The 461373-nt window shown below is 44.5% G+C and carries 397 protein-coding genes, 3 tRNA genes and 1 riboswitch (2 of these 401 running past the window's edge); of the genes, 174 read left to right on the top strand and 226 right to left on the bottom strand.

Annotated elements, in window-relative coordinates; all coding sequences use genetic code 11:
* A protein-coding gene (locus tag CLV59_RS07445; RefSeq protein WP_111591384.1) for a GH3 family domain-containing protein crosses the window boundary here: on the bottom strand, positions 1 to 1059 show its 5' portion. Its footprint begins 480 nt before the window's first position; the window shows 1059 of its 1539 coding nt (coding positions 1–1059); the start codon lies at positions 1057 to 1059; its stop codon lies beyond the left edge, outside the window.
* Between the two features lie 121 nt (positions 1060 to 1180).
* On the opposite strand from CLV59_RS07445, the gene CLV59_RS07440 reads away from it, so the two are divergent.
* The gene (locus CLV59_RS07440) at positions 1181 to 1951 is read left to right on the top strand and encodes an inositol monophosphatase family protein (protein ID WP_111591383.1); all 771 of its coding nucleotides are present in this window, start codon (positions 1181 to 1183) and stop codon (positions 1949 to 1951) included.
* A 2-nt stretch (positions 1952 to 1953) separates the two neighbouring features.
* The gene (gene thiL, locus CLV59_RS07435) at positions 1954 to 2988 is read left to right on the top strand and encodes a thiamine-phosphate kinase (protein ID WP_111591382.1); all 1035 of its coding nucleotides are present in this window, start codon (positions 1954 to 1956) and stop codon (positions 2986 to 2988) included.
* 85 nt (positions 2989 to 3073) lie between these two features.
* Here the strand turns inward: thiL and CLV59_RS07430 are convergent, their stop codons facing one another.
* From CLV59_RS07430 to CLV59_RS07405, 6 genes are all read right to left on the bottom strand, one after another.
* The gene (locus CLV59_RS07430; protein WP_111591381.1) at positions 3074 to 4738 is read right to left on the bottom strand and encodes an ArnT family glycosyltransferase; all 1665 of its coding nucleotides are present in this window, start codon (positions 4736 to 4738) and stop codon (positions 3074 to 3076) included.
* Between the two features lie 35 nt (positions 4739 to 4773).
* The gene (gene nagA, locus CLV59_RS07425) at positions 4774 to 5871 is read right to left on the bottom strand and encodes an N-acetylglucosamine-6-phosphate deacetylase (protein WP_111591380.1); all 1098 of its coding nucleotides are present in this window, start codon (positions 5869 to 5871) and stop codon (positions 4774 to 4776) included.
* Between the two features lie 11 nt (positions 5872 to 5882).
* Positions 5883 to 6275, bottom strand: coding sequence for an SMU1112c/YaeR family gloxylase I-like metalloprotein (gloA2, locus tag CLV59_RS07420; protein WP_211323762.1), 393 nt, complete (start codon positions 6273 to 6275; stop codon positions 5883 to 5885).
* A gap of 7 nt (positions 6276 to 6282) precedes the next feature.
* Entirely contained in the window at positions 6283 to 7080 is a 798-nt protein-coding gene (locus tag CLV59_RS07415) for an amidohydrolase (RefSeq protein ID WP_111591379.1), read from the bottom strand.
* A gap of 62 nt (positions 7081 to 7142) precedes the next feature.
* On the bottom strand, positions 7143 to 7604 hold the full coding sequence (locus CLV59_RS07410) for a regulatory protein RecX (protein ID WP_111591378.1): 462 nt from the start codon (positions 7602 to 7604) through the stop codon (positions 7143 to 7145).
* 9 nt (positions 7605 to 7613) lie between these two features.
* Entirely contained in the window at positions 7614 to 9953 is a 2340-nt protein-coding gene (locus CLV59_RS07405) for an ATP-dependent helicase (protein ID WP_111591377.1), read from the bottom strand.
* Positions 9954 to 9986: 33 nt separating this feature from the next.
* On the opposite strand from CLV59_RS07405, the gene CLV59_RS29285 reads away from it, so the two are divergent.
* Positions 9987 to 10118, top strand: a complete 132-nt coding sequence (locus CLV59_RS29285) for a hypothetical protein (protein ID WP_262511895.1) — start codon at positions 9987 to 9989, stop codon at positions 10116 to 10118.
* Positions 10119 to 10302: 184 nt separating this feature from the next.
* On the opposite strand, the gene CLV59_RS07400 is transcribed toward CLV59_RS29285, so the two are convergent.
* The 9 genes from CLV59_RS07400 to CLV59_RS07360 form a co-directional block, all read right to left on the bottom strand.
* Positions 10303 to 10803, bottom strand: a complete 501-nt coding sequence (locus tag CLV59_RS07400) for an RNA polymerase sigma factor (RefSeq protein ID WP_111591376.1) — start codon at positions 10801 to 10803, stop codon at positions 10303 to 10305.
* Between the two features lie 282 nt (positions 10804 to 11085).
* The gene (locus CLV59_RS07395) at positions 11086 to 11616 is read right to left on the bottom strand and encodes an HdeD family acid-resistance protein (protein ID WP_111591375.1); all 531 of its coding nucleotides are present in this window, start codon (positions 11614 to 11616) and stop codon (positions 11086 to 11088) included.
* Positions 11617 to 12221: 605 nt separating this feature from the next.
* Positions 12222 to 13751 (bottom strand): M28 family peptidase, encoded by a 1530-nt coding sequence (locus tag CLV59_RS07390; protein WP_111591374.1) that lies wholly within the window; start codon positions 13749 to 13751, stop codon positions 12222 to 12224.
* Positions 13752 to 13866: 115 nt separating this feature from the next.
* Complete coding sequence (gene rpiB / locus CLV59_RS07385) at positions 13867 to 14325, bottom strand: ribose 5-phosphate isomerase B (protein ID WP_111591373.1); 459 nt, start codon at positions 14323 to 14325, stop codon at positions 13867 to 13869.
* Between the two features lie 54 nt (positions 14326 to 14379).
* Positions 14380 to 15240, bottom strand: a complete 861-nt coding sequence (gene tatC, locus CLV59_RS07380; protein WP_111591372.1) for a twin-arginine translocase subunit TatC — start codon at positions 15238 to 15240, stop codon at positions 14380 to 14382.
* 613 nt (positions 15241 to 15853) lie between these two features.
* Complete coding sequence (locus CLV59_RS07375; protein ID WP_111591371.1) at positions 15854 to 17116, bottom strand: hemolysin family protein; 1263 nt, start codon at positions 17114 to 17116, stop codon at positions 15854 to 15856.
* A 42-nt stretch (positions 17117 to 17158) separates the two neighbouring features.
* Complete coding sequence (gmk, locus tag CLV59_RS07370; RefSeq protein WP_245950825.1) at positions 17159 to 17764, bottom strand: guanylate kinase; 606 nt, start codon at positions 17762 to 17764, stop codon at positions 17159 to 17161.
* A 56-nt stretch (positions 17765 to 17820) separates the two neighbouring features.
* Positions 17821 to 19128 (bottom strand): UDP-N-acetylglucosamine 1-carboxyvinyltransferase, encoded by a 1308-nt coding sequence (murA, locus tag CLV59_RS07365; RefSeq protein ID WP_111591370.1) that lies wholly within the window; start codon positions 19126 to 19128, stop codon positions 17821 to 17823.
* Positions 19128 to 19847 carry a DUF4290 domain-containing protein gene (locus CLV59_RS07360; protein ID WP_111591369.1) on the bottom strand — a complete coding sequence of 240 codons (720 nt, stop codon included), beginning with the start codon at positions 19845 to 19847 and terminating at the stop codon, positions 19128 to 19130. The genes murA and CLV59_RS07360 overlap by 1 nt, the downstream gene beginning before the upstream one ends.
* A gap of 208 nt (positions 19848 to 20055) precedes the next feature.
* Here CLV59_RS07360 and CLV59_RS07355 point away from each other — a divergent pair, with 208 nt between their 5' ends.
* A complete protein-coding gene (locus tag CLV59_RS07355; protein WP_111591688.1) occupies positions 20056 to 20763 on the top strand; it encodes an alpha/beta fold hydrolase in 708 nt (235 codons plus the stop codon).
* Positions 20764 to 20766: 3 nt separating this feature from the next.
* Here the strand turns inward: CLV59_RS07355 and CLV59_RS07350 are convergent, their stop codons facing one another.
* Both CLV59_RS07350 and CLV59_RS07345 read right to left on the bottom strand, forming a co-directional pair.
* Positions 20767 to 21699, bottom strand: coding sequence for a tryptophan 2,3-dioxygenase family protein (locus tag CLV59_RS07350; RefSeq protein ID WP_111591687.1), 933 nt, complete (start codon positions 21697 to 21699; stop codon positions 20767 to 20769).
* Positions 21700 to 21755: 56 nt separating this feature from the next.
* Positions 21756 to 22223 (bottom strand): Lrp/AsnC ligand binding domain-containing protein, encoded by a 468-nt coding sequence (locus tag CLV59_RS07345; protein WP_029465139.1) that lies wholly within the window; start codon positions 22221 to 22223, stop codon positions 21756 to 21758.
* A 633-nt stretch (positions 22224 to 22856) separates the two neighbouring features.
* On the opposite strand from CLV59_RS07345, the gene trmB reads away from it, so the two are divergent.
* The 7 genes from trmB to CLV59_RS07310 all read left to right on the top strand — a co-directional run bounded on the left by trmB (position 22857) and on the right by CLV59_RS07310 (position 28412).
* The gene (trmB, locus tag CLV59_RS07340) at positions 22857 to 23564 is read left to right on the top strand and encodes a tRNA (guanosine(46)-N7)-methyltransferase TrmB (protein ID WP_111591368.1); all 708 of its coding nucleotides are present in this window, start codon (positions 22857 to 22859) and stop codon (positions 23562 to 23564) included.
* Positions 23536 to 23745, top strand: a complete 210-nt coding sequence (locus CLV59_RS07335; RefSeq protein WP_111591367.1) for a DUF5522 domain-containing protein — start codon at positions 23536 to 23538, stop codon at positions 23743 to 23745. The genes trmB and CLV59_RS07335 overlap by 29 nt, the downstream gene beginning before the upstream one ends.
* A gap of 130 nt (positions 23746 to 23875) precedes the next feature.
* Positions 23876 to 24319 carry an IPExxxVDY family protein gene (locus CLV59_RS07330; RefSeq protein ID WP_111591366.1) on the top strand — a complete coding sequence of 148 codons (444 nt, stop codon included), beginning with the start codon at positions 23876 to 23878 and terminating at the stop codon, positions 24317 to 24319.
* A gap of 72 nt (positions 24320 to 24391) precedes the next feature.
* Entirely contained in the window at positions 24392 to 24622 is a 231-nt protein-coding gene (locus CLV59_RS07325; protein WP_111591365.1) for a 4a-hydroxytetrahydrobiopterin dehydratase, read from the top strand.
* A gap of 19 nt (positions 24623 to 24641) precedes the next feature.
* Positions 24642 to 26729, top strand: coding sequence for a histidine kinase (locus CLV59_RS07320; protein ID WP_146616141.1), 2088 nt, complete (start codon positions 24642 to 24644; stop codon positions 26727 to 26729).
* A gap of 30 nt (positions 26730 to 26759) precedes the next feature.
* Positions 26760 to 27506, top strand: coding sequence for a LytR/AlgR family response regulator transcription factor (locus CLV59_RS07315; RefSeq protein ID WP_111591363.1), 747 nt, complete (start codon positions 26760 to 26762; stop codon positions 27504 to 27506).
* 300 nt (positions 27507 to 27806) lie between these two features.
* Positions 27807 to 28412: an outer membrane beta-barrel protein gene (locus CLV59_RS07310; RefSeq protein ID WP_111591362.1), complete on the top strand. Its 606-nt coding sequence runs from the start codon at positions 27807 to 27809 to the stop codon at positions 28410 to 28412.
* Between the two features lie 166 nt (positions 28413 to 28578).
* Here CLV59_RS07310 and rho read toward each other — a convergent pair whose 3' ends face one another.
* Positions 28579 to 30312 carry a transcription termination factor Rho gene (gene rho / locus CLV59_RS07305; protein ID WP_111591361.1) on the bottom strand — a complete coding sequence of 578 codons (1734 nt, stop codon included), beginning with the start codon at positions 30310 to 30312 and terminating at the stop codon, positions 28579 to 28581.
* Positions 30313 to 30780: 468 nt separating this feature from the next.
* Between rho and asnS the strand changes: the two genes are divergently transcribed.
* The 4 genes from asnS to chrA all read left to right on the top strand — a co-directional run bounded on the left by asnS (position 30781) and on the right by chrA (position 35578).
* On the top strand, positions 30781 to 32220 hold the full coding sequence (gene asnS, locus CLV59_RS07300; RefSeq protein ID WP_111591360.1) for an asparagine--tRNA ligase: 1440 nt from the start codon (positions 30781 to 30783) through the stop codon (positions 32218 to 32220).
* A 221-nt stretch (positions 32221 to 32441) separates the two neighbouring features.
* Positions 32442 to 32972 carry an ExbD/TolR family protein gene (locus CLV59_RS07295; RefSeq protein ID WP_111591359.1) on the top strand — a complete coding sequence of 177 codons (531 nt, stop codon included), beginning with the start codon at positions 32442 to 32444 and terminating at the stop codon, positions 32970 to 32972.
* A gap of 99 nt (positions 32973 to 33071) precedes the next feature.
* Positions 33072 to 34028, top strand: a complete 957-nt coding sequence (locus tag CLV59_RS07290) for an isopenicillin N synthase family dioxygenase (protein ID WP_111591358.1) — start codon at positions 33072 to 33074, stop codon at positions 34026 to 34028.
* Positions 34029 to 34381: 353 nt separating this feature from the next.
* Entirely contained in the window at positions 34382 to 35578 is a 1197-nt protein-coding gene (gene chrA, locus CLV59_RS07285) for a chromate efflux transporter (RefSeq protein WP_111591357.1), read from the top strand.
* Here chrA and CLV59_RS07280 read toward each other — a convergent pair.
* Genes CLV59_RS07280 through ku form a run of 3 tightly spaced genes read right to left on the bottom strand, consistent with a single transcriptional unit; the run spans position 35567 to position 38324 of the window.
* The gene (locus CLV59_RS07280) at positions 35567 to 36907 is read right to left on the bottom strand and encodes a sigma-54-dependent transcriptional regulator (RefSeq protein ID WP_111591356.1); all 1341 of its coding nucleotides are present in this window, start codon (positions 36905 to 36907) and stop codon (positions 35567 to 35569) included. The genes chrA and CLV59_RS07280 overlap by 12 nt on opposite strands.
* Positions 36908 to 36954: 47 nt before the next feature.
* A complete protein-coding gene (locus CLV59_RS07275; protein ID WP_111591355.1) occupies positions 36955 to 37545 on the bottom strand; it encodes a DNA polymerase ligase N-terminal domain-containing protein in 591 nt (196 codons plus the stop codon).
* A complete protein-coding gene (gene ku / locus CLV59_RS07270; RefSeq protein WP_111591354.1) occupies positions 37542 to 38324 on the bottom strand; it encodes a non-homologous end joining protein Ku in 783 nt (260 codons plus the stop codon). Before ku ends, CLV59_RS07275 begins: the two co-directional genes overlap by 4 nt.
* Positions 38325 to 38433: 109 nt before the next feature.
* Between ku and CLV59_RS07265 the strand changes: the two genes are divergently transcribed.
* Positions 38434 to 38778, top strand: a complete 345-nt coding sequence (locus tag CLV59_RS07265) for a hypothetical protein (protein WP_111591353.1) — start codon at positions 38434 to 38436, stop codon at positions 38776 to 38778.
* A 71-nt stretch (positions 38779 to 38849) separates the two neighbouring features.
* On the opposite strand, the gene CLV59_RS28760 is transcribed toward CLV59_RS07265, so the two are convergent.
* Positions 38850 to 39053: a hypothetical protein gene (locus CLV59_RS28760; RefSeq protein WP_146616140.1), complete on the bottom strand. Its 204-nt coding sequence runs from the start codon at positions 39051 to 39053 to the stop codon at positions 38850 to 38852.
* Positions 39054 to 39274: 221 nt separating this feature from the next.
* On the opposite strand from CLV59_RS28760, the gene CLV59_RS07260 reads away from it, so the two are divergent.
* Together CLV59_RS07260 and CLV59_RS07255 are read left to right on the top strand one after the other, a co-directional pair.
* Positions 39275 to 40738, top strand: coding sequence for a sensor histidine kinase (locus CLV59_RS07260; RefSeq protein ID WP_170137666.1), 1464 nt, complete (start codon positions 39275 to 39277; stop codon positions 40736 to 40738).
* A 63-nt stretch (positions 40739 to 40801) separates the two neighbouring features.
* The gene (locus tag CLV59_RS07255) at positions 40802 to 42241 is read left to right on the top strand and encodes a hybrid sensor histidine kinase/response regulator (RefSeq protein ID WP_111591351.1); all 1440 of its coding nucleotides are present in this window, start codon (positions 40802 to 40804) and stop codon (positions 42239 to 42241) included.
* 14 nt (positions 42242 to 42255) lie between these two features.
* On the opposite strand, the gene CLV59_RS07250 is transcribed toward CLV59_RS07255, so the two are convergent.
* From CLV59_RS07250 to CLV59_RS07240, 3 genes are read right to left on the bottom strand one after another with little or no spacing between them, the layout of a single operon-like run.
* Entirely contained in the window at positions 42256 to 43689 is a 1434-nt protein-coding gene (locus CLV59_RS07250) for a sigma-54-dependent transcriptional regulator (RefSeq protein ID WP_111591350.1), read from the bottom strand.
* Positions 43690 to 43749: 60 nt separating this feature from the next.
* On the bottom strand, positions 43750 to 44175 hold the full coding sequence (locus CLV59_RS07245; protein WP_111591349.1) for a response regulator transcription factor: 426 nt from the start codon (positions 44173 to 44175) through the stop codon (positions 43750 to 43752).
* The gene (locus CLV59_RS07240) at positions 44120 to 46393 is read right to left on the bottom strand and encodes a glycosyltransferase (RefSeq protein ID WP_111591348.1); all 2274 of its coding nucleotides are present in this window, start codon (positions 46391 to 46393) and stop codon (positions 44120 to 44122) included. The genes CLV59_RS07245 and CLV59_RS07240 overlap by 56 nt, the downstream gene beginning before the upstream one ends.
* 476 nt (positions 46394 to 46869) lie before the next feature.
* On the opposite strand from CLV59_RS07240, the gene CLV59_RS07235 reads away from it, so the two are divergent.
* Positions 46870 to 47154 (top strand): hypothetical protein, encoded by a 285-nt coding sequence (locus tag CLV59_RS07235; protein WP_111591347.1) that lies wholly within the window; start codon positions 46870 to 46872, stop codon positions 47152 to 47154.
* A gap of 138 nt (positions 47155 to 47292) precedes the next feature.
* Here the strand turns inward: CLV59_RS07235 and CLV59_RS07230 are convergent, their stop codons facing one another.
* From CLV59_RS07230 to CLV59_RS07205, 6 genes are all read right to left on the bottom strand, one after another.
* Positions 47293 to 48315, bottom strand: a complete 1023-nt coding sequence (locus CLV59_RS07230) for an NAD(P)H-dependent glycerol-3-phosphate dehydrogenase (protein WP_111591346.1) — start codon at positions 48313 to 48315, stop codon at positions 47293 to 47295.
* 105 nt (positions 48316 to 48420) lie between these two features.
* Entirely contained in the window at positions 48421 to 49779 is a 1359-nt protein-coding gene (locus CLV59_RS07225) for an efflux RND transporter periplasmic adaptor subunit (RefSeq protein ID WP_111591345.1), read from the bottom strand.
* 24 nt (positions 49780 to 49803) lie between these two features.
* Entirely contained in the window at positions 49804 to 51258 is a 1455-nt protein-coding gene (locus CLV59_RS07220; protein WP_170137665.1) for a TolC family protein, read from the bottom strand.
* A 148-nt stretch (positions 51259 to 51406) separates the two neighbouring features.
* A complete protein-coding gene (locus CLV59_RS07215; protein WP_111591343.1) occupies positions 51407 to 52072 on the bottom strand; it encodes an ABC transporter ATP-binding protein in 666 nt (221 codons plus the stop codon).
* A 165-nt stretch (positions 52073 to 52237) separates the two neighbouring features.
* Positions 52238 to 52927 carry an ABC transporter ATP-binding protein gene (locus tag CLV59_RS07210; RefSeq protein ID WP_111591342.1) on the bottom strand — a complete coding sequence of 230 codons (690 nt, stop codon included), beginning with the start codon at positions 52925 to 52927 and terminating at the stop codon, positions 52238 to 52240.
* 33 nt (positions 52928 to 52960) lie between these two features.
* On the bottom strand, positions 52961 to 54208 hold the full coding sequence (locus CLV59_RS07205; protein WP_111591341.1) for an efflux RND transporter periplasmic adaptor subunit: 1248 nt from the start codon (positions 54206 to 54208) through the stop codon (positions 52961 to 52963).
* A gap of 210 nt (positions 54209 to 54418) precedes the next feature.
* On the opposite strand from CLV59_RS07205, the gene CLV59_RS07200 reads away from it, so the two are divergent.
* From CLV59_RS07200 to CLV59_RS07180, 5 genes are read left to right on the top strand one after another with little or no spacing between them, the layout of a single operon-like run.
* Positions 54419 to 55774 (top strand): sigma-54-dependent transcriptional regulator, encoded by a 1356-nt coding sequence (locus CLV59_RS07200; protein WP_111591340.1) that lies wholly within the window; start codon positions 54419 to 54421, stop codon positions 55772 to 55774.
* Positions 55775 to 55780: 6 nt separating this feature from the next.
* Positions 55781 to 57121, top strand: a complete 1341-nt coding sequence (locus CLV59_RS07195; RefSeq protein WP_111591339.1) for a sensor histidine kinase — start codon at positions 55781 to 55783, stop codon at positions 57119 to 57121.
* A gap of 5 nt (positions 57122 to 57126) precedes the next feature.
* Positions 57127 to 57810 carry a lysoplasmalogenase gene (locus CLV59_RS07190; RefSeq protein ID WP_111591338.1) on the top strand — a complete coding sequence of 228 codons (684 nt, stop codon included), beginning with the start codon at positions 57127 to 57129 and terminating at the stop codon, positions 57808 to 57810.
* A gap of 58 nt (positions 57811 to 57868) precedes the next feature.
* Positions 57869 to 59467 carry an L-aspartate oxidase gene (nadB, locus tag CLV59_RS07185; RefSeq protein ID WP_111591337.1) on the top strand — a complete coding sequence of 533 codons (1599 nt, stop codon included), beginning with the start codon at positions 57869 to 57871 and terminating at the stop codon, positions 59465 to 59467.
* A 48-nt stretch (positions 59468 to 59515) separates the two neighbouring features.
* Positions 59516 to 60400 (top strand): lysophospholipid acyltransferase family protein, encoded by an 885-nt coding sequence (locus CLV59_RS07180; RefSeq protein ID WP_262511897.1) that lies wholly within the window; start codon positions 59516 to 59518, stop codon positions 60398 to 60400.
* A gap of 108 nt (positions 60401 to 60508) precedes the next feature.
* Here CLV59_RS07180 and CLV59_RS07175 read toward each other — a convergent pair whose 3' ends face one another.
* From CLV59_RS07175 to CLV59_RS07150, 6 genes are all read right to left on the bottom strand, one after another.
* Positions 60509 to 60886 carry a LysM peptidoglycan-binding domain-containing protein gene (locus CLV59_RS07175; RefSeq protein ID WP_111591335.1) on the bottom strand — a complete coding sequence of 126 codons (378 nt, stop codon included), beginning with the start codon at positions 60884 to 60886 and terminating at the stop codon, positions 60509 to 60511.
* Positions 60887 to 60906: 20 nt separating this feature from the next.
* Positions 60907 to 61398, bottom strand: coding sequence for a BON domain-containing protein (locus CLV59_RS07170; protein ID WP_111591334.1), 492 nt, complete (start codon positions 61396 to 61398; stop codon positions 60907 to 60909).
* Between the two features lie 163 nt (positions 61399 to 61561).
* On the bottom strand, positions 61562 to 62965 hold the full coding sequence (locus CLV59_RS07165) for an MBL fold metallo-hydrolase (protein WP_111591333.1): 1404 nt from the start codon (positions 62963 to 62965) through the stop codon (positions 61562 to 61564).
* Between the two features lie 145 nt (positions 62966 to 63110).
* Positions 63111 to 63470, bottom strand: a complete 360-nt coding sequence (locus tag CLV59_RS07160; RefSeq protein WP_073084462.1) for an ArsR/SmtB family transcription factor — start codon at positions 63468 to 63470, stop codon at positions 63111 to 63113.
* Between the two features lie 213 nt (positions 63471 to 63683).
* The gene (gene tsaB / locus CLV59_RS07155; protein ID WP_111591332.1) at positions 63684 to 64361 is read right to left on the bottom strand and encodes a tRNA (adenosine(37)-N6)-threonylcarbamoyltransferase complex dimerization subunit type 1 TsaB; all 678 of its coding nucleotides are present in this window, start codon (positions 64359 to 64361) and stop codon (positions 63684 to 63686) included.
* Between the two features lie 2 nt (positions 64362 to 64363).
* Complete coding sequence (locus tag CLV59_RS07150) at positions 64364 to 65026, bottom strand: 3-hydroxyacyl-CoA dehydrogenase family protein (protein ID WP_111591331.1); 663 nt, start codon at positions 65024 to 65026, stop codon at positions 64364 to 64366.
* 99 nt (positions 65027 to 65125) lie between these two features.
* Between CLV59_RS07150 and CLV59_RS07145 the strand changes: the two genes are divergently transcribed.
* A complete protein-coding gene (locus tag CLV59_RS07145; protein ID WP_111591686.1) occupies positions 65126 to 65509 on the top strand; it encodes a RidA family protein in 384 nt (127 codons plus the stop codon).
* Positions 65510 to 65576: 67 nt separating this feature from the next.
* Here CLV59_RS07145 and CLV59_RS07140 read toward each other — a convergent pair whose 3' ends face one another.
* From CLV59_RS07140 to CLV59_RS07125, 4 genes are all read right to left on the bottom strand, one after another.
* Positions 65577 to 67247, bottom strand: a complete 1671-nt coding sequence (locus tag CLV59_RS07140; protein WP_111591330.1) for a L,D-transpeptidase family protein — start codon at positions 67245 to 67247, stop codon at positions 65577 to 65579.
* Positions 67248 to 67435: 188 nt separating this feature from the next.
* On the bottom strand, positions 67436 to 68986 hold the full coding sequence (locus tag CLV59_RS07135) for an Rne/Rng family ribonuclease (protein WP_111591329.1): 1551 nt from the start codon (positions 68984 to 68986) through the stop codon (positions 67436 to 67438).
* Between the two features lie 455 nt (positions 68987 to 69441).
* Positions 69442 to 70284 (bottom strand): tetratricopeptide repeat protein, encoded by an 843-nt coding sequence (locus CLV59_RS07130; protein WP_111591328.1) that lies wholly within the window; start codon positions 70282 to 70284, stop codon positions 69442 to 69444.
* A 25-nt stretch (positions 70285 to 70309) separates the two neighbouring features.
* The gene (locus tag CLV59_RS07125) at positions 70310 to 70597 is read right to left on the bottom strand and encodes an HU family DNA-binding protein (RefSeq protein WP_073084475.1); all 288 of its coding nucleotides are present in this window, start codon (positions 70595 to 70597) and stop codon (positions 70310 to 70312) included.
* A 220-nt stretch (positions 70598 to 70817) separates the two neighbouring features.
* Here CLV59_RS07125 and mutY point away from each other — a divergent pair, with 220 nt between their 5' ends.
* From mutY to CLV59_RS07095, 6 genes are all read left to right on the top strand, one after another.
* A complete protein-coding gene (mutY, locus tag CLV59_RS07120) occupies positions 70818 to 71891 on the top strand; it encodes an A/G-specific adenine glycosylase (RefSeq protein WP_111591327.1) in 1074 nt (357 codons plus the stop codon).
* A gap of 131 nt (positions 71892 to 72022) precedes the next feature.
* Complete coding sequence (locus CLV59_RS07115; protein ID WP_111591326.1) at positions 72023 to 72484, top strand: single-stranded DNA-binding protein; 462 nt, start codon at positions 72023 to 72025, stop codon at positions 72482 to 72484.
* 143 nt (positions 72485 to 72627) lie between these two features.
* Positions 72628 to 73971, top strand: a complete 1344-nt coding sequence (gene gldE, locus CLV59_RS07110; protein WP_111591325.1) for a gliding motility-associated protein GldE — start codon at positions 72628 to 72630, stop codon at positions 73969 to 73971.
* Between the two features lie 24 nt (positions 73972 to 73995).
* Positions 73996 to 74595, top strand: coding sequence for a gliding motility lipoprotein GldD (gene gldD, locus CLV59_RS07105; RefSeq protein WP_111591324.1), 600 nt, complete (start codon positions 73996 to 73998; stop codon positions 74593 to 74595).
* A gap of 79 nt (positions 74596 to 74674) precedes the next feature.
* On the top strand, positions 74675 to 75244 hold the full coding sequence (locus CLV59_RS07100) for a DUF3109 family protein (protein WP_111591323.1): 570 nt from the start codon (positions 74675 to 74677) through the stop codon (positions 75242 to 75244).
* 67 nt (positions 75245 to 75311) lie between these two features.
* Entirely contained in the window at positions 75312 to 76688 is a 1377-nt protein-coding gene (locus tag CLV59_RS07095; protein ID WP_111591322.1) for a LutB/LldF family L-lactate oxidation iron-sulfur protein, read from the top strand.
* Here the strand turns inward: CLV59_RS07095 and CLV59_RS07090 are convergent, their stop codons facing one another.
* From CLV59_RS07090 to carB, 5 genes are all read right to left on the bottom strand, one after another.
* Positions 76689 to 77819, bottom strand: a complete 1131-nt coding sequence (locus CLV59_RS07090; RefSeq protein ID WP_111591321.1) for an energy transducer TonB — start codon at positions 77817 to 77819, stop codon at positions 76689 to 76691.
* A complete protein-coding gene (locus tag CLV59_RS07085) occupies positions 77809 to 78363 on the bottom strand; it encodes an RNA polymerase sigma factor (RefSeq protein WP_111591320.1) in 555 nt (184 codons plus the stop codon). Before CLV59_RS07085 ends, CLV59_RS07090 begins: the two co-directional genes overlap by 11 nt.
* A gap of 171 nt (positions 78364 to 78534) precedes the next feature.
* Complete coding sequence (gene purH, locus CLV59_RS07080; RefSeq protein ID WP_111591319.1) at positions 78535 to 80049, bottom strand: bifunctional phosphoribosylaminoimidazolecarboxamide formyltransferase/IMP cyclohydrolase; 1515 nt, start codon at positions 80047 to 80049, stop codon at positions 78535 to 78537.
* Positions 80050 to 80061: 12 nt separating this feature from the next.
* Positions 80062 to 81936, bottom strand: a complete 1875-nt coding sequence (locus CLV59_RS07075) for a ComEC/Rec2 family competence protein (RefSeq protein ID WP_170137664.1) — start codon at positions 81934 to 81936, stop codon at positions 80062 to 80064.
* Between the two features lie 677 nt (positions 81937 to 82613).
* Positions 82614 to 85430, bottom strand: a complete 2817-nt coding sequence (gene carB, locus CLV59_RS07070; protein ID WP_111591317.1) for a carbamoyl-phosphate synthase large subunit — start codon at positions 85428 to 85430, stop codon at positions 82614 to 82616.
* 258 nt (positions 85431 to 85688) lie between these two features.
* Here carB and CLV59_RS07065 point away from each other — a divergent pair, with 258 nt between their 5' ends.
* A complete protein-coding gene (locus CLV59_RS07065; RefSeq protein WP_111591316.1) occupies positions 85689 to 86327 on the top strand; it encodes a hypothetical protein in 639 nt (212 codons plus the stop codon).
* Here CLV59_RS07065 and CLV59_RS07060 read toward each other — a convergent pair.
* Both CLV59_RS07060 and CLV59_RS07055 read right to left on the bottom strand, forming a co-directional pair.
* Entirely contained in the window at positions 86317 to 87471 is a 1155-nt protein-coding gene (locus CLV59_RS07060) for an MFS transporter (RefSeq protein WP_111591315.1), read from the bottom strand. The two genes, CLV59_RS07065 and CLV59_RS07060, sit on opposite strands and share 11 nt — an antisense overlap.
* Before the next feature lie 12 nt (positions 87472 to 87483).
* A complete protein-coding gene (locus tag CLV59_RS07055) occupies positions 87484 to 88230 on the bottom strand; it encodes a DeoR/GlpR family DNA-binding transcription regulator (RefSeq protein ID WP_111591314.1) in 747 nt (248 codons plus the stop codon).
* A gap of 83 nt (positions 88231 to 88313) precedes the next feature.
* Here CLV59_RS07055 and CLV59_RS07050 point away from each other — a divergent pair, with 83 nt between their 5' ends.
* Positions 88314 to 88850 carry a 5' nucleotidase, NT5C type gene (locus tag CLV59_RS07050; RefSeq protein WP_111591313.1) on the top strand — a complete coding sequence of 179 codons (537 nt, stop codon included), beginning with the start codon at positions 88314 to 88316 and terminating at the stop codon, positions 88848 to 88850.
* Positions 88851 to 88854: 4 nt separating this feature from the next.
* Here the strand turns inward: CLV59_RS07050 and CLV59_RS07045 are convergent, their stop codons facing one another.
* Complete coding sequence (locus CLV59_RS07045; protein ID WP_111591312.1) at positions 88855 to 89388, bottom strand: helix-turn-helix domain-containing protein; 534 nt, start codon at positions 89386 to 89388, stop codon at positions 88855 to 88857.
* 236 nt (positions 89389 to 89624) lie between these two features.
* Positions 89625 to 90230 (bottom strand): helix-turn-helix transcriptional regulator, encoded by a 606-nt coding sequence (locus CLV59_RS07040; protein WP_111591311.1) that lies wholly within the window; start codon positions 90228 to 90230, stop codon positions 89625 to 89627.
* A gap of 455 nt (positions 90231 to 90685) precedes the next feature.
* Here CLV59_RS07040 and CLV59_RS07035 point away from each other — a divergent pair, with 455 nt between their 5' ends.
* The 3 genes from CLV59_RS07035 (at position 90686) to CLV59_RS07025 (ending at position 94130) form a co-directional block, all read left to right on the top strand.
* Positions 90686 to 90991 carry a hypothetical protein gene (locus CLV59_RS07035; RefSeq protein ID WP_111591310.1) on the top strand — a complete coding sequence of 102 codons (306 nt, stop codon included), beginning with the start codon at positions 90686 to 90688 and terminating at the stop codon, positions 90989 to 90991.
* A gap of 195 nt (positions 90992 to 91186) precedes the next feature.
* Entirely contained in the window at positions 91187 to 93100 is a 1914-nt protein-coding gene (acs, locus tag CLV59_RS07030; protein ID WP_111591309.1) for an acetate--CoA ligase, read from the top strand.
* 85 nt (positions 93101 to 93185) lie between these two features.
* A complete protein-coding gene (locus tag CLV59_RS07025; RefSeq protein WP_111591308.1) occupies positions 93186 to 94130 on the top strand; it encodes an alpha/beta hydrolase in 945 nt (314 codons plus the stop codon).
* Positions 94131 to 94317: 187 nt separating this feature from the next.
* On the opposite strand, the gene CLV59_RS07020 is transcribed toward CLV59_RS07025, so the two are convergent.
* Entirely contained in the window at positions 94318 to 94884 is a 567-nt protein-coding gene (locus CLV59_RS07020; RefSeq protein WP_111591307.1) for a L,D-transpeptidase family protein, read from the bottom strand.
* Positions 94885 to 95066: 182 nt separating this feature from the next.
* Here CLV59_RS07020 and CLV59_RS07015 point away from each other — a divergent pair, with 182 nt between their 5' ends.
* Positions 95067 to 95522 (top strand): nuclear transport factor 2 family protein, encoded by a 456-nt coding sequence (locus tag CLV59_RS07015; protein WP_111591306.1) that lies wholly within the window; start codon positions 95067 to 95069, stop codon positions 95520 to 95522.
* 72 nt (positions 95523 to 95594) lie between these two features.
* On the opposite strand, the gene CLV59_RS07010 is transcribed toward CLV59_RS07015, so the two are convergent.
* The 4 genes from CLV59_RS07010 to CLV59_RS06990 all read right to left on the bottom strand — a co-directional run bounded on the left by CLV59_RS07010 (position 95595) and on the right by CLV59_RS06990 (position 101626).
* The gene (locus CLV59_RS07010; RefSeq protein ID WP_111591305.1) at positions 95595 to 98537 is read right to left on the bottom strand and encodes a M16 family metallopeptidase; all 2943 of its coding nucleotides are present in this window, start codon (positions 98535 to 98537) and stop codon (positions 95595 to 95597) included.
* A gap of 541 nt (positions 98538 to 99078) precedes the next feature.
* Positions 99079 to 100020, bottom strand: coding sequence for an outer membrane beta-barrel protein (locus CLV59_RS07000; protein WP_111591303.1), 942 nt, complete (start codon positions 100018 to 100020; stop codon positions 99079 to 99081).
* Between the two features lie 16 nt (positions 100021 to 100036).
* On the bottom strand, positions 100037 to 101113 hold the full coding sequence (locus tag CLV59_RS06995) for a hypothetical protein (RefSeq protein ID WP_146616139.1): 1077 nt from the start codon (positions 101111 to 101113) through the stop codon (positions 100037 to 100039).
* A 27-nt stretch (positions 101114 to 101140) separates the two neighbouring features.
* A complete protein-coding gene (locus tag CLV59_RS06990; protein WP_111591301.1) occupies positions 101141 to 101626 on the bottom strand; it encodes an RNA polymerase sigma factor in 486 nt (161 codons plus the stop codon).
* Between the two features lie 384 nt (positions 101627 to 102010).
* On the opposite strand from CLV59_RS06990, the gene kbl reads away from it, so the two are divergent.
* The 4 genes from kbl to CLV59_RS06970 all read left to right on the top strand — a co-directional run bounded on the left by kbl (position 102011) and on the right by CLV59_RS06970 (position 106163).
* The gene (gene kbl, locus CLV59_RS06985) at positions 102011 to 103198 is read left to right on the top strand and encodes a glycine C-acetyltransferase (protein WP_111591300.1); all 1188 of its coding nucleotides are present in this window, start codon (positions 102011 to 102013) and stop codon (positions 103196 to 103198) included.
* Between the two features lie 100 nt (positions 103199 to 103298).
* Positions 103299 to 104105, top strand: coding sequence for a class D beta-lactamase (gene blaOXA, locus CLV59_RS06980; RefSeq protein ID WP_245950823.1), 807 nt, complete (start codon positions 103299 to 103301; stop codon positions 104103 to 104105).
* Positions 104106 to 104289: 184 nt separating this feature from the next.
* On the top strand, positions 104290 to 105315 hold the full coding sequence (locus CLV59_RS06975) for a VWA domain-containing protein (RefSeq protein WP_111591299.1): 1026 nt from the start codon (positions 104290 to 104292) through the stop codon (positions 105313 to 105315).
* 14 nt (positions 105316 to 105329) lie between these two features.
* Positions 105330 to 106163, top strand: coding sequence for a tetratricopeptide repeat protein (locus CLV59_RS06970; protein ID WP_111591298.1), 834 nt, complete (start codon positions 105330 to 105332; stop codon positions 106161 to 106163).
* Positions 106164 to 106361: 198 nt separating this feature from the next.
* On the opposite strand, the gene CLV59_RS06965 is transcribed toward CLV59_RS06970, so the two are convergent.
* From CLV59_RS06965 to CLV59_RS06950, 4 genes are all read right to left on the bottom strand, one after another.
* Entirely contained in the window at positions 106362 to 107486 is a 1125-nt protein-coding gene (locus CLV59_RS06965; protein WP_111591297.1) for an efflux RND transporter periplasmic adaptor subunit, read from the bottom strand.
* 27 nt (positions 107487 to 107513) lie between these two features.
* On the bottom strand, positions 107514 to 110759 hold the full coding sequence (locus CLV59_RS06960) for an efflux RND transporter permease subunit (RefSeq protein WP_111591296.1): 3246 nt from the start codon (positions 110757 to 110759) through the stop codon (positions 107514 to 107516).
* Between the two features lie 33 nt (positions 110760 to 110792).
* Positions 110793 to 112208, bottom strand: a complete 1416-nt coding sequence (locus CLV59_RS06955) for a TolC family protein (RefSeq protein ID WP_111591295.1) — start codon at positions 112206 to 112208, stop codon at positions 110793 to 110795.
* Between the two features lie 102 nt (positions 112209 to 112310).
* Complete coding sequence (locus CLV59_RS06950; protein ID WP_111591294.1) at positions 112311 to 113171, bottom strand: helix-turn-helix domain-containing protein; 861 nt, start codon at positions 113169 to 113171, stop codon at positions 112311 to 112313.
* 130 nt (positions 113172 to 113301) lie between these two features.
* On the opposite strand from CLV59_RS06950, the gene ispG reads away from it, so the two are divergent.
* The 4 genes from ispG to CLV59_RS06930 all read left to right on the top strand — a co-directional run bounded on the left by ispG (position 113302) and on the right by CLV59_RS06930 (position 117150).
* A complete protein-coding gene (gene ispG / locus CLV59_RS06945; RefSeq protein ID WP_111591293.1) occupies positions 113302 to 115269 on the top strand; it encodes a (E)-4-hydroxy-3-methylbut-2-enyl-diphosphate synthase in 1968 nt (655 codons plus the stop codon).
* Between the two features lie 83 nt (positions 115270 to 115352).
* Complete coding sequence (locus CLV59_RS06940) at positions 115353 to 115754, top strand: hypothetical protein (RefSeq protein WP_111591292.1); 402 nt, start codon at positions 115353 to 115355, stop codon at positions 115752 to 115754.
* A 56-nt stretch (positions 115755 to 115810) separates the two neighbouring features.
* On the top strand, positions 115811 to 116230 hold the full coding sequence (locus CLV59_RS06935; RefSeq protein WP_111591291.1) for a DsrE family protein: 420 nt from the start codon (positions 115811 to 115813) through the stop codon (positions 116228 to 116230).
* Between the two features lie 26 nt (positions 116231 to 116256).
* Positions 116257 to 117150, top strand: coding sequence for a LysR family transcriptional regulator (locus CLV59_RS06930; protein WP_111591290.1), 894 nt, complete (start codon positions 116257 to 116259; stop codon positions 117148 to 117150).
* Here the strand turns inward: CLV59_RS06930 and CLV59_RS06925 are convergent, their stop codons facing one another.
* From CLV59_RS06925 to CLV59_RS06895, 7 genes are all read right to left on the bottom strand, one after another.
* A complete protein-coding gene (locus CLV59_RS06925; protein ID WP_111591289.1) occupies positions 117151 to 117666 on the bottom strand; it encodes a GNAT family N-acetyltransferase in 516 nt (171 codons plus the stop codon). It lies immediately after the preceding gene.
* A gap of 37 nt (positions 117667 to 117703) precedes the next feature.
* Positions 117704 to 118453 carry a metal-dependent hydrolase gene (locus CLV59_RS06920; protein ID WP_111591288.1) on the bottom strand — a complete coding sequence of 250 codons (750 nt, stop codon included), beginning with the start codon at positions 118451 to 118453 and terminating at the stop codon, positions 117704 to 117706.
* A gap of 88 nt (positions 118454 to 118541) precedes the next feature.
* Positions 118542 to 119036 carry a lipocalin family protein gene (locus CLV59_RS06915; RefSeq protein ID WP_111591287.1) on the bottom strand — a complete coding sequence of 165 codons (495 nt, stop codon included), beginning with the start codon at positions 119034 to 119036 and terminating at the stop codon, positions 118542 to 118544.
* A gap of 123 nt (positions 119037 to 119159) precedes the next feature.
* Positions 119160 to 119636, bottom strand: a complete 477-nt coding sequence (locus tag CLV59_RS06910; protein ID WP_111591286.1) for a hypothetical protein — start codon at positions 119634 to 119636, stop codon at positions 119160 to 119162.
* A gap of 81 nt (positions 119637 to 119717) precedes the next feature.
* The gene (locus CLV59_RS06905; RefSeq protein WP_211323760.1) at positions 119718 to 120125 is read right to left on the bottom strand and encodes a hypothetical protein; all 408 of its coding nucleotides are present in this window, start codon (positions 120123 to 120125) and stop codon (positions 119718 to 119720) included.
* A gap of 80 nt (positions 120126 to 120205) precedes the next feature.
* Positions 120206 to 120718: an RNA polymerase sigma factor gene (locus CLV59_RS06900; RefSeq protein ID WP_111591284.1), complete on the bottom strand. Its 513-nt coding sequence runs from the start codon at positions 120716 to 120718 to the stop codon at positions 120206 to 120208.
* A gap of 111 nt (positions 120719 to 120829) precedes the next feature.
* Positions 120830 to 121330, bottom strand: a complete 501-nt coding sequence (locus tag CLV59_RS06895; RefSeq protein ID WP_111591283.1) for a GNAT family N-acetyltransferase — start codon at positions 121328 to 121330, stop codon at positions 120830 to 120832.
* A 143-nt stretch (positions 121331 to 121473) separates the two neighbouring features.
* Between CLV59_RS06895 and CLV59_RS06890 the strand changes: the two genes are divergently transcribed.
* From CLV59_RS06890 to CLV59_RS06880, 3 genes are all read left to right on the top strand, one after another.
* Positions 121474 to 122745, top strand: coding sequence for an acetyl-CoA hydrolase/transferase family protein (locus CLV59_RS06890; RefSeq protein WP_111591282.1), 1272 nt, complete (start codon positions 121474 to 121476; stop codon positions 122743 to 122745).
* Between the two features lie 67 nt (positions 122746 to 122812).
* Positions 122813 to 123829, top strand: coding sequence for a lipid A deacylase LpxR family protein (locus tag CLV59_RS06885; protein ID WP_111591281.1), 1017 nt, complete (start codon positions 122813 to 122815; stop codon positions 123827 to 123829).
* A 19-nt stretch (positions 123830 to 123848) separates the two neighbouring features.
* A complete protein-coding gene (locus CLV59_RS06880; RefSeq protein ID WP_111591280.1) occupies positions 123849 to 124373 on the top strand; it encodes a hypothetical protein in 525 nt (174 codons plus the stop codon).
* Between the two features lie 6 nt (positions 124374 to 124379).
* On the opposite strand, the gene CLV59_RS06875 is transcribed toward CLV59_RS06880, so the two are convergent.
* Complete coding sequence (locus CLV59_RS06875; RefSeq protein ID WP_111591279.1) at positions 124380 to 124847, bottom strand: SRPBCC family protein; 468 nt, start codon at positions 124845 to 124847, stop codon at positions 124380 to 124382.
* Between the two features lie 94 nt (positions 124848 to 124941).
* On the opposite strand from CLV59_RS06875, the gene CLV59_RS06870 reads away from it, so the two are divergent.
* From CLV59_RS06870 to recR, 3 genes are read left to right on the top strand one after another with little or no spacing between them, the layout of a single operon-like run.
* Positions 124942 to 128103: an ATP-dependent DNA helicase gene (locus CLV59_RS06870; protein ID WP_111591278.1), complete on the top strand. Its 3162-nt coding sequence runs from the start codon at positions 124942 to 124944 to the stop codon at positions 128101 to 128103.
* Positions 128104 to 128151: 48 nt separating this feature from the next.
* Entirely contained in the window at positions 128152 to 129624 is a 1473-nt protein-coding gene (locus CLV59_RS06865; RefSeq protein ID WP_111591277.1) for an Ig-like domain-containing protein, read from the top strand.
* 27 nt (positions 129625 to 129651) lie between these two features.
* Positions 129652 to 130272 carry a recombination mediator RecR gene (recR, locus tag CLV59_RS06860; protein WP_111591276.1) on the top strand — a complete coding sequence of 207 codons (621 nt, stop codon included), beginning with the start codon at positions 129652 to 129654 and terminating at the stop codon, positions 130270 to 130272.
* A gap of 240 nt (positions 130273 to 130512) precedes the next feature.
* Here recR and CLV59_RS06855 read toward each other — a convergent pair whose 3' ends face one another.
* A complete protein-coding gene (locus tag CLV59_RS06855) occupies positions 130513 to 130725 on the bottom strand; it encodes a hypothetical protein (RefSeq protein ID WP_111591275.1) in 213 nt (70 codons plus the stop codon).
* 391 nt (positions 130726 to 131116) lie between these two features.
* Between CLV59_RS06855 and CLV59_RS06850 the strand changes: the two genes are divergently transcribed.
* The 6 genes from CLV59_RS06850 to CLV59_RS06825 all read left to right on the top strand — a co-directional run bounded on the left by CLV59_RS06850 (position 131117) and on the right by CLV59_RS06825 (position 136901).
* The gene (locus tag CLV59_RS06850; protein WP_111591274.1) at positions 131117 to 132133 is read left to right on the top strand and encodes a homocysteine S-methyltransferase family protein; all 1017 of its coding nucleotides are present in this window, start codon (positions 131117 to 131119) and stop codon (positions 132131 to 132133) included.
* 32 nt (positions 132134 to 132165) lie between these two features.
* Positions 132166 to 134937: a methionine synthase gene (gene metH, locus CLV59_RS06845; RefSeq protein WP_111591273.1), complete on the top strand. Its 2772-nt coding sequence runs from the start codon at positions 132166 to 132168 to the stop codon at positions 134935 to 134937.
* A 15-nt stretch (positions 134938 to 134952) separates the two neighbouring features.
* A complete protein-coding gene (locus CLV59_RS06840; protein ID WP_111591272.1) occupies positions 134953 to 135717 on the top strand; it encodes an exodeoxyribonuclease III in 765 nt (254 codons plus the stop codon).
* Between the two features lie 35 nt (positions 135718 to 135752).
* Entirely contained in the window at positions 135753 to 136055 is a 303-nt protein-coding gene (locus CLV59_RS06835) for a DUF4286 family protein (RefSeq protein WP_111591271.1), read from the top strand.
* A 316-nt stretch (positions 136056 to 136371) separates the two neighbouring features.
* The gene (locus CLV59_RS06830) at positions 136372 to 136641 is read left to right on the top strand and encodes an HU family DNA-binding protein (protein ID WP_111591270.1); all 270 of its coding nucleotides are present in this window, start codon (positions 136372 to 136374) and stop codon (positions 136639 to 136641) included.
* A 146-nt stretch (positions 136642 to 136787) separates the two neighbouring features.
* Complete coding sequence (locus CLV59_RS06825) at positions 136788 to 136901, top strand: 30S ribosomal protein THX (protein ID WP_111591269.1); 114 nt, start codon at positions 136788 to 136790, stop codon at positions 136899 to 136901.
* Positions 136902 to 136981: 80 nt separating this feature from the next.
* On the opposite strand, the gene pdxH is transcribed toward CLV59_RS06825, so the two are convergent.
* Positions 136982 to 137629 carry a pyridoxamine 5'-phosphate oxidase gene (pdxH, locus tag CLV59_RS06820; protein ID WP_211323758.1) on the bottom strand — a complete coding sequence of 216 codons (648 nt, stop codon included), beginning with the start codon at positions 137627 to 137629 and terminating at the stop codon, positions 136982 to 136984.
* A 99-nt stretch (positions 137630 to 137728) separates the two neighbouring features.
* Between pdxH and CLV59_RS06815 the strand changes: the two genes are divergently transcribed.
* Entirely contained in the window at positions 137729 to 138853 is a 1125-nt protein-coding gene (locus CLV59_RS06815) for a DUF3298 and DUF4163 domain-containing protein (RefSeq protein WP_111591268.1), read from the top strand.
* A 78-nt stretch (positions 138854 to 138931) separates the two neighbouring features.
* Here CLV59_RS06815 and pyrH read toward each other — a convergent pair whose 3' ends face one another.
* The 6 genes from pyrH to CLV59_RS06785 all read right to left on the bottom strand — a co-directional run bounded on the left by pyrH (position 138932) and on the right by CLV59_RS06785 (position 143565).
* Positions 138932 to 139642 carry a UMP kinase gene (gene pyrH, locus CLV59_RS06810; protein WP_111591267.1) on the bottom strand — a complete coding sequence of 237 codons (711 nt, stop codon included), beginning with the start codon at positions 139640 to 139642 and terminating at the stop codon, positions 138932 to 138934.
* Between the two features lie 131 nt (positions 139643 to 139773).
* Entirely contained in the window at positions 139774 to 140598 is an 825-nt protein-coding gene (gene tsf, locus CLV59_RS06805) for a translation elongation factor Ts (protein ID WP_111591266.1), read from the bottom strand.
* A gap of 116 nt (positions 140599 to 140714) precedes the next feature.
* Positions 140715 to 141680: a 30S ribosomal protein S2 gene (rpsB, locus tag CLV59_RS06800; protein WP_111591265.1), complete on the bottom strand. Its 966-nt coding sequence runs from the start codon at positions 141678 to 141680 to the stop codon at positions 140715 to 140717.
* A gap of 83 nt (positions 141681 to 141763) precedes the next feature.
* Positions 141764 to 142153, bottom strand: coding sequence for a 30S ribosomal protein S9 (gene rpsI, locus CLV59_RS06795; protein ID WP_111591264.1), 390 nt, complete (start codon positions 142151 to 142153; stop codon positions 141764 to 141766).
* 13 nt (positions 142154 to 142166) lie between these two features.
* Positions 142167 to 142610 carry a 50S ribosomal protein L13 gene (gene rplM / locus CLV59_RS06790; RefSeq protein WP_111591263.1) on the bottom strand — a complete coding sequence of 148 codons (444 nt, stop codon included), beginning with the start codon at positions 142608 to 142610 and terminating at the stop codon, positions 142167 to 142169.
* Between the two features lie 265 nt (positions 142611 to 142875).
* Entirely contained in the window at positions 142876 to 143565 is a 690-nt protein-coding gene (locus CLV59_RS06785; protein WP_111591262.1) for a zinc metallopeptidase, read from the bottom strand.
* Between the two features lie 546 nt (positions 143566 to 144111).
* Here CLV59_RS06785 and radA point away from each other — a divergent pair.
* The 6 genes from radA (at position 144112) to CLV59_RS06755 (ending at position 150297) form a co-directional block, all read left to right on the top strand.
* Positions 144112 to 145485 carry a DNA repair protein RadA gene (gene radA, locus CLV59_RS06780; RefSeq protein WP_111591261.1) on the top strand — a complete coding sequence of 458 codons (1374 nt, stop codon included), beginning with the start codon at positions 144112 to 144114 and terminating at the stop codon, positions 145483 to 145485.
* A gap of 20 nt (positions 145486 to 145505) precedes the next feature.
* On the top strand, positions 145506 to 146192 hold the full coding sequence (locus CLV59_RS06775) for a ComF family protein (RefSeq protein ID WP_111591260.1): 687 nt from the start codon (positions 145506 to 145508) through the stop codon (positions 146190 to 146192).
* Positions 146193 to 146286: 94 nt separating this feature from the next.
* Complete coding sequence (locus CLV59_RS06770; protein ID WP_111591259.1) at positions 146287 to 146817, top strand: glutathione peroxidase; 531 nt, start codon at positions 146287 to 146289, stop codon at positions 146815 to 146817.
* A gap of 167 nt (positions 146818 to 146984) precedes the next feature.
* On the top strand, positions 146985 to 147482 hold the full coding sequence (locus CLV59_RS06765; protein WP_111591258.1) for a hypothetical protein: 498 nt from the start codon (positions 146985 to 146987) through the stop codon (positions 147480 to 147482).
* Between the two features lie 28 nt (positions 147483 to 147510).
* Positions 147511 to 148650 (top strand): DNA polymerase III subunit, encoded by a 1140-nt coding sequence (locus CLV59_RS06760; RefSeq protein WP_111591257.1) that lies wholly within the window; start codon positions 147511 to 147513, stop codon positions 148648 to 148650.
* Between the two features lie 147 nt (positions 148651 to 148797).
* A complete protein-coding gene (locus tag CLV59_RS06755; protein WP_111591256.1) occupies positions 148798 to 150297 on the top strand; it encodes a PSP1 domain-containing protein in 1500 nt (499 codons plus the stop codon).
* A gap of 149 nt (positions 150298 to 150446) precedes the next feature.
* On the opposite strand, the gene CLV59_RS06750 is transcribed toward CLV59_RS06755, so the two are convergent.
* Positions 150447 to 151499, bottom strand: coding sequence for a nucleoid-associated protein (locus CLV59_RS06750; RefSeq protein ID WP_111591683.1), 1053 nt, complete (start codon positions 151497 to 151499; stop codon positions 150447 to 150449).
* 161 nt (positions 151500 to 151660) lie between these two features.
* Between CLV59_RS06750 and CLV59_RS06745 the strand changes: the two genes are divergently transcribed.
* The gene (locus tag CLV59_RS06745) at positions 151661 to 152557 is read left to right on the top strand and encodes an SMP-30/gluconolactonase/LRE family protein (RefSeq protein ID WP_111591255.1); all 897 of its coding nucleotides are present in this window, start codon (positions 151661 to 151663) and stop codon (positions 152555 to 152557) included.
* Between the two features lie 74 nt (positions 152558 to 152631).
* On the opposite strand, the gene CLV59_RS06740 is transcribed toward CLV59_RS06745, so the two are convergent.
* From CLV59_RS06740 to lptB, 4 genes are all read right to left on the bottom strand, one after another.
* Entirely contained in the window at positions 152632 to 155652 is a 3021-nt protein-coding gene (locus CLV59_RS06740; RefSeq protein ID WP_245950822.1) for a glycoside hydrolase domain-containing protein, read from the bottom strand.
* Between the two features lie 148 nt (positions 155653 to 155800).
* A complete protein-coding gene (gene fabG, locus CLV59_RS06735; protein ID WP_111591253.1) occupies positions 155801 to 156550 on the bottom strand; it encodes a 3-oxoacyl-[acyl-carrier-protein] reductase in 750 nt (249 codons plus the stop codon).
* 19 nt (positions 156551 to 156569) lie between these two features.
* The gene (locus tag CLV59_RS06730) at positions 156570 to 158102 is read right to left on the bottom strand and encodes a GH3 auxin-responsive promoter family protein (RefSeq protein ID WP_111591252.1); all 1533 of its coding nucleotides are present in this window, start codon (positions 158100 to 158102) and stop codon (positions 156570 to 156572) included.
* Between the two features lie 24 nt (positions 158103 to 158126).
* Positions 158127 to 158888 carry an LPS export ABC transporter ATP-binding protein gene (gene lptB / locus CLV59_RS06725; RefSeq protein WP_111591251.1) on the bottom strand — a complete coding sequence of 254 codons (762 nt, stop codon included), beginning with the start codon at positions 158886 to 158888 and terminating at the stop codon, positions 158127 to 158129.
* Positions 158889 to 159014: 126 nt separating this feature from the next.
* Between lptB and metF the strand changes: the two genes are divergently transcribed.
* Positions 159015 to 159968 (top strand): methylenetetrahydrofolate reductase [NAD(P)H], encoded by a 954-nt coding sequence (gene metF / locus CLV59_RS06720; protein WP_111591250.1) that lies wholly within the window; start codon positions 159015 to 159017, stop codon positions 159966 to 159968.
* A 297-nt stretch (positions 159969 to 160265) separates the two neighbouring features.
* Here the strand turns inward: metF and CLV59_RS06715 are convergent, their stop codons facing one another.
* The 3 genes from CLV59_RS06715 to CLV59_RS06705 form a co-directional block, all read right to left on the bottom strand.
* Positions 160266 to 160961 (bottom strand): porin family protein, encoded by a 696-nt coding sequence (locus CLV59_RS06715; RefSeq protein ID WP_111591249.1) that lies wholly within the window; start codon positions 160959 to 160961, stop codon positions 160266 to 160268.
* A 182-nt stretch (positions 160962 to 161143) separates the two neighbouring features.
* Positions 161144 to 161770 carry a porin family protein gene (locus CLV59_RS06710; protein WP_111591248.1) on the bottom strand — a complete coding sequence of 209 codons (627 nt, stop codon included), beginning with the start codon at positions 161768 to 161770 and terminating at the stop codon, positions 161144 to 161146.
* Between the two features lie 257 nt (positions 161771 to 162027).
* Positions 162028 to 163428: a TlpA family protein disulfide reductase gene (locus CLV59_RS06705; protein ID WP_111591247.1), complete on the bottom strand. Its 1401-nt coding sequence runs from the start codon at positions 163426 to 163428 to the stop codon at positions 162028 to 162030.
* Positions 163429 to 163491: 63 nt separating this feature from the next.
* On the opposite strand from CLV59_RS06705, the gene rlmD reads away from it, so the two are divergent.
* The 10 genes from rlmD (at position 163492) to CLV59_RS06655 (ending at position 174505) form a co-directional block, all read left to right on the top strand.
* Entirely contained in the window at positions 163492 to 164907 is a 1416-nt protein-coding gene (gene rlmD, locus CLV59_RS06700; RefSeq protein WP_111591246.1) for a 23S rRNA (uracil(1939)-C(5))-methyltransferase RlmD, read from the top strand.
* 18 nt (positions 164908 to 164925) lie between these two features.
* Complete coding sequence (locus CLV59_RS06695) at positions 164926 to 165738, top strand: rhomboid family intramembrane serine protease (RefSeq protein ID WP_111591245.1); 813 nt, start codon at positions 164926 to 164928, stop codon at positions 165736 to 165738.
* A gap of 54 nt (positions 165739 to 165792) precedes the next feature.
* Complete coding sequence (locus CLV59_RS06690; RefSeq protein ID WP_111591244.1) at positions 165793 to 166725, top strand: rhomboid family intramembrane serine protease; 933 nt, start codon at positions 165793 to 165795, stop codon at positions 166723 to 166725.
* Between the two features lie 67 nt (positions 166726 to 166792).
* The gene (locus CLV59_RS06685; RefSeq protein ID WP_111591243.1) at positions 166793 to 167881 is read left to right on the top strand and encodes an endonuclease/exonuclease/phosphatase family protein; all 1089 of its coding nucleotides are present in this window, start codon (positions 166793 to 166795) and stop codon (positions 167879 to 167881) included.
* A 71-nt stretch (positions 167882 to 167952) separates the two neighbouring features.
* A complete protein-coding gene (locus CLV59_RS06680) occupies positions 167953 to 169056 on the top strand; it encodes an endonuclease/exonuclease/phosphatase family protein (RefSeq protein WP_111591242.1) in 1104 nt (367 codons plus the stop codon).
* A 144-nt stretch (positions 169057 to 169200) separates the two neighbouring features.
* Complete coding sequence (gene cysS / locus CLV59_RS06675; protein WP_111591241.1) at positions 169201 to 170703, top strand: cysteine--tRNA ligase; 1503 nt, start codon at positions 169201 to 169203, stop codon at positions 170701 to 170703.
* A gap of 20 nt (positions 170704 to 170723) precedes the next feature.
* Positions 170724 to 171716, top strand: a complete 993-nt coding sequence (locus CLV59_RS06670; RefSeq protein WP_111591240.1) for a M28 family peptidase — start codon at positions 170724 to 170726, stop codon at positions 171714 to 171716.
* Positions 171717 to 171787: 71 nt separating this feature from the next.
* Positions 171788 to 172408, top strand: coding sequence for an alpha-ketoglutarate-dependent dioxygenase AlkB family protein (locus tag CLV59_RS06665; protein ID WP_111591239.1), 621 nt, complete (start codon positions 171788 to 171790; stop codon positions 172406 to 172408).
* A 16-nt stretch (positions 172409 to 172424) separates the two neighbouring features.
* Positions 172425 to 173345 (top strand): hypothetical protein, encoded by a 921-nt coding sequence (locus CLV59_RS06660; protein WP_111591238.1) that lies wholly within the window; start codon positions 172425 to 172427, stop codon positions 173343 to 173345.
* Positions 173346 to 173434: 89 nt separating this feature from the next.
* Complete coding sequence (locus CLV59_RS06655) at positions 173435 to 174505, top strand: META domain-containing protein (RefSeq protein WP_111591237.1); 1071 nt, start codon at positions 173435 to 173437, stop codon at positions 174503 to 174505.
* A gap of 66 nt (positions 174506 to 174571) precedes the next feature.
* On the opposite strand, the gene CLV59_RS06650 is transcribed toward CLV59_RS06655, so the two are convergent.
* The 6 genes from CLV59_RS06650 to CLV59_RS06625 form a co-directional block, all read right to left on the bottom strand.
* On the bottom strand, positions 174572 to 174943 hold the full coding sequence (locus CLV59_RS06650; RefSeq protein ID WP_111591236.1) for an IPT/TIG domain-containing protein: 372 nt from the start codon (positions 174941 to 174943) through the stop codon (positions 174572 to 174574).
* Positions 174944 to 175149: 206 nt separating this feature from the next.
* Positions 175150 to 175896, bottom strand: a complete 747-nt coding sequence (locus tag CLV59_RS06645) for a succinate dehydrogenase/fumarate reductase iron-sulfur subunit (protein WP_111591235.1) — start codon at positions 175894 to 175896, stop codon at positions 175150 to 175152.
* Between the two features lie 25 nt (positions 175897 to 175921).
* Positions 175922 to 177832 carry a fumarate reductase/succinate dehydrogenase flavoprotein subunit gene (locus CLV59_RS06640; RefSeq protein ID WP_111591234.1) on the bottom strand — a complete coding sequence of 637 codons (1911 nt, stop codon included), beginning with the start codon at positions 177830 to 177832 and terminating at the stop codon, positions 175922 to 175924.
* 6 nt (positions 177833 to 177838) lie between these two features.
* Positions 177839 to 178498: a succinate dehydrogenase cytochrome b subunit gene (locus tag CLV59_RS06635; protein WP_111591233.1), complete on the bottom strand. Its 660-nt coding sequence runs from the start codon at positions 178496 to 178498 to the stop codon at positions 177839 to 177841.
* 93 nt (positions 178499 to 178591) lie between these two features.
* A complete protein-coding gene (locus CLV59_RS06630; RefSeq protein WP_111591232.1) occupies positions 178592 to 179725 on the bottom strand; it encodes a porin in 1134 nt (377 codons plus the stop codon).
* A 111-nt stretch (positions 179726 to 179836) separates the two neighbouring features.
* Positions 179837 to 181999 carry a S46 family peptidase gene (locus CLV59_RS06625; protein WP_111591231.1) on the bottom strand — a complete coding sequence of 721 codons (2163 nt, stop codon included), beginning with the start codon at positions 181997 to 181999 and terminating at the stop codon, positions 179837 to 179839.
* 228 nt (positions 182000 to 182227) lie between these two features.
* Here CLV59_RS06625 and CLV59_RS06620 point away from each other — a divergent pair, with 228 nt between their 5' ends.
* From CLV59_RS06620 to recA, 5 genes are all read left to right on the top strand, one after another.
* Positions 182228 to 182665: a hypothetical protein gene (locus tag CLV59_RS06620; protein ID WP_111591230.1), complete on the top strand. Its 438-nt coding sequence runs from the start codon at positions 182228 to 182230 to the stop codon at positions 182663 to 182665.
* A gap of 60 nt (positions 182666 to 182725) precedes the next feature.
* Entirely contained in the window at positions 182726 to 183346 is a 621-nt protein-coding gene (locus tag CLV59_RS06615; RefSeq protein ID WP_111591229.1) for a ribonuclease HII, read from the top strand.
* A 56-nt stretch (positions 183347 to 183402) separates the two neighbouring features.
* A complete protein-coding gene (rpoN, locus tag CLV59_RS06610; protein WP_111591228.1) occupies positions 183403 to 184887 on the top strand; it encodes an RNA polymerase factor sigma-54 in 1485 nt (494 codons plus the stop codon).
* A gap of 2 nt (positions 184888 to 184889) precedes the next feature.
* The gene (locus CLV59_RS06605; protein WP_111591227.1) at positions 184890 to 185588 is read left to right on the top strand and encodes a hypothetical protein; all 699 of its coding nucleotides are present in this window, start codon (positions 184890 to 184892) and stop codon (positions 185586 to 185588) included.
* A gap of 596 nt (positions 185589 to 186184) precedes the next feature.
* Complete coding sequence (gene recA / locus CLV59_RS06600) at positions 186185 to 187198, top strand: recombinase RecA (protein WP_111591226.1); 1014 nt, start codon at positions 186185 to 186187, stop codon at positions 187196 to 187198.
* Positions 187199 to 188197: 999 nt separating this feature from the next.
* Here recA and typA read toward each other — a convergent pair.
* The gene (gene typA, locus CLV59_RS06595) at positions 188198 to 190006 is read right to left on the bottom strand and encodes a translational GTPase TypA (RefSeq protein ID WP_111591225.1); all 1809 of its coding nucleotides are present in this window, start codon (positions 190004 to 190006) and stop codon (positions 188198 to 188200) included.
* Between the two features lie 234 nt (positions 190007 to 190240).
* Here typA and CLV59_RS06590 point away from each other — a divergent pair, with 234 nt between their 5' ends.
* Positions 190241 to 191233, top strand: coding sequence for an alpha/beta fold hydrolase (locus CLV59_RS06590; RefSeq protein ID WP_111591224.1), 993 nt, complete (start codon positions 190241 to 190243; stop codon positions 191231 to 191233).
* Here the strand turns inward: CLV59_RS06590 and CLV59_RS06585 are convergent, their stop codons facing one another.
* A complete protein-coding gene (locus tag CLV59_RS06585; RefSeq protein ID WP_111591223.1) occupies positions 191234 to 193462 on the bottom strand; it encodes a patatin-like phospholipase family protein in 2229 nt (742 codons plus the stop codon).
* Between the two features lie 61 nt (positions 193463 to 193523).
* A complete protein-coding gene (locus CLV59_RS06580) occupies positions 193524 to 194567 on the bottom strand; it encodes a COX15/CtaA family protein (RefSeq protein WP_111591222.1) in 1044 nt (347 codons plus the stop codon).
* A 179-nt stretch (positions 194568 to 194746) separates the two neighbouring features.
* Here CLV59_RS06580 and CLV59_RS06575 point away from each other — a divergent pair, with 179 nt between their 5' ends.
* A complete protein-coding gene (locus tag CLV59_RS06575) occupies positions 194747 to 195187 on the top strand; it encodes a hypothetical protein (RefSeq protein WP_111591221.1) in 441 nt (146 codons plus the stop codon).
* Between the two features lie 72 nt (positions 195188 to 195259).
* On the opposite strand, the gene CLV59_RS06570 is transcribed toward CLV59_RS06575, so the two are convergent.
* Together CLV59_RS06570 and CLV59_RS06565 are read right to left on the bottom strand one after the other, a co-directional pair.
* Entirely contained in the window at positions 195260 to 196204 is a 945-nt protein-coding gene (locus CLV59_RS06570; protein WP_111591220.1) for a hypothetical protein, read from the bottom strand.
* A 126-nt stretch (positions 196205 to 196330) separates the two neighbouring features.
* A complete protein-coding gene (locus CLV59_RS06565) occupies positions 196331 to 199312 on the bottom strand; it encodes a glycoside hydrolase family 3 N-terminal domain-containing protein (RefSeq protein ID WP_111591219.1) in 2982 nt (993 codons plus the stop codon).
* Between the two features lie 276 nt (positions 199313 to 199588).
* Here CLV59_RS06565 and CLV59_RS06560 point away from each other — a divergent pair, with 276 nt between their 5' ends.
* The 5 genes from CLV59_RS06560 (at position 199589) to CLV59_RS06540 (ending at position 203600) form a co-directional block, all read left to right on the top strand.
* On the top strand, positions 199589 to 200176 hold the full coding sequence (locus CLV59_RS06560; protein WP_111591218.1) for an adenylate kinase: 588 nt from the start codon (positions 199589 to 199591) through the stop codon (positions 200174 to 200176).
* A gap of 163 nt (positions 200177 to 200339) precedes the next feature.
* Positions 200340 to 201371, top strand: a complete 1032-nt coding sequence (gene obgE / locus CLV59_RS06555; RefSeq protein ID WP_111591217.1) for a GTPase ObgE — start codon at positions 200340 to 200342, stop codon at positions 201369 to 201371.
* A 60-nt stretch (positions 201372 to 201431) separates the two neighbouring features.
* The gene (locus CLV59_RS06550; protein WP_111591216.1) at positions 201432 to 202142 is read left to right on the top strand and encodes a hypothetical protein; all 711 of its coding nucleotides are present in this window, start codon (positions 201432 to 201434) and stop codon (positions 202140 to 202142) included.
* 34 nt (positions 202143 to 202176) lie between these two features.
* On the top strand, positions 202177 to 202947 hold the full coding sequence (locus CLV59_RS06545) for a hypothetical protein (protein ID WP_111591215.1): 771 nt from the start codon (positions 202177 to 202179) through the stop codon (positions 202945 to 202947).
* A 5-nt stretch (positions 202948 to 202952) separates the two neighbouring features.
* Positions 202953 to 203600, top strand: a complete 648-nt coding sequence (locus CLV59_RS06540; protein ID WP_170137663.1) for a DUF2306 domain-containing protein — start codon at positions 202953 to 202955, stop codon at positions 203598 to 203600.
* On the opposite strand, the gene CLV59_RS06535 is transcribed toward CLV59_RS06540, so the two are convergent.
* Positions 203586 to 204698: a TPR end-of-group domain-containing protein gene (locus tag CLV59_RS06535; protein ID WP_111591213.1), complete on the bottom strand. Its 1113-nt coding sequence runs from the start codon at positions 204696 to 204698 to the stop codon at positions 203586 to 203588. The genes CLV59_RS06540 and CLV59_RS06535 overlap by 15 nt on opposite strands.
* A gap of 139 nt (positions 204699 to 204837) precedes the next feature.
* Here CLV59_RS06535 and CLV59_RS06530 point away from each other — a divergent pair, with 139 nt between their 5' ends.
* Positions 204838 to 205320, top strand: coding sequence for a hypothetical protein (locus CLV59_RS06530; RefSeq protein ID WP_111591212.1), 483 nt, complete (start codon positions 204838 to 204840; stop codon positions 205318 to 205320).
* Here CLV59_RS06530 and CLV59_RS06525 read toward each other — a convergent pair.
* From CLV59_RS06525 to CLV59_RS06515, 3 genes are all read right to left on the bottom strand, one after another.
* Positions 205321 to 205396 (bottom strand) — tRNA-Thr (locus tag CLV59_RS06525).
* Between the two features lie 89 nt (positions 205397 to 205485).
* Positions 205486 to 206109: an N-acetyltransferase gene (locus CLV59_RS06520; protein ID WP_245950821.1), complete on the bottom strand. Its 624-nt coding sequence runs from the start codon at positions 206107 to 206109 to the stop codon at positions 205486 to 205488.
* A 308-nt stretch (positions 206110 to 206417) separates the two neighbouring features.
* The gene (locus CLV59_RS06515) at positions 206418 to 206717 is read right to left on the bottom strand and encodes a YbaB/EbfC family nucleoid-associated protein (protein WP_111591211.1); all 300 of its coding nucleotides are present in this window, start codon (positions 206715 to 206717) and stop codon (positions 206418 to 206420) included.
* Positions 206718 to 206796: 79 nt separating this feature from the next.
* On the opposite strand from CLV59_RS06515, the gene CLV59_RS06510 reads away from it, so the two are divergent.
* Complete coding sequence (locus CLV59_RS06510; RefSeq protein WP_111591210.1) at positions 206797 to 208035, top strand: NAD(P)/FAD-dependent oxidoreductase; 1239 nt, start codon at positions 206797 to 206799, stop codon at positions 208033 to 208035.
* A gap of 73 nt (positions 208036 to 208108) precedes the next feature.
* Positions 208109 to 210658 carry a DUF3857 domain-containing protein gene (locus CLV59_RS06505; RefSeq protein WP_111591209.1) on the top strand — a complete coding sequence of 850 codons (2550 nt, stop codon included), beginning with the start codon at positions 208109 to 208111 and terminating at the stop codon, positions 210656 to 210658.
* On the opposite strand, the gene CLV59_RS06500 is transcribed toward CLV59_RS06505, so the two are convergent.
* From CLV59_RS06500 to CLV59_RS06485, 4 genes are all read right to left on the bottom strand, one after another.
* Positions 210655 to 210975 carry a Dabb family protein gene (locus tag CLV59_RS06500; protein ID WP_111591208.1) on the bottom strand — a complete coding sequence of 107 codons (321 nt, stop codon included), beginning with the start codon at positions 210973 to 210975 and terminating at the stop codon, positions 210655 to 210657. The genes CLV59_RS06505 and CLV59_RS06500 overlap by 4 nt on opposite strands.
* Positions 210976 to 211012: 37 nt before the next feature.
* Positions 211013 to 212209, bottom strand: a complete 1197-nt coding sequence (locus CLV59_RS06495) for an FtsX-like permease family protein (protein ID WP_111591207.1) — start codon at positions 212207 to 212209, stop codon at positions 211013 to 211015.
* Between the two features lie 12 nt (positions 212210 to 212221).
* Positions 212222 to 212872, bottom strand: coding sequence for an ATP-binding cassette domain-containing protein (locus CLV59_RS06490; RefSeq protein ID WP_111591206.1), 651 nt, complete (start codon positions 212870 to 212872; stop codon positions 212222 to 212224).
* A 96-nt stretch (positions 212873 to 212968) separates the two neighbouring features.
* Positions 212969 to 214771 (bottom strand): DUF4836 family protein, encoded by a 1803-nt coding sequence (locus CLV59_RS06485; RefSeq protein ID WP_111591205.1) that lies wholly within the window; start codon positions 214769 to 214771, stop codon positions 212969 to 212971.
* A gap of 270 nt (positions 214772 to 215041) precedes the next feature.
* On the opposite strand from CLV59_RS06485, the gene CLV59_RS06480 reads away from it, so the two are divergent.
* Complete coding sequence (locus CLV59_RS06480) at positions 215042 to 215320, top strand: YciI family protein (RefSeq protein WP_111591204.1); 279 nt, start codon at positions 215042 to 215044, stop codon at positions 215318 to 215320.
* Between the two features lie 65 nt (positions 215321 to 215385).
* Here the strand turns inward: CLV59_RS06480 and CLV59_RS06475 are convergent, their stop codons facing one another.
* A complete protein-coding gene (locus CLV59_RS06475) occupies positions 215386 to 216402 on the bottom strand; it encodes an SRPBCC family protein (RefSeq protein WP_111591203.1) in 1017 nt (338 codons plus the stop codon).
* Between the two features lie 81 nt (positions 216403 to 216483).
* Positions 216484 to 216978, bottom strand: coding sequence for a peptide-methionine (R)-S-oxide reductase MsrB (msrB, locus tag CLV59_RS06470; RefSeq protein ID WP_111591202.1), 495 nt, complete (start codon positions 216976 to 216978; stop codon positions 216484 to 216486).
* Positions 216979 to 217309: 331 nt separating this feature from the next.
* On the opposite strand from msrB, the gene mutL reads away from it, so the two are divergent.
* A complete protein-coding gene (gene mutL / locus CLV59_RS06465) occupies positions 217310 to 219226 on the top strand; it encodes a DNA mismatch repair endonuclease MutL (RefSeq protein WP_111591201.1) in 1917 nt (638 codons plus the stop codon).
* A 104-nt stretch (positions 219227 to 219330) separates the two neighbouring features.
* On the opposite strand, the gene CLV59_RS06460 is transcribed toward mutL, so the two are convergent.
* The gene (locus CLV59_RS06460) at positions 219331 to 220785 is read right to left on the bottom strand and encodes a gluconokinase (protein WP_170137661.1); all 1455 of its coding nucleotides are present in this window, start codon (positions 220783 to 220785) and stop codon (positions 219331 to 219333) included.
* An 81-nt stretch (positions 220786 to 220866) separates the two neighbouring features.
* Between CLV59_RS06460 and CLV59_RS06455 the strand changes: the two genes are divergently transcribed.
* The 3 genes from CLV59_RS06455 to CLV59_RS06445 are packed head-to-tail and all read left to right on the top strand — an operon-like array spanning position 220867 to position 224812.
* Positions 220867 to 222606, top strand: coding sequence for a GMC family oxidoreductase (locus CLV59_RS06455; RefSeq protein ID WP_111591199.1), 1740 nt, complete (start codon positions 220867 to 220869; stop codon positions 222604 to 222606).
* Between the two features lie 12 nt (positions 222607 to 222618).
* Entirely contained in the window at positions 222619 to 223311 is a 693-nt protein-coding gene (locus CLV59_RS06450; protein ID WP_111591198.1) for a gluconate 2-dehydrogenase subunit 3 family protein, read from the top strand.
* Between the two features lie 49 nt (positions 223312 to 223360).
* Positions 223361 to 224812 carry a Gfo/Idh/MocA family protein gene (locus tag CLV59_RS06445; protein ID WP_394336930.1) on the top strand — a complete coding sequence of 484 codons (1452 nt, stop codon included), beginning with the start codon at positions 223361 to 223363 and terminating at the stop codon, positions 224810 to 224812.
* Positions 224813 to 224889: 77 nt separating this feature from the next.
* Here CLV59_RS06445 and CLV59_RS06440 read toward each other — a convergent pair whose 3' ends face one another.
* Both CLV59_RS06440 and CLV59_RS06435 read right to left on the bottom strand, forming a co-directional pair.
* The gene (locus CLV59_RS06440; protein ID WP_111591196.1) at positions 224890 to 226638 is read right to left on the bottom strand and encodes a RagB/SusD family nutrient uptake outer membrane protein; all 1749 of its coding nucleotides are present in this window, start codon (positions 226636 to 226638) and stop codon (positions 224890 to 224892) included.
* Positions 226639 to 226649: 11 nt separating this feature from the next.
* Positions 226650 to 229718 (bottom strand): SusC/RagA family TonB-linked outer membrane protein, encoded by a 3069-nt coding sequence (locus CLV59_RS06435; protein ID WP_111591195.1) that lies wholly within the window; start codon positions 229716 to 229718, stop codon positions 226650 to 226652.
* 378 nt (positions 229719 to 230096) lie between these two features.
* Here CLV59_RS06435 and CLV59_RS06430 point away from each other — a divergent pair, with 378 nt between their 5' ends.
* Positions 230097 to 230753 (top strand): hypothetical protein, encoded by a 657-nt coding sequence (locus tag CLV59_RS06430; RefSeq protein WP_111591194.1) that lies wholly within the window; start codon positions 230097 to 230099, stop codon positions 230751 to 230753.
* A gap of 17 nt (positions 230754 to 230770) precedes the next feature.
* Here CLV59_RS06430 and CLV59_RS06425 read toward each other — a convergent pair whose 3' ends face one another.
* The 4 genes from CLV59_RS06425 to CLV59_RS06410 all read right to left on the bottom strand — a co-directional run bounded on the left by CLV59_RS06425 (position 230771) and on the right by CLV59_RS06410 (position 235312).
* Entirely contained in the window at positions 230771 to 232063 is a 1293-nt protein-coding gene (locus CLV59_RS06425; RefSeq protein ID WP_111591193.1) for a D-alanyl-D-alanine carboxypeptidase/D-alanyl-D-alanine-endopeptidase, read from the bottom strand.
* Between the two features lie 82 nt (positions 232064 to 232145).
* Positions 232146 to 233483, bottom strand: a complete 1338-nt coding sequence (locus tag CLV59_RS06420) for a Gfo/Idh/MocA family protein (RefSeq protein WP_111591192.1) — start codon at positions 233481 to 233483, stop codon at positions 232146 to 232148.
* A gap of 27 nt (positions 233484 to 233510) precedes the next feature.
* Entirely contained in the window at positions 233511 to 234470 is a 960-nt protein-coding gene (locus tag CLV59_RS06415; protein WP_111591191.1) for a formylglycine-generating enzyme family protein, read from the bottom strand.
* Between the two features lie 230 nt (positions 234471 to 234700).
* Positions 234701 to 235312: a hypothetical protein gene (locus CLV59_RS06410; protein WP_111591190.1), complete on the bottom strand. Its 612-nt coding sequence runs from the start codon at positions 235310 to 235312 to the stop codon at positions 234701 to 234703.
* 479 nt (positions 235313 to 235791) lie between these two features.
* Here CLV59_RS06410 and CLV59_RS06405 point away from each other — a divergent pair, with 479 nt between their 5' ends.
* The 4 genes from CLV59_RS06405 to CLV59_RS28855 all read left to right on the top strand — a co-directional run bounded on the left by CLV59_RS06405 (position 235792) and on the right by CLV59_RS28855 (position 239371).
* Positions 235792 to 236718, top strand: a complete 927-nt coding sequence (locus CLV59_RS06405; RefSeq protein WP_111591189.1) for a hydroxypyruvate isomerase family protein — start codon at positions 235792 to 235794, stop codon at positions 236716 to 236718.
* Between the two features lie 100 nt (positions 236719 to 236818).
* Entirely contained in the window at positions 236819 to 237163 is a 345-nt protein-coding gene (locus CLV59_RS06400) for a phage holin family protein (RefSeq protein ID WP_111591188.1), read from the top strand.
* A gap of 26 nt (positions 237164 to 237189) precedes the next feature.
* Positions 237190 to 239163 carry an alpha-ketoacid dehydrogenase subunit alpha/beta gene (locus CLV59_RS06395; protein ID WP_111591187.1) on the top strand — a complete coding sequence of 658 codons (1974 nt, stop codon included), beginning with the start codon at positions 237190 to 237192 and terminating at the stop codon, positions 239161 to 239163.
* 70 nt (positions 239164 to 239233) lie between these two features.
* Complete coding sequence (locus CLV59_RS28855; RefSeq protein WP_170137660.1) at positions 239234 to 239371, top strand: hypothetical protein; 138 nt, start codon at positions 239234 to 239236, stop codon at positions 239369 to 239371.
* 106 nt (positions 239372 to 239477) lie between these two features.
* Here the strand turns inward: CLV59_RS28855 and CLV59_RS06390 are convergent, their stop codons facing one another.
* From CLV59_RS06390 to CLV59_RS06375, 4 genes are all read right to left on the bottom strand, one after another.
* The gene (locus tag CLV59_RS06390; protein ID WP_111591186.1) at positions 239478 to 240869 is read right to left on the bottom strand and encodes a TlpA family protein disulfide reductase; all 1392 of its coding nucleotides are present in this window, start codon (positions 240867 to 240869) and stop codon (positions 239478 to 239480) included.
* Between the two features lie 107 nt (positions 240870 to 240976).
* Positions 240977 to 241510: an O-acetyl-ADP-ribose deacetylase gene (locus tag CLV59_RS06385; protein WP_111591185.1), complete on the bottom strand. Its 534-nt coding sequence runs from the start codon at positions 241508 to 241510 to the stop codon at positions 240977 to 240979.
* 6 nt (positions 241511 to 241516) lie between these two features.
* Positions 241517 to 242263, bottom strand: coding sequence for an NYN domain-containing protein (locus CLV59_RS06380; protein WP_111591184.1), 747 nt, complete (start codon positions 242261 to 242263; stop codon positions 241517 to 241519).
* An 83-nt stretch (positions 242264 to 242346) separates the two neighbouring features.
* A complete protein-coding gene (locus tag CLV59_RS06375) occupies positions 242347 to 242817 on the bottom strand; it encodes a Dps family protein (protein WP_111591183.1) in 471 nt (156 codons plus the stop codon).
* Between the two features lie 172 nt (positions 242818 to 242989).
* On the opposite strand from CLV59_RS06375, the gene CLV59_RS06370 reads away from it, so the two are divergent.
* The gene (locus tag CLV59_RS06370) at positions 242990 to 244207 is read left to right on the top strand and encodes an MFS transporter (protein WP_111591182.1); all 1218 of its coding nucleotides are present in this window, start codon (positions 242990 to 242992) and stop codon (positions 244205 to 244207) included.
* Positions 244208 to 244209: 2 nt separating this feature from the next.
* Here the strand turns inward: CLV59_RS06370 and rmuC are convergent, their stop codons facing one another.
* The 5 genes from rmuC to CLV59_RS06345 all read right to left on the bottom strand — a co-directional run bounded on the left by rmuC (position 244210) and on the right by CLV59_RS06345 (position 249298).
* Entirely contained in the window at positions 244210 to 245574 is a 1365-nt protein-coding gene (gene rmuC / locus CLV59_RS06365) for a DNA recombination protein RmuC (RefSeq protein ID WP_111591181.1), read from the bottom strand.
* 55 nt (positions 245575 to 245629) lie between these two features.
* Entirely contained in the window at positions 245630 to 246130 is a 501-nt protein-coding gene (locus CLV59_RS06360; RefSeq protein ID WP_111591180.1) for a hypothetical protein, read from the bottom strand.
* Between the two features lie 85 nt (positions 246131 to 246215).
* Positions 246216 to 247292 (bottom strand): iron-containing alcohol dehydrogenase family protein, encoded by a 1077-nt coding sequence (locus tag CLV59_RS06355; protein WP_111591179.1) that lies wholly within the window; start codon positions 247290 to 247292, stop codon positions 246216 to 246218.
* Positions 247293 to 247313: 21 nt separating this feature from the next.
* A complete protein-coding gene (gene kdsB / locus CLV59_RS06350; protein WP_111591681.1) occupies positions 247314 to 248039 on the bottom strand; it encodes a 3-deoxy-manno-octulosonate cytidylyltransferase in 726 nt (241 codons plus the stop codon).
* Between the two features lie 68 nt (positions 248040 to 248107).
* Entirely contained in the window at positions 248108 to 249298 is a 1191-nt protein-coding gene (locus tag CLV59_RS06345; protein WP_111591178.1) for a DegT/DnrJ/EryC1/StrS family aminotransferase, read from the bottom strand.
* Between the two features lie 401 nt (positions 249299 to 249699).
* Here CLV59_RS06345 and CLV59_RS06335 point away from each other — a divergent pair, with 401 nt between their 5' ends.
* The gene (locus CLV59_RS06335; RefSeq protein WP_111591176.1) at positions 249700 to 250242 is read left to right on the top strand and encodes a CAP domain-containing protein; all 543 of its coding nucleotides are present in this window, start codon (positions 249700 to 249702) and stop codon (positions 250240 to 250242) included.
* Between the two features lie 3 nt (positions 250243 to 250245).
* Here CLV59_RS06335 and CLV59_RS06330 read toward each other — a convergent pair whose 3' ends face one another.
* Both CLV59_RS06330 and CLV59_RS06325 read right to left on the bottom strand, forming a co-directional pair.
* Positions 250246 to 250560 carry a hypothetical protein gene (locus CLV59_RS06330; RefSeq protein ID WP_111591175.1) on the bottom strand — a complete coding sequence of 105 codons (315 nt, stop codon included), beginning with the start codon at positions 250558 to 250560 and terminating at the stop codon, positions 250246 to 250248.
* 9 nt (positions 250561 to 250569) lie between these two features.
* Entirely contained in the window at positions 250570 to 251310 is a 741-nt protein-coding gene (locus CLV59_RS06325; protein ID WP_245950820.1) for a glycoside hydrolase family 25 protein, read from the bottom strand.
* Positions 251311 to 251427: 117 nt separating this feature from the next.
* Here CLV59_RS06325 and CLV59_RS06320 point away from each other — a divergent pair, with 117 nt between their 5' ends.
* Positions 251428 to 252453, top strand: coding sequence for an SPASM domain-containing protein (locus CLV59_RS06320; protein ID WP_111591173.1), 1026 nt, complete (start codon positions 251428 to 251430; stop codon positions 252451 to 252453).
* Positions 252454 to 252506: 53 nt separating this feature from the next.
* Here CLV59_RS06320 and CLV59_RS06315 read toward each other — a convergent pair whose 3' ends face one another.
* From CLV59_RS06315 to CLV59_RS06305, 3 genes are read right to left on the bottom strand one after another with little or no spacing between them, the layout of a single operon-like run.
* Complete coding sequence (locus tag CLV59_RS06315; RefSeq protein WP_111591172.1) at positions 252507 to 252866, bottom strand: hypothetical protein; 360 nt, start codon at positions 252864 to 252866, stop codon at positions 252507 to 252509.
* Positions 252867 to 252868: 2 nt separating this feature from the next.
* Positions 252869 to 253324 carry a hypothetical protein gene (locus tag CLV59_RS06310; protein ID WP_111591171.1) on the bottom strand — a complete coding sequence of 152 codons (456 nt, stop codon included), beginning with the start codon at positions 253322 to 253324 and terminating at the stop codon, positions 252869 to 252871.
* Positions 253325 to 253348: 24 nt separating this feature from the next.
* Positions 253349 to 253543: a YtxH domain-containing protein gene (locus CLV59_RS06305; protein ID WP_111591170.1), complete on the bottom strand. Its 195-nt coding sequence runs from the start codon at positions 253541 to 253543 to the stop codon at positions 253349 to 253351.
* Positions 253544 to 253710: 167 nt separating this feature from the next.
* Between CLV59_RS06305 and CLV59_RS06300 the strand changes: the two genes are divergently transcribed.
* Positions 253711 to 254778 (top strand): AI-2E family transporter, encoded by a 1068-nt coding sequence (locus tag CLV59_RS06300; protein ID WP_111591169.1) that lies wholly within the window; start codon positions 253711 to 253713, stop codon positions 254776 to 254778.
* 4 nt (positions 254779 to 254782) lie between these two features.
* On the opposite strand, the gene nadD is transcribed toward CLV59_RS06300, so the two are convergent.
* From nadD to paaA, 5 genes are all read right to left on the bottom strand, one after another.
* On the bottom strand, positions 254783 to 255352 hold the full coding sequence (gene nadD / locus CLV59_RS06295) for a nicotinate (nicotinamide) nucleotide adenylyltransferase (protein ID WP_111591168.1): 570 nt from the start codon (positions 255350 to 255352) through the stop codon (positions 254783 to 254785).
* A 70-nt stretch (positions 255353 to 255422) separates the two neighbouring features.
* Positions 255423 to 255911 (bottom strand): 1,2-phenylacetyl-CoA epoxidase subunit PaaD, encoded by a 489-nt coding sequence (paaD, locus tag CLV59_RS06290; RefSeq protein ID WP_111591167.1) that lies wholly within the window; start codon positions 255909 to 255911, stop codon positions 255423 to 255425.
* A 36-nt stretch (positions 255912 to 255947) separates the two neighbouring features.
* Positions 255948 to 256712, bottom strand: a complete 765-nt coding sequence (paaC, locus tag CLV59_RS06285) for a 1,2-phenylacetyl-CoA epoxidase subunit PaaC (protein ID WP_111591166.1) — start codon at positions 256710 to 256712, stop codon at positions 255948 to 255950.
* On the bottom strand, positions 256702 to 257082 hold the full coding sequence (paaB, locus tag CLV59_RS06280) for a 1,2-phenylacetyl-CoA epoxidase subunit PaaB (protein ID WP_111591165.1): 381 nt from the start codon (positions 257080 to 257082) through the stop codon (positions 256702 to 256704). The genes paaC and paaB overlap by 11 nt, the downstream gene beginning before the upstream one ends.
* Positions 257083 to 257112: 30 nt before the next feature.
* Complete coding sequence (gene paaA / locus CLV59_RS06275; RefSeq protein ID WP_111591164.1) at positions 257113 to 258111, bottom strand: 1,2-phenylacetyl-CoA epoxidase subunit PaaA; 999 nt, start codon at positions 258109 to 258111, stop codon at positions 257113 to 257115.
* 150 nt (positions 258112 to 258261) lie between these two features.
* Here paaA and CLV59_RS06270 point away from each other — a divergent pair, with 150 nt between their 5' ends.
* Together CLV59_RS06270 and CLV59_RS06265 are read left to right on the top strand one after the other, a co-directional pair.
* Entirely contained in the window at positions 258262 to 258876 is a 615-nt protein-coding gene (locus CLV59_RS06270; RefSeq protein ID WP_211323755.1) for a hypothetical protein, read from the top strand.
* A 71-nt stretch (positions 258877 to 258947) separates the two neighbouring features.
* Positions 258948 to 260396 carry a S41 family peptidase gene (locus CLV59_RS06265; RefSeq protein ID WP_111591162.1) on the top strand — a complete coding sequence of 483 codons (1449 nt, stop codon included), beginning with the start codon at positions 258948 to 258950 and terminating at the stop codon, positions 260394 to 260396.
* A gap of 74 nt (positions 260397 to 260470) precedes the next feature.
* Here the strand turns inward: CLV59_RS06265 and CLV59_RS06260 are convergent, their stop codons facing one another.
* The 4 genes from CLV59_RS06260 to CLV59_RS06245 all read right to left on the bottom strand — a co-directional run bounded on the left by CLV59_RS06260 (position 260471) and on the right by CLV59_RS06245 (position 265899).
* Complete coding sequence (locus CLV59_RS06260; protein WP_111591161.1) at positions 260471 to 261373, bottom strand: M20/M25/M40 family metallo-hydrolase; 903 nt, start codon at positions 261371 to 261373, stop codon at positions 260471 to 260473.
* 50 nt (positions 261374 to 261423) lie between these two features.
* Complete coding sequence (gene feoB, locus CLV59_RS06255; RefSeq protein ID WP_111591160.1) at positions 261424 to 263556, bottom strand: ferrous iron transport protein B; 2133 nt, start codon at positions 263554 to 263556, stop codon at positions 261424 to 261426.
* A gap of 171 nt (positions 263557 to 263727) precedes the next feature.
* Positions 263728 to 265524, bottom strand: a complete 1797-nt coding sequence (locus CLV59_RS06250) for a PspC domain-containing protein (protein ID WP_111591159.1) — start codon at positions 265522 to 265524, stop codon at positions 263728 to 263730.
* Positions 265525 to 265560: 36 nt separating this feature from the next.
* Positions 265561 to 265899: a PadR family transcriptional regulator gene (locus CLV59_RS06245; protein WP_111591158.1), complete on the bottom strand. Its 339-nt coding sequence runs from the start codon at positions 265897 to 265899 to the stop codon at positions 265561 to 265563.
* A gap of 334 nt (positions 265900 to 266233) precedes the next feature.
* Here CLV59_RS06245 and CLV59_RS06240 point away from each other — a divergent pair, with 334 nt between their 5' ends.
* The 3 genes from CLV59_RS06240 (at position 266234) to CLV59_RS06230 (ending at position 269167) form a co-directional block, all read left to right on the top strand.
* A complete protein-coding gene (locus CLV59_RS06240) occupies positions 266234 to 266530 on the top strand; it encodes a ParB N-terminal domain-containing protein (protein ID WP_111591157.1) in 297 nt (98 codons plus the stop codon).
* A gap of 240 nt (positions 266531 to 266770) precedes the next feature.
* A complete protein-coding gene (locus tag CLV59_RS06235) occupies positions 266771 to 268405 on the top strand; it encodes a SulP family inorganic anion transporter (protein ID WP_111591680.1) in 1635 nt (544 codons plus the stop codon).
* A gap of 39 nt (positions 268406 to 268444) precedes the next feature.
* A complete protein-coding gene (locus tag CLV59_RS06230) occupies positions 268445 to 269167 on the top strand; it encodes a carbonic anhydrase family protein (protein WP_317048643.1) in 723 nt (240 codons plus the stop codon).
* 122 nt (positions 269168 to 269289) lie between these two features.
* On the opposite strand, the gene CLV59_RS06225 is transcribed toward CLV59_RS06230, so the two are convergent.
* Genes CLV59_RS06225 through CLV59_RS06215 form a run of 3 tightly spaced genes read right to left on the bottom strand, consistent with a single transcriptional unit; the run spans position 269290 to position 272501 of the window.
* Complete coding sequence (locus CLV59_RS06225) at positions 269290 to 270423, bottom strand: methionine aminotransferase (RefSeq protein WP_111591155.1); 1134 nt, start codon at positions 270421 to 270423, stop codon at positions 269290 to 269292.
* A 9-nt stretch (positions 270424 to 270432) separates the two neighbouring features.
* Positions 270433 to 271524 carry a mannose-1-phosphate guanylyltransferase gene (locus tag CLV59_RS06220; RefSeq protein WP_111591154.1) on the bottom strand — a complete coding sequence of 364 codons (1092 nt, stop codon included), beginning with the start codon at positions 271522 to 271524 and terminating at the stop codon, positions 270433 to 270435.
* A 2-nt stretch (positions 271525 to 271526) separates the two neighbouring features.
* Positions 271527 to 272501: a KpsF/GutQ family sugar-phosphate isomerase gene (locus tag CLV59_RS06215; RefSeq protein WP_111591153.1), complete on the bottom strand. Its 975-nt coding sequence runs from the start codon at positions 272499 to 272501 to the stop codon at positions 271527 to 271529.
* A 163-nt stretch (positions 272502 to 272664) separates the two neighbouring features.
* Here CLV59_RS06215 and recQ point away from each other — a divergent pair, with 163 nt between their 5' ends.
* The 5 genes from recQ (at position 272665) to CLV59_RS06185 (ending at position 277702) form a co-directional block, all read left to right on the top strand.
* Entirely contained in the window at positions 272665 to 274863 is a 2199-nt protein-coding gene (gene recQ / locus CLV59_RS06210) for a DNA helicase RecQ (protein ID WP_111591152.1), read from the top strand.
* A gap of 48 nt (positions 274864 to 274911) precedes the next feature.
* The gene (locus CLV59_RS06205) at positions 274912 to 275679 is read left to right on the top strand and encodes a DUF3050 domain-containing protein (RefSeq protein ID WP_111591151.1); all 768 of its coding nucleotides are present in this window, start codon (positions 274912 to 274914) and stop codon (positions 275677 to 275679) included.
* Positions 275680 to 275763: 84 nt separating this feature from the next.
* A tRNA-Phe gene (locus CLV59_RS06200) sits at positions 275764 to 275839 on the top strand.
* Between the two features lie 573 nt (positions 275840 to 276412).
* Positions 276413 to 276778, top strand: a complete 366-nt coding sequence (locus CLV59_RS06190) for a nuclear transport factor 2 family protein (protein ID WP_111591149.1) — start codon at positions 276413 to 276415, stop codon at positions 276776 to 276778.
* A 90-nt stretch (positions 276779 to 276868) separates the two neighbouring features.
* Positions 276869 to 277702 carry a hypothetical protein gene (locus tag CLV59_RS06185; protein WP_111591148.1) on the top strand — a complete coding sequence of 278 codons (834 nt, stop codon included), beginning with the start codon at positions 276869 to 276871 and terminating at the stop codon, positions 277700 to 277702.
* 32 nt (positions 277703 to 277734) lie between these two features.
* Here the strand turns inward: CLV59_RS06185 and CLV59_RS06180 are convergent, their stop codons facing one another.
* Together CLV59_RS06180 and CLV59_RS06175 are read right to left on the bottom strand one after the other, a co-directional pair.
* On the bottom strand, positions 277735 to 278778 hold the full coding sequence (locus CLV59_RS06180) for an SMI1/KNR4 family protein (RefSeq protein WP_111591147.1): 1044 nt from the start codon (positions 278776 to 278778) through the stop codon (positions 277735 to 277737).
* 113 nt (positions 278779 to 278891) lie between these two features.
* On the bottom strand, positions 278892 to 279431 hold the full coding sequence (locus tag CLV59_RS06175) for a hypothetical protein (protein ID WP_111591146.1): 540 nt from the start codon (positions 279429 to 279431) through the stop codon (positions 278892 to 278894).
* 235 nt (positions 279432 to 279666) lie between these two features.
* On the opposite strand from CLV59_RS06175, the gene CLV59_RS06170 reads away from it, so the two are divergent.
* A complete protein-coding gene (locus CLV59_RS06170) occupies positions 279667 to 281811 on the top strand; it encodes an alpha-galactosidase (protein ID WP_111591145.1) in 2145 nt (714 codons plus the stop codon).
* Positions 281812 to 281872: 61 nt separating this feature from the next.
* Here CLV59_RS06170 and CLV59_RS06165 read toward each other — a convergent pair whose 3' ends face one another.
* Positions 281873 to 283924, bottom strand: a complete 2052-nt coding sequence (locus CLV59_RS06165; RefSeq protein ID WP_211323753.1) for a glucosidase family protein — start codon at positions 283922 to 283924, stop codon at positions 281873 to 281875.
* A gap of 132 nt (positions 283925 to 284056) precedes the next feature.
* Between CLV59_RS06165 and cls the strand changes: the two genes are divergently transcribed.
* Positions 284057 to 285535, top strand: a complete 1479-nt coding sequence (gene cls / locus CLV59_RS06160) for a cardiolipin synthase (protein ID WP_146616137.1) — start codon at positions 284057 to 284059, stop codon at positions 285533 to 285535.
* Between the two features lie 10 nt (positions 285536 to 285545).
* On the opposite strand, the gene CLV59_RS06155 is transcribed toward cls, so the two are convergent.
* Together CLV59_RS06155 and mnmG are read right to left on the bottom strand one after the other, a co-directional pair.
* On the bottom strand, positions 285546 to 285977 hold the full coding sequence (locus CLV59_RS06155) for a hypothetical protein (protein ID WP_111591142.1): 432 nt from the start codon (positions 285975 to 285977) through the stop codon (positions 285546 to 285548).
* Positions 285978 to 286733: 756 nt separating this feature from the next.
* Positions 286734 to 288602 (bottom strand): tRNA uridine-5-carboxymethylaminomethyl(34) synthesis enzyme MnmG, encoded by a 1869-nt coding sequence (gene mnmG, locus CLV59_RS06150; RefSeq protein ID WP_111591141.1) that lies wholly within the window; start codon positions 288600 to 288602, stop codon positions 286734 to 286736.
* 1288 nt (positions 288603 to 289890) lie between these two features.
* On the opposite strand from mnmG, the gene CLV59_RS06145 reads away from it, so the two are divergent.
* Positions 289891 to 290361: a DUF6265 family protein gene (locus tag CLV59_RS06145; protein ID WP_146616136.1), complete on the top strand. Its 471-nt coding sequence runs from the start codon at positions 289891 to 289893 to the stop codon at positions 290359 to 290361.
* A 325-nt stretch (positions 290362 to 290686) separates the two neighbouring features.
* Here CLV59_RS06145 and ybeY read toward each other — a convergent pair whose 3' ends face one another.
* Positions 290687 to 291112 carry an rRNA maturation RNase YbeY gene (gene ybeY / locus CLV59_RS06140; protein ID WP_111591139.1) on the bottom strand — a complete coding sequence of 142 codons (426 nt, stop codon included), beginning with the start codon at positions 291110 to 291112 and terminating at the stop codon, positions 290687 to 290689.
* A gap of 155 nt (positions 291113 to 291267) precedes the next feature.
* Here ybeY and CLV59_RS06135 point away from each other — a divergent pair, with 155 nt between their 5' ends.
* Positions 291268 to 291504: a FeoA family protein gene (locus CLV59_RS06135; RefSeq protein WP_111591138.1), complete on the top strand. Its 237-nt coding sequence runs from the start codon at positions 291268 to 291270 to the stop codon at positions 291502 to 291504.
* Positions 291505 to 294234: 2730 nt separating this feature from the next.
* Here the strand turns inward: CLV59_RS06135 and nadA are convergent.
* Entirely contained in the window at positions 294235 to 295236 is a 1002-nt protein-coding gene (nadA, locus tag CLV59_RS06130; protein ID WP_111591679.1) for a quinolinate synthase NadA, read from the bottom strand.
* 772 nt (positions 295237 to 296008) lie between these two features.
* Between nadA and CLV59_RS06125 the strand changes: the two genes are divergently transcribed.
* Both CLV59_RS06125 and CLV59_RS06120 read left to right on the top strand, forming a co-directional pair.
* Positions 296009 to 298111: a peptidylprolyl isomerase gene (locus CLV59_RS06125; RefSeq protein ID WP_111591137.1), complete on the top strand. Its 2103-nt coding sequence runs from the start codon at positions 296009 to 296011 to the stop codon at positions 298109 to 298111.
* A 123-nt stretch (positions 298112 to 298234) separates the two neighbouring features.
* Positions 298235 to 298741, top strand: coding sequence for a DUF2480 family protein (locus tag CLV59_RS06120; RefSeq protein WP_111591136.1), 507 nt, complete (start codon positions 298235 to 298237; stop codon positions 298739 to 298741).
* On the opposite strand, the gene corA is transcribed toward CLV59_RS06120, so the two are convergent.
* From corA to CLV59_RS06105, 3 genes are all read right to left on the bottom strand, one after another.
* Complete coding sequence (gene corA / locus CLV59_RS06115) at positions 298738 to 299844, bottom strand: magnesium/cobalt transporter CorA (protein ID WP_111591135.1); 1107 nt, start codon at positions 299842 to 299844, stop codon at positions 298738 to 298740. The two genes, CLV59_RS06120 and corA, sit on opposite strands and share 4 nt — an antisense overlap.
* Positions 299845 to 300046: 202 nt before the next feature.
* Entirely contained in the window at positions 300047 to 301300 is a 1254-nt protein-coding gene (locus tag CLV59_RS06110; protein ID WP_170137658.1) for a DUF3472 domain-containing protein, read from the bottom strand.
* A gap of 95 nt (positions 301301 to 301395) precedes the next feature.
* Positions 301396 to 301776 carry a septal ring lytic transglycosylase RlpA family protein gene (locus tag CLV59_RS06105; RefSeq protein WP_111591133.1) on the bottom strand — a complete coding sequence of 127 codons (381 nt, stop codon included), beginning with the start codon at positions 301774 to 301776 and terminating at the stop codon, positions 301396 to 301398.
* A gap of 126 nt (positions 301777 to 301902) precedes the next feature.
* Between CLV59_RS06105 and CLV59_RS06100 the strand changes: the two genes are divergently transcribed.
* Entirely contained in the window at positions 301903 to 303639 is a 1737-nt protein-coding gene (locus CLV59_RS06100) for a thiamine pyrophosphate-dependent enzyme (protein ID WP_111591132.1), read from the top strand.
* Between the two features lie 55 nt (positions 303640 to 303694).
* Here CLV59_RS06100 and tamL read toward each other — a convergent pair whose 3' ends face one another.
* From tamL to gltB, 5 genes are all read right to left on the bottom strand, one after another.
* Positions 303695 to 306208: a translocation and assembly module lipoprotein TamL gene (tamL, locus tag CLV59_RS06095; RefSeq protein WP_170137657.1), complete on the bottom strand. Its 2514-nt coding sequence runs from the start codon at positions 306206 to 306208 to the stop codon at positions 303695 to 303697.
* Positions 306192 to 311252 (bottom strand): translocation/assembly module TamB domain-containing protein, encoded by a 5061-nt coding sequence (locus CLV59_RS06090; protein WP_111591130.1) that lies wholly within the window; start codon positions 311250 to 311252, stop codon positions 306192 to 306194. Before CLV59_RS06090 ends, tamL begins: the two co-directional genes overlap by 17 nt.
* Before the next feature lie 197 nt (positions 311253 to 311449).
* Complete coding sequence (locus tag CLV59_RS06085) at positions 311450 to 312079, bottom strand: hypothetical protein (RefSeq protein WP_111591129.1); 630 nt, start codon at positions 312077 to 312079, stop codon at positions 311450 to 311452.
* A 200-nt stretch (positions 312080 to 312279) separates the two neighbouring features.
* Positions 312280 to 313755, bottom strand: coding sequence for a glutamate synthase subunit beta (locus CLV59_RS06080; protein WP_111591128.1), 1476 nt, complete (start codon positions 313753 to 313755; stop codon positions 312280 to 312282).
* A 30-nt stretch (positions 313756 to 313785) separates the two neighbouring features.
* Positions 313786 to 318315, bottom strand: coding sequence for a glutamate synthase large subunit (gene gltB, locus CLV59_RS06075; protein WP_111591127.1), 4530 nt, complete (start codon positions 318313 to 318315; stop codon positions 313786 to 313788).
* Between the two features lie 335 nt (positions 318316 to 318650).
* Here gltB and CLV59_RS06070 point away from each other — a divergent pair, with 335 nt between their 5' ends.
* Positions 318651 to 319736, top strand: a complete 1086-nt coding sequence (locus CLV59_RS06070; RefSeq protein ID WP_111591126.1) for a hypothetical protein — start codon at positions 318651 to 318653, stop codon at positions 319734 to 319736.
* A 24-nt stretch (positions 319737 to 319760) separates the two neighbouring features.
* Here the strand turns inward: CLV59_RS06070 and CLV59_RS06065 are convergent, their stop codons facing one another.
* The 3 genes from CLV59_RS06065 to CLV59_RS06055 form a co-directional block, all read right to left on the bottom strand.
* Complete coding sequence (locus CLV59_RS06065; protein ID WP_111591125.1) at positions 319761 to 321296, bottom strand: glycoside hydrolase family 10 protein; 1536 nt, start codon at positions 321294 to 321296, stop codon at positions 319761 to 319763.
* Between the two features lie 94 nt (positions 321297 to 321390).
* Positions 321391 to 323259: a mechanosensitive ion channel family protein gene (locus tag CLV59_RS06060; protein WP_111591124.1), complete on the bottom strand. Its 1869-nt coding sequence runs from the start codon at positions 323257 to 323259 to the stop codon at positions 321391 to 321393.
* Between the two features lie 79 nt (positions 323260 to 323338).
* Positions 323339 to 323791, bottom strand: a complete 453-nt coding sequence (locus CLV59_RS06055; RefSeq protein ID WP_111591123.1) for a methylglyoxal synthase — start codon at positions 323789 to 323791, stop codon at positions 323339 to 323341.
* A gap of 224 nt (positions 323792 to 324015) precedes the next feature.
* Here CLV59_RS06055 and CLV59_RS06050 point away from each other — a divergent pair, with 224 nt between their 5' ends.
* From CLV59_RS06050 to CLV59_RS06035, 4 genes are all read left to right on the top strand, one after another.
* Complete coding sequence (locus tag CLV59_RS06050; protein WP_111591122.1) at positions 324016 to 324612, top strand: NifU family protein; 597 nt, start codon at positions 324016 to 324018, stop codon at positions 324610 to 324612.
* 100 nt (positions 324613 to 324712) lie between these two features.
* Positions 324713 to 326395, top strand: a complete 1683-nt coding sequence (locus tag CLV59_RS06045) for a PNGase F N-terminal domain-containing protein (protein WP_111591678.1) — start codon at positions 324713 to 324715, stop codon at positions 326393 to 326395.
* Positions 326396 to 326453: 58 nt separating this feature from the next.
* A complete protein-coding gene (pnuC, locus tag CLV59_RS06040) occupies positions 326454 to 327080 on the top strand; it encodes a nicotinamide riboside transporter PnuC (RefSeq protein WP_111591121.1) in 627 nt (208 codons plus the stop codon).
* On the top strand, positions 327077 to 327616 hold the full coding sequence (locus tag CLV59_RS06035) for an AAA family ATPase (RefSeq protein ID WP_111591120.1): 540 nt from the start codon (positions 327077 to 327079) through the stop codon (positions 327614 to 327616). The genes pnuC and CLV59_RS06035 overlap by 4 nt, the downstream gene beginning before the upstream one ends.
* Here the strand turns inward: CLV59_RS06035 and mtgA are convergent.
* Positions 327600 to 328316 (bottom strand): monofunctional biosynthetic peptidoglycan transglycosylase, encoded by a 717-nt coding sequence (mtgA, locus tag CLV59_RS06030; protein ID WP_111591677.1) that lies wholly within the window; start codon positions 328314 to 328316, stop codon positions 327600 to 327602. The genes CLV59_RS06035 and mtgA overlap by 17 nt on opposite strands.
* Before the next feature lie 72 nt (positions 328317 to 328388).
* Between mtgA and CLV59_RS06025 the strand changes: the two genes are divergently transcribed.
* On the top strand, positions 328389 to 329006 hold the full coding sequence (locus tag CLV59_RS06025; RefSeq protein ID WP_111591119.1) for an L-threonylcarbamoyladenylate synthase: 618 nt from the start codon (positions 328389 to 328391) through the stop codon (positions 329004 to 329006).
* Between the two features lie 146 nt (positions 329007 to 329152).
* Here CLV59_RS06025 and CLV59_RS06020 read toward each other — a convergent pair whose 3' ends face one another.
* From CLV59_RS06020 to polA, 3 genes are all read right to left on the bottom strand, one after another.
* On the bottom strand, positions 329153 to 330298 hold the full coding sequence (locus CLV59_RS06020; protein ID WP_111591118.1) for a C1 family peptidase: 1146 nt from the start codon (positions 330296 to 330298) through the stop codon (positions 329153 to 329155).
* Between the two features lie 84 nt (positions 330299 to 330382).
* The gene (locus CLV59_RS06015; RefSeq protein WP_111591117.1) at positions 330383 to 330940 is read right to left on the bottom strand and encodes a GNAT family N-acetyltransferase; all 558 of its coding nucleotides are present in this window, start codon (positions 330938 to 330940) and stop codon (positions 330383 to 330385) included.
* Between the two features lie 127 nt (positions 330941 to 331067).
* Positions 331068 to 333896: a DNA polymerase I gene (gene polA, locus CLV59_RS06010; protein ID WP_111591116.1), complete on the bottom strand. Its 2829-nt coding sequence runs from the start codon at positions 333894 to 333896 to the stop codon at positions 331068 to 331070.
* A 113-nt stretch (positions 333897 to 334009) separates the two neighbouring features.
* Between polA and CLV59_RS06005 the strand changes: the two genes are divergently transcribed.
* Positions 334010 to 334339: an arsenate reductase family protein gene (locus CLV59_RS06005; protein WP_111591115.1), complete on the top strand. Its 330-nt coding sequence runs from the start codon at positions 334010 to 334012 to the stop codon at positions 334337 to 334339.
* A gap of 100 nt (positions 334340 to 334439) precedes the next feature.
* Here the strand turns inward: CLV59_RS06005 and CLV59_RS06000 are convergent, their stop codons facing one another.
* Positions 334440 to 335537: a glycosyltransferase gene (locus CLV59_RS06000; RefSeq protein WP_111591114.1), complete on the bottom strand. Its 1098-nt coding sequence runs from the start codon at positions 335535 to 335537 to the stop codon at positions 334440 to 334442.
* 333 nt (positions 335538 to 335870) lie between these two features.
* Between CLV59_RS06000 and CLV59_RS05995 the strand changes: the two genes are divergently transcribed.
* Together CLV59_RS05995 and CLV59_RS05990 are read left to right on the top strand one after the other, a co-directional pair.
* Entirely contained in the window at positions 335871 to 336119 is a 249-nt protein-coding gene (locus CLV59_RS05995) for a hypothetical protein (protein ID WP_111591113.1), read from the top strand.
* A 116-nt stretch (positions 336120 to 336235) separates the two neighbouring features.
* Positions 336236 to 337375 (top strand): formimidoylglutamase, encoded by a 1140-nt coding sequence (locus CLV59_RS05990; protein WP_111591112.1) that lies wholly within the window; start codon positions 336236 to 336238, stop codon positions 337373 to 337375.
* Positions 337376 to 337474: 99 nt separating this feature from the next.
* Here CLV59_RS05990 and CLV59_RS05985 read toward each other — a convergent pair whose 3' ends face one another.
* The 6 genes from CLV59_RS05985 to CLV59_RS05960 all read right to left on the bottom strand — a co-directional run bounded on the left by CLV59_RS05985 (position 337475) and on the right by CLV59_RS05960 (position 343216).
* Positions 337475 to 337885: a lysozyme inhibitor LprI family protein gene (locus CLV59_RS05985; RefSeq protein WP_111591111.1), complete on the bottom strand. Its 411-nt coding sequence runs from the start codon at positions 337883 to 337885 to the stop codon at positions 337475 to 337477.
* Positions 337886 to 337950: 65 nt separating this feature from the next.
* The gene (locus CLV59_RS05980; protein WP_111591110.1) at positions 337951 to 338346 is read right to left on the bottom strand and encodes a lysozyme inhibitor LprI family protein; all 396 of its coding nucleotides are present in this window, start codon (positions 338344 to 338346) and stop codon (positions 337951 to 337953) included.
* An 11-nt stretch (positions 338347 to 338357) separates the two neighbouring features.
* Entirely contained in the window at positions 338358 to 339638 is a 1281-nt protein-coding gene (locus CLV59_RS05975) for a M16 family metallopeptidase (protein ID WP_111591109.1), read from the bottom strand.
* Positions 339639 to 339681: 43 nt separating this feature from the next.
* Entirely contained in the window at positions 339682 to 340920 is a 1239-nt protein-coding gene (locus CLV59_RS05970) for a M16 family metallopeptidase (RefSeq protein WP_111591108.1), read from the bottom strand.
* Between the two features lie 63 nt (positions 340921 to 340983).
* On the bottom strand, positions 340984 to 341907 hold the full coding sequence (locus tag CLV59_RS05965) for a retropepsin-like aspartic protease (protein ID WP_111591107.1): 924 nt from the start codon (positions 341905 to 341907) through the stop codon (positions 340984 to 340986).
* Positions 341908 to 341920: 13 nt separating this feature from the next.
* Entirely contained in the window at positions 341921 to 343216 is a 1296-nt protein-coding gene (locus tag CLV59_RS05960; protein WP_245950817.1) for an aspartyl protease family protein, read from the bottom strand.
* Between the two features lie 130 nt (positions 343217 to 343346).
* On the opposite strand from CLV59_RS05960, the gene mqnC reads away from it, so the two are divergent.
* The 3 genes from mqnC (at position 343347) to CLV59_RS05945 (ending at position 345934) form a co-directional block, all read left to right on the top strand.
* Positions 343347 to 344471, top strand: a complete 1125-nt coding sequence (gene mqnC / locus CLV59_RS05955) for a cyclic dehypoxanthinyl futalosine synthase (protein WP_111591106.1) — start codon at positions 343347 to 343349, stop codon at positions 344469 to 344471.
* 199 nt (positions 344472 to 344670) lie between these two features.
* A complete protein-coding gene (locus tag CLV59_RS05950) occupies positions 344671 to 345300 on the top strand; it encodes a hypothetical protein (RefSeq protein WP_111591105.1) in 630 nt (209 codons plus the stop codon).
* A 91-nt stretch (positions 345301 to 345391) separates the two neighbouring features.
* Entirely contained in the window at positions 345392 to 345934 is a 543-nt protein-coding gene (locus tag CLV59_RS05945) for a GNAT family N-acetyltransferase (protein ID WP_111591104.1), read from the top strand.
* Here CLV59_RS05945 and CLV59_RS05940 read toward each other — a convergent pair.
* Entirely contained in the window at positions 345931 to 347385 is a 1455-nt protein-coding gene (locus CLV59_RS05940) for an amino acid permease (RefSeq protein WP_111591103.1), read from the bottom strand. The genes CLV59_RS05945 and CLV59_RS05940 overlap by 4 nt on opposite strands.
* Before the next feature lie 135 nt (positions 347386 to 347520).
* A complete protein-coding gene (locus tag CLV59_RS05935; RefSeq protein ID WP_111591102.1) occupies positions 347521 to 348411 on the bottom strand; it encodes a hydroxypyruvate isomerase family protein in 891 nt (296 codons plus the stop codon).
* 161 nt (positions 348412 to 348572) lie between these two features.
* On the opposite strand from CLV59_RS05935, the gene CLV59_RS05930 reads away from it, so the two are divergent.
* The gene (locus tag CLV59_RS05930; RefSeq protein WP_111591101.1) at positions 348573 to 348860 is read left to right on the top strand and encodes a hypothetical protein; all 288 of its coding nucleotides are present in this window, start codon (positions 348573 to 348575) and stop codon (positions 348858 to 348860) included.
* A gap of 78 nt (positions 348861 to 348938) precedes the next feature.
* Here the strand turns inward: CLV59_RS05930 and CLV59_RS05925 are convergent, their stop codons facing one another.
* Both CLV59_RS05925 and CLV59_RS05920 read right to left on the bottom strand, forming a co-directional pair.
* The gene (locus CLV59_RS05925; RefSeq protein WP_111591100.1) at positions 348939 to 351809 is read right to left on the bottom strand and encodes a TonB-dependent receptor; all 2871 of its coding nucleotides are present in this window, start codon (positions 351807 to 351809) and stop codon (positions 348939 to 348941) included.
* A 38-nt stretch (positions 351810 to 351847) separates the two neighbouring features.
* Entirely contained in the window at positions 351848 to 352657 is an 810-nt protein-coding gene (locus CLV59_RS05920; protein WP_111591099.1) for a GLPGLI family protein, read from the bottom strand.
* A 174-nt stretch (positions 352658 to 352831) separates the two neighbouring features.
* Between CLV59_RS05920 and CLV59_RS05915 the strand changes: the two genes are divergently transcribed.
* Complete coding sequence (locus CLV59_RS05915) at positions 352832 to 354259, top strand: sensor histidine kinase (protein ID WP_170137656.1); 1428 nt, start codon at positions 352832 to 352834, stop codon at positions 354257 to 354259.
* A 30-nt stretch (positions 354260 to 354289) separates the two neighbouring features.
* Positions 354290 to 354973 (top strand): response regulator transcription factor, encoded by a 684-nt coding sequence (locus CLV59_RS05910; protein WP_111591097.1) that lies wholly within the window; start codon positions 354290 to 354292, stop codon positions 354971 to 354973.
* Positions 354974 to 354978: 5 nt separating this feature from the next.
* Here CLV59_RS05910 and CLV59_RS05905 read toward each other — a convergent pair whose 3' ends face one another.
* Complete coding sequence (locus tag CLV59_RS05905; protein WP_111591096.1) at positions 354979 to 355827, bottom strand: sensor histidine kinase; 849 nt, start codon at positions 355825 to 355827, stop codon at positions 354979 to 354981.
* 86 nt (positions 355828 to 355913) lie between these two features.
* On the opposite strand from CLV59_RS05905, the gene pheS reads away from it, so the two are divergent.
* The 3 genes from pheS to CLV59_RS05890 are packed head-to-tail and all read left to right on the top strand — an operon-like array spanning position 355914 to position 358844.
* Positions 355914 to 356942: a phenylalanine--tRNA ligase subunit alpha gene (gene pheS / locus CLV59_RS05900; protein WP_111591095.1), complete on the top strand. Its 1029-nt coding sequence runs from the start codon at positions 355914 to 355916 to the stop codon at positions 356940 to 356942.
* 12 nt (positions 356943 to 356954) lie between these two features.
* Entirely contained in the window at positions 356955 to 357803 is an 849-nt protein-coding gene (locus CLV59_RS05895; RefSeq protein ID WP_111591094.1) for a 3-hydroxyacyl-CoA dehydrogenase family protein, read from the top strand.
* 57 nt (positions 357804 to 357860) lie between these two features.
* On the top strand, positions 357861 to 358844 hold the full coding sequence (locus CLV59_RS05890; protein WP_111591093.1) for an NAD-dependent epimerase/dehydratase family protein: 984 nt from the start codon (positions 357861 to 357863) through the stop codon (positions 358842 to 358844).
* Here the strand turns inward: CLV59_RS05890 and CLV59_RS05885 are convergent.
* The 13 genes from CLV59_RS05885 to CLV59_RS05825 all read right to left on the bottom strand — a co-directional run bounded on the left by CLV59_RS05885 (position 358830) and on the right by CLV59_RS05825 (position 372559).
* Positions 358830 to 359504, bottom strand: coding sequence for a hypothetical protein (locus CLV59_RS05885; RefSeq protein WP_111591092.1), 675 nt, complete (start codon positions 359502 to 359504; stop codon positions 358830 to 358832). The genes CLV59_RS05890 and CLV59_RS05885 overlap by 15 nt on opposite strands.
* Positions 359505 to 359627: 123 nt before the next feature.
* Positions 359628 to 360575, bottom strand: coding sequence for a UDP-3-O-(3-hydroxymyristoyl)glucosamine N-acyltransferase (locus CLV59_RS05880; protein ID WP_111591091.1), 948 nt, complete (start codon positions 360573 to 360575; stop codon positions 359628 to 359630).
* Between the two features lie 472 nt (positions 360576 to 361047).
* Positions 361048 to 362406, bottom strand: a complete 1359-nt coding sequence (hemN, locus tag CLV59_RS05875) for an oxygen-independent coproporphyrinogen III oxidase (RefSeq protein WP_111591090.1) — start codon at positions 362404 to 362406, stop codon at positions 361048 to 361050.
* A 5-nt stretch (positions 362407 to 362411) separates the two neighbouring features.
* On the bottom strand, positions 362412 to 363122 hold the full coding sequence (locus CLV59_RS05870) for a sulfite exporter TauE/SafE family protein (protein ID WP_111591089.1): 711 nt from the start codon (positions 363120 to 363122) through the stop codon (positions 362412 to 362414).
* Positions 363123 to 363126: 4 nt separating this feature from the next.
* Complete coding sequence (locus CLV59_RS05865; RefSeq protein WP_111591088.1) at positions 363127 to 363564, bottom strand: FixH family protein; 438 nt, start codon at positions 363562 to 363564, stop codon at positions 363127 to 363129.
* A gap of 31 nt (positions 363565 to 363595) precedes the next feature.
* Positions 363596 to 364984 (bottom strand): cytochrome c oxidase accessory protein CcoG, encoded by a 1389-nt coding sequence (ccoG, locus tag CLV59_RS05860; RefSeq protein WP_111591087.1) that lies wholly within the window; start codon positions 364982 to 364984, stop codon positions 363596 to 363598.
* Between the two features lie 3 nt (positions 364985 to 364987).
* Positions 364988 to 366052, bottom strand: a complete 1065-nt coding sequence (locus tag CLV59_RS05855) for a cbb3-type cytochrome c oxidase N-terminal domain-containing protein (protein ID WP_111591086.1) — start codon at positions 366050 to 366052, stop codon at positions 364988 to 364990.
* Between the two features lie 5 nt (positions 366053 to 366057).
* Positions 366058 to 366228 carry a CcoQ/FixQ family Cbb3-type cytochrome c oxidase assembly chaperone gene (locus CLV59_RS05850; RefSeq protein ID WP_111591085.1) on the bottom strand — a complete coding sequence of 57 codons (171 nt, stop codon included), beginning with the start codon at positions 366226 to 366228 and terminating at the stop codon, positions 366058 to 366060.
* Positions 366229 to 366240: 12 nt separating this feature from the next.
* Positions 366241 to 368385, bottom strand: a complete 2145-nt coding sequence (gene ccoN / locus CLV59_RS05845) for a cytochrome-c oxidase, cbb3-type subunit I (RefSeq protein WP_111591084.1) — start codon at positions 368383 to 368385, stop codon at positions 366241 to 366243.
* 32 nt (positions 368386 to 368417) lie between these two features.
* Positions 368418 to 368609 (bottom strand): cbb3-type cytochrome oxidase assembly protein CcoS, encoded by a 192-nt coding sequence (ccoS, locus tag CLV59_RS05840; protein WP_233180626.1) that lies wholly within the window; start codon positions 368607 to 368609, stop codon positions 368418 to 368420.
* Positions 368610 to 368770: 161 nt separating this feature from the next.
* Positions 368771 to 371203, bottom strand: a complete 2433-nt coding sequence (locus CLV59_RS05835) for a heavy metal translocating P-type ATPase (RefSeq protein ID WP_111591082.1) — start codon at positions 371201 to 371203, stop codon at positions 368771 to 368773.
* Complete coding sequence (locus CLV59_RS05830) at positions 371203 to 371757, bottom strand: hypothetical protein (protein WP_111591081.1); 555 nt, start codon at positions 371755 to 371757, stop codon at positions 371203 to 371205. Before CLV59_RS05830 ends, CLV59_RS05835 begins: the two co-directional genes overlap by 1 nt.
* A 94-nt stretch (positions 371758 to 371851) precedes the next feature.
* Positions 371852 to 372559, bottom strand: coding sequence for a Crp/Fnr family transcriptional regulator (locus tag CLV59_RS05825; RefSeq protein WP_111591080.1), 708 nt, complete (start codon positions 372557 to 372559; stop codon positions 371852 to 371854).
* Positions 372560 to 372614: 55 nt separating this feature from the next.
* Between CLV59_RS05825 and CLV59_RS05820 the strand changes: the two genes are divergently transcribed.
* The 7 genes from CLV59_RS05820 (at position 372615) to CLV59_RS05790 (ending at position 378258) form a co-directional block, all read left to right on the top strand.
* Entirely contained in the window at positions 372615 to 373205 is a 591-nt protein-coding gene (locus tag CLV59_RS05820) for a pseudouridine synthase (RefSeq protein WP_111591079.1), read from the top strand.
* A gap of 64 nt (positions 373206 to 373269) precedes the next feature.
* On the top strand, positions 373270 to 374145 hold the full coding sequence (locus CLV59_RS05815; RefSeq protein ID WP_111591078.1) for a YicC/YloC family endoribonuclease: 876 nt from the start codon (positions 373270 to 373272) through the stop codon (positions 374143 to 374145).
* 16 nt (positions 374146 to 374161) lie between these two features.
* Entirely contained in the window at positions 374162 to 374650 is a 489-nt protein-coding gene (locus CLV59_RS05810; RefSeq protein ID WP_111591077.1) for a gliding motility lipoprotein GldH, read from the top strand.
* Positions 374650 to 375669 (top strand): sensor histidine kinase, encoded by a 1020-nt coding sequence (locus CLV59_RS05805; protein ID WP_111591076.1) that lies wholly within the window; start codon positions 374650 to 374652, stop codon positions 375667 to 375669. Before CLV59_RS05810 ends, CLV59_RS05805 begins: the two co-directional genes overlap by 1 nt.
* Before the next feature lie 63 nt (positions 375670 to 375732).
* Positions 375733 to 376443, top strand: coding sequence for a response regulator transcription factor (locus tag CLV59_RS05800; RefSeq protein ID WP_111591075.1), 711 nt, complete (start codon positions 375733 to 375735; stop codon positions 376441 to 376443).
* A gap of 151 nt (positions 376444 to 376594) precedes the next feature.
* Complete coding sequence (locus tag CLV59_RS05795) at positions 376595 to 377407, top strand: sensor histidine kinase (protein WP_111591074.1); 813 nt, start codon at positions 376595 to 376597, stop codon at positions 377405 to 377407.
* A 104-nt stretch (positions 377408 to 377511) separates the two neighbouring features.
* The gene (locus tag CLV59_RS05790) at positions 377512 to 378258 is read left to right on the top strand and encodes a LytR/AlgR family response regulator transcription factor (protein ID WP_111591073.1); all 747 of its coding nucleotides are present in this window, start codon (positions 377512 to 377514) and stop codon (positions 378256 to 378258) included.
* On the opposite strand, the gene CLV59_RS05785 is transcribed toward CLV59_RS05790, so the two are convergent.
* From CLV59_RS05785 to CLV59_RS05775, 3 genes are all read right to left on the bottom strand, one after another.
* Entirely contained in the window at positions 378259 to 379041 is a 783-nt protein-coding gene (locus CLV59_RS05785; protein ID WP_111591072.1) for an SH3 domain-containing protein, read from the bottom strand.
* Positions 379042 to 379056: 15 nt separating this feature from the next.
* A complete protein-coding gene (locus CLV59_RS05780) occupies positions 379057 to 381030 on the bottom strand; it encodes a BatD family protein (protein WP_111591071.1) in 1974 nt (657 codons plus the stop codon).
* An 87-nt stretch (positions 381031 to 381117) separates the two neighbouring features.
* Positions 381118 to 381822, bottom strand: coding sequence for an SDR family oxidoreductase (locus CLV59_RS05775; protein ID WP_245950816.1), 705 nt, complete (start codon positions 381820 to 381822; stop codon positions 381118 to 381120).
* A gap of 58 nt (positions 381823 to 381880) precedes the next feature.
* Between CLV59_RS05775 and CLV59_RS05770 the strand changes: the two genes are divergently transcribed.
* Positions 381881 to 382576, top strand: coding sequence for a YjjG family noncanonical pyrimidine nucleotidase (locus CLV59_RS05770; protein WP_111591070.1), 696 nt, complete (start codon positions 381881 to 381883; stop codon positions 382574 to 382576).
* A 33-nt stretch (positions 382577 to 382609) separates the two neighbouring features.
* Here CLV59_RS05770 and CLV59_RS05765 read toward each other — a convergent pair whose 3' ends face one another.
* From CLV59_RS05765 to CLV59_RS05745, 5 genes are all read right to left on the bottom strand, one after another.
* Positions 382610 to 382876 carry a hypothetical protein gene (locus CLV59_RS05765; protein WP_111591069.1) on the bottom strand — a complete coding sequence of 89 codons (267 nt, stop codon included), beginning with the start codon at positions 382874 to 382876 and terminating at the stop codon, positions 382610 to 382612.
* 30 nt (positions 382877 to 382906) lie between these two features.
* On the bottom strand, positions 382907 to 383557 hold the full coding sequence (locus CLV59_RS05760) for a phosphatidylserine decarboxylase family protein (RefSeq protein ID WP_111591068.1): 651 nt from the start codon (positions 383555 to 383557) through the stop codon (positions 382907 to 382909).
* 88 nt (positions 383558 to 383645) lie between these two features.
* A complete protein-coding gene (locus CLV59_RS05755) occupies positions 383646 to 384527 on the bottom strand; it encodes a phosphatidate cytidylyltransferase (protein ID WP_111591067.1) in 882 nt (293 codons plus the stop codon).
* Positions 384528 to 384602: 75 nt separating this feature from the next.
* Positions 384603 to 384875, bottom strand: a complete 273-nt coding sequence (locus CLV59_RS05750) for a putative signal transducing protein (protein WP_111591066.1) — start codon at positions 384873 to 384875, stop codon at positions 384603 to 384605.
* A gap of 45 nt (positions 384876 to 384920) precedes the next feature.
* Positions 384921 to 385841 (bottom strand): CPBP family intramembrane glutamic endopeptidase, encoded by a 921-nt coding sequence (locus CLV59_RS05745; RefSeq protein ID WP_111591065.1) that lies wholly within the window; start codon positions 385839 to 385841, stop codon positions 384921 to 384923.
* Between the two features lie 148 nt (positions 385842 to 385989).
* Between CLV59_RS05745 and dusB the strand changes: the two genes are divergently transcribed.
* Complete coding sequence (gene dusB / locus CLV59_RS05740; RefSeq protein WP_111591064.1) at positions 385990 to 387057, top strand: tRNA dihydrouridine synthase DusB; 1068 nt, start codon at positions 385990 to 385992, stop codon at positions 387055 to 387057.
* A 41-nt stretch (positions 387058 to 387098) separates the two neighbouring features.
* Positions 387099 to 387668 carry an NUMOD4 domain-containing protein gene (locus CLV59_RS05735; protein WP_111591063.1) on the top strand — a complete coding sequence of 190 codons (570 nt, stop codon included), beginning with the start codon at positions 387099 to 387101 and terminating at the stop codon, positions 387666 to 387668.
* Between the two features lie 94 nt (positions 387669 to 387762).
* Here CLV59_RS05735 and CLV59_RS05730 read toward each other — a convergent pair whose 3' ends face one another.
* Positions 387763 to 391071: an AAA domain-containing protein gene (locus CLV59_RS05730; RefSeq protein ID WP_111591062.1), complete on the bottom strand. Its 3309-nt coding sequence runs from the start codon at positions 391069 to 391071 to the stop codon at positions 387763 to 387765.
* Between the two features lie 87 nt (positions 391072 to 391158).
* On the opposite strand from CLV59_RS05730, the gene proC reads away from it, so the two are divergent.
* Positions 391159 to 391953: a pyrroline-5-carboxylate reductase gene (gene proC, locus CLV59_RS05725; RefSeq protein WP_111591061.1), complete on the top strand. Its 795-nt coding sequence runs from the start codon at positions 391159 to 391161 to the stop codon at positions 391951 to 391953.
* Here the strand turns inward: proC and CLV59_RS05720 are convergent.
* The 6 genes from CLV59_RS05720 to CLV59_RS05695 form a co-directional block, all read right to left on the bottom strand.
* Positions 391950 to 392444 carry a SixA phosphatase family protein gene (locus CLV59_RS05720; RefSeq protein ID WP_111591060.1) on the bottom strand — a complete coding sequence of 165 codons (495 nt, stop codon included), beginning with the start codon at positions 392442 to 392444 and terminating at the stop codon, positions 391950 to 391952. The genes proC and CLV59_RS05720 overlap by 4 nt on opposite strands.
* A gap of 210 nt (positions 392445 to 392654) precedes the next feature.
* Positions 392655 to 394382, bottom strand: coding sequence for an amidophosphoribosyltransferase (locus CLV59_RS05715; RefSeq protein ID WP_245950815.1), 1728 nt, complete (start codon positions 394380 to 394382; stop codon positions 392655 to 392657).
* Between the two features lie 257 nt (positions 394383 to 394639).
* Positions 394640 to 396022 (bottom strand): peptidylprolyl isomerase, encoded by a 1383-nt coding sequence (locus CLV59_RS05710; protein ID WP_111591058.1) that lies wholly within the window; start codon positions 396020 to 396022, stop codon positions 394640 to 394642.
* 162 nt (positions 396023 to 396184) lie between these two features.
* Complete coding sequence (gene infB, locus CLV59_RS05705) at positions 396185 to 399820, bottom strand: translation initiation factor IF-2 (protein WP_245950814.1); 3636 nt, start codon at positions 399818 to 399820, stop codon at positions 396185 to 396187.
* A gap of 91 nt (positions 399821 to 399911) precedes the next feature.
* Positions 399912 to 401159: a transcription termination factor NusA gene (gene nusA, locus CLV59_RS05700; protein WP_111591057.1), complete on the bottom strand. Its 1248-nt coding sequence runs from the start codon at positions 401157 to 401159 to the stop codon at positions 399912 to 399914.
* Positions 401160 to 401175: 16 nt separating this feature from the next.
* Positions 401176 to 401640: a ribosome maturation factor RimP gene (locus CLV59_RS05695; protein WP_245950812.1), complete on the bottom strand. Its 465-nt coding sequence runs from the start codon at positions 401638 to 401640 to the stop codon at positions 401176 to 401178.
* Between the two features lie 260 nt (positions 401641 to 401900).
* On the opposite strand from CLV59_RS05695, the gene CLV59_RS05690 reads away from it, so the two are divergent.
* The gene (locus CLV59_RS05690) at positions 401901 to 402146 is read left to right on the top strand and encodes a DUF4834 family protein (protein WP_245950810.1); all 246 of its coding nucleotides are present in this window, start codon (positions 401901 to 401903) and stop codon (positions 402144 to 402146) included.
* A gap of 30 nt (positions 402147 to 402176) precedes the next feature.
* Here the strand turns inward: CLV59_RS05690 and CLV59_RS05685 are convergent, their stop codons facing one another.
* Positions 402177 to 402803: an HAD family hydrolase gene (locus tag CLV59_RS05685; RefSeq protein WP_111591055.1), complete on the bottom strand. Its 627-nt coding sequence runs from the start codon at positions 402801 to 402803 to the stop codon at positions 402177 to 402179.
* A gap of 144 nt (positions 402804 to 402947) precedes the next feature.
* On the opposite strand from CLV59_RS05685, the gene CLV59_RS05680 reads away from it, so the two are divergent.
* The 3 genes from CLV59_RS05680 to CLV59_RS05670 all read left to right on the top strand — a co-directional run bounded on the left by CLV59_RS05680 (position 402948) and on the right by CLV59_RS05670 (position 404995).
* Positions 402948 to 403021, top strand: a tRNA-Ile gene (locus tag CLV59_RS05680).
* 140 nt (positions 403022 to 403161) lie between these two features.
* The gene (locus CLV59_RS05675) at positions 403162 to 404451 is read left to right on the top strand and encodes a flavin monoamine oxidase family protein (RefSeq protein WP_111591054.1); all 1290 of its coding nucleotides are present in this window, start codon (positions 403162 to 403164) and stop codon (positions 404449 to 404451) included.
* A gap of 91 nt (positions 404452 to 404542) precedes the next feature.
* Positions 404543 to 404995, top strand: a complete 453-nt coding sequence (locus tag CLV59_RS05670) for a macro domain-containing protein (RefSeq protein WP_111591053.1) — start codon at positions 404543 to 404545, stop codon at positions 404993 to 404995.
* Between the two features lie 2 nt (positions 404996 to 404997).
* Here CLV59_RS05670 and CLV59_RS05665 read toward each other — a convergent pair whose 3' ends face one another.
* Positions 404998 to 405735, bottom strand: a complete 738-nt coding sequence (locus CLV59_RS05665) for a CPBP family intramembrane glutamic endopeptidase (protein WP_111591052.1) — start codon at positions 405733 to 405735, stop codon at positions 404998 to 405000.
* Between the two features lie 327 nt (positions 405736 to 406062).
* Here CLV59_RS05665 and CLV59_RS05660 point away from each other — a divergent pair, with 327 nt between their 5' ends.
* From CLV59_RS05660 to CLV59_RS05630, 7 genes are all read left to right on the top strand, one after another.
* Positions 406063 to 406665 (top strand): RNA polymerase sigma factor, encoded by a 603-nt coding sequence (locus CLV59_RS05660; RefSeq protein WP_111591051.1) that lies wholly within the window; start codon positions 406063 to 406065, stop codon positions 406663 to 406665.
* Positions 406666 to 406738: 73 nt separating this feature from the next.
* Positions 406739 to 407929, top strand: a complete 1191-nt coding sequence (locus CLV59_RS05655) for a FecR family protein (RefSeq protein ID WP_111591050.1) — start codon at positions 406739 to 406741, stop codon at positions 407927 to 407929.
* A gap of 280 nt (positions 407930 to 408209) precedes the next feature.
* A complete protein-coding gene (locus CLV59_RS05650; protein ID WP_245950808.1) occupies positions 408210 to 411962 on the top strand; it encodes a SusC/RagA family TonB-linked outer membrane protein in 3753 nt (1250 codons plus the stop codon).
* A gap of 11 nt (positions 411963 to 411973) precedes the next feature.
* A complete protein-coding gene (locus CLV59_RS05645; RefSeq protein ID WP_111591049.1) occupies positions 411974 to 413425 on the top strand; it encodes a RagB/SusD family nutrient uptake outer membrane protein in 1452 nt (483 codons plus the stop codon).
* 12 nt (positions 413426 to 413437) lie between these two features.
* Positions 413438 to 414769, top strand: a complete 1332-nt coding sequence (locus tag CLV59_RS05640; RefSeq protein WP_111591048.1) for a zinc-binding metallopeptidase — start codon at positions 413438 to 413440, stop codon at positions 414767 to 414769.
* Between the two features lie 8 nt (positions 414770 to 414777).
* Positions 414778 to 416094, top strand: a complete 1317-nt coding sequence (locus CLV59_RS05635; RefSeq protein WP_170137655.1) for a DUF4302 domain-containing protein — start codon at positions 414778 to 414780, stop codon at positions 416092 to 416094.
* A gap of 100 nt (positions 416095 to 416194) precedes the next feature.
* Positions 416195 to 416800 (top strand): DUF6624 domain-containing protein, encoded by a 606-nt coding sequence (locus CLV59_RS05630; RefSeq protein WP_111591046.1) that lies wholly within the window; start codon positions 416195 to 416197, stop codon positions 416798 to 416800.
* Here CLV59_RS05630 and CLV59_RS05625 read toward each other — a convergent pair.
* From CLV59_RS05625 to thiS, 14 genes are all read right to left on the bottom strand, one after another.
* Positions 416797 to 417783 (bottom strand): MBL fold metallo-hydrolase, encoded by a 987-nt coding sequence (locus tag CLV59_RS05625; RefSeq protein ID WP_111591045.1) that lies wholly within the window; start codon positions 417781 to 417783, stop codon positions 416797 to 416799. The two genes, CLV59_RS05630 and CLV59_RS05625, sit on opposite strands and share 4 nt — an antisense overlap.
* Positions 417784 to 417936: 153 nt before the next feature.
* Positions 417937 to 420408, bottom strand: a complete 2472-nt coding sequence (locus tag CLV59_RS05620) for a glycoside hydrolase family 31 protein (protein WP_245950806.1) — start codon at positions 420406 to 420408, stop codon at positions 417937 to 417939.
* A 68-nt stretch (positions 420409 to 420476) separates the two neighbouring features.
* Positions 420477 to 422033: a RagB/SusD family nutrient uptake outer membrane protein gene (locus CLV59_RS05615; RefSeq protein WP_111591044.1), complete on the bottom strand. Its 1557-nt coding sequence runs from the start codon at positions 422031 to 422033 to the stop codon at positions 420477 to 420479.
* 27 nt (positions 422034 to 422060) lie between these two features.
* On the bottom strand, positions 422061 to 425015 hold the full coding sequence (locus CLV59_RS05610) for a SusC/RagA family TonB-linked outer membrane protein (RefSeq protein ID WP_111591043.1): 2955 nt from the start codon (positions 425013 to 425015) through the stop codon (positions 422061 to 422063).
* Positions 425016 to 425409: 394 nt separating this feature from the next.
* The gene (locus CLV59_RS05605) at positions 425410 to 427014 is read right to left on the bottom strand and encodes a DUF6377 domain-containing protein (protein WP_146616135.1); all 1605 of its coding nucleotides are present in this window, start codon (positions 427012 to 427014) and stop codon (positions 425410 to 425412) included.
* A 51-nt stretch (positions 427015 to 427065) separates the two neighbouring features.
* The gene (locus CLV59_RS05600; protein WP_111591041.1) at positions 427066 to 427521 is read right to left on the bottom strand and encodes a copper resistance protein NlpE; all 456 of its coding nucleotides are present in this window, start codon (positions 427519 to 427521) and stop codon (positions 427066 to 427068) included.
* Positions 427522 to 427565: 44 nt separating this feature from the next.
* On the bottom strand, positions 427566 to 428714 hold the full coding sequence (locus tag CLV59_RS05595) for an esterase-like activity of phytase family protein (RefSeq protein WP_111591040.1): 1149 nt from the start codon (positions 428712 to 428714) through the stop codon (positions 427566 to 427568).
* A gap of 472 nt (positions 428715 to 429186) precedes the next feature.
* A complete protein-coding gene (thiH, locus tag CLV59_RS05590; protein ID WP_111591039.1) occupies positions 429187 to 430296 on the bottom strand; it encodes a 2-iminoacetate synthase ThiH in 1110 nt (369 codons plus the stop codon).
* 12 nt (positions 430297 to 430308) lie between these two features.
* Positions 430309 to 431082, bottom strand: a complete 774-nt coding sequence (locus tag CLV59_RS05585; protein ID WP_111591038.1) for a thiazole synthase — start codon at positions 431080 to 431082, stop codon at positions 430309 to 430311.
* Entirely contained in the window at positions 431070 to 431714 is a 645-nt protein-coding gene (locus tag CLV59_RS05580; RefSeq protein WP_111591037.1) for a thiamine phosphate synthase, read from the bottom strand. Before CLV59_RS05580 ends, CLV59_RS05585 begins: the two co-directional genes overlap by 13 nt.
* Complete coding sequence (locus tag CLV59_RS05575) at positions 431707 to 432489, bottom strand: hydroxymethylpyrimidine/phosphomethylpyrimidine kinase (RefSeq protein ID WP_111591036.1); 783 nt, start codon at positions 432487 to 432489, stop codon at positions 431707 to 431709. Before CLV59_RS05575 ends, CLV59_RS05580 begins: the two co-directional genes overlap by 8 nt.
* Positions 432476 to 433099 carry a thiamine phosphate synthase gene (locus CLV59_RS05570; RefSeq protein ID WP_111591035.1) on the bottom strand — a complete coding sequence of 208 codons (624 nt, stop codon included), beginning with the start codon at positions 433097 to 433099 and terminating at the stop codon, positions 432476 to 432478. Before CLV59_RS05570 ends, CLV59_RS05575 begins: the two co-directional genes overlap by 14 nt.
* Positions 433096 to 434955 carry a phosphomethylpyrimidine synthase ThiC gene (thiC, locus tag CLV59_RS05565; protein ID WP_111591034.1) on the bottom strand — a complete coding sequence of 620 codons (1860 nt, stop codon included), beginning with the start codon at positions 434953 to 434955 and terminating at the stop codon, positions 433096 to 433098. Before thiC ends, CLV59_RS05570 begins: the two co-directional genes overlap by 4 nt.
* An 81-nt stretch (positions 434956 to 435036) precedes the next feature.
* Positions 435037 to 435240: a sulfur carrier protein ThiS gene (gene thiS, locus CLV59_RS05560; protein ID WP_111591033.1), complete on the bottom strand. Its 204-nt coding sequence runs from the start codon at positions 435238 to 435240 to the stop codon at positions 435037 to 435039.
* Between the two features lie 53 nt (positions 435241 to 435293).
* A riboswitch (TPP riboswitch) is annotated at positions 435294 to 435393 on the bottom strand.
* Positions 435394 to 435480: 87 nt separating this feature from the next.
* Here thiS and CLV59_RS05555 point away from each other — a divergent pair.
* On the top strand, positions 435481 to 435960 hold the full coding sequence (locus CLV59_RS05555; RefSeq protein ID WP_111591032.1) for a lipocalin-like domain-containing protein: 480 nt from the start codon (positions 435481 to 435483) through the stop codon (positions 435958 to 435960).
* 25 nt (positions 435961 to 435985) lie between these two features.
* Here CLV59_RS05555 and CLV59_RS05550 read toward each other — a convergent pair whose 3' ends face one another.
* From CLV59_RS05550 to dnaN, 3 genes are all read right to left on the bottom strand, one after another.
* Entirely contained in the window at positions 435986 to 436237 is a 252-nt protein-coding gene (locus CLV59_RS05550; protein WP_111591031.1) for a hypothetical protein, read from the bottom strand.
* Positions 436238 to 436249: 12 nt separating this feature from the next.
* On the bottom strand, positions 436250 to 437068 hold the full coding sequence (locus tag CLV59_RS05545; protein ID WP_111591030.1) for a sterol desaturase family protein: 819 nt from the start codon (positions 437066 to 437068) through the stop codon (positions 436250 to 436252).
* Positions 437069 to 437430: 362 nt separating this feature from the next.
* Entirely contained in the window at positions 437431 to 438549 is a 1119-nt protein-coding gene (gene dnaN / locus CLV59_RS05535) for a DNA polymerase III subunit beta (protein ID WP_111591028.1), read from the bottom strand.
* A gap of 381 nt (positions 438550 to 438930) precedes the next feature.
* On the opposite strand from dnaN, the gene CLV59_RS05530 reads away from it, so the two are divergent.
* From CLV59_RS05530 to CLV59_RS05505, 6 genes are all read left to right on the top strand, one after another.
* Positions 438931 to 440190: a pyridoxal phosphate-dependent aminotransferase gene (locus CLV59_RS05530; RefSeq protein ID WP_111591027.1), complete on the top strand. Its 1260-nt coding sequence runs from the start codon at positions 438931 to 438933 to the stop codon at positions 440188 to 440190.
* A gap of 200 nt (positions 440191 to 440390) precedes the next feature.
* Complete coding sequence (locus CLV59_RS05525; protein WP_111591026.1) at positions 440391 to 440996, top strand: TetR/AcrR family transcriptional regulator; 606 nt, start codon at positions 440391 to 440393, stop codon at positions 440994 to 440996.
* A 13-nt stretch (positions 440997 to 441009) separates the two neighbouring features.
* Positions 441010 to 441624, top strand: coding sequence for a TetR/AcrR family transcriptional regulator (locus CLV59_RS05520; protein WP_111591025.1), 615 nt, complete (start codon positions 441010 to 441012; stop codon positions 441622 to 441624).
* A gap of 27 nt (positions 441625 to 441651) precedes the next feature.
* Positions 441652 to 443007: a TolC family protein gene (locus CLV59_RS05515; RefSeq protein ID WP_111591024.1), complete on the top strand. Its 1356-nt coding sequence runs from the start codon at positions 441652 to 441654 to the stop codon at positions 443005 to 443007.
* A 57-nt stretch (positions 443008 to 443064) separates the two neighbouring features.
* Positions 443065 to 444135 (top strand): efflux RND transporter periplasmic adaptor subunit, encoded by a 1071-nt coding sequence (locus tag CLV59_RS05510; RefSeq protein WP_111591023.1) that lies wholly within the window; start codon positions 443065 to 443067, stop codon positions 444133 to 444135.
* Between the two features lie 27 nt (positions 444136 to 444162).
* Complete coding sequence (locus CLV59_RS05505) at positions 444163 to 447345, top strand: efflux RND transporter permease subunit (protein ID WP_111591022.1); 3183 nt, start codon at positions 444163 to 444165, stop codon at positions 447343 to 447345.
* A gap of 103 nt (positions 447346 to 447448) precedes the next feature.
* Here the strand turns inward: CLV59_RS05505 and CLV59_RS05500 are convergent, their stop codons facing one another.
* Positions 447449 to 448999 (bottom strand): class I SAM-dependent methyltransferase, encoded by a 1551-nt coding sequence (locus CLV59_RS05500; protein ID WP_111591021.1) that lies wholly within the window; start codon positions 448997 to 448999, stop codon positions 447449 to 447451.
* 233 nt (positions 449000 to 449232) lie between these two features.
* Here CLV59_RS05500 and CLV59_RS05495 point away from each other — a divergent pair, with 233 nt between their 5' ends.
* Positions 449233 to 449664, top strand: coding sequence for a hypothetical protein (locus CLV59_RS05495; protein WP_111591020.1), 432 nt, complete (start codon positions 449233 to 449235; stop codon positions 449662 to 449664).
* Between the two features lie 123 nt (positions 449665 to 449787).
* On the opposite strand, the gene CLV59_RS05490 is transcribed toward CLV59_RS05495, so the two are convergent.
* The 6 genes from CLV59_RS05490 to CLV59_RS05465 form a co-directional block, all read right to left on the bottom strand.
* Entirely contained in the window at positions 449788 to 451203 is a 1416-nt protein-coding gene (locus CLV59_RS05490; RefSeq protein ID WP_111591019.1) for a nicotinate phosphoribosyltransferase, read from the bottom strand.
* An 11-nt stretch (positions 451204 to 451214) separates the two neighbouring features.
* Positions 451215 to 452126 (bottom strand): NUDIX domain-containing protein, encoded by a 912-nt coding sequence (locus CLV59_RS05485; RefSeq protein WP_111591018.1) that lies wholly within the window; start codon positions 452124 to 452126, stop codon positions 451215 to 451217.
* A 96-nt stretch (positions 452127 to 452222) separates the two neighbouring features.
* Complete coding sequence (locus CLV59_RS05480; RefSeq protein WP_111591017.1) at positions 452223 to 452909, bottom strand: NUDIX hydrolase; 687 nt, start codon at positions 452907 to 452909, stop codon at positions 452223 to 452225.
* Positions 452910 to 452921: 12 nt separating this feature from the next.
* Complete coding sequence (locus CLV59_RS05475) at positions 452922 to 453329, bottom strand: hypothetical protein (RefSeq protein WP_146616134.1); 408 nt, start codon at positions 453327 to 453329, stop codon at positions 452922 to 452924.
* A 7-nt stretch (positions 453330 to 453336) separates the two neighbouring features.
* A complete protein-coding gene (locus tag CLV59_RS05470) occupies positions 453337 to 453735 on the bottom strand; it encodes a nuclear transport factor 2 family protein (protein WP_111591015.1) in 399 nt (132 codons plus the stop codon).
* 116 nt (positions 453736 to 453851) lie between these two features.
* Positions 453852 to 455204 (bottom strand): M20/M25/M40 family metallo-hydrolase, encoded by a 1353-nt coding sequence (locus CLV59_RS05465; RefSeq protein ID WP_170137654.1) that lies wholly within the window; start codon positions 455202 to 455204, stop codon positions 453852 to 453854.
* A gap of 202 nt (positions 455205 to 455406) precedes the next feature.
* On the opposite strand from CLV59_RS05465, the gene gcvT reads away from it, so the two are divergent.
* The 4 genes from gcvT to CLV59_RS05445 all read left to right on the top strand — a co-directional run.
* Complete coding sequence (gcvT, locus tag CLV59_RS05460; RefSeq protein WP_111591013.1) at positions 455407 to 456489, top strand: glycine cleavage system aminomethyltransferase GcvT; 1083 nt, start codon at positions 455407 to 455409, stop codon at positions 456487 to 456489.
* A 109-nt stretch (positions 456490 to 456598) separates the two neighbouring features.
* Positions 456599 to 457072, top strand: coding sequence for an SRPBCC family protein (locus CLV59_RS05455; RefSeq protein WP_111591012.1), 474 nt, complete (start codon positions 456599 to 456601; stop codon positions 457070 to 457072).
* A gap of 16 nt (positions 457073 to 457088) precedes the next feature.
* Complete coding sequence (locus CLV59_RS05450; protein WP_111591011.1) at positions 457089 to 457826, top strand: 2-phosphosulfolactate phosphatase; 738 nt, start codon at positions 457089 to 457091, stop codon at positions 457824 to 457826.
* A gap of 274 nt (positions 457827 to 458100) precedes the next feature.
* On the top strand, positions 458101 to 461373 hold the 5' portion of the coding sequence (locus tag CLV59_RS05445; RefSeq protein WP_111591010.1) for a DEAD/DEAH box helicase. The gene runs 468 nt beyond the window's last position; the window shows 3273 of its 3741 coding nt (coding positions 1–3273); the start codon lies at positions 458101 to 458103; its stop codon lies off the right edge, out of view.

Genomic DNA, 461373 nt, shown 5'->3' with positions numbered 1-461373 from the left:
AAGGTAACGCCATGCGCCGGCACATGTGGACAGCATCACTGCATATTCCACATCTTCCACCACCTCGTTTACCATATAAGATTTAGGATTAGGCTTCACTTCTCCTTCTGCGTCGAAGTTTTCCTCATTAAAAGGTATAAATTCAAAGAAAATACCTGCATTCAGCACCAGTTTGATCCCTTTGGTTCCCGGACGTGCCTGGAAGCCGAAAGAACCCTCTGAAGCCATATAGGTTTCAATGAAGGTAATAGGCTTTCCGAGCAGCTTCTGGAAGCTTTCGCGATAAGGCTCAAAGGATACCCCACCATGAATGTAAATAGCCAGATTTGGCCAGATTTCATGGATGTGCTTGACGCCATGGTATTTAATAATTTCTTCCAGTACAATCTGTACCCAGGCAGGAACGCCACAAACGGTACCCACATCCCACTGAGGCGCCTTCCGCACAATCAGCTTAATACGCTGTTCCCAGTTAGGTTTCTTGGAGATTTTGCCTCCTGGCTTATAAAAACGACGGAACCAACGAGGAATATTTTTGGCCTGAATGCCACTCATATCTCCCTCATAGTAATCGCCTTTTTCATATAGCGCAGTGGTTCCTCCCAGCATCAATATCCCTTTCTCGTAAGATCTTGGCGGAATATTAAAATTCGCCATGGAGTATAACTGCTTCACTCCCACCTTCTTCACAGTTTTCAACATATCACGTGTAACTGGTATATGTTTACTGGCTGATTCTGAAGTACCAGAGCTCAGTGCAAAATATTTAATCTTCTCTGGCCAGCTGACATTCTCTTCACCCTCCAGGCACTTATACCACCATTCTTTATGCATTTTGGTATAGTTGTGCACAGGTATTTTATCCTTATACAGCCCCATGAAGTTGGGATTGTCCAGGATTTCCTGGAACTGATAGTGGCGTCCGAATTGAGTGTCTTTGGCCTTCTCCAACAACCGATGCAACACCTGGAGCTGGTACTGCCTAGGTGTGCCTAATTTAAATGTGAACTTTTTCCTGATCCTCAGCGACCTGGAAATAAGATTTCCTATAATGGCCATTAATTTCTCTATTAAACTGCAAAAATATCGAATATTATTACGATTTGCGAATAACCGCTTCGTGGGACGAACGAACTACATTATCTGCCACTATTTCGTAATTCATATTTACCTTTGCCGCATGTTAAAAGCAACATTGCTCAAAGCTACTGAAGCCGGCGGAAAAATACTGCAACAATATTTTAACGGCCCTTTTGAAGTGAGCTCCAAAAGCTCCCTCAACGACCTCGTTACAGAGGCGGATAAAAAGTCGGAACAAGCGATTATTGAAGTGATTCACAACGCTTTCCCTGACCACTTCATTCTCAGTGAGGAAGCGGGCGCCATCCCTTCCAGCTCCAATGTTAAGTGGATCATCGACCCAATCGATGGTACCGTAAATTTTGCAAACGGAGTACCCCTCTGCTGCGTCTCTATAGGCGTGGAAAAAGATGGAGAAATGATTCTCGGCGCCGTCTATAATCCTTTCATGAACGAACTTTTCATCGCAGAGAAAGGAAAAGGCGCTACCCTGAACGATAAACCTATCCATGTTTCAGGCAATGGCAACTTCGATAAATGCCTCCTGGTAACAGGTTTCCCTTACCAATGGGAAGAGTCTGCCAACAATCCACTCGTGATCTTTGAACGTATTATAAAAAAGGGACTGCCAGTACGCCGACTCGGATCTGCAGCCATTGACCTCTGCTGGGTAGCCTGTGGCCGCTTCGATGGATTCTATGAACACCATCTGCAAGCCTGGGACGCTGCTGCCGGCTTCCTCATCGTGGAAGAAGCAGGCGGTAAAGTAACCGATTTCAGCGGTGGTAAATATTCCCCTTATCAAAAAACAATTCTGGCCACCAACGGCCATATTCACCAGGCCCTTCAGGACCTCGTAAACGGAAAATAACTATGGAACAGGAAAGAACAGAAATTAATGATCTTGGTGAGTTTGGTCTGATCGACTTCCTTACCCGGAACATAGAAATACAAAATGCCAGCACCGTTCTTGGCGTTGGCGATGATGCCGCCGTCATTGACCACTTCGGCAAACAAACCGTTATCAGCACAGACATGCTGGTGGAAGGTATCCACTTCGACCTCATGTACGTACCCATGAAACACCTCGGCTACAAATCCGTGGTAGTGAATCTGTCCGATATCTACGCCATGGGCGCAACCCCTACGCAGATTACCATGAGCATCGCCTTCTCCAACCGCTTTTCAGTGGAAGCGCTGAATGAATTCTATGAAGGCGTTTACGCAGCCTGCGAAAAATATGGCGTAGACTTAATAGGCGGAGATACCAGCAATTCTCAAAAAGGATTGGTGATCAGCGTTACAGCCATCGGAGAAGTTACTCCCGACCAGTTTATTAAACGCTCTACTGCCCAAAAAGGCGACCTGATCTGCGTAAGTGGCGACCTCGGTGCGGCATACCTGGGTTTAACCCTCCTGGAAAGAGAGAAACGCATCTACCTGGACAGCCCTACAGTAGCTCCAGATCTGGAAAACCAGACCTATATCATCGGACGCCAACTGAAACCAGAAGCCAGAAAAGATATCATCGAATTCCTCCAGGAAAATGATATCAAACCTACTTCCATGATGGATGTCAGCGACGGACTGAGCTCCGAAATTCTGCATATCGCGAAGCAAAGTAATCTCGGCGTAGTAATCTATGAGGAAAAGATCCCAATTGCACAGGAAAGCAAGGAAATTGCCCTGAAATTTGGCCTCGATCCTACGGCAGCAGCACTTAGCGGCGGTGAAGACTATGAGCTGCTTTTCACCATGAAACAGGAAGATTATGACAAGATCGTTCTGAATGAACAGATCAGCGTAATCGGCTACATGGCGGATATCAGCGAAGGAGCACATATCCTGACCAAAGGCGGTAATAAATTCAAACTCGTTTCCCAGGGCTGGAATGCCTTCCAGCAATAATCCTGCGGATAACTATAAAAGAAAAAGGATTGACGTGGAAAACGTCAATCCTTTTTCTTTTATAGTCAAGTGCGACTTTTAATAGCTATTCTACTGTCACTTGTATCACCTGGCTGTTATGCGTTGGTGGCAGCGGATCTGAAAACACACTGCATTTCAACTGATAATGTCCTGGCAAAGATGGCATCACCACTTCCATGGTGGTCAGTCGCCGTGTAATGGCTTTCGCCAACGTTACATTGGTACGCACCGGCACATAATTGGAATCCTTCGTTGTGAAGCCATATCCCAACACCGGTTCGTTATTCCAATTGATGGGAACGGACTGAAAATAATTATTCTCTGGTTGTAATACCAGGTTATAATGCTCTCCCCTTTTTACTTTCAGCTGATTGGTAGCCGGTTTTAACTGAATCAGATTATATGAATAATAAGCAGTATCCCTATAATAATCCCAAACGCCTATACCAGTATTAACACTGTCGGTTATAGGGAGATTCGGACCAAAGACCAGCACTTCCTTCCCCCAGAGCTCCTTTTCCGTGTCCCAGAAATTATATTGACTCCTTCTGGAATAACGGGAGTTAAGACTATAAGACAGATGACCAGTATAAAACATGTATTTTGATGGCAACTGATAACTGTTTAGGAAGACAACAGGCCTTTCGCCGGCAACAGCCGCTATTTTCCCCGTCCATTCCTTGTTGTTATGGATTTCCGGACGGATTTCCACGCCAGGCATGAAGTTCCACACCATGTACACTCTGGTTACCAATACCAGCAATAATGTCACCGGCAAAGTATACAGGAATATACGTCCCTTCCAACCTTTACGCTTAATCGTCTGGTGTGCCAGGATAACTGCCGGCGTAAACAACATCACCGTCCAGTTAGCCTCCACTCTTCCCTTGAAGGTACTGATCATAAAAAAGACCAATACGCCTACCAGAGAGAATTTCAGCGCTCTTTCGAAGGTATGTTGTATCGGGCAGATACATGCATAATAGATAATCAGCCAACCCAGTAATGGCCCGAACAATAACAACTGTCCTCCCAGATAATCCAAGGTAAAACTGAGATCATAGCTGGAGGCGTTTCTTTCTATCAGGTGGTACTGTAAAGACGGGAATCCGTGCGTATACTGCCATACAATATGCGGCATGAACAACACAGTAGTCAGGATACAAGCTACATAGAACTTGAATACACGTAGCAGGTTCAGGTTAGACAATACGGTAAAGAATACGAGCAATACGCCATGGTATTTACTATAGAACATTAATGCCATGGATATCCCAAGGAGGATAGTATTCTTCCAGCTTTGTTCATCAACAAATACCTTGTAAGCCCAGAAATAAAGAGATGCAAAGAAAATCAACGGAACATCCGGCACGGCCAGCATGCCCCCTATTTGCATCGCTCCCATGGAGCCTATGATCAGGTAATATAGTCGGTTGTCTTCCTTACTCAGCAGTTTGGCGGTCACCCAGAGGGTAAGCGTATTAATGATTACGATCAGTAACCGAACCCCCAACTCGCTATGAAAGATGCCGTAGCCAATTTTAATTAACAGCGCAATCATGGGTGGATGGTCGAAATATCCCCAGTCTAAATGACGGGAGTATACCCAGTAATAGGCTTCGTCATCCCATAATTCGGAGAAGCACGCCTGCAACAGGCCCAGCACCAGCCAGCCCAGTAAAAAAAGATTTCTGTATTGATTCTTTGAAAAGAAATGTGGTATGCCCATGCGTTCGTCCTAAAAGTTTGACGCGAAGATACTCATTAAGCGTAAACGACTGTTTCCCCGTCTTTAGGAATGACGAGGAAGGCTGCCATACAGCCGGGAGCGATACGACCAATTTCATGATCCCTTCCCAGGGCCATCGCAGGATACAGCGATCCCATACGAATCGCCTCGCGCATACTGCAAATATTATGCTTCGCACAGTTGCGAACTGCTTCCAGCATCGTCAACCGGGAACCGGATAATACGCCAGTGGCGCTGACAAATCGGTCTTTCTCTTTTAGGTAGATATAATGACCTTCTTTATTTTCTTCCACCGCATCCGTAATAAGATAGAGGCGGTTACCCATTATTTTTTTACTGATACGGATGGAGGCAAAATCCACATGTACGCCGTCTGCCACTACACTGGCATATACTGCCGGGTGATCGTAGATAGCGCCAACAAGGCCAGGAGCGCGACTTTCCATCGGCGACATTGCATTGAATAAATGCGTCGCATGGTGGATGCCATTTTCAAACGCCGTATAGGCTTCAGCGTAAGTAGCGTTGCTATGTCCTGCATACACGATGATACCTGCATCCTGTAACTGTTTTACCAACCTTGGATCACAGCATTCCGGCGCGAGCGTCACGAGTCTCACTACATCACTACCATTCTCCAGTATCCAATCTATATCTTCCTGCGTAGGTTGCTTGATAAATTCGGGCAAATGCGCCCCTTTTTTAGCGGGATTAATAAAAGGCCCCTCCAGGTGAAGTCCAAGAACGCCTTTTCCTCCCTGCTGCCAGTAGCTCCGGACAGCACGCATGGCCTCCAGCATAATTTCCGGAGAAATGGTAGCTACTGTAGGCATGATAAAGGCCGCGCCTCCGGCTTTACTATATTCATAGGTAGCCGTCAGGGCTTCCACGCTGGGATACATAGAGAATATCTGCCCATTACCGCCATATATCTGTAAATCTATCAACGCGGGCGCCATATATGCACCATCCAGGTCGATAATTTCATGATCTGCCGGCACTTCCTCCATAGGTAAGATACTTGTAATCAAGCCATTGTCTACCGACACGGCATAACCTTTCAATACTTCCTCTCCGGTAAATACGGTGGCATTAACATATGAAGTGGGCATATCTGGTATTTTTAGCGTGATACTTCGTATAACTCTAAAGGTAGCCCATCGGGATCAGCAAAAAAAGTAAATCGTTGATTTGTGTGAGGATCAATTCGTACGGGCTCTGGCGTTATACCTTTACTTTGAAGGTCTTGTACTGCTTCGTCAATATCTGTTACTGCAAAAGCCAGGTGACGCAACCCTTGCGCTTCCGGCCTGCTAACGCGTGCAGGCGGATTGGGGAAAGAAAAAAGTTCAATGACATATTGATCTCCGATGGCGAGATCCAGTTTCCAGGAATCTCTTTCTTCCCGGTAAACTTCTCTGATAACGCGTAATCCAAGCACATCCCGATAAAATGCCTTACTACGTTCGTAATCAGAACAAATAATCGCGATGTGATGGATGCCGTTTAATATCATGATGTGATTAGTCTAAAATAGTGAATACGTCCGCGTCTTTGAGGAAAGGAATGTTCTTTCTTACTTCATTGAGACGCTCACGGGAAAGGGTATACGTAAATATATCCTGGTCATGCGCTTTTTCGTAGATGATTTCTCCCATTGGATCAATCAGGCTGGTATCGCCGCTATGGTAGATATTATTCCCATCGTTGCCGACACGGTTTACACCGATAACGTAGCATTGGTTTTCAATAGCACGGGCACGGAGTAATGTTTTCCAGGCGGTATTACGTCTTTCTGGCCAGTTGGCTACATACACCAGCAGGTCATATGCCGGTTCACCGGTTTCCGATTGCATGGTATTGCGCGCCCATACAGGGAAACGCAGGTCATAGCAGATATTCAGATTGATCTTCCAGCCTTTTACCGCACCGATCAAACGTTTGCTACCTGCTGTATAATGTTCATGTTCTCCGGCATAACCAAAGAGATGACGTTTATCGTAAGTGCCGTAAGTGCCGTTGGGCAACATCCAAACGAGGCGGTTTACATAGTGACCATTTTCTTCAATCATCAGGCTGCCTGTGAGAATGATATTCTTTTCAGCAGACTTCTTCTTCATCCATTGAAAGGCGCTGCCGTCCATTGTCTGAGCGAGCTTTTCAGGCGCCATACTAAAGCCGGTACTGAACATCTCCGGTAAAAAAACAACTTCCGTCCGTTCTCCTATGCTGTTGATTTTTTCATCGAACATGCGCAGGTTAGCATCGATATCTTCCCAGAATAATTCGGACTGAATAAGTGTTACTTTTAAATCTGACATTGTTGAAAATTATAATCACAAATTTACATCCTGTCGCTTTAGAAACTTTTTAAATTATCCCTTTACAATTCAGGATTATTTGCGATTTGTTCAAGCGCTTCGCTGATCAGGTCCTGTTCATATCCCCGTTGCAGTAGGTATTGAATCGTTTTAAATTTCCTTTTCAGCGGGACTTCTCCTCGTAGTGAATGGTATTTTTTCTCTGTCTGTTGGCGTAATGCAGCGGTATAATCCTCTTCGTCAATTTCCTCCATCCCTTTGCGGATACAATAAGAAGATACTTGTTTCTGCTTCAGTCCAGCCTGTATTTTCTTACGACCCCATTGTTTCATTCTGAATTTACCACCGGCATAGGCACGGGCAAATCTTTCTTCATTGAGGAAGTTTTCCGCGATGAGAGCCGCGATGGCCTCTTCCACTTCTGGCCCGCGCATGCCCAGTTCCAGGGCTCTGTACTTCACTTCAGAATGACATCTTTCCTGATAGGCACAGTACTGCCTCAGTTTCTCCAATGCTTGCGACATGTCTGAAAGTTAACGTACGATACGCAGTTTGGCGTAGTTGAGCATAATTTTCTTTTCTCCGCCGCCTTTAGGGAAAACCACTGTGGCAATACGGTTATTGGGTGCGCCTTCCATAGACTGGATGGTACCGAAACCGAATTTCTGGTGTTCTACCTGCATACCTGGTTCCATTTCTGCCGGATCATCTGGTGCAAATCCAGGAGTAGGAACATGCGTAGAAGCAGGTCCTGTAGTTGGTTTAGGTGCAGGACGCGGTTGTGTATTTTGTGGAGACGCGGGCGCCTTTTTCTGCATTTTGTCGAACATATTACTGCCGCCACCGGCTCCCCATCCGCCGCCGTTACCGCCACCACCGAAGGCATTACGGATAGCGCCTCCGCCAGCATAGCTGCGGTCAATGAATTTCTCTGGCATTTCCTCCAGGAAACGACTAGGTTCATTTTGGACCAGGTTTCCAAAGCGATAGCGACTGTTAGCATACGTCAGCCACAGGCGTGCTTTTGCACGAGTGATAGCCACATAGAACAAACGTCTTTCTTCTTCCAGTTCTTCCCTGGTATTGATAGACATTCCACTTGGGAACAGGGTTTCTTCCAGTCCCACAGTAAATACAACCGGGAATTCCAGTCCTTTCGCCGCGTGGATGGTCATCAGTTTCACTACATCGCTGTCTTCATTTCCACCCTGATCGGCATCTGTCAGCAGCGTAATCTGCTGCAGATAGGAGCCCAGGCTTTTATCCAGCAGTTCTCCTTCTTCGTCAGGGGTTTCGGTGAATTCCTTGATGGAGTTCAGTAATTCCTGTACGTTTTCGTAACGTGCCAGGCCTTCTGTGGTTTTATCGTTGAAGAGTTCTTTTACGATGTTGGTAGATTTACCCACGTTCACTGAGATATCGTAGGCATTGTGCTTACCCAGCATTGCCTGGAAACTGCGGATCATGGTCACGAATCCATCGATCGCTTCCAAAGTACCTCCTTTGAAACCGAATTCCTTCGCACGTTCCAGTACTTCCCACATGGTGATATTGTGTTCATTGCTGAAAACAACCGTTTTCTCGATGGTTGTTTTACCGATACCACGTACGGGATAGTTGATAATACGTTTCAGGCTTTCCTCATCGCGGGTATTCATGGTAATACGGAGATATGCCACGAAATCCTTGATTTCCTTACGCTGATAGAAGGAAACGCCGCCATAGATGCGGTAAGGAATAGCTTTCCTGCGCAGGCTTTCCTCAAAGGAACGGGATTGCGCATTGGTACGATAGAGAATAACGAAATCGCGGTTATCGTAGTGATTACGGAGTTTCTGTTCTGCGATGGTATCTGCTACGAATTTACCTTCTTCGTTATCCGTCATGGTGCGTACCAGTTTGATGGTATCGCCATCGGCGTTATCTGTCCAGAGGTTTTTCTCGATCTGGCCTTTGTTATGGGCGATCACCTCATTGGCTACATTCAGGATGGATTTGGTACTGCGGTAGTTCTGTTCCAGTTTTACTACGCGGGCATCATCATAGTCTTTTTCAAACTGTAGGATGTTCTGGATGGTAGCGCCACGAAAGGAGTAGATACTTTGGGCATCATCTCCCACTACGCAGATATTTTCATGCACAGCGCCGAGTAACTTGATGATTTCGTACTGGGCAGGGTTGGTATCCTGGTACTCATCAATCATGATGTAGCGGAACTTGTGCTGGTATTTATGCAGTACTTCGGGGAAGCTTTTCAGAAGCACGTACATTTTGAAGAGGAGATCATCGAAGTCCATTGCGCCGTTTTTAAAGCAGCGTTTGGCGTACATATCGTAGATTTTTCCGATGAGGGGTCTGTTGGCCCTCATATCTTCCTGTTGAACGTAGTAATCGTGCTGATATTCTTCCGGCCCCATCAGGCTGTTTTTGGCAGCGGAGATGCGGTTATATACGAAGTTGGGTTTGTAGTGTTTATCATCAAGATTGAGTTCATTGATGATGGTTTTGAGCACGCTCTTGGCGTCGTCGGTATCGTAGATGGTAAAATCATTGGGATAACCGAGGCGATGCGCTTCTGCGCGGAGTAACCGGGCAAAAACGGAGTGGAAGGTACCTATATAGAGGTTACGGGCTTCGTTTCCGCCGAGGATTCTTTCCACACGTTCTTTCATTTCACGTGCGGCCTTATTGGTAAAGGTGAGGGACAGGATGTTGAAGGCGTCCACACCGTTTTGCATGAGATGGGCAATGCGGGTAGTAAGTACCTTGGTTTTGCCGGAGCCGGCGCCAGCCACGATCATCAGGGGTCCGTTGATATGAATGACTGCCTCGCGTTGTTGCTCGTTCAGCTCATCTAAATAATTTGCCTTCATCACGAAAATATGCTGTTTATGAAAAGTTTTTGTATGCTAAATCTGAAGGGTGTAAAAGTACAAAAATCCGGTGGAGAGAAAAAGGGAGAGTTCAGGAAACAGGAAGTACAAGCAGGAATTTCACTTCAGATAACTGAAGCCCGCAAACAACAGAACAGCATATAGACAGCTTATGCATCTGTGAGGGAAGACAGATACAACCGCATGGTTCTCCTTCTTGTACTTTTTGCTCACTACAGGGTCGTCATAGATGTAGCGGCGATAAAACTAAGGTATCGAGGTTTGCAGGCTTCCGTTATCAAAAAACATTATATATAACTCAGCTATTAGTTTTTATCGTTCTAAGCTATCAATGTCTCGTAATACGGGTTTTCAGCATTTTCCTTGCGAAGTGGATTCTGCTTTTAACCGTTCCAAGCGGTTCATTGAGAATTGCTGCAATCTCGTAATACTTGTACCCTTCGAAGTAAAGGAGGAAGGGTTGTTTAAAGATAATGGGCAGATTATATACCGCCATTTGAACATCTTTCACCCGCAGTTCGGATTCTGCGAAATTCCCAACGGCAGAGGGCTGATGACTAAGCAGATAGTCACCCACAGCGCTATCCAGCAGTCTGTACTGGCGGTTTCCTCTGCGGTAATTGTTAATAAAGATGTTCCGCATAATGGTATACAGCCAGGCCCTGATATTGGTACCCGCCAGATACTTATCGCGGTTCGACAAAGCTCTGAACAAGGTTTCCTGGTAGAGGTCCTTGGCTGACTCAGAGTCTTTGGTTAGCGTAACTGCGTATGGACGCAGAAAATCGGCGTTTCCTAGTAACAAATTGTTGAATTCGGTGGATGACATAACGGTTAACTTTAAATTTTTCGAAATACGCTACAGTAAGCAGCTCCAACAGGAGCAGGGAGTAAATGGGAAGACGGACAGAGATGGTAATCGCCGGGGCTCCACCCGGTGCATCTGCCGGTCTTATTGTACGGCATTTGAACGCAGGAGGTATCAACACCTGGTCAGCAGCCAATACAGGTCCGTTAATCTGGTGTTTTTAGTTTCATAGTGATGCGTTTTAGTTAGAAAATATGCTTGCATATGGGGCAATCGAAAAATAAAGGGTAAAATCCGGAAGGCTCAACGCCTGCGTAGCCTCACTGATAAAGAGATCAACATAATTCCTGTTACAACAGCATAAAAGCCAAAAATCCAGGTCAGGGTAATGGCGGCCGCCACTGGATTGGATATCAGCACAATGCCAAAAAAGATAGTCAGCAGTCCTCCAGCTATATACCAGCCTTCTCCTGTGATTAATTTCCTCAGCCTGATAGCGATAATCATCTCGAACAATCCGGCTATCATAGCCCAGAATGCCACCAGGTATATAAGGGCATTTCCCGTAGCGAATGGATTTATCAAGGTAAGGACCCCTAATATTATACCAACTACTCCCGACAACAGAAAGATTCCCCAATTCTCAGAAGTCTTACGGGCGGCCAGCGCCCCTGCTATAGCGAATACGCCGGCAATGAAGAGATAAGCCCCCAAAAATACTACCAGCGTGGTAAAAGTGGCGCCAGGCATGAAAATAGCCAGTATTCCCAGTATCAGGGCAAACAAACCCCTCAACAGAAAAATCCACCAATAATCGCTATAAAAATTCGGCATGCATTCCTGGTTTATGGTTTCACAATCCGCGCGCAAATAATCGGTAGGTGGCGATCAGCGTACAATCAGACTTTTTCGATAACAATAACAATCTCTTGAATATGCAGAAACCCAGGTACCAGCTCCCCTATTCACTACTTGTTGCTTAAATAGACCCTTTCTCGCATCCACTTTATGGAGATTTCACCCCATTTTGTATAAGCGCATTAAGGCAGGTGTTTTCATATTCAGTAATCTATACTTGTAATCAATTAACGGGGTACCAAAATATCAAATGTTAGGACATAAGATCCCCCTAAAACATAAATTACTGCTTGAACAACAACAGGTTAGTTCAAAATGTTTAACGGGTACCGGACTCTCGAAAAATATCAGCCTGATAAAAAACAACTGATAGCTAAATCATTCTAATAGATTCACATACTATAAACAACATATGCGTTGTTTCTTTAAGACTAGGACTCTATTATAAATTTATAAAATTTTGTTAAAATAAACAAAAAGCTTTTGGGTGGCCACTTTCTTGCAAATTCTCCAACCTCACATTAACGCCTATACGAAAAACAAAGGTTAACCAGTTGATATATTGTATTTGTTTTTCTGTTTTATTTTCCATCCTTATCCACTTTCAAGCGGTCCTCTCTGTTAGCGATCTCCCAAGCTGTATAAAATACCAACTGGGCTCTGCGCTGTAACAATGGGAAATCGATCTTATCTACCGTATCTCCGGGCTGATGATAATCCCAATGCGTTCCATTAAAATAAAAAATAACTGGAACATTCTTTTCCGCAAAATGATAATGATCCGATCTCCTGTAAAAATCTTCCGGATCATTGGGGTCGTTATATTTGTAATCCAATTTGAATCTGGTAATCCGGTTCGACTGTTCATTAATCCCTCGTAGCTCAGAGCTCAGCCTGTTATCCCCAATGATGTAAATATAATTAGTATCACGTTCATGTGCCGGATCTATTCGACCAATCATGTCAATATTCAGATCTGCGACCGTTTTTTCCAGAGGATATAGCGGATGTGAGGTATAATATCCTGATCCTAAGAGCCCTTTTTCTTCTCCGGAGACTAACATAAATATCATGGTTCTCCTCGGTCCGTTGCCGGCCGCCTTCGCTTTAGCAAAAGCGTTCGCAATAGCCATCACAGCCGTTGTACCTGAACCGTCATCATCTGCTCCGGGATATAATACGCCATCCTGCAGGCCAAGATGATCATAATGTGCTGTCACAAAAACATACTCGTCTTTTTTATCAGTACCAGGTATCATCCCCAACACATTAGAAGGATGATATACCAAACTCTTTTTTTCTAATTCAATATGGATAGGAACCTTAACATGTGTGGCTATACGAAAATTTTTCTTCTTAGGATCATACAAACTATCTGCATAAGGCTTACCCAGCAAATCAGCTGCCATAGCGGGTGTAATGAGGTATATATTGGGTCCGGTACCTGCTTCTCCCGGCATATATAATCCTGTATGTCGTAGTTGTGATTTATTCAGCAAACGATAATTACTGGCTTGTGGAGATATCACCAATAATGCTTTAACGCCAGTAGCTCTGGCGGCTGCCAGTTTGTTGGAAGAGATGCCGTATTCTCTGGGAACGCCGGACGGTACTCCTTCGCGGATCAATACCACCTTGCCTTTGACATCAAGGTTTTTATAATCGTCATAGCGCTCATTTCTCAAGCCATAACCAGCGAATACCAATTGATCCACATTTAACTGCTCTGATTTACTTTCCAGCAAATCAGTAATAAAATCCTCCCCATAATGATATTCTTTATCTCTGATACGTATCAGGGCAGTGAGCAACGTGTCTTCATACATATTATAAAACTGCTCCCATTGACCGGCAGCTCCCGGCTGTAACCCTGCTTCACGTAATTGGGATACGATATAAGCAGCCGCTCTGGCTTGCCCACGGGTAGCGGTTTCCCGTCCTTCCATTTGTGGACTGGCAATTACTTCCAGTCGTTGACGTAACCAGGTTGTATCAATGAATGCAGCAAATTGTCTGGCGATATCTGGCGTTGTTGGCGCCGGCTGAGCCTGACAGGAAACAGTCATCACAATACAAAGCAAACAGTAAACGGCAACACGGGTAAATTTCATGCGGAAGAATATTTTTAGCTATGGGATCCTGTGGTATAATGGTATAACACAAAAAAGAGCCGGGAAGTTCCCCGGCTCTTTAAAATACAAAAATTTATAATTACGGCCGCTGTTACTACAGGCAAGCCATTTTACGAACTCTGTTCTCGTGGCGGCCACCTTCAAAAGGCGTGTTGATGAATACATCTACCATTTCATTGGCTACCGGTACATCTACAAACCTGGCGGGAATGCAGAGTACATTGGCGTTATTATGCTGACGTGCGAGTCTTGACAACTCTTCTCCCCAGCAAATTGCAGCACGGATGCCCTGATGTTTGTTGGCCGTAATAGCTACGCCATTTGCACTACCACAAATCAGGATGCCAAATGCAGCTTCTTCCCGCTCTACAGCAGTAGAAACCGGGTGAGCATAATCCGGATAATCCACCGAATCTTTAGAAGAAGTACCGAAATCTTTTACTTTCAGTCCTTTTGCTTCCAGAAATGAAATTACTTCTTCCTTGTACTCAAAACCCGCATGGTCAGAGCCGATAGCTACCGGCAGGGCAAGGTTAAAGGTATTTTTTTCCATATCAAGTAAGTTTACAATTGAATGAAGTTGGCTAATTACCTATCTGTTGTGTGATTAGGACCATTCTTCAACTTCTTCTACAGTTTCAGTTTTCTTTTGACGATCACGTAACGCCTTTTTCGATATAAAGATACTGATTTCATACAGTAGGTACAGCGGCGTAAATACAATCAGCTGGTCAACGATATCCGGAGGCGTAATAACAGCCGCCAATACCAGAATCACCACGATAGCGTGTCTGCGGTAACTACGAAGGAATTTAGGCGTAATAAGGCCGAATTTCGTGAGGAAAAATACCAGCACCGGTAATTCAAACAACAATCCCATACCGAGTACAATCTGCGATACGAGGTCGAAATAATCGTCAATAAAGAACTGATTCACTGCTTTATCAGTCACCTTATAAGATGCGAGGAAGTTAATCGTAAACGGCAGCATCAGGAAATAAGCGAAGAATATCCCCATGAAAAACTGTAAGGATACCCAGAAAATAACGCCTCTGGCGCCTTTCAGCTCTTTCTCTTTCAGCGCTGGTTTCACAAAGCGCCAGAACTCCCAGAAAATATACGGAAACGCACATACGAAACCGATGATAAATGCGAGCTTAAACTGGAGCATAATCTGACCCACCATTTTATAGTTCAGGAAGGTCACCTTTTCCGGCGTTATACAAAGCGCATCTCCTAAGCCGAAGAAATGGCCTATACTACATAAGGCTCTGTAAGAAGGAAAACTGGCATTGGTAGGTCCGAAGATCACATTATCCAAAATCTCCTGGGTATAGAGAAATCCAAATATGCTAAACGCGACGATTGCTAATACTGATCTAACGATATGCCAGCGAAGGTCTTCTAAGTGGTCAAAAAACGACATCTCTGCCTTATCGTTATTCTTCGAGAAAAATTTCTTTAACATGTTTTACTGTTCAAACCAGGTTGAAAACGGTGATCAAATCAGGAGCACAAATATAGCTGTTGAACAGAACAAATAACAGAACTCTTTTACGTACGGAAATAGTAATTGAAAAGGTGTAGGGAGACACGTTTCCCGCAGAGTTTGCAACATTACTTTAAGAAAGAAGAGAAGTGCGTGGTTGAGGTAGGTACAAAAAAAGAGCCAGCCCGAGAAGAATCAAGAGCCGGCCTTTCATCCATTGTTTGTTAACCCCAAAAAAGTTGAATTCGAGAATGTCTTTGGCTTCCAGATCTACTACTTACCTAATTGATGGCAAGCGTTCAGAATAAGTAAGAATCTCTGGCAGCTTTATTTTGTAGTACAAAAATAACGAGAAATATTTTATTATCAATGTTGGAACACTTTTTTTACAACCTTTTAACAAAAATCAAATCATAGTGTTACATCAACGACAGCAAATGTATACATTCCGTGTTAAATTCCTACTACTTTTTTAAAAAACGTTTTAGCAATTTTTGTTATTGTGATGTTAACACAAATATTAAGAAAAAATATAAATGGTAAGAATTTTTGTGATCAGCGGTAAAAATCACTGCAAATTTTGCAATTTTTGCTATCCGAGTATCTTCATCTTCACCATTTCTATCCTTGTATCCGTTACATTCAGTACATCAAACTCATAATCATCTATTATTATCCGCTCCTTAATCTTAGGGATCGTTTCATGATGATTAATAATATAACCGGATAAAGTCTCACTTTCATCCTCCGGAAAATCCAATCCGTACTTTTCATTCAAATAATCAAGCTCCAGCCTGCCAGAGAATATATATTCCTTCTCGGCAATCTGCTTCTCTACAAATTCCTCCTCATCATGCTCATCCTTGATCTCTCCGAATATTTCTTCCAGTACGTCTTCAATCGTTACAATTCCTGCCGTACCCCCAAATTCATCTACTACCCAGGCAATACTCTTTCTTTCCTTATTGAACTTACTCAGCAGATCTATCGCACTCATCGTCTCAGGAACCGCCAGAATAGGGTGAATAATTGTTTTGATATCCGCAGGCGCTTTAAACATATCCAATTGATGTATATACCCCAGGATATTGTCTATACTGCCTTCATATATCACCAGCTTAGAAAGTTTTGTTTCCATGAACTTGCTTCTCGCCAGCTCAATGGGACTATCTATTACCAGGGCCTCGATTTCTTTGCGGGGAATCAGGCAGCCACGGATCTTTACATGGGCTAGCGACAATGCATTTTCAAAGAGCTCGGTATTTAATTCCTGGTTTTCACTAACATGCTGCTGCGACTGACGGATGAAATGATCTACATCCACCCGGGTAAATGATTCCCTGTTTTCCAGCAAACGCACGTTGAACAAGTATTTCAACATCCACTCTGCAATGGAAACCAACATATTACCAATAATATATAGCGGCTTGGCAATAATCGAAATCGGCAAGGCAAAGAAACTCAGCAATGCCTCTGGTCGTGAACGAAATATCGCCTTGGGAATAAAAAAGCCCAGGAACAGTATTACTAAAGACGCCAACAGTATTTCCAGGAAAATCACCAGCGGTTGAATGCTGGCAATCTCAGGGGCAGCTACTACGCCAAGCGGCTGGATAGTGCCTGCCATCATAATACTGTATATAACGATGGTAATTGTAAAACCTACGAGACTCGTAGCCAGTAACCTGCTGGGATGCTCATTCAGCCCAGCCAGAATTTTGCCGGTAGTCCTACCCTGCTTTTTCTTGAGTTCAATACTGAGTTTGTTCACATTTGCGAACGCAGACTCAATGCCAGCAAAGAAACCAGCCAGCAAAACCAGGAAGACTAAAATAATAATTGTGTATCCGTCCATCGCATCAAAAATAACAAATTAGGAAAACCAACAATCACTGAGCTATTTTATATTTAAAAAATCTGTCACCAGACCTTTCACTTCTTCATAGGCTCTCTCCAGCACATCATTTACAACGATTTTATCAAATTCATGTGAAAAAGAAAGTTCGTATCGCGCCTTTGCCAGTCGCTCTTCCAGAGAAGCCTGGGTTTCTGTGCCACGTTCGCTTAAGCGCTCTCTCAACGCATCAATGGAAGGCGGCTCAATAAAGATAGTCAATGCATCCTGATGATATTTATCCTTAATTGATAACGCTCCCTTTACATCAATATCTACCATCGGAAATTGTTCATTACTCCAAATCCGTTCCAATTCGCTCTTCAGGGTACCATAATATTTTCCGGCGTACACCATTTCATACTCTGCGAAAGCATTTTCCTCAATCTTCTGATGAAATTCATCCAGGGATATAAAGTAATAATCCTTTCCGTTTACCTCGTTAGCGCGGGCTTGTCTGGTACTGGCAGAAATGGAGAATGCCAGCTGCGGCATGGTTGCCAGCAGTTTCTTTACGATGGTTGTTTTTCCTGCTCCTGATGGCGCAGTGATAATGATAATTTTTCTTTCCATAAATCCTTTCTCAGCTACCCCAAATGCAAAACCCAAAAACCAGAATTTGGTCCTGGTATTTGGGCTCTGTTGGTGTTATGAACGGTAATATTTTAAACGCGTCTGATATCTGCACCCAGCTTTCTGAGTCGCTCATCGATATACTGATAGCCGCGGTCTATTTGGTCAATATTCTGAATCGTGCTCTTTCCTTCTGCGCTGAGCGCTGCAATCAACAGCGATACTCCCGCACGGATATCCGGACTGGACATGGTAATACCACGGAGCGCATGCTGACGGCCAAGACCAATCACCACTGCACGGTGCGGATCGCACAGTACAATCTGTGCACCCATGTCAATCAGTTTATCCACAAAGAAGAGGCGACTTTCAAACATCTTCTGATGAATCATCACACTACCCTTTGCCTGTGTAGCCACTACCAGTACGATACTGAGCAGATCCGGCGTGAAGCCCGGCCATGGGTGGTCGGAGACAGTGAGAATAGATCCATCCAGGAATGTCTGGATTTCATATGTTTCCTGTGAAGGAATGTAAATATCGTTGCCCCGGATTTCGAGATTAATACCCAGCTGACGGAATTTCTCCGGGATAATTCCCAGATGTTCCACACCTGCATTTTTAATGGTAATCTCGCTCTGGGTCATAGCAGCCAGTCCAATGAAGGATCCAATTTCGATCATATCCGGCAGCATAGTATGCTCGCAGCCACCCAGGTATTTCACCCCTTCAATGATCAGCATATTAGAACCGATACCCTGGATTTTTGCACCCATGCGGGTCAGCATTCTACAAAGCTGCTGCAGGTATGGTTCACAAGCTGCGTTATATATGGTGGTAGTTCCTTCAGCCATTACTGCTGCCATCAGGATGTTGGCAGTACCGGTTACACTTGGTTCATCCAGGAGCATATATGTTCCTTTCAGACCATTTGTTTCCAGGCGGAAGAAATTATCATCTGAATCGTAAATGAATTTTGCACCCAGTCTTTCAAAACCGATGATGTGCGTATCCAATCGGCGACGGCCGATCTTATCGCCACCTGGTTTAGGGATGAACGCTTTTCCGAACCTGGCCAGAAGTGGACCGGCAATCATTACGGAGCCGCGTAAACGACCAGATTTCTTTTTAAATTCCGGACCTTGAAGATAGTCCAGGTCAATATTATCAGCCTGGAATTCACAGACATCTCTACTCACTCGGTTAATCCTAACCCCGGCATCTCCCAGGAGTTCTATCAGGAGATTCACGTCAACGATGTCGGGGATATTGGATATGGTTACCTTTTCAGGGGTAAGCATTACTGCACTGATGATCTGTAAAGCCTCATTTTTGGCACCCTGGGGTACAATTTCCCCTTGCAGACGGTTGCCGCCTCTTACTTCAAAAGCACTGCTCACTACTTATTCCTGTTTTTATTGAATTTGTTATTATGCTTGTTGTTATTTCCTTTGCCGCTGTTACCGCTGCCGCCTTTGAACTTCTGATTCTGCTGGAAGTTTTTGCGTTTGCCGCTGCTGGTACGGAAGTGGTCTCCACCTTGTGATCCACCGCCCTGAGAGAACTGCTGCGTACTGCTGCTAGCAATAACGCTAGGGGCCCCCGGATGATATTCCAACTGACTGCCAGTGATGGATGACAACTCTGCACGGATCGCATCATCGTGTACGCTTTCCTTGTGCCAGTTGCTGTAAGCCAGCTTCATGTAGTTGGCAACTGTTTGGGTGAAACCTTCTTTCTTCTCTGGATTCTCTTCTGCAATGGCTTTATCAATCACCATTTCCAGGTTCTTTCCAAAGTGACGGTTTCTTGGGTATTTTTTAGGGTATTCCAGTCTTTCTGGTCTTGCCTTTAAAGTTTCTTTTGTTGGGATGGGGTATGGCGACTCTACCTGTAGACTAAAACCAGAGATATTGAAGATATGATCCCACAGTTTATGTCTAAAATCCTCCACATTCTTCAGATGCGGATTCAGCGTACCCATCAGCTCTATAACCGCCATTGAATTGCGTTGGCGATCCATATCGTCCTCAATGGTAAGCAGAAATTCCACCATTTTCTGGATATTCCTGCCGTACTCTTTCATTATCAGGTGATTACGCGTGGTATTGTATTCCATTACTATTGTTTAAAAGTATTATTTGATGAGGAGACATCTTAAATGAGAACTTCGAAGTGCTCAAAAGGGAAGAAGTTAATCGGCAACATCATTGCAAACATAATAAAAAAATATGAGGAACATTTCAGATCTAATCTTTGTTCCTGTTAAAACTCAGGAAGCTGGTCGGGCTCCATTGACAGCAGTTATTTTTTTCTTAGTTTTAACTATGCAGCATCAAAAAATCCCCATTTTATTATTACATGGCGCATTGGGCGCCGCCCCACAGTTCGACACCCTGAAAGCCTCTCTGGAACCCCACTACGATGTTCATACGGTGGAATTCAGCGGGCATGGTCATCAGCCTTTTTCTCCAGAAGGATTCAGTATTCCCGTATTTGCAGGTGAAGTGTTACGTTACCTGGAAGAAAGGGAGCTCGATTTTATCCACATTTTCGGTTATAGTATGGGAGGATATGTAGCCCTCTACCTCGCACGGTACCATCCGGAACGTATTGGTCATATCATGACCCTCGCCACCAAATTTAACTGGAATGAAGCCACTGCCGGCCGGGAAGTAAAACAACTGAATCCGGAACTGATTGAAGAAAAAGTGCCTGCATTCGCCCGCGTACTGGAAGAAAGACATGCAGCATCCGACTGGAAGGAAGTGGTAAATATGACGGCCATCCTTATTGCCGAACTGGGACACCAGACGCTCCTGAAGGCCAACGACTATGCCATGATTGCCTCTCCATGCTTACTGATGATGGGCGACAAAGACAACATGGTCTCTTTCCAGGAAACGATTGAGGCTTATAAAGCGCTGCCAGAAGCACAAATGGCTATTCTGCCAGACACGATACATCCACTTGAAAAAGCAGATGTACCGTTATTGGCATATCATATCAGGCGTTTTACCACGCAGAAGATATAGTCGCTATTCTTCTTCCATGGCTACTTTGCCCCAATTATTCAGTTCTTCTTCCGTCCATAATTCCGGGAAGAATACAATGCGTTTATTTTTCGGAGGCAGGAATTGCTGCCAGTTGGTACCGCCAGTTGCAGCGATATCTTCCGGTTTCTTGTGCAGGTAACGTACAGCAGATTTATAGTGCATCAGTGGCCAGCGGACATTGATATTCATATCGTATTCCCGCAGCAACGGTTTTACTTCCTGTTGTTCTTCCGGCATCAGTTGCTGATACCGCAACTGCATATTGTTCACTTCATATTGTTGGGCCGTTTTCAGGAAAGTTTCCATGTACTTCAGCTCAAACTGCCGCAGGGTAAGGGTTTTCTTGCCTGTAGCCAGTTCGGTAGCGCCGCTTCTCCAGTAAATTTGGTCCAGTGTCTCTTTCAGCCCTTTTCCTTTCAGCTCTTCCCGTTGCGCCTCGTACACCAGGTTCGGTAACGAGGTAGAACAGATTTCAATCATTCGGAATTGTCCGCTCTGGAATCCGCTGGCAGGCAATAACGCCATCCGGAATTTCAGGAATTGCTCCTTTTCCATTCCGTCTACCATGATTTCAAAGGAACTGATCAGACTCTTGAAATAGTTGTTGACACGCTTCACCTGTGTTTTAAAGATTTCCACTGTCAATTCAGGGGCATGACATACCTGCTCAATCGCTTTGAGTGAAAGTTTAAAATACAATTCCGTAATCTGGTGATACATGATAAAGATGCTCTCATCCGGAAACGGCGTGCGGGGATGTTGCAGGTTCAGCAAAACATCCAGTTGAATATAGTCCCAATAAGTAAGGTAATCCGCATATAGTAATCCATCCAGGTAGGAGGACAGATTTTGACCCATCGCGGCATATTTTTCTTCTAGTTGCTGTATTTTCTCGGCTATTTCTGTTGTAACCATGATGAAATTTAGGAATAATGGCTGAAATGGCAACGACCATTCCTCCATCCCCATTCCTATTCCACCACGTTTATAGTACGGTAAAAGCTTTCTTCCAGTGAGATAAGGGTTTCAGTTCTTTCAATGCCTTTGATTTTCTGTAATTCGTCGTGCAGAATGCGGCGAAGCTGGGTAATATCTTTACAGATAATCTCTGCAAACATACTATAGGACCCGGTTGTGTAGTTCAGTCGCACCATTTCCGGAATTTTCCGTAATTCTTTGGCTACGGTATCGTACATGGAGCTTTTTTCCAGGTAAATTCCAATAAAGGCAATTACATCATATCCAATCATTTTTAAATCTACATGTAATTTAGTACCTTTAACTATACCCAGTTCTTGCAATTTCTTCATCCTAACGTGGATGGTACCACCGGACACAAACAACTTCTTTCCCAGGTCCGCATAAGAGATTTCAGCATTATTCATCATCTCGCTGATAATCTGCAAATCCAGTTTGTCAATATTCAAATTGTGGCTCATTTTTACAATTTGTTTTTTGAATGTTTTAAAGTTATATGCAAATATTTAAAAAATATCGAAAATTCAAAAATTTTTCTTAAAAAATTTGCAAGAAATAGCCTTTCTATTTAGATTTGTATCATAATCATTACTCAATAAGCAATTATAAAGTAATTCATATAGTATTGATTATCACATTGTGGGGTGATGAAACTGGCAGACATGCCCTCTTGTCTCGGGGGTGGGGATCACAGGATAAACGTAGTATAATTGGGTTGACCACTAATCTTACTTGTACTATGGCTAACTGCCTCGTGGAGGTTCGAATCCTCCTCCTACAGCTGAATTGGTTTAAAGAGTCCGTGGGCCATGTCCGCGGGCTTTTTTTATGCGCCTGCGGCGCTAATTCTCACGCAAAGCAGCATAAGCAGCAAAGCAGCAGATAATTAAGTGTTGCGGATATCGGACATAATTGTTTCTCAACCTTGACTTCTCCTCTCCAAATCAACCAAATAATATAATATACAATATAACATAGACCTTTGCCCCTTAGCTGCTTATGTTGCTTTGCGAGAAAAATTCCACTCGCTCTATAGCGCCGCAGGCGCGGTGATCACTTTGCGAGAAAGAAATCCTTCGTACTTTTGCGGCCAAATGGGACAAAAAAAATTACAACGATTCGCTGAAATAGAAACTTTCCCTAATGTATTAATATACCCGGAAGGGATGCAAGGGAAATGGCACGAATTCTTTCATAACAATCACCCGGTAACACTGGAACTGGCCTGCGGTAAAGGAGACTACACCGTAGGAATGGCCCGCATGTTCCCGGAAAGAAATATTATTGGCGTAGACCTGAAAGGGAACCGCATCTGGAGAGGCGCCAAAACAGCACTGGACAATAACCTGAAAAATGCTGCTTTCCTCCGCACCCAGATCGATAAGCTGAATAACTATTTCGCACCAGGCGAAATAGGCGAAATCTGGATAACTTTCCCAGATCCATTCCTCCGTCAGTCCAAATCCAAGAAAAGACTGACCCATCCTAAGTTTTTGCAGCTGTACCAACCTCTCCTGGCTCCTGGCGCTACCATCAACCTGAAAACAGATTCCGCTGAACTCTACGAGTTCACTAAAATGGTGGTGGAATTAACCGGATGCACCGTTCTGGAGAATATTCCAGACGTTTACGCAATGCCTGAAGTGCCTGCTATCCTGCAAATCCAGACCCATTACGAGAAAATGCACCTCGCCGATGGCCGTACGATTCGATATCTTAAATTCCAGCTGCCTGCCGCTCCACTGGACTGGCGCAGCATTAACCTGCCGTCCGATGAAGCAGCCGTTAGTGGAGAATATTGATTTCTATTATAACGAACAGGGGTATATGGTCTTTACTGAAAAGTTCCACCTGGACCGCGGCTTCTGCTGCGGGAATGGCTGCCGACACTGTCCATATAACTTCGAGAGCGTACCCGAACCAAAAAAATCCATTCTCCTGGCCAAAAGACAGGAAAATAAAAATACCAAAGGAGAGAGATAGTTGCTGGCAAAGCGACTATCATCTCCCTAAATTATTATTACTCCGAAAAAACGCCTTCCCAAAAACTGAAATGTCCAACTAAGTTCATAGCTTGTGAACCATTGACATACTTTCCCCATTAACTTTTCGTATGACGATACTTAAACTGAAACTGGATCAGGATCAATTGGTGGAAGACTTCTTCGACTCCTCCCATCTGATAGGTATTGCCTCCACTGCCAGAGATTATCAACTCTGCTGGCAGATTAACCGTCATCTGCATACCAACTTCAGGGTTAACAACTCTCTGGAAATTACCCTCTCCAAAAAGAGCCGGTCTTACCATTTCCCAGTATTTGATTTCCATGAAGCCACCAATGCCGTGATTCATTACTGCTATAACAACCATTGCCAAGCCGAATTCCTGCTGCCAGAGCTAAAACAAATCCATTTCCTCTGGATGATCAAAGGGGATTACTATCAGCTGGAAGATGCCAAAAAAATAGTGGAAGAATTACGTAAGGTTCCGCAAGTACAATTAGTATCTTTACTCGATATCAGGGAAATAAAAAATAAGATGAACCTCATTTTTTAGACAGGCAGTATCCAAAAGAATTTAACCAGTCCTCATCGAAAAGCTCATCTGTATTATTAAAAATCTCCTCTTATGTGGGAAGAAAAAAATAATCAATTGCACCGGGCGTTTACATTTAAGGACTTCCGGGAAGCTTTTGCCTTCATGACCAAAGTGGCACTGACAGCCGAAAAGATGGACCACCACCCGTATTGGACCAACGTTTATAATAAGGTGGATATCTATCTGAGCACACATGATGCCGGCAACATTGTTACTGATCGTGATAAAAAACTGGCGGCAGCCATAGACCAATTATTGTAGTTATATTATACGCCACTTTGTGAAGCGCATCTTGCTAATGCTGCTGCTGTTCTCCTTTACAGCCTCAGCTACCCTTGCCAACAACAGGATCCCCCTGCCTGATACCTTAACGATTGAAGCATCCGCTGCTCCTATCGTAGTCGACATGCGTCCGTATGCCGCCACCCTCGAGGATGTTAATGGTACCCTGAATATCAGTCAGGTCGTCCATCAGTCCTTCAGCCAGAATAAGGATCTCTTTCATGCCAATCCCAGGAATAATAAACGCCAGAACAACTGCTGGTTAAAGTTTACCATCCATAACCCAGGGAATAATATGGCCTACTGGCTACTATTCGCCGGATGGCATGATTTCATGTACTGGTATGTACAATCCCCCACCGACACTCCTAAACTGATGATGCAAACAGGGCTCATGCTGGACCGCGGCGGCGTGGAAAGATGGAACCATTATGCATTTGTTGCAGAAGTGCCACCACATGCCACGAGAACTTGTTATCTCCATATCGTCAATAAATCATTTAATGAAAGTCCGCTCGTCGCTACATTATACAATACCAACGCGTTTGTAAAATTTCAAAATACAGAGGAAGAAGGATATCGAAAAGATTCCGTGGTGATATTGGTTTTGCTGGGTATGCTACTGGTATTCTTCAGTATCTCTCTTATTAATTATATACAACTACCCGATCGCTCTTACCTGTATTTCGCTTTATATATACTGGGACTGATGCTCTTCTTTGCATTGCGACTGGAGAGCAAGCCTTATCAGTTGTCATTCTTCCATCGTTGGCCCATGTTGAAATACTACTGGAATATTCCAGCGTTGCTATTCTGCTTTTACCTGATGTACCTGCTATTTGGAAGTACATTTCTGAATTTGAAATCGCGCTATCCCTTTATGGAAAGGGTTTTCACATGGGTAGCGGCAGCAGTAGGCGGACTTATTATTATCTGTATTTATTGTATTGCAGAAGAACAGTATCACCTGCCTACTATCATTTATGGGTATGTATATTTTGGGACACTGCTTCCTTTATTAATTATGTTTATCGCGCTGGCGAGAAGATCCCAACATCATCCACTGGTGCGGTTTTTCCTATTGGGATCTATCTGTTTATATCTGGCTTGTCTTGGTTCATTTCTTCTTCACGTACGCCCGTTAGGGTTAATAGGCGCATTGGAAGAATTATCAGCGCCAACTTTTCTGATGATCGGCGGAATCCTGCTACAGGCCATGTTTGTATTGGCAGGACTCAGTTACAGAAATAAGCTGGTACATGTGGAAAGAACCCGTACGCAAGAAATGCTGATCAAGCAATTGAATAAGAATAAAGAGCTGCAACGCAAGCTGAATGAGCAACTCGAAGAACTCGTAAAAGAACAGACCACGGAAATCCTTCGTAAAAAACAAGAACTCGAAGAACAAAGAAAGATACAGCTGGAAACAGAATACGTTAAAAAATTAACGGAGATAGAACTAAAAGCGATCAGAGCGCAGATCAATCCTCATTTCATTTTCAATTGTCTGAACTCTATTCAGTTGTTTGTAATGCAGCGTGACTTTGAGTATGCGCAGAAATACTTGTCCGACTTTTCTTATCTGATTCGGAAGACGCTGGATTTCTCCCGGAGAAATTTTATTTCGTTGGCAGATGAAATTACTTATCTTAATACTTATCTGGGATTAGAAAGGATGCGTTTTGAAAATCGTATGGAATATGAAGTAATAGTAGATCCCGGAATTGCCACCGCAGAGTTGGAAATACCAGCGATGCTATTACAACCATATGTTGAAAATGCCGTTAAACATGGTATGACCAACCCCAAACAGTCTACAGGAAAGCTATCTGTGCGATTCAAACAAATAGCATCCGATATGCTGGAATGTATAGTAGAAGATAATGGCATAGGCATTAGCAGATCTCGTGCACTTCGTACACTGCCCCAACATCATCAGTCGTCCGGAATGGAAATCAGCCAGAACCGCGCCGACTTGCTGAACAAAATGTACAACACGGAGATTCAGATAGAGATTATAGATAAATACCTCAGGAACGATGAAGACAGCGGTACACTGGTGATTATTCTTATCCCTCAGTTATAAGCCAGGATATTCATTTTAAAGTATGCAGTTATGATTAAGGCAATTATTATTGATGATGAAAGAAACAGCCGGGATATTATTGCCCTGATGCTGGCGAAGTACTGTCCTTTTGTGACGATTGCCGATATGGCTTCTGATTGTGCTGATGGAATAGAGAAGATTCGTCGGCACCAGCCACAGCTAGTATTCCTTGATCTGGAGATGCCGGATGGTATTGGGTTTGACATCCTTTCCGGCACACAGGCAGACATTCCTTTTGAGGCCATTTTTGTGACTGCTTTTGAGAAGAAGTTTCTGCATATTATTCGATTCAGTGAAGTAGAACTGATATTAAAACCAATCGATAAAGAAAGTTTATTACAGGCTGTAAATGCAGTATCAGCAAGGATTTCGGCGGCAAGTAATACCAGGCGTTACGATGTGCTGATGCAAAACTTCAATCATAATCAGGCAACAGACTGGCAGATGATTGTTCCGGATCAACAGCAAACAGAACACATCATATCTATATCTGATATTATATATTTTGAAGCAGTGGATGAGTTTGCTGTTTTTTATATGGGAGATGGCCAGGCCATCAGTGCTGCAGCTGGTTTTAGGTATTATCAGGAGCTGTTTTCCGGGCTTCGGTTTTATCAGTTAAATAATTCCCAAATGGTGCAATTGTCAGCCGTGACAAGGATTTCCGGCGATGGTAGTAAGGTAATTTTACGCAATGGAGCCACTTTGGATATCACAGAAAGAAGAAAAAAGGACCTGATATTACGTCTGCAATGAATATGACACGTTACTGAGAATAGCCCCAAACACTCTCCCAGGCATTATTTCCGCGCTTTTTACCCCCTGTAAAAGAATAAAATAATACAAGTGCGCGAAGGATACGTAACAATTTCTTAACAAAAAAATTTGGTTGAATCTGTTTTGCTCGTACATTTGACCCGTGAAACAAAAAAGTCAAATAGTCAGATCTTAAAAGAAGAGCTGATTACAGTCAACCAAGAACGGCACGAAGCTGAGTATGTAGAAAGGAAAAAATTAAGGAAGCACAGTTTTAATCAATATTTAAATTAACGAAAGATGAAAAAGTTGATTGTAATGGCCGCAGTTGCACTGTTCGGCACTCAAGTTGCAAAAGCACAGATTTCTAAAGGTGATATTTTACTGGGTGGTAACGTTAACGTAGCTACTCACTCTGATAAAGTAAAAGACGCTGACAAAAAAAATACCAACACTTCCTTCGGTATCAGCCCTAAAGTGGGTTATGCACTGAACAGTAACTGGGTACTGGGTGTGTTTGCAGATACAGATTTTGGTTTCAACAAAGACAAGAATGATGTTAAGACCAAAACCCTGTCTATCGCTCCAGGTATCTTCGTTCGTAACTACCACATGCTGGGTCAGTCTAAATTCGCATTCTATGCTGAAGCAAATGCGTCTTATGGCTTCGGTAACACCAAAGTTGCTGACAACAAAATCACTAGCTTTAACAGCTTCAACGTGAATGTTGCTCCTGGTATCACTTACTTTGTTACTAAGCACTTCATGGTGGAAGGTCAGTTCGGTAACATCGGTTATGCTTGGCAGCAAGACAAACTGGAAGCAACCGGTGCTAAAACCAACAATAACGACTTCAAATTTAACTTCACTAAACAGTTCAGACTGGGTGTAAACTTCCTGTTCTAGTAGTTTCCCATGTGACTTTATGTGAAAAATTTTATGGTATAAAAACGCCTTCCTGTTATGCAGGAAGGCGTTTTACTTTACAGGAAGTTTATCAATAACAACAAGGCATAAAAAAGCCCGTCTTTACTAAGTAGAGACGGGCTTTTAAATTATCTGTATTTAATGATTAACCATTCATAGAGATGAGGAATTCCTCATTGTTTTTGGTTCCACGCATATGTTGCAGCATGAAGTGCATAGACTCGTCTGTGTTCATATCTGCCAGGTGATTGCGGAGGATATGGATACGTTTCAGGGAGTCTTTATCCAGCAGCAGATCATCACGGCGGGTAGAGGATGCAGATACATCGATAGCCGGGAAGATACGTTTGTTTGCCAGTTTACGATCCAGCAACAGTTCCATGTTACCGGTACCTTTGAACTCTTCGAAGATTACCTCATCCATCTTAGAGCCTGTATCAATCAGGGCAGTAGCGAGGATTGTGAGGGAACCGCCGTTTTCAATTTTACGGGCAGCCCCGAAGAATTGTTTAGGTTTCTGCATGGCGTTTGCTTCCACACCACCACTCAGTACTTTACCGGAAGCAGGAGCAACGGTATTATGAGCGCGGGCCAGACGGGTGATAGAATCCAGGAGGATAACTACATCGTGTCCGCATTCTACCAGGCGTTTTGCTTTCTGGAGTGCGATAGCAGATACTTTTACGTGTTTCTCTGCAGGTTCGTCGAAGGTAGAAGCGATTACTTCTGCTTTCACGCTACGTTCCATATCAGTTACCTCTTCCGGACGTTCATCGATCAATACAACCATCAGGTAGATTTCAGGATGGTTTGTTGCGATAGCGTTTGCTACTTCTTTCAGCAACATGGTTTTACCCACTTTAGGTTGCGCTACGATCAAACCACGCTGACCTTTACCGATCGGCGTAAACATATCCATGATACGGGTAGAGTAGTTATTGGAAGTAGTGGTCAGACGCAGTTTCTCGAATGGAAACAGTGGTGTCAGGTAATCGAAAGGTACGCGATCACGCACTTCTTCAGGAGATTTACCGTTGATGGTTTCTACTTTCAGCAGTGCGAAATATTTTTCTCCTTCTTTTGGCGGGCGGACAGCACCTTTCACGGTGTCGCCGGTTTTAAGACCAAATAATTTTATCTGAGACGGAGATACATAGATATCATCCGGAGAGCTCAAGTAGTTGTAGTCGGAAGAACGGAGGAAACCATAGCCATCAGGCATCATTTCCAATACGCCTTCGCTGACGATTACGCCATCAAATTCGATATTGAAGGCAGGTTCTTTTTTATTATTGAATTTGTTTTTCTGAGTAGTTGCAGCAGCAGCGGCAACGTTATCGTGCTCTTCCGGCATTACAAAGTCGTCGTCTTCATCTTCCTCTTCTTCCTCTTCTTCTCTTGCGACAGGCGCTGGAGTTGCAACCGTTTCTTCTTCCTCTTCTTCTTCTTCCATATCTTCTGTGAATGAAGGAATGATTACATCGTCATCATCATCAAAAGTCAGGGAAGGAATGCTGTCCAGATCGATTTCGAAGTTTTTTATTTTGGACTTTGGAGCTGGTTCGGAGTGTTCTTCAGTGTCTTTGGATTTGCCAGTTGTTGCTTTCTTAGCTGGTTTCTTTGCTGCTGGTTTCTCTTCAGTGTGGATGGGTTCTTCAACTACGTGCTCGTCTTCTTTTTTTACAGGTTTGCGTTTGCGTGCTTTCTTTTCTTCGCCGTTTGATTGGCTATCGGCAGAAGCCATTACCGCTTGTTTATCAAGTATCTTGTAGATAAGGTCCTGTTTATTCAGTTTCTTCGCGTTGGGAACGTCCAGCTTCTCGGCGATGTCAAGAAGCTCTGGAACGAGCATGTCGTTCAATTGTAAGATGTCGTACATCATCTGAGTTGTCAAATTTTAGAAGTCATGTGAGGCGGGTACCACTGCATACCAACACGCACCAATTACAAATAATTGTTTTGAGTCAATAAATTTAATTTGAAATTAAATTTGATAGGGAATGCTTGAGTTCAGGAACTGCTGATGAAGGTGGTAATCTTTGGACTTGATCAGACAGATTGTATGCAAGATTAAAACATCTTTTATTATTATCCAAAAAAATTTAGCCGCCTAATTCCCCCGTCTTTCCTTGTTGCGTCTTGATTGCAGCCGCCTCAGCACAGGGTAAATCAAGCCGTGGCTAGGGCTCCGTATCTCCCTAAACCAGACCTCCGTATATTTATATTATCGAGTTTTTTAACATTTCATTGGCTATCCTGGGCTTGCATTTCTGCCTTTAATTGCAGGTAGGCGGGCTATGCACTATGGATATTTCCGCTTATTTTTGCATTCCTAAAATTTATCTATATGAGCCAAAGGGTAAAAGTCAAACAGATCTTGTCCGACGACAGGGCAAACTACGAAGTTACAGTAAAGGGTTGGGTGCGTTCTTTCCGCAACAATCAGTTTATAGCTTTGAATGACGGCTCTACCAATAATATTCTCCAGATCGTAATTGATACTGAAAATACAGATCCTGCTACCCTGAAACGCATTACCACAGGCGCTTCTATCAGTGCTACCGGCGAAATTATCCCTTCTATGGGTAAAGGCCAGCGCGTAGAACTGAAAGCAAAAACCCTGGAAATTCTGGGCGATTGCGATCCTGAAAAATATCCGCTGCAACTGAAAAACAGACCTAGCCTGGAATACCTGCGTGAAATCGCTCACCTGCGTTTCCGCACCAACACTTTCGGCGCTATCTTTCGTCTGCGCAGCTCCCTCGCATTTGCAGTACATAAATTCTTCAACGAAAAAGGATTCCAGTACCTGCATACGCCTATCATCACCGCTTCCGACGCTGAAGGCGCCGGCGAGATGTTCCGTGTAACCACCCTGGACCTGAAAAATCCTCCACGCACAGAAAACGGTGAGATCGATTTTAAAGAAGATTTCTTCGGCCGCTCCACCAACCTCACCGTTTCCGGTCAGCTGGAAGGTGAACTCGGAGCAATGGCTCTTAGCGATATCTATACTTTCGGCCCCACCTTCCGCGCTGAAAACTCCAACACAGCCAGACACCTGGCGGAATTCTGGATGATCGAACCGGAAATGGCTTTCTATGAACTGGAAGATAACATGAACCTCGCAGAGGAATTCATTAAATACGTTATCAAATACGCACTGGATAATAACCGTGAAGACCTGGAGTTCCTTGCTTCCAGACTCGTTGAAGAGGAAAAACAAAAACCTCAGGCAGAGCGCAGCGATATGGGTCTGATCGAAAAACTGGAGTTCGTTGTGAACAACGAGTTTATGCGTCTGACATATACAGAAGCTGTCTCCATTCTGAAAGACAGCAAGCCTAATAAAAACAAGAAATTCCAATACCTCATTGAAGGCTGGGGCGCTGATCTGCAGAGCGAACACGAAAGATACCTGGTGGAAAAACATTTCAAAAAACCAGTTATCCTGACAGACTATCCGAAAGAAATCAAATCTTTCTATATGAAGCTCAACAGCGACGGCAAAACCGTTAGAGCAATGGATATCCTGTTCCCTGGCATCGGTGAAATCGTAGGTGGTAGCCAACGTGAAGAAGACTACGATAAACTCGTGAGTCGCATGCAGGAAATGGGCGTACCAGTAGAAGAACTCAGCTGGTTCCTCGATACCCGTCGTTTCGGTACCGCGCCACATGCAGGCTTCGGTCTGGGCTTCGAACGCCTCGTGTTGTTCGTGTCTGGCATGACCAACATCAGAGACGTGATTCCTTTCCCAAGAACGCCAAAGAACGCAGAATTCTAATCATTACACAATACTGTAAAAAAGCAAAGGGCCGACGATCGTCGGCCCTTTGCTTTTTTTATAAACTTCCAATAATAGCAAACAGAGCAGGTATGCTCCCAAGTATTGATTCGAAATGAAAAATTACTAGCATATAAAATACTCTTTATGGAAAACTCCCATTAAATCATCTAATTACTGAAAGCGCTTTCAACCATTTTGATTAACTAAACTGCATTACAATGGCTGAAATAAATACAAACACAAACGGCAGTAACCGGCATGGTAAAAAAAGAGCTGTGAAGAAATCCACCCGCGTGGATATGACGCCTATGGTGGATCTCGGATTCCTCTTGATCACGTTCTTTATGCTCACTACTACTTTATCACAACCTAAGACCTTAAACCTTATTATGCCTGCCGACGATGGCAAAACCCGCACGGCTTTGGCTGAGTCCAAAGCGCTGACTGTTATTCTCGGCCCAGACAACAAAGTAGCCTGGTATGAAGGCATGGGCAATGACCCGCAAAGTCCGCCGGAACTACATTACACCAATTTTGCCAATACCAACGGTATCCGGGATGTGATCATCCGGAAAAAGGAAAAAGTAGAGGATCAATTCCATCAGAGCGACCTGACCGTATTGATAAAAGCAGATAAATCCTCCAATTACAAGAACCTGGTGGATATTATGGATGAAATGCTGATTAACCGGGTAGACAGATATGCAGTGGTAGACATCACCCAGGAAGAATCCAGGTATTTCCATTAAGCTACAGACAGCCATTCCGCCCGAAATTCCCCGGGAAACCGGAATGGCTCTGATTTGGGCAGGATTTCCTAACTTTACCCCTCCAAAACAATAGTTATTATGGGAATTACTCACTCTATCCCTTCCGTAGATCTTGCGGATTTCACGTCAGGCGACGCCAGTCGCAAGGCTGCCTTTGTGCAACAATTGGGAAAAGCTTATGAAGAAGTTGGATTTGTAGCCGTTAAGAATCACGGAATTCCTGATGAGCTGATCGCTGACCTCTACAAATATGTACAGGAGTTTTTCAAACTTCCGTTCGATACTAAGCACCAATATGAGATTCCGGAACTGGCTGGCCAACGTGGCTACACCTCTTTCGGTAAAGAGCACGCAAAAGGTTATGAAGCACCAGATCTGAAAGAATTCTTCCAGTTTGGTCAAACTGTAGAAGATAATGATCCTACTGCGGAATCATACCCTGAGAATGTACAGGTAGCGGAAGTACCAGCTTTCACGCCTACTTTCTTCAAGGCTTACCGTGGTTTTGAGCAGTCTGGCCGCTCCTTGCTGCAGGCAATTGCCCTGTACCTGGGTCTGGACGAACATTATTTCGACGGCAAAATTCACAATGGTAACTCTATCCTGAGAGCCATTCACTACCCTCCTATCACACAGGAGCCTAAATCTGCTATCAGAGCTGAGCAGCACGAGGATATCAACCTGATTACCCTGCTGGTAGGCGCTTCTGCAGATGGTTTACAGATCCTGGACAAACAGGACAACTGGGTACCAGTAACTTCACTGCCTGAGCAAATTGTAGTAAATGTAGGCGATATGCTGCAACGTCTTACTAACAACAGGCTGAAATCTACTACCCACCGTGTAGTAAACCCACCACGCGAAATGTGGAGTACTTCCCGTTTCTCTATTCCTTTCTTCCTGCATCCAAAATCAGACATGAAGCTGGATAGCCTGGATAGCTGCATCACCGCAGAAAATCCACTGGCTTATGAGCCTATCACTGCTGGTGAATACCTGGATGAGCGTCTTCGCGAAATAGGTCTGAAAAAATAATACCGCAAGAGTTATTGCTAAAAATAAAAAGTCCCGGAAAGTATTGCTCTTTCCGGGATTTTAACTTTGGCTCTACTAACAGTAGTTGCTATTACTTTAATGGTTTTTCAACGTTTGGATATGGTTATATGGTGCAGTAATACCGCACCTACATGAGAGGCTACATTATTCCAGAAATGAACGGCATACACAACGGACAAAAGGCCATATTCACTAATACAGCTCCAGAATATACAACTACCGTGCCTGTAATATTTCCCCATACTGGTAATATTAGCAACACTGTTGTATTTTGTGATATTTTGTATCTTAAGAATTAAAATCGCAAAGACTAACCACCCGGAACTAAAACTGTGTTTCTACGTCATATTCCATTCCTCAAAGCTGTGCTATTACATAGCATGACTGCCTACGGTGGCCCGCAGGGGCATCTGGCAATGATGATGAAAACCTTCGTGCAACAACGCAAGGACGTCACTGAGCAGGAACTCATGGAATATAATGCCTTCTGTCAGCTGTTACCTGGAGCCTCCTCCTCACAGACGCTGACCCTGATCGGCTATAAGAGAGGCGGCGTAGTACTCGCCATATTAACCCTCCTGATCTGGATCACACCGGCCTGTCTGCTCATGGGCTCTCTGAGCTTTCTGCTTCAATACTTTGATAAAAGCACCTTACAGACAGACATTTTCAGGTATGTACAACCTATGGCGGTTGGATTCCTGGCCTATGGCGGTATTAAAGCCTTTAAAATCAGTATCCGCAATACAGCCACCTGCTGCATCATGGTGGTAGCCATGCTGGCAGCATACTTCCTGAAATCGCCCTGGACTTTCCCTGTGCTGATCATATTAGGAGGTATCGTGTCTAACTTCAGTAACAAACGTATCCCTGATATAGAGGACAAACCCCGGAAAATCCAATGGGGCAATATCTGGCTCTTTGTGTTGCTGTTCATCCTCGCGGGTTTCTTTTCGGAGCTCTCCCGTACGCACAACTGGATTACCAGAAGACCTTTTAACCTTTTTGAGAACTTCTACCGTTTTGGTAGCCTTGTATTTGGCGGGGGCGATATCCTTATCGCCATGATGCTGGAACAGTACGTATTCAGGGCTAAATCCCAGTTCCTTTCCGCGGAAGAATTACTTACCGGAGCGGGTATCATGCGGGCATTACCCGGGCCTACCTTCTCCATTTCTGCCTATGTGGGCGGAATGGCCATGCGCAGCCTCGGACCAGGTTACCAATTGCTGGGATGTTTCCTTGCGCCTGTGGCGATCTTCCTGCCCAGTCTTCTCTTAGTATTATTTTTCTTCCCTATCTGGAATAACCTGAAGAAATATGTGGTTATCTATCGGGCCCTGGAAGGGATCAATGCGGTAGTAGTAGGAATTATGTGGGCCGCCACTTTTATCCTCCTGGGCGCCATCCAGATTAATCCCATCAATGTATTGGTCATCCTTTCCACGTTGGGACTCCTGCTGTTGAGCAAGATCCCTTCGCCGGTAATCGTATTGACCTGTGTCGCCCTGGGATGGCTACTCCACTGATATGTTATATTCCTTGATTTTATTGTAAAGCGTAGTCAGTCCTATATCCAATAGTTCTGCTGCCTTGGTTTTATTCCCTTTTACATGTGCCAGTACCCTGGCAATATGATGTTTTTCCACATCTGCCAATCGCATAGTAGAGGGCTCTCCCAGTCCTTGCTGGAAATCAAAAGGCAATGAGGAGGTATCCAGTGTATCCGTATCCGTGAGGATGGCGGCTCTTTCGATAATGTTTTTTAGCTCCCGGATATTTCCTTTCCAGGAATGGCGTTGCAGGGCATCCAGGAAAGCCGGCGTCATCCCGGAGATACGCTTGTTCAGCTTAGGAGCTACCTGTTCAATAAACCAGGACGCCAGTACAGGAATATCCTTACGACGTTCATTGAGGGAAGGAAGTACGATTTGGAAAGCACTCAGGCGGTAAAACAGATCTGATCTGAAATGACCATCGTTGATTTCCTTTTCCAGGTTACGGTTGGTGGCAGCGATAATACGGACATCTGTTTTAGTAGGCTTGGATTCCCCTACTTTATAGAATTCCTGCGCTTCCAGTACACGGAGCATTTTGGCCTGCAATTCCACCGCCATCTCCCCTATTTCATCCAGGAAGATGGTACCTCCACGCGCTTCTTCAAAAAATCCTTTTTTGTCTTTTACTGCGCCGGTAAAAGATCCTGCGACATGACCAAACAATTCGCTCTCCAGGATATCCTTGCCAAAAGCGCTACAGTTCACTGCTACGAAAGGAGCCTGGCTGCGACTACTACCCTGGTGAATAGCCTGCGCAAACACTTCTTTCCCGGAACCTGTTTCCCCCAATAGCAATACCGTCATATCTGAAAGGGATACTTTACGGGCCAGCGCTATGGCGTTATTTATTTCAGGGGAGTTCCCAAGAATGCTGTCAAAGCTATATTTCCCGCCCAGTTTCTTTTCCAGATCCCGGATGCGGAACTGTAATACCGCTTTGTCCATCGCCTTGCTGACGAGGGGCAGAATGCGGTTATTATCGTCTCCTTTGGTGATATAGTCGAACGCGCCATTTTTGATGGCCTGAACGCCATCTGCAATGTTGCCGAATGCGGTGAGTACGATCACTTCTGTCTGCGGGTGCTTACTGCGGATAGTTTGAACCTGTTCTACCCCATTACCATCCGGCAGTTTTACATCGGACAAAACGACCTGTACATCCTCTTTATCGAGAATTTTCATGGCGCTGCGGATATTGGCAGCTTCCAGCATGGTGTACCCTTCCAGCGCCAACAGGCGGCTCATCAGCTTACGCAGCTGATCTTCATCATCGATGATTAAGATGTGACCTTTAGACATAGCCCTGCAAAGATAGTGGAAAGCGTTATGCAGGCGATTAAGCGCAATTATTTTTTACGGGCTGTTTTAGCCGTCTCTTTTTGACGTAGCCCCTGATCTTTTACACGCTGTGGCGTATAGTCTTCACTGTTATACTCATCTACAGCGTACTTGTCATTATGCTTGATCAGCAACCATGCGTTCTGGTCGGTGTTTTTCATCTTCACCAGTGCAAATTCACCTTTGAGTTTACGCCCTTTTAGCACCACTTTTACACTACCGTCAGTGATCTCTTTCAACATTTGCTTATCGAAATTTTTGCCATCATCGTTTAGGAGTGTGTAGGTGCCTTTATCCCAGATGTAGACCGTGCCGGCGCCATAGTTTCCTGCCGGAATTCTGCCTTGAAAATCCTTGTAGTCATATGGATGATCTTCCACTTCCATGGCCAATCGTTTATCCACAGGATTCATGGAAGGCCCTTTGGGCACAGCCCAGCTTTTCAGTACGCCATTGGCTTCCAGGCGGAAATCGTAATGCAGGCGGGATGCCTGGTGCCGCTGGACAACAAAAATATGTTGCATAGTGGACGACTTGCCGGCTTTAGGTTCTGGCGTCTCCCCAAAATTCCTTTTTGATTTATATTTTTCCAGACTCATGATGCACGTTTTTTACTTCCTTTATTACCCAGACTGGCTTTCAGTTGATCAAACAAATCGGTACCCTTGGTATGTACCACCCGAAGTTTCTTTGCTACCGGTTTCTTTCCACTGGCTTTCGCTTTGATGATCTTCATGAGTTCAGCATTGTACTCGTCTTTATAAGCTGAAATATCAAACTTCTCTGTGTATTCCTTTACCAATGCAGCGGCCATATCCAGCTCCTTCTTCTCAAGTTTAATATTTTTCGGGAGATTCAAGTCGCTCGCCGAGCGCACCTCCTCTTCGAAACGAAGCTGTTGCAGTAGCAGGTAATTTTCCCGCGGCCGGATCACTGCCAGATGTTCAGAAGAACGGAGCACAAAGCTGCTGAGCCCTGCTTTCCCTGATTTCTCCAGCGTTTGCCTTAGTAGTTCGTATGCTTTTTCTCCGCCTTTTGCCGGTTCCAGAAAATAAGGCGATTCGAAATAAATATCATCGATATCGTTCTCTTCCACAAAGGAGGTGATCTCAATAATTTTACTTTTTTTAGGAGCTGCGGCCTCGAAATCCGCATCTTCCAACACGATGTAGGCATCGTTGTAGAGATATCCTTTCACGATTTGTTCCCAGGGGACTTCCTTACCTGTGTCTTCATTTACACGTTTGTACCGAATATGCCCCAGATTTTTGCCATCCAGCATATCCAGGTTGAGGTGACTATCCTGTGTAGCGCTATATAATTTTACTGGTATATTGACCAGTCCAAAACCAATAGCACCTGACCAAATCGCTCTCATAGTTTATTCATTTTGGTGTTGTAAATAGTAACACATAAATAGTACCATCTGTTTCTAGTATGGACGGCATAACATTTGAAATTTATCCGTCTGACCAAAACCATTATTTATGGAAAAGCCAGAAATGACAACGCTTACCAGAGTACTGGAGAAATTGCATGATAGAGGCTTTGATCATGAACTTAAGATGAGTGACCATGGCCGAATGCAATCCCCCGACACCAGTAAAATCTATGATCCGGAAGATTTGCTGATTGTGAAGACGTATCGGTTTGAAGGTGAATCTGATCCATCTGACTCTTCCGTATTATATGTGCTGGAAGATAAGGAAGGAGACAAAGGGTATGTGTTGGATGCCTATGGTACCTACACGACTCATGATGAAAGTGGATTCAATGAATTCATTAAAAAGATTCCGGTAGAGGATCGGGATGAACAGCTTTTATTCGGATAATTAGTTGCTGAAAGTCAATAAATGCAGGTAATTCCCAGGGAATTACCTGCATTTATTTTAATGAGCAGTACTCATATGGTTTGCGGATTAGCGGGCGTGTGTGGCGTCTGACGTTCAGGCACTTCCGGCGGAATTGGCGACGTTCCCGGGTCCCGTGGAGGCTCTGTTGGGGGCGTCGGTAAAGGCGCCGGCGTTTCTCTTTCAGGAACCGATGGTGGTGGCGTTTCTGGGTTTTCCCGCTCCGGCACTGGCTGTCTTTCTGGAATATTTGCCATAGCTTGCATTTTTAAAAGGTTTCTGTCAATTAAAAATCAAAGTTCATTCCAGCTAAATCCCAGCATTGACGCAGGAATACAAAAGTGTACAATGTAGAATATATCATTCCAATTGTGGAATTCGTTGCTCAAGCATTCATATGAAAACCAATGTCAACTTTTCGCAATCTCATCGAGATTCCTTAACTTCAAATGCTTACCCAGTAACCGGCAAAGATCTTATGCATTTATCCGTACACAAGAAAATACAGATTGGGTTTTTCATTGCGTTCACGGTAATCGTAATAGCATCCATATTTTCTTATCTCGTTGCAAAGAACCTGCTGGACAATGCAGCCAGGCTCAACCATGCCATTGAAGTCTCCAAACGGCTGGAAGTCATCACTAAACAAGTGAAAGAAGCAGAAGCGGCTTTAAGAGGATATAAGCTCACAAAAGACAGTACATTTTTAGTTCCTTCCATGAAGGATCGTAGCATTCGTATAGAGAAAGAATACCAAATGCTACGTAAAGTGACTGCAGAGAGTAAAATCCAGCAGTTACATCTGGATACGCTCCGGAAGTTACTGAAAGTAAAATATGAACAATTGCTGGCGAGTAATGTGGACCTGAACGCAGGTATGCATTCCGAGGAAAAGGCCAATGTACTTGCAGGAGAAGGCATTATGGACAAAATTGATCATACTGTTCAGGAGATGATAAATATCGAAGAGAGCCAGGTACATGAAAAATCTGAATTATTTAATTTCTTCTCCGGCCTTTGGGTGCCCATGATATTTATTTCCTCTCTGGTGGCCATTATCATCGGTATTTATTCCTATATCACATTGACGAAGGAAGTTCGGCTGCAACAACATATTGAGGCTAAACTTAAATCCTATCAACGCGATTTACAACAGAATATAACGTTATTGAATAAGTCCAATCAGGAGCTGGAACAGTTCGCTTATGTGGCTTCACATGACTTGCAGGAGCCATTGCGCAAAATTTCTACGTTCTCTGACAGGTTACAGATCAAGTACAAAGAAAATCTTCCACCGGATGCCACCCAGCTGATCGACAGAATGGTGGCCGCCGTTGCCCGGATGCGCGTACTAATTAATGACCTGCTGGTATTCTCCAGAGCTGGTCGTATTGTACCGGAAAGTATCGTATCTGTCAATATGAATAAACTGATGACTGAAGTCATCAGCGATCTGGAAATTCCTTTGGAAGAAAAAAATGCAGCGATTGTTTTTGCGGATTTACCGGAGATAGAAGGCAATCCTACTTCTTTCCATCAGTTATTTCAGAATCTGATCGCTAATGCCATCAAATTTGCACATCCCGGACGTCAGTTGCAGATTGGGATTCATAATGAAACTGCCACTGGAAAGGAACTGGGCCTCAATAAGGATAATAACCATCGCGATGATAAGTACTGTCGCATTACTATAGAAGACAATGGGATTGGATTTGATCAGGCTTATGCAGAGCGGATTTTCCTGATCTTTCAACGGCTGCACGGTATCAGCGAGTATAGTGGCACAGGGATAGGACTGGCCATCTGCAAAAAAATTGTGGATAGTCATCATGGATTTATCAGTGCCCAGGGGACTCCTGATAAAGGGGCTACTTTTACCGTTATTCTGCCGCTCAGGCAGTCTATAAAAAATGAAGAATATACAGAACCAATCAAAGGCTAGCATCGTTATTGCTGTAAAGTTGCTATGATAGCAATCTGTGGAAGTTAAGAACCTATTACAGCGATGAGTGAATTTCCAGTAAACATTTTAATGATCGATGACGACGAAGATGATTTCTTTCTCGTCAATGAGCTTTTGCATGATATTTCACCAGGACAATACCAATTGGAATGGGCGTCCACTTTTGAAAAAGGGAAGGCTGCCATCAACCGAAGAGCGCATGATGTATACCTCGTAGATTACAGACTGGGGCCCTTTACAGGATTAGATATTCTGCACTATTTCCAGCACCTTAATTTACAAGCGCCTGTCATAATGCTAACCGGAAAGGGCGACTACGCCATTGACCAGGAAGCGATGCAGGCAGGGGCATACGACTACCTTGTAAAAGGAGATATTACCGCAGACCTCCTGGAAAGATCTATCCGATATGCATTGGATGAATATAGCCACCTACGCACGATAGAAGAAAGTGAAAAAAGATATTTCGGCATCTTTGAAAAAGCCCATGATCTTATTCTGCTGGCCGATTGTGATAAGAACATCATCGATGCTAATCCTGCTGCGTTACGCACGCTGAAATATGAAAAGGATGACTTGCTGAGAAAGCACCTTCGCGATCTCTTCATGAATAAAGATCAGGCGGAATCCTTTATCAGTCATATCTGCGAAGAAGGAGAAACTATCCGGGAATACGATTTTAAAACCAGCGATCACCAGAAACTGGTGGTGCAAATCAATGCAGTGATGCTGGATGAAGCAGCACAGATATTTCTCTGTGTGATCCAGGATATCACGGAAAGAAAGCGAGAAGAACAGGAAAAACAATACCAGGAAAAATTTGTGATCACCGGACGCATTGCCCGTGTGATAGCGCATGAAGTCCGTAACCCACTCACCAATATATTGCTGGCTATCAGCCAGTTTAAAGAAGATCCGGAAGTGATGGCCAGTGAAGATGCGTCCTTGTATACAGATATCATTGAAAGAAACTGTACCCGTATTAATCAGTTAATCACTGAATTATTGCACAGTACCCGCATGATGGAATTGCATGCTAACGCAGTGAGTTTGGATAAACTACTGAGTAATACTTTAGCTTTATCCCAGGATCGTATGAGGCTCAATGAGATTCAGCTGGAGCTGAGACTGGACAAGGATGATATCAGTGTGATGGCAGATGAAGATAAAGTAGTCATTGCCTTTCTGAATATTGTTATCAATGCGATAGAAGCAATGACTCCGGGGAAAGGAATGCTAACTATAACGACTAAACGAATACAAGATAAAGCCTTCATTAAAATTTCTGATAATGGTCCGGGGATACCGGATGAAGTGCAATCCAGGTTATTTGATCCGTTCTACACCAGTAAGGCAAAGGGTACTGGATTAGGGCTGACCAGTACACAGAATATCCTGTTGAATCACAAGGGAACGATACATGTAGAAAGCGCAATAGGTAAAGGAACAGTATTCACCATTACTTTACCTATTGCGCAGTGAGGAGTAGTCTACTCTCAATAATTAATATTCAGCAGACGAAGTTTATTGTATAATGTTTTACGGTCGATGTTCAACATCTGAGCCGCTTTGGTTTTATTGTACTTTACTTCTTTCAGCACATTTACGATTTTGTTGTATTCTGCCTGTAAAGCCACTGTTTTCAGGTCATTTTCATTGGCAAGAATCGTCAGTTCTCCATTCATGGGCACTTCGTCGAGGATTTGATTGAAAGATTCTTTCATTTCCAATGGCAGAGCGCTCATGGTAATATCTTCTTTCTCTGGAGTCAGCAGGCATGCGCGGCGAATAATGTTTTTCAGCTCACGGATATTCCCCGGCCAATTGTACTGGCGGAAACATTCCCATACTTCCGGGGATATTTTACCGCAGGTTTTATCCAATTCTTTTTCTACCTGGCGTACGAAGGCTTCTACAAAAAGCGATAAATCTTCTTGTCGTTCACGCAGTGGCGGAATATAGATGGTAAATTCATTGAATCGATGGAAGAGATCTTCACGGAATTTTCCTCTTTGAACAGACTCTGAAAGTTTTTCATTGGATGCCACGATGATGCGAACATCAACGGGTATTTCCTTCAGGCTGCCTACTCTTCTGATCACTTTCTCCTGGAGCACGCGTAGCATAGCTACTTGTATATCGTAGGACAGGTTGGAAATTTCATCCAGGAAGAGCGTACCGCCTTGTGCCTGTTCGAATGCGCCAATTTTCGTGCTGATAGCGCCGGTAAAGGAGCCTTTCTCGTGTCCGAATAATTCGCTGGCAGCTAACTCCTTTGAGAGACTACCGCAATCAAGTGCCACAAAAGGTTGTTCATTGCGCTTGCTGTGATAATGGATCAGATGGGCTACAGATTCTTTACCAGTGCCTGTTTCTCCAAAAATGATCACGCTGTAATCAGTAGGCGCCACCAGTTTGATCTGGCGGATCAGTTCTTGTGAATTGGCGCTCTGGCCGTATACATATTTATCGTTTTTATCATTTTGATTGCGTTGCAGCAAGGTTTCCCGGGCTTCCTCCTCGTTGGCCGATTCCACCGGCTGGGAGGCGAGTCTCTCCTGTTCTGCGTCTTTGTGTGCAAATGCTTTGTGAACCAATGTCAGGATTTCATCAGGATACAAGGGTTTTGAGAGATAATCGTAGGCCCCATTCTTTACCATTTCCACCGCTACGCGTACATCTGTATAACCGGTGATAATAATAACGATGGTTTCGGGATTGATCTGACGAATGTCTTGCAGCAACTGCGCACCGTCTGTATCTTTCAGGCGGTAATCGCAGAGCACCAGGTCAAAGCGCTTCTCCTTCATCATTTTCAACGCTGCAGTACCGGTCATCGTTGTTTCAACGGCAAACCCATGCTTAGTAAGGAATTTACTAAGCAATGTGCAAATGTTGATTTCGTCATCTATAATCAGAATATTTCTCATACTGGTTTTAAATAATTAAAGGAACAGCTTACTAAAATTACGACTTTAAAATGTGGACTACTAACTTTTTATCCGGTTAAGTAAATCGTCTACGCTCCTGACATTGAAGGGTTTAGCGAGGAAGAAAGAAGCTCCTGTAGAGAGGGCTCTTTGCTTCTCTATATCATTGTCATAAGCGCTGATGGTGATAATAGGTAAGGATGGACATGTTTCCCTGATAACAGGGAGCGCATCCAATCCTGAGCCATCCGGAAGATGAATATCCAGGAATAGCAGATCGGGGGTGTGACTTTGCAGATATTGCATGCCATCCCTCAGGGCATGGACATATTTCACGGCGTATCCATGCCGTACAAGACTCAATTGCAATAACCTGCAGATGTCAGGTTCGTCATCTATTATCAGGATATTGGATCCTGTTTTCCGCGGCTCAGTTGGTACCGATTCTTGCCGGTTCCATACTGTTGTCTTGTTTCGATGTAACATACTTATACTTATTCCATTCCTCCATGAGTAAACGGGCCATCAGATAGCATACAGTAGATTCTGCGCCCTGATTCTGATTGACATTGTTCTTTTCCAGGCCATCATAGCATCCGAAAGTCAGCGGATTATATACCAACTGTTTCAGATGGTTGTTTCCCAGGAACCAGCTAAATGCCAGCCTCGATTTTTCCAGGCAGGAACGATCTTTAGTGATATTATAAAATGTATGAAGTGTCAGCATAGTATAGGCTACCTCTATAGGTTGTTCACCGCCTTCCTCCGTTTGGGGACTATCGCGATGATACCATAACTTATTACTGATCAACCTCATGTGATTATGGTTATACGTTTTGCTCCACAGGAAAGCCAGGCTTTCTTCTGCCGTTTTCCGAAAGCGGATATCGCCTGTCATTTGCCAGGCCATCATCATTGCTTCGGGCAGCACTGCATTACCGTAAGTCAGGGATGATTCATACCATTTCCAGTCGGCGTCCGCTTCAACATCATAGGCTGCCTGGATTTTACCTGCCAAAGTACGTACCAGGCTTTCTGTGTGTTCACCTTGGCGATACTGATGGTAGAAATATAATCCCTTGATAGCGAATGCCATAGATCGAAGAGCTTCCAAACTATCCAGCCATTTTAAACAACGTCTGAAAATGGAATTAATTTCCTGAATCAGGTCGAAAGGGAGAAAGCGGAAATTGGACAGGGCAAATCCCAGTGCCCAGACTGCTCTTCCGTTGGCGTCTTCCAGACTTACTTCCTCATTCATAGCAGAAAAGGTGCCGTCTATGTCAACATAGTTGAGAAATTTTCCGGAGGGCCGCTGACAATAGGCGATAAAGCTTACATACTTACGGCATAGCGAGAAAATAAAATTACTGGGTTGGATTTCCCGCATGTACATGCAGCAGGCGATCAAAGCCCTTGCATTATCATCCAGAGTGTAACCGGATTCAGGGTCCGGATTATCAAATTTTGAAAACTGCAGCATTCCGAATTCTGTTGTCATGCGGTCCACATGATCTAGGTAGGGAGCTGGCAGATTAGGTAGTAGTGGTTTATCTTCTGCAAAGATGCTGCTGATGATGCCCATATGTGCAATGGCCACATTTTCCCAGATAGAACTTCTTGTTTTTTCGATAGCACAGGTACTCATTTGTGCTCTTAACTGCGGATTGCCAATCAGTTGAATAGCTGATTGCGCCAGTTGTTCATGGTCATTGAAGTCGATCAGACATCCGCATCCTTCATCCAGCATTTCCACTGCCTGTACAAACCTGGTGGAGATTATAGCACAACCAGCGCTCATAGCGTAAACAAAAGTACCGCTAACAGCTTGATGTGGATCTTTGGATGTAAATAAGTAGATATCGGTGAGAGATAGATAATCCAGTAAGGTATGTAGGGAGAGATAGCTATTCACAAAACGCACATTATTCTCCAGGCCGTATTCCTGCACCAGTTGTTCCAGGCGTTCTCTATATTTTTCGCCCTGGTGACTTGCTACTACCGGATGCGTTTTACCCAGGATGAGATAGAGTGCTTCCGGATAACGGTTGGCAATCTCCCGCATGGCTATTATGCCCGTTTCTATTCCTTTGTTTTCGCTGAGTAAACCAAAAGTACTGAGGACCATTCGTCCTTGTACATCATATTGATTTTTAAGCGCTTCCACATCATCCACGATATGTGCATGGGTACCATGAGGGATGTAAACCACTTTCGAAGCTGGCACATGATACACCTCCTCCAGGAGTCGGGCGGAGGCTCTCGTCATTACCATTACTTTAGCGGCGAGAGCGCTGATAAGGCTCACTACGCGGGTACGTTTAGGATCGGGGAAAGGTAAAACGGTATGAAAACGAATGATAAAGGGTTTATCCAGCAAGGAGAGCATTCCCAACAGATTATGTCCGTATTCGCCTCCCCACAGGCCGAATTCATGTTCCAGGCATAACAGGTCTATTTTGTTATCATTATTGACCTTTTTCGCAAAGGAAATACAGTCGTCTATATCAAAAGGATCCAATGTATAGGTGACTTTTTGATCCAGTACTGGGAAGGGCTTTTCCGCTTCCCGTAGCGCACATACCTCAATATTCAGTTTTCCCGCAAAACTCTTCTCCATGGCGTTTATCAGATCCTGAGAAAAAGTGGCGATTCCGCATTCCCGAGGAGGAAAGGATGTAACAAATAACAATGTTCTGTTCATGATTCACAAGATTTTCGTTTTTGAATTACAGCCGTCTTGCCTTAGTTATTCAAATTTCACTCCATCCGGTTGGCCCGGTAAATCACCTCATTTAGCATATTGAGAAACAATTATTTGTAGACATTATTCCACACTTGTAGGGTAACACTGAGGAATTGAGGGTTAGTTGTCCATTCTTGTAAAGTTTTTTGTAAACGTTTAGTTAATCCGAAATATCGTTAACATCTAGTAAAGGTTCTATGTAAACAAAATTATTTACTTCGTAATACAAAGAAGCAGAATAAGGGAATTTAATTACACAATTGTAATCATTTAAGCAATAATCCATTTACAATACGGGAAGTTTATCCGAACGATGATAATTTTGATAAAGCGGAATAACCTAAAACATCAGTCAGAATTCTTTTTTATCAAGATGAAAACACCAGAATCAAGTGAAAGAAAACCTTCCGTTTAACTTCAAAAACTAGTGTTACATGCGGAACATCTCTTGTACATTCAATGTGGATGGAATACCTACAAAAGTGGTATTGAGAAAATTACCAAAGGAAAGAAGATTTCAGGCTTCCTTAAATGGAAGCACTACCCCTACAGAGTATATCATATCTGATGAAACCAATGAAGTCGAGTATTATGATGGACCTGTTTTAGGGGAATTATTCTTCTCCAGAGTTGTATGGCTTATCAAACAATATTTCCCAAATGTAAGGGCAATATTGAAAGTCGGAGAAGATACTTATGATGATTATGACGACTATTAATACCTGCCTTCAGGTGTAGCATATTGCAACATTCATTCATGGGCTGTTTTGCCCCCCATTCAACTAAAAAACAATAGCTAACAAAAAGGGGTCTCTAGTACATAGAGGCCCCTTTTCTTTATACGAGATATCTTTCGTCTAAATAAAACCTTTCTCCAGCGCCATAAAGGCTTCTGTAGGATGCAGCTGCTGCCACAGAATGGCATATACTGCCTGAGCAACCGGCATATACACGCCAATTTCCCGGTTCATCTCATGTAAACATTTAGCCGCATAATATCCTTCGGCAATCATATTCAATTCCAGCTGTGCAGCCTTCACGGAATACCCTTTTCCTATCATATTTCCGAAGGTACGATTACGACTGTGCAAAGAATAACAAGTTACCAGCAGGTCTCCCAGGTAAGCGCTTGCACTGTAATTGTGAACTGCGCTGATAGCGCCTTCTTCCGCCGCTTTACGTTCTTCGTATTGCTCCAGAAAGAGTTGCATCTCCCTAAAACAATTCGTAATAAATACGCTCAGGAAGTTATCGCCATATTCCAGACCATGCGCAATACCAGCACCCAAAGCGTAAATATTTTTCAGTACTGCCGCCAGCTGTACGCCAATCACATCTGTATTTACGATGGTTTGCAGATTACTGTTGGTAAATTTATCTGCGATAGCCTGCGTTCTTTCAGGCATCAATCCTGAAAAAGTTAGGTAAGAGAGTTTCTCATTCGCCACTTCCTCTGCATGACAAGGACCTGTAATCGTAAAATATCGGTCCAGTGATACGTTAAAGCGAGTAGCCAGGTATTCATTGATCAGGGAATTGGTACTAGGCACCAATCCTTTAATCGCGGAGATAACATGCTTATTATCAAATGCATTCTCTGGCAATTCACGCAATGCATCTTCCAGGAAAGCGGAAGGTACAGACAACACCAGCTCATCGCTGGCGCCCACAATGTATTCCAGGTCGCTGCTCAGTTCCAGCAGATTTGTATCGAAATATACGGAGGTCAGGTAATGTTTGTTATGATGACGCAACTGCATATGCCTGATGGTATCTTCACTGCGTATCCACCAATTGATGCGATGACCGTTATCTGTCAGAATTTTTGCCAGTGCAGTAGCCCAGCTACCACCACCGATAATTCCTATGCTTTTCTCCATGCTCACAGGGCGAATTTTTACGCAATGTACTGAAATTGCCTCTATTGAAAACGAAGAAGCCATCTCCACTTAGTAGAGATGGCTTCTTACTATATCTTTTTAATGTTATTTCGGCGTGCTTTCGAATAACTGTGTTTTCGGCACTACTTTCACTTTTTTACCGTTGGAAAGCGTTCTGGATACTGCACTGTAAGGCGCGCTTATCACCTGCTCTCCCTCTTTCAGGCCGGAGAGGATTTCAATATTTGTATCGTCCTGTACACCGGTAGTTACCTGTATCATTTTCACGGTATTATCTGGCTGTAGTATGAACACTACTTCGTTTGTACCGGTTTTGCTACTACCAGCAGCGGCGTCTGTTTTCTTACTTCCTTTTGTACTATCTGTATCACGAGTGGTAACGGCGTTGATAGGAATAGCCAGGATATTATTCACGTGACGTGTCTGAATATCTACACTGGCACTCATACCCGGGCGGAACGGATATACTTTCTTACCACCATTGGTGAGGGTCAGTAAATCAGCGTAACTGCTGGAAAGAATGCGGATGTGTACAATATAGTTAGTTACTTGCTCTGCAGAACTTGAAGCGGAAGTAAGAGATGCAGCCCCTTTACTGGAACTGGCAATCTGTGTAACTATACCTTTGAATTTACGATTATTGTAAGCGTCTACTTCAATGATTGCAGTATCGCCGTATTTCACTTTCGGAATATCGTTTTCTCCCACATCTACCTGTACTTCCATGGAGTTCATATCAGCGATACGCAACATTTCGGTACCAGTCATCTGGGCGGTTCCTACTACTCTTTCCCCTTTTTTCACAGAGAGCAGAGAGATAATACCACCCATTGGGGCAGTAATAGTAGTTCTACCAAGATTTTTATTAGCTTCTGTCAGGTTAGCCTGAGCGCTGGCAACACCAAATTTGCTACTGTTGATTTGTTGAACAGCGGCATTATAATCCGCCAGGGAGGCGAGATAAGTGGCCTCGGAAGTCTCAAATTCTGAACGGGAGATAACTTTTTGATCCAGCAGTTCTTTATTACGCTGGAAGGCTGCTTTATTTTGATCCAAACGGGCTTTAAAGGAATTCAGGGAAGCAGTGGTATTGGCCAGTTGAGCCTGTGACTGACTCACAGAGGCAGCGGCTTTGTCTACCATGGAACCGTAAATATCTGCATAGATACGGGCTACGATTTGTCCTTTCTTAACAGAATCTCCTTCCTGTACTTGCAGATCAGTGATCTCCCCGGAAACGTCGGAACTTACTTTTACTTCGATCTCGGGATAAATTTTCCCGCTGGCTGTCACCACTTCGATGATATTGTTTCGTGCTGCCTTGTCGACAGCTACCTTAATACCTTCTTCCTTGCCGATAACGCCAGCTGATTTAAGAATAATCAGCAAAATAATAAGTGAACCTAGAATGCCTATGAGCCAATAAAGTGTCTTTTTCTTCATAAAGCAGTTTATTTCCTGAAAAGCCTACAGCGATATTTTCTGGTCTCTGTAGAACTCCAGTAATTTCATTTTAAATATATAATCATACTGTGCAGAAACCTTGTCTATTTGGGCCCTGAACAATTTACTTTGTGTTGTAATGTAATCAATGGTATTCATCAAACCAAGGTTGAAACGCTTGGTAGCAAAATCATAGGCTTTCTGAGCGGCATCTACCCCTTTGGTAGCGGCATTGAATTTCTGCATGGCAGCTACTGCATTGGCATGCGCGGTATAAATATCCTGGCGCAGCTTCTGTACATCCGCATCACGGGTCAGTTTAGCATTTTCCAGGTTCAGTTGCGCTTTCTTGGTATTTGCTTTCGCCTGCCATCCGTTGAAAATAGGAATACGCAAATTCAGCTGTATATATTGCTGGAAGTTGTTACTGATCTGATCATGGAACGGCGTCATGTAGTAAGCGTTATCCGGTATCTTCACGCCCTGGTTCAGCACCGGCACTACCGGGTTGGTATTGGCTACGTAACCCACGGTATCTATCACTAAATAAGGCTTACTCAGATCCAGACTCTTAATATTATTCGCAAAAGTAGATCCCAGCGAACCTGACAAGCTTAAAGTGGGATACTGTTGGGCTTTTGTCGACTTATAATTATACTCTGCTGAATGGATTTTCAGTTCATCAGATTTCAGGAGTGGATAAGTAGTAGTTGCGGCGGAATACACCATCTCAGGGGCCATTTCATCCAGACGGGCAATCTGCAGCGAGAAAATATTTTCCGGAACTTCCGGCTCAAAAGGGATCTCAAAATCGAGATTCAGGTAAGCCTTCATTTGGAGAATGGAAGTAATCACATTATTCTGCGCGGTTACTAAGTTCACACTGTCTGATGCCAATTGCGCTTCCAGGTCCGCCTGGTTACTCTCCGGAACAGATCCGGCAATGACCAGTTTACGGGTGTTGCCTAAATTGGAATTCGTCAGCTTCACCTGTACTTCATTCACTTTTACCTGTTCAATATTCAGTAATATCTGGAGAAAAGCGGTAGCCACATTAAAAGCCATATCATTCCTGGCCTTTTCCAGCAGGAAAATATTGGACTTATAATCCATGGTATTCGCTAACACCAGGTTCTGCATGGAGAACCAGTTGAAGATATTAACATTGGTAGAAAGACTTCCTCCCAGGGAATAGAAAGATTGCTGGATGTAGGCGTTCGTTTGGGGACTGGGGTTACGACCATTGTTAAAAGATCCTTGCAATCCAGCACTCAACGATGGAATACGATTCAGCTTACTTTGCTTCAGCGTCAGCTCAGACATTCGTCGCTGAATGTCCTGCTGTTTGATGGTAATATTATGTTGCAATGCATAATCCACACAACGTTGCAAACTCCACGTATCCTGCGCTACAGCCTGTGATATGTTAGCAAACAAGAATAAAATCAGGGACCAACCTGTAAAACGGGATAATCTCATAGCATTACAAAAATATAATAATTGTGATGATACTTTCTGCCTCTTAATGACAGAAGGCAAAATTTTAGTAGGTATGGCGGCATACCTCAAAATTTGAGTGTACAACATAGTATTTTTTTATCAGATTCCGCAAAAGCAACTGCGAATATTATGGCTGTATCTGTCCGTCGTTGATCCGTATTATACGGTTTCCGTAAGTGGCGTTGAGGTCGGAGTGGGTTACCTGTACAATGGTGATGTTATCTTGTTGGTTCAACTGTTTGAACAACTCCATAATTGTTTTGGCCTGGTCTGAATGTAGATTACCGGTTGGTTCATCCGCCAGGATTACCCGTGGTTCGGCCACCAGCGCACGAGCAATGCCCACTAGCTGCTGCTGCCCCCCGGAAAGCTGGTTGGGAAACAGGTCTTTCTTGGCCACTATGTTAAACCGATCCAGAATATCGGCAACTTTACTTTTACGTTCCGAGCCAGGTATATTCTTATATAATAACGGCGTTTCAATATTCTCGTAAACAGTCAGTTCGTCAATCAGATGATAAGCCTGAAATACAAACCCTATTGCCCCCCGGTGCAAATTGGTGCGCTTCTTCTCGTTCATACTGTCCACCCGTTCGCCCTGGAAAAGATAATTCCCGGAAGACGGCTCCTCCAGTAAACCCAAAATATGTAGGAGGGTCGACTTCCCGGACCCGGAAGGCCCCATAATGGAAACGAATTCGCCTTCCTTAATTTCCAGGTTAATATTCTTCAGTATTTCATTCTTTCCAAAGCCTACGGGATAGTGTTTGGAGATGTCCTGTAACTGTATCATAAATTAGCTTTTTTCACAAGTGTTGGCGCCTAACAAGTATCTTAAAAAAACAGGTGGTGTAAAGACACTACCCGGTTTGATGTTCACTTGTTATTTCGCTCTTTAATAATTTGAGTATTTTATCAATAACGGCATGGTATACACGCAGTTACAAAATATGTTCGTTTATACGTGGAACTGCTCTTTAATGTTTTCCGTTACTACACGGCCATCAAAGAGGTTTATCACCCGATGGGCAAACCCCGCATCATAAGGGGAGTGCGTCACCATAATCATGGTGGTACCGGCATTATTCAGTTCCTGTAATAATTTCATTACCTCTTCCCCATTGGAGGAGTCCAGGTTACCAGTTGGCTCATCGGCCAGGATCAGATTAGGCTTGGCCACTACCGCTCTGGCAATTGCCACACGTTGTTGCTGACCGCCAGACAACTGCTGCGGGAAGTGATTCCTGCGATGCATAATGTTCATACGCTCCAGCACCTCCTCCACTTTTTTCTTACGCTCCGGCGCCGGCACTTTCAGATATAATAAAGGCAACTCCACATTTTCATAGACAGTCAGTTCGTCAATAAGATTGAAGCTCTGAAATACGAAGCCAATAGCGCCCTTGCGCAATTGAGCCCGCTGCCGTTCACTCATCCGGGCCACTTCCTTCCCCCAGAAATGGTATTCTCCATCTGAAGGATTATCCAATAAACCCAGTATATTCAATAAAGTAGATTTTCCACATCCGGAAGGCCCCATGATGGCCACAAACTCCCCATCCTGCACTTCCATGTTGATACCATTCAATGCGGTTGTTTCCACTTCTTCGGTAGTAAACAGTTTCTGTAAATTAACAGTACGTATCATACTTTCTTTTTTAGGGATTTGAATATAATATTACTAAAAGGCTAACACATCTTTGTTGCCGAAACTTTCATATGAGGAGGTAATCACCTGATCTCCAGGTTTTAACCCTTCCAATACCTCGAAAAATAAAGGATTTTTACGTCCCAGCGTGATATTACGCTTCACAGCCCGTTTGCCATCCTTATCAAGTACATACACCCAGTTTCCACCAGTATCAGAGAAAAATCCGCCCAAAGGAAGTAAGACTGCCTCTGCTGATTTACCCAATACCAGGCGTATTGGAGAGGATTGTCCGCGACGTATACCTTCCGGTGTCTTCCCTTCAAAATTCATATCTGCCTGGAATCGTCCGCTCTTTACCTCCGGATATACTTTCGTAACAATCATATCGTAGGTTTTACCATCAAATTCGAAGGTGGCTTTCAGACCCGAAAAAACCTGTGAAACATAGTGCTCGTCAATATCTGCACGCAATTTAAACCCATTCAGGTCATCAATCTGACCAAGGTTTTGACCTGCAGTAATGCTGGAACCGACTTCCACATCAATGGAACTGAGCTGTCCGGAAACCGGAGCCCTCACGATAAGGCTGTTCAGGTTTTCTTTCATCAGCGCCAGGTTACGTTGGGTACGCGCTAATGTACCTTCCAGTTGGGAAATCTGACGGGTGGCATTTTCATCCTGATAACGCTGCGACTGCAACTGTATATCTCGCTGCTTGATAAGTCCCTCCAGCTCAAATTTATTCTTATTAAACTCCTGACGCGCCACAATCTTCTCTTCTACCAACTGTTTGTTACGATCATACAAATCCTGTGCTGCGGCTATTTTCGCGTCAAAATCGTAAATCGCCTGCTGCATGGTAAACTTCTGCTGACGAATAGATAAACGCGTATTCTGTAATTCGTTCTGCAAACGATAAATCTCTGTTTCATGGTTCACAAAGTCCATCATCAGTCGCTGGTTATCCAGCCTCAGAATGGAATCTCCAGCCTTTACCATACTACCGCCTTCCAGGTATTTATGGCTGACATAACCGCCCTCAATTGCGTCCAGACGAATTGTCTTCAGCGGCATTACAACTGCGGTTACTGCAATGTATACATCAAATGTACCTTTGGTAACAGGAGATATTGTAATCTTATCTTTTTCCACGTTGAGGGTAGCGCGGTGGTCTGCAAAGATGAGCGTATATGCCAGTAGCATTGCTACAAGTGCGCCTGCTCCTATCATCAGTATGCGGCGCCCAGACCAAAATTTCTTTTCTATTTTTCTGTCCATGGTATTAACGGAAAGTTTGACGACCATAGAAGCCAAGCCATATGCCAATTAACCAATCAATTGATTATCATTGAATTATAACAGTTTATGAAGACAAAATCTGTCCTGTTCCGCACAGCCCCCGTTCACATTCGGACACTTTGAAATCTTTGCTTTGATGCGGAAAAAAATTCTTTATTATTGTGCCAGATACCCAATCAAACCAATGATATGACTACACTGCAACAGGGCAAAATCCTTATCATAGATGACGACGCGGATGTGCTACGTGCTGCCAGACTTTTACTGAAAAGACACTTTGAACAAGTGGATTTCGAGAAAAATCCGCAGAAGATTCCTTACCTGGTTACGAACCACGATTATGATGTTATCCTCCTAGATATGAACTTCACCCGCGACCTTAGCAGCGGTAAAGAAGGCTTCGAATGGCTGGATCGTATCCTCGATATAAAACCTGAGTCTACAGTCGTATTATTCACCGCCTATGGCGATGTGGAAATGGCCGTCAGAGCTATTAAAGCCGGCGCTACGGATTTTGTACTGAAACCCTGGGAAAATGAAAAATTGCTGGCAACCATACAGGCTGCCTTCAATAAACATATTGCTGCCAATAGCAAACCAGGATTACAGCCTGTACACCAGGCAAATAGCAATATGCTCATCGGGAAAAGCCCTGCCATGCAAGAGGTTTTCGAAACCGTCTCCCGCGTAGCCGGAACCGACGCCAATATCCTCATTCTCGGAGAAAACGGAACCGGTAAAGATATGCTGGCCAGACATATTCACCAGCAATCTCACAGAAATAATAAATCCTTTGTCAGCGTGGATTTGGGAGCCCTCCCGGAGTCATTGTTTGAAAGCGAATTATTCGGACATGTGAAAGGCGCATTTACAGATGCTCGCGAAGACAGACAAGGCAGATTTGAAGAAGCCAACGGAGGCACCATCTTCCTGGATGAAATTGGCAATATTACCATTCCATTTCAAGCCAAACTACTGACCGTCCTGCAAAACAGAAATGTTACCAAAGTAGGCTCCAATAAAAATATTCCGGTAGATGTAAGATTGATTTGCGCTACTAACCGCAATCTTCCTCATCTCGCTACCCAACAGCTTTTCCGCCAGGACTTACTATTCCGTATCAACACCATTGAAATACATTTACCACCACTACGGGAACGCATAGACGATATTGTGCCACTCGCAGAACACTTCCTGAATATCTACCGCGAAAAATACAAACGTCCGGTAAACAGTTTGAGCGATGCCCTCGTCAACCAGATGCATAAATACGACTGGCCAGGCAATATACGCGAGCTCCAACATGCGATGGAGCGAGCAGTGATCCTCTCACAAGGAAAAACCTTGCAGCCTAAAGATGTATTCACCCGCAACAATAGTGTGAACGATCAACCCACCGACACCGGCTATAACCTGGAAGATATGGAGCGAAACATCATCGCCCAGGCTATGAAGAAATGTAATGGAAACATTACGGAAGCAGCCAGAGAATTGGGATTGAGTCGCGCTGCACTTTACAGAAGACTCGAAAAATACAATATCTGATCATAGATGAACAGGTTCAGTATCAATATATGCCTGCGGGTAATCCTACTCACTGCCACCATTGCCTTCGGCATATGGATTTACTTCCGTGTAAATGATAGTCTGTCGTATCTTATTATTCCGCTGGTATTGGCCCAGATGTACGGTATCTACTATTACCTGAATCGTATCAATCGTAAACTGACCCTGTTCCTGGAATCTATCCGCTATGAGGATTTTTCCATTCGCTTCAGCAGCGATAACAAACTGGGCAAAAGCTTCAAAATGCTGAACCAGCAGTTCAATGAAGTACTGGAAGCATTCCGCCAAACCCGCGCGGAGAAAGAAGCTAATCTGAAATACATCGACACGATTGTTCAACATATCAATATCGGTGTACTGTCCTTTGATGCAGAAGGAAAAATTGAACTGATCAACCCCGCTGCATTCCGACTATTAGGTATCTACCGGTTACGTAACCTGTCGGAACTTAAAACAGTACATCCTGGATTGGATACGCTACTGATGGAACTGCCATCAGGGAATAAGTCGCTCTACGCTACCAAACAGCAGCAACAACTCTCCATTCACGCTGCTGTAGTACGTTTGCAAGGGCGGCTCATCAAACTCCTGTCCATCCAGAACATTCATTCCGAACTACAGAAAAAAGAGCTGGAAGCATGGCAGAATCTGACTAAAATCCTGCGCCATGAAATCATGAATTCCGTTACGCCAATTGTATCGCTGATTGGTACCATGCAGGAAATTGTGGAGATAGACATCGCTCCATCTTCCGGCAACCCAGAAGGAATAACCGATCTGCGGGAAGCCCTGGAAACCGTGGAGAGTCGTAGTAAAGGAATCATGAATTTTGTAAATGCTTACCGCGATTATACTACACTTCCCCAACCACAGTTCACATCAGTAAATGTGAAATCCCTCATTACCTCGGTGGCCAATCTCTTCCAGGCAGATCTCAAACAGGCGGATATTCAATTCCATCTCGACATAGACACTCAACAAACCACTATTCATGCAGATTTCTCCCAACTGCAAATGGTATTGATCAACCTGGTAAAAAATGCCATGGACGCGTTGGAACAAACAACCGATGGCGCTATTGAGCTGAAAGCTTGGCTCCCCGGCACCAATCAGCTTACCATTGAGGTCACCGACAATGGACCAGGAATTGATGAAGAGGCAATGGAAAAAATTTTCATACCTTTCTTTACAACCAAAAAGAAAGGTTCCGGTATAGGACTCAGTTTATCCCAGCAGATAATTCAACTGCATGGAGGACAACTAAAAGTAAATAGTCCTGGTAATAACGGTAACGGTTCTACGTTTTTCATTATTCTGAATTATTAACCATTATGTTATCAACCCTCTTTCGCTCCAAATGGCAGCTGCTGTATGCATTTATTTTATTGCTGGACGTAATCTTCACGGGATTAGATATGCATTCCGCCCGCTACGTCACTAAACCCTTGTTAACTATCCTATTGATAATATTTGTACTGAGCAATGCCGGGAATATGAAGTCTTCCTATCTCAGATTTCTGCTGCTGGCATTAATATTCTCTTTTGGCGGAGATGTACTGCTCATGTTTGATTCGCATTTCCTGACGGGGCTGGGAAGTTTCTTGCTGGCACATGTCTTCTATATCCTTTTCTTTCTGAAAATCCGCTACAGCAATCCTCCGGTTCCCATGTGCAAGTATCCGGTTATATTCCTGCATGCTGCGTTCCTCATAGGTTTCATTTTGTTACTGCTCCCACATTTAGGCGCATTGAAGATTCCGGTAATCATCTATGCGCTTGCTCTCAGCATAACTGTGCAGTCATCCATACATGCCTTTAATCTGAAATGGCAGCCTGCCGGATGGTTTTGTATCATCGGAGCTGTATTGTTCCTTATCTCCGACAGCCTGATAGCATTGGGTAAATTTTATCAGCCCCTACCTGCCAACGGCGTACTGGTGATGATTACTTATGGTCTGGCACAATGGGGCATTACAGCTGGCGCAGTTAGCTATTTCAATCCATTATCGCGCTAAAGTTTGCCTATATTTTAGCACTACCACCAATCAGCTTAATTTGTATTTTTGTTGTCTTATGCAACAAACAGATTTTCTTGTCATCGGGTCAGGTATAGCAGGGCTTACATATGCGCTGAAAGTTTCACAGCAGTGTCCTGATAAAAAAATTACTGTCATCACAAAAAGCCGTGAAGACGAAACCAACACCAAGTATGCACAAGGAGGCGTAGCAGTAGTCAACGATCTGGAAAACGATAGTTTCGAAAAACATATAGAAGATACATTGATTGCCGGGGATGGCCTGTGTAACCAACGTATTGTAGAGATAGTAGTGACGGAAGGGCCGGAAAGGGTCAACGAAATCATCGAGTGGGGTACTAATTTCGATAGAACTGCCAACGGTGACTTCTCTCTCGGCCGTGAAGGCGGACATTCCGTATTCCGCGTACTCCATCACAAGGATATTACTGGCAAGGAAATCGAAAGAGCTTTGCTGGAAGCTATTCACCAGCGTTCCAATATCGAACTGGTAACGCACTGTTTTGTTGTAGACCTAATCACCCAACACCATCTGGGCTATCTGGTCACAAAATCTACTCCGGATGTTGAATGTTTTGGCGTTTATGTACTTAACCGCCAGACAAATCAAATTGAAAAAATCCTCTCCAAAATAACGCTGCTGGCTACTGGCGGAAACGGCCAGGTATATCGTAGTACTACCAATCCTACTATCGCTACCGGCGATGGCGTGGCAATGGTATACAGAGCCAAAGGACGTATTGAGAATATGGAGTTTATCCAGTTTCATCCTACGGCGCTGTATCAGCCAGGCGTAAGCCCGTCTTTCCTGATTACAGAAGCTGTTCGTGGCGATGGCGGTATCCTGCGCAATATTCATGGAGAAGACTTCATGCAGAAGTATGACCCTCGTCTTTCCCTGGCGCCTCGCGATATAGTTGCCCGTGCAATAGATAGCGAGATGAAGATCACCGGTACCGAATATGTATACCTGGATTGCCGGCATATGGACATTGAAAAGTTCATCCATCATTTCCCGAATATTTATGAAACCTGTAAGGCAGCCGGCATAGATGTACAAACCCAGATGATACCAGTGGCCCCAGCGGCGCATTATAGCTGTGGCGGTATCAAAACCAATGAATGGGGACAAACATCCATCCGTAATCTATATGCCTGCGGCGAATGCGCTAGCACCGGCCTCCATGGCGCGAACAGGCTGGCATCGAATTCTCTGCTGGAAGCGATGGTTTTTGCACATCGTTGCTTCCTGGATGCTACCAGTAAAATAGACGCCATCAACTTCCGTGATAATGTGCCCGACTGGGATGCCAGAGGTACTACTGCGCCAAAGGAAATGATTCTCATTACCCAGAGCCTCAAGGAACTCAACCAAATTATGAGTGACTATGTAGGTATCGTGAGAACAGATGTCCGTTTGCAAAGGGCTATGCGCCGTCTCGATATGCTGCATGAAGAGACCGAACTACTCTACGAAACCACCGAAGTTTCTCCGCAGCTCTGCCAACTTAGAAATTTGATTACAGTAGGATATCTGATCGTAAAAGGGGCCGCCTTCCGCAAGGAAAGCCGTGGGCTGCATTTCAACACAGATTATCCATATAAATGTGAACTGATTCAGAACATCGTACTGTAATGTAACCGTCGTGAATTACTTACCTTTGCTGTCAATTCAACAAAGGAAATAATGTATTATTTACTGCTGGTTATCTGTTATGGTATATCCCTGCTTCCTTTACGCGTATTATACCTGTTGAGCGATTTTTTTTATGTATTGGTATATCACGTATTTGGTTACCGCAGGAAGGTGGTGTTTGAAAATCTGCGACAGGCTTTTCCCAATAAGTCAAACGCAGAAATCACCAGCATCGCGAAGAAATATTACCGCAACCTCACCGATATGATGGTGGAAACCATCAAGCTACTCACGATGAGCAAAACGGAACTGAAGAAGCGCTTCCGTTGTGATCTTACCGTACTGCATGAACTGTATGCACAAGGCAAAAGCTGTCAACTTCACCTCGGGCATAATTTCAACTGGGAATGGGCTAACCTGTATTGCATGCAGGGCGTACCTTTTCCTTTCCTCGTGGTATACATGCCGCTGACGAATAAAGCAGCGGATCGTTTATTCAGGCATTTCCGGGAAAAAGCCGGCTCCGTGCTGCTTCCTGCAAATGATATGGGCAACAGTATAAAACCTTGGCTGGATAAACAGTACCTGATTGCATTAGTGGCCGATCAAAACCCAGGAAACCCACGTAGCTGCCTCTGGTATCCGTTCCTGAACAAAATGACGCCTTTCTATAAAGGGCCGGAAATGAGCGCTAAAAGACATAATATCCCTGTTGTATTCGTGGATATCCGGAAAACAAAAAGAGGTTATTATGATGCCAAACTACAATTGATGTTTGAAGAGCCGGCAAAAGAGCCAGCCGGCAAGATAACGGAGACGTTCGTACGATTTCTGGAGAATAATATTCATGAACAGCCAGAAGTATGGGTATGGAGCCATAGGAGATGGAAGCACCGTTACGAAGATTGGGTGAAGGAAGCAGCGAAAGGATAATGTCTCCCTAAAAAATATTTATGAACAACAAACGCCATCGATGATGGCGTTTGTTGTTCATATACTTTACAGTTGTACGATTTGCTACCGCAGACGACAACCGCTTTATCATGCTGTGGGTATTTTCAGCTTCCATCCAGGCTGAATCATATTCGGATCTTTGATCTGATCTTTATTCGCCTCGTAGATGTCTTTCCAGGAAATACCCGGATAATTCTTAGCGATTTTGCTGAGATTATCGCCCGCTTTCACCACATAAGTCTGTTCTTCTTTTACCGCATCTGTGGCGGTGATGTTCATAACAACATCCGCAGCACGCATCTCCGGGTCCAGTTTTTCGTAGGTATCCCACAACTGGTCTTTCACCGCCGATGTAGAAGTACCATCAATATACAGTACATTATCCTGCTCTCTGACCTGAAGATCAGCCACACCGGCACCTTTAGCCTGGTCGATCAGTTCCTGGTATTTATCCTGTAAGCTCATGACAATAACATTTTAAAGGGTTATTTAACTTTGATATTGTTTACCACTTTCTTTGGTTTGGATTCCTGTGCTGTTTGTACAATCTTGCGGAGATCGGCTTTTGTGGCAGTGCCATCCAGCGTTACCACGCCACTGTCTACCGTTACGCTGATACCAGCAAAACCGGCAGCCGCATAGGCAGAATCCAATGATTTCTTGAGTAAACCGTCGGGATTAATGGTTACTGGGGCTGGCTGGGCTACCGGTTCCGGCGCTTTCACCATTACTTTGTTCTCTACATTTTTAATGCCTTTTACGCCTTTAATGGCATCTTCTGCTGCCGTACGTGCAGCATCATCGGATACTTCTCCGGAAAGCGTAACGTTACCATTGTGTACTTCAGCTGTAATTCCCGGAATAGCACTCAGTTTTTCATTCACGGCCTGCTGTATTTTACTGTCAGATGGTTTGCAGGCAAACAGAAATAGGCCCATGAGTAATGCCAGGGCGGCAAGTAAGGATTTTCTATTCATGACTCGTGATTTTTTAGTGCAAGAAGTTAAGCAATAACAGGGGAACAGAAAATTAATTTATGCTTTAACTTATTGTAAATCAATCACACGCATCATCAAATATCCACATATTAAAAAAAGCCTTTCCATAAGGAAAGGCTTTTAATCAGTATGGTGAAGGATCTTAGTTTAATACAGTTTTCTCTTGTACTACAACCAGTCCTTTTTCATCTTTCATTTTGGCATAACCGCCATCTACGTTTCTGATGTTGTGGATACCTTCTTTTTTCAGGATAGAGCAGGCAATGATACTGCGGTAACCTCCCTGACAGTGTACATACAGGTTCAGATGCTCATCCATATCTGCCAGTTTACCAGGATCGGTCATTTCTCCCAAAGGCAGACTCACTGCATCCTTGATATGGCCGCTAGCGAATTCAGCAGGTTTACGCACATCCATAATCACGAGGTTCTCATCGTGAGGGACATCCATAGCCAGCTCATCCGGTTCTACGGTGATGATAAGGTCTTTCTGTAAGCCAGCTGCTTCCCATGCAGGGAAACCGCCTTCCAGGTAACCAACTACGTTTTCAAATCCTACACGCGCCATTCTTACTACTGTTTCCTCTTCTTTACCAGGAGTAGTTACCAGAATAATATCCTGATCAAAAGGCAGCAGGCTACCCGCCCACTCTGCAAAACGACCTTCCAGGCCAATGCTGATGGAGCCAGGAACGAAACCATCACCAAACTCAACCGCAGGACGCGTATCCAGGATCAGTGCACCTGAAGCACCTTTAGCTTTGAAAGCAGCTGGCGCCAATGGTTGCATTGCTTTATCCATTACCGCCTGAAGAGCATCATAGCCTTCTTTATTTATTTTAGCGTTGATAGGGAAATAAGAAGGAGGCGTTGTCAGCCCTGTTGTTACTTCCTCAACGAATTTCGCTTTATCTGTGGCCAGTAAGGCATAGTTAGTCGCCTTTTCATCGCCGATAGAACTGTAGGTGTTAGGACCCAGGTTCTTTCCGCATGCGGAACCAGGCCCGTGTGCAGGATATACGATTACATTATCAGGCAACGCCTTGATAACATTGTTTAATGAATCATAGAGCATACCTGCCAGCTCCTCTTTGCTCAGATTACCACTGAACAGGTCCGGACGACCCACGTCTCCCACAAACAACGTATCTCCGGTGAATACCGCATATGGTTGCTGCTGCCCATCAGATAACAGGTAGCAGGTCGATTCCAGCGTATGACCAGGCGTATGCAATACTTTTAGAGTAAGCTCGCCTATGTTAAACACTTCGTCATTTTTTGCGATATAAGCCTCGAAGTTAGTTACGGCATCCGGTCCGAAAACAATCTGCGCACCAGTGGCTTTCGCCAGCTCCAAATGACCAGACACAAAGTCTGCGTGAAAATGCGTTTCAAAAATGTACTGAATCTTGGCATTTCTCTCCTTGGCCAGGTCGAGGTAAACCTCAATGTCGCGCAGTGGGTCAATTACTGCAGCCACTCCGTTGGACTCAATAAAGTAGGCAGCCTCTGACAGGCAGTTGGTGTATAATTGCTTTACGAACATGGTTTTTGATTTTGACAAATTTACTAATTAATGGTTGCCGTACTTATGGATAAAATCTATACCAAAATAAAAAAGTAGCCATATTGGCTACTTTTTCTATAAACTTCCCTGCACAACTGGCGTGAAGTCATGCAATAAAAATTAATTAACCTACCAGTTCTTCCACAAATTTCGCCACTTCAGCAATACGTTGCTTGTTAATGGTATAGTGAATGAACTTGCCATCTCTTTCTGTAATTACTATGCCCGCTCTTCTTAAAATAGCAAGATGTTGTGATGCTACCGATTGTTCCAGACGCAGTTTCACATAAATCTCTGTCACGGTCATTTTCTTATGATCCTCCAACAGCTTGATCATCTGCTGGCGCAGTTTATGGTTGATAGCACGCAATACCATAGCTGCTTTTTTTACGGCAATGTAATCCAATTTGATCTGGTCTTTTTCATTGTTACCTCTAGAAATAATAAGAGTATTAGAAGAGGTAGTTAATAATGTTTTTTCCATCGCATAATAGTTTTAAAAAATGATGAAATGAAAGGGATCAACGGACAGTACTCACAAACAGTTAGACAACAATTGTGGTTATCGATTTATACAAAAATATAATATCTGTCACAATAAAAAAAATTTCTATACCTTATTTTTTCATATATATCCCTAGGATACGTGCTAAAAAGATGTAATTTGACGGAATTATGACAAAATCAAACGGAAGTGCTATGATTTTTTAGGGAAAAAGAATGGTTTTAGGTAAAAAGGACTGAAATAAGCAAGGTCTGCAAATGATTTTTGCCCATAGGCCGCCTCGGAAAGTAAAGACATATCCGCCGCAGTCATCTCATAAGGACCAAATACAGCGTTATCCTGCGAAGTCAGCATCTGTCGCCACTTTGGACTACCATCACCGAAAAATATGATCTTATGGTCAGATAACAGCCCATGATAGGAATTTTCCTCCAAAATCAGCGCCTGTGGCGGCATTACCTCTTTCAGCTCAGCATCATATACTGCGGTGAAAACTTCCTGCCTGCGGGCATCCAACATTGGGCAATACAGTATTTCCCTGTCATTTTGCTGCAGTAACATTCCCTGCGCCATCATCTGCAAGGTGGAAACGGCAATCAACGGCTTATTCCAGGCATAGCATAAACCCTTGGCGGTGGCCACTCCCACACGCAAACCCGTATACGAACCCGGACCCGCACTCACCGCTATCGCATCCACCGAATCAGGATTGATTCCCTGCTCTAACAGTAACTGCTGTACGAATAATGTCATCGTTGCTGCATGATCCCGCTGCTCTTCACTAGCCAGCGTCTGTAGTACTTTTCCATCACGGGCCAGACTAACAGAGCCTCTTCCGGTTGCAGTATCGATATTAATTATAAGTGCCATAGTTATATTGCTTCGTATTCTGTTTCTAATAATGCCGCTACTTCAAAACGGTTGTCATTCAGACTTTCCTGAACAGCTTTTAATACTTCATATACATTCTTCACCCCTATCCGCTCACACCATTCAAAGGGTCCGAATGGATAATTAGTGCCCAGCTTCATGGAGATATCTATATCAGCGCGATTCGCAGTTCCTTCCTCAGCAGTGATATAAGCTTCATTGATGATCATACAAATCACCCGAGGCGTAACCATTCCCACCGTATCCGTTACTACTGCGTATTCCCAGCCCAACTGATACATGATGTTATCCAGTTGTCCAAACTGGGTATTATCCAATACAGATACTTCTGTAACAGGCATCGTGATAAATCCCGGCAGCAAATTGCAGCCCATTAAATTAAAGCCCTGTTCAAAAGCCGTATGGCTCATGACTTCCGCCAGAGATATCTTGACGGTACAAGCCAGCACTGGCACTTCCGGATTGCGGGCATAAATGGCCGCGTTGGATAGCCTGTCGTCAAACAGGGTATCAATTACAAGATCGAACGCCTTGACAGATAAGACATCTTCCAGATTAGTCTTCCACTGTACATTATGTTTTGCCAGCCCCTTCTCCTGCAACTCCTCATACCGCTGGGCGTCTGCTATTACCAGGATATTCATGCATTAAATTTCAGCAAACCTAATAAAGAATCATTAATTCTGATGCAACTGTCTGGCCTCCACTGGTGTTGTAGGTATTTTATTTCTATTTTCGCCTTTATGGAAAAGCAAATAATTAACACCCAGAACGCCCCTGCTCCTATCGGGCCATATAATCAGGCGATTAAAGCCGGCAATACTTTGTATATCTCTGGTCAGATTGCGCTGAACCCAGCCACCGGCGAACTCGTGAAATCCGGTGTGGTAGACGAAACGCACCTGGTAATGAAAAATCTCCAGGCAATTCTTACCGAAGCTGGTATGAGCTTCAATGATGTGGTGAAAAGCACCATCTTCATTACCGATATGAACACTTTTGCACAGATCAACGAAGTATACGGCAGCTATTTCACCGGCACTTACCCTGCCCGTGAAACCGTGCAGGTTTCTGCATTGCCTAAAGGCGTAAATGTGGAAATCTCTGTGATTGCCGTAAAAGGATAAGGGCTAAAAAATAACATGCAGTCGTACCAAAGGCGCGACTGCATGCAATTTCATTATACTGAGTTGATTATTTTCCGAACAGGGTAGCTGCCAGTTTAGCATCGTGGCCATATACATCATCTCTGAAGTTCAAACGGCCATCGCTGTCCACCCATGCGGTGAAATAGCCGATAAATACCGGTACTCTTTCACTTTCTTTCAGCGTTACATATTTCTCTTTACCTGCGTTCATCGCATCATCAATTTTCTGTTCTGTCCAGACAGAATCGTTACGTAACAACCACATAGCCAGATGCTTAGGCTCTTCTATTCTGATACATCCATGGCTGAATGAACGTTTGTTCTGATCGAAGAGATATTTCGCTGGCGTATCGTGCAGATATATATTGTATTCATTCGGGAAGAGGAATTTCACTTTACCCAGTGAGTTTTTACCTCCCGGACGCTGACGTACAGTATAAGGGAAACCTTTACCAGAGTATTTACTAACAACACTTGGGGAGACGGCTTTCCCTCCTGCCCCAACAATCTCCATATTTTGACGAGCGAGGTAACCAGCCCCACTGCGGCGGATACCAGGCAATACTTCTTTATATAAGATTCCCGGAGGAACGTTCCAGTAAGGGCTGAAAACGATAAACTTCAATTCATTACTGAATACTACTGTATGCGTTCCTGGCGTACCAACTACCACATTGCAGCTCCAGGCCAGTTTACCATCCTGGTAAACATGCATTCTGAATTCAGGAATATTAACGAGGATATAAGTTTTAGGCGGATCTACCGGCACCCAGCGAAGACGTTCCATATTCAACAGGATTTGACGGATACGATGCGATACCGGCACGTTGAGCGATTTAATCACCGCAGCCGAAATCTGGCCATCTACTTTCAGTCCCATTCTGGTTTGATAATAACGTATAGCCGTATCAGTAGCCTGATCAAATCTGCCGGTGCTATCATGGCCGGGAAGATCGCCAAATGCTTCCAGGCGCAGTTTTACATTAGCGATTAATGCAGACGAATCTCCTTTTTTCAGGGGTTTGGCCGGAGCCGCGAGGGTATCCCATTTCACATTTTCATTGATCACCGCCAATTGTTTCAGGCGTTCCCTTAGCATTTTATATTGTGGATTAACGGGAGCATTTGCTTCGATATTACCGCCTGTTTTGCTGGTAGCTGAATCCAGCATGCTGGTGAGGTCCAGTTTTTTTCGTGGGATGAACCATTCCAGGTCTTTGGCATTATCGCTGGTAAGGCCGCCCCATACTTTATTACCGTAGCTGAAAAACTGGGAGGTCAGCATCATTTCTGTACGAGGGATATCCGCAGGATTCACGTTCATAGTAGAATCGGTGAGTTCCAGGGAATCTGTCAGCATCTTAAGTTCAGGCGTTCTGACGGTGCTATCTTGTAACCCGAAAGCCGCATCATTTTTCATCATATTGATGAAGTTGCCAGCCTGTTCCGTCAGGGCATCTTTATTGATCCAGGCGTAGTGGTAGTCACGTTGCCGATAGAAGTTTTTAATGAATTCAGCATAGGGCTGATAGTTGGGATGGGCAGCCAGGAAGGAATTCAGCTGGTTGGAATCTAATGTTTTCTCTATGTACTCCTGTTTGGTATAATGGACGGTATCTCTTGCTTTCAGGCGTTTGCGCTCGCCACTGTTGGGCTGGCAGGCCACGAAGGCAAACAGGCACAGTAGAGAAATTGAGGTGTAGAAACGTATACTCATAATCGTTATGGATGTTTACAATTTTCATTAGAGGCAGAAATGATGCCTGTAATGGGGATGATTGTTGATGTAAATGTATGAAATATATAGAGTTAAAGCATTTCGGACGGACATGACAAAAATTTTAAAGGGAGATGTACCGGACTGGTAACATCTCCCTTTAATAACTTATTGGTTCAGCTGTTTGTTTAGAGTTTTATTTCCTCCTCGTTTGCATCGAAGAAACGATATTCTGTCAGGTGATAATTGGAGTCGGCTTTGACTTTGATCCATTTTTTGAATTGGAAATACCATTTCCATTGTTTGGAAGTCAGGAAGCCTTTGGTCAGATATGCGTACAGAATTGGATGCACCTGAATGGTCAGTCCTTTGTGCTGATGATTGATCAGATATTGCAGGTTTTTCTCGATGTCGTCCATGATAAGCATGGAGGCGCCGATTTTACCGGTTCCTTTGCAGGTTGGGCAGTCTTCCGCTACAGAGATGGTTACTTCAGGTTTCACCCTTTGACGGGTAATCTGCATGAGGCCAAATTTGGAGATCGGGAGGATGGTATGTTTAGCTCTGTCCAACTGCATGAACTTCTCCATTGCTTCGAAAACTGTCTTTTTATTTTCGGGCAGTTTCATATCAATGAAGTCGATAATAATGATACCGCCGAGGTCGCGCAGGCGTAGTTGTCTGGCTATTTCGGCAGCTGCTTCCAGGTTGGATGCGAGGGCATTTTGTTCCTGGTTATTGCTGGAGGATTTGTAACCGCTGTTAACATCTATTACGTGCAGGGCTTCGGTGGCTTCGATAATGAGGTATACCCCTGAGTCGAGGTTAACGGTTTTACCGAAGGAAGCTTTTACCTGACGGGTGATACCGAAGTTATCGAAGATAGGAGAGCCGTTATTGTAGTAGTCTACAATATTTTGTTTTTCCGGCGCTATTTTCTGGATATACGCTTTGGTATCGGCGTAGATATTTTTGTCATTAATGACGATGCGGTTGAAGCTCTCGTTCAGTAGATCGCGGAGAATACTGGTTGTTTTAGCTTGTTCGCTCAGTATTTTCTGCGGGGCCTGACCACCTTTGAGGTTGGACTGGATATTTTTCCAGGTTTCCACGAGGGTGGTAAGATCTTCGTGTAGTTCAGCCGTTTTCTTTCCTTCCGCCGCTGTTCGGACGATTACGCCGAAGTTGGGAGGTTTGATGGCTTCCACGATTTTCTGCAATCTTTTTCTTTCTTCGGAAGAGTGGATTTTTTTAGAAACCGCAACAATGTCATTAAAGGGTGTTAACACGATAAATCTTCCAGGCAGAGAGATTTCGCAGCTAAGGCGTGGGCCTTTGGAGGAAATGGGTTCTTTGAGGATCTGAACGAGTATATTCGGTTTACCGCCCAGAACATCAGTAATTTTACCGGTCTTTACTATTTCCGGTTCATTTTTAAATTTCGTAAAATCAAATCCTTCAGGGGATTTATCGCTGAGGGCTTGTTGAGTAAATTTAAGAATGGAACGGATATAGGGGCTAAGATCCGTGTAGTGGAGGAAGGCATCTTTTTCGAAGCCAACGTCAACGAATGCAGCATTTAAGCCGGGAATCAGCTTTTTCACCTTGCCCAGGTATAAATCGCCTACTGCAAAGTTAGGATTGCCGCTTTCGTGGTGTAATTCAACTAACTTTTTATCTTCCAGTAACGCAATTTCCACCCCTGTGGGAGCCGCATTTATAATAAGTTCCTTATTCAAGCGTCCAAAATTTTAACCTTTAAAACTTCACCTTTATGCTATGCACACGACTGTAGATTACAGCTTACTGCATACCAAATTTTAGCTCACTATAAAGTTAGCATATTCGTCACGTACGTGATGATGGATTGCTTAAGGGTTCAGCGATCACTGCAGGTAATATCCGGAGAATTCTTATGCGGGATCTATGGAAACAACCTGCATGACTTTAGCAATTTAAGAATTAAAGCTAAAATCATGCAGGATATATGAAAATTTTTATCCGACCGCCGCGCCGGGTCATTAATACCTGGTTAGTATAAATGGCGGGAAACTGGAGTAATTATTTCTTACCTTTTTTATGCCGGTTCTTTCTCAGTCTTTTTTTACGCTTATGAGTGGCAATTTTATGTCTTTTTCTTTTCTTACCGCAAGGCATACGCTAATACGTTTTTAGATGATTGAAAAAATAAATATTATTGAATACTCTTGATATAACTATCCACTTCCTTCTTCAGCTCCGGGTCGTCCATGTGCTGTTTACTTTTGTTAAACAGTTCGATGGCTTTTGCTTTATCTCCTTTACTTCTGTAGGACTCGGCCAGTACAAAAATTACTTTTGCATTGTCCGGGTGTCTTTTCATCACTTCTTCCAGTCTGTCAATAGCTTTATCATATTGTCCGGAGGTGATAGCCAGGTTCGCAAGCGTTACCTGTGCATCGATATTATCCGGGTGTTTAGCTACTACATCCCTCAGAATGCCCACACCTTTCATTGGTTCGCCACTGTTCATGAAAATCATGGCTTGTGACATTTTCAGTGTGTCGTTCTCAGGATTGAGCGCTATCGCCGCATCAAACAGCTCAGCTGCCTGATTGGCTTCCCATTTAGCAACAGCCGGATTTTCCGCATGCTGCAGATGGGTTAAAAATAAATTGGCTGCAAAGGTGAGGCTTTTTTCGGAATTTTCCAACTTGGCCGCTTGACCGAGATAATATGCGGCAACTGGCGCCTCATTAAGACTGTCCCACGTGGTATAGAGCTGGCGATACGCAGCTATCTGCTGGGTTTTTACATCCCCACGCACCACATTGGTTTCGATCGTATTTACTTGGAGCAGTTTTTCTGCGGGAATACGTTGCTTGGCTGCATCCAGCAGCTCAGAAAAAGCAATAGGGGCCACCTCCTGTCCGCCCTGCATAGGAGCGGCAGTTGACATAGCTTTCTTGTCCGACCGGGGCACTGTACGGCCAAAGGCATATAATACCACCAATAACGCTACAGCAGCACCAATAAGGAGAACTTGTGATTTTCGCATGGCCTAAATAAATTAGGCTGCGAAATTAAGAACTTTTAAGCTTCTTTACTTCAGCAACAAATTCTTTCGATGGTTTGAATGCTGGAATAAAGTGCTCCGGAATTTCCACAGCAACGTTCTTCTTAATGTTACGGCCGATCTTGGCGGCTCTCTTCTTGGTGATAAAACTGCCAAACCCTCTGATATAAATGTGTTCTCCATTCGCCAGCGCTTCTTTCACTTCCTTGAACATAGCTTCTAAGGTTACTAACACATCTACTTTGGGGATGCCGGTTTTTTCAGCAATGTTGTTAATTAAATCAGCTTTTCTCATATAAAAGCGAGAGGATTACTTTACTCTCAAAGTTAATTTAAAATTTTTAATTGCTGAATTTTAAGCAAATAAATTTTATTATTTTTTCTTATAACTGTATTGGCGATATTTTATATTTATTTGCATCCCTGGAAAAGGGTAACAGATGTGCCTTATAGGGTTTTCAGGCCACCTTTTGCCATATCAATATACTAAATAATTTTATTAAAATAATATATAAATGCAAGCCGCCCGACTTTTTTTTACCGAAAAATTACTGGAATGGAACCAGGAACACAATTCCCGATCCATGCCCTGGAAAGGTGAAAAAGATCCCTACCGAATCTGGTTGTCTGAGATAATCCTACAACAAACCCGCGTTGAGCAAGGCTGGCCGTACTATGAACGATTCATCTCTCAATACCCCACCGCCAACGATCTCGCAGCGGCCAACGAGGAAGAAGTATTCCGCCTGTGGCAAGGCCTCGGGTATTATGCCCGCTGTAAAAACATGCTCGCTGCCGCCAGGGAAATTTCACAAACCTATCTTGGTCGGTTTCCTGATAAATACGAACAAATAAACGCCCTGAAAGGCATTGGCCCGTATACCGCAGCCGCCATCGCCTCCTTTGCTTTTAATCTCCCCTACGCCGTATTGGACGGAAACGTTTTCCGGGTACTCTCCCGCTTCTTCGGCATAGATACCCCCATGGATACTACCGCCGGGAAAAAATTATTCGCCGATCTGGCCCAGGAATTATTACCAAAGGATAAATCAGCCATTTATAATCAAAGCATTATGGATTTCGGCGCCGTAGTTTGCAAACCGCAGCTACCGGAATGCGATACCTGTCCGCTACAAAAAAAATGCGCCGCCTATCACGAGGGAACCGTGTCTCTCTTACCTGTAAAAACCAAAAAATTACAGATCAAAAAAAGATATTTCAACTATATCATCGCCTCCTGGAAAGACCAGATCTATATCCGTAAACGCACAGAAAGCGATATATGGCAGAACCTGCATGAATTCATTCTCCTGGAAACGGCCGCGCCTGCCGACAGCACGCAAATCCTTTCGGGAACCGACTTTCAGCAGATTTTCGGAGAGGCCGCCTACGAAACGACACGCATCTCCAAACCATTCAAACAACAACTAACCCATCAAACAATTCATAGTCAATTCATTAACATCGCCATCGATCAACCATTGGAAATCCCAGGTTATCAACTGATCCCAACCGCATCACTCGATAACTTTGCCTTTCCAAAAACGATCACCAGCTTCCTGCAATCCAAAACTGGCCTGCTTTTATAGCCCGACAGCACCCATTTAGAAAGATTTATATTTTTTTGAAGGCCGATTGCAAAAAAATATTAACTTTAAGAAGGTTGTTTATTTAATAAAAGAAGAACTCTTTATCAATAGACTAAAAAAAACCTACAACTATGAGAGGTGTTAATAAAGTAATATTGATTGGCAATTTAGGCAGGGACCCGGATGTACAGTTTTTGGAAGGAAATATTGCCGTAGCCAAATTTTCGTTAGCTACCACTGAAACATTCAAAGACAGAGCAGGTAAACTCATCAGTCAAACAGAATGGCATACAGTCGTTTTATGGCGCGGACTCGCAGAACTGGCTCAGAAATATCTGCACAAAGGAAGTCTGGTCTATATCGAAGGTCGCTTACGTACCCGTAGCTGGGAAGATAAAGAAGGTAACAAGAAATTCGCTACCGAAGTTGTAGGAGATAACCTCGTTATGCTCGACAAACGAATGGACCTTAACAGCTCAGATCACCCCATACCTCACCATAGCGGCTCAGGTTCCACTTCAGGAGAAAACTTTCCCAACAACATGGAAATTCCCCCTTCATTGAACGAACCTGCAGACGATCTGCCTTTTTAGTAATATTAAAAAAGTTTAAGTTTTCATTAGGACGTAATCCCATATAGGGACATTACTTATATTTGCGTGCATGGAATATTCATACCTGCCTCTGCAGTTTGGATTTCCTACTATCTAGATTTGTTACATCAAAGCTGTAAAACTTGGATATCACTCCGGCAAGCAACATATCCTCACTCCTGCAAACCAACAGCGCTACTGCTGCACCCAATGTTGTGGTGTTTTCGCTGGTGATTTTTGTACTATTGTTACTCACCTTTATCGTTGCAGGTGCAGAGGTGGCATTCTTTTCCCTGAATTATAAGGACCTTAACGTTCTTAAAACCAGACAGAACGCCTCCGGCAAACTCATTACCAAATTGCTGGAAAAACCCAGGTCATTGCTAGCCTCCCTGCAAATAGCAGGTATAGTGCTGGCTATCGCCTTTATTCTCACCACCAATTACCTGATCACACAAATGGAAGACCTGCAAACACTGCCGGTTGTTTCTTATGTGGTCCGCATATCTGTTATCTGCCTCGTACTCCTGTTCTGTGGCCAGATACTCCCCCGCGTATGGGCAGCGCAAAACAATATTCGCTTTGCTACCTATTTCGCCTGGTTCGTTAGTATTGTACATGCTACCCTCGAACCTGTCAGCGATTTCTTCGTATCCATGAGCGGCAGCATTGAAGCTAAACTCTTCCACCGTGGCGCAGGTCCTGTTAATTACCAGGAAATAGACCAGGCCATCGAAATGAGCGTAGACCCTACCGCCTCTCAAGAAGAAAAAAATATCCTGAAAGGAATTCTCAAATTCGGAAATATCACCGTTAAACAGATTATGAGAGGCAGACTCGATGTAAACGGCATCGAATACGACCTCCCATTCTCCGAAGTGGTGAAACGCGTGGCAGACCTTCACTACTCCCGCCTTCCGGTTTACAAAGGAAACCTGGATAACATCGTAGGCGTTATCCATACTAAAGATCTCCTACCTCACCTGGATAAAGACAATACCTTCGATTGGCACGAAATCATGCGCCAACCCTTCTTTGTTCATGGACATAAACTTATTGAAGACCTCCTCCACGAATTTCAAAGCAGAAGAATGCATTTCGCCGTTGTGGTGGATGAATTCGGCGGTACCTCCGGTATCGTTACCCTGGAAGATATCATGGAAGAAGTCATCGGCGATATCAAAGATGAATTCGATGAGGAAGAATTCAACTACAGCAAAGTGGATAATTTCACCTATGTATTTGAAGGCAAAACCATGCTCAACGACGTTTGCCGCATCATGAACATCTCCGCCGATACCTTTGAAACTGTTAAAGGTGAAAGCGATTCCCTGGGTGGACTAATACTGGAACTCTCCGGAAAATTTCCTGAAGAAAACAGCGTTATAAGCTACAGCAACTATGATTTTACTGTACTGGAAGTGAATAAAATGCGCATCCAGAAAGTACAGGTAACTGTAAGGCCAGACGCTTCTGAAGAAGCCTAAGCCCTCTCAAACGTATATCCTGAAATGCCAAAAAGAAAACATCTCCTGTTCGCATGTCTGATACTCTCTGTTGTATGCAGCGCCTGTGAACAAGCCTATACACCGAAACCAAGAGGTTATTTCCAGATCAATTTCCCGGAAAGAAAATACAAAACCTTTGACGCGCCAGGATACCCATACACTTTCGAATATCCGGAATACGCCCAGATCATCAAGGATACTTCCTTTTTCGGCGATAAACCGGAAAACCCTTACTGGATTAATATCGACTTCCCCAGTCTCAATGGGAAAATCTATCTCAGCTATAAAATCATTGGTCAGGGCCAGAATAATCTGCGCAAACTGATTGATGATGCCTTTAAAATGACCTACAAACACACATACAAGGCGGATTATATCGATGAAAATGCCATCGCTACTCCTAACAATGTGTACGGTACATTTTACGCTGTAGGCGGCAATGCGGCTTCTGCCCGTCAGTTCTTTGTAACAGACTCATCCAGTCACTTCCTCCGTGGTGCGCTCTATTTTGATGCCACCCCTAACGCAGACTCCCTGGCACCTGTCAATAAATTCCTGGAACAGGATATGCGCAAACTGGTGGAATCCTTGCATTGGAGGTAGTAAAAAAAGCCCGCTTTTTCCCGTAACTTTGTGGTCTGTAAACTAAAACACGCTGTAACCCAGCATCAGACCATACCCAATGATTATTATCGACGACAAGTATATCAGTGATGAAGTAGTTGAAGAGCAGTTCGTATGCAATTTGTCGGCCTGCAAAGGCGCATGTTGCGTGGCGGGCGACTGTGGCGCGCCGCTCGATAAAGAGGAACTCAAAATCCTGAAAAAGATTTACCCTAAAATCAAATCCTATCTCCGTCCTGAAGGTATCAGCGAAATCGAGAAAACCGGTACCCATACAACGGACCCGGAACACGGTTACGTTACACCGATTGTCAAAAGTGGCATCTGTGCCTACGCATCCATAGATGAACATGGCGTAGTAGGATGCGGCATCGAGAAAGCGTTTAAAGATGGTGTGGTGGACTACAAGAAACCCATTTCCTGCCACCTCTACCCCATCCGCATTACGAAATATGACAGCTTCGAAGCAGTCAATTATGACCGCTGGGATATATGCAAACCCGCCTGTAAGAACGGGAAAGCCCTTCAGGTGCCTGTATACCGCTTCCTAAAAGAAGCAATCATCAGAAAATACGGCACGGAATTTTATGAAGTGCTGGATGAAATTGCACAGAAGCAATACAAATGAGGAAATTATGCGCTCGTAATTCCTCCGGTATAAACTATCTTTATTACGCATTTTATCGGATTAGCTTATGCACGAAACAGCATCCCACTTTCTTGAGGAAAGCGAAAAAAAAGCGTCTGATCTAGGTCATCGGCAGACTATCAACTTCAACATAGGAAAATACAATACGGCGGTTAAAGCCGGCAAGCTGCAGTTCACTGATCTTCAGGGAGCCCGCGAACGCGCCAAAAATGTGAAATGGAGAGCCATTGAGCACCTCGATAAGCACCTGGAAGAATTCGAAATGAATATCACCAGAAGAGGCGCCAAGGTGATCTGGGCAGAAACAGCCGAACAGGTACAACAGGAAATCCTTGCTATCTGTAAAGCGAAAAGCTGCAAAAGCATCGTAAAAAGCAAGTCCATGGCCACTGAGGAGGTACACCTGAATTCCTTCCTTCAGTCGAATGGTATTGAGTGCGTAGAAACGGATCTCGGAGAATATATCCAACAACTGGATGAAGAGCCCCCTTATCACATCGTGACGCCTGCTATGCATAAAAGCAAGGAAGATGTAGCCCGCCTCTTCGCTGAAAAACTGGGCACTGATCCAGGACTTACTCCCGAACAACTCACCATGGTGGCCCGCGAAAAGCTCCGCCAGAAATACTTAGATGCTGAAATCGGCATCACAGGCGCCAACTTCATCATCGCAGATACAGGTTCTATCTGTGTCACGGAAAATGAAGGTAATGCCCGTCTGAGTACTGCATTTCCTAAAACACATATTGTGTTGGTGGGCATTGAAAAGGTATTGCCTTCTATTACTGATCTGGCCCTCTTCTGGCCACTACTGGCCACTTATGGTACCGGTCAGCTGATCACTGCCTATAACAGCATTTTCAGTGGTCCGCGCCAGGAAAATGAAATCGACGGACCAGAAGAAATGTATGTCATCCTGATGGATAACGGTCGTACCAATATCCTCCAGGATACAGTAGCCAGGGAAAGTCTGTATTGCATTCGTTGTGGTTCCTGCCTCAATGCCTGCCCTGTTTACAAGAACATTGGCGGTCATACTTATGGCACTACTTACAGTGGCCCTATTGGCGCTGTAATTACCCCACATCTGAAAGATATAGGCACTTACATGCATCTTAGCTTTGCATCGTCCCTTTGTGGCAACTGTACTGAAGTATGTCCGGTGCGTATCAATCTGCATGAATTATTACTCCATAACCGCCAGAAAGCGGTGGAAGAGAACTTTACTTCCGGCTCTGAGAAATTAGCCTGGTTTGGCTGGAAACAGGGATGTCTGAGTCGTAAAATGATGAATATGGCCAGCGGTAAATGGAAAAATATCCTGCTGCGCCGTTTCTTTGCGAAAAGCTGGGGCGATAACCGCGATCTACCGGTATTTGCGCCGAAGTCGTTTAATCAGATGTGGAAAGAGAGAAGAAAATAATTATTGTTTTTTCATCCGGAAGGCGATTCTCACTTTTACCTCCTGGGGCTGACCATTCTTAGCAGGCAGCCACGCTGGTCCGGACTTAATAATATTTATAGCTGCCTCATTGGCGGCTATATTTTTGCCCTTTACAATCCGGAAGCTCTCCAGTCCGCCGTAAGGAAGCACCGTAAACGCCACACGAACTACATTGCCGGCAATCAGGCTATCGGTAACCATCCGTTTATCATTCAGGTATTTGATGAATGAAGGATAGCCACCTACGGGTTGAGGCCCCGCATTATTTTCTGATACGTCTACATCTTCATCAGCAGCATTGTTAGGAGAGTAGCCTGTTATCACCACTTCGCTTAATGCCTTATCACGTTTCTTAGCATTCGCACTAATTTCCACGCCTGCTAATCTTCCTTGGAGGAAATCTTGTTTATCTGCCGTATCTGCGTATTTTTTCTGTAGCTGAATATCGTTTACAGGAGCCTTATATAATACATTACCCGCAACAATGGACTCGTTTTCCTTTGCAACAGCAGCTACTTTAGGTGTAGGAGCAGCAAATGCCACTGCAGGTTCCGCTGCATCAGCGTTCATTTTTTCAGCGCTGGCTTCGCGACTTACCACTGATTTTTCAGCGGCTACTTTTTTCGTTTTTTGTGGAGATGCTGCTGCTATCAAAGGTTTCTCTGGTTGTGCAGCGGCCGGAGCTGGCGTTGTTACGGTTGCGTTTGCCTGGTCCTCGGTTACCTTTTCTGCGGCAGTATCGGGTATATGCGGTACTCCTGCCACCTGTGGATGACGACTAGGCGTAACAGGCTGTTTCAGGAGGAACCAGCCCCCGGTAAACAATAATAACAGGATAGCCGCTGCGGCAGCGATCCGGGTGTATAATGGCCTTATTTTGCCTTTTTCAGGGGCTACACGAGTAGCCAGTCTGCTATGAAGTTCATCTAAATTGGCGGACTGATCAGGGATGGAGGACTCGAACCCTTCCAGGGCTTCTGCCAGGAACGGATCATCCAGGGCCTGGCGTTCCAGGGCATGCATAGCTTTATCGTCCAGCTCTCCTGCGAGATACTGTCGGATAAGCTCCTGGCTTACTGGCTGGTCCTTATGTGGTTTTTTATCCGCCATTTTGCTCCATACAAATTTTTAGATTGCGCTTCCCGTTCTGAATATAGCTTTTCACTTTATTCATATCATAGCCGGTAAGTGCGCTCACTTCCCGATAGCTTTTTTCTTTAAGATAAAACAAGTCTACGCTGCGTTTCTGCTCTTCCGGCAAGGTATCCATACACTTTTCCATTGCCTGGAGGTTATCTTCCAGCGTAACTTCACCCTCATGATGCCCGGAATTTCCGTTTTCCATAAGTTGGGTATCATCAATAGACACCTGCCTGGATTCCTTATTCTTCATGGAACGGATTTTCATCAGGCAGTGATTGCGGGTCAGTACATGTAGCCAGCTCTTAAAGTTCTGAATGTCATGCTGTTGCACCTTCACAATCAGCTCCTCAAAAATCATCATCACGGCATCTTTGCTGGCGTCTTCCTCAAAATATTTCAGACATACGCCATATACCAGGTTCATATAACGCTGGTAAAGGGCTGCCAGGACTTCGAGTTTGCCGGAGTGTTTGTACTCCTGGATCAAATCCGCGTCAGTGGCGTCTTTCATTATATTTTGATGTAAAAACAATTGCTACTTCGGTCTGTTCTGACGGCAATAATAGTATTAAAATCTAATAAGATAAAAAGTTGATGCGGGAGAGACTAATGGTCATAAAAAAAGCATCCCGTCCTTTAAGTGGAGAACGGGATGCTTAGTGATAATTTATGATGCTACTGCTTAGTGTCTGAAGTGACGCATACCGGTCATTACCATCACCATGTTGTTCGCTTTGGTAAACTCAACGGAGTCGTTATCACGAACAGAGCCACCAGGCTGAATCACAGCGGTGATACCTGCTTCATGTGCGATGCTTACGCAATCATTGAATGGGAAGAATGCATCCGAAGCCATCACAGCGCCTTTCAGGTCGAAGTTGAACTGAGCGGATTTCTCAATAGCATGACGGAGCGCATCGATGCGGGAAGTCTGGCCACAACCTTTACCTACCAGTTGTTTATCTTTTACCAGTGCGATAGCGTTGGATTTCAGGTGTTTGCAGACAATATTAGCGAATTCCAGATCTGCTCTTTCAGCAGCATTTGCCGGACGGGCGCCTACATCATTCCATTCTTTGTAGTTACCGTTGTCAGCATCTTGCAGAAGTACGCCGTTTAATACGTTTTTGAAAGCATATTTGCTCTTCACTGGTTGTTTTTGTTCCAGGAGAATGCGGTTCTTCTTTGTTTGGAGCAGGGTCAGTGCATCTGCGTCAAAGCCCGGAGCAATCAGTATTTCGAAGAAAATTTCGTTGATGGAAGCAGCTGTTTGTGCGTCTACGGTTTTGTTGCAAACCAGTACGCCACCGAAAGCGCTTTCCTTATCGCCAGCCAGTGCGGCTTCCCAGGCAGCAGCCAGGGTTGGACGGGAAGCGATACCGCAAACGTTGGTATGTTTGATAACAGCGAAGGTCGTTTCAGCAAATTCCTGGATCAGCTGGCAAGCAGCGTCTACGTCTACCAGGTTGTTGAAAGACAGTTCTTTTCCATGGAGTTTGTTGAACATTTCGTTCAGATCTCCATAGAAAACGCCGCGTTGGTGAGGGTTTTCACCATAACGGTTTACCTGGCCTTCTTTCACAGATACCTGGAAGTAGTCGCCTGGTTCGTTGTTGAGGAAATACTGGGAGATGGCTACATCGTAGTTAGCGCATACTTCAAATGCTTTAGCGGCAAATTTTCTGCGGTCTTCTACGGAGGTAGCGCCGTTGTTGTCGGTCAGCACTTTTTCCAGATCAGCGTACTGGTCTTTGCTGGCAACGATTACAACATCTTTAAAATTCTTACCAGCAGCGCGGATGAGAGATACGCCACCTATGTCAATTTTTTCAATGATAGTCTGTTCTTCGCTGGTATTTTTCACTGTTTCTTCGAAAGGATACAGATCCACGATCACCAGGTCGATTTCAGGAATTTCATACTGTTTCAGCTGTTCCAGGTCCTGTGGGTTTTCCCGGCGAGCCAGGATACCGCCAAACACTTTAGGGTGCAGTGTTTTAACGCGACCACCGAGGATGGAAGGGTAAGCAGTGAGGTCTTCAACCGCTACACATTTTACGCCCTGGTCTTCAATGAATTTTTGGGTTCCACCTGTAGAATAAATAGTTACACCTTGTTCACCCAATTTTTTTACAATGTTCTCCAGGTTATCTTTATAGAAAACGGAGATCAGAGCTGATTTAATTTGCTTTTGCATGAATGGAAAACATTAGAAATTAATAACATAGGCTCCCTGGTCTGGAACCGAAATGAAGCGCAAAGTTAAGTCGTCACATTCACTTTTCCACTGCTCAATCCGCCGCGGAGCATTTCCGGCCCCTATTACAAGGGTGTCAAATCGGTAGAAAGCCAGTATCCGCCGAACATCTGTATGTGGATTTCTCGTCAGTAAAATATAATCGACCTTGAACTTTTTATCAGGTATGCAGGTTCCCAGGGCGGAATCTATGACCACTATTTTTCGGCCTTTATGGAGAATATAACGGTTGTAGCGGTAGTCTTGCGGTGGCGGCTGCAGGAAGACTGCCAGTATTCCCGCTGCCATTGCCCCACAACAGCAATAAACAGCCCATTCCCGGGCAGATCTCAACTCCTGCTGCCGATATATCACCCAGCAGCCAATAGCGGCATAAATCAGTAAAACGGAGGGAATATGGCAACTAATCCCTTTTATAAGGGCGCCGGGCCAATGTCCGATAAAACGTACACTTGCATCCATCGCCACTATCAGCCATTTTACCAATATCCCTATAGCATGTGCGACCCAGTGAAACGGGGATATGGCCAAAAGTAAAATAGACAGGTAGATCACTACGGTAGAAAGTGGTACTGCCAGTAGATTAGCGGGCAGAAACCAGGTTGGAAACTGATGGAATAGATACAGACAAACAGGCGTTGTCAATATCTGCGCAGCAAGCGTTAGCGCCACCATCTGCCAGAGATGGTCCAGCCATTTCTTACGGCATTTCAGGCTGGCATAAATGCGGGTATAAAATAAAAGTATGCTCATTACAGCGAGGTACGACAGCTGGAAACCCACATCCATCACCAGGTAGGGATTATAGCATAGCAGCAGAAAAGCGGAAGCCGCCAGGGTATTAAAGATGTTACTTTGTCGCACAAGTATAAAACGCCCGATAGTGGTACCACTAAACATAACGGCTGCACGAAGAACAGAGGCACTCGCTCCGGTCAGCAATGTAAATCCCCAGAGAAAGAGCAATACTATCAGTGCCTTGGCCCAATTTCCGGCCCTATTGGCGGGCAGCCAGGAGAGCAATAATAACAGGCTGCTGTACAGCAAAGCCAGGTGCATACCGGAGATGGCTATTACATGTATGATACCGGTATTACTGTAATCCTGGACAATTTCTTTATCCAGGCCCTGTCGGAACCCTACCAGCAAGGCGGAGGCCATGCCTGCTTCAGGCGCTCCTATATATTTCTGAAAGGTTTCCGTACAGAAGTGCAGTCCGTTATATAACCCGTACTCCAACCATGAGGGACCGTTCCGTCGAAAGAGCTGGCTGTCTCCCCGGCGCAAAAACAATTGCCCGGAGATCCCCTGCATAGCACAATACTGCCGGTAATCAAAGCCGCCCGGCCCATTACGTATAGGCGATGGCGTAGCCCTCACCAATATATCATCTCCCCATTGCAAGCTGTCTTTCAACTGCTTCTCTGCATATACCAGTAACTTCCCTGTGGCTGGTTTCCAACTTCCCTCATGGCTCAATCCCAATACAGTGGCTGTCTGGCTGATGCTCCGGGGCTTCTCTTCCGGCGGCCCTTCCAGCCTAAGCAGGATGTCATCTCCCGTAACATAACTCTTTTGGTAAGACAACGGATGATACCGCAAATCATGACAGTATAACATGATGGCCCCTACGAAAAACAATTGTACATGTACAATTACGTGCAACCAATGACGCCAGGCATACTTGCGTGCCGGCGGCAGCCAGCGAAAAATCAAGCTCAACAAGGTTATCAGCGGCAATAACCCAAACGTATATACGGAGAAATCAAGATAAAATTGGGCGATTATACCCATCATTAACGGGATGACCAGGCGCACAAAAGGCATACGCCCCTTTGTATCCAAACTTGATAAAGAGGATTCAAATAACATAACGGGTTAACACTTTATGTATTAAAGTTAGTACTCCGAAGTATCCAATTCCTTTAGCAAATGTTAATAAAACAGCTATTTTTGGGGGGGCATATAAATATATGGTCACTAGGAAATTTCCGGTCGACTGCGGTATTATCGCAGAAATTGTCCCAGATTAAAGTTTTTATAAATTATTATAACTCAATATATTTAATATTAATAATTTACTCATCTGTTATTGATTAGTTAACATCTTCTTTAAATATAATATTATTTGTAAAATGCATTACCGGTCACGCTATTTGTATCGTATCAAGATTCAATAGTCGTGTCTTTAATGGTTATTTTGAGGGAAAAGAAGGAGCCTGATTTTTATCAGGCTCTATTTTTTTACACGAATTTTCAATTGATGATATAGTGGCGAAAGTCTTGGCGACCTGCGGTGGTCAAGACTTTCGCCTTTTTTCTTTTCTCTTGGATGCCACTGGCGCCATTGGGAAAACAGAAAGAAATTGAGCATGCTTAATGAAATTGCCCTAGCACTTTTCATCTCAGTATCGTCCAAGATCCGCCATGGGCTGCTATTACAGCCATAAAAAAAGCCCCCGCTGCTGCGGAGGCTTTCCTTGTATTATTAAAGCTTTTGTAACTTATTTACTCAGGTACATGCTCTTTTCTTTGTACAGCTGTCTGAAGTAAGGATCACGCAGGTCTTTGATGAAGCGGATTGCTTCTCCTGTAGATTTCATTTCAGGACCGAGTTCTTTATTCACACCTGGGAATTTGTTGAAGGAGAATACTGGCTCCTTAATAGCAAATCCGGTGAGTTTTTTCTCAATCGTGAAGTCAGAAAGTTTCTTAGCGCCAATCATCACTTTGGTAGCAATGTTCAGGTAAGGAACCTGGTATGCTTTAGCGATGAACGGAGTGGTACGGGAAGCACGAGGGTTGGCTTCGATCACATAAACCTGTCCGTTTTTAATGGCGAACTGGATGTTGATCAGACCGCGGATATTCAGTGCACGAGCAATTTTCTCAGCGTAGTACTCCATCGTGGTTACTTCAATTGGAGTGAGGTTGAACGCTGGCAGTAACGCATGGCTATCGCCACTGTGGATACCTGCAGGCTCAATGTGTTCCATCACACCCATTACATGGAATTGCTCGCCATCGAAGATACCGTCGATTTCAGCCTCCTGACAACGATCCAGGAAGTGGTCGATCAGGATTTTGTTACCTGGCAGGTGTCTTAACAGGCTGAGTACTGATTCTTCCAGTTCTTCCTCGTTGATCACGATACGCATACGCTGACCACCCAATACATAAGATGGGCGTACCAGTACAGGATAACCTACTTCTTTCGCTACTTCAATCGCGTCGTCAGTATTGTAAGCAGTACCATATTTCGGATAAGGAATGCTCAGGTCTTTCAGCATATCGGAGAAACGGCCACGATCTTCAGCGATATCCATGTTATCGAAGGAAGTACCGATGATCTTAATACCTTTTTCTTCCAGGCGTTTAGCCAGTTTCAATGCTGTCTGGCCACCCAGCTGAACGATCACCCCTTCTGGTTTTTCCAGTTCGATGATTTCCCAGAGATGCTCCCAGAATACTGGTTCGAAGTACAGTTTATCTGCCATGTCGAAATCGGTAGATACTGTCTCAGGGTTACAGTTTACCATGATTGCTTCGTAACCGCAATCCTGGATCGCCTGCAGACCGTGTGTGCAACAGTAGTCGAATTCGATACCCTGACCGATTCTGTTAGGACCGGAGCCCAGTACAATGATTTTCTTTTTATCTGTAACCTTACTTTCATTTTCGGAATCGAAAGTTGAATAGAAGTAAGGCGTCTTAGCTTCAAATTCAGCCGCACAGGTATCTACCATTTTATAGGTACGGGTGATACCATTTCCTTTACGTTTTTCGTATACTTCTTCTTCCTCGCAGTTACCGAAGAGGATAGCCAGCTGTTTATCGGAGAAGCCCATTTTCTTCGCATCGCGGAGCATGTCTACTGGAACGCTTTCCAGGTCATGTTCCATGAGTTGTTTTTCCAGGCTTACGATATCGTTGATCTGGTGAAGGAACCAACGATCAATATAAGTTTGCTGATGAATATGTTTAACAGAAACACCTTCCATGAGCGCATCCTTAATACGGAAAATACGATCCCAGGTTGGACGTTTCAGTTTTTCCAGCAGTTGTTCGCCTTTAAGCATGGATTTACCATAGTAACCGAGACCGAGTGCATCGTTCTCCAGGCTCTGGCAAGCCTTCTGCAGGGCTTCAGGGAAAGTACGGCCGATAGACATTACCTCACCTACTGATTTCATCTGTAAGCCGAGGGTGTCATCTGCACCTTTAAATTTATCGAAGTTCCAACGAGGCATTTTTACGATCACGTAGTCCAGCGCTGGTTCGAAGAATGCAGAAGTAGTTTGTGTGATCTGATTTTCCAGTTCATCCAGGGTATAGCCGATAGCGAGTTTCGCCGCTATTTTAGCAATCGGATAACCGGTAGCTTTAGAAGCGAGTGCAGAGGAACGGCTTACGCGAGGGTTGATTTCGATCGCAATCAGCTCCTCATTTTCAGGATTCAGGGAGAACTGAACGTTACAACCACCGGCAAAATTACCGAGGTCACGCATCATCATCATCGCTTTGTTACGCATGTCCTGGAAAGCGGTATCGCTCAAGGTCATAGCAGGCGCAACCGTAATAGAATCGCCTGTGTGAATACCCATTGGGTCCAGGTTCTCTACGGTACAGATGATAACAACGTTGTTGTTCTTGTCGCGCAGCAGTTCCAGTTCATACTCTTTCCAACCAAGTACGGCTTTCTCAACCAGTACTTCATGGATTGGAGAAGCTTTCAGACCGCGGTCCAGTGCTTCATCGAGATCTTCTTTACTGTGAACGAAACCGCCACCAGTACCTCCCAAAGTGAAGGAAGGACGGATTACCAGTGGAAATCCGATCTCCTGTGCAAATTCTTTACCTTCCAGGAAAGAGTTAGCTGTTCTGGCAGGAGCCACCGGAATACCGAGCTGAATCATCCACTGACGGAACTGCTCACGGTCTTCCGCTTTGTCGATCGCTTTGATGTCCACACCAATCAGGCGTACATTGTTTTTCTCCCAGATCCCCAGTTCATCCACTTCTTTACAAAGATTCAGCGCAGTCTGCCCACCCATAGTAGGTAACACGGCATCTATCTGGTTTTCTTCCAGGATCTGCTCAATGCTCTCCACGGTCAGTGGCAGCAAATACACCTTATCGGCCATCATTGGATCTGTCATGATGGTCGCGGGGTTGGAATTAATCAAAATCACTTTAATTCCTTCTTCACGCAGCGAGCGTGCTGCCTGTGATCCGGAATAGTCAAATTCGCAAGCCTGACCAATAATAATAGGACCAGAACCGATAATGAGAACAGATTTGATAGATGAGTCTTTTGGCATTTGTGTAATCTATTGAAAATGAAAAACCAAATTGATTCTTCTGCCAACGATGGGGACAAAAAAATCGTGCAAAGCTACGTAGAATACAGATTAATGCACAATAAAATTTTAAAAAAATTTCTGACCGCGCTCCTGATGCAGTGAAATTACCTATTATATTAAGTAAATATTTTATCGGTTTACCTATCCAGTTAATAGTCGAAAATGCGGCAAAAATTTGTAAACTGCATGTACATTTAATCTGAACCTATACCCACTATGGCGCTGCATTGGAAAGATATCATAAACACATATAATGGCCGCGATGTTCTCTATGTGAAAAACTATCATGGAAACCCTTACAGCTATTCATTTAACCTCCAATATAAAGGTCATCATGCCAGGCTATTTTTTTCCTGGGAAATAAAAGCCACCATTCTTGAGAAATTATTTGAAGGTAAATACAATATCAGGTTAGGACAATTAGGCTACCTGGGGTACCCGGAATACAGACAACGATGCGTCAGAGCTGGTCAATCTGATTTTTATATTGAATTAACAGGACATGCCGCTCAATTTGCCGCCATACCCAACAACTGGTTTAACCGATTGGGCTGGAACCGAATTGAGCCTACTGAAATCTCATTAAAGGAGCGCTTCGTTATACAGGGTAAACCTGCCGAAGTATATAACCTGGTTGAAAAAGAATTATTACAACTCTCACAATTAATTCCCGATGTGAAGTTGGCAATTCGCACGGATTATGAAGACGCCATTACACTGAAGTTTTATCTGCATCTCCGTGTAGGCGATGTTGTTACGAACAGGCAACTACTGGAAAGAATCCTGGCACTGACCACTGCTATGGCAGAAAAGCTTTCCCCACCGGCTCCAGCAGGGAATAACGTTAAATCTTAATTCTGCTGGACATCACCGCAATCAAGGCTCCCATTACCGCAATCATGGTAAAGGAAACAGACAGGCTACTTAACTGGGCTACATAACCAATCAGTGGCGGACCACAGAGGAAACCCAGGTAACCGATGGTGGAAACTGTTGCCAGCGCCATTCCCGGCGACATCAACTTCGTTGTTCCGGCAGCGCTATAAACCAATGGCACTACAGAACAAACGCCCAACCCTACCAGCATAAACCCGAATATAGCCGTGAAGAAATAAGGGAATATTACGGCGATCATCAAGCCAGATGCGGTGAGTAGACCACTCATGATCAGCATTTTCTTCGCGCCAAAGCGGGTACGCAAGCTATCCGCAATAAAGCGCCCAGTAGCCATTGTAGTCATAAAAGCAAAAGAACTGGCTACCGCAAAGGATGGATCTATCTTCAATACTTTTCGGAAATAAATAATACTCCACTCAAACATAGTGCCTTCGCAGATCATAGAGCAGAACGCGATGATTCCCAATATCAGCAGGAACCTGTCTGGTTTCGCAAATAAGGGCTGATTTTCCTGGACGCCTGCATCTTGTTGCAGGATGCGGGAAGCGGAAAATGCTACTATTGTCCAGCCCAGAAAAGCCACTACGAGGAAGTGATAAACAGGTGCAATCTGTAAGGCAACCATTATCCAGCCAATACCAATACCTGTGGCGCCCGCAGCGCTCCAGAGACCATGAAAAGAGGCCATAATGGATCGGCCGTACATTGATTCCACAGCTACCGCCTGCGTATTAACTGCGATGTTAGCGAGATTGCCGCTGAATCCAAACAATACTAATACTAACATCAACTGCCAGGGCTCCTGTGCCAGGCCCAAAACGGGCAGCAAAGCAGCATATACAATCCCTGCATTCACAACTACCTGTCGGCTACCATACTTGGAAACCAGCACGCCGGCTGTTGGCAGTGAAATGAGCGATCCTATAGGGAGTGCCAGCAGCACTGTTCCCAGTCCTGCATTATTCAAATGCATCGCTAGCTGTATGTCTGCAATCCTGGACGTCCAGCTACTGAAACATAAGCCAGTCAGAAAGAACAACGCGCTTACAGCAATGCGGATCGTTCGTTTATTCATCAGGTCAATTGACAAGTGTTGAATCATGTGGAAAAAGAATTATAAAACCTGGATGCCCAGGTTGATATATGGTTTGAGGGAAGGTAATTCCGGATTGTCGGTAACGATGGTATCGATACCTGTGATATCACATACTTTATAAGGCTCTGCTGTTCCCATTTTATCACTGGTAGCCAGTGCAATGGTTTTGTAGGCAGACTCTACCATTACGCTTTTTACATCTGCTTCACTGAGATCAAGCCCTGTTACGCCCGCATCTGGATGCAGGGAACAGATACCCAGGAAACAAAGATCAGCTTTCACTTTTTGCAGCATTCTGATTGTGTCCATACCTCCGGCTGTCTGGGAGTCTTTCCCAATACGGCCTCCGGTAAAAATAAGCTCAATAGAAGGATGTTCTACCAGTTGAGATACAATAGGGACACTGTTGGTGATGATCGTCACTTTCAGATGCGGAGGCAGCATTTTGGCAAGTGTTAAGGTAGACGTACCTCCATCCAGAATAATGGTTTGTCCGTCATGAATAAGCGACAATGCCTTTGCTGCTATATGTTTCTTGTCATTTTCGTGATAAACAATTCTTTCCTTAAATGAATAAGGATTAGGAGAATGCGGGATAGCTCCTCCCCTTACTTTGATCAACTGTCCACTCTGCGCCAGCGCTTCCAGGTCACGACGAACCGTGTCTTCCGAAACCTGTAAATCATTACTCAGCTCTGTTTGCAAGACTTTATTGTCCGCCTGCAGCTTCTTCAATATATAATCGAGTCTTTCCTCTTTCAGCATGATCTTGCTATTTTATGCAATATTATGAAATATTTTGCAATAATGTGCAGAATCTTGCGTAAGTTTGCATAAAATAGCAAAATATGGCAAGAATAGCAATTGATATGGATAATGTGATGGCGGATTTGACCAGTCACATGATCCATTTGTATGAACAGAAGCACGGCGTAAGGGTTTCGATGGAGTCCTTGAATGGACATCCGGATGGAGGTGGTTTCCCGATTGAAGGGGAAACGCATGCATTTATCCGGGAAGCGGGTTTCTTCCGGGATTTACCGGTAATGCCTGATAGCCAGGAAGTAATAAAGGCTTTAATGGAAAAACATGAGGTGTTTATTGTATCTGCAGCAACGGAGTTTCCATTATCCCTGAAGGAGAAAATTGACTGGCTGGAGGAACATTTTCCTTATATCAGCTGGAAGAACATCGTGTTATGTGGATCGAAAACGATTGTGGATGCAGATTATATGATTGACGACCATGATAAAAACCTCCGTTATTTCAAAGGAGAAAGGCTTTTATTCACAGCACCGCACAATATTTACCTGACAGATTACAAACGTGTAAATAGCTGGAAAGAAGTAGCTGAATACTTCCAATTGACGCCAGCAATGGTTTAAGTGGCTAACCGACTTGTAGTTTTTTCTTCAGGGACCGGATTTCCCGGTGACATTGTTGTAATTCCATGCGTTTATCCAGGAAGGCTTCCTTCCAGTTGATTTCCGGTTCAGTAGTTTGTGGGCGATTGAAATAGGCCGGATCGAACTGGATGGAAGTTTGCAATGCCAGTAGCTGCATGGCCGACAAGGTTTGTTGACCTCCCCATTCATATAGCTCACTCACGGTTACACCCAAACTTTCGGCCACCCTTTTCACTTTTAGTTTATTTTCCTCCAGATAGAGGAATAGCCTTTCGCCCTGATGCGGGGATTTATCCTGCCTCAGGGAATCCCAATTATAGAAATCCTCCATTGTCAAAGGAATAGCCGCCAGTAGCTTGGCGAGCCGGTCTTCCTTGATTTGTGTTTTCTCGAAGTTATCGTATAGCCATGGCGGTGTGAGGCCCACTTTTTTCGCATAATGACGGATGATTATTTTTTTATGTTTTAGAATACGTCTTAGGCGGATGCCATGATGGAATTTATAGAAGTCATTCATAATGGGAATATTTAGGGCAAGGGGATACACAGAACTATACAAATATATAGTTTTATAGTTACAAACAAACTCAATTCAATTACAAAACCATCTTTCCAATCATACTAATGAATTACAGTATTATTTTGACAATACTGTTCTCAATTTGCTTGGTTTAGTTCGGATGGGTAATGATTTGTGGAGACGCGAAGTAATCTGTGAGCAGTGGGTTAATAAATCGGGGAGGAACTACCGGGTTAACGGAGCCTGGTGGGTTTCTTAATTTCCTGTAATTCTCTTCTGAGCTGGATAACTTCATCTTTCAGATCGCTGTACATGCGAAGGAGTTCATTATGATCTTCCAGCAGTTTATAGTATTTCTCTCTCTGGGTCATCATTTCTTCGGAATCGCTGAGGCGAGCCTCTGCCACGGCCCCTGGGTTCAGGAAAGCTTCCAGGCTCATATCTACAGCTCTGGCAGCACGTTCCAACTCACTGGGTGAGAAGGTAGATTTTTCAAAGAGATTGTACATGGTACGGCGACTCATATCCATTCTATCGGCGAGGCGACTTCTGTTCAAGCCTTTCTCTGCGATAATTTCCAGGAGTCGTTGTCCATGGTGCAGGTTTTTATCCTGCGCGATCAGCTGAGCGCCGTTCCAGCGCATAAATTCATCAGGAGTAATGCCGATGATTGTACAGAATCTTTCCAGGTTCGCTCTTTTCATATCGCTTTTGCGCAAGTGATAGTGGGCGATCTGGTTCGTAAAACCGGCTTTCTTGGCAAAATCGATCACTTTTATCTTTCGCTGCTTAAGGATAAGTTTCAATCGCTGCCCCATATGTATCAGGCCTGTCTGCATCGTTATGTTTTTTGTTTATACTGTCCATTTCCGGCTGGCGCCGTCAATAATTGCCGTATAATTTAGCAAAAAACTGGATCATGGTGGTAATTAAATTATCAAACTGATAAAATTTACCCTACAGGGGAATGATGACAGTCGCCCAATTTCCATATAACGTCAATGAATAAACGAAAGAAAATATGCTTCTCTTTTATCCTGATTTGATACGTTCATTATCATAATAAAAATCTGCTTAAATCAATTGAAAAAAAACTGCTCATTTTTGAGAAAAAAAATGTGTGCAAAATTTATAAACATACTCCAAAACACACACCCACACTGAATTTCATCAGATAAATTTATTTTAAATAAATATAATGTAGAATGATGACATTTAAATAAAATGTCAATACATTTGATTACACCCCGGAGCCGGAGACTAACCATTATTTATTTAAACAAATTTCTGCGCTATGTTAGCCTTAATCAATTCAACCAAAGTATCAGGAAAGGTAAAAAGGAAGCCGAATGTATTAGCTGACATTCATACTCGGTTGACTAATTTACCGATCCGGTTCAGAGAGAGAATCTGTGAAGAATGTAGTTGGAGCATCCCTACATTCTACAGGAAAATGCGACTGAGAGATAAAGTAAGTAACGAAGAGGAAGGGAAAATCATTCCTGCCCTCAGCAATGCGGAAAAAGAAAAGATCATTGCAGTTCTGATGGAGCTTTTTGGTGAAACAGGACAGCATTTTCAACGCTTCCAGCAGAAATAAAGTAAATCTCCAGTTTGAACAGCATTTTCCGGGGCAATTACCCTGCTTTACATTTATGTGAAGCAGGGTTTTTCTTTTGAATAATAATTGGCATTTCAAGTCTTTTTTTAGATTTTTTCTACTAAACGATTCCTTTTCCTTAAATTTAAAGCCCGTTAGGAAATGCTTCTATTAAACAATTAACAATACGGTGCTATGTCGTACCCATACCAGATCAAGAACATTGAAGAATACCAGCAGGCTTATCAGCAAAGCGTTATGGACCCGGAAGGCTTCTGGGCAAATGTTGCGGACCATTTTCTTTGGCGCCGCAAGTGGGACAAAGTGTTAGATTGGAATTTCTCTGATCCGGATATTAAATGGTTCCAGGGCGGTAAACTGAACATTACAGAGAATTGTCTTGACCGTCATCTGGGCACACTTGGAAACACGCCCGCCATCATTTGGGAACCCAACGATCCGGAAGAGCGTCACAGAATTCTTACTTATCGCGAATTATATAATAAAGTATGTCAGTTCGCCAATGTCCTCAAAAACAATGGGGTTAAAAAAGGCGACCGCGTATGTATCTATATGGGTATGATCCCGGAACTGGCGATCGCTGTATTGGCTTGTGCCCGCATTGGGGCTATCCATTCCGTAGTATTCGGCGGTTTCTCTGCTCAATCTATCTCGGACAGGATTAAAGATGCTAGTTGCAGCCTGGTCATCACCTGTGATGGCGCATTCCGTGGCAACAAGGATATCCCGCTGAAATCAGTAATCGATGATGCGCTGATGACTTGTCCTACAGTGAAAAAAGTAATCGTTGCCACCCGCACCCGCACTCCTGTCAGCATGCTGAAAGGCCGAGACGTTTGGTGGGAAGATGAAATTAAGGCTGTAGAAACACAAGGCAACCCTCCTTGTCCTGCAGAAGAAATGGATGCGGAAGACATGCTCTTCATCCTTTATACTTCGGGATCTACTGGTAAACCTAAAGGGGTTGTACACACCTGTGGCGGTTATATGGTATATGCCAATTACACATTCGTAAATACCTTCCAGTACCAGCCAGGCGAAGTATACTTCTGTACCGCAGACGTAGGTTGGATCACAGGTCATAGCTATATTATTTATGGTCCACTGTCCGCCGGCGCTACCACATTAATGTTTGAAGGCGTTCCTACCTATCCTGATGCGGGTCGTCTCTGGGAAATTGTGGATAAGTTCCGTGTGAATATCCTCTACACAGCTCCTACGGCTATTCGCAGCCTGATGGGATATGGTCTGGGACCTGTTAATCATAAGGATCTCAGCTCTCTCCGTAAACTGGGAAGTGTGGGCGAACCGATCAATGAGGAAGCATGGCATTGGTTTAAAGATAATATTGGTAAAGGCAGATGCCCGATCGTAGATACCTGGTGGCAAACGGAAACAGGTGGTATTATGATTACCCCACTGGCCGGCATCACCAAAGAGAAACCAGGCTACGCAACGCTTCCAATGCCAGGAGTACAACCTATATTGGTGGATGAACAAGGTAAAGAGATCAAAGGCAATGGCGTTAATGGCAACCTCTGTATCAAGTTCCCATGGCCAGGCATGCTGCGCACTACTTATGGCGATCATGAAAGATTCCGTAATACTTACTTCTCTACTTACGAAAACCTCTATTTCACCGGCGATGGTTGTCTACGTGACGACGATGGTTACTATCGGATCACAGGCCGTGTAGACGATGTACTGAACGTGAGTGGTCACCGTATTGGTACTGCGGAAGTGGAAAACGCGATCAACATGCACGCAGGCGTTGTAGAAAGCGCTGTAGTTGGTTATCCACACGATATTAAAGGACAGGGTATTTATGCATATGTAACCCTGGAACATTTAAGTCACGATGCAGAACTTACTAAAAAAGATATTGCACAAACAGTTTCCCGTATCATCGGACCTATTGCAAAACCGGATAAAATCCAGTTTGTAGAAGGATTACCGAAAACGCGTTCCGGAAAAATCATGCGCCGTATCCTGCGTAAGATTGCCGAAAACGACCTGGATAACCTGGGCGATACCTCTACCCTGCTGGACCCAGCCGTTGTAGAAGAGATCAAGAAAGGAAGATTATAATTTTATCTAAAAGTGGCTGCTTTTTACAGCAGCCACTATATATTTTCCCTTATTTTTACGCCGCTCTTGCGGCGTTTTCTATTTTATGAAACTACTTAAGCGTCTTGGTTACGTTCTCTTATTCCTTGTACTGCTGCTAAACTTTATTGCAGCCTTTCATGCCTGGAAGTTTACCCACTTCTATGACGATCCCCAACATATCAATAAGAAGCCTGAACAAATGAAAACCAGTGAAAAGCTGGGAATGATTTTCCTGGGAGTTCGCATATCTAAATCGGTAGTCCGCCATTTCCCGGATACCGCTTACACAGTAGTAAACCGCACCACTGCCAACGGTACCAATATTAACAGCTGGTGGATTCCTGTGGCTAAACCAGTAGGCAATGTGATTCTGTTTCATGGATATAACGGGAGTAAACAGGGACCGCTGCCAGAGGCAGCATATTTCCGGAGCCTGGGTTACAATACACTGCTGGTGGATTTCCGTGCACATGGCCTTAGCGGTGGGAATGCCTGCAGTATAGGCTTTTATGAAATGGAAGAAGTGAAAATGGCAATGGATTATGTTCAGCAGCAATCGGATAAACCCGTGATTCTCTGGGGTGTAAGCATGGGTGCAGCAGCTATCCTGCATGCCATCGACCATTATCAGCTGAAACCGCAGCAAATTATTATTGAATCCCCTTATGCCACATTGATAGATGCAGTTAACAGCCGCATGAGGTCTGTTCATCTCCCTACAACTCCTTTATCCCAGTTACTTACCTTCTGGGGTGGATTGGAACAAGGTTTCTGGGGATTTAAAATGAATCCAGCCGATTTCGCGGCCAGTGTGCACATGCCTGTACTCTACTTCTGGGGCCGCAATGATATTCGGGTGATGGAATTTGAAACCAATACCGTGTTTCAGCACCTGGGGACCAGCAATAAGAAATTATGTGTAGTGGATAATGCAGGACATGAATCTTTTTGCAGAAAAACGCCGGACATCTGGAGAAAAGAGGTATTAGCGTTCCTGACCCATCAATAAAAAAGCGCGCACCATCCGAGTGGAGCGCGCCCCTTCACAGGATCATACCCGCCTGATATATGTGGATTCATAACGTTTCCGTTTAAAGGAAACATTATTACATGCGATCCGAGGAGCTGTGATAAAGGTACAGCAATTGCCTGCCGTCTAAAATCACTGCATAAAATCTTACAAAAATCTATCCGGTTTATTTTCGGATAATTACTGGCGTACCCACTTTAATAAATTCAAATAATTCATTGACATCATTATTCTTCATACTGATACAACCGAGTGTCCAGTTAATACGACTCTCTACATAAGTATCTGTTATTCCCGAACCAGACTCTACCCCATGAATACCAATACCACCGCCAGGTGTAGCGGATGTACTGATTAAGCCATCTTCCTGCATTTGATGGAATTTTTCCAGACTTGCCTCATTAGGATAATCTAACAGCAGGAATCTGCTCCATAATTTATCTATTCTTTTACTTTGAATGTGAAAGGTTCCCTCTGGTGTCAGGCGATCGCCTTCTTTTCGTTTATCGCCCTGGTCGCGGCTCCCGAACACCACTTTGTAGATTTTACGCAACGTTACATCTTCATAAACATACATGCGATAATCACTCTTATCGATCAGCAAAAACACTTTGTCTGCATTAATATTTGCAGTAGTGATCCGCACATTATACAAATCATTATTATTCACAAACCCTGTCAGTGCGAATAATGACAATAGGGCTGCGATCCAGTAGAGACGGCACTTTTCCATAGGGTATTCAATAAAGCCTCTAAACGATAAAGAACTATAAATTATTGTATCTGAATACTTCAGCTCACTTATGCAGAAATACTAAATGGATTTTATTAAGATATAGGGCATGCGATTTTATATGAACGGTAGTGACCATATAGCTCATCCTTTATAACTTTTCTACATCAATTTATAACCTTATGATAAAGACTGTAGCAAGTATGCTTGTCCTGATACTGGGCGGCATCACCTTTTCTCATGCCCAGACAAAATCGGATTCTCTCGCCATCCGCCAAGCTGCACTGGATTATATTGAATCTCAACATCAACCAGACTCCGCACAGATGGCCAGGTGTCTGCATCCACGATTAGTTAAGCGCACTTTCTGGAAATACCCGAGGCAGCAACGGGAATATTTGCGGGAATCTCATGCGGATGAAATGGTATTATTAGCGGCTTCTTACAATATTAAGGGCGATAAGTTTCCTCCCAATCCACGAAAAGAAGTGATACTATTAGATGTCAGTAGCAATACGGCTTCTGTGAAGTTATATGCCGATGAGTGGATCGATTATATGCATCTTGTGAAGCTGAATAATGAGTGGAAAATTGTGAATGTGTTATGGCAGTTTAAAGATGCCAACAGACATCAATAGTTGATAAAAAAGAGCAGGCCCGAAAGCAATGATTGCTTTCGGGCCTGCTTAATATTATGGTGATTACAGTTATTAGTAACCGAAAAGTTCCTCCAGGGAAAGTTTTTTAACGTCACCGATTTTCTTCAGTTCGTCTACATTCACTTTGTTTGGAGAAGCCAGGATGCAATAAGTGTATGGTTTATGCGCCAGGTTCTCGTCGTGGAATTTCTTCACTTCATTGAAGCCCAGTTTATCGATAGACTCATATACTTCTTTGCGGATATCGGTGCTCAGACCGAGTTTTTTAGCCTCCAGGTATTTGAAGATAATACCATCGTTGGTGATACGTTCTGTTTCCAGATCTTGCTTCATACTTAATTTAGCAGTAGTCAGCAATTTATCGGAACGAGGAATATCATTCAACAGTTCATTCATACCGTTCACGGCATCATTCATTTTATCCGCCTGGCAACCTACGTAAGCAACAGCTGTATAGCGGTCGTTTTGTTTTGCAGGTGCAGAGTAGAACGCATAAGTAGAATAAGCCAGCGCTTTGGATTCGCGAATAGTTTGGAATACGATAGATCCCATACCGCCACCAAAGTAGCCATTGAACAAGGTAGTAATGGCGGTCTTACCAGAATCATAATTTCCACCGTTTCTGATCCAGTTTACTTCAGACTGAACCATGTCATAATCAGCAAATAATACCTGATTATTATCCTGAGAAACTTTAGTGAAAGCGATTGCAGGAGGAGCAGCAACGAATGAAGCAGGTACCTGATGTACTTTTGCGATATCAGCCTGAGCTGCGCTCAGTGACTGAGGACCCCAATAGATAACAGTATGCTGGTATTTCATCAGATTGTGCAGCAGATCTGTCAGTTCTTTAGCGGTAACGCCTTCCAGTTCAGCTTGTGACAGCTGGTAATTGAATGGGTTTTTGCCACCATAGATAGCATAGTTCTGCAGACCTCTCAAGATCTGACCTTTATTCAGTTTGCTGTCGGTTCTGGCTTTATTCAGACGGCTTTTCAGCGCGGCCAGTGCCTGTTCATTAGGCTGACAGTTAGAGATGATATGTTCGAAAAGTGCAACTGCTTTGTCGAAGTTCTCTTGTAAACCAGTGATAGAGATAGTAGTATTCTCAGATGCTGTGCTCACATTGAAGCTGCAGGCAATATTGTAGAATTCTTTACTGATCTGTTCTGCAGTGTATTTGTCGGTGCTCAGGAACTGGAGATAGTTAGCTGCAAGGCTCATTTTCTTATCATTCCAGGTTCCAACATCAAAGCGGTAGTACAGGCGGAAAAGACCATTGTCTTTATTCTGTACGTACAGCAGATCTGCGTTACCTACTTTACCTTTCTGGATATCGCGGTTGAAGTCCAGCCACTGCGGTTGTACCGGAGTAGCAGGCATAGCGGCGATTTTAGCCAGGAATGGAGACTGTGCTTCTCTGTTTACTTCGATTGGAGTGATGGTAGGTTTCTCTACCTTCTCGATATTTTTATCTTCTCCTTTTCTTTTGTAAACGATTACGTAGTTGTTACCGAAGTATTTGTTGGCGTAATCAACGATCTGTTGTTTGGTTACTTTACTCATGTCGTCTACGGTAGACACATCAGTAGCCCAGTTTTTACCGCGGCTCTTAATGAAACCATCCATCAGGCTGGTGGCACGGGTGTTATTGCTTTCCAGACCTTGTAACTCATCCAGTTTGGCATTGTTAACGATAGCTGAAACGAGGGATTCATCGAATTGACCTTTTTTCAGGATATCCAACTGACCGAGTAGCAGGCCTTTTACATCTTCCAGGGATTGTCCTGGTTTAGCTTTACCAGACATTTCGAAGATGGAATAGTCTTTCAAAGCCATAACGCCAGCGCTGGAAGACAGCACTTTTTGTTGTTTATTCAGGTTCAGATCCATCAGGCCGGCTTTACCGTTCTGCAGGATGTTGCTGAGTACATTGAGAACAACCATGGATTTAGTATCCAGTGCGCCTGGCATTCTGAAAGCGATTTGTACATTTTCTGCATCAGGGCCCATCACAGTTTTCTCCACTGGAGCTGTCATTGTTTTTTCTGGAGCAGGTTTGTATTCTTTCACTGGTTTAGGCTGCATGTAGCCGAACTTCTGATCGATGGATTTGATTACATAATCCGGATCGAAGTCGCCCGCCATAACGATGGCCATGTTATTAGGCACATAGTATTCATTGTAGAACTGGCGGATAGCTTTCAGGTTTGGATTTTTCAGGTGTTCAACGGTACCGATGGTAGACTGTTGGCCGTAGTTGTGGGTAGGGAACAATGCAGCGAGCATGGTTTCATACACTTTACGACCGTCGTTGTCCAGGCCGCGGTTTTTCTCTTCATAAACTGCTTCCAGTTCAGTGTGGAAGAGGCGGAATACTGGATCTCTGAAGCGTTCAGCCTGAACGGTCAGGTATTTATCGGTTGCGTTGGAAGGGATGTCTTCCTCATAGATGGTTTCTTCCACCCATGTGTGCGCGTTGGTACCTTGAGCGCCCATAGCGGTCATGAGTTTATCGTACTCATTCGCGATAGCATATTTGGCGGCAACACCGGAAACGCTGTCGATTTCATGGTATACCGCTTTACGTGCATCCGTGCCCGTAGTTTTGTTATACTTATCGTACAGAGATTCGATTTTGTCGATATATGGTTTTTCTTTCGCCCAGTCGAGCGTACCATATACCTGGGTGCCTTTGAACAGGAGATGTTCCAAATAGTGGGCAAGACCGGTATGATCTTTTGGATCGTTGTTGCTTCCGGCCCTGGTACCGATCAGGGTTTGGATGCGTGGTTCTTTTTTGTTAACGCTGAGGATAACTGTCAGACCATTTTTCAAAGTGTAGAAGCGGGCCTTCATGGGGTCGTTGGTTACATATTTATAGTTGTAACCGCCGGAGCTGGCCTCCTTCCATTCATACTTGCTCTGGGCTCCTGCAGGCAGCAGTGAGCAGGCGAGTATCATTAGCAGGACTACCTGTTTAAGAACTCTCATAACATGATTGGTTTTTAGAAAAAGCTCCCAAATATACCGGAAGTCCAAAAATAACCTGTAAAAAGAGGAAACAAAATTTCAAACGGCAATAGAAAGACCTTTACAACCGATTGTTGTTATCCGAAAGGTAAGTCCATTTAAAATTATCCTGCAATGAAGATTAGGGTGTCAAAATAGCCCCATTGTAACTTAGTTGTTTGATAACCATTGCATTAAAGAAGGAAGAATCTAAGTTGGGAGTATTTGTGGTTTTTCTGGTAAAGCGATGTTTAGTTTTAGATTTGATATTTGCGGCCAGTTTGTTAGGCTCCGTTTGAAGCGCTCCTTGTGTAGTAATAGAGCGATCATCCACGGCCACGATGGGAAGTGAAGGACTGTTGCCGGTGCTAGCGGTTAGATTCGAAAGTGATTGAGGCTGTATTCCAACATGGACTCCTAGCAATCTCGTTTCACAGGAATGTACCCATACGATGCAGCCTATGCATGCCATCAGGGCAACGAATGAACGCATAATTTCAATTTAGAATCTGGTCAAAAAAAATTAGAATCCATTCAATCTGATACCAATTGAAAAAGGATACTGTTGCAACCCGTAATCGTGAAGCGCGGTGAGTGCAAAATTGGCGTAGAGTTTCACAGGACCGTAGCCCAGCTCACTAGCGAGGCCGAAACGCCATTTGTTTAGATTAAAATCATCGGTTTTTCTGACTTTGCCTCTTTCCTCACTTATCTGTTTAGTTCTGCTTTTAAGGAGATAGCCTCCAGTAACCCCAAAGCTTGCTTGGAAAGCGCGGCTTGGGCGCGCAGGGTTAGAGTTGAAGTTCAACATTACCGGTACGGTAACGTATTCAGCAAACAGTTTGTTTTTGGAAAAATTAACGGTGTCGCGCACAATTGTCGTAGGATAACCAGGTTTATAGGTAATACTACGGGCGTATCTGTAATTATTCATCTCCAAACCCAAAGCATATAACAAGTTAAGTTTGTGTTTTGTTATATTAAGTCGCTGTTCAATCAACCATATATTTATATTGATCGATTTTCCGGTGATAAGTTTAAATTCAGAGGGAGTTAATGGTTCTCCGGGAGAACGCGGCGCCAGAGTAGCCAGTCCTACTGCAGAATAAGTATAAGCGGCTTTGGAGTTGATCAGCGTATTTTGTGTCTGACCATCGAAATAGTTAACGTAAGTAGCGCCGGAGTAATCGCTTCTATCTATATAATTATTAAATCCTACGTCGAAAACGAAGAATCGGGTTTGCAGATTCTTTTTGAGTTTATTGCGTGCATAAGCGGTATCGCTATAAAACTTATAGCTGCTACGACCTTTATCATTTTTAGCTTTGATGATGATCAGTCCTTTGATTTGGATAGTATCAGCAGCTGCGGTAGGGTTCTTATATGTGTCAACAGCTTTCTGCGCATGAGTTAGTCCAGACCACAAGATCAACAGCAACAGAGAGAGTAAAACTTTATGCTTCATATGCTATTTCAAAATATTAATTATTCCGTTTCCGGGAGAAAAATTTAGCTACGTTCGTTACCTTATCCAGGATTTTGCTGTCACTTCCGCTTACGGACATGATGAGTTCTCCTTTAATTCCCGGGGCTCCCGTGTTATGACTAACATCTGCTACTGGCGCAGGTGTTGAAGTGGGGATTCCGGCGGCTATAACGGTTTCTTTTTCGGCTATACCAACCGAATGACTGTTATTCAATGCTACAGAGGGGGCGGCAACAGGGGCTACCTGTCTTTCCATAATTTCCTGCGTAGTATTTCTGGGAGGAGGAAGTTGAGGGTTTCCGGAAGACTCGGTTCTGGCCGATTGTGTGACAGCAGTTGTGGCTGCGCTTTCAGGATGCGTTTTTTCCTGAGCGGCCACCGTTCCATGGTTAATATTGGCGGGTTTAACATTTCGGGGTTGGACCGTTTCAGCAACTACATTCCTGGTATTGGCTGATTGTACTGTTTCCGGCACACCAGCAGGTACAGAGGAAGTTGCAGGTACTGTTCCTACCTGAGCAGATCTTTTCACGGCATCTGCCAATACCGGGTGTGAATGAGCTTGCCTGCCATTTTCCATTGGCATCATCCAAACCATAAAGCCGGCTACCACAGCGGCAGCGGCGCCCCACCATACGGCGGCAATCCGGTAAACAGGTTTACGGGAGTGCTTGTACAGCGAGGATTTATCAGGGAAAACTATTTGCTCGCTGTTATCCAGTTTGGACGCCAGCAGTAAATTCAATTCTTTTTGAGCGGCCGGGCGCTTTTCCAGGAAAGTGCTCAACTCCTTCTGCTCATCGCTGTTCAGTTCTCCATCCACATAGGAAAGCATTAATGCTTCCATGTTTGTGGGTACTGCGCCAGTTTTATACAAGGCTTGTTTATTATCAAACACAACATCCTCTTCTGGCAACAAGCGGGTGCTTTCCAACAGATCCAATTCCTGACGAATGGCAGGATGCTGGTCCAGGAATGCTTCCAATGCAGACATTTCTTCCTCTCTTAGCTCACCGTCGATGTAGCTGAGGAGAAAACCTTCATAGTTTGATATGTTAATATCTATAGCCAAATCCAATTATTAACAATTATAATAATATCAGATTACATTTTCCATTTTTACGAGATAGTTCTTCAGATGAATCCTGGCCCTGTGGAGATAAACTTTTACCTGTGAAGGGTTCAGATTCATGATTTCGCCTATTTCTTCGTAACTATATCCTTCATAATCCTTTAGCATTACCAGTGAGCGTTGGACTTCGCTCAGTTTGGCAAGTGCCTGTGCGATCACTTCCTTTGCGTTATGAACCTTATGATCCGCTATTTTTTCTTCTTCTTTAAACTGTTCCACCAGCGTTATACGCTTTACCTTACGGACATGATCGATCATATTGTGGTAGCCCACTGTAAACAGGTATGACTTGGCCTTTTCAAAAGGCACATCCTGACAGTGTTTCCACAATATTTCGAATGCGTTCTGTACAACATCCCGGGCATCTTCCGCGTTCTCTAAATTCTTGACAATGAAGCGAAAGAGATTGTCCGAGTACAGATCCACACATTTATTGTACTCCTTTTCCGTCATTCAGGTGGCGCGGGATTTTAGTGCTAATTTCCGACTAATACTTTTATGCCAATGCCCTGGATCAATTCCGGTCATCATTTTCCCACACCACAATGTCCACTCTATCACGAAAGCCAGTTGCAGGAACAGTTAGTAATATTCTGATAATCTTTTGTTTATATATATACAGAAACTTTATTCTCTGTAATTTCACTTAAGAATACCAGTTTTACATATCATGACTGTGACAATCATGATACTATTATGACGGAGACCAGTAACTAAATGTTACACCTGGGTCAAACTTTTTACCTGAAACTCCTGTTGTGCGCTAATCGATTGATAATCGTAATATTTTTAACATCGCAACAATTAATTACAAGATTTAAATCTGATAACTAAAGTATGAATACCAAGTTTACTGCCCGTTTGCGGGAAGAACTGGACGAAATTAACAAGGCCGGTCTGTATAAAAGAGAGCGAATTATTACTTCTGAACAAGGTGCTGAGATACAGGTAGGTGGCAATACTGTAATTAACTTTTGTGCCAATAACTACCTGGGGCTGTCCTCTCATCCAAAGGTGATTAAAGCGGCCAAAGATGCGATTGATACCCATGGATATGGCATGAGTAGTGTTCGTTTCATCTGCGGTACTCAGGATATTCACAGGGAACTGGAACAAAAGATCTCCAAATTCCTGGGAACGGAAGACACCATCCTTTACGTAGCAGCATTCGATGCTAATGGTGGCGTATTTGAGCCGCTGTTCAACGAACAGGATGCCATCATCTCCGATGCCCTCAACCATGCTTCCATTATCGACGGGGTACGTCTTTGCAAGGCACAGCGTTTCCGTTACGAACATAATAACATGGCCGATCTGGAGGCCAAACTCCAGGAAGCTAAAGACTGCCGCAGCCGCATTATCGTTACAGATGGCTCTTTCAGCATGGATGGTACTATCGCCCAGCTGGATAAAATCTGTGAACTGGCAGATAAATATGATGCAATTGTAATGTCTGACGAAAGCCATTCCTCCGGCTTCCTGGGTAAAACAGGTCGTGGTACCCACGAGTACCGCGGCGTAATGGGTCGTGTAGATATTATCACTGGTACTTTGGGTAAAGCACTGGGTGGCGCATCCGGCGGTTTTACCAGCGGTCCTAAAGAGGTAATCGACATTCTGCGTCAGCGCAGCCGCCCTTATCTGTTCTCCAACTCAGTAGCTCCAAGCATCGTAGGCGCTTCTATCGCCGTACTGGATATGTTGAGCGAAACTACCGAGCTGCGTGATAAACTGGAATACAACACCAAATACTTCCGTACTAAAATGACGGAAGCAGGTTTCGACATCAAACCTGGCGATCACCCTATCGTTCCTGTAATGCTGTACGATGCGGTACTTAGCCAGCAATTTGCCGATAAACTTCTCCAGGAAGGCATCTATGTAATTGGTTTCTTCTTCCCGGTAGTTCCAAAAGAACAGGCGCGTATCCGTGTTCAGCTGAGCGCTGCCCATGAACAGGAACACCTGGATAAAGCGATTGCCGCCTTCACCAAAGTGGGTAAAGAACTGGGCGTTATCAAATAATTCAGCTCCTTAATAAATAATGGCCGAATGGCACAAGGTGCGCATACACTTTGTGCCATTCGGCTTTATACTTACTTTTGCAGCACCAAATCACAAAGACATGATGAAACAACTCGGCTGGGTACTGGCAGTGGTCATGATTTCACTGACAGCCTGTGCGCCAAATAACGTTAAAGAAGAAAAAGGCTGGGAAAAGTATTTTAGCCAATATAAGGTAGAAGGTACCTTCATGTTGTTTAACAATAGCCAGGGAGTATTCAAGGTGTATAACCTCGACCGCGCAAAAGAACGTTTCCTCCCCGCTTCCACCTTCAAAATCTTTAACTCGCTCGTGGGTCTGACAACCGGCGTTATCAAAGATACCGGTATGGTCATTCCATGGGATGGCGTTACCCGTGAAGTTCCGGGATGGAACCAGGACCTGAGCATGCAACAGGCTTTCAAACTGTCTGCCGTTCCATATTACCAGGAAGTGGCCCGCCGTATTGGAAAAGATCAGATGCAGATGTGGCTGGATTCTGTGAAGTATGGTAATATGAAAATCAGTCGTATAGATACTTTCTGGCTGGATAATACCCTCCAGATCTCTCCGGATGAGGAACTGGGATTTGTGAAAAAACTATACTTCGATCAGCTGCCTTTCTCCAAAACAGCTATGAAATCCGTTAGAGATGTAATGGTGATGGAGAAAACGCCTAAATATGAACTGAGCTACAAAACCGGCTGGGGCGTAGTGGGTAAGAAAAATATTGCCTGGGTAGTAGGATATATCGAAGAAAACAGACACCCTTCCTTCTTTGTCCTCAATTTCGAAACAGAGGACCCAAAGCTGGACCTGATAAAAGCGAGAATGGATATCCTCCGCAATATACTGACCGACGCAGGTTACTTTAAAGGCGAAATGTAAGGCGACTTTCATCTCCCTAAAAAATATTATAGCAAAACGCCGCCTATCGCGGCGTTTTCTTTTTTAGTCAACTCCGTTAAAAAATACCTAAACCCTGCCCTCAACTCTTGCAATACGTTACAAAAAAATTATTTTTGAGTTCTTACCTGGTTTACTACCGGTAACGAATATCTTAAAATAGCATATGTTACGATTTCAACATACTGAGTATTTATGGGGCCTGACACTGCTGCTGGTACTACAACTGGCTTTCCTTGCTGTGTCCTGGTGGAAACGCAGGTCCATCAAGCGTATGGGAGATCCCGCCCTGGTCGAAAAACTATTTACCGGATACTCACGTAAACTGTTTATTCTCAAATTCTTACTGATTTTCTTAGCCTTTTTCTTCGGCGTAGTTGGCCTGGCCAACCTGCAGAAAGGGAGCCGCATGGAGAAGATCACCCGTAAAGGCGTAGACGTAATCATCGCGCTGGATGTGAGCAAAAGTATGCTGGCCACAGATGTACAGCCAGACAGGCTTACTCGCGCTAAACAGCTGATTGCCAAACTAATGGACAAGCTGGAAAACGATCGTATCGGATTAGTAGTATTTGCTGGTAATGCTTACCTACAAATGCCGCTTACCATCGACTATTCCGCCGCCAAAATGTACCTGAGCACCGTAAACCCCGATATGATTCCTACACAGGGAACCGCCATCGGACAAGCCATAGAAACAGCCGACGATGCTTTCAATAAAAAGGAACGCAAACATAAAGCGCTCATTCTCATCTCCGATGGGGAAGACCATGACGAAACCGCCGCTTCAAAAACAAAAGCTGCCTTCGAAAATGGCGTGGTGGTTAATACCATCGGAATCGGCTCTCCTACCGGCTCTCCACTCCCCGACCCAGAAAACGGCGGATACAAAAAAGACCGGGAAGGAAATACAGTGATCTCCAAGCTCAATGAAACAGAGCTGAAAAGCATCGCCTACTCAGGACATGGTATCTACGAACACCTGGACAATAATACAGATGATGTGGTGAACTCTCTCGTAACAAAGATCGATGGCATGGAACAGAAAGAATTCGGAGAGAACATTTTTACTGACTATAACAGTTACTTCCAGTATTTCCTGGGAGTAGCCCTTGCACTCCTGCTGATTGAATTTTTTATCCCGGAAGTACGTCGTACCAAACGCACCGAACTTCCTTCATCAGTAGCTTAATATTGAAACGAATCATGAAGATACAGCTGATAAAATATAGTTTGATTGTCGCGGCACTTGTGCTGACAGGGCTCTTTGCTTCTGCTCAGCAAAAAGAAAGCTCCGGCAATAAGTATATCCGCAAAGGAAATGAACTGTACAACAAGCAGCAGTACGCTGATGCGGAAGCCAACTACAAAAAAGCGCTGGAACAGAATGCCCAGTCAGCCATTGGTAACTATAACCTCGGCAACTCGCTCTACCAGCAGAAACGCTATGACGAAGCCCGTACCCAATACGCCAACAGTCTCAAACTAGCGGATAAATCCGATACCAAATTTGACGCAGACTATAATATCGGAAACACTTTTATGGAGGGCAAAAAGTGGGAGGAAAGTATCAAGTCTTACAAACAAGCCTTGAAACTTAATCCTAAAGACGAAGATGCCCGCTATAACCTCGCATACGCCCAAGCCATGCTGAAAAAACAACAAGGCGGCGGAGGCGGAAAAGATAAAGACAATAACAAAGACAAGAATAAAGACAACAAGGATAAAAACAAGGATAAGAATAAAGATAACAAGGACAACAAAGACAAGGATAAAGATAAAGACAAGGATAAGGATAAAGACAAGCAAAATAAGGATCAGCAGAACAAAGACCAGAACAAAGACCAGAACAAAGATCAAAAAGATCAGAACAAGGATAAGAAAGATCAGGAGCAACAAAAGCCTGAGCCGCAGCCCAGCAAAATGAATAAACAAGAAGCAGAAAGGCTGCTGCAAGCCCTCTCCCAGAAAGAGAAAGAGCTCCAGGATAAAAACAAAAAAATGAAAGGACAGGTAGTTCCAGTAGAAAAAGACTGGTAACAATCATCTTCAAAATAAAACAGCGATGCCGTCTCTACTGATTAGAGACGGCATCGCTGTTTTTACATATGAGTGAAGATACCAGCCCTCAGCTGCTCTTTATACTTATCCGTTATCTATTCTGCCGATTAACTCCAGGTCATCACTCTTGTCATTAATCAGGCTGGATATCCTCCTCAAATGCCCGTTTGCACCTATCTATTTCACTGATTGCAGTACAGTTCCCTCTTTAATCTCATCTGTTGCGTTCTGAACAATGATATCATTGTCCGATAAACTACCGAATATTTCTACTTTTCCATTTGATTCGTTTCCTCTCTGAACGGGAACCCATACTGCTTTGCTATTCACAGATTTTATAATGAATACTTTTTCTGAATTGCTGACGATAGCTCCTTTAGGCACTACATATACATCCTTCTTCCCTGGTAACGGCACATTCACTTCTGCATACATGCCCGGCAACAGTTTACCATCGCTGTTATTAATGTCCATTTCCAGCTGCTCGGAACGCAAACGCGTATCCAGACTTCCGGCTATACGATTTACCTGCGCGTTGAAAGTATCTCCAGGTAAAGATTTCACAGTAAACTTCACGGAAGATGCATGACGGATATCGTCTGTATATATTTCAGGAACGGCCACGGCTAAACGTAGTTTTTTCTGTTCTTCCAATCGGAACAACGGTTTATCTGACCCTTTCCCCGCAGGTCCTACATAAGTTCCCGGGTGAATATTACGCTGACTGATAATACCGCTGAAAGGTGCACGTATTACCAGGTAGCCCAGCATTTGTTGCACTTCCTGGAAGGAAGATCTGGCAGACAACAGCTCCGCGCTGTCGGCACTCATTTTCTCGAAAGCCATATCCAGGTCATTGGGGGAAATGGTTCCGGGTACGCGACTGGTTTTCAACAAGCGGTTGTAAGTGGCCTTACTGGCACGAAACATCGCCTCCTTGGTATGTAGTCTGGACTGCGCTTCCAGCAATTGCGTATTCATTTCAGGCGCATCCAGAGTAGCCAATACCTGTCCGGCACTGACCTGGCTGCCCATATCCACATTTACTACTTTCACATAGCTATTTACTTTGGCATAGAGATCTGCAAACTGGTACGGCTTTACTTCTCCTGGAAGTTTCAACTGCGCTTCCAGTTGGCTTTTCTGCAATTGCAGCACTTTTACCTGTACTACATTATTATGCGCTGCCTCTTCATTATCCTCTGCTTTGATGCTATGACAGCTGGCCCAGAGTAACCCCAGCGGCAATAATGCAACTGTGGCAAGTGTAGCGTATGAAGGTCTGATATTTTTTATAGTCATGATGTTATGGTCGTTTATGCGTGATGGTTATACGTATTTGGGTCCAGGTACATAATGCTGGCTGTTTTCATCTTCCGGATCCAGGGAAACAGATTTGATAGACGTTTTCTGTTGTGCCCAGGAGAATACCAGCGGCAGTATTAATAAAGAGGCTATGGTACTGGCAATCAACCCGCCAATTACTGCCCTTCCCAGCGGAGCGGTCTGGTCGCCGGCCTCACCTAGGCCTGAAGCCATCGGAATCATACCCACTGCCATCGCTATACTGGTCATTAGAATCGGCCGTAGCCTGATGGAAGTACCCTCCAGCGCTGATCTTCGGGCATCGCCATTCTCCAGACGCAATTTTTCCGCGTTAGTAATTAGTAGAATAGCGTTAGACACGGATACGCCGACAGACATAATTATTCCCATGTACGATTGCAGATTCAAGGTGGAACCGGTTATCAGCAGCATGATTAATGAACCCGCCAATACGGCTGGCACTGTAGCCAGCGAAACAAATGCCACCCGGAATGATTGGAAATTAGCCGCCAGCAACAAAAGTATCACGATGATGGCTACCAGTAACCCAGACTGCAAACTATCCAAAGTATCATTGAGGAGATTCATCAATCCGCGTTTCTCCACAGTTATGCCTCGCGGAGGCTCTCCTACGCGGTGAATCGCGTCTTCCACTGCCCTTGCTGCACTTCCTAAATCCTGTTTATTAATATTCGCACCGATAGATAATATACGCACGGCTCCAACCCTGTCATACTGACCAATCACGGTATCCGGCACAAGGCTGGCCACATCTCCCAGAGAAGGCCGCGCCCTGTCCTTACTCAATGGAATAGCCTCCAGATCGCTGATGGCAGCCATCTCATTCTCCGGCACCGCCACCTGCACAAAATAGGACGTGGCATTCTTTTCATCCAACCATACGTTTTTCTCTGTAAAGCGGCTGGAAGAAGTAGCTGCTGTCAGCGACCTTGATATCTCCCCTACAGATACGCCCAGTTGTGCCGCCCTTTCTCTGTCTATATTAATACGAATAGCAGGATAATCCAGGGCCTGATTCAGATGCACATCCCGCAGATATGGGATCTTCTTCATCTCTGCCAGTATTTTCTCCGCGAACGGCCTGCTATCCTTCAGATTCTTACCCATGACCGCCACTTCTATCGGCGTACTGGCGCCCTGACTCATCACTTTATCCGTCAGGTCTATTGGTTCGAATGTCATGGTAACTTCCGGCATTTCTGCGTGTATACGTTTACGTAGTTTTTCCTTCAACTGATCCAGGTTGATCTTGAAATCTTCCTTCAGATTTACCTGTAATACGGCTTCATTAGGGCCGGCCATAAACAGGTAAATCGGGTTAGTTGAATAGGAAGACGGATGCATACCAATGAAAGAGGAAGTGATATCGATGTTCTTCGCTCCCACTATATCTTTCAGGATGTCCGTTGATTTGAGAAGCATGGTTTCCGTTCTTTCGAGGCGGGTACCGGTAGGCTCTTTGAGCCTTAATTGAAATTGTCCGTTATTCAGTTTAGGTAATATGTCACGACCTATAATACTCATACAAAGCACCACTATTCCTATTATTCCAAGGAAGTAAGTAGCAATGACCAGCTTCCGACGTTTCATCAACGTTTCCAGCAATCCCATAAAACGCAGTTTGAACTTATCAAACCTGGAAAGCGTTTGTGGGTGTTGTTTTTCATCGGCCAGTTCAGTTTCTATATAACCGGCAGATTTATGCGTTTCGTTGCTGTATACATGATGATGTCCGCCATGATGCTGGAATTTCTCTGCCTTCAGCATCCAGTTTGCCAATACCGGCACCATTGTCTGCGATAAGAGGTAAGAAGCAATCATAGAAAATCCGATGGCCAGCGACAACGGCAGAAACATTGCTCTTGGTACGCCGGTCATGGTAAAGGAGGGTACAAACACTGCCAGGATACACAGTAATATCAGCAATTTAGGAAACGCAATTTCCTGACAAGCATGCCAGATGGCCTGTGCCTTGGTTTTACCCATCTCCAGATGCTGGTGAATATTTTCAATGGTAACAGTAGACTCGTCAACCAAAATACCAATCGCTAACGCCAATCCGGAAAGGGTCATGATATTGATGGTTTGGCCGGCCAGCTTGAGGAACATAACGCCTGTTATCACAGAAACCGGAATGGTAATGATAACGATGTAAGCGCTTCTGCGATCTCCCAGGAACAACAGTACCATGAGTGCCGTCAGTATTGCGCCGATGACGCCCTCGCTGATCAGACTTTTCACCGCATTTACCACGTATACACTTTGGTCAAATACGAAAGATACCTTCACATCTTCCGGTAGCAGCTTTTGTATGCCAGGCAAGGCTTTCTTCAGGTTATTCACCACTGTCCATGTACTGGCATCCGCAGTTTTGATGACAGGCAGATACACCGAGCGTTTACCATTAATTACGGCATAACTGGAGGTGATATCGGCGGCATCTTCTACTTTGGCCACATCTCTTACAAAGATGGTAGGACCGCTGCCAGCCACCAGGGGAATATTTTCAAACTCTTTTACTGTCCGAATTACTGTATTGGCCGGCGTGAGATAGGTAATATCGCCGATACGCACGTTACCGGCAGGAGAAATCTGGTTATTATCTTTTACAGCAGCCACAATCTGATCGGGCGTCAGATTATGACTACGCATCAACGCCGGATCTACGTGAATAACGATTGTACGAGAGTTTCCTCCGAAAGGCGCAGGCGCCGTTAATCCGGCGATGCGACTGAAAGAAGGACGTACAACTGTCATTGCCAGATCCTGTAGTTCGTTATTGCCACGGGTAGGACTACTGAGTGCCAGCTGTCCGATTGGCAACGTGGAAGCATCGAAGCGTATAATAAACGGAGGTTGAGTACCAGAGGGCATTGCGGAGAATGCACGATTAGCCATTGCCGTTACCTCTGCTGCTGCCTGTGCCATGTTAGTTCCTTCGTAGAAAGAGATCTTAATCATGGTGAGGCCCTGGATATTTTTGGCTTCAATATCTTTTACCCCTGTAACATACAGAAACAGGTTGGAGTAGTTGGTGGCAATGAATCCTTCCATTTGCTGCGGCGACATACCACCATATGGTTGGGAAACATAGATAGCCGGGAGATTCAGGTCAGGGAAGATATCAATTTTGATCGTCCTCACTGCGCTTATACCGAAGAACAACAGGCCTGCCACTACCACCATGATAGCAATTGGTTTGCGCAGGGCCGTTCTGATTAAATTCATTGGATTACTTGTTATGATTAAACCATCCTGCGATTAGAGCTGACTCAGGAAAACCTGGAGATCCCCAATTGTAGCAGCTTTATACAGCAATGCCTGCCATACGCCATTGTAGGCGATATCGCGGTCTGTTTCAGCACGATTAATATTATACAGTGCCTGTGAGAGGTCTGCGATATCACTCAGCCCATTTTCATACAGCGTGCTCTTTTGCAAGAACGCATCTGCCGCGGCTTTCAGTCCTACAGGCGCTTCTTTATACTTCTTAAAAGCATTCAGCAATTGTGATTCTGACAGCACCAGTTGTTGACGCAGCCGATGATGTTGCTGTGTATATTCATTCTTCAGCGCTTCAGTTGTATAATGCTGACGAGCCGCCTGCGAATGGGTGCGCCAGAGATCTGTTACCGTCCAGGAGAGGTTAAGGCCCAACAGATAATTGCTGCGGTTTGGAGAGACGCCATCCCAGTAACCACTGCTGTAGCTATTCAGATTCGCCGCACTGTAGTCAGCATTAAATCCTGACCCGCGTGTTTGCATAACGCCCATTAGGGAAAGTCGGGGCATCACATTCTTTGCAATAAACTGTTGATTCGCTTCACTCAGGTGGATGCGGGTGGAGTAGTATTTCAGCAATGGTTGCTGCATGATGTTGATGGAATCATGCGTCTCCTGTGGCTGCAACATTTCATTCGGAATCTTGGAAATGAACGTGGTATCCAACTGGAAGTCCTGCGGAGTCACATCCATCATTTCCGCCAGTTTGTTGCTCTGTTGCAGCATGTAGGCATCTGCATCAATCAGCGACAATTTCGCTTTGGATACTTCTGCATTAGCGATGGAACTGTCTACACCGGCATTCAGTCCATTCAAAGCGCGGGAAACAATCATTCGTTGTAGTTCCTGTGCGCGTTGCAGATTGGATTCCATCGACTTACGGAGCCTTTGTGCTGCCAGTAAGTTGAGATATGCGCCAGCAATCCTGACTTGTTGTTCGAATTTTTCCTGTTCAAGATCAGCATTGCTATTATCCAGTTGTTGTTTCGCCATTTCCACTTTGGCTACTCTTCTACCGAATGTGACTACATCCCAGGAGATGTTGGCGAGGTATAATCCACCGAAGGCGGCATTCCAGTTTTGACTGGGGAGAACCGGGCCGGAAGCGCCGGTGGTCCATCCTTTATATCCCCACATAGGGCCATTTTGGCCATTTACAGTACCATAGCTGTTTTGAGCAGAGAGATTCAGGTCCGGGAGGAATTCACGCTTCACAGTATGCACATTTTCCACTGCGGCACGGGCGTAGTTCTCTTTAGCTTTAAGCGACTGATAATTATTCAACCCTGTTTTCAGGGCATCCTGTAGGCGGAGGGTCTGGGTTTGGGCCGTCACAACTACAGAACAGCTTCCTGTGGCCAAAGCCACCAGGAAAAGCGGTTTCCAGATGTTCATACATTAATCTATAGCGTCCAATAAAAGCAAGGCAAATAAGTGATGGCAAAGGTAGAGCGACACCATTTTATCTTTATTGGACAATTGGGGTATTGACTTGTACTATTTGAACATCATGTCTCTGAAATCTTGTGGAGAGATACCTGTATTATTTTTAAAAAAGCGGCTAAAGTAAGCAGGGTCCTCGAATCCGAGCTCATAGCATATCTCTTTGACGCTCTTGTGACTAAAGGCCAGACTGCGTTTTGCTTCCAGGACCAGTCGTTCATGCAATAATTCGGTCACGGTGCAACTGGTAGATTCCTTGGTAATTTCGTTTAGTCGTTTGGGGGTGAGTGCAAACGTATTGGCGTAGAAGCCCACCTGGTGCTCAGTACGGAAATGTTCTTCAATCAACCGGCGTAACTGTACCACTCTGGCATCATGCTGATAAGGCATCATGGTTTCTGCCGCATTACGTTTCTTTTCTCTTTCCAGCAGCAACAGGAACGCATTCAGGTAATGCTTGATCACACTTCGGCTGCAGGCTGTTCCCGTCACTTCCCGCTCCATTAGCTGCGACAGCAAGGCTAGTGATTCGGAAACACAGGTTCCCAGCCGTATAGGTCCGTATCCATGCCAACTATTGAACAGGTAAGTAAAATCGTACAGTGTACCTTGATCGTTTTTATTGGCGAAATAAAACTTCTCTGTAAACATGATGGAGGTCCCTTCCCGGTCGCAATCCAGCTGATGGACCTGACCCGGCCTAAGCAGGAATACCATATTGTCTTCCATCTCATACCAGACAAAATCCACCATATGCCTGCCAGCGGCCTTGGTGAACCAAATGATCTGAAAGTGGTCGTGACGGTGCGGTTCGTGGGTAAGCGCGTTGGAAAAACTTCCCAGCGGGAAGATATGGAACTGTCCTGTGAAGGGGAGTTCCTGATATGGAATATCCGGGCTTTTGTTAACTAACATAATCTCCCCTCAAAAATAAAGGAATTATTTGCCAGGCCCCGTGCCGCTCGTGGAAATTTAATGTAGCTTTAAGTGTCGGGAAATTGAAGCCCTCTTTCTTAACTTTGCGAAGCAAGGAAAACATAATCGCATGCAACTTTATTGCAATTCATTAACTACCTACAAACGTCTGGACACCCTGGAGGTGAAAGTGGGGGATCTTATAATAGGAAACCATCATCCTATCCGTATTCAGACCATGACCACCACCGACACGCTGGATACTGCCGCCACTGTGGCGCAGACCATTCGTTGTATCGAAGCAGGAGCTGAGCTGGTAAGGATCACAGCCCCCAGTAAAAAAGAAGCGGAAAACCTGTTGGAAATCAAAAAAGAGCTTCGCCGCCAAGGGTATCATACTCCCCTTGTCGCAGATATACATTTTACTCCTAATGCCGCCGAGATTGCAGCACGTATAGTAGAAAAAGTACGTATTAATCCAGGGAATTATGTAGATAAAAAGAAATTTGAGACGCTGGATTACACGGATGCTGAATACCAGGAAGAGATTGACCGTATTCGCGAACGCTTTACTCCCCTGGTAAAAATTTGTCAGGAACATGGAACTGCCATGCGTATTGGTACGAACCATGGTTCTCTCAGCGATCGTATTATGAGTCGCTATGGAGACACGCCTATGGGAATGGTAGAGAGCGCTATGGAATTCCTGCGTATTGCGGAAGACCTGCGTTACCGCAATATTGTACTGAGTATGAAAGCCAGCAATCCGCAGGTAATGGTACAGGCTTACCGTCTCCTTGTGCAGACCATGCAGCAGGAACTGGGTCATTGTTATCCACTGCACCTGGGCGTAACAGAAGCCGGCGATGGAGAAGATGGTCGTATCAAATCTGCCATCGGCATCGGTACCCTCCTGGAAGACGGTGTGGGCGATACCATCCGCGTTTCCCTCACTGAAGATCCGGAATTCGAACTCCCAGTATGCCGGGATATCGTGAAAAGATATACCAGTCGCCCGGAAACAAAGGAAGCCACCACGCGTCCTCTGATCCAGGTTCCCTACTCTCCTTTCACTTACAAACGCAGAGAAACGGAACAGGTAGAAAATATCGGCAGTAAACATGTACCGGTAGTAGTAGCTGATTTCAGCGCTGCCAGCAACTTACAGCCTACAGATCTGCAGGCCATCGGTTATCATTACGATGAACCAACCGACAAATGGAACATTGCAGATGCAGCAGCAGATTATATTTACACAGGTAATACGGTTCCGTCATTTGGTCTGCCAGGTACGCTTCGCGTGATCCTGAACAGCGATAAATGGAATGCCTTAGCCGACAAACAAAATGTACTGCCCTACTTCGATACGGCCGCTTATGTGACCGCATTCAAGGACGGACAAACAGGTAAAGAGAACTTCGTGTCTGTCAACTGCGACGATCTCGACACTCCAGCCATTGAAAGTTTACTGGAACTGGCAGCAGACAAGCATTTCTCTGCTTCTACCGTATTCTGTGCTGTAGCCAGCGGGCCTTCCGCTATGGCGAATGTGCGCAGATTCTTCACTGTACTGCTGGAAAAAAACATCACCATTCCTGTAATCATCCATAGTATCAGTCATCAGGCAAGTGCAGATGAGCACCTGATTCACCATGCTACTGAAGCCGGCGCCTTATTACTGGATGGGTTTGGAGATGGCCTCTGGTTATCTAATCCACAGGACGAAGCGGCTCAGCGCGGCACACTCAATAATATCGCCTTTGGTATCCTTCAAGCCACACGTACCCGCATCTCCAAGACAGAATATATTTCCTGTCCATCTTGTGGTCGTACGTTGTTTGATTTACAGGAGACGACTGCCCGCATTCGTGCAGTCACCCATCACTTAAAAGGCGTGAAAATCGCCATTATGGGATGTATTGTAAATGGTCCGGGAGAAATGGCAGATGCCGACTTCGGATATGTAGGCAGCGGCGTTGGAAAAATCACGCTGTACAGAGGAAAAGAGATTGTGAAACGCGGGCTCAACAGTGATGTTGCCGTAGACGAGCTCATCAATCTTATCCGGGATAATGGCATGTGGGTGGAGAAAAATTAAATCTTGCTTAAAAGGCGTTAAGATTTGTTAAAAAAATGGAGGGAATTGAAAAATTTCTTATTTTTTAGGAAACATTCATTCTTATGAAACAATTCCTCACAGGCATTCTGGCTATGTTTCTAGGTATAGCCGTTGCCTCTGCCCAAGCACCTGCAACTGCCCCGGTAAAAAAAGAAGCCAAAGCGAAGACTGAGCATGCAAAAGCTAAAACTGAACAGGCTAAAACTGAAGCAAAATCTGCTAAAACTGAAGCCAAATCTGACGCTAAAGCCGCTAAGACTGAAGCTAAAGCCGCTAAAACCGAAGCTAAGACTACAGCCACTACCACAGGCGAGCATCTGAAAAAAGATGGCACTCCTGACAAACGTTACAAAGACAATGCTACTGCAGCACCAGCAAAAGCTGCCGGACCTCTGAAAAAGAATGGTACTCCGGATATGCGCTACAAAGCAAATAATCCTAATGCAGGAAAAAAGAAATCTTAAATAAAAAAACAAACGGGTCGCTATAGCGGCCCGTTTGTTTTTTTATTTTTGTCTGCATGAAAAAACTGATCCTGATACTGGCAGCTGTGATGACTATCACTGCCCACTATGCCACTGCCCAGCAGAAAACCCGTTATAAAGCGATTTACCAGCTTAACAGTGACGATGATAAAGTAATCCGCGCTACACTCCGCAACATCAAAAATGCACTGGAAGATCCTCGTTTGCAGAAGAAAGTAACCATCGAACTCGTTGCCCACGGCAATGGCGTAGCTGCATTCCGTAAAGACCATCCTTACGAAGAATTACTGCAAGATCTGAAAACCAGAGGCGTATTGTTAGTAGAATGTGAGAATACACTCCGGGAGCGCAACATTGTAAAGGAAGATCTCTTTCCTTTCATCAGCTATACGCCCAGTGGAAATGGCGAACTGATTATCAGGCAGGCCGAAGGTTGGTCCTATGTTCATCCATAATAGCGGATTTTACTTATTTTTAGTGCATGTTCGATTTCAGACTCAAAGTATTTCATACCGTAGCCAAGCGCCTGAGTTTTACCAAGGCAGCTGAAGAGCTTTACATCTCCCAACCGGCCGTTACCAAGCATATCCACGAATTGGAGCAACAACTAGGAATGGCTGTCTTTGAGCGCATCGGCAACCGTATTAAGCTCACCAGGGCCGGTCAGCTGGTCATGCATCATACTGAAATCATCTTTACGGACTACCGCAATCTGGAATATGATATTAACCAGTTGAAACATACACAGGGAGGCATGCTGCCAATTGGCGCCAGCAGCACCATTGCGCAGTACCTGATTCCTCCCCTGCTGGCCAAATTCAACCAGCGATATCCGGATGTGAAAACATCTCTTACCAGTGGTAATACAGAACAAATTGAGCAGGCACTGTTTGAAAAAAGCATACAACTAGGTATTATTGAAGGAAGCTCCAAAAATCCACAGTTGAAGTATGTAGAGTTTGCAAAAGATGAGATTGTACTGGTAGGAAATCCCAAGCATTCCTACGGTAATGGAGAACCGTTATCGGCGCAGGAGTTGAAGAGTATTCCTTTGTTGATGCGGGAGCATGGCTCTGGTACGCTGGAAGTGATTACGGAGGAGCTGAAACGCCTTAAATTGAAGATCACTGATCTGAATATAGCGATGTATATGGGTAGTACAGAGAGTATTAAGTCCTATCTGCATCATGCTCCTTGTGCTGCATTTATTTCCTTGCATGCTGTACAACGGGAATTGGAAGCGGGCGAATTTGTTATTCTGCCGGTGAAGAATTTCAAATTGGTAAGGAAGCTGCATTTTACCTATTTACAGGGGCAACAGGATAAGCTCGCGCAGTTATTTATCCGTTTTACAAAGCAACAGGTCACAGAATAATCAACTTTGTTGAGGCCGGGGAAGGTGCCAGTAGAGCATGTCCCCGGACTTATATCCCAATTTCATTCCTATCTTCTGCAATACGCGCAGTGAAGCGATATTAATGGTATCGCATTCCGCTACAATTCTTCTCACGGGCGAATTTGAAAAGGCCCAGTCAATAAGGGCAGTGGCAGCTTCTTTCATATATCCTCTTCCCCGGTAAGGTGGTAATAGGTAATAGCTCAGTTCTGCCTGGCCGTCTTTGTCTGGCCGACCTTTAAATCCAACATTTCCTATCAGTGTTTTATCTTTTTCAGAAACAATCAGCCACATGAGCCAGGGGAATGATTTTGGATCATGTTGTAGCATTTCAATAAAGTAAGGCAATATCTCCTTCATCTCTTCCGGTGGCCATCCTGAGGGTATATATACATCCAGGTCATCGGCAACAGGCGCTTGTCCCAGATACAGGCGGGTAAGCAACGGCAGCCGACACGGGTACACCAGTAGTCGCTCTGTTTTCAGGGGTAACATATAGTTGGTATTTTAGGATGATAGCAGCTTTATGGGGCTACCATTGTTTCAGCTTCAGTGTGGAAGTATCCAGTACTTCTCCTGCTTTCAGCACGTGTATTTCGAGATGTCCGAGATCCTGGGTCAGCTCTTTCAGGCGTTCAGGCGTTCCCGTTAGTGAAGGTACAGTACCGTAATGACATGGTATGACATGGTTTACTTTAAGGAGACGCGTGGCAAATGCGGCTTCCAGGGGGCCCATGGTGAAACGGTCGCCAATCGGTAGAATGGCAATGTCCGGCTCATAAATTTCGCCTATCAGTGCCATATCTCCGAATACGGAGGTATCGCCGGAATAGTATACGGAGATATCATCACTGAGCCATATGATAAACCCGACAGGATTATGGAGGTACCCTAATTTACCATCTGGTTGGGTAATATGGGCGGGATGAAAAGCATTCGTCATGGTTATTCTTACATCCAGCAGAGAAACGGTGCCGCCAGTGTTCATGGGTTCAAACACATGCGAAGGCACGCTGTTGTTGAGCAGATATGCTCTTACACCCGGACAGGCAATTACTTTGGGAGAATTGTTCCGGATATACTCGATGATCTTTTTGTCCAGATGATCGTCGTGGCCGTGTGTGAGCAGGATGAGATCAACTTTCTCGGGAACGGCAAGATCTGCTGGGAGGTAGGGATTATCGGTGTACCATGGGTCAATCAGTATGATTCTTCCTTCTGGTGTGGTTAGTTTAAAACTCGCATGTGCCAGAAGCTGGATTTTGGTGTGCTGCGTGCTCATAAATATCCGGTTTTGCTTTATATCCGAATATAATAAAAAAAGCCGTTCCGGGGTAATCGGAACGGCTATACGAAATAAGATTTATAGCTTACTGGCGTTGCAGTGTGTAAATGATCGCAGCGGTTTTGCCTTCGAAGTTTACATTCGCTCTCCAGGTCATGGTGCTACCAGCGCCGAGAACGTCTACGCGATAGCCATCAGTGATGTTTTTCGCTTTTTCGCCGGCATAAAGATATTTGAACTGGAATTGTGTAGTACCGGTACTGCTTTTATAGAGGGACCACACGATTTTCTGAGAAGCAGGTGCACAACCATTCTCGCTTGAATTCAGGGTATAAGAACCCATTGCAGCGTTATCTGGGAGAATCCATTGGCTACCAACAAAGCATTTCGCTTCCGCCTGATCAAATACGGTTACTTTGGCATTGTTTGGAATACCTTCATATTTGACATCGGTGAGCACCCAGGTTCCTTTTACAGAAGCCTTGTTAATGGTGGTGGTAACACCTTGTTTAGGGGCGCATGATGATCCGAAGATAGCGATCATTGCGAGCAGTACAGCAGCAAATGATAAATGTTTCATGGAAAGTGTATTTGATAATTTTAAATGCTCTTTGATATCAACAATTAGTAACCGGTAAGGTTTAACGGGTTGAAATCGTTGGCAAGTTCAGCATTTACAATAAACGTACCAAATCGATCTTTCTTAGCGGGAGATGGGATGTGGAGTAAAGTTGTTGCGGATGAGTACATCCTGGAGATGTTCCACCTGATTATGCAGATACCAGGTAGAAGCTAACAGTGCCATAGTGAGTACGACCATGGCTATAAAGGCACAACGCCACCATATGCTGACAGTAATTTGTCTGTTCCAGCCTGGTTTTATGGAGATGTATTCTGGCTCTTTATTCGTGTGGCCGTTGCCGTTAGAATAAACTCTTTCTTGCCATTTGGGTTGATCGCGACCTATACGATCCAATACACGATCTTTTAAATGATCTGGAGGGAGTACGGCTTCTTCGAAGAGGAGATTTTCCAGGCGTAGCTCCACCATTTCCATTTCAACGTTGAGCATAGGATAAATCTCACGGAGATAATGAAATTCGGCTTCTTGTTCCGGCGTTGCCAGTCCAAGAACATACTTTTCGATGATGCCACTTTCTATGTAGGTCTTGATATTCAACTTTACAGCAATAAGGTGTCAAGCTACCACGAAAATATACTAATTATTAATATTTACGATATCTGAATGAGCACCGGATTCTCAACTGAGAAAAATATTTTCAGTGGATGCGTGAGGTTCGACGTGTTGAATAGAATGATGTTGGATATTGAAGCCAGTTCGCTGGTCCTTTATCTGGGCGTATTTGAGGAAATAGAATATGCTGAAGAACAGTAAAATTTTAGCTAATAAGACAATGAAAATGAAGAAGATCCGCCAATATTTATGCACCATGATCTGGTCATTGTCTTTTGGCTGGATGTTGATGAAAGTATAGTTTGGAGGAACCTCTCCGGCGAAGCCACCACCGCCGGCTTCCCAGCGAAATGATTGCAATACCCTTTCCTTTATCTGAACTGGCGGTAAGACGGCCTCATCAAAAGCCGCTTTTTCAATACGGCGCTCAACGACTTCGACTTCTGTATCCAGTTCCGGATAAAGTTTTCTCATGAGCTGAAATTCCTCCGCCTCAACGTCGGAGATGAGCCCTAAGACATAGGATTCAATGATCCCGCTTTCTATGTACGTTTTCAGTTCCAATTGTCAGACAAGAATTTTCTGAAAGCTATCATCGCCACTTTCAGTATTTCATTTACTTGCCCTTCTGATGTTCCCATCATTCGGGCTATTGTTGTGATGGATAATCCTTTAAGATAACACAATCGGAACACCTGCTGTTCGGATGTAGGCAAGCATACGTAAAATCTTTTTAAAACTCCTTCTTCATTCTTCACGAGCTCGGTGCCAGCCAGTGTGTTTTCAGGGATGGCCTCTTTAATTGCAAATTCCCGCGTTTTCCGTAATAACCAGGAGAATAGTGTTTGAAATCCGGATGTCCGGTAACTTCCGATATGTTGGATGGCCCAGGTGAAAACCCGGACAATCACGTCGTCGGCCCTGCTTCTGACAGGTACCAGCTGAATCGCTACCCCGTAAAGCGCTCCTGCATATCGATCATAGAGCAACTCTTTTGCGACAGGATCTCCAGCCAACAGCCGATCAATCAGTGCTTGTTCACCTATATGTGCCAGGTCTCTCCGCAAGCGTTGTAGTGTATGCCAAGTTTTAAGTTGCTAAAATTAAACATTTCAAACGAAAATAGTTCAGCCCGTATCACCTAAATTTATTCACATCATAAACTAGAATGGACAACTTTATAAATTCATCCGATATAACCAGTACTCCACTCCCAGCAAGGGTTCCAGCTCCTTCACCACCTGGAAGCCAATTTGCTCATACATTCTTCTCGCAGCTAGCATTATAGTACTAGTATGTAATCCCAAAACTTCTTCTCCCCCTTCCCGTGCCTTCTCTATCGCCATTTCCATCAGTCGCAACCCAATACCACGCCCACGCACCAACGGATCTACACCCAGCAAACGGATATAACTCCAGGATGCAGGATAAATATCCGTAGGATTGCCTGAAGGAACGAGAAACACCACTCCATGAATGGTCTTATTCTCCTCAAATACCAACATACAACTATAACCCATCAGATCACGGATATAGGCTTCATCTCCGATCTTCCCACTAAGAGTCCGCCAATGTTCCGCATCCAGATCCTGTCGATATTGTTCATAACTTCTCAGTAACAGCGCTGCCACCGCAGACGCATCTTGTAGCTGCCCTTCTCTGAATTCTGATATATCCATGCACGTTAGTATGTGGGAACAATTTCCAATTACAAATTGTTGCAATTTTCAACAATCATTTCATATCGAATATACGATATGATTTTCCTCATTTTCTGTGTGACTGCGGCATGATAAATTAGTGCCGTATAAAATTAGAAATCATGCCCTACTTAACCGCCACTGATGCCGTAAATCTGATTAAAACCGGCAATACCGTCTTTATCCACACTGCTGCAGCCACTCCCAAAACGCTCGTCCAGGCCATGGCGCAAAGAAGCCATGAAATACATGATATCCGGATTGTCAGCATACACACAGAATGGGATGCGCCATATGCCGAGCCGGAACATGTACATTCCTTCCAGATAGATACCTTTTTTGTTGGTAAAAATATCCGGAAAGCCGTCAATGAAGGCCGGGCTAACTATGTTCCCATGTTCCTGAGTGAAATCCCCAAGTATTTCCGCACCATGGAAAAACCCATTGATGTGGCATTAGTAACTGTGTCTCCCCCAGACAAAAATGGCTATTGTACCCTGGGCGTTTCATGCGACGTATCCAAATCTGCTATAGACCTTGCGCCGGTGATCATCGCGGAAATCAATCCCCATATGCCACGCGTACTGGGAGACGGGGTTATCCACATATCCCGCATCAGTGCGGCCGTGGAAGTTGATTACCCAATTTATGAACAGCAAGTAAAACCGCCCAGCGAGACGGAGCTTTCCATCGGCCGACATGCAGCTACGCTCGTTGAAGACGGCGCCACCCTTCAAATGGGTATTGGCGGCATTCCCAATGCCGTACTGAAAAGCCTTTACTCACACAAAGATCTGGGCATACATACGGAAATGTTCTCTGATGGAATTATTGACCTGGTGGAAAAAGGTGTTATTACAGGGAGACACAAAGCTATCCAACCGGGATTACTCATTTCCAGCTTCGCCATTGGCTCCAGAAAACTATACGATTTCGTAGACAATAACCTGATCGTTCGTTTACTGAATGTTGAATTCGTCAACAATCCCACCAACATCCGGAAAAACCCGAAAGTCACTGCCATCAATAGTGCGATCGAAATTGATATCTTCGGACAGGTATGTGCGGATTCTATCGGGGTCAGACAATACAGTGGGGTTGGCGGCCAGATGGATTTCATGCGGGGCGCCGCTTTATCTCAAGGCGGCAAACCAATTATAGCCATACCATCTACTACGTCCAAGGGAATATCCCGTATTGTGTCCAGACTTCAGCCCGGCGCCAGTGTGGTAACCACCAGGGCTCACGTTCACTACGTCGTGACAGAATATGGAATTGCCTGCCTGCAAGGAAAAAACCTGAAGCAGAGAGCCCAGGAACTGATCAACATTGCGCATCCGGACCATAGAGAACAACTCTCCCGGGACGCTTTTGAGATCTTCAAAGTTTTTTAAATTCCTTTCAGCGCAACAATGGGTGGTAGTCTCGGGTTATATTATTTGGGACATCAACTATACCGTAATGAGAAAATGGCTGATATGTTTCGTTTTATGGCTGGTAGGAACCGAAGCACATGGTCAATTGATGCAGGATGCCACCAGTCAGTTTAAAATTTACGAGGATGACGACTTCTTTAATGTTTGGGGACGTGGTACCGATCGTGCCTATACCAGCGGCACCGGTTTTGGTTACCGTTACATGAAGAGAAAAAAAGACACATTCATAGATAAGTGGTTGCCGAAAGCGGGCAATGATGCGGTGAATGTCTGGGAATGGAATGCGATGCAAATGATGATGACACCAAATGATTTGCATAATTCCGCATATATCCCTACTGATTTTTATTATGCAGCGGCCTTTTTCGCGCGTCATGAACTCACTTCCTACAATACCGTAAAGAAATATAGTCTGCATTCAGAAGTTTTATTGGGATTTATGGGTCCCCTGGCTTTTGGGAAACCAGCCCAATCCTTTGCACATAACCTGCTTGGCGATGAACCCCCTCTGGGTTGGGGCAACCAGTTGCCCAATGCGCCATTACTGAACTATAACTTTACCTACACGCGCATGATGTGGAACCCCAATAAGCACCTGGAAGTCATGGGATCCTTCTCCGGACAGGCAGGTACATTTATAGATGGACTAGGCACACAAACCACCATCAGAGCCGGCTGGTTTAATCCATGGTTTGGCGATCCTGACATCAATATAGGCGCCAGACGAATACACCAGGTATATTTCTTTGCGTCCCCTAATTTTAGTGTTACATTCTATAATGCCATTTTGCAAGGCGGCCTTTTCAGAGGGCAGAGCCAGCAGTTCCGGGAGGAATCTGCACTTCAGGTAACACGTATGAACCCTTTCATTATTGGTATGGATTATGGATTCGGATTCACCTACAGACGCTGCTCTTTCGTATATACACAGAAAACGGCTACTGCCTGGATGAGCGGCACCGGGAAACATAGTGTCGGTAATTTTACCTTCCTGATTTCCCTGTCAAAGAGAGCTGTTCCATCACCATCAACCAATAAGTAAACCTCTTAAATATTCAATTATGCTGAAGTACATTGTTGCTGTTTCCTGCTTGATCATGATCGCTGCCTGCCAGAACAATCCACAACGTCACACAGAAGATATTGACAGCAATCTGGCCACCATTCCCGAATCCATCTCTCAACTGGATGTAACGCCACTTTCCGGATACTTTGTGAAGAATAATATCGAGGTGAAAGACAGTCTTACTTTTTGGATTATAGATAACCAACAGACTTTTGATAGTTTGTTTGGCATAGCCAAAACGATGAACAATAACATCGTGGCGCCGGACCTGGGCACCAACCTGGTTGTTGCTGTGACCATGCCCGCTACACCATACAACACCCAGATATCTCTCGTATCCGCTACTTTAAACACAGATACGAACAACGCCGAATTTCATTTCAGTGCAGCCGGCAGCCCGGAACAATCCTCTTCCACCATCGTCCCTCTCTGGCTGGGAAGTTTTCCCAAAAGCGGCCCGATGGAAATCAAGCTGTATAATGGCAATGAATTAGTGACTACAATAAACGAGAATGAATAGAGCGCATCACATCTCCCCAAATACTGCTTTTACTTTTTCTGTTCTGTAATGAAACAGTTCTTCCAGCTGTCGCTTTACAAACAAGGCATGTGCAATGTTTCCAATAAAACCCAATGGCATTTGGTAATGCACCAGATCTTGCATAAGTACGCCTCCTTCCACGGATTCAAAGCGATGCTGATGATGCCATATGCTGTACGGGCCTACCCGTTGCTCATCCACAAAATAACGATGCTGTTTTACATGGGTGATTTCTGTCATCCATGTTAGCGGTATGCCCAATACAGGACAAATTTTGTACGTAATGATCTGTCCTGGATAGATCTCCCCCTGATGCGGCGGCGAGGTAACATGGAAACGCATATAGTCTGGCGTGATTTCAGCCAGGTTCCCAGGATCTGAAAAGTAAGCCCACACCGCTTCCAGAGAAGCCGGAATGATTTGTGCGCGGGATAGCTCGTATATACGTGACATAACTTATCAACATTAAAATCACACAAGGGTTGGAAAACACTGCAAGTACGTATAAGTTAATGTATTTTTGCACATTGGAATTAAAAAGGAATGCATGACCCGCGACCCAAATCAATATCATGAACGCTTCGAGGAAGTATACGAAAAATTAAATAGTCGCCAGCGAGAAGCAGTAGATAATACGGAAGGTCCAGTAATGGTTATTGCCGGTCCAGGTACCGGTAAGACCCAGATATTGGCGTCCCGTATCGGGAAGATATTGCGGGATTCGGATTTCATGCCCCAGAATATTCTCTGTCTTACCTACACGGATGCCGGTACTGTTGCCATGCGAAAAAGGCTGATCGACTTTATCGGACCAGATGCTTACAGAGTTAATATCCACACTTTCCACTCCTTTTGTAACGAGGTAATCCAGGATAACCTGGGTCTTTTTGATAAAACAGTCCTCGATCCTATTTCCGACCTGGAAAAAATCCAGTTATTGAAAAAGCTGATCGATGGTTTCTCCAAGGACAATCCGCTGAAACGCTATCGGGGAGATGTTTATTTCGATATGAGAAACCTCGCCAATCTCTTTTCTACTATGAAACGAGAAGGCTGGAACGTGGCTTACATCACGGAGCGCATCCAGGCTTATGTGAAAAGTTTGCCGGAAAGAGATGAATATATCTGTAAACGCGCTACCGCCAAATTCAAAAAAGGCGATATCCGTACAGATAAGATTGCCCTGGAAGAAGAGAAAATGGCCCGATTACAGGCGGCTGTAGACCAGTTCACCATCTTCCAGCGCATGATGCTCGATGAAAACCGTTATGATTTTGATGATATGATCATATGGGTGATCCGGGCATTTGAAGAGAATAAAAACCTGCTGGCCGACTACAAAGAACGCTTCCAGTATATTCTCGTAGATGAATACCAGGACACCAGCGGTACGCAGAATAAGCTGATACAACTGCTGATTAAGGGAGAAGAATTACCAAATATTTTTGTGGTGGGAGACGACGACCAGTCGATCTACCGCTTCCAGGGCGCAAACGTGGAGAATATGGAGCTGTTTGCGAGCGGTTTCTCAGCCACCTTGCGAACCATTGTACTTACGGAAAACTACCGTTCCGTACAGAACATCCTGGATACGGCCATGACACTTATTGACAACAACGGCAATTCCAGGCTGGTGAACCAGTTGCCGGGGCTCAGCAAGAACCTCGTCTCCAGTAACGATAGCCTCAAACATCTGCATATACCGCCTGTCATCCACAAATACAATACTCCCAAGGATGAAATGGCCGACATCACCCTGCGCTGTGCTCAGTTGCTCGAAGATGGCGTTGTTGCCGGCAAAATAGCGGTGATCTACCGGGAAAATAAATATGGAGAAGAACTGGCAGAGTATTTCCGCATGAAAGGGCTGCCTGTATATTCCAAACGCAATATCAACCTGTTCAATGTTCCCTTTGCGCGGAATGTACTCAACCTGCTTCGGTATATCGCAGCAGAACTGGATACTCCTTACAGCGGCGATGGCCTGTTGTTTGAAATCATGCACTATGATTTCTATGACATCTCTCCTATCGAAGCGGCCAAAGTGAGTATTCGCGTAGCGGAGAAAGGTTATGATGAAAGAGAAAAAGCCTCCATCAGGGCCTTTCTACAGGAATGGCAACAAACCAGAAACCTCACCCTCTTCTCTGAAGCGCCGGATGATGAACTCATGAAACTGGGTCAGCTGCTGGAAAAATGGATTAAAGATGCCTATAATCTTACGCTACAGCAACTGTTCGGTACCATCATCGGAGAAGGCGGCATTCTGACCTATATCATGGCCTCCAACGAAAAAGGCTGGCTGATGAAGGTTTTACAAGCCCTCTTCGATTTCATTAAAGACGAAACACGCCGCAATCCAGACCTTACACTAGTGGAGCTAATGGAAACCATCGATCTGATGGAAGCCAATAATATCCCTATTGAACTGGTACAGGTGAGCGGAAATGATAAAGGTATCAACCTGATTACAGCGCACGGTTCCAAAGGATTGGAATTCGAGTATGTATTCATGTCGGGCACCAACTCTCATATCTGGGAGAAAAAGAAAGCCAATAAATCCGGATTTTCTATGCCGGATACCGTTTTCGAGACACAGGCTACGTCTACGGATGAACAGGAGTTACGCCGACTTTTCTACGTGGCCATTACCCGTGCGGAGAAGTACCTGTTTATCAGCTATCCGGAGTTCAGGCAGGATGGGAAGCCGCTGGAGCCAAGTATGTTCATTACAGAAATCACAGAAGAACATCCTTTACTGACAGATAAAATTGAGATGAGTGAAGATGTGATGTTTGAGTTTGAAGCATTGCACTATCATACGCATCAGTCGCCCGAAATTCCCCATGTAGACCATGGTTTCATTGATGGTCTGCTCAGCAGCTTTACGATGAACGTAACGGCACTGAACAACTATCTGAATTGTCCGCTCAGCTTCTTTTACAAGAGTCTGGTGAAAGTGCCTACGGGTCGTTCGGAGAGTACGGAGTTTGGTTCTGCCATTCACTTTGCAGTAGAAAAACTGTTTGTGAAGATGCAGGCCAACAACAGCACCTTCCCTCCCCGGGAGGAGTTTTTGAAGGATTTCAAATGGAGCATGCTGCGTAACAGAGAATGCTTTACCCGTGAGTCGTTTGAAAGAAGAATGGAATACGGCCTCGAAATTCTTACCAACTATTATGAAAAGTATGTCAACAGTTGGAATAAGATTGTCAGCGTAGAGCGTAATATCCGGAACGTAATTGTGAATGGGGTTCCTATCAAAGGGAAAGTGGATAAACTGGAGTTTGATGGTAATTTCATCAACGTAGTGGATTACAAAACCGGCGATTTTGAGAGAGCCATTAAGGACTACCGGAAGTTTGACCGGCCGAATGAAAAATCCCCTGATGGCGGCGATTACTGGCGGCAGGCGGTGTTTTATAAATTATTGCTGGATAACTACCGTCCCAAAAGCTGGAATGTAGTCAGTACAGAATTTGACTTTATTGAACCGAATAAGCAGAAAGAGTACCATAAGGAAAAGGTGGTGATTACGCCGGAGGACCTGACAACTGTTTCCCAACAGATCGCAGACACCTGGAGTAAAATACAGCAGAAAGATTTCTATACTGGCTGTGGAAAACCGGATTGCCCTTGGTGTAATTTTGTGAAAGACAATAAGTTATACATTTCCTTGCATACACTCGAAGAAGAACCGGAAATATAGCATCCGCTTTCCGGCCATTTCGTAAGTTTGCCAAATATTCTAACATTCATGAATCAACAATTCCGGAGCTGGGTCTTCTGGCTGATATTTATACCAGTAGCAGTTATCTTTTTTTCACGCTGTGCCAACATCGTACCGCCGGGAGGTGGTCCGAGAGATACATTGCCTCCTGTATTGTTACAGGCCAAACCAGCAGATTCCACCCTTCACTTTGAAGGACATAAAATCTCCTTCCTCTTTGATGAATATGTGGAACTGGACAACATCAACGATAAACTGATTGTGTCTCCTACCCTGAAACGTCAGCCAATCGTGACAGCCAAGCTGCACACGGTGACTATCACGTTCAAGGATACACTGAAACCGAATACCACTTACACCTTCAACTTTGCAGATGGAGTGCGCGACCTCAATGAGCGTAATCCTATTGAAGACTTCCAGTATGTTCTTTCCACCGGTAATTACCTGGATAGTTTGCAGATTTCTGGTCGTATCATCAATGCAGAACAAGGTACGCTGGACAGTAACGTAGCTGTTATGCTGTATCCTGGGAAAAGCGAAGACTCAATTGTGAGTAAGGAGAAGCCGCTGTACTATGCTAAAAGCAGGCATGATGGCTCTTTCCGCTTCAAGAATCTGGCGCCTGGAACTTACAAGATTTTCGCGCTGAAGGAAGAAGACAAGGACCTTACCTATAGCTCTTCCTCAGAACTGATCGCTTTCCTGGAGCACCCGATAACGATACAGGAAAAGAATATTTCCGATGTAAACATGCTGTTGTTCATGGAAAACGACAGTACTATCAAGAAACCGGAACATGTGGATTCCCTGGACCTCGTAGAATTGGAAGAAACAGTGAAGGAAGACAGTAAAAAGAAAAAACTGCCGAAACTGACAGCGCAGGCGAAACTGGATAATGGGCGGCAGGAACTGTCAGAACCGCTGCGGATCACCTTCTCCATGCCATTGAAAGTGGTAGACAGCAATCGTATTCTGTTGCAACAAGACTCCACTCTGGAGCAGGTAGAATTCCATACCCACCTGGACAGTCTGAAAACAACGATGACCCTTATCTACCCATGGAAGGAGAACATGAAATATCGGTTAATCATTCCTAAAGAAGCCATAAAAGATACTGCCAGCCAGGTCATGGCCAAATCCGACACCATCAACTTCTCCACTAAAAAACTGGTGGAATACTCCATATTCACTGCCAAATTAGTGATTAGCGACAGTACACGACAGGCCATCGACGATACCACGATGCACTATGTGGTGCAACTGGTACAGGATAAGGCCATTAAGTATTCCGGAAAAGCTGTAAATGGCACCTGGACGCAGGAATTGATCATTCCGGGAGAATACTCCGTACGCATTTTACTTGATAAGAATGGTAATGGTAAATGGGATCGGGGGAATTATTATACCGAGCCTAAGCGCCAGCCGGAACGTGTGATTCTCTTACCTGAAAAATACAACCTGAAAGCAGGCTGGAACAACATTAAAACACTGACATTTTAGGCATATAGGAATGCCTACCTTTGCACTATGGTATTTTCATCTGCACTTATAGAAAACGCGGTAAATGAGTTCTCCAGGCTTCCGGGCATTGGGAAAAAGACCGCACTGCGACTGGTACTGCACCTGTTGAAACAGGAGCCTTCCCAGGTACAGCAGTTTAGTGATGCGATAGCGAGAATGCGGGAGCAGATCAGGTTTTGCAAGGATTGTCATAATGTATCTGACGAAGAAACCTGCAGTATTTGCAGTAGTCATAGCCGGAACCGGAAAGTGGTATGTGTGGTAGAAAGTATTCGGGATGTGATGGCGATAGAGAATACGCAACAATTTAACGGGCTCTACCATGTATTAGGCGGCATTATTTCTCCGTTGGATGGCGTAGGTCCGGATCAGTTGAATATACACTCCTTAGTAGAGCGGACACAGCAGCAAGGGATAGAAGAAGTGATTATGGCGCTGAATCCCACGATTGAAGGGGATACCACGATTTATTATTTATCACGTAAGCTGAAGGAATTGCCTGTAAAAATCACCACTATCGCCAGGGGTATTGCCTTTGGTGGAGAGTTGGAGTATGCAGATGAGATGACTTTGGCGAGATCTATCTCCAATCGCCTGCCATTGGAGAGCTATGTGCAACAGAAGTAATTCTTTCCCGCAAGGGCGCCTTCGGCGCTGATGAGCGGATTTTTTGCTCGCAGAGCAGCATAGGCAGCAAAGCAGATGTTTTGTTGTTTGATGTGAATCGAAACTGAGATGGGATTAAACTTTTAAATAAATTTCCTTGCTGTATTGTTGCTTTGGCTGTATGGTGAGCAAAAAAAACTACGGGTGCTGAATAGCACCCGTCTTCGTTTAACCTGTAATTCCACGTTATGAAAATTTTGTTCAGGGATTGTTGTCAACAAGCCCCTCAAATATGGTATGGTTGGTCACTGATTCGTTTTTCTCCTTTAATTCCTTCCATCGTTGCATTTCGTATTTGTTCAAAAAACAAATCTTAAAGACCTGGTGTTGATCTGAACTGAGTTCCGCTACTGGCTGAAGCCCCAACCCTGCCAGGTGTTCACGGAGTGAATGGATATGCTCTGATATCGTCATGATTGGTTAAATTTTGTTGTAATAAGAAATAATGAACGGATGACAAATGAGTATCAACAGGTACATCGGGATGCTGGGTAACAGCGCATCGCGGGCTGGTGGGGAGCCGTAGCCGATTCTAGCAGGATATTTTTCTCACATTGTTGCATGCTGTTTTGTTATTACCCTACAAATATAGTAGACTTTATAGACTGCATCCAAATTTTTAGTACAGAAATAGATAAAATCTATATAGCAAGACGCGGTTATACATGTCTGACAATACCTCTCCATGCCTCAAAAACAGGGATAATACCTTGGAAAATGTTATATTTGCAGGAATTCACAGGGTGGATTTGTTTATTGTTCGACCCTGTTGTTTTAAACCGTAACTAATAAACAGCTATCAAACATGAAATCTTTACAAGACTGTGCCAATGAGCGCGTGCTCATTATCGATGGTGCAATGGGCACCATGATTCAAAGATATAAGCTGGAGGAAGCAGATTACAGGGGAACCAGATTTGCAGACTACCACTCCGATCTTAAAGGGAACAATGACCTTCTCAACCTCACTCAGCCGCACATTATAGAAGCCATTCACAAAGAATACCTGGAAGCAGGCGCTGATATTATCGAAACCAATTCCTTCAGTTGTACCTCCATTGCGATGGCTGATTACGACATGCAGGAGCTGGCATTTGAGCTGAATGTGGCCGCAGCCTCTATTGCTAAGAAAGCGGCTACGGAGTATACCGCCAAAAACCCGGATAAACCAAGGTTTGTAGCTGGCGCTATTGGTCCACTTAACAAAACCTTATCGCTCTCTCCGGATGTAAACAATCCTGGATATCGCTCTGTTACCTTTGACGAGGTAGTAGCGGCATATGAAGAGCAGGTAAAAGGCCTGGTTGAAGGCGGTGTAGACATTCTCCTGATCGAAACCATTTTTGATACGCTGAACTGTAAAGCAGCCATCTTCGCTATTAAGAAATATTTCAGAGGAGCCGGCACACCGGAATTACCAGTGATGATTTCCGGAACGATCACAGATGCTTCTGGTCGTACCCTCAGCGGTCAGACCCTGGAAGCTTTCTATATTTCAGTGATGCATGCGGACCCATTCTCTATTGGTTTGAACTGCGCCCTTGGTGGTCAGCAGATGCGTCCATATGTAGAGGAGTTATCCAATATCGCCAGTTGCTATGTAAGCTGCTACCCGAATGCGGGGCTACCGAATGCTTTTGGCGAGTACGACGAACAACCTGAAGATACTGCCTGCATCATCGAAGACTTTGCGAGCTCCGGTTTCGTAAATATAGTAGGTGGATGTTGCGGTACCACTCCGGATCACATCCGTCATATCGCTGAACATGTGAAAAATATTAAACCCCGCCAGAAACCTGTTCAGGTAAACACACTGGCATAGTCTGATTTTATCTTTATTTCGACACAGCAACAATGAGTGTAACAACTATTGACAATACTGTCACTTCCGGGAATGCGCCTGAAACTGATAACCAGGAACATAAAGTTATCAGACCTTTTCTCCGACTCAGTGGTCTGGAACCGCTGGTAGTACGTCCGGAAGCCAATTTCATCAATATTGGTGAGCGTACCAACGTTACCGGTTCCAAGAAATTTGCCCGTCTGATCAGAGAAGGCCATTTTGAAGAAGCCCTCTCCGTTGCCCGCCAGCAGGTGGAAAGCGGCGCACAGGTACTGGACGTAAACATGGATGATGCCCTCCTCGATGGAGAAAAAGCCATGACGAACTTCCTGAATCTCCTCGCTTCTGAACCGGATATCTCTCGTATTCCTATCATGATCGATTCCAGTAAATTCAGTGTAATCGAAGCAGGTCTGAAATGCGTACAGGGTAAATGTATTGTGAACTCCATCTCGCTGAAGGAAGGGGAAGAAAAATTCATTGAACAGGCACTAATCTGTAAAGCTTATGGCGCCGCAGTAGTGGTAATGGCGTTCGATGAACACGGCCAGGCAGATACAGAAGAGAAAAGAGTCACTTTCAGTCACCGTGCCTATAAAGTACTGACAGAAAAGGTAGGATTCCCACCACAAGACATCATCTTCGATCCAAACATCTTCGCGATCGCCACTGGTATCGAAGAACATAATAACTACGCGGTGGAATTTATCAGTGCCACCCGTCGTATCAAAGAACTCATGCCACTCACCAAAGTAAGCGGTGGTGTGAGTAACGTTTCTTTCTCTTTCAGAGGAAACGAAGCGGTGCGTGAAGCCATGCACGCGGTATTCCTGTATCATGCCATCAAAGCGGGTATGGACATGGGTATCGTAAACGCTGGCGCATTGCAGATCTATGACGATATTGAACCACAACTGCGTGAACTCTGTGAGGATGCTATCCTCAACCGCAGAGATGATGCTACCGAACGCCTGATTACTTTCGCTGAAACTGTAAAGGCGAAAGGTAAAGTGATAGAAAAAGATGAAACATGGAGACAAGGGACCGTGGAAGAAAGACTCAGCCACTCCCTGGTGAACGGTATCACTGATTATATTGAAGCTGATACAGAAGAAGCGCGCGTCAAATATCCACGTCCGCTGGATGTGATTGAAGGTCCACTGATGGATGGTATGAACATCGTGGGCGACCTGTTCGGCTCCGGTAAAATGTTCCTCCCACAGGTAGTAAAAAGTGCCCGTGTGATGAAGAAGTCGGTAGCAGTACTCACTCCTTTTATTGAAGAAGAGAAGCTACGCATGCAGGCAGAATTCGGCGGTGAAATCAAATCTGCCGGTAAAATTCTCCTCGCTACCGTAAAAGGCGATGTACACGATATCGGTAAAAACATCGTAGGCGTGGTATTGGCTTGTAATGGTTATGAAATCATTGATATGGGCGTAATGGTGCCTGCAGATAAGATCCTGCAGACAGCCAAACAGGAACAGGTAGATATCATTGGACTCAGCGGTCTGATTACGCCTAGTCTGGATGAAATGGTGCACGTAGCCCGTGAAATGAAAAGACAACAGTTTGAAGTGCCATTGATCATTGGTGGCGCTACTACTTCCCGGACCCATACAGCGGTGAAAATTGCGCCGGAATATGAGCACGGCGTAGTACACGTACTAGATGCGTCCAGGAGTGTAACCGTTACCGGTAACCTGCTCAACAAAGCACTGAAGAAAAACTTCCTCAGCGATATTCATACAGAATACAACAAACTGAATGAATCCTTCCGTAATAAAAGGCCGGTAAAACAGTACCTGCCTGTTGCCGAAGCGCAAAAGAATAAGACGGCTATCAACTGGGATAAATTTAACCCTGTTAAACCAACCTTCACTGGTAACCGCAAATTTGAAGATTATGATTTAGGGGAGATAGCCAAATACATTGACTGGCAGCCGTTCTTCATCTCCTGGGAACTGCATGGTAAATTCCCTCAGATCCTGACAGATGAAGTTGTAGGCGAACAAGCCACTCATCTCTATAACGATGCACAGGCAATGCTGAAGAAAATCGTGGAAGAGAAATGGCTTTCTGCCAATGCGGTAATCGGTCTGTATCCGGCCAATAACATTGCTGCAGATACTATCCGCGTAACGCCTGATCAAACCAATATCAAACCTGTTGACCTGGAGTTTTTGCGTCAGCAGATCAAGAAGGCTCCTGGACAACCGAATCTGTCGTTGGCCGACTTCATCGCCCCTGCTGCCACCGGCAAACAGGACTATATTGGCGGTTTTGCGGTAACAGCGGGAATTGGAATTGAAAAGTGGCTGGAGAAGTTCAAAGCAGAACATGACGACTATAGCAGTATTATGCTGAAAGCGTTGGCCGACAGGCTGGCGGAGGCTTTCACGGAACTGATGCACGAACGTGTACGTAAAGAGTTCTGGGGTTATGCAAGCGAAGAACATCTCTCCAACGAAGAGCTTATTAAGGAAGAATATATGGGTATTCGTCCGGCGCCAGGCTATCCTGCTTGTCCGGAACATACTGAAAAATACAAGTTGTTTGACCTGCTGGATGCGACCAACAACACAGGTATTACACTGACAGAATCCCTGGCAATGTACCCAGCATCCAGTGTGAGCGGCTGGTATTTTGCTAACCCTGAAGCCAAATATTTTGGATTAGGAAAAATTGAAAAAGACCAGGTAGCCGATTATGCAACGCGTAAAGGCTGGACCATTGAAGAAGCCGAGAAATGGCTGCGTCCTAACCTGGAATATGATATGTAAAAGACCTACTACATCATGCGAATTGTATCCTATAATGTGAATGGGCTGAGATCAGCCATGACTAAAGGTTTTACAGAATGGTTGGCAGAAAATCCTGCCGATGTTGTCTGTTTACAGGAGATAAAGGCCAATAAAGACAATGTTGATTTCCAGCAATTTGATAAGCTGGGCTTTGAGCATTACTGGTTTCCGGCCCAGAAGAAAGGTTACAGTGGCGTAGCCGTATTAACCCGCGTAAAACCGGATAACGTACAATATGGCAACGGCAACCCTCAGAGTGATGCAGAAGGCCGCTTTATAAGGCTGGATTTCGGCGATCTGACCCTGATCAACACCTACATCCCTTCCGGCACCAGCGGAGAGGAAAGACAGGCATACAAATATCAGTGGCTGGATGAATTCTTCGCTTATCTCACAGAGCTGCGAAAAACCCGCCCTAATCTGGTGGTTTGCGGCGATTATAACATTTGCCATAAACCGATAGATATCCATGATCCTGTCAGCAATAAGAACTCCACCGGTTTCCTTCCTGAAGAAAGAGCCTGGATGGATAAACTTTTTGCCAGCGGTTTTGTAGATACATTTCGTCATTTCAACCCGGATCCGCATCAGTACAGCTGGTGGAGCTTCCGTGCAAATGCAAGGAACAACAATAAAGGCTGGCGTATCGATTATATCAACGTCACCTCACCACTGATGGAAAAGCTGAAACATGCCGAAATATACCAACAGGTAAAGCATTCAGACCATTGTCCGGTATACCTGGAACTGGCTGATTAATCCGGAATACAGCAATTATCATTTTTGAGTACTACATGATCATTTATAACATTACGATAAAAGTCGCCACAGGCATACATCCACAATGGATGCACTGGATGCGTGAAGTACAAATTCCCGCAATGATGCAAACGGGTTTGTTTCATGATTACCGCATGTGTCGGCTATTGGAGCAGGATGATTCCGAAGGACCTACCTATGCTATTCAGTACTTCACAGATAGTATGGAGAACTACAATACCTTCATGGCAGAGCATTCCGGCACTATGCGCCAACTCGGTTATGAGATGTTTGGAGACCAATTTATCGCCTTCGGAACTGTTATGCAAGCCATCTGATAAGCCATGAAATTGTAAACTTATCCACAGGAAATCCACTGTTTTCAGGGGCTTGGGAGTTTGGTACAATAGTTGGAAAGTTTGCTGAACTATGCTAAAAAGTGATTCAAACTAGCTACAGCACAGTGTTTTACGCATTTAACGCACTAAAGTCATCTTTAGCGTCGAAGGGGGTAATCTGCTGTAACCGTTACCAGTAGCGTTTTTCAGCCGATAAAAATTTGTATAAAAAAGTTGCAAAAAATTTGGTAATCTGATAAAACGCGCTATATTTGCTCACATCAAACATTTTTTCACTAGTTAAATCTTACTAACTATGAACAAAGCCGAATTAATCGACAAACTCGCCAAAGATGCTGGCATTACCAAAACCCAAGCTAACGACGCTCTGGATTCTTTCACCAAAGCTGTTGCTGATACCCTGAAAAAAGGTGGTAAAGTAACTTTGGTTGGTTTCGGTACTTTCTCCGTATCTAAACGTGCTGCACGTAACGGTAGAAACCCACAAACCGGTCAGATCATCAAGATCAAGGCTAAGAAAGTTGCTAAATTCAAAGCTGGTAAAGCTCTGTCTGACAAGCTCTAATCAGTTAGCACAACTTATTCAAGCAAGGAACAATTATGTTTCTTGCTTTTTTTTTATATCAAACTGCCAGCAGTATAGAATTTCAGCGATTTGAATTAATTTGCGGCTGTTATCAACATCATTTATAAAACTTCAATTTATTCGTTATGGGTAGAGGAGATGTAAAAACCAAAAGAGGTAAAATTTCCAACAAATCTTTTGGTAAATCCAGACCAGCAAGAACTAAAAAAACTACTGCTAAAGCAGAAAAGAAAGCTTAGTTTTCTCGCATACAAATTATAAAGGCGCAAACCATCTGTAACAGATACTTTGCGCCTTTCGTATAACTACCTTCCATGCATCAGGGTGCGAGCCGCTCTATCTTCCAGCTGCCATCTCCCTGTAATACATATCGGATTCGATCATGTAATCTGCTACTTCTACCCTGCCAGAATTCCAAGGCAGTTGGCTTCACCAGGTAACCTCCCCAGTAAGCAGGCCTTTCAGGCGTTTTATCCGCATATTCTGCCGTCAGCTTGTCTACCTCTTCCTGCAACACAGTACGGTCTGCAATCACCCTACTTTGATGAGAAGCGATAGCGCCTATGCGGGACCCGATAGGCCGACTATTATAATATTCATCACTAACACTTGCCGGCGCCTTGCTCACCGTACCAACGATACGTACCTGTCGCTCCAATTCTCTCCAGAAAAATAGCAGACAAACATTTGGATTCTCTGCCAACTCTTGTCCCTTCTGGCTTTCATAATTGGTAAAAAACAGGAAGCCATCCTTATCAAAACTCTTCAACAAAACAATTCTTGCAGAAGGATGCCCTTCCGGCGTACTGGTAGCCAGTGTCATCGCATTGGCCTCTTCCACTTCACCAGAAGTGGCATCATTCCACCAACGACCAAACTGTTGTAAAGGGTCTTGGTCTACATCTTTTTCATCCAGGGAAGCCATGATATAATCCTTGCGGAGATCAGCTATCTTTTGATTCAACATGGTTTAACAATTTAAGGGTTCGAGCGCTAACCGTGCAGCTACAAAGCAAAGGTATGCAAGGATATTAGTAATTTTGGCCCACCTGATATAAATCATACTATGAAACGAGTATCCTTATTTTTAATACTGGCGTTGATCTGTTGGGCAGCCTGTAAGCCCAAAGACGGCAACAGTACCAACAATGGCGCTCAGGAACAAGACAGCGCTATTGCCACCCTGGACCTGATCAATACCCCTTATTTCTATACCAGGCTGAAAGGTACTATGGGCGATAAACCCATCACTATGCAGCTGATGAAAACCACTCCCTCTGTATATCGTGGATTTTATAGCTATGACACCAGCGGGCAGCCTATCACCATCTGGGGAAATGGAGATGCAGGTATTGTAAAGATTTATGAAGAAAGCATAGATCCGGAAAATGAGCGCTTCTTCGGTGGCACCTTGGATACCACCGGACATTTCTATGGTCACTGGCATGGCAATGGCACCTCTTTTAAATTTGATCTGCATACCGATATGAAGGATGCCCTGCCTTTCGCTGTATTTTATGCCACAGATTCTGCCAGCCTTATGCCAGGCAATCCTAAATCTCCGCTGGGTATGAGTACCGCGAGCACTATCTGGCCCAAATCAGTGGTTACAGCAGATATAGCCGCATTTGTGGAACAACAGATCACAGGGACTTCCATACAAGATCCGCAAAAGTTCCTGCGCAAAACGATTGATTCCTTCATGGTCAATTATAAATCCATAGCCAGCTCTGCCGACAGTAGCGAATTGAATGATCCTGCATCAGCAGCTACCTGGAATTGGACTGGCGAAACAGAGGTGAGAGTGGTATATAATCAGTGGCCAATACTGGTGATAGAGAAAGTAAAGTATGATTATACCGGGGGAGCGCATGGTAATTGGGGCGCCACTTATGTTACGATGGACTTATCAAAAAAGAAGGTATTACAACCTTCCGACGTGTTTAAACCAGGATATAAGGAAGCCTTTGTGCCTTTACTGGAAAAGGCTTTCAGAGCTAAATACCGGATTGACAATGATGAATCTATTCGGGAGACTTTATTAACACCGGCTATTACCCCTAATGATAACTTCATGTTGACGGGTAAGGGAGTGGCGTTTAGCTATGTACCATATGAAATTGGGCCATATGCTTTGGGGCAGGTAACGTTGTATATTCCGTTTAGTGAGATAAAGAATTGGGTGAAGTAATAGTTTGCTCACCAAAAGAAAAAGGTCTTCTCTACGTGGTAGAGAAGACCTTTTTTGTTATAAATATCTGGGAAGAAATTAGTGAACGAGGGTACCAACGTTTTTGCCCATGATAACATTCAGGAGGTTTCCTGGTTTGTTCATGTCGAAAACGATGATGGGCAGTTTATTCTCTTGGCAGAGGGTAAATGCCGTCATATCCATTACGTTCAGGTTTTTCTGATAAACTTCAGTGAAGGAGATTGTTTCGTATCTGGTAGCAGTTTTATCTTTTTCAGGATCTGCAGTGTAGATACCATCCACGCGGGTACCTTTCAGGATAACGTCCGCCTGGATTTCGATAGCGCGCAGGGAAGCGGCAGTATCGGTAGTAAAGTAAGGGTTACCAGTACCGGCTCCGAAGATTACTACACGGCCTTTTTCCACGTGGCGGATAGCGCGGCGGCGGATATAAGGTTCTGCAATTTGTTCCATTTTAATGGCGGATTGCAGACGGGTATAGAGACCAATTCTTTCGAGGCCGCTTTGCATGGCCATTCCATTGATCACAGTAGCCAGCATGCCCATATAGTCACCCTGTGCTCTTTCAATACCGGTTTCGGCTTCATTCATTCCGCGGTAGATATTACCTCCACCTATAACGATAGCTACCTGAACACCGAGGTCAGTAACAGCTTTGATGTCATAGGCATATTGAGTAATCACTTTTGGATCAATTCCATAATTTCCTTCACCCATGAGGGCCTCACCGCTCAGTTTGAGCAAAATTCGCTTGTACTTTGGCAACATGACGCTATAAGATATTGTAAGATTGTGATTTTAACCAGACTAATTTCCGAAAAAATCGTTGGTGTTGAAAACCTATGTGCAAAAAAAAGGAGAGAAATTTTCGTTCTCTCCTTTTTTATAATATGATTAGATTAACCTAAAGCGATACGCTTAAAGCCAGTCACTTTCAGATCAGCATCTACGGATTTCAGGTAATCACCTACAGATTTGTTAGAATCTTTAACGAAAGCCTGTTGAACCAGGGTGCTTTCTTTAAAGAATTTGTTCACTTTACCTGCAGCGATTTTTTCCGCCATTTCAGCAGGTTTGCCTTCAGCTTTCACCTGTTCAACAGCGATATCTTTTTCGCGTGCGATCACGTCAGCAGGAACGCTTTCAGGATCAACAGCGATAGGGCTCATTGCCGCGATTTGCATAGCAATGTCTTTACCTACTTCTTCAGCTACTGGTTTGCTGAAAGCAACCAGAACGCCCATGCGGTAGTTACCGTGGATGTAAGCAGTAACGCCACCACCAGTAACGAATTCGAATTTGTTCAGGGTGATTTTCTCACCGATTTTCGCAACTTGGTCGTTTACTTTATCAGCAACGGTAGCGCCATCCAGCTGAGCAGCGTTCAGGGCATCTACAGTAGTGATATTGTTAGCGAGTGCCAGGTCAACGATAGACTGAGCAAATTTGATAAAGTCTTCGTTTTTAGCAACGAAGTCAGTTTCACAACCCAGACCTACGATCACACCGGATTTACCATCAGCAGAGGTTTTTGCGATGATAACGCCTTCTTTGGTTTCGCGGTCGGAACGCAGCGCAGCTACTTTCTGGCCTTTTTTACGCAGGTAGTCTACTGCTTTTTCGAAATCGCCATCACTTTCTACCAGTGCTTTTCTGCAATCCATCATACCAGCACCAGTTTGCTGACGCAGTTTGTTAACATCAGCAGCTGTAATTGTTGCCATGAGTTATATTAAGTTTAAGATTTAAAATTGAGATGTGTATTAAACTCAAATTACGAATTACGTTTTCGCAGGAATACTCCGGCAAGCACGCAATTCGTAATTTGTATCAGTTGATATTATCTTGCACCACCTGGTTTGCGTTGACCGCCACCAGCGTTGGAAGGACGACGTTGACCGCCTTGACCACCGCCACGGTTCTGGCCACCACCACGGTTTTGTCCACCACCTTGGCCACCGCCACGGTTTTGTCCACCACCTTGACCACGGCCACCGCCGCCGCCACTTGGTCTGCGACCTCTTTCACCTTTCTCTTCACCGCCTTCAACCTCGAATTTGCGTGCTTTGTCGTCTGCTTCTTCTTCCTCTTCTACTTCTTCAGTTTTTTCGTTTGCTCTTTCAGACAGACCTTCTGCGATTGCAGCGCAGATATAGCTAGTGATGATAGCAATAGATTTGGTAGCATCGTCGTTCGCAGGGATTGCGAAGTCAACTTTGGTAGGATCGGAGTTAGTATCCACCATACCGAAGGTAACGATACCCAGACGTTTTGCTTCAGCCAGAGCGATGTGTTCGTGGGAGATATCTACCAGGAACAGAGCAGCTGGAACGCGTGCCAGTTGAGCGATACCACCCAGCACTTTCTCCATTTTCTCTTTATCACGGCTTAAAGTCAGACGTTCTTTTTTAGTGATGTTGTCGAAAGTTCCGTCAGCCAGCATTTTTTCGATGCTCTGCATTTTCTTCACACTCTTACGGATAGTAGCGAAGTTAGTGAGCATACCACCTAACCATCTTTCAGTTACGAAAGGCATGTTGATGTTACGCGCAGCATCTGCTACGATTTCTTTCGCCTGCTTTTTAGTTGCAACGAACATGATCTTCTTACCGCTTTTTGCGATAGATTTCAGGGCAGCTGCTGCTTCCTGTAAACCTTCAACGGTTTTGTTCAGATCAATGATATGAATACCTTTCTTTTCTGCGAAAATATAAGGCAGCATTTTCGGATTCCATTTTTTCTTCAGGTGACCGAAGTGAACACCTGCCTCCAGTAACTGCTGCTGCAATGAGGTATTATTTTCCATGTTTATATTGCTCAATTAAAAGGATCAAATAATATAACTGTCGGCGGAAGTATTGATACGTAACCGCCAACAGCTCAAAAATATTAGCGTTTAGAGAACTGGAAGCTTCTTCTTGCTTTCGCTTTACCTGGTTTCTTACGTTCTACTGATCTAGGATCACGTTTCAGCAGACCAGCTGCTTTCAGTGCAGGACGGAACTCTGGATTCACTTCGCACAGTGCGCGAGCAATACCCAGTTTAATAGCTTCTGCCTGACCTTTGATACCACCACCTTGTGCATTCACTTTCAGGTCGAATTTATCAACCGCTTCGATGGTTTTTAAAGGCAGTTCCACCTGATTTTGCAGGTAGATCAGAGAAAAGTAGTTTTTATAATCCTTGTCGTTGATAGTAATGTTACCGGTACCTTTGTTGATATAAACACGGGCAACCGCTTCCTTACGACGACCTATTGTATTTTTTTGCTTTTCCATGTATCAGAGAAAATTAGAAAGTTAAAGGTTGTGGTTTCTGTGCTGCGTGAGGATGTTCAGCGCCAGCATATACAAACAGTTTTTTGTACATTTTGCGACCCAGGCGATTTTTAGGCAGCATACCTTTTACAGCTTTCTCAATCATAACCTCAGGACGACGACGAATCAGGTCCTTTGCCAGTTCAATTCTCTGACCTCCTGGAAAACCAGTGTAATGGATGTATTCTTTTTCTTCCATTTTGTTACCAGTCAGCACAATTTTTTCAGCATTGATAACGATGATGTTGTCACCGCAATCAGTATGAGGAGTATAGTAAGGCTTGTTCTTACCTCTTAAAATAGCGGCCATTTTAGCAGCAACCCTGCCAAGTGTCAGATTGGTAGCATCTACAATGTACCAGTCACGCTTTACGTAAGCGTCGTTAGCCGATTTTGTTTTAAAACTTAATGTGTTCATTGTTGTATACGATAAAGATTACGTCTTGTAAACAATTCCCCCATAATGAGGGAGTGCAAAGGTACATTCCCCATTTCTAATTACCATACATTTTACCCACTTTTTTACACAGCACCTTTGTAACTTATTGATGTTCAATAAAAAATTTGTATGAAAGTTATTAACAGCCCCTGAAAATGCAGTTGATAACTTGTTTTTTATTAATGTATGAACACAAAAAAGCCGGCCTCAACCGGACCGGCCCCTTGTTATATAATATCTTTCTTTAATTCCTGTTCCGGGATCCCAGGAATATCATCAGGTACTGGAACAAAGTAGCAATAGACGCCAGCGCCGCCACTACATAAGTCATAGCCGCCCACCAAAGTGCATTTTTAGCCTTATCATGCTCGCCTTGCGTCATTACCCTGCTATTATCCAGCCAAGCCAAGGCCCTTTTGGATGCGTCAAACTCTACCGGTAAAGTTATCACAGAGAAGACAGTCGTAACCGCAAACAGTACAATACCTACCAATAACAACTGCGGAAACCGGTTCACCATTAAAATACCTATTAATAATACCCAGTTTACCAGATTGGCGCTTACCTGCACCAGCGGTACCAACTTAGACCTCATCCCCAACCAAGGATAATGGGCCGCATGCTGCACAGCATGACCACACTCGTGAGCCGCCACCGCAGCAGCCGCCACATTGGCCCCGTTATATACGTCGGGACTCAGATTCACCGTCTTGTCAGACGGATTATAGTGATCAGATAAAAATCCATCTACAGACCTTACCTGAACATCATATATCTGATTGTCTCTCAACATCTTCTCTGCTATTTCGCGCCCGGTCATGCCGGAGGAGGTGGGTATCTCACTATACTCTTTAAATCGGCTCTTTAAAATATAGCCAACCAGCATACTGATCCCCACAAAAATCAATGAAACGAACAAAATTCCTGGTGTCATATGCAATATTTTTACAGAATATTTCAGGCTAATCCGAGTCAAAAACCTTTCCAACCTATCCAATTTAAGGATTATTTAGCATCTCCCTGTCATCCCTTCCTCATCCTTTCCCTCTTCCGTTCATCCATAAAATTAACACTGCCATATTGGCGAAATTTATTTTTTCAGATGTTAAAATCGGCCTATTTGTCAGCCAAAAACCCCTTTCGGATTAGCCGGATTTCATATACAATTTTACATGCCAGCTACCCTATTTATCAACATTTTATGGCTTGTCATTGAAAGTAATATTGGACCAAAATAGCGGCTCAAACAAGCGATGGCAGCCACTTTCTAACATTAGAAAAATACATCAAAAGTTATTCACATCGATTAAATAAACTTTTTTATTCTGAAGCCATTTAGTAATTTAGACCTGAATTTAATGGGTTAGTAAGTAGAAAGAGTCAACGGAATCTTCCGTTTGGCTCTTTTCTCATTTTAGGAATTCCCACACCCCGTTTTTTTGAATTCTCCTTACCTTGTACCCTCTCTTTTTATACTATTATGAGTAAAATAAGAACTGCTTTTTTCTGTCAGAGTTGTGGATACGAATCTGCTAAATGGAATGGTAAATGTCCAAGTTGCGGACAATGGAATACTTTCGTTGAAGAACGTGTTCAAAAAGATACGCCTGCCAAACAAGAATGGAAAACTAACGATAACCCACTCGCACGCACACAAAAAATTATTAGTCTCTCTGAAGTCCAAACCATTGCGGAAAAACGACTTCTTACGCCAGACAATGAACTGAACCGCGTGCTGGGAGGCGGCATAGTAGCGGGTTCCCTTGTACTCGTTGGTGGAGAACCAGGCATCGGTAAATCGACCCTCTTCCTCCAAAATGCACTACAACTGAAAGATGTTAAAACACTCTATATCAGTGGAGAAGAAAGTGAACAACAAATAAAAATGAGAGCGGATCGCATCCGCGCTTCTAATGAACAATTTTATTTGCTGACCGAAACTTCCACACAAACCATCTTCCAGGAAATAAAAAAACTTCAGCCTCAACTGGTGATCGTAGATTCCATACAGACACTACAATCGCCTTTCATAGAATCCGCGCCAGGCAGCGTTTCCCAGATCAGAGAAACCACCGCGGAACTGCAACGGTTTGCTAAAGAAAGTAATACGCCGGTTTTTCTGATCGGACATATTACCAAAGATGGTTCCATTGCAGGCCCAAAAGTACTGGAGCATATGGTAGATACCGTACTGCAGTTTGAAGGCGATCAGCATTATGCATATCGTATCTTACGAACTATAAAAAATCGCTTCGGCTCCACTGCTGAACTAGGCATTTATGAAATGACTGGCACAGGACTGAGACAAGTAACCAATCCTTCTGAAATCCTCATCTCTCAACGGGATGATTTATTAAGCGGTGTCGCAATTTCCGCAACCATGGAAGGTATGCGTCCACTGCTCGTAGAGGTACAAGCATTGGTAACCCAATCAGTTTACGGCACGCCACAACGAACTGCTACTGGTTTTGATTTACGCAGACTACAACTCTTACTGGCAGTACTGGAGAAAAGAGGCGGTTTCCATTTCGGCGTGAAAGATGTATTTCTCAATATCGCCGGCGGTATTCGTGTGGAAGATCCGGCTATTGACCTGGCCGTATTATGCGCGTTACTGAGTTCTTATGAAGATAATGCCCTGCCCAACAAAGTATGTTTTGCCGGAGAAGTAGGATTGAGCGGGGAGATACGTGCCGTCAACCGGATAGAACAACGCATAGCAGAGGCAGAAAAACTGGGCTTCGATAAAATTTTCATCTCCCGATATAATAAGAAAGGAATAGATTTCAGTAAATTCAATATCGAAGTGATTGCTGTGGGTCGGGTGGAAGAAGTCTACCAACAGCTATTCTAAGCTGCTTAACCATTTACTTTATGATATCCCGTTTGTTAACGCCATTGGTAGATCTTTTCTACCCTCATTGCTGTGATATTTGCGGCACTGACCTTTCTGAACGCCAGGAGAAACTGTGCATTTCCTGTATGACCAACTTGCCGGAAACACAGTTTCACCTGATGGATAATAATCCTGTCGAAAAAATTTTCTGGGGGAGATGCGTGGTACAACATGCCACCGCTGCCTATTATTATTCGCCGTCTTCCGGCATACAACGCCTGGTTCACTCCTTTAAATACAAACAACGCCCGGATCTGGCGACCTATCTGGGAAAAAAGGTAGGGGCTATGCTGCTACAAAGTACATGGATACATGAAATTGACGCCGTAGTTCCTGTTCCTATGCATGCGCGCAAACAACGTAAAAGAGGCTATAACCAGGCCGCACTATTGGCGGAAGGTATTGCTGCTGTTATTCAAAAACCTGTTTTAAATAATTTTCTGCAAAAGTGCGTTACTACCAATACACAAACGCGGAAAGACAGAACAGAACGTTGGGGGAACGTTGCAAATGTATTTCAGGCCGCAGATGCGGCAAAAGGCAAACATTTTCTGTTGATAGACGATGTTATTACGACAGGCGCTACCACGGAAGCATGTTGTCAGGCGATACAACAAACAGGCGCTGATGTTAGCGTCTGTTGTCTTGCTTATGCCTGGAGTTAAAAAAAAGAACAATTTTTTAATAATGGTTAGTTAACTTTAGGTATTCCGTAGGACCATATCTTTGTTAACGCTAACTACTAATAATATTACTACCATGTTTAAATTAACCATACTGTCAATTTTTATGATGTTCGCCGCTGCCGCTTCTCATATTTATGATTTCAAGGTAGATGCCGTAGATGGCAGCAAGATTGACTTTGCCAAATACAAGGGTAAGAAAATTCTGATAGTAAATACTGCCTCCCTTTGTGGCAACACTCCCCAGTATGAAGGCCTCGAAAAACTCTACAAAAAATACCAGAACAGTCTGGTAATCGTTGGTTTCCCCGCAAATAATTTCGGTAGCCAGGAACCTGGCTCCAACAAGGAAATTCAGGAATTCTGCACTAAGAAATATGCTGTTACCTTCCCAATGGCAGCAAAGATTTCTGTTAAAGGCGCAGACATCCATCCTATTTACAAATGGCTGCTGGATGAAAGCAAAGCCAAACATCTGGAACCAGCAGAAGTAACCTGGAACTTCCAGAAATACCTGCTGGACGAGCATGGTAACCTGGTAGCTGTTTTCTCACCAAAAACACAACCAGAATCGCCAGAAGTGATTGCAGCTATAGAGAAAAAGTAATTTTCAACCTCCCCCCGCATACTCCTTTTGCCAACTTTGTGTAAACTAAAAATTTACTCCGGGTTTCGTATGTCCGTACCCGTGGGTATGTATTGTTACACCTAGTATTATTAGTAATGAAGAGAATTTTATTGTACTTGCCACTATGTCTTGTGATACTTGTTTGTATGCACCTGCTCCCGTCTTGCCAAAGCCAGATAGATGCGCCCATTATCTCCTGCCCGGAAATGGTTTTCAACGTAACCTCCGGAGGAGTCACTAAAAACCTGAACCTCTCCAGCAGCGTACTGTTTCGGCAGGAAACAGATAGCGGCGGCCGCAAATACCTGAGTATGGAGGCCCTGAACGACAGCATGAAAATCATTATTAACATTAATGATGGCTTATACGTGGATAGTGTGCTTATGAATGATACCATTCAATCCAAAACCTACTTCTTCTCCCGTAAAACGGGCTTGCAAGGAGGTTTGGTAGTAGCAGGAATTCGCGTTCCCACTGAGTATGGATATGATTATTTACAGACTGATACCTCCAGTGTCACCATTACGCGGATAAATCCTAAAAAGAGAACTGTTACCGGATACTATTATTTCAGTGCGGCCAACAACACTGTTCAGGGCGAAGGCGTATTCCAGAATACCTGCTACCTCTCGCTGACCAAATAGGTTTACGGCGATTTCATTATCTTGCGGCATGCTTTTCACCGATGTAATAGGACAATCTGCCGTTGCCAATCAGCTGATACAATCCGTTCAGCAAAACCGTCTCAGTCACGCATTAATTTTGCTGGCGCCGGAAGGCGCTGGCGGGTTGCCGCTGGGACTGGCATTTACGCAGTACCTCGTCTGTGAAAACAAACAGCCGCAAGGCCCTTGTGGACAATGTGGCGGCTGTATCAAAGCTTCTCAATATATCCATCCGGATATCCACTTTTCGTACCCCGTTATTCCCCGTAAAGCCGGCGATAAGCCTGTTAGCACAGATTACATTAACGAATGGAGGGAGTTCGTCTCCACAAATCCATACGGTAATGCATACGACTGGCTGCAATTTATCGGCGCAGAAAATAAACAAGGGAATATCACCGCCAACGAATGCCAGGATATTATCCGCAAACTGAATCTTAAGAGCTTCGAAAGCGGATATAAAATTCTCCTGATGTGGCTGCCGGAATACCTTGGTAATGAAGGGAACCGACTCCTTAAACTTATCGAGGAACCTCCTATAAACACCCTCTTTATCCTCGTGGCAGAAAACCAGGAACAAATCCTGGCTACCATTTTGTCGCGCACCCACCTGATTAAAGTGAATCCTATTCCCAAAGAGGAAATGGTAAAATCATTGGTGGAACGAGGTAAGGTCCCTCCTGCCAGAGCACAGCAAATCGCCACTATTACTGCTGGCAATTACCGGGAAGCAGTCTATCTTCTGCAACACTCTGAGGATGACTATCACGAGCTGCTTCGCAATTGGTTAAATTATATTTTTACAGGTAACCGGATTGCCCTCCAAGAGTGGATTGAAGGCATTTCCAGTGCAAAAACTGGTCGCGAAAACCAGAAACAATTCCTGCGATATTTTATTAATCTGCTGGAACACACGATCCGCCTACAGTTTATTGACAGAAGTCAGTTGGCTTTTTCTGAAGATGAAATGGACTTTTCTGCGAAATTGCTGAAACTGGCCAACCTGGAGCAAATGGAACAGATCGTGGATACGCTAGATAATGCCTATTACCATATTGAGCGGAATGCGAACGCTAAAATGCTCTTCCATGCCTTGTCCATCAAGCTACAATATATATTCAAAAAGAAAGCTTTGCCTGTAATATAATAACGGTTTGACTTTAGGGGTCATATCCTCGGCCTTTTCCTTATCTTTGCTGCTTTCCGTCTTTTTGTTTTTATTGCAGGAATACTGTATATTAATGATTAGAATGACCTGAAATGCTTATTTCTAAAATTTAAACTAATTAATAATATGGCTTGTGCCGGATGTGGTACGGGTGTAGATGGTAAGCCGTCGGGATGCAGGAGTAACGGAGGATGCAGTACAGGAGGTTGTAACAGACTGAATGTGTTTGATTGGTTGTCCAATATTCCACTCGCAGATAGCTTAGCACCATTTGACATAATTGAAGTAAGTTTTAACAATGGCAGCCGCAAGGATTTTTACCGTAACGTTACCAGACAACATTTTGATAAAGGTGAAATGGTAACTGTTGAAGGAGTTAGCGGCTTCGACGTTGGAACAGTAAACCTGACAGGTGAGCTGGTAAAACTACAGATGAAAAAACGACGCGCAGAGGATACACCCGAAGTAAAAAAAGTCCTGCGTCGCTCCACTCAAGATGACCTGCAGCGAATGAGTGATAATAAAGCCCGTGAAAAGGAAGCACTGATAAAGTCAAGGGCATTAGCCCGCAACCTGGGGCTCGAAATGAAACTCACTGAGGTCGAAATTCAGGCCGATGGCCGAAAAGCAACGTTCTTTTACACAGCGGATGATCGAGTTGACTTCCGCGAACTGATTAAGGTTTATGCATCCGAATTCCGGGCTAAAGTGGAGATGCGTCAGATAGGCGCTCGCCAGGAAGCTGGAAAAGTAGGAGGTATCGGTAGCTGCGGACGTGAACTCTGTTGCTCCACCTGGCTCTCTGATTTCAAAAGCGTGAATACTACCGCTGCCCGTTATCAGAACCTTTCCATCAACCAGGCAAAGTTATCCGGACAATGCGGCCGCCTCAAATGCTGCCTCAACTATGAACTGGATACTTACATGGATGCGCTGAAAGACTTCCCCGATGATGCGGACACTATTGAAACCGCCAGCGGCGTAGCCTCTCTTCAAAAACGCGACATTTTCAAAAGCCTGATGTGGTATTCTTATGAAGGCAGCAACAAACAATACCCGCTGACCATCGGAAGAGCAAAAGAAATCAGACATCTCAATAAGCAAGGTATCAAACCTGAAGACCTGAAAGCTGTTGAGCTGGTAAATGTGAACAAACCGAAGGAAACAGACCTTGGCTTTGCGGACGTAGTAGGACAAATCAGTCTGAAATCCCTGGAGAAAACTGTCCAGAAACGCAAACAGAAAGACAAGGACAAACAAAAACAACAAAAACCGGATCATCCAAAACAAGGAGGCCAGCGTAACGAAAGCCCTAAACAGGAGCCTAAAGTACAAACTCAGCAACCTAAACAGGATAACCGTCACCCAGATCGCCATAAACAAAAGCAGGAAAACCGCCCACAACAAAAACAAGGCGGCCAGCAAAACCAGGGAGGACAACAAAACCGACCTAACCGCGATCAACAACAAAACCGCCCACAACAACAAGGGCCCAAACAGGAGAAAGAAGGACAAGGTCAGCCACCTAAACAGGACCGCAGACCACCTAAACATCACAAACCAAAACCTTCCAATCCAAACAATAAAGACAACAATAATGCTGGCAACAGCAATAATAAAAACTAAAAAAAACCGGCTGCACTTGCAGCCGGTTTTTTTTATGCCCTTACGGCAAAAATCTCCTTCTCAACATTAAAAGGCCGCCCAGACGGAGCAGCCTTTGTTAATAATTGGTTTTTGCTTATGAGAAATTTTTAAATGTCTTTTTGGATACACTATGCCTCGTTCTCAAAGAGAAGCTTGTAATAGTGCAGGTTCGTGGCTTCATCATATCCCTTCTCAATCATTTCGCGATTGCCATGAATATAAATATGAAAATTGGAGTCCAGCTTCAATACACTCTTAAACACTTTCTGTTGCTTTTTCACGGCTGGCGCCGATATTTCAAATTCATCCGGAATTTCTTGTTGATACGCTTGCTGGTACTCATTCCTGTACTCCCGAAATGATGCTATCGCATCGGGATGTCCCAGTACTTCATTTGCAAAGTCATCTACCTGGAAATGTTCCTTTTCTTTAAAGTATGCGGCTGATTTATTCAGAAGATCTACCTGATCGACCCGGTCCATTTCATACTCCGTAGGCAGTTTATTATGGATAAACTGCTTACACATGTTCACTGCTGTTTCAGTTTGGTGATAACTATCCTCCCGACGCATTACCTGCAGGAAGGCATCTTTCCAGTATACAGCCTCTGTTTGCTTGCTGATACTGTCTACCACACTTACTTTATATCCGTTTTCTTCTTCTACGTTAAAGACCAGGCATCCTTTGTCAAGTTTATTAATATTAATGCCGTCTTCATAGTTCACCTGGTAATTCTCGTCTTCAAGAAAGACTTTCAGATATGTATCTCTATTTTCTGATTTGAAGATTCCGATTGCGGGGACCTCTTCTCCATCCACCTGACATTTGCTAAAGTAGGCTATATACAACTCTCCTCCCTTTATTTTGGGATGGGTGGAGTGTTTATATAGATGTTTGGCAATATTTACAGACTGCTCTTGGAACTCGCTTTGGTCTTCAAATATACGTCGACAATATTGAAATATTTCATTCAGTTGCAAATCTGCTTCATGATAAAAACGGAAAAACTCCGCTGTTTTAGTGAATGGCTGAATGAAGTATGTAATCAATAACTGGCTGATTGTTTCATCCTCCAGCTGCAACGGCGCTTTGGAACAAAGCAGCATTTCCTCATTGGATGAATTACCCACCTTATGAATGGTCAGGTGTGCCAGATCTTTAAACTCCGAAACGTGAATCATGCGGGCAAAAGTAGTAAAACTCCATGCAACGAAAATTACCCGTTCATAGCGCATTTTTAACATACATCCCGGAAACCAATACCATCCGGCATCTCCTTACATCAATCAAAAATAATTTTTTTCGATTTGTTCACTATTTTAAAGCAGCAAAAATACCGTACATGAAAAAAATATACATGCTGACACTACTCGCAGGTGGTAGCCTGTCTGCATTCTCTCAGCAAAGTAAGCCCACTGCCCCACTCTACACGGCAAGAGACCTGACAGCAGAAAATATGTTCTCCGTAAACATCGAAGGACCCAACTTCGATAAAGCCGGCAACTTTTATGTAGTCAACTTTCAGAAAGACGGCACCGTTGGCAAAATCAATACCCATAACGGTTCCGGAGAAGTTTTCGTCACCCTACCGGATAGCAGCATTGGCAACAGCGTTAACTTCGACAGCAAAGGCAATATGTTCCTGCCCGACTTCAAAGGACATAATGTACTCATGGTGGATATGAAAACACGCAAAGTAAGCGTGTATGCGCACTCCGATCAGTTCAATCAGCCTAATGATCTCTGTATCAATAAGAAAGATCAGCTTTTCGCATCAGATCCCAACTGGAAAAACAGCACCGGCCAACTTTGGCGCATCGATAAAAACCGTAAACCAGTACTCCTGGAATCCAATATGGGCACCACCAATGGCATTGAACTGAGCCCGGATGAGAAAACGCTGTACGTCAACGAAAGCATCCAGCGCAAAGTGTGGAAGTACAATGTGGATAAAGACGGGAATATTTCAGGGAAAACACTCTTCGCAACCTTTCCAGATTATGGCTTCGATGGCATGAAATGCGATAAGGACGGTAATCTCTATATAGCCAGATGGGGCAAAGGCACCATTGCCGTACTGAATCCCAAAGGAGAGTTGATCAGAGAAATTCCGCTGAAAGGTAAACAATGCAGCAACCTGATTTTCGGCGATAAAGACGGGAAAACAGTATACGTAACTTTACAAGATAGAAAATGTGTAGAAACCTTTAGGGTGGAAACCCCAGGAAAGCGTTATTAAGACGGGAGGCAATCTTCCCCGTTTTTAGTTGTTTTAAGAAAGACCGGAGTACAGTACTCCGGTCTTTTTTTATGTTAGCGGATGATGAGCATCCAACCTTTTCCTTTGCTAACGGGGATCGCAGCATCTTTACCGAATACCTGTCCCTGTTGGAAATTACGTACATCCGGCGCCGTGATAGTTGCCCTGGATGGATCAATTCCCAATGCCTTCCAGTCGATACTCAGGTGAATGTTAGTATCTTCCGGCGCCCAGCTGGCCAATGATACCAATACGGCTCCATCCTTACGGTAGATGGTAGCAGGTACCAGTGGATTATCTGTTTTTACCGGATTGTTGTCTACCCAATATCCTACCATCTTCGTTCCCTGCATGCCAAAATCATCCCATACTTTCCAGATAGGACGGGGATCTGCATTGTCTGACCATGGCATACGATTCGTCATACCATATACCATACCTCTCCAAGGATTACCGCCATCCTGCAACATTTCACCCATCAAGCCAAACGGAATACCGCTTACTTCTGTCAGGAAGAAATCAGGCGCATTATGTTCATAGTCGAAATACTCGCCGAACCAAAGTCTGTTCAGATAAGGGAAATGCTCCATATACAGCATACCGCTATTGATAAACCCATCGGATTTATTGTATTGATTGGCGGAATGCAGATCGATAATTCCCGGATGGCCATCCTTTGTGAGTACACGCTTGATACGCTTCATGGTTACACGATCAAAGGCCACATCATCCAGGTAAATCCCATCGATGCCTACCTGTTGTACCAGCCAGTTCATCCCTTCCACATAGTAGTTGTGCCAGCGATTCATGCCACTGTTGATAATAGCAGCATCTTTATCTTCCGGTACAAACCAGGCAGCGATGTAGTCTTTGCCAATATGTTCCTGTAACCAGGAGAATCCGCCACCTTTACCAGGACTATACACCTCATGTCCAAGACTGCGCAGGGGGAATGTTTCCCAGGCATGGTTAGACAATTCACGCACTGTATTATAGATCTTCACCTTCAAACCCTTGCTGTGAGCGGCATCTATATAATCCTTCATTTTCTTCCACTCAATGAATGGATAGTTAATCCAGGGATTAATTTCATTACCATGGTGGATATTCACCACGGTAGCTCCTGTTGCCTTGATGGAGTCCAGGTTTTCATATTTGTGGAAAAACCGGGTAGACCATTGGAAATCTGTATTGAGCTTGTGGAAAGGTGTAACGATGAGATGGAAGTTATAATATAACACATCGCCTTTATGCATCGTACGTTCGCCAGTGTATGCGTTGGCGAGTATAGATTTGCCTTTCAGGCCGATGGTAATCCCTCCTTTATTATCATTTCCCCAGGAAGTCGGTAGCAGCAAAGGTTTCTGCAGATAGAAATTGGTATTCAGCGGTCGGATATAGTGTTCATCCCGCAGGGTGAATTGCAGACCGGCATTGACATCTCCTACCCATGCCCCATCCTGGTTCTTATTTTTCACATCCCATTTCCAGTCAATTTTTTCCGGACGCAGGCCTCCTTTCTGATTCAGGCCCATCATATATTTCGCCACGGTGGTTTCGAAAGGAATATGCATGGTAACATCTTTCAGCTTCACTTCGTCGGTGGCCGTTACTTTCACAGTGAACTCCATGTAACCGTCGAATTCCATTGCTGCCTTTACTTCCATTTGCAGTCCAGGAGCGGTGTTCATCGCATTCCAGGTAATTTTACCGGCATCTTGCGATTGTACTTTCCAACCCTGGTTTTGCCATTTGAGGTCTTTTCCGTCAGCGGCGTTAATGAAGTGGAAATGAATAGGTTCGGTGAGGAGATTTCTTGGCTTGTCTGTCATCTCCGTCATTTCCGGTGTAAAGAAAGTTTGTATCTGAGCGGGGAAACCGTCTTTACTGATACCTACTTTTCTACCGAGCAGACTGATCACACTATCTTTCAACACCAATGGCGTGTAAGGGGCAATTACTGCGTTATCCTGTGCCAATGTAGAATTGAGCCACTTCAGGCGGGTTTGTTTCCACGGTTCGTTGGCGCCGCCGTTCACTGCCAGTTTAGGCGTAACCGTTAGGTATACACGAACAGGCATAGCAGGCATTCCTTGCGGTTTGATGGTAACAATTCCCTGGTAATTTCCTGGCTGCGCCTGTTGCGGTACATCAATGCCACACCAGAGGGCCTGTATCTTACCCTCTTCTACATTCACCTGGTTGGTAAACGGATGGGCATCGTAAGTAGTACCGGTAGTATTGATGCAGCTGGTTTGGGAAGACGGAATTACTTTACCGTCGGCAGTTTTCAGATCAGAGAATGTAATCTTTACATCGTTCAATGCTTTCAGTGCGTAGACCCCTAACTGGAATGCGTAGTACTCTCCTTTATCTGCCTGGCCTTTGAAGGATTGAGAGGGTCCTTTCTGTATCCATCGCTGTGGCAGATCATCTGTCATTTTAATGGGGAACTCTCTGTCTTCCGGAAACAACAGGTATCCTGCACCAGGATGTTTCAGCAATAGCGCTTTCATTTCGGCGTCTGTAGCAATAACTTCCATTGGGAAGTAGCTATTAAAGGTATCTACTGCTTCAATTTCCTTAACGGTGGCATTAGGTTTCAGATTGGCAGGAATAGCCTGAGACCAGTTGGCAGACGCGGTTTCCTCTGGTTGCAGATATACGCCTTTAGGATAGTTGGAGCGGCCTTCATTTTTGTAAGGCAGGTAGTAGATGTAATACTCTCCTTTCCCAGAGGTAGGTTCAAAAACGAGATCTCCCTGTTCCCGATTGATGGAAAGGGTTTTCGTGTTATTGATCTTTCCTTTGGTTTTGGCATCCTGGATGATAATGCGTTTAGCTTCCGGATTTTCATCGCGGCGGCGCCATGGGATGACTACTCTGGCAACATTTCCTGTGCCGTTAAAAGTGACCACTACCCGATGGTTGCCCAAAGAGTCTGGATTCCAGGAATTGTTGCCGGCAGTGTATTTCAGCTGTTGAGCGAAGGTAGTACCAAACAGTCCGAAGCTAAGTCCTGCCATTATCAATCCTCTTTTAAGGAATCGGGCGTGAGGTTGATGCTGTAGCATGTAAGATGATTGAATTTCAAAATATGGAAAATATATCCGTCTTGCGGATAAGTCTGTTCACTGGAGCCCTAAAATACAATCCCTGGCTATAAATAAAAAACGCGGATATGAATCCGCGTTTTTTAGAGTAATATTTTTGATAGGAAGATTACATGCATAATCCGCCACAAGCGCTGATAGTTTGTCCAGTCACATAGCTGCTGAGGTCAGAAGCGAGGAACAGGCAAACATTAGCGATATCTTCAGGCGTACCGAATCTTGCCAACGGAATTTTCGAGATATAGCTAGAAGCAGCTTCTCCTTCTTTCAGGTAGCTGGTCATATCTGTTTCGATAAATCCAGGAGCAACGGAGTTGCAACGAATGTTGCGGCTACCCAGTTCCTGTGCGATAGATTTAGAGAAACCGATGATACCTGCTTTTGAAGCGGCATAGCTGCTTTGTCCTGCGTTCCCCATGATACCGATAACGGAGCTCATGTTGATAATGGAACCGCTTTTCGCTTTCATCATAGGACGGATTACCTGTTTAGTCATGTTATACACGCTTTTCAGGTTGATGTTCATCACATCGTCCCACTGATCAGGGCTTAAGCGCAGCAGCAGGTTATCTTTGGAAATACCTGCATTGTTCACGCAGATATCTATGCTACCGAATTCTTTCAGTACTTCTGCTACCAGTGTTTCGCACTCTTCATATACACCAGCATTGGACTTGTAAGCTTTAGCTTTAACGCCAAAAGCTTGCAGTTTTTCTTCCAGGATTTTGGCTTTTTCGTCGGAGCTTAGATATGTGAAGGCCACATGAGCGCCCTGTGCGGCAAATTTCAAGGCAATAGCTTCTCCGATACCACGGCTGGCGCCAGTTACAATCGCTACTTTGTTCTCCAGTAATTTCATTGTTATAGTTGATAGGTTTTTAAGCGTTCATGTTATTGGCCGCAAAGCGGAGGATTTCCTCCAGATAATTACGGTCGTTATTGAGTCGAGGTACTTTATGCTGGCCACCCAGTTTTCCTTTGCTTTTAAGGAATTCGCAGAAGGTTCCCTGAGGCAGTACATGTACTACCGGCATACGGAGCGCAATATCCTTATGGCGTTTGGCTTCGTAGTCGGAGTTGATGGTTTTGAGTGTGGAGTCGAGCACCTGGATGAAAGTGTTCAGGTCATCGGGGGCTTTGTCGAATTCCACGAGCCATTCGTGGCCACCGTTCCCTTTATCGCTGAAGTATACCGGAGCGGCGGTGTAATCATTTACGATGGCGCCGGTTGCTTCGCTGGCTTTTGCTACTGCAATATCGGAGTTTTCTACAATTACCTCTTCTCCGAAGGCGTTGATAAACGATTTCGTACGTCCGCTTACTTTAATTCTGTAAGGCAGCAGAGAAGTAAACTGAATGGTATCTCCTACCAGGTATCTCCATAAACCGCCGTTGGTGCTGATGATCAGGGCATAGTTTTTACCCAGTTCTACTTCCTGCAGTTGGAGGGTGCGGGGATGGTCTTTACCCAGTTCTTCCATCGGCATAAATTCATAGAATATGCCATGGTTAAGGAACAGGAGTAATCCTTCTTCCCCTATTACATCCTGGGCTGCAAAGAAGCCTTCAGAAGCGTTATAGGTTTCCTGGTAATACATGGTGGGTTTGCGGATCAGTTTTTTAAACTGTTCGCGATAGGGCGTAAAGCTCACACCGCCATGCATATAAAGTTCTATGTTAGGCCAAACATCGGCCAGGTTATCTGTGCCGGTCAGCTCGAATATTCTTTTGATCAATACGATGGTCCAGGTAGGTACGCCGGCGATGCTGGTTACATTTTCATGTATAACGGCATTGGCCATACGTTCTATTTTCTCTTCCCACTCGTCCATTAATGCGATGGAGAGATCCGGAGTACGGATCATGTTTCCGTAGAACGGCATATTTTGGAGCATGACAGCGCTGAGATCTCCGAAGTAGGAGTCGCTGTCTTCCGAGAGTTTGTTCACCTGGTGGCTTCCGCCGATTACCAGTGATTTACCGGTAAGGAGATCGGAATCCGGGAAGTTATTATAGTATAAGGTAAGAACGTCTCTACCGGAGCGGTAATGGCATTCATCCAGACTTTCCACCGTCACGGGGATAAATTTGCTTTTATCTGCGGTTGTTCCGCTGGATTTGGCAAACCATTTAATGGGAGTATTCCAGAGGACGTTTTGTTGTCCTTCCATCACCCGTTGGATATAGGGTTTGATGGTATCATAAGTGTGAATGGGAACTGCTTTCTTGTACTCGTCGATTTTATAGATCTTGGAAAAGCCGTGCTGCTTTCCAAACTCAGTATACTGAGCTGCACTGATAAGGTTCTGGAATACCTGCTGTTGCACTTGTACCGGGTACTGCATAAAGTGCGCGATGCGCCCCATACGTAGTCTGGCCAACTGTGATATTGCAGGACTTAAAATTCTCATATATAGGATTACAGTGGAAAAAAGTTAAAGTTTAGCTGCCTCATCCAGATAATTCTTGCGGCGTAGGATGAAATTCTGACCAAGATACACTTTTCTTACCTGTTCATCTTCTGCCAGCTCTTCTGCAGAACCGGATTTCAGGATTTTACCTTCGAACAGTAGGTAGGCACGGTCGGTAATAGATAACGTTTCCTGTACGTTGTGGTCAGTGATGAGGATACCGATGTTCTTGTATTTCAGCTTTGCTACAATAGATTGAATATCTTCAACGGCGATAGGGTCAATACCTGCAAAAGGCTCATCCAGCAGGATAAATTTCGGATCTACGGCCAATGCCCTTGCGATTTCTGTACGGCGGCGTTCGCCTCCGCTCAATACATCGCCAGGACTCTTACGTACATGCGTCAGTCGGAACTCGGAGAGCAATGCTTCCAGTTTATCTTTCTGCTCCGCTTTCTTCAGCTTGGTCATTTCTAGTACAGCGGCAATATTATCTTCCACGCTCAACTTACGGAAAACCGAGGCTTCCTGTGGCAGATAACCGATGCCCATCTGGGCTCTTTTGTACATAGGTAATTTGGTGATATTCAGGTCGTTCAGGTAAACGTTTCCCTCATCCGGCTTAATAAGCCCAACTACCATGTAGAAAGAGGTGGTTTTACCCGCACCATTGGGACCCAGCAGTCCTACAATCTCACCCTGCGACACCTCAACAGATACGTGATTTACTACCGTTCTGTTGCCATAACGCTTTACAAGCTGGTCTGTATGTATTCTTAGTGCCATATTTTCAAACTTAGCAAAATTAAACAATTCATCCACTTGGCCTAGTTATAGTTATTATAAGATCAAAATTCTGCGATTTATTAGGGGATATATTAATTTTACCCCCAAATTCCAGCTTCCAACTGTATGAAAGTAACCGAACATATTGCCCAGGCCAAAGATACATTGATCTCTTTTGAGGTTTTACCTCCACTGAAAGGGAAAAGCATTGAATCCATATATGAGCATCTGGACCCTTTAATGGAGTTCAAGCCAGCTTATATCAATGTGACCTATCACCGCAGTGAGCATATGTTTAAGAAGAAGGCAGATGGCTCCTTTGAAAAGGTAGAAATCCGCAAACGCCCTGGTACCGTGGGTATTTGTGCAGCTTTAATGAACCATTATAATGTAGACACGGTTCCTCACCTGATTTGTGGTGGTTTCAGCAGGGAGGAAACGGAAAACGCGCTCATTGACCTGGCTTTCATTGGAATTGATAACGTATTGGTTCTCAGAGGAGATGCCCCTAAAAACGAGGCTTTCTTCGAACCAGACCCACATGGTCATAGTTATGCCAGCGAGTTATTGGAGCAGGTGGTGCGTATGAACAATGGTATTTACCTGGAAGATGATTTACAAGGTGGTGTGAAGACGAAGTTCTGCGTGGGCGTAGCTGGTTACCCTGAAAAACATTTCGAGGCGCCAAATATGCAAACCGATCTGATGAACCTGAAACGAAAAGTGGAAGGTGGAGCGGATTACATCGTTACACAAATGTTCTTCGATAACCAGAAGTACTTTGATTTCGTAGAAAAATGCCGGGAAATAGGGATTACGGTTCCTATCATTCCAGGACTTAAACCATTGACTTCCAGGAAACAACTAAGTATTTTGCCTAGAATTTTCAATGTGGATATCCCCACCGAATTCTCCAATGAAATTCTGAAATGCAAAACAGATAAGGAAGTAGAAGAATTAGGCACAGAATGGCTGATTAACCAATCTAAAGAACTGAAAAAATTCGGCGTGCCTATTTTACACTATTATACACTGGGTAAACCTAAAGTGGTAAGAAATGCTGTAGCCGCAATAATGTAATAAGGATCAATAAGTTTAGAAGATAATCCTATATAAAGCGAAGGGAAGGACGGTAGTCTTTCCCTTTTTGCTTTTCTTTCATATAAAAAATGCCATCATGTAGATACATAGTGGCATATCCCTATAACTGTCACACTTTTAATTTAACTGTCCAATGAAGGGCATTTCCTCCCCAGGAAACGCCCTTCAATAATAATAGACGCATGTACTTTTCCTTGCCCCTATGTCTGCTGAAAAAAAAGAAAGGAGCCACTGATCAGCGGCTCCTTATAACGACGAACATAGTCTGAAAATATTTTACCAGTCCTCCCGATTTAGTAAAACGCCCAGGGAAATACCAAAGGAACGGTTCTTCACGCTCAGGTCATTGGAACGATCAATATCCATGATTCCATAGCTGTAATTAGCGCCAATGGTAACGTAGGAGTTCAGCTCTATGGTAGCCAACGCATTCACGCCTGCATCCCATCTTTTCAATTGAATACTGGTGTTCGCAATGGTAGGGCTGCTACCAAACGCAACTTCCTGAGAAGCATTTTGAACTAGTCGGCCCTCATTGTAAACAGACAGATCATAGCGCGCTTTCAGGCAATAACCAGCATATGGACCTCCACCAATGGCGAGTCGCGCTTTCCCTAACGGGATCTTATACACGAAATTCAACGGTAGCGTGAGGTACTTCAGTTTCAGGCTGGTAGCCGCTGTCGTGTAGGCGTTGATGGGTTGTTTGTCAATACTGGTTAACTCTGCACCTTTCACCTCGTAATTCAGGATGGGTTGCAGATAAAAATTGTTGCCAATGGGCACATTAACGATCATACCAATTCCCCAGTTATCGGTAGATCTGGTACCCGGCCTCAATACGGAAGTACCGGTTTGCTTAATCGATAGATTTGAGTTAACGTATCCACCTCGAAATCCGATACTCACTTGGGCTGATGCATAGGACACGGTAAAACAAGCAGCAATGGCTGCAAGTGTAAAAATTCTCATGAAACGGACATTTGGGATTTTATGGTCACTGTCTTGAAAGTTGGAACATCAAAGCTAACAAACGAAAAATTAATAAGAATGGTTTTAAAAAAAAACAACAATAACATAAAAAAAGACTGCCCGTCAACGACGACTGGCAGTCTCCATTAATAATCATATAATAATATATTACTAACTAAATTTTAGCGTCCATGAAATTTATAACCCAGGGATACGCCGAATGAGGCATTTCTAAATTTACGGTCGTTACTGGTATTATTGGCGATGTTCACCATACCAAGGTCGCCGTTAAGACCGAAATACAATCCCATAGGCATTTCATAACCGATCTGAACAGTACCACCGGCATCAAAACGTTTTAATTTTGCAGGTCCTGCCGCATCATCAAAAGCGCCTATACTGGAAGTGTTGGGGCTTTTATAATTACCACCCACGCCTAATGCCAGGTATGGCCCGATTCCTAAAACCAAGTTACCATCGCCTACTTCCGGCTCAAACTGAAACATGATAGGCACTTGCAGATAACTGAGATTTACTTTTGCATCTGAGTTTTTAAATTTACCACCCTTACCTGCATAAAGTAATCCGGTACCAATGTAGAATTCATCTGCAAGTGGAATATCTACGGTAACACCGCCCCTGAAATTGGTAAGAATACTACTTGTTTCCTTACCTCCTATACCTAGTGGGCCCAGGTTTCTATACGTTACACTTGAAAAGTTGGGACCCGCCAAAATACCAAATTTAGCCTGTCCAAAGGAAATGCTGGCTATTAACAACGCCACTACAGATAACAATAACTTTTTCATTTTTAGTGATTTTGTAGTCCTTGAATGATTACGGTAAATCCAATTGAATTTTGCATCGTGTATTTACAATGGCTGGAAAAAATTGTTCAGTAACTAGGGGTAATCATAGCTTAAGACATTTGCTTCATTTTGAACATTCAGGATATGATTTAGTTCACATTGGGGAAGCCAAAGACTATGCCAAAACTGTTAAAGTTTTGTTTAATTGATTGATATACAATAAATTAAAAAGCCACCCTGTGGGTGGCTTCTGAAGATTATTTAGCTGCAGTGCTCTCTGCCGTTCGGACAAGGAACTGATCCAGTTGCTCTACGCCCAGTCGCTTCGCTACGATTTTTTTCTTTTCATCCAGCAGATATATGACTGGGGTACTATAGACGTCATATAACCGGCGGTAGTTGCTCGTTGATTCCGGATCAGATGCATGAATCCAGTCATTGAGATGATGCTGGTGAATGAATCCCAGCCATTCCTCACGGGTGCCTTCTGTTTTAATACCGATCATCTTCACGCCTAATTGTTTCCAACGGGCCTTGTAGGCCGAATCCAGTCGTGGCACTTCGGTTTTACAGTGACCGCAGGTTGGGTCCCAGAATACGAGCACTGTATATTTTGCCTGTGTTTTATATAATGATATTGGTTTTGATGCAGTATCCTTTAGTTCTAATGGTGCGGCCTGTGCTCCGATCAAATTAGGGGCAATCGCGTAAGCACGGCTGACGATCTTTCCTAACTGTTCTTCATTCAGCCAGAATGCCTGACCAGATACATAGTATTTTTCCACCAGGTGAACGAATACAGCGTCCATTCCCATGTAAGGTGAGGATTCATAATTATAGGTCAGCCACCAGAGTACAAATTTGAATACTTCTTTATTCTTGCGGGTGCGGGCAATCATATCATCGCAATCCACGATAATTGAATCCGGCATAGCTACTACCAGTTGGGTAAAATATTTTTGCAGCTTGCCTTCCAGGATCGGCGTGCGAACCAGTCGGTCAGACGTCAGGTCTACATTATCCCAGTAATGCCCTTTAAAGTAGCGGTAAGCGAAGGTAGAATCCTCTCCAGCCGGGCGCTGTGGAATTTCCGGCTCTTTCATGGCTTTGAAGATGGTGGTGAGGATAGTAGTGGGATGTTCTTTGATGAATTTATTCCGGTAGTCGTTGATGGAATTCATCAAAGTGGTCTGCATTTGCTGAACTGCAGCCGTATCTGCAGCGGTTTTGGCTGTTTTCAGTTTCTCCTGGATGGCCTTCCCTTCTTCATCGTGGCTGCCAAGGAATTTATTATAAGCCAGGAACAGTTCATTATCCACAGAGTTCTTGTAAACGGTTTTATTCACCAGATCTGAGGTATCGAGGCTTACTTCAAACTGCTGGTTTTTGTCGATCAAGGTTTCCACATATCGTTGTTTATCAGGCATTACCAGCAGGTAAATTCCTGCATTCAGCGGTGTTTTGCCTTTAATAACAGCGGTTCCTGTGGCATTGATTTCAGCAGAATCGGCCAGGAAGGTACTTTTACCCATATAATGTCCCAGGAAAATCTTTCCCTGATGGTAATTTTTCAGTTTAACCGTCAACTGATAGCCCTGGGCCATTGTTTGGCCTGTGATTGCGAGGGCAGAAATAAGCAATAATAGCAGTCTACGCATAGGATATTTCTAACTATTCGTAAAAATACCCCAAAATCTCAAAATCACTGTACCTTTGCAGCCGTGAGGAAAAAAAATGTTGTTTTAGAAAAGGTACCGGTAACTGCATATGCAGCAGAAGGTAAGGCCCTGGCCCGTCAGGATGGCAAGGTAATTTTTATTGAAGGCGGCGTTGTCCCTGGGGACGTAGTGGACGTACGGCTGAGTAAAAATAAAAAAGACTGGGCGGAAGGAAAGGCCATCCATTTCCATTCCTATTCGGATAAACGCGTAACGCCATTCTGTGCACATTTCGGCACCTGTGGCGGCTGTAAATGGCAGATGATGCCTTATAGCCTTCAACTGGAGTACAAACAGCAGCAGGTGGCGGACCATTTACAGCGTATCGGCAAACTCGTGCTGCCAGAGATGAGTCCTATCCTGGGTTCTGCTCATACGGAGCATTACCGCAACAAACTGGAATTTACCTTCAGCAACAAAGCATATCTCACCAATGAGGAAATCCAGGCCAATAACGGAGAGATTCCAGTTAGGCCGGCACTGGGCTTCCATGTTCCGAAATTATTTGATAAAGTACTGGATATCAACACCTGCTACCTGATGCAGGAGCCAGTAAACCTTATCCGCAACACTATCCGGGATTATGCTATTGCGCATGATCTCACTTTCTACGATATCCGTTTACAGGAAGGATGGCTGCGTAACCTGGTAGTACGTTTGTGTACAACGGGTGAAATTATGGTGAACCTGGTGATCCATCACGAGGATAAGGCCAACAGGATTGCTTTGCTGGATCATCTCCTGCAAACAGTACCGGCTATCACCACGGTATTATATACTATCAATCCGAAAAAGAACGACTCCATCTTCGACCTGGACCCTAAGGTATACTTTGGTAAAGGTTATGCAGAAGAAAAACTGGAAGACTTTATTTTCAAAATCGGACCTAAATCCTTCTTCCAGACAAACACCTACCAGGGAGAAGTGTTATATAAGGTAACGCGCGACTTCGCGGAGCTGACTGGCTCGGAGATTGTTTATGACCTGTATTGCGGTACTGGTAGCATCGGCATCTTTGTTTCCCGTCAGGCGAAGAAAGTAGTGGGCATTGAATTGATCAAGGAAGCCATTGATGATGCACGTGAAAATGCTGCCATGAACAATGTGAACAATGCGGAGTTTTATGCAGGAGATGTAGTGGATATCTGTGATGATGCCTTCTTTGCACATCATGGCCAGCCGGATGTAATTATTACTGACCCGCCACGGGCAGGTATGCACGAAAAGCTGGTGAACAAATTACTGGAAATCGCTGCGCCGAAAATCGTGTATGTGAGCTGTAACCCGGCCACACAAGCCAGAGATCTGGCATTGCTGGATGATATGTATACCGTGGAAAAAGTACAACCGGTAGACATGTTTCCACATACCCACCATATAGAGAACGTGGTGCTCCTCAAGAAGAGAGCAAATAAATAAAACTTAAGCATAGCCAAAATGTATCAGATAAGGCCCAGAGGGTTTCATTTACCGCCAGTAATTAAGAATCTGTTAATCATTAACGGATTGGTGTGGCTGGTAGAGATTACATTGTTAGCAAGATTCAATTATGATCTGGGCAATCTGTTTGCTCTGCATTACTGGCAATCGGATATGTTCCGACCGTGGCAGTTTGTAACGCATATCTTCATGCATTCGCCGGGGAATATCATGCATATCGTCATGAATATGTTCACCCTGTGGATGTTTGGTACTGCGTTGGAAGACAGATGGGGCTCTAAAAGGTTTCTGCTTTTCTACCTGATCTGCGGACTGGGAGCGGCCTTGTGTTACATGGGCTGGCTTACTTACGACAATATGAAACTGGCCAACGAAGCACAGCATTTCTTTGCAGACCCTTCTGTTGGTAATTTCGCTGTTATAGATAACCGATTCCATCTTGGCGAAGGCATGTATGGCATGGATGGCCTGAAATATGCTATCGGACAAGGGAACGACGGAGCGATTGACATGGCGAAAGGATTGATTGCCCGACTGCTGGACCAATACAGGAATGCCAGTATGATGGGCGCTTCCGGCGCTGTATATGGCATTCTCTTCGCTTTCGGTTACATGTATCCGAACCAGTACATTTATATGTACTTCCTGGTTCCTGTTAAGGTGAAATACTTTGTAGGCTTCCTGATCGCGCTGGAACTCTGGAGTCAGATTCAGAATTCAGCCGGCGATAATGTGGCACATATCGCCCACTTAGGTGGTGTGCTTTTTGCTTATTTATTGCTTCGCAACTGGAACCGTAAAATATTCTAATGCGCCATTCCTACGGTATTATGGCGTATTTTTGTACTGCAAATACTTGATACCATGCATACCCTCGAAAAAGAGAAATTGTCGGGCCTCTCACTGGGAGCGGGAAAGAATATGGTAACACAGTTAATCGTTATCAATCTTACTATTTTTATATTCCTCCTGTTCACGATGGTTATTTACCAGATGGAAAACGTTGGTAAAGCTCGTTTCTATCAGGACATTATGGGCAATCTGGCTGTACCTGCTAATCCAGCCATGGTTTTACATCGTCCATGGACCTTATTCACAGGCATCTTCACACATGTGGAAGTATGGCCTGTCTTCAGCAATATGGTTTGGTTATGGTGCTTTGGATCTATCCTGCAGCACTTGGCCGGTTACCTGCGCATCATTCCGCTGTATATTTTTGGCGGTATAGTGGGTAACATCTTCTACGTGCTGGGTATGCAGTTTATTCCTGGCTTCCAGTCCTTCAGCAGTGCAGGCGCTATGGGCGCAGCAGGAAGCGTGATGGCGATTGCTATTGGCGTAACTGCTATTGCACCGAAGTACCGCATCTTCCCATTACTAGCTGGCGGAGGTATTCCGCTCTGGGTAATTTCTGTTATTTATCTGGCCTTATCCATTGGCGCACGCGTTACCACACGTAGCGAGCTGGTATATCTGCCATTACTGACAGGAAGTGCCATTGCCGGTTATCTTTATATGACCCAATGGAAAAAAGGACATGACTGGGGAAGTGGATTCAACAAGATTACTTTTAAACTGTCTCATATGTTTCATCCTGCTAGCGCGATTAATGTCCCTCCGGACCGCCACCAACAGGACACAGCTACAGATGAGACTACTCCTCCTTTCAAACGGGTAGGTAACGTTCCGGAACAACGCCTGAACGAAATACTAGAAAAGATTAGCGCCAACGGCATCACTTCTCTCACAGAAGAAGAAAAGGAAACCCTCATCCGCGCCAGCAGATCTGAAAAGTAAGCGCATCGGAAATATAGAGATTTGAGTATTTTTAAGGATACTCAAATCTCTATATCCCAAATACCCGATGAATACATTTCTTAGAAGCTTTTTGCTTATCCTCAACATATTGCTGGCAGTTGCCTTATTGGCAAGCAATTTTCTCCCTTACATCGATCCGGCCTCTTTCTGGCCTGCAGGCTTTGCCGGACTCACTTTCCCTTTTTTACTGGTTATTAACCTGGTATTTTTGCCAGTATGGCTGCTATTCCGAAAAAAATACTGGCTGTTACCTTTGGTCGCCATTGTACTATCAGTCAGCGCCATCGTAAAAACCTGGGCTTTTCATCCTTTTAATGAGAACAGCCTGGAAAAGTCGGCCGACAGTAAGGAATTCACTGTAATGACTTACAACACCAGTAATATGGGCCTGAAGTATTTCACGGAAGAAAAGGCTATTCGCAGCAATGTATACAATACCATTGTATTTGGCCAGGCGGATATACTCTGTTTGCAAGAATTTTATACTAATGACAGACCCGATTACACCCATAATATCGACAGTATCCGCAATAAAGCAGGATATGAATATCATTATTTCACCAAGGATAAAACTCATTGGGATACCTGGTATTATGGCATCGCACTGTTTAGTCACCACCCTATTTTGAAAGCCACCGCTATTCCCTGTGGCGTAAGTACCAATGGCAGTGGCAGCAGCTTCTTACAGGCGGATTTACTGGTGCATGGAGATACCATAAGGGTGATTACGCTTCAACTGGTGTCATATATGCTGAATGGAGGCGACATGAGTGCAGCAAAGGATCTTCATTTCAGACCATTGATACATAAAATGAAACAGACCTTCACTCATCGGTCTGCACAGGCTGCGCAACTGGCGGGCCTGATCCAGGAGAGCCCCTTCCCTGTTATTGTCTGTGGCGATTTTAATGATGTGCCGGTATCTTATACCTATCGTAAAATTTCTTCTGGTTTACAGGATGCCTTTTCACGGGCAGGTAACGGTCTGGGACGAACGATGAGCTATATCTCTCCCACACTGCGAATAGATTACATTCTGGCTTCCAAACAGTTGCAGGTACTGGGTTGTCAGACAATGCGGGTGGCGGATTCAGAGCATTTCCCGGTAATCGCCCGGCTGTCTTTAAAAAAATAGTAACTTTATGAGTTCATCAAAGTACGTACACGGTGCGATTCTTAAGACTATTTACAAAAGGCTTTTTTGTAATGCTGAACATCGCCGTGGTTTTATTATTCCTGGCAGCATGCCTGGCTCCCTATATCTCGCCGGCATGGTTCTGGCCCATCAGTTTTCTTACGCTGGCATTCCCGTTTCTATTGGGTTTGCTGGTATTCTTCCTGGTGGGATGGTTGTTATTTAACTATCGGTATGCCTTGCTTTCATTGACCGCGATATTGTTGGGTTGGAAATCGATCACCGCATATTTTGCCTTTAATCTACCCGCCAACAATAAACCTTTGGCAGCAGATGAAAGCATCATGGTCATGAGTTACAATGTAAGCCAGTTTGGACTTTATAAAGAAAAAGACAGCAAATATAACCGTCAGGCGATGTTTGCACTTATAAAGAAGCAGGAGCCGGATATTGCCTGCTTCCAGGACTTCTATACTTCGGAAAGAAAAAACGATTTCAATAACCGGGAGGATATTTCTCACGAAATGAAGCTCCCCTATCGCTTTTTCTCCAGTGATTTTAACCGGAATGGTATGCAGCACTGGGGTTCCATCATTTATTCCAAATATCCTATCATTGCGTCGGATAAGGTGAAAATGAGTGAAGGGCCACTCAGCGAAAGTTTGATCTATGCGGATATTGTGCGGAATGGTGATACGATTCGTATCGTCAATATGCACCTGGAGTCTTACCGGTTTAACCAGAAAGATTATTCCGCCATCAAGAAGATTAAGAACCAGGAAGATACCGGTCTTGTCGCTACAAAAAGTATTGTGCAGAAGATGAGAGAGGCGTATATTCGTCGCAGTCAGCAGGCCGATATTGTGGGCGGGTTTATCCGGCAAAGTCCATATCCGGTGATTGTTTGTGGCGACTTTAATGATACGCCTGCATCGTACACTTATTTTAAGATTCGGGGGGATTTGCAGGATGCATTTTTGCAGAAAGGTATCGGGATTGGCCGTACCTTTAGTGGATTGGCGCCAACGCTCCGGATAGATTATATATTCGTGAGCCCTTACTTTAAAGTCAATAGTTTCAGGAAGATTAATTCCGATCTATCTGACCACTACCCTGTCATTGCGAATTTGAGCATTACAGGAAAGAAACCAGCGGCGGACGACGTCAATAAATAAGAAAAAATTATGAAGAATTTTAATATTTTAAGATCTGACCGATGTTGTTCCTGTCCGATTCCCAAAGCGACAGAAACAATATTTATCTTTGCAATCCACCAATAAAATGCGGGTATCTGTGAGGATGCCAGCTATTTACAGCATATGTCAGAACTCAAAATATACAACTCATTACATCGTCAGAAAGAACCATTTACCTCTATAACACCAGGCCATGTGGGCATTTATGTATGCGGACCAACCGTTTCGGGGGAGTCGCATCTGGGGCACGCGCGTCCTTACATCACATTTGATGTGGTAAACCGCTACCTCCGCCATCTGGGTTATAAAGTACGTTACGTACGGAACATCACTGACGCCGGTCATTTTGAAGAAGAAGGCCGTGAAGCAGAAGATAAAGTATCCAAGAAAGCAATACTGGAAAAGCTGGAACCAATGGAGCTGGTACAGAAATATACCAATCTTTACCATTGGGCCATGCTGCAGTTCAACAATGTTGAACCAAGTATAGAACCTACAGCTACCGGACATATCATCGAGCAGATCGAAATGATTAAAACCATCATGGAGAAAGGCTATGCATATGAAGTAGATGGCAGCGTTTACTTTGATGTGAAAAAGTATGCCGCCAGTCACAATTATGGCATTCTGAGTGGTCGCGTACTGGAAGATATGCTGGAAACCACCCGTGAGCTGGAAGGACAAGATGATAAGCGTAACAAAGTGGATTTTGCCCTTTGGAAAAAAGCGCCGCCAGAGCATATCATGCGTTGGCCAAGTCCGTGGGGAGAAGGTTTCCCTGGATGGCATATTGAGTGCTCCGCAATGAGCGCCAAATACCTGGGTTCACAATTTGATATTCACGGTGGCGGTATGGACTTACAGTTCCCTCACCATGAGTGCGAAATAGCACAGAGTGAAATTGCACATGGGGAAATGATGGCCCGCTATTGGATGCACAATAACATGATCACTATTAACGGTCGTAAGATGGGTAAGTCTTACAACAACACCATTACTCTGACCGAAATGTTCTCTGGTAGTAATCCAATACTGGAGAAGGCTTACAGCCCAATGGTGATCCGCTTCTTCGTATTACAGACGCACTACCGCAGTACGCTGGACTTCTCCAATGAAGCCCTGATGGCTGCCGAGAAGGGTCTGCAACGTTTATGGGCAGCCTATGAAGTATTGCAAAAGCTCTCCTGGAGCGGCAATGGACAGGCGATCAACGAAGAACTGGATAAACAGGTTCGTCAGCTGTTGCAGGAACTGCCTGAATTCATGAATGATGATTTCAATACTGCAAAAGTGATGGCCAATCTCTTTGAACTGGCGCCAATCATCAATTCCCTGAAAGGCGGTCAGATCAAAATGCATGAAATCAGCGAAGAAACGTTTCAACTGTTGCAAGCAGGCTGGAAAACATTCCTGGTAGACATACTGGGCGTGCAGATGGAAGTGCTTGGAACGGATGAAGACAAACTGGATGGTGTTTTACAGATGTTGATTAACATGCGTAAAGAAGCCAAAGCCCGCAAAGATTACGCTACTTCCGACAAAATCCGGAATGAGTTGTTATCTGTAGGTATTCAGTTGAAAGATGAGAAGGATGGCAGCGTATCCTACTCCATTGTACAGGAATAATTATCAGAAAGACATAGATAATGCGTAAAGCTCTTATCGCGCTGACGGCGCTGGCTATCACAGCCGGCGCCTGCCAGCAGAACAGCAAGACAGAAGAAACTAACAATGACAGTACCGGCGCCAGTAAGGTAGATAAAATTGAAGCGCCCGTACCGGCATTCTCCGCCGATTCCGCTTATGCATATACGGCAATGCAAGTCAGCTTTGGTCCCAGGATTCCTAATACGCCTGCGCAGACCAAATGTGCCGACTGGCTCATCTCCTCATTGAAAAAATGGGCAGATACTGTGTATGTGCAACGTACAACCGTTATTGGTCCGAAAGGAGAAAAGCTGCCTTGTATCAATATCATCGGTAGTTTCAATCCCGCCGCTAAACAGCGCGTACTGCTCCTCGCCCACTGGGATACCCGTCCTCGTGCGGATGAAGATGCATTCGACAAAACCAAGAAACTGGATGGTGCTGATGATGGCGCTAGCGGCGTAGCGGTATTACTGGAAGCAGCCCGTCATTTTCATGCACAGAAACCGGATGCCGGTGTGGATATTCTGCTGGTGGATGTAGAAGATTATGGCGATCCTGCCAATGATAATTCTTTCTGCCTCGGTACCCAATATTGGGCTAAAAACCCGCATGTACCAGGATATACCGCCAATTATGGTATCCTGCTGGACATGGTAGGCGGCCGTGGTTCGCAATTCTATATGGAACAGGCTTCCAAACAATATGCTCCAGGCCCGATGAAAATGTTCTGGGATGCAGCCAACAAGATTGGTTTCTCTGACATCTTCCGTTATGAGGACTATGGCGCTTACATCACAGATGATCATATTCCGGTAAACACCATTGCGAAGATTCCAACATTTGATGTACTCGCATGGCAGGCCAACGGGCATTTTCCGGCCCACTGGCATACCACCAATGATAACATGACCGTGATCGATAAGCGTACTTTACAGGCAGTAGGCCAGACTATTCTGCAAGTTATTTATACACAGCCTTTCAGCTACTAATCTCCCGCAGGTTAATAGCATTAAAGTACAAAACACATATACACTGCGTAGCAGTGATGTAACTTAGTGCTATGAGCCTGCAGGGAAACATATTCGGGAATGACAATACGCACCAGGAAATCATACTGGAACATGGTACCCTGGCGTATTATCCCCAATTTTTTACTCCCCACGAAAGCAACCAGTTTTATCAAACATTAGTGGACACCACCGCCTGGAAACAGGAGTCGATGCGAATGTATGGACGCGAAGTCCTATTCCCGCGACTGATGGCCTGGTATGGTGATGCTGCCACTTCTTATTCCTTCTCCGGTAATACCTTCACTCCCCAACCCTGGACGGATACGCTGCTGGATATACGAAACCGTGTCTCCCCAACTGCTGCTACCACCTTTAACAGCGTGCTGCTGAATTATTACCGAAGTGGCAATGATTCTATGGGATGGCATGCGGATGATGAACCAGCATTGGGAAAGAATCCGGTGATTGCCTCTGTTAATTTCGGGGCCGCCAGACGCTTTCTGCTGCGTAATAAAGCGGACCATTCCCATAAGCAGGAAATCCTGCTCCAGCATGGCTCCTTACTGATTATGAAGGGCGAGCTGCAACATTACTGGGAACATCATGTACCCAAAACCTCAAAACCTGTAGCCGGCCGTATCAACCTGACATTCAGATATATACATCCTTAAAAACCGAATACATCGTATGAAAAACCTTGTTTTACTTATCGGAAATGATATCAATAACATTTCCGCCGGGCAAAGCTGGAAAGATCTGCTGCAAGATATTCTCACCTTCTGTCATATAAAGGATTGTGTGGAAATTGACGACAAAAAACCATTCCCGTTATTATATGAAGAAATCTTTCTCACAGCCATCCGTAAACAGAAGATCAGAGAGAAAGATCTCAAAGCTTTTATTGCCAGCAAAACAGCCGAAATCCGCCCCAATGAAATCCACCACGCTATCAGAGCCCTGCAACCACATGATGTACTCACCACCAATTATGAATTTACATTAGAAGGTAGTACGCCGATGGACAATACCAGTTTAATCCGGGAGAAGTTCTACAGCATTTTCCGGAAATACACCATGGATAATATCAATTACTGGCATATTCATGGCGACTGCCTTAATCCGATGAGTATTAATCTCGGGTTTGAGCACTATGGTGGCCAATTACAGCTGATGAGAAATTATGTGGTTACAGGCACTATGTACACTAATCCCGAAGTACCAAAGTTGTCTTTGCTTAGACGCATGCATAACAATCAGGTGTTTCATCATTCCTGGATTGATCTGTTTTTCACTAAGGATATTCACATCTTTGGATTATCGTTGGATTTTGTAGAAACGGATCTCTGGTGGTTATTAACTTACAGGGCCAGACAGAAATTCCACCATAAGAATATCAGTGTTCCTAATCAACTTTATTACTATATCCCTGAAGAATATGTGTTAACATCTAAATTCAAATTAGACCTATTAAAGGCCAATGACGTCAATGTAGTGAGTTTACCAGGAAAAAATAAATTGGCTTATTACAAGGGAATTATCAACCGGTTGAGTGACATAAAACACAATACTGTAGCGGATTCTAATAAAAAAACCGTGCTTTATACCTAACTGGCAACGTTTTTGCAAAACGGGCCCATGTGTAACAAAATGCAGAACCTGAACGCTTGCATTATTGTTAAAGTTAAAAATCTTAGTTTATGTTAGTGAATTTAGCAATTGCCCTGAGCACATTTTTGTTTACTCCGGATCAAAAGCAACAGGCCCCGAAAACACAGGTCATGTATGTCAAAGAGAACACAGTTCCTTGTACGGGAGTAGCACCTATGGATTGTATGCAGGTGAGAGTAGAGAATGAAACCGAATGGTCAAATTTTTATTCCAATATCCAGGGATTTAAATACGTTCCGGGATATCAATATAAGCTGTTGGTACTTGTTACCCCAGTAAAGAACCCGCCGATGGATGCGCCGAATGTAAGATACACGCTGCGTAAGATTCTGATGAAAAAGAAAGTAGCTATTACCAGCACCGGTTCTCCATTTGTACCTGGCAAACGTTGGGTATTAGTAGAGATGAATGGTACTCCAATCAACAAAGGTAAAATTTACCTGGAATTTGATGCTTCTGGAAACCGCTACCATGGCCATGGTGGCTGTAATGGCATTGGCGGAGAATTCACCGCTAATCAGGAAGCAGGTATTGTATCTTTCAAACGAGGTATGAGTACATTGATGGCTTGTCCGGATGAAACAGATATGCGCAATGAATCTACTTTCCAGCAATCACTGGATTCCAAAACCTACAACTACCGTGTTGAAAATGGTCGTCTGAATATGTATGGCAATGGTAAACTGCTGTTATCTTTCAAACAAAGTTCCAGCGCTTCCAATGATGCAAAGCCTGAACAGCCGGATGTTTGGGGTTTTATTTCCAGCAAGAAATGGAATCTGATGAAACTGAATAATAACACCATCACTGATGCGGGTATGTTTTTGGAGTTCGATCCACAGACAGGACGTTATCACGGTCGTGGTGGTTGCAACATGATTAACGGCACTTTTAAACACACCAAAACAACTATTGCCATGGGTCTTGGTATGAGTACCAAAATGGCTTGTAGTGTAGATGCAATGAAAAGAGAAGCTGAGTTTCTGAAAACTATCAGCGGTAAAACATTTCGTTTTGATATAGCAGAACAAACCTTGAATCTGTACGAAAAAAATAAACTGGTGATGATTTTTGGAATGGCAGATAAAGATGCCCAATAAGAATCAAACCTGTAAAAATACAAAACGGGATACTGCATGCAGTATCCCGTTTCTTTTTGCTTGCCTTTATCGTCTGGCGGGAATGGCTACCGCCAGCAATACATTGGAGTTATTATATTCAAACATCATTGGATTGGAACTTTCCGCTCCTACCGCTACGGTTACAGGAACTACGCCAGTTTTATGAGGCGGCACCTGCACCAGCAAGTATTGAGGGGTGGCATCCAGTACCACTGCTCTTACATCACCGAATGCGACTGTATTCTCCAGCTTATTAGTGCTGAATCCGCGTCCTTTAATTCTGATGAAATTACCAGCATTTCCAGACACTGTTACTTTCGCAAGCGGAGCCTTTTGATCATTTTTTTCTTTTGGGGTACATGCAAACATGCACAATACCAATGTGATGGGAATCACAAACAATTTTAAATTTTTCATCTCTTTTATACTTCTTTGGGGGTCACAAACCCTGTTACAAAATCTTTACCGGGGTCAACACCGCTGCACATGCAACGCTCTCTTTTCTGCAACAGTATTATTCGGTATTCAAACGGATGCAAAGCTACGATATGTGAAAACAAAAAACATACGTAGTTCTACCATAAATTTAAAATACGTAGTACTACGTATAAGCCTACACGTTACTATTTTCTCATTATATGCGCCTTATTATATTCCCAGTTCATACGCGCAATATTAAGTACTGAAATCTCCTGTGGACAAGCCGCTTCGCAGGCTTCCGTATTCGTGCAATGACCGAAACCTTCCGCATCCATCTGACTCACCATCTTTAATACACGCTCCTGCGCCTCTGTTTGGCCCTGTGGCAGCTTGACCAGATGCGTAATCTTAGCGCTGGTAAACAGTGCAGCACTGGCGTTCTTGCAAGCGGCGACACACGCGCCACAGCCAATACAGGCTGCTGAATCAAACGCCGACTCTGCCACGGGAACGGATATACGTGTAGTATTAGCTTCTGGCGCCTGACCCGTGTCTACCGAAATAAAACCACCCGACTGTATGATTCTGTCGAATGCCGACCGGTCAATTTTAAGATCACATTTTACGGGGAAAGCATCTGCCCTGAAGGGTTCTATATAAATCTCCGCTCCATCGCGGAACGTGCGCATATGCAACTGACAAGTAGTAGTATGCTGCAACGGCCCATGCGGTTCTCCGTTAATCATCACGCCACATTGGCCACAGATACCTTCTCTGCAATCATGATCAAATTCCACCGGACGGATACCTTTTTCCATCAGTTGCTCATTCAAGACATCCAGCATTTCCAGGAATGACATCTCTTCATTCACATCTTTTAACTCATAAGACTCCATCCTACCCGACGTTTCATTGCTTTCCTGTCTCCATATTTTCAAACGTATACGCATATACTAAGATTATTTAATCAACAGATTACTTGTAACTCCGTACGGTAGGCGTCACAAATTCAAAATGCAATGGTTCTTTGTGCAAAAGTGGCGGATTGTTGGCCCCTTGCCATTCCCAGGCAGAAATGAAGGCGAAATCCTTATCGTTTCTCATGGCTTCTCCATCCGGGGTTTGATATTCTTCTCTAAAATGTGCGCCGCAGGATTCATTACGCGTTAGTGCATCATGGCACATCAATTCGCCCAGTTCCAGGTAATCCGCTACCCTGCCCGCTTTCTCCAGTTCGGTATTGATTGCAAAACCTCGCGGTACATATAGTTGCTTATAAAAGTCGTGCCGCAACTGTTGGATATCAGCAATGGCAGATGAAAGGCCCGCTGCAGAACGGGAAAGGCCACATTTATCATAGAGAACACGTCCCAGATTCCGATGAAAATAATCAGCCGGATGCTTTCCCTGAATGTTTTCCAGCATGCGTAGCTGCGCTTTCACCTGTTCTTCTGCGGCCTCAAATGCAGGATGCTTCGTATCTATGGGTCCGGTGCGGATTTCATCTGCCAGAAAATTGGCCATTGTATAAGGCGCGATGAAATAGCCATCCACACAGGCTTGCAGCAGAGAATTAGCGCCTAATCTGTTAGCGCCATGATCCGCGAAATTCGATTCTCCCAAAGCATATAAGCCAGGTATGCTGGTCATCAGCTCATAGTCGACCCACAGGCCCCCCATAGAAAAGTGCGCCGCCGGCGATATCCGCATGGGTTCCGTATATGCATTAACGTTAGTAATCTTTTGATACATACGGAAAAGATTCCCGTATTTCTCTCTGATTTTATCTTCGCCCTGTTCTCCGATAGCGCGGGAGAAATCGAGGTATACTGCGTTTTTCAATGGTCCTATGCCATAGCCTGCATCGATGCGCTCTTTAGCAGCGCGGGAAGCGATATCCCTTGGTGTCAGGTTTCCGAAAGCCGGATAACGTCTTTCCAGGTAATAATCGCGTTCTTCTTCCGGAATCTGGTTAGGAGGACGTTGATCATCTTCTTTTTTAGGTACCCAGATGCGGCCATCATTTCTCAGCGATTCCGACATCAGCGTCAGTTTGGATTGGTATTCGCCGGATTGAGGTAAACTGGTAGGATGAATCTGTGTCCAGCTGGGATTGGCAATCAGGGCGCCTTTTTTATGCGCTCTCCAGATGGCAGATCCATTACAGCCCATTGCCAGGGTCGAGAGGAAGTAGATCTTTCCGAAGCCTCCGGTGGCCAATACCACAGCGTGAGCTCCGTGTCTCTCTAAAGCCCCGGTTACCAGGTCTCTCACAATCACGCCTCTTGCTTTTCCATCGATAACTACCAGCTCCAGCATTTCATGTCGGGTAGACAATTGCACATGTCCTGCATGTACCTGTCGCATCAGCGCCTGATAAGCGCCCAATAGCAGTTGCTGGCCGGTCTGTCCGCGTGCATAGAAAGTTCTTGATACCTGTACCCCACCGAAGGAGCGGTTATTCAAATATCCGGCGTATTCTCTTCCGAAAGGGACGCCTTGCGCCACTGCCTGATCTATCAGGTTGGCACTGCATTCCGCGAGGCGGTAAACATTTGCTTCACGGGAACGGAAATCGCCTCCTTTGATGGTATCGTAAAACATACGGAAAACGCTGTCGCCGTCATTCTTATAGTTTTTGCAGGCATTCACACCGCCCTGTGCGGCCACAGAATGGGCACGACGGGCGGTATCCTGAAAACAGAAGCTTTTCACACGATACCCCATTTCTCCCAGGGAAGCCGCTATAGCGCTACCAGCCAGCCCTGTTCCTACCACGATAACATCAATCTTCTTGCGATTAGCAGGATTGACCAATTTTGTATGCGACTTATAGTAATTCCACTTTTCTTCGAGCGGACCTTCCGGTATTTTAGCATCCAGCATCTCCAGCTATTTTAAGAAGTGAACATAAACAGGTATAAACGCAAATCCTGCACAGATAACAATACAGTACGCCCAGCCCAGGGCTTTTATCCAGCGGACATATTTCGGATGATAAGCTCCCAGCGTTCTTGCAGCGCTGAAGAAGCCATGTATCAGATGATAAAAGAGTGCCACCATGCACAATACATAAACAATTACGTACCATAGTTCGCTGTAAACGGTTACCACCAAAGTATACAGATCCTTATGGCCATGCTCATCCAAAGGGAGGCTGCCAAATTTGTATACATACCAGAAATCTCTGAAATGGATAACAAGAAAAATAAAGAGGATCGTTCCCAGCAAACCCATATTCCGCGAATACCATTTACTCAGATTTCCTCTTTTATCATATTTGTATTTTACTTTCCTGGAGCGCGCATTCTGCATGGTTATTATGATCGCATAAATGACATGTGCGATAATACTTGCATATAGTATGTAAGAAATAATTTTGATGATGATATTCCCTGAAAGCAGCTGGGAATAAGCATTAAACTGTTGTTGGGAGGCAGGCCCCGGAATGAGCAGTTGCAGGTTTCCCAGGAGGTGAATGATAAGGAAGAAACATAGAAACAAACCCGTCAAAGCCATCCAGATCTTTTTGGTAAGTGTAGATTGCGTCATACGATAATATTTAGAATACTCATCCTTCGAGAGTGAAACAGCAAAAATCTGATTATGTTCACGTTAGCCATCCTACGCATTTTTTGTATGCAGCTATATTCTGCATTGTACTTGTAGAATTAGGAGGTTTCCGGTATGCGTTTTAGTACTAGGAATATCTCGTTTGTAGTCGTCTATCTGCATCCCTAGCTGTATTCTGCCGCCATAGTCTTTCAGGAAGGCCAGACTAATCATTGGAATGAAGGAATTACGTGCGTTGCCATTGTGTTCAATGTCTTCGTTAAAGTATTCGTATCTCATAGAAAACTCTATGGATGTCAGCTTTTTATACTTAATGTTATAGCGGAAATTCGGGAGAATGTAGATCCCTCCCATTTGATATTTGCTGATAGGATCGATACGTAATGAATCGGGCAGACCATAGTACAGTACATGGTTATTGCCTCTCTTGTATTCCGATTGCAGCTCCAGGTCCAATTTGGGGGCCAGCGGGATTACCGTAGCGATGTCTATCCCTGCCGCATACACGCCTTTGCTATGTACATTTCCCCAACCGCCGTTTAGTCCTACCGCTATTTTCTCTGCTTTTCCTAGTTCAAGTCGGCCAGAAATGAGTTTCCCATTATCGTTATCGGAGGGTTGGTTACGGTTATTACCATTTACAGCGGAGACAGAATACTTGATGGGTAATGTTCCTTTTTGATTCAGGCTTCCAAACATAGAAACTCCCAGCTGAAAGCTTTGCCAGCCGTTACTTCCGAAGGCGTAGTACTGATTGGAGAAATCCATGGACTTAACTACATCGACCGGATATAGGTCTTCCAGGCCAAAGGAGGGTCTGAACTGGCCGATAGTGAAATGAATGGCATCGTTCCAGCGATAAGAGATATATGCATTTTCCAACACTTTCCCTTTGGGATCGGAGGTAAAGTCGGCCAGATTAACGAGTACGGCGGCTGTAAGTCGGTCGCTCACTTCCGCTTTCATTTGAATACGTGCTCTTTTGAGGCTAAAGCTGTTGCGCACTACTTCGTCTTCTGTATCGGGATGATGTATTCCGTTGACATCTACGTCTTTATTGAGAGACACGGTATAACGGGCTTGGAATACGCCGCCTACGGTGATTTTCTTTAGGAAATTAATGGGTTTCTGGGTGGCAGTATCCTGTGCCCATGCAGTGGTTGTGGCAACAATACAGCAAAGGAAGAGTAAAATTCGTATATGCATGCACGAGTGGTTGTACTTGCTGTTAACACTGTGCAAATCAAAAATGTTTGAATAAAAAAAGCCCGTCTCTACTGGGTAGAGACGGGCTTTAACTGCTCAGGCAGTGAAATATTATTTAACGAGTTTCAGTTCGTTGATGATATTTTTAGCGCCACCCAGTTTTTCGATGCACCACAGTACATAGCGTACGTCTACGCAGATGGTACGGTTGTAGTTGGAATCGAATTGGATTTTGTGGCTCAGCGCTTCGTAGTTACCATCGAAGGCCAGACCGATCAGTTCACCATTAGCATTGATAACAGGGGAACCGGAGTTACCGCCAGTGATATCGTTGGTGGTGATGAAGCAAACTACTACATCATTGTGTTTAGGATCTTTATACTGACCGAAGTCTTTTTTGTTGTAGAGATCCTGGTAGTTTGCAGGCAGATCGAATTCATAATCGCCTGGAACATATTTCTCCAGTACACCTTTCATGGTGGTTACGTAGTCGTAGTAAACGGCATCGCGTGGAGAATAAGGTTTAACCTGGCCATAGGAAACACGCATGGTGAAGTTGGCATCAGGGTATCTGTTAGCGTTAGGTTCCATTTGCATAACGCCTTTCAGGTATTCGCGACCCAGGTCGTTGTTTTTCACTACGAACTGGTTGTACAGCGGCAGGTATTTACCGGAGTAGTTTTTCACGAAAGCGCTTGCATAAGCGAAAGCTGGATCTGCCTGGAGGGTGGTAGCATCCGGATTTTTCACGAAGGCATCCCATTTAGCGTCGTTGAAGATCATGGTGTTGGCCATGAGGTTAGCCGCCCATTTGCGGTAGGTAGCATCTTCATTCAGCGGGCCATATTTTGATTGCAGATCTTCATAGAACCCGATAGGTTGTTGATCTTTCGGGATATCTGTGTAGAACATATGGCAGGTAGCGGCGAGGATTTTCTCATCGCTAGGTTTGTTTTCACTTTCCAGGAAGTTTTTGCGTGCAGCAACAGCAGCTTCTACTGCTTTCTGCACGGCATCTTTAGGCATATTAGCTGTTACCAGCGCTCTTTCTACGCCCATCAGAGAACCTGCGAAGGCAGCAAGAGGAGAGCCGAGGATACCTTCATTCAGGTAAGCGCGGCCTTTTGCATATGGAGACCATGCTTTATAGTTAGCAGCGTAGTCGTTGAAGATGTTGGCGAATTCAGGTTTACCTTGTGCCCATTTGATGAAAGCAGCTTCTTGTTTTCTTTTTGCTTCCAGGACATGATATTTTTCCAGTTGTTTAGTTTCGCCATCAAAGAATTTCCAGTAGTTAGCGATACCAGCATAAGAAGAAGCCAGCTGGAGTTTTACAGCAGGGTCTTTCTTCATTTGCTCGAACATTGCTTTCAGGCGAACGTCGCGCAGGTTTACCAGGGAAGGATTCTCCACTGAATTTTTCAGTTCAATGCCATAAGAGGTTTCGTAACGGTTAGTGCCGCCCGGATAACCGAAGATCATAGCATAGTCGTTTTCCTTGATACCTTTGATAGAAACAGGGAGGAAATGTTTAGGTTTTAAAGGCACGTTCTCCGCAGAGTAAGGAGCTGGTTTACCGTTTTTATCCGCATATACACGGAAGATGGAGAAGTCGCCGGTATGACGAGGCCATTCCCAGTTGTCGGTATCTCCACCGAATTTACCTACGCTTTCCGGAGGGGTACCTACCAGGCGAATATCTTTATAGCGTTCGTAAACGAAGATCAGGTATTGGTTGCCTTTGAACATAGGCACTACTTTCGCTTCGTAGGCGGTGCCTTCAGTTGCTTTGGTAGCGATTTGTGTGAAGACTTCCTGTTCTTTGCGCACTCTGTCAACGCCGGAGAGGCCTTTCAGTGCTTCTTCCACCTCTTTGGTCACATCGTCTACCTTTACCAGGAATTGTACGGACAGTTTAGGGGAAGCGATTTCCTGCTGTTTGTTTTGTGCATAGAAACCATTTTTCAGGTAGTTATGCTCCACGGAGCTAGCAGTAGCGATAGCATCGTATCCACAGTGGTGATTGGTGAAGATCAGCCCTTCATTGCTGACAATTTCTCCGGTACAGCCGCCGCCGAAGATAACGATCGCGTCTTTAACGGATGCTTTGTTGATACTGTACAACTGCTCTTTCGTCAGTTTGAGGCCTCTTTTCACCATGTCGTTATACGTTTGCTGCCCCAGTAAATAGGGAAGCCACATGCCCTCATCCGCTTTGGCCCATTTAATACTGAAGGCCATCAGGAGGAGCAAAACCACTAGATGTTTTCTCATAGTTTTTGCAGATTTATTTTTAAGACCCTCAAACCTAGGACTTTTTTCGCTAACAGTGAATTTGAAGTGACACGGCAGGCAGTTTTCAGTTATCATGTATTAATTTAAATTATGTATAATGTAGGCGGAAAGAAAAACTGGAATATGTTTTGATAATGGGAGCTTCAAATGGCCATGCCAGCTTTTTCAGCCCTGTGCATCAGGAATCATCTTAAAAACCTGTAGTATATGAAAAATTTAATCTTCGTATTAGGAATGGCAGCAATGGCCGCATGTCAGTCGGCCCCTGAAACCAAGAACTCTGGCGATTCCATCAAGGCGAATCTTCAGGAAGCTGGCCAGCAGTTGAAATCGGCTGCCAGTAATGCAGGAGATTATCTCCAGCAGCAAAAGGATCAGACGATAGATACGTTAAATTCAAGGATTGCGCAGATCAATAAAGCGACGGAAGAGTTAAAGAAAAAGGGTGACAAGAAAAGTAAGGAAGCCTCCCGCAAACTGGAAGATTTGAAATTACAGATGCAAAAAGAGATTGATGAAGTGAAGGCGGCATCGGCGGATAAATGGGATAGTACTAAAAAGGCCGCAGATGTAGTAGCGAAGAAGTCGGAAAGATTGTGGGATGATTTCAAACGTGATTTCAAAGACCTGTTTAAGAAGGACTAGGACTGAGCTTGTTCCTTGTTGATTATTCATGTAATTTTACCCTGATTAACAGACTGAACTTTGCTACTAACTCGATATCAGGATTTATTATTGGAAGCCGGCTGCGATGAAGCCGGACGTGGGTGCTTAGCGGGCCCGGTGTTCGCGGCAGCGGTTATTTTACCGGCAAAATTCAAGCATCCGCTGTTGAATGATTCTAAGCAGATGAAAGCATCTGACAGGGATAAGTTGCGGAAGGTGATTGAGAAAAAAGCGATTTGCTATGCAGTTGCCAGTGTGGATAATGAGGAGATAGACAAAATAAATATCCTGAAAGCGTCCTTTAAGGCCATGCATCTGGCTTTGGAGCAATTGAGCCAACAACCGGAGTACATCCTTGTGGATGGCAATCGGTTTACACCGTACAAAGAAGTTCCGCATTCCTGCATTGTACAGGGCGATGGACTTTACGCCTCTATTGCGGCGGCATCTGTACTGGCAAAAACCTACCGGGATGAATATATGCAACAATTGCATGCTGCTCATCCTCACTACGGTTGGAATACCAATATGGGTTACGGTACTAAGGTTCACCGCGATGCCATTAAAGCATTCGGAGAAACGCCTTACCATCGTAAATCTTTCCGTCTGTTGCCCGATCAGCTGGAATTAGAGCTGGATTTCGAGGGGAGCCTTGAGTAGGCCAATTTTAAAATTTATACAATTACCAATCACTTAAAAACTGATTGGGCTGAGATATGTTAAAACAGACACAACAACAAAAGTTATTACAGAAGCTATCGCCACAGCAGATTCAGTTAATGAAGCTGTTGCAGGTACCTACTGTCAATCTGGAAGAAAGAATCAAGGAAGAACTGGAGGAGAACCCGGCCCTGGAATATGGTGAAGAAGCCCATGAAGATGAGTTCAATGAACAGGACGAGTTTGAAGGTGGGGATGATGATGAATTTGAACCAGATGGAAGCGAGACTGATTATGATAACATCGATATCTCAGAATATGTGAGTGATGGAGATGATGATGTGGCCGATTATAAATTACGGGATGATAACTATCCAGATCCGGATGAAAGTAATAAAACCATTCCGGTTCGGGTAGAAACGTCATTCCATGAACATTTACTCAGTCAGCTCGGTATGTTGGAGCTGGACGATCGTCAGAATGCCATTGCAGAGCAAATCATTGGTAGTATTGATGATGACGGGTATTTACGCAGGGAAGTGAGTGCCATCGTAGATGACCTTTCCTTCTCCCAAAATGTTTCCACTGATGAAGCAGAAATCAAAGAGCTCATCAAAAGAATACAGGAGTTTGATCCTCCGGGCGTATGTTGCGGCGATTTGAAAGAATGTCTGTTGTTGCAATTGAAGCGCAAGCCACAGGATGATATTGGTGTGCGTACGGCTTATCAGATCCTGGAAAATTACTTCGACGAGTTTACTAAGAAGCATTACGAGAAAATACAGAAAGCGTTGGGTTTATCTGATGAGGGCCTGAAAGAGTCCATCAATCAGATCATTCGGCTGAATCCTAAGCCAGGAGGCAATTATGCCACTTTGAACAAGGCTGAAAGCTATGTGTTGCCCGACTTTTTCATTCTGAATAACAGCGGCAAGCTGGAACTGACATTGAATTCCCGCAATGCGCCGGATCTTCGTATATCTGGTGGATATAGGGAGATGTTGAAAGAGTATGATCGTGGGGATAAGAAAGACAAGCGTCAGAAAGAAGCTGTTTTGTTTATCAAGCAAAAGATTGACGCTGCCAAGTGGTTTATTGACGCGATCAAGCAACGTCAGCATACGTTGTTATCTACGATGGAATCCATCATGGATTATCAGCGGGAATTTTTCCTGACCGGTGATGAAACAACGATGAAACCTATGATTCTGAAGGACATAGCGGATCGTACCGGATTGGATATTTCTACGGTGAGTCGTGTGGCCAACAGTAAATATGTACAGACAGAATTCGGTACTTTCAAATTGAAATTTTTCTTCTCTGAGTCATTGTCTACCGACAGTGGTGAAGAAGTAAGTACGAGAGAGGTGAAAAAGATTCTTTCTGATTTGATTGAAGCGGAGAATAAGCGGAAGCCTTTGAGTGATGAGCATTTAACGAAGATGCTGCAGGACAAGGGATATAATATTGCCAGAAGAACTGTGGCTAAATACAGGGAGCAACTGAACATACCTGTGGCCCGATTAAGAAAAGAATTATAAGCATGATGCAACAAGACGCATTACCATACTACAAGAGTAATCATGAGCCGATGCCGGAATTTTCGAAGGGCGCCCGTGCATTTGCACAGGTAGTCTCCTACCTTACGCATCCGCTGTTTATTCCTACGTTGGTGACTTTTTTAGTTTTGCAATCTCTTCCTGAGTATTTCACTGCATTTAAGGCAGCAAGTAAACGTTTTGCGTTTGACATGTTGTATTTCCGGGTGGTACTTATCAGCCTGTTTTTTCCGTTACTGACGGTCTTATTGGCGAAAGCGCTGGGATTTATCTCTTCTATTTATCTGAATACGCAACGAGACAGGATTATCCCGTATGTTGCTATTATTATATATTATTTCTGGGCATTTTATGCCTTTATGGAAGAGGGGGCTGCGCCTAAATTTTATACGGCTTTTTTCCTGGGGATTTTCCTGGCGATATCGATATCGTTTGTAACGAATAGTTTTTGGAAAACCAGTATGCATGCTACTGGCTGGGGAGGCGTGATTGGGTTCTTAGTGTCGTTGATGTGGGGAATGCATATGAATGTATCGATTCCTTTGGTGATAACGTTTTTCATTGCCGGGCTGGTAGGTACATGCCGGATGATGTTGAAGGCGCATACGCCGGCGGAGATATATCTTGGTTTTGGCATTGGTATTTTAACGCAGCTGGCTTCTTGCTGGATGTTGGTAAAGTAATAATATTGGCAGGGATTGAGGGGGAATAAAACCTCTAAATCCCTGCTTCTGATTTGTTTTTCAACAATCAGGAACAAGGAAATAGAGTAGAGAAATTAGAATAGCGCAGAAAGTTTTTTTGGGGACTAACCTGTACTGCCGACTTACAAACGTCGGTAACGTTGGATGTAAGGCCGTGGGGGCAGGCTAACAAACAACTAACAAACAGAGGGGTTTAACATCAACAACTAAACTTGACATTACAAAAATCCAGATTTTTCCATTCTCATTCAAGCGTAGAACTACGCTTTTTAAAAAAGCGGTATTATTCTCATTCAGGATATTGCGTTTTAAATTACCCCCGATACTTTCCCATTTTTTTCTTTTTTATATTTTTTTGAGCGGATTTTTTCATTGCGCACATTCAATGCGTATTGAAATATGATCTTTGTTATGTCGTTGGGAGATGCCCATTAAAAGCAAGAGCGACTTACTACTTTTTTTAGCAACTAAAATAAAATGCTAAAAAATTTAGGAAAATTAAAAAATAGGTTTTAATTTAGCAGACCAGATTTGATGATCTGCTTATCATTTAAATTTGTAAAAAAGCTACTTATATGTCTACAGCCAATGCAGAAAAATTGAAGGCGCTCCGCCTCACAATGGATAAGATTGAGAAGGATTTCGGTAAGGGATCTGTGATGATGATGGGAGAAAAAGCAGAAGCACCGATGGAAGTAATTTCTTCTGGTTCTTTGGGCTTAGATATCGCACTGGGTATCAGTGGATTTCCTAAAGGAAGGATTATAGAGATATATGGTCCGGAGTCTTCTGGTAAAACCACTGTTGCTATACATACAATTGCGGAAGCGCAGAAAAAAGGTGGCATTTGTGCCATTATAGATGCGGAGCATGCTTTTGACAGCAGCTATGCAAGAAGATTAGGAGTAGATGTGGATGCGTTGTTGATTTCCCAGCCAGACCATGGTGAGCAGGCGTTGGAGATTGCGGATCGTCTGATTCTTTCCGGTGCGGTGGATGTAGTGGTAATTGACTCTGTTGCTGCGCTGGTTCCTAAAGGTGAGTTGGAAGGTGAAATGGGAGAAAGCAAAATGGGTCTGCAGGCTCGTCTGATGTCACAGGCACTGCGTAAACTGACTGCTACTATCGCTAAAACCAACTGCTGCTGCATATTCATTAACCAGTTACGTGAAAAGATAGGTGTTATGTTTGGTAATCCGGAAACAACAACGGGTGGTAACGCACTGAAGTTCTATGCTTCTGTACGACTGGATATCCGCCGTATGAGTCAGATTAAAGATGGTGATGAAGCGATTGGTAACCGTGTAAAAGTGAAGGTGGTGAAAAATAAAGTAGCTCCTCCATTCCGTCAGGCTGAATTCGATATCATCTATGGTCATGGTATCTCCAAAACCGGGGAAATCATTGATATGGGCGTAGAATATGGTATCGTTCAGAAAAGTGGTAGCTGGTTCAGCTATGAAAGCAACAAGCTTGGTCAGGGTCGTGATGCAGTAAAACAACTGCTCTTGGATAATCCTGAACTGGCTGCTGAAATCGAAGGTAAAATCAAAGCTAAACTGGCCGAACAACAGGCTGCAGAAGCTTAATCCATCGATAACAGCAACAACAAAGAAATCATTCCTTTAATATACAATAACAAAGCAAACTGCATTTGCAGAATGGGATGTTATTGTCTGTTAAAAAGATAAAGATATTTGATAGATCCTATTCGATAGATTTTCATCGTTGCACACTTTATACATTGTGTAACAGCTCATTGTACAGCAGAACAATGAACCGTGAAAACAAATTGTCTGATATACCATTCCTCCCCCATCCTATGACCCCAAAAAGGTATATCAGACAATCTATCTATCGGTAAGAGATTATAAAGATCGTTTTAGTTTTAGTAAGCATTGGGTTAGTATGCACATCCCTGCCTTTTCCTGGGCGGGGATTTTTTTTGCGTATATGCGTGAATGGATAGAGTGCGAAGGGGTTTCTCGCAAAGGCGCAAAGAGGCAAAGGATTATGTTTTGTTGTTTAATAAGCCCGCAATAAATACCATGGCTACTATTCCACTGATCAAATTATCCTGAAGTAAGAATATCCAATAGCATTTAAATCAACATAATACTATCATTAACTCCAGCGGTTACAGAACATTATCAACTGTTATTGTTATCTATCAATTATCTAACAACAAAATAAGCAACAACTCAACTTTGCGGCCTTTGCTTCTTTGCGCCTTTGCGTGAATGGATAGAGTGCGAAGGGGTTTCTCGCAAAGGCGCAAAGAGGCAAAGGATTATGTTTTGTTGTTTAATAAGCCCGCAATAAATACCATGGCTACTATTCCACTGATCAAATTATCCTGAAGTAAGAATATATACCGTAGTATTTAAATCAACATAATACTATCATTAACTCCAGCGGTTACAGAACATTATCAACTGTTATTGTTATCTATCAATTATCTAACAACAAAATAAGCAACAACTCAACTTTGCGGCCTTTGCTTCTTTGCGCCTTTGCGTGAAACCACCCGCATAAAAAAACCGGTGAAGAAATAATCTCCACCGGTTTATATCTTAAACATCTACTGATTATGCTTCAGCTTTGATGCTCTTTGCATATTTCTTACGCTCTTCCTCATCCAGGATGGTTTTACGCATACGGATGTAGTTAGGTGTAACCTCGATACACTCGTCATGCTGGATGTACTCCATGCATTCTTCCAGTGTCATCAGGGTTTTAGGAGCAATGTTGGTAGCAGCATCACTTCCGCTCGCACGCATGTTGGTCAGTTTCTTACCTTCATTCGCGTTTACTACCAGGTCACCAGGTTTGTTGTTCTCACCGATGATCATACCCTTGTACACTTCTTCTCCTGGATCTACGAAGAAGAAACCACGATCCTGCAGTTTATCCAGAGAGTAACCAGTAGTAGTACCTGCTTCTTTAGCAATCAGTACACCGTTGTTACGGCCAGGGATAGCTCCTTTCCAAGATTTATATTCGCTGAAACGGTGTGCCATTACTGCTTCACCAGCAGTAGCTGTCAGCATCTGCGTACGCAGACCGATCAGACCACGGGAAGGAATTTCAAACTCCAGGTGTTGCATTTCACCTTTTGTTTCCATGATCAGCATCTCACCTTTACGACGAGTTACCAGGTCAATTACTTTACTTGCAGATTCCTGAGGAACGTCTACCACCAGGATCTCATATGGTTCACATTTCTTACCGTCAATGTTCTTAACGATAACCTGTGGCTGACCTACTGTCAACTCATAACCTTCACGACGCATGGTCTCGATCAATACGCCTAAGTGCAGGATACCACGACCATATACCAGGAAGCTATCCGCATTGTCAGAATCAATAACGCGCAGCGCCAGGTTTTTCTCTGTTTCTTTAATCAGACGATCACGCAGGTGACGGCTGGTAACAAACTTACCATCTTTACCAAAGAATGGAGAGTTGTTAATACCGAACAACATGTTCATTGTAGGCTCATCTACACTGATAACTGGCAGTGCTTCTGGTTCTTCACCGTCAGCAATGGTGTCGCCAATGTTGAAACCTTCAATACCTACTACCGCACAAATATCACCAGCTACTACTTCAGTTACTTTTCTCTTACCCAGTGCTTCGAAAATGTACAGCTCACGAACTTTCTGTTTTTTCACAGTACCATCCGCCTGCATCAGATTCACCCACTGGTTTTCCTGAATAGAACCACGAGTTACTTTACCCACAGCAATACGACCCAGGAAAGAAGAGTAATCCAGAGAAGTAATCTGCAGCTGCAGGTTACCTTCTTTTACTTTAGGTTCCGGAACATACTGGAGAATACCATCCATCAATGGAGTGATATCTTCAGATGGAGTTAAAGAACTGTTGAACCAGCCATTCTTACCAGAACCATAGAAGGTTGGGAAGTTCAGCTGCTCTTCAGTTGCATCCAGGTTGAAGAACAATTCAAATACCGCATCATGCACCTCATCAGGGCGGCAGTTAGCCTTATCCACCTTGTTGATAACAACAATTGGTTTCAGATTCAGCTGTAATGCTTTCTGCAGTACGAAACGAGTCTGTGGCATAGGTCCTTCGAAGGCATCCACCAACAGGATAACACCATCAGCCATTTTCAATACGCGCTCTACCTCACCACCAAAGTCGGCGTGGCCCGGAGTATCGATCACATTAATCTTTGTACCCTTATACTCAACAGAAGCATTCTTACTGAAGATAGTGATACCACGCTCTCTTTCGAGATCGTTACTGTCCATGATCAACTCACCGGATTCCTGGTTCTCACGAAATACGTTCGTATGATGAAGGATTTTGTCCACCAGGGTAGTCTTACCGTGGTCTACGTGTGCAATAATAGCGATATTACGAATATTCATATACTTATGTCTTTAGCTATCAGCCATTAACAAATTTTACGCTAATAGCTACAAAAAGAAGGCGCAAAGGTACGAAAACCTGACGAGAATGAAATCCTCCAGCTTTAAATAAATGTAATCATTTGGTCATGTCGGGAAATAGGCTCACAATACGCTGATATACATCTGTTTATACGTAAATAATAGTAACGTATTCTTATAAAAAAGGGATAACTTTATTATAAACCTTTCCTGATGAGAAACTATATTTGCTCCCTCCTGCTGTTATTATTATATAACATAGCAAATGCCCAAAGTATCCCTGCTCAGGATGCCATGCTATCAGGCTATGAGTACCCATTCCCCGTTAAGTTTCTCCGCCTGCAGATACAGCAACAAACCCTCCGAATGGCCTATATGGATGTTCATCCCTCCCATCCCAATGGCAAAACAATAATGCTGCTTCATGGAAAAAATTTTTGCGGCGCCTACTGGGCTCAAACAGCCACCGACCTCAGCAATAAAGGCTATCGCGTCATCATTCCAGATCAAATAGGATTCGGAAAATCCTCCAAACCAGAACACTTCCAGTTCACTTTTCAACAACTGGCACTGAATACAAAAACATTACTCGATACCCTCGGTATCTCCAAACTGGCTGTACTGGGCCATTCTATGGGCGGCATGCTCGCTGTTAGATTCGCGCTCATGTATCCCCATGTTACAGAAAAACTAATACTGGAAAATCCGATCGGATTGGAAGACTGGAAGCTGAAAGTGCCCTATCAGTCAATAGATCAGTGGTATAAAGGAGAACTCCAACAAACCTATCAAACCATCAAACAATACCAGATGGACAGCTATTACGCCGGCAAATGGACACCAGAATACGATAAATGGGCCGCACTCCTTGCCAGCTGGACATCCAGCCCCGACTATCCCAAAGTAGCCTGGAACGCAGCACTCACCTACGATATGATCTTCACACAACCAGTATGTTATGAATTTGAACAGATACGGGTTCCTACATTATTGATTATAGGGCAACGCGACAGAACAGCCCTGGGAAAAGCAAGCGTATCTGAAGAAGTAAGAAAAACAATGGGCAACTACCCTGAACTGGGACGCAATGCTGCCAGACGCATACCCAACGCCCAATTGGTCCCCATTGATGGCGTGGGACATCTACCTCACATTGAAGCCTATACGCAGTTTATTAAACCCTTACTGGAATTTCTGAAAAAGTAATTACTTCATAAGTTTCACGACAAAGTCGAGCGCCGACTGATTGGCAGGATTTTCTATGGCGTCCGCGATATCCAGTTTTTCCCTGGACGTCAGGTGCCATGACAAAGCCGCGGCCTTATCCTGTCGTTGTGGTACATACTGAAAAATTACCCGATGGAATTTATTCGGGAAATAACCTTCCATATAGTTCACCAGATCATCCTGATCGAAGTCCTGCATAGCGGACCAGTGCTGCTGCATTGTAAACAGCGGCTCAAAAACCAGATCGCCCAGATCTTTGGTTTTCTTAATCGGTGTGATATCATTTTTGCGGGTATCTCGCAGCTGTAAGTAAATCACGCCGGAAGTATTTTCGTTTATCCATTCCCGAAAGGTATACAGATAGCGTAAGGTAGTCTGCTGGCCGAAGTTATCCCTGATACCGGCATCCATTACATCCACAATGGGATTGCTGGGCAGAAACGCATTGGGCAATACATAAGGGAATGTGGCACACATCCGGATGGCACTGGTGATACGTAAATCCAATGCATCCTGACGGGCAAAATATTGTGAGAAGTCCACCCCATCCACGTCTCTGACCTGGCGGGTAGGATATTTATATTGTGGCGCGCAGAGATAACTTACAGGCAAAGGAGAAATGATTAACCGACGTCCATCCGCATTGATAGTAGCGTTCCAGATCAGCATAGGGATTATCGCATTCAGTTCCGGAATACGATAATCCCGGATACTTTTATTCAACACATAGTCTGTATTCTGATTCAGTTGCATTTCAAAGGCATAACCACGGTCTTTTGCATAGTGATTAGCGCCTATTTTAAAACTCCAGACGGGGGCAATAAAATCATTCACCGCCATTGCCGTAAATACGGGGTTGAGCAAATCTTTGGAGACACGCTCTGCATAAATGGAATCGGTTAAACGAATTGGCTTTCCGAGGGTTTGCTGATAGTATAATTCCCGGAAATAAGTAGCGCCCATCATACCGCCGGAGGCGCCCGTCATAAGTACGGTATGTGGCATAAGTTGCCCGTGGAGGAGACTATCCAGCCGTTGTAAAACGTTGATTGTCCAGGTGGCAGAGCGGCTTCCTCCCCCACTGAAGTTCATTACAATCAGTGGCGGATTTTGATTTGCAGGGAATTTCGCCCTCCATTTCTTTAGCACTTCCAGGGTGAATTGTTTATCGCCATCGGCTCTTTCTTTGGTAAAGAACTGCTGTAAGGCTTGAGGACTATATTCCGGACGCCCTTGCTTCTCCCTATAATTCAGGCCATAGGCCTTATTTCTGTTATCTACAATATCATGTTCTACTAACCAGTTCAGCCCATAAAGAAGTACCAGTAAAATGGGGATAGACCAGGTTTGCAGCATATAAGAAAATGCTCCGGCCACTCCAATCAGGAATGCGAAAAATACTAATACGCTGGCCCCTGCTGGAATACGAAATATAGGGTGGTCCATCATACTGGCTAAGACCAACATAACAATCAGCGCGCATCCGACGGTAATCATTGCGGCAAAGTGGTGTTGTTTCAGGATGGAGTCCAGGTAATGCTTATTATAATGATCCACTTTCCGTGCCCGGCGTACCTTCCAGGGAGTAGAAAAATAGTTATTAACGGGTAATGCGTTTTCATCTGGCTCCTGCGTAGGTTTCAGAATAGTACGCAGGAATTGACGGGGGTTACCGAATCTCCGCTCTAATCTTCTGCCTATATTTTTATCTGCATTAAAGAAATAGAAGAAGGAGAAGAAAATGATAAAGAGTACGCCACTGATATAGCCTTCTCCCAGCAATAATATTTCCGGAATGGTACTGAGTTGTTCATAACGCTGATATTCCCATCCGCGGACAAGTACACAGAACAGGAAAGTGAGCGGAATAATGGAATTATTCAGGCAATAGCGGAAGAAAGGCTGAGAGGTGGTAGCCAGGAATTTAAACCGGCTGGTATGTAGAATGAAGGTGGTTATATGCCAGCTCATAATAAATGTGCCGGTCGCCATTCCAAGAATGGCAGTGCTATAAAAGTTCACTTTTCCTAAGTATTCCGGCGCCAGGAACAGGGCATCGCCGCCGAATACTTTGGCAAATCCTCCATTAATGGTGCTAAAGAGGATTACCCAGAAAACCAGCAATATCTGATACTTCCTGAAATGCAGGAGCAGCAGCTGAATAGGGAACGAATAGTATGTCTTTATAAGTAATAACTTCAACTTCATCAGACGATAATTACAAATAAAAATACGGATTTGCAATCATCCATCCGTATTTCATTCATGATTATGCTTTTCCTCTGCTCAGGAAATAGGTCCAAACGAGGGATAGCAGCAGCAACATACCAACGCCCTGATGCAAAATTGCGAAGGAAATTGGAATGTTCACCTGGCTATTCAACAGCGTCAGCACACCCAGCAGCACCTGCAATAATACCAGCACCAAAGGCAGGTAACGAATACCATGCAGGGCGGTGTGTGCGGGAACTTTTGCTGATTTTAGCCACCAGATTGCTACCAGTATAGTTATCAGGTAGGCAAGACCGCGGTGAATAAATTGAATGGTAATTGGATTATGGAAAATATCGTGGAAGAAATTACCACTGGAGAACATGCCGGTAGGCACCCATGCGCCATTGATATCTGGCCAGGTATTGGCATTCAGTGCAGCATGCAGTCCTGCCATGAAAGCGCCGTAGATCAATTGTACTACCAGTAAGCCCAGCAGCCAGCCATTCAGCTTGCGCAGACCTGGAACATATAATATTTGTTGCTGCTTCACGCTGAGGCGGAGCGCAAACCAGAATACGTAACATAATAATACCAGTGCAGAAATAAAGTGAATCGCCAGACGAATATGGTTTACACGGATATCTTCATTATTCAGGCCGCTCATTACCATGATCCAGCCAATAGCTCCTTGAAGCCCACCTAATGCAAAAAGTATCAGCATGGGATTGATCATACTCTGATCAATCTTCTTTTTGGCAATAAAATATATAAATGGGATAATAAATACCACGCCCATGAGCCTTGCCCAATCACGGTGGAACCATTCCCAGAAATAAATGGCTTTGAAATCAGAGATTGTGAAGTGATTATTTACCAGTTTATACTGTGCAATCTCTTTATATCCATCAAAAGCACGTTGCCAGGCCTCTTCATTCATTGGCGGAAAGGCGCCCAATAATGGCTGCCATTCTGTAATAGACAATCCAGAACCTGTCAGTCGGGTAATTCCTCCCAAGAGTACCTGCACAATCAGCATGCCCACGCCTATATATAACCATATGGCCACAGGGCGATTATTCTTCAATTGAACTGTTTCCATAAACGATGCGAAATTAGGACAGAAATCGACAATCGCTTCAATTTTCTCACATTATTTTAACAGCTGCTTAATATTGCCTTAACGCAGGCTTCAGATCTTTGCATCGAAAAGTTAAACGGCACCATTGTATTAGCTAATACTGCCCTATTTAAAGCACAAAACATTAAAAAATTAATGTCATGAAACTTGTTTTAGCTCCGAAAGTGAGATTGATCTTAACAGTGGCTATTTTGTTTAGCACATTTACCGCGATGGCCCAAGATAACGACTTCGCTTTCAACAAAGTAAACATTGCTAGCGTCGCTCCTGAAAACGGTAATCCAAAAGCAACCGTTAATATGGAACTGGCACAACAAAATCAAAATGCACTGCTCTTCAGATTGTCTGTGAACAATCCTGAAAATGAGAAGCTGACACTCTACATCAAAGACAAGAACAATTATACCCTTCTCAGAGAAATATTACCTGCAACTGCTAAATACGTAGGCAGCTATAATCTGGAATCCCTGGAAGATGGCAACTACTCCTTCGAAATCAGAAGTGGTAAAAACAAAGTAATGGAGAAAACTGTGGGAATCCACACATCCACCGTTGTTAACAGAAATGTATCTGTAGAGTAGTAATGGCTTTTACAGATAAAAAGTGAATGGGCTGACCAATTGATTGGTCAGCCCGTTTTTATGGTAAAATAGTTATGGCTTAAATCCTGCCGGCAGGCGGATATTATACTTTCTGGCAAACAGCTCCAGCGGCGGCAATCCTTTGCTATTACGACGTTCATTCACATGTTCCACATCTTCAATGTCGAGGAACTGGAATTCATTCGTGGAGCCAGGAACGGGAACGAATAAACAACCATAATGCTGCTTTTGTCCGATATGTACACACATTTCATCCGAAAGCTTTGCCAGGTTGGGTTCTTCGGATTTATTAAAATAAGTAAATACGGCCATCTCCGGCCAATACTTTTGCTGGGTTTGATAATCTGCTCGCTGTAAAAGCATCCATACCAGCTCATTTCCCTTCTTCCCTATTCGCTCTACGGAAGGATAATGCGCGACAAAAGCAGCATCAGATAAAATTTCGATGATCGTTTTCATATAGACGCTATCATCTTTTTTTACCTGCCTTTCTATAGCGGCTATTTGGGGAGATTGCAAGCCCTCTTTTCTTTTGATGGAATCGGCCATCACGGCTAAATGTTTGTACGCATCATAGATACTATCCAATTTTATTTTCAATGGTTTGTCCCACCAGGATTCAATATCTCTGCGTTTATCCACGACCTGTCTGCGAATATTGGCCCATTTAGCAGAATCGTTTCGGAGTGGTTGCAGCTCCGCCACTTTCTCGAGGTTTTGCATATTTGTATATCCGAAGTTGATGCTCGCCTGTAATAACAAATAGGCTTTTTCAAGGTCTCCAGTCTTCATCGTACACCTCGCAAACTGGAGAAAATCCTGATCTGTCATTCTTCCGGTGCCCATTCGATAGGCAGTGTCCATTTTCTCTGCTGCCAGCTTATAGTTCCCGGCTTTCAGAAGGGAGTCCCCCTCAGCGAGGAGGTAGTAATAATTTTGAGCAGAAAGAGATAATGGAAAAAGGATCAACAGGGATAAATAAAAAACCCTTCTCATAGCATTCGGTTTATCTATAAAAATAACGGTTGCCGGTGAAGGGTCATTGCATGAATCGGCGCCAGGTGAAAAAAAAGAAGACGGCCGTGGTGGCCGTCTCCCTACAACATATTTATAACAAGCTACTTATTTCATCATGGCTTCATAAAAAGTATCCATCATCTTTCCTCTTGTATTCAATACAGATAACTTCGTATTGGCGCCACCGTTAGGATAAACGCGATTGCTGAGGAAAATGAAGGCCAATCCTGTTGACGGGTCCGCCCAAACGCAAGTACCTGTGAATCCAGTATGACCGAATACAGCACCTGTAGCATATCTGGAAGGATAAGGTTCTGTACGGCTGGCATTGTTTTTCTCTGTTTTATCAAACCCAAGGCCACGGCGACTGATATTACTACTATATCCAGTGAATAAATCCACTGTTTCCGGTCTGAAATATTGTTTACCCTTGAATGTGCCTTTATTCAGGAGCATTTGGAAAATCACACCTAAATCGTGAGCGTCAGAGAACAGACCTGCATGACCGGCTACTCCTCCAAACATCGCAGCGGTAGGGTCATGTACATCTCCGCGTAGCAGTTGTCTCCTGTAAGTAAATTCATTTTCCGTCGGTACAATCTGCGACAAAGGGAAACGTTCTCTTGGAAGAAACCCTGTAGTTTCCAATCCTAACGGAGTATAGAATGTTTCCTGCACATAATCGTTCAGCGGTTTGCCAGACAGCTGTTCAACAATGCGTCCGAGGAAGAGGAAATCCAGATCGCTGTAAACATAGCCTTGAGAAGGCGTCAGCTTACTATCCAGGATTTTTCTCCAGAGCGTATCCTTGTAGGTGTCCATCAGGTAAAGACCTTCCGCTACACGGGTATTGAATCCCGGACCTGGAATATTATGAAAAATAGTACTGTCGGGTATTCCGGCAGCATTGACGAGATCTTTATAAAAAGGAATATAAGGTACCAGACCTGCCTGATGGAGCAGCACATCCCGCACTTTCAGTTTCGCTTTATCAGAGCCCTGTGTGAAAGGAAGATAAGTACCCAGCGTTTCATCCAGTTGCAACTTGCCTTCATCATAGAGTTTCATGATGGAAATGGTAGTAGCGCAGACTTTCGTCACGGAAGCCAGGTCGTAAATGGATTTAGGCGTTACCGGTTCCCGGCGGTTATACTCGTAGTGACCGTATACTCTGTTGAAAACCACTTTCCCGTTTTTCACTGCCAGCACTTCACAACCAGGAGCGGCGCCACGGCCGATCATGTCATTGGCGTATGCATCTATTTTCAGCAAGGTTTGCGCATTCAGTCCCTCTGACTCAGGTGTTGCTGTTGGTAAGGTAGTATACTGATTTAATTTATAGGTGACGCCAGCCCCTGAAGGATAAGACGGACACACGGTTACAGGCAGTTTGCCTTCCGGAGCCAGTTTACCGAACAGGATATCAGCAGCCACTTTCTGGGTGGTGCTATCATCTTCATATGCAGCGAGGATATGCGGCGCTTCACAGAAATATTGAATGGCGTAAGGATTTCCAAATACGACAGTAGCAGATGGCAATTCCTGTTGTAACTGACGGATAATCAGTCGCTGTGCCAATGACAATCCAAAATTATTTGCAGGACGGCGACTGTAATTATGTACACTGATAATTACAGCTTTATAATCTCTGTGAATTCTGGAAACGATGGGAGCAATCTGATCTACACTTTGACGGCCGGTGAAGATAAAAGCATCTGTACCTGGTTTGGCCGCTTTTATCGCCTCAATAAAAGCGTTGTTGGAATCCGCTCCTACTGCCACTACTGCGATTTTTTGTTGAGTTACAGAAGGCGAGAATGGAATAAGTTTATCATCGTTACTCAGTAAAGTGATCGCTTTTTCTGCAATTCTTCTGCGCAGGGAGTCTGTTTTAGCATTGATATCTTCCGTGATATTGCGGGTATCGATTACTTGTGGTTTATTCAGTCCCAGATTGTATTTGGCGCGGAGTACGCGTTTCACGCGTTCATCCACTTCGCTTTGGGTGATCAGTCCTTTTTTGATGCCTTTGCGAATGGCGTCTACACTACCTTTTGCAGTGGACGGAAGGATCATCAGGTCGTTGCCTGCGAGGAGCGACTGCAGGGATTCCTGGCCTTTTGTATAAAATTTCGCGATGCCTTTCATTTCCAGCGCATCGGTGATGGTCAGTCCTTTAAAGCCCAGTTCTTCCCGCAGTAGTTTGGTCACTGCTTTATAGGAAATAGAAGTAGGCGTATTGGGTTTATTATCTATAGCCGGAATGTAGAGGTGGCCGATCATGATGGACTGTACGCCGGCTGCAATGGCGGCACGGAATGGAAATAGTTCCAGGGAGTCCAGCTGTTTGCGGGTTTTATTGATGGTAGGCAGGTCCAGGTGCGAATCCACATTGGTATCGCCATGGCCGGGGAAATGTTTAGCATTGGCCATGATGCCATTGTCCTGCATTCCTTTGATGGTGGCAACGCCTAAGCGGGCTACCTGGTATTTATCTTCTCCGTACGAGCGATCATTGATAACCGGGTTATTCGGGTTATTATTCACGTCCATATCGGGAGCATAGTCAACATGTATGCCGATGCGTTTGCACTGTTCCGCCAGGATTTTTCCGTATTCGTAGGCCAGTGCGGTATCTCTGGTGGCGCCGAGCATCATATTTCTTGGCAGTGAGATGACGCTGTCCAGGCGCATACCGAGTCCCCATTCTCCGTCAATAGATACGAGGAGAGGCACTTTGGAGATGGATTGGTAATAGTTGGTCAGGTTGGCTTCCCTGATGGGGCCCCCTTGGAAGAAGATTACGCCACCTACTTTAGTTTCCTGTATATCTTTAACGACGGCGTTGATATGATCCTGTCCAAGATTAGAGTGGGCGCGGATTACAATCAACTGTGCGATTCTTTCATCAGGAGTGAGCGAATTAAAAACACTGTCTGCCCATGCAGTGGCAGGGTCCTGTATTTGAATAGCATTTTCCGTTTTCCGTTTGTTTTTCTTTTTCGTGGGCGCCGAGGGCGGTACAGGAACCGCGCTCCCGGTCAGCATGAGTCCCGTTAGTCCAGCAACCAGTAATTGTCTCATCATGCTATAAACTTACAAATTCTGGAGGACTAAATCCAGTGGCAATCAACTAATTATTAATATTAATTATATGATTTTGTTGAATAGGAAGTTTCTTATTAAATTTAAGATATACCATTGAAGATAATTCAGTGATTCCACTGCGAAATTGAAATGTATTTAGTATTTTTTGAAAAATTTTCAAATTTTTTAATCAATCGTAATTTTAGTTACCAATACATTCAATTGTTTGTTATATTTGCAACCTTGCGAGTTTAGTAAGTAAGATTAATATTAAACATGGTCAATCTCATTTTATTTGGCCCTCCCGGTAGCGGCAAGGGCACTCAAAGTGCTAAGATTATTGATAAATACGGGTTGCTTCACCTGTCTACTGGCGATTTGCTTCGTCATGAGATTGGTAACAAGACTCCTTTGGGTCTGGAAGCGCAAAAATTCATGGACCAGGGTTTACTGGTACCTGATGAGGTAGTAATTGGTATGATCAGCTCCAAGCTGGACGCCAATCCGGATGCCCGTGGATTCATCTTTGACGGCTTCCCACGTACTACTGCTCAGGCAGAAGCGCTGGACAAACTGCTTGCTTTGAAGAAAACGGCTATTTCTGTAGTACTTTCTCTGGAAGTACCTGAAGAAGAGCTGATTAAACGTCTGCTCAACCGTGGTCTTACATCCAATCGTCCGGACGATGCATCAGAAGATGTAGTAAAAGCCCGTATTGTAGAATATCATAATAAAACTGCCCCTGTAGCAGACCATTATGCGAAATTTGGCAAGTTCAAGAAGGTAAAAGGAGATGGTACTGTAGAGGAAATCTTTGATCTTCTGTCAAAAGAAATCGACGAACTGCTGGGGGAGAAGGTATAAACCCTTGCGGGTAAAGGCTTTCAACAACTTATATACAACGCAAAGATTGTTGGTATGCGGCATTTAGCACCTAAGACTGTGCTATTTACGTAAACTTCACGATCTTTGCGTTTTATTTTATGGTAGTGTCAGGGGATACTGCCTCTTAAAAACAAGGTCAAAAGTGGAAAAAGCGAACTTCGTAGATTATATCCGTGTATTTTGTAAATCAGGTAAAGGCGGCGCGGGCAGTATGCACTTCATGCGTACCAAATTCAACGCACAGGCTGGCCCTGACGGTGGTGACGGCGGCAGAGGAGGCCATATCATCCTCCGCGGAAACTCGCAGCTATGGACCTTACTCCACCTTCGCTGGCATAAAATGCTGTTGGCGGAAAATGGAGAAAATGGTAGTGGCGATAACTGTACCGGACGTTTCGGACAGGATATTATCATCGAAGTACCTTTAGGAACGGTAGCCCGTGATGAAGAAACCGGCGAAGTAGAAGCTGAAATCCTCCATGATGGCCAGGAACTTATCTGGCTGCCTGGTGGCCAGGGCGGAAAGGGAAACGCTTACTTTAAATCCGCCACCAACCAAACGCCGGAATATGCCCAACCAGGTATGCAAGGCATCGAAGGCTGGAAAGTAGTAGAACTGAAAGTACTGGCAGATGTTGGTCTCGTAGGATTCCCAAATGCCGGAAAATCCACCCTCCTCTCTACTATTACCGCCGCAAAACCTAAAGTGGCAGATTATGCGTTTACAACGCTCACACCACAACTGGGAATGGTAGACTATCGTGATAATAAATCATTCTGTATCGCCGATCTCCCAGGTATCATCGAAGGCGCACACGAAGGAAAAGGCCTCGGCCATCGCTTCTTACGCCATATCGAAAGAAACTCCGTATTACTATTCCTCATTCCTGCAGACAGTGCCGATCACCGCAAAGAATTCGACGTGCTCGTCAGTGAACTGGAACAATATAATCCTGAATTGCTCGACAAACAGTTTCTCCTGGCCATCAGCAAAAGCGATATGCTGGACGATGAACTGAAAGATGCTATCTCTGCCGAATTACCAGCAGACGTGCCACATGTTTTCATTTCATCCGTTACCAACCAGGGCCTCACCGAACTGAAAGACATTCTCTGGAATGCCCTGTCCGATGCCAACAACGTGGAAAGTCCTGATCAAACAGATGCTGAATAACTGTTGCAGACAACGAGGATCATAAAACTAATCCAGTAAAGTTTTATATTCCCCCGTATCATGAGAACTTACTTCCTAATGGCAGCCCTATTGCCAGCATTCTATGCCTGCCATTCGCCAGCCGTTCCCAAGAAGAACAGGCCGGTACAAATCGATACTATGGAACTGGTAGCCCCTCCTGATAATATGGCTACCAGAGTCGCTTCAAATGAAGTATCTGTTGCTAAAACAGATAGTACTACGTATATCCGTTTCGGTAGTTCGTACTTGTCGCTCGACTGGCTGGAACCCACTCCAGGCATGAATGATTTCGAATTGCATCCGGATACTATTTATCTCACCCTCCAGCATCCACATACACTGGAAGGACAGATGTTAACCATCACTACCACCGGAAATGCACGCCTGAACGTAGCCCAACGCTATGAAACAACGGCCATCATCAATTCCAAACACGTACTCAAACACTGGAAGCATTATACCTCTGCATGGGAAGCGCTAAAACCGGAAGCAGATAATTTTTATATCTGTAAAAAGTATTCCGCCGAACAGAAAAAGGCCTTTCCTCCCAGCACTATCGAGGAATTGCAGGAATACATGTATCGTCATCTTGGAAAGGAGGCATATGCAGGAGTAGCAGGAATGGCCAGCTTTGAGGACTCTCCCACCAAAGTAGTGATCTCCCGCTATTACCTGAAAATTACCGGGTTGCTGCAACATAGCTCAGAGAACATCAACAAACTATTGATCATTGATGTGCCCATTAAATAACAACAGATTTTATATTTACCGAAAATATATCCTTATGACTCGTATGCTCTGCATATTCGCCATTGGTCTCTTCCTGCTCCAAGCTTGCAAAACAGGCAACGGAACGACGGAAGAAGCGAAAAAAAACACCTCCGATTCTGCCGGCTCCTATGCCCTGGTAGGCACTTATAAAGGTGATTTTGGCGGTGCTCCTATTTTTATCACCATCAATTTCTCCAATGGTAAACAAGCGGCCGGATATAATATCCATAAAGGGTTACGCAGAAACATCAAAGGAGAAATAGTACGCGACGGTTCCAACTGGGTACTCTCCCTCACCGAGCCTGGCGATAATCCATATGATGGTAAGTTTACTATTACTTTCAATGCAGATGCCAACAGCGGTAATGGTACCTGGACACCCAACAATATCAAAGCCACTGCGGAGAAAAAATTCCAACTGGAAAAAATGAAATCCGGAGAGCCATACAATGAGGGTATGCGATCTCAATATCCTTTCCTGGGTTATTTCAGCGCTTATGAAAATTCCGGTACGATTGTTTTTGAAGAAGACGGTACTGTAAAAATGACCTACTATCCGAAGGTAAACGACAGCACGCTCGCACAGCAAGCAATTGAAGTAACGGGCAGCTGGTCCAATAATCCACAACAACCACAACAGGTAACCGTTAACTGGAAAACCAATAGTGGCTGGTCTCAGAAGTCATCCCTTTTCAAAATTGAAATGGAGAAAGGTGAAGAAACCAATAATTCCTACCTCTCTGCTATTGTGTGTGACAGTCTTAGATTTGTTCCTGGTCCGTAGTGAAGATGACTAAGAAAATATTATCCATTATTGCGGCAGGCGTTATTCTCTATAGCACCTGGCTAATGATCCTGCTCAGCGTGCCTTATCTGGCGCTGGAGAGATACACCAATTTCCTCAAAACCAAGCAGATAGCCTGGCATGTAATGCATTGGCGACTGAGCTTTTATGTGCATGTTTTTATCAGCACCGCAGTATTGATTACCGGGTTAATGCAGTTTAGCAGTTATCTCCTTAAAAGATATCCGCGACTGCACCGTAATATGGGTAAAACATATGCCTTCGTGGTAATCGCTATCAGCGGCCCTACCGGCCTGGTGATGGCCTTCTACGCCAACGGAGGTCTTTATGCGCGAATAAGTTTTGTTATACTTTCAATACTATGGATAGGCGTTACCGTTATAGGTTGGCGCAAGGCGATGCAACGCCGGTGGGAAGAACATTCTAACTGGATGCTGCGCAGTTATGCGTTGACGTTATCTGCGGTAACTCTTCGATTCTATGCTTATGTATTGGGATTAATGCATATGCCGCTACGACCTGTAGCGGCATATGTACTTATTTCCTGGCTCAGCTGGACGCTGAACCTATTGATTGTTGAATGGTATATCCGTTGGAAGTCCCGCGGAGAACAGCTTTTAGCGCAACGCTAAAGGCTCATTTGATTTCTGAACAAAGTGACCATCCGCAGAGATGGAATAGAATTCCTTCTTGATTTCTGTACTGGATTTTTCTTTATTCTCGTTGAACTGCGTTTTAGCTACATCCTGCTCGTACTCTATTTTGTAAGAGGTCACCGTAATTTCGCCGTTCGCATTTATCACACCTACTTTATAAGGATCTTCATCCAGTAGTTGGCCGGCAATCATTAGTTTATCTATCAGTTTGCCAGTAGGCGCATAGCTGGCCACCATGTAATAAGGCCAGGTATAACCTTCTATTTCCTTATCATTTACAGCATAGCAAACTGTTTTGAAAGCCGTATCACTTTTAATGAGTCCTACATAATAAAAGGAACTACCCGTTTCTCTTTCAAACTTGGCATTTCTCATCTCAGATACATACTTCTCAAAATCGTAAGGAATATCTTTGAAATGTGTTTTAGTAGCAAATGATTTGTCCAGCGTAAGTGGGAAATTCATTGGCCTGAATTCCCTGTAATACATGGTCCATTGGAGCTTTTCAGGATCTCCATGACCACTCAGCGCTTCTTTCACCTTGTTGGTAAAGAGGTAAGGATTTCCTCTCAGCGTGGCGAGGTCTTTATCCTTCATAATGTTATCCAAATTCGTATAGCCGAACTCGATAGCCGATACGAGATAATACATTCCTTTCTCTTCGTTGTTATCCAAAGCATATGCACATGCCTTGTTAAATAACAGTTTATGTAGCGGCGTATAATTTAGCAACTCCGCCATATCAAAAGATTGTATGGCTTCTTTGTACAGTCCACTCTCCAGCAGGGCATTGCCAAGCTCATAGTAGGTTTTGGCCTGTGGTTGTTTCAGAATAGAAGATCTAAACATTGGAATACTTGGCCCGGCTTTCTTCTTATTACGATAAACATCCAGTGCTTCCAGGAATTCTTTTTCCGCATTCTTATCTTTTTTTGTTGAACCGGCAAGAGCTGCATGTACAGAATCAGCATTGTACATGGAATACTCTGTGAGCTGGAAGGATGTTCCCTGGCTTCCTGTACCACCACAGGCAGATATCAGGCCGGCCAGTACAAACAAAGGCATAAAGCGCATAGTCTATAGGATTTGAAAAATAAAGATACAGAAGTATCCCTATCAAAATTTTGAAAATTGTTTATGGAAAATTTATGCACCCGCATCTAAATATAGGGAAGCTTTCCCTTTCTATCCACTGACGAAAAACTAGTACCTTATGAATCAACTACATTATCAGCAGTTTACACCGGAAGATGCATTCATCGTAAGAAGTAACCTCGCTTCAAAATATGATGCCATCGGTACATTAGTCAAATACTTTGCAGTGATCAGCGCAGTAGGATTTGCGCTGTTGCTGATCCGGGTTAACACCGTCCCTCCTATTTACTTCTTCTCCGCCATGACCCTGGCTTTCGTAGGATTTCTGTTATACTTCTGGTTTCATACGATCACGAGCCTACGAAAAGATTTACGTCAATGTCAGAAAGCAGAATTCATTGCTAAAGTAATGGGCAAGAAAAGTTCAAGCGAGTTAGGAATTCTGACTCATTATCTTGTAGTGGAGAATAATATTTTTGGTATCACCAGAGTAGACGTTACACCAGAAATTTTTGATCAGATAGAAACCTTTTGTGTACTGAAATTAACGGTATCCCGTCATTCGGGCACATTCCTGGAATGTGAAATAAAAGAAGCCTAGTGGAGCCAACCATGGGGCTCGAACCCACGACCTGCGATTTACGAAACCGCTGCTCTACCAACTAAGCTAGATTGGCCGATCATTGCTGTTTTATACAATTTAAATAAAAATTACGGCAGTGCAAATGCACTGCCGTTAATCGTCGGTTACTTGGGGCTGCGAACGCTATAGGGCTTTCAGTAGGTCCGGTGAAAACAACATGGCTGTACAAAGACAGTTTCTGTATCCATGTGCCACCAGTATAGGATAATTCACACAGCTTTTACATGCTCCCCAGAACTGAGGGTCCTGCGTTATTTCGGTATAGGTTACCGGCTCAAAACCCAACCTGCTATTCAGTTTCATCACGGCAAGACCCGTGGTTATACTGAATATTTTGGCCTGTGGGTATAGCTGCCGGCTCAATTCAAAGATTTTTTGTTTAATGGCAGATGCCACCTTCAACCGACGGAATGCCGGCACTACAATCAGACCGCTGTTCGATACAAATTGATCGTTCTCCCAGGTTTGTATATACGAAAATCCAGCCCATACGCCTGATTTCGTGAAGGCAATCACGGCCTTACCTTCCAGCATTTTCTTTTTAATATCTGCAGGATCCCGTTGGGAGATCCCTGTGCCCCGGGCCTTCGCTGAAGACTCCATCTCTGCACAGATAGGAATGGCAAAGTCTATATCTAAGGCTGTTGCCAACCGGACGACAATCTCCTCATCTGCTTCCGGTGTTGTTGAAGTAAGTGCCGGCGCATTGTGCGCTGCACAGACCGGCACTTCATATTGGTTTATCATGGCTTTACATTTCATCTATGCCAGCAATTGATAATTATCTGGCCAATTACACTAAGAATTAATACTACCGCTACAACCACATATACCGCTTTTGACTTAGGAGCCGGTGGCTTCGGATGTACATGCATATAGTTCATTTTCCCAGTATATGCCAAACGCTGTTCCAGACATGCCAGCCAGATGATCGAAAATTCATGAAAACCAATATGGAGAAGGGTTACGTGTCTCCCTAAATAAAAAATCCAGGGAAATAACTTCCCTGGATGTATATCATTTCAGTAATGTTTTTTCAGAAACTGAAGGGTATCTTACAGCAGACCACCCAACAGACCACCAGCAGCATTCTTCATTTCTGCTTCCCATGAATTCTCCGCAGCTTTCAGCGCACGGTTCAGTGCACTCAACAGCAGATCTTCCATTTCTTCTTTCTTTTCAGGCACCAGCAACTCAGGAGCAATATCAATGCTCTTCACCTGACGATTGCCGTCTACAGCAACTTTCACTGCGCCATTGCCAGCTTCGCCTTCCAGCGTAACATTAGCCAGACGCTCTTTACCTTCTTTCATTTTTTGCTGGATCTGTGTCACCTTACCAAATAAATCAAACATATTTTGCTATTTTTTAAGGCCGTAAAGATAAGGTATTAACTATTCCGTATCTTACCACATCGTTATACTATCAGCAAAAATGGAAACTAAAGTTTGTATCATTGGCGCCGGCCCTGGTGGCGCATGCGCAGCGCTTCAACTGGCTCAGCTCGGTATTTCTTCCATAGTCGTGGATAAGGCTATTTTTCCAAGAGATAAGGTCTGTGGAGATGGATTAAGTGGTAAAGTACTAACCATTCTTGAACGAATAGATAAAGAAATGGGCGAGCGCCTCCAAAAAGCCGTTTTTAAACTGGATAGCTGGGGTGTAACCTTTGTAGCCCCAAACCGGATTGGCATGGATATTCCATACAAACCAGACTACCAAAAAAATATGGTAGATCCCAGAGGCTTCGTCTGTAAACGTATTGACTTCGATAATTTCCTGGTAGACGAAATGAAACGCCGCCCGGAAATTACCTTATATGAGGGCATCAGCATCGACAAATATCAACTGGAAGAAGATGGATATTTGCTATCTAATAATGACGGCAGTTTCCAAATCAAAACTCAACTGGTGATTGTGGCAAATGGGGCTCACTCCTCATTTACCAAAGACGTTGCTGGAATTAAAATGGAGCCAGAGCACTATGTAGCTGGGATACGCGCCTATTACAAAGGCATCAGGGGACTACATAAAGATAATTTTATTGAACTCCATTTCCTGAAAGAAATGCTCCCTGGATACCTTTGGATATTCCCACTTCCAAATGGAGAGGCTAATGTCGGCGTTGGAATGCTAAGTAATTCAGCAAGAAATAAGAAAGTCAATTTGAAGAAAATGATGCTGGAAACATTAGCGAGCGACCCAATTATGAAGGAACGCTTCGCCAATGCAGAACTTGCTGGAAATATTGAAGGATACGGCCTCCCGCTGGGAAGTAAAAAGCGTAAACTCCATGGCGAACGCTATATGCTGGTTGGCGACGCCGGATTTCTAATAGATCCATTTACCGGAGAAGGGATCGGAAATGCGCTCTACTCTGGTAGAATTGCGGCCCAAAGAGCCGCAGAAGCATTAAAAATCAATGATTTTTCAGACAAATTTCTGGACACTTACGATGAAGATGTTTATCGCATCCTCGGCCCCGAATTACAAGTCAGTACAAAACTGCAAAAACTAATCAAATACCCTTGGTTATTCAATATACTCATGAAAATCGGCTCTAGAAATAAACAGTTAAAAGAGCTCATGACCTGTATGTTCCATGAGGTGGACCTCAGAAAGAAACTGGGCCATCCTATGTTCTATGTGAAATTGTTGTTTAACAGACAATAAGATTTGTCCGGTGAATAAATGATTCGCCAGCCGCCAATACCAGGCTGCTGGCCCCTTTTATATTATTATCCCTATGCGCAGCTACCAACAACTGGCAGTCATCTGCCTGCTGATGTTTATTACCCCCTTCGCGCTTCTGGCGCAAAACAAAAAAGTATTCACCGGTCCTGCCCCAGATTGGCTGGTACCACATTCCATCGATTCAACGCGGAAACCGGACGCAAAAAATATCAGCGATGGCGCCTATATACTCCTGCAGGAAGATCAGAAAAATGTGGAAAAACATATAGTATATGAACACATCATCCGGCAGATCGTATCCGAAACCGGTATCCAGAACGGCTCTGAGATCTCTGTCGATTTTGATCCTGCATATGAAAAACTGGTTTTCCATCATATTATTGTTCGGAGAGACGGCAAGTCCATTAACCAGTTACAATCCACCGCGCCTAAATTATTACAACAAGAACAGGAACTGTCCAGGTTCATCTATAGCGGTACCTACACCGCCTATTATATTCTGGAAGATATTCGCAAAGGCGATCAGATCGATTACGCTTATTCCATAGAAGGACGTAATCCCGTTTTCCCGGATAAAATAGATCAAACAACCTACTTACTCACATTTGAACCTATCGTTAATTATTACAGATGTCTGCTGATCCATCCGGCGCGACATATTCAAATGAAATCATTTTATCAGGCCGCTTTACCTAAAACAAAAGCCTGGAAAGAATATACCTGTTATGAATGGACCAGCGTTCCTCAAATGCAATCGGAAACGCGGGACTTCGTTCCCTCCTGGTATACCTGGTATCCTAAAGTACAATTGAACGAATATGGCAACTGGCGCGAGATTGCACAATGGGGCTTGCAAATAAGCACTGTTCCCGCTCCCGGACCTGGCATCTCCCGTAAGATTGAACAGTTAAAACAACTAGCTAAAGGCGATAAAGAAAAATACTTGCTGCAAGCACTCCGCTTCGTTCAGGATGATATTCGTTATATGGGCATAGAATTGGGCGAAAATTCCCATAAACCCAATAGTCCGGAAAAGGTACTACAGCAACGTTTCGGCGATTGTAAAGATAAATCTCTCCTGCTCTGCTCATTATTACAGGCCGCCGGCATTTCCGCCAGCATGGCGTATGTCAGCACAGACATGAAAGGGAAAGTGGCCGACCTCCTACCCACTCCTTTCGCATTTAACCATGTGATTACAGCAGTGTCCCTGAATCACAAAACGTACTGGCTGGATGCAACTGCCACAATGCAACGCGGTACCCTGGAAACATTCTGCGAGCCGGATTATCAACTGGCGCTGATTATACACGATTCCACTACCCAACTAACGCCAATCATTCAAAGAACGCACGGTAAACTGGTAGTGAAGGAAATATTCACCCTGCCTGATTTGAGTCAGCACACCGGTGAACTAAAAGTGGAAACTGCCTGCTACCGGGAAGAAGCAGACGATCTTCGCAACAACCTCGCAGCGGAAAGTCAGCAAGACAAGGATAAAACCTATCTGGATTATTACCGCGGACTCTATGGCAGCATGCGCATCAAAGATTCCATGCGGGTTGCCGATAATCCCGACAGCAATATTATGCGGGTGTATGAACACTATGAAATTGAAAATATCTGGAAACGCGATACTATCACCGGCAAGCTACAATTCACGTCTATGGCCCAGTTCATCACGGATGCGCTGCCTGAAGTCAAAGAAGACCGGCATGTGCCTTTGCGCTTACGCTATCCATATGACCTGGATTATACCATTGTTATTCGCACTCCCGGCGAATGGCCACTGAATCTGGAACCGCTGGATATTGTTACCAACAGCTATCGTATGCAGTTTATTCCGGAAAAAACGGACAATGAAATTCGCCTGCATTATATTTTGCAAACATTGAAAGACCATGTTCCGGTGAATGAGATTCCGCAATACATAAAGGATTCCCGCAAATTCACTGATTATGCCAACATGAATCTGAAGGCGCGTTCCGATTCCCAAAAGGATCCTGGTAAACAACCAAACTGGCTCACGATCTTTCTCGCATTTGTATTTGCAGGACTGATCGCCTTCCTGGCGATAGCCGCTTACAAACGCAGCTTACCGACTGTGGAAACACAGGAACCGCCGATCGCTATTGGAGGAGGACTCGCCATCCTGGCCATTGCGCTGGTTTGTTCTCCCATCACCGACCTGACGATGATTATTCGTTCCGGCATTTTCCGTTACGATATCTGGGTAGAAACGCCACTGAAAACCACCGTCAATAACGTTTCTTCCATTCAATTAATGTTGGTAGTGGAGCTGTTCCTGAATATTCTCTTCCTGGGGTATTCCGTTTTATTGGCGGTATTATTTTTCCACCGGAGAGACACGTTCCCACTGGCCCTCGCCACCTACTATGTGCTGTTGGCCATCTACCTGTACGCCGACCGGCATCTTGCGAATATGTTATTCAAAGAAAAGGCGCTACCAGATATGTTCGGTACAGATTCCGTGTTATGGCCATTAGTAAAAATGGCGATCTGGATTCCATATCTGAAGATATCCGGTCGCGCCAGAGCGACATTCGTTATTCCATACCCAACTGGGCGGGTATCCGATTAAATGGTTTCGGAATCGAAGATGATCACCTTTTCCCAGAGGTGTTTACAGTTATCTATGAAGGTCAGATGCACGGGGTGCGTCTGATAGATATCGTGCATCGCCTGATTGTTGAAAACGCACAACAAGCAGTAGCTGTAGCTTTTGTCAATCACCGGACGATCTGTGGATGCTGGTTTGCCAATATTATTAACGGCGATTTCTTCAATCGCAGCCAGACTACTTACACCAGCTTCAAAGCGTTTGATATCTTCCTGGCTCAGGTCTGGCTTCAGATAGAAGTTGACTACATGTACAAATTTCGATTCGTTTGGTTTCATTATGTGGACATTTTAGTCCAATAAAAATAAACGATCATTATTGGTCTTGCAAGATGTATCTGCTCACAGTTGCCACATTAACGATATATACCAACGCAAGAATCAACACTGTTCCGATGATAGTACCAATGCCTGGCAATGGGCTTACCACCATGTCATGTTTGGCCAGCAGGCCGGCTGCAAAATATTGCAGCACCGTAACCAGCAGTAAAGACAATATGCCGATAATAAAGTAGAGCGGAACGAATTGTTTCAGGAGATACCGCTGCAATTGCCGGGGAGCAGTACCCAACGTTACGAGCAATTGGATTTCCTTTCTGCAGGAAGCAATCACCAGTTGAATGAACATACTGAATACCAACAGAGCGAAGAACAACAGGATCAATCCAAAGAAGCCAATCACAGAAACGATGGTTTGTACAATTACCCTCGTTTTGCTGAACTTCAGTTTATCCTGGTTGGCCGTATAGCCGTTATCGTCCAGGAACTTGACCAGTGCAGGGTTTGAAGGATCGGCCGTTTTGATAACAATACGACTTGCCGGAGCAGAGGAAGAGCCGGCGTATTTCTGATTCGCCCAATCCATAAAGGAAGCAGGTACGAGGAAAGAAGAAATACGATCTGAGAAACCCACAATATGCCCGGTATAGGTATCTGAAGTCTGATTATTGGAAATCACGACCTGTAATGGCAGGGCTTTTACAGTTTCCTGAGATATCTGTGGGAGATTCTGGCTCAGGGAAAAGCCAAAGTTATACAGGTTCAGGAAGTCGTTCGGCAATATAATAGGAATCGTACGGTCGCCGGGATTCCATTTCCAGTCATCTTCTTTCACGTCAATAAAGCTGTCTGGCACCGCTTCGAAGAACATATCCGTAGCAAAGTGTAGATCTCCCGGGGCCTGGGCCACTACTTTAAACTGGCTGGAGGTGATTAACCCTGTCGCCTGTACGAAAGATTGTTTTCTGATATTTTCTATTTCTGCGGGAGAGAAAACAGATTTTCCCGGTTGCCCCATCATACTGTTCGTCACCTTTTTATTGATGACGAGAAAGTCTGCTGTTTCATTTTGGTTTTTATCGCTGTAGAGCAGCTGATTGAAATCCGTATTTACCTGGAGTGCTATGAGAATAAGTACCATGGCTATTCCCAGGCCCACAGAGGCCATGAAGAAACGACTTTTACCAACGCCGGTACGGATTATTTTTCTTAATAGATCAAAAAACGATTGCATGAAAAAGTTGCATTAAAGCTGGTACAGCACATCATAGGAGAAATGCTGATCGTGATCCAGGTCTGTTAAAATAAATCCGGCTTGGCGGCTTTTACATTCCTCAGCGATGAGCGCAGCAGCTCTACTGGTATTCTCTTCATCGAGGTGGCTGAAGGGTTCGTCCATGAACAGCCATTCGAAAGGTTGTACCAATGCCCGAATGATAGCGATACGTTGCCTTTCGCCGTAGGACAATGTTTTGCCGCTTTGATCCAGCACATGTGTCACATTAAGTCTGGCAGCCATTTCGCGAACTTTCTCCACGGTGCAATAGGGCTGTGGATTCATTACTCTTTTTAGTTCAATATTTTCCAGGGCGGTCAGTTGTTCAAAGAGGCGCAGGTCCTGGAATATGACGCTGATTTTCTGTTGGCGCAGGGAGGCGGTTTCATTGCGGTTGTATCCGGACCAGGGTTTCCCATTGATGAGGACATTTCCCGTATAGTCGTACCGGATATGATAGAGGTAATGTACCAAGGTGGTTTTACCTGTACCAGACGGCGCTTTGATTTTCACGAAGCTGCCGGGGTTAAATTGAATATTTTCATTCCAGATACCAGATTTTCGCTGGAGGATCTTATCCTTCAGGGGAATCGGGAGGAGATGATCGAGCTGAATTTGCATGTAGCTAAGATAAGGTTTTCGGAACGGGTATAAAAGACAAACGCCGCTGGGTAGCGGCGTTTGTCTTTTACATATTTGAAAGAAACAGGCAATAACTTATCTGGTTACTGCTGAATCCATTGGAATAGCACCGTAGAGGCTATCTTCAGCAGCTTTATCTGCCGCTTCCTGTTTAGCTCTTTTATCTTTTTTAGCTTGTGCCAGTTTAGCGGCTTCGGTACCAAATTCAACCAGTTGAACAAGGCTGTTTTTATCCTGGTCTTTGAAGTTCAGTACGATTTCGCCTGTTTGAACATCGCCGCTTATTTTATGAGCGGAGAAGGTCATGTCTTTGAACAGGTTCTGTGCTCTGATCAGCAGTGGTCTTTCGTCCTCGTCTGCTTTTTCAGTAGGGATGGTTTTAGCCAGTTTTGCGATGTCTAAGTAACCAGCCAGGGTAGCGCCTTTTGCTTTACTAGCAACGCCTTCTGGCAATTTGATTTGTCCTTTACCTGCGAGGTATTGATCCAGCAGTACGGAATCAGAACCGAGAGTAACGGATTTTTCAGTGAGAGACATAGCAGGGAAAGAAGCTGCCAGTTCAGGAGAAGCGAGTACATATTTATCGCCTTGTTTAACCAGCATACCGGTAAACATTGGAGAGCTCATTACTTTATTGAAAGCGTCTTTGTTGGCCACTTTCATGTTGAAGATCCATTTAGCGTTTGGCTTTTCAATGGTATCGCCATCGAAGTAAGGGTTAGGTTTTCTTTCGATTTGGAAATCGGAAGCAACGTATACCAACTGACCGTCGAATGCGTTCAGCAGATCATCCATGGTGAGGCCAGAGCGTTGAGACAGCATCATGTTTACCAGGCCGTCGGTACCGGTAGATTTGATGATTTCGCCAATCATGTGGAAATCGAAAGCGTAGGAAATAAACCCGGTGACATTATCACTAGGATATTTTTCCAGCATGCTTATATCAATTTCTTTGTTACCATATTTTTTGAAGATGGCCAGCATTTCTTTGCCCATGTAGCTGTTGGTATTCACCAGGATCTTGCCTTTTTCGAAATTGGCAGTACCAGTAGCGAAAGAACCTTCCATGAGTTTTTTGAAGTTGCCAGGAAGAGCAGTCATGCCTGCGGCGTTACTGTTCATCATTGCCTGAACATTAAAGAAAAAGCCCATATCAGCATTTTCTTTCAGGAGTTTTTTGAATGGCTCCAGGCTACCGGCAGTTTCGTTCTCTTTCATGTGATAGAGGTGATCAGCGGTAGTAACCAGTGCTGCTGCGGATTCGGGTAAATCTGTAGTTACAGCGGCTACTGGAGATACAACAGCGGCAGCGGCAGCAGCGGTGTCTGCCTCAGCGCCTTCATCTGCTGGTTTATCCATATAACCAGGGATATCATTCAGCCTGTTGGTGTTCAGATGTCTCAGGTAGATAACAGCTTTATTATTCCAGGTGATGAGACCGTGGCTTTCAGTGTCGTAGGTAAATTTGAAGTCCTTACCTGTTTTCAGGTCATAGCTTTTCAGGTTAGCTTTCAGATAAGCTTCGAATTTTGCGGCATCTGTCAGGGAGCCGTTGATTTCAACGTAGGCGTTTTTATCGTCGCCTAAAACAACGCTCATGAAAAAGTTGCTGGAGAGATCGACGCCGGAATTGGCGGCATCTTTCCAGGCTTTGGTTATTTTACTGGCAGTATCTTTGGATTGAGCAGCTTCCATGAGCTTATCCATCGTGAGACCGTTGGTAATTAATTTCTGGCTGATTTGTTTGGCGTTCAGTTCCAGCACCACACCAGCTTCTTTGGGGATGTATTTGCTCTCCTCAGGAACTTTTGAACAGGCAGACAACATTACCGCCGCGATACCAGCGGTTAACAACAATTTGGAAATCGTCCTTTTCATAAAATGATTAAAATATATAAAATAATAATGCACAGGTCAGAACCAGTATGATTGTCGGAAAAGCGGTTAGGTTTTTCTGGCGGCACAAATCTTCTGGGACTACTAACTTTATTCCCACTATCGTGGTATTTCTTGGCTCCAAAAGTACGTATATTTTTGTAGCATATATGTCTAATTTTTCCCTGTCGCCAACAATAATTTCTTTACAGATATAGTTAATACCTTTGTTACTGCTATGAAAATTATCATTAAAACCATTGAAAAACCGTTATGTTTTTAATCTTATTACAATACATCCGTCCTGTAGCGGCTGTTGAGCACTTCATGGAGGCGCATAATGCGTTCCTGCAAAAGCACTATGAATCAGGGAAATTCATCCTTTCCGGCAGACGTAAGCCTAAGTCAGGTTCACTGATATTATGTAAGGCATCCAGCCGAAAAGAGGTAGAAGAGATTATGAAAGATGACCCATTGGAAAAGTATCAGCTGGCACTTGTTGAGATCATTGAGTTTGAGCCAACAACCTATGCGGCCATTCAGGAAAAATAGACTGAACTTATCCAGATATGCCATCTGTACGGCCAATATGCCTGCTTTCTTCCCTGATCTGATTGTTATTGCATAAAGTAGATGACTTTTGTAAGCCATTTACTGGAATCTTTTTCATTGCCCTGAAAAGCGACGTACATTTCAATTGTGGGCAATAATATCTTCTTTCCCTTTACTGCTGCGAACTCATGTAAAGCCACATGAGCGTTGGCTATTTTATTATACGGACCGTAATAGTCCACATAAAAAGCTTTGGCAGCGGGCAGTTTTATTATTTCTATACCGTTTTTGAGCGTACTACCTTCCGGCACCGGAACGGCAGCGGCCATGTCTGTCTGGTGTTTGGTGGTATCCCAAGAATAAAAGAGGCCGCAGGGAACGCCTGGCTGTAATTTGGCAGCCTGAGCGGCGGCGTATATTTGTTGGAGATTTGTTTGGTAGAAAGACATGATGCTTTTTTGCGGGATCGTTTTACGGATCGCGGCAAAGGTGGTGGCGGGGTAATTCATTTCTTTCACGGTTTCATTCACCCCATTTGGTGCGCCGGGGCCTTTTTTATCGGCCTCAGCCATACTTTTCAGATTCAGCAGTCCTTTTTGGTAATCATCTTCGATGGCTCCTTTCATCAGCCAGGACATCAGGTTTTGCGGGCGATTGTAATGGGCATCGAATCCCCAAACCACTTTGGTTTTTTCGGCGGCTTCTGTGAGGTTGAAATACACATCTGCTTCCGAGTGGAAGGGTTTTGTGAAGGTTAATTTTTGCTGAATTAGTTTATACGGCTCAAATGAAAGATGCTGGAGCTGTCCTTCTCCTATCTTTTTTCCTTTCCAGGAGTATACAGCTCCAACAGTACCATCTTCACCGGTGATGGTGTAGGTGGTGGTGGAATCCATTTGTTTCCAGGTATTCCATTGACTGAATCGTTCGAATTTGACAATATCATTCCATACAATGCTGGCGGGAGCATTGATTTCAACGGTAGCTTCCACATGCATCCGGGTAGGCGCGATGAAAACCAGTACCAGGAATAAAAACAGTAATATTCCTATAATCCAGGCGAGTACTTTCAAAGCTTTCATAACTGCAAGGGGTTGATTACTATAAATATAGTGTTTTTTATCTAGCCTCCCTACAGTATTGCTGGCATAGCGACAGAAAGATTAGTGTTTATCGGGCTGGTCCGGATGGTGTTTCTCTTTATAATGTTGATCAGCTTCTTTGGCTTTTTCGAAATCGAGAATCACCGAGTTGATGCAATAGCGCAGGCCGGTAGGCGGTGGGCCGTCATCAAAAACATGTCCGAGGTGGGCTCTACAACGGCCGCAGAGTACTTCTGTGCGATGCATTCCGTGCGAGTTGTCCGGCACATAGATTACACTGGTTTTGCTGATAGGTTGGAAGAAGCTTGGCCATCCACAGCTGCTTTCAAATTTAGCATCTGAAACAAACAGTGGGTTTCCGCAAGCAGCGCAGTAGTAGGTTCCTTTTTCTTTACTGTTCCAGTATTTTCCCGTAAATGCCCATTCAGTACCTTTTTCCCGCGCAATATTGTATACGTCCTGCGGTAAGATTTTCTTCCACTCCTCATCTGTTAGGTTCACTTTCCCTGTGTCAGTGTGGGAATAAACACCTAACTTCTTTTTTCCGTCTTCCATTGAATTCTTTTTTTCGCCGTTTTGTGAGTAACTACAGTTGGTTACCGTTAATGAGATCATCAAAAATATCAGATTTCGCAGCTTCATAACTGTCCCATTGTTGTATTAACGACTGATTAACACTAAAGTTGATAGATTTTAAATCAATTGGCCTCTCTGAATATTATTTTTCCCTATATAAAATTACGTATGAACCGGGGGAATGGATTGTTAAAACCTGCAAATCAACCGGATATTTAACAAAATCTACTCCACTTTCTATAAAATACGCTGATAATCACCTACCAGCAACTGAGTATAAATTGTTAACTTAGCGGCAAAAGGCTAGTAAGTGGCGGATATCATCAATTTATTACCAGACAATATAGCGAATCAGATAGCTGCAGGAGAAGTAATCCAGCGACCGGCATCAGCGGTGAAAGAACTTCTCGAAAATGCAGTGGACGCAGGCGCGACAGAAATTCACCTTATCATAAAAGATGCAGGGAAAGAGTTAGTACAGGTAATCGATAACGGTGGCGGTATGAGCGAAACCGACGCCAGGATGTGCTTCGAACGCCATGCTACCTCCAAAATCCAAACCATCGAAGACCTCTTCTCCATCCGTACCATGGGCTTCCGCGGTGAAGCGCTCGCTTCTATCGCAGCCGTTGCCCAGGTGGAACTTAAAACCCGGAAAAGAGGAGCCGATATAGGAACATATATAGAAATCGATAATAGCTCCGTAAGGACCCAGGAACCCTGCCAAACAGCAGAAGGCACCAGCATCGCCATGAAGAACCTCTTCTTCAATGTGCCCGCCCGCCGCAATTTCCTGAAAAGCAATGCAGCTGAAATGCGCCATATCGTGGATGAATTCATCCGCGTTGCCATGGCATACCCTCAACTGCAATTCACCCTTACCAGCAACAATCAACAACTCTTTCACCTCGATAAAGGCTCCCTGAAACAACGTATCATAGCCATCCTCGGCCAGCATTACAATGCCCGCCTGGTAAATGTGAAAGAAAGTACCGACTATATGAACGTCTACGGGTTCGTCGGAAAACCGGAAACCGCCAAAAAAACCCGCGGCGACCAGTTCTTCTTCGTCAATAACCGCTTCATTAAAAGCCATTACCTCCACCACGCGGTAATGAACGCTTTCGCGGATATCATCCCGGCAGACAGCTTCCCACTGTACGTTCTCTTCATCGATGTAAATCCTGAACATGTGGACATCAACGTCCACCCTACCAAACAGGAAATTAAATTCGATGATGAAAAAGTAATGTACGCCTTCGTACAAGCTGCAGTAAAACATGCCCTCGCCCAATTCAGCGTAACGCCTACGCTGGACTTCGACCTGGACCCAAGCATTCAGCAACTGGACGCTGTCAGCAAACCTTTTACAGAACAACAAAAAACGGAATCTACCCATTCCCCACTCTATAAATCCTTTACACAGGCCCACCAGGCCCATGTAATCGACAGATCCAACAGTAACCTGAAAAACTGGAAAGATCTCTACGATAAACCAGCCGCTCCTCAAACGGAAAGCTACGCCATGAGCGCGTACTCTGACGCCGATGATGACGACACAGAACAGGAAACCCGTACTGCTGTCACCTATCAGAGCGCTCAGCCCGCCTCTACAGCCTCCGCTATTGATGAACGCTGGCAAGATAGCACCAATGCCCAGAAAGTACCCGTTCAGGTACATCAACAATATATCCTCTCTCAGATCAAATCCGGATTCATCCTGATTGATCAACACGCAGCCCATGAACGCATCCTGTATGAACGCTATCAACGCGCCCTCCAGGAAGCGCCAGTAGCTACGCAACAAAGCCTTTTCCCACAAACATTACAGCTCCCCCCTGCGGATGCTGCCATCGTTTCGGAAATGCTGCCAGACCTCCAGGCACTCGGTTATGACCTGGAACCATTCGGCAATCATACTTTTGTTGTAAGAGGAACGCCTGCCGATATCCAGACAGGCAATGACCAGGCTACCATCGAAGGACTCCTGGAACAGTTTAAGAATTTCTCACAGGACCTGAAAGTAAACAGACGCGAACACCTGATCCGCTCTATGGCCAGAAATAATGCCATCCCTTGTGGAAAAGTGCTCTCCGCCCGTGAAATGCAAAATATTATCGATGAACTGTTTGCCTGCACCATGCCTAATGTGGCGCCCGGCGGCAAATTCACCTTCATCTCCTTCAAACTGACGGACCTCGCCCGTATGTTTGAAAGAAACCAGTAATTTTTTTCTCGCAAAGGCGGAAAGGAGAAAAGTTCGCAAAAGATGATCTATCGCGACTTCTCTCTTTGCGCCTTTGCCACTTTTTCCACTTTGCGAGCAAAAAATCAAATGTCTTTCAATGCGTGATAGACAGCCCCAAACCTCCGGAATTGTTCCTCGTAATGACTCGCATACTGCGTGTCCGGTGTAAAGACCTGCCCCTTCCCCGCTTCAGAAAGATCCAATTCCATTCCCATCACCTGTGCCGCCAGTAAAATAGCTCCCAGCGCAGAGGCGTCCGTGGCGTCTTCGAGGGTAAGCGTCTTCCCAAATATATCAGCCATCAACTGTATCCAACCCGGCGATTTGGAGAAACCGCCACTGACAGAAATCTTATCTATAGGACCTGCCGTCTCTTCCAATGCCTGGGTTATACTCTTAACCGCAAAGCATATACTCTCCATCACCGCCCTCGTGAAATGCGCCTGACCATGTTGTGGTCTTATACCAATGAAAGCCGCACTGGCATTACTATCCCATATCGGCGCACGCTCTCCCAACAGGTAAGGCATACATAACAACTGCTGCGGCCCCAATGCCAGCGCTTCCCGGATCATTATTTCCACAGGGACCTCCGATTGCAGGAAGTCCTTTAATAACCACTGCAACAATACCCCGCCATTGTTACTCGCGCCACCTGTGATGTAAATATCGTCCGTCAGTAAATAGGTAAATAATCGCTGCTGACGATCAAATATCGCTTGGGGAACGGCCATTCGTACAGCCCCACTGGTACCAATGGTGAGCGTGGCATGCCCCGGAGTAATAGCATGGCTGCCCAATTGTGCCAGACAACCATCACTGGCCCCGATGATAAAAGGAGTATCTGCCGGGATGCCCATTTCTGCGGCTATGCCGGGTTTTAAGCCACGGATGATATGGGTGGCCGGAACAGGCTGCGGTAAACGATCGCTCGTGATTCCCGCTGCATCCAGCGCGGGACCATACCAAGTATGCTTTCGTATGTCAAAAAGACCCGTTGCAGACGCAATAGAATGATCCATCAATGGCTTGCCAAACAATTCCTGGATAATATATTCCTTGATACCCATGAAACAGTGCGCGCGCTGAAACAGATCAGGGTGCTCCTCCCGCAGCCAGATCAACTTGCATAATGGAGACATAGCATGTACCGGCGTACCTGTTTGCTGATAAATATCCCTACCTGTAGCGGATGTACGAAGTTTTTCCGCCTGGGCATGACTACGGTTATCCGCCCATATCAGAAGCGGCGTCAGCGGCTTACCGTCACTATCCACAGCGAGCAAACTATGCATAGCGCTGCTGAAGCAAATGGCGACTGGAGGCTGTTGTCTCTCTACAACTACCCTACGAATTCCATCCTTCACGGCCTGCAATATCACGGCCGGGTCCTGCTCACTAAATCCCGGCTCCGGATGATACGTAGAATATGCCCCTTGAAAACTACTTTTCGCGGAGCCGTCGATTCCCAGCGAAATCGATTTAGTACTGCTGGTGCCGATATCAGAACCGATAAAATATGCTATGCTATCGTTCATAAAAAAACCTTCCGTTTTACACATTTAATTTATAGATTTAAAACCCGTGATCCATATATAAAGTCTAAAATTTCCACGCAAATGGCTTTTGAAATCAAAAAAACAGCTAAGGTCTATGATGTGTGTATTGTTGGTTCCGGCGCTGGAGGCGGTATGGCAGCCAAAATACTATCTGAGGCAGGCCTGAAAATCGCTCTCCTGGAAGCTGGTCCAAAATATGATCCTGCAGACCCGGAACAAGCTACGCAACTAAAATGGCCCTATGAATCTCCCCGAAGAGGCGCCAATACCACCCGTCCCTTCGGCGACTTCGATGCGGCCTATGGTGGCTGGCAAATTGATGGCGAACCGTACACCAAACAAAAAGGTACGGAGTTCGACTGGTTCAGATCCCGCATGCTAGGCGGGCGTACCAACCACTGGGGACGTATCTCTCTGCGCTTCGGTCCACGCGACTTCAAACACAAAAGTTATGATGGCCTCGGCGACGACTGGCCACTCAGTTATGAAGACGTTGCCCCTTATTACGATCGGGTAGATAAAATGATCGGCGTATTCGGGACAAAAGAAAACCTTCCCAATGAACCGGACGGATACTTCCTCCCTCCCCCGAAACCCAGACTCCATGAGCTGATGATTAAAAAAGCCGCCGGCAATCTCGGGATTCCCGTTATTCCAGCGCGACTTTCCATCCTCACCAGATCTGTCAACAAAGATCGTAGTCCTTGCTTCTATTGTAGTCAATGTAGCAGAGGATGTACGGTGTATGGCGACTTCTCCTCCTCTTCCGTACTGGTGAAACCAGCCATGAAGAGCGGCCATGTAGACTTATACACCAATGCGATGGCCAGAGAAGTACTCACCGACAGCAGCGGCAAAGCCACCGGCGTACTTTATGTGGATAAAACTGATCTTCAGGAATATTCTGTAAATGCGAAAGTAATAGTATTGGCAGCCAGCGCCTGCGAATCCGCCAGGCTCCTGCTCAACTCTAAATCTGCCAAATTCCCTAACGGTCTTGCCAATGGCAGCGGCGTTGTGGGTAAATATCTGCATGATTCCACCGGCGCTTCCCGCAGTGCATTTCTGCCGCAACTGATGGAACGCAAACGCTACAACGAAGATGGCGTTGGCGGTATGCACCTGTATGTTCCCTGGTGGGGCGACAATAAGAAACTGGATTTCCCACGTGGTTATCATATTGAATTCGGTGGCGGCATGAACATGCCTGGATATGGTTTCGGCTTCGGCATGGAACGCATGAACGGCAAATACGCTGGCAAAGATGGGAAAATGAAAGCTGCCGGCGGTTATGGCGCTTCCCTGAAAGATGATTACCGCCGTTTTTATGGCGCACAAGTAGGCTTTGCTGGTCGTGGCGAATGTATCGCCCGGGAAGAAAACTACTGCGATATCGATCCGAATGTAGTAGACAAATACGGCATCCCGGTATTACGCTTCAACTACACCTGGACAGACCACGAAATCAAGCAGGCCAAACATATGCAGGATACCTTTGAACAGATTATCCATGAAATGGGCGGTATTGCAAACGGAGAGAAACCTGGTGAAGATAAAAAGTATGGCCTGGAAAACCCTGGCCGTATCATCCATGAAGTAGGTACCACCCGTATGGGAGACAATCCTAACAAATCCGTACTGAACAAATTCAACCAGGCACACGAGTGTAAAAATCTCTTCGTGGTAGATGGCGGCGCATTCGTTTCCCAGGCAGATAAAAACCCTACCTGGACTATTCTCGCCCTCTCTATGCGCGCATCAGAGTATATCGTGGATCAACTGAAAAAACAAAACATCTAAAACAATTCCGATATGGATAGAAGAAAATCCCTTAAAGCCATTGCGCTGGGAACTTTATCTGTAAGCGCTATATTATCTTCTACCGGTTGTGACGACAAGAAAACAGGAAGCGACAAGGATGCCGGGAAAAGTAAAACGCCCGGCTATGGCCGTACAGAAGATGAAGTAAAACGGGATGCCAAACTGAATGCAGAGCCTTTCTTCACAGCTGCAGAAATGAAGACTATCGCCATTCTGGCAGACATCATCATACCTGCGGATGAACATTCCGGTAGCGCTACGGATGCAGGCGTACCTGCTTTCATTGAGTTTATTGTAAAAGATAAACCTGATATGCAGTTACCTATGCGAGGCGGTATACGCTGGGTAGATGTGCAAGCCGCAAAAAGATTTAATACCTCTTTTGCCGAAGCTAGTCAAGAGCAAAGGATTCAGATCGTTGACGACATTGCCTATCCTGAAAAAGCCAAACCGGAAATGAGTCAGGGCGTAGCTTTCTTCAACCTGATGCGCAACCTTACTGCCACCGGTTTCTTCACCAGTAAAATAGGTATTAAAGATCTGGATTATAAAGGCAACACTCCTAATGAATGGGACGGCGTTCCTGATGATGTACTGAAGCAATACGGACTGGCTTATGATGAAAAAACCCTGGCAGAATGCCTGAAGATCGAAGACAGAGGCAAATTGATGACCTGGGATTAAATAATAAAAGGTTGCTATTATTCATATCTTAAAAAACTAATCGTTCCAGATGATGTCAGAAAAAAAGAATGAGGGGAATAGTGTTTCCCGCAGATCATTTCTCCGTAACGGCGCATTAGCCGCTGCGGGATTCATGATCGTTCCACGTCATGTATTGGGAAGAGGCTTTGTTGCGCCCAGCGACAGACTCCGGGTTGCTGCCGTTGGTGTTGGCGGTAAAGGCTACGGTGATATTACCAGCTTTGCAGAAGGACGCGCCGATATCGCTTTTCTCTGCGATGTGGATAAACGTCGCGCTGCCAAAGCAATAACCACCTTCCCGAAAGCCAAATTCTATACGGACTACAGGGAGATGTTTGAAAAAGAACGCAAGAATTTCGATGCCGTTTCTGTATCCACCCCTGACCATCAGCATGCCGTAGCCGCTATGGCAGCCATGCAGCTGGGAAAACACGTATACGTACAGAAACCGCTCACCCACGATATTTATGAAGCGCGTAAACTGACCGAAGCCGCCAAAAAATATAAAGTAGTTACCCAAATGGGTAACCAGGGCGCTTCCGGCGATGGCGTACGTCAACTGATGGAATGGTACAATGCCGGTCTTATCGGAGATGTACACACAGTTTATGTATGGACAGACCGCCCGGTATGGCCACAAGGTGTTGCATGGCCACAAACAAACGCCACTATTCCAGCTGAACTCAACTGGGACCTCTGGCTGGGAACCGCTCCTAAAAAGAACTTCGTGGACAACCTCGTTCCTTTCAACTGGAGAGGTTGGTGGGACTACGGTACCGGCGCACTGGGCGACATGGGCTGTCACCTGATAGAACCGCCATTCCGCGTACTCGGACTGGGTTATCCTTCTTCTGTGGAAGCCAGCGTTGGTAGCGTATATGTGGGAGAATTCAATCGCGGTTATTTCCCTGAAAGCTGCCCTCCTTCTTCTCATGTTACCATGAAATTCCCGGTGAAAGGCGGTAAAGAAGTTACCATGCACTGGATGGATGGCGGTATACAACCAGAACGTCCGGAAGAACTGGGACCAAATGAAATGATGGGAGATGGCGGCAACGGCGTAATTTTCGTTGGTACAAAAGGAAAGATGATGTGCGGTACTTATGGTATTAATCCCCGGTTACTGCCTACTTCCCGCAATGCAGAAGTGAATGTGCCACAAACCATTGCACGCGTACCTGAAGGCCACTACCTCCAATGGGTAAACGCAGCTATTGCCGGATATAACAGTAAAGAGGCGAAATCCCTCAGCTCTCCTTTTGACATTGCAGGTCCACTTACAGAGAGCATCCTGATGGGCAACCTCGCTATCAGAAGCTATGACTACAGGGAAGCTAAAATAGATGGCAAAGGCTATAACTATCCTGGCCGCTATATCAAACTGCTTTGGGATGGCCCTAATATGAAAATCACCAACTTCGATCCGGCCAATCAGTTCGTGAAACGAACCTACAGAGAAGGCTGGTCGCTGGGCGTATAAAACGCAATACTTTATTATAATGAAAAAGCGTCTCTGCTGAGCAGAGACGCTTTTTTTATGGATGATAAGGTCGGCGCTTAGTATTTAGGATTCTGTGTGAGGCCAAGGTTCTTTCTTATTTCACTTGCAGGAATAGGTACAAAGTAGTTCTGCTCGTTGAACTTCCTGTTCTGCATAGTGAATATGGTATAGGTGAAAGGATGACCTGGAATAAAGGAACCACGTACATCTATAGCCTTAGCAGGATCGCTCAGGGCTACAGGTGCAAGTTTCCATCTTCTCAGATCAAAGAAACGGTGTTCTTCAAAGGCCAGTTCGTATCTCCTTTCATATCTGTAAACATCCCATAAAGAGGCATCTGCAAGGTTAGTTTCCGGCATGCCTGCACGGGTACGTACCTTGTTGATAAGTTTACCTGCGCCTGTAAAATCTCCCAACAGCATGCTGGCTTCTGCTTTGTTCAACAGTACTTCCGCATAACGAAACCATATCCAGCTTTGATCTCCATTCAGGAACTGCGCATCCAGCGTGATGTCCATGAATTTACGCATGTAGTAACCAGAGAATGTACCATTCCAGTTTTCAATGGTACTGTTTCTTGTATCTAATCCCCAGACGCTATCCTTTCCATCAGCCGTTTCATACTTACCGGTTTGGATAACCCCTATCGGATCTGTTTTCTTCCCATCATCCGGGCGAATTTTCCATTTAGCGCCATCGAAAAGAATGGTGGCATAGAAACGTGGATCACGATTAGCATAAGGGTGTGCTGCCTGAGCTGCATTGGCCCAGGAAAAATCGGAACCATCCGCCATTTCATAGCCAGTTACGAAGTTTTCGATGGGAACGTTGCCGCCCCAGTTATGATAACCATTAGGACCATTGTATTTATCATGACTGGTACCCAGCAAGGATTTATCGAATAATTTAACGAAAATCATCTCGTTGTTGCCCTTATCCGTGAATACACGGCCATAGTTATCTACTGGATCAGATCCTGGCTGATACAGCGCAAATAAGCCGGAATTGATAATGCTATCGGCAGCTGCTTTAGACTTGGTGGCAAATTCCGTGGTTACATCGGTAGTGTTGCATATGATGGAATCTTTCAGATTACCGGTAAACTTGTACAAATCACTGGCTGCATATAATAACATCCTGGATTTCAACGCAAAGGCGGCGTATCTTGTTACCCTGCCCTTCTGGTCAATAACATCATATTTGGAAGGCAGATATTTTGCAGCGCTATCACACTGATCAGCAATGTACCTTACGCAGGTAGTAAATCCGGCTCTTTGTACATTCAGATAATCACTGTTTTCGCCACTGAGGTTAAAAGTGTAGGTAATCAAAGGAACACCTCCGAAATACTTCACCAACATATGATAATACCAGGCGCGCATGAAGAACACTTCTCCTTTCATACGGGCCACCACATCTGGGTTTAAACCAGTTACACTTCCAATCTTTTCCATGAACATATTACAGTTCCGGATAGCTTTGTAATGTGATCCCCAGCGGGCAAAATCGTTCAAGGCACCCAGATCATCGGGCGTCATATTCCCTTCTACCACGCGGGAGGTATTATAATCATGTATGAAGCGACTTTCATCCACCATAGAACTTAACATCACCTCATTAAATCCTGGGCGCATCTGTGCATACAAATCGTTTACAAATGCCTGGATCAAACCCTGGTCCCGCCAAACATCACTTTCCTGGAACTCCGTTAATGGCTTCTTTTCCAGGTAATCTTTATTACAGGAGACAGCCGATGCCACTGCAATCAACCCGCATATATATCCGAATATTTTCAGTTTTCTCATGGTTCAAATAATTAGAAGGTTACGTTTAATCCCACATTGTAGATCTTCGTCTGTGGATAATACTGGCCGCTACCTTGTGGCGCCTCCGGATCAAATATTTTCACGTTGTCGATAGTCAGCAGGTTTTGACCAGATACGTATACCCGGCAACTTTGAATACCTACTTTCTTAGTGAGTATGGATGGTATGTTGTAACCCAGATCCAGCGTTTTCAAACGTGCATAGTCTGTATTCCAATACCAGAATGTATTCTGGCGACTTACCCAGTACTCACGGTCACGGTCGTACGCTCTTGGCCAGTTAGCGTTTGTGTTGGTGGGTGTCCATCTGTCTTTAGCAATGGCTTCCGGGAAGTTTCCGATTAATCCGGATTCTGTACGGATATACTGACTGGCGCCGGTGGCTGCCTGCCATAACATAGTAAAGTCGAAGTTGCGGTATTTGGCAGAAAGGGTCAGACCATAAATCATGGTCGGATACTGTGTTCTGTCGACACGGATACGATCCAGATCATCAATCTTCTTATCATCATTAATATTTTCAAAGATGATATCTCCCGGCCGCGCCCCATCCACGTGAATGGAGTTTTTCACTTCATCATCGGTATGATAGATACCTATGGCCTTATAATATAAAGGCGCGTCTATCTGGTAACCGGTAGAACGTTGCCATGCAGGAACGTTTGGCGATTCCGCCCAGTACAATATTTTATTCTTTGCCCTGGTAACAGTACCTATTACTTCATAATGGAATTTATTGATGTCGTTTTTGTGAGAGATCACCAGATCAATACCCTGATTACGAACTACTCCGATGTTTTCATCCGGAAGTGTCAGACCGGTATAGTCAGGCACTGCTGCATTACGCGGAATAAGGATATTAGAGCGTTTGGAGTAGAAGAAGTCTGCCTCAACAGACAATTTTTCTTTAAACAATTTCGCTTCTATACCCAGGTTATAGTTATTGGCCACCTCCCAGGTAATATTTGGATTTGGCGTACGTACCTGGTATAACGTTTTATTCAGGTCGTTTCCAAACATCACGCCGGAGGAAGTAAATGCATAAGTGGTGAGGTATTGGAAAGACGGTACGTTATCGTTACCCATTTGTCCCCATGATCCACGGATTTTGAAGTAATCCACGAAAGGAATGCTCTTTTTCCAGAAGCCTTCATTAGAGAGCACCCAACCGGCAGACACACCAGGGAAGAAGCCCATTCTGCGACCTTCTGGGAAGTTCTGGGTACCGTCATACCGGAAGTTGAAATCGAAGAGATATGTTTCACTGAGATTGTAAGACACGCGTCCGAAGTAGTTGCGGCGTGCATACTCAAATCCGGTACCGCCGTTGTCTTTTTGTTTATCGCCACCCGCAAACATTTGATCCAGCTTATCACTCACAAAGAATCTCCTGTAAGCGCTGAGCATGTCTCCTTTGATGGTATTCTGTTCAAACGCAGCAAAGGCACTGATATAGTGTTTACCGAATGTGCGCATATAATTTAACTTCAGGTTCACTGTAGAACTTCTGTTGGTATTAAAGCTCTCATTGAGTTCCGGAGCGGAAACGCCGCGGGAGCCTGGGATCAGTTTATGATCTGTACTGTTGGGATCAAGCGTATAAAGGGTCCATGGTTTTACAAAAGATTTATAGAACTCGAAATTCTGGTCGTAGGCGTAGCTTCCATCTACAAACATTCCTTGCACCCAGGGAATATTCACTACAGCAGCAAAGGTTCCGTTCAGTACATAATTCTTATCGCTCGTATATCCGATGGCGTTAGTTCCAGTAACAACAGGGTTATCGCCGTATTCGATATCTGGTCCGGGCAGCCCATTAGGCCAGATCGCGTTTTCTGTAGGACGTCCACGCATTAATGCCCTGAAAATAGAGCCTGCACTGCGCGGAGGGAAGTTACGGTCTTCCAGTCGGCCTGCAAGGTCAAATCTGAGCCGGATATAATCGTTTACTACCGCATCCAGATTGGCTCTGATGTTCTGTTGTTTATAATTGGTGGCACTGCTTTTATAGATCCCGTCCTGGAATAAAGAACCCGCAGACACGAAGTAGGTCATTTTATCTGTACCTCCGGAAAGGGAAACATCATGTCTGTTTTGCAGAGAGATTTTCTTGATAGCGGCATCATACCAGTTGGTATTTGGGTACAGCCAGGGATCAGAGCCATCGCCGAATTTTTTGATCTGCTCAGGGGAATAACGGATAGGATCTCCACCATAGGCCAGGATCTCATTTACGATCTGTGCATAAGTAGGCGCATCCGCCATTTTAGGCAACCGGGTAGGCGTCACAAATGATTGATTGTAACCATAGTTGACAGTAGGTTTTCCACCTTTACCCCTTTTGGTGGTAACGAGGATAACCCCATTTGCAGCGCGGCTACCATAAATCGCCGCAGCGGCATCTTTCAGAATGGAAACGCTTTCAATATCATTTGGATTCATGCGTTCAAATCCATCCCTGGGAAAACCGTCTATTACTACCAATGGCTTACTGTTTCCCAGCGTACTACGTCCGCGGATGAAAATCTGGGAACCATCATAACCAGGTTCTCCACTTTGGTTAACGGCAATGATACCAGGAATACGTCCTACGAGAGAGTTGGAGATATTGACGTTGGGAGACTGTTGTAAATCAGTTCCTTTCACCATGGATACGGCGCCCGTCTTGGTAACTTTTTTCTGGGTACCGTAACCTACTACCACGTATTCTTCCAGGGTTTTCTGGTTCTCCTTCATGACTACGTTGATAGTAGCATTTTTTCCGTCGAATACTTGTTCTATCGGGTCATAACCGATGAACTGAAATACCAGTACGGCATCTTTCTTCACATCATTGAGCGTGAAATTTCCTTTCTCATCTGATGTGATACCTCTTTGTGTGCCTTTTAGCAACACGGTAACGCCTGGCAACGGATTTCCGTGGATATCCTTCACCTTTCCATGAATACTGGGATTTTGCTGCTGCCATGGAGAAATAGGCAATGCAGCAGAGCTTTCCGGTTGCATAACCGAGCCCAGAAGGCACAGCAATAGCGTTGCCTTCACATAACGTGGAACCATAAATTTTAATTTTGGGTGATAAAACTCTACCAGATGAACGGGCTATTTTTATCTACAGTTACAGCAAATTCATCTGCCTTAAATTATCAAGAATCGCTTTAATTATTTTCTAAAAATAAGTGTAGAAAAAACACTTTTGTTTAATTTTTTGCCTTTTTAAAATATGAAATAGAATTTAACTACCTTAATGACTGTGAATGTGCCAATAGTCGATTAAACAGATCTTCTTTAGCATAAAAAATTCGGTATCCTCATTTCATCCAATAGCAGGTAAAATGGCAAATGGGCAGCAGTCCCCTCTCATGCGTCAAAATTTCCCTGCTCTTTGCATAAATTAGAGAGAATAACGTTATTAAGATATCCTAACCATATTCAATTATGATAAAGGGTCGCCTCCTGGGAACCATAAGCCTTTGCGCTTTTCTGCTCTTTTCCTGCAGTAAGGAAATGAGTACGGAGACCGACAGCCCTAACAACAGCTGTAATTATGCACCCTATTCACAGGGCTCTTCCTTCACCTATCTTAATGTTAATCAATCAAAAGACAGCACAACCTATACCCTCACCGTCAACGGAGACACCACTATTAACGGTAACGTATATAGGAAAATAGGTGACGATAAAGTTTTCATGTGCTCAGGCTGTACCAACGGCGTATACACGCAAATAGCGTCTATATTAAGTTTCGACGGGTACACGGCGGCCGACTTACGACTCACCTATCTGAATGATTTTCTGCCCGTTGGCAGCTCCTGGACAGATACCATCTCCGTTACCAATGACAGCATCACCAGTACCGCAGTATTGCAGTACACCATCATGGAAAAAGGAGGAAATCGCATGGTTAACGGGAAAGGCTATACGGATGTTATCACGGTCCAGACAGACGCTTCTACCACCGTAATGAATACAATGCTGCCATTAGGCACCATCTCCACCAATTATTACGCTAAAGGAATTGGACTCATAGAATCTGATCAACATCAAGACACCACTACGCTTGTCGGATATACCTTAAATAAAAAATCGCTGTAGCTACAGCGATTTTCAGATTAGTATTCCTGATATATCATGGTCAGTAGTCTCTCTACCGCCTTTCTTACACTCGTTGCACTATCCCTGTTATTATTCACCAACACACTGAACACTAGTGTTTTATTCTTCTTCGTCACCAGGTAGCCGCTTAAACATACACTGCCTGTTAGCGTGCCCGTTTTGGCATGTACAAACTGTTCTTTGTAATAGTTTTTCAGCGTGCCCTTTCCACCCGTTGGAAAAATTTCAAACAATCTTGCAGTAGGAAACTCTTTATATAACTGGGTTAGAACTGTAACGAAATCTCTGGGAGTAAACAAGTTATAGCGGGAAAGTCCGGAACCATCCACCCATTGCGGACTTTGAGGCAGCGTACTCAATGCATTATCCTGCATATAGCGGATCACTCTTCTGCTGTTTATACTATCCCACATCAGAGAGGAACACATCATCAATGTTTGTTCGGCAAAGAAATTATCACTGCGATGCATCATCGGTGTAAAGAGAGAATCCACCGGTATACTGCGCAACAGTTTATACTTACCTGTGGGAGCAGACATTGCCACACCAACGGGACGATGCAACGTATCTTCTAAACGTTCCCTCAAATCTTGGATGGAGCCTGTGATAAAAGGGACTTCTGTCTTACTGATACTATTATCTTTCTTATTGAATTTCAGGTAGAAATAATTACTTCGCTCTTCTCTGTCTGTAATCACTTCTTTACTGGTATCATCCGGCTGTACTGCCATATCATACAGATCAGGAATCATAACACTGGTATCCCGATGATGATACAGGCGCACCACATTGCCATACATGGGCCATTCATTCAGTTCTGGCTGGTAGTCGTCTGCATAGTCGCTCCATGACCATCCCGGGCCATAACGTTTGTTGGCATTTCCACTACCGACAATATAAATCTGTTTTTTCGTCTGTTGTAATAAAGCCAGCAATGGTTGAAAGGTATAGTCTGGATGCAGGAAAGAGGGATCAGCAGTGCCTTTCAGAAAAATGGCCGTATCATTTTCATAATAACGAACAGCAGGCAGAGAATCGCCCAATAGTTTCAGGCCAGTATAAAGAGAGAAAATCTTAGTGTTGGATGCGGGCGTAAAGAATTTATCATCCTGATATTGCAACCAGTATTTTTCGGTAGCAGGTTCATATATGGAGATGCCGGTATGGGCTTCCTTGAGGGGTGCACTATTCAGTAGTTGGGTGCTGGCCCATTTGGAGATATTCGCCTGTTGCGCTTTTCCCGCTAAAGCGGTGAAAGTCAACAGCATTGCCATGGTAAAATTCCTCATGGCCGGAAAATACGAATAATAAAGATGGCGATGCCGGGAATTTGTGTGTCCTGATAACAAACCCCGGCATCGTCCGTCTAAACTAACCAATATATTTGGTTATGCCGGGTTTGGCATATGGATAGAATCCATCAGCATTTGGCAGGATCGGTGGCTGGGCATCGAAGGCATATGTCTTCGGATGTATATCCAGTCCGGATTCCAACGCTTTATCCCAATGGATTATTTGTCCTGAATAGGTAGACATACGTCCGATGATTGCTGAAAGCGTTGCCTGTGCACCGTGGAGGGCATCAGAGAATTTATATTTCCCCTGGGCAATAGCAGCAAACAGTTCATCGTGTTCTGCCTGATATGGATTGTTTTCCTGTTTACGGTCGAACTGATACAGTACTTTACCTTTCGCATCCACAATCTTACCGGCGCCACAATAAATACGGCCTTTGGTACCAACGATTTCCTCGTCTACCTTGCTGGCAGAATCTTTCCAGTGACGACACTGGCTATTCATCACTACGCCATCGGAGTAGCGATATTCCACACTGTGGTGGTCGAAGATTTCGCCGTATTCTTTCTCTGTGCGGATAGCGCGGCCACCCATACCATAGGCAGTTACAGGGGTATCGCCCTTAAACCAGTTACCCACATCAATATTGTGGATATGCTGTTCTACGATATGATCGCCACAGAGCCAGTTGAAATAGTACCAGTTACGCATCTGGTATTCCATTTCGGTATATTCCGGCTTGCGCGGTTTCACCCAGAGCGCGCCTTGATTCCACCATACCTGCATAGAGAGGATATCTCCGATCATACCGTCTTTCAGACGTTTGTATAATTCGCGGTAAGAGTTTTGATATCTGCGTTGCAGACCTACTACTACGTTGAGTTTCTTGGTATTAGCGATGGCAGCAGCATCCAGTACCCTTTTAATCCCTGCCGGGTCGGTGGCTACTGGTTTTTCCATGAAGATGTGCTTCCCTTGTTTTACCGCTTCTTCGAAATGGATAGGACGGAAGCCGGGAGGGGTTGCCAGGATGACTACATCCGCCAGCGCGATGGCTTCTTTGTAGGCATCAAATCCGGTAAACTTGTTTTTGTCCGGAACATTTACTCTGCTGGCTTTATCGCCCAGGGCTTCTTTGATGTTATTATAACTATCTGCAAGCCTGTCTGGGAAGGCATCCGCCATTGCTACGAGTTGTACGTTTTCTTTAGTGCTGAGGGCTTGTGTAGCAGCGCCTGTACCTCGGCCACCACAGCCGATCAACGCTATTTTAATCACATCGCCTTTGGCTTCAAAAGAGGTTGCCTTAGACAGAATAGGCATGGCTAACAGGCTGCCAGCGATTAAGGAGGATTGTTTTACAAAATCGCGGCGACCCTGAACGTGGAATTCTTGACTTTTTTCAGTGTCCATAAAATTTATTTTTTTGGAAAGTGAGTACTAGCGGGAACCAACATATTTATCTATTGTATCTGCGAAAAATTTATCTGCTTCTTCTTTCGTGGGCTGCTTAACGGGGCGGACTAAACGAAAACCAACAAATGGAGCATCCGCATTCCACCAGAAGCTCTTGGGAATCTGTGGATCTCTGCGGTTCCATATCGGATCGGATTTTAAACGGGCGGCTGAACGTAACAAGGTAGCCTCGTCTTCATAACTGCCCCCTTTTAGCAGTCGGGGTGTTTTGGCCGAAGGAACCATCCAGGGATTGGACTCTTCTGCTTTTGCCACGCCGTTTTCATCATATTGATCCATGGTCCATTCTTCCACATTACCCAGCATATCATATAATCCCCATGCATTGGGTTTCAACTGCGCTACTTTATGGTATTTATCTTCACTGTTATTCTTAAACCAGGCATATTCTTTCAATTTCGAAGCGTCATTGCCAAATGGGTAAGCTGTAGTAGAACCGGCGCGACAAGCATATTCCCATTCTGCAGCGGTTGGGAGTCTGTAGAAAACGCCGGTTTTATTATATAGCCAGCGGCAATACATCAGTGCCCCGTACTGACTCATACTGTTAGCAGGATAGCCACCGGATTTCCCCATTCCCAGCGTAAGGTCAATATATGGGGGCGTAGGACGGGTCATGCCATCTGGAAGTGGTAATTTATCTCTATCGGCATATAGGTCATATTCATCAAAGGTCACCTCTGTAGCGCCCATGTAGAAGTCATCGATATTCACTTTCTTGGCAGGCCCTTCGTCCGCTTTCCTGCCTTTTTCATTTTGGGGACTTCCCAGGGTAAAAGAGCCACCTTTGATCGGTACCATCTTAAAACGTATATCTGTTCCCGGTATTTGCTGCTCATAGGCGGCAAATGCGCTATCTTTCTGGGCAAACGCCGACTGGCAAAGCATTCCGCCCGCTAATAAGGTCACGTAAAACTTGTTCATCTGTATCGATTGGGTAATGTATTCTGGTAAGATAGAAAATGAACTCCTGGAAACAAACATTTTGTGATGAACGAAAAAAATCGCTCTTCATTGATTTTTTTTCGCCTGGGAGGCAGCTCTTTTAAACACCTTTCAAAATAAAGCGTGTTCTTTATACGATTAATCCTTGGGGTATAGTATTAAAAAAAGCCCGTCTCTACGCTGTAGAGACGGGCCTGTATACAATTTAATTAGTTCCATTGAAGCCCTTCAACAGGAAATTCCATTTGTCGGGTTCCACTATTAAAGAATTCTGCTTCAACCAGCAATTTCTTTGCTTTCTTCGCTTTATTGATAAACTTCTCGGCGTTGTTAATAAAGAGCACATTCCCTTCGTGGGTACTTGGGGAGGAAGTGTTCAGAGAAAATGCAGGTTCCTCATCAAATCTAAGCATGATGTTCTGTCCATTAACTTTGGAATTGAACTGTCCTTTACTTACCTGCAGGAGTACATCGTTCTGACCTTTCTTCTTACGGATGATGATGGTGGCAGTAGAACCACCATTATAAGGGAAATCAAATTCCAGCTGGTCTTTCGCATCTACAGTTGCGTATTTAATAACAGATGAGGTCATTTTATCCTCGCTTTCGCTATAGGCCCAGCTGATTGCAGGAGCGGCCGAGGTTGCAGCTGCGTTCTCCCCTTCTTTGCCCGTATCGGCAGGTTTGGCATCAGCAGTGCCGCTGGTGGCCACTGTGGTGGTAGTGCCTTTATCAGACTTCTTTGTAAAGACAGCCCCAATAATGCCCAGTACGATAAGGGCTAAAAATGCCCAGCCTAAAAATTTAATGATACCTTTCATTGTAGTGTTTAATATGTGTTAAATAGATGGTTTACAGTGTTGGTTTAGATTAGTGGTAAGACAATACTGACTGTTAGTATTAGTGAGGCGTTATTCACATTACGTTCAATTCGTTCCAGGGATAATGCACTTATTGTCACACAACAATTGAGTTAACAGCAGTTTTTCCAGGGCGTATTCTTTTCATGTGTATAGGTTATTAAAAGTTTTCTTGGTAAGGTATCGGGTATATTCACAATTTTCTCCGGCCGGTAACTATCGTTTCCATGCGCCAATACAGCATTTCTTTGGGTGTATTCCGAATAGCTATACAGTCCGGTTCACAATGTCTCTCAGTAAGATAGAAAATGACCGTAAATGAAAAAAATTTTCTAGCGCTTGATAATTCGCCGTTCATTGATTTTTTTTCATTTTGTTAGTATTTCCTTTTAAAACCTTTTAAATTTAAGGGTGTCCTTTTTACTTTTAATCCAAGCGTTATGAAAAGACGAAAATTTCTGCAGCAAGGGGCGCTTGCCAGCTTGTCCGCGCTCACTTTAGGAGGCCTGTCAACCAATGCCAGCGCTACACCCAATGAAAAAAAAGCAGCCGGTCAACCCTTTAACATGCTCTATGCTCCACATGATGGTATGTTTAAAAACAGCGGCGGCGACAACTTCCTGGATCAGATAAAATATATGCATGATCAAGGTTTCCGCGCTATTGAAGACAATGGCATGTTGGGCCGGGATACTGCTATGCAGGATAAAATTGGTAGCCTGCTGGCCCAGAAAAATATGACAATGGGCGTATTTGTTGTTGACACCGGCAACAACTGGAAAACATCATTGGCTTCCGGAAAACAGGAATTCAAAGATGCATTTATCAAAACCTGTAAGCAAAGTGTAGAAACAGCGAAGAGAGTCAATGCTAAATGGGCAACCGTAGTGCCAGGGTTTTATGACCGCAGTTTGCCGATGGGCATCCAAACTGCCCATGTAGTGGATGCGCTGCGCAGAGGCGCTGAAATTTTTGAACCTCATGGCCTGGTGATGGTGCTGGAGCCGCTAAGCGATACGCCAGATCTCTTCTTACGTACCGCCGAACAGAGTTTCGAAGTATGTAAGGCCGTCAACAGTCCTTCCTGTAAGATTCTGTACGATATCTATCATATGCAACGTAATACCGGTCACCTCATTCCAACCATCGATATGTGCTGGGATGAAATTGCTTACATCCAGATAGGCGACAACCCAGGCCGTAAAGAGCCGGGCACAGGAGAAATTAATTATAAAAATATTTTCAAACATCTGCATCAGAAAGGCTATAAAGGCGTGCTGGGTATGGAACATGGCAATTCCATCAAAGGTGCCGAAGGAGAAGCGGCGTTGATAAAAGCTTATAGAGATGCCGACAATTTTCTGTAATTTAAATATCGGAAAAACGGTTTGGTGAGATGGCCAACCATCTGGCCAAACCGGCTATCTCACCAAAACAATTCATCACCCGTTATTTAAATTACTTCCTATGGGTTTCATTGTCCGCGTATTAATCAGTGCTGTTGCCGCTATGTTTACGGCATACCTGTTAAAACCAGCAGTTAAGGTAGAGAATTTCACAACGGCCCTTATCCTCGCACTGGTACTTGCTTTACTTAATGTCATTGTTAAACCATTATTGGTAATCCTCACCTTCCCGGTAACTATTGTCACACTGGGACTGTTCCTGTTTGTTATCAATGCTATTATCATTCTGCTTGCGGCCAAGCTGGTGCCTGGATTCCGTGTAGATGGCTTCTGGTGGGCACTGCTCTTCAGTATCATTATGGCCATTATCAACTCCGTTCTGAGCGGGTTGGCGGGCAGCAACTAGGTCATTCCTCTAAAATCTTACGGTGCATGTATTTCGACAGATCCAACATCAGCAGGGATCAGTTACTGTCTTTTTACCAGGCATTAGTGTATCCGAGACTGGTAGAAGAGAAAATGCTGTTACTGCTGCGACAAGGAAAAATAAGCAAGTGGTTTTCGGGAATTGGCCAGGAGGCCATTGCTACCGGAGCCACCCTGGCAATGGATGCCGATGAATGGATATTACCCCTTCATAGAAATCTCGGCGTATTCACCACCCGGCATATGCCCCTGGAAAAACTGCTACAGCAATGGCAGGGCCAGGAAGAAGGCTATAGCAAAGGGCGCGAACGCTCCTTCCATTTCGGAAGCAGGCCTCATTTCATTTGCGGGATGATCTCCCATCTAGGACCACAGCTATCTATTGCAGATGGTATCGCGCTGGCCCATAAACTGAAAAAAGAAAATAAAGCCACCCTCACTTTCACCGGAGAAGGCGGCACCAGCGAAGGCGAATTCCATGAGGCGCTGAATGTGGCCGCAGTATGGGATTTACCGGTCATCTTCCTGGTAGAAAACAATGGCTATGCCCTCAGTACGCCAGTTTCAGAGCAGTACCGCTGCGCCTCCCTCGTGGAAAAAGCAATCGGCTACGGCATGGAAGGCGTACAAGTAGATGGCAATAACCTCCTGGAAGTCTACCAAACCGTTAAAACGGCCCGCGAATACGCCATTTCACAACAGAAACCCGTTCTCATCGAGGCCCTCACCTTCCGTATGCGCGGACATGAAGAGGCCAGCGGTACCAAATATGTGCCACCGGAACTCTTTGAACAATGGGCCCAGAAAGACCCCGTGTCTCAATACGAACAATTCCTCCTCCAGGAAGGTATCATGACAGCCGATGAACAACAACAGCTGAAAGATACCCTCAAACATCGCATAGAGGAAGAAGTAGCCAAAGGGCTGGTATCCAAACCCCGCAAAACAGATACGGCGGCTGAATTACAGGACCTCTTCGCTCCCACACCACCACCTCATTACCCTATCGGCAAAACAACCGAGAAACGCTTTATAGACGCCATTTCCGACGGCCTGCGCCAGTCGATGGAGGAATTCCCGCAACTCATCCTCATGGGCCAGGATATTTCCACCTATGGCGGCGCTTTCAAAATTACAGAAGGACTACTGGACAAATTCGGCGCAGCCCGCGTACGCAATACGCCCCTCTGTGAAAGCGCCATCCTCGGGGCCGCACTGGGACTATCTCTGGAAGGATTTAAAAGCATGGTGGAAATGCAGTTTGCCGACTTTGTCAGCTGCGGATTCAACCAGATTGTGAATAACCTCGCCAAAATCCACTACAGGTGGGGACAAAATGCAGATGTAGTCATCAGAATGCCTACAGGTGCAGGTGTTGGCGCCGGCCCCTTCCACTCCCAGAGCAACGAAGCCTGGTTTACACATGTACCCGGACTCAAAGTCGTATACCCCTCCTCTCCGGAAGATGCCAAAGGACTGCTGAATGCAGCGATTGCAGATCCTAATCCAGTGATGTTCTTTGAGCATAAAGCCCTCTATCGCAGCATTAGCGGGTTAGTGCCGGATGAATATTACACAACGGAAATCGGGAAAGCCCGACTGCTACAATCAGGAGAAGACATTACGATTATTACTTATGGGGCAGGCGTACACTGGGCACGGGAATATGCTGCGGACCATCAGGAATTGAGCATAGGCATCCTGGATCTGCGGACCCTCATTCCATTAGATTATTCCGCTATCCAACAATCGGTTTCCGCCACAGGAAAGGTATTGGTACTACATGAAGATACCCTCACTGGCGGATTTGGAGCTGAAATTGCCGCCTGGATCGGCGAACACTGCTTCCATCTGCTGGATGCCCCCGTTATGCGCTGTGGCAGCCTGGATACACCAGTGCCTTTCGCCATAGATCTGGAAAAAAATTTCCTGGCCAAATCCAGACTGGACACGCATATCCGCCAATTATTAACCTGGTAGAAAAAAACGGGATTGGGAATTTGGGCGTAATGTTCTAATTTGCATCCGGAAATAATAAACATATTTTACCATGTTCAATCTTTTAGACGTAGTACACACGACCAACTTCTACAAAGTAGGCGATAGCATTGGTCACATTCTGGCGCCAGCAGCCATTGTTGTTTTTGGTTTGATGTTCCTGTATGCATGGGTAAAATACGCTAAATAAAGCGTAATAGTCAATCCGTTTTTTCACATCGCATTATAATAAGAAAGGCTTCCTGGGATCAGGAAGCCTTTTTATTTGAAATATAGATTTTGCTTTGTAACGGCTATTAACCTTTAGCCAGTAATTTTTCGAGCAGTGCTTTCAGCTCAGGAGTAGACGGACGTGGTGCATCGATGGTAACAATCTTACCTTCTTTATCGAATACCATGAAACGAGGAATACCAGTGATACCATAGAACTTGGTCACTTCGCTCCAGCCGTTCACGAACATCTGCACACCCTTCATTTCTTTCTCTTTCACGAATTGTTTCCATTTCTCTTTATCCTTTGCCTCATCCACAGAGCAACCTACAAAGGTTACAGCCTTGCCTTCCATTTCTTCTTCCAGTTTCTGTAAGAAAGGCAGTTCTGCTTTACAAGGACCACACCAGGTTGCCCAAACATCCACCACTACCACTTTACCTTTCAGATCGTTGAAGCTCACTTGCTTACCTTCAGGGGTTTCTCCTGAGAAGTTAAAGCCAGCTTCGCCAGCAGCAAATTTGCGGACAGACTTCTCATAATCCAGGTAACGTTTCTTTTCCAGATCTGTTACCAGGTACTTCTGATATGGCGTAATCGCTTCAATCAGGCCATCAAAGGTTTTATAAGCACCCAGGGAATTAGTGATGTAGAGCGCTTTTACATGTTCATTGCAGAAACCATTCAGTCCCTGTGCAAATCTGTCCTTAGCGTCCATTTTACCCATCGCCTCACTGTTCATCAGATGTCTGAATGTACTGTACATGGAGATATAAGCGCTCACATTACCCAGTTTCATTGCATTATCATCACACAGTTTTTGATCTTTGATGATGGTATTGTAATACGCAGGATACTGTTCCTTCTTAGGATGTACAGAATGAGGGATCAGCAGGAAACGCATTGCTGCATACTCCACATCCACATCCATAGCCTGTTTCATCAGGTTGCTGAAGTTTTTGTTGGGAGAAGCAAATTGCTTTTTGAAGGCCTGAATTTTAGGCATTGTCGCTTCCAGTGTAGGGAAATAAGAGTAGAAAGTAGTGCTATCGAATCTGCTTGGAGGTCCGGTAACGGGGGATGCTACTTTATCCCATTGTTGTAACAGTTTGTTTTCAGCGGAACCTGCCTGTTGGTCGAAACTGTTTCCTTCCAGTTTCAATTTCAGTTGATCGCCGGCTTTTACATAAATACGTGTACCCAGATCTTTTGGTGCATACGTCAGATAATAGAATCCTTCCACTGGCTTTGTCAGCGCGAAAGCGAATGCATGATCTGCATTTACTTCAGAGGTAGCAATTTCTTTGGTAACACCTTCTTCCACTGCCATGAGGGAGATTTTGGTAGCTTTTTCATTGGCAGTAGTTCCCTGGATAATGGTGATAGGGGACACAGGGCCGGGGCCTGCTGCTGCACGGGCTGTTGTGAACGCCATGCACAGGGCTACCGGCAGCATGCTGCTGGTTAGTCTTTTCATTCTAATGGTGGTTTTTGTGGTTTTTGTGATTTATGCCATAAATATAGTAAAGCCTGGCAAATGTCGGAACACATTGTGTCAAACGGCTGATAATCATTATCAGATTGCTACTCCGGCTTTACATACTGATGATAATACTGCTGTACATAGTGGAGGTTTTCTTCATCAAAGCAAACCAGGATCACTTCCTTTACACTACTCTCCTTTTCCAACCATGCAGTGATCGTTTGCAAGGCTACTTTCGCAGCTTCCTCTTTGGGAAAATGATAAATACCTGTGGAGATATTGGGGAAGGCTATCGTATGTAAATCATTGCTGGCAGCAAGATCCAGCGAATTTCGGTAACAGTTGGCCAACAGGACTTCTTCATTATTTTGCCCACCTCTCCATACTGGTCCCACAGTATGAATGACGTGGAGGGCTGGCAGTCTCCCCCCGGTTGTTATAACAGCTTCTCCAGTTTTACATCCTCCCTGACGGGCAACAATGGCGCGACAATCCTCCAGTATGGCAGGACCGCCAGCGCGATGTATGGCGCCATCCACACCTCCTCCGCCCATGAGAGAGCTATTCGCGGCGTTTACAATGGCGTCTGCGGCTATTTTGGTGATGTCTCCCTTAACTACAGTTATCTTTTTCATCAAGTCTTATTTACTTCGAACGTATACCAATTTGCCGGATTTCTTGCCGCCTTCTCTCAGGTCTATTTCAAAGTCAGGGAAGCTCTGAATCAGCTGGATCAACTTACTGTAGCCATAGTTGCGGGAGTCAAAGTCGGGCTGTTTTTTCAACAGCAGGTTTCCCAGTTCGCCCAGGTAAGCCCAGCCGTCTTCATCGGCAATATCATTAATACTGGCGTTGAGCAGGGTAATCAATTCTTTATCTGCCTTGCTGATGCCTTTTGCTTTCTCTTTGGAGTTACTGGATTTGCCTTCGGCAGACTTACGTTCTCTGACCTGCAGTATTTCCAGGTAGATAAATTTGTCGCAGGCGGAGATGAATGCTCCTGGCGTCTTCCGCTCTCCCATTCCAATGACGTACATACCGGCTTCCCGCAGCCTGGTGGCCAGCCGGGTAAAATCGCTATCGCTGGAAACAAGACAGAATCCATCTACACGGCCGGTATACAATATATCCATGGCATCAATAATCATGGCGCTATCGGTGGCATTCTTGCCGCTGGTATAGCTATATTGTTGAATCGGCGTGATGGCATGTTCCAGCAATACGCCCTTCCAGCCTACAACCGTGGGCTTGGTCCAGTCGCCATAAATTCTTTTAAACGTAGGATTACCATACTTGGCTACTTCTGCGAGCATGCCTTTGACATTATGATAAGGAATATTATCGGCATCAATGAGAACGGCCAGTCTTAGGTCTTTGGTGTTATCCATATCAGGGTATTAAAACAAAACGTGTTGATTACTACCGTTTTCCTGGTTGCAATCAACACGTTCAGATAAGTTATAAACGAATATTATTTCAGGTAGGAACGGATCATCCAGGCAATTTTCTCATGGTTTCTCATGAGGCCTGTAACGAAATCGCTGGAACCTTTTTCTTTATACTTATTATCAAATTCCTCAATCAGATTACGGAGGTTTCTAATAATTGTTTCGTGGTCATTTAACAGGCTTTGCAGCTGTTTTTTAGGATCGTTAGTATATTCTTCTTCGAGGAGATGAGTCAGCGATAAGGCATCCGCCATGCGACCGAGGGCATAGTGCCCTATAGCACGAATTCTTTCCGCTACTTCGTCGCTGTATTCTTCCAACTCTTCATATTGCTCTTCAAAAAATACATGCAATTCTTTAAAGCTAGGTCCTTCAATATTCCAGTGACAGTTACGGGTTTTTGCATACAACACCATTTCATCTGCCAGTACCTTATTCAATTCCAAAGCCACCTGTTGCGCATGTTCAGGTAGTATGCCAGTGTTTACTTTCATATCATTGAATTTTTTTGGTTACTATAAATTTAGTGAATCCCGGAATAGGGGAACATGAGAAATATCACAATTTAACAGCCGGTTAATATTAACAGAGCAAAACTGCTTTTGTTCGCCTTTTCGTGGGTTCAAATACTACGCTAAAATTGTACCATTGTTGTAATTTTGCGGCATGGACCAGTCGACAGGAAGAATCTATAATCTGCAGTTTATTTTACTGTGTATCAGTAATGCCCTTTTCTCCGCCAGCTTTAACATGATGATACCGGAACTACCGGCATACCTCACCAAACTCGGAGGTGAAGATTACAAAGGATATATTATTGGTGTGTTTACGCTTATGGCGGGATTATCTCGTCCGTTCAGCGGCAAACTGACGGATACTATAGGGCGTGTTCCCGTGATGATATTCGGTTCGCTGATATGTGTGGTTTGTAGTCTGATGTATCCCTTAGTTAGTTCTGTAGCGGCTTTCCTGTTATTGCGTTTCTTTCATGGTTTCTCCACAGGTTTTAAACCAACAGGAACTTCTGCATATGTTTCCGATCTGGTGCCGCCCAATCGGCGCGGAGAGGCCATGGGAATGATTGGACTCGCCTCTATTATCGGAATGGCCATAGGCCCTGCTATTGGGGGATGGGTAGCGGTAAGATGGAATATCAACGTTATGTTCCAGTTATCCGCAGCATTTGCGTTGTTGTCAGTGGTTATTCTTACGGGAGCGATGAAAGAAACCCTTCCGAATAAACAACCTTTCCGTCTTTCACTCTTGCGTATACACAGAAATGAAATCTTTGAACCGTTGGTATGGGGTCCTGTTATTGTCACTTTCCTGACTTTCTTCAGTTATGGCGCTATCCTGACCGTTATTCCTGATTATAGCACCTATCTGGGAATTTCCAATAAAGGATTGTTCTTCACCTTCTATACGGCAAGTTCTATGGGTATTCGGTTCCTGGCGGGGAAAGTCTCTGATAAATATGGGCGTATTCCTATTCTGAAGGTTTCTTCGCTGATTATGGCCGTTTCTATGCTGATGTTGGCTTTCGCCAGTAAATCATACATTCTCCTCTCTGCGGCGGTATTCTATGGCGTAGCTACGGGACTTAACTCTCCTGCTGTTACTGCCTGGACAGTAGACCTCAGTAATCCGCTGTTTAAAGGCCGGGCACTGGCTACAATGTACATTGCTATGGAAGCAGGTATTGGCCTGGGCGCCTGGCTGTCTGCCTTAATCTATCACAATCACTCCGAAAGATTCCCGATGACCTTCTTCGTGCTGGCGGGTATAACGTCAATGGCTGTACTGTATTTATCTTTCTTCCATGTTCCGCGGAACTATGAAGAACAGATGGCTCGCCGGCAGGCTGCCGAAGCAGCCCACCATTGATATTAATTTTCATCAGGTTCCGGAAGCTGCTCTGTTTCCGGAGCCTGTTGCACATAAATTTCAGGTAATTTCTTCTTGCTGTCTACCCCAAGCTTACGCATTCTCTCCGCTCTGCTTACCAGGTTACCATTTCCGCTGGTCAGCTTTTTCATCGCTTCTTCATAGGCATCCCGACTACGTCCCATCAGTGTTCCCACTGCTTCCAGATCTGTTATAAATCCTACGAATTTATCATACAATGCACCTCCCTGCCTTACAATCTCCTGCGCATTGCGATTCTGTTTATCCAGCTTCCACATGTTTTCGATCACACGCAACGTTGCTAGTAACGATGGTACGCTCACCAGGATAATTCGTTTACGGAACGCAAAGTCGTACAGGTCCTCCTCCGGCTGCATAATGGCCAGCGCATAGGCGGGCTCAATAGGAATAAAGAGCATCACGAAATCCGTAGTATTATTATACAGCGAATGATAGGCTTTCGCGCTGAGTTCATTCACATGGTTCTTTACGGATTGCAGATGTGCTTTCAGGGCTTGCTGACGGGAGATATCATCTTCTGCGCTGCAATATTGTTCATATGCTTTCAGGGATACTTTTGAATCGATGACTACTCGTCTGTCTTCCGGCAGATGCAGCACCAAATCGGGGCGGCGAAGTTGTCCGTCATCATCATAGCGACTATCCTGCGTAAAGTAGTGGATTCCTTTTTCCAGGCCGGATGCTTCCAGTACTTTCTCCAGGATGATCTCGCCCCAGTTGCCTTGTTTCTTGGTGTCGGCTTTTAGGGCATTGGTGAGGTTATTGGCTTCTTTACTGAGGGTTTGATTCAGGAACAGCAATCGTTGCAGCTCCGCGCGCAATTCAGTACGTTGCGTGGTTTCTGCTACCAGTGATTGTTGTACGCTGCTGCGGAAGTTATCTATCTTCTCCGACAGTGGTTTTAACAGATCATCCAGTTTGGACTGGTTCTGTTCCATAAAGTTGCCCGAAATGCGCTGCAACAACTGATGCGCCATACTTTCAAACTCGTGTCTGGCCTCATTTTGTTGCTGGATCATACGCTGGCGCTCGTCCGACAGCTGCAATTGCAGGTATTTATTCTGCTCCAGCAGCCGGCCCATATCCCCTTTTTGCAAGGCATATTCTTCGTTTAACCGTTCCAGTTGGTCCTGCGCATCTTGCAGTTGCGACTGTCGGTCGGCCATTGTTTTTTCAAAATATAATTGCTGGGCTTCCAGCTGTACCGCCTTGTCCTGCAATTGCTGTTGGCGGGCTTCCAATGCCTGCTGCCGGTTATGGGCGGCAAACAGCAGATACAAAAGAACGAGAACGACTATTCCCGCTGCTATTAAAGGTACTAGCATGACAATCTTCCTCCTGTTACAATATTCTTATTTCGTTGCGCATTGTAATTGCGTATCAACGATGTTTCTTCATAAATCCAATCTCTTCGCGGGAATCATTTTCCCAGCCGATCATTTCCTCCAGGAATTTTTCCACAAAGCGAAGTACGTATGCTTTGTCTACCTCTTCCGGTTCTACAGTGTCCAGGGTAGCGTTTTTAGGTCCATCTTGCGTAATACCATCAATAAACGGATAAGCAACCCAGGTAACGATCTGGCCGTTTCGTGATTGTGAGAAAGACAACAGTCCCCCTTTCTTCATCTTCTGAATCACCGCATTGGAATTTTTTTCTACTATTCCGCTGGGGCTATAATTGAACATGATGTAGACGGATTCCATATTCTGCCAGGCTTCATTAATATCAACTACCCAGTCGAACATTGGAAATCTGGTGGAGACTTCTTTTAAAGTATTGATTGTCAGATCTCTGGTAAAAGAATGCCAATGATTCCTTCTTTCTTCTATTCTAAAAAATACCTGCGCCAGTTCCTGGCCCAGTTTTTCAACGTTATCCATGGTATTTTTTTAGTCTGAAGTTAAACTAATAAAGGCATTCTGCCGATACGACAGAATGCCTTTATTCCTGTTATCTGTAAACTGATTAGAGTCTTTCGTAGAGCTTGCGCAGACGTTCAGGCGTCATGATCGTCTTCCAGTCTTTACCCAGTGCATTTTCCCACAGTGGAGCCATGCCCAGGGATACGTTGATCATGATATCGAATTGTTCGTCTGTCAGGCCTTTGGTGATACCCTGAGGAATGGTGATGTTATGTTTCTGCACCATTTTCTTGAATTTCTCCACACCTTCAGGATAGAATTCTTCCAGTTTGTCGAACACGATACAGTTACCGATACCGTGTTTAGTACCGAGCAGGTACGCCAGGCCATAGCTCACTGCGTGCGCTACGCCCACCTGGCTGTAAGCGATGCTCATACCGCCTGCATAGGAAGCCATCATCAGTTTCTCATCTGCATCATCATCCCATTGGTCTTTATCCAGGAAGATTTCTTCACACAGTTCCTGTGCTTTTTCACCGTAGGACTGGCTGAAAGCATTCAGGTAAGTACCTTGTAAAGATTCTACGCAATGGATAAAGCAGTCCATTGCAGTATAGAAACGCTGGTTAGGTTCCACTGTTTTTGTCAGGGAAGGGTCCAGTACGATCTGATCAAATGGAGTGAAGTCGGAGTTCATACCCAGTTTACGGGTAGGGCCTGTCAGTACGCAAGTGCGGCTAACTTCCGCGCCTGTACCGGAGATTGTAGGAATACCTACTTTGTATACGCCTGGCAGTTTAACGAGATCCCATCCCTGGTAATCCGCAGAGGACCCTGGGTTGGTCATCATCAGGGCAACCGCTTTTGCCATATCCATCACAGAACCGCCACCAATACCGATGATACCGGATACCTGACCGAATTCAGCTTTCAGTTCATCGCGGATCTGGTCAACATATTTGGTTTTAGGTTCGTCTGTTACATCGATGATCACGATTTTATCCTTGCCGCGCAGAGGAACGCGGGATAAAAATTCTTTCTTATCCTGGAAATACATGTCCACGAAGAAAATCATGGGTGCATCGCCATTACGCTTAGGGGCCAGGATTTCGTCTAACTGGTCAAAACACCCGTTACCGTAAACCACGTAGTCCACCATTTTAAAATTCCTGAATTTCATATATGCGTATTAGTTAGTTTGTTATAAAAGTTTTGCCGCTTTTTCCAGATCTTCCGGCGTGTCAATTTCCACACCCATATATTCTGTTACGACCATTTTCATCGGAATACCATTTTCCAGGTAACGGAGGCATTCTACTTTCTCCGCCAGTTCCAGTGGGGTTGGTTCCAGTTTGGTAAATGTCATCAGCGTTTCCTTGCGGAAAGCATAGATACCAATATGTTCGTAGTAAACGGGCGTAATATCTTTTGCGCGGGGATAAGGAATAACGCTGCGGGAGAAGAATAAGGCATTGGAGTTTTTGTCTACCGCTACTTTCACATAGTTTGGATCTTCGATAGACTGTTGATCGGTGAGTACCTGCATGAGGGAGGCCACCTGTACTTTCTTTCCTTCTTCCCCTTCAAATACTTTCAGCAGTTTTTCGAGGGGTTCTTTTTGAGTGAAGGGTTCGTCTCCTTGTACATTCACTACAATCTCATAATCCAGTAGTTCCATGGCTTCTGCGATACGATCTGTACCACATTCATGCTCTCTTTTGCTCATGACGGCTTTACCGCCGTTGGTTACTATTTCCTGGAAAATGATATCGCTGTCTGTCACCACCATTACCTCATCAAATACGCCGGTGTTTACAGTGGATTCATAAGTGCGGAGGATAACAGATTTTTCGCCCAGTTTAGCCATCATTTTGCCCGGAAAGCGGGTAGCGCCATAACGGGCAGGTATCAACGCTATTTTCTTCATGCCGATATATTTAAGTGTAAAGGCGTAACCGGGCAGCATTGCTACCCGGGTTACGCCTTTATCAGTATTTATAATGCGCTTTTAATTGCATTCACCATTTTCTCTACTCTTTCCTTGATCTCAGCTTCAGACCAGGAGAGGTTGATTGGTGTGGAGATATTTCTGCTGATGATTGCATCAGAAGCAGGGAATTCTTTTGTTTTATAGATTTCCATCGCTTGTTTCAGTCCTGGTGCAAATGGCGTCAGCACGCTACCTTGTTTGAAATGATCCCACTGACGGATATAATGCCAGTTGTTGTCATAATAGTAGAATGCTGCGAGACCAGCAGCTTTCATAGCAGCTGCTGCTTTACGCGCCTGGTCTGCTTCTGGCAGGAAGAAGGACAGGAAGGTAGCGCTATCGCCGGCAGGATCTGGCAAACGCCGGAAAGTCACACCAGGGATGGCAGACAATGCATCTTTGAAGATCTTCTTGGTGCTGCGCTGGATAGACAGGAAGGTGTCAATTTTACGGATCTGAGCCAGACCTACAGCAGCGTGCAGTTCAGAAATACGGTAGTTATACCCAATGAACGGATGCTGTTCCAGACCGCGATCGTTGCCGATGTGGTCATGTCCGTGGTCGGTATAGCCATCACATTTGATGTACACATCTTTATTATTGGTAACGATACCGCCGCCTTCCGCACAGGTAATCGTTTTTACAAAGTCGAAGGAATACGTACCCGCATCACCGATAGTACCCAGCGCTTTGCCTTTATAAGTAGCGCCGAACGACTGGCACGCGTCTTCCAGTAAAATCAGGTTATGTCTTTTACAGATATCCATAAGGGCATCCATATCTGCCATAGCGCCGCACATATGTACAGGCATTACCACTTTGGTACGTGGGGTAATGGCAGCTTCAACGGCTTTAGGGTCGAGGGTGAGGGTATCATCCACATCTACCAGTACCGGAGTGGCGCCAACAGAGAATACAGATTCAAAGCTGGCTACGAAGGTGAAAGTAGGCATAATGACTTCATCGCCAGCGCCCAGGCCCAGAGCGGCCATAGCAGTGGTCAACGCAGCAGTACCACTGGAGGCCAGCTGTGCATACTGTACATTCAGTCTTTTACACATTTCTGCTTCCAGCTCTTTCGCTTTCCATATACCTTTACGTGGACCATCAAACCCGTATCTCATCATGATACCGGTGTCCATTACGTCATTTATTTCTTTCCTTTCCTCGGGTCCAAATAGTTCAAATCCGGGCATAAGCTGTTGATTTTAAAAATATAATTGAAATATGGTTGTTAATTGGTGCTGCAAAGTTACTATAATCAGGCTTCCCCTTCACTGATATTTCTGTTTAACTTTTGCTAAAAATTTAACATGCGTTCCTATTTGGCACTGATTAATTTAATCCAAAAAGCGAGGTATCTGCAAGTATATCACAGTTATCGTTAACATTACGTTTGCAAAACCTGTGATAAAAGTCCCATATATCTGTTCTATCTTTGGGCCCTCCTTAGGGAGAACAAACCAAAATTCGACCCCATAACCTCTGATCAACCTGCCTGATTTTATCCTCTTCCTGCTGAAAAACAAGTATTGATTTTAACTAACTCCTGTTTAGAACCCGGTATCTATTTCACTTAATCACTTATTAACTGGTTATGTCCGGGAAATTATTAAGTATTGTTTGCTTAGCGCTGATTACATTTTGCAGTTGCACAAAACAAAACGATGTTCAACCCATCGACCCCAACCCTACACCTGTTGCTGTAGATACAGTTACAGTACCTGAAAATCACGTGGACCGTAAGGCCCTACTCACCCTTGTAAATGGACTGAGAAGTCGCGGTTGCAATTGCGGCGGCGTACAAATGCCTGCTGTAGGCCCGCTTACCTGGAACGGTCTGCTGGAGAAAGCGGCTTATCTCCATAGTAAGGATATGGCTTTAAATAATTACTTCGATCATAATGCGCCAAATGGCAGTACTCCTGGTATGCGGCTGGATCAAGCCGGATATCGCTGGAATACTTATGGCGAAAATATTGCTACCGGCAATATGGATGAACAAGCAGTAGTATTAGGCTGGTTGAATAGTCCGAGTCATTGCAAAAACATGATGACGGCCGGTTATACAGAGATCGGCGTAGGACGGTATGATAAGTCCTGGACAATGGAACTGGGTCATAGGAACGGCGTGCAATAAGTCTCAGGGCTCTTTTTCTTTCTTACGCCACATACGCCAGAGGAAGTAAATGAATGCTGTCATAGAAATGGTCAGCCAAGAATAAAAGAATAACAGTCGGCCGGGAGTAGATTCTTCCGGCACGCCAAAACCAAGATACAAGCCCAGGAATACATTTATCATCATCCAGAAGAATCCGAATACTACGGTTCTCATGATTTTGAAAAAGTATCTCAGCAGGTCCATATCGAACGGCGGCTTATCCGGATCCGTGCCATTGCCTGGCCCAGGCTCTCCTGGCTGCTGCGTTGGTTGTTCTTGCTTTTCGTCGTCTGTCATAATACAAAGTTATGGGATTAATAGCTTGGCAAGTGCGGCGCTGTCTCCTTTAAAGACATTAAAATCTACTGTTGTTCTAATACCGTTTACCCTGCCCATGTCACTATGTTGCCAGAATATCCAGCTTCTGTTGGAGGAAGGTCTTTCCTTCTGGTAATAGTGCGCTATCCACAATGGATATTTATCAAACTCATCTCCGAGGTACGTTTCGTAGAAATGTATGTTGGTATAGATGATGGGCTTCACTTTATACGCTTTTTCCATCTCTTCAAGCCATATCCTGGCCGTGCTGCGGATCACCGCAGCCGGCTGGTTATTGGAGGTTTCGATGTCCAATACGGGAGGTAGATCGCCCGACTGCAAGTCGACCACATTCTGAAAGTTGATGGCTTGTTTGAGAGGGTCGCGGGTAGCGTAGAAGAAATGATATGCTCCCCTGATGAGACCTGCCCTGCCAGCTCTGTCCCAGTTCTGGTTAAAGGAGGCATCCTGACGGGTAATCCCTTCCGTCGCCTTTATAAAGGCAAAGGATATACGAATATTATCAACTTTCATCTGGCGTACTGCCGTCCAGTTGATATCCTTTTGAAATTTCGATACGTCAATACCATGAATCCTGTAATTAACCGGCATATCAATTCCGAATTCATCGTATCGTACGAACTTAATTTTTTCTTCCCTGGTTTTCCACCAATACCAGCCAGCTATGGCCAGTATCACCAGTATTATTCGAATCCAGAAGCTTTTCACTTTAATTTCAGTTAGTTGCAGGTAATTTGGGTAATTGCTGACAGCGGTAATTTTATAGCAATTATAGGCTATAATTTGATTAAAGACAGTACTTTTACAATGGTCAAGTGAATTTTTATGCCTGATTTTAACCTGAATGATAGCCTCAACCTCTTTTCCAAGTTCACTTTCCGCCGCGCTTTAAACGCCGGAAAAGTACTAGGAAGTTATTTCGCCAGCAAATGGACCGGAAAACCTGTTCAATGGGGATATCCTATTTCAATATCTTTTGAGCCCACCACCTCCTGTAATCTGCGTTGCCCGGAATGCCCGAGCGGTCTCAGAGCCTTCACCCGTCCTACCGGTATGCTGCAACAGGATTTCTTTAAGCAAACCATCGACGAAATTCATAAAGAACTACTTTACCTGATCTTCTATTTCCAGGGAGAACCCTTTCTCAATCCGGGTTTCCTGGATATGGTGAAGTATGCTTCCGAAAAAGGTATCTATACCGCTACTTCCACCAATGCGCACTACCTCACTGAGGCTAACGCCAAAAAAACAGTGGAAAGTGGACTGGACCGACTGATCATCTCCATCGATGGTACTACCCAGGACGTATATACGCAGTATCGCGTAGGCGGACATCTGGATAAAGTTATCCAGGGGGCTAAAAATATCGTGAAATGGAAAAAGGAACTGAATTCAAAAAAACCATTTGTCTTCTTTCAGTTCCTGGTAGTAAAGCCGAATGAACACCAGATCGAGGATATTAAAAGACTAGCAAAGGAAATCGGCGTAGACCAGGTGCGCTTTAAAACCGCGCAGGTATATGACTATGAAGAAGGCAACCGCCTTATTCCTACAATCGATAAATACTCCCGCTACCATCGTAATGAGGATGGTACCTATAGCATTAAAAACAAGCTGAGTAACCACTGCTGGCGCCTCTGGCACTCTCCGGTTGTTACCTGGGATGGCCTGGTGGTACCTTGTTGCTTTGATAAAGATGCACAACATCGCCTGGGGAATCTGAAAAAAGAATCCTTCAAAGCATTATGGCATAATAAAGAGTATATCCGTTTCCGTAGTGAGATCCTGGAGTCCAGAAAAAACATTGATATCTGTGCTAACTGCAGCGAGGGTACGAAAGTCTGGGGATAACGTGTCTAACGAAATAATAATCAACAATATACCGGGCTATATGCCCGGTTTTTTTATTCAAAATCGGGATCGTTCTTCTTCTTTTCTTTGCGACTTTTCGCGAATTTATTAAAGAGTTTAATACCCAGTTGAACCCCAAAGAACTCCAGGGCAGTAATCAATGCGCCGGTAGCAAAGTTTTTAAACCTACCGCTTTCCCAGGCGAATTTGGCCACCTTTCCGGCGGCGCTCATCATATTAGTGTGTTTGCCGCTTCCTGGAATAATGGAATTCAAGGCCATTCTTTTATAGTTATCCTTGAAGTGATCCACTCGTTCCAGCAACACATCTTCCAGGTCTACGGAACGTTTTTGCAGCCGGGCGATTTCCTGCTCCAGTGCGTCAAAACCATGTATTTTCTTTTTCTTGGCCATGTTTAAGGGTGTTCTATGGCTTCATCGTCAGGAACATATCCGGAATCAGCCGGCGTTACCACCTGGCTTTTCTCTTTTTTGTCTTTCCCATGTACAGGATCACGCTCTTCGATTTCATCGATCAGCACATTAATGAGTAGCCTGGATAGTGGTCTTTCGATAAGTTGTCTTCGAAAAAAAATGATAATAACAAAAAACAGGATGAATAATCCGGAGGCACAGGTGAATCCAATGGTAAAACTGCCGGTTCTTTCACCAATCCAGAATGCCACCAACATTCCCAGAAACACAATGACAAAAAAGAACAGCAGGAAAGCCATCAATACTGAGAAAAATAATCCCAGCGCTTTTGATAGCTTTCCCGCTGCCTGGAGCTTCAGCAGATCCAGCCTCGTTTCGAGGTAATCTTTGGCAACTTTCCCTGTTTGTTTAAAGTAATCGCTGAAATTTTCTTCCATGCAGTTTTATTTAATCAAATGGAATTAAGCCAGCTCATTTTCGAGGGCGTCCTCAAAATGATCCCTCTTTTTCTTCCATTTATCTTTCAGCTTGTCTGCCTGATATTTCATTTTTTCTACCAGTTCATCCTTTTTGTCGGAATTCAGAAAATATCCAACTGCTACACCAACAGCAGCGCCGACGATAAATGAAACCACAGCTTTTGAACTTCTACTCATAACAAAGTTTTTTTAAAGATTAGAAAATAATCATTTGAGCATTAGTAGCTAATGGCTCACAAACATTATTCCAAGAACAAGCAGTATAGAAATTTGTTTACCTCTTAACAGCAATACAACCTTTGGCGCAGACTTTGAAAGTAGGCTAATTTTTACGAAATTAAATTATGAGTTATTTAGATAATGCCCGACTGAAGCAGATTGGTTTTTTACTGCTGATATTGTTCCTGGCCATACTCTTGTTTACTAACCTGTATACGTACTTTCCCGGATTCCTGGGGGCCATCACATTTTATATTCTCTGTCGCCGATGGATGATTGCGCTGGTAGAAAAATACAGGTGGAATAAAAGTCTGGCTGCCGCCCTACTCCTCTTATTGACCTTCCTTATCATTTTGGTGCCGGTAGGTGCATTGGTTAACATGCTGAGTTCCAGAGTAGTATATGCGGTTTCCAATTCTGCCAACCTGATTCAGCAGGCAAAAACGCTGAACAACCATTTATCGGAACAGCTGGGCTTCACGGTGATTACGGACGCCCGCATTCAAAAGATCCAGGAGTCGCTCACCGCTTTTCTTCCCGGATTCCTGGGGGCTACTTTTAATACGCTGACCACCATTGCCATCATGTATTTTATCCTGTATTTTATGTTGGTGAAATTACGGGAGATGGAAGCCTTTCTGTATGAATATATTCCACTGAAAGACGAAAATGTGGATCTGCTGGGTAAGGAATTCAACAAACTGGTTATTGCCAATGCGGTGGGTATCCCGCTGATTGCAGTTATTCAGGGTATTGTTTCGCTGATCGGTTATTTAATTTTTGGCGTATCGCAACCGTTTTTCTGGTTTATCGTCACCTGTTTTACGGCTATGTTGCCGGTAATAGGCGCTGCGGCGGTATATGTTCCTTTAGGTGTTTATATATTAACTACTGGCAACACTTTCCAGGGACTGGCAGTATTGATTTATGGTTTTGTGATCGTAGGAACTTCCGACAACATTGCCCGATTCCTGCTGGCGAAACAAATCGCGGATGTACATCCGCTTATCACCATCTTCGGGGTACTGATAGGCGTTAGCCTCTTTGGCTTTATAGGACTGATTTTCGGACCACTCCTCATATCTATGTTTATTCTGCTGTTGCAGATTTATTCCAACGAGTATCTGGTAAAAAAGCGGGAAGCGCCGATAGTACAGAAGCGGTTATCGATGAAATCCAGGAAAAATCCGTAGTATATTAACGGTAGTAGTTATTTTCTGCGATGTAACTGATCACATTGTCTGGCACCATAAAGCGAACGGACTTACCTTCCTTAATCCATTTTCGTATATCCGTTGCAGATATATCCAGCATGGGGGCGTCCAGTACTTCCAGGCGTGCGCCGTAGGTTTCTTTTATTTCGTGGCCTGGCCTGCGATATACATATATGGGATAATTCCGGATGATATGTTCATAATTTTTCCAGCGTGGAAGGTTTTGGAAGCTATCGCTGCCCATGATGATGCAGAATTCCTGGGTAGGAAATTTCTCCCCCAGGTAGGCCAGGGTATCTACAGTAAAGGAAGGGCGAGGCAATGAGAATTCAATATTGCTTGCCCGCAACCTTTGTTCATCTTTAATTGCCAGTTCCACCAGGTGAAACCTGTCGTGCTCATTTAACAGCGTGGAAGAAGGTTTAAGGGGATTTTGCGGAGAAACTACCAGCCAAACCTTATCCAAGTCAGTATTGTACGCAACGTAATTGGCAATTATCAAATGCCCCGTGTGTATAGGATTAAAAGACCCAAAATACAAGCCTATCTTCATGATTCATCTATAAATTTGCCAACGGCATCTCAATAATGCGTGTAAAAATAGGCATTTCCTGCATTCCTGCTTAGTCCAGTGGCTTAAAGTGCTCAAATATCTGTCCGCAGGACTTACAAAAGTGGATAGCCCGACAAAGAGTGGAACCGAAAGGAGCCCGCAGATAAGTGTCTGTACTTCCGCAGTGCGGGCAGGGTACAGCTACAAATAATTCTTCACTGACGCCATTCACGACCTTGCGGGGAGGGGCAATTCCGAAGGCGCTTAATTTTTCTTTGGCTTCCGGGGAGATACGGTTGCTCTCCCATGCGATATGTTTATCCACAATAACAGTAACGGATATATGAAGATCCGCTTCCAGTTTTTCCCGAATATTCTTTTGAATATAGGTAACAGCGGGGCAGGCGGCAAATGTGGGAATCATATGTACCTCTGCCCCGTTGTCTGTCATCGACACGGAAGTGATCATACCCAGTTCCACCACGTTTAAAACGGGGATTTCCGGGTCCATCACTTGTTCGAGTGACTTATAAACATCTTCTGTAGTAATCTTACTCACTATTCGCTATTTTCTTTACTTCTATTATGACAGCTATTACCAGCTGGCATCCACATCCAGGTTAAATACCTCTCCCATTTCTTTCAGCAGTGGCGCGAGATAGGAGGTGTGTTTTCCCTGACGTCCGCCGTAGCCGGGCGTAAGCGCTGCCACGTCTGGTAAATTCAGGGAGGCTTTTACCAATACTGGATAGATACTTTCCAGCCAGCGGGTATACAGCGCCTTTTCTCCAGGATACACTTTTTCTGCTATCAGGATGTCTTCATAGTCCTTGCTGGGTTCAAAGATACCAGCGGCCAGGCCAATGATTTCATTGAGAGCGGTTTGCATTCTGTCGTAGCTTTCTTCTCCTCCTTTACTGAGTTGTAGCACCCATGCATTGGCATGGAGCGTATGGTATTTCAGTTCACCTTTTACTTTTTTGCTGAGGTTCCGGAGCGGTTCAAAGCTGCTGTCTTGCAGACTTTCATACCTCACTGCCTCCGCATGATCGAAGAGGAAATGTCGCATCAGGCTGAAATCATATCCTGCATTGGGTAATTCTACCAGGTGACTGCATTTGAATTCGTTTTCTGGTCGGCAAAAGGCGAACATATCAGCGGATTGCGTGATGAGTTGCTTTTCCTCCAGCGTATTATAGAGTGCCCATGCATGGCCGATTTTATCTTGTGCCATGCTGGAAAATGCGATATCTTCTTCCATAACAGGCCCTAATCCGGTCCATTCTGAATTACGATGTCCTAAAATCAGTTCATCGTCCGCCATTTTTGTGAGCAGGTCTGTAAGTGCTTTATTTAACATGATTGGTGGCGCCTTTGGATTGTTTGAATTTGTTGATTTTTTCCATCACTTTAAAGCCGCTGGCATCGCGATATGTTTTCTCCATATTGTTGGCAAACATATCTTCATCTTCTGAATCAAAGGCCAGAATATCAGCGCTTTTCACTACCCATAGGTTAACGCATTTTTTCCGCCGGCCGAATTGTTCTTTTGCAAAGATCAGGGCCATCTGAGGGTCTGGTGCGTGTACACAGCCTACATGTTCGTGGTGAGCGCCTCTCTTTTCCTGGTGAAAAACCTCATACACATTCCAGTTCTCTCCTGCTTCTACCTTTATAACTGCCGTAGGATCACCCAGTTTTAATCTGTTTACACGTGGATCTAATGACATGATTGGTTCTAAGTGTTGATGTATAAAAAATTAAGCTACTGGCAGTGCGTGTTTGTCTGCCGGATTCATGAGGGCTTTACGCACCCATCTGCCATGTTCTTCCGCCCATTTGCGTACCTGCAGGCGTTCCTGATTGCAAGGGCCGCCCCCATTGATAACGCGGAAAAATTCATCCCAGTCTGGATCACTGTATTCCCAGCGACCTGTTTCCTCATTTTTATGTAATGCCGGATCTGGTAAAGTGAGACCCAGTTCCCATATTTTAGGTACGTAAGTATCCAGGAACTGATTACGCATATCATCATTGCTGGCCATTTTCACTTTCCACTCCATCAGTTTTTCACTGTGTTGGGAAGTTTTATCCGGAGGGCCAAAGAAATGCATGATTGGTTTCCACCAGCGATTGAGGGCATCCTGCAGCATTTCTTTCTGAGCGGGCGTTCCGGTGGCCAGCTCAATAAATGCATCATGTCCTTGTTTCAGATGGAAACTTTCTTCGTAGCAGATACGTTCCAGGGCCCTGCAATAGGGACCGTAGGAACCTTTGGAATTGGCTACCTGGTTTACAATAGCTGCTGCGTCTATCAGGAAACCAATGACAGTAACATCCGCCCATGTTTTGGCTGGATAATTAAATACATTGGAATATTTAGACTTTCCGCTCAGTAGATCATTGATCATTTCTTCCCTGGTTTTACCCAGTGTTTCTGCTGCGTTGTACAGCAACTGACCATGACCTATTTCATCCTGGACTTTTGCGATAAGCGCCAGTTTGCGTTTGAAGCCTGGCGCCCGGGTGATCCATGTACCTTCGGGTAATGCGCCAATAATTTCAGAATGAGCGTGTTGTTCAATTAAACGGATGAGCTGTCTGCGATATTCAGTAGGCATCCAATCGCCAGGTTCTATTTTTTCTCCCCTTGCGATACGTTCTTCGAATGCAGCCAGTTTTTCCGGCTCATCATGGACCTTTTCTTCCCTCAACTGTTTGTTGTTGGGTTCCTCAAAAATATATCCTCCGCCGTACATAGTGCGATTGTTTTGGTCGAATCGTAAATTACGGAAAAAAGCCCGGTTTCAGTCGAAACGGATTGTTAAAAACCCTAATTTTATTGGGCTGTATTATCTATGCTATCGCTCTCTGTTATACTATGCTGGGCACTGTTTCTCCCAATGGAGATGGAGAAACAGCCATCCACTGCCAACCGTAATTCCCGCACGGTCGTGCAGTTGGATTTTCATTTCCAGGAACAACCCTATTCAGAGAATTCAGATACTTTGTATTATACGCCTTATCGTCATTTGAAATGGGATGATTTTCAGGGAACTCCGTCTGTCAATGGCCCCAGTGCAGCAGTGTCATATACTAGCTTTGCCTATGAGGGTAGCAGTCGCCTATATAAAGATACCCTGCACATTACGTTACAATTACAGGTGTTCTTTATAAAAAGTGCCAGTTGGGTAAGGCCAGATAGTAAAACGGCCTATGGCCTCGCACATGAACAGTTGCATTTTGATATTACCCGGCTGGTAGTGGAACGTTTCAAGCAACGGTTAAAGCAAACCGCTTTGAACCGTGACGATTATGATAGTGTTATACAATATCAGTATCTCGAAGCGTTTAAAGAAATGAACCGATTTCAGTATGCCTTCGATCGCGAAACACATAGTGGAATGAATGCCGCCGCACAGGAGAAATGGAGAGAGAAAGTAACAATGGGCCTCAAAAACAACGGTAACTTACCTGAAGAACTTGGGAATGATATCAACAGGATTCCTTTCATACCCCATTAAACGTTGAGGCTTTTTTATCGTTTAACCTGTTACGTTAGCTGTAAATCAGATTTCATGCTTAAATTGTATATATGCAACCAAATTCTATGTGGCGGATATTGACCGCCTTCACCCTAGTGGCTCTCCTGTTTGCTGCGTGCAAAAAGGACATGGCGCGCAACACCGGCGGCAATCCCAATACCGGTACTGGCGTAGTCTCCAGCAATGATAGTATCTACGATGTTTTTAAAGATATATATCTCTGGACAGATGCAGTTCCAGATTCTGCCACTTTCAAACCAGACAGCTACTCTTCTCCATTTACGATGTTTGATTCGCTGAAAGGATTCAAAAAGAACGCCAGCGGAGCCAATCTCGATAAGTACAGCTTCCTCGATGATGGTACTGTTGCACAGGTACTTTCCGGACATGCAGGCGATTTAGGTTTTCAGGTCGGATTCCAGACCAACACCGAATTACGCGTAGTATATGTATATCCTGGTTCTCCAGCTGATCTTGCAGGAGTGAAACGCGGTTGGAAAGTGAATTCCATCAATGGCACTTCCAGTTTCCAGTATGGTAATCAGGCCACCTATACGTTGTTAGATAACGCCTTTGGCGCTGCATCTGCCAATTTCGTGTTCACCAAGGCAGATGGTACCAGCCAAACCAGTACCATTACAGCAGCCCAGTACAATCTGAACCCAATACTGTATAGTAACATCTTTACACTCAATAGTACCAAGGTAGGATACGTTGTATTCAACTCCTTCACAACCTTGAATGTAGTTCAATCCCAGTTTGATAATATTTTCGCCAGTTTCGCCAGTGCCGGCGTAACCAATGTGGTCTTCGACCTTCGTTACAATGGTGGCGGTGCAGTGGAAACGACGGAGTACCTGGCCAATAAAATGGCGCCAGCTGCACAGACGAATAAACTGATGTACTCCACCATCTTCAATGCGAATGTAACTGCCGGTAAATTTGGTTGGCTGTTTTCTTCTATGAAGGCACTCCCGGATTATCCACAATACAAATGGACAGATATCTTCTATTCTGAAGCCACTACTTACGCCAAAACCAATTTTGGCTCCACCGGTTCTCAGAATATCTCCAAGCTATCTTTCATTGTGACCGGCAACACTGCTTCTGCCAGCGAACTACTGTACAATGTACTGCTGCCATCTATGAGTCCTCGCCTCGTTGGACGCAAAACCTACGGTAAACCAGTTGGATTTATCGCGGTACGTATAGGCATCAATGATATGTATTGCATCAATGAGCAGTCACTCAATTCTGCCGGCAATGGTAGCTACTTCGACGGTCTGAATCCGGATGTGAATGTACAGGACGATTACACCAACGATTGGGGTAGTTTCTCTGATCCGATGTTACGCGCAGCTATCACCGACCAGGGAATTCCTGCAAGTGCACTGGGACGTATAGCCGCTACCGAAAGTCTGAGAACTGCTGAAATTCCTGGATTCTTTACCAAGGCAAATCAGTTCAAAGGCATGGTGACGAAGTATATTAAACGATAAAAGATATTATAAAAGAGAACGGCGGCGCCTGGTGATGTACCAAGCGCCGCCGCTCTCTTTTTATGAAAATATGCTTATTTCCCCCAATTTTGGTCTAATTCACGCACTACATCCAGTATAGTAACCACTGAACGGTAATAAAAATGGTGATTTATCCGGTCGTACTCATCTGAGACTTTGTGATAGTCAGGATGGTCTTCTACTCCAAAATAGATGAAAGGAATCTTTGCTTCGTAGAATGGTAGCTGGTCGCTTTGAGGAATCCAGTTTTCGTGACCGGTATTCGGCGCATCATGCCCTATGATCAGTTTTATATCACTCGTTGCCGCTACTTTTTCCACATAAGGTTTCAACGCTGGCTCTACTCCCGGCCCACAGGCATATAGCTCATTCTTATCGTTATGGGCGATCATATCCATATTCAGGTTCATGATCATATTCTCCTTTGCTACTGGCGGATGCTCCACGAAATCTTTTGCGCCTAGCAATCCCATTTCTTCTGCATCGGTAGCGAGAAAAATCAGCGTATGTTTTGGAGGATGGGCTTTGAAATATTTTGCGATAGCCAGGAGACCGCCGATTCCGGAGGCGTTATCATCCGCGCCATTGAAGATGCTGTCAGTGGCGGCAGCATCGTGTCTCCCTATACCTAAATGATCATAATGAGCGGAAATCACAATTGCCTGAGGAAGCTGACCCGGGATGTAACCATATATATTGGTTGCCATGATGTTACGTTCCCCTTGTTTGACATAAAACGGATATTCATAACTATCATGATAGGCGGAAATTCCAATTTCCTTGAACCTGTCAAGTATATAGAACTGGGCTTTGCGACTGCCAGGCGTACCTGTTTTACGACCAGCATAAGCATCAGAAGAAAGGGTGCGGATATCCTTCATCAAAACAGAGGAATCCACCTGGGCTATAGCCGGGGCAGTCAGCAGCACCCCAGCGCAGAGTAACAGCCATTTCATAGTTCATAACATTTCCTGCAATGTACAAGAATATTATGCAGCACGGCTACTTATTTGAGGATCTGGAAAGCAATTAAGCTGAAGATATAAGCCAGTCCGGTCATATAAACCAGTTGTATCAACGGGAACTTCCAGGATTTGGTTTCTCTCCTGACAATCGCCATTGTACTCATACACTGCATAGCAAATGCATAGAACAACATTAGGGAAACGCCGGTAGCCAGCGTATAAACCGGTGTGCCATCCACTCGTTTGGCTGCCGCCATTTTTTCACGGAGGGTGGCATTATTATCATTGGGGTTCTCTCCTACGCTATACAGGGTGGCCATTGTACCCACGAATACCTCACGGGCAGCAAAAGAGGTGATCAACGCAATACCTACTTTCCAGTCAAAGCCCAGTGGAGCAATTGCTGGTTCAATTGTATGTCCCAGTATGCCTGCGTAGGAATTAGATAATTTCTCAGAACGATATAAGTGATTCAGACTGTCGGCTTCCGGTGAGTCTTTCGGAGCGGCAGCGATCAGTTGCTCATATTTTTGATGAATGGGCTCCATTCTTTTCCCAGGACCATAAGACGCCAGGAACCAGAGAATCACGGAGATCACCACAATCACTTTACCTGCGTCTGTAATGAAGATCTTGGATTTTTCCAGCATGGTGATACCCACATTCTTCCAACGAGGAGCCCTGTAAACAGGCAACTCCATGATGAAATAACTTTTCTCTCTGATCCGCACAAACAATTTCATTAAGGCTGCTATAGTGATAGCCATGAAGAAACCAAGGAGATACAATCCCATCATCACCAATCCTTGTAATCCCAGAATGCCGAATACACGTCTGTCTGGTACTACCAATGCAATCATTACGGTGTAAATAGGCAACCTTGCCGAACAGCTCATGAGCGGCGTTACCAATATGGTGATGAGTCTTTCTTTTTTATTTTCGATGGTTCTGGTGGCCATGATGGCTGGTACGGCACAGGCTACGCCACTGATAAGGGGCATGACTGATTTACCGTTCAATCCCACCTGACGCATTAATCTATCTGTGAGGAAGCTGATTCGTGCCATGTATCCGCTGTCTTCCAAAATCGTGATCAGTCCAAACAGGATGGCAATCTGCGGAACAAATACAGCAAATCCGCTGACACCCGCGAGAATACCGTTAATGAATACGTCGGTTACTTTATTATTCGGGAGAATATTTGTCAGCCAGCCACTGAGTTGACCAAATCCGGCTTCAATCCAGTCCATCGGATAGCTTGCCAGCCAGAATATACTTTGGAACAGCAGGAACATCACCACGAGGAGAATGACATATCCCCAGAAACGATGCAGTAGTAAATCGTCGATTTTTTCGGAGCGTAACTGCTTCTGTAAAGGATCTGCTTCTACCACGGTAGATTTCATGATATGCTTGATGCGGGCATATCGTTGCATGATTTCTTCCGCCTGTACTTTTGTTTTGTTGAATTGATTGGTCTGTAAGGCGTTTTTGATGGCCAGTTTCTGGCCTCCGTTGAGGAAGTTCAGCTCATCGCTGTTTACTGCCACGTGTAGAGCGGCATAATCGCTTCTGGAATTGGTATATTTCTTAACGTCTTCAATGGATTCTTTGGCCAGACCAATATTGTTGATAAAGTCACGTGCCGGCACTGCGTAGTTACCTTTGGCAGTTAGCTCAATGATCTTTTTCAGTTCGGCCACTCCTTTATTCTTACGTGGGTTAATGGCCACTACTGGCACACCCAGTTCTCTTTCCAGTCCATCCAGATCGATTTCCACGCCTTTTTTGCGGGCAATATCCATCATGGTAAGGGCGATGATCACCGGCATTTTCAGATCGATGATCTGGGAACAGAAGAGGAGATTGCGTTTCAGGTTGGAGGCATCGGCAACAATAATCACCAGGTCTGGGGCTTCGGAAGCATTTACATTGATGAGGACATCATAGGTTACATATTCATCGGCACTTTTCGGGTACAGACTATATGTACCTGGCAGATCGATGACGTTGGCAGCAAGACCTGAAGCAATGTTTGCATGACCGGTTTTCTTATCAACCGTGACACCCGGAAAGTTACTAACCTTCTGGTTCAGACCTGTGAGAACATTGAAAAGTGAGCTTTTTCCACTATTCGGATTTCCTACCAGCGCGATGTTTAATGATGCCTGCATTCCTTACCTATCCTGTTGTTTAGATTTTTAGCAATTGCCGAATGCGCAAAGTTAAACATTAATAAGGAGGGGGAATGCTCCAATCGGGAAAAAAGCAGGAAGGGGTGAAAAAGAAAGAAGGTCGTAGTATATACCACAACCTTCATACGTATCTAATTGGTTTATTGTAAATTAGCCTCTAATCGGAAAACTTAATGCATCTACCAGGTTAAAGAAACCACTCACAGTTGTTTTCTTTTTTTCACAAATCTTTGGGTTTTCTTCTGCTGGCATCTCTGGTTCAGCATAACTGCTGTGATATTGGTAATGTTTTTCCAGGGAGTCTTTATCCTGAGTTGGTGCGGAACTGTCATTGGAACCTTTTTCCTTTTCCACTTTCATACCATCAGGGGTTACGGTGACTTTGGTATTGCCATTATCGGAATCCCAGTCATTATTGTCATAGAAGTCATAGCCGGTATATCGTGCACCGTTAATGAATCTATGGGAGAATGTACGTCTTACATCATTATCCATTTCCAGGTTTTTCCCTTTTGGCACCCGGAGTATTACAATAACGCGTTGTACACGATATTTCGCATCTGGAGCGAGGCCGAATCCGTGAGGGATCAGGAGCACGGAGTCTTGCTGTTGCAGGTTGAAAAGGATCTCTTTCGCATTGTTAGTGGCAGCATCTATGTTGCGGCCTTTGGAATAGCGAAGTACCTGTACAGCGAAACTATCATTGGTACTCTGTTCTACGCGCAGGCGGATATCATTAATAACCGTGGTATCGCTGGTGATACGGAGGTCTTCGTCAAAGATGCCGAATTCAAAGTCGCCGTCATCATTATAGGCAAAGTCGCTAGGCGCTACTTTCACCGTCAGGGTCTTTCCTTTGGGTTGAGCGAGTGCGAAAGTTTCTTTAATGGTAGCGCTTCTGCGACCTTCTCTTACGAGGCTGTTTGCCAGTAAACCGGCCATAATCAGACCTACGATCCAGAGGAATCCCAGGGTAGGTCCTACAAAGCGAACGGCTGATTTAGAGCCGGTGGCTTTACGGACGATGAAGATAATGAGTGCCAGTACTGGTATACCAATCAGTAAGCCTGTGCTTAACCAGAAGAGGATTACCTGGATACTGGATGAAAAAATCAGATGTTGCAGCGGAACTATGGCCGCGGAAGAAACAATCAGCGTAATGCCTACGACAACGAGGCAGAACAACATTACTACCGAAAAGAATATGAAGAAACTCTTGGTAACAAAAACGATTACTTTACCGAGGCCTTGTGCCATGCCAAGGAAGAAACGTTCAATATCGTTACCTATTTGTTTTCCGCGGCCCTGAGAAAAATTTCGGATATCATTTCCGGCTTTGTTGAACTGATTTTTCACACTGTGTATTTCTTCTTGCACAGTAGCTTTAATATTGTTCAGATCTACCTTCTCTCCTCTCATTTCCAGCTTTTCGGCAGCGCTATCAGCGTATGGAGCGGAAATCCACAGTACCACATATACTACAGCCATGGCTCCAAATGAACCCAGGATAGCCAGTACAAATACGATACGGAAGATCACAGGGTCCAGGTTGAAATATGCTCCCAGGCCTCCACAAACACCACTCAGAACTTTGTTTTCCGGGTCGCGGTAATAACGCTTCTTCGGGCGTGGATCTGCACCAGTAGCAGCGCCAGCAGATTGCTGTTGCTGATCTTTAGGAGCTTCCTCATCAAATTGTTCAGGAGTACCCATAGAATGCTTTACCGTCTCTACGTCGCTGTCGGTAATGCAATGTGCACCAGCTTTTAATTTATCCTGAAACAATTCAGCAATACGGGATTCAATATCCAGCACGATTTCATCCCCACCTTCCTCTTTTGCGAAATAACGCTTCAGGCTGTCCAGGTACTGACGAAGCACCTCGTAGGCACTATCCTCGATGGGGATAAGTCGGCCAGACAGGTTTATGTTAATAATCTTTTTCATTTCGTTTTTGGGTTTAGGCTTTAGGTAAAAGGTTGATTAAATGGTATTTGTTTCTTGTGTCAGCTGGTGAACGGCATTAGCCAGTTCATTCCAGGTGGTCTCCAGTTCCTTATAGAATTCTTCTCCTTTGTCAGTCATGGAGAAGTATTTACGGGGAGGTCCGGAGCTGCTTTCTACCCAGCGATATGTTAGTAGTTCTGCGTTCTTTAATCTTGTCAATAAAGGATAAAGTGTGCCCTCCAAAATATCAAGTTTAGCCTCTTTCATCTTTTCTATAATATCTGAAGGGTAAGCTTCTCCTTGCTTGATAATGGACAAGATGCAAAACTCCAGCACTCCTTTCCTCATCTGCGATTGTGTGTTATCTATGTTCATGGCAAGTGAGCTTTTTAATGATCTATTATATTGAAAGTTGGTCTAGCTATTTCAACCTTGTGATACAAAGATAGGAAGTTTACACTACTATGCAATACACAATACCATAGAAAGCAAAATAACTTGCTTTAAAAGTTACCTGCCAAACTAGGGATAATGCACGCCCAACAAGGGAAATGGCGAACACATATATTATTTTACTAATTTAATTAATTAGGATGAGTGGTAAAATGATAGGGATGAAAATCTGTTAACGCGCTTTAACATTTTTTTAATTACCATGTTTTATTATTTATCATTCTCCTAATTTACTTTTGTATCAACGGTTTAACACATGAAGAAAGCGATCGGCATATTTCTGTTGGCACTAATGGTGTCTCAGTTCCTCCCTATCAAGGAGGTCGGAAAGCTGCTGTTCAATAATCAGATTGTGGAAGAACATCCGATAGATGCGGGCCATGATCATGTAAAGATGGCCAAAGAATTAAAGTTCTGTAGTGTCTCTGATGATCTGTTAAGATTTCATCTTACTAAAGAATTAAAGGTAAACAGATTTCATTCCAACGAAAATATTCCCAGTAGTCCTGCCCAGGAAATACATTGTCCCCCTCCCAATGGCTTCATGGCCTAATACATAGTTTCACTGTACGTTGTCTGTACAGTATTATTCTCATTCTATTTTTTATTTAACGCTTTTTTGTCGCTACGCGCGCTGACACGTGTATTCATGTATTAGTATATGTCTACAAGGGTGGTCTTGTCGTACAATGTAGCTCATTATTCCTGTAGGTATACTTCCACGGTTGCCGCATGCTGTATTGGTATGCTGCTATCCGGAAGCGCGATTCCTAAAGTGAAAAATTCTATTGCCATGAACAAACAGACTTCCATCTTCTCCAATATAAAAGGCGACCTGTCTTCAGGTCTTGTAGTTTTCCTCATTGCAGTGCCGTTGTGCTTAGGTATTGCCCTGGCCTCCGGCGCCCCGCTGTTTTCCGGCATGATAGCTGGCATTGTAGGCGGTCTGGTTATTGGATTTCTCAGCGGCTCACAACTGAGTGTCAGCGGCCCTGCAGCCGGACTCACAGCGGTGGTACTGAGTTCCATCACTAAACTGGGAGCATTCGACATCTTCTTGCTGAGCGTGGTAATTGCCGGCGCTATTCAGCTGGTATTCGGCCTGATAAAAGCAGGAACCGTGGCGAATTACTTCCCTTCCAATGTGATTACCGGTATGCTGACGGCCATTGGGATCATTATTATTATGAAGCAATTGCCATATGCATTCGGATACGATAAAAGCAGTGACAGTGTATATGAATTTGTAGACGCAGAAAATACTTTGCTCGCAGCTATTAACCATATCAGCTTAGGGGCTACCATTATAACCGTCATATCAATTCTCATTATTCTGTATTGGAGCAAAGTTCCCAAAGTCAGTGTCGTGCCGGCGCCGCTGGTAGCCGTAATTACAGGTATCATCCTGAATAAGGCTTTCTCAGCAAGCGCCGTGCTGGCTCTGGGGGAAAAACATCTGGTAAGACTCCCGGTACCACAGGGGTTGAACGACTTTCTAGGTCAGTTTACCCTTCCGAATTTTGCCGCGATCACTAATAAGGAAGTCTGGATTACCGCAGTTACAGTAGCTATTGTAGCATCCATAGAAACATTATTGAACGTAGAAGCAACAGATAAATTAGATCCAATGAAGCGCTACACTTCTCCTAACAGAGAATTGAAAGCGCAAGGAATTGGTAATATCATTAGTGGTCTGATTGGTGGATTACCGATTACTTCTGTGATCGTTCGTTCCAGTGCGAATATCAATGCTGGCGGCCGTACCAAGCTGGCCACCATGTCGCATGGCGCGCTCCTCCTCATATGTACTGCGTTGATTGCGCCTTTCCTGAACATGATACCATTGGCTACCCTCGCGGCTGTACTGCTGGTAACCGGCTATAAACTGTGTAAGATCTCCATCTTCAAGGAGATGTTTAAAAACGGTAAATACCAATGGGCGCCTTTCGTAGTTACCGTTGTTGCCATCGTTTTCACTGATCTCCTGATCGGTATTGCATTGGGTATGGTTGTCAGCGTAATGGCAATTCTCCGCGGTAACATGAAAAGCTCCTACTTCTTCAAGAAAGAAAAATACCAACATGGCGATAGTATAAAGCTGGAACTGGCACAGGAAGTTTCCTTCCTGAATAAAGCCAGCATTCTGTTGACACTGGATCACCTGCCAGGTAACACCACTGTTATCATTGACGCCACCAAAACGGCTTATATAGATTTCGATGTGTTACAGACCATCCGGGAATTTAAGGAGATAAAAGCTCCTCAGAAAAACATTCAGGTTGTGCTCACCGGTTTCAAGGAAGTCTATAATATCCAGAACTCCCCAAACCTGACAGCTGAGCAACAGGCCAAACTAACTAACGGACACGTACACACGATCGCGTCCGGAAATCATAATGACCTGCTAAAAGAGTTACAACTTAATTAAAGAAGCATAATGATGATAAAGGAGTAACCCACGGAAGCCATGCCCTTTTCATCATCAATTATTATTCACCAACAAAAAATGACAAAAATGAAAACACTTGATAAAATAGCACAGGCAAACATTACACCAAGACAAGCATTCGAGTTACTCAAAGCAGGTAACATCCGCTTTGTGGAAAACTTACGCATCAATCGCAATCTCCTGCAGATGGTAAATGATACTTCCAACGGACAATGGCCAATGGCGGCCATTGTCAGCTGCATGGACTCCCGTACATCAGCGGAACTGATCTTTGATCAGGGTCTCGGAGATATATTCAGTATTCGTTTAGCCGGTAACGTTGTATCTGAAAACGTACTGGGCAGCCTGGAGTATGCCTGCAAGGTAGCCGGTTCCAAATTCATCGTGGTACTGGGTCACAGCAAATGCGGCGCTATCAAAGGCGCTTGCGATGCAGTAGAACTCGGCAACCTCACAGCGCTGCTGAGCAAAATTGCGCCTGCGGTATTTGCAGAAAAATCTGTAACAGAAGAACGTAATTCTCATAATCCTGCTTTTGTGGAAGCCGTTTCAAAAATTCACGTGGAACGTTCTGTACAAGCCATCATGGAACAAAGTGTAATCCTGAGAGATATGATCCTTAAAGGAGAGATAGGCATCATCGGCGCATCCTACGATGTGGAAACCGGCGTTGTCGCTTTCATGGACCACACACTGGTGCTGGAAGGAATCACGGAAAGCGCGCCGGCAGTAGCGGTATAAAAACTGCCGCCTTTTATATAGGGAATGTCTGTGTTCAATAACAGGAGGCGTTAATAACCAGCCCGACGCAATCTTTTTAGGGGTGATTGTATAGAGCGGTTATTAACAGCCTCCTACTTTTTTTATATGCGGGAAAGTCGCGCTGCAGCTTGCTCCAGCGTCTCTTTCTTCTTGGCAAAACAAAAACGCACCACATGATCATCTTTCCCATTCTCATAAAATGCAGATACGGGAATAGATGCCACACCAAACTCTTTGGTGATGCGTGTGGCAAATGCTTTATCTCCTTCGTCAGAAATACGATCGTACTTCATCAGTTGGAAATAACTACCCTTGCTGGCTAACGGCGTAAACCTGGAATCGCGCATCAGCTCCAGGAAATAATCTCTTTTCTCCTGGTAAAAGGACGACAGCTCCAGATAATGCGACGGCGTAGCCAAAAACCTGGCTAATCCATGCTGCATAGGCGTATTCACCGAGAAGCAGAGATACTGATGCACTTTCCGGTACTCCTGCATCAGGTGTTTCGGAGCAATACAATAGCCCATTTTCCATCCCGTATTGTGAAATACTTTTCCAAAAGAAAACGTCACAAAGCTATTCCTGAAAATATTCGGATACTTTAATATGCTGAGATGCTGAGCCCCATCATACACCAGATGTTCATATACTTCATCTGATAATACGAGCAAATCAAATTCTGCCACCAATTTCTCCAGTTCGAGAATATCCTCTTCCTGTAAGATCGCGCCAGTAGGATTATGCGGCGTATTTATCATGATCATCTTTGTACGCGGAGTGATCTTGCTACGAACTTCCTGCCAGTTAATACGATAATCAGGGAAAGACAACGATATGCGTACCGGCTTTCCACCATTCACCAATACATTGGGAATATAACTGTCATAAGCAGGCTCGAAGATAATCACCTCATCACCCGGATGGATATACGCTGCAATGGCAGTATAGATCGCATAGGTGCCTCCTGGCGTGATCGTAATCTCTGTTTCAGGATCTACCTGTTGTCCGTACAATGCCATTACTTTTTCAGCGATGGCATTGCGCAGTGCAGGCAGCCCCGGCATGGGAGCATACTGGTTATACCCTTGTTGCATGGCATCATTCACCATTGCTTTCAGTTCATCGCTGCAGTCGAAATCAGGGAATCCCTGCGACAGATTGATGGCCTTGTGTTCGGCGGCAAGCGCCGACATCACCGAGAATATGGTAGTGCCGACGTTAGGCAGTTTGGACATGACAATTGCTTAAAGATACTTTTCGCCTTTGTTTCTTTTTATTTCCGCTACATAATCCTTGATTTGTTGCTCATGATCTTTCTTCGCGATCAGCAATACATCAGGAGTATCAATTACAATCATCTCATCCAGTCCCTGCAGCAGTACGAGTTTTTCGTTAGGAGCCTTAACCATACATTTGGTAGCGTCTATCACGACTACATTCTTTCCTTGTACAGCATTACCAAGGTAATCCTTCTCGATATTTTCATAGGCAGATGCCCATGTTCCCAGATCACTCCAGCCAAAATTAGAAGGAATCACATATACGTTGTCCGCTTTTTCCATAATACCATAATCAATGGAAATATTGGTGCATTGCGGATATACTTTCTCAATGGCTTCCTTCTCTTCCGGCGTATTCAAGGCTGGTGTAGCAGCAACGAATAACTCGTCTGTTTCCGGAAGATACTTTTTAAATGCGGCCAGGATGGTTTGCACATTCCATACGAAGATGCCAGCATTCCAAAGGAAATCGCCGCTCTGGATAAAGGTTTTGGCCAGTTCCAGGTTAGGCTTTTCGGTGAATGTTTTTACCTGATAGATATTATCTGCCACATGCTGCGGTTCAAACTGAATATAGCCATATCCTGTATCAGGACGGGTAGGCTTGATTCCCAGCGTCAGTAAAGCACTGTGTTTCTGTACGAACAGCAATGCATTCAGGCAAGCATTAGTAAAAGCGGTGCTGTCCATGATAAGGTGATCAGCAGGCGCACAGATAATATTTGCTTTGGGATCCTGTTTATTAATTTTATGGGAGATGTATGCCACACAAGGTGCAGTATTCTTACGGGATGGCTCGCTGACGATATTCTCGAGCGGGAGTTCCGGCAGCTGTTCCGCTACTTTTCCTGAATACTGATGATGTGTAACAACAAAGATGTTATTCTTAGGTATAAACTGGGAAAAACGCTCATAGGTCCATTGAAGTAAGGTTTTCCCCGTATTCAGGATATCCAGGAATTGTTTGGGATTATCCGTACGACTATGAGGCCAGAAACGGCTTCCAATGCCGCCGGCCATTATTGCCACGTAAAAGTGGTTATTAAGTTGTGTCATTGCTATATAATTCCTTCTCTAATTAAATCATGTAAATGGATAATGCCCGTATATCTGTTCTCATCCATTACGAGCAATTGTGTGATATCATTTTTACGCATCATTTCTAATGCGTTAATAGCGAGCTCATCCTGTTGAATATTCTTAGGATGGAGCGACATGATATCTTTAGCGGTCACCGTTTCCGGCGCCACATTCTTTTCCAGCATCCGACGTAAGTCGCCATCTGTAATAATACCTTGCAGAGCGCCATTATCGTCCAGTACCGCTGTCACACCTAGCATTTTGGAGGAGATCTCCACTATCACATCTCTCAACGAACTATTTAACAATACTTTAGGAGCCTGATGCAGTTTACTGAGATCCTGCACTTTCAGGTATAATTTTTTTCCTAATGCACCGCCTGGATGGAACTTGGCAAAATCTGCCGCTGTAAAGCCGTGCCATTCGATTAGGCATACTGCCAAAGCATCTCCCATTGCCAACTGCGCAGTGGTGCTGGTAGTGGGCGCCAGGTTGTTGGGACAGGCCTCTTGAGAAACGGTCGTATTCAGGATATAATCCGCTTCTACAGCCAGGAAGGAAGCGGTATTTCCTACCATGGCAATCAGCGTGTTTCCAAAATTCTTTACAAGAGGAACCAGTACTTTAATCTCAGAGGAAGTGCCGCTTTTAGAGATACACATCACGATATCTTCCTGCCGGATCATCCCGAGATCGCCATGAATGGCGTCTGCAGCATGCATAAATAAGGCCGGGGTACCAGTTGAGTTGAGGGTAGCAACTATTTTTTGAGCGATGATGGCACTTTTTCCAATGCCTGTTACGACCAGTCGCCCCTCACATGTTGCAATGAGTTCCACCACTTTCTCAAAATCTGCATCTATAAACTGTTGCAAATCATTGATAGCTGACGCCTCCATTGCAATTGTACGCTTGGCAACCTGTCCTATATCGATCGTTAGATTCTTTTTCATGACTATTTACAAATTTATCATTTTTTAGCCAGCAAGGGAACTATACTGAATTAATATTGCCTGTCCGCACTTTTTTAAGTAACTTCGTGTCCCCTAAAAAACATATAAACTAAATTTGTCATTTGTTAGTTCTTTAGAGTTTACCGTATTAAAATGAAATGCAATGGCTGTTGTTAAGGAAAGTTTGATGGATGCATTACGCGAACATTTCGGGTTCGATTCCTTTAAGGGAAATCAGGAAATCATAATAAAAAGCATCCTCTCAGGTAAAGATACTTTTGTGATCATGCCAACTGGTGGAGGTAAGTCATTATGCTACCAATTGCCAGCTTTGATGAGCCCAGGATGTGCGCTCATCGTATCTCCGCTTATTGCTTTAATGAAAAACCAGGTAGACCTGGTTCGTGGATATAGCAGTAAGGATAATGTTGCTCACTTCCTCAATTCCACCCTTTCTAAAGCGCAAATTAAAAAAGTGCGCACAGACCTGCTTTCCGGTAAAACAAAGATGCTCTATGTAGCACCAGAAACGCTTACCAAACAGGAAAATCTGGATTTCTTCAGAGAGCTGGAAATATCTTTCATTGCAGTGGATGAAGCCCACTGTATCTCTGAATGGGGGCATGATTTCAGACCGGAATACCGTCGTCTGAAAGAAATGATTGAGCAAATCAGCAACAACCTTCCTATCATCGCGCTTACCGCTACTGCTACTCCAAAAGTACAGAGCGATATCGTGAAGAATCTGGGATTAAATACGCCTAATATCTTTATCTCCTCTTTCAACCGTCCTAATCTGTATTATGAAATCAGACAGAAGCGTAAGAAAGATCTGATTATCAAAGAAATAGTAAAATATATCCATCAGCATAAGGGAAAGAGCGGTATTATTTATACCCTCAACCGTAAAACGACCGAAGAACTGGCCGATATGCTGGTGGCCAATAATATCAAGGCCGTTGCATACCATGCTGGTCTCGATCCTGCTACCAGAGCTCAACGCCAGGACATGTTCCTCCATGAAGATGTGGAAGTAATCGTGGCTACGATCGCTTTTGGTATGGGTATCGATAAACCAGACGTTCGTTTTGTTATTCACTATAACATTCCTAAAAGCCTGGAAAACTATTACCAGGAAACAGGAAGAGCTGGCCGCGACGGACTGGAAGGAAACTGTATCTGTTTCTATTCTCACAAGGATGTACAGAAACTGGAACATCTCATGCGCGACAAACCGCTCAGCGAACGCGAAATGGGCGCCCAGTTGATTAATGAAACCGTTGCCTACGCAGAAAGCGCTGTTTGCCGACGTAAAGTAATCCTGCACTACTTCGGTGAAGACTACCAAGTGGAAAATTGTGGCCAGTGCGATAACTGCCGCAATCCGAAAGAAAAAATCGAAGTGAAAAACCGCGTGGTAATTGCCTTAAAAACAATCCGCGCCCTGGAAGAACGCTTCGGTTCTGAATACGTAGTAAATATCATCACCGGAAAAACCAGTCCGCAAATATCCACCTATCGCCACGACCAACTGGAAGTATTCGGCGAAGGAAAAGAGTTTGACGCACACTTCTGGAATTCCCTCCTCCGTCAGATGATGCTGGAAGGATTGATTGAAAAAGATATCGAAGAATATGGTTTGCTGAAAGTGACAGAAAAAGGCACCAAATTCCTCAAAAAACCATACTCCATCATGGTGGCACTCAACCATCAGTTCGATGAAGAACATGGCGAAGATGAAGAAGAAGCAAGCGCAGCACAAGTGTCGGCAGATCCTGTACTCTTCGAACTACTGAAAGAACTACGTAAAAAAGTATCTAAAGAAAGAAATCTCCCGCCATTCGTTATCTTCCTGGAGACCTCTCTGGAAGACATGGCCACCCAATATCCTACCACTGTACAGGAACTGGAAAAAATCCAGGGCGTCAGTAAAGGAAAGGCTATACGCTACGGTAAACAATTCGTAGATGTTATCGCCAAGTTTGTGGAAGAAAACGATATCACCAAACCGGATGATTTCGTGATGAAGAGCGTAGTAAATAAAAGCGGACTGAAAGTTTTCATTATCCAGAATATCGATAAGAAAATTCCGCTGGAAACTATCGCTAAAAACAAAGAACTGACTATTGCTAAACTGCTGGATGAAATGGAAACAATCGTTGCCAGCGGTACCAAGCTGAATGTAGACTATTGCCTGGATGAAGAACTGGACGACTATGCCCAGGACGAAATCATGGAATACTTTAAAGGTTGTGAAACTTCCAGTCTGGCCCTCGCCCGTGAAGAGCTGATCGACAGCGATTATACACTGGAACAGTTAAAACTGATGAGAATTAAATTCCTGGTGGTATACGGAAACTAATCCGCCGGAAAGAGTCAAAAAGTGAATGTTTGCACGCAAAAAATTATCATGAGTATCACGAGAATTCAGGAAATCATTGCTCCTGCCAGAGAAAAGGTAGTTGCACACCCATTATATAGCGAATTACAAACGCTGGAAGATGTTCGCATCTTTATGCAATACCATGTCTATGCGGTATGGGACTTCATGTCACTGTTAAAAGGGTTACAGCAACAGCTGACCTGCGTTAATGTGCCCTGGATTCCAAAAGGCAATGCTGCTACACGTTACCTGATCAATGAAATTGTTACAGGTGAAGAAAGTGACGTAGATGCAGATGGTAACCGTTGTTCTCATTTTGAATTATACGAAAGCGCTATGGTGCAGGCTGGCGCAGATACCAGCGCTATCCGTAGCCTCATACAGGCTGCCGTGAGCGGTACTCCTATCCAGGAAGCCATCGCAGCAGCTGCACTGCCAGAAGGCGTAAAAGGGTTCCTCAAATTTACATTTGATGTAATTGCCTCCGAAAAACCACATGTGATGGCGGCAGTATTCACCTTTGGTAGAGAAGACCTGATCCCTGATATGTTCTACGCGCTTGTAAAAGACCTGGATCAGAAATTCCCCGGCAAGCTCACCACTTTCATCTATTATCTGGAAAGACATATCGAAGTAGACGGCGATCATCACAGTCAACTCGCTATGCAAATGGTACAAGAGCTCTGTGGCGACGATGAGAACAAATGGAACGAAGCAGCCCAATATGCCCAACAGTCGCTGGTTTGGAGACATCAACTCTGGTCCGCAATTCTCGACGAAAAAGTTTTTTTATAAAAATCTGAAAAAAAATTTTGCAGATTCAAAAGAAGTTGTACTTTTGCAATCCCATCACACGAGACGGGGCAACAAAATAAGGATGGTGCGGTAGCTCAGTCGGTAGAGCAAAGGACTGAAAATCCTTGTGTCGGCGGTTCGATCCCGCCTCACACCACCAGAAAAATCCTCACAGCAATGTGAGGATTTTTTATTTATACCCTGTCCAGACTTCTTTCCAACCATATAGTCAAAGAATGTGTTTGTTCTTGCAGCAAACTATTATTCCTCCACCCTGCTTCTATCAGCACAATTATCTCCCTTCGCATATAATATTGAAATAGCTTCGTCATCATTAACACCGTCGTCCATTTCGTCAGTTCCCTTACCACCACCCCAAAAATAAAATATCCCACTTTTTTAAAATTGTTGTCACGTTTTCATTTTCCCGTTTGTCTTTCTATCATAACAACGCAAACAATTAAAAACGGTAGTTTATGAAACAACACGAACAACACAAAAGAGCCTTTATCATCTGGCTGGCAATCTATCCGCTAATTACCCTATTAACAATATCACTGGGAAGCTACCTCAAAGACCTTCCTCTATATCTCAGAACCCTGATTTTGACAATCATAGCTGTACCTGTCATGGTTTATGGCCTGGTTCCTTTACTGAATCGACTGTTCCGGAACTGGTTAAACCACTAAAACAATAACAATACCTATCTATCCCACTCTTAAAAAAGATCAATATGTCAAACAAAATAGAACAAACCATCATCAACTTTGTAAAAGGCGGCGACAACAGCGATACCGCATTATTGGATAAAGTACTGCATAAGGACTTCCGGGTGACCAACAACGGTTTTATGGGAACACCAGGCGTAACCATCATCGGTAAAGAAAAGTACCTGCAAAATATACGGGATGGTATTTTCGGAGGACTACCTAGAAAAATGGAGATTGAATCGATAGAGGAATGTGGTACCATCGCCATGGTCAAACTACGCCTGGAAAGTGCTGAAAACTATTTTGTTTCCTATAATTCCCTGGTGCTGGATACAGATAATGAATGGCGGATCGTCAATAACCTGGCAGTGGTGGATGCAAAAAAATAAGCGCTAAGGCGCCCAAGGCAAGTCTCTTTAAATAGATAACGGACTAAATCATTTATATTGGCTAAGATTTCACCCAACCTATATCTATACATGAAAAGAATCTTATTCCTGGTACCCTTCCTGGCTATGGCATATACTACCTCTGCACAGGACATCGACCACACAACAGCCGCCATTGAAGCAGAAGGAAGAAGACTATACCGTTCGGAGATGGCCTCCTGGTATGGAACAGATATTTTCAGGGATGCTTATTTCGCACCTGATAAAAGTGGCGGTTATCTCTCCTATTCCAGTGATAACAATGCTACCTGTATATTTTATAGCAAGGGTGATACGCCAGTGGTGATCGCTACCATTACGTTCGATAACACCTATAATACCCAAACCGCCCAAAAAGATTTCGTTACACGGCCATTGACAACCTATGAAGGCGAGCTGCTAACCATCCGTAACAAGGCGCTGAAGTTAGTAAACACTGACACTACCTTCAAATCATATAACAATACCAATCTGAACTTGGTACCACTCATCAGTAATGGTGAGAGAAAAGCATATGTATTGACCGGTCCCAAAGTAAACGGGGTCGTCATTTTTGGAAATGATTACCTAATCACTTTTGATGAAAAAGGGAATGTAAAGGAGAAGAAAGCCTTGCATAAGAATATCATTCCCATTCAATATCAAACAGAGGAAGGTCAGGTTACGATGCATTCCCATCTCCCTGAAACAGGCGATTTTATCACGCCAACTGATATTTGCACATTGATGCTATATGAAAAATTTGCCCACTGGAAACAACATATTGTTATCTCTCAAAATTATTATTCCATCTGGAACTGCCTGAGCGACCAGCTTGTAACGCTTACCAAGGAAGCCTGGGAGAATATAACAAAAGACCAGGAGAAGAGAAGGTCATCAAATTGATGACCTTTTTTTATGCCCATTATTTTTTAATACTACTGTAGTCCTTCCAGCTCCTCCCTCAATACCCAATTACTACTACTGCTCTTCATAAACATACTTATCTCTTCCTGCCAATCTCCCGCATGCTGATCTGCCAATGTATATATGTAAGACAACACCTCCTCCTGATGCTGCTTCCATTCCATTTTAAGTAATGGCCTGGCAATATCATAAGCATGCATCGTCAATAAAGCCAATGCTTTCCATTTAAGCCGCTCATCAGGATGGGTATATATTTTTTCAAGTACTGCTATATTAGCCGGAGATAATCCTGAACCAGGAAATAAAGCAGTCAGTATAATCAGCTTGTCTTCCACAATAGCGGCTTTATCGTAAACCTGCAGTATCTTCTCCGCTGTATGTTTTCCCCTTGAGAAGAAAGTACCATTAATCCTGATAGGAATATGTCCTTCTCCTTTGAGCAAATTATCCAGCCATTCTTCATACCAATCCAGGAAGTTATCCTGTTCATAAAAAACAGGTTTCCCTAAATAATGTGGATTATGCACAACCCTCCCCTGATGCTCGCCATGCATCACCAGGTAATTAGACACACCGCAACCTACCTCTCCAATTTCTAATAATCCGCCCATCATACGGGTTTCCGGTTCTATCTGAGCACAACTATCAACAGTAAGCTGATCTTCGATTTCCGGGGCTGTAAATGTCGCTTCCAGATGTTCTACAGCAGATTTCCAGTCCTCCGGTGTTGAATCCGGAGAAAATATCACCGGTAAATACTCCTGCCGACGGGTTATTTGTGCAGGAGTATCCTGGTAGCCAGAGAGGTATAATCCCCAAACCCCATGATCCGGACCAGCACCTCCATTCCCAATTTCCGCAAGGAAAGTTTTAAAAGCTGCAGGTAATGGATAAGGCGTCTTCGCTTCAATGAGAGCCAGTTCCTGTTCAGTAAGTACAGGCTTCAATTTATATTGATGGGATACTGCGCCAAAAACATTGAACTCTTTGTCCCGCACACGCATGATGGCCAGCTTCTTTTTGATTCTTGCTACCTGTGGGATATAGTTTTCCATAGTGATAGGTTTTTCGCCTTCACAATATATCAAAAGCAATGATGTAACTGGCAACGACGCTCCGGTTGATATAGTAGTTTATATCAACAGTGAGACACGCATCTCCCGAAATACTACATATACCCTATTCTCCGCTCTTTTAAAATCTCCTTAATCATCTGGCTGATTTCATCGGCACGCTGTTTCAGTCGAATAACAGCACCTCGCACCAACGTATCGTTCACATGAATCACACCCCGCTGGACCATCCCAGCAAAATTGGCTGTCATCTCATCGGTAATAATCCTGTTATCCCCATAATTACTACTCACAATAATGTAATGCACATCAAACTGACTCCTGTTCAACCTGTTGACGATTGGCCCAATATGATGCGGCCCATAATCATACAACACCAGATTCAACACCAGACAACATTCCGTTCGTTCATGGATAGCAATAAACCGTAGTAATTCCGGCAAATAATCTCTCGTATATACCCGACTATTATTCAAATTCAATATGGCAAAACGCTGTGAGCCAAATTTGGGTACAGTTATAGGCCCCTTAAACGGGAAAAAACTAGATCGCTCAAATACCCTGTGCGCAGTATCATATATACCGCCATTGGGTATGCTCACAAACGCTATTAGCTTGTGCAGGTTAACAAACATGACTTTCTGGGTTAGATTGGGTTAATGCTCTTATCTCGCGCAATTAATAAATTGATCTGCTTCAGTTTGTGTATCAAATGTTAACAACCACATCCTCCTCAGCAGGCTTTTGCTAATTTCCCATACCATGCCCATTACAGCCCAAATTCTGATAATAAACTATTAGAATATCCGATATTCTTGGCTTTTATTTGTAAATAATACGCTTAATCTGCCCGCAAGTAAAATGAACCGCATGAAAAAAATTACAGCACTATTTCTGCTGCTATATTCCACGGCCTCCTATGCGCAACAACAACTGATCAGAATCAGCACTGCACATACCAACCTGGTTTATACCACCAATCAGCAAGGTCGACTCATCCAGAAATATCTGGGTGAAAAATTACAGCCCGAAAATACTGACACTTTGAATAAGTCGTCCCAGGAAGCCTACGTTACCGCAGGCATGGAAAGCCTGCTGGAACCCGCTATCCGCATCGTTCATAACGATGGTAACCCTTCGCTGGAACTGAAATATGTTTCTCATCAGGTCAATAAAAAAGATAATAATGTTACCGCCACCGATATCGTTCTGAAAGATCCCGTATATCCGGTAAACGTTATACTCCACTTTGAAAGCTATTACAATGAAGATGTCATCAAAGCATGGAGCGAAATAAAACATAGCGAAAAACAAGCAGTACGTCTGACCGACTACTCCTCTTCCATGCTGCACTTTAACGCAGACAAGTATTACATGACGCAGTTCCACGGCGACTGGGCTTCCGAAGTGAAAATGGAAGAACAACCATTAACAGCCGGCATGAAAATACTGGATAGCAAACTGGGTACCAGAGCCAATATGTACCAATCTCCCATGTTCCTCCTGGCACTCGATAATCCGGCAACTGAAAACGCCGGCGCCGTACTCGCCGGAACACTCGCATGGACAGGCAACTTCCGCTTCGCATTTGAAGTAGATCAACTGAATCAACTACATATCAATGCCGGCATTAATCCTTATGCAAGCGACTATATGCTCGCTCCTAATGAGGTATTCACCACTCCTGCCTTTATCTTTACCTGGTCAGCCAACGGTAAAGGCCAGGCCAGCCGCAATCTCCACCATTGGGCAGTAAACTATGGTATTCTGGATGGTCATTCACCGCGACTAACCCTACTCAATAACTGGGAGGCTACCGGCTTCGACTTCAATGAAAAACGTTTGTCTGAACTCTTCGGCGGCGCCGCGAAATTAGGAGTAGACATGTTCCTGCTAGATGATGGCTGGTTTGCAAATAAATACCCAAGAAATAACGATAAAACAGGTTTGGGTGACTGGGAACCCAACAAGGACAAGCTTCCACATGGCCTCGGGTATTTAGTGAAAGAAGCAGAAAAACAAGGCGTGAAATTCGGTATATGGCTGGAACCAGAAATGGTAAACCCGAAAAGCGATCTCTACTCCAAACACCCAGATTGGATACTGAAACTACCTAACCGCAGTGAAAACTACTTCAGAAACCAACTGGTACTGGATCTTACAAATCCAGCCGTACAGGATTTTGTATATGGCATTGTGGATAAAACATTATCTGACAATCCAGGTATTGCATACATCAAATGGGACTGCAATCGTATGCTCACCAATACTTACAGCCCCTACCTGAAAGAAAAACAATCCCATCTGTTCATTGATTATGTACGCAGCTTTTATAAAGTAATGGAAAGAGTGAGAAGCAAATACCCTCACCTCCCTATCATGCTTTGCAGCGGCGGTGGCGGGCGTACCGACTACGGCGCAATGAAATACTTCACTGAATTCTGGCCAAGCGATAACACAGATGGACTGGAAAGAATCTTTATCCAATATGGTTACAGCCATTTCTTCCCTTCTATTACGATGTCGGCACACGTTACCAACTGGGGTAAACAATCCCTGAAATTCCGCACAGATGTAGCGATGATGGGTAAACTAGGCTACGATATCAAAGTGGATGCGTTCACTGATCAGGAAATGCAATTTAGTCATGATGCAGTTGCTACGTATAGCCGTTTACGTGATATAATATGGTACGGAGATCTGTACAGAGTTGTTTCTCCATATGAAGACGACAGAGCAGTGTTCCAATACGTTTCCGCAGATAAGCAAAAAGCGGTCGTATTCAACTATATGATGAATGTAAGAAGAAAGGAAATTTTCGGTAATGTGAAACTCGAAGGACTCGATCCGGCCAAACAATATACTGTGAAGGAAATTAACCTTTTCCCTGGCACTACTTCTAACCTGAAATTTAACCAGACTTACAGTGGAGATTACCTGATGAAGGTAGGTTTAAATCTGGCTCCCAGAGCGGTTTCTCTCACCAGTAATGTATTGGAATTAACTGCACAATAGCGGTTGTTTCAACTATAAAAAAATGCCGTCTTCACCGGGTGGAGACGGCATTTTTTTATTCCTATAATGTTACATGAAGCGTAGCATTATCATTTATCGTATATGCTTTAACGTTAGTATCTGTAGTTACAGTCACCAATAACTTACCTGCACTTTTTCTGTTCACCATCAGATCGAATTTTTTGCCGAAAGCATGTATGTTTTTAATTGACATTCGATTCCATTTAGCTGGGAGTCGTGGCGTACAATCAAAACTATTCAATCCTGTAGGACGCATACCGAACATACCTTCTGTGAATATCCGGCAATAGAGGCCACTTTCGGCAGACAAATGACGTTGATTTCCTTCAGGGTAGGCTTCTACCGGGTATGGCACGTGTTCGCCGAGGAGTCGGCGGTTGGAATAATAGTCCAGGAATTTCAATGCTTTTTCCGTTTCTCCTGCGGCCAGTACTCCACGCAGCGCATAGAGCGTTGATCTGTCCCAGAAGGTGCGGTCGCCGGATTGAGAAGCTACCCCATCTTCTGTCCATAATTTAGGAGAAAACAGTGCAGCAATGGTACCTTCTTTTCTATCCATGATACCTGTCACCAAAGGAGTGGCAATCCATGCGCGAAGGACAGTATTCTCTGCATAGTAGCGATAGGTATTATAGCCTTCAATATTTGCTCCGAAGTACTTATCAATATTATTCTTCAGGGTGACTGCTCTGGATTTGTAGTCTGCCAGTTGTTTCGCAGGAACATGTAATTGTTGTCCTAACATGGATGCAGAACACAGCGCATCATAGTAGAGCGCGCTGGTATTGAGATTTGCTTTACCTGCCGGGAATCTGCCTTCCAGTTCATCGCTGTCGGAGAAGACGACGCCGTCCTGGTTAACATTTTTTTGAAGGTACTCCAGGCACCATTCGATGAGTGGCCATAGCACACGCGCTGAATCCGCGTCTCCCTGGGCCATGGCAAATCTGCTTGCGCCATATGCAATCATCGCCATGTCGCCTCTGTCGCGGCGCCCATGCCAGATACCATCCCCTTCTGCCACAATAGAACTGGGAATTGGGTTGAAGGCAGGATTCATATAGGATGCAAACCAACGATAGCTGTTCATCGCTGATTTAGCGCCGATATCATCTCCGAGAAATCCGAAAAACGGATTTACATATTCCGCCTGGTCATTTGCCCAGATGGCTGCGTAGTAACGAAGTCCGCCAGGGCCATGCATATATCCACCTTTTGTAAGATAGATGCTTTCCGTAGCACGGAGTTTAGCAAAGTGAAAAGCTGTATTCAGTAAAGTATCTGGCGTTTCCAGTTGCATCAGGTCTTCAATGCCCGCAATCCTGCTCCGGCGCGCTTTTTCCTCCGCAGTAAGATCTGCTTGAATGGGTTTTTCTTGTTTTCGTATAGCCTGATACGTTATATACACAACAGCAGAATCGCCTGGTTGTAATGTTTTCAAACCAGCGCCATTCGTATTCATTACGAAGTGCAGCGGTCCGTCGGAAGTTTTTTCCAGGGAGGGATTACGGTTTAGCTCCATTCCTTCCATTTCTACTGTAGTAGCGGTTTTCCGATTATTGACAAACACCATCTTTTCTATCAGCAATGGTTTATCTACAGAAGGGAAAAAGGAATGTTTCAGCAGCAGGCTACCGTCTTTATCGGTGAAAGCGCTTACCAGTGTGGTGATGCCATCATGGGTGATATATTGGACTTTTTCCGGAATGGATGTCGTAGGGGCGCCAAAAATGATATCTTCTCTCCAGGGTTTATTATTTATCAAAACGCGGGGCAGGTCCTTATCTCCGATGGTATACATCATGGAAGCATGGGTATTATTGGGGATCAGGCGGAAAGTTGGGAAGACGAGGGTTCTGTTGAGTACACTGGCTCCGTTGGTATCTACACCGTATCTCAGCCAGAGGGCTGATTTCAGGCCAGCCATTTCAATATGATCTTCGTGGGGAAGTCGCTGGTCAATGGTCCATCGGATGCTGCCAGGGCCGTTTATGGCCCATCTGTTTGCATTTTCGGCTGTATTTAACGTCTGTGCATACACGTAATTATGCAGCAGCATTGTACAACAAAACAGCCGTGTCAGTAGTTTCATAAAGAGTAGAATTTTAGCGGGGAGTAAATTATAGGATCGTAGGCAGAAATTATAATATTTGGGATAAACATTAGATGAAAGCGTTATAAACCAAGGGTTTCGTATCTTCATAACTGCTAAACACGGCATCAAGTGCAACAGCTTTATACCTTTCTTTACGGAATAGACTGGCATCCATATATGAAGTTAGGGAGCACCTTACTGGTGACGCTAACGTTGGTGGGTGTTGTTTTTACCATCTTGCTGGAAAACAGGAATCCAGTAAAAGCCATAGCCTATATACTCCTGCTGGTTTTTGTTCCTATTCTTGGTTTAATCATTTACTACTATCTTGGGCGTGATTTCCGAAAAAAGCGTCGTTTTACGCTGAAAGGCAGCAGGGATGAGATTCTTTTTGAAAACTACATGCAATCGCAGCGAGCGGAATTGAAACAAATGCAGCTGGATTTGCGGCTTTCACATGGACAGAAACAGGAATTGTCCGCTATGCTGCTGAATTCCAGACAATCTATTCTCACACGCAACAATGAGGTAAAAGTATTGGTGAATGGAGAAGAGAAATTTCCGGAGGTATTCAATGCGCTGAGAGATGCCAAACATCATATCCACATAGAATACTACATCGTTGCAGATGATGATATTGGCAACGAATTACTGCAAATCTTAGTAGAGAAGCTGCGGCAGGGCGTACAGGTGCGTTTTATCTATGATGATCTGGGAAGCAATCATATTCGCAAGATCCCGAAAATACTGAAGGAACATGGCGCAGAGGTGTATGTGTTCTCACCGGTACTGATTAATTTCTATCTGAATGCAAACTATCGTAACCACAGAAAAATCATAGTAGTAGACGGACAAATAGGGTTTGCCGGCGGTATCAATCTGGATGATCGTTATCTGAATAATGGGAAACACAAACTGTTCTGGAGAGATACGCATCTCAAAATTACTGGCGATGCTGTAAACATACTACAGCTGCAGTTTCTGATGAGTTATCGTTATGTCAGTAAGAAGGTTTTTCGTTTTGAATCCCCGTATTTTCAGCGTTCTCAATTGCGTGGTACCTGCTTTACTGATATCATAGCCAGTGCGCCGGATTCCGACTGGCCAATGGCGATGAATTGCATGGTAATGGCGATTAATTTAGCGCAGCATAGGATCAGGATCACTAATCCTTATTTTATTCCTACCGATCAGATATTATCCGCACTGCAGTTGGCAGCACTTGCCGGCAAGGAAGTAGAATTACTGCTACCATACAGAGGAGATTCATTCATTGTGCAACACGCAGCATTATCTTATATGAAACCCTTGCTGGAAGCAGGCGTTAAGGTGTATTTCTATACGCGTGGGTTTATTCATGCCAAGACAATGGTGATCGATGATAATCTCTCCTGGATTAGTTCTGTGAATCTGGATAACAGAAGTTTTTATCTCAATTGTGAGATCGCTGCGATGGTATATGATGAAGAAGTAGCGGCCCGACTGAACCGTGTCTTCGATGAAGATTTATTGTATTCCTCTCCTGTTCAGGAAACGCGCTGGAACAGAAGAAATCCTTTAAAACGCTTTATGGACAGTGCTTGCAGGCTGTTGGCGCCATTACTCTAAACGGTCGCTATCAGTACTTTTCTTCTTCAAATTCATCATCATCTTCAATCAGGTCATCATTGGTTTCTTCCAGGTCTTCATGCCGGTCGCCCCCAATGCTGTAGATATTATTTTCTTCATCCTCGCTCCCAATGCGTTCGTCGTCATCATCCAGGTCTGATCCTGGAACATCGAGGTCATCTCCTACTTTATCTTGTTTCCAGTTTTCTTCTTGTTCATCGCTTTTGGAGGGACTTTTAGATTTTTTGGAAGGTAGTTCGCTATTATGCCTGAAGGATCTGGTAATATCGTCCATATCCAGATCTACTTCATTTTCCCTATTGCCGCCATTCATGATATCTTCACTGGAAGGATATACGGGATAGCCAGGAAATTCTTCTTCTTTTTTCTTCTTTCCTTTTGGTTTATCGTCCTGATTACCGGGGTTTATTTTCTTAGCCATGTCATTGTTTTTTAGAACATTATAAAATGGTGCGGAATTGTTATCTGTATAAATAACAACCAGGTGGAAATGTTTGTTTAGCGTCTGTTATTTATCGTGTGTCAAGCAGTTTTTCTTCAATTAATTGTTATTAAACAGCCGTAATAATAAAATGTAATGATCATGCTGTAATAACTTATTTTACTGGTATTTGGGCTGATGTATTTTTTTCGTATATGCATTTACGTTATACACAATTTTATTAGGAAAACTAGTTCATTTTTGATCTGAAATTGTGATAATGATAATTTCCAGGCAGGCATAGCCGTATAGTTTATTTTTTAGAGAGATGGCCGGCCTGATGATCTACGTTTTTTACATGGGGAATGGTCAGCGGGTATTACGAATGTTCATCATTGGGTGAAAGTATGATTTCTCGATACTTAGTGATGGGAATTGGGGAGATCAAAAAATCGTTCTGGTAATAATTGGCATTTTAGTGGGGGCATTTTTGGGGATTTTGTTTCGGTAGACACGTTTGCCTTTTACGGAGGGCCCTTTTCTGAGCAAAACCACAAAACCTCTCAGATTTTGCATTTTTAGCCCTTTTAAGCCCCTACACCTTGTTTTGAACATAAGTATTCAACCCAAAAGCGATCCTTAAAATTTACCGGGTTTCTGAAGGTCGATTTTCGGTGATTTTTGGGATTTTTTTATGGGAATGGCATAAAAAAAGCAACCTGGTTAGGTTGCTTTTTCAAATTTTTGTTGGGAGGATTATCTACCCATATATACCATCAGGATTTGTACATCGCTTGGATTCACTCCGCTGATACGGCTGGCTTGTCCTAATGTACGCGGACGGATTTTATTAAATTTCTGTTTGGCTTCTGCGGAGAGGGAAACCAGTTTACTATAATCGAAGGAATCTGGGATTACCAGGTCTTCGAGTTGACTCATTCTTTGAACGAGTTCATTTTCTTTTTCGATGTACACATCGTACTTCACCTGAATTTCTGCTTGCTCCAGTGTTTCGTTATCGAAGCCTTCGAGTGCTTTTCCAATTTTAGGTACTCCGTTTTTCATGGAGAAGATATCCAATCCTGGGCGGAGGAGTATTTGATGTGCTTTTTGTTTTTGTGTTAAAGGAGCCGAAGATTTTGCGTTTAACAGGTCGCTGATTTCAGCTGGTTCTATAGAGAGATCTTTCAGGATTGATTTGATCTTTTCTACGCCATCTTTTTTCTGCTGTACTCTGGTCATTCTTTCTTCGGAGGCCAAGCCCATTTTGTAGCTTCTTTCTGTGAGTCGGAGGTCCGCATTATCCTGACGGAGCAGGGTACGGAATTCGGCTCTTGAAGTGAACATACGATAAGGTTCTTCTGTACCTTTATTGATCAGATCATCGATGAGTACACCGATGTAGGCTTCACTTCTTTTCAATACAAAAGGATCTTGTTCGGTTGCTTTCAGGTGAGCATTGATACCTGCCATGAGTCCTTGACATGCCGCTTCTTCGTATCCGGTAGTACCGTTGATTTGTCCTGCGAAGAAGAGGTTCTGAACATGTTTAGTTTCCAGGGAGAACTGCAATTGGGTAGGTGGGAAATAATCGTACTCAATCGCATATCCTGGACGGAACATGCGGCAGTTTTCGAAGCCTGGTACCATGCGCAGCGCTTTCATTTGAACGTCTTCGGGCAGGGAGGTAGAGAATCCATTTACATAGATTTCCACGGTATCCCAACCTTCTGGTTCCACAAACAGTTGGTGTCTTTCTCTTTCAGCGAAGCGATTGATTTTATCTTCAATACTTGGGCAGTAACGAGGGCCTGTTCCCTGGATTCTACCTTGGAACATAGGTGATCTGTCGAATCCTGTCCGGAGTATTTCGTGAACGGCTTCGCTGGTATAAGTGATCCAGCAGCTACGTTGTTGGGCTGGTTGAATTCTTGGGATATCCAGGTAGGAGAAGCCAACGATTTCGTCGTCACCTTTTTGCTCTTCCATTTTGGAATAGTCAAGGCTACGACCATCTATTCTTGGAGGGGTACCTGTTTTCAAACGGTCGCTTTCGAAACCGAGGGAAACGAGTTGTTCGGTGATACCGGTTGCTGCAGTTTCAGCCACGCGTCCACCACCGAATTGTTTTTCTCCAATATGAATAACTCCATTGAGGAAAGTACCGTTGGTAAGTACCACAGCTTTCGCCTGGATTTCATGTCCGAGTCCGGTAATAACACCATGACATCTGCCATCTTTAACGAGCAGACCTTTCACCATATCCTGGTAGAAATCGACATTGGGTGTTTTTTCCAAAGCCTCTCTCCATTTTGCAGCGAAGAGCATGCGGTCATTCTGTGTTCTTGGGCTCCACATAGCGGGTCCTTTGGAACGGTTCAGCATGCGGAACTGAATCATGGATTGGTCCGTAATAATACCGGAGTACCCACCCAATGCATCAATTTCGCGCACGATCTGTCCTTTAGCTATACCACCCATAGCAGGGTTACAGCTCATCTGAGCGATCGTCTGCATGTTCATTGTAACAAGCAGCACTTTCGAGCCCATATTGGCAGCAGCGGCAGCAGCTTCGCAACCCGCGTGCCCTGCACCTACAACTATTATATCGTATGAAGGAAACATATTAAAATTGAAAGTGCAAAATTACATAGAAGTAGGGAGAATGTTTCTATAAAGTATAATGTTCCACGTGGAACATTGATTTTCTACTTTGAGATGATAATTCTTCAAAACGGAGCTAAATGAAAAGCCCCGATTTTATCCAACCACCTATATGGAAGGCTCATAAATCAGGTACCGGATAATGCCAATATTCCAGCAAAAGGATATAGGGAGACACATACCACTCTGGTTAACTCATCCGATCTTAGCTCAGAAAACAAACCTTCATTTGGAGAGTCAAAGCAAGGGATAATTCCATTCCAAGCTCCCCAGTCGGAAAACATGCTCATCCACTTGATGGCTTAGGTAAGATAAACCACCCATACAGGAACTTCTTTCATTTAGCAGCACATCATCAATTGAGAACATGAAGCAGAAGGACCACACCAATCGTATTCCTAGAAGGTGAGATCATAGTCATCATCGCCTCAAATCATCATTAAGGATATATCAAGTTGCTCTTCTCTCCTTTTATACAGACAGCAAGCATAAGGTGGAGGCAAACTATCTTCATTCGAAATTAAACTAGGGTAATGTACTTCATTAGGGTAATGGTTCGTTCTCATATGGAGATAACCACTTCCAGTATCCGTCCCTACAGAAATATCGAAAATGAAATAAAATGGGAGACAAATTCCTCCTTATAAACCAGATGGCAAAGTACCGATTGGGGCGAAAATGTCTGTAATGCCTTTCCCAGGAAATCATTATTTTTTGCTCCCTGAAGGAAATAAATATCTACATCCTCCTATCCACTAGGATACCCAAGTTTTAAATATAGGAGACAATATCAAAACCTCATTATCCCATTTCAAATCATCAACAGGAACTTTTCAAAAGCAGAAATATATAGAGGAGGCGACATACTTTAGGAAAAACCCTCAGGGAATTCAGACAAGAGGAATAGGTTTAAAACTCATAATATGCTGTTGAGGAAGTGATCATTCCTATGATTTTATTTCAGAAAAAGCTGTCTCCAAAAAGAACTTAAGGAAGCACAAGCTTTATATAACATCGATACACTTCCTATAAAGCGATATGCTCCATTCTTCTTAGCCTCCATGGTATTAATAAAACAACCAATCCGATGCGGATAAATGAATCTCCATTGTCATCTCAAGGCGTTCAGGTATATAAGTCTGCCGAATCTTCCCTTGACTATTTATGCAATCCTCAGCAATTGCTTCCTGTTCCTAAATACCCTAACTTTCTGTGATAAACCTATTTCTCACTTTAGTACATATGCCATATGAAACATTTTATTTTGAGTAGTATTCTTTTAATATGCATGTTTACTGTTGCTGCTCAGAAAACGTCCCCAGCATTTCAGCTGAAGCAATTAAGTTGGCTGGAAGGAAAATGGACCCGGACGAATACCAAACCAGGAAGATCTGGCTATGAAGAATGGAAGAAGATTACTCCTTTATCCTGGAAAGGCCAGGGTATCACCTTGAAAGGTACCGATACTGCTTTTGTGGAACAATTGGCTTTAGAGGTAAAGAAAGATACTTTATACTATGTGGCAGTAGTCGCTGAAAATAATGGACCTGTATATTTCAGAATAACAGAAGTAAATGCAAATGGATTTATCTGCGAAAATTCAACCCATGATTTTCCCAAAAAGATAGTTTACTGGAGAAATGGGAATGTATTAAGAGTAATTACCTCCGATGAGAAAAAGTCGATCGGCTTTCTCTTCCAAAAACAAGAAAAGCAATAAAAATGGGAAAAAAGCGCTTGCTGCCACGGAACATGTATCTTAGAATAGAAAAACACTATCTTTAGGCGATTTAAGCGCCTCTACCACTCCTTGAACACAAGTACTCAGTTAGCAAACGATCGTCGAAATTTACCGGGTTTCTGAAGGTCGATTTTAGGTCATTTTGACCCGTTTTTTATAAAATATATCTTATCCAGGAATTTTTTTACAATAGAGAGATCTGATTCTACTAAACAAAAAGAGGACGGCTGTCCTCTTTTTTTGTTCGAATGTTCCACGTGGAACATAATGGTATAGTCCGTTAAAAATGTTCCACGTGAAACATTTATTTTTTGAAATAGAGATGTAGATTCTCTTCTTCTTTTTCTCTCATTAATGCTTCTTCCTTTTTCGTTTTATCCTTGAATCCGCAAAGATGTAATGCTCCATGGAAAATAACGCGGTGAAGCTCATGTTCTACAGATACGCCGAATTGTTTCGCATTCTCCTTCACTCTATCCAGGCTCACGTAAATCTCTCCTTCAGTTATAGCCGGATCGTCGGACATTTCAAAAGTAACGATATCGGTATAGGTATCATGATTCAGGTATTGTTGATTAATCTGCAACAGATATTCATCCGTACAGAAGATATAATGAAGTCCTGATAAACCTTGTCCTTCTCTTTTAAATAAATCAGTCAGAAATTTCTTAAGTGCAGTTCTGTTCTTCAGTCCAAGACTAACTTCATGGGCTGTAAATTGTATTGCCATAACCCTCAATTAAATTCATGTAAAAGTAAAGTGAAAAATTGTGACTCTTAATGTTTCTTTTTGCATATTGGGACTTCGGGGCTAACTTTGCTTATCGTCCAATGCAAGTATACCCACATGCCGAAACAAAGTTTAAACGGACCAATTAGTAGATAATGAAAAATGGCATTATTAAATTGTCCTCACTTGCTACAGGTAAAAGTGCAGTGATAATAGAATTTGAAAAAGATGATCTTCATATTAAACTGATGGAAATGGGTTGCGTACCTGGTGAAACAGTTAAGATTGAAAAGGTCGCACCACTCGGAGATCCGATTTCTATCATGGTAGCTGGTTATAACTTATCGCTCCGAAAAACAGAAGCTGATCATATTTGGGTAGAGGAAATTTAATCCTCTACCTTTTTTTATGCTTGTTTCCCCGCAAAATGCTCCTTTGAGCTCATTATCTATCTTCCCTCTGCAGATAAATAGAAACTACGTCTCCTGCCCACTATTTCGTGGCTCCGCATATATCTTCCCAGGTAGATCAAAAAAAATTTGAAAAAAAGCCATATCCAGGATGTGTAGAGATGAAAAATTTCTGAAAAATCTGGATGTATACCCAGTATTGATGTCACGGAACATTTGAAGCACACAAAAAGAGAATTATAACTGATCTCTCCCCTGCTGTGTACATGATTTACATGGTCAAAAGAAAATTTTAAAAATTTTGAAGGAAATCCTTGAGGATAAAAGAGCTACTCACATCTAAGATGGAAAAAGTTTCAAATTATAGCCAGTATCCTCCTATCATTTCATTTAATCCACATTATTTCAAAAAATTTTTTGAAAATAAGAGAGAATTCTTGACTTCGGAGGGCTTATTCACATTTGAGAATAGAAAAAAGTAAAATTTTAGATGAGATCTCTCTTAATTCGACTCTTATTCACATTCTACAACAAAAAAATTTTAAAAAATCAATGAGAATCCTTGACTAGAGCGGCTTTATTCACACATAAGTACAGAAAAAAGAAAAATTTTAGATTACATCTACACCATTCATCCGCTTATTCACATTTTACATCGAAAAATTTTTGAAAAATCAGTGAGAACCCTTGACAACAGGGGCTTTATCCACATTTAAGTACAGAAAAAAGAAAATTTTCAGATCGCATCTCCACAATTCACCTCCTTATTCACATTCTGCATCAAAAAATTTGGAAAAATCAGTGAGAACCCTTGACTAGAGCGACCTTATTCACATTCAAGTACAGAAAAAAGAAAAATTTTAGATCACATCTCCACAATTCACCCGTTTATTCACATTCTGCATCAAAAAATTTTGAAAAATCAGTGAGAACCCTTGACTAGAGCGGCTTTATTCACATTCAAGTGCAGAAAAAAGAAAATTTTTAGATCACATCTCCACAATTCACCTGTTTATTCACATTCTGCATCAAAATATTTTTAAAAAATCGGTGAGAACCCTTGACTAGAGCGACTTTATTCACATTTAAGTGCAGAAAAAGAAAATTTTTAGATCACATCTCCACAATTCACTTGTTTATTCACATTCTGCATCAAAAAATTTTGAAAAATCAGCGAAAATCCTTGACTAGAGCGGCTTTATCCACATCTAAGGACAGAAAAAAGTAAAATTTTAGATCACATCTCCACAATTCACCCGTTTATTCACATTCTACAGTAAAAAAATCTAAAAATTTAGCTGAAACCCTTGACTACAGGCACTTTATTCACATCTAAGTGAACAAACAACATAAATTCAAAAAAAAATTTTTGAAAAAGGGGACATTTTCCACATTTGGTGTCAAAATCTTCTGAAAATCCTTCCAAAATCAATATACAGTGGGAGTTTATGCACATAAATAGAAGTAAAAACAAAAAATTTTGAAAAAATATGTGGATATCACACTATTATCCACAAATTCAATGGTAAAAAGAGAGAAATTATATTTCAAATAAGAGCAATAGGCTGCAATTATTCACATTTCATATAGAAAAGAAGAAAAAATTTTAAAAAACTGAGAATAAGCATGACTTTTTCCACATTATACGCCCAAAAGCACTGAAATAATCCCACCAACACTATATTCCACAAGGTTTTCCACATATTTCCTCCCACTAAGGCCTATTTCAATCTTTTTCCAAACTTCTAATAAGTCGCCTGAGAATAAAGTCATCCAAAGTTTGCAAGGGTAACCACAGTTTATTAACCTTCATTGCATTCTCAGCGGCTTACCCAAAGCGACCTACATTAGCTCTCATTTCACTCACCGATCCTATTTTATATATGCAATTGTCAGCGCCTTCATTGTGCGCTGACAATCGCATCAATTTCTCCAATTACAAGCATAGCCATCCTCAAAAATCCATTCAATTCTCAGCGCCTTCCCAAAGCCGTGAGAATTGAATGAAAAAATTGATTCCCACCATAACATAGGTCTGACTATATTCTCAAAGCACAACCTATGCGCTGAGAATTGCATAAAATTTCAAAACCTGGACTATGCACACGATTTCAAAAAATATTCAATTCTCAAAGCCTTCATTTTTCATTTTCACCTCTCTTTCAAATTCCGGGATTAATAGGTCTCGATAACTATTTCCAAGTAATCCACAGATATCCACATATCTGTGAATAACCATTTTTCAAACGAAGGACTTGACAATGAAAAATTTATGAAAACATAAGGGGTATGCCGGGAAAAAATAGAATAGTAAAATGTCAGGTCCCTTTCTCAGAACCTGATGAGAATGGGGAGAACGAACTAATTCATGCAGAGGATCAAAATAATCTTAAAATTTCAATTCTCACAGCTCTAATAGGGCGCTGACAATTCAATAAAATATTTTTTGCCGTGCAAACCCAATGGTCAAAATGAATATTCAATTCTCAGCGCCTTCATTTTTTGATTTTGAAACGTATTTTGATGTGGATTGTGAACAACTATGTGCAGATGTATAGTTTTATGTGAAGTGGCTGGGGAAACAAAAAATATAAGTTTGTGGATATAGGTCTATAACTAATTGATTTTTAATAAATTTTTGTACTAAAAAAAGAAGTCCGTGTAATGTGATTACACGGACTCTCAAAAATGTGAATTAGGTGGATAACTGTCTTACAATCCTGCAGCCGCACTAATTGCTAACATTCTTTCAATAGGTTTTAATGCCGCTACACGCAATTTTTCTTCCATGGTGATTTCAGGTTGCTCATATTCCATACACAGGTAAAGTTTTTCCAATGTGTTCAGTTTCATATGTGGACAATCATTGCAAGCACAAGCATTATTTGGAGGAGCAGGTATGAAAGTTTTAGCTGGATTCTCTTTTTGCATCTGGTGCAAAATTCCAGTTTCAGTCACTACGATATATTCTTCCGCACTGTCTCGTTGTGTGAATTTCAGGAGCGCAGTAGTGGAACCGATGTAGTCCGCCACTTCCAGGACAGCAGGTTCACACTCCGGATGAGCCACTATCTTGGCTTTCGGGTGACGAACCTTCAATTTCATGATCTTTTCCAGAGAAAATATCTCATGAACCATGCAGGCGCCGTTCCACAAAACCATGTCTCTACCCGTTTTTTTGATCAAATAAGCGCCTAAATTCCTGTCGGGGGCAAAAATGATCGGCTGGTCCTTGGGAACGCTTTCGATGATTTTCTCGGCGTTTGAGGAGGTACAGATGATATCGGAAAGGGCTTTGATACCCGCAGAACAGTTGATGTAAGAAATCACGATATGATCCGGATACTTGTCTCTGAACTTCTTAAACAGCTCTGGTGGCGCACTGTCGGCCAAAGAACAACCTGCTTTCAGATCCGGCAGGAGTACTTTTTTCTGTGGACTCAGAATTTTTGCGGTTTCGGCCATGAAATGCACACCGGCAAAAACGATGATGTCTGCATCTGTTTTGGCAGCCTGTTGAGAAAGTCCGAGACTATCCCCAATATAATCCGCTATGTCCTGAATGTCCGGCTCCTGATAATAGTGCGCAAGTACAATTGCATTTTTGCGTTTTTTCAAATCTTCAATTGCAGCAAACAAATCCAAAGCAGGATCCACCGGTATATCCAAAAATCCGTTGTGTTGCAAATTTTTTTTTGCGGCGGCAATTTCCATAATCATGACTATATATCTATTTAAATATTTAAAAAGAAAAGCCCACTACTATTAGGGCTGTGAATATGTGGAAATTAAATTTTTCAGCTTGATACAAATGTAGTTGTTATTCCTTTTGTCTTCATTATCCACATCAAAATTAACACCCTGTTTCCGCTTCTGTATTGGATTTTAGTGATTTCATCCACATACGTGGATATCCTGGGACGTGAAAATCTTTTTGCTATCCACTGTATTAGGAAAATGTTAAAAGATGCGGTTAACTATCCACAATCCACATAAAAATTTTCTAAGGGAAACTTTTAGCGTAAAAACAAATTTAGTTTTACCTGTGGACAAGGGTACCTTTTCCCACCTTATTTTACGTTTTACAGGGGTTTTTACACATCAATTGTGGAAAAAAACTGACCCCGAATGAAAAAACACCAAAAAAGAGGTGAAGCGTGTTTTGCACTATTTTATTCACAAATACCTGTGAATTGCTTTATTCACTTTTTCACAAATGTGAATAAAGCTAACCGATCCCTAATGGGGCAAGACTGCGAAAATACCACGCCAATTCTGCGTTTTAAAACACTAATCTGCTGAAAAAAAATGAGTTGGAAAAATGGGCATATTGTGGAAAACCTGTTAATGATAGTCGGTACATAAAAGTGTTAGATACCCCTCAAACGTAGTACAGTAAAGGATTTGAAGGCAAAAAATACTCTTTTGCAGTTACAGTTATTTTATTCTATTTTTGCTTTCCTTAAAAATGTAGACTATATAATATATGTCAGTAATTCAGAAAATCAGGGACAAGTACGCCGTTGTCATCGTTGTTGTGATTTGCGTGGCTATTGTCAGTTTCCTGCTGCAGGATGCCTTTTTTGGCAGAAACTCCCTTACCCGTCGTTCCAATGTTGTGGGTAAAGTAAATGGTGAATCGCTCGAATATGCGGATTACCAACGTCGTATTACGGATTTTGAAAACAACTACCGTCAGAGAATGGGTGGTAATGTTAATCTGAGTGAAGAAGATCGTCAGAGTATCCGTGAAAAAGTATGGAATGATTTTCTGTCTGAAGAAATATTAAAAGCTCAATACGACAAACTGGGTATCGCTGTAACTGAAGCGGAAGTGGTTGACCAATTCACTGGTAAAAACCCTAACCCAATTGTAGTACAACAGTTCGGCCGTAACGGTCAGCTGAATACTACCGAAATGCTGAACATCATCCGTCAAGGTGGTTCTAATCCTCAAATCCGTGAAGCATTGCACACCATGCAAGCTCAGATTAAAGATTATCAGACACAACAGAAATATGTTACCCTGGTAAGACAAGGTATCTATTATCCAAAATGGTTAGCAAAACAACAACAAGAAGATAACAGCCAAACAGCTACCGTATCTTATGTTAGCGTTCCTTATGCTACTATCGCTGATTCTACCGTTAAAGTAACAGATGCAGAACTGCAACGCTATATTAATGATCATAGCAAACTGTTCCAGGTAGAAGAATCCCGCAAAGTTGAATACGTATCCTTCGACGCTATCCCTTCTGCTGTTGATACCGCTGCTGCTGTACAACAACTGATGGCGCTGAAACTCGAACTGGATACCGTTAGCGCAAAAGATATCGCACTGTTCATTAACCGTAACTCCGATACCAAATATTATGATGGCTTTATCTCTAAAAGCGAAGCCAGAATGCCAATGAGAGATTCTATCGTGGATCTGCCAATTGGTGGTGTTTTCGGACCTTACTATGATAACCACCTGATCTCTTTCGCAAAAATGATCGAGCGTAAATCCATGCCAGACAGCGTTAAAGTTCGTCACATCCTGATCGCTGAAAATCCTCAGGAAGGTGTTTCTGACTCTATCGCTAAAGGTCGCGCAGACAGTATCCTGGCTGCAGTGAAAGGTGGCGCAAGCTTCTCTGATTTGGTAGCTAAATACTCTGATGACCAAGGTAGCAAACAAACCAACGGTGAATATGATCTGACTCCATCCAGCCAGTTCGTTCCTGAATTCAAAGATTTCGCTTTCTCTGGTGCTAAAGGTGAATACAAAGTAGTTAAAACACAGTTTGGCTACCACGTAATGCAGATCATGGACCAGAAAAATATCGGTACTGCTATTAAAGTAGCTTACCTGGCTAAACCAGTTGAAGCTAGTAAAGAAACTAACAATACTGCATATTCCGCTGCAAGCGACTTCGCTTCAAAAACACGTAACTCCGGCGCTTTCCAGAAAAATATTCAGGAAGGTAAACTGGTGAAGAAAATTGCTGACAATGTTCGTCCTATGGACTTCGTTATCCCAGGTCTGGGCCAGTCCCGTGAATTGGTACGTTGGGCTTACGATGCTAAAAAAGGCGATGTAAGCACTGTATTCACTCTGGATGATAAATATGTAGTAGCTATGCTCACTTCCGTTCGTGAAGAAGGTACTGCTCCTCTGGAAGATGTAAGACAACTCGTTGAATCTGAAGTGAGAAAACAGAAGAAAGCTGACCAGATTATCGCTAAACTGGGTACTCCTTCTTCCCTGGATGCTGCTGCAAAAGCAAGTTCTCAACCAGTGCTGAAAGCTGAAGGCGTTTCTTTCGCTACTCCTTTCATCCCTGCTCTTGGCTTCGAACCACGCGTTGCAGGCGCTTCTTTCAACAAAAACTGGGGTACCAAAGCAGTTTCTGCTCCAATTGAAGGTAACGCCGGTGTATATGTAGTAAAAGTTGATGAGTATCAACCTGCTGCACAACCTGCTCAGGATATTCCTCAAATGCAGGCTGCCTACGAACAAAGCGTGATCTCTATGCTGAACTCTCAGATGACTCAGATCCTGAAGAAACTCAGCAATGTGAAAGATACTCGCGGTAAACTCTTCTAATTAGTACATTTTTACTGACATAAGGCAAACGCCTCCGCTACCCTGCGGAGGCGTTTTTGTGTTTATATGGTGACAATTATCGTCCTCCGTTATTCGTAAATTTGTAGTCTAAATGTGGATAAAATGGACGAAATCATCAATAAAGTAGCACAGAGTGGACTGGAAACAATAGACCTGGAGCAGTTTTATCCCCAGGGTGAAATTGTTGTTTTTGACCTGAAACCATTCCTTTTCATGGAAATGATCCTGAAAGAAAAGGATTTCAGAACCGCTTTACAGTCGCACGACTGGGAGCAGTACCGCCAAAAGAACGTGGGTATCATTTGTAGTGTGGATACTGTTATTCCTTTGTGGGCATATATGCTGGTAATGAGTTACCTGCAACCTGTAGCAGCATATGTAGCAGCAGGAGATGCTGAATTTATTTATAAAACGGTATATCTCCGTAATATCGGACAATTGGACACTTCCGCCTATGTGGATAAACGCATCGTTATTAAAGGCTGCGGCGATAAACGCGTCAGCGAAGTAGCTTATGCAGAAATTACCCGTCTGCTCCGACCAGTAGTGAAGAGTTTAATGTATGGAGAGCCTTGCTCCACTGTTCCTATTTATAAAAACAAGGGTTAAAACCAACCCCGTTTTCTGAACAGCCAGATCATAAACACAAGTAATATACCCATCGCTCCCAAGGTGATGTAATACCCGTTCTCCGATTTTAGTTCGGGCATATTCTGAAAGTTCATTCCGTAAATACCGGCGATCAGCGTAAGCGGCGCCATAAGGGTAGTTACTACGGCCAGTACTTTCATGATTTCATTCAACTTCAGATTGAGCTGGGTATGATACATCTCCTGTAAGTTCAGAACGGTATCCCGGTAGGTTTCGGCGAGCTCCGTACATTGAATGATGTGATCAAACACATCTTTGAAGTATTTAGTGTCCCTGTCTTCCAGGAGATCGCTTTCACTTTTCAGGAATCCATTTACAAGATCACGAACAGGTGAAATCGCGCGTTTGAATATTAATAATTCCCTCTTCAGGAAATTGATACGGGCGAGTGTTTTGGTAGTGGGCTGATGTTGGACCAGGTCTTCCATCAGCTCAATCCGCTCTCCCAGCTTATCCAACACTACGAAGTAGTTATCCACAATGATGTCAATAAGCGCATAACAGAGATAATCTGTTGACCCACTTCTGATACGGGAAGAAGCTATGCGCAGTTTTTCGCGTATCGGATCAAACACATCTCTGGTAGGATCATCCTGGAAAGAGATCACGAAATTTTTCCCCAGCAGAATACTTACCTGTTCCTGTTCTACAGTGGAAGTTTCACTGTTAAAGTACATCATCGGTAACAGGCAAAACATATGTTCTCCTATTTCATCCATTTTTGCACGTTGTCCTACGCTGAGAATATCTTCTTCCAGCAGCGGATGAATCATAAAGCAGGTGGCGATAGCGTGAATATCTTCTTTTCGAATGCCATCTACATTGATCCAGGTAATATTGGATGATTCAAGATATGGAAATACGTCTTGTACATTGGTAATTGCCCTTTCTTCCAGTGTAGAAGGGCTATAATTAAATGTGGTAATCTTTGTACAGTCTGCCGGTTGGCGCATGGCAGTTCCAATAGCAGGATTAAAGTTCATTAATCGTTGCTTCTTTACTTTGAAAGGGTTCAAAACATCCAGCACTTGTGGAATTGGCAGTATTTTCTTGTTAGCCATATTCTGAGATTACATTTTTTAGGAGTGACATCCAAATTCCGCAACTAAATTAAAGATTTTGTTTTGTTGAAAAGTTGAACGAGAAAAACAACCAAGAAAGAGGGAAGCATAGAAAATAAATTTCTCCCCTTAATCCTATGGGGTATATAGGATAATAATGTGCAAAAAAAGCCCTGCAATTGAGTGTAGCAGGGCTTGGAAATTAGAATTTAGGGAGATTAATGTCTGGATGCTGACCGGTTGCCGGATGTTCGAAGATATCTCCTGCTTGTGCATTGGCCGGTTTAAAGCCACTGTTCCACAGATAAAACCATCCGTTTTCACTACCGCCACCGAAATCCAGCCTGTCTTTCGCTCTTGCTGTAGCGTCGTTGGTGAATTTGGCTTTTGTTAATTCGATCCATTCTCCGGTATTTGTTTTTATCCAGTGGTTACCGAAGTATCCTTTACGACCAAGATGCCCATTGCTGAATGAGAAGTTTTCCAGGAAGGAGTACAGATGTCCCATGTACTTACCATCTTTAGGAGCACGGAAACTGGCAATCATTTTCCATTCATGATGTTCGGGAACATAGAAATAGGCGGTGTAAGTAGTAGTATTGCCTTCCGGAACGCTATGCATCAGGAAACGATATGTTTCTCCTGGCTTCCAGTTATAAACCCAGTGACTATGTCCGCCGGTTCCTTCACCGCCGAAGCCGCTGGCCTCCACACTATCGCCTTTTGCAAGTAATACGACCTGATCTTCATACTTAACCTTGTCGCGGGATTGTGGCTCCCCTCCTGCATCCCATACAGAGAAAATGATTCTTCTTTCAGTAGGAGAATTTACCTGCATTCCGAAATAACCACGGTGAAATCCGCACGACATAAAATAGGTACCCAGTTTGTCTTCACCTGCTGGTACTTTAATTTCGCCATAGAAGTATTCAGGATTTTTTCCTTCAGGTACAGGATAGTTCAAATGTACGGAAGCTGCTCTGCGCCAAGGTTTCGGGTTGAACTGAATATCTTTTACTGCGGAACCTTCGAGGTTCACGGACTGTATGTCTCCGTAAACATCTCCTTTCTTTTCCACACCTTTCAAACTCACACAATAGAATCCAGCAGATTTAATTTTCGTTTCTAATACTGGAATTTTCGTATATGCATTCGCGTTAATGCTGATTGTTTTTTCTACGCCATTTATTGTAACGGCTACTTTACTAGGTGCATCGGATTTGGCCGTCAGTGCTACTTTCAGCGTGCCGGGAGTAGCTACATGGAAATAGAAATTAACGGTATTGGCTTTATCTGTCCATTTGATAACGCCGTTACGTTGACTAATCTGAACGTTTTCTTCTTCCGGATCGGCGTAGGCGGTGAATCCAGGTAAGTCCGCCTGAGGAGTTTGTGCAAAAATGCGGGTAGTGGCAGTTGTGAGCAACAATGCCAGCAGTAACCATTTCTTTTTCATTGTTCTTTTTGATTGATTGTGAACAAATAAAGCAGCTAGAAATGCTAAATGCAATTTCATTCATCAAAAATTACAATGGAATGAGAATGGCATCATCAGGCTTTTTGTTTCTTCTTATATTTTATCTGCACCGTTGCAACGCCGGTACTCACCATTCCCAGTTTTTTCGCCGCTTTTTTAGACACATCAATCATACGGCCTTTAGTAAAAGGTCCTCTGTCGTTGATTCTCACCTTAACGGAACGGCCGTTGGAGATGTTCAGGACTCTCACCTTGGTGCCGAAAGGCAGATTGGGATGGGCCGCGGTCAGACTATTCTGGCGGAAAGTTTCGCCACTGGCGGTTTTCTTGCCATCAAAAGAATCTGCATAGTAGGATGCTTTTCCTGTTTGGGTAATTTGTCTGCTACAAGCAGAACAAAGCAGTAGTAATGAGGCAATTACTGTAATGGAGGTGTGTTTTTTCAATATGGACATGCTATTACACGAAGGTTTAGGTTAGGATAAAAGTAGCTTAAAAAAAATAATGTTTCTGATAATAATGAGGCGCTGAACAAAGGTGATTTTCCTGCGTTTTGCAAGAGAACAGCAAAAATTATCATTATGGCAAAAATAGTAGCTGATCAGTTAGTGGATATGTTGGCAGCGGCAGGTGTGAAGAGAATTTATGCAGTAACAGGCGATAGTCTGAATCATATCAATGATGCTGTCAGGCGTGATGGTCGTATTCAGTGGGTACATGTGCGGCATGAGGAGGCGGGCGCATATGCCGCTGGCGCAGACGCGCAGCTGTTGGGTATTGGTTGTTGCGCTGGCAGCAGTGGTCCTGGCCATGTTCATTTGGTAAATGGACTATATGATGCGCATCGTTCAGGCGCTCCCGTGATAGCGTTGGCTTCCACCTGTGAGACAACAGAATTTGGCAGTAATTATTTTCAGGAAACTAATACCATTAAGCTGTTTGACGATTGCAGCTGTTATAATCAGGTAGCAGCAACTGCTGCGCAGGCGCCACGTATGTTACAGGCAGCACTACAACATGCTGTGAGCAGAAAAGGTGTTGCTGTATTGGGAATTCCGGGAGACGTGGCGTCGTCGGATGCTATGGAGATAATCACCGCTACGAAAGTATACCAGCCTCATCCAATCGTGCGGCCTTCCGACAAAGAACTGCATGCACTCGCTGCTATGTTGCAAGGTGCTGAAAGAATTGCCATTTATTGTGGCCTTGGCGCCTCTCCGGCCCATGATGAGGTAGTTGAGTTGTCGAATAGATTAAAAGCGCCTGTAGCCTATTCTTTTCGCGCAAAAATGGGTATACAATACGATAATCCCAATGAAGTAGGGATGACAGGACTTTTAGGTATTGCATCGGCATACAAAAGCATGCACGAAGCAGACCTGGTATTATTACTGGGCACCGATTTCCCGTATACTCCCTTTATCCCGGATAATAAGAAGCTAGTGCAGATCGATATTCAACCGGAGCGTTTAGGACGCAGGGCTAACCTGGAAATGGGACTTTGCGGCGATATCCGGGATACGTTGGTAGCACTGTTACCGCTGGTGGAGGAAAAAACAGACAGGGATTATCTGGATGCGATGCTGGCCTTTCATCAGGAAGTGGATAAGAAACTTCAGACTTACGTAGAGGATCAAGGGAAAGAAGAGGCCATCTCTCCGGAATATATTGCCAGTATTATCAATAAAGTGGCCGCAGATGACGCCATATTTACGGTGGATACCGGTATGACGAACGTCTGGGCCGCAAGGTATCTGCATGGAACTGGTAAAAGGATTTTATTAGGTTCCTTTAATCATGGGTCCATGGCCAATGCATTGCCACAATCTATCGGCGCTGCACTCGCGTATCCGGGAAGGGAAGTATTTGCGCTCTGTGGCGATGGCGGATTAACCATGACACTCGGGGATCTCATGACAATACGCCAATACAATCTTCCAGTAAAAGTATTGGTGTTTAATAACAGATCGTTGGGAATGGTGAAGCTGGAAATGGAAGTAGCGGGATTACCCGACTGGCAAACAGATATGGATAATCCGGATTTTGCAGCAGTGGCTGCAGCAATGGGATTCATGACCTTCACTTTGAAAGAACCCAACGACGCCTTCTCTGTACTGACCGCTGCCGTCAATACCAATGGGCCTGTGCTCGTTAATATATTCACCAATCCCAGCTCTTTGGCCATGCCGCCGAAAATTGAATTTACTCAAATGAAAGGCTTCGCAATGTGGATGGGGAAACTGATTTTAGGGGGCAGATATGAAGATGTATTTGAAGCAGTGAAATCCAATTATAAGCACCTGAAAGATGTACTTTAAAAAACGTGTATTCGTTTACGTAGTATAACGTAAATGAATACACGCAAATGTTTTTTTAGAAAGGATATCCGATAGCAATATTCAGAATCAGATTTTTCTTTCTCCAATCAGGATCTCCGAAGTTAATTTGATTAATCACCCAACGTTGGTTCTCCGGCAGATAAGGCACACGCAGCGGGAAGGCCAGGTCGAAACGAACCACCACAATGGAGGCGTCTACTCGCAAACCTACCCCTGCTCCTACAGCAATATCTTTCAGGAAAGAATTCATTTTAAACTCGCCACCCGGCTTACTCGTATCAGGCCTTGCCAACCAAACATTTCCTGCATCAATGAAAGCGGCGAAATTGAAAACGCTCGCCAGATGAATACGTAATTCCGAGTTAAATTCCAGTTTGATATCTCCGGCTTCATTTGCCAGTAATGACGTGGTGTCAACCGCATAATTATGGTAAGAACCAGGTCCCAGCGTGCGGGCTCTGAAAGCGCGTATGCTACTACTACCTCCAGTGAAATACTGTTTTACAAAAGGCATGGAATTACTAATGCCTGTTACACTGTTGCCATAAGGGAAACCGAAGCCCATATATAAGCGGTTTACCCATTGTTTGCCCTTTCCAAGCTGCCAGTAGTGGCGGCCTTCCAGCGTTATTCTTTCGTATTGTGCGAATGGGTTACCGAATATATTTTTGGTGGTGTCTCCCTTTTTCGGAACAACTAATCCTGCAAGATTTCCTGACACATCCAGGTTCCCACTGAGGTAAAAACTATGGATCTTGTTTGCATTCAGGTTATTGTAAGTAATCGTATAGTTACCGCCCAGGATGAACTGCTTGGAAATAGCTGCACGCTGACTAGGATCATTCGCGAGGATACTGTCGTATGCAGCAGTTGTTTTGGTAGGCAATACATATGTTACCGCAATTGGCGCGAAAGCGTGATTTAAATTCTTTGTACGCTGCCAGAGGTATTGTAACTGCACCGTATAGGCGTTCAGGTTATACATGTCGGACCTGCTGTACAGATCGTAGTTCAGACTCACACGGGTACGTGGTACATAGGGCGTACGCGGGTTAAGACCGAAAGGCGTCCAGAAGCGGGGAATAGTAACAGCGACTTCCGCCCCCAGAGAATAAGAGTTGGAACCGCCGGCATTATTACCGGTTTGCCATTCCATACCGCCGGTAAGCCCGATCTCCAGGAGATCTGCGGCATGCAGCCAGTTACGGTTTTTAGCAGTAATTTTTATCTGGGAACCAACGAAGCCATTTGATTTGGAAGTGCCCCTTAATTCTGTTTGCAAAGATCTGCGCTGATAAGGCGTCAGATAAAAGCGAGCATCCAGCCAGCCGCTATCAGCGGCGAAATAGCTGCCATACGTATTGGAGAATCCGGACCTGGAAGTATCTCTCCGGTTAGATCGGGTCGTGTCTCCCCCAGGTAAATTTATATTATTATTATTCCTGTTTCTGAGGCTGCTGTCATTGGGCGACCTTGGTACGCCATTATTGCCTGGCAGGTTAGGATTTCCGACAGCGAAGTTATGTATCGAAGTATCCCGCACAGGACTGAACTGTCCTTTTATAAACTTGAAAGTACCTAGGTTAATCAGGCGTTGTAGCGTGATATTGTGGGAACTCAGTCGGTACAAACTATCCGGCCGGAGAAACACCGATTTATTAAAGACCAGCGGACGGAATCGCTTTGCTGAATCGATGATGTAAATACCTTTGTATTTGAGCGGCGTGCCAGCGGTAGAAGTAGAATCATTATCCAGGGAGTAGTCGGGGTAAAGGATAACATCATGCAGCCTATATGGACGTAATGCTGCAACGGGCGTATTCTCCTTCACTTTCACGTACATATCTACTTTGCCATTATGGTTGGTATCTGCCTGAACGAGCATGTAGTCCGGCGTAAAGTAATAGTAGCCACGTTCTTTTAAAACGGCGTGTATGCGTTCGCGTTCAGCTTTGATAGAATCCAGCGAATATGGCTTTCCTGGTATCAGCGAACTTTCTTTAATAGTGGCGGCGATCGCTTTGCCAATGGCGGAACTGTCCGTCAGAAATTTTACAGTATTAATGGTATAACGGTGATGAGGGCTCGCTGTATATTTTATTTTGGCCTTTTTACTGCCATGATTGATTACCTGAGAAGTTACATCTGCCTGGAAATAGCCATTATCAACAAGGTATTGTTCCAAGACGTTTGCGGTATAGTCTGGCTTCGCCTGACTCAGTAATACGGGCGGTTCTCCCCACTTCTTACGAAGTAGATGATTCAGTCCTTTTTTGCCAGGTTTAGGTTCATGACCTAAATTGTATAACCACAATTTAAGCGGCATTCCCAGGAAGCGTTTATTTTTTGCAGGTCGTATTCTTTTGGTCATACCATCTGAAAGCGTGGAATAATCTTTTGGTTTCCGTTTTTTCTTCCAGGATACTTCGCTGCCGGTATACAATCGATCTCCTTCCGGCACAGAGCGGGTTGTGCTACAGGAGCTGATGACAAGGTATACCATGCAACAGCACAAAGAGGTAATGATATGACTATTGATCCGATGCATTCTTGTTATTACTCTTCTTTTGAGAATTTGTACGTAGTTTCTTCTGATCTGCTTTTGTTTTGGAGCGCTGCAATATTTCTCTGAATTCATCATAATCCATTACCAGCATAAATGCTACGCCTGTTTCTACCAATTGACCTTCAATGACCGATTGGTTATCATTCCGCTGGTATACTCTTACTCGGTAACGGCCATCTTTGGTGAGTTTGTAGTTGACAGAAATGTCGCCAATGAGAGAGCTCGCATTTTGTGCACTGCCAGCCAGCATAATATTTGATCCAACGGTAACGGTTAAACGATCATTAAACAGGTTCTTGGATGCGCCGATATTGAGGTTGGTTTGTTCCTGTGCAGACCCGGTAGAATAATCTTCTTTACTCTGTAAGTCGAAGTTTAGATCTACTCCTTTAATCAGATTGCCGGCAAGGTTATTCAACTGTTGCGAAACGATTTTGCTCACACTGTTGCGGGCCGCCTGACCTACGCCGCCCCCACTGTTATCCAGTGTACTGGTAGGATCGTCGGGAATGAAGGTTTTCAATACCAGCAGCCCCATTACTTGTTTATTTAGTTCAGATGGTACCTGATTGATTTGCTTGATGCGATTATACAATGCGCCGTTGAAGTCATTTCTTTCCTGCTCTGGCATATCCAATTGGAAGGTAATATCTGGTTTTTTCAGATTGCCCTTAATGGTCATGTATACCTCAAAAGGGATGCGTTGTTTATAGCGCGTCCTATCTTCGGCACTCATACTTCCCAACTGGTCCTGTACCAGATCTATTGCCGGAGCGCTCACCGCATATTTGGCGGTGATGTTCAAATCTGCGTCCATAGCATCTCCACTGAAAGAGATATAACTACCTTTCTGGATATCAAAGGAACGTTTGATAAACTGGTTGAGCGACATCTCATACTTTCCTTCTTCAATTTCATACCGGCCGGTCAAACTCATTTTATTACTTGGGTCCAATGTAGCGTTGAGATTGGCGGTACCTTTTGCCTGCACATAATCGCCATTCTGACTGTCTATAACAATCTTTATCGTTGATTCCGGTGTTATCTCAGCTACACCAGAGAAATTCACCCCCTTCAAGCGGGGATTTGCATATTTAATACTGTCTTCCTTTGCTAGGAGCGCAGAGTCAATCGGATTGCTCATATTAACAAATTCCACCACTCCTTCCCTGTCCGCAAGGCCGGGTTCATCTTGCGGAAGGATAACAGTAATTTTGGATTTATCTCTCAGCTTCACATTGGCGTCAATACGCGGGAGATCTAAAGAGCCTCGGATCTTAATCTTACTATCCACATATGCCGGGCCGTACAGCCATTGATCGTTATTGTGCTGTGGACCCAATACCATGAAATTATCCGCACTTACATCCAAATTGAAAGTGAAACGGGAATAATCACGGGAATTGATGCGGCCATTCATGACCATTTCGTTATTCAGACTATCCGCAATAACAGCGTTATTGAAGACAATCCCTCTGTCGTCAATAACGATATTTTCATCTGGCAGATGCAGGTTATTTCCCAGGAAGGTTACAATGCCGCCTGCCTGAGAGAAATGCATTTCCCCTTTCACTTTAGGCGCTGATGTTGTTCCTGACACATCAAACACACCGGAGGCCGTTCCATACATATGGTGCATGCTACCGAAAGTAAACGGTTCCACTGTTTTCATGCTCAGCTTTTCAATCGCAACATGTGCTTGCAAAGTGGTGTCGTAGGTTCCCGTTACGGTTACGCTGTTGTCGGCGCCAGACAGTGTAGCATCCAGTTTATATTGATCCGTCACCGGATTGCTGACTTGTGCCGTTAATGTGCCTACAGGGGCATTCTTGACAGTGAGGCTATCTATGCGCAGCTTTGCGTCAATAACTGGGGATGTATTCCAGTTGCGCACATTGGCATCTGCATTCAATAAACCATTTGCCAGCAGCGTATCTGAAGACAACATCGCCGTTATTGTGGAGAGTTGGAAGTTCTCTATTTTCAATTGCACAGCAGGTGTAGACGCGGTATCCTGTTGTGTAACCAGGTGTATAGACTGATTTCCCTGCGACAATCTGATATTAGCAGAGTCTGGGAAATGATTTTTCAGCCGTAACATGTTATCCTTGTCTACCGTCCATTGTTGGTAATTCAGCAATAGCCCAGGTTTAATAGCGATTTTCATGATGCTGTCCGGCAGGAAATCCAGATAACCGCCCAGTTGATATTTGGGCTTATAGCGTGTATCCTGCAACACCAGATCGAAGTTTACTAAACCGGTATCTGCTTGCGCTGTCAGCATTGTATGCTGCAACGGGAATGTTGGATGAGCGAGATGTGCCAACGAAACCTTTGCCTGAAGCGCGGTATCAAGAATAGAGGCTGTTATAGCCAGACTATCAATTTGTAAAGAGTCGTAGTTGATCTTAGGGGCATGCGCCTGGAATGTCAGCAAGCTGCTATCGCTGTTCAGGCGGCCGCTAAATACCATTGGTTGATCCATACGCAGTGCTGGCATCAGATCGTGCAAACTTTTGGGCCATACAAGAGAGCCGTACCATGCCAGCGACTGATCAGCCGGAGGTATCATTAGTTTGGCTGTATCCATTGGCTGGAGCGGCTTTGCTAATATCATGGAGAAGGCAGCACCAATTTTGGTATAATCGAACTGTCCCCATGTATTGATCACACCCATGGGCGTTTTAAGATCGATATATTGCTGATCTGTATGTGTGGCAATCAAGGCTACAGTATCCAATGGAATGATGTTGTCATTCAGCTGGATTTTCCATTGGGTGAGGAACGCGTTTCCTTCTATTTTCTGAGGGTCAATGCTGGAAAACTCAGCATGAAGATTCCCCATTAATGTGAGTGGTTGCGAGTACCAGTTGGTAGTATACAGATCCGCTTTCGCGATTTCCATATCCGTATGGAAGTTGTGGATGCCGGTGTCGGACAGGGCGCCTTCCACTTGGAAAGTGGTGGTGATACTGGTATCGGCACTTTCACCGTGTGCGCGAAATACCCCTTTATTGATATCGCCGGATACTGTGATGTCGTGATACGTATAGCCGTTATAGTGAGCGTCGTTTAACTGGGCCGTTGCTCTGGCAACCATTCCTTTAAGCGTGTAGCCGTTTCCGGTAGCATTCAGGCTGCCGTTTATCCAGCCATAGGTAGTATCTAACAGGAGTTTCCCCGGTTGGACGTGCAGGTATGGAATGTTGATATTGTAAGAGCTGCGCAGACTATCAGTAATGTTGATAAGACGAGCTTTAATATCTGCGCTGGCATAATCGCTTCTCAACTGAAGGTTTGTATTCATGTCCTTCATGCCGCCGGAGAAGGAACCTGTTATCAGGAAGTTCTCAGGAATGCGCGGAGTATCTGGCAGCGTACCAGCGGGCAGCCAGGCACGGAGGGGTTTATTGCCGGATTGGATATATAGTCCGGTAAGGTTGGCATTCAGCTTATCAGGATCGGCTGCATGGCTGACTTGTCCGTTACTCATTTTAATGAGGTTGCCGGCATGATCATTTACATACAAGTCCTTAATATTCAGTAATCCCAGGTTTCCTTTTAATATAGCCGATAACGTTAGCTCTTTGTTCCAGAGAGGATCAAAAGATTTGTTTTTGCGGGCATCCGGTACAAAGGCCAGCCATTCGCCCAGCGCAACGCTGACAGAGTCGAGGTTGGCATCCAGTCCGATCTTGTCCAGGTCTTTACTGACGTCAGCCCATGAGGGCACGGTAACGGTTACATTTTTACGGAGTATGCTTTTATTGGTTTGTACCAGGAAGTTATTGAGCGAGAGGCTTTGTGGCGTAAATACCACATCCATATTCGCCTTTTTGATGGTAAATCCGGACCAGTCGCGGACTGTCATGGACTTTAATGCCGCAGCGATGGTATCCGGTTGGTATTTCACGTTCGCAATATGCGTATTGATATTGCTGAGGAATAAGTGATTATAGTCTGGATTGGGGCCCGCGGCCTTTGGTGGAGGGGCGCCATTGTCGTAGCGAACTGCGAGTCTCTCTAAATTCACTTGTGTAGCCACTACTTTCCAGGTATTGGGCGTGGTATCCGGGGCTGGCGGCGTATTATCCTTTCCTGGCATGAGCGCTACGATTCCGCCGGTATACTGCACTTTAAGATCTCCTACCTGGATACGGGTGGAGTCCTGATCCAGGCTGGAATTCAATAAGGTTAGTTTGCCTACGGTCCAGGCGGTGGAAATGCCGATGGCATCGCTGCTATAGAGGAAGCTACTATTGTTGATGGTGAGTTTCTTCAGCAGCAGATGCAGGGAGGTGGCATTGGTATCCTTTGGTTCCGGTGGCGGCGCGGCGGCGGCCACTTTAGACGGAATATAATACTGACGGAAGTAGCCTCTGAGGCCATCTACGGCAATACCTCTGAAAGAGTATACCCCATCGTCGACGAGGAGATCATCAGGATCGAGGCGAATTTCTTTCCAGGTGAGAACGGCGTCCATGCCGCCGGGATGGTCCTCATATCTGACGCTGAACTGTTTCAGCGTAATATCTTTGAGTAAGTACTGCAGGGTTGTTCCGGAGGAATTGGAAAGGGTATCCGGTTTGGCGCTAGGTTTAACGAAAGCGTCAATGGCGAACTGATAGTTAAAAGTAGAGTCATTGAGGCGGTATGCGTTTACAAGCACAGAATCCCATTCCAGTTTATCTATTTTCAATTCGTTGCTCAGCAGGGAAAGCAGGTTGTAATGTACTTTCAGGGTGCCGGAATAGAACAAGGCGTGATTGGTGGTGTCGGCAACAAACACGTTTTTGAGTTCGAGGTATTGCCATCCTCTGGCGCGGAGATAGCCTATTTTAACCCGGGTATTCAGTTTCTTTTGCAGATAGGATTCGCCTTGTTGGCGGATATAGTTTTGTACACCGTCTATCTGAAGCAATAGCAGCAACATAACGGGCAACAGCAGCACCGCTACAATAATCCATAAAAGCCATTTCCACCAGGGGCGGCCGCGATTTTCTCCGGTTTCTTCTGGTTCTGTCACGTGAATTTTTCGGGTATATAATAATTACAGAATTAAAACGCGCCAGGGCGTTTATAGTTTACTCTTAATACGGGATTGTATCCGAACGCTATTGGGCGATGCAAAATTCGTACCCGGGGCACAAGGTTATGATGTTGTGCAAGGATACGTTAAATACGGTAACGGGCATACTTTTTTTGCGGAGAGGGGGCAAAAAGTCAGACAGATGGCTTGTTTCGCTGATTAAATTGACGGATATACCAAATTAATTTGTCTCTTTTTTCTTTGTCGGAGCGGAACTGATCCAGGAGTTGTTCGTCTTGTGGAAGAATGTATTTACGGAGGTTATAGGCGGATAATTCAAAGATTTCGCCGGTCATGATGTTAATAACTTTTATTATCTGCACCGGAGAGCGGAGGGCTGCCACGGTCATATCGGCGGAATTGTAATAATTGCGGGAAGATTGCACACCTTGTTGACGATAGATGCAATAATACCCTGTTTCGAGGATTTTATTCAACCCATTGTCCCGGACATAGATGTTGATGCCATCGCAGTAACCCCAGTAATCTTTTACTCTATGTTCTCCACTTCCATCCCGGAGGACCAGCTCGTTTTTATTGGCCAGGAGATACATCTGCGCGGCATTACTACGGTCCTTAATAGTAAGGTCTCCTTCCTCCGAAGGATTATTGGTCTGGAAGTCCCTAAAAGTCCTGTACAGCCCTCTTTTGTAAGTTTGGGCATAGATGATCAGTTCGTTCGGGTTGACATCGTTGCCTTTCTCCTGGGCGTATGCGCCAAGAGAAAGGAATACGATACACAATAAACACAGCTTCTTCATCATGATCTAAAATAATCCAGTGGAAGGGTAACTGGGTTAGAAAATAGCTGAATAGCCGGTTTTTTTCTGCTGAAAGAGGAATTATATCTGTAGGGGATTTGGGGAGATGGAAAGTAAAAGGCCGGGTAAAGACCCGGCCCGACTGAAGGTTACAACAAAATCTAAACCTGCTTATGAGAAAAGTTTAATATGATAAAGACAGGTTACAGGGCCATTGCCTGTAACGAATGGTCTTTGCTTTCCAGTTGGGAAGTGCCCATAAGGAATTCATCCACTTTTCTCGCACACTCGCGTCCTTCGCTTATGGCCCAAACCACCAGTGATTGACCACGGCGCATATCGCCGGCAGTGAACACTTTAGGAATGGATGTGAGGTATGTCTTTTCAGAAGCTTTTACATTGCCTCTTTCGTCTCTTTCTACTTCCAGTTGATCCAGCATTCCGCTGTGCTGTGGATGCACGAAGCCCATTGCCAGCAGTGCCAGTTCACAAGGAATATCTCTTTCAGAACCAGGAACTTCGATGAATTTAGCCGGGCGGCCATCCGGACTGAGAGACCATTCCAGGTCTACAATTCGGAGTGCTTTCAGATGGCCGTTATCATCGCCGATGAAAGCTTTGGTAGCAATAGCCCATTGGCGGTTAGCGCCCTCTTCATGTGAAGAGGAGGTTTTGAGCACCATAGGGTAAGTAGGCCATGGCATGTAATCAGTGCGCTCTCCCGGAGGTTTTGGTAACAGTTCCAGTTGGGTGATGCTCACTGCGCCATGACGATTACTGGTGCCCACACAGTCGGACCCCGTGTCTCCCCCACCTATTACTACTACATTTTTACCATTCGCAAGAATATCCGCACCTTCTACTTCCCTGTTGGCCACGCGTTTGTTCTGTTGCTTCAGGAAGTCCATCGCGAAATGTACTCCATTTAACTCCCTGCCAGGGATGGTTAAATCGCGTGGAATGGTAGATCCTCCTGCCAGTACTATTGCGTTGAATTCCCTCAGCAGATCGTTAGCACTAACGTCAACGCCTATATTAGTATTGCATTGGAAGATGACACCTTCCTCTTCCATCAGTTTTACGCGACGCTCTATGACCCATTTTTCCAATTTGAAATCCGGAATGCCATAACGGAGCAAACCGCCGGGAGCATCGTCTCTTTCAAATACGGTTACCTGGTGACCAGCATAGTTCAACTGTGCTGCAGCGGCCATTCCGGCAGGACCGGAACCAACAACTGCTACCTTTTTACCGGTACGCACCCTCGGTGTTTTGGCATGCACCAAACCCTTATCGAAGGCTACTTCAATAATATGTTTTTCGATTTCTTCAATAGCAACCGGAGGCTGATTGATACCCAGTACGCAAGCGCTTTCGCAAGGCGCCGGGCAAATACGGCCGGTAAATTCCGGGAAGTTATTGGTAGAAGTGAGAATTTCATATGCATCCTGCCAGTCCTGACGATATACGGCATCGTTGAATTCAGGAATGACATTTCCCAGCGGACATCCGCTGTGACAGAAGGGCACGCCGCAGTTCATACAGCGGGCAGCCTGCTGATTCAATTTATTTTCAGGGTAGCGTTCTACAAACTCGTTATAATGCTTCACCCTTTCCCGTGGATCTGATTTCCCCGGCATTTCGCGTGTAAATTCCAGGAATCCTGTAGGTTTACCCATGTTGATAATGCATGTTAATTGTTACTGATACTATCTGCCTACTTTCTGACCGATTGATTTACCTGCTTTCAATGCTGCCTTGTATTCTTTAGGGAATACTTTCACAAAGTGACGTAGCTGATTCTCCCAGTCTTTCAGGATAAATTTCGCCACGGAACTGTTCGTATAGGCGTGATGTTTAGTAATCAAGTCATGCAGCGCGTTTACATCTTCCTGGTCCAGTGGATCCAGGTCGATCATATCGCGGTTGCAATGGTTGGCAAAATTTCCTTTCACATCGTAGACAAAAGCAATACCACCGCTCATACCAGCGCCGAAGTTGCGGCCTGTTTCGCCCAGTATCACCGCGCGTCCGCCGGTCATATATTCACATCCGTGATCGCCTACTCCTTCTACTACCACAGTAGCGCCGGAGTTACGTACGCAGAAGCGTTCCCCTGCTTTACCGCGGATATAAGCATCTCCGGAAGTTGCGCCATAGAAGCAGACGTTACCGGCGATGATATTGTCTTCCGCTTTGAAGACTGCTTCTGCAGGTGGATAGAGGATTAATTTTGCTCCAGACAAGCCTTTACCGAAGTAGTCGTTTGCTTCGCCTTCGAGTTCCAGTGTCAGACCTTTGGTCGTGAATGCGCCAAAGCTCTGACCTGCGGAACCAACGAATTTGAAGTGAAGGGTATCTTCAGGAAGACCTTCGCTCTTGTAGCGTTTCGTGATTTCGTTTGATAAAATGGTACCGATAGTACGGTCAGTATTTTTAACGTTGAACTGGTGGAAGACGCGGGTTTTCTTTTCCAGCGCAGGCGGTGCCACTTTCAGTAGCTGCCAGTCCAGCACTTCCCGGAGTCCATGATCCTGCTCTTCCTGTTTGTAAAGACCTGTTTCAGCGGCAGCTGGTTCTTTGTACAGGATGGGAGACAGATCCAGTTTAGTTGTTTTCCAATTGGTTATATCTTCACGCAGTTGCAAAGTATCTACTTGTCCAACCATCTCGTTGACGGTACGGAAACCGAGATCTGCCATGATTTCACGCAGTTCTTCTACCAGATAGTTGAAGAGGTTTACTACGTGCTGTGGATCTCCGGTAAAGCGTTTACGCAGTTCGGTATCCTGAGTGGCCACACCTACAGGGCAAGTATTTACATGGCATTTACGCATCATGATACAGCCTTCTACCACCAGTGCAGCAGTTGCTACACCCCACTCTTCTGCACCCAGCAGCGTTGCAATTGCAATATCGCGGCCGGTTTTCAGCTGACCATCTGTTTGTAATACCACACGTCCGCGGAGTTTATTACGAACGAGTGTTTGGTGGGATTCAGCAAGACCTAATTCCCAAGGCAGACCTGCATGCTTGATAGAACTGATAGGAGAAGCGCCGGTACCGCCATCGAAGCCGGAAACCAACACGACATCTGCTTTTGCTTTAGCCACACCTGCGGCGATAGTACCTACGCCCGCTTTGGAAACCAGTTTCACACTGATACGTGCAGCGCGGTTAGCATTTTTAAGGTCGAAGATCAGCTGAGCCAGATCCTCGATAGAATAGATATCGTGATGAGGTGGCGGAGAGATCAGCCCTACACCTGGTGTAGAGTGTCTTACTTTCGCAATCCAGTCATCTACTTTATGTCCTGGCAACTGGCCGCCTTCTCCAGGCTTGGCGCCTTGTGCCATTTTGATTTGCAGTTCATCCGCGTTGGTCAGATACTGGCTGGTAACGCCGAAACGTGCACTGGCTACCTGTTTGATAGCAGAACGCATGGAGTCGCCGTTTGGCAGCTGCTCATAACGGATCTCATCTTCCCCACCCTCTCCTGTATTGCTTTTTGCACCGATGCGGTTCATGGCAATCGCCAATGTGGAGTGTGCCTCATGAGAGATAGAGCCAAAGCTCATGGCGCCTGTAGCAAAACGCTTCAGGATAGCTGTAGCCGGTTCTACTTCATCAATTGAAATAGACGGACGGGTACGCCTAAACGAAAACATACTACGGAGTGTACACGCTTTTTCGCTTTGGTCGTTAACGGCTTTGGAATATTTTTTAAATGTGCTGTAATCGCCCATACGGGTAGCCAATTGCAGCAGGTGAATCGTGTTTGGATTGAAGAGGTGGAATTCGCCTTTACGTTTCCACTGATAAACGCCACCTTCTGTCAAACGCTGTACAGGCGTTTCTTTACGACCATAGCCCATCCAGTGTTTGGCAAGCGTTTCTCGTGCGATATCATCCACTGTCAGACCTTGAATACGGGAAACCGCGCCAGTGAAATATTTATCTACCACAGACTGACTGATACCCAGAATTTCGAAGATCTGTGCACCTTGGTAAGACTGCAAGGTAGAGATACCCATTTTGGAGAATACCTTCAAAAGGCCATCACATACCGCTTTGATGTAGTTCTTTTTCAGTTTATCCACATCCTGTTCGGTATCCAGCTTTCCGCCGATTTTCATATCGCGGATAGTGCTGAGTGCCAGGTATGGGTTGATGGCGGTAGCGCCAAAGCCCAGCAGGCATGCGAAGTGATGTACTTCCCATACATCGCCGGCTTCAACGATGAGTCCAACCTGGCCACGATAACCTTTACGGATCAGGTGGTGGTGAACTGCAGAAGCAGCGAGTACAGATGGAATAGCCGCGTGTTCAGAATCGATAGCGCGGTCAGAGAGAATGATTACTTCAAACCCATCTTCTACTGCATCCACGGCATAGCGGCACAATCTGGCCAGCCCTTTCTCCAGGGAACCAGGTTTACCATCTGCCTTGAAGTAGGTTTGCAGTGTTTTGGCCTGAAATAAACCGGTATCGATGCTACGGATTTTTTCCAGCTCATGGTTGTTGAGAATCGGATGGCGTAATGCCACACCGTGGCAATGCAGCGGGTTCTCATCCAACAGGTTGCCATTATTCCCTACATAGGTTGCCAGCGACATCACCAGTCTCTCTCTGATAGGATCGATCGGCGGATTTGTTACCTGTGCAAACAGCTGTTTGAAATAGTTGCAAAGATGCTGTGGCTGATTGCTAAGCACCGCCAGTGGCGCATCGGTACCCATAGACCCTACAGGCTCTTTCCCATCAATGGCCATAGGCGCAATAATAGTATTGAGATCTTCTGTAGTATATCCAAAAGCACGTTGGTATTTGAATATCTGCTCATGTTCCAGGTGCGTGAAGGTGACACGTGGTTCAGGCAGTTCTTCCAGACGGATTTTATATTTATTCAGCCATTCGCCATAAGGTTGCTGAGAGCAAATTTGCTGCTTCAGTTCCTCATCGCCGATGATGCGACCCTGGTCCATGTCCACGATGAACATTTTACCCGGTTGCAGGCGGCCCTTTTCTTTGATATTTTTAGGATCAATCGGTAATACGCCAGCTTCAGAAGCCATGATTACGCGATCGTCTTTAGTTACCACAAAACGGCTAGGACGCAGACCATTACGATCCAGGGTAGCGCCGATTATTTTACCATCTGTGAAAGAGATAGAAGCCGGACCATCCCAAGGTTCCATCAGAGAAGCATGATACTCGTAAAATGCTTTCTTGACAGGGTCCATATCTTCATTACCATCCCATGCTTCCGGAACCAGCATCATCATAACATGCGGGAGGCTACGACCTGTAAGGGTCAGCAGTTCGATTACGTTATCGAGGCTGGCGGAGTCGGACTGCCCTTCTTCTACGATAGGCAGCAGCATTTCCATTTCTTCCTGGGAGAAAAATTTAGAGACAAAATCTCTTTCTCCTGCACGCAGCCAGTTGAGGTTACCTTTCAGGGTATTGATCTCGCCATTGTGAGCGATGTACCTGTACGGGTGCGCCAGTCGCCAGCTGGGGAAGGTATTAGTAGCGAAACGGGAGTGGATGAGGGCGAAGGCAGATACCATCTTCTCATCAGAAAGGTCAGTATAATAGTGACGTACCTGGTAGGTGGTCAGCTGGCCTTTATATACAATTGTTTTATACGAAAGAGAAGCAATGTAGAAGGATGCCTTATCCTTTGGAATGGTATTACGAACGGTTTTGGAAACATAGTTACGCAATACAAAGAGTTTGCGTTCAAATGTTTCCGCATCGCTGATATGATAAGGACAGGCAATAAATACTTGTTCGATTTCAGGTTCTACAGAAAGCGCACTTTCACCGATACCATCCGGACGTACAGGTACTTTACGGTAGCCAAGAATTTCCAGGCCCAGCTTCTCGGCGCTGCGTTGCAAGATTTCGCGGCATTCTTCGCGCCAACGAGGTTCTTTAGGGAAGAAGACCATTCCCACACCGTATTTTCCAAATTCGGGCAGACGAATACCTTGTTTCAGACATTCATCATACAGAAATTCATGCGGCATCTGAAACAGGATACCGGCACCATCTCCAGTGTTTTGCTCACATCCGCAAGCACCACGATGTTCCATGTTTTCTAACATGGTCAACGCATCACTAATAATCTGGTGGGATTTACGCCCCTTGATATGAGCGGTAAAACCTGTTCCGCAGGCATCATGTTCAAATTCAGGACGGTATAAACCTTGCGTTTGTCTCACTTCATCCATTTAGTTTAGATTTTATTCTTAGGCACACTTTTCCCAGTGACTTGCGCCGTTGGGTGATGGTGTACGATATTTTTCGGGAACGGTTTAAAGATACTAATAGAATGCCGATTTTTTTATACAAATTTTTGTTATAGGCATAAAATTTAGAAAAATTGAAAAATGATCGCCATTTGATTTGATTTTTTTGAAAAAAGGAAGGAGTGGTGACTCCAGGCCGGGACAAAAAGAAAATTGTCTACAAGACAAGTTTATAAAAGATTGCCTGTGCCCGTTTTGACAAGAAAAATATATTTGTAATGACAGCCATATATTAAATAATACCTATTTCTGCTCTTATGCCAACTCCGTCCACTTTTAAGCATTTTGCTATGGGTGCTGCTATGGCGGCATTTACTATTCCTGCACTCGCCCAGGAAACAAAAAAAGAAACGAAAAAAGATACCACCGCAATTATCTGGCGACAAATTAAACTGAACGATGACCCGCGGGAAATACATACCAGCTCGTCTTATTCAATAGCCGGTGTGGAAGTCGTACAACACCTATGGGACAGTACCCACCTCGGTTACATCCAGGTAGGTATGGCAAACCGCAGAGCCGCCGCAGTACCCGATAAAACAATTAGCAACTATTTACAAGACTTCACACAGAAAGCCTTTGGACAAAGTTTTAAAGAAGGAGGCATCAAAATGCTCTGGGTCATTGAAGCAATACGAATTGGAGAGAAAACAGGCGCCTGGAGCGAGAAAGCATATTTCCGATTTAAAGGCACTTCCTATGGTACCAAAGATGGCGTGAACTATGTACAGCTTGGCGTAACCGATATTGTAAATGCTTCTGGCGGAATGGACGTTACGCATAAGCATAAATCAAATATCGTGAATGCGCTGCAAGACTTAATGAATCGTAGCTCCGGCGCCCTCGACGCTGCATTTACCAACCCAACGTCTATGCATACACGAGAAGAGATTATAAAGGGCTACCAGGAAAAGAGAAATATACCAGCCCTGACAGAAACGATGAATGAAGGCCTATACGCTACATTCGCCGACTTCGTCGCAAACAAACCCACGATGCTGGAGTTTGATACCAAAGCAGAAAAACGCAAGATCACTGTTGTGGATAATAATGGGAATCCTGTAAAATGCTGGGGAATCGTGAAAAAAGGAGAAGTATATAAAGTGCTGGAAAACAGATTGGTGCCTTTGGAGAAATACCAGAACGGCTATATCATTTCTACTTTCGTACAGGATGCTCAAAGAAGAAATGCAGGTATTTTCTGGTCTGCAATGGCGGCTCCCGGAGCAGCGTTTATCGTAGAAGGGACCACCAGATTACTCACTGCAGACGCTTATCCTAATCTGAATCCTAGTCCGGAAGCAACCGCTATTGATATGGAAACCGGTGCATTTATTTTCTAAACGCACCGGTAATAATATATGTACCTATTCGAAATCAAACCGGGTTTTCATACCAGGACTGATTCTCAATGGATTGCTGGCCAGGCTTTCATTCTGGAGCCTGTCCAGCGCAGTTACCACATAAGTATATTTTCTTCCCTTCACATAGGAAACATCCAGAAACATTGGATCTGAAGTCTGCTGAACGATGGCAATGATTTTCGTAGGGTCGGTCAGGTTAATCACCTGATTCTCTTCAAACCGATACAATACATACTGGGTAGTATGTTGCAGTGTATCTGTATCAGACCAGCGAATTTCCAGTCCGGTTGTGCGTTCTATCGCATCGTCGAAATTAGGCGCTTCCGGAGCGGTATTCGGCAACCAGGACATCGTTGGTCTTAACGCAGGATATTTATACAGATGATTACGCAACGTGTCCTCTATTCCCAGTGGATTACCCATAAATGATTTAGCACTGTAGAAGAAACTCCCCTGTATAGTATTGAGGGTACGGGCTTCTTCTATCTGACGCGGAATCTCATTCGGATTCTTCCAGATGGAGTTACTGTTGATTTTATATACCCCATGACCAATATACACATCACGACCATAACCATGCTGACTCCACCAGTTTAACAGGATTTCATAAGCTACCAGTCGGTGGCCTCTTTCCCAATACAGTTGCGGCGTTACGTAGTCAATCCAACCATTTTTAAGCCATTTAACGATATCTGCATACAGATCGTCGTAGTTGGTCATACCGCCACGCGTATAAGACCCTTCCGGATCACGGTCGCGATTACGCCAAACGCCGAAAGGACTGATACCAAACTTTACATATGGCTTTTCTGCTTTGATGGCTTTACTCAGCATATTGATGATGGCATCCACATTAGATCTGCGCCAGTCGTCTTTATTCATACTCCTGCCATACATCTGGTAAGAGTTGTTATCTGGGAACTCCTTTCCTGGCACGCGATATGGATAGAAATAGTCGTCAAAATGGATGGCGTCTACATCATATCTTTTTACTACATCTTTAATGATAGAAGTAACATACTCCCGCACTTCAGGGATTCCGGGATCAAAATATTTTTTACCGTCGTAAGTGAGGAACCACTGCGGCTTCTGACGAGTGATGTGAGTGGATGCTACACTACTGCGATTAACGTTGAAGACTGCACGATATGGGTTAAACCAGGCATGGAATTCCATTCCTCGTTTATGTGTTTCTTCAATCATGAAAGCGAGCGGATCATAGTAAGGATAAGGCGCCTGGCCCTGTGTACCGGTAAGATATTCAGACCATGGCTCGTATGGCGACAGATAGAACGCATCGGCAGCAGGTCTTACCTGCACCACCATCGCGTTCATGCCATTACGCTGTGCCTCATTGAGGATGGAAATGAATTCCTGTTTTTGTTGATCTGAACTCAATCCCCTTCTGGATGGCCAGTCAATATTCTCCACCGTTGCTACCCAAACGGCTCTCATTTCCCTTTTGGGCGGTAACTGTGCCCAAGCCTGGTGCATAAAAACGAACCAGCAAATTACGCCAGCGATAAATTGCTTCAACATCTGCCTTACTTTAATCCATAAAATGCGAAAATAGCAAAACGTATGCGACCCATACTTAATTATTTGATTATTAGTTTAAATACTGTTAAATCCGCTATTCCTTTCCTTTCATTTTTATGCCAAACGAAGGCGCTTCATAGTCCTTCGGTAAGTGATCTGAAGGAATGGTAGAACGATTACCATCACGGTGTGCATAATAATGGGGCGACATGATCTCCACGCCTGCTTTATTGAACTCATCCTGAATGTGTTGATGCAGATCAGAATAGATTTGCCCCATACTTTCAGGGTGATTCGTATAGGCGTTGATTTCATATGCGACTGCAAAATCATCGAGGCTGGTCTGCAATACAAAGGGCTGGCGGTCTCCCGAAATGCCTGCTGTCTGCCGCGCAGCGGCGATCAACAATTCGTGCACCTTGGGCCACGGTACATCATAGCCGATAGTAACCGTAGTATGCAGTATGAGTCCGAGTTCAAGACTGGAAGTAGAATAATTGATAGTATGTCCATTGAGGATACTAGCGTTGGGAACCGTGATCTCCTCATTGTGCACCGTACGCAAACGCGTTACCAGTAAGGTTTTCTCTATTACTTCTCCTGAGATATCGCCTAGTTTAATCTTATCGCCGATTTTGAACGGGCGCATGTAAGTAATTACAAAACCCGCTATGATATTGGATATAGCGGAGGATGATCCCAATGAAAACAATATTCCTAAGAACACAGATACTCCCTGGAAGATTTTTGAATCTGATCCGGGCAGATAGGGGAAGATGACAACAAACATGAATGCATAGAGCAAAAATTTTATACCACTGGCAGTAGGCTGCGCCCAGTCTGCATAAAACCCTCTGATGACGAGGTTGCCCGTCGCCACTTCCCTGGAGAGATAGTTAACAAGTTTCACCAGGTATCTGGTCATGATATAGATGACCAGTATGGTCAGTAATTTAGGGAGATACGCCACCACACCCATGATCATGGCTTTCAATGGCGAGAGTGTCCAGGTGATCAGCGCATCTGCGATGCCTTTTGTCCAGGGGAATATGCTGAAAACCGCTGGCAGCGTGATATACAGCACCACCAATATCACCACAATGCGAACGACCCTCAGTATATTGAAGGTAACGCGGAGTTGTTTCTCAGGATTAAGGACAGAATATCCTTTGACTTTCATCCCCTGGAAATAACGCTCTTTTTTTTGCAGAATGCGCAACCTGATTCTACGAAACAGGCGGTTGATAATGTATACGATCGCAGCGAACACCGCGAGAATCAGCAAGAGCAAAGCTACCCTGATGAATAGCGATTTCCAGCTGTTTTCGTCCTTGTATTTAGCGATAGCAGTATCGATTAGAGAGATATAGTGCTTGGCGACCTGCGTTTTGTCCTGTTCCAGCCAAAGGGCATCATCGTTGGTGATGGTAAACAGAATCATTTCCCCATAGGTAACATCCAGGTTATTTTCATTGGGAACCATTTTGATAGAATCAACCACGAAGAGCGGATCATCTCCCAGGCGTTGGATTTTCTGTTCAATATTAGCGGCTCTTTCACTGGGAAGCAGCGGACCTATTTTATTGTAGACATAGAAAAGCGTATCCTCAAACGGTTTTACCGGAATACCAGTGGAAATGGCCTTCAACTGCTGGATTCTTTGGATTTGCAGCACTTTTTTCAGGGAATCAGCCTGTTCTATGGCCGATAATCGTTTCATTAATTCCTGGCGGCGGGCGTCGTTCCCGGCTTTGAGAGCGGTTATTTCCTCCATCAAGGCCCGTTTTTCCATGGAATCTGCTTTCATCAGAGAGTCCGTTTCCCGGAGAACAGAAGTGGTGATGACCAGTTGGGAATCGGCCGCAGTGGGTTTCGCTGTGCGTGAAGAATCTTGCTGTGCAAGAATATTACTCGTGGTGGTTATCCACAAAAGGAAGGTCAAAACAGAACATAACAATCTCATTCCCGAAGCTTTAAATTAAAGTACGGAAAAAATCGCATGGATGTCTGTAAAGCGGGGAAATTTATAAAGGCAGATGCGGTTACACTTTTCTGCCGAGGTATTGCTTATAATCGGGAAGGATAACCTCATAATCCTGGTGCATCAGCGGGGATGTTAGCAGGAAATCCGCCGTAGATCGGTTGTTTGCAATGGGGATGTTCCATACTACGCCCAGGCGGAGCAACGCTTTGATATCCGGATCATGTGGCAGGGCTTCCATAGGGTCCCAGAAGAAGATAATGACATCCAGGGCGCCTTCTGCTACCAGGGCTCCTATTTGCTGATCACCACCCAGAGGGCCGCTCAACAGCTTGCGAACAGATACGTCCAGGGCTTCTTCAATCAGCTTGCCCGTTGTGCCGGTGGCATACAGCTCATGGCGACTCAAGACAGTCTTGTTGTAAGTGGCCCACTCTATCAATTCGGCTTTTTTGTGGTCGTGTGCAATTAACGCAATACGCTTGCGTGCTTTTAGTGTTTTTACTGTTTGCATATGTAGTACAAAAGTAATATAGGATGTGGAATAAATAAATGTTGATTTTGTTTAATGTTTGTGAAAATCAGGTGGAGAAGGGCTTCACTGATAATTGGGGGACAGTCAGGCCCAACTCATTGGTTTTTCCTATAACGATATTGTAAAATTCGATTGTAAAAGGCAGTCTCCGGGGTCAGAATCTCCCTTAAAACAGTTACCTTTGCAAGGTAAAATTGGATAAAATGATTAAAACAGGCAATCCCATTATCAGCATATACACGGAAATGACACCTAACCCGGAAACAATGAAGTTTGTTGCCAACAAACTCCTGTATCCAGGTAAGCATATCGATTTCCCAGATGAAGCCAGCGCTAAACCATCTCCTCTTGCAGTGGAACTGTTCAGTTTCCCTTTCATCAGAGGTGTGTTTATCATGGCTAATTTTATCACGCTTACCAAAACCAGTGAAACAGACTGGAATGATATTATCCCTACCGTTAAAGCCTTCCTGAAGGAATATCTGGAGGATAATCGTCCTGTTGTGAATGAGGATGAAGTGGTTGTTACTAAGGCTACTGCCAGCAACACTGTGAGCGCGGACGACAGCGATGTGGTGAAACGTATTAAGGAACTGTTGGAAAACTATGTTAAACCAGCCGTAGAAATGGATGGCGGAGCTATCCAGTTCAAAGATTATCACGACGGTACGGTGACACTGATGTTACAAGGTTCCTGCTCAGGCTGCCCATCTTCTATGATCACGCTGAAAGCCGGCATCGAAGGCATGATGAAGCGTATGATCCCAGAGGTGAAAGAAGTAGTGGCAGAAGCAGAATAAGCCATAGTTGAGTGAATGATAGTGTTAAATGAAAGCACAGTCTTATTGGCTGTGCTTTTTTATTTGTGACCAAACTTGTGACCAAAAAGCAATGAAAAAAATGAAAGGATTACTCGCCTGGATTTGTCTTGCCGCGGCCCTGCCAGCAGCCGCCCAGAAAAAGAAAACAGACAGTACTGTTGCCGTTATTACCTACGGCTTTGTCAACAACGGTAAACCTTCCAACGGAGAAGGCTTTAAAATGGCAGTGGATCATCAGCAGGTGCACCTCATCCCTGGTGGCAAAGCCCAGAAGGAACAACAATACCTGGATTACAACGACAATACCACCCTCCAGGTGCTGACCCTTCCCAACGGTGAAGTCTATACGCTGAAAAAACCTTTCGGCGAACATCCACAACCTGAGTTATTACCTGACACAGCTACCATCCTCGGGATCCCTTGCAAAAAGGCCAAGCTTTTCATTCGGTCCAATACTATTGAAGTATGGTACACCGACGCCCTCAAATTAAAAGGTACGCCTACGCTGAGCTACGCTCCTTCTCTCGGACTCGTACTGCGCGTAGTACGCAACGGTAACAGCGAAACCATTGCCCGCAAAATCGAATACCGCAAAGTAACGCCACAGGAACTGGCATGGCCGGTTAATTTCGGCGAAAAGGTAGACGATGCCGCTTACACACGCGCTGTAATTGATAGTCGCTATACTACCCTTCCTATTTTCCAGTCAGAGCAAATCAACTGGGGCAATAATACCCCTAATCCGGAAGGCGATCAGGCAGATAAAACCTACCACTTCGCCGGCGGAACAATCATTCTCAAAAAAGTGCACCTGCCTGCCAACAAGAAAGGCGAAAATATCTTCGCTGAACTGGTGCAGTATTCCAATGGCGATGCCTACGACCGTACCGGTTCTGTATTCGTTATTCCGACTACAACCGATACTACCTTTTTGGATGGTCTGAAAAAGGGCGTAGGTGCGTTGCCGTTATATCATGCGAGAAATGGTAAAAAATACCAAGGCATGGTGGCCACAGATCATTTCCTGCCTACGCTGGAAGTAATCCGCTTCTTCACTCCGTTTGGCGTTCGTCAGTTTAATAACCAGGTGAAAATCAAGGGATACAATTGGGCAGACTCTGTTATCTACAAACAAGATATTACGGAACTGAAAAGCGCTCTTCAGGGAGATGTTTGGATAGGCGTATACATCGGCAACTACGATAAAGGCGGTCATAAAGTGAGCCTGTCTTTCAAATATTATCCAGGGGATGAAGAGGAGACAACTAGCGGTCGTAACTGGGTTATGCCTGTCTTCAATACCACCAACGTAATGGAAATGGCGGGCCAGGAATACGCCACTTTGTTTGATCAGGATTCCCTGACAGTAACGGTAAATATTCCGGAAGGCGTAAAAAATTTACAGCTGCGTTACCTGACTACCGGCCATGGTGGCTGGGGAGGCGGAGATGAGTTCAATCCTAAGCAGAATGAGATTTTTGTGGATAACAAAAGCGTTTATCACTTTATCCCTTGGCGTACAGATTGTGCCACTTATCGTTATTCCAATCCTGCTTCCGGTAACTTCGGAAACGGCCTTTCTTCTTCAGACCTGAGCAGATCCAACTGGTGCCCGGGAACATTAAGTTCCCCGGTATTCATTAATCTGCCTGACCTGAAACCAGGCGTACATACCTTCAAAATTGCGATTCCGCAGGGTAAGCCTGCCGGTACCAGCCAGAGTTTCTGGAATGTATCCGGAACCCTGATTGGAGAAAAATAAATAACTGCCGGAAGCCGTAATCGATACGGCTTCCGGATTTTCGTTTTAATTTCACCCCATGAACGAAATATACCAGGAACTGCTGAATGGGTTTCATGAAATGTTGGGATGGGAACTAGTGGCTGTAATTTTTGGGGTCATCTCTGTTATCTTCCAGAAGAAAAATAATATTCTTGTCTATCCTACAGGGCTTATCAGCACTGGTATTTACGTTTACCTCCTCTCCCGCGAGCATTTCAAATTATATGCAGAAGCGACCCTGAATGCTTATTATTTCGTCATGAGCGTATATGGCTGGATTTACTGGGCTCGTCGCCGTGGGCAGTCCCATGAACACGTGAAGGTGAGTCGCAGCACTTCCCGGGAAATCTGGACAGCTATTGGAATAGCGGCATTCGGATGGGCTATTTTCTTCTATCTTTTGCATACATTCTCTAATTCCACAACACCGGCCTGGGATTCTTTTGTATCTGCTACTGCATGCGCCGGCATGTGGCTGTTGGCCAAACGTAAGATGGAAAACTGGATCTTGCTGAATATTTCCAACCTGGTGGCTATTCCCCTGTTGTTTTATAAGCATCTGTACCTCACCACGTTACTCACCATCTTTTTGTTTATCATTGCGATGTTTGGATATTTTAGCTGGCGCGATGAGGTGCTGGAAAATGAAAGTGCTGCATCATGAAAAAAGTAGTTGTAATAGGTCCTGAGTCTACAGGCAAAAGTACGCTGAGTGAAATGCTGGCCAAGCGATTTCATACCGCCTGGACCCCGGAATATGCCCGCGAATACATCGATCAGTTAAACAGACCTTACGAACAGGAAGATCTGCTGAAAATAGCGCAGGGACAACTGGAGCAGGAGAAGAAATATGCAGCAACCGCCAGGGAACTGCTAATCTGCGATACCGATTTATATGTGATCAAAGTATGGAGTGAGCATAAATATGCCGACTGTGATCACCGGATATTACAAATGATCGCGGAAGAAACATGCGACCTTTATCTCCTTACCCATATCGATATGCCCTGGGAAGAAGATCCTCAACGAGAGTATCCTGCTCCTGAAATGCGCGCATATTTCTATAATATTTACAAGGATATCGTGATGCAATCCGGCGTTCCGTTTGTGGATATCCATGGCAGTTATGAGCAGCGGGAAATGCTGGCAGTAGCTGCAGTGGAACAACTTTTACAGCAAGCGCCTACTTCTGGCTTGTGACCAATTCAGCGATATCCGGATCTGGCGCAATATTCCGCATTTGAATCAGAATTTTACGTTGTCTGTAAGCGGTAATGCGCGCAGGCGGATTCACCGTGTATTTGATAGGATTTGGAAGCGCAGCCGTAATCATAGCGGCCTCTTCCCGGTTGAGCTGAGCAGCACTTTTGTTGTAGTATGCCTGAGCGGCAGATTCAAAGCCAAACAGACCTTCCCCGGTTTCCGCCACATTGAGATATACTTCCAGGATGCGTTGTTTCCCCCAGATTTTTTCAATCATAAAGGTGAAATAGACCTCCAGCCCTTTCCGTACCCAGCTCCTTCCCTGCCATAGAAATACATTCTTGGCAACCTGCTGACTGATGGTACTGGCACCACGAATTTTTTTGCTGGTAGCATTATGTTTCATGGCTTTCTCGATCGATTTGTAATCGAAACCATCATGGTCAGTGAATAACTGGTCCTCACTGGCTATTACCGCCAGCTTAGCATGCTGGGAAATCTGGTTATAGTTAGCCCAGGTTTTATGTAGTTTTTTATCGGTACCCCAGAGGCTGAACCAGCTGGAGATCTCTGTTATGGTAATGGGCGGATTCACCCATTTTAGGATAATGATATATACAAATTGGGCAATAAATAAGACCAGTAGCACACGTTTCAATCTCCTCCACATTCTCGGAACAATTCCTTTAAGCTTCATCCAAGTAGGTTTAGAAAAATCGGCCCGAAAGTTAGTAAGATAAATTGACATGCATTTTCGTTAAATTTGAATATGCTTTTACATGTACATCCGGATAACCCAAATCCCCGCAATATCAAAACGATTGTCGAATGTCTTAAGGATGGCGGTGTGATTATTTACCCTACAGATACAGTGTATGGGTTGGGTTGTGATATTACCCAGCAGAAAGCGATTGAGCGCGTGGCACGCATTAAGCAGATAGATCCGAAGAAAGCGAATTTCTCCTTTATCTGTTATGATCTCAGCCATCTTTCCGATTACGCGAAAAGTGTGGATACGCCTGTCTTCCGTATGCTGAAGAAGGCGCTCCCAGGCCCTTATACGTTTATTCTCAATGCCAGTAAAATGGTGCCCAAGTTGTTGAAAACAAAAAAGGATACCGTGGGTATAAGGGTTCCTGACAATAATATTTGCAGAACTATCGTCAATGAGCTGGGTAATCCTATCATGAGTACCACTTTGCCAATTGAATATAATGTGGAAGAGTATACCGACCCGGAAGTGATCTATGAAAAGTTTGGTAAACTGGTAGATATAGTGGTAGACGGAGGTCCGGGAGGCATGGGTTTCTCCACGGTCGTTGATTGTACCGGCGATGAACCCGAATTGATTCGTGAAGGCATCGGAAGCTTCGAGGCGATCTCCTAATGGATTGAAATTAAATGTAGTGGACAAAGTCAATCAAATAAGGTTGACATCGTCAAAAAGAATAAAAAGACATAAAAAAATCCCGCCACGAGGGCGGGATCTTTTTTTATGGGAAATATCTTACCCAAACAAAGCCAGTACAGACCTTATTTAATTCCCAATTTCTTTGCAACATCAGCTGGTAATGCTTTTTTGTTTACCATGTAGCTGGTGGTTTTGTACTGGAAGTAAGGCAGAGAAGCGTAGAAGTAACCCTGACCGAAGTTTTCCGTACCCCAGGAGTTTTTAACACGGAAGTATTTTTTACCGTTCTGGTCTTTCACCATACCAACGATGTGCATACCGTGGTCGTCCTGAGTTTCGTAATTATCAAAAGCCTGTTGGCGCAGTTCAGCGGTGATGGTTTTCTCTTGAACTGGTTGCAGGAATGCGTTTTTCTTTTCGTCGGCAGACATATCAGTCCAGTCTTTTTCAGGAACGATTGCCAGACCTTCTTTAAAGTTGAAGCCTTTTTCACTTACATCAGCAGCCCATGCGATAGTATAACCGTTCATGATAGCGTTTTCAGCGATGTTGGTGAAATCGTTCATGTCTACGTTGTATACTTTTTCCCAATTCCAGTTGTCTGGTACTTCCAGTACAAACTGAGAGTTGTATGGATGGTGCGTGAAAGAAGTGATCAGTACATAATCATCTGCATTCAGACCCAGTTCTTTAGCGAAAGACTGCGGGGTGTAGGATTTACCGTTATAGTCAAATTTATTAGGAGCATCGCCCATGTAAGCATTCAGCACGCCGTCAAAAGCTCTTTTCCAATCTGCATTAATGGTGCCTTCGGTATTGCCGATTTTGGTCACCATGCCTTCGAGGAGGCTTTCCATTTCAGCGTGGTTGTATGATTTTTTGCGATTACCATCGTATACGCTCTGAGGAACCAGACCATATTCGCGCAGACAGAGGATATCGTCAGGGAATCCGCCACCTTCGCCGAAGTTAGCTTTAGCATGCATTCTTACGAAGTTGTTCGCTTTTAAAGGGTACATTTTACGCACTACGTACATTTCACTCAGGTTCAGGCCCTGGCCTTTGCCATTACGGAGCACTTCAGATTCCAGGAAGGACATGCCGGAGAAAGACCAGCAAGTACCTGTACGGCCTTGGTTCTGAACATCATAGGCATCCATATTCTTGATGGTGGTAAATTGATATTTGCTGCCCTCTACGTTGGTGTTGGTTTGCGCAAATGCCGCTGTACTGCAGAAAACGGCTGCACATATGATCCATTTTTTCATGGTACTATATTGACTGAAATTTTATCAAAGGACCAAATATAAGGGAAACGGTCCTATCAAAATGCTAAAAGTTTGATGAGCGGGTTATAACTCCGGTCGCTGTTCTGCGTGTATAATCAAGTCTTTTTCATACTGTTCACGGGTGATCTTCCACTCCCAGAGTTCCTCATTTTCCTTGTTCTTCATGGCTCCGGCGAAAGACATTCCAATTTTCTGTAATATTTTAACAGAGGCATTATATTCCTCTTCTGTATGGGCAATAACACTTTTCACATATGAATGACCAAAGGCAAAATTGATCAGTGCCTGGGCCATTTCAGTACCAAGCCCCTGTTCCCTGTACTCAGGACTGATTTCATAGGCAATTTCCACCAGGCCATTGGCATCCGGCTTCCCTTTGAAACCGCCAGCACCGATCAGCTCCCGTTTTTCCTGGTGGATAACCATGTAGAAAAACCAACCCAATAAAGTGGGATCATTTCTTAATTTATCATAGGTCACGAGAATTACTTCCGGATATTCAATCCAGTTTTCTGAGATGGTGATGCCCAGATGGTGGGCCAATACATCACTACCTTGAAGGAACAGTTCAAAATGTTGTAGTGTGCACGGCAACAATTGCAGGTGCTTTGTCAAAATCATTTGATAACGAGTCAAAAACTTTTGGGAATATAAATACTAAGGTTTTGGGATTCAATAAGTCAAAGCAGGTAGCCGGATGGTGTATATCCGGCTGCCTGAACATATAATGGGCCACAGTATATCTTACTTAGTGCGCTTCCAGCCAGTTGTTGCCAATTCCCATTTCTGCTTCTACAGGAACGTCCAGTGGCAAGGCATTGCGCATGCAATCAAGAATTACAGGTTTAATTGTTTCAATCTCTGAACGATGTGCATCAAATACAAGCTCGTCATGTACTTGCAGGATCATTCTGGACTTAAAGCCATTCTCTTTGAATGCTTTGTGAATGGATATCATGGCCAGTTTGATCATATCTGCTGCAGTTCCCTGGATCGGCATGTTGATCGCATTTCGTTCTGCAAACCCTCTTACTACTGCGTTGGATGAATTGATATCCTTCAGCCAGCGTTTACGTCCCAGGATTGTTTCTACATAGCCTTTTTTCTGTGCAGATTTTACCTGGTCTTCCATGTATTGCTTGATGGCAGGATATTGAGTGAAGTAGTTGTCTATCAATGTCTTGGCTTCTGATCTGCTGATGCCCAGATTTTCTGACAATCCGAACGCACTTACTCCATAAATAATACCAAAGTTCACACTCTTCGCATTCCGACGCATATCTGAAGTCACTTCATTCAATGGTACATTATACACCTTAGCCGCTGTCGCCGCATGAATGTCTGTACTAGAACGGAAGGCTTCTGTCATCTGTTCATCTTTACTGATAGCAGCAATGATGCGCAGTTCTATCTGGGAATAGTCGGCCGACAGTAACTGGAATTCCTCATTACGTGGAATGAACGCCTTACGTATCTCCCGCCCTCTATCTGTACGGATAGGAATATTCTGCAAATTCGGATTATTGGAGCTCAAACGACCCGTCACCGCAACTGCCTGATTATAGGAAGTGTGGATGCGATTGGTACGTTTATTCAGCAATAACGGTAACGAATCTACGTAGGTGGATTTCAGTTTACTCAGTTCGCGGAAGATGAGGATATCTTCTACGATTTTATGTTTGGCAGACAGCTTTTGCAGTACATCTTCGCCTGTAGCGTACTGGCCTGTCCTTGTTTTTTTGGCTTTTGGATCTAATTGCAGTTTTTCGAAGAGTATTTCGCCCAGTTGTTTGGGAGATGCCAGCTTAAATCGTTCGCCAGCCTGCTCATAAACACTTTCTTCTGCTCTTCTGATTTCTGTTTCCAGTTCGCGGGAATAGTCTGCCAGCGCTTTGGTGTCTATGGCAATACCTTCGTATTCCATGTCTGTCAACACTTTGGTCAGTGGCGTTTCCACATTGTAGAAAACGTTTTCCACTTGTTTGGAAGGGAGCATTGGCGTAAATACCTCTTTCAGCTGCAATGTTACATCTGCATCTTCGGCGGCATAGTCGGATACTTTTTCCACTTCCACATCCCGCATGCTGAGTTGATTTTTCCCTTTTCCGATCAGCGTTTCAATCGAAACAGGCTCATATCCAAGGTATTGCGCACTCAGGTAATCCATACTGCGTCTGCCTTCCGGCTCAACGAGATAGTGAGCCAGCATGGTATCAAACACCTTACCTTTTATTTCGAAGCCATACCATTTAAGAATGATCATATCATATTTGAGGTTCTGGCCTACAAAAAGAATGGATTCATTGTCAAACAGCGGTTTGAATTCATTGAATATCTGGATAACTGCCTCCCGATCTGCGGGCATAGGCACATAGTAGGCTTCTCCTTTTTTCCAGGAAAAACTCATCCCTACGATATCTGCTTCATTGGGATCTTTGCCGGTCGTTTCTGTGTCGAAGGCTATTTCCTTTTGTTGGAGCAGGTCTTTCAACAAGGCTGCTCTTTTTTCTGGCGTATCTACCAGATGATATTCGTGCGGAGTATTGTTGATATTTTTTTCCGGAGCGATAAAGCTGCCGCTGCTTCCTTCTTCTGTAGCAATAGCAGCAGGAGCTTCAGCGGTGGCGGTTACATTCCCGAAGAGGTCTGTCTGCACAGCAGAAGGTCTTGCGGGCGCTTCCTGGTTGGCGCCGGAAGAAGCGAATGAATCGCCCAGAATACGTTTACCCAGCGTTTTAAACTCCAGTTCTGTGAAGATTTCTGTGAGTACGTCGCGTTTGTATTCTTTCAGGCAGAAGTCTTCCTCATGGAAAGACACCGGAACATCTGTGATGATGGTCGCCAGTTGTTTGGAGAGCAGCGCGTTTTCTTTACCTGCTTTGATTTTCTCTCCCATTTTTCCACCGATGGAATCTGCATTTTCCAGCACATTTTCCAGTGTTTCAAATTGTGCCAGCAGTTTCATGGCGGTTTTCTCTCCTACGCCGGCGATACCGGGGATATTATCCACCGCATCACCCATAAGACCAAGAATATCAATCACCTGCGACACATTTTTGATCTGCCATTTATCGCAAACCTCTTTGGGGCCCATGATTTCTTCCTTGCTGCCCATGTATGGCGGCTTATAGATGAAGATATTATCGCGAACAAGTTGGCCATAGTCTTTATCCGGCGTTACCATGTAAACGGTGTAACCGGCATCAGCCGCTTGCCAGGCGAGTGTTCCGATCACATCGTCGGCCTCATATCCGTCTACTTCCAGCAAAGGAATGTTAAAACCTTCGAGGATTCGGCGGATATCGGGCAGAGCGTCCAGGAGGTCTTCCGGAGCGTCTTCACGATTGGCTTTATAGTCGGTGAAGGTGGTATGTCTTTCCGTTGGCGCATGCGTATCAAAAGCAACGGCCAGGTGGGTGGGTTTTTCTTTATTGATGAGATCCAGTAATGTTGTAGTGAATCCGAACTGCGCATTGGTATTGCGCCCGGTGCTGGTCATGCGCGGATTTCTAATCAGGGCGTAATAAGCCCTGTAGATCAATGCCATAGCATCCAGTAAAAATAGTTTCTTTTGCATCGCTAAACCTACGAGTATTAATTTGAATGTACAAAATTAAGGGATGCCTGTCAGTATTCCTTTGAGAGAATATCTGAGGGGAAAAATTACATTTGTTACCTGAAATTACAGATATGAAAAAGATATATCATCTTTCCACCTGCGGAACCTGCAAGAAGATCCTGGAAGAAACACAGGCATTAGCACGAGGCTTTGTATTACAAGATATAAAAAAGGAAAAAATTACAGCGGATCAGTTAAAAGAAATGAAAGAACTGGCTGGTAGTTATGAGGCATTGTTCAGCAGGCGTTCCCAGAAGTACCGCCCAATGGGACTTCACGAAAAGCAACTGACAGAAAAAGATTATCACGACCTAATTCTGGAAGAATATTCTTTCCTGAAACGTCCGGTAGCCATTGCAGATGGCAAAATATACATCGGTGCTGATGTGAAGAATATTTAGCCCGAAGACTTGTTGTCTGCGGTAGCAAAGCAATAAACAAACATGAAACGGGAATAAAACAATAAGCCTATCACATCGTGATAGGCTTATTGTTATTTAGCTATTGGAGCGATTTGATAAAATCTTGCACAACAGCTTTATATTTTGTCATATCCTGTTCGTGTTGGAAAGATTTGAAAGGAAATGCGGCCGCGTCTTTCAAGGCACGGTCCAGGCTGAATTTCTCCTGTGGCAAAGAGTAGAAATATCCTTTTTCCATCAGATATTCACCCAGGTATACCTGCTCTGATTGGCCGGGAGTAGGTACCAGGATGGCTTTTTTATTCAGTTTTACCAGGTCCATCAGGGTCGTGTAGCCGGAACGGCTCAATACCATGTCGGACGCCAGCATCGCATCATTTAAGGCCGTAGCGTTCAGGTGGTTCACCTGTGTGACGCCAGGAGCGATTTCTTCTGATTGCGGAGTACCTGGTTTTCCACTGACAATCAATGCGGTAATAGACAAATCTTTGATTTGGGAGATGACCATTTTCTCCAGGTTGGAGCGTTGTGGTTCAGGTCCGGAAATAAGCACCAGCAAATCATACTTTTTCTTCACCTCTTCTTTGGGCTCAAAGCGGCTCAGGCAGCCGAGGTAAGTGGTATGTGGCGGCAAAACCGCCGGATGCGCCAGCTCACCAGAGAGATTATTATCGCCAGTGAAATCCGGTATCCAGCATGCGCTGTATTTTTTGATGAAATTGTAATTGATTTTCATCAAAGTACGTTCAATCCAACCACCAAAAGGCGTCTTAATCAACAGCTGATGTGTGATAAAAACAGTGGGGATGGACTTATGGTACAGACCGAATCGGTTATCAGAAATTACCGCATCAATTCCATGCTCTTTTACGATCTTTTTCAGCCATTTCTGTTCATTCTTAACAGCCCAATAAATTTTAGGAATTTGTTGAATGATTTTCAGACCGAAAAATTGCCCTTTTTGCGCATATTGAATACGATATCCAGGCAGCGGAAAGATAGTGATGTCAGGGAATTCCTGTTGTAAAAGTGCTGCATGTTTGCCTTCGGCAGCAATAAATACTTTACATCCTGCGTTTAGCATTTCATGGATCAGAGGAATATCCCTGGTGGCATGTCCAAGGCCCCAATCCAACGGCACGACAAGAATTTTTCTGGGAGACAGGATTGTGGACAAATATTTAAATTTTTTTTGCGAATTTAGCTTAAATTACAAATGGACATTGTTAAGAAAAGGTAAACTCTGAGACTGGAATTTTTAATTAGCTTAAGTATATAATCAACAGTATGAATAAGATAAAATGGGTGGTAATTGTTCTTCTTTGTGGAAGTCTGGCTATGGAAGGATGCAAGGTATTTAAGAAAAATGATTGCGGATGTCCCACCATGAACAAAAAAAGAATGCATTAACACTCACGTACCAACGGCACTAAAGAATTAGCCTTATCTTTTGGGATTATCCCATGAATACCTACCAAACAATATTTTCGGGGAATAACAATTATTTTTCATGAAACCTGTAGATAGAGATTTACTGATCCTGCTACATGAAGATAGGTACACAGAGCAGCAAATTCAATCTGCCGTTAGACAGATCAGCGAGATGTTGACGTTGATAGAGACAATGGATTATCTGTGTGCAGTAGTAGAAGTAGCCAACTGTAATAAGAGTAAAGTTTACAACAAACGTTCCGTGCTGGAGAAAGCCATCTCCCGGAAGGCACATAAGCCATTTGAATTTATTATTCACAAGAACTAATAGCAGTCGGGTCTCACTCATCTGCCCATATTTTTGTGCCCATATTTTAGCGTTTTGCTTTGATTCTTAATTAAAATTCTTGTTGTACGTTTGCCATCATTAAATCCTATTAACTGATGGCTGATTTTTCGCACCTGCAGGATTTTCTGCACCCTATTTCCAAAGCCTTGCTGAATGATGATCTGGAATATGACGGATTCCAGGTGGGCGGTATTATTGACGCATATGAAGCCAATCATATCCCCGATCTAGATGCCGCAGATATCATCTTGCTCGGTGTAGGCGAAGAAAGAGGCAGCGACTCCAACAAAACCGGCACCAACGGTCCGGATATGATACGCAGAGAATTATTCCGCCTGTATAACTGGCATCGGGATATCAAGCTGGCAGATGTGGGAAACCTACGCTCCGGCGCATTTCTTGCCGATGCCTACGCCGCCATGAAAACGGTTATCGCTGATTTACTGCAATCTAAGAAAACAGTGATCATCCTGGGCGGATCTCATGATCTTACCTATGCACAATACAAAGCATATGCTGCCCAACAGCTTATTATAGAAGCCACCGTAGCGGATGCACTGATAGATCTGAAAGAAGACTCCAATATTCGCAGTGAACGCTTCCTCATGGATATGCTCACAGAACAACCGAATTACCTGCGTCATTATAATCACCTGGGCTTCCAAAGTTATTTCGTACATCCGAGAATGTTAGAAACGCTGGATAAACTTCGGTTTGATTGTTATCGACTGGGACGAATACGCGAGAATATGGAAGAAGCCGAACCAGTTTTGCGCCATTCCGATATGTTTAGCCTGGACATCAATATTATCCGACATACGGACGCCCCTGCCAATCATCTCTCCCCTAATGGCTTCAGTGGTGAAGAAGGTTGTCTGCTGGCCCGTTATGCCGGTATGAGCAGTCGCTTAAGCAGTTTCGGTATTTACGGTTACCGTCCTGAAAAAGATAAGGAAAACCTTACTGCCCGCCAGATTTCACAAATGATCTGGTATTTCATGGATGGAAGAGCCATCAAAAATAAAGAAGCATTGCTGGAACATCGCGATTCTTTCTGGGAATTTCATATAGCCTTCTCCGATATAGACACCGTTTTTCTGAAAAGTAAAAAAACAGGCCGCTGGTGGATGCAATTACCGGATCATGAGTTTGTTCCATGTGCATATAATGACTACCTGCTGGCTAGCAACAATGAAATACCTGAACGCTGGTTACGCCACCAGGAAAGGTTTTAGCAGGAATCCGAATAAAAATTATTGTAAGGTACCGCCGCAGTACGCGGCGGTACAAATTGCAGGTTCAGGTGTTGTATGCTTCAGCCAATGAAGGCCGTATTAAATCTCATATTCACGATACAACTCGGATAACCGCTCTTTCAGAAAAGCGGCTTTGTTATCTGTTGAAATCATATCATCGTCAAGACCTTGCATGGTGCTTTTATGCAGCTTTTCCACACGTTCGTCTATCTTTTTGAAATAAGCGTCTTTTTTCTCTTCCCAGGTAAACTGTTCCGATTGTAGCTTGCTGGTGCGGGTAGCATCCAGGTGAGCGTATAATTGCTGCATAGTGGCCGACAGGGTGCTGTCGAGCTCCCGGTAATACACAGCGGCACAGTTGTACATATTGCTGCTTTTAGCAAGGCATTGCTGGTACCTGGCTTCGATAATATCGAGCGGGGTTGCCTGCTGCTGGGCGTAGGATGTAGCACACCCGAAAATGGCGAGTATAGGGATCAGGTTTCGCATAGGATATCTATCTATGCGACAAAAATATGATTATATGCCGAAAAATACTAATTCGAGATGAAGAGTTATTGTCGGGCGCCTACGGAACCGGTGCAGGTTTCCCCCGGCGGAAGGCCGTTTACCCATACCCGTAGGGCTTCTACGCGCTGTGTAGTTAATTCTGTGAGGTAGTTGGCTTTACATACAGGAAACATGCTGCCATAGTTTTTGGCGGGCTCTGGAAACATGGCTTTTACCTGCGCATCCCGAAACTGCATCCAGAGTCTTTGTGCATCACGGAGATTGGAAAGGAAAGTTTTATTCGCTGAATAGTCTTTCAGGATGTTTTGGTAGACTTCATTCAACTGTTTATCAGCCGTTTTATAAGCTTCGTTGGCTTGCTTATTCATCTCTGCCTGTGTCTGAGCAAAGCCCTTGCTGATGGCAGTGAACAGCAACAGGCAGATGATGATGTATTTCATTTTTAACCAAATTAGATCACTACTAATTCATAGAAGTCGGCAGGCGACATATACTGCTTCGCAACATGTTGCAGTTCTTCGGCAGTGATGGTTTTAATGATATTGATATTGTTATAGAAATAATTTTCGTCCAGATCATTGAGGATCAGGTTCTTCCAGCGTTGGATAATCTGGAAAGCGCCGTCCAGATCGCCGAGGATGGAACCGATCATGTAGTTGCGTACCAGATCCAGTTCTTCCTGCGGAATAGGAACATTTTGCAGTTGTTCCATTTCTTTGTAGACTTCTGCAATGGTAGCTTCGCATACATCGCGTCCGGCTTCTGTCTGGATATTCAGGGCACTCACCTGACGGAAGTTATACAGTTGGGAATAGATACCGTAAGTGTATCCTTTTTCCTCTCTGATATTGCTCATCAGTCTGGACCCGAAATAGCCGCCGAATATGGTGTTGAGCACCAGCATCTTTGGAAAGTCAGGATGGTAACGGTTCGGGAAAGGTCTGGCAATACGCACCGCGCCTTGTACGCCGTTCTCGTCGTTGAAGATTCTGAATTTCTTTTCTTCTGCTGGCTGAATAGGCAGATCCAGGCGTTGAATTTTAGATTCGCCATTCCATTTAGAGCTGCCGAAATATTTATTTAGCAGTTCGATCATATTGTCCGGAAGATTACCTGCAACAAAGATTTTACAGTTGTTGTAGGTGTAGTGTTTCTTGTAGAAACCTTCCAGGATTTCTCTTTGCAGTGCATCGTATCCCATCATGGAGCTCACGCGGCCATAAGGGTGAAACTCTCCAAACAGGTACTGATCAATGAACCGATTGGCCACAAAATCGCATTTCTGGAGGTTTACAGCCAGTTTTTGCTTCTGATTCTGCTTATAGATGTTCAGCTCCTCTTCCGGGAATACAGGGTCTAAAATGACCTCCTGCATCACAGGGAGCAATACATCCGTATGCTTAGTGAGGCAATGTAGCGTGTAAGTGGCGTTTTCGTGGTAGGTATTACGGTTCAGATAAGCGCCGTAATACTCAATGCTTTCATTTATCTCGAGCGCTGTATGCTTACTGGTACCGGTTTTCATCAGGAAATTGGTAGCCTGGGCCTGCATACTCTGGTTTTCATACCAGGTGCCGGCAGGGAATACCATTTCCAGTTGAAGCGTATCCTGTTCGTTGGATTTAACCACGTATACAGGAATACCGTTATCGAGGGTGAATTTTTCGTAAGGCTTAAGACTTATATCAAACTCCACAGCATCTTTAATCGCAGGAGGAATACTTCTGTTCATCGTCTAATGTTTTGGTCGATGGGTAGCAGCATGCTGCACGACATCAGTTTTCAGCGTAATAGTAAATTGTGTTGGAGTTCTTATCGTCAAACAGCACCTGGGCTTCGCGATGAAGATCTTCAGCGGTTACATTTTCGTAGTTGCTGAATTCTTTATTCATCATTTCTGCGTCGCCGAGGAGTTCGTAGAAAGCCAGGTTGTTGGCGCGATTGAGCAGGCTCATATCTTCAAATGCCAGCAGACTTTCTACACGATTTTTTACCTTCTGGAGTTCTCTTTCCGGAATGATCTCCGCTTTCAGCTTTTCCAGTTCTACCTGGATGGCTTTCTCTGCATCTTTCATCTTCACCCCTTTCACCAGTTTGCCTTCTATGGTCAGCAATCCGGCATCCAGGCTACCAAAATGATAACATTCAATATTGGAGAAGAGTTTTTTCTCTTTTACCAGTACCTGGTGCAGGCGGGAAGCGCCGCCGCCACCGAGAATATCAGAGATCAGATCAGCAGCATAATAACGCTTGTCTGAACGGGCCTGCATATGATAACACTTATACAGCGCATCCAGTGGAACATTCGATTTTATTTCCAGCACATGAGGCTCCGATTGTTCGGGCTCCTGTGGTAAATTACGATTGTATTTTTCGCCGGATGGAATGTCTCCGAACCACTTCTCTGCCAGGGCTTTCACCTGTTCGGTGGTTACATTTCCTCCTACGGAGAGAATCGCATTTACAGGACGATAATACTTAAAGAAGAATGCTTTTACATCTTCCAGCTTGGCGTCTTCGATATGCGAAAGTTCCTTACCGATGGTCATCCAGCGATAAGGGTGCGTTTTGTAAGCCAGGGTGCGCATCTTATGCCAGATATCCCCATATGGCTTATTGATATAATGTTCCTTGAACTCTTCACAAACCACTTTCCGCTGTACATCCAGACTCTTTTCACTGAAGGCAAGCGATAACATACGATCGCTTTCCAGCCAGAATGCTGTTTCGATGTTTTCTGCCGGTAAGGTGATATAGTAGTTCGTAAGGTCGCTGGTGGTGTAGGCGTTGTTTTCGCCGCCTGCCATTTGCAGTGGCTCATCATATTCTGGAATATTGACAGAACCACCGAACATCAGGTGTTCGAAGAGGTGTGCAAAGCCTGTCTGTTCCGGATTTTCATCTCTCGCACCTACATCATACAGCACATTCAGGACCGCCATTGGTGTGGTGTGATCCTCATGTACTATTACACGAAGTCCGTTCGCTAAGGTGAATTTATTGTAATGAATCATATGCCTGTTTGATAGTTGAGGGTAAAAGTAAAGATAATCCCTTATATGCAACTATGAGTCAATCTATTCCAGAAAGAGCTCTTTTTTATTGTAGTTGATAGTTACCGTGAAATGTTTCCACACGTCATAGCCAATAGCGCCAGCAATTTCCACGAATACGCCTACATCGTCCACGTCTTTGCAATAGCTGACAGGCACGCTTGAAACCGATCTGCCGGCCATTTGCAGCTGAGGGATACTGCTGTTAATGTAATACAGGACTTTGGCCATATCCTGCACTTTGTCAGTATTGATGGTAGGCAGGATTGTGTTCAGCTTATACTTTTCCACGAATGGCCAGTTAAACAGGACCCCATAATCGCCGCCAGTGGTCACGTGGTAATTACCCATTAATGCAGTGCCATTCGGAAGCTTGATAGACGCTTCCACTACTGGTGTGGTATAGTTAAGTTCAAAATGCATAAGTTGACCAGCAGTAGTCACTTTGGTTTTACCATTGGGGAAGAATTGCAGTTGCTGATTTTTGTAATCAATCCTGATAATATACATCCGCATCAACGCTACGCCAATCACGCCATCGATGCTGGTTTTTTCAGTGCCGAGATCCCGAAGGTCTTCCAGGTATGCATTGACATATGGCATTCGTATATCCTTGATATACAGTGCGTTTATAGTCACGACAGGTACCTGAATCATGCCGTTGTTGACACCGCTCATGAATGCCTGTCGGTTACTGGGCACTTTGAGTCGCTCTGCCGTACGTGTATTCATTACCGTTACCTCTGCTCCGCTGTCGAAAATGAAATGCAACGTATCGCTGCTACCGGATAAGGTAACAGGGAAAACGATATGGTTATTGACCAAAGTGAACGGGATGACGCCCGCTGGTTTGGTGTTATCTGGTTCCGCTGATGCGTTTTTGCGCTGTGCGCTTGCATTTGTACAGGCAGCGGCAATCACGATGAGTATCCAATAGATTCGCCACATGCCACAAATAACGTTAAAGAATACTTTTTATTGGTAATTTTTTAACGGAAAGGTCCTTGTCCCTGCGAATAAGTATCACCGCTCTACTGCCGATATTCTTCAGCATCTCACGGAAAACCTGGAGATTGGGGGCCATATAGTTATTGATCGCCATGATAACATCGCCTTTTTGAAAGCCTGCTTTTTCTGCCGGCGAACCTTTGATAACATCCGTTACTTCTACCTGACCATCAATGAGATAGATAATCAATCCCGTATAGGAATAGTCGAATATATCCCTGAAATGGGTATTGGGTAAAAGGTAAATTTCTTTCTTCGGATAGTTTAGGATCAGGTTAAATCGGCGTAGCAGATCATTCCCAATCATACCGCCCAGATATGGATAAGAAGTGACGCTGTAAATGTCGTCGAATAAATAAGTAGGAACATTACGGAAAGTATAGTTGCCCACTTTTATTTCCTGAATAGTGGTCAGGTTCATTTGCATACGTCCTCCCAGTCCCTGGGCTTCTGTCTGGATAATTTTCCTTTTACGTTTTTTATCTGCCAACAGCGCGCTGTCGTTCACAAACTGGTTGGAAAGCAATAGGCACATACCGGCGCCGGTATCGAAGAAAAACCGGTTACTGGTGTTGGCTTTGCCATTTCTTATTGGAGCAGAAATAATAGGGATCGTTGTTAAAGAAGGGCGCAGGGTCATACCTCCTTTCGGATAGGGATATTTGCCTGGGGAATAGACGCCTATCTCCTCTAAATCATAATCTACTGTAACGATATAACGACTGAGCAGACTATATCCGATGATGCCATCCACCTGAAGTCCATATACCTGGCTAATTAATTCATAATCATTGATATAGAAATCGAGACTGTCCACCACGAGGCCGGGAAGGATAAGGGTTTGATCCATGGCAAAAGAAACTTGTTTGGCGCTTGCCAATCCTTTGACCGTTCTGTCGGATGGCACGAGCGAGAGACCAAGTCTCGTTGCGGTAGAAGTATCCAGGGAGATGCCGGCACTTCCGGTATCCAGGATAAACTGAAGCGTATCTGAATGGCCTTTCAGCACGGCCTGCACCACAACAACTCCCCCATAATATTGCTTGAACTTGAATTTGGTGAGCAGGACGGAATTGGGAAGACTGTCATTATCTTGTGGGTCATTGGCATAAGGATATTCAGCGCGGTAGGTACTGGCGTTGGCTTGCTGATAACAGCATGTTGCTGACAGGGACAGCAAGATGCATAACAGAAATGGTTTAAACATGATGGGGAAGATCTGGGTATCGTATTTTTCTAAATTTAACATTTAAAACCTTTCGTATAAAATATTTTTATGCTGTTGGACAATTATAAGGATGAAAGATTCCTAGGCATTATATATAAGCAATTACACTACCTTTGTTTCGGCTTAGCCGTCAACTATTAAGGAAAGCACAATGGAACTACAGGAGTTATATAAGAAGGCGCAGCAATTTGAATTTCTGACTGCAGAAGAAGGAGTATTCTTATTTGAAAATGCACCATTGGCAGAACTGATGCAGATTGCCAATGAATTGCGCAAGCAACAGGTACCACATGGTAAAGTTACCTGGCAGATAGACAGGAACGTGAACACCACCAACGTGTGCACGGCCAACTGCAAGTTTTGTAATTTCTACCGTATCCCGGGACATCCGGAAGCCTATATCACTGGTATTGATGAGTATAAACGCAAGATTGAAGAAACCCTGAAATATGGTGGTGATCAGTTGTTGCTGCAAGGAGGCCATCACCCTGAATTAGGGCTGTCCTTTTATGTAGATCTCTTCAAGCAGTTGAAAGGCCTTTATCCTGAATTACGTTTACACACGCTGGGCCCCCCAGAAGTGGCACATATCACCAAACTGGAAAAAAGTACCCATATTGAAGTGCTGAAGGCGCTGAAAGATGCTGGTATGGATAGTTTGCCAGGCGCCGGTGCAGAAATCCTGAATGATCGCGTACGTCGACTGATTTCAAAAGGTAAATGTGGCGCACAGGAATGGCTGGATGTAATGCGTGCAGCGCATAAGCTGAATATCGCTTCATCTGCCACCATGATGTTTGGTCACGTGGAAACTGTATTGGAGCGCTTTGAACACCTGGTGGATATTCGTCAGGTACAGAGCGAGAAACCAGAAGGACATTACGGTTTTACCGCGTTCATTCCATGGACCTTCCAGGATGTAGATACATTGCTGGCACGTATCCGTGGCGTTCATAACATGACTACCTCTGAAGAATATATCCGTATGATTGCGATGAGCCGTATTATGTTACCGAATGTCAAAAATATCCAGGCTTCCTGGCTGACAGTAGGTAAACAGGTGGCACAGCTCTGTTTGCATGCTGGCGCGAACGATTTTGGCTCAATCATGATTGAAGAGAACGTAGTAAGCGCAGCAGGCGCACCGCACCGCTTTACTTACCGCTCTATGCAGGAAGCGATCCGTGAAGCAGGGTTCGAACCACAATTACGCACCCAGCTCTACGAATTTAGAGATATCCCTGCAAGCATAGAAGAACAGGTTATCAACTACTAATAAAACTTCTTCTTTATAATATTTTCAGGAGGCATTTTCGCAACGAAAATGCCTCCTTTTTTATTGTATTAATCTTATTCTAATGTGTTCAGTTGCAACGCGTTAACAAACCTTAAAAGGATGTTAAAACGAGTTGTTGCATGTTACATATTGCCTCCTGTTACGTCTAACAATAAACACTCAAACCAAAGGAGGGTATATGAAAAAGCTTGGATTTTTAATAGCTGCGCTGGCGATACTGACTGCAACGGCATGTACCAGTACAAAGGTTACTTCTTCATGGAGGGCCAATGGTGCTCCGCAATTGCAGCGAGATCAGAAAATTATGGTGTTTGCCATGGTGCCGCAAAGGGATATGGCACTCCGTAGCCAGATGGAAAATTATACAGTTTCTGAACTGAGACGGAAAGGATACAACGCTTCATCAGCCCTGCAGGAATTTGGTCCACAGCAGTTTGGCCAAATGGGCGAAAAGCAGGTAGTTGGTAAACTGAGAAGTAGCGGTGCAAGCCAGGTATTGACTATCGTCATGCTGGATAAGGCAAGACAAAAACAATATGTACCCGGTGGCGTATATTACCCATACGGACCTTATGGCTTCTGGCCATATTACTCCTGGTGGTACGGTAGTATGTATACTCCCGGATACTATACTGTAAACACGAAATACCAATGGGAAGGCAACCTGTACGATCTGCAGAGCGGACAGTTGCTGTATTCCGTTCAGTCCAAATCATTTGATCCTCCTACCACCACAAGGATGGCTGTGCTGTATGCACAACAGGTAGTGAAGGATATGACCAGACAGCAGTTACTGGCCAACAACTAAGTTAGTTCAGGTGCAAAGGTAAAAAGCGGGACCCTATTATGGTTCCCGCTTTTTTTATTAGTTTAGCCCCTTTTATTCCCTTTTCCCGGCTATGATTGAGATTCCAGTTAATGAAACACTATTCCTGAAACAGCTGCAACCAGAAGATGCTCCGCATGTTTATCAGCAGCTGGAAGTCTCCCGCAAACAGTTGCGCCGGTTCCTCCCTTGGGTAGATTACAACACAAAAGAAGAACATAGTCTTCGCTTCATTGAACTGATGAAACGAAAAACGGAAGAGCAGGAAGCGCTGGCATTAGGCATTTGGTCTAATCACACTTTCTGCGGCGTGATAGATCTGCATAACTGGGATCACCAGTTACAGAAAGCAGAAATTGGTTACTGGGTTGGCGCTGCATTCCAGGGAAAAGGTATTGCAACTGCCGCTTCTAAGGCCTTAATCAGTTACGCGTTTCAGCGTCTCCATATACATAAAATTGAAATACGCTTCGTTCTTCAAAACGAACAAAGTGGCCGTATTCCCATTAAATTAGGCTTCTGCCGGGAAGGAGTTCTTCGTGCCAATGCCAAACTACACGGCCAGTTTGTGGACATGGTCGTGATGGGCGTATTGAAGGAAGACTGGCATTTCTAGGCCTTTTCAGCGGCTCTCACCCGGCTGTTTTTCTTGCCATAGGCGTAATAAATCACCATTCCGATTGCCATCCAGATGATTAGTCGCAGCCAGGTATCCAATGGCAACGACACCATCATTGCCATGCAGGAAATTATACCCAGAATAGGCACCAGCGGTACCCATGGCGTACGGAAAGCGCGCGGCGCATCCGGCATGGTGTAGCGCATGATCCAAACGCCTGCGCATACCATCACAAATGCCAGCAAAGTTCCAATACTGGTCATCTCTCCTACTACCTTTAATGGTACAAAGGCGGCAAATAAACTGATGAAGATGCAGAACAGAATATTGGATTTCCACGGTGTACGAAAACGTGGATGTATTTCTGAGAAAATCTTTGGTAAGAGGCCATCCTTTGACATGGCGTAAAAGACGCGGCTTTGCCCCAGCAAATCCACCAGTATAACAGAGGTATATCCTACAATAATGGCGAGCAGAATAGCCTGTCCCAGCCAGGTATAAGGCGTATGCGCAATCGCAATAGCCACTGGTGCGCCACTGTCTTTGAATTCCTTATAGGGCGCCAGGCCTGTCATTACATGTGCAAACAGGATGAACAATACTGTACAGATAGCCAGAGAGCCCAGGATACCTATAGGCATATTTTTGCGGGGATTTTTCGTTTCCTGTGCCGCTGTACTGATAATATCAAATCCCAGGAACACGAAGAATACAATCCCTGCGCCACGGAAGATACCGGATACGCCAAAATCACCGAATTTACCTGTGTTCTCCGGGATATATGGCGTCAGGTTGGCGGGTTGAATATACTTCCAGCCCAGCGCAATAAAAACAAGCACCACGCCTACTTTCAACGATACCACAATTGCATTCCAGATAGCAGATCCTTTAGTGCCACGAATCAGGATCAGCGACATCATAATGACTACCAGCGCTGCCGGAAGATTGATGATACCGTTTATCGTTTCGCCGGTATGGGAAGTGAATGTTTCGAAAGGAGAATGTAGCCAGCGTTCCGGCAAATAGATATTGTAGTTAGAAAGGAATTTCACCAGATAGTTAGACCAGCTGATAGCAACAGTAGCCGCGCCCACAGAAAACTCCAGCACGAGGTCCCACCCTATTATCCAGGCAAATAATTCGCCCATCGTAGTATAAGCATAGGTGTAGGCACTGCCGGCTACAGGTATCATAGATGCGAATTCTGCGTAACATAATCCTGCAAAAGCACAGCCAATGGCAGCAACTACAAAAGACAACGTAACGGCAGGACCGGCATGGTTGGCAGATGCAATTCCTGTTAGTGAAAAGAGGCCCGCGCCAATGATAACACCTAATCCCAGCATCGTGAGCTGAAATCCATTCAGCGTACGCTTCAGGGTTTTGGCGCTGTCGTCTGCTGATTCAGCGAGCAGCCATGATAGTGGTTTTTTGTAGTATTGCTTCATTACTCTACTGTTTTTGTGGACTAAGTGCCGGCAAAGGTAAGTGGGGGAAGATAACAATCAAAATAAAACATCCGTTTGAAGGGAAGGTTCAAACGGATGTCATTGATATTTAATGAAATAATTGTTGTTGGGAGATTAGATGTCGCAGATATGAACGGCTTTATTCAGCGAAGCCAGCGGATCTGGTTGTGCAGGAACGAACTCCTGTGCTACATATCCTTTGAAGCCGGTATCATAGATGGCGCGCATGATAGCAGGGTAAAAGAGTTCCTGGCTATCGTCGATTTCATGTCGGCCTGGAACGCCGCCGGTATGATAATGTGCGATGTATTGGTGATTATCGCGGATGGTGCGGATTACATCTCCTTCCATGATTTGCATATGGTAGATATCATAGAGGAGTTTGAAGTTTTCGGAGCCCAGCGATTTGCAGAGATCCACGCCCCAGTTGGTGTGATCGCATTGATAATCATGGTGATCTACTTTACTGTTCAGTAGTTCCATGACTAAGGTTACATTTTTCTTCTCTGCGTATCCCAGGATGCGGCGCAGGCCTTTGGCGCAGTTTTCAATACCTTGTTGTGCATCCAGGCCATTGCGGTTACCGGAGAAGCAGATCAGGTTTTTGAAGCCGGCTTTGGCGGTGGCGTCAATATATTCTTTGAAATAGGCTTCCAGTTTGTCGTGGTATTCCGGATTGTTGAAGCCTCTGGTGATGCCCCAATCCTTTCCGTTACTGGCCACCATGGCACAGGTCAGGTCATTTTTTTTGAGGATATCAAAGTCCTTTGGATTTACCAGATCGATGGAGGTGATACCGATTTTCTTTGCGGCTTTGCAGAGATCATCCAGAGGGATTTGATAGCACCAGGCGCAAACGGAGTGGTTGATTTTTCCTTTCAGTTTGTCTTCCATAACGTTTTCGTGTGCCGATACTCTGTTTGCCAGTCCTGATATTGCAGTAGATGCTACCGCCATGGTAGCCACTTTCTTTATCATATCGCGGCGGGAGTTTTTCTGAGGCATATTAAGTGTTTATAATACCATTAAATGTAGGGCAAATAAATTGTAATTGCAAGGTAATTGGGAGCTGTGGCAGGAGAACATAACTTATTCTTTAACTTTGCTGTAACAATTGCCTGATTTGGTAAGTAATTTGTTTACGTAAAGAAAAGCGGAGGTGGAATATGGAAAAAAGATATACTCCCAATTTATGGCTCTGTGTATTCCTGGATCTGGTGGGATGCGCCAGTTATGCCATCCCGGTATTAGGCGAAGTAAGTGACGTTGTTTGGGCCCCTATCGCAGCATTTATTTTCTATCGTATGTTTGGCGGTACTTTAGGTTCCTTCGGCAGTATATTTACTTTCATTGAAGAGTTGTTCCCCGGAACAGATATTATTCCCTCGTTTACTTTGGCGTGGGTTATCAGGCGGGTTTTTGCCCCGCAGCCGAAAGGTGCAGTTTCCAGGTAAGCGCAACCTACTTTAAACACAAAGGCAGCAAGGATTTTATCCTTGCTGCCTTTCATATTTTAGCAATAATGAAGTCTATCAGAATCCTCCTGGTCTGAAGCCACCGCCACCACCGCCGCCGCCACGGTACATGCGCATGCCCCGATCCATTCCCTGTCTGTCGCCGCGATTGTTGGAATTAGGTCCACCGAAACGGTTCAGGAAATAGGTAAAGCTGAGCATAAAGTACTGTTGCAGTACATTGGAACGGGTGTCTCTGATAAAGTTATCAGTAACAGACCTGGATACAGAAGCGTATTGTCTCAACAGATCAAAGCCCTGGAGTTTAATTAATCCTTGTTTTTTGGGGAATACATACTTAGCGATGTTCGCATTCCACAGGGTGGATGCGACGTTGTTTCCTGCTGAGAGTCCACTGCTTGTTATGTAATTGATATCTGAACCAATCATAAATCCTTTAGGCAGCGTTACGTTTACATCTGCGTTCAGGGAGTAATTCATATAATTGGCATTGGAAGATTTAGTCAGTGTATAACGAACAATGTTATACGAAATACTGCCGCCGGCAGACACGTCCAACCAGTCTTTCAGCATATAATTCACATTGGCATTTTGGGCCAGGTTAATGGTATTGCTGAAGTTTTTCTGCATATCGTTCAGGGATATGTCGCGACTGTAACTAACGCTGGTTCCGGTGTTCAGGTTTTGCCCCGGCGTTTTGGACAACGGAATGGAATTATGTAAGGTGCCGCTTACATTGTAATATCCGTTCACGTTTACCGGCATACTGATCGTTTTACCGGTAGTGGAATCATACCTGTTGGCATTGATAATTTTATTACTACCAAATCCGGCGTTCAGCATGGCGAACATGCCACGGAAAGTCTGGAAGTTAAAGGTGTTATAGTTTACCGTAATGGTATTGTTATAAGATGGTTTCAGGTTGGGGTTACCCAGCTGTATGTACAATGCATCGCTGTTGTCCGGAACGGGTTGCAATTGCTGTACGGTAGGTTGTGTGGTAATACCGCTGTAGTTAAGACGCAGGCGCTTGTTTTTGGAAAAGGTATAGTTGAAAGTCGCGTTAGGTGCGAAATTCAGCGTATGCTGCGTAATAGTGCTATCTCTCTTTGTTCTGAAAGAATAAGTATCGTTGTCCAGATTATTGAAGATAAGATTCAGTCCAATGGAATAATCATACTTCAGTTTTACGGTACGAATAGCGAAACCTGTTTGCTGATTGATCGTATGGTTATCAAAAATATTACTCAGCGAATCATTCCTATGATTATAATTCAGTTTGGCAGAATCATAATCAAAAGTGAAGCGTTTGGCATTGCTGGTATAATTCGTGATGCCATAGTTTACCTCCAGGTACCTGTCTTTAGAGATAGGTTCTGTATAGGTGAGATTCGCGCTAACATTCCTGCTGTCGCTATTATTCGTATTCATCTGGTTATAGGATGAATCTTTCCTGATAGCGTTGTTAAAGAAAGTTGTATTGGAGATAACCGTACTTGTCTGGTCGGAAGAGCTATTATTATAGCCCAGGTTCAGACTGATGGTACGGCCTTTCTTTTTGAAGCGTTTTTTGTACAAGATATTTCCACCGAAAGAGGACGTATTTCCTTGTCCGTCGTTATAGGTCGCACCTTTGTTGATCGTATCCTTGTTGTTACTGCCGACGGTAGAATACACGTTGTAGGAGTTGCTGTTGGCATTTGTCAAGGAATAGGTGGGGGTGAAAATGATCGAGTTGAAAGAGTCTATATTATATTCCAGTCGTACATTGAAGCGGTTGTTTGCATTTTCCGTGTTCGATGCCGTATTGGTATATTGGAAGTTAGAGTAGTTTGGCTGAATATTTTGTTGAGTTGTATTCTGTAATACATTGACTTTGTTGTCATTAAAGAAGTAACTTCCGTTCAGTATTAGTTTATTAGAATAGGTCTGATTGAAGTTAATGCCTGTATTCCAGCTACTGGTGATACCTGCCGGCACTGCAGTAGAAGAGCCTGTACCCATACGAACGGCGCCACGGCCAGTCCCGCCTCCGCCGTTACCTGCACGGCCAAAGCTCATTTGGTTTTGAGCGGTGAATCCAAGGTTATTCACGTTGTTGCCGCCACCGATGATAGATAATTGTTGATTATCGCGGAATCGGTTGAGGTTAAAGTTCAGGCCATATCTATCATCTGTTCCATAGCCGGCAGTAGCGCGGCCGAACATACCTTTCTTCTTATCTTTCTTGATGACGATGTTGATGGCTTTCTCTGTTTGTCCATCATCAATCTGTGTAAATTCAGCCTGATCGGACTTTTTATCTATCAGCTGTACTTTATCAATAATATTCGCGGGTAGGTTTTTGGTAGCGAGTTTAGGGTCGGTACCGAAGAAAGGTTTACCATCTACCAATACTTTGGTAACGGTTTGTCCTTGTGCTGTAATACCGCCGTCTTTATCTACCACTACGCCTGGTAATTTTTTCAGGAGGTCTTCAACGACGGAGTTCTCTCTTGTTTTAAAGGCGTCAGCATTGAATTCCAGGGTGTCTTTCTTCACCACGATAGGTGGTTTTTCTTCCAGGATTTCAACGCCTTTGAGGTCAACGCCTTTATGTTCCATAGCGAGGTTGCCGAGATTGACCTGTTTATTGTCGGCAGAAATAGTAATAGGTTTGTATACAGATTTATACCCCATAAAGCTGAGGAATAGTCGGTATGATCCATCTGCGATGCCGGTAATTTCGAAGTTTCCTTTATTATCGGAAACGGCGGTGTTGGCGACGGAAGAATCTTTTGCGTGCAGCAATACAACAGTAGCAGCGGGTAAGGCTTCTTTGGTTGTCTGGTCGGTTAGTTGGCCTTTAATCTTTCCTAGTGACGACTGAGCCAGGGCGTTAGTAACGCCCAAACCCAATGTCAGTAAGATTATTAGAATTCTCTTCATAATAGGAATTAGCGGAAAAATGTAAGATACTGCTGTTTCTAGTTCTGTTGTTGCCGCTTACGTAATTTTTCCATTTCGTCTCTTCTCAGGTCCCGCATTTGATCTTGCGATATTTTCTGAGCGTCTGCGGGCAGAGCGAGGTCGGTGTCCGTTACTGGTTTAAGCGTTACTTTCTGTGCTGTAAAGGAGCGGTTACCACCTTCTGCAGAGAGGATTACTGCGTTGCTGTCTGGCAATAATCCATTGATTGGAGAATAAGCAAAAGGTAGTTCCGTGGTGTACCAAATGGTGTAAGTATCATCTTTTAGCTTAACCGTAGCCTTCTTACAGGTATAACCTGCAATTTTTTTGGTCTTATCTGTATTCTGAACATTAGAGGCAATAATAAAGTCCTCTTCAGTAAAATACGTTTTTCGATCGTCTCCGGATGTTGAGAACACATTTTGATATTTCTTATGTTGCAAATCTACCAGCTGGTTGCCCATTCCGCCTCTGAATCCACCTCCCTGGCCGGGGCCTCCACCTTGGCGTCGTTGGCCCTGTTGGGTGGCGGAATCGCCTCTCTGACCATTTCTTCTGCCTCCACCGAATCCGCCATTACCCCCAAAATCAGGACGATCTGTCGTCAGTTTGCCTATTCCATTATTAAAAGTAAAATGTTGCTGGAGTGTAACTACATCGGGAATATCAGCGCTATTATCATTGTTGTTACCCTGGAATCGGGCCATTCTTTCACGGTCAATACGCTGAGTTACCTCATAATCAATAACGCCTGATTGCTGCGCAAACAGGGATGAGGATAGGGGCAGTAACGCTGCTGCCAGTACCAGCCGGGATAGTAGATTCATAAATGGTTGTTTTTATATGCAAAAATCTTTATTCGAGCCATTATTGAGCGTTAAATACCATTATTTACTGTTAATTATTGTTAAGGTTTTGGTCGCTTTCCCGGCGGATTGGATAGTTTTGTCAAAGTTCAAAATAGACTCATGCGTCAGCGTATTAGAATAACTCTTACCCTCATGATAATTTGTATACTTGGAATCATCCTATTCCAGGGATACTGGTTATACAACTCCTATCGATTTAACGAAGACCAATTCAGCCGGGGAATCAGTGATGCACTTCGTAGCGCCACCTTCTTTCAACGATATTCAGACGTTCGCCGATACATAAGGTACTCTCTAAAAGACGAAGATTCTTCAAAAAAACCGATTAAAGGTTATGTGATGATGATGGAAGAGCTGGGACCTAACAGAGACAATCGCCCTGCTGTAGCCAGTTCTGACAGATTGATTCAGGTCAGACCGGTAGCCCGGCAAGCAGATGATTCTTCCTCACCTTCACGCCTAAACGGAGATACTACTGATTCTCATATTTCAGAAATCATTATCACCAACCACAACAGGGATAGTGATAGCACCGTTCTCGCCAGAGTAGACTCCGCGTTTAAATCAGAACTTAACAGCAGGCAGATAACAACAAGGTATAAACTCGATACGTTTCACATGAACTTCAGCGGTCTTGAAAGAGGGAGTTTCAAAGACAGCATCCGTCGTAGAATGCCCAACAGGACAAGGAAAGTTCCCGTTAAAGAAGGTAGTAATCTGTTTGTGCAGGCAACTTTTGAATCGCCACTTCAATTTGTTATCCAGAAAATGCTCTGGACTTTGATTGCTTCCCTGATACTAATGATACTTACGGTACTTTCTTTCGTTTATATGCTCCGCACAATTTTAAAGCAAAAGAGATTATCCGAAGTAAAAAATGACTTCATCAACAACATGACACATGAGCTGAAAACACCTATTGCTACTGTGTCTGCGGCCGTTGAAGCCTTGCAGCATTTCAATGCATTGAACGATCCGGAAAAAACGCAACGTTATCTCAATACATCAAAACAAGAACTGCAACGACTTTCCGATCTGGTTGAAAAAGTATTGCATATTGCAACAGAAGAAAAAGAAGAGATCGAATTATTTCGAGAAGAAACCGATCTGAATGAAATTATCGATAACATCCTATCTAATCATCAGTTAAAGTCTAATTCGTTACAGTTACGATATGACAACAATCTAAAACGGGAAACTGTTTACATAGATAAATCACATATTGCAAATGCCATCAATAATTTAGTGGATAATGCCATTAAATACTCCGGTGAAAAGCCGTATGTTCACATCCAGGTATCGGACGAAAAAGGGATGTTGAAAATTCGTGTGAAAGATAATGGCATCGGCATTCCCCGCTCCTACCAAGAGAGCATATTTGATAAATTTTTCAGAGTGCCAACAGGAAATTTACACAAAGTAAAAGGCTTTGGTCTTGGCCTCAGTTATGTCAGAAAAATTGTGGAGCTTCATGGTGGAACCATTATGGTACATAGCGAACCCGACAAAGGCAGTGAGTTTATCATTACCATTCCGGCAACTAAATCTGCAATAAAATAATTTCAGCGCAATTTTGATTCAATTCATATTATGGCAAAAGTATTACTGATAGAAGATGAGTGGCAACTTGGAGAGATTGTAAAAGACAGTCTTGAAATGAGAGGCTTTCATATGTTATACGCTTCCGACGGAAAGGAAGGCCTGCAGCTATTTCAACAGGAACGACCGGATGTGGTGGTCCTCGATATTATGATGCCCAATATGGACGGATTTTCGGTTACTACAGAAATCAGAAAACTGGATAAATTTACCCCTATCATATTTCTCACCGCAAAATCACAGACTGCCGATGTGGTGAAAGGGTTTGAATTAGGAGGAAATGATTATCTGAAAAAACCGTTCAGCATGGATGAGCTGATCGTACGTATCAAAGCGTTGCTCAAGCGTTTTGAAGATCAGCCTCCCCGCAACCTGGAAGAAGGCGCCGTTGTAATCGGACAGTACTTGTTCAACTATGCCAAACAGACACTTACCCGGAATAATAATACAGAATTCCTCTCCCATCGTGAAGCAGAAATTTTAAAGAGATTGTATGACAACCGGAATGAAGTGATGGAGAGAAAAACAGTGTTGCTGGACCTTTGGGGAGATGATAACTTCTTTAATGCACGTAGTATGGATGTGTTTATCACTAAGCTCAGAAGATACCTGAAAGATGATACCCGCATTCAGATTGTAAACATACGTGGCGTAGGTTACAAGTTAATTTTATAGCCTGTTCAGGCACTCATTGCTGCGGCCATTTCCGGGTTTACTTCGAACGTGATACAAACCCGGGTGCCGCCAGGGGCGTTGTTTTCATCTGCAAGATCTTCGATTTCCAGATTACATTGGGCATTGAAAGAGCTACGGTAAAGTTCTATTCTTTCCATACAGATTTCCATGCCTTTGGACTGATGTGCGCCCGCCTTCAGATCCACATTGCAACGCAGAGAGGCCAGGTTTCTGCCAATACCATTATCTTCCACTTCACAGCGAAGCAGATTGTTTTGCTGCATACTCCATCTCACCTGCAGGTGTTTATCTCCATCTTTAGCCATCAATCCATGCCAGATGGCATTTTCCAGGAATGGCTGCACCAGCATGCCAGGCAACAGGGTATTGTCCGGGTCAATAGCAGGATCGATATAGAAAGTATACTCAAATGCCTCACTGGTACGGAGTCGTTCCAGTTTCAGGTAATAATCTAAAATTTCCATTTCCTCTTTCAGGCTGATGAGGCTGCGGCTGGAGTGCATGAGTACCATGCGGAGAAGCCTTGCAAATCCCGAAATATATTCCCTGGCGCGGGTATTCTCCCCTGTTACAACGGCGCTATGGATACCATTAAGGCAATTGAACACAAAATGGGGATTTATCTGCGATTTGAGGGTTACCAGCTTCATTTGGGCCAGCTGTTGCCTCAGCAGGGAAACTTCGGCGGATAGGAAAGTATTCCTGCGTTCAAAGGCCTCGGAATGCGCTAACGCGATCTTCAGTTTCCGGCGGGTGGCCAGAAAAAGCACAAGGAATGCAGCCATTCCGGCTGAAAGTAGTACCAGTAGCAGGGTTTGTAGCTCGACAGACATACAGCAAATTGCGATTGAAAATATACGACTTTTAACGTGTTTTATCACTTTGCGGAAGATGCGTTAAACACTTATCTTTGTTGTTTATGGAACAGTTAGTACAGCAAATAGCGGCCCACAAGGACGAAATCCTGGCCTTTGCGCCAGCCAACGCCGCGGATCTGGAGCAATACCGCATCAAATTTCTGGGTACCAAAGGTATCGTTAAAGCCCTTTTTGGGGAAATGAAGCAGGTGCCCAACGACCGTAAGAAAGAATTTGGACAGATATTAAACGAGTTTAAACAACTGGCAGAATCCAAATATGAAGAATTCAGTGAGCTGAAAGATGCTGCTGGAGGCGCTGCCGAAGATATCGACTATACACTGCCGGCTGCCCCTCACAGGCTGGGTACCCGTCATCCTATCAGCCTGGTAAGGAATAAAATCATTCAGATCTTCGAAAGACTGGGCTTCACCATTGCGGAAGGTCCGGAAATTGAAGACGACTGGCATAACTTCACTGCACTGAACCTGCCGGAAAACCATCCTGCCCGCGATATGCAGGATACTTTCTTTATCAGTAAGAATCCAGACTGGTTGCTGAGAACGCAGACCTCCTCCGCGCAAGTACGCGTAATGGAAGAAGGTAAACTGCCTATCCGCATTATCAGCCCGGGTCGCGTATACAGAAACGAAACCATTTCAGCGCGTGCACACTGCTTCTTCCACCAGGTAGAAGGATTGTATATCGCGGAAAACGTGTCTTTCGCAGACCTGAAACAAACACTGTATCACTTCGTGAAAGAAATGTTCGGTGAGAATACCGGCATTCGCTTCCGTCCTTCTTACTTCCCATTCACAGAGCCAAGTGCGGAAATGGATATTTCCTGCTTTATCTGTGGCGGTACCGGCTGTTCTGTTTGTAAACATACCGGTTGGGTAGAAATCCTCGGTTGCGGAATGGTGCATCCTAAAGTACTGGCCAACTGCGGTATCGATCCTGAAAAATATACCGGCTTTGCCTTCGGTATGGGGATTGAACGTATCACCATGCTCAAATACCAAATTAAAGACCTCCGTCTGTTCTCCGAAAACGATACTCGTTTCCTGGAACAGTTTCAGGGGACAGTATAAAGCAATTCCCATATGATCCAAACCATCGCAGTATGCGGCGCCGGTACAATGGGCGCCGGAATTGCACAGGTAGCCGCTAGCAGCGGATTTGCTACTATCTTATTTGACATCGCTCCGGCGATGCTGGACAGGGCCAAAGCTCAAATTGAAAAGAGCCTGGCCCTGGCTGTTGAAAAGAGAAGAATAAGTGCGGAAGAAAAGGAGCAAGCATTGAATAATCTTCGGTTTACCAACAATATCGAAGATTGTATCGCAGATGTCATCATTGAAGCCATCGTAGAAAAACTGGAAGCCAAATCTTCCCTGTTTAACCAGCTGGCGGAATTTAATCATACCGATACCATCTTTGCCACCAACACTTCCTCCCTGTCTGTATCCGCCATTGCTGCTGCTGTGGTGGTGAATCCTTCCAGAGTGGTGGGTATGCACTTCTTCAATCCCGCTCATGCAATGAAACTGGTGGAAGTGATATCTGGCGCGCAGACCTCAGAAGTGGCTGCCAGCACAATTTTCATGTTGGCCAATCAAATGGGTAAAACGCCGGTAAACGTTAAAGACTCTCCGGGTTTCATTGTGAATCGTGTAGCCAGACACTACTACCTGGAAGCGATGAAAATAGCGGAAGAAGGGATAGCGGATTTCAGTACTATTGATCAGCTGCTGGAAGCAGCAGGCTTCAGAATGGGACCATTCGCACTAATGGATCTTATTGGCAACGATATAAATCTCGCGGTATCTCAGTCGCTCTATGACGCCTTTCAACATGCACCGCGTTTTAAACCTAACCGACTGCAGGAACAACGGGTAAAAGAAGGGAAACTAGGTCGGAAAACAGGGCTTGGTTTCTATCGTTATGAGTAATATCCCGCAAACTGCCTATTTTTGGGCCTCCTATATTGTATAAAAGAATTTCTTCTCATGATTTTAGTAACCGGCGGAACTGGTCTTTTAGGTAGTCATCTTATTCGTTCATTGGTGGAAGCAGGGAAACCTGTGCGTGCGATTTATCGCAAAGCACCGGCAGCGCAGCTGCAGGATATCCATCATAAGATTGAATGGGTAGAAGGCGATATCCTGGATGTAGTTGGCCTGGAAGAAGTGATGGAAGGTATCAGGCAGGTATATCACTGTGCCGGAATGGTGTCTTTCACGCCCGGAAATAATGGTCTGAGAAAAGTGAATGTTGAAGGGACTGCCAATGTCGTGAATTGTGCCCTTGATGCAGGTGTGGAAAAGCTGGTGCATGTCAGCTCCGTAGCGGCTCTGGGCAGAGCGAAAGATGGACAGCATATCACGGAAGAAAGCGAATGGGTACCCAGCAAACATAATTCGCAGTATGCAGTGAGTAAGTTTGATGGAGAGCTGGAAGTATGGAGAGGTATTGCAGAAGGCCTGCCCGCTGTAGTGGTAAACCCTTCTATTATCCTGGGTAGCGGTTTCTGGGAAGATGGTTCCAGTGCGATTTTCAAGAATGTATATAAAGAATTCCCCTATTATACCAGAGGTGTAAATGGTTTTGTGGATGTGAGAGATGTTGCCAAAGCAATGATGATGTTGATGGATGCACCTGTCACCGGCGAACGTTTTATACTCTCTGCAGATAACTGGTCTTACAAAGACCTGTTTACCTCCATGGCAAATGCACTACATCGTAAACCGCCGGTAAAAGAAGCCACACCGTTTATGACCGGCCTGGTTTGGCGCGTAGAGAAAATAAAGCATATGCTTGGGGGTAAGTCTCCCCTTATCACCAAAGAAACAGCACATACGGCACAGCTGAAGGTCTTTTATGACAACAAAAAGATTCAGCAATTCCTGCCGGCGTTTCATTTCCGTTCATTGGCGACTACTATTGAGGAAACCTGTCAGGATTTTCTGAGGGATCACTCATCTCAGCAATAAGGTGCCGATAGCGGCTGCAATTACATTGGAAGTATATTCATCGAGGTCATTTCTGACCCATATTCTGGGCACTTTTCCCGGGATAACAGCCGCTATATTCTTCTTTCCCTTTCTGAATACATAACAGATATTCTCATAGGAATTGACCTTTCCGAAGTGATTATTTGCGGAGACACGGATACTCTCTCCTTCTGTACGCAAAATACCAGCGGGTTTATCCTCGTTCAGGTCCATGTATGCGGATGCTTTCAATATCAATTCCCAACGTTTTAAGGGGGCATTTTTGGTGTCTGAGAACAGGGCGTACCAGAATGTTGCCTTGTCGGATTCCCGATCCAGATAGTCCGGTAAATCGCGGTTGAGGAAGGCGATATGGGTAATCTCCATTGCTTGTACCGCTATGCGGGTACCTTTTCCGGAGACGGTGAAGTTGAAGGCATTTTTAGGGGCGGTAATGTTTCCGGTAATGCGTTCGTCTACCCCATTTTTACGGGAGGAAGTGTTATATGGGCCGTAAGTGATGGTTTTAGCAGTGAACCAACCGTCGTCTATGGTGATGTGCCACAGGTTAACAGAGTCGTACAGATCGTCGTTGGGAGTGCGTTGAGCACTGGCTGTAGCGGTGATTAACAGCAGCCAGGCAGCGAAGAGATATCTCATAAAACACATTTATAAACAAAGGGGCTGACTCTTAAAATGGTGCAGTGTAAACGAAACTTGTTGTAATGTTTCACTGGTTATCTTTTGCGTCAGCCCCGAATGTAATATATTTTATGGCTGAGATTAGGAGAGATGTTTAATCTTTTCCCAGATTTCAGGGATACGTTTGATCCATGCCAGTTCTTTCTTTTTAGAGCGGGCTTCTTCAGCAGGATAACCGAAGTATACTTTACCGCCTTCGAGCGAGCTAGGTACGCCACTTTGTGCCAGTACAACTGCGTTTTTGCCGATCACCAGATCTTTAGAAACGCCTACCTGACCCCAGAGGATTACATTGTCTTCGATCAATGCTTTACCACCGATACCTACCTGTGCAGCAAAGAGACAGTTTTTACCAACTACGGTACCATGACCGATATGGATCATGTTATCGAATTTGGTACCGCGACCGATGATAGTATCGCCACTAACGCCTTTATCGATAGTGCAGCCGGCGCCAATTTCCACATCGTCTTCGATGATGACCCTTCCGCAGCTTTCCAGTTTGTCGTACATCACTTCTCGGTCTGCTCTTTTCTTGAAATAGAAAGCGTCTGCGCCGATCACAGTACCTGCCTGAATGATAACATTATCACCGATAACAGAGTGGTCGTAGATGGTTACGTTAGGATGAATGAGACAGTTGCGACCAATGCGCACATGATTGCCAATGAATACGTTAGGTTGAATAACAGTTCCTTCGCCTATCACTGCTGTATCGCTGATTGCTTTGGTAGCTGGTTCAAAAGGACGGAAATGTTTTACCAGTTTTACATAAGCGCTGAATGGATCATCCAGTACAAGTAAAGCCTTCCCATCCGGGCAATCAACTTTTTTGTTGATGATGATAATAGTAGCTGCAGAATTTAAACTGGCAGCATAGTATTTTTCAAAGTCTACAAAGGAGATATCTCCAGGAGTAACCTTATGTATTTCGTTGATGCCGGTGGCCATTAACTGGGTGTTGCCAACCAGCTCTGCGCCTATAATTGATGCGATTTCCGTTACGGCAACAGGTGCTTCGAACTTCATATGATCTGAGTTATGGAATAATTATAAAGTGGAACAAAGGTAGTAAATCAGTATGTGTAAAGATGATTTTCTGAGAGGAAGTTCATGCTATTTTCAAAGATGCATTCTGTTGTTATCCACAATTATTTTAGTAGTGTGAATAAAATTTTTTGTAAAATTTTTCTTTTGTCATGAAATTCTTTTTAATATTGTGTAGGGAATTTTGTTTCCCTGTACTTACTAACCCATTCACATAATAAGAAAGTCTGATTGTTTACACGGTCAGACTTTTTTTATTCCCTCTGAAATTCGCTACAGCACTGTATTTCATCAGATCGTATTTTTTACTGCATATAAAAGTGGCCATGCGTTACCTCCTGATTTCATCAAGGAAGGTGCACTGACCTTTCGGACATCGTCCATGCCGAAAAGCCCGATTTTTTAAAAATGGATTAAAAAATCGGGCTTATCCGGCAGCATTTATTAGTCAGGATTAAATTGCGCTGCTAAATAATTGGGTGGCGGGTAATTTTCGCCATAATCTCGCATCAAAAGCCATACAGATATTTCTTATAAACGTTCTGCCGGCAGGCGTTACAGCTACTCTATCCGGCATTACTTCAACAAGTCCGTCATGTTCGAGTTCCTGTAGTCTCTCTATACCTTCCATCACTGCATCACACTGTGTATCCGCCTTGCGCCAGCTTGTTTCAAAGTTGCACATCAAGTCGTGGATATGTCCTCTGATGAGTAAGTCTTCATGTGTGAGTATATGCCCTCTGATTACTGGAAATTCTCCTTTGTTTACCTTTTCCTGGTAAGCAGCTGTGCTTTTTTCATTCTGTACATATGCATACCAGTTATCTCCTATGGAAGATGCGCCTAATCCCACCAGCAGAGATGTATGCAACACGGTATAACCCATGAAGTTACGATGCAAAGAGCCGGCATTCCAGGCAGTGTACAACTCGTCTCCCGGCAGGGCAAAATGATCCATACCAATCTCTGTATATCCTGCTGCGGTGAACAACGCTCTTCCTTTTTCATACAGTTTTCTTTTCTCTGCATCCTTAGGAAGATCGGCTTCATCATATTTGCGTTGTCCTACTCCTTTGATCCAGGGAACATGTGCATAACTGTAGAAAGAAATCCTGTCCGGACGCAACTGCATTACTTTTTCAATCGTATCTGTTACACTGTTGATGGTTTGCAATGGCAAGCCATAGATCAAGTCAAAATTGATAGAAGTGAAACCAGTTTCGCGGGCATGTTTCATCACAGCTTCCACTGTTTCAAAGGGTTGTATGCGATTGATGATTTCCTGTACCTTCGGATCGAAGTCTTGTATACCTAAGCTCACTCGTCTGAATCCAAATTGATATAACAGTTCGAGATGTTCCCGGGTAGTATTATTGGGATGTCCTTCAAAGCTGAGTGCAGCATCCGGCAGTAGTTCCGCAGTTTCAAAAATTCCCGACAGCAACTGGCCAAGATGCGCTGCACTGAAAAAGGTAGGAGTACCACCTCCAAAATGTAATTCCCGGATACGTGGTTTACCGTCAAAGACGTCGGTATAGAGCTTCCATTCTTTCAGTAAAGCGGTGATGTATGGCCCTTCTACCTGGTGATTGACGGTGATATGTTTATTGCAACCGCAGTAGGTGCAAAGTTTCTCACAGAAAGGCAGATGAATATATAAGCTCATACCTTCCGATTCGTTAGACGCGTCAAAAGATTTCTTAAGCAGAGCCTTCCATTGATCAAGGTGAAATGAATTTTCATCCCAGTACGGAACGGTGGGATAACTGGTATATCGTGGTGCTGCCACATTGTATTTCTGTAGTAGACTCATGGTAGTTATGGTTTATGACAGTGTATGTAGGTCTTGTCTGGCGTATTGCTGAGAACGGGACTGATATAAGGGATACCGAGATTCATGCCGCGCATGATCAGGAGTATACCCATGACTGCAATCATGAAGGGCACTGCTTTGCGGATCTTATTACGAACAGGAATACTAAGCAGATGTCCGAACCAAGCTGCCGCCGTCATGGCAGGGAGCGTGCCGGCGCCGAATGCTGTCATGAATAGCATTCCTTTTTCTACAGTGCCCGTAGACGTAGCGCCGGCAATTCCCATATATACCAACCCGCAGGGTAACAAACCATTCAGTATTCCGATGGCATAGAGCGTACGAAAACGCTGTGCTGCCAATAAGCGGCCTAATTCCGCCTTTATTTTTCCAGTGATAATGCCGGGCATGGTTACACGTAGTTTGCTGCTCCCCGCGATATAATTGAGCAATACAGCGGTTAACAGCAATAGTCCCATGGTGACAGACAGCCACTGTTGAAAGCCGGCCATAACCACCTGTTTTCCCATCCAGCCAAAAAGCCCTCCAAGTAATGCGTAGGTGCTGATTCTTCCGGCATTATACAACAGTATTCCTGCCATTTTTCGGCCGCCTTCCAGGTGTCTTACCGGTAAGGTGAGAGCGATGGGCCCACACATTCCCACGCAGTGAAAACTGCCTGCAAAGCCGATTAAAAAAGCAGTGAGTGTAAACATGTTGTTAGTTGATATGTAATACCTGTTCCTGGTAATAAGGTTTGTTGTTCATTTCCCAGCGGATTTTCACCCGGTAATTGCCACGCACGAACTTGTCTCTTCCAACTGTTTGATTACCAGAATTATCTGGTTGAAGTGGTACTTCGAAATCTTTGCCTGAATCAGATGGACGGTAAAAGGTAATTGTACCATTGAGGGTTTGTCCGATCAGTTCATGTGGCATAGAGATATTCACTGTTTCTGCTGGTTGTGAAACTTCCACGGGGGCAGATAATGCGTTTGCATTGTTTCTGCCTTCAATTACTTCCTGGTATTTAAGTTCTTCGCTGTAATAATCTTTCGTCACCATATCAATTTTGGTGCGCATGCTTCTTGTCACCAGGGTAAGAATCCCGGCGGCGAAGATGACGAATACGAGTATGATTTTATGTCCCCAGTTCATGATAATTAATTGAATTTGTGTACAATAACTACTATTCCATTGGTCCTGAAAAGGTGGTATTGATGGTGGCGATTTTTACATTTTGTTGGTACAATCCGATACTCAGTTTGGATTTTCTGCCATTGACTGCTGTTCTCGGCAATACGATGAAGAAAGTTCCTTCTCCTTGTCCTTCTGCTTTAACGGTGATATCTGTTTTGCCAATCATTTCGATGAGGCCAGGTTTATCTTCCAGTTTAAGCTGCAGCGGAATTGCTGCGGAGGTTTTGTTTATCAATTTGATGCGGTACAGGTTGGAGATACTGTCTGTTCCTCTTTCCTGGTAGAGCATACCTGCTGTTCTGATAACAGTACCTGTAACTGGTTTACGGCTGGTCAGCATGAAGGTGATGGCGCCAAGAATGATTACCAGCAGGGTACTGTATATTTTGAGTCTGGGTGTAAACCTGAGTTTTTGTTTGTTGGCGATACCGTTTTCGGAAGCATAACGGATAAGCCCACGGGGGCGCCCGATTTTCTCCATCATAAAATCGCATGCATCGATACAGGCGGTACAGTTCACGCATTCCAGTTGGGTACCGTTCCGTATATCTATCCCCGTGGGACATACCTTCACACACTGATTGCAGTCTATACAATCACCTTCCGCATGGTCTCCGTTTTTGCGGTATTTTCCGCGTGGTTCTCCCCTGTTGTAGTCGTAGGCTACCAGGACGGAGTTTTTATCCAGCAAAACGCCTTGTAAACGGCCATAAGGGCAAATGATGGTGCATACTTGTTCCCGCATGAAGGCGTATACGCCATAGAACACGCCGGAGAAGATGAGGATGGCGATAAAGCCGCCCATATGTGCCTCGAATGGTTCCGTAATTATTTTCTCAAGTTCCTTTGCGCCGATGATATAGGCGAGGAACATATTTGCGATAATGAAAGACAGTCCATAAAACAGTATATGTTTGGCTGTTTTACGAAGGATTTTATTGGCTGTCCATGGTGCGTTGGCCAGCATTTGCTGGGCGGCGGCATCTCCTTCTATCCAATATTCTATTCTTCTGAAGAGCATCTCCATGAAGATGGTTTGTGGACAGGCCCATCCGCAGAAGAGTCGGCCGAAAGCCATTGTAAACAGCACGATGAAGAGTACAAATGCCAGCATGGCCAAGCCGAAGATGAAGAAGTCCTGCGGCCAGAAGATGGCGCCGAAGAGAATAAACTTTCCTTCGAGTACATTCAACATAAACAAGGGCCTGCCATTTATGGAAATAAACGGCAGGCTGAAAAATGCAATGAAATAGAAAATGCTGAGAATGGTACGGATATTATAAAAGCGGCCATTGGGCTGTTTTGCGAATATCCACTTGCGTTTTCCTTGTTTATCAACTGTGGCTATACTATCTCTGAATGTCGTACTGTCTTCCATTTGCTATTCTTTTTCTCCTTGAGGCGCTTTTGGATTGGGAGGGTTGGTATTATGTATGGATTTGATGAAGCTGGCGAGGAGCGCTATTTGTCGTGGTGAGAAATCTTCCTGCCATGCTTTCATTCCTTTATCCGGCACGCCGTATTTGATGGTTTTAAAGACGTCATTGATTTTACCGCCATGCAGCCAGTAGTCGTCAGTGAGGTTAGGACCTACCACGCCTTGTCCTTGCGGGCCGTGGCAAGGGGCGCAGTTGCTGATGAACAGTTTCTGTCCGCCGGCCAGGTCATCGGCATTGGTGAGTTCTTTCACGGTATTTTCATCCACATTGTTGGCGGCATTTTTCATGAACTCAGCTTTAGCGGCGGCGGCTTTTTCTTCTGCCATGGCTAGTTCTTCGATTTGTGTAGGAGCGGTTTCGGAGACGTAGCCTCTCCAGAGATAGACTACGGCGAAGGCCATACTGAAATAGAAGCCCCATTTCCACCATGGAGGAGTTGGATTGTTCAGCTCACGGATACCATCATAGTCGTGACCCATATCTTCCTCTTCTTCGGAGGCAGCATCCAGCGTTTTGGTTTTATTGAGTTTTTCGAACCAGTTGACGCGAGGTTTTCCTGGAACGGCTTCTTTTGCAGGTTTGGGTTTGCGTTTAATTCCTACCAGTATTTTCAGTGTAATCAGTAAACTGATGATCACCAGGATTTCGAGGAGGATGACAGATACCAATACCCAGAGGGATGTTTTAGACAGGAGACCGTTGGTGGCTGTTTCCACCAGGGCATCAGCTGCAGATGCTTTGCCGGCGCTCAGCATAGACAGCATAATGATTCCTATAGTGATAACAGCCTTCCCGGCATCCTTCTTCATTCTTTCCCTGTAGATTTCCATTGCCCCCATAACGGCATTGCCTAATACGGCGATGGCGATCAGCAAACCAGCGCATACAGTGATCAATACCAGGGCAACAGGGTCTGAAAGTTCTGACGGTTGCGGCTTCCCGTCGGCCATGGCAGGCACGCTGATTAGCGTACCTGCTCCGAATATGATGAGTGATCTGATGTTCATAAATGTTATTTTTCTTCTTGGTCCAGTGGTATACGACTTACATGATCTATCATCCGCTTATCGGCACTGAATGCCAGCCAGGCAGCCACTACAAAGAATATGGAGAATATCAACAGGGATGCAAGCGGATAAATACTAATCCCGGTGATTGACTGCAGATAGTTGATGAATTTCATGATCTGATGTTTTTAGAAGTCTGTTTTTTCTGTTGATGCCACTGGTTTGGGGGCCGACTTAATATCTTTACCCATACGTTGCAGATATGCAATCAGTGCCACGATTTCTCTGTCTTTTCCGATAGGCAGCTTATCCTGTTTCAGATTGGCTACGATTTGATCGGCTTGTGCTTCGAGGTCTGCGTTTGCTTTAACTTCGTATCCATCCGGATAAGGAACGCCGAGCTTGCGCATGACGCTGATCATAGCTGGTGTTTTAGCTTTGTCGATCCTGTCTTCAAACAGCCATGGATAAGATGGCATGATAGATCCTGGCGACATAGACGTTGGATCGAACATGTGGTTGAAGTGCCAGGAGTCAGGATATTTACCTCCGATTCTCGCCAGATCCGGACCGGTACGTTTAGAACCCCATTGGAAAGGATGATCGTATACAAACTCACCAGCTTTAGAGTATTCGCCGTAGCGGGCAACCTCATCACGGAATGGACGGATCATCTGAGAGTGACAGGTATAACAGCCTTCTCTCAGATAGATATCTCGGCCATGTAATTCTAATGGTGTGTAGGGTTTTACACTGGTGATAGTTGGAATATTGCTTTTCACAAGGAAGGTTGGTACCATTTCCAGCATACCGCCGATACCTACCACAATCAAACTGAATACAACGAGCTGAATAGGTCTGCGTTCGATCCAGTTATGCCAGTGGGATTTACCATGAGTAGTGATTACTTTAGGCAGTGGTGCTGCTTCTGCTGCTTCATTGGCAACAAATTTTCCTTTGCGGATAGTTTTGGTAAGATTGACCATCATCAGTACCAGACCGCTTACATAGAGGAGCCCTCCTACTGCACGCAGCGCGTACATGGGAATGATGGCAGTTACTGTTTCCAGGAACTGATATTTCAGCGTGCCGTCTTCTGTAAACTGTTTCCACATCATGCTTTGGGTAAATGCAGCCCAGTACAGTGGAATAACATAGAAGATAATACCGAGCGTACCAATCCAGAAGTGTGTATTTGCCCATTTGCGGCTATACAGTTCAGTAGAGAATAATCTTGGAATCAGCCAGTACAGAATACCGAATGTGAGGAATCCGTTCCAGCCCAGTGCGCCTACGTGTACGTGGGCAATGGTCCAGTCGGTATAGTGACTGATGGCGTTCACATTTTTAAGAGAGAGCATTGGTCCTTCGAAAGTGGCCATACCGTAGCAAGTGAGGGCAACCACGAAGAATTTCAGAATCGCGTCTTCCCTAACTCTGTCCCATGCGCCACGCAGGGTCAGCAAACCATTCAGCATACCGCCCCATGATGGAGCAATCAGCATAATAGAGAATACGGTGCCGAGAGATTGTGCCCATTCAGGCAAAGCAGTATACAGCAGGTGGTGAGGACCAGCCCAGATATATATAAAGATCAGTGACCAGAAGTGAATAATAGACCAACGGTAAGAATATACAGGTCTGTTCGCTGCTTTAGGAACGAAGTAGTACATCAGACCGAGATATGGCGTGGTCAGGAAAAATGCTACTGCATTGTGACCATACCACCATTGTACCAATGCATCTTGTACGCCTGCATACCAGGAATAACTTTTGAACAGTGACAGTGGAAATTCGAAAGAGTTGATGATATGCAGCATCGCAATCGCTACCCAGGTACCGATATAGAACCAGATGGCTACGTAGAGATGCGCTTCTCTCCTTTTAAGAATGGTACCCAGCATATTGGCCCCAAATACCACCCAGATCAGGGTAATCGCGATATCGAACGGCCATTCCAGTTCGGCGTATTCTTTACCGGTTGTATAGCCCAGAAACAAGGTGAGTGCGCCGCCAGCAATGATGGCCTGCCATCCCCAGAAATGGATTTTACTCAGCAGATCGCTGAACATTCTCGCTTTACACAGACGTTGCAGGGAATAATATACTCCCATGAAAATACCGTTACCAACAAAGGCGAAAATCACCGCGTTGGTATGTACAGGTCGGAGACGACCGAATGTAATAGGTGCAAATCCTCCGTTAATTGCCGGAAGCACCAGTTCTGTAGCTGCATACAGACCAGCGAGCATGCCAATTAACCCCCAGAAAACACAGGCGTATGCAAACCATTTGACCGTTCGGTTGTCGTAGTAGAATTTTTCTAGTGACATAAGTATTGATGGATTGAAGTGCGGAATTACGTTTAGTCTTTACTGTTATCTACTTTATCTTCAAATAGCATGCGATGTGCAGGTGAAAAATCATCTTCAAACTGCCCATGTTTTACCGACCAGATAAATGCGGCCAGGAATCCGAGTGCAACGGTAAGACTTGCTCCCAGCAAGAGTATGATGACGCCCATAGCGATGGTATTGTTAGTTTTCTGTAGTCTCAAAGCGGCAAGGGTTACCCGTTGCCCCGCAAACGGTTAGTTTGCGGGGCCCATTTCAATACGGGCATTAATACTAGTGCTTTGAGGTTGTTACTATGTATATGTTTCGTGTCGTGTACAAAGGTAAGGGCCGTCTTTTCGGGGTACTATGACTTTACTCAATCTCAAACATGATTTTTGTCAGGGATTGCGGTTGTCGCACTTGCAGCAAGCCTCCGACCACTCAGTTCACTCATGCTGTAAGTGAGTAGAATAATACTGATAGAACTTGCCGGCATTAAGATGGCCGCAATTAATGGAGATAACATTCCCTGCACGGCAAAGTACAAGCCTGTAATATTATATGCCAGCGACATGAGGAAGCTGATAATAACGATATGCCTGTTGGATTTACATAAGCGGATAAAGGATGGTAGCAGTTTTAACTGTTCTGCTTCAATAATGCCATCGCTGGCAGGGGTGAAATTATTGGTGCTTTCTGCCACAGAAATGCCGGTATCACTTTGTTTCAGAGCGCCGGCATCATTGAGTCCGTCCCCAATCATTAATACCTTCTCTCCTTTCCCTTGCAGTTTAATAATATAGTCCAGTTTATCTGCTGGCTTTTGTTCAAAGCGCAAGGTGGCGTTGGCGCCCATGAGTATTCGCAAACTGCCTGCTTCACGGGTGTTATCGCCAGAGAGAACAGATAAATCGTAGTGATCGCGTACATGCTCCAGCATACTCCGGATACCAGGACGATAACCATTGCGGATGGTAAATAATCCTATTGGTTTTTCATTGATAGATATAAACACGGTACTTCCGTCCTGGGCTGTTTTCTGCTTAATACCTATAAACTCGGCACTGCCCATGCGGATAAACAGATCGTCTATCCAACCGCAGATACCTTTCCCTTCAAACTCCCGAAAATCGCGGACCGCATAGTTGTTGGCAACGCCACAATAGTTGCTGATAGCGGCACTCAGGGGATGTAAAGATTGTGCGGCAAGACTACCAATCTTCATTTCCTGAGTAGGTGTCAGCGGATCGCCGAAGAAACGTACTTCGGTGCCGGCTTTACCTGTCAACGTACCTGTTTTATCAAATACGATATGGGTGGTATTAGCCAGATTCTCAATTGATTGCGCATTTCTCAGGTATAACTTATGACGAGAGAGAATACGAAGTATGTGACCATTGGTAAAGGAAGACGCGAGCAAAAGTGCACAAGGACAGGCAATAATCAGAATCGCAGTAACGGAAGGCCATATACGGGATGGATCTTTTACAGTCCATACTGCGGCGGTGATTACAGCAATGAGTAATACTACCCAGGTAAAATATTGAGATAGCAGATGTACAAAGGATACATTTGTCTGCTTGCCGGAGTCTTTGAGTTCATCGCGGTTCCAGAGGCTGGTGAGGTAGCTTTGCGCTACCTCTTTGATGGTGAGAATTTCGATATTCCCGCCCACCTGTCTGCCTCCGGCGTATACTATTTCACCAACGGATTTCTTTACCGGCGCAGCTTCACCAGTTACAAAGCTGTAGTCGATCAGAGCGGACCCGCGGGAAATAATACCGTCTGCCGGAATCAGTTCCTGATGATGAATCAACAGGGTGTCATTCGTTTTGATATCAGGCAAAGTTGTAGGTACTTCGTTGCCGTCTTTTATAACGCTGACGGCTATGGGAAAATAGGACGTGTAATCGCGGTCAAAGGAAAGTCCCTGGTATGTTTTTTCCTGGAGAACTCTACCGATGAGCATAAAGAATACGATGCCGGTCATAGAGTCGAAATATCCGGAATGGCCGGCAGCTACTTCTGCCAGACTGCGGATAAAAGTGACAAGTATGGCCAGCACGATAGGCACGTCAATATTGAGAAAACCATGTTTGAGTCCGCTCCATGCTGATTTATAGAATGCCTGTGCACTATAAAAGAATACAGGCAGGGCCAGCACCAGGTTCATGTATTGAAACATGCGGTTCATAGATGCATCGGAGTGGTTATTTCCTGTAAAATATTCCGGGAAACTCAGCAGCATAATATTACCGAAGCAGAAACCGGCCACGCCCAACTGATACACCAGTTTGCGTTGCACGCGGGGTTTCTTCTCTTTCATATCATTCAGGCTGATATAAGGCTCATATCCAATACTGGTGAGCACTTCCGCAACGCGGCGTAATGTTGTCTCCCTATAATTATAAATAATCTTCGCTTCCTTTCTGGTAAAGTTGACGGTTACACGTTGTACGCCCGTTTCCAGTTTGTGGAGATTTTCAAGAAGCCACAAGCAAGAGCTACAGTGGATTTGCGGAAGATAAAGGGTAATATGTATTTGATCTTCGTCGCGAAACTGGATCAGGTGTTGCTGAATTTTTTCATCGTCCAGGAAGGCGAATTTATCCTGTCTCACCACTATACGCTGATTGATGCCTGGCTTGGCGTTCAGATCGTAATATTCGCATAGATTGTGCTGATGAAGCAGTTCATATACGAGCTTACATCCTTCGCAGCAGAAGGATTTCTCTGCCATCATAATCGGATGATCGTTGCAATCTTCTCCGCAATGGAAGCAAGCTACATGTGTATGCGTATGGGTGTTTGCCATTAGTCGATGCTTGATGTGTTATTTAATTCATCCTGCTGAACGATGATGGTACCGGGTTTGGTAACAGTTGGGTACAGTATATTTTGTTCGATATACAGCCATTGCTGTATCAGTTGCTCCAGCATGTAGAGGTTACTGACACAGAGTTTATATTCGCTGCTCCATGTTTGCTGGATCTGGTAATTATCGCTTACCTGACGGAGCTTTTGTAGTAGCAGGGTGATTTTCTGGAATGCTTGTCGGATACTTTCGTAGGTGGCAGGTTGTATGCATTTGTATTTTTCTTCGAGCACACATTTTTCACGGATTACAGGATACAGAATGGTGGCTTCCTTACGGATTACCTGAGAAAATTCGGCATGCAGTCTGGAGAACAGGAGTTGCTGAATAGCTGCGGATCCTGCTACCTGGCTGTCGTCGGGAAGTTCCAGGTTGAAATAGGTCATGATTTCATCTGCCGTCTGTTCGATAGGATGATGGAATTTGTGTACCACCACATCGCAGAGGGTAGTTGGGCTAAGTTCATGAAAATTTATAATGGCAAATGCATGCATCAGTTCGGGTAGATTTTTGATAGCACAAAATTACCTGTACCCTTTTGGGGATACTATGACATGTATCAAGGCAAAAACTGATTTTTATCAGGAACTAGTCGTGGAGGTTAGCTGTTCTGACGATTTCTGGTACGTCGAGGAGGCGGATTCTTTTTCCGTCCAGTTCGATCATACCATCTTTTTTGAATTCAGAAAGCAGTCTGATAGCGGATTCGGTAGCAGTGCCTACTAGATTGGCTATTTCTTCTCTGGAGAGGCGAACGTTGAGGGTGCTGCCATCTTCTTCCAGGCCGTAGGTTTCACGGATAAAGAGTAATGTTTCTGCGAGTCTTTCTCTCACAGGTTTTTGGGCGAGATGCGTAATTTTCAGTTCTGCCTTGCGTAATTCGCTGGAGAGAATGCGCATCATTTCAAAAGACAGGGATGCATCTTTCTGAAGTATGTTCAGGAAGAGGTCTTTGGGAATAAAGCAGATGGAGGAATCTTCCAGGGCGGTAGCGGTGGCAGTATAGCGTTCGTTGCTGAGCAGGGCTTTGTATCCCATGATATCGCCGGCTTTGACGAGGCGTACGATTTGTTCGCGGCCATCATCTCCACTGTGCGACAGTTTGATTTTACCATCATTGATGCAGAATACGCCGAATGGGTATGCGCCTTCATGGAAAATCACTTGTCCTTTCTTGTAGGCAGAACATACCTTTGCCTCATCAATCTGTTCGAGATTGTTGTGGTCCGCTTTACAAAAGATAGATGTGAAGCGGTCTTTGCAGTTCTGACAAGCAGGATTATTAGGTATACTCATAACGAATTATGCAAAAGTACTAATTTACGGCTCCTTAACCAAAGTAAAAGCAGTAGTGGCGTTCAATTATTATATAATTTATAAACCATATGAGGTACTGACAAGATTTACACCGGAAGGTAATAAAGCTTGTCTGGCCGATTTCTTTAAAGTACCTTCAGATGTATACCCGGTAGGACGCCTGGATTATGATAGCGAGGGATTATTGTTGCTGACGAATGATAAATCATTGAATCACCGCATTTTATCTCCGAAATATCAGCATGAGAGAGAATACTGGGTACAGGTAGACGGAGCCGTAACGGAAGAGGCGGTTAGTAAACTAGAGAAGGGAGTGCAGATTAATGTGGATGGAAAGATGTACCAGACGAGGCGTTGTCAGGCATCCCTGTTTGAGGGAGAGCCGGAGTTGCCGCCACGTAACCCTCCTATCAGATTTCGAAAAAGTATTCCGGCGCCATGGATAAGGATGGTTTTACATGAGGGGAAGAACAGGCAGGTGCGTAAAATGACAGCTGCCGTTGGTTTTCCTACGTTGAGGCTTGTCCGTTATCGCATGGAAGGATTAACAGTAGCGGGAATGCAACCGGGAGACATGATCTCCCTGAGCCGCACAGAGGTTTACCAGAAGTTAAAGCTGGGCTAGTCGCCATTATGCTTTTGGCTTTCTGGTCTTATTTAACTAGGTTTGTTGCCTACAAATTTCTATTATGCTGAAATCAATGACTGGCTTCGGAAGGGCGGAGAGCACGAGAGGCGAAACAACAATTGTGGTAGAGATTAAATCGCTCAATGGGAAGCAGTTTGAGGTGAATTTGAAATTTTCTCCTTTGCTGAAACCCTATGAATTTGAAATCCGCTCTCAAATGCAGCAGGCACTCCAACGTGGTACGCTGGATGCTACTGTCAACATTCGTCAGAATGGCGCCACAAGACCTGTTGTGATCAACACGGATCTTGCGAAATACTATTACCAGTCTATCACCATGCTGGCTAATCAGCTGGAACTCCCTCAGGGCGATATGCTGAATATCCTCATGAAATTGCCGGAGGTAGTAACGCCAGCCACTGAACAGATGACCACTGAGGAGTGGAAAGATGTGGAAGAGGTATTGCAGGCAGCTCTGCAAGATCTGGACATGCATCGTCAGAACGAAGGCGTAATGCTGGAGTCAGATCTGTTACAGCGAATAGAGAATATCGAAACTTACATGGTCAAGGTGAAAGAACTGGACCCTCTCCGCAAGGACAGAATCCGTCAACGCCTGGAAGGCCTGCTGGCTGAACATGTAGGAAAAGAAAATGTAGACAGTAACAGACTGGAACAGGAGCTTATCTTCTATCTGGAAAAACTGGATATCTCTGAAGAGCTGACCCGTCTGGAAAATCACTGCCGCTACTTTAAGGAAATCCTTAGAGAAGCAGATCCTGCAAAAGGTAAAAAACTGGGATTTGTACTGCAGGAAGTGGGCAGAGAAATCAATACTACCGGATCAAAAGCCAACGATGCTGGTATTCAGCAATGGGTAGTACTGATGAAAGATGAGCTGGAGAAAGCAAAAGAACAAGTATTAAACGTATTATAGTAAGGCGAATACCTTTATGAAGAGAGTTCTCCTGGTAACTGCAGGCCTATTTATGCTGGCTGCTGCCTGCAAGCCGCCCAAACTGGACGTCTATGAAAGAAACCTGGAAGTCCCTGGGCACGACTGGTCCTATGATTACAAGCCATCTTTCGAAGTAAAACTGGAACCTGAAGATACAGCCTGGCTGTATAACATATATGTGAATGTGCGTCACTCGGCGGCCTACCCTTACAGCAACCTTTGGGTGCTAATAGGAACGCAATATCCGGGCGACAGTCTGCCATCCAGTCAACGCGTTGAGCTGCCACTGGCGGAACCTTCCGGAAAATGGTTAGGAACGGGTATCGATGATATTTATGAACATCGGGTACCTATCCAACAACATGCTATTTTCAGCAAGCCGGGAGTTTATAAAATCTCTTTTGAACAAAACATGCGGCAAAATCCGCTCCCCAATGTGATGAATGTCGGTCTGCGGATTGAAAAAGCCGGCAAACGGCCTTAATGAAAAAGTTTATACATTACGTCAGGCAGGAAGGAAAATCCGTTTCCTTCCTCTATTTCCTGGTATTGGCCTATACTGTTGCTGCACTCATCTGGTGGGGCATATTACTGCTTCGCCAGAGTCACCAGATAACAACCTTCGAACGCCAGAACCTCATCCTGCGGATAGATAGCCTGGCAAAACCCGTAGAACATCAGCTGGAACTGCAACGCATAGAGAAGGATGAATCCATGCGTACCTTCAAATACCTCGGAGAGGGACTCACCTTTCTCGGTATTATCCTCGTTGGCGCCCTTTTCGTTTACCGGGCTATCTGGAAATACATGAAGTTGAGCCGGCAACAGCAAAACTTTATGATGGCAGTCACTCATGAACTGAAATCGCCTATAGCAGCCGCCAAACTAAACCTGGAAACCATCCGGAAACATAAACTGGATGAAGAGAAACAACTCCGGCTGATAGATAATACCATTCGGGAAACCAATCGCCTCGACCAGTTATGTAATAATATCCTGCTGGCGGCACAACTGGAAACGCACCGGTACCAACTTTTCAAGGAGCCACTGAATATTTCGCAGCTCCTGGAGTCAGATATTAAAGAAATTGGCGGACGAATTGGCACTCATAGCATTCAGGCAAGCATTTTGCCAGGGGTATGGATGGAAGGTGACAAACTGATGCTGCATATTGTACTCAGTAACCTGGTGGAAAATGCTGCCAAATATGCACCCCGCAATACCGCTATCTTTGTAAAGCTGTTTGAATCCAACAACCAGCTGAAATTGCAGGTAATTGACGAAGGACCTGGTATCCCTGATGAAGAAAAAGAAAGAATCTTCCTGAAGTTTTACCGGGTAGGAAATGAAAACACCCGTAAAGCCAAAGGCTCCGGGCTGGGACTCTTCCTTACAGCAAAAATTGTAGAGCAACACAACGGTAACATTCGGGTACTGAACAATACACCAACCGGCGCATGTTTTGAAATAACCTGGAGCCAATATTCCGTGCAAACGGCGTAAATTTAAATAGGATTAGAGGCAGCCTTTTAATCCATCATTTGACTTACAATCAAATATTAACACATGAAGGAAGCTACAAAAGCATCAATACTACTGGTGGAAGATGAAGAAAATCTCCAGGAGGCGCTGAAGCTGAACCTGGAGCTGGAAGGATACGAAGTCACTGCTGTAGACAATGGTACTGCCGCCCTGAAAGCAGTGAAGAACGAATATTTCGACCTTATCATACTCGATATCATGCTCCCCGAAATGGACGGTATCGCCGTATGTGAGAATATACGCATACAAAATAATGAAGTGCCTATCCTCTTCCTCAGCGCTAAAAATAGTAGCGCCGACAGAGTACTGGGACTGAAAAAAGGCGGAGACGATTACATGACGAAGCCTTTTAACCTGGAAGAACTGCTGCTCCGTGTGGAAAAACTGATTGTAAAAAACAAGAAGATCCAAGATAAAGACAGCGTTCCCAATGTGTATAAATTCGGTAACAATACGATCGATTTCGCCGCACAGGAATGCATCGGGAAAGATGGCAAACACTATGAACTGAGCAAGAAAGAAGCCATGCTCCTGAAACTGCTCATTGAAAACAAAGGCGAAGTAGTTACCCGCGAAAAAATCCTGCAAGTGGTATGGGGATACAACGTATATCCTACCACCAGAACCATCGATAACTTCATCCTGAATTTCAGAAAATATTTTGAGGAAGACAGCCGGAACTCAAAATACTTCCATTCCGTTCGTGGCGTGGGATATAAATTTACTGAAGTATAAATTACTGTTTGTGCCTTGCAGCGGTCCGCTTGTAGGGCACAAATCTCTTCACTGCCAATTTTCCTCCATTTTTCACCGCTTTCCTGTCAATTTCCGCCTAGTATAAATTGCCCCTTTCACTTCGCCTGCTTTTGCCCGATATTTAAGTATTGTGGCGCCTATTTTCTTAATAGATCTGAATATCGCAACAGCTTGGCCTTACTGGATACTATCCTTGTTCTGCCTCCTATTGTTGCTGTTTTTCTTCTACTACCGGGAGAAGAATAAACGTCGCGCATCCGAAAAAGAACTACATCGCAAACAAACCATCATGAACCTGGAAATACATGCCTTCCAGGCCCAGCTAGACCCGCATTTCATCTTCAATAGCCTCAACGCTATTCATCATTACATCCTTACTACCAGTACAGAAATGGCCTCGTTATACCTCACCCGATTTTCCCGGTTGATGCGCCTGATGATGGGGAATTTCAACAAGGAATGGGTCTCCCTGCAGGAAGATCTCGAAGCCCTGGAGCTTTACCTGCAACTGGAACAACTTCGGTTCGACAATCAATTCGATTATCAACTATCCCTTGATCCCGATGTAGAACCTTACCAAACACTGATTCCTCCCCTGATCATTCAGCCTTATGTACAATATGCCATCTGGCGTAGATTGCTGTTGAGACCCGAAAAAAGTGGAGGTAAACTGATCATTAATATTGGTCGGGAAGATGAGCGACTTTTTATCCGGCTGGAAGATAACGGCGCACCGTCTTCGCCCCTTTTGGATGATACCGGGGAAAGATTGGCCAACGGAATTGATATAGCTTCAGAACGCCTATACCTGCTGAGTGAACGCTACCATATGCAGGCCCAGATATCTGTCCAGCAAATACTGGACAATACTTCCCTCCCCTGTGGAAACCGCCTCATCATTAGTATGGCCTATACCTCATCCAGACAAGCACTCATTGGTTGATTCTTTGGATGGATGAGAAAAATGATGTAATTTTTCATTCGAAGAAGGCTGTCGGATCAGCCTTTGAGAGCAAATAAACCCATATATCAACTATTTCTATCTCCATGCGCGCCATCATTGTGGACGACGAGAAGCACAGCAGGGATGTTCTTCGCATTCTTCTAGAGAGTAACTGCCCCGATATAACGGTAATGGCTACCTGTAATAACGGAGAAGCCGCTCTGGAAGCAATTGCCCTCTATGACCCGCAGTTGTTATTTCTCGATGTTGAAATGCCAGGACTGGACGGTTTCCAGGTGTTGGAGGCTACAAAAAGAGGCTCCTTTGCTGTGATCTTTACCACAGCATACGATCATTATGCAGTGCAGGCAATCCGCCATAGCGCACTGGATTATCTCCTCAAACCCATAGATGCCCATGAACTCAAAGAGGCGGTGATAAAAGCCACCCAACGCCAGGGACAATCTGTTACCAAAAAAGTAGATAACCTGGTAGAAATGCTCCAACAGCATATAAAGCAGTCGGAGAGACTCGCATTACCCACCGCTGAAGGCCTTCGTATGGTCATCGCCAGCGATATCCTCTATTGTGAATCCAGCGGCGCCACTACGAGTATTCACCTGCGCTCGCAGGAAAAACCCTTCCAAGCTGCACGTACGCTAAAAGAAATGGAAGTACTACTGGAAGATAAAGCCTTCTTCCGCGTACACAACTGCTTCCTCGTGAACCTTTCCTTTATGGATAAATACATCAAAGGAGACGGTGGAGAAATCATTATGTGCGATGGACAAAGTGTACCCGTATCCCGCCAGAAAAAGCAGGATTTCCTTATGCGAATTGAAAAGATGTAATTACAGATTTTTTACGCCTGCACAGATGATCCAGCCGTTTTTGCCGTCTGTCAGTTCTACTTTGCAATACTCTCTGGTAGCATCCAGGATTTTTACTTTCATTCCTTCATGCAACTCGAATAAGTCCTTGCTACTGCCGTCTGGTGCAGCTTTTACTTTGATGGTTTCCATCATGACGATACCGTTATGATGATTGTTGGCAATCATATAAGTATCGACAGACATAAGCAAATAGAGTATGAAGAGTCCCCCGAATAGATAGTAGCCCCAGGAGAGATATTTGTTTCGATAACCTGGTATCAGCAAATTAACAATGATACTTGCAATCAGTATCCAGAAGAATATTATCGCGCCAGTAGCCCAGCCATTGGAAGAATGCATGTGCTGTAATTTCAGCCACCATTGCTGAAAAAATACCAGTGGCAATTCGCCGGTATAACCCGTTACTTTCTGATTAGCGAGCGAAAGGTTATGTTGAATGGCCGCGTCTGCCGGAGATAATTGCAATGCTTTCTCATAGCTATACACCGCCATACCCGTTTTGCCTGCTTTGTACCAGGCATTCCCCGCATTTAGAAAGAGTCCGCGCTGACTATACCCCGCATCAATCAGTTGCTGGTATATGCCAGCTGCTTCCGTGAATTTACTTTGGCGATAAAGATTATTGGCTTCGTCAAAACGTTGCTGTGGGTTCACTTCCTGTGCGGACGCCTGAAAAGCGCCTGCCATCAGGAATAATCCCGCAGCCAGGAATAACGATTTGATCATTCTGAAATGCAACATTTGCCTGTTGTTAAATTAATTTTTCAATGCATCCTCCAGATTGGAAATGATACTAACTGCTTTCTCATAAGTGCCCTGCATGCGGCGATTATCCTGGCCGGGCGCGTAGAGTGCTACTTCACAGTTATCGATCAGTTCAAAGAGTTCTGATGTATTGCTGCCGTTAATGCTACGGGCAGCGAGTTTTTCCTGAATTAATTGTTTGCTGAGATCGGCAAAAGGAATCTTCAGCTTATGGCTCAGGTAGCCCCAAACAGCACGAGAGGTTTCTTCATAGAAAGCTTTGTCCTTACCTTCTTTGAGATAACGAGCCGCCAGCTCCAGGCGTTTGAGCGCCACTTTGTTTGCATAACGGTGTTTAAGAAGGGCCGCATTAGTGGTATTGTAATCTTTGCGGCGCTTGTAATAAGTCATTCCTGCAAATACCAGCAAAGGCAATAGCAGCAGGCCATAGAACAATGGACTGGTGATAAACCATGTTTGTTTTTTCACCCATGGTAAGATACCATATTCAATGTTCGTTAGTTCATTTCTGCCTACGCTGAAATCCTGTTTTTCGGATTTCACCTTTTTACCTTGTGAAATAGCGATGGTAAATGGCGCTGATTTCACCGTTTTGTAAGTATTAGCAACAGGATCGAAGTATGAGAATTCCACCGCCGGGATGACATGATTGCCGGCTTCTGTAGGCATCAGTACAAACTCGAAAGTACGGCTGCCAGACAGTGGATTACTGTTCTTCTCAATATTGTCAGTTACTTTAGGATCGTATTTTTCGAAACCTGTAGGTACATTCAGTTTAGGCGTGTTCAACAAGTTCACGTTTCCTTGTCCACTGATGGTTACTTTCAAAGTAAGCGCATCATCGGTACTGAGTTTGGTTTTATCCACCACAGCATCCATGGTGAACTTACCTACCGCTCCGTTGAAGCTCTCCGGACGGCCTTCTGCCGGCAGTGGCTTCACTGTAATATTAACAGGATTACACTGGGTTTTATACGGCACATCCTCATATTCCACATCCGCGCGATTGAAGAAATCGTCATAGAATGGATCTTTAAAAGCAGGATCATTGAAGAAATCCTCAAATGGATCTCTGCCACTTCCGCCTTTATTATGTTTATTCTGGACAATTTTCACCAGTCGCACCTGGTTATCCACTTCTACAGGTTCCAGTTCCAGGGTACCGGATTGCAGCGGGAATAATAATGTTTTACGGATGGTAAACACCTTAAATGGCACGCCATTCACGACCTCTTCTGTAGGCTGTGGCGGGTTTGGAAGGTCTATGTCTTTCGCGGAAAATCCTTTGAAAGCAGGAACTTTTGTAACGCTGGAATTTGTTGGGAGGCGCGTATAGAGTTTATACGTTGCCGTTAGTTGATCGCCTTCATAGAGATTGGTTTTGTCTACCTCTACTTTAACGAATATGTTCTTGCGTAATTTCTCGTTTACGTTTTCACCTTTGCGGAGAATGCCGTCTACTGCTTCATCTCCTCCCCTGTTACGTGGGGCATAAGCGCCAGTACCTTGTTGTTGCTGTTGTTGCAGCTGCTGCATCTGTTGTTGCATTTGCTGCTGCGCCTGACTACTTGCTTTCTTTACTTCTACCAATACAGGATTGGATTTCACGAGATTGCCGTTAACCCTTGCCTGGGCGGCAGGAATAGTAAAGCTTCCGAGACGCTTTGGCCTCAGTGCAAATAACACTGCGTAATATTCAGACCGGCGCCCGTTCATAATAGATTGGCCTCTCTGCTCAAATGGACCTTGCACAATATCAAAATCCTTCAAATCAGGAAGCGTAAGTCCGGTTATATTCACACCATTTTCCAGCATAAACTGGATTTGGAATGACTCATCCAGCGCAACGGTATTGCTACTCACAGTGGTAGTAAAACGGAATTCCTGCGCGAATGCGCAGTTTGCCAGTCCTACTAAGAACAATAAGGAGAGAATACACTTTCTCATACTAAGTCTAACCATCATAATTACGTCAACAAATTTAACCAAACCCGCCAGGGAAGCGGTAGACGCGCCGTTAAAAGTTAGTTAAAAAATTATGAATATATGTTGTTAAATATCTCCTAAAACCGGTCGGAGGAGTATATCTTCGACAACCGTTTGTTTTGCGAGAGAGAAAGCGGTCCATACGATGGTAGCGATATCTTCAGGAGGCATCATTCTGTCCGGAGGTGCTTCAAAGCCGTCCCAAGAGGCCGTGAGCGTGGCTCCCGGGCTGATACTGGTCACTCTTATGCCATGAGGTTTCATTTCTTCCCGCAGGTTGCGGCTGAAGCCCAGCAAGGCATGTTTGGTAATGCTGTAAGATCCGCCATTGGCGTAGGCTTTATGGCTTGCAACGGAGCACAGATTAAAAATATGTCCGTTACGTTTAGTAATCATGTCGGGTAATAATGATCTGGTGAGATGATAAGCGCTGTAAACATTCACAGCCATTAGTTGTTCAAGCAGACCGTCGGCCTCTTCATTGAGTGCGCCAGGAATAAAGATGCCAGCATTATTGACCAGTATATCAACGGAAGAAAAAGTGGATTTTATCTTTTCTGCAAATGCCAATACCTGACTTTTATCTCCCATATCTACCTGTTCTGCCAGTACGGTAACAGCTGCATTTTGTGCCTGAATACTCTCTTTGGCAGCCTGTAATGCCGCTTCCTGACGGGCACATATGGCCACATTAAATCCTTCGCGGGCCAGTCTTTCCGCTATTGCCTTTCCAATTCCTTTGCTGGCGCCGGTGATTACTGCATTCATCATAAGTCCTATGTTAAGCTGGTAAAATAGTAAAAATTGTATTTCGTAACTTTGCGCGATCATGAAATATAAACATCTTTTCTTTGACCTGGATCATACACTCTGGGACTTTGAAACAAACGAACAGGAAACATTGCAGGAGCTTTATGAGCAGCATGATTTGAAACGTAGAGGGGTGCCAACATTTCAGGAATTTTCCGACTCCTACGTAGGACACAACGAAAGACTGTGGGACAGATTCAGAAAGGGTTTCATTACACGCAACGATCTTCGCTACAAAAGATTTCGCCTGACTTTACTGGACTTTAAAATTGGTGATGAAAAGCTGAATGAGGCTTTATCCGACCAGTTCCTGGAGATTCTTCCCGGAAAGAAACGACTGTTTCCGCATACGATAGAAATGCTGGACTATCTGGCCGCTAAAAACTATCCTATGCATATGATTACCAATGGATTCGAAGCAACGCAAATGCTGAAGATGCAGAATTCAGGGATAGATAAATATTTTACACATATTATCACTTCCGAGATGGCGGGTAGTCTGAAGCCTTATCGGGAAATCTTTGATTTTGCGATCGCAAAAGCGGGCACATCAGCGGCAGAGAGCATCATGGTAGGAGATGCGATGGAATTGGATATCAAGGGGGCTCACGCAGTTGGGATGGATCAGATTTATTTCAATCCAGCCAAACCGCCGGTAGACTTTACGCCAACATTCACGATTAATAGTCTCGCTGAGATTAAAAATATCCTGTAAATAAAAAAGCCCGTCTTTAAGACGGGCTTTTTTTTATGATTTAGTCGTTTTCTTCGCGGTAGTTCTCAGCGTAGCCGTTTTGGAAGGCTGTTTGCAGCAGCTTTTTCCTTTTTCAGCGCCATGACAAGCAGTGGCATCTTTGCAGTTGGACATGTCTTTACAGTTTGCCATGTCTTTGCATTCGGCTTTCTTTTCAGTTTTAGCGGTTGCTTTTTCAGGAGCAGCTTTGGTTTTGTCCTGAGCGAAAGCGGTACCAACAACGAATAAAGTAGCTACAGCGAATGTGATTAATCTTTTCATGCGTGGTAATTTCTTTGTTAAAGAAAGGGATTAGATTTTTGCTATTACAGTTTGGGCACCTTTGACTACCTGTTCGAGCTGAACGGTAACCTCGGTTCCTAAAGGTAAGTAAAGATCTACTCGGGAGCCAAATTTAATAAAGCCCATTTCTTCATTTTGAGACACCTGCATACCTGGTTTCAGGTAATTCACAATTCGACGTGCTAAAGCGCCTGCAATCTGGCGAACGAGGATGTCTGTTTTACCATTTCCGATTACAACGCTATGTCTTTCATTCTCAGTGGAAGACTTCGGGTGCCATGCCACCAGGTATTTACCAGGATGGTATTGGGACAGCTTTACTTCACCGCTGATTGGATTTCTGTTTACATGCACATTTGCAGGGCTCATAAAGATAGATACCTGCAAACGCTTATCTTTAAAGTATTCAGGCTCATATACTTCTTCAATCACTACCACTTTACCATCGCAAGGGGAAATCACAAGATTTTCTCCTTCGGTATTTTTTCTTGCAGGTACACGGAAGAAAGAAACGATGAACAGGAAAAACACTACTGAGATGGCCAGGAGGCTCCAGGTAAGGGCCGGAGAGTCAAACCAGTAGGAAACTGCCCCGTTAATAATCAGCAGTACCAGGAATACAAGGGAAATGGTCGCAAATCCTTCACGATGGATCTTCATTGTCTTTTTTATTTGTTTTGTCTGTTTATTGGTTTAATCGCACTGCGAAGTTAGTTCAATTCAAAAATTTCAGCATACGAAATTCTGATTACAGCATAAATGTCTGGACATAAATCCAGGCAAATGGCGCTGCCAGCAGCATAGAGTCAAATCTGTCGAGGAATCCGCCATGGCCGGGCATGATAGATCCTGAGTCTTTTACTCCCGCCATACGCTTGAGTTTGGACTCGATGAGGTCGCCAATGGTGCCGAAAATAGCCGCGATACCTGCCAGTGCCAGCCAATGTTGGAACGACAGATAGGAAGCGCCCCAGAAATGGCCATAAATACCGGCAGTAGCTACCGCGAGGATCATGCCACCAAGGGTACCTTCAATTGTTTTTTTAGGAGAAATAGCTGGCGCGAAGGGCGTCCGGCCAATCAGAGAACCTACGATATAGGCCATCGTATCATTGATCCAGATAAAAATGATCAATAATAGCGGAATCAGCCAGCCAGGTGCAGTACCCACCTGATCAGGTGTATAATGGATATTTTCCGCGTTCAGGCGGATATTTACGAGGAGACTGAAAGGAACGGTCACATAAAGCAGGCCCAGTGCGGAATAGCCTATGTTTTTCAGCGAAAAGTCTTTACTGAAGAGGATTTCTCCAAGAGGAAGCACCATCAGAAAAATAATAGCTGCCCACCAGCCAATAAATCCGGATGAAATCCCGGCGAACATAAAAGTATTCCCTGTAAAGGCCAGCATGATAGCGCAACTGGCTACCGTTGTACCCGTACGATGAACAGGGGTAATATTGCTATAGTCAGTATCAATCTGACGGATAATCTTAAAATATTCCTGCAGGGCGAAGAAATTCACCAGGAAAAAAAGCAGGAAGAACGTAAATGGATTCCACAGAATACCTCCCAGCATGACTGCCACAAACACCAATGCTGACGCAGTGCGGGTAAAAAATGTCTTCATTATTTGAAATTGCAGTTAGATAATTTTATGCCGCAAAAGTCTGCAAAAATAGGAGCAAATGCCCATCGGGATGCCTTATTCATGATCTTCTTCGTCATTTTCTTCTTCATCCAGTTCATATGGATCGCCTGTAGGGGCGTTATTGTGTTGTGTAACCAGGTTTTTGGCGCTATCAGCCTGGGCTTCAGGAACATATAGTTCTACCTGACCAGGGATGGTAAAGGTATAGGAAGATGACTGTCTGTTGAGAATGACAGCATCTATTCCATTCTCCTGTAACATACCCTTTACAATTTCTGTTTCGTAAGGACGATCGCTCGCAAAAACTTTCACCCAGCCTTTTTCCATAAAACAAGATTTTAGATCAGTAAGGTACTAATTTTCCGGTGCTTGTCAGTCTTCGTCCTCGTCTGAGGCCGGCGGATCTACTTGTATAGGCGCCGGAGAGCGTTTGGTCAATGCCCAGAACAATCCCACGGTAACGACTACACTAATTATAGCATAATACCATGGCAGGAAGTCATCCTTAGATGGATCGCTATGTGTAATGCCGTGTTGGAACAGATAGAACGCAACCACCAGCATACCATTATTGATGATATGTGCCAGTATTGCCAGCCACAGGTTTCCGGAGATCAGATAGATGGCTCCCAGAATGAATCCCAGGGCTATTCTTGGGGCGAAGCCCATGATTTCAAAATGTATAGCGCTGAAGATAATAGCTGTGAAGATTACACTCATCCAACGCATACGGGTCATATTGATGAGAATGCGTTGCAGTACGCCCCGGAAGAAAAACTCCTCAGTGATAGCCGGTACAATTGCTATTAGCACCAGGTTTGCGATAAAATCGCCAACAGTGGGCATGCGGAGCATGGCTTTTGTAAGCATTTCTGCTTTTGCTTGCATTTCGCGGGCAGATGCCGGTACATTCCATGACTGGTTCCATTCTGCCAATGCGCCTACAAATGGTAATGCACAAAAGAACAGTACGATGGTGAGCACCAGCTGCATCATAGATGGTCTGCGATCAAATCCCATGTACTCTGCAGGATAAGGTTGCCATAAATGCGCGAAAACCGCTGCAGGCACCAGAAATGAGACAACAGAATAAAGGAATTGTATGATGCGTTGTGGCCAGATAAGTGCAGGGTTAGTAAGAATCCCTTCCTGGATGCCAACAAACGTATAGCCGGTAAGTTTAGGGATTAAAGCCCCCATCAATAGAAGATATACGGCCAGAAAGCCCACGTAGAAACCAATAATGGTTATAAACTGTAGTATAGGCGGATGCTGCTTCAGGTAGCCCCTCATAATTAAATACTGTATTAAAATGCGTAAATTTACAGCGTGAAATTAAGCAATGCAGTAACAGTAATTCAAACATCTCTGCTGCATTTGCCAAAAATATATAAGTTAATACATTAATAACAAGAGCCAAAGTGGCCGTGGTCCTAAATTTATGGTGAAGATAGGAAATATAGAACTGGGAGAATTTCCCCTTTTGCTGGCGCCCATGGAAGATGTGAGTGATCCGCCTTTTCGTGCAGTCTGCAAGGATGGTGGTGCTGATCTGATGTACACGGAGTTTATTTCTTCCGAGGGATTAATCCGTGATGCTATCAAGAGCCGTCAAAAGCTGGATATATTCGACTATGAACGTCCTGTAGGGATTCAGATATTTGGGGGAGACGAGGAACCACTGGCAATGGCGGCCCAAATTGTGGAGGCGACCAATCCTGATTTACTGGATATTAACTTTGGTTGTCCGGTGAAGAAAGTGGCCTGTAAAGGCGCTGGCGCCGGTATCCTGAAGGATATCCCGAAAATGGTTAAGCTGACAGCCGCCGTTGTGAAAGCGACCAAACTGCCAGTAACAATTAAAACCCGCCTGGGCTGGGACGATAACACCAAGAATATTGAAGAGGTGGCGGAACGCCTCCAGGATGTAGGGATCAAAGCCCTCACCATCCACGGACGTACCCGTACCCAAATGTATAAAGGCAGCGCCGACTGGACGCTCATCGGCAAAGTGAAGAATAATCCACGCATTAATATTCCTATCTTTGGTAACGGTGACATATGTACGCCGGAGCAAGCTATCGCCGCACGCGCTAAATACGGTGTAGATGGTATCATGATCGGACGCGCTGCTATCGGCTATCCCTGGATTTTTCGGGAGATAAAGCATTTTATGCAAACCGGCGAACATTTAGCTTTACCAACTGTTTTGGAAAGAGTACAGGTGTGCCGTAAACATCTGCACCAATCTGTAGCCTGGAAAGGTGATATAGTTGGCATCCTCGAAATGCGCCGCCATTACGCAAATTACCTCAAAGGGTTACCGCATGTCAAAGAATTCAGACAACAATTAGTAACTTTAAAGACATTAGCGGAAATTGAAGAAGTATTAGACGCGATCGTGATTCAATATAAAGATCATATTTTCGAAAGGACAGCTCCCCAATTGGCCGAAAACAGCTATCTGCCGGCCACAGACGATATGGCCGGATGCAACGTTTACGGATAAACGATAACCCCGGAATACAATAAATAAAAAATTACTTTCACATGACCACAATTAAAAATCTGAGAAACGAAGTCTGGAAAGACTTACAGATTAAAAACAAATCTGCCCTGCGTAAAAAATACGCTGTTTCAAACATGGGGAGAGTGATCAGCTATCATGAAAGTACGGAAGATGGTAAGCTCCTCACGGGATCTACCGTGGAAGGCTATACGGTTTTAAACGTAAAGCCTGCCGACAGCTACCAGTCACTCTACCTGCACAGAGAGGTGGCGAAACTCTTTGTGAAAAGACCGGGCAGGGCACACAGGTATGTGATCCACCTCGATTATGACAAGAAAAACAACAAAGCCACTAACCTGAAATGGGCCACCAAAGAAGAAATGGAAAACCATCAACAGAACAGTCCGGCTAAAAAAGCATATAAAGAAAAACAACGTAACAGGCTGAAAGGCCTGAAGCTCAATGTGAGCAAAGTGAAGAATATCAAACGCCTGCTGAACAAACCTGGTAAAAAAACCATGAAACAGATAGCAGAACAGTTTGATATCAGTGAAATGCAATTATATCGTATTAAAAGCGGCGAAAACTGGTCGCATGTAACACTGGATTAATGCCTGGTTTGCCAGGAATGATCTATATATGATGTTGTCTGACAAAGGCTGTACAGTAATGTACGGCCTTTGTTATGTTAGTGCATGTCTCTCCCTACATCTCCCCTCTTACCATCTCCGCCAATATCCTCCGATAATGCGCCGATTCCTGTAATACTGGTTCATAGCCCATTACAATCACTTGTTTTCGTGCACGCGACAACGTTACTAATAACTTCCGGTCTACCTCTATGGCCGTGTCTTCCCAACAAAACTGCCCCAAACACTGCAAGGTCTGCACTTGCGCCGCATGATATACCGCCAGAGAAACAATAATGATATCATTCTCGGAACCCTGGAAACGTTCAACGGTATCTATATTGATGCCTTGTAATTCTTTGTCGTCCGCAATCATTTCCCGGATAAGGCTGATCTGTGTACGCCACGGCGTTACTACACCTACCGTATCTTTTGTGAAGTCTTTCCCATAACGAACCTGCAAATAGCGTAGCAATCCGGCCACCCTGGCGGCTTCGGTGGTATTCATTTTGGAAGTAGGCTCATATGGACTGGGAATAAACACCTTCCGGCCCAGGGATAGTAGTCTGTCCCAACCATCCTTACTATAACTGCTGGCATCAAATATTTCCTGTTGCTCTTGCCGTCCGGAAGCCAATTGCCCGGCATAGTAGGGATTAACCAGATTGGCAATGCTGTCGTGCATACGGAAATGGGTATTCAGCATGCCCCAGGAACGATCCCATTTCTGGTTTTTACATTGCTGCATCAGCCTTTCAAATATGGAAGAGCGTAAGTCGGCAATGCCCAACTGCTGCAATTCCGCACTGCGTGTTGCACAGAAAAAGCTTTCCTGGGCCACTACTGGCGGCAACTGATTCTGATCGCCAATGAGGATGAACTTCCGGAAAGGCATCAGTAGTCCTAACAATTGCGGTTCTGTTAACTGGGACGCTTCATCTGTAATCAATACATCCGGAGGAATACCCATCATCATCAGTAGATCCAGGCGGGTAGCCATGGTGGCTACTGTGCCCACAAAAACGCGGTGGCTGGTAATGAACTGTCTGGCTTCCTCTAAGGAGCCGTTCAGGCAATAATCCCGCAAGGTGACTGCCGAAGGAGTATTTCTGCCGCCCATACGCAGATAGGGTATTTGGCGGGCATCCAGTTTTAGAGAGATTTCTTCTACCGCCTTATTGGTGAAAGCAACAATGATGACATGATTGTTACGTTGTACCAGTTCAGCCGTAATAGTGGTGAGTAAGGCAGACGTTTTGCCCGTTCCGGGAGGCCCCTGCAAGAGGTAAAAGTCCTCCGCGGCTACCGCATCCCGGACGATTTGTTCCTGGTTGCTGTTGAACATCGTAGGAACGGGGATTTCCAGCTCTTTAATACGAGGTGTTCTGAGTCCTAACAATAAATCCGCTTTATTGCGGTATTGTGGCGCCAGCATATAGAAGAGGGAAGCCGCTGCTATCCAGTAATTCGACTCAAAAATATCGTGTTCGATGATCCATTCTTCATATTGACGGAAGAAATCGAGGGTCATCTGACGGTTGTTGAGAGAGAATATGAGATAATCTTTTCCTAGTTCATCAATGCGTCCTTTCAGTAGCTGTTGTTGAAGGGGCGCAGGTTCTGTACCGGTTCGCGGATAAATAATAGCGGTGTCCCCTACCCTGAAATTATGACTTACAGGAAGAACGATATCAAATATGACAGAACTGCTGGTGGTATCAAATTCCCGGAATTGCAGTCCGGGGATGATATTGAATCTGGAGGCCTTTTCATCTTCCTGTTGCAGCCACAGGGCCGCAAATCCATCCGCATCGTCTTCGCGGTGTACTTCGGAGAACATGCCGCATTTAGCCTGTAAATACTCTCTCAGCAGGAAGGATAAGAACTCCTTATAATAGGTTTTAAGCGTATCGGGGGCGGAAGTCCAGGCTCTTTCGAAGCCCATGAATGGCTCCACGCTGAATGGGGGAAGTCCGATAGCGCCTGTACTGTTGATATCCGAAAGTATCTCATATTCGCCCGCTGCCAGTCGCAATAACATGGCCACCACTTCATTTCGGAGTTGTAGTAACGCATTTTCAGAGGCGTGTGTACTACTGACGTTGCGCAGTGGTTGTGCTTCTGCAGCGGAATAGAGAATTGCGGAGCTACCTTTTCGCTGGCGTCCGAAAGCGGAGCGCAGGAGGAGGTTATAGCCTACTACCTGCATTTCATGATTCTTCCAGGTATTGAATTCCGGCGCTTTGCCGCTTTTCAATTCGAAGATTTCTTTCCTGTTGGGATCAGTCGCATCTTCCGCCATAATATCCAGACGTCCCTGGATGCCATAGATGGACGAAAAGAAGGTAGGCTCTATTTGTACCGGTTTATCCTGGAGCTCTTTTACTGTCTGGTGGAGGTTTCCCCAGTGCGACTGCCGGATATCGCGGAACATTTCGTTGATTTTGTCTCTGCCGTAGGCGGCTGCCTGCAGGACATTATCTGCTACCGCTTCTTTGAAGGAGGTTTTGAAATCAATTTCGCGGTTACGGAGCATTTCGTCCAGCAGCGCGTTCACGAGGTTTCCGCGGAAAGCGGCCGGACTGGAAGGTTGTGGCACCAGTTTTTTTACCAGGTATAGTAATTTATTCGGGCCTTTATGATTGAAGCACTCTGCCAGGTCACTGATATCTATGAGCAGATCGGGTTCCAGTACGAGTTGACTTTCGGCGGTGGTGGTATAGATGAGCGGTGTCTCCTCATCAGCATCTGCGGCTATTTCCTGCCTGCAATGCATAACGTGGATGGAGTCGTACGGACGTAACTGGCCATGTAAAGTCATGACGGTGGCTGATTCCAGGCCTTCCAGTGATAGCTGGAAATCGCCCTGTTCATCATTCCTGACCATGAGTATGCAGGTATACTTACCCTGGCGACCGGTTACCAGTGGCCCCACTGCCGTCACCATACATTTCAGAGAGTCTATACTTGCAGGTCGCTGACGTACATTACGAGCGAGCGTTTTATCGCCTGTATCGTAGTAGGTTTCAGAGAGGTGCAAGGGAATGACGTCTTCATAAAACCAGGAAACTGCTTCTGCCAGCGCTTTTATACACAAGCTATGTTCCTCAGGTTGTAAGGGGAACAGAGAGCGTGTAGCCCTGGTCGTTAGAATGCGGAGGGTAGTCAGTTGTTGCTGAATATCCGGGGGAATGACTTCCTTATCGAAGTAGAATTGCATGCGCGCGAAGAGATTACCGAAAGAGCGATGTTCTTCGCGGGTAAGGTCCCGGAAGAGGCTTTCGAGAATCAGCTTATAAGCCCTGATTTTATCTGCTGGCTGCGATGTATTCGCCGCTTCAGCGATGCGGGCGTAGAACGCCGCTGCTTTTTGGGTTGCGCGCATCTCTGCAAGATAATGCAATGCCGTACTTTTTGCATCAATGGACCAATTGTTTTACCTTTCGAATGATTTATAATGTAAAATTTTTTTATGTCTGCCAAGAAGATAGCCATTATAGGTGGAGGAAATCTGGGAACGGCCATAGCCCAGGGATTGATGAAGAGTGGATTTTCAAATGCCGCCGATATTACTATTACCAAGCGTAATACAGATACCCTTGCATCGTTGAAGAGTGCGGGTGTACAAGTGGAAAAAGATAATGCCATAGCCATTCGTGGCGCGGAGGTCGTGATTGTAGCGCTAAAGCCTTACAATGTGCGGGAAGTATTGCAGGAGTTCAGCAAGGAATTCCGTCCGGATCAAATTCTGATCAGTGTGGTGACGGGAGTGAGTATTGATGACCTGGAACGTATAGTGCCAGGAATGGCGGTAGTAAGAGCGATGCCCAATACCGCTATTGCGATTCAGGAATCTATGACCTGTCTGTGTTTCAAGAATGCCACGGAAGAGCAAACGGGTTTTGTTACGGACATGTTCAATCAGTTGGGAGCAGCTGTCAGCATTGATGAGAAGCTGATGGATGCAGCCACCGTGTTGGGTGCTTGTGGGATTGCGTATGCCCTGCGATTTATTCGTGCGAATATCCAGGGGGGCATTGAAATCGGGTTTGATGCCCGTACTGCCAGTCTGATCGCTGCGCAAACGGTTAAGGGAGCTGCGGAGCTCTTGATACGGGAGAATCGTCACCCTGAGGAGGAAATAGATAAAGTAACTACTCCTAAAGGCTGTACCATTGCCGGTTTGAACGAAATGGAGCATCAGGGATTCAGTTCCTCGCTGATTAAAGGAATTACCGCATCTTATAATAAGATTGTAAAGGGTTAATCCTTCCTGGGATAATCAAAAAACAGGAATGTTTTCTTTGCGCGATCGAAATCTGACCAGGTTTCGGTGTCGGCCTGTATGGCGAATACGCCAGCGGTGGGCACGTTGTCTATCCTGATTTCTTCTGTGAGATAGTTTGCAAAATCTGTGATCCCGGGGTTGTGGGCGTAGATGGCAATTGTGTTGAAGTCATCATCGATTTTGGTGATTACTTTGAGGAAAGTAGATGCATAGCAGAGGTATAGCTCCTCTTCCAGGATGATAGCCTGTTTGGGGTACTTCCAAATGTCTGCCATGAGTTTGGCGGTTGTCCTGGTACGTTTGGCCGGGCTTGAAATGATGAGTTCAGGTACTACCCCTTTGTTCATGAGGCGTTCTGCCATTTCCGGGGCGTTTTGTTTTCCTCTTTTGTTGAGAGGTCTGTCAAAATCGTCCGTATCGGGATCATTCCAGCTGGATTTTGCATGTCGGATAAGCAGCAATGTTTTCATGGGCTGAAAACGGATTGTTTACGAATCGAAAATAAGGATTTTAAAGAAAGTTAAATGGATCAGGGGAAATAGGCGTTGTTGTGTTGTGATTTAAGATAAAATTAACATAGAAAGGGAGAAAAGGTTGATAGATAGTGGCTTATAATACTATAAAATGAAAAAGCTCCCCATGGGGAGCTTTTTCTGTAATATGATTAATAGCTGGAGCTATTAGTAACCTCTTTCGTTTTTACCTTCCATATAGTTCATGAAGGCTTTATTTACTACGCGGTTACCGCCAGGCGTAGGATAATTACCTGTGAAGTACCAGTCGCCCAGGTTATTCGGACAAGCTTCGTGCAGACTTTCGATGGATTGGTAGATCACTTCGATGTTAGCGTTGATACCTTGTGGAGTAAGGATTTGAGCGATTTTAGCGGAAATTTCCTCAGGGGTGAAAGGTTTATAGACATTTTTCACCACGTTTTGTGCATGGAGGGTGTTGGTACGTTCCAATTCTTTACACAAGCCGTAAGCTTCCTGGAGGATATGTTCTTTACCTTGTTCTTTCAGCAGGGCAATTGCGGCTTGGAATGCCACGAAGTCGCCCATTTTGCTCATATCGATACCGTAACAGTCTGGGTATCTGATTTGAGGAGCGGAAGAAACGATGATAATGCGTTTGGGTCCGAGGCGGTCCAGCATTTTGACGATACTTTCCTTGAGGGTGGTACCGCGAACGATGGAGTCGTCGATAACAACCAGGGAGTCAATGCCTGGTCTTACCGTACCGTAGGTAATATCATAAACGTGCTGTACCATTTCATTACGGCTGGAATCTTCCGTAATGAAGGTTCTCATTTTCACATCCTTGATAGCGATTTTATCGATGCGGATGCGGCGGTTGACCATTTCTGTCAGTTTCTCCTCATCAAAGTTTTCTCCCCAGGAGAGGATTCTTTCCACTTTGATTTTGTTGAGATAGTCTTCCAGACCTTTGAGCAGGCCATAGAAGGCTACTTCAGCCGTGTTAGGGATGAAGGAGAAGATGGTATTACGGAGATCGTTGTCGATTGCTTTCAGCACGGTACCGGAAAGGTTGCGGCCGAGGGCAGTACGTTCTTTATAGATTTTCTCGTCGTTACCTCTGGAGAAGTAGATTCTTTCGAAGCTGCAGGCTTTACGTTCTTTAGGTTCGAGGATCTGCTCTATTGCGTATTCGCCGTTGGCTTTTACGATGAGGGCATTTCCTGGCATCAGTTCCAGTACTTCATTTTCGCCAACGTTGAAAGTAGTACGGATAGCGGCTCTTTCAGAAGCGGCTACGATTACGTCCTCGTTGATGTAGTAATAGGAAGGGCGGATACCATTTGGATCGCGGATAACGAAAGCATCGCCGGTACCGATAAGGCCGGCAGCGTGATAACCGCCATCGAATGTAGAGAAAGCCTGTTGAAGGATATTTTTGATGTTGAGGCCGTTGCGGCGAACCTCATCTTCTTTGCAGATATAGTGGTGAACGGTTTCCAGCATTGCTGCGAGGTCACTGTTCTTGTAGACTTCACCAGGGTTTATGTCCAGCGATTTGAAGAGTTCGTCTGCGTTTACCAGGTTGAAGTTTCCTGCCATAGCGAGGTTACGGGCAGGGATGGTATTGTATCTGACGAAGGGGTGGCACAGTTCCACATTATTTTTCCCCTGGGTGGCGTAGCGGAGGTGTCCGAGCAACAGTTCTCCCAGGAATTTGGTGTGTCCTTTCATCAGTCCGGGATATTTGGTTATCTCGGGTTGATACTTTTCGATTTCCTGAATTTCGTCCCTTATTTTGCTAAAGACGTCGCCGATTGCCTGTGGGGCGGAACTGCGTACGCGGTGCATAAAGGGTACTCCGGGTTCAGTATCTAATTTTACTGCAGCTACACCAGCGCCGTCCTGGCCCCTGTTGTGCTGCTTTTCCATGAGCAGATAAAGTTTGTTCAGCCCATAGAAAACAGTTCCATATTTCTGTTGGTAATATGAGAACGGTTTTCTCAATCTTATGAATGCCAGTCCGCATTCATGCTTGATCGCATCACTCATGCCTGAAAATTGAAGATGCAAAGTTACGGCAAATAAAATTAACCCGCGTCATGAGAGCGTAACTACGGGATATGTATAAATGGAAAGCGGCACAGCGTATATGCTGTGCCGCTTTTCGAATATGTTAAAATCTGGAATTATTTTTTTGCAATCTGTCCCATCCACTGGCTGATATGGGTGCAGGTTTTATATTCCGGATCTACGTTTACGTAGAAGGTAGGTATTTTTTCCATGAGCCATTTATTGATGGCTTCGGCTTGTTTGATCATGAGGGTACGTTGCTGGATGCGGGAATAGTCATCCGACAGGTTCTCTCTGTGAGGTTGTGTACGTGTTTTCAGGAAAACGAGGCGTACAGCGGTGTGGCCTTGATCGTCGACAAAGGTGGTTGGTTTGGAGATTTCTCCTGGTTTCAGTTTTTCCAGCATCAGTACGATTTCTTTTTCAGAAGGATCGTCCAGTTGGTCGATGGTGAGGAGGGTACCGTCGCCTACTTTTGATTGCAGCATACCGCCGGTAAATTTCGCAGAAGGTTCGTCGCTGAAATCGCTCACGGCTTGTGCGAAAGTGATTTTATTGGCGAGGATCTGGCTGCGTACGGAGTCCAGTTTTTCTGTGGCTTTAGCCAGGTCAGATTTGGTAACGGCCGCTCTGATGAGGATGTGTTGAACGGTGATATTATCGCCCTGACGTTTGAGCATCTGGATGATATGATAACCGTGTGCAGATTTAACTGGGTTGGAGATTTCTCCTTCTTTCAGACGGAAGGCAGCGGCCATAAAGTCTGGGTCCCAGGTATTTTTATCGTTACGGTTCATTGGGTAGATCCCTTTGTTATCTTTTACGCCTGGATCTTCAGAGTAGAGAATAGCGAGGGAGCCGAAGTCTGCTTCTTTATTTTGAACACGTTTTTTGAATTCGAGGAGGCGATCGATGGCGTATTGGTCCATTTCGCGGGTCGCTTTCGGAGTGATAACGATTTGGCCTATTTCCAGTTCTGATTCATAGAATTTGAGACTGTCTTTAGGGATGGCGTCGAAATATCTTTTCACTTCGGAAGGGGTAACTTTCACCTGTTCTATGACTTTATTGCGCATAGCCTGGGCGAGTAAGTTTTCCTTGATAGGATTACGGAATCTTTCGCGGAGTTGGTATACGGAGTAGCCGGTTACTTCTTTCATTTTCTCCTTGCTACCGTACATCTGTTCGAAATATCTGATACGGTTTTCCATTTGGCCTTCGATATCGGCATCGCTCACGGGGAGGGAGTCGCGTTCGGCCTGGAGCACCATTACTTTTTGAGAAATGAGCATTTCCAGCGTTTTGCAGGGAGCATCAGCGGGCAGTTGGCCATCCGGGGTATTGCGTTCCTGGTCTGCCAGGGCGCCTTCCATGTCCGACTTTAGGATAATTTTATCCCCTACAATACCTATAATTTTATCTGCTATGAGCTTATGTTGTGCAGAGGCTGCTTGCATGAGCGTCAGAGATATAGCAGATAATGCCAGAAGTTTCTTCATAATAATGAGTAAAGTTCAAAAATAACCAAATAAAAGTCAGACCACTACTAAATTTCGACGGATTTAACAAAAGTTTAGATTAGCCTGGAAAAAAGGATGACAGGTTAAAAAAAATGCAGCGAAGTTGACCTTCGCTGCATTTAAGGATATTGAAAGGAGATCTTATAAAGTTCTCTTCACTTCTACTTCTTCGAAACCTTCTACGATATCTCCAGGGCGGAGGTCGTTGTAGTTACGGATACTCAGACCGCATTCCATGTTGGTCGCTACTTCTTTCACGTCATCTTTATAACGTTTCAGAGAGCCGAGGTCTCCGGTGTATACTACGATACCATCGCGAACGAGGTTTACTCTGGTATTTCTGGCTAGCTTGCCATCGAGTACGAAGCAACCAGCCACTGTAACCTTGTCGAATTTGTATGTTTCGCGGATTTCCACGTTGCACACCACTTTCTTTTCGATTTTTGGTTCCAGCATCCCTTCCATGGCGCTTTTGATTTCTTCGATAGCGTCGTAGATGATGGAGTAGTTGCGTATTTCGATGTTTTCTTTTTCTGCCAGTTTTGCTGCCTGGGAAGACGGACGTACCTGGAAACCGAGGATGATTGCATCGGAGGCGGTAGCCAGCAGGACGTCTGATTCTGTGATCTGACCCACTGCTTTGTGTACGATACTGATAACGATTTCTTCTGTAGAAAGTTTCTGCAGGGAATCGGACAGTGCTTCCACGGAACCATCAAAGTCAGCTTTGATGATGAGGTTGAGCTGTTTAAAGTTACCCAGTGCCAGACGGCGGCCGATTTCATCGAGGGTGATATGTTTCTTGGTACGGATACCTTGTTCGCGAACGATCTGAGCTCTGCGGTTAGCCACTTCTTTAGCTTCGGATTCGTTTTCGTACATTTTGAATTTCTCACCTGCCTGAGGAGCGCCGTTCAGACCCAGTACCTGTACTGGCATGGATGGGCCGGCTTCTTCCATTTTCTGGCCACGTTCGTTGAACATTGCTTTGATTTTACCGTAGTAAGAACCGGATACGATGGTATCGCCTTGACGGAGTGTACCATTTTGTACCAGGAGGGAAGCAACGTAACCGCGACCTTTATCCAGGGAAGCTTCGACGATAGAACCGGAGCCTTCGCGGTTAGGGTTGGCTTTCAGTTCGAGCAGTTCGGCTTCCAGGAGGAGTTTCTCGAGGAGGACGTCGATGTTCAGACCGCTTTTAGCGGATATTTCCTGGCTTTGGTATTTACCGCCCCAGTCTTCCACCAGGAGGTTCATACCTGCCAATTGTTCTTTAATTTTTTCCGGGTTAGCTCCATCTTTATCCACTTTGTTGATAGCGAATACCATAGGGAGACCGGCAGCCTGAGAGTGGGAAATTGCTTCTTTTGTCTGAGGCATGATGGCGTCATCTGCAGCGATCACGATAACCGCGATATCTGCGGCTTTCGCACCACGGGCACGCATCGCAGTAAATGCTTCGTGACCTGGGGTATCGAGGAAGGTGATTTTCTTACCGCCGCTGGTGGTTACCTGGTAAGCACCGATGTGCTGGGTAATACCTCCGGCTTCACCTGCCACTACGTTCGCGTTGCGGATATAGTCGAGCAAGGAAGTTTTACCGTGGTCAACGTGACCCATGATGGTAACGATCGGAGCGCGTGGTTCCAGATCTTCTGGATCGTCTGCAACTTCTTCCTCTTCGTTTTCTTCTACTGCATCGAGGCCGATGAATTCTACTTCGTAGCCAAATTCGCCAGAAACGAGTTCGATTACTTCCGCATCGAGGCGTTGGTTAATGGACACCATGATACCGAGGCCCATACATTTAGAGATTACTTCGGCGAAGCTTACATCCATCAGGTTGGCCAGTTCGCTCACGGAGATGAACTCGGTTACCTGGAGTTTGCTGTTTTCAGCGCCTTCGTTTGCTCTGATGTTGGCTCTTTCCTCGCGTTTTTCACGGCGATGTTTGGCTTTCATTTTGTTACCGCCTCTACCACCAGACAGTTTAGCCATTGTCTCCTTGATCTTATTCTGGATTTCGTTTTTATCGATTTCCTTTTCTTCAGGAGTACGGTTATCTGGGCCGCGGTTGCCAGCGCCATGACGGTTGAATCTGTCTTGGCCTGGTCTGTTATTGAAGTTGCCGCCTTGTCTGTTTTGGTTATGGCCTTGACCGCCGCCTTGTCGGTTTTGACCGAATCCGCCACCTTGGCGATTTTGACCATGTTGACCACCTTGACGGTTTTGGCCATGTTGGCCACCGCCGCCTTGACGGTTTTGTCCGTGCTGACCTTGGCCTTGGCCTTGCCCTTGTCCCTGACGGTTTTGACCGTGTTGATTGCGGTTGTCTCCACCATGCTGGCCACCTTGGCGATTGTCGCCATGTTGTCCGCCTTGGCGGTTAGGACGGTTGCCGCGATCATGAGGGGGGCGATCGCCGGTACCTTGACCTTCTTTGCGTTCGCCATCTTTGAAATCGCGAGGCTGGATAGGTTCAGGTTTCTTTTCAACGATGATGCGCTTACGTTTCCGTTTTTCGTCGCGATCTCTGTTGAAGTTAGATTTGTTATTATCTCTTCTGTCAGATTGCACTGGCAGTTCGATTTTGCCGATTACTTTAGGGCCGGTTAATTTTTCGGCCTGGATATTTTCGATAACGGCGCCGGCTTGTTCATCATTTTGATTTTGTTGAGCTGCGGGAGCCTGGATATTATCTTTGGATTTAGCATCCTCCTTAACAGGTTGTTTAACGGGGATGGCTGTATCCTTAATTGCTGCAGCCGGTTTTGCCTCTTGTAATACTTCTTCCACTTTGTTAACTACAGGTTTATCTTCAACCGGTGCGGCTTTTTCCGTTTTATCTGTCGTATCGGTTTTATCTGTTTTAGCTGATTTCTCAGGTTGAGCTGGGGCGGCGGGCGCTTCTGGCGCTTTCGCTGCTGGTTGCTCAGGTTTGGTTACTACTGGAGCAGCAGGTTTTTCAGGAGCGGGAGCGGCTGCTTGTGGTTTTTCCACAGGGGCTGCTGTTGGTGCTTCTGGTTTTTTCTCTGCAACAGGAGGTGCCGGAGCCGGTTGTTCTTTCGGCTGTTCGGCGGGAGTAACCGGCGCTTCTGGTTTAGGCTGTTCTTTTTGTGGAGCAGGTTTTTTACCAGCACGGTTAACGGCGTCGAGATCAATAGTAGTGATGACGCGAGGGCCGTTAATTTTAGGCGCTTCGGTTTTAACCACTTCCGGTTCGGCAGGCGGTGGCGCCTGAGTTTTAGGAGCTTCCGCCACAGGGGGAGGTGGTGCAACGGGAGGTTCTGTTTTCTCTTTTTCCTTGGCCGGAGGGTTGACAGGAGCTGTTGCCTGAGGCGCCGGAGGAGGAGTTTCCTTGGCGGGTTCAGGTTTAGGTTCTGCCTTAGGAGCTTCTGCTACAGGAGCAGCAGGCTCTTTTTCTTCTTTAGAAGTGTTCTTTTTAGCCGCAGCTTCCGCTTCCTCTTTTTCTTTCTCCTTCTCTTTCTTCTTCGTATCTAACACGCTTCCTTTAGGCAGGGCAATTTGGTCGCTTTTGCGTTTATTGGCCTTATCCTGTTGGAATTCCGACTGCAGCGCTTGGTACATAACAGCCGTGAGGCGGGCATTTGGCGAACCAAAGCCACCCATGTCGAAGCCTTTATTGGAAAGATAGTCTATGAGGGTTTCTTTACCAATATTAAACTCTTTGGCTGCGGCAAGCAATCGTGGTGTGTTGTTTGTTGTTTCAGGCATATCGTATTTCGGGCCTCCCCTGTTTCCCGTTTCTTCCAAACGGGTTGTTTTTTTACGTTTAAACAATAACTCGAAAAATCCAATTCCCCTTCTAATAAGCCCTTTACCTGGGAAGGGTTCTGGCTGGGCTTTATTCTTTGTCAAACTCTTCCTGCAATATTCTTCTTATATCCTGCACTGTCTCTTCTTCCAGATCTGAACGGCGAACCAGTTCTTCTGTTGTCAGCTCCAATACGCTGCGGGCAGTATCACAACCTATGCGCTTCAGTTCATCTATAATCCATCCTTCGATTTCGTCAGAGAATTCTTCCAGATCGATATCGAATTCGGCTTGTTCTTGTTGTTCATCGCGGAACACGTCGATTTCATATCCGGTGAGTTCGCAAGCGAGTTTGATATTTACACCTTTTTTACCGATGGCGAGAGACACTTGGTCTGGCGCGAGGTAAACGGAGGCATATTTATTTTCGTTATCTACTTCCATTCGGCTGATTCTGGCAGGTGTTAACGAGCGTTGAATCAGGAGTTGGATATTGGCAGTAAAGTTAATGATATCGATATTTTCGTTTCTCAGTTCACGAACGATACCATGTATACGGCTACCTTTCATACCAACGCAGGCGCCCACTGGGTCGATGCGGTCGTCATAAGATTCTACTGCTACTTTGGCTCTTTCACCAGGTTCGCGAACGATTTTCTTAATAACGATGAGACCATCAAAGATCTCAGGGACTTCAATTTCGAGCAATTTAGCCAGGAAGGATGGATGTGTACGGGAAAGAATGATGAGTGGGGCATTATTCTTCATTTCCACTTTTTTCACCACCGCTCTAACGTTTTCCCCTTTCTTGAAATAATCAGTGGGGATTTGTTCGGCTTTTGGCAAAATTAATTCATTCCCTTCATCATCAAGCAATAAAACTTCTTTTTTCCAAACCTGGTATACTTCGCCGGTTACAATTTCACCAGCTTTATCAGCATATTTCTTTACGAGAATATTCTTTTTGAGGTCGCCGATGCGGGCAGACAGCGTTTGTTTTGCTGCAAGGATTGCGCGGCGGCCGAAGTCCAAAATTTCTACTTCTTCGTAGAGGTCTTCCCCGATTTCCAGGTCTTTCTCAATGCTAACTGCTTCAGAATAAGCGATTTGTGCATTTTCGTCCTCCACTTCACCGTCTGCTACAACCAGGCGGCGGCGTAATATTTCAAGGTCTCCTTTTTCGGTATTTACAATGACGTCAAAGTTCTCATCAGAGCCATACTTTTTCCTCAGCAGCGTTTTGAACACATCTTCCAAAACCTTCATCAACGTAGGACGGTCAATGTTTTCCGCCTCCTTAAACTCGCTGAATGACTCAATCAGGTTAATACTAGCCATGTTTATTTATTATATTTTAAAACACGATGCACACTTTCGTGTGTTTGATTTCAACAAAATTTATATCGGTTGATTTTTTCTCTTTTTTCTTACCAATCTGCTCCTCGATCGTTATTCCCTCCTCTGTAACCGTCTGTAGGGTCCCTTCTTTACTGCTGCCATCCAGCAGGGTCACCTCTACTTTACGGCCAATATTTTTTACATATTGTCTGTGCAGTTTGAGTGGCTCTTCCAGGCCAGGAGAAGAAACTTCCAGCGAAAAATCGTTGTTAGGAAATAATGCAGCTTCTTCCAGCAATGGATAGAGCGCACGATTAAAAGATACCAGTTTATCCACTGGTACGCCTTTATCTCCGTCTAAAAAGAGCTTAATATTATTGGTAGGCTTAATTCTGATTTCTACCAGAAAATTATCGGGATCATTTGCCAGCAAGCCTTCTGCCAGTTCCCGGATAGCTGTTATCACGTGTTCGTTTGCCATACAAAAAGCGCGAAGGGGCCGATATCTCGTCCCCTTCGTTTGAATCATTTTTCCTACGCAAAATTAGGATTTTATTTTTATTGTACCACTATTTATTTTATTTAACTGTTAATTTCCCAGGGAGATATCGTCTCTTTATTTTGATATAACCATAAATTATAATTCGTATGGTGATGTCAGAAGTTAAAGAAAACTTAAAATGACCATGAAAAAGAGAGGTCGGAGTAGATTAACTGCTACCTTTGATTACTATGTTGAAGATGTTACTTTATATAATTCTTTTTGTATTTCTGTACCAGGTGATATTTAAAGTGGTCATCCCGGTATACAGAGCTACCAGAGCTGTGCGTAAGCAGATGGCGGATATGCAGGAGCATATGCGTCAGCAATATGAGCAACAGCAAGGTTCACAACAGGGGTATAATACGCCCCAGGAACCAGAAGCCTCCCGTCCTACCCCGAAAGTAGACAAGGGCGACTACATCGATTTTGAAGAAATTAAATAAAAAAACCTCACGAAGCCGTGAGGTTTTCTTTTATACGGCCATCGGCCTGAAAATATCCAGAATAGTTTTTGGAGGTAGTAAGTGGATGGTATGTAATCCCACTTTTTTCGCCGCCTCAATGTTTGGAAGGGTATCATCAATGAATACCGTCTCTCCTGCTTTCAACCCATTTTCCTGCAATACGACTTCATAGATTTCCGTTCCCGGTTTGCGTAAACCCACCAGATGGGAATAGTATGTCTTATCGAAAAACTCGGCCAGAGAGGGGATTCCCCTGCTTTCCATTAATATTTGATTGAATCTCTCCAGATGAATGGCATTGGTATTACTGAGCAGATACAGATTATATTGTTGTCTTAATTGTTGCAGTAGTTGGAGTCGCTGTAACGGAAAATCCAGCAGCATAGCGCACCAGGCGTCAATTATTTGTTCATCGGTTACTCCTGCAGGTACATGCTTGTGCATTTCCTGGAGGAAGTCTGCGGTAGAAATATGCCCGGTTTCCAGATTGTCGAACAGATGTGAGCCTTTAAACTGGCTGTATAATTCATGAAAATTAGTCACGCCCAAGGCGATGAAGGCATCATTCGTCTTTTGATAATCGATATTCAGAATTACCCCGCCGAGGTCAAAAATGATATTTTTAATTCCCTGCATATATACTCCTTTACTACAAAGAAAGTGGATTTTCTTAAAGTGTAGGCGTTTGAGTTAGACCATACAAAATATTTTTAGGTTAATTGAATAAAATAATTAATTTTGCCGTCCCTCGAAAGAAGGGAATTTGCGTTCTTCGGAACAGCTCCTATAGCTCAGTTGGTTAGAGCACCTGACTCATAATCAGGGGGTCACAGGATCATGCCCTGTTGGGAGCACAGAGAAAAACGGTAGTCTTTTGCAGGCTACCGTTTTTTATTTTGACCCGAAATATACACCAGGAGCTCCCGGAAATACCCACATCATTTAACCTGCTCCCTACTATCTAAATCCTTACTTTGCTACATCAATACAAACCATGAAACATCCAGACGTAATTATTATTGGGGCAGGCGCCGCAGGATTAATGGCTGCTTATACGCTTATAAAGGCGGGGCAGGCGGTTACAATATTAGAGGCGCGCGATCGTATTGGTGGTCGGATACATACATTGGATAACGTTGAACTTGGGGCGGAATTCGTTCATGGGAATTTACCGGTGACATTGGAATTATTGCAAACAGCAGGGATTCCCTATTCCCAAACACAGTTTAAGATGGCACGTTCCAGGGATGGCGCATTCCAGGAAGGTAATGACGCCGTTACTGGCTGGGAGACCCTAATGGAGAAAATATTTCAGCTGGAAAAGGATATGCCTTTGAGGGCATTCCTGCAAACACATTTCGCCACAGAGGAATATGCCGACCTGCGCAATCATATCGAAGGGTTTGTGAATGGATACGATACCGGAGAGGTAGATGATATCAGTACTTTCGCTGTTCGAAATGAGTGGAGTAGCGAAGATGACGAAGCTCAATATCGTGTAGATACCGGTTATGGAAAGATGATACAATTTCTTGCCGATGCGGTATTGGCTGCAGGAAGTGAAATACACTTGAATAAAATTGTCAGAGAAGTACGTTGGCAAAAAGACAAAGTTGTCATCTCCACAACGGATGATCATACTTATAATGCAACCAAAGTGATCATTGCGCTGCCATTAGGAATACTACAGGCGCCTGTGGAAGAAACTGGCGCTGTTATTTTCAATCCGGCAATTCCTGCACAGAAAATGGCGTGGCAAGATATCGGCTACGGATCTATTATAAAAATATTGCTGGAATTCCAGTCGCCATTCTGGACAGAAAATAAAGCATTTAATGCGCCTGGTAATAGCCCTTCTACTACCGTGTTGGTAACTTCCAGGGAACAAGTACCAACCTTCTGGACACAAACATCCATTGATAGCCCGCTGCTCACTGGCTGGCTCGGCGGACCGCCAGCTTTTGCAAAGAAGGACTTGCCGGCGGCAACTATATTGGAATTGACGTTACAGTCGCTGGGAAATATCTTCCATATTTCTCCGGAACAACTCCAACATAATCTCAAGAACTGGCATGTGGTTAATTGGACGGTGGACCCTTTTACCAGAGGGTCTTATGCTTATAGTAAAGTGGAAAGTGTGCAGGCGAGAGTGCTGCTGTCAGAGACAGTTGAACGAACCATCTATTTTGCAGGCGAATACCTGTATGATGGCGCTGCCATGGGGACTGTTGAAGCTGCACTGAGCAGTGGAAAGGAGGCGGCGGACTTAATTTTAGCGGAGTAGAAACAGGGGGAAATTCAAATAGCGTGAAGTTATTTTTATTCCTAACTACCTACCTTCGTTCACTCATCTATTCGTAAAACTGAAAAACCTCATGATCCAATACACCACAGGAAACCTCCTCCAGGCTACTACTGAAGCCTTAGTAAATGCTGTTAACACCGTAGGCGTTATGGGCAAAGGAATTGCACTACAATTCAAAGAAATATTCCCTGAAAATTTTAAAGTGTATAAGCATGCATGTGATGAAAAATTATTGGATGTTGGCCAAAATCTTGTAGTGCCTGTATCTGGGGAGACAAACGTAAAATGGATCATTAACTTTCCTACAAAGAAACACTGGCGGCATCCGTCGAAAATGGAATACATTACTGCTGGCCTGGATGACTTGGTGAAGGTAATCGCGCAATACAAAATACAGTCGCTTGCCTTACCCGCCTTAGGGTGCGGGAATGGCGGACTACATTGGGATCAGGTGAAGCCCCTGCTGGAAGAAAAGCTGGGACATTTGCAGGATGTAACGATTGTTGTCTACCTACCTATCTGATTTTATTTCACCGCATTTGCCACCAATATCATCACATTGCTAAAATTGTGAAACACTACTGGTAATACCAATGACCCGCTTTGGACCCGAATCCAGCCAAACACCATTCCACTGATAAAGGCATAACAGAAATTGCCGGTGTTGAAATGAAAGGCAAAATGATGGGTGATAGAAAAACTATGGCCCAGGGCAAAAAGTATAGAAATGATCCATAAGTCGAGCGTGAGTCCGAGGAACTTTACAGATACACGGTTTAAGGCTGATTGTAAAAGTGCTAAAAGGAATCCCCGGTACAGGAGTTCTTCCTGTAAGCCAGGTAAAGTGGCCTGATATAAATATCCTTCAAATGTTACTGCCTCTTTGGTGGAAGAAAAATAATTTCCGCCCGACTTGGCGAGCACCAGTAAGATCCCTGCTATCATCACTCCCCGTAGTGTAGCCATGTCTACATACCATCTTAATCCTACCAATTCTGTACTAACAGTGCGTTTTAGCAATAGTAGATAATATGCCAAAGAGACTACTATCCCCAGTATTTTCCCCAGCCAGTTAAATCTTATTTCCGGCGCCAGTCTGACCTGGAGTATTCCGCCCCATTCCAGCGCCATTTCTGTTGCGGTGAAGAGTAGGACAAAATGCAATAAAAATAGCCATGATAATTTTATATCAGGACGACGAAGTATGAGTAATAAGGGAAGTAATGAAATCAAACAGGAAAAGATAGTGGCAGAAATGTTCATAGTGTCTGAATAATTTGGTTGATATTTTTAGGGGTATATATTATAAAATTTCGACAGATAAATCCTGCTGCAACGTAAGCGTTTTACACCTGACAAATATATCTTTTCAGGGAATATCTCATTGTTTTTTATTTCGCCAATTGCGGACAGGACTTGATTCTCTGCATATTCTGTTGATTGTTGGGCTAAAAAAAGATAGTCGAACTTATCTGGATCCCCGATTCGTCGATTTACACTACTGAATGGTTGCTTGACAAGAAAAAAAGCTTTAGTTTTATCGCTAACCGGATAGTAATCCGATAGCTATAATTTTTGTAGTACTGCCATTTGTCAACTAAAAGCATATATAACGAACGAAGCCTGTTACTGCGGGCATCCAGAGGGAACCGAGAAGCATTTACTGAATTATATTCCCTCCACCTGGATGCTGTAACGCAGTACATCCATCTATTTACCAGGTCCCAGGATGAAACCGATGAAATCATCCAGGACGTGTTTGTTCGCATTTGGGAACAGCGGGAGAAACTCGCAGAAATCACCTCTTTCCAATCCTATATTGCCAAATCGGCCAGAAACAGATTACTGGATCAGATCCGCCATCAGCAGGTTAGAAAAGCCGCCATTGTGGATTTGCAACAAAGAGAAGCCGACGCAGAAACTCCGGAAGACATCTGGAACTATCGTTATATCTATGAAAAAGTACAGCGACAAATAGCTGCCCTCCCGACTCAATGTCAACATGTTTTCCGCCTGAGCGTGGAAAAAGGTCTGAGTCTGGACGAAATTGCCGCAGAACTCCAGATTTCGAAATCCGGGGTGAAAAATCAGTTGTACAAAGCCCAAAAGCTGGTACGTCAATGTTTTGAAGAAAAAGATACCATCGCTTTTCTGGTTTTTATCCTCTCTCTCCCCTCCTTTTATTCGTTCTAAAAATTTTTTTTTGATCGGACGTGTCCTTTTGATTTCCTGAAACGTCCTTTAACCAGGACACTTATTCCAGGTTATGACTAAGGAACAATTAGATACCTTTTTGAAAGACTACGCTACTGGTAATTACTCTCAGCAGGAATACCAGGCATTCCGCCACTGGATGGCTTCTGCCTCCCTAACGGAACAACAGGAAGTACTGGATAAATATGGTGAAGAATTGTTCGTGATCCCGGGAAAGCCTTCTATGGATCTGCGTCGTATAGCCATGATAGAAAGTGCCCTCGATGAAGCTGACTGGGAAAAGGAGGAATCATCCGCTCGTATTGTCACTTTTCGTAGATGGTGGGCGGCTGCGGCAGTTCTTGTTTTAATGGGCGCCGGAACAGCGCTGATGCTGCATCAGCATAAGGTAAAACCGGTGGCTGTTGCTCAAAAACAAGATGTGCCTCCTGGAAAAGACGGAGCGGTACTCATTCTGGGAGATGGCTCCAAGGTGGTGCTGGACAGTCTGGGTAACGGTATCGTAGCGCATCAGAATGGTGCAAGTGTAGTCCTGGATAGTGGGAAAATTGGCTATGCACTGGCAGGAGGAGATGAAAACAGAGAGCCACAGTTTAATACACTGACCACTCCAATAGGCCGCCAGTTTAAGGTGGTACTGCCAGATGGAACCACTGTATGGCTGAACGCACAGAGTTCTGTGAAATACCCTACCTTCTTTAAAGGGGATGATCGTATTGTGGAAGTTAGCGGAGAAGTATATATGGAGGTAGCACAAGATGAAAAGCATCCGTTTAAAGTGAACATTAAACGAGCAGATAAACATACAGCGCTTGTAGAAGTTTTAGGAACACATTTTAATATTAATGCGTATCCGGATGAAAGCTCCTGCAAGATTACCCTGGTACAAGGGGCTGTGATGGTATCTGCACCGGAAAATAAGAAGAAAGAGTTATTAAAGCCAGACCAACAGGCTTCTATATCCGAAACACAACAAATTAGTATTCAATATGCTAATACCGAAAGTGTAACAGCGTGGAAGAATGGTTACTTCGATTTCGAAGAGAATGATCTTCCAATGCTAGCACGCCAATTGACACGGTGGTATGGCATCGAAACCAAAATCACAGATAAAGTATCAGATACAAGGGTCGGCGGTAAAATTAGCAGAAACCTGATGTTAGCAGATATGATTAAAGTGCTGAATCAGGCGGGTGTAAATTGTCGCATAGAAGACTATAATAAACTAGTATTTGTCCCTTAGTCTGCCCTATTCTATTATTATTTGAGTCAGTTGTTTAGTTTATGAAGAAGTAAGTAGCATGAAATCTATATCAGCCAAATGAGGATACCTGTTGCCATACACGTATGGGAGAAATAGTGTCATCTCACTAATTATTTAATATTTAAACAGTTAATACGGAACAGACAGTCATGAAAAACCGGAAGTGTTAGGACCACTCCCGGTTAAGGTTTGAATGACGCTGGTCGAATGAAACCATTTTTTTAAACAACCAATTAAAACAATCAAACTAATGCAATTTATGCAAAAAAATGCTAATTGTAGTTGGTATGCTATGCCCGGAAACGTAGTGCCGGTCGACTCGCACCACGGGTCCGAAACCTGTGGGAATGTAGAGGGCGCGGTATGGGTAGATCGGCAAATCCCGGCAAAGGGAGTGGGTACCGGACTAAGAAAACTGCTGATTACCATGAAACTGACAGCGTTAATTATCCTAGTATCTATTATGCAGGTAGCGGCGGAAGTAAGGGCTCAGAATATCACATTCAGCGCTCAGAAAGTTAGTCTGCATAAAGTATTTGCTGCTATTGAGAAGCAGACAGGATATCTGGTTTTTTATAAGAAAGATGTGCTACAGCGTTCACATGAGATTTCTGTGAATGCGAAGGACCTGCCGTTGGGCACTTTCATGGAAGAAGTGTTGAAAGATCAACCTATCGACTATGAAATGATGTCTAAAACCATCATTCTGACTGTTAAAAATGAAAGAGAGACCGCCGCAGGTAGCTCTGTTCAACAACAGGTGCCACGTTCCGGTAAGGTAACCGATAAGAAAGGTAATCCTTTGATCGGTGTATCCGTGCAGGTGAAGGGTATGTCTCGCGGTGTGATCACTGGTGCAGACGGACACTTCTCCATTACAGCAGGGAATAATGATATCCTGATATTTAATTACATCGGCTTTAAACCTCATGAACTGGCTATTGGCGATAAAACGATCTTCAATGTAGTCATGGAAGAGAATGTTTCTGGTCTGAATGAAGTAATCGTTACCGGTTACCAAAGTGTGGCTAAGAAACTGTTTACCGGTTCTGCTACCAATATCTCCGGTGCAGAAGTAAAACAAGATGGTGTTCTGGATGTAAGCCGTATGCTGGAAGGTAAAGTAGCCGGTGTTTCTGTACAGAACGTATCTGGTACTTTCGGTGCGGCTCCTAAAATCCGCGTAAGAGGCGCTACTTCTATTTCCGGTGAAAACAAGCCACTGTGGGTTATCGACAACGTTGTACTGGAAGATATCGTGAATATTAGTAACGATCAGCTCTCCAGTGGTGATGCATTGACCCTCATCGGTTCTTCTGTTGCTGGTATCAATGCGGATGACATCGAATCTTTCACTATCCTGAAAGATGCGGCGGCTACTGCGCAGTATGGCGCCCGTGCGATGAACGGCGTAGTGGTAATCACCACCAAGAAAGGTCGTGCAGGAAATACTACAGTTAACTATAACGGTAACTACTCTACGTTCCTGAAACCTAGCTACGATAACTTCAACATCATGAATTCCGCAGACCAGATGTCTGTTTATGCGGAACTGGCCCGTAAAGGTAACCTGACATCCTCTATCGCCAACGGTAACAACGGTGGCGTATATGCGAAGATGTATCAGATGCTGAAACAATATGATGAGACAACCGGTAAATTTGGCCTGGAAAATACACCAGAAGCAAGAGCTGCGTTCCTGCAACGTTATGCTAAAGCCAATACTGACTGGTTTGGTCTGCTGTTTAAAAACTCTTTCGTACAGGAACACTCACTGAGCATTTCTTCAGGTACTGAAAAAGCACAGCATTATATCTCCCTGGGTTATTATAATGATAATGGTTGGTCTATTGCTGACCGCGTAAGCAGATATACTGCGAACATCAACGGTACTTATAACCTGACCAATCGTCTGACTGCGAAAGTAATTGTTAACGGTTCCATTAGACAGCAACGCGCTCCTGGTACTCAGGGTAGATCAAGCAACGTGGTAGAAGGCGTTTATACGAGAGACTTCGATATCAACCCTTATAGCTACGCACTGAATACCAGTCGTACTATGACAGCTTACGATGAATTCGGTAATCTGGAATATTTTAACCGTAACTACGCTCCGTTTAATATCATCAACGAGCTGCAGAACAACTCTATCAACCTGGACATGTTGGATACAAAAATCCAGGGTGAACTCGGTTATAAAATTTCCAAAGATTTCAACTTCAGAACAATTGGAGCTGTTCGTTTCGTAAAGACCACCCGTGAGAATTTAATCACTGAGAATTCCAACATGGCACTGGCTTACAGATATGCGCCTAACTCCACTGTAGCTGCAAACAATCCTTTCCTGTACCTGGATCCTGATCATCCTGAAAATACAGTTAAACAACCTGTATTACCTCAAGGTGGATTCTATAACAGAAACGATGATAAACTGGTTAACTATTATGTTCGTAATCAGCTCGATTTTCATCGTGATATCAACGAAAAACATAGTGTGAGCGCGTTCCTGGGTCAGGAGATCAAATATACTGACCGTCAGAATAGCTATTCCAATGGTTATGGTTACCAGTATGATAAAGGTGGTACTCCATTCACTGACTACCGTATCATCAAAATGCTGCTGGAAGGTGGATATAACTACTACGGCATGAATCTGCAGTACGACAGATATGCTTCTTTCTTCGGTAACTTCAGCTACGGCTATGATAACAAATATGTATTCCAAGGTACCCTGCGCTATGATGGTTCCAATAGAATGGGCCAATCCAGCAATGCTCGTTGGCTCCCAACCTGGACTTTAAGTGCTGCGTGGAACCTGGATCAGGAAGAATTCCTGAAATATCTGGATCACCTGAGCTTCCTGAAACTCCGTGCTTCTTACGGTCTGACTGCAAGTATCGGTAGTGCTACCAACTCCAGCGTAGTATTCCAGAATAACTCAGCTGTTCGTCCAAGACTCTCAGAAGTAGAACCAAGAATCGAAATCGATCACCTGGAGAACGCTGAACTCACCTGGGAAAAACAATATGAAGCCAACGTCGGTATTGACGCAGGTTTCTGGGGTGATAAACTGAGCGTTTCTGCTGATTTGTATCAACGTAATGGCTTTGATCTGATCAGTGCCCTGCGTACTTCTGGCATCGGTGGCGAAGGTACCAAACAAGCCAACTATGCTGATATGAAGTCTTATGGTGCGGAAATCACTATCGGTGGAAGAATCATTAAAACCAAAACCTTCAACTGGTCTACTAACCTGACATTTGGTTTTAATAAGAATAAAATCACCAACATGAAAAGCAAGCCACGTATCTACGATCTGATCGTTCCTGAAGGTGGCGCTATGGAAGGTCATGCAGTGCGCGGATTGTATTCTATCAATTTCCAGGGTCTGGACAGTATCGGTAAACCGAAGTTTATTGATGAAAATGGTAAACTTGCTAATGGCGTATACGTTCAGAGCACCAATAAAGACTACCTGATCTATGAAGGTTCTGTTGATCCTACCATCACTGGTGGTTGGAATAACACTTTCAACTATAAAAACTTCACCCTGAATTTCTTCTTCTCTTACCAGGCAGGAAATAAAATCAGATTGAATAATGCATTTGCACTGAACTATTCAGATGCTGATGCGATGCCAAAAGAATTCCTCGACAGATGGACATTACCAATGGATGAAAAGGCTACCAATGTACCTTCCATTGCTGACTACCTGACACGTAACAAAGTTGGTTCTGTTTATCCATGGACCGTTTATAACTATACTTCCGGTCGTGTGGCAGATGGTAGCTTCGTTCGTCTGAAACAATTATCCCTGGCTTATAACCTGCCAACAAGCATTGCTAAACTGATCCGTGCAAACAACGTAGCAGTGAAATTACAAGGCAATAACCTCTGGCTGGTGTATGCTGATAAAAAGCTGAAAGGTCAGGATCCTGAATTCTTCACCTCTGGTGGTGTGGCACTTCCTGTTCCAAGACAATTCACTTTCACTTTAAAAGTTGGATTCTAATTGTGATTATTATGAAGAAAAGATATTTATATATAGCTGCTGTAGCGCTTTTAGCCGGTACAAGCTGCAAGAAATACCTGGAGCAGGCGCCCGATCAACGTGCAGCCCTGAATTCACCGGAAAAAGTATCTGAACTGCTGGTGACAGCTTATCCTAACGGTAGCTATTTCACCTTTGCAGAAGCAATGTCTGACAATGCCATGGATGTTAGTACTACTGGTATTCAGGATCCAAAGAATGCGGATGCTTATTTCTGGAAAGATGTTACCTCTACCGCTCAGGATGGGCCAACCTGGTACTGGAATGCTTGTTATTCCGCTATCGCGGCAGCCAATCAGGCACTGGATGTTTGCAATAAAGCCAGCAATCCAAAAGACTATCTCGGACAAAAAGGAGAAGCATTGGTAGCAAGAGCTTATTCTCATTTTATGCTGGTATGTCTGTATTCAAAAGCATACGATCCAGCTACAGCCACTACAGATGTAGGTATTCCTTATGTTACTGAACCTGAAAAAGTGGTGGTAAAACAATATGACCGCAAAACAGTGGCATATGTTTATGAGATGATTGAAAAGGACCTGAAAGAAGGTATTCCTTTATTAAATGATAAGTATTCTGTTCCTGCATATCACTTCACCAGAAGAGCGGCACATGCTTTTGCGGCAAGATTCTACCTGTGGAAACGTGATTACGACAAAGTAATCGAAGAGTCTAACCTCGCTTTCCCTTCAAATGACTTTGCTGCGAATTTCAGACCATGGCTGAACTATCAAAGTGGTACTGTAACTACTACGGATTTACAGAACTTCTACACCAATGCTACCAATCCAGGTAACCTGCTGTTGGGTGAGGCCGTGTCTTCCTATGGTATTTACTACTACAGATATCAATATGCTATGTCTCAGAACAGATGCATACAGCTCATTAGTCCATTTGGTAACCAATGGAATGCGCTCAAGGTATATAGTACCAGCAGCACTTTCTATTTCGTAATGAAGTATCTCGCCTATTTCAAACGTTCCAGCATTAATGCGAACACGGGTGTTTACTATACCATGTGTCCATTGCTGACAACCGAAGAAACCCTGTTGAACAGAGCAGAAGCTTCCATCAATAAAGAGCTGTATACCAATGCGCTGGATGATATCAACGCATTGATCAGAGCGCGTATCACCAACTATAATACAACTACGCACCTGATTACAGATGCTCGTATCATGACTTATTATGCAGCCAGAACTACTGATAAAAAAGAGGCTTATCGTATGGCACTGCTGGATGTGAAACGCGCAGAATTTGTGAATGAAGGTATGAGATGGATGGACATTCTCCGTCTGAAAATGCCGGTTACACATACTAACTCCAAAGGTGACGTATTTGAGCTGGCTGCGGATGATAAACGTAAACTCTTGCAATTACCGGAAGAAGTTACCTTATCCGGTGTTCCTCTTAATCCTCGTTAATCTGCTGTAAGTATGAAAAAATATTTCATTTTAATTTTAGCATCTGCGGCAGTGTCACTGTCCGCCTGTAAAAAAACAGATGACCTGAACAAGCCTATCGTGGGCCTTGGCGGGGATACCTGGACTAAAACGCCTTTAGATAACTGGCTGTATAGTACTTTCACTCAACCTTTCAATCTGGAAGTAAAGTACAGATGGGATGGGTCTGAACTGGATCCTACCAAAACGCTGGTTCCTCCGGATACCGCAAGAGTGCGTCCGCTGATGGAGGTCGTAAACTCTGGCTGGATTCAACCTTATATCGCGGAAAAAGGCGCCACCTTTATTAAGCAGTATTCACCAAAACAATATATGCTGGTGGGTAGTGTGGAATACAATAGCGGTGGTACTGTAAAACTGGGTGAGGCAGAAGGTGGTTTCAGAGTTACACTCTACAATGTGAATAACTTCTCCAAATCTACCCGTTCAAACGTACAAGGTGTATTGAAAACAATTCACCACGAGTTTGCACACATTATGCATCAGACGATTATCTACCCTAAAGATTTCCCATTACTGACGGGTGGTAGTTATACTGCTGACTGGAATAACCAGCCACTGGCAGATGCTTATTCTTATGGTTATGTTACACAGTATTCCCGTGCCGCTCCTGAGGAGGATTTTGCAGAAATGGTGTCTGTAATGCTGACACAAGGCCGTGGCGGTTATGAGACACTCCTGAAACAAACAGGTGTAAACGTGGCCATCATCCGTAAGAAAGAAGCCATCGTAGTGGGATATTTCAAACAAAGCTGGGGTATTGATTTCACTGGATTGCAGACTAAAGTTCAGAAAGACCTGAACAGTTATTCCAATCCTCCTGTATTCGCACAGATTGGTTTCAATAAAGCTTTTACATCTTTTAGTATTAACCCTGCGCTGGTAGGTGGACAGTCTGATAAGTTCAACACAGCATGGGATGCTGCAAAAACGGCTATCCTGAACGTTAATACCACTGCCAAGTATACGCTGGAAAGCATGAACGTAGTATTCGCCAGTGCAACTTCCATGCAGCTGAAAGTAAACTTCCGTGCTGCTGCTGGTACTAGCGCGGGTACCCTGTACACAGGTACCTTCACCTATGATATGGCGGCAAACACCGCGGCAGAAACGTATACGTTTACTTATAACAGTGCTGATGCAAATGGCACCGTTATCGCTGCTGCTGCTAAACCGTTGACAGATTTCTTCACTGGTGCATTCAAAACCAATTATTTCTATGCTGCTGATGCAAAAGTAGAATTCGGTGGATTTGTAAAATCGGATGATGCTAGCACATTCACATTCGGAACCTTAAATCTGTAATGAACATCATGAAAAGACTCGCTTTATATACAATGTTGGCAATTTCTGCCACCGCATGTACTAAATCATCTGATCCTTTTATGGAGGATCCGGATAAAAGACTGATTCAGCGCCTGGATGAGGACATGCAACTCCTGACCTCCTCTCAATATGGATGGAAAGCAACCATTTATCCTAAAGGTGGTAAAGGGTTTTTCTACTACTTCAAGTTCAATAAGGATAACTCTGTGGAAATGTTGAGCGATTTCAATACTACCACAGCTACCACTTCGAAGTCCTCTACCTTCCGCCTGAAAGCACTTCAGTGGCCCACATTGATCTTTGATACCTATAGCTATATCCACTTGCCGAATGACCCAGTTTCGGGTGTAAGCGGTGGTACTGCTGGCGCTGGTCTTCAATCCGATTTCCAGTTTGCAATGGATAAAATGAAAGGAGATACCTTCTATGTGAATGGTATCGATAGAGGCAATGTGATGATGATGGTTAAAATGACCAGCACAGAACAACAAGATGTGCTGGGCGGTAAAATCGCTGATCGTATGAACGGTCTGCCAACTTACCTGGCCGGCAACCTGGCTCCTTATTTCCTGTTTAAAGACGGTGGTAAAGCAGATGCTGCAATTAATCTTACCACCCGCAGAGTAAGGTTTGGATATGTTGGCGATAACAATGTCGTAGTAAGTAAGAACCGCGGTTTTGCGTATACGCCAAATGGTATCATCTTGGACTCAGCATTTGTTTACAATGGATTCTCCATTCGTGAGCTGATCTGGGACGCTGCAGCGAAAAACTTCTATGCAAAAAGTGGCGATCAGACTATCTATCTGCAAACCGGTACTGCTCCTGTCGTTCCATTGAACCTCGTATATGGACCTGGTAAAGACTATACTGTAGTTGAGTACAGTGCCGCTACCCTGAAAGGTACCTTAAACAGTGATTTCGATCCTGTTTATACAGCCTGTCTGAATCAGCTGAAAGCCTATGGATATAATCTGAACTATATCCGTATGATACAGAATCCGGATTATACCTATACCGTGAGATTCAGTTTCTCTAATGCCACCACTACTTACCTCGCAGATGTAGTGTACTCCACTACTAAAAACGCTGATGGCACTTTCAAGTTCATCTTCGTTTCTCAGAATGCGAATGCTGGTGCATTACCACTTGCTTTTGTGGGTACCAGAAACTATTTCGAAAGCGCTCCTGCTTTCTCCATAGCATGGGTGCCTAACACCATTCCAGGTTCTACACTGACATTGGGCGGTTTCATTAAATCTACCAATCCAGCTCAGTTCTTCTACGGAACTGTTGGTAACTAAAAAAGAGTAGCATCTAATATAAAGAAGGTCTTCCTGGCAACGGGAAGACCTTCTTTCGTTTATGCGTTCCTTTTAGTATCTTCTCTGTAAATTCCACGGTATGAAATACTATGCTGCCTTATTAATATTATTTGCCTGTAACCCCTCTCCTAACCCAGTATCCTCCATGAAGCAGGAATTAATAGGGATCTATCAAAAGGATCAATTTTACAGGGAAGAATTGACAAAATCATCGGCCAACTGGCATCTCTGGAAGAAACAGGATAGCCTGGATGCCATCAATCTCAAACGGGTAACTTTTATCCTCGATTCCATGGGGAATCCTAGTAGGAAACTGTTTGGAGATACCGCTTCCCTGGCCTGTTTCCTCGTTATTCAACATGCAGATTCCGCTGCGCAGGAAAAGTATTTGCCTGTCTTTGAACAGGCCGCAAAAGCAGGAGACCTGCAATGGAAAGATGTAGTGAAGATGGTGGACCGTCTGCAACTGGCTAAATCCGGTACACAACGGTATGGTACGCAATATGCGCCTATTAAGGACCCTAAAACGGGCTACAATACCGATAAATACCAGCTGTCGCCCATTGAAGACGAAAGGAATGTGGATAAACGTAGGCAGGAAGTAGGCCTCCCTCCACTGGCAACAGATGCCAAAAAGCTGGGAGTAGACTACATACCTCCTGCCGATACGAATCACTTACACTAAACCGGATAAGCATACGTCTCTGCTACCCATTCAAATCCATTACCCTGTTTACGGGCATGTCCTATTCCTGGCCATGGCAGATGATAAGCGAAGATGGCAGCTCCGTTGTCGGCTAAACGCTGCAATACTTTTTTTCGTGTAGCCGCGGCGAGTTTTAAATCCGTGTCTCCATTAAATCCCCATTCAGGATGTGGGAACAATAATACATCAGAGTGAATAAGGTCTGCAATATGCACCATCTCCTGCCCGCCGGAATAAATATGCGTAATGGTATGACCTGGCGTATGACCCGGCGCAATTTCCAGCCGAATACAATCAAATAACGTCAGTCCATCTTCGAAAAGCTGCAGCTGAGGCTTGACAGTACGGAAAACCTTTTGGGTGCCTAACGCGAAAGTATGCAGTAAGGCTTTATCCTCGAAGGTTGATTTGGAGAAATCCTGTGTAGGCGCCATCCAGAAATCATGTTCTATACGGGAAAGATAAACAGTCGCATTCGGGAAGTTCAACTGACCATCTTCTTTTACCAATCCACCTATGTGATCAGGATGACCATGTGAAATGACCACTGCATTAATCGCTTCGGGCTGTATGCCAGCATCCGCGAGGGATTGCAATAACCAACCTGAATTTTTACCATATGCGGCTCCCACGCCCGTGTCTATCAAAATCAATTTATCCTGCTTCCTCACCACCAGCATATTAATGCCCAGATCAACATGATCAGTAGGACGGAAGTTTTTCTTCAGTAAATCATCTACTTCTTTGCGGGGAACGCCTGGGGCAAAAATAGGCTGTACTTTATCCATATGGACATACCCATCTGTTACGGTGGTGAGCTCTAAATCGCCCAGTGTAAAACGGTGAAAAGGCCTGCTCTTGAGGTCTTTGGGTGCAGTTACGGAGGCTAACAGCTTGGTCAATGGAAGTGCTGTACCAACTCCTGCCAAAATCATGTTTCTGATGACGGATCTTCTATTCATTTGTTTTGTACAATTTGGTACCAAAGGTATCCGACCCCAATATGATTGACAAGTAGGCACTAAAAAGTGCCCTACTTACTAAAAGGAAACTAATACTGAAAATCAATTGAATAGATAAAGGCCTCCCCGAAAGCAGGGAGGCCGTTTCCCTATTTATAAATCCACGTTAATAACTTGATTGGAATAGGCAATAACCATTTGTGCAACTTGGCAACTATCGGCAGCAATGTGGGACCCCTGTGGATCGAATCTGGAGATGGGCGACAGAAAGGAATAACCAGCCGTTTGTAACGACATTGGTTTCCCATTGACCTTCACCTGCTGTAAGGATGTAAATCCATGCAGGATCAGTTTCACATAGTGAAATTTGCTGTCCAGATTTCCTGTTTTCTCCTCCAGGGTAATCTTGCTGACTGTTGGCTGATAAGTAATGCGGCGTTGGTAATAATTACCTTTTTCATAATCAAAGCTTTCTCCGTCATCCTCATAATAGACAAATGAGTGATCGTCATCACCCTTGTACACATGAAGGGACAGGGTATCAGTGGGTTGTTCCGATGTACTCTGTACAAGGGACTGCATAGGGATGATACTGCTGCCTTTGACATAAACCGGTAGCGCTTTGGTGCTCAAGGCAGTGATAACTTCCTGGCTACCGGAGCGAATGGTATCTGTATACAAATCATACCATTTTCCGGCAGGGAAATATATACTGCCAAAATTGGAAGTACTCTCGAATGGCGCTACCAGAAAGGCATCTCCAAAAAGATATTCATTCTGAAAACGAGTATCATAGACTTTATTGTCGAAGGTATTGTCAATGGCTAAAGTGCGCATAACAGGCATGCCGCTGTTAGTGGCTTCATACATCTTGCTGTATAGATATGGCAGCAGATGATAACGTAGGTTGATATAATTTCGGGAGATTTCCAACGCTTCTTCACCGAAGGCCCACGGCTCGGCTGATTTAGTGTTCACCTGGGTATGATTCCTGAAATATGGAATGAATGCGCCAATCTGCATCCAGCGGGTATAAAGACTTACAGATGGATTACCGGTAAAACCGCCTACATCCATACCTGAAAAAGCGAATCCACTCACACCTAAGCTGTTCAGCAGTCGTATTCCTAACAGCATATGATCCTCTTCAGCACGATTATCGCCTGTCCAGATAGCGCTGTAACGCTGAGAACCGGCATAAGCGGCGCGGGTAAGCAAGAACGGTCGTTTTTTCAGTTCTTCCCGTGCGCCTTCATAGGAGGCGCGGGCCATTTCCAGTCCATATACATTATGCGCCTGTAAATGTGATACCGGATGGTCTTCAAAATTGAATACAACATTATCCGGCATTTTTTGTCCCCAGGTGGCTATTTCATTCATATCGTTCCAGATACCGGTCACACCGTTACGGATATACGATTTAATAGCAGTTTTCCACCAATCCCTTCCGCGGACGCTGGTGAAATCAGGGAAATGACACCAACCCGGCCATACCTGACCAGTATAGTATTGGCCGTCGCTGTATTTGATGAAAATATCATTCTGTTTACCGCTTTCATAGGCGGCGTAGCCTTGTTCTACTTTGATGCCCGGATCAACGATGACGGTAAGGTGTAGTCCCATCTCCCGCAGTTTATCCGTCATTCTTTTGGGATCGGGAAAACGTTCTTTATTCCAGGTAAATAATTTGTAGGCATCCATGTAATGAATGTCGAGGGTGATACCATCTGCCGGTATCTTCTTTTCGCGAAGCGTTTGCGCAATGCGCATGACTTCCGTTTCAGGATAATAGCTGTACCTGTTTTGCTGGTAACCCAGGCTCCATTGAGGCGGCAGCGGGATTCTGCCAGTAAGTGCCGTATAGGAGGAAATGATGTCGGCCAGGCGGGTATGATAAATGAAATAATAATTCATCTCCCCACCTCTTGCGCCGAAAGAGGAGAATCTATTATTGCTGGCGCCGAAATTGAACTCCGTACGGAAAGTATTATCCAGGAAGATACCATAATTGAGATGATGATGAATCCCAATATAGAAGGGAATCGTAGCGTATATCGGATCGCTGTTGACGGCATATCCGAAAACGTCTGAATTCCAATTCGTATAGGCTTCTCCTTTACGATCCAGGTTCCCGGTTTTTTCTCCGAGTCCGATGAATCTTTCTGCTGCCTGCATTTTCTTGTAGGTGGTCACATTTTCCTGTACCCAGGAGGTGGTGAGTCCTGGTTCATCTTCATTGATTACTTCGCCGGAAGGTGTCAGGAAGCGGATGGCGAAAGGAGATTTTTGAATAATTACCTGTAGCGAGTCCGTAATGATTTTGAGAGACACGTTGTCCTGTGTAATGGCGGCTTTCACTTTTTGTGGCGAAGCGGTTACTGCGTAGGAGAAATCCCGGGAAAGAGGTTGTTTATCCATGCGTACGCGAATAACTGCTGCACTGTAAACCGTCACATTGGCGAAGGCATTGTCGAGGGTAATGTCTACAGATGATGCATTGATAACGGCCTTTTTAATATTCCCGACAGTTCGGACGGGCTGCTGTGCGGCCATTGGCAGGTTGGCCAGTAAGAGCAAGCCTACGGCAATATGCCTGCAATGATGCAGCATTTTAGCGGTATACATGAGTGAAAATATTATAGGAAGAAAAACAGCTACCGACATCGTGGAAACTGTCGGTAGCTGTGTGGATATTAGTACCCTGGGTTTTGGATCAGGTTTTTATTTACAGCCAGATCGCGGGTAGGAATTGGGAAGAGCAGATATTTTTTATCATCCTTGGATTTCAACTGCCAAGGATCGAGGAACTTACCGAATCGGATAAGATCCTGTCTGCGCCAACCTTCCCAGTATAATTCACGTCCTCTTTCGTCGAGGAGTGTGGGTAAATCAATGGCAACCAGTATGGAAGCGCCGCGTTTTGCACGGATGGTATTTACAATCGTCAGTGCCCCTGCGGTATTACCTGTTCTGATCATTGCTTCTGCCTGCATCAGTAATACGTCTGCATAACGGAAGAACACATAATCGTTACTGGCTTCGTTACCGTCTTTTGCGGTAGTAGATGTTTTGAAGTCCGGTGGATATTTAATCACGCGGATACCGGTTACTTCCAGATTAGTGCCGGTTTCTTTGAGTTGTACGGCTGGCGTGAATGCCAGCATGTTTCCTTTTCTGTCTTTCAATGCCACTCCATTTTGGTCATATTGTTGACCAATGAGGAAGCCTACACGTAGTCCGGAGACATCCGTAACGCCTGTATAAGCGGTGCCTTTGCGGATATCGCCATCTTCAAATTTGCCGTAGAAATCGGAAAGGGTGGCGAAACCGTTCCAGCCGCTGGGGTTCTGGTTATAGTGTAAGGTGAATTTCCAACGGGCGTAGGTCGCATTACCATTACGAGCTGTACTTTGGTTAGGACCATTCTGCTGTGTGAAAATGTTTTCTGTGGATTTTACATCGTTATCGTAGGAGAAATTGTCGAAATAGTTTGTAGCAAGACTATATCCTCCCGGTCCGCTGATGATTTCATTGGCATAGGAAAGTACCTGTTGCAAATCTGCGGGATCGAAGGTCGGCGCTTGTCTGTTCAGGAAGGTGCCTTTGTTGAGATAGCATTTCATGAGCAGGAATTTCGCGGCGTCTTTATTAGCGACATAGGCAGGGGTGCCTGGTCTGTCGTCCAGATCCGGAATAATCGCTTTCAGCTCCGAGATGATGTAATCCATGGCCTCCTGTGTTTTCATCACTCTGGGGGCATTCAACAGGGTATCTGTAGGATTCCTGAAAGGCACCTGTCCCCAGAGATCAACCACCGTGAACATAGACAATGCGCGAAGGAAGCGTGCTTGTGCGATCTGTGATGGGGTTGGGCGGAAGTTCAGCACATTGGTAGCGGCGAACTGTAACTGGAGCAAACTGGTGAAAGTATTCTGCACATGTGCATGGTCTGGCGTCCAGGTATGTTCATGTAATGCGCGCCACACGCCGTTATCGTCCCAGTCGCCGGCACGGGTAGGGCCAACTGCTTCATCGGTGGACATTACAGACATGCCCCAGCTGTTGGAGAAGTCCTGGTAAGGCATTTGTAATCCATCGTAAGCATTTTGCAGCAAGGATTTGGCGGTGATAACGGAGTCGGCTTGACCTCTGGTAAGGGTAGATCCCAGGTCTTCCTTGAGGGAGCAGGCCGTGAAACTCAAACTGATGGCCACCGCAGCAAAAGTAGTTCGGATGATATGTTTAGTCATAGTGTTTTCTTTTTAGTGAATGGTTGATTACAGGGAGAAAGTAAGACCGAACATTACGCTTCTGGCGGTTGGATACGGAGAGTATTCAATACCGAAAGATGTAACGCCATTCACGCTTTTATCCGTGTTTACCTCAGGATCGAAGCCGGAATATTTCGTTAATACAAACAGGTTCTGGCCGGTAACAGATAAGGTGGTGTTTTTAAACACTTTGCCTATGCCGCCAATGGAGTAGCTGAGTGTAATGTTGTCCAGTTTCAGGAAATTACCATTTTCGAGATAACGGGAAGACACGGTGATGGGATTGGCCAGGGATTCGCCATTACCCAGTAAGGATTTGGCGATATTCCGGGAGCCCAGGTTACCAATTGGCAGAACTGTGTTTGCTGTGTTGTTATAGATCTGGTATCCGAATGCGCCATGGGAGCTGATACCCAGCGCAAATTTTTTGTATTGCACCTGCGTATTGATACCCAGCAGGGTTTTCGGATTTGGATTAGTGAGATAGTAGAAAGCGCCATCTCCACCGTTATAAATTGCCTGACCCTGACTATCAAAGCCCTGGAACTGACGCACATAGAATGTATTCAGCGGCTTGCCATTTACCAGTTGCTGAGAAGTGGCGCCAGATACGCCCTGGCCACTGATAGCGCCGGTGAGTACCGGAGGTCCGTCGTAGTTTTTCAGTTCGTTATGCATGAAGGCTGCATTCACGCCCAATGTCCAGAGGAGATCTTTATGTTTGATGATATCTCCGCGCAGGGAAAGTTCCAGTCCGTTGTTAATCACATTACCCGGCATGTTCATCCAGTAGCTGGATGCAGGCGCAGGCATGATGGCAGGGAAGCTAAACAGCAGGTTGCTGGTGTTTTTGAAGAAATAATCCACTGTACCGGTAATGCGGTCATTCAGTATACCGAAATCTACTCCTACGTTTACTTGCTTACTGGTTTCCCATTTCAGTTTGGAGTTATACACATTTACAAGCGCAGATTTGTTGTTGGACAATAACGCATACTGTTCCTGTGCAGATCCGGAAGGGAATTCCTGGTTTCCGGTGATACCCCAGCCGGCGCGGAGGGCCAGTGTTTGGAATATGCCGTTGTCTTTCATGAATGCTTCGTTATGGATATTCCATTTCGCAGCGAACGAAGGGAAGGTGCCATAGCGGTTATCCGCACCGAATTTGCTGGACCCATCTCTTCTCAGGGTTGCATTCAGGAGGTATTTGTCCAGGAAGTTCATTTCTACCCTGCCGAATACTGACTGTACTTTACCGGTAGGGTTGCGGTAAGAACTCATACTGGTATTGGACTGTGGGGCAGATTGTAACTGGTCCGTATAGTCGATCGCGTAAGTAGCGAAGCCTCTGGCATTATTGCTTACTCCTGCGTAATCAAACTGCTGATACTCATAACCGAGCATCGCTTTCAGATTGAAGGCGGCGGTCAGTTGTTTCTGATAGGTCAGCGTGGAGTTAAAAAGTTGGGTGTTTAATTCAGCCGTATTGTAATAGGCCTGGCCTTGATTCATCACACCGGAAAGGTTGATGAAAGATTTGATGCCGGTTCTTCTCTCTCCTACCTGGTGATTCACGCTATACATCGTTCTCAATACCAGGTCTTTAGTGATTTGAAGGTAAGGCGACACACTGGCAAGGATATACGTAATATTGGCTTTGTCGTCGTAGGAGTCAGACATTGCTCTTGGATTCACGGAACCGCCTTCTCCCAGCAAGTAATAAGAGCCGTCTGGGTTGAAGATAGGCATGGTAGGGTTCCATTGCAGCGCCATACCGATCAGGCTTCCAGTGAAACCAGCGTCATTACTGATGGGAGCCAGTTGTTCCTGTGTCTGGGCAGCCATGATATTATAATCCAGGCCCAGAATATTGTTATCCAGGAAGGTATTCTGACCGTTGAGGGTGGCAGTATACTTCTTTAAGCCGGAGTTACGAATAATACCTTGTTGGTCCATATAGCCGAAAGAAGCACGATAGCGACCGGTTTCATTTCCTCCACTAACGGCAACGCCTATATTCTGAGTAAGTCCTGTGCGCAGAATAGATCCCATTCCATCGGAGCTGGAGCCATAGTCGCCACTGGTAAGATTATACTGTTTCAGCGCATTACGATATTCATCGGCATTCAATACCTGAAGTTTCTTCATAATGTTGCTGACACCTGCAGAATAGTTCACATCCATTCGGGCTGCGCCGGCTGTTCCTTTTTTGGTGTTGATCATGATCACACCGTTGGAGCCGCGGGAACCATAGATAGCAGTGGCAGACGCATCTTTCAATACATCCATGGAAGCGACATCATTAGAGTTGATAAAGTTCAGTGGGTTGGCATCCGCTGTTTGTCCCAGTCCTGCTGCGTTTAGGCTTGGACGTGCTACACGACCATCCAGTGGAACTCCGTCTACAACATACAGGGGCTGGTTACCAGAACGTAAGGAAGAAAGGCCGCGAATACGTACAGTGGTAGCGGCGCCTGGCGCACCACTGTTGTTGATCACCATCAGACCGGATACTTTACCCTGAATGAGTTGATCCGGAGCTGTGGTAATACCCTTGTTGAATTCTGCTGATTTAATGGAAGCTACAGCTCCAGTAAGATCTTTTTTGCGAGTAGTACCATAACCCACTACCACCACATCAGAGAGCGTGGAGCTTTCTGATTGCAGGCCGATGGTCAGAGATGTTTTGCCAGCTATACTGATTTCCTGGGTTTTGAATCCTATAAATGAGATAACAAGCGTGGCATTGGCGGGTACTGATTGTAAAGTAAATGAGCCATCCGGACTGGTGGCGGTCCCGGTTTTAGAGCCTTTGACAGCTATAGTGGCGCCGGGAATAGGAGCGCCTTTGTCATCTGTCACCTTGCCCGTAAAACTTTTGTTCTGGGCAAAGGCAATGCTGTTGATTAACAGCACCAGCACGGCAGCGATGAGGCAGCGCAGGAGTCGTGATTTGGTCATAAAATGGAATTTTGATTCAGTAATGAAACATGTACTGTTACGTGGATTTTATGAAACGTTTGAATTAAAGATTTTCAGGAGGACATACGCTACCTGAAAGACAACAAGTGTTCTTTCTGTTTACGTGGATTTATTTAATTCCTTTAGTTGAAAAAAGAGATTTTAACGTGGTTAATAAATATTGGCTCGGGTATCTTTTTCAGCTTTGGTTGTGAATTTTTTCAATACATCAAAATAATGCATCTGATTTCAGGCTAACAATTTATCAAGACAAAATATAGAAAAAATTGACCCCGTTTATGCTATATTTTTTATTAAAAAATTGATAATCATCGAAATACAAACAAATATTTATTTTGAAAATATCGATGGCTTCAGTGGGTTTTATAACTGTTTATAAGGCTTTAATGGTCATAATCCGGTCTTCAAAGTCTTCATTTGGCACCAGTGACCGCTTCTTGATTTTGGTTTTATAAGCATAGATAGTATTCACAGAATATTCCAGAATACGGGCAATCTGATCATTATCTGTAATACCAATTCTGATCAATGCAAAGATGCGCAAATCAGTATTCATCAACTCATTTTCCTTCAAAAGTATTTGATTGTCTTTGTCAAATAGTTTGTTGAATTCGTCAACAAAATGAGGGAAAATCCGCAGGAATACACGATCGAAGTTATTATACAACTCTTCTCTCTCTTGTCGGATGTTAATGGAGTTGATGAGGAAACGGAAATCGGCGGCATTCCTGCTCTCTGAAAGTTTTTGCTCCAGGTTCTGTTTGATTTTCTCAATCTTGCTGATATAATTCGCATTGATGTTGAAAAAGTAGCCGATATATTCTTCTTTGATTTTATTCGCTTCTTCCAGTTGACTGTTGGCTTCCTGTTGCTTTAGATGAGCAGACGTAATAGCCAGTTTGGCCTGCTGTACTTTCCTGATCTGACGGAATACAATGATCGTCATGGCCACCAATGCCAGGAATAAGAGGGTTACAATTGTTGCGTAGATTAAGAGCGACTTATTCCGTTGTTCTGCCGTATTGATTCTTTCTTCTTCAATGATGGGCAGAATATTGCTTACCATCACCTTTCGCTGGCGGGCGCCGTAGAATGTAGCTTCTGTGATAGCGCGTTCTATGTATCGGGAGGCATTCTTAATATCTCCTTTTTCAAATAAATAGGTGGCTAAATTATAGGCTGCCAATGTTTCTTTTGTGGAGGTGCGAATGTCGGCGATGGCAGAACGGGCCATCAGACTAATCGCCGTATCCCGCTGATGGATTTTCATGTACATGATACCAAGACTACAAGCGGCAACCGCTATCTGTCGTTCATTTACATGAGGATCATTCAGATTGGGAAATACGGCTAAAGCGCCGAGGATATTTCCATTCTTATAGAGCTGCTCCGCCCGGTGAAACCGGTATTCAAAAGCAGTGGAGTCCATCAGGTGAAGGGCAGAATCCATATAGGCGATACCGTTACGGGTATACTCCGGGGCAAAAAACTGGTCCTGGTTATATTCCGCCATATCGGAATAAAACCGGCTCTTCATGAGGAAGAATTGTATCCTGATGTCGTCAGGCATGCCGGAAACATCCAGGTTATTCAAGTAGGTGGCAGTTTCGGTAAACATACCGGAAGAAAGCAGGATAAATCCCAGTTTCACCCTGGCATTGACGATGCGTACAGGATCATGCAACTGCTCTCCTATCTGTTGCATGGCTTTGCCATAGATATATGCAGAGTCGAAATTGAAAACCTTATAGGCTTCGTATAGTTGTTGGTAGATATTGTAAGTGGATTCCCTGCTACCGGAAGATGCCAGCAAATGCCGGATACTGTCGATTTTATGAATCCTGACAGTATCAAAGGAGGCGGCCTGTTCGATAGTACGGTTTAGTGCCTGGAGAATACTGTCCTGGTAAGACTGCTCCCGGGCCTCTGCTACAAATGAAATCAATAAAAAGAACAAACAACCAAATATTCGCCTCATACAAGTTGGTCAATATTTTTCCGGATGATGAGGTCTAATTTAATCTAATTTTTATTGTTTCTTCAGACTATAATTGAGATTACTGGGGATTGCTTTTTGGTCCATATCCAGCATGCGGAGTTCATCCTCACTAATTTTCTGGTAGTAGCGTTGCAGGTTCTTATCCTTGTCGGGATTAAGCGTAATAATGATGGCATTAGGGTCGTTGACACTGCCTTTGGTAATAAGGTAAATCCCTTCGGAATTGAAGTCCTGATCGCCTTTATTATTCAGTCCCTGATAGGTTTCCGTCATTTTGAAATGGTGGACAATACTATCTGGAGAGGTGATGGTCAATTTGGTAAGAATACCGCTGCAATCGGCGCAAGGAAGAGTTCCGGAATAGGTGATATATTGCTCGGTGGCGGTTTCAGTAGTATTGGCTGTCCCTGATTTTTTTGCAGACTGGTTACAGGAATAGGAAATAGTGATCAGCAATGCCACTGTTACCAGTGTAAGTTGTTTCATATAGCGAGGTTTTACACTAGTAACAGTTGTGGCTCTTGCTTGTTCTATGGAATGACTTCAAATACAAAAAACTGACTTTCTTCCTCTGAAGAGAAGTTATTGTCTGCTACTAAGACCAGGCTTGGATGGCCATTTGGCAGGATGGGCCCGAATGTAACCCCTTCGATATTATCAATATAACTATGTAGCGACTCAAAATTGTATAAGAGTTTTTTGCTGGCCAGCGTATAATTTTTATTTTTCTGGAGAGACGCGATATCACTCACATCCGTTGCTCCTCTTAGATCAGTAACATATAACTTAATGACGCATCCTGGCACACCTGCTGTAAAGGATCTTTCCAGCACCAGCAGTTTATCTGTTCCGAGATACATAATATCAGCAATTCCATTGATACGGAAGCTGTCCGGTGAAGCGGCAGGAGACGCAACCGGGTCCAATGAGTAAGCGTATTGTGCAACAGGCTTACGTGTCTTCATATCAAACTTCAAAATTCTCGTGATAGCGTCTGTGGTATTGACATCTGCTCTTGGGCCGTCCTCGTAGCGGGGCTCTTCCAGACTAACATACATCCATTGATTGTCCTGGGAGAAGGCCAGGCCTTCAAAGCCAGCATTCCTTCTGGGGCCGTTTGGCGTGGCCTGCATGTGATATGCAGCCGGAATAGCAAAAGTATCTATGTATTTCCCATCTGGATGTATGATGGTCAGACTTGGATTTGCGAGTATCGTGTCTTTCTTGTTCACAATCCGCTCTCCTTCGCTACTCCAAACCATGAATCCGTACTTCGTATTAAAACGCAATGCTTCCGGATCGGGCGTTCTGGCCGGGTCCTGGTGTTTATTGGGATATGGTTGGCCATTCGCCTGACGAAGAGTGGTAACCGCCGTCATCCTTACACTGTCGAACGATTGGCCGTTGAAGTACAGTTTGGCAGTGTAAAAGCGGGCAGGGTTAATATCCGAGCGATCATCGCAGATCATGTAATATTCGTTCCTGGCCGGATTGTAATCGATACCGGAAAGTCCACCGGTAGTGGTGCCTTCAAAAGGCATATTGTAAGGGATTACCTGCTTGCCGATAAAACGCAGCTGACTTATACTATGATCCTTTGTCACAGCTGCTTTGCGGGACGTGCTGCAGCTGGCAAACACACCTGCCACTGCCACTAAAAAAAGCCATTTGTATTTCATGAGGGGCAAGTTAAAGGAATAGCTATGAACCACAAAAAGTGATATGGTGGGGCTGGTCACTTTGTGCAGCGTTCTGAATCCTGTTCTTTTTGTTCATTCCAGGCACTCTTCAGCTTGTTCATTATTAGGGGCGTACTTTTGATTACACGGTATTCCAATCATACTTATTTTTATAAGTAATATGGCAACTACGGGATTTTAGGTACAGGGCTGCTTCTATCCGATAGAAGCAGCCTTTTTTATTGCCCTTACTATCTATCAACGCTCCTATTTAGATCCAGCATACCGTCCAAATGAAGCGTTTTTGTTCATTTTGATAAGGCGCTGTTCATTTTGTTCATTTTGAAACATCGGATAAATATATGGTTGGGCTTACTTAAATTTACAAGCATACAGAGTATAAGTCTCTTGTAATATTTTTGACCATCTATGAGAAACGATAAAGAGGGCGGTTTCCTCCACCCTCTTTTTGTTATTGACCAAAAGATTTGTCCCAGTCTTTCCATACGGCTTCATACCCTTGTTGTTGCAGCATGGTAGCTATCTCTCCGGCGCTTCTCTCGTCCGAAATTTCAAATTGCTCTAATGACTGTCTGTCTACTACATATCCGCCTGGATTGGTTTTGCTACCTGCGCTCATAGCGGTTACGCCTAGTTTCACCAGGTGATTGCGGAAATGTTCTTCTTCCCGGGTAGACATGCTCAGTTCCAGTTCCTGGCTAAATAAGCGATAGGCGCATATCAGCTGTACCAATTCCCGGTTATTCATTTCGACCTTGGGAGGAAGTCCGCCACTGAATGGGCGCAGTCTTGGAAAAGAGATGCTGTAGCGGGTTTTCCAATAGGTGCGCTGGAGATAATCCAGATGTAATGCCGTAAAGAAACTATCCGTTCTCCAGTCTTCCAGGCCAATGAGTACGCCCAGTCCCATTTTGTGAATACCGGCTTTGCCCAGACGGTCTGGCGTCTCCAAACGGTAATTAAAATTCGATTTCTTTCCTTTAGGATGATGCAGTTTATAGTCTGCCTGGTGATAGGTTTCCTGGTATACCAGCACTGCATGTAAACCCAGCGGGATTAATGCTTTATAGTCTTCCTCCTCCATGGGCTGCACTTCCATGGAGATATTAGAGAAATGCGGTTGCAGAATGGGCAGTATTTTTTTGAAGTAATCGATTCCTACATATTGCTGTGCCTCTCCGGTTACCAAGAGTACGTGTTCGAAGCCCATGGCTTTGATTGCGGCTGTTTCCTGAAGGATTTCGGCGGCGGTAAGCGTACGTCGGGCGATTTTGTTATGCAGACTAAACCCGCAATAGGTGCAGATATTCTGGCATTCATTGGAGAGGTACATTGGAATATACAGCTGCATGGTATTACCGAAACGCTGTAATGTAAGCTGATGGCTGATATTGGCCATTTGTTCCAGGTAAGGTGCAGCTGCCGGAGAAATCAGGGCGGCAAAATCATCCAGGCTCCGACGATTGGCCGTCAGTGCGCGTTCCACATCTGTGGCTGTTTTGCTGTAGATCGCAGCTTTCACCTGGTCCCAGTCATATTGACTGAATATATTCGTGAACATAGTAGCTGGATTTTAGAGTTCATCAAGGAAGGCTGTCAGCGGACTGGAAGCCTGCGCATGCAGCTGTGTGGTGGCCAATCCGGATTCGTATGCTTGTCGACCTGCTATGACCGCCTGTTTGAAGGCGCGCGCCATTCCTACAGGATCATTAGCTACCGCGATGGCTGTATTCACGAGTACTGCATCTGCGCCCATTTCCATGGCCAGTGCGGCATGAGAAGGTGCGCCAATGCCAGCATCAACGATCACAGGCACATTGCTTTGTGCAATAATAATTTCCAGGAAATCAAATGTTTTAAGTCCTTTATTACTGCCTATTGGAGCGCCTAAAGGCATAACAGCAGCGGTTCCTACATCTTCCAGTCGTTTACACAGAACAGGATCAGCATGTATATAAGGCAACACTACAAATCCCAGTTTTACCAGTTCTTCCGCAGCGGCGAGGGTTTCAATAGGGTCGGGTAACAGATAACGCGGATCTGGGTGTATTTCCAGTTTCACCCAGTTGGTTTCCAGCGCTTCTCTGGCTAACTGTGCCGCATATACGGCTTCTTTGGCGGTTCTGACGCCTGAAGTATTCGGCAACAGATTGAACTGTGGATGATGCAGGTGAGAGAGAATGTCGTCTCCCTGGTCATACATATCTACACGCTTCAGGGCCACTGTTACCAGTTCTGAACCACTTTCCAGCAGTGCCGCCTCCATCAGTGCGGCAGAAGAAAATTTGCCTGTGCCGGTAAACAGACGGGAATGAAAAGTTTTGCCGGCTATCACTAATGGCTGCATACGATATTATTGTTTAAAGATTGATAGAGACGATACACCAGTAAGCTTTTATCGGTAGCGGCTGTAATCAGTCCGCTGACTGCAATGCCGTGTATGCCAGCTGCTAGCAAGCCGGGAATGTCTGCTTCAAGGATTCCTCCGATGGCTATAACTGGAATGGATATACGCTGTTGCTGTAACGTTTGCATAATGTTGATATATCCCTGTAATCCGATAATTGGGCTAAGCTTCTCTTTGGTCGCGGTAAACCGGTAAGGACCGAGACCCACATAGTCTGCGCCGTCTTTGTGGTGCTGGATAATATGTTCCGGCAGATTGGAAGTGCCCCCTACAATAAGTTGTGGGCCTACAATTTCCCTGGCTTCTGCTACAGACATATCATTTAATCCCACATGTACGCCGTCAGCGCCTGTTTGACGGGCAATTTCAGGGTAGTCGTTGATGATCAGCGCCGCGCCATAATCAGCTGTAATTTTACGTGCAGCTGCCGCAACAGGTAATATTTCTTCCGGCGTACTGTTTTTGATGCGTAGTTGTATCCAGGTACAGCCTGCATCGCAGGCACTGTGAATGTTTACCAGGTGTGCAGCCGGACTACTTCCCTGAGATATGTAATGTAATCTGTTAATCATGTTGTAGCATTTTGTGAAATCCCAGTAGCGAATGATTGCTGCTGAGTAGTTGTTCCGTGTAGGCTTTTCCGTTAGTACATGCTTCCGTAAGACTGGCTCCTTTCGCCAGCCACGCGGTGATAGCTGCAGATAATACGCAGCCGGAGCCATGTTTTGGGGAGACGAAAGTTATTGTTGGTACAATCAGCTGTGGTTCAGGAGCGAATAAAGTATCGTATCCGGCGAGGGAAGGATGGTGTCCTCCTTTCAGGAGTACGGCACTATATGCAGCGAGGATGCCCGCGGCCGTTTCTCCGGAATCCTCTCCAGTAAGGAGTTTTGCTTCCTCATAATTAGGCGTTAGCAGATGAAGGGAAGGGAGTAATTCCTTCCAGGTATTCCAATGGATATCTCCATGAAATGAAAAACCTGCCGTGGCCTTTAATACCGGATCAAGAACAATGCGTATCCCTGGACGTAGCTGCTGTAGCTGGTTTATGAGCGATAGTAAGGTGAATACATCCTGTACAATACCAATCTTGCAATAATCTACCGGATAAGTTTGCAGCAAAGGTTTTAACTGTGCTATGATCTGTTCCAGGGGTATCCATTCTGATGAAATAAACTGTGCGCCGGTTTGTACCGTAACGGCGGTGCAAACGCCTAGCCCATATACGCTTAATTGTTCGAATGTTTTGATATCTGCCAGCAAACCTGCTCCCCCACTGGGGTCGAGTCCTGCTATGCTTAATACATATGGTCTTTCGGTTTGTATCGTTTCTTTACTTGGTTTCATTTTCCATCTTTTTCTCCATCCCCATTTTCCATTGCCGTTGTAGTTGCTGTAATTTGTTCAGGGCTTGTGCCGGATGTTGCCAGATGCAACCCAATACAGCTGCGCCGCTGAAGTTCCAGCAGGGCAACAGGTTGATATTCTGTTCATTTACTCCTCCCAGGGCCAGCAGGCGGGAATACTTCACAGTGGGAGCAATGCCCGTAAATCGGCCTTCATAGCCTGTTTTAGAGATGCTGTTGAAAACGGGACTCAGCATTAGATAATTGAAAAGCCCGTCCAATGCAGTTATTTCAGATAGTGCATGTACGCCCGTGCTGCTATGTGGGTGGTTAGACACCCATTTTTGCAGTTGCGGAGGTGTGAGTAATGCTCTGTTTGCACGACTCCAGTGTACGCCGCCTAATCGGAATGACTTGTACAGCCAGCAGTTATCGCGGATAATGATCTGTCGGTAAAATTTCGGATCGATTTTTTCCAACATCGCTGTATATTGCTGTGCTGTATAGTCTGGTTTTCGGAGCACCACCTTTTGTACGCCTGCTTGTAGCAGGTCTTTAATAATCTCTGTTTCCCCTTTTACAGGTTGCGGAGCGGTGAATACCCATATCATGGATTTGGTTTTGATGCAGCATAAATTTCTGCGCCTTCTTCGATGAAGCGTTCGGATTGTTTCTTCATTCCTTCCTGCAGTGCATCCTGGCTGTTGATTCCTTGTTGATTAGCGTAATCGCGGACTTCCTGTGTAATCTTCATGGAACAGAAATGAGGGCCGCACATAGAGCAGAAGTGAGCGATTTTAGCGCCTTCTGCCGGGAGTGTTTCATCGTGATAAGAGCGGGCCGTTTCCGGATCGAGGGAGAGGTTGAACTGATCTTCCCAGCGGAATTCAAAGCGGGCCTTACTCAGTGCGTTATCGCGTACCTGTGCACCAGGATGACCTTTGGCCAGGTCGGCAGCATGAGCGGCGATTTTATAGGTAATAACTCCTTGTCTTACATCCTCTTTATTAGGAAGACCAAGGTGTTCTTTAGGCGTTACATAGCAGAGCATCGCGCAGCCGTACCAACCGATCATAGCAGCGCCGATACCGGAGGTGATATGATCATAGCCGGGAGCAATGTCTGTTGTTAATGGACCGAGGGTGTAGAAAGGAGCTTCCTCGCAGCATTCCAGCTGTTTTTCCATATTTTCTTTGATGAGGTGCATGGGTACGTGACCGGGACCTTCAATCATTACCTGGACGTCGTGTAGCCATGCCCGTTTGGTCAGTTCTCCTAATGTTTCCAGTTCTGCGAACTGAGCGGCATCGTTCGCATCGGCGATGCTGCCGGGGCGTAGACCGTCGCCCAGAGAGAAGGCCACATCATACGCTTTCATGATTTCACAGATTTCATCAAAGTGAGTATAGAGGAAATTTTCCTGGTGATGGGCGAGACACCATTTCGCCATGATGGAACCGCCTCTTGAAACGATACCGGTAGTGCGTTTAGCCGTGAGCGGTACATATCTGAGCAGTACGCCTGCATGGATGGTGAAATAGTCTACCCCTTGTTCAGCTTGTTCAATCAGGGTATCGCGGAATATTTCCCAGGTGAGCGCTTCTGCTTTACCGTTTACTTTTTCCAGTGCCTGGTAGATAGGAACGGTACCGATAGGAACGGGTGAGTTACGGATAATCCATTCGCGGGTAGCATGAATATTTTTACCGGTGCTGAGGTCCATGATCGTGTCTGCACCCCATCTGCAAGCCCATACGGCTTTTTCCACTTCTTCCGCTATGCTGGAAGTAACGGCGCTGTTCCCGATATTGGCATTTATTTTCACGAGGAAGTTGCGGCCAATGATCATGGGTTCACTTTCCGGGTGATTGATATTTGATGGGATGATAGCGCGGCCAGCGGCTACTTCCTCTCTTACAAATTCGGGAGTAATATATTTAACGGGCGTTCTTGCGCCGAAATTATGTCCTGGATGTTGTTGTAATTGTTCCGCTGAAAGTGTTTCCAGCAGTTGGTTTTCGCGGATGGCGATGTATTCCATTTCCGGTGTGATGATACCTTGTTTGGCATAATGTAACTGGGATACATTTTTGCCTGCAGTTGCTTTGCGTGGTTTGATCTGGTGGGTCATGCCTGGCAGTTCTGTGTTTTTCAGACTGTTGGCGTAGGCACTGGAATTACCGGGGAGTTGGATGGTATCATTTCTGTCGGCTATCCATTGTTCACGGAGGCGGGGAATGCCGTGGTTGATATCAATATCGATGGCTGTGTCTGTATATGGGCCACTGGTATCGTATACCACCACTGGATCGTTGGGGGTGGTTTTATCTTTACTGTTATGCTGACGGGTGTCTGTCAGGTTGATTTTTCTCATGGCTACTTTAACCGGGTGGATGTTTCCGGGAACGTAGATTTTTTCAGAAGCAGGAAATGGCGTGCGACTTACAGGCGCCTGTTGTTGTTGCATGATAAATTATTTTTTAGACAATAGGATTCCTATCCGTTAGATATAACGGAAACGGGAGTACGAAAAACAAGTCGATAAAAATTATCCTCCTTGCGTGGCGCGGATAATGGTGACATTATCAGCGGCGGCAAGGGTTTGCTGGTCCCAGTTTGTTTTCGGGACGACCTGGCTGTTGATAGCAACAGCGATGCCTTTGTGGCTGGAAAGTTGAATAAACTGTAAGAGTGCAGCGATAGTAGTTCCTGGCTGCACCGCATAAAGTTTATTGTTTACAAGCACTTCCATAGATGCTGGAATTAATTGATGAACAATAAACTTTAAGGATGTGGAAGATGAGGAAGTTTCAGTTTACTTTTCCCTACGGCAGTATGAACTGCTTCAGGTACTGAGGGTATCATCTCAGCTTATGCTTGCGCATAAACACCCCTAAAGTGATTGTAAATGTAGGAATTATTTTCTGAAATGCTAACTTTAGAAACATTAATATTGAGTTGGTAATTCTGACAACAATTGTATTTTTATTCCATGGTAAAAGGATATCTGAAAGGAATGCTGGTTTTGCTGACGGGAGCATGTGTTGCTTGTGGAGGTGGAAAGAGCAGTAAAGAGGAGTCTGTGCATGACAGCAGTTTAATAAGTATTGCTGACAGCAGTAATGCCATTGTTCAGGACAGCATTACCGCTGTTGCAGATACGCTGCATGTGGATGCAGCCAAGCTCATAGGAAAGTGGATTCAGCCCGTAGCGGGCCTGGAAAAGGAAATGCAGGGTTTTCATCTGAGAAAGAACGGCAGTGCAGCTTCCATTAACATGTACACTTTGGTATATGAGAAATGGGAACTGATGCATGACACCTTGTTATTGTGGAATCATTCCGAGGGTGTCAGAGATACTACTACTGTTGTGGATACTACCTTGATAAAAGAACTTACAGATACTACGCTTGTATTATTCCCTGTTAAAGCTGCGGAGGGATATACGGAGAAGTACCGCCGCATTAAATAATACATTACTATCGCTTCATTGTTCATCAATTATAGATCTGCCATAATCCTATCAGGCAGCCCACTACAGCGAAGAATATGCCTGCTGTAGCCAGTTGCATATCTTCAATATTCTTTCGTCCGATGTAGAGAGAAGTGAATCCTACTACAAGGGCAATTGCGCTCAGGATTACACCGTCTAAAGGCGTTTTTGTAATGAAAGCAAATGCTGCTGACAGTACGCCTAAAACTAATGAACCGATACAGGCTGTTTTCGTTAACGTTGTTGAGTGTTGCATATACGATGGTATTTAGAGTTGAGGTGAACTTTGTTGTTGTTTTTCCCAGGGCACTTCCAGCAACGGGCCTACATGTTCATATCGTGACTCCTGGTATTCATCCAGTCCATAATGCAGGGCGGTAGTATCTTTTACTTTCACGAAGGTGCCGCAAAGTCTGTCCCACAATGAAAATATATTCGCGTAATTCGAGTCCGTTTCCGGTTGATAGGTGCTATGATGCACTTTATGCATATCCGGAGATACAATCACCCAGCTCATTGCGTCGTCCAGCCATTTAGGAAGTTTAATGTTGGCATGTGTTACCTGCGACATTAATACCGAAACCGTCTGATAGAGCATAACCATCCAGAAAGGTACGCCGGCTACCAGTACACCCAGCAGCAGGGCGGCTATACGAAATAAGTTTTCCACCGGATGATGCCTTAATGCCGTAGTAGCGTCTATTTCTTTATCTATATGATGAATTTTATGAAACTGCCACATCCAGGCAGTTTTATGCTGTATCAGGTGTACGAGATATGCGCCGATGAAATCCAGTAACATAACGGCCAACAGGGCATGTAGCCATAAAGGCAATGGCGCCAGGTATAAGAGGCCAAAATGGTGTTCGCTGGTCCATACGGAGGCTTTTAGAATAGCGAATGCAAAAATGGTATTCAGTACAACGGTGGTCAGGGTAAAGAAGAGATTGATGCCTGCATGCCGAATTTTGTTGCCTTTAAAGGAGAACCTGGGGATAATGCCTTCCAATACCCACAGCAATAGCAATGCTCCCAGCAATATTGCCAGGCGGTAGGGAGTCGGAATATGTTCGAAAAACGAAACCATTATATATATAGGTTCTGATTACCAGCTTATTCGGCCAACAACAAATACATTAACATCACGGTGGGATATGGGAGCTTACAAGTAGGTGATAACGGCAGGTACCCTTCTTTTTCGTGTTACAATCGTTTATGCGCCACCGTTATTTCGGCTGATGGGTAATATCCGGGGATAATGATTCTTAGAACGAGACTGATGCGTTTCTTTTTCCGTATAAAAATTACAACTATTTGGGGAATAAAAAAGGGTTGTTTTCCGCTACAGGCAAAGAAAAAAGCAACCTCTCTGGGAGAGATTGCTTTATGTATTATCATTATGCATCAAGCAAAAACTTTTAGCAAAGTTTTATACTTAGTGTAGGCATATTAGTTATTCAGCATGAGTGGCATTACCAGCATGAGGAGGTCTTCATTTTCTTCTTTTTCGGAAGGTTTCAGAATACCTGCTTTGGTGGCGGTAGCCAGTTCGATGTTGATTTCATCGCCTTCGGCGGCGCCCAGCATTTCGATGAGGAATTTCGCGTTGAAAGCGATCTGCATGTCGTCGCCGGAGTATTGGCAGTTCATACGTTCGTTACCTTCAAAGGAGAAGTCCACATCCTGAGCAGAGAGTTGCAGTTCGCTGCCGGTGATATTGAGTGCCACCTGGTTGGTAGATTTGTTTGCGAACACACCAACGCGTTTGAGGGCGTTTTGGAAGTCGCTCTTCACCAGGGTAAGGCGGTATGGATTATCTTTTGGAATGACCACTTTATAATCCGGGAAACGGGCATCGATGAGGCGGCAGATCATCTGAGCGCCTTCGTGTTGCACGAAGAAGTGGTTCTGGCTGTAAGACACTTTGATTTGGGAATCGTTGTCTGGCAGTAGTGATTTCAGGAGGTTCAGCGGCTTTTTAGGCACGATGAAGGAATCCGCCTTAGGGCAAGCTACATCTGTTCTTACGTATTTTACCAGACGGTGAGCGTCTGTGGCAACGAATGTCAGGCTGGTTGGAGCCAGTTCGAAGAATACGCCGGTCATAGCAGGACGGAGATCGTCGTTGCTGACAGCAAACAGCGTTTTATTAATGGCAGTTACCAGGCCGGTGGCGGTCATGGTAAAGGACGTAGTTTCGTCAGCAGCTGGTTCTTTCGGGAAATTCTCCGGATTTTCACCCATTACCTTGTACTTACCATTGTCGGAAGTAATTTCCACTGCATAAGAGTTCAGATCGATGTGGAAAGTCAATGGTTGATCCGGCAGGTTCTTCAGGGAATCCATCAGAATTTTGGCAGGGATACATACCCTTCCATTTTCTTTCGCTTCCACCTCCAGCTTCACCCGCATAACAGTTTCCAGGTCTGTGGCAACTACTGTCAGTTCGTTTTTGTCAATCAGGAACAGGAAGTCCTCCAGTATAGGCAATACTGTGTTGGAATTGATAACACCGCTGATCTGTTGTAATTGTTTAAGTAAAGTAGAGGAAGAAACAATAAATTTCATGATCTTATTAAGTTTGCTTGTTATTCATTGCGCCATGTCAACACCGGTTGTGGCCTGTCTGTTCACATGATACCCTGAATAAAAGGTGTAAATGTACAGGAAACAAAGATAGAAAGTTTTGTCAATCAGCCTAATTTCATCACATCTTATACACGAGGATATCCCCGTTTTTTCACAAGAACATCCCTGGTTTCTCACATTAATTGAAAAAATAATATTGAATGTTTTGGGGCAATATGAGTGGTGTTTTAGATAAAATCATGTTTTTTGTGCCAAAAATTGGATAATATGAAAAGAACTAATTGTTTCTTTTAAATTATATACAAATGGGTTACTTTTGCCGCGCAAAAAAACTTCCAAAACCAACAAAAAAAGCAGGTTATGAAACTTTCTCATTTAGCCGAAACACTGATTGGATCCGAAATCATTAAGCTCGCAGCTGAAATTAAGGAGAAACAGGCCAAGGGCGATAAGATCTATAACTTTACGATCGGCGACTTTGATCCGAAGGTTTTCCCTATTCCGGTTGAGTTTGAGCAGGAAATCATAACTGCTTACAAGGAGCACCTGACCAACTACCCTCCTGCCGATGGTATTGCAGAATTAAGACAGGCAGTAGGCGATTTTATTAGCTCCCGTGAAGGCCTCTCCTACGACCCAGCTAAGGAAATTGTTATCTCCTGCGGCGGACGTCCTATTATCTACGCTACTTTCAGAACTATCGTAGACCGCGGAGAAAAAGTCATCTACGCAACTCCTTCCTGGAACAATAACCACTATACGCACTTCCTGGAAGCAGAACACGTGGTATTGCAGACAACTCCGGAGAATTTCTTCATGCCTACAGCGGCTGAACTGAAACCACTGCTGAAAGGAGCTACCCTCCTGGCACTTTGCTCTCCGCAGAACCCTACCGGTACTGCTTTCGGCAAGAAACAACTGGAAGAAATCTGTGACCTCGTACTGGAAGAAAACAAATCCCGTGGCGCTGATCAAAAACCACTCTATGTGATGTTTGACCAGATGTACTGGGTACTGACCTTCGGTAACACAGAACACCATAACCCGGTTTCTCTCCGTCCGGCCATGAAAGATTACACCATTTTCATCGATGGTATGAGTAAAGCCTTTGCTGCTACCGGCGTTCGCGTTGGTTGGGCCCTCGGACCCGCTCACGTAATCGGTAAAATGAAGGCCATCCTCTCCCATGTAGGCGCTTGGAGCCCAATGGCAGAACAAAAAGCTGCTGCCCGCTACCTCGTGCAGACAGAAAATGTGGATAAATACCTGAAACACTTCAAAGCCGAAATCGAAGAACGCCTCGTGAAAATCTACGAAGGCTTCGATAAACTGAAACAAGCCGGCCATAAAGTAGATGCCATTGCTCCGCAAGCGGCTATCTACCTGACCATCAAAATCGATCTGGTAGGCAAACAGACTGCTGAAGGCAATGTACTGGCCGATCAGGCAGCCGTTACCTCCTACATCCTGGATGAGGCTAAAATGGGCCTGGTTCCTTTCTACGCATTCGGTGGCGATAAAAACTCACCTTGGTACCGCCTCAGCGTTGGTACCTGCGTGAAAGAGGAAATTCCAGCAATGTTAGAAAAACTGGAAGCCGCCCTCGTTAAACTGAAATAGTGCAATTTTAATAGTTAAGAAAGACGTCCGCCCTCTACAGGCGGGCGTTTTTTTATGCCCGAAAGTCACGTATCTCCCTAATTCTGACCTTTTGACTTTTAAATTCGAAAAGTTAAATCATTGTTAAAGGCATATTTCTCTTTACTTATTAAAAAAAACTATCTAATTTTGACCTTGAAACTAAAAAAGTCAGAAAGTTAATGCAAGCAGATAACAAGGACGATATGCGGGATAAGATCCTCGTGGCAGCTTTGAAGCGCTTTACACAGTACGGCGCTAGTAAAACCACCATGAACGAGATCGCCGAAGACCTTCGTTGTTCGAAAGCATCCCTTTACTATTATTTTCCGGATAAGAACGGGATGCACCAGGCAGTATTGCAGAAAATTGGTGAAACCTATTTCCAGGAAATGGAAAAGGAAGCCCAGAACGCAACATCTGCAACAAAGGCATTATTTAAACTGGTGGAAATCCGCCGCAGCTTTATTTCCCGGTTCTGTAGACTGGAATTGTTCAAATTATTGAACGACTGTAGCGTGACCGTCCAGGAACAAATGATTGCCGCCAAAAGAAAAGAAATAGAAATCCATGCTGCTATCATCCAGCACGGTGTGAATACAGGCGAGTTTAAAGTAGAAGACGTGGAAAAAACCGCTATCCTGCTCACACAAGCCATGATGGGCCTACGCTTTACCGTTCCTGACCTCGTTCATAAAAACAACGATATAGATGTGGAACTCTTTGAACGCGTAATGGAACAACAAAAAGCACTATTAGAAATATTTGTAAAAGGCATTCAGGCATAAACAAACGGAAACCATGGTAGTGAAGGATAGGATAATGGAGACAGCGCTGAAAATGTTCAGAACCTACGGCGTAAAAGGTGTTACCATGTTCGATATTGCCCGCGATTGCGGCATATCAAAGAAAACGCTGTACGAACATTTTGAAGACAAACAATCACTGATCAATGATGCTTTAAGAGAACTCCTGAACGATCATATCCAGTTTGCTGAAAAAAATCATACGGAAACCGCCAATGCCATCGAAGAACTGGTGAACCAAATGCAGTTCATCCGCTCTAAAGCCAGGACCTTAAATCCTGTCATGCTTTTTGAAATCGAAAAATATCATCCGGATACTTGGAAAGAAGTGGAGCTGTTCCGAACTGACTGTATCCTGTACGGCATAAAAGAAAACTTAAAACGCGGCATGTCTGAAGGACTTTACCGCAAAAACCTGGATATAGATATCGTAGCACGTATGCGCCAACTACAGCTGGAAGCTGCTTTTGACCCAATTCACTACCCAGCTGACCATTATGAAATGCACAAAGTGATGGATGAAGTCACAACCCATTTTATACTGGGAGTTGCTACACTTCAAGGACATAAACTCGCATATCAATATCTGCAAATCAAAGAAGAAGTATAAACTACTTACAAGGCTAATCTAAACAGTATGAAGCGATTAAAGTTGTCGCTTATCCTCCTGCTGGGGATAGGTGTATCTCATTGCTATGCTCAAACGCCACTGACTCTTCAGGAAGCGTTGAAATTTGCAATCAACAATAACCAGGGCCTCGCCAGAACAAAAATGGATGAGGAAATGGGTAAATTCAAAACGGAAGAAGTACGTGCACAAGCACTCCCACAAATCAATGGCTCCGGTAACTATACTGATAACCTCCAATTGCAGAAATCAATTCTGCCAGGCGATAAATTGGGTATGCCTGGTCAGAACCTGGTAATGGCTTTCGGTGTGAAATACAGCACTGCCATCGGTGCAGAACTCAACCAGCAGATATACAACCAGTCCGTATTTACAGGCCTGAAAGCTGCAAAAGCTGGTGAACAATATTATACGCTCCAGACACAACAGTCTACCGAAGACCTGATATACAACGTGTCTCAACTATATTACCAGTTACTCATCACGCAAGAAAATATCAAAAGCATTGATAGCAACATCGTGAAATTGTCCCAACTGGTTACTACCACAAAATCACAATTCGAGAACGGATTAGCTAAGAAAATCGATTTAGATAGGATTAAGGTGAATCTGACCAACTATCAGACCCAACGTATTCAACTCGCGAATCAGTTTGGCATGCAAACCAACAACCTGAAACGCGTAATGGGTATGCCATTGGAATCCGCCTTCTCTATTCCCGTTGCATCCCTGAAAGATATCGAAACAAATGCTGCTGGTATCTTACAGTACGATGAACTCAACCTGGAAGACAGAACGGAGATGAAAATACTCAGAAAACAGGAAGAACTGCAACAGTTCCAGAAAAAGGCCTACCAAGCTGAAAACTATCCTTCCCTCTCTGCCTTCGGTCGCTACTACTATAACGGTATGAGTAACCAATGGGCTTTTGCTAAAGGAATGGAAAACAGTACGCTGTGGTACGGTTCTTCTGCCATCGGCCTCTCCCTGAAAATACCCATCTTCGATGGCTTCGGACGCCGCTCCAGAGTAAGCCAGGCCAACGTTTCCCTGCGTCAGCTACACCTGACAACAGAAGAAACCAAACTGGCGCTGAATACACAATATCAGAATGCGAAACTGACCATGCGCACCAATATCAATGCCATTCAGGCACAAAAGGAAAATATGGAACTGGCGAATGAAGTGTACTACTCTACCCAGAACAACTATCGCCTGGGCCTGGCCGGATTGACCGACTTGCTGAATGCGGAAACATCACTGACAGATGCACAGAACTCCTACAACTCCGCACTGCTCCAATATAAACTGGCAGAACTGGAGATCATCAAAAGCAAAGGCAATCTGAAATCTCTTCTAAACTAAACGTATAAACGAAAATTACCTGCTGAAAAGCAAGAAATAAACACAAACTATTTGCAGATGAAAAAAGTAATTATCTGGGGACTGGTATCGGTTGGAGCAGTAGTACTGATCTTGTGGAAACTCAACGCAAATAAAAAGGCGAACGAGGCTAAAATCGCATTCGTAAAAGAAAGTAATATCGGCGATGTGCCAGTATTGGTACAAAAAGTATCCCGTAATGATTTCTCACAGGGCTTCCTGGCCAATGGTAACTTCACGCCTATCCGTGAACTGTCTTACCTGGCGGAAACCTCCGGTCGTATTACCAAACTCCTCGTGGACGAAGGAAGCGTGGTAAAACAAGGACAACCCATCGCTTATGTGGATGGCGAAATCCTCAGCACGGACCTGGCATCTGCTAAAGCTAATCTCAGCCAACTGAAAGTAGATAAAGAAAGATATGAGTCTGCTTTCCAGACTGGCGGCGTTACCCAGAAACAAGTAGATGATGCTCGCCTGCAGTACGATGTGGCTAAAACCCGCTACGAAGCTGCTAGTCGCCGCGTTAACGATACTTACGTGAAAGCGCCTATCTCCGGCGTGATCAATAAAAAGTATATCGAACAAGGCGCTTACCTCTCACCAGGCAACAAAATGTTTGATATCGTGGATGTGAGTCGCCTGAAACTGGCGGTGGCCGTGCCTGAATCTCAAGTGGTTACTTTGAAAAAAGGACAGAAAGTAGAAGTTACTTCTACTGTATTCCCAGAAACAAAATATGAAGCTGTCATCACTTTCATCGCTGCAAAAGGTGATAACTCCCTGAACTACCCGGTAGAAATGGAAGTAACCAATGTAAGCGGTAAAGAACTGAAAGCGGGTATGTATGGTACTGCACATTTCACTTCTCCTGAAACAGATAAAGCTATGTTCATTGCCCGTACTGCCTTCATTGGTGGTGTAAACAGTAATGAAATTTATGTACTGGACAAGAACATCGCAAGAAAACGCAAAGTAGTAGCTGGCCGCATCGTTGGCGACCAGGTGGAAGTACGCGAAGGGCTGAACGAAGGTGAAACTATCATCACCAGCGGTCAGATCAACCTTTCCGACGGTGCATCAGTTACCGTGCAACAGGGCGCCAAATAATCAGCAGACAGATCAAACTTTTGCAACATGAAGATTACTGAAGTATCGATAAAACGACCCACTATTGTGGTGGTGGTATTTACCATCCTCACACTGCTGGGCGTGATGAGCTATAAATCACTGAACTATGAGCTCCTGCCTAAGTTCAGCTCCCCGATCGTAACAATTGCGACGATATATCCTGGCGCTTCCCCCAATGAGGTGGAAAGTACCATCACTAAAAAAATTGAGGATGCGGTAGCATCCATGGAAAAAATCAAGAAGATAACTTCCAAATCTTCTGAAAGCCTTTCCATTATCACAGTAGAACTGAACAACGATGCGAATGTAGATATCGCATTGCAGGACGCGCAACGTAAGGTGAACGCGATTTTGGCAGACCTGCCGGGAGATGCGAAACCGCCGTCTCTCAATAAGTTCTCTATTGATGACTTACCGATCATGACTTTATCCGCCACCGCTAAAATGGATGATAAAGCATTCTATGACCTGATGGATAAAAAAATCCAGCCAATCCTCTCCCGCCTTCCAGGTGTGGCACAGGTATCGCTGATTGGCGGTCAGGAACGTGAAATCCAGGTAAACGTGGACCCTAAGAAGTTACAGGCATTTGGTATGTCCATAATGGAACTGCGTCAGCTGATTACCAATGCGAACCTGGACTTCCCTACCGGTAAAGTAAAAACAGCCGACCAGCAGATCCTGATCCGTCTGGCGGGTAAGTATAAAAACGTTGCCCAACTGAATAACCTCGTCATTAAAACTACTGACGATGGTACACAAGTAAGACTGGGCGATGTGGCAGATGTACAGGATGCCCAGAAAGATGCAGAACGTATTGCCCGTGTAGACGGCGTAAACGCCATTGCGCTCCAGGTACAGAAACAAACCGATGCCAACGCGGTAACGGTTTCTGAAGAAATGAAAAAAGCGATCGACAAGATCCAGAAAGAATATGCGGCCAACAGCCTGCAAGTTCTCGTGGCAAACGATTCTTCTGAGTTTACCCTGGAATCTGCCGACTCCGTAATTCATGACTTGATCCTGGCGGTAATCCTGGTGGCGATTGTAATGCTGTTGTTCCTGCACAGTATCCGCAGTGCATTATTCGTAATGATCTCTATCCCGGCATCATTGATTGCGACCTTTATCGGTATGAAATTGATGGGCTTCTCTCTCAATCTGATGTCCCTGCTGGGTTTATCCCTGGTAGTAGGTATCCTGGTGGATGATGCGATTGTGGTACTGGAAAATATATACCGCCACATGGAGATGGGTAAAAACCGTGTTCGTGCCGCCTTTGATGGTGTGAAAGAGATAGGTTTTACCGTTACCTCTATTACCCTGGTAATCGTGGTGGTGTTCCTGCCGATTTCATTAACCAACGAACTGGTATCAAAGATCCTCCGTGAGTTCTGCGTGGTGGTAATGATTTCTACCATGTTGAGTTTGCTCTCGTCTTTCATGATTGTACCACTCTTGTCTTCCCGCTTTGGTAAGCTGGAACATATCACTGGTAAGAATGCATTCGAGAAATTCATCCTCTGGTTTGAAAAACAACTGCTGAAATTTACTAACTGGATGACAGGAATCCTTCGTTGGGCGCTCAATCACAAACGCTGGACTATTGGGTTCGCGGTGGCGCTGCTGTTTGCTTCCTTCACGTTGATTGGTAAAGGTTATATCGGTGGCGAGTTTATTCCTAAAGGTGACCGCGGTCAGTTCATCGTGATGCTGGAAATGCCAAAAGATGCATCTGTACAGCAATCCAACCTGGCCACCCGTGAAGCAGAGAAAATCCTGAAAGGCAAGAAAGAAGTAACGCGACTGATTACTACAGTAGGTCAGACTTCCGAAGATGGTTTTGGTACCTCACAGTCCACTGCCTATAAATCTGAGATCACCGTAATGCTGGTGCCAGCAGAAGAACGTAAAGATGCTTCTGATATCTATGCTGCGAAGATCAAAAAAGAGCTGAAAGAGAAACTGCCAGGTGTGAAAGTAAAAACTACCGATGTGAGCATTCTTGGTACAGCTGAACGTGCGCCAGTAGAGCTGATTGTTATGGGTTCTGAAATGGACAGCGTAATGGCCTTCGCAAAAATTGCTATGGACACGCTGAAAACCATTCCTGGTAGCAGTGAGGTGAAACTCTCTGTGGAAGAAGGTAACCCGGAAATCAACGTACAGGTGGACCGTGATAAAATGGCGGCTCTCGGCCTGACATTGGATAACGTGGGCGGTACTATGCAAACTGCATTCAGTGGTACTGCAGACGATTCTAAAGTGAAATTCCGTCAGGGCGATTATGAATACGATATCAATATCCGTTTTGATGACTTCAACAGAAAAAATCTGGACGATGTTGCGAACATTCAGTTCATAAATAAAAAAGGACAACTCATAAAATTGTCGCAATTTGCAACAGTAACAGAAGGCTCCGGTCCAAGTCACCTGGAGCGTAGAGATAAAAATACTTCTGTATCTGTACAATCGCAGGTAATGGGTCGCCCATCCGGTACTGTAACCCAGGAGTTCCAGGCTAAGCTGGAGAAAATGAAAAGACCTGCCGGCGTTAGCTTCGTATTTGGTGGCGATGCTGAAAATCAGGGAGACTCCTTCGGAACATTAGGCGCTGCATTGCTGATTTCAATCGTAATGGTATACCTGATCATGGTGGCCTTGTACGATAACTATATTTATCCATTTGTAGTATTATTCTCCATTCCACTGGCAATCATCGGTGCGCTCCTGGCATTGGCGCTGACCAATAACACACTGAACATCTTCACCCTCCTGGGTATGATTATGTTGATTGGTCTGGTAGCGAAGAATGCGATCATCCTGGTCGATTTTACGAACCAGATGAAAGAGCAGGGACAAAGTACCTTCCAGGCGTTGATTCATGCGAATAATGCGCGTTTGCGTCCAATTCTCATGACTACCATCGCGATGGTGATTGGTATGCTGCCTATCGCACTGGCAACAGGCGGTGTGGCCTCTACTAAGAACGGTCTGGCATGGGTAATCATAGGAGGGCTGATCAGCTCTATGTTCCTGACGCTGATTGTAGTGCCTGTGGTGTATATGATTGTGGATATGGGTATGGCGAAACTCGGTATGGGCCGCCTTTCCAAGAAACGATATATCCGTCAGCGCATGGTGGCTTCGTATGAAGAAGTACCGCTGGATGAAGTTCATGTAAACTAAGAAAGATTACATCTCAAAATATTTAAAGATCGTTACTAACAGTGTAACAGTTGTAGGTTTAGGTAATAGCCGGAATAATCTTATTCCGGCTTTCTTTTTTCTCTTATTTTCTTGCCAGGAGCAGCATGTGTGAGTCGGGGAATGGAATGGGCTCCAACTGGCCGTTTTCCAGCTGTCTGAACAACTGTACTTTCCCTTCCAGTCTGTTTTTTACAATCCATTCATTACGGTAAGGATGGGACAGATTATCCAGTCTGAATCCGGCTTCTTCCAGATGTGTTTTCCAGTCTTCAAAGTTCCAGAAACAGAAGGTTTCATGCATTTCGCTGTACCAGTTATCGTGGTAATCTTTGGTGAACATGAATTCGCAGGCGTCCTGCATGGAGAGCTGGCAGTAAGTGTTTCCGGCTATTTCCACCCATGTATGTGGGAGCGCATAACCTTCCTGTTTGCGGAAGTCTTTTGCAAACTGCTGGAATAATGCTTTTGTGGAAAGCTTCGATAACCAGGAAGCCAGTATATGCGTGTCCGTGGTATCGGGTTTCGGGAGATGACTGTCGCCATCTTCGGCATTCAGCCATAGTAGCACCGTTTCGTGTCTGTTAGCCGGGCCTGTTACATCCCTGTTGATCCATACGCCGCCGGGTTGTAATTCATTATAACGATGATGTATAAACGTTTTTAGGTCTTCTATGCTACCGTAGGAGGCGATTTCATGGGTGAGCGAAGAAGTATGTATGGTATGCATGGCGCCGGGTTCGAAAACGGTACCGGATACTGCATTCTTCTGTGCGAAGAAAACGGATGGGTTGGAGAACTCTCCATTATGACGGCGTTGCAGACAGATATCGTATAAATGACGGGATACCTCGATGCCGTAGAAGTCGCACTCATGGAGGCGGTCATCTTCGCAGGCGATCTTAATCCAGGAGCCGGCGGCGCAGCCGATATCGCCGATATTTCCGGGGATAATATACGGTGCTGTTTCCCGGTATTTGAGGGCGGCGATATCATCCATCTGTTTCACGTACTCTGCATAATCGCGGGTAGCAGTGAGATCGCCATCTGAGCCAATGATGGGATCTTTCAGGATCTGCCGGACCTTGTCTCCCAAACCATATAACGACCAGATTTTATAAGCGGCAGGATGCATTTCATTCAGGATGGCGGTATCTGTTTTCCAGTCGGCCGTTTGCGCGATCATTTTCACTACATCCCAGGGCATGGGGGCGGTCTGTTGTTGCCGTTGCTCATCCCATTCTGCAGTGAGGATGCGGAAGCCCAGCGCGCTGTACATCTTCCGAACTTCAGTAGAGCAAACTACGAGCGTATTTTCTGGTGTGAGGCTATGTAATCCTTCGCTGGCGTGCCGGATGGTTTTCAGCGTATAGCCGGTGAAGTTAGTAATGACGCCGGCGTCATCGATACCGTAAATATGTACCGGAACGTCCAGGTAGCTACTGAACTCCTGGATAATCATGGCGCGGAGGTAAAATGGAATAGGATTCCTTTTGGTGCCGCCATGGTTGGCGGAGGTAACGGCGAAAATGATGCCTTCGATATGGCCCTCTCTCCTGCTGTTGACAAGTCCGTTGAGGTATTTGAACTGGAAGTCGGTCAGCAGGTGATGGCGTCCTGGAATTAATAAGTACATGGCAGGAAAGGTTTAACAGGATTGCAATATAAGGAAGAGATGGGGCATTGGAAAGACGACGATTGCACTATGCTTCAGACTGGTTGCTAGGATGCGGTTTTAACAAAATATTCTATAACCCTTTCGTGTTTTCGTGTGTTAAGGGATAATATTTTCTAGCCGCTAAGACTTACGCCCGTTAATTCAGCCTCATTACACTATTACACCATTACAACGATTAAAAGTTATTCTCTATGAAAGCACTCTGTTTATCCGAGATTTTATTGTTGGCCGCGTTAGGCGCCCATGCGAAGCCTGTTGAACCTGGTTTAAAAACTCCAACTATGCGCAACCGGGAAGATGAAGTAACAGCATTCAGAAAAGTATCAGGCTTTGTTAGAGTAAGGTTTTATTATTCAGCAGATGCCGGCGCTAAGGTGGGCGTTTGTATGGTAAAACCTGTTATTCCTCCTGTTGTAACATTTAAACATGAAGACGGAAGTACGGAAACAACCCCAATTGCTTGTCCTTCCAGCCTTTCAGGGGCGGTATATGTCAGTGAAGGCGATACAGTTTCGGCATGTTTTATTACTGATACAAAAACTTGTTCGCTTGTTTATACAATTACCAGTGAGGAAATTGCTGCAGGTCAGATTATTATCAGTTACATTCCTGCGTTAAATTAAGAAAGGAGGGTATATTGAAAGTTCGTAAAATGAAAGTAAGACCCTTCTTGTAAAATCAAAAAAGGGTTGGACGTCGCGGACATCTAACCCTTTTTTGATATAGCTGTTGCTCCTTTTTTTACATTATAAAACTGCATTTTTTCTAACTTCTTCGAAAGTGATCTGATTCGTGAGGTGACCATTTTCGAAAACAGTGATCAGGTGGTCCGGCAGCTCAGGATGTTCGTCCTGGCGGAGTGTAGTGAACTGTCCGTCTTGCGCTACCAGTTTGAGTTTTCCGGCTTTTGATTTTTTGAAGGAAGTGCGGAGGTTTCCGTCTTTATCCATTTCTACTGGCATTTTCTGCACATCGATTTGTTTACCATTTACTTGTGCAAACGAGCATTTCAGTGCAAACTCTTGTGTATCGCGGTTGACGCGTTGTAATAATGCGCCGCCCATTCCCAGTACGAGATTTTCTGCACTGATACCTGCTTCTTCCAAAGCGGCAAAGATGGGTGGGATAGAGCTATAGCTGATGCCATCGCCCTGAATAACGCGTACTTGTGGCGGAAGCACTTTATATCCTTTTTCATTCGTAGTGTAACCAAATTTGTCCATCAGGATTTGGAAGACACGCAGTAGTGTTTGTACAGGATCTCCGCTGTCGGGACGGATAACGAGGGTCCCCTGGCGACTGAGGATTTGTTCTTTCAGTTCGGTTCCCCAATATTCTTCGCAGGCGCGGAAGATATTGTAGGAGTCGGATACGCAGGCAATGGTGCCGGTTGGAAAGGTGTTGAGTACATGTTTGAAGATCTCGAGTTCACCTTCTTCGCCGAGTAGGGTACAAATGCTATGTTCAGTAGCGGGGATGGAAAGGCCGGGGGCAGTTTTTGCCTGATAATATTTTTTGGCGAGGGTGGAACCAGCAATGGTATCGCTGCCGGAGAAGTTGACCAGGTGGGCGCTTCCGCCGATGCCTGCACTTTCCACGGAGCTGGCGCCGCGGAACCCGAAATCATTCAGTACGAAGTCTATTCCAGCGAAAGCCTCGTTGCTGGCGGTTTTATCGTAATAATGTTTGATAACTTTTTTGATTTCCCTGGAAAGAGAGGCTACGGTACAAGGATACCAAACCTGCATTAAGAGGGTTTCCAGGAAGTTGGTGAGCCAGAAACATTCCGGATCAGTGTTTTCTATTGTCATCAGTACATTTCGTACAGGCACCACCGTGCCTTCGGGAATGGCTTTGATGCGCACTGGGAGTTTGCCGCCATGTTTTTCGATGATATATTCAAACCGGGATCTGTCGAAGACATCGGGTCTCCCGAAAACTTCTTGCAGCTCTCCTGCTGCTTCATCTAGTTTTTCTTTCGTGATGACTACTCCTTCGAGATATTCTTTCAGGAAATACTGGAGGCCATAGAAAACGGTTTCATCGAATTTACCGCCCCTGCTTTCCATGTAGGAATAGATGAATTGCGTTCCGGGGAGATATAATTTATGGTGAGAGTATTTGTATGCATCAGCGAGGAGGATAAGATTCTCTTTAGTCATGGCTCATCATTTTAAGCGTTGGTAGTAAATTTTTCGAGGAGGATTTGCAGTAACGGGATATGCGTGTCCGTTATAGTGCCGGTTGCTATCATTTGTGGTATATCCGTTACCGTTACCCATTTGAGCGCTTCCAAATCATCGCCGGGAGCGGCTTCGCCGTAAACGAGGTTGGTGGCGAAAAGCGTGGTGATGATTTTGTTGGTTTCACTTTGGTAGCGCCAGTCGTTTACCCTGCGGGAGCATACATACTCCATCGGGGTGGTTTCAAACTGTCCGCATTCCTCCTGTAATTCGCGTTTGGCGGCTATTTCGAAGGATTCATCTTCCGGATCTGAAAATCCTCCTGGAAGTCGCCAGGCTTTTTCATTCGACTTTCTTCCCAGTAACAGTTCATGTCTGTTGTTTCTGAATACGGCGATGTCGACGGTCGCATAAACAGAGGGAAAGAGGCTGTAAGTGTTATATATAATGCCGGAGCGGAATTCGGCGGTATCGAATACTTTATCGGAGATTTCTTCCCGCATGGCGGTAGCGTTATAGTCTTTCACTGGCGCCAGGGCGTGGGTTTTGTATTTCCCGCTGTAGGTACCGATAAAACTATTTCTGCTGCCGTAAAGAACAAATGATTCATGTGGGAAGTTGGTACGAAGGAGTTCGTCCAATTTTGCGGACCAGACGTCATCATATTTCTGGTCGCTGAGGGGGAGGACAATTATTTCCGGGAACAGTTGTTTGATCATTCGTTCGCGGGTATAGTAGTCCAGTGGATTTTTGCGGCTGCCTTTAACGGGGCTGACGCCGAGGACGATGAGGACCCTGTTATGGTTTTCCTTCACCTGCCGTATGATTTCCAGGTGTCCTTCATGCAGAACGGGTGTCTGGAACCGGGCTATAATAACTCCTGTGGGCTTTTGTACTTGCATCTTCGAGCTATTTTGCGTAATTGTTACACAAATATAAACAGGTATTTTGAACTACCAAAATAATTTTTGTAAAAAATACACAAAATAGCCTTTTGCTTAAATTTCGAAGGCCATTCCGTCTTTTTTCAGCTGGAAGTATTTCTCTTCATTGAAGCTGAAAAGTTTGGCTGGGCGGCCTTGCGACACTTGTTTTTGTTTTTCGTTGTGTGCAATGAGGATGCCCAGGTGATTGATTTTTTTCTGGAAGTTACGACGGTCGATGGGTCGGTCCAGTAGTGTTTCGTAGAGTTTTTCCAGATCGGCGATCGGGAATTTTTTATCGAGCAGTTCGAACCCGATAGGTTCGTATCTGATTTTATTGCGGAGGCGTTTTACGGCCAGGTCGATGATAGTAGCGTGATCGAAGGCGAGATCCGGGAGTTCTTTGATATTGAACCAGGTGGCGTCTTCTGCGTCGGAGCTGGCGGCCAGCTTGTAATTGGTAGGATTTACCAACCCGAAATAGGCAATAGACACTACACGGCCGCGGGGATCGCGGTTAGGCATACCGAAAGTATAGAGTTGTTCCAGGTAGTTGATATTAACGCCTGCTTCTGTGAGCAGTTCCCTGGTAACGGCATTTTCGAGGGATTCCTCATCGCGTACGAATCCGCCGGGCAGGGCCCAGCTGTGCAGGAAGGGTTCAATGGTGCGCTTAATCAGTAGTACCACGATCCCTTCTTTGGGTATATATCCAAACACAACCGCATCTACGGTGAGTTTTATTTGCTGTTTGATAGGCAATTTTAAACCGGATTATTTAGATTGAAGGTAATGATCAATTTGAGCTGTTCCCTTGTGTAAATTGATGAACAGGGGATTTTTAACTGGATCGAAGACGATGATGGTATTCGACTGCCATATGTCCTGCGGCGCCGGGAGTTCGATCATGACTTCCTGTTTGTTGGCGCGTTCGAACAGGAGACTGTCTTTCGCGGCCATATGCGGCTTAAAGCCTTGTTGATCGAGGTAGTCGGTGATTTGTTTTTTCAGTGCCAGCACGGAGTCTGTCAACGGGCCTGGTGCAGGTTTGCTTTCCCGGTATACATAACTTTTTTCTGTGATCACATCGTAGCTGGATCTGTCGCCGGTTTTTTCACGCTCAGGGTTGCAAGCGAGCAAAAGGCTGGTGGCCAGCGCCAGCAACGAAAATACTTTTCCCATATCTTTTTTATTGATGTTCGTAGCAATCATAATTTCGCTGACGGTAGATTTTGCCATCCCGAAACTCAATGATACTGCAAATAAAAGCTTTCATTACTTGTCCGCGACGAAATTTTCCGGCATCCACTCCTATTTCACCTGTCCATTTGGCTTCTACCACCAGCGTATTACCGTTTTCAAAAGCTTTTAGCACGCTATAGTGCTGTGATTTGAGGATCAACCTGGTAGTTGCCATGCTTTCCAGGATGATATCGAAATTCCTTTGTTTGATATCATTCGACATCTGGTTAGGATATTCTGTCTGAATGATATTAGGATGAAAGATTCCGGCGAATTCAGCAGCATCCACTGAAAAGTGCTCCAGTAGCTGAAAGTATCGGTATACTACCGCCAGTTTTTCGTCCATTGAGGAAGTTGATTACGAATTACAAATTACGCATTACGGGGCAGTAAACCATTTTGCTGCTCCAGTAACGAATTGCGAATTTATAAAATTCGTTTCTATATCAACATCAGCTTTTATTATTTGGTAACACCCGATAGGGTGTCAGGAGTGGCACTGAATGCCAGTTTTTGCAGATTATCCGCTTTATCGATCAGGTCATACACTACTTTCATGACAGTGAGGGTGCCTTCATAGTTGATTTTATCTGCTACATCCCCGGGTTGGTGGAAGTCTTCCCGATCGGTGCAGAAAAACAAAACCGGAATATTTTTTCTATAGAAGGCTGTATGATCAGAAGGTCCGATGCCGCTGGTATTGTATACTACTTTGGTATCTTTTACCGCACCATTGAGTAATTGCGTCCAGGTGGGACTGGTACCAACGCCAGCTATTTGTATACCGTTTGCAGGATTGAGGCGGCCGATCATATCCAGATTGATCATATAATTGACGGTGGACAAGTCTACAGGACTATTGGCTGCCAGGTATTTGGAGCCGCTGAGCCCTTGTTCATTGCCGGAGAAAGCTACAAACAGGTAGTTGTTATGACGCAGTTTGGAGGCTTTCAGCTGGCGGGCGATTTCCAGCATTGCAGCGATACCGCTGGCATTATCATTGGCGCCATGGTATAAAACATGGCCTTTGGTAAGGCCGTTATTATCTTCACCGAAGCCGAGGTGATCATAGTGAGCGCCGACGATAATGGTATGTTCTGCGTTGTTGTCGATATAGCCGATCACGTTAATGCCTGTACGTTTTACAGGTTTCAGTTCAGTGTGTAACTGAATGAGAAAGCTGTTGGCATTCTCGTCGTCGAGGACTTTACTGATGTCTTTATCTACCCAGATGGCAGGGATGGCGCCTGCTGCGGTTTGCACCAGCCAACTGTTTATCAGATCTGAGGATTCGCCTCCGTTGTAAAATATGACGGCAGTAGCCCCGGATTGTGCGGCGGTAGCAGTTTCCTTGCGATAGAGTTCCAGTCTGGATTTATATTTCGTGGAATCTATATCTGCCACATTGATCAACCAGATATTATCTGGTTCATTGGCTTGGGGCAGTACCTCGCCTTTGGCGGATTTGGTGGCGGTGAAAGGCAATGGAATATAGTGAGTGCCGGCTTCCAGTAACTTGTGATTCAGTTCAAAGTTGCAGGAGGCTGCCGGTTCCAGTCCTTCTTTTACAGTAAAAGATTGCAAAAAATCTGCTGTCCCTTTTGGTGACAGACCTATTTGCCGCATCTGTTCGCTAATATAATCTGCAGCCAACTTCTCGCCGGGCGCGCCTGTACGGCGGCCTTCCAGCTTGTCACTGCTGAGATAAGCAATATGCATTTGCAGGTTTGTCAGGGTTTTGCGGTCAGTTTTTCTCTGCGCATTTACAAACAATGTGGAAACTACCATTGGTAACAGCCAGGTTATCTTTTTCACAGCAAACTGTTTTGGATGTGGGGCAAAATTACAAATTACCCTGCACCTACAAGGAATTTCATGCCACATCTTTTTTTACTATTGGATTGTATATTAGCTATTTATAATATATTACTTTGGTCTGGGAAACGTCATTCGTCGGAAAGTGATTATCGTTGGTAAAGGGCAAAATGCTATTTTTGCCGCGTTTTAAAAATAAAGTATGAAAAACACGCCTTTTACAGAAAAACACATTGCGCTGGGCGCAAAAATGGCTCCATTCGCAGGTTACAACATGCCAATATCCTATACAGGGATCAACGATGAACATCAGGCCGTACGCACCAATGCAGGAGTTTTTGATGTGAGCCACATGGGCGAGTTTATTTTAAAAGGTGAGCATGCGCTGGACCTGATCCAGCGTGTTACCTCCAACGATGCTTCCAAACTGACTGCTGGTAAAGCGCAGTATAGCTGTCTGCCTAACAATGAAGGCGGTATCGTGGATGACCTGCTGGTATATTGCGTTGAGCCAAACAATGTATATATGCTGGTAGTGAATGCAAGCAATATTGAAAAAGACTGGAACTGGATCAGCCAGTTCAACACCAATAATGTGGAAATGCACAACATTTCCGACAGAACCTGTCTCCTTGCTATTCAGGGCCCGAATGCGACTAGCATGCTCCAGCCACTGACAGCGGTAGACTTGGTAAACCTGAAATACTACACTTTCGAGAAAGGTGAATTTGCAGGTGTTCCGAATGTATTGATCAGTGCAACTGGTTATACCGGAGCGGGTGGTATCGAAATATATTTCGAAGATGTAGACGGTGCAGCGAATAAAATCTGGGATGCATTGTTCTCTCTGGGTAAAGGTCTGAAGCCAATTGGTCTGGGCGCTCGCGATACGCTCCGTCTGGAAATGGGCTTCTGCCTGTATGGTAATGATATTGACGACCGTACTTCTCCAATGGAAGCTGGTCTGGGATGGATTACCAAATTCACCAAAGATTTCCCTTCCCGCGCTATCTTCGAAGCACAGAAAACCAATGGTTTAGAACAGAAACTGGTAGGATTTGAGATGGTAGACAAGGGTATTCCGCGTCACGACTATGAGATCAAGGATGCAGCTGGTAACGTTATCGGTCGCGTAACCTCTGGTACACAGTCGCCAAGCTTACAGAAGGCTATCGGTCTCGGCTATGTGAAAACGCCATTTGCTGCACTGGACGGTGAAATCTTCATCTCTGTAAGAGATAAGAACCTGAAAGCGAAAGTGGTAAAAGTGCCATTTCTGGGATAAGTAAAATAATCTGCCGGAGATTTAGATATGAATAGCCGGTTAAAGTTATTAATTTCGGTACCTGTAATTCCGGGTACCGGAATTTTTTAATTATACCATATCTCTATCTATGCCCACTATTCACTTAACAACCGTTATCCATGCCCCGTTGGAACGCGTTTTTGATTTGAGTCGCAGTATTACGCTTCATAAAAAAAGTATGGAGCATACTAAGGAGGAGCCTATAAAAGGAAGAACCACCGGACTGATTACAAAAGGGGAATCCGTTACCTGGCAAGCCAGGCATCTCGGAAAATTACGGCAATTGACAACTAAAATCACTGCCATGGATATGAATCGGCACTTCTGTGATGAAATGGAAGCCGGCGATTTCACTTTCATGAAACATGACCACTACTTTAAAGAGATTGGGAATGGAACAGTGATGATTGATATGATGGAATTCGGAACGCCATACGGCTGGATTGGCCGGATGGTAGAGCGTTTTTACCTGGTGAAGTATATGACGCAGCTGCTATGCCATCGCAATGATACTATTAAGGACTATGCGGAGACTGACAAGTGGCGGGTGATCCTTGATTAAAGCAAAAAGCAATTGAATGACAGAAAGCAACAAACCAAGCCTGGAAGTATGTTTATCTCCGGCTTTGCTGCATCTTTATGATGTAAAAAACAGCATCGTAGTAATTATTGACGTACTGCGTGCTACTTCCACCATCTGCACTGCTCTTTACAATGGTGCAGCTAAAGTTATCCCGGTGGCTACTGTAGAAGAATGTGTGAATATCGGCCGCGCGATCGGGGGCATCACTGCCGGCGAACGCGATGGCAAAGTGGCCGAAGGTCTCGTACATGGGAATTCACCATTTGAATATCCCCGCGATTTTATCGAAGGGAAAACATTGGTACTGACTACCACCAATGGTACCAAATTACTGCATATGGCGAAAGATGCCATCCAGATTGTAACAGGATCTTTCCCTAACATCAGCGCAGTTTGCGATTACCTCATTGCACAAGGACAACCTGTTATCCTCGGATGCGCTGCCTGGAAAGACCGGGTAAATATGGAAGATACCCTCTTCGCCGGCGCTGTGGTAAACAGAATCAAAGACCATTTCAATGTGGACTGCGATTCAGCTATTGCAGCCGAGTCTCTCTACAATACTGCAAAAGACGATATATACTCCTTTATGCAACAGGCCAGCCACTATAAAAGATTGGCGAATTACGGCCTGGAAAAAGATATTCAGTTCTGCCTCACTCCAGATGGGTCGAATGTACTCCCCATTTTCAAAAATGGTGAACTGGTAACAGCAGAAGTTCCTGTTTCTTAACAGTAATTTTTTTCACGCCTAATAGAAACCCGGGCCTCTCCTGTAGGGGCCCGGGATTTTTATTGCTATCTGATACTTGATAACCAGGCTGTTTAAAATGGTTTTTTTTACTTATTTTTAAAGAAAAGATGTGTCCTCGGCAAGGAGCTGAAGTCTTTTTCAAAAGAGATTTTCTGCTTACTTTTGTGGATTGCCTTTTTACCAGCTGCCGAATCTTTTTTTTCTTATTTTAACCCTTTGGCTGGTAAAATAAAAGGAGGCAACAACAGATAGTATGTCGCTACCCCATTTGCTAAAATATGTTTACAATAACGGCACTGATGAAGTGATCCGCAGGGGGAAGCGTATATTTTCTACCGGGGGTGTTGAACTGATTGAGGCAGACCCGGTACTAAAATCAGCGACCTTCCGCGTGAAAAGCGACACGCATGCCAACTACTATCGGGTATCTATCAATAAATATGGTGATACAAACGGCATGTCCATCCGATGCCAATGTCCTTATAATCTTGGGGATATCTGTCGGCATGAAGCAGCAGCTCTCTTTCAGCTGCAAGAAATGCTGGACAAAAATCAATTCGAAAGCTTTGATACTCAGTTTGATCAGCAACATACGCTGGTGAAAATGAAGTCTATCGACCTCAAAATCATTAAACTCCTTACCTCCGGCAGCATCTTCGCCAAAGCAGAAGAAATCGCCAAAGGTAAACCGGCCAAAATCATCAGCGCCAAAGATGAGAAAGTGGAAGCCAATCTGAAAGTAGACGGAGAAGAATATCCACTTATCATTCAGCGCAACGAGGAACGCTTTTTCGATACCCATTGCACCTGCGATGAAACCGAACATGCCCTCTGCGTGCATAAAACAGCCCTGTTCCTGCAATTACTCCAGAAACACGGCCCCTTCTACTTTGATACCCTCCGCAACTGGGATAAAGAGAAAAACAAACTCCTCTCCCTTTACGGATACTCCCTTGCAGATGACCTGGAAGGTAAATTCGCATTCACCTACACCGACGGTAAACCATTCCTCCGCGTTCTGGACTCTAGTATCAAACGCGTAGACGGCTCCGCTATCGGTCGGCAACCAGCTGCCGCCACTCCACCGCCGCCAACAGATGAAACCATCACCGTTACGCAGCGACTGGCAGCGGTTTTCAATGCAAATGAAACACTCTATCCCTACTTTAAACTGGATCTCATCAGCGGAGAAGTAAACGATGAACAAACCGCCTTCGTTTCTCTCGCCAGCAAACTGGATCTGACAAAGTATGTGGATTTCTATCAATACAAGGAGAAAGACCGCGATCTGATCGCGCCAGTCAGAAAACTCCAGAATTCTGAAGTCAGTAAATTCCTCAGCAAAAACTCTCCGTTCGCAGGTATCTGGGAAAACATTACCCACGAAAATGCGGAAGAACTACCCACCGAAACGAAAGAACTAATGCTGGAATACCTGCATCCGAAGTTGGCCAAACTGTTTCCACAACTGGCTGAACAAGGTCTGATATTCCTGCTCCCCAATCGCCAGACGTTTAAAACAAAGAACCTGGTACCGTTACAGTTGGGTGCAGAGCGACTGAAACTCATCATTAAAACCAATACTGGTAATACCAATGTAGACGTGCAATGCTTCGTTTCCATAGAAGGAGAAGAAGTGAACGTTTCTGCAAATGCCTGGGATAGCCCACTCCTTTTCCTGTACAATAACGTGATTTACATGTTTGAGAATCCACAAGACTCTCTCCATGTGGAACTGTTCAGACAAAATGGAAAACTGCGCATCCCTAACAAAGAATGGCCAGTATACCTGAAAGATTACCTCCTGCCAATGAGCAGGCAATATGATATCCAGTTCGATAACGGATTGCTGTCTGAAGTACGCGATCTCAAACCGGATAATCATGTATACCTGAAAGAAATGGGCGAAACCTTCATTATCCAGCCTGGATTCTCGTATCGCGGGCAGGAAGTGGAATGGAATGATGATGCGAAAATCACCGTTCAGGAAGGTAATAAGGTGATCATTATTCACCGTAATAAAGAAGCAGAAGAAGAGTTCGTAGCCAAACTACGTACCCTGCATACCAACTTCTCTCAAAACGAAAACCAGAACTATTTCTATCTCCGTGCAAAAGAAGCATTGAAGAACAACTGGTTCTTCCTCTTCTTCGATGCACTGAAAGAAATGGATGTACGGGTATTCGGATTTGATAACCTGCGCAACTTTAAATTCAGTTCCCATAAACCTGTTACCAATCTCCAGATCAGTTCCGGCATCGACTGGTTCGACGCTCAGATTGAAGTAGTATATGGCGATCAGAAAGTAAGCATCAAGGATATCAAATCAGCCCTGGCGAATAAGCAGAACTACGTACAACTGGCAGATGGCTCTCTGGGCTTGCTGCCGGAAGAATGGCTCCGCAAATATTCCCTCCTCTTTAAAGTTGGTGAGGAAAAAGATAAAGGTCTTAAACTCAGTAAATATAACTTCAGTGTAATCGATGAACTCTATGAGTTTATTGATGATGAAGCAGTGGTGATTGAGCTGGAACAGAAACGCAAAAAGCTGTTGCAGTTTGATGAAATCCGCAATATTGCCCTGCCGGAAAATCTCCATGCTAAATTACGTCCATACCAGGAGAGCGGCTTCCAATGGCTGAACTACCTGGACGAAATTAAATGGGGCGGTATCCTCGCGGATGATATGGGTCTTGGTAAAACCATTCAGGCCCTTACATTTATCCAGTATTATAAAAATAAGCATGGACAATGTATGACCCTCGTGGTATGTCCTACTACGCTTATTTACAACTGGGAAAATGAAATCCGCAAGTTCACTCCGGAAATAACGCATCATATTCATCATGGTCCGGCGCGACTGAAAAGCAGCGAAGAACTGGCGAAATTTGATGTCATCATTACCACTTACGGTACCCTGCGCAGCGATGTACAGTTACTGATGAAACTGGAATTCGATTATGTTGTATTGGATGAATCCCAGGCAATTAAGAATCCACAGTCAAAAGTAACCAAAGCCGCACAGTTGCTGCATACCAAGAACCGCCTGGCTTTGAGCGGTACGCCTATGCAGAATAATACCTTCGATATTTATGCACAGATGAACTTCCTGAATCCGGGAATGCTTGGTAGTGTGGACTTCTTCCGAAATGAATTCGCTACGCCAATCGATAAATTCCAGGACGAAGAAAGGAAAGACCATCTGCGTAAGCTGATATATCCATTTATCCTCCGTCGTACGAAGGAACAGGTAGCGAAAGAACTGCCGGAGAAAATTGAAACTGTTATTTTCTGCGAAATGGATGCGGAACAACGGCATATTTATGATGCTTACCGCAACAGTTATCGTTCTAAAATCCTGGGCGTTATTGAAGACCAGGGTATGGAACGTAGCCAGCTGACTATCCTGCAAGGTCTGATGAAACTTCGTCAGATATGTGATAGTCCTGCTATCCTGAACGATACAGAACAATATCCAAATCATTCTGTGAAATTGCATGAGCTGACCCGCGAGATTGCCGAAAAC

This window comes from Chitinophaga dinghuensis, from assembly GCF_003259435.1.
GTDB classification, from domain to species: domain Bacteria; phylum Bacteroidota; class Bacteroidia; order Chitinophagales; family Chitinophagaceae; genus Chitinophaga; species Chitinophaga dinghuensis.
This window is presented reverse-complemented; position numbering and strand designations above follow the sequence as displayed.

Coding starts and splice junctions, on each gene's coding strand:
- CLV59_RS07440 (WP_111591383.1), top strand. CDS start 1,181: ATGTTAAAAGCAACATTGCTCAAAGCTACTGAAGCCGGCGGAAAAATA.
- thiL (WP_111591382.1), top strand. CDS start 1,954: ATGGAACAGGAAAGAACAGAAATTAATGATCTTGGTGAGTTTGGTCTG.
- CLV59_RS07430 (WP_111591381.1), bottom strand. CDS start 4,738: ATGGGCATACCACATTTCTTTTCAAAGAATCAATACAGAAATCTTTTT.
- nagA (WP_111591380.1), bottom strand. CDS start 5,871: ATGCCCACTTCATATGTTAATGCCACCGTATTTACCGGAGAGGAAGTA.
- gloA2 (WP_211323762.1), bottom strand. CDS start 6,275: ATGATATTAAACGGCATCCATCACATCGCGATTATTTGTTCTGATTAC.
- CLV59_RS07415 (WP_111591379.1), bottom strand. CDS start 7,080: ATGTCAGATTTAAAAGTAACACTTATTCAGTCCGAATTATTCTGGGAA.
- CLV59_RS07410 (WP_111591378.1), bottom strand. CDS start 7,604: ATGTCGCAAGCATTGGAGAAACTGAGGCAGTACTGTGCCTATCAGGAA.
- CLV59_RS07405 (WP_111591377.1), bottom strand. CDS start 9,953: ATGAAGGCAAATTATTTAGATGAGCTGAACGAGCAACAACGCGAGGCA.
- CLV59_RS29285 (WP_262511895.1), top strand. CDS start 9,987: ATGCTAAATCTGAAGGGTGTAAAAGTACAAAAATCCGGTGGAGAGAAA.
- CLV59_RS07400 (WP_111591376.1), bottom strand. CDS start 10,803: ATGTCATCCACCGAATTCAACAATTTGTTACTAGGAAACGCCGATTTT.
- CLV59_RS07395 (WP_111591375.1), bottom strand. CDS start 11,616: ATGCCGAATTTTTATAGCGATTATTGGTGGATTTTTCTGTTGAGGGGT.
- CLV59_RS07390 (WP_111591374.1), bottom strand. CDS start 13,751: ATGAAATTTACCCGTGTTGCCGTTTACTGTTTGCTTTGTATTGTGATG.
- rpiB (WP_111591373.1), bottom strand. CDS start 14,325: ATGGAAAAAAATACCTTTAACCTTGCCCTGCCGGTAGCTATCGGCTCT.
- tatC (WP_111591372.1), bottom strand. CDS start 15,240: ATGTTAAAGAAATTTTTCTCGAAGAATAACGATAAGGCAGAGATGTCG.
- CLV59_RS07375 (WP_111591371.1), bottom strand. CDS start 17,116: ATGGACGGATACACAATTATTATTTTAGTCTTCCTGGTTTTGCTGGCT.
- CLV59_RS07360 (WP_111591369.1), bottom strand. CDS start 19,847: ATGGAATACAATACCACGCGTAATCACCTGATAATGAAAGAGTACGGC.
- CLV59_RS07355 (WP_111591688.1), top strand. CDS start 20,056: ATGCAGCATCAAAAAATCCCCATTTTATTATTACATGGCGCATTGGGC.
- CLV59_RS07350 (WP_111591687.1), bottom strand. CDS start 21,699: ATGGTTACAACAGAAATAGCCGAGAAAATACAGCAACTAGAAGAAAAA.
- CLV59_RS07345 (WP_029465139.1), bottom strand. CDS start 22,223: ATGAGCCACAATTTGAATATTGACAAACTGGATTTGCAGATTATCAGC.
- trmB (WP_111591368.1), top strand. CDS start 22,857: ATGGGACAAAAAAAATTACAACGATTCGCTGAAATAGAAACTTTCCCT.
- CLV59_RS07335 (WP_111591367.1), top strand. CDS start 23,536: ATGAAGCAGCCGTTAGTGGAGAATATTGATTTCTATTATAACGAACAG.
- CLV59_RS07330 (WP_111591366.1), top strand. CDS start 23,876: ATGACGATACTTAAACTGAAACTGGATCAGGATCAATTGGTGGAAGAC.
- CLV59_RS07325 (WP_111591365.1), top strand. CDS start 24,392: ATGTGGGAAGAAAAAAATAATCAATTGCACCGGGCGTTTACATTTAAG.
- CLV59_RS07315 (WP_111591363.1), top strand. CDS start 26,760: ATGATTAAGGCAATTATTATTGATGATGAAAGAAACAGCCGGGATATT.
- CLV59_RS07310 (WP_111591362.1), top strand. CDS start 27,807: ATGAAAAAGTTGATTGTAATGGCCGCAGTTGCACTGTTCGGCACTCAA.
- rho (WP_111591361.1), bottom strand. CDS start 30,312: ATGTACGACATCTTACAATTGAACGACATGCTCGTTCCAGAGCTTCTT.
- asnS (WP_111591360.1), top strand. CDS start 30,781: ATGAGCCAAAGGGTAAAAGTCAAACAGATCTTGTCCGACGACAGGGCA.
- CLV59_RS07295 (WP_111591359.1), top strand. CDS start 32,442: ATGGCTGAAATAAATACAAACACAAACGGCAGTAACCGGCATGGTAAA.
- CLV59_RS07290 (WP_111591358.1), top strand. CDS start 33,072: ATGGGAATTACTCACTCTATCCCTTCCGTAGATCTTGCGGATTTCACG.
- CLV59_RS07280 (WP_111591356.1), bottom strand. CDS start 36,907: ATGTCTAAAGGTCACATCTTAATCATCGATGATGAAGATCAGCTGCGT.
- CLV59_RS07275 (WP_111591355.1), bottom strand. CDS start 37,545: ATGAGTCTGGAAAAATATAAATCAAAAAGGAATTTTGGGGAGACGCCA.
- ku (WP_111591354.1), bottom strand. CDS start 38,324: ATGAGAGCGATTTGGTCAGGTGCTATTGGTTTTGGACTGGTCAATATA.
- CLV59_RS07265 (WP_111591353.1), top strand. CDS start 38,434: ATGGAAAAGCCAGAAATGACAACGCTTACCAGAGTACTGGAGAAATTG.
- CLV59_RS28760 (WP_146616140.1), bottom strand. CDS start 39,053: ATGGCAAATATTCCAGAAAGACAGCCAGTGCCGGAGCGGGAAAACCCA.
- CLV59_RS07260 (WP_170137666.1), top strand. CDS start 39,275: ATGCATTTATCCGTACACAAGAAAATACAGATTGGGTTTTTCATTGCG.
- CLV59_RS07255 (WP_111591351.1), top strand. CDS start 40,802: ATGAGTGAATTTCCAGTAAACATTTTAATGATCGATGACGACGAAGAT.
- CLV59_RS07250 (WP_111591350.1), bottom strand. CDS start 43,689: ATGAGAAATATTCTGATTATAGATGACGAAATCAACATTTGCACATTG.
- CLV59_RS07245 (WP_111591349.1), bottom strand. CDS start 44,175: ATGTTACATCGAAACAAGACAACAGTATGGAACCGGCAAGAATCGGTA.
- CLV59_RS07240 (WP_111591348.1), bottom strand. CDS start 46,393: ATGAACAGAACATTGTTATTTGTTACATCCTTTCCTCCTCGGGAATGC.
- CLV59_RS07235 (WP_111591347.1), top strand. CDS start 46,870: ATGCGGAACATCTCTTGTACATTCAATGTGGATGGAATACCTACAAAA.
- CLV59_RS07230 (WP_111591346.1), bottom strand. CDS start 48,315: ATGGAGAAAAGCATAGGAATTATCGGTGGTGGTAGCTGGGCTACTGCA.
- CLV59_RS07225 (WP_111591345.1), bottom strand. CDS start 49,779: ATGAAGAAAAAGACACTTTATTGGCTCATAGGCATTCTAGGTTCACTT.
- CLV59_RS07220 (WP_170137665.1), bottom strand. CDS start 51,258: ATGAGATTATCCCGTTTTACAGGTTGGTCCCTGATTTTATTCTTGTTT.
- CLV59_RS07215 (WP_111591343.1), bottom strand. CDS start 52,072: ATGATACAGTTACAGGACATCTCCAAACACTATCCCGTAGGCTTTGGA.
- CLV59_RS07210 (WP_111591342.1), bottom strand. CDS start 52,927: ATGATACGTACTGTTAATTTACAGAAACTGTTTACTACCGAAGAAGTG.
- CLV59_RS07205 (WP_111591341.1), bottom strand. CDS start 54,208: ATGGACAGAAAAATAGAAAAGAAATTTTGGTCTGGGCGCCGCATACTG.
- CLV59_RS07200 (WP_111591340.1), top strand. CDS start 54,419: ATGACTACACTGCAACAGGGCAAAATCCTTATCATAGATGACGACGCG.
- CLV59_RS07195 (WP_111591339.1), top strand. CDS start 55,781: ATGAACAGGTTCAGTATCAATATATGCCTGCGGGTAATCCTACTCACT.
- CLV59_RS07190 (WP_111591338.1), top strand. CDS start 57,127: ATGTTATCAACCCTCTTTCGCTCCAAATGGCAGCTGCTGTATGCATTT.
- nadB (WP_111591337.1), top strand. CDS start 57,869: ATGCAACAAACAGATTTTCTTGTCATCGGGTCAGGTATAGCAGGGCTT.
- CLV59_RS07175 (WP_111591335.1), bottom strand. CDS start 60,886: ATGAGCTTACAGGATAAATACCAGGAACTGATCGACCAGGCTAAAGGT.
- CLV59_RS07170 (WP_111591334.1), bottom strand. CDS start 61,398: ATGAATAGAAAATCCTTACTTGCCGCCCTGGCATTACTCATGGGCCTA.
- CLV59_RS07165 (WP_111591333.1), bottom strand. CDS start 62,965: ATGTTCGTAAAGCAATTATACACCAACTGCCTGTCAGAGGCTGCCTAC.
- CLV59_RS07160 (WP_073084462.1), bottom strand. CDS start 63,470: ATGGAAAAAACATTATTAACTACCTCTTCTAATACTCTTATTATTTCT.
- tsaB (WP_111591332.1), bottom strand. CDS start 64,361: ATGGCACTTATAATTAATATCGATACTGCAACCGGAAGAGGCTCTGTT.
- CLV59_RS07150 (WP_111591331.1), bottom strand. CDS start 65,026: ATGAATATCCTGGTAATAGCAGACGCCCAGCGGTATGAGGAGTTGCAG.
- CLV59_RS07145 (WP_111591686.1), top strand. CDS start 65,126: ATGGAAAAGCAAATAATTAACACCCAGAACGCCCCTGCTCCTATCGGG.
- CLV59_RS07140 (WP_111591330.1), bottom strand. CDS start 67,247: ATGAGTATACGTTTCTACACCTCAATTTCTCTACTGTGCCTGTTTGCC.
- CLV59_RS07130 (WP_111591328.1), bottom strand. CDS start 70,284: ATGCGAAAATCACAAGTTCTCCTTATTGGTGCTGCTGTAGCGTTATTG.
- CLV59_RS07125 (WP_073084475.1), bottom strand. CDS start 70,597: ATGAGAAAAGCTGATTTAATTAACAACATTGCTGAAAAAACCGGCATC.
- mutY (WP_111591327.1), top strand. CDS start 70,818: ATGCAAGCCGCCCGACTTTTTTTTACCGAAAAATTACTGGAATGGAAC.
- CLV59_RS07115 (WP_111591326.1), top strand. CDS start 72,023: ATGAGAGGTGTTAATAAAGTAATATTGATTGGCAATTTAGGCAGGGAC.
- gldD (WP_111591324.1), top strand. CDS start 73,996: ATGCCAAAAAGAAAACATCTCCTGTTCGCATGTCTGATACTCTCTGTT.
- CLV59_RS07100 (WP_111591323.1), top strand. CDS start 74,675: ATGATTATTATCGACGACAAGTATATCAGTGATGAAGTAGTTGAAGAG.
- CLV59_RS07095 (WP_111591322.1), top strand. CDS start 75,312: ATGCACGAAACAGCATCCCACTTTCTTGAGGAAAGCGAAAAAAAAGCG.
- CLV59_RS07090 (WP_111591321.1), bottom strand. CDS start 77,819: ATGGCGGATAAAAAACCACATAAGGACCAGCCAGTAAGCCAGGAGCTT.
- CLV59_RS07085 (WP_111591320.1), bottom strand. CDS start 78,363: ATGAAAGACGCCACTGACGCGGATTTGATCCAGGAGTACAAACACTCC.
- purH (WP_111591319.1), bottom strand. CDS start 80,049: ATGCAAAAGCAAATTAAATCAGCTCTGATCTCCGTTTTCTATAAAGAT.
- CLV59_RS07075 (WP_170137664.1), bottom strand. CDS start 81,936: ATGCCTTTTGTGCGCCTGGTCATCCCGTTAATGATGGGTATAATCGCC.
- carB (WP_111591317.1), bottom strand. CDS start 85,430: ATGCCAAAAGACTCATCTATCAAATCTGTTCTCATTATCGGTTCTGGT.
- CLV59_RS07065 (WP_111591316.1), top strand. CDS start 85,689: ATGGCGCTGCATTGGAAAGATATCATAAACACATATAATGGCCGCGAT.
- CLV59_RS07060 (WP_111591315.1), bottom strand. CDS start 87,471: ATGATTCAACACTTGTCAATTGACCTGATGAATAAACGAACGATCCGC.
- CLV59_RS07055 (WP_111591314.1), bottom strand. CDS start 88,230: ATGCTGAAAGAGGAAAGACTCGATTATATATTGAAGAAGCTGCAGGCG.
- CLV59_RS07050 (WP_111591313.1), top strand. CDS start 88,314: ATGGCAAGAATAGCAATTGATATGGATAATGTGATGGCGGATTTGACC.
- CLV59_RS07045 (WP_111591312.1), bottom strand. CDS start 89,388: ATGAATGACTTCTATAAATTCCATCATGGCATCCGCCTAAGACGTATT.
- CLV59_RS07040 (WP_111591311.1), bottom strand. CDS start 90,230: ATGCAGACAGGCCTGATACATATGGGGCAGCGATTGAAACTTATCCTT.
- CLV59_RS07035 (WP_111591310.1), top strand. CDS start 90,686: ATGTTAGCCTTAATCAATTCAACCAAAGTATCAGGAAAGGTAAAAAGG.
- acs (WP_111591309.1), top strand. CDS start 91,187: ATGTCGTACCCATACCAGATCAAGAACATTGAAGAATACCAGCAGGCT.
- CLV59_RS07025 (WP_111591308.1), top strand. CDS start 93,186: ATGAAACTACTTAAGCGTCTTGGTTACGTTCTCTTATTCCTTGTACTG.
- CLV59_RS07020 (WP_111591307.1), bottom strand. CDS start 94,884: ATGGAAAAGTGCCGTCTCTACTGGATCGCAGCCCTATTGTCATTATTC.
- CLV59_RS07015 (WP_111591306.1), top strand. CDS start 95,067: ATGATAAAGACTGTAGCAAGTATGCTTGTCCTGATACTGGGCGGCATC.
- CLV59_RS07010 (WP_111591305.1), bottom strand. CDS start 98,537: ATGAGAGTTCTTAAACAGGTAGTCCTGCTAATGATACTCGCCTGCTCA.
- CLV59_RS07000 (WP_111591303.1), bottom strand. CDS start 100,020: ATGAAGCATAAAGTTTTACTCTCTCTGTTGCTGTTGATCTTGTGGTCT.
- CLV59_RS06990 (WP_111591301.1), bottom strand. CDS start 101,626: ATGACGGAAAAGGAGTACAATAAATGTGTGGATCTGTACTCGGACAAT.
- kbl (WP_111591300.1), top strand. CDS start 102,011: ATGAATACCAAGTTTACTGCCCGTTTGCGGGAAGAACTGGACGAAATT.
- blaOXA (WP_245950823.1), top strand. CDS start 103,299: ATGATGAAACAACTCGGCTGGGTACTGGCAGTGGTCATGATTTCACTG.
- CLV59_RS06975 (WP_111591299.1), top strand. CDS start 104,290: ATGTTACGATTTCAACATACTGAGTATTTATGGGGCCTGACACTGCTG.
- CLV59_RS06970 (WP_111591298.1), top strand. CDS start 105,330: ATGAAGATACAGCTGATAAAATATAGTTTGATTGTCGCGGCACTTGTG.
- CLV59_RS06965 (WP_111591297.1), bottom strand. CDS start 107,486: ATGACTATAAAAAATATCAGACCTTCATACGCTACACTTGCCACAGTT.
- CLV59_RS06960 (WP_111591296.1), bottom strand. CDS start 110,759: ATGAATTTAATCAGAACGGCCCTGCGCAAACCAATTGCTATCATGGTG.
- CLV59_RS06955 (WP_111591295.1), bottom strand. CDS start 112,208: ATGAACATCTGGAAACCGCTTTTCCTGGTGGCTTTGGCCACAGGAAGC.
- CLV59_RS06950 (WP_111591294.1), bottom strand. CDS start 113,171: ATGTTAGTTAACAAAAGCCCGGATATTCCATATCAGGAACTCCCCTTC.
- ispG (WP_111591293.1), top strand. CDS start 113,302: ATGCAACTTTATTGCAATTCATTAACTACCTACAAACGTCTGGACACC.
- CLV59_RS06940 (WP_111591292.1), top strand. CDS start 115,353: ATGAAACAATTCCTCACAGGCATTCTGGCTATGTTTCTAGGTATAGCC.
- CLV59_RS06935 (WP_111591291.1), top strand. CDS start 115,811: ATGAAAAAACTGATCCTGATACTGGCAGCTGTGATGACTATCACTGCC.
- CLV59_RS06930 (WP_111591290.1), top strand. CDS start 116,257: ATGTTCGATTTCAGACTCAAAGTATTTCATACCGTAGCCAAGCGCCTG.
- CLV59_RS06925 (WP_111591289.1), bottom strand. CDS start 117,666: ATGTTACCCCTGAAAACAGAGCGACTACTGGTGTACCCGTGTCGGCTG.
- CLV59_RS06920 (WP_111591288.1), bottom strand. CDS start 118,453: ATGAGCACGCAGCACACCAAAATCCAGCTTCTGGCACATGCGAGTTTT.
- CLV59_RS06915 (WP_111591287.1), bottom strand. CDS start 119,036: ATGAAACATTTATCATTTGCTGCTGTACTGCTCGCAATGATCGCTATC.
- CLV59_RS06905 (WP_211323760.1), bottom strand. CDS start 120,125: ATGAGAAAACTTTATCCGGAACTGGATACAGAAGTCGAAGTCGTTGAG.
- CLV59_RS06895 (WP_111591283.1), bottom strand. CDS start 121,330: ATGGATATATCAGAATTCAGAGAAGGGCAGCTACAAGATGCGTCTGCG.
- CLV59_RS06890 (WP_111591282.1), top strand. CDS start 121,474: ATGCCCTACTTAACCGCCACTGATGCCGTAAATCTGATTAAAACCGGC.
- CLV59_RS06885 (WP_111591281.1), top strand. CDS start 122,813: ATGAGAAAATGGCTGATATGTTTCGTTTTATGGCTGGTAGGAACCGAA.
- CLV59_RS06880 (WP_111591280.1), top strand. CDS start 123,849: ATGCTGAAGTACATTGTTGCTGTTTCCTGCTTGATCATGATCGCTGCC.
- CLV59_RS06875 (WP_111591279.1), bottom strand. CDS start 124,847: ATGTCACGTATATACGAGCTATCCCGCGCACAAATCATTCCGGCTTCT.
- CLV59_RS06870 (WP_111591278.1), top strand. CDS start 124,942: ATGACCCGCGACCCAAATCAATATCATGAACGCTTCGAGGAAGTATAC.
- CLV59_RS06865 (WP_111591277.1), top strand. CDS start 128,152: ATGAATCAACAATTCCGGAGCTGGGTCTTCTGGCTGATATTTATACCA.
- recR (WP_111591276.1), top strand. CDS start 129,652: ATGGTATTTTCATCTGCACTTATAGAAAACGCGGTAAATGAGTTCTCC.
- CLV59_RS06855 (WP_111591275.1), bottom strand. CDS start 130,725: ATGACGATATCAGAGCATATCCATTCACTCCGTGAACACCTGGCAGGG.
- CLV59_RS06850 (WP_111591274.1), top strand. CDS start 131,117: ATGAAATCTTTACAAGACTGTGCCAATGAGCGCGTGCTCATTATCGAT.
- metH (WP_111591273.1), top strand. CDS start 132,166: ATGAGTGTAACAACTATTGACAATACTGTCACTTCCGGGAATGCGCCT.
- CLV59_RS06840 (WP_111591272.1), top strand. CDS start 134,953: ATGCGAATTGTATCCTATAATGTGAATGGGCTGAGATCAGCCATGACT.
- CLV59_RS06835 (WP_111591271.1), top strand. CDS start 135,753: ATGATCATTTATAACATTACGATAAAAGTCGCCACAGGCATACATCCA.
- CLV59_RS06830 (WP_111591270.1), top strand. CDS start 136,372: ATGAACAAAGCCGAATTAATCGACAAACTCGCCAAAGATGCTGGCATT.
- CLV59_RS06825 (WP_111591269.1), top strand. CDS start 136,788: ATGGGTAGAGGAGATGTAAAAACCAAAAGAGGTAAAATTTCCAACAAA.
- pdxH (WP_211323758.1), bottom strand. CDS start 137,629: ATGTTGAATCAAAAGATAGCTGATCTCCGCAAGGATTATATCATGGCT.
- CLV59_RS06815 (WP_111591268.1), top strand. CDS start 137,729: ATGAAACGAGTATCCTTATTTTTAATACTGGCGTTGATCTGTTGGGCA.
- pyrH (WP_111591267.1), bottom strand. CDS start 139,642: ATGTTGCCAAAGTACAAGCGAATTTTGCTCAAACTGAGCGGTGAGGCC.
- tsf (WP_111591266.1), bottom strand. CDS start 140,598: ATGGCAACAATTACAGCTGCTGATGTTAACAAACTGCGTCAGCAAACT.
- rpsB (WP_111591265.1), bottom strand. CDS start 141,680: ATGGAAAATAATACCTCATTGCAGCAGCAGTTACTGGAGGCAGGTGTT.
- rpsI (WP_111591264.1), bottom strand. CDS start 142,153: ATGGAAAAGCAAAAAAATACAATAGGTCGTCGTAAGGAAGCGGTTGCC.
- rplM (WP_111591263.1), bottom strand. CDS start 142,610: ATGAACACATTAAGTTTTAAAACAAAATCGGCTAACGACGCTTACGTA.
- CLV59_RS06785 (WP_111591262.1), bottom strand. CDS start 143,565: ATGACACCAGGAATTTTGTTCGTTTCATTGATTTTTGTGGGGATCAGT.
- radA (WP_111591261.1), top strand. CDS start 144,112: ATGAGTAAAATAAGAACTGCTTTTTTCTGTCAGAGTTGTGGATACGAA.
- CLV59_RS06775 (WP_111591260.1), top strand. CDS start 145,506: ATGATATCCCGTTTGTTAACGCCATTGGTAGATCTTTTCTACCCTCAT.
- CLV59_RS06770 (WP_111591259.1), top strand. CDS start 146,287: ATGTTTAAATTAACCATACTGTCAATTTTTATGATGTTCGCCGCTGCC.
- CLV59_RS06765 (WP_111591258.1), top strand. CDS start 146,985: ATGCACCTGCTCCCGTCTTGCCAAAGCCAGATAGATGCGCCCATTATC.
- CLV59_RS06760 (WP_111591257.1), top strand. CDS start 147,511: ATGCTTTTCACCGATGTAATAGGACAATCTGCCGTTGCCAATCAGCTG.
- CLV59_RS06755 (WP_111591256.1), top strand. CDS start 148,798: ATGGCTTGTGCCGGATGTGGTACGGGTGTAGATGGTAAGCCGTCGGGA.
- CLV59_RS06750 (WP_111591683.1), bottom strand. CDS start 151,499: ATGATTCACGTTTCGGAGTTTAAAGATCTGGCACACCTGACCATTCAT.
- CLV59_RS06745 (WP_111591255.1), top strand. CDS start 151,661: ATGAAAAAAATATACATGCTGACACTACTCGCAGGTGGTAGCCTGTCT.
- CLV59_RS06740 (WP_245950822.1), bottom strand. CDS start 155,652: ATGCTACAGCATCAACCTCACGCCCGATTCCTTAAAAGAGGATTGATA.
- fabG (WP_111591253.1), bottom strand. CDS start 156,550: ATGAAATTACTGGAGAACAAAGTAGCGATTGTAACTGGCGCCAGCCGT.
- CLV59_RS06730 (WP_111591252.1), bottom strand. CDS start 158,102: ATGAGAATTTTAAGTCCTGCAATATCACAGTTGGCCAGACTACGTATG.
- lptB (WP_111591251.1), bottom strand. CDS start 158,888: ATGGCACTAAGAATACATACAGACCAGCTTGTAAAGCGTTATGGCAAC.
- metF (WP_111591250.1), top strand. CDS start 159,015: ATGAAAGTAACCGAACATATTGCCCAGGCCAAAGATACATTGATCTCT.
- CLV59_RS06715 (WP_111591249.1), bottom strand. CDS start 160,961: ATGAGAATTTTTACACTTGCAGCCATTGCTGCTTGTTTTACCGTGTCC.
- CLV59_RS06710 (WP_111591248.1), bottom strand. CDS start 161,770: ATGAAAAAGTTATTGTTATCTGTAGTGGCGTTGTTAATAGCCAGCATT.
- CLV59_RS06705 (WP_111591247.1), bottom strand. CDS start 163,428: ATGCGTAGACTGCTATTATTGCTTATTTCTGCCCTCGCAATCACAGGC.
- CLV59_RS06695 (WP_111591245.1), top strand. CDS start 164,926: ATGTATCAGATAAGGCCCAGAGGGTTTCATTTACCGCCAGTAATTAAG.
- CLV59_RS06690 (WP_111591244.1), top strand. CDS start 165,793: ATGCATACCCTCGAAAAAGAGAAATTGTCGGGCCTCTCACTGGGAGCG.
- CLV59_RS06685 (WP_111591243.1), top strand. CDS start 166,793: ATGAATACATTTCTTAGAAGCTTTTTGCTTATCCTCAACATATTGCTG.
- CLV59_RS06680 (WP_111591242.1), top strand. CDS start 167,953: ATGCTGAACATCGCCGTGGTTTTATTATTCCTGGCAGCATGCCTGGCT.
- cysS (WP_111591241.1), top strand. CDS start 169,201: ATGTCAGAACTCAAAATATACAACTCATTACATCGTCAGAAAGAACCA.
- CLV59_RS06670 (WP_111591240.1), top strand. CDS start 170,724: ATGCGTAAAGCTCTTATCGCGCTGACGGCGCTGGCTATCACAGCCGGC.
- CLV59_RS06665 (WP_111591239.1), top strand. CDS start 171,788: ATGAGCCTGCAGGGAAACATATTCGGGAATGACAATACGCACCAGGAA.
- CLV59_RS06660 (WP_111591238.1), top strand. CDS start 172,425: ATGAAAAACCTTGTTTTACTTATCGGAAATGATATCAATAACATTTCC.
- CLV59_RS06655 (WP_111591237.1), top strand. CDS start 173,435: ATGTTAGTGAATTTAGCAATTGCCCTGAGCACATTTTTGTTTACTCCG.
- CLV59_RS06650 (WP_111591236.1), bottom strand. CDS start 174,943: ATGAAAAATTTAAAATTGTTTGTGATTCCCATCACATTGGTATTGTGC.
- CLV59_RS06645 (WP_111591235.1), bottom strand. CDS start 175,896: ATGCGTATACGTTTGAAAATATGGAGACAGGAAAGCAATGAAACGTCG.
- CLV59_RS06640 (WP_111591234.1), bottom strand. CDS start 177,832: ATGCTGGATGCTAAAATACCGGAAGGTCCGCTCGAAGAAAAGTGGAAT.
- CLV59_RS06635 (WP_111591233.1), bottom strand. CDS start 178,498: ATGACGCAATCTACACTTACCAAAAAGATCTGGATGGCTTTGACGGGT.
- CLV59_RS06630 (WP_111591232.1), bottom strand. CDS start 179,725: ATGCATATACGAATTTTACTCTTCCTTTGCTGTATTGTTGCCACAACC.
- CLV59_RS06625 (WP_111591231.1), bottom strand. CDS start 181,999: ATGAGAAAACATCTAGTGGTTTTGCTCCTCCTGATGGCCTTCAGTATT.
- CLV59_RS06620 (WP_111591230.1), top strand. CDS start 182,228: ATGAAAAATTTAATCTTCGTATTAGGAATGGCAGCAATGGCCGCATGT.
- rpoN (WP_111591228.1), top strand. CDS start 183,403: ATGTTAAAACAGACACAACAACAAAAGTTATTACAGAAGCTATCGCCA.
- CLV59_RS06605 (WP_111591227.1), top strand. CDS start 184,890: ATGATGCAACAAGACGCATTACCATACTACAAGAGTAATCATGAGCCG.
- recA (WP_111591226.1), top strand. CDS start 186,185: ATGTCTACAGCCAATGCAGAAAAATTGAAGGCGCTCCGCCTCACAATG.
- typA (WP_111591225.1), bottom strand. CDS start 190,006: ATGAATATTCGTAATATCGCTATTATTGCACACGTAGACCACGGTAAG.
- CLV59_RS06590 (WP_111591224.1), top strand. CDS start 190,241: ATGAGAAACTATATTTGCTCCCTCCTGCTGTTATTATTATATAACATA.
- CLV59_RS06585 (WP_111591223.1), bottom strand. CDS start 193,462: ATGAAGTTGAAGTTATTACTTATAAAGACATACTATTCGTTCCCTATT.
- CLV59_RS06580 (WP_111591222.1), bottom strand. CDS start 194,567: ATGGAAACAGTTCAATTGAAGAATAATCGCCCTGTGGCCATATGGTTA.
- CLV59_RS06575 (WP_111591221.1), top strand. CDS start 194,747: ATGAAACTTGTTTTAGCTCCGAAAGTGAGATTGATCTTAACAGTGGCT.
- CLV59_RS06570 (WP_111591220.1), bottom strand. CDS start 196,204: ATGAGAAGGGTTTTTTATTTATCCCTGTTGATCCTTTTTCCATTATCT.
- CLV59_RS06565 (WP_111591219.1), bottom strand. CDS start 199,312: ATGATGAGACAATTACTGGTTGCTGGACTAACGGGACTCATGCTGACC.
- CLV59_RS06560 (WP_111591218.1), top strand. CDS start 199,589: ATGGTCAATCTCATTTTATTTGGCCCTCCCGGTAGCGGCAAGGGCACT.
- CLV59_RS06550 (WP_111591216.1), top strand. CDS start 201,432: ATGAGAACTTACTTCCTAATGGCAGCCCTATTGCCAGCATTCTATGCC.
- CLV59_RS06545 (WP_111591215.1), top strand. CDS start 202,177: ATGACTCGTATGCTCTGCATATTCGCCATTGGTCTCTTCCTGCTCCAA.
- CLV59_RS06540 (WP_170137663.1), top strand. CDS start 202,953: ATGACTAAGAAAATATTATCCATTATTGCGGCAGGCGTTATTCTCTAT.
- CLV59_RS06535 (WP_111591213.1), bottom strand. CDS start 204,698: ATGCGCTTTATGCCTTTGTTTGTACTGGCCGGCCTGATATCTGCCTGT.
- CLV59_RS06530 (WP_111591212.1), top strand. CDS start 204,838: ATGAATCAACTACATTATCAGCAGTTTACACCGGAAGATGCATTCATC.
- CLV59_RS06520 (WP_245950821.1), bottom strand. CDS start 206,109: ATGATAAACCAATATGAAGTGCCGGTCTGTGCAGCGCACAATGCGCCG.
- CLV59_RS06515 (WP_111591211.1), bottom strand. CDS start 206,717: ATGTTTGATTTATTTGGTAAGGTGACACAGATCCAGCAAAAAATGAAA.
- CLV59_RS06510 (WP_111591210.1), top strand. CDS start 206,797: ATGGAAACTAAAGTTTGTATCATTGGCGCCGGCCCTGGTGGCGCATGC.
- CLV59_RS06505 (WP_111591209.1), top strand. CDS start 208,109: ATGCGCAGCTACCAACAACTGGCAGTCATCTGCCTGCTGATGTTTATT.
- CLV59_RS06500 (WP_111591208.1), bottom strand. CDS start 210,975: ATGAAACCAAACGAATCGAAATTTGTACATGTAGTCAACTTCTATCTG.
- CLV59_RS06495 (WP_111591207.1), bottom strand. CDS start 212,209: ATGCAATCGTTTTTTGATCTATTAAGAAAAATAATCCGTACCGGCGTT.
- CLV59_RS06490 (WP_111591206.1), bottom strand. CDS start 212,872: ATGCAAATTCAGCTCGATCATCTCCTCCCGATTCCCCTGAAGGATAAG.
- CLV59_RS06485 (WP_111591205.1), bottom strand. CDS start 214,771: ATGAAAAGGACGATTTCCAAATTGTTGTTAACCGCTGGTATCGCGGCG.
- CLV59_RS06480 (WP_111591204.1), top strand. CDS start 215,042: ATGTTTTTAATCTTATTACAATACATCCGTCCTGTAGCGGCTGTTGAG.
- CLV59_RS06475 (WP_111591203.1), bottom strand. CDS start 216,402: ATGAAAGCTTTGAAAGTACTCGCCTGGATTATAGGAATATTACTGTTT.
- msrB (WP_111591202.1), bottom strand. CDS start 216,978: ATGGAAGACGGAAAAAAGAAGTTAGGTGTTTATTCCCACACTGACACA.
- CLV59_RS06460 (WP_170137661.1), bottom strand. CDS start 220,785: ATGAACGATAGCATAGCATATTTTATCGGTTCTGATATCGGCACCAGC.
- CLV59_RS06455 (WP_111591199.1), top strand. CDS start 220,867: ATGGCTTTTGAAATCAAAAAAACAGCTAAGGTCTATGATGTGTGTATT.
- CLV59_RS06450 (WP_111591198.1), top strand. CDS start 222,619: ATGGATAGAAGAAAATCCCTTAAAGCCATTGCGCTGGGAACTTTATCT.
- CLV59_RS06445 (WP_394336930.1), top strand. CDS start 223,361: ATGATGTCAGAAAAAAAGAATGAGGGGAATAGTGTTTCCCGCAGATCA.
- CLV59_RS06440 (WP_111591196.1), bottom strand. CDS start 226,638: ATGAGAAAACTGAAAATATTCGGATATATATGCGGGTTGATTGCAGTG.
- CLV59_RS06435 (WP_111591195.1), bottom strand. CDS start 229,718: ATGGTTCCACGTTATGTGAAGGCAACGCTATTGCTGTGCCTTCTGGGC.
- CLV59_RS06430 (WP_111591194.1), top strand. CDS start 230,097: ATGATAAAGGGTCGCCTCCTGGGAACCATAAGCCTTTGCGCTTTTCTG.
- CLV59_RS06425 (WP_111591193.1), bottom strand. CDS start 232,063: ATGAGGAATTTTACCATGGCAATGCTGTTGACTTTCACCGCTTTAGCG.
- CLV59_RS06420 (WP_111591192.1), bottom strand. CDS start 233,483: ATGGACACTGAAAAAAGTCAAGAATTCCACGTTCAGGGTCGCCGCGAT.
- CLV59_RS06415 (WP_111591191.1), bottom strand. CDS start 234,470: ATGAACAAGTTTTACGTGACCTTATTAGCGGGCGGAATGCTTTGCCAG.
- CLV59_RS06410 (WP_111591190.1), bottom strand. CDS start 235,312: ATGAAAGGTATCATTAAATTTTTAGGCTGGGCATTTTTAGCCCTTATC.
- CLV59_RS06405 (WP_111591189.1), top strand. CDS start 235,792: ATGAAAAGACGAAAATTTCTGCAGCAAGGGGCGCTTGCCAGCTTGTCC.
- CLV59_RS06400 (WP_111591188.1), top strand. CDS start 236,819: ATGGGTTTCATTGTCCGCGTATTAATCAGTGCTGTTGCCGCTATGTTT.
- CLV59_RS06395 (WP_111591187.1), top strand. CDS start 237,190: ATGTATTTCGACAGATCCAACATCAGCAGGGATCAGTTACTGTCTTTT.
- CLV59_RS28855 (WP_170137660.1), top strand. CDS start 239,234: ATGTTCAATCTTTTAGACGTAGTACACACGACCAACTTCTACAAAGTA.
- CLV59_RS06390 (WP_111591186.1), bottom strand. CDS start 240,869: ATGAAAAGACTAACCAGCAGCATGCTGCCGGTAGCCCTGTGCATGGCG.
- CLV59_RS06385 (WP_111591185.1), bottom strand. CDS start 241,510: ATGAAAAAGATAACTGTAGTTAAGGGAGACATCACCAAAATAGCCGCA.
- CLV59_RS06380 (WP_111591184.1), bottom strand. CDS start 242,263: ATGGATAACACCAAAGACCTAAGACTGGCCGTTCTCATTGATGCCGAT.
- CLV59_RS06375 (WP_111591183.1), bottom strand. CDS start 242,817: ATGAAAGTAAACACTGGCATACTACCTGAACATGCGCAACAGGTGGCT.
- CLV59_RS06370 (WP_111591182.1), top strand. CDS start 242,990: ATGGACCAGTCGACAGGAAGAATCTATAATCTGCAGTTTATTTTACTG.
- rmuC (WP_111591181.1), bottom strand. CDS start 245,574: ATGCTAGTACCTTTAATAGCAGCGGGAATAGTCGTTCTCGTTCTTTTG.
- CLV59_RS06360 (WP_111591180.1), bottom strand. CDS start 246,130: ATGGATAACGTTGAAAAACTGGGCCAGGAACTGGCGCAGGTATTTTTT.
- CLV59_RS06355 (WP_111591179.1), bottom strand. CDS start 247,292: ATGAAATTCAGGAATTTTAAAATGGTGGACTACGTGGTTTACGGTAAC.
- kdsB (WP_111591681.1), bottom strand. CDS start 248,039: ATGAAGAAAATAGCGTTGATACCTGCCCGTTATGGCGCTACCCGCTTT.
- CLV59_RS06345 (WP_111591178.1), bottom strand. CDS start 249,298: ATGCCCGGATTTGAACTATTTGGACCCGAGGAAAGGAAAGAAATAAAT.
- CLV59_RS06335 (WP_111591176.1), top strand. CDS start 249,700: ATGTCCGGGAAATTATTAAGTATTGTTTGCTTAGCGCTGATTACATTT.
- CLV59_RS06330 (WP_111591175.1), bottom strand. CDS start 250,560: ATGACAGACGACGAAAAGCAAGAACAACCAACGCAGCAGCCAGGAGAG.
- CLV59_RS06320 (WP_111591173.1), top strand. CDS start 251,428: ATGCCTGATTTTAACCTGAATGATAGCCTCAACCTCTTTTCCAAGTTC.
- CLV59_RS06315 (WP_111591172.1), bottom strand. CDS start 252,866: ATGGCCAAGAAAAAGAAAATACATGGTTTTGACGCACTGGAGCAGGAA.
- CLV59_RS06310 (WP_111591171.1), bottom strand. CDS start 253,324: ATGGAAGAAAATTTCAGCGATTACTTTAAACAAACAGGGAAAGTTGCC.
- CLV59_RS06305 (WP_111591170.1), bottom strand. CDS start 253,543: ATGAGTAGAAGTTCAAAAGCTGTGGTTTCATTTATCGTCGGCGCTGCT.
- CLV59_RS06300 (WP_111591169.1), top strand. CDS start 253,711: ATGAGTTATTTAGATAATGCCCGACTGAAGCAGATTGGTTTTTTACTG.
- nadD (WP_111591168.1), bottom strand. CDS start 255,352: ATGAAGATAGGCTTGTATTTTGGGTCTTTTAATCCTATACACACGGGG.
- paaC (WP_111591166.1), bottom strand. CDS start 256,712: ATGTTAAATAAAGCACTTACAGACCTGCTCACAAAAATGGCGGACGAT.
- paaB (WP_111591165.1), bottom strand. CDS start 257,082: ATGTCATTAGATCCACGTGTAAACAGATTAAAACTGGGTGATCCTACG.
- paaA (WP_111591164.1), bottom strand. CDS start 258,111: ATGTACGGCGGAGGATATATTTTTGAGGAACCCAACAACAAACAGTTG.
- CLV59_RS06270 (WP_211323755.1), top strand. CDS start 258,262: ATGGAGAAACAGCCATCCACTGCCAACCGTAATTCCCGCACGGTCGTG.
- CLV59_RS06265 (WP_111591162.1), top strand. CDS start 258,948: ATGCAACCAAATTCTATGTGGCGGATATTGACCGCCTTCACCCTAGTG.
- CLV59_RS06260 (WP_111591161.1), bottom strand. CDS start 261,373: ATGAAATGGCTGTTACTCTGCGCTGGGGTGCTGCTGACTGCCCCGGCT.
- feoB (WP_111591160.1), bottom strand. CDS start 263,556: ATGCAGGCATCATTAAACATCGCGCTGGTAGGAAATCCGAATAGTGGA.
- CLV59_RS06250 (WP_111591159.1), bottom strand. CDS start 265,524: ATGAAAAAGATTATTAACATAAACCTGTCTGGCCGACTTATCCCCATC.
- CLV59_RS06245 (WP_111591158.1), bottom strand. CDS start 265,899: ATGAACATAGATAACACACAATCGCAGATGAGGAAAGGAGTGCTGGAG.
- CLV59_RS06240 (WP_111591157.1), top strand. CDS start 266,234: ATGAAGAAAGCGATCGGCATATTTCTGTTGGCACTAATGGTGTCTCAG.
- CLV59_RS06235 (WP_111591680.1), top strand. CDS start 266,771: ATGAACAAACAGACTTCCATCTTCTCCAATATAAAAGGCGACCTGTCT.
- CLV59_RS06230 (WP_317048643.1), top strand. CDS start 268,445: ATGCCCTTTTCATCATCAATTATTATTCACCAACAAAAAATGACAAAA.
- CLV59_RS06225 (WP_111591155.1), bottom strand. CDS start 270,423: ATGTCCAAACTGCCTAACGTCGGCACTACCATATTCTCGGTGATGTCG.
- CLV59_RS06220 (WP_111591154.1), bottom strand. CDS start 271,524: ATGACACAACTTAATAACCACTTTTACGTGGCAATAATGGCCGGCGGC.
- CLV59_RS06215 (WP_111591153.1), bottom strand. CDS start 272,501: ATGAAAAAGAATCTAACGATCGATATAGGACAGGTTGCCAAGCGTACA.
- recQ (WP_111591152.1), top strand. CDS start 272,665: ATGGCTGTTGTTAAGGAAAGTTTGATGGATGCATTACGCGAACATTTC.
- CLV59_RS06205 (WP_111591151.1), top strand. CDS start 274,912: ATGAGTATCACGAGAATTCAGGAAATCATTGCTCCTGCCAGAGAAAAG.
- CLV59_RS06190 (WP_111591149.1), top strand. CDS start 276,413: ATGTCAAACAAAATAGAACAAACCATCATCAACTTTGTAAAAGGCGGC.
- CLV59_RS06185 (WP_111591148.1), top strand. CDS start 276,869: ATGAAAAGAATCTTATTCCTGGTACCCTTCCTGGCTATGGCATATACT.
- CLV59_RS06180 (WP_111591147.1), bottom strand. CDS start 278,778: ATGGAAAACTATATCCCACAGGTAGCAAGAATCAAAAAGAAGCTGGCC.
- CLV59_RS06175 (WP_111591146.1), bottom strand. CDS start 279,431: ATGTTTGTTAACCTGCACAAGCTAATAGCGTTTGTGAGCATACCCAAT.
- CLV59_RS06170 (WP_111591145.1), top strand. CDS start 279,667: ATGAAAAAAATTACAGCACTATTTCTGCTGCTATATTCCACGGCCTCC.
- CLV59_RS06165 (WP_211323753.1), bottom strand. CDS start 283,924: ATGAAACTACTGACACGGCTGTTTTGTTGTACAATGCTGCTGCATAAT.
- CLV59_RS06155 (WP_111591142.1), bottom strand. CDS start 285,977: ATGGCTAAGAAAATAAACCCCGGTAATCAGGACGATAAACCAAAAGGA.
- mnmG (WP_111591141.1), bottom strand. CDS start 288,602: ATGTTTCCTTCATACGATATAATAGTTGTAGGTGCAGGGCACGCGGGT.
- CLV59_RS06145 (WP_146616136.1), top strand. CDS start 289,891: ATGAAACATTTTATTTTGAGTAGTATTCTTTTAATATGCATGTTTACT.
- ybeY (WP_111591139.1), bottom strand. CDS start 291,112: ATGGCAATACAATTTACAGCCCATGAAGTTAGTCTTGGACTGAAGAAC.
- CLV59_RS06135 (WP_111591138.1), top strand. CDS start 291,268: ATGAAAAATGGCATTATTAAATTGTCCTCACTTGCTACAGGTAAAAGT.
- nadA (WP_111591679.1), bottom strand. CDS start 295,236: ATGGAAATTGCCGCCGCAAAAAAAAATTTGCAACACAACGGATTTTTG.
- CLV59_RS06125 (WP_111591137.1), top strand. CDS start 296,009: ATGTCAGTAATTCAGAAAATCAGGGACAAGTACGCCGTTGTCATCGTT.
- CLV59_RS06120 (WP_111591136.1), top strand. CDS start 298,235: ATGGACGAAATCATCAATAAAGTAGCACAGAGTGGACTGGAAACAATA.
- corA (WP_111591135.1), bottom strand. CDS start 299,844: ATGGCTAACAAGAAAATACTGCCAATTCCACAAGTGCTGGATGTTTTG.
- CLV59_RS06110 (WP_170137658.1), bottom strand. CDS start 301,300: ATGAAAAAGAAATGGTTACTGCTGGCATTGTTGCTCACAACTGCCACT.
- CLV59_RS06105 (WP_111591133.1), bottom strand. CDS start 301,776: ATGTCCATATTGAAAAAACACACCTCCATTACAGTAATTGCCTCATTA.
- CLV59_RS06100 (WP_111591132.1), top strand. CDS start 301,903: ATGGCAAAAATAGTAGCTGATCAGTTAGTGGATATGTTGGCAGCGGCA.
- tamL (WP_170137657.1), bottom strand. CDS start 306,208: ATGCATCGGATCAATAGTCATATCATTACCTCTTTGTGCTGTTGCATG.
- CLV59_RS06085 (WP_111591129.1), bottom strand. CDS start 312,079: ATGATGAAGAAGCTGTGTTTATTGTGTATCGTATTCCTTTCTCTTGGC.
- CLV59_RS06080 (WP_111591128.1), bottom strand. CDS start 313,755: ATGGGTAAACCTACAGGATTCCTGGAATTTACACGCGAAATGCCGGGG.
- gltB (WP_111591127.1), bottom strand. CDS start 318,315: ATGGATGAAGTGAGACAAACGCAAGGTTTATACCGTCCTGAATTTGAA.
- CLV59_RS06070 (WP_111591126.1), top strand. CDS start 318,651: ATGCCAACTCCGTCCACTTTTAAGCATTTTGCTATGGGTGCTGCTATG.
- CLV59_RS06065 (WP_111591125.1), bottom strand. CDS start 321,296: ATGTTGAAGCAATTTATCGCTGGCGTAATTTGCTGGTTCGTTTTTATG.
- CLV59_RS06060 (WP_111591124.1), bottom strand. CDS start 323,259: ATGAGATTGTTATGTTCTGTTTTGACCTTCCTTTTGTGGATAACCACC.
- CLV59_RS06055 (WP_111591123.1), bottom strand. CDS start 323,791: ATGCAAACAGTAAAAACACTAAAAGCACGCAAGCGTATTGCGTTAATT.
- CLV59_RS06050 (WP_111591122.1), top strand. CDS start 324,016: ATGATTAAAACAGGCAATCCCATTATCAGCATATACACGGAAATGACA.
- CLV59_RS06045 (WP_111591678.1), top strand. CDS start 324,713: ATGAAAGGATTACTCGCCTGGATTTGTCTTGCCGCGGCCCTGCCAGCA.
- pnuC (WP_111591121.1), top strand. CDS start 326,454: ATGAACGAAATATACCAGGAACTGCTGAATGGGTTTCATGAAATGTTG.
- CLV59_RS06035 (WP_111591120.1), top strand. CDS start 327,077: ATGAAAAAAGTAGTTGTAATAGGTCCTGAGTCTACAGGCAAAAGTACG.
- mtgA (WP_111591677.1), bottom strand. CDS start 328,316: ATGAAGCTTAAAGGAATTGTTCCGAGAATGTGGAGGAGATTGAAACGT.
- CLV59_RS06025 (WP_111591119.1), top strand. CDS start 328,389: ATGCTTTTACATGTACATCCGGATAACCCAAATCCCCGCAATATCAAA.
- CLV59_RS06020 (WP_111591118.1), bottom strand. CDS start 330,298: ATGAAAAAATGGATCATATGTGCAGCCGTTTTCTGCAGTACAGCGGCA.
- CLV59_RS06015 (WP_111591117.1), bottom strand. CDS start 330,940: ATGATTTTGACAAAGCACCTGCAATTGTTGCCGTGCACACTACAACAT.
- polA (WP_111591116.1), bottom strand. CDS start 333,896: ATGCAAAAGAAACTATTTTTACTGGATGCTATGGCATTGATCTACAGG.
- CLV59_RS06005 (WP_111591115.1), top strand. CDS start 334,010: ATGAAAAAGATATATCATCTTTCCACCTGCGGAACCTGCAAGAAGATC.
- CLV59_RS05995 (WP_111591113.1), top strand. CDS start 335,871: ATGAAACCTGTAGATAGAGATTTACTGATCCTGCTACATGAAGATAGG.
- CLV59_RS05990 (WP_111591112.1), top strand. CDS start 336,236: ATGGCTGATTTTTCGCACCTGCAGGATTTTCTGCACCCTATTTCCAAA.
- CLV59_RS05985 (WP_111591111.1), bottom strand. CDS start 337,885: ATGCGAAACCTGATCCCTATACTCGCCATTTTCGGGTGTGCTACATCC.
- CLV59_RS05980 (WP_111591110.1), bottom strand. CDS start 338,346: ATGAAATACATCATCATCTGCCTGTTGCTGTTCACTGCCATCAGCAAG.
- CLV59_RS05975 (WP_111591109.1), bottom strand. CDS start 339,638: ATGAACAGAAGTATTCCTCCTGCGATTAAAGATGCTGTGGAGTTTGAT.
- CLV59_RS05970 (WP_111591108.1), bottom strand. CDS start 340,920: ATGATTCATTACAATAAATTCACCTTAGCGAACGGACTTCGTGTAATA.
- CLV59_RS05965 (WP_111591107.1), bottom strand. CDS start 341,907: ATGTGGCGAATCTATTGGATACTCATCGTGATTGCCGCTGCCTGTACA.
- CLV59_RS05960 (WP_245950817.1), bottom strand. CDS start 343,216: ATGTTAAATTTAGAAAAATACGATACCCAGATCTTCCCCATCATGTTT.
- mqnC (WP_111591106.1), top strand. CDS start 343,347: ATGGAACTACAGGAGTTATATAAGAAGGCGCAGCAATTTGAATTTCTG.
- CLV59_RS05950 (WP_111591105.1), top strand. CDS start 344,671: ATGAAAAAGCTTGGATTTTTAATAGCTGCGCTGGCGATACTGACTGCA.
- CLV59_RS05945 (WP_111591104.1), top strand. CDS start 345,392: ATGATTGAGATTCCAGTTAATGAAACACTATTCCTGAAACAGCTGCAA.
- CLV59_RS05940 (WP_111591103.1), bottom strand. CDS start 347,385: ATGAAGCAATACTACAAAAAACCACTATCATGGCTGCTCGCTGAATCA.
- CLV59_RS05935 (WP_111591102.1), bottom strand. CDS start 348,411: ATGCCTCAGAAAAACTCCCGCCGCGATATGATAAAGAAAGTGGCTACC.
- CLV59_RS05930 (WP_111591101.1), top strand. CDS start 348,573: ATGGAAAAAAGATATACTCCCAATTTATGGCTCTGTGTATTCCTGGAT.
- CLV59_RS05925 (WP_111591100.1), bottom strand. CDS start 351,809: ATGAAGAGAATTCTAATAATCTTACTGACATTGGGTTTGGGCGTTACT.
- CLV59_RS05920 (WP_111591099.1), bottom strand. CDS start 352,657: ATGAATCTACTATCCCGGCTGGTACTGGCAGCAGCGTTACTGCCCCTA.
- CLV59_RS05915 (WP_170137656.1), top strand. CDS start 352,832: ATGATAATTTGTATACTTGGAATCATCCTATTCCAGGGATACTGGTTA.
- CLV59_RS05910 (WP_111591097.1), top strand. CDS start 354,290: ATGGCAAAAGTATTACTGATAGAAGATGAGTGGCAACTTGGAGAGATT.
- CLV59_RS05905 (WP_111591096.1), bottom strand. CDS start 355,827: ATGTCTGTCGAGCTACAAACCCTGCTACTGGTACTACTTTCAGCCGGA.
- pheS (WP_111591095.1), top strand. CDS start 355,914: ATGGAACAGTTAGTACAGCAAATAGCGGCCCACAAGGACGAAATCCTG.
- CLV59_RS05895 (WP_111591094.1), top strand. CDS start 356,955: ATGATCCAAACCATCGCAGTATGCGGCGCCGGTACAATGGGCGCCGGA.
- CLV59_RS05890 (WP_111591093.1), top strand. CDS start 357,861: ATGATTTTAGTAACCGGCGGAACTGGTCTTTTAGGTAGTCATCTTATT.
- CLV59_RS05885 (WP_111591092.1), bottom strand. CDS start 359,504: ATGAGATATCTCTTCGCTGCCTGGCTGCTGTTAATCACCGCTACAGCC.
- CLV59_RS05880 (WP_111591091.1), bottom strand. CDS start 360,575: ATGAAGTTCGAAGCACCTGTTGCCGTAACGGAAATCGCATCAATTATA.
- hemN (WP_111591090.1), bottom strand. CDS start 362,406: ATGAGTCTACTACAGAAATACAATGTGGCAGCACCACGATATACCAGT.
- CLV59_RS05870 (WP_111591089.1), bottom strand. CDS start 363,122: ATGTTTACACTCACTGCTTTTTTAATCGGCTTTGCAGGCAGTTTTCAC.
- CLV59_RS05865 (WP_111591088.1), bottom strand. CDS start 363,564: ATGAACTGGGGACATAAAATCATACTCGTATTCGTCATCTTCGCCGCC.
- ccoG (WP_111591087.1), bottom strand. CDS start 364,984: ATGGAAGACAGTACGACATTCAGAGATAGTATAGCCACAGTTGATAAA.
- CLV59_RS05855 (WP_111591086.1), bottom strand. CDS start 366,052: ATGAACATCAGATCACTCATCATATTCGGAGCAGGTACGCTAATCAGC.
- CLV59_RS05850 (WP_111591085.1), bottom strand. CDS start 366,228: ATGAAATTCATCAACTATCTGCAGTCAATCACCGGGATTAGTATTTAT.
- ccoN (WP_111591084.1), bottom strand. CDS start 368,385: ATGTCACTAGAAAAATTCTACTACGACAACCGAACGGTCAAATGGTTT.
- CLV59_RS05835 (WP_111591082.1), bottom strand. CDS start 371,203: ATGGCAAACACCCATACGCATACACATGTAGCTTGCTTCCATTGCGGA.
- CLV59_RS05830 (WP_111591081.1), bottom strand. CDS start 371,757: ATGCATGCATTTGCCATTATAAATTTTCATGAACTTAGCCCAACTACC.
- CLV59_RS05825 (WP_111591080.1), bottom strand. CDS start 372,559: ATGAGTATACCTAATAATCCTGCTTGTCAGAACTGCAAAGACCGCTTC.
- CLV59_RS05815 (WP_111591078.1), top strand. CDS start 373,270: ATGCTGAAATCAATGACTGGCTTCGGAAGGGCGGAGAGCACGAGAGGC.
- CLV59_RS05810 (WP_111591077.1), top strand. CDS start 374,162: ATGAAGAGAGTTCTCCTGGTAACTGCAGGCCTATTTATGCTGGCTGCT.
- CLV59_RS05805 (WP_111591076.1), top strand. CDS start 374,650: ATGAAAAAGTTTATACATTACGTCAGGCAGGAAGGAAAATCCGTTTCC.
- CLV59_RS05800 (WP_111591075.1), top strand. CDS start 375,733: ATGAAGGAAGCTACAAAAGCATCAATACTACTGGTGGAAGATGAAGAA.
- CLV59_RS05790 (WP_111591073.1), top strand. CDS start 377,512: ATGCGCGCCATCATTGTGGACGACGAGAAGCACAGCAGGGATGTTCTT.
- CLV59_RS05785 (WP_111591072.1), bottom strand. CDS start 379,041: ATGTTGCATTTCAGAATGATCAAATCGTTATTCCTGGCTGCGGGATTA.
- CLV59_RS05780 (WP_111591071.1), bottom strand. CDS start 381,030: ATGATGGTTAGACTTAGTATGAGAAAGTGTATTCTCTCCTTATTGTTC.
- CLV59_RS05775 (WP_245950816.1), bottom strand. CDS start 381,822: ATGATGAATGCAGTAATCACCGGCGCCAGCAAAGGAATTGGAAAGGCA.
- CLV59_RS05770 (WP_111591070.1), top strand. CDS start 381,881: ATGAAATATAAACATCTTTTCTTTGACCTGGATCATACACTCTGGGAC.
- CLV59_RS05765 (WP_111591069.1), bottom strand. CDS start 382,876: ATGAAAAGATTAATCACATTCGCTGTAGCTACTTTATTCGTTGTTGGT.
- CLV59_RS05760 (WP_111591068.1), bottom strand. CDS start 383,557: ATGAAGATCCATCGTGAAGGATTTGCGACCATTTCCCTTGTATTCCTG.
- CLV59_RS05755 (WP_111591067.1), bottom strand. CDS start 384,527: ATGAAGACATTTTTTACCCGCACTGCGTCAGCATTGGTGTTTGTGGCA.
- CLV59_RS05750 (WP_111591066.1), bottom strand. CDS start 384,875: ATGGAAAAAGGCTGGGTGAAAGTTTTTGCGAGCGATCGTCCTTACGAA.
- CLV59_RS05745 (WP_111591065.1), bottom strand. CDS start 385,841: ATGAGGGGCTACCTGAAGCAGCATCCGCCTATACTACAGTTTATAACC.
- dusB (WP_111591064.1), top strand. CDS start 385,990: ATGGTGAAGATAGGAAATATAGAACTGGGAGAATTTCCCCTTTTGCTG.
- CLV59_RS05735 (WP_111591063.1), top strand. CDS start 387,099: ATGACCACAATTAAAAATCTGAGAAACGAAGTCTGGAAAGACTTACAG.
- CLV59_RS05730 (WP_111591062.1), bottom strand. CDS start 391,071: ATGCGCGCAACCCAAAAAGCAGCGGCGTTCTACGCCCGCATCGCTGAA.
- proC (WP_111591061.1), top strand. CDS start 391,159: ATGTCTGCCAAGAAGATAGCCATTATAGGTGGAGGAAATCTGGGAACG.
- CLV59_RS05720 (WP_111591060.1), bottom strand. CDS start 392,444: ATGAAAACATTGCTGCTTATCCGACATGCAAAATCCAGCTGGAATGAT.
- CLV59_RS05715 (WP_245950815.1), bottom strand. CDS start 394,382: ATGGAAAAGCAGCACAACAGGGGCCAGGACGGCGCTGGTGTAGCTGCA.
- CLV59_RS05710 (WP_111591058.1), bottom strand. CDS start 396,022: ATGAAGAAACTTCTGGCATTATCTGCTATATCTCTGACGCTCATGCAA.
- nusA (WP_111591057.1), bottom strand. CDS start 401,159: ATGGCTAGTATTAACCTGATTGAGTCATTCAGCGAGTTTAAGGAGGCG.
- CLV59_RS05695 (WP_245950812.1), bottom strand. CDS start 401,640: ATGGCAAACGAACACGTGATAACAGCTATCCGGGAACTGGCAGAAGGC.
- CLV59_RS05690 (WP_245950810.1), top strand. CDS start 401,901: ATGTTACTTTATATAATTCTTTTTGTATTTCTGTACCAGGTGATATTT.
- CLV59_RS05685 (WP_111591055.1), bottom strand. CDS start 402,803: ATGCAGGGAATTAAAAATATCATTTTTGACCTCGGCGGGGTAATTCTG.
- CLV59_RS05675 (WP_111591054.1), top strand. CDS start 403,162: ATGAAACATCCAGACGTAATTATTATTGGGGCAGGCGCCGCAGGATTA.
- CLV59_RS05670 (WP_111591053.1), top strand. CDS start 404,543: ATGATCCAATACACCACAGGAAACCTCCTCCAGGCTACTACTGAAGCC.
- CLV59_RS05665 (WP_111591052.1), bottom strand. CDS start 405,735: ATGAACATTTCTGCCACTATCTTTTCCTGTTTGATTTCATTACTTCCC.
- CLV59_RS05655 (WP_111591050.1), top strand. CDS start 406,739: ATGACTAAGGAACAATTAGATACCTTTTTGAAAGACTACGCTACTGGT.
- CLV59_RS05650 (WP_245950808.1), top strand. CDS start 408,210: ATGCAAAAAAATGCTAATTGTAGTTGGTATGCTATGCCCGGAAACGTA.
- CLV59_RS05645 (WP_111591049.1), top strand. CDS start 411,974: ATGAAGAAAAGATATTTATATATAGCTGCTGTAGCGCTTTTAGCCGGT.
- CLV59_RS05640 (WP_111591048.1), top strand. CDS start 413,438: ATGAAAAAATATTTCATTTTAATTTTAGCATCTGCGGCAGTGTCACTG.
- CLV59_RS05635 (WP_170137655.1), top strand. CDS start 414,778: ATGAAAAGACTCGCTTTATATACAATGTTGGCAATTTCTGCCACCGCA.
- CLV59_RS05630 (WP_111591046.1), top strand. CDS start 416,195: ATGAAATACTATGCTGCCTTATTAATATTATTTGCCTGTAACCCCTCT.
- CLV59_RS05625 (WP_111591045.1), bottom strand. CDS start 417,783: ATGAATAGAAGATCCGTCATCAGAAACATGATTTTGGCAGGAGTTGGT.
- CLV59_RS05620 (WP_245950806.1), bottom strand. CDS start 420,408: ATGTATACCGCTAAAATGCTGCATCATTGCAGGCATATTGCCGTAGGC.
- CLV59_RS05615 (WP_111591044.1), bottom strand. CDS start 422,033: ATGACTAAACATATCATCCGAACTACTTTTGCTGCGGTGGCCATCAGT.
- CLV59_RS05610 (WP_111591043.1), bottom strand. CDS start 425,015: ATGACCAAATCACGACTCCTGCGCTGCCTCATCGCTGCCGTGCTGGTG.
- CLV59_RS05605 (WP_146616135.1), bottom strand. CDS start 427,014: ATGAGGCGAATATTTGGTTGTTTGTTCTTTTTATTGATTTCATTTGTA.
- CLV59_RS05600 (WP_111591041.1), bottom strand. CDS start 427,521: ATGAAACAACTTACACTGGTAACAGTGGCATTGCTGATCACTATTTCC.
- CLV59_RS05595 (WP_111591040.1), bottom strand. CDS start 428,714: ATGAAATACAAATGGCTTTTTTTAGTGGCAGTGGCAGGTGTGTTTGCC.
- thiH (WP_111591039.1), bottom strand. CDS start 430,296: ATGTTCACGAATATATTCAGTCAATATGACTGGGACCAGGTGAAAGCT.
- CLV59_RS05585 (WP_111591038.1), bottom strand. CDS start 431,082: ATGCAGCCATTAGTGATAGCCGGCAAAACTTTTCATTCCCGTCTGTTT.
- CLV59_RS05580 (WP_111591037.1), bottom strand. CDS start 431,714: ATGATTAACAGATTACATTACATATCTCAGGGAAGTAGTCCGGCTGCA.
- CLV59_RS05575 (WP_111591036.1), bottom strand. CDS start 432,489: ATGAAACCAAGTAAAGAAACGATACAAACCGAAAGACCATATGTATTA.
- CLV59_RS05570 (WP_111591035.1), bottom strand. CDS start 433,099: ATGATATGGGTATTCACCGCTCCGCAACCTGTAAAAGGGGAAACAGAG.
- thiC (WP_111591034.1), bottom strand. CDS start 434,955: ATGCAACAACAACAGGCGCCTGTAAGTCGCACGCCATTTCCTGCTTCT.
- thiS (WP_111591033.1), bottom strand. CDS start 435,240: ATGGAAGTGCTTGTAAACAATAAACTTTATGCGGTGCAGCCAGGAACT.
- CLV59_RS05555 (WP_111591032.1), top strand. CDS start 435,481: ATGGTAAAAGGATATCTGAAAGGAATGCTGGTTTTGCTGACGGGAGCA.
- CLV59_RS05550 (WP_111591031.1), bottom strand. CDS start 436,237: ATGCAACACTCAACAACGTTAACGAAAACAGCCTGTATCGGTTCATTA.
- CLV59_RS05545 (WP_111591030.1), bottom strand. CDS start 437,068: ATGGTTTCGTTTTTCGAACATATTCCGACTCCCTACCGCCTGGCAATA.
- dnaN (WP_111591028.1), bottom strand. CDS start 438,549: ATGAAATTTATTGTTTCTTCCTCTACTTTACTTAAACAATTACAACAG.
- CLV59_RS05530 (WP_111591027.1), top strand. CDS start 438,931: ATGAAACTTTCTCATTTAGCCGAAACACTGATTGGATCCGAAATCATT.
- CLV59_RS05525 (WP_111591026.1), top strand. CDS start 440,391: ATGCAAGCAGATAACAAGGACGATATGCGGGATAAGATCCTCGTGGCA.
- CLV59_RS05520 (WP_111591025.1), top strand. CDS start 441,010: ATGGTAGTGAAGGATAGGATAATGGAGACAGCGCTGAAAATGTTCAGA.
- CLV59_RS05515 (WP_111591024.1), top strand. CDS start 441,652: ATGAAGCGATTAAAGTTGTCGCTTATCCTCCTGCTGGGGATAGGTGTA.
- CLV59_RS05510 (WP_111591023.1), top strand. CDS start 443,065: ATGAAAAAAGTAATTATCTGGGGACTGGTATCGGTTGGAGCAGTAGTA.
- CLV59_RS05505 (WP_111591022.1), top strand. CDS start 444,163: ATGAAGATTACTGAAGTATCGATAAAACGACCCACTATTGTGGTGGTG.
- CLV59_RS05500 (WP_111591021.1), bottom strand. CDS start 448,999: ATGTACTTATTAATTCCAGGACGCCATCACCTGCTGACCGACTTCCAG.
- CLV59_RS05495 (WP_111591020.1), top strand. CDS start 449,233: ATGAAAGCACTCTGTTTATCCGAGATTTTATTGTTGGCCGCGTTAGGC.
- CLV59_RS05490 (WP_111591019.1), bottom strand. CDS start 451,203: ATGACTAAAGAGAATCTTATCCTCCTCGCTGATGCATACAAATACTCT.
- CLV59_RS05485 (WP_111591018.1), bottom strand. CDS start 452,126: ATGCAAGTACAAAAGCCCACAGGAGTTATTATAGCCCGGTTCCAGACA.
- CLV59_RS05475 (WP_146616134.1), bottom strand. CDS start 453,329: ATGGGAAAAGTATTTTCGTTGCTGGCGCTGGCCACCAGCCTTTTGCTC.
- CLV59_RS05470 (WP_111591015.1), bottom strand. CDS start 453,735: ATGGACGAAAAACTGGCGGTAGTATACCGATACTTTCAGCTACTGGAG.
- gcvT (WP_111591013.1), top strand. CDS start 455,407: ATGAAAAACACGCCTTTTACAGAAAAACACATTGCGCTGGGCGCAAAA.
- CLV59_RS05455 (WP_111591012.1), top strand. CDS start 456,599: ATGCCCACTATTCACTTAACAACCGTTATCCATGCCCCGTTGGAACGC.
- CLV59_RS05450 (WP_111591011.1), top strand. CDS start 457,089: ATGACAGAAAGCAACAAACCAAGCCTGGAAGTATGTTTATCTCCGGCT.